Origin of the sequence: Nocardia sp. NPDC006630 (assembly GCF_040611495.1) — a bacterium.
In the GTDB taxonomy this organism is placed as follows: Bacteria; Actinomycetota; Actinomycetes; order Mycobacteriales; family Mycobacteriaceae; genus Nocardia.
On record NZ_JBEXOK010000007.1, the window covers coordinates 1 to 461,373 of the forward strand.

Consider the following 461,373-nt stretch of genomic DNA (forward strand, 5'->3'; position numbering starts at 1 on the left):
CCCGGTAACGGGTGCAGGTGACCTGTACTAATAGGCCGAGGACTTACCAACAAAGAAGCTACGCGTCCACTGTGCGGTATCTGAAACAACACACAACCTTGTTGTGTGGGATGTTTCGGGGACCAAGTCCCCGAACCCCTATTGATGGGTGTTCGAGGCCTCGGCCCGCGAATCATCCCGTTACGCAACGGGTGTGACAGTTTCATAGAGTTACGGCGGCTATAGCGGTGGGGAAACGCCCGGTCCCATTCCGAACCCGGAAGCTAAGGCCACCTGCGCCGATGGTACTGCACTCGACAGGGTGTGGGAGAGTAGGACACCGCCGGAACATCCTTCACGAAAGGGGACCCACATGTTGGGTCCCCTTTCGTCGTTTTAGACCCGGTGCCGCCTGGACGCTCAGCGGCGCGTGATTGAATTTGTGGTGGCGGGCTGTGCCGCCAACCCTCACGCGCGCCAGCGCCGCGGGCCGGGTACCGCAGGCAAACTATAGAGAGGGATCACCGTGGCGGAGCAGAGCGACGACCGTAAACCTTTCCGCCGTAGCGGCGGATCCGGTGAGGGCAGCAGCAGCCGGCCGGCGCGCGACAATAGTTCGGGCGATCGGCGTGACCAGGGCAAGTCGGGCTTCAATCGAAGCAGCAGCGGCGGCGGTGGTTTCAATCGTGACGGCGGGCGGGACGCCGGGCGCGGTAGCGCGGGTCGTGGCGACAGCGACCGCGGTAGCTCCAATCGGAGTGAAGGCAGCCGAGGTGGCAGCTTCAACCGAGAGGGCGGCCGCGATAACGCAGGCACCCGTGACAGTGGCAGCGCCGGCTTCGGCCGTGGCGGCTCCAATCGTGAGAACCAGGGTCGCGACGGCGGCCGCAGCGGTTTCGGGCGTGGCGAGAGCCGGGACAGCAATTCCGGCAGTCGCGGTGGATTCAACCGCAGCAGTGATAACCGGAGCAGTGACAGCCGCGGTGGCGACAGCCGTGGCGGCTTCAACCGCGACAGCAATAGCGGTGAGCGCGGTGGATTCAACCGCGGCAGTGCGAGCGGCGGCGGTTTCAATCGCAGCAGCGACAGCCGTGGCAGCGATAGCCGCGGTGGCGACAACCGTAGCGGTGGGTTCAACCGTGGCGGCGAAGGCCGTGACAATGACCGCGGCGGATTCCGCCGGTCCGGTGAAAGCGCTGGTAGTGACCGTGGCGGGTTCAACCGTGGTGGCGATAGCCGCGGTGGGGACAGCCGGGGCGGCTTCAACCGCGATAGCAATAGTGGTGGGTTCAACCGCAGCAGCGACAGCCGTGGTGGCGAGCGCGGTGGATTCAACCGCAGTGAAAGCCGTGACAGTGATCGCGGCGGTTTCAACCGTGGCGGCGCGAGCGGTGGCGGCTTCAATCGCAGCAGCGACAACCGTGGCAGCGATAGCCGCGGTGGCGACAACCGTAGCGGTGGGTTCAACCGTGGCGGCGATAGCCGTGGCAGTGACAGCCGGGGCGATAGCCGCGGTGGCGATCGTGGCGGTTTCAACCGCGGTGGCGATAACCGCAGCAGTGACAGCCGTGGTGGCGATCGTGGTGGCTTCAATCGCGATAGCAGTAGCGGTGATCGCGGTGGCTTCAATCGTGGTGGCGATAGCCGCGGTGGGGACAGCCGTGGCGGGTTCAACCGCGATAGCAATAGCGGTGGTGGATTCAACCGTGGCAGCGATAGCCGCGGCAGTGACAGCCGTGGTGGCGATCGTGGTGGCTTCAATCGCGATAGCAGTAGCGGTGAGCGTGGTGGTTTCAATCGTGGCGAGCGTCGCGAAGGCGATCGTGATGAGCGAAAGACCTTCGGCCGCAGTGGTTTCAGTGGCGACCGGCCGAGCTCGGGTGGCGGCTTCAATCGTGACCGTGCCGACCGCCCGGACCGTGACCGCGCCGATCGGCCCGCTCGTGACCGCGCTGACCGCCCGGATCGGGATCGTGCGGAGCGTCCGGATCGCGATCGTTCCGAGCGTCCCGCCCGTGACGATGCGGCGCGTCCCGACCGCAGCGAGCGTCCTGCCCGCGTAGAGCGCCCGGAACGTTCCGATCGCCCCGAGCGTTCGTCCTTCGCCGGTCGTGACGATTCGTCCGACCGTCGTCGTGGCGGCGAGGGTGCGCGCTTCGGCGGCGATTCCCGTGGTGGCGAACGCCGTGCGAGTCGCCCGGATGAGCCGGAGTTGCCGGAGGAGGTACAGGCCTCGGATCTCGAGCCCGCGGTGCGCCGCGATCTGCTGAGCCTGGACAAGACCAATGCCGATTCCGTGGCCCGGCACCTCATCATGGTGGCGCAGCTGCTGGATGAGGATCCGGAGCTGGCTCTCGAGCATGCTCGTGCGGCCCGTCAGCGTGCCGGTCGTATTGCGGTGGTGCGTGAGACCAATGGTGTCGCGGCCTACCACGCCGGTGAATGGGCGGAGGCGCTGTCCGAGCTGCGTACTGCGCGACGCATGTCCGGCGGCGCCGGTCTGCTCGCGGTCATGGCCGATTGCGAGCGCGGCCTCGGCCGTCCCGAGCGTGCCATCGAACTGGGCCGCAGCGATGAGGCCCGCCTGCTGAAGGGCGACGAGGCCACCGAGCTGCGCATTGTGGTTGCCGGCGCCCGCATGGATCTCGGTCAGTACGACCAGGCCGTGGTGAGCCTGCAGACCGCGGAACTGGATCCGTCCAAGACGGGTTCGGCTTCGGCGCGCCTGTTCTACGCCTATGCCGAGGCCCTGCTGGCCGCCGGTCGGGCGGAGGAATCGCTGACCTGGTTCATGAACGCCGCGTCCGCTGATACCGAGGGTGAGACCGACGCCGAGGACCGCGCTGCGGATCTGGCCGAGGGTGGATCCGGCCATTCGGAGTGGACCACCGCGGTGGCCGACGGCGCCGAATCCGGCGAGGACGACGAGTCGGACTGGACCGCTGCCGTGAACGACGGCACCGAGGACGACGAAGACGCGGATGCCGAAGACGACGAGGACGACTTCGCGGAAGCGGACGACTTCGACGACGAGGATGACGACGACTCGGACGTGGTGCCGGCCGCCGCCGCATCGACCGACAAGTCGGCCAGCGCTGACAAGTCGGCCAGCGTCGCCGAGACCGCCAGCGTCGACGAGACCGATAGCGCCGCCGAGGCCGAAAAGCCCAGCGGCACTGAGCCGGTCGCCGAATCCGCCACCGCGACCCCGGTCGACACCGAGGCCGCGGACAAGGCCGAGGACGGCGACAGAAAGAAGTAGTCGGCCGTATGCGAGATCTGGTCGTGGCATCGACCTAGTAGGCTGGCCGTCCCCGTAAGGGGCGGCCAGCCGATCGGTTTCGGGCGAAGAAGTGTGAGAGGGGCGTCGTTATGCGGCTACGGGATCGGTTCGGCGCACTGCTGCTGGATCTGGATGGCACCCTGTATCGCGGGCACGAGGTGATTCCCGGTGCGCCGGAAGCGCTTTCGGGTGCACCGGAGCAGCGCCTGGCCTATGTCACCAATAATGCCAGTCGTTCCGCCGCCGCCGTGGTGGTGCATCTGCGCGAAATCGGTTTCACCGCAGGCGAAGACGATGTTGTCACCAGCGCGCAGGCCGCCGCGCATCTGCTCGCGGCCCGTCTCGAGCCGGGTGCGTCGGTACTGGTGGTCGGCACCGATGATCTCGCGGCCGAGGTGACTGCCGTTGGCCTGCAGCCGGTTCGCCGCTTCAACGGTGTCGCCCCCGCCGCCGTGGTGCAGGGGCACTCTCCGGAGACGGCCTGGCCGGATCTGGCCGAGGCCGCGTACGCCTTGCGCGCCGGCGCGCTCTGGGTGGCCGCGAATACCGATGCGACACTGCCCAATGAGCGTGGTCTGGCTCCCGGCAACGGTTCCATGGTCGCCGCCCTGCGCACCGCCTCCGGCCTCGAACCCATTGTGGCGGGCAAGCCCTACGCGCCCCTGCTCGAGGATGCCCTCGCCCGGGTCGGCACCCGGGAGGCCCTGGTGGTCGGTGACCGCCTCGACACCGATATCGACGGCGCCCACACTGTCGGCCTCGAATCCTTCCTGGTTCTCACCGGTGTGAGCACCCTCTCGGACCTCCGCACCCAGCCCCCCGGCCGCCTCCCCACCTACATCGCGGAATCCCTTGACGCGCTGAATCATCCGGTCGCCGATACCGCCCCCATTGCCCCCGGCGACGGCGATATCGCCGATGTCATCGGAGCTCTTCTGCAGAAGAATCCCGGCCGCGCAATCGCCGTCGCGGCCCCGCCCGCCTCTGAGGAGTGAATTCCCCGGTCCGATATTCCGGCGATCTGAGCACGCTGCCGGACTCTCGCGGCCACGGCGACACCCTCATGCACTGGATTCGAAACGAGGCCGTCGACCTGGAATGCGAAGCGGTGCAACTGAATTCCGGCGTGTCCCTGGAACGGGCCCCGGCGCACCGCCTCTACATTCGACAGCACCTGGCTATCACTGCACACCACTTCACCCTCGGATTGTGAACTGCTACTCGGGCTTCCGGGCTTCGAACAGCGTCCGCGAGGAGTGAGCGACAAACGGTCCCTCGGCGGTGATCTGCTGATGGAGATCGCGCAGGCGGTCCCGGTATTCCGCCACGGTGAAGCCGGGGACCATCCAGATGACTTTACGAAGGAAGTAGACGACCGCGCCGATATCGTTGAAGCGCATGGGGAGTCGTTCGGTGTGACATTGGACGATATCCAGCCCGGCGGCGCGGGCCGCGGCGGACTCGGTTGAGGGGTCTCGGCCCTTACGGGCCTGCGGCTGCGGCCCGAGGAAGTATTCGACTAGCTCGAACACGCTGGCCGGGCCCACATGCTGCGCGAAGTAGGTTCCGTCCGGTTGCAGCACGCGTGCGATCTCATCCCACCAGAGGGTTGCCGGATGACGGCTGGTGACCAGGTCGAAGGCCGCATCGGCGAAGGGGAGTGGTGGTTCGTCCGGATCGGCGACCACCACCGCGCCGCGCGGGTGCAGCAGCCGGGTGGCCTTGGCCAGATTCGGCGGCCATGATTCGGTGGCGACCATGGTCGGCGGGAAGTGCGCGGCCTCGGCCAGCACCTCACCGCCGCCGGTCTGAATATCCAGCGCCGCCTGTGCGCTCGCCAGTCGCTGTGCCTGCTGCCGCTGATACCCCCAGGACGGCCGCTGTTCGCTGGCGCGCCCGTCCAGCCAGGAGAAGTCCCAGCCGGCTACCGACACGGCGTCGGCTTCGTCGACGAGGTCTTCGAAGTTGCGATCCATTTGCCCGATTCTGCCAGGGCCGTCCACCGGATTTCCGTATCGCGCGGCCACCCGCGGCGGAGTCGATCGGACACACGAGCCGAACCTTCGCGGCCTGGATACTGTTCGAATGCAAGTTCGGGTAGCGTTGTCGCCACCATGAGTACGCCCACGCCCCACCCGCCGTTTCCCTCCCCGGGACCCCGTCCGGGGATGCCGCTGCCGGGGCAGCATGTGCCAGGTGCGACCCAGGAGTTCGCTGATCCGGCGCGAGTGCGCGCGGATGTCGACGCGCTGCTGACCGAATTGTCGGCGGGCGCCCGGGATTCGGCCTCCGACGGCACGGATATGGTGCGCCGCGCGCGCATTCTGGAGCAGGCGCACGAGGTGCTCGTGCAGGCCCTGGCAACGGTGGACAAGATCTAGGGTGGCCAGACGCGCACGGGTGGACGCCGAACTGGTTCGCCGCGGGTTGGCGCGGTCGCGGGAACACGCGGTCGAGCTGATCGACGCGGGCCGTGTCCTCATCAATGGAACCGTTGCCACCAAACCCGCCACCGGTGTGGAGACCGGCGCTCCGCTGCTGGTGCGCGATGAGCCGAACGAGGTGCAGTGGGCCTCGCGCGGCGCGCACAAACTGCTCGGCGCGCTGACGGCCTTCGGAGCCGAGGGCGTCTCGGTCGAGAACAAGCGCTGCCTCGATGCCGGCGCGTCCACCGGTGGCTTCACCGATGTGCTGCTGTCCAAGGGCGCCAAGGAAGTGGTGGCCGCGGATGTCGGCTACGGGCAACTGATCTGGCGTCTGCAGAACGATGATCGCGTGCTGGTGCACGATCGCACCAATGTGCGCGCGCTGACTCCCGAACTCATCGGCGGCACAGTCGAATTGGTGGTCGCCGACCTGTCGTTCATCTCCCTGGCCCTGGTCTTGCCCGCGCTGGCCGCATGCTGCGCGCCGGGCGCGGATCTGCTGCCCATGGTGAAACCGCAGTTCGAGGTCGGTAAGGATCGCCTCGGATCCGGTGGCGTGGTGCGGGATCCGGCGCTGCGGGCCGAAACGGTGCGCGAGGTGGCGGGCGCCGCCGCGAAGCTGGGCCTGCGGACCCGCGGTGTGGTGGCGAGCCCGCTGCCGGGTCCGTCCGGGAATGTCGAGTATTTCCTGTGGTTGCGTAAGGATGGAGTGTCGGACCCGAGCGATACGGTGTCCGCTGCGAGCTCTGCGTCCGCCGTTTACAGTGCGGAGGAGCAGGCTCGGGTAGCGGCATTGATCGAGCGGGCGGTGGAGGAGGGACCACAGTGAATTCGCGGGAGACCGGGCGGGAGATCCTGCTGGTCGCGCATCCGGGTCGCACCGAGATCACCGAAACCGCGCATCGGGTGGCCAAGATCTTCGATGAGGCGGGCATCGGCTTGCGCGTGCTCGAGGACGAGGCATACAGCACCCGTTTCGATCTCGACACGCCCAGCGAGGCCGTCGGCTATCCGGTGCGCATCATGCCGCACGGCCCGGATGCGGGTGTCGGCTGCGAGATGGTGCTCGCGCTCGGTGGTGACGGCACCTTCCTGCGCGCCGCCGAATTGGCGCGTGATGCGTCGGTGCCGGTGCTGGGAATCAATCTGGGCCGCATCGGCTTTCTGACCGAGGCCGAGGCCGAACATCTGGATGAGGCGCTGTCGCAGGTGGTTCGGCGCGATTACACGCTCGAGCAGCGCATGACCATCGATGTCAGCGTGCGCGTGGACGATGTGATCGTCGAGCGCGGCTGGGCCTTGAACGAGGCCAGTATCGAAAACGCCGCGCGCATGGGCGTTCTCGAATTGGTGCTCGAGGTGGACGGTCGCCCGGTGTCGGCCTTCGGCTGTGATGGGGTGCTGATCGCCACGCCGACCGGTTCGACGGCCTATGCTTTCTCCGCCGGCGGTCCGGTGGTGTGGCCGGAACTCGAAGCGCTGCTGGTGATTCCGAGCAATGCCCATGCGCTGTTCGCGCGTCCGCTGGTCACCAGTCCGGCGTCGCGGATCGCCGTGGAAACCGTTGCCACCGGCCATGATGCCATTGTTTTCCTCGACGGCCGACGCACCCTCGCACTGCCGCGGGGCGGCCGGGTCGAGGCGGTCCGCGGGGCCGAGCCGGTGCGCTACGTGCGGTTGGATTCCGCACCGTTCGCCGACCGGATGGTGCGCAAGTTCCAGTTGCCCGTGACAGGCTGGCGAGGCCGCCCGACTGCGCGGTCAGGCGCGGAGGCGGCAGCCCGTGTAACCACGGAGCGTCCGAGTGCAGGCGAGATAGATAACCGCCGAACGGAGAGCACGAGTGCTGACAGAGATCAGGATTGACGGGCTGGGCGTAATTTCCACCGCCACCGCGCAATTCCATGAGGGTTTGACCGTTTTGACCGGTGAGACCGGTGCGGGCAAGACGATGGTGGTGACGAGCCTGCACCTGCTCAGTGGGGCCCGCGCCGATCCGGGGCGGGTGCGCCTGGGCGCCTCCCGCGCGGTGGTCGAAGGCCGCTTCACCGTGGACGATGTCCACGAGGGGGCCATCACCGAGGTCGAGGAGGTGCTCGAATCCTCCGGCGCCGAACGCGATGACGACGGCAGCATCATCGCCGTCCGCACGGTGGGCAGTGACGGCCGGTCCCGCGCGCATCTGGGTGGCCGCGGCGTCCCCGCCTCGGTGCTCTCGGATTTCACGACACCGCTGCTGACGGTGCACGGCCAGAATGATCAGCTGCGCCTGCAGCGACCGGATCAGCAATTGCACGCACTCGATCAGTTCGCCGGCGATTCGGTTGCCGGACTGCTGAAGAAGTATCAGAAGGTACGCCGGGTCTGGCTGGACGCCCGCAATCAATTGGTCGAGCGCACCGCCCGCAGTCGTGAATTGGCGCTCGAGGCCGATCATCTGACCCAGTCGCTGAACGAAATCGATGCCATCGCACCGGAACCCGGTGAGGACGAGCGCCTCGTCGCCGAGGTGCACCGGCTCTCGGATCTGGATTCGCTGCGTGAGGCGGCGTCGACGGCGCACGATGCGCTCGCCGGTCCCTCGGACACGCCCGGTGAGGGTTCGGGTGCGCTGGATCTGCTCGGCACCGCCCGCGCGCGCATGGAAGCCGCCGATGATCCGGCCCTCGTGGGCCTGGCTCCCCGTCTGGGCGAGGCCATTTCGGTGGTGGTGGATCTGACCACCGAACTCAGCTCCTATCTTTCGGATCTGCCGTCCGATCCCGGCGCGCTCGATTCCATGCTCACCCGGCAGGCCGAACTGAAGACGCTCACCAGGAAGTACGCGCCGGATATCGACGGTGTCATCAAGTGGGCCGATGAATCCCGCCTGCGCCTGGCCTCTCTCGACGTTTCCGAGGAGGCCCTGGCCGCGCTGGCCGCGGAGGTCGAAACCGCGGCGGTCAAGGTGCGTGAGGCCGCCCGCAAACTCACCGCCGCTCGCAGTAAGGCCGCAGGCAAGCTGGCCACCGCCGTCAGCACCGAGCTCGGCGGCCTGGCCATGGGCCGGGCGCGGCTGGAGGTCATTGTGCAGCCGGTGCCCGCCGGAGTGCAGGATTCCGCCCCGCTCACCCTCGACGGCAAGGAATTGCACGCCGGTTCGACCGGTGTGGACGAGGCCGAATTCCGGCTCGCCGCGCATTCGGGCGCACAGCCACTTCCCTTGAGCAAGAGCGCTTCCGGCGGTGAGCTCTCCCGCATCATGCTCGCCCTGGAAGTGGTCCTGGCCAGCTCCGAACACGGCACCACCATGGTTTTCGATGAGGTGGACGCCGGCGTCGGTGGCCGCGCGGCCGTCGAAATCGGCCGCCGCCTGGCCCGATTGGCCCGCACCCACCAGGTCATCGTGGTCACCCACCTGCCGCAGGTGGCCGCCTTCGCCGATACCCACCTGGTCGTCGACAAGGTGGATGACGGCAAGGGCGTCAATTCCGGCGTTCGTTCCCTCACCCGTGATGAACGGGTCGTCGAATTGGCCCGCATGCTGGCCGGTCTCGACGACACCGAAACCGGTCGCGCACACGCCTGGGAGCTACTGACCACGGCGGACGCCGAAAAGGTCACCGCCGCCAGCTGATCCAAGAACCAGCAGCGAAACACCGAGGGCCCGCGGAGATTATCCGCGGGCCCTCGGTGCATGAACTATGCGAAGCGTCCTACTTGACGGCCTTGCGGGCGCCGCCGAGGAAGGCATTGATCAGACCCTTGAGTCCGACCTCGAGGGCCTTGGCCGGAACGGGCAGGCTCGGCTCGGACTCCATGGTGTAGACCACCCGGGTGCCGCCGGGTGCGTCGGCGAAGGTGATGGTGCCGACGTGGCGCTTGACCGGGGCGCCCTTGATGACGCGGTAGACCATGCGCTCACCGGGGACCAGTTCGGTGGTCTCCTCGGTGATGCCGAGGCCGGCGAGGCCGATCTTGTACTGGGCGCCGACCCCGGAGGGGCTGCCGACGCCCGGCTTCACCAGGGAAATCTGAACGGGCAGATAGGAGTTGAGGGCGTCTCGATCGCTGAAAAGCTTGTAGACGACATCGCGCGGGGCGGACAGGACAGTATCGACGGTGGTGCTGGCCATAACGGTGGGTCTCCTCTCGAACCGTAGTGCGGAGCTTAGCCTTACCGATGGGTAAGAAGACAGTCCCGTCTGGGACATTCCGTCGCAGTTATCAAGTGGCGAATGCTGACGGACCGGCGCGCCTCCACCAATGGTTGAGACTTTCCGGTAAAGATCGATCGTTATGAAGATGCCGGCCCTGTTGACGCGTAGCACCGAAACGCTCCCCGGAATTGTCGGGATGGCCCGGGTCGACCGCAATACCAGGCGTCTGCTGCAGCGCGTGGGACCGGGTGATGTGGTCGTCCTGGACGAAATGGATCTGGATCGGCTCACCGCCGACCGGCTCGTCGAGGCCGGCGTGGCCGCGGTCGTGAACGCCTCGCCGTCCATCTCCGGCCGCTACCCGAACCTGGGGCCGGAGGTGCTGGTGGCCAATGGAATTCTGCTGCTGGACACGCTCAGCTCCGATGTTTTCAAGAAGATCAAGGACGGCGCCAAGGTCCGCATCGACGGCAGTGTCATCTACGCCGACAAGCTGACCAAGAAGGAGCCGGACGCCCTCGTCGAAGGCATCGAGCTCACCGAGTCGAGCATTTCCGAGCGCATGATCGAGGCCCGCAACGGCCTGGCCGATCATCTGGAAGCGTTCGCGGGCAACACCATCGAGTTCATCCGCACCGAGAGTTCCTTGCTCATCGACGGAATCGGGGTGCCCGAGGTCGCGATCGACATGAAGAAGCGGCATGTCGTGGTTGTCGCAGACGGTCCCGAGCATGTGGCTGACCTCAAGCGCATCAAGCCGTTCATCAAGGAGTACGCGCCGATCCTGATCGGCGTCGGCCGCGGCGCGGATACCCTGACCCGCCACGGCTATCGCCCCGACCTCATCGTCGGCGATCCGGAGGAGATCACCGCAACCACGCTCAAGTGTGGTGCGGAGGTGATCCTGCCGGCCGATACCGACGGGCACGCAAAGGGTTTGGATCGCATCCAGGATCTGGGCATCGGCGCGACCACCTTCCCGTCCTCGGGCGCGCCCGCCGATCTGGCGCTGCTGCTGGCCGATCATCACGGCGCGACGCTGATCGTCACCGTGGGCGCCGCGGCTTCGCTCGACGACTTCTTCGACCGCGGCCGCCGCGATTCCAATCCGGCCACCTTCCTGACCCGTTTGAAAATGGGCACCAAGCTCATGGACGCGAATGCCGTTGCGGCGCTGTACCGGCACCGCGGATCCGGCTGGGCGCTGGCACTGGTCGTGATGGCCGCGCTGGTGGCGCTGATCGTGGTGCTGCTGGCTACGAATATGGGGGGTGAGGCGGCGACCTGGTTCACCGAAACCTGGCATCGCGGCTCGCACTGGTTACAGGTTCAGCTCGATCAGCACAGGTAGGGGACAAGTGATTTCCTTTCGCCACCACGCCGTTTCGATCGCCGCCATCTTCCTGGCCCTCGCGGTCGGCGTGGTGCTCGGCACCCGCACGCACAGCGACGGGTTGTTTCCGGGCACGGGGAACCGGCAGCAGGTGGACTCGCTGACGGCTGAGAACAGCAGGCTCACAGAGCAATTGAAGGCCGCCGACAGTTTCCTGTCCGATGCGGCGGGCAAGGTGCTCGCGAACAGCCTCGCCACCAAGAGCGTGCTGCTGTTCACCACACCCGATTCCGACAGCGCCGATGCCGATGCCGTCGCCGCGGCGCTCACCACCGCGGGCGCGGCGGTCACCGGCCGCGTCGCGCTGACAGGGGCTTTCACCGACTCCTCGGAGAGCGATCGGCTGCGCACCGCGCTGACCAATGTTGTTCCCGCCGGCGCCCAGCTCAAGATCGACGCCGCGGATCAGGGCAGCCTGGCCGGGGATCTGCTGGGTCAGGTGCTGCTCACCGATCCGGCCAATAATCAGCCGCGCGGTACCGAGCAGGAACGCGGGCTGGCACTGGAGACCCTGCGCGGCGGCGGGTTCCTGACTTTCGCCGATGTGAAGCCCGCACAGCTGGCCGTCGTGGTGGCCGGTGACGGCGCGCGATCCGGCGAGAACAATCGCGGCACCATCATCGCCAGGTTCGCCGCGGCATTGCGCGCACACGGCGCCGGGGTGGTGCTGGCGGGTCGCTACGGGGCGGCCGAGGGGCCCGGTCCGATCGCCGTGGCGCGCTCGGAAGCGCCGCTGGCAACAATCACCACCGTGGACAATGTGGACCACGAGATCGGCCGCATCACGACCGTGCTCGGGCTCACTGAGCAGCTGAACGGCGGCACCGGGCGATACGGTACGGGTGACAAGGCGACCTCGCTCACAGTCGCCGCCATGCCGCACTGACCCATCGAGCCAATCACGGGCAATTTCCGGAGTATCGGATCGGCGCGGACTCGCGTGGCATTCGATCGGCATCCCGAATCCGTGTTACCGTGAAGTCCCGTGGGTCAATCACGGATTCCGGCGCGCGCGGCCACGAAACACATCTTCGTCAGCGGTGGTGTCGCCTCTTCACTCGGCAAGGGTCTGACCGCCTCCAGCCTCGGTCAGCTGCTCACGTCACGCGGTTTGCGTGTCACGATGCAGAAGTTGGATCCGTACTTGAACGTCGATCCCGGCACCATGAACCCTTTCCAGCACGGAGAGGTGTTCGTGACCGAGGACGGCGCGGAGACGGACCTCGACGTGGGTCATTACGAACGGTTCCTCGACCGCGATCTCTCCGGGATCGCGAATGTCACTACCGGCCAGATCTATTCGACGGTCATCGCCAAGGAACGTCGTGGCGAGTACCTCGGTGACACCGTGCAGGTCATCCCGCACATCACCGATGAGATCAAGAATCGCATCCAGGCCATGGCCGGACCGGATCTGCACGGGCAGATTCCGGATGTCGTCATCACCGAAATCGGTGGCACCGTCGGCGATATCGAATCGCAGCCTTTCCTCGAGGCGGCGCGGCAGATTCGGCACGACGTGGGTCGCGACAACTGCTTCTTCCTGCACGTCTCGCTGGTGCCCTACCTGGGCCCCTCGGGCGAGCTCAAGACGAAGCCGACCCAGCACTCGGTGGCGGCGCTGCGCAATATCGGTATCCAGCCCGATGCGCTGATTCTGCGTTGCGACCGTGAGGTGCCGCAGCCGCTCAAGAACAAGATCGCGCTCATGTGCGACGTGGAGGTGGATGCCTGCATCTCGACTCCCGACGCGCCGTCGATCTACGACATTCCGAAGGTGCTGCACCGCGAGGGCCTGGACGCGTACGTGGTGCGCCGCCTGGGCCTGCCTTTCCGCGATGTGGACTGGACGGTATGGGGTGGCCTGCTGGATCGGGTGCACAACCCGCGCGAGCACGTCACCGTCGCGCTGGTCGGCAAGTACGTCGATCTGCCGGACGCCTACCTCTCGGTCACCGAGGCGCTGCGTGCGGGCGGTTTCGCCGCACACGCCAAGGTGAACATCCGCTGGGTGCAGTCCGACGAGTGCGAGACCGAGGCCGGCGCCCGGGCGCATCTGCACGATGTGCACGCGGTACTGGTGCCCGGCGGCTTCGGCATCCGCGGCATCGAGGGCAAGGTCGGTGCGATCAAGTACGCACGCACCCACGGCATTCCGCTGCTGGGTCTGTGCCTGGGCATGCAGTGCATGGTGATCGAGGCGGCGCGTTCGGTGGGTCTCACCGATGCCAACTCGACCGAATTCGAGCCGGACGTCAAGTATCCGGTCATCTCCACCATGGCCGATCAGCAGCAGGCCGTGGCCGGTGAGGCCGATCTCGGCGGCACCATGCGACTGGGCGCCTATCCGGCGATCCTGGAAGCGGGTTCGGTGGTGGCGCAGGCCTACGGCGAGACCGAGGTTTCCGAGCGGCACCGGCATCGCTACGAGGTCAACAACACCTACCGCGACAAGATCGCCAAGAGCGGGCTGAAGTTCAGCGGTACCTCCCCGGACGGCAAGCTGGTCGAATTCGTGGAGTTGCCGCAGTCCAAGCATCCGTTCTTCGTCGCCACCCAGGCGCATCCGGAGCTCAAGTCGCGTCCGACGCGTCCGCATCCGCTGTTCGCGGCGCTGATCGGGGCGGCTCTGAAATACAAGCTGGCCGAACAGCTTCCGGTGGATGTCCCGGCCGAGGCCGAGCCCGCCGACGGCGAGAAAGTGACCAGCTGACACTGGCGTGAGCAATGCCCGGGCGGCCCGGCAGCGCATGTCCTCCCGAGTTCGGGAGACCTGCACTGCCGGGCCGTCGGCATTGCGGCGGCCGGTCGCCGGATAGGGTTGCTGCATGGCTGAATCCGCGCCCGGAACGCATGAATTCGACACCGTCTCGAGTCGCACCGTGTATTCGGGTGCGATCCTGGCCCTGCGGCTGGATCAGGTGGTCATGCCCGGCGGCAAGGTCGCCGAGCGCGAAGTGATCGAACACCATGCCGCCGTTGCCGTCGCGGCGGTGGACGAGGACGACAATCTGGTGCTCATCAACCAGTACCGGCATCCGATCGGGCGGCGACTACTGGAGCTGCCCGCCGGATTGCTCGACAAACTGGGGGAGGACCCCCTCGAAGCCGCCAAGCGCGAACTGGCCGAGGAGACCGGGCTGGCCGCACGCGAATGGTCGGTGCTGGTCGATATCGCACTGTCCCCGGGCTTCACCGATGAGGCGCTGCGCATCTACCTGGCCTCCGGAATCTACGAAACCGAGCAGCCCGAACCGGAATTGGAAGAGGCCGACCTGCAGGTGCTGCGGGTGCCGCTGGCCGAAGCGATGCGGGCCGCACTCGCCGGTGAGATCACCAATGCGACAGCCGTCGCAGGTGTGACAGCGCTGATCGCCGCGCGTGCGAGTGGTGCCGAGCTGCGCCCGGCAGACGCGCCCTGGCCGGGCATGCCCACCGCCTTCCTGGAACGCAAAGCGGCCCAGCGCGACTGATCTCGTCATCCCGAGGGCCCGGGCAAATCGGACGCGCGGGATTCGCGGTAGCGGTTGCCTGTCGGTGACTGCTGCCATGATGTGCACGTGCTGAGCCGCCAGATCGACGTCTACCTGGATCATTTGACGGTGGAGCGCGGGTCGGCACGGAATACGCTCAGCGCCTACCGTCGTGATCTGAGCCGCTATCGCGGCTTCCTGGACGGCCGGGGGATCGATACCCTGGCACGGGTTTCCGAGACCGATATCTCCGATTTCATGGTGTCCCTGCGCGCCGGCGACGCCGAGCATCCGGCGCTGGCGGCCAGTTCCGCCTCGCGGGCCCTGGTCGCGGTGCGTGGCCTGCACAAATTCTCCGCGGCCGAGGGGGTGACCGATGCCGATGTCGCCCATCCGGTGAAGCCGCCCAGTCCCGCCCGTCGATTACCCAAAGCGCTCCCGTACGACCAGATTTCACGATTGCTCGACGCGGCGGGCGGGGATGCCGCCGACGGCCCGCGCGGTCTGCGTGATCGCGCGCTGCTGGAATTGCTCTATTCCACCGGTGCGCGCATCTCCGAGATCATCGGCCTGGACGTCGACGATATCGATGCCGCCGATCGTGCTGTGGTGTTGCGCGGCAAGGGTGGTAAGCAGCGCATGGTGCCCATCGGCCGTCCCGCGCTCGCCGCTGTCGACACCTATCTGGTGCGCGGCCGTCCCGCACTTTCGGTGCGCGGCAAGGGAAACAGCGCCCTGTTCCTCAATCATCGCGGCGGCCGGCTCTCGCGTCAGTCCGCCTGGCAGGTGCTGCACACCGCCGCCGAGCGGGCCGGTATCGCGGCGCACGTTTCCCCTCATACGCTGCGACATTCGTTCGCCACGCATCTGCTGGACGGTGGCGCGGATGTACGTGTGGTGCAGGAGTTACTCGGTCATGCCTCGGTAACCACCACGCAGATCTACACTCTGGTGACCGTCGGCACGTTGCACGAGGTATGGGCGACAGCCCATCCGCGGGCCCGCTAGCCAGCCTGAAGTGCAGGTTTAGGGTGCGTGTCCGAACGTGGGTCTGGTACTGGCAGACGGTAGCGTCTATCAGTGAACCGGCCGCACACGCGGCCGGGCGCGCCGTCCACCGGCACATTCGGTCGGGCGGAGCAAGGGCAGGAACGTCGAAGGAGTAGCGGACGTGACGAAAGCCGGTGGTGCGGGCCAGCGGATCGAGACCGCCGCGCAAACCCTGTGGGAGGCGCCCGATGTGGACGCCGGCGCGGAACTCGGTCCCACTGGGCGACCGCTGCGCGATATCCCCGATCCGAACCCGGTCGATCACACCGGCGACGCTCTGATCGTGGCCATGTGCAATCAGAAGGGCGGCGTCGGCAAGACCACCTCGACCATCAATCTCGGTGCGGCACTGGCCGAACACGGGCGCAAGGTGCTGCTGGTGGATCTCGATCCGCAGGGCGCGCTGTCCGCGGGACTCGGTGTGGCGCATCATGATCTCGATATGACCGTGCACAACCTGCTGGTCGGGCCGGGCAAGGTCAGTGTCGATCAGGTGCTGATGAACACCAAGGTCGAGGGTATGGACCTGCTGCCCAGCAATATCGACCTGTCGGCGGCGGAGATTCAGCTCGTCAACGAGGTCGGCCGCGAGCACACGCTCGGCCGTGCGCTGGCGCCGCTGCGCAATCGCTACGACTACATCCTCATCGACTGCCAGCCGTCGCTGGGTCTGCTCACGGTGAACGCGCTCGCGTGCGCGGACGGTGTGATCATTCCCATGGAGTGCGAATACTTTTCGCTACGTGGGCTAGCGCTGCTCAATGACACCGTGGAGAAGGTCCGGGACCGGTTGAATCCGGCGCTCACCCTGTACGGCATCGTGGTCACCATGTTCGATGCCCGCCTGCTGCATTCGCGTCAGGTCATGACGCGTGTGGTCGAAGTGTTCGGTGATCTGGTGTACGACACGGTGATTTCGCGGACCGTGCGATTCCCGGATGCCAGTGTCGCGGGTGAGCCCATTACCACCTGGGCGCCGAAATCCGGTGGTGCGGAGGCGTATCGGGCTATGGCGCGGGAAGTCATTCACCGGTCGGGCCGTTGAACGATTCGCCCGACCGCACGACCGCGCACTCTCCGGCGGACGTGGATACTCCTTTGCCCGATGCACCCGTGGATATGCCCGAGGCACTCGTGGATTCGCCCGAGACGCCTGCGGGGGATGGCGGCATCGTCGCCGATATCGTGGCGATCGAGGAAATCGTCGCCGCGCCTATCGCTGAAATCCCTGCGGATACCGGCAATTCAGACAAAAAGGTCGGCTTTCATCTGCAGCTGACCAACTTTCAGGGACCCTTCGATCTGCTGTTGCAGCTCATCAGTTCCCGGCGGCTGGATGTCACCGAGGTGGCGCTGCACAAGGTGACCGATGAATTCATCGCCTACACCAAGGCTTTGACCGCGAGCATGTCCGAGGAGACGGGCCTGCGCGCGGACAAGATCCTCGACCAGACCACCGAATTCCTGGTTGTCGCCGCGACCCTGCTGGATCTGAAAACCGCGCGATTGCTGCCGTCCGGTGAGGTCACCGACGAGGAAGATCTGGAATTGCTCTCCGCGCGCGACCTGCTTTTCGCGCGGCTGCTGCAGTATCGCGCGTTCAAGCAGGTGGCGGAGCTGCTGGGCGAGCTCGAGGCGGCTGCGCTGCAACGGTATCCGCGCGCGGTGTCGCTCGAGGAGCGCTACCTGGCGCTGCTGCCGGACGTTACGCTGGGAGTGGATGCCGCGGGATTCGCGGAGGTCGCCGCGGCGGCGTTCACCCCGCGCCCGATCCCCACGGTGGGCCTGGATCACCTGCACAATCACGCCATTTCGGTCGCCGAACAGGCGGCGCTGGTGCTGGAGATGCTGAAGAGCCGTGGTGTCGGCGGCTGGACCACCTTCGGGGAGATCTGCGCCGACTGCGAGGTGGCGGTGCAGATCGTCGCCCGCTTCCTGGCGTTGCTCGAGCTCTATCGCGGCAAAACGATCGAGTTCGACCAGCCCGATCCGCTGGGCCCGCTCCGCGTGAGCTGGCTCGGCGAGCTCGCCGACCAACCGGCGGAGCCGGTAACCATCGAGGAGGACTACGGGTGACCGAGGCAGAGCAGTTCGAGCCGGGCGGGGTCGTGTCCGATATCGCGCCCAGCGTGGGCGAGGCGGCCGACCTCGGCGCGACGGCCGAGTCGCTCGAAGCGGAGTTCGGCACGGGTGCGGTGGACGCCGAGCCCGGCCCGGTGGCCGGAGAATTCGGGCAGACGCGGCTGGATATCGGGGATGTGGTCGAGGACTTCGATCCGGGTGCGCTGGACGAGGAGGAGTTCCGGTCGGCGCTCGAGGCGATGCTGCTGGTGGTCGACGCGCCCGCGCCGGTCGACCTGCTCGCAAATGCGGTGAACGACACACCTGTGCGGGTCGAGCGGGCATTGCGCGAGATGTCGGCCGAATTGAGCGCCCGCCGCAGTGGCATGGATCTCAGATTTGTGGGTGACGGGTGGCGTTATTACACGCGGACGGAGTTCGCACCCTACGTGGAACGTATGCTGTTGGACGGCGCACGCACAAAACTCACTCGCGCTGCTTTGGAAACCCTGGCGGTGATCGCCTATCGTCAACCGGTTACCCGGGCCCGAGTGAGTGCGGTGCGCGGAGTGAATATCGACGGCGTGATCAGGACCCTGCTGGCGCGGGGACTGCTCACGGAGGCCGGAACGGACGCGGAGACGAACGGCACCCTGTACGTCACCACCGAGCTGTTCTTGGAACGGATCGGGCTCGCGTCACTGTCGGATCTGCCGGCGTTGGCGCCGCTGCTCCCGGGCGTCGACCTGATCGATGAGATCAACGAGAGCCTGGACACCGACCCCCGGTACACCAGGCTGAAAAAACCGGCCGAGGCGGATATCAACCTCGGCACCGAAGACTGAAATTAGGACAACGTGAATACTCCCGCTCGCCGAGATGGCACACCGGAACGTAGTAAACGTGGATTCGAATCGCCCCGGGGCGATTCGCAGGCCGCCCGAGGCCGGACCGACAGGTCCGCGCAATCACGGGGTGGCGATTCATATGGAAGTGGCAATTCGCGCGGTGGCAGCTCCGCCCCGCGCACCGGATCACGCGGAGACTCGCAGTCGTGGGGTGGCGGCTCGTCTCGCGGAGGATCCTCGGACAGCTCGCGCGGGGGTTCCCGCGGCGGCTCCGGATCGTATGAGGGCTCGCGCGGCGGCTCCGGTTCGTACGAATCGCGTGGCGGCTCGGGTTACCAGGGCTCACGGGGCGGTTCGTCCGATTCCCGTGGCGGCTCGGGCTACCAGGGCTCGCGCGGTGGTTCCTCCGATTCCCGTGGTGGCTCCGGTTACCAGGGCTCTCGCGGTGGATCATCTGACTCGCGTGGTGGTTCGGGTTACCAGGGTTCGCGTGGTGGTTCGTCCGATTCGCGCGGTAGCTCGGGTTACCAAGGCTCGCGCGGAGATTCGCGTTCCTTCGGTGGCGGCGACTCCCGTGGCGGCTCCGGCTACCAGGGTTCGCGTAGTGGTTCGTCCGATTCCCGTGGTGGCTCGGGTTACCAAGGCTCGCGCGGAGATTCGCGTGGTGGCTCCGGTTCGTACGACTCGCGCGGTGGTTCGTCTGACTCGCGTGGCGGCTCCGGTTACCAGGGCTCGCGTGGTGGTTCGTCCGATTCGCGTGGTGCTTCGGCTCCCCGTGGTGCGGCGCCTCGCGGCGGACGCCCGATGGCTCCGAGCACCTCTCCCGCGCCCAAGAAGGCCAAGGTTCATCGGCCTTCGCCCGCGGTCGCGGTGATGCTCAGCAATGCCAAGCCCGCCAAGCATCAGAATGTCGACCCGGCGGAGACCGCGGGTCCGAAGAAGCTGCCGTGGGGCGAGGGTGAGCGTCTGCAGAAGGTGCTGGCCAAGGCCGGTGTCGCTTCGCGGCGCGTGGCCGAGGACATGATCGATGCGGGTCGCATCGAGGTCGACGGCAAGATCGTGAAAGAGCAGGGTCTGCGGATCGATCCGGAGAACGCGATCGTTCGTGTTGACGGTGTGCGTGTTGTCGTGCGCGATGAGCAGGTCTACCTCGCGCTGAACAAGCCCAAGGGCTGGCAGTCCACCATGTCCGACGAGATGGGCCGCCCGTGTGTCGGCGATATCGTCTCCGAGCGGATCGCGGCCGGCCAGCGGCTCTTCCATGTCGGCCGGCTCGACGCCGATACAGAGGGTCTGCTGCTGCTCACCAATGACGGCGATCTGGCGCACCGCCTGATGCATCCGTCCTTCGAGGTCTCCAAGACTTACCTCGCCACGGTCAACGGCGAGATCAACAACCGCAATGTCGCCAAGGTGCTGCGGGACGGCGTCGAACTCGACGACGGTCCGGCCAAGGTCGACAAGTTCCAGGTGCTCGAGGTCGGCCAGGGCAAGTCGCTGGTCAAGCTCGTGCTGCATGAGGGTCGCAAGCACATTGTGCGTCGCCTGCTGGCCGAGGTCGGCTATCCGGTGACCGCGCTGGTGCGCACCCATGTCGGTCCGGTCGCCCTGGGCGATCAGCGGCCGGGTGCCTTGCGTGTTCTGGGCCGTGACGAAATCGGGAAGCTCTACGAGGCGGTGTCGTTGTGAACGGTGTGGGAAGTGTGAAAGATCGGCTTGCCGGGCTCACCGGTTCCTCATCGCTGGTCGTCGCCATGGATGGTCCGTCCGGTACCGGCAAGTCGAGTGTCTCGCGGAAGCTGGCCGCCCGGCTGGACGCCGCCTACCTCGACACCGGCGCCATGTACCGGGTGGCGACGCTGCGCGTGCTGCGCAGCGGCGTCGATCTGGACGATGCCGGGGCCATTGTGGCGGCCGTCAAGGAATTGCCGCTGACCATCGGCACCGATCCGAGCCGTGAGCTGATCCTGCTCGACGGTGAGGATGTGTCGGAGGAGATTCGCGGCAATGCGGTGACCAAGGCCGTGTCCGCGGTGTCGGCCGTGTCCGAGGTGCGCGATCAGTTGGTCGCGCTGCAGCGCGGTATCGCGACGACCGCGGGCCGGATCGTGGTCGAGGGCCGCGATATCGGCACCGTGGTGCTGACCGACGCCGATGTGAAGATCTATCTGACCGCGTCCGCCGAGGCGCGGGCCGAGCGCCGCAATGTGCAGAACATTGCCGAGGGCCGCGGCGACGATTTCCAGGCGGTGCTCGCCGATGTGCAGCGCCGCGACAACCTCGACTCCACCCGCAAGGTGTCGCCGCTGCGTCCCGCCGAGGACGCGATTCTGGTCGACACCAGCGAGCTGAACAAGGACGAGGTTATTGACGAGCTGTATCGCGTTGTGCGGCAGCAGATTTCGGCAGGAGGCGCGCAGTGACGCAGGACACCTTCGCCGGTGACGGCATTTGGTCGGATGAAGCCGATTGGGAGATTGCCGAACTCGAGGGCGAGCAGGCGGCGGAAAACCTGCCCATGCCGACGCTGGCCATTGTCGGCCGGCCGAACGTGGGCAAATCGACTCTGGTGAACCGCATTCTGGGCCGCCGTGAAGCGGTGGTCGAGGATGTCCCCGGTGTGACCCGGGACCGTATTTCGTACGAGGCCAACTGGGCCGGACGGCGTTTCCTGGTGCAGGACACCGGCGGCTGGGAGCCCGACGCCAAGGGTCTGCAGCAGGCCGTGGCCCGGCAGGCCGAGGTCGCCATGCAGACCGCTGATGCCATCGTGCTGGTCGTGGATGCCACCGTAGGCGCCACCGCGACCGATGAAGCGGTGGCGAAGGTGCTGCGGCGCAGTAAGACTCCGGTCATCCTGGTCGCCAACAAGGTCGACAACGGCAAGGTCGAATCGGATGCGGCCATGCTGTGGTCGCTCGGTTTGGGCGAGCCCAAGATGGTTTCGGCGACCCACGGTCGCGGTACCGGTGATCTGCTCGACGAAATTCTCATCCAGCTGCCCGAAACTCCCCGTGAGGGAACAGGTCTGGTCGGCGGCCCGCGTCGTGTCGCACTGGTCGGAAAGCCGAACGTCGGCAAATCCAGTCTGATCAACAAGCTTTCGGGCGTGGAGCGGTCGGTCGTGCACGATGTGGCCGGCACCACCGTCGACCCGGTCGACTCGCTGGTCCAATTGGGCGGCAAGCCTTGGCGTTTCGTCGACACCGCCGGTCTGCGGCGCAAGGTCGGCAATGCCAGCGGCACCGAGTTCTATGCCTCGCTGCGTACCAAGTCGGCCATCGAGGCCGCCGAGGTCGCGGTCATCCTCATCGATGCCTCGCAGCCGATCACCGAGCAGGATCTGCGTGTCATCACCATGATCTCGGAGACCGGCCGGGCCCTGGTGATCGCCTACAACAAGTGGGATCTGGTCGACGAGGATCGTCGCGAGCAGCTGGAACGCGAAATCGATCGGGAAATGGTGCAGGTCCGCTGGGCACAGCGGGTGAACATCTCGGCCAGCACCGGCCGCGCCGTGCAAAAGCTCGTTCCCGCAATGGAAACCGCCCTGGATTCCTGGGACAAGCGCATCTCCACCGGCCGCCTGAACAACTGGCTCAAGGAAGTAGTGGCCGCCACCCCGCCCCCCATGCGCGGCGGCCGCCTCCCCCGAGTCATGTTCGCCACCCAGGCCTCCACACGTCCCCCGACGTTCGTCCTCTTCACCACGGGCTTCCTCGAGGCCGGCTACCGCCGATTCATCGAGCGCAAACTCCGCGAAGAGTTCAACTTCGACGGTTCGCCGGTCCAGGTGAACGTCCGCGTCCGCGAAAAGCGCGACCGCAAGAAGTAACCGCTCCACCGAAAGGCCCCCGGCATTGCGCCGGGGGCCTTTCGCATGTTCGATGACCTGTTCACCGGATCTGAGAGTTTGTCCGGCGCCGCCGAACGGAACAGCACGTCTCTGAGTCGAACAACCCTTACATCGGTTGTCCCGTTTGGAGACGTGCTGTGTGGTGCGAATGCTGTTGTGGCAGATACGGGTCGGGGTATGTGCGACCTCGTGCGAGGGGGGTCAGTTGGTGGGTGTCGAGGTGAATTTGGTGATGAAGTGTTCGTAGCCGTCCAGGAGGCGGTCCAGGGAGAAGCGGAAATCGGCTTCTTCCCAGTGCATGTCGTCATCGTCGAAGGCTCGGTGGGAGAGGGCGCTGGTGATGGCGGGGTAGCGGGCGGGGTCGAGGACCTGGGCGAGGATGGCGGCGTAGTCGGTGTCGTCTTCGGATCGTTGGACGGTGTCCTTGAGGAAGCGGGCGCGGCCGATGACGTACAGCGAAAGGTTCGTCACCATTTGCAATTTGACGGGCTCGGGGAGGGGGGCGTCGGCCATTGCGGTGAGGCCGGCTTCGAGCCAGTCCATATTCTTCGGGCCCAGCGGGGGAGCGCTGATCGGGATGTCGAGCCACCAGGGGTGGACGCGGATGGCACGGAACTCGCCCCAGGCCCAGGCTTCGAGCCCGGCGCGCCAGCCGGCATCGGCCGGTAGCGCGGGGGGTGCGCCGACGAGGCGGTCGAGCAGGAGCTCGACGAGGGTCTCCTTGCTGTCCACGTAGCGGTAGAGGGACATGGTGGTGAAGCCGAGTTGTTTGGCGACGCGGCTCATCGAGAGTGCGGCGTAGCCCTCGGCATCGGCAACGGCGATCGCGGCCTCGAGGATCTCGTCCAGGCTCATACCGCGTTTCGGGCCGCGGCTGCCGGGATCGTCGAGGTCCCACAGCAGTCTGACCAATTTGGGCAGGGCCTGCTCCTCGGGCGTCTCCATGCGACCTCCTGTCTTCGTTGTCTCCACACATCTTGCGTCATCCAAGAAACTGTGTAGCCTATAAACAGAGTGTACGACATAAACAGTTTCTGATCGGGGACCCCATGACATCCACCAGCCTCCGGCCCGCCATCGAAGTGTCCGGGCTGACCAAATCCTTCGGGCAGCACCCGGTGCTGCGCGGTATCGATCTGAAAGTCCCTGCCGGAACAGTCTTTTCGCTGCTCGGGCCGAACGGCGCGGGTAAGACCACCATGGTCCGGATTCTCGCCACCCTGGGCAGGCCCGACAGCGGCGAGATCCGGGTCGGCGGCCACGATCCGGTGCGCGAGCCCGATGCGGTGCGCGCGATCATCGGGGTGACGGGGCAGTCGTCCGCGGTCGATCCGATCCTGACGGGGGAGGAGAATCTGCGACTCGTGGGCCGGCTGCTGCATCTCGGGGCGGCCGAAACCGCAAAGCGCACAACACGATTGCTCAAGCAGTTCGATCTGGTCGAGGCCGCGCGCAAGCGCACCGGCTCCTACTCCGGCGGTATGGTGCGCCGGCTCGATCTGGCCATGAGCCTGATGGGCGAGCCGACCATCGTCTTCCTCGACGAGCCGACCACCGGGCTCGATCCGCGCAGCCGCCGCGAGCTGTGGTCGGTCATCCGCGGTCTGGTCAGCGACGGTGTGACCATTCTGCTCACCACCCAGTACCTGGAGGAGGCCGACCAGCTCGCGGACCGCATCGCGGTGCTCGACGACGGCCGGATCGTGGCCGAGGGCACCGCCGATGAATTGAAGCGGCTCGCTCCCGGCGGTCACATCCGCCTGAGCTTCGCCGACGAGCAGGGTCTGGCGGCGGCCGCGCGAGCGGTTCCCGCCGCAGAGATCGATGCCGAACAGCTGGTGCTGGCGGTGCCCTCGGATGGCAGTGTCGGTGATATCCGCAGGCTGCTAGATCGTTTCGACGATCATGATCTCACCATCGGCCAATTGGCCATTCACACACCGGATCTCGACGATGTCTTCTTCGCGCTGACCGGCAATTCCTCGAAAGGCGCACAGCTGTGAGCACTTTGGTTCGCGCGGCCCAGGATTCGACCACCATGGTCGGCCGCAATCTCCGGCATACGCTCCGCAGTCCGGACACCATGATCATGACTTTCTTGATCCCGCTGATGATCCTGCTGATGTTCGTCTACGTCTTCGGTGGCGCGATCAATGTCAGCGGCGCGTATATCGACTATGTGGTGCCCGGAATCATCCTGCTGTGCGCGGGTTTCGGCTCCGCGTCCACCGCGGTCGGCGTCTCCACCGATATGCACAATGGCATTGTCGATCGGTTCCGCACCATGGCGGTCTCGCGCTCCTCGATGCTCACCGGGCACGTGATCGAAAGCGTACTGCGCAATCTGATCACCACCGGCCTGGTGATCGTGGTCGCGGTAGCCCTGGGCTTCCGGCCCACCGGCGACCCGATGCGCTGGCTCGGCGTGCTCGGAGTGCTCGCGCTGTACATTCTGGCGCTGTCCTGGCTGGCGGCCGCACTGGGCTTGCTCGCGCCGAATCCGGAGGCGGCCAATGGATTCACCTTCAGCTTCATGTTCCTGCCTTACGTCAGTAGCGCTTTCGTGCCGGTGCACACCCTGCCGACCTGGCTGCGCGGTTTCGCCGAACATCAGCCCGTCACCTCCGTCACCGAAACCGTCCGCGGCCTGCTCATGGGCACACCGATCGGTGACAATGCCCTGACAGCCGTAATCTGGTGCGCCGGAATCGGTCTGGTGGGTTACCTGGCGGCCGGCGCGCTCTACCGCCGCCGCGGCATGAACTGAATCGAGGAACGCGACCGCATCCATCGGAGGGGTCCGGGACATCCGGACCCCTCCGATATTCGTCTACACGGATATGCGCATCTAACGATGAGTTGCGGGCCCGTCAACCCGGGGGAGCTCCTTACGTCAGGTGCTTGTGCGCCCAGTTGCATTGCAACACAAGATCATCGCCACGACGCAATGAGTCAGAGCGAATGTGCATCTTAGGGTCGAGGTACCCACCTTCGCTGGAATCACGCCGGGGATGTTGGGTTTCGCACACTTCCTAACAAGCAATTGCTTGGGTTGATAACCTCGAAAGGGCAGGAGGACGGTGACGGGCACAGGTCGCAACGTTGCGACGCACACGCACTGCCAAACTGGATCGCTCTACGCGACCGTCGGGACTATCAATGGGGATGTGGGCCGGGGGCAATTGAATTCGGCTCGACGTCGCTCGATCAGCGTCAGTGTGTGTAGTCGCGTGCCGCCCGTCTCCGGCAAGGCAATACGACAGGAACACACCCATGAGAAATACGACGGTACTTCCCGACCCGAACCACCCGCTGCTTCCGGTGGCCCGGGCCTACACCAGTTACTTCACGCCGAAGGTGACCGGCATCGAGAATCTGCCGGCATCCGGACCGGCGCTCGTGATCGGCAATCACTCGTCGATCTACTGGGCGCCCGAGGTGTGGATCACCTTCATGGCCGCCCTGGACCGCCGGCCGAATGAGCCCACCTACGGTGTGGCGCATGAAATCCTTTTGCGCGCACCGGGTCTCGGTGACACGCTGCGCACGTTCGGTGTGATTCCGGCTTCACAGGAGGCGGCCACGAACGGGCTCAAGGACGGCGGCGCGGTCATGGTCTATCCGGGCGGGGACTGGGAGGCGTGCCGCCCCTGGACCGATCGCGGCAAGGTGGATTTCGCCGGCCGCAAGGGCTTCATTCGGCTGGCGCTCAAAATGGGCGTGCCGGTGATCCCGGCGGTCGCCAACGGCGGCCACGATTCGATCTTCGTACTGAGTCGCGGTGAGCGCACCGCCAAACTGCTCGGGCTGGACAAACTGGTGCGCGCCAAGGTGTTTCCGTACACCGTCGGCCTGCCCTTCGGAGTGGCGCCGATTCTGCCGCAGATCCCGCTGCCCTCGCATGTGGACGTGAGCTTCCTGCCCGCGCTGGATTGGTCGACGCAGCCGGGTGATCCGGAGGATACGGATCTGGTCGAGGGCTGCTACGAGGAGACCCTCTCGACCATGCAGACCGAACTCGACCGGCTCCGGGCCGCGACACCCAATCCGGTGCTGACCGGAGTGAAGAACCATGTGGCAGGCCTGCCGGGCCCGCTGTCCGGGCTGGCGAATCTGTTCTAGCCACAGCACGCAACTGTTCTGGCAACAGCACGGTACGCGGTGCGAATTCGGCTCTCGGAGAACTGCTCCGGGAGCCGAATCCATGGTGGGCACCGGCGTGCATCCCCGGTCGTTGCGCCGGCATGTGGTTAACTCGCGACAATCGTAAGTGCCCGGCCACCGATCCCATTCGGGCGCGTGCCGCTGTGGTCGGCGTACCGCACGGACCGGGAGGCTGGAACTGATGGTGCGTCTTGTTCATTCGGTGCTGCCCGCGCTGGCGACCGTCGGTGCGCTGGCCGCGATCGCGGTGGTGCCCGCGGTACTGAACGCCGTGGTGCCGACCCGGGAAACCGATGTCGCCGCCGGCACCCACATCACGCTGACCGCCACCGGATTCGGCTCGCTGGACGCGAACGCGGATCCGAACAATGCCGTCACCTTCGCGGTCCCACAGGCCATGCGCCGCATTGCCACCGGCGACGAGTCCAGGGCGCTGTTCCGCTCCGAGGATGGTGAGACGCGCCTCGGCCTCTCTGCGGTCTACGGCATCACCGACTTCGATATCGCGGGCCCGCGGATGCTGCTGCCGATCCGCGCGAGTGATCCGAAGGCGCATTTCGACGGCGGCACCGTCGATGCGGGTTCCTTTCACGGACTGCTGTGTGTGCTGCCCAAGGTGACGGGCGGGGTGTGCGCGGTGGCCAACAGCGGTGGTGTCGGAGTGACGATCACCGTCAGCGGTTCGACCCCCGAAGCGGGTCGCGCGCTCATCCAGGCCGTCCTCGAATCGAGCCGGGCGGTGCAGTCATGAGGTGGTTCCAGCCGCGCTCGGCCCTGTTCTGGGTGTACTGCTGTGCGGTGGTTCTCGGGCCGGTGTGGTTCGTGCTCCAGGCGGCGGGCCTGTTCTGGTTCGGCGGCACACCGGCATTGGCGGCATTGCCGATCACCGCGCTGACGCTGTTCGTTTTCGGGGCGATCCTGTTCGCGCTGGACCCGTTTCGGGCTCGCCGCAGACTGGTCGCGCCGATTGTCATGGGATTCCTCTGGGGTGTCACCGTCTGGCCCGGCATGGCGCTGTGGGCCAATGACAATGTGACCACGGTGATCGCGAATCTGGCGGGGGACCGGTTCGCGATCAGCTGGCAGTCCGCCATCGCCGCGCCCATCGACGAGGAGTTCATCAAGGTCATCGGTATCGCGGTGGTCGCGGTGCTGTTCCGTCCGCTGCTGAGTCGTCCGATACACGGTCTGCTGATCGGCGGCTTCGTGGGTCTGGGCGCGCAGATCGCCGAGGATGTGCTCTACAGCGCGCAGACCGCGCTGGCCGCACCGCAGGAGCCGGTGGCCGATGTCCTCATCGTGGCGGTGCTGCGGCTGCTCACCGCCTTGACCTCGCACTGGGCGATGTCGGCGCTCGCCGGTGTCGGCGTGGTGCTGCTGCTCATCCGGACCGATCGTTCCTGGGGCTGGCGGGTGGGCGTTTTCGCGCTCTTCTACGGCCTGGCCGTCGCCATGCACGCCATCTTCGACGCGCCGCGGTCGCACGGTCCCGCCCTGGTGGTGCTGGCGCTGCCGGTCGTGGTCGATCTCATCATTTTCGGCCTGGCCTACCGCTGGGTGCTGGGCACCGAACGGAAATGGCTGCGCACCACCATTTCTCAGCCGATCGCCCGCACCCTGGGCGCGGAACCTCAGCTGGCGCAGCTGCTTACCCGCCGCAGTCGGCGGAAAGCTCGTGCCGGTCTTCGGTATTCGATGCGGATGACTCGTCCGCAGGCTCGTCGGTTCGAGCGCGATCTGATCGATCGGGTCACGGCGCTGTCGGATTATCGGCCGCCCGCGAATCCGGTCTGGAACTATCAGCAAACCCCGCCGCGCTGACGTCGCGAGGGCCGCTACCACCCGGTGTGGAAAATCACGAGCGTGCCGGTTGCCTGCTAGTAGTGCACTGAACGCTAGCTTGGTTGCTATGAGTGACGGCAATTCGCTACCCGATCCGCCGGGGTCCGATCATGCGCAGGAGCTACTGGACAGACGTCAGCAAGCCCTGTGCAACTACCTGGCGGCCAGTGGTGATGTCGCGGCCAGCCGCATTCGCGCCAATCTCGGCGGGTGGCGGCGCTGGTTGCACCGGTTACCGGGTGCGCCGATCGCCAATGCGTCGGGTCGCCGCGATGTGCTGCTGCGCGAGCTGGCCCAGCACGGGGTGGGTGCGGACGATCGCCGCTGGGGCGTGCTGTCCGGCGGCTATCTGCGCAGCCGTGATGCCGTGGTCGGCCTGGAATCCACCCTCGCCGAGCTCACCGCCGAGTACGAGCCGACCGCACCGCACTGGGTCCGGCAACTGCGGGTGATCACCGACAACAGCGCGGATGCGCGTCCCCTGGCCGCGCTCGGCGACCGGATCGCCGTCTCGGATCTCACCGAGCAGCTGCTCGCCGTGACCCGCGCCGCCCCCGATGACGGCGCGAGAACACGACTGGCCGACCATCTGCCCGGCGTACTGCGCCCCCTGCCGTCGGATATCGAAACCCTGCGCCGCAGTGACCATCTCGTCGACGTGGTGTTCGACGTCTACGCCGACACCATCAAACTCGACAACATCACGGTCAATCCCGAACTGCGCGGCACCGGCCTGGGCACCGCGACGCTACAGCACCTGTGCCGCGCCGCCGACGCCCATCACCTGTACATCGTCGGCCAGCTGGTCCCCACCTACCGTGATGACGATTCGGCCGTTCCCCGGCTCGCGGCCTGGTGCCGGCAGCACGGGTTTGTCGTCAATGAGCGCCTGGGCGGCCGCATTTCGCGCACTCCCGCCAGCGTGTCCTCGTAACCGCTCTCAGCGCGCCTCGATGCCTTGCCGAGGACAACGCTCCCGATGGTCGGCACCGGAATGGCCGCCGCCCTGTGATTCCCGATTATTTCGCTCTTGCCCGAAACATGGCCTCGGCGTGTGTAAGCGGCATCACCCATTTCGGGTGACCCGGGCGTGCAGTATTTGACGGACATGGACACACCAAGATCAAACGGATTCACTGTCATAGCACTCCCATCCGGTAAATTCGCCCATGCAGCTGCGTTGGCGAAGTATCGGCTCTCGGTGCAGGAGGCACGGTGACAATTCCGTTGGTTCGGCCGTCTGGCGTTCCGATTCCGGCTTTTCCAACGATTTCCCGGCCGACTCTGGAGAAACGTCTCGATAGTGCTGTGGATACGGCCAATACGAGTGTGCTGTTGATTTGCGCGCCCGCCGGTAGCGGCAAGTCCGTACTGCTGGCGGACTGGCTCGAGCACCGCGACGGCGGCCAGTATCCCCGCACCGGAGTCGCCTGGTGCACGGTCACCGATGAGATGAACGAGGGCACCGCCTTCTGGGCCGCGCTGCGCCGCGCGCTCGGCGTCACTCTCACCGACGCGCCCCGCCGCATGATGCCCGCCACGCAGATCTCCGATGCTGTCGCACTGGGCGCGGCGCTGGCCAGTCATGCCGCCCCGACGGTGCTGGTGATCGACGATGCGCATCTGCTCACCGATGCGCAGGTGCTCGCGGGACTCGAACACTTCCTGCAGAATTCGCCGCTGACCGTGACCACGATCATTTCCGGCCGGGTCGCGCCGCCGCTGCGCTGGCATTCGCTCGATCTGCGCGGCGGCCTGACCCGGCTCGGCTTCGGCGATCTCACCCTGACCACCGGCCAGATCGCCGAGCTGTGCGGGCAGCACGGCTGCCGTCTCACCGATGCCGAACTCGCGATCGTGCAGGAGCTGACCGAGGGCTGGCCCGCGCTGGTCCGGATCGTCGCCAGTCAGCTCGCCGACCATCCGGACGAGCAGGGCGCCGCGCTCACCGCGCTGGCCCGCGCACCGCATGCCGTATCCGATTATCTGGCCGATGAATTCATCACCGATCTTCCGGTGCATCTGCGAATGTTCCTGACCTACACCAGCATTCTCGACACCTTCACCGAATCGCTGGCCGACGCACTGGTCGGCGACGGCGCCGAGCATGCGATGCACGAGCTCGGGCGTCTGGAATTCCCGCTCACCAGCATGCTGAGCGACGGCGAGCAGTGGTTCGAATATCACCCGATCCTGCGCTGCCACTTTCGCGCCGAGGCGTATCGGCTGGGCCGGGAGAACCGCTCGGAGCTGCATATTCGGGCCGCCGACTGGTTCCGGGACATGGGCATGCGGTCGCAGGCGCTGCATCAGCTGCTCGAGGTGCCCGATCGCGGCGCGCTGACCGAGTTCCTGTCGGACGCGGGTATGGCCATGGTGCTCGACGGTGACGGCGCCGACCTTTTCGGACAGCTGCAGCGCTCCCAGCCCGCGCTCGCGGACGATCCGTTCCTGTGGCTGCTGCGGGTGGTGACCGCGCTGGCCGACGGCGATACCGCCGATGCGCCGGCCTATCTCGCGGTCGCCCGGGCCCGCGGTGAGCAGTGCGAATCCTTCGTGCCCGCCTCCTGGCTCGATTCGCTCACCTTGGCGATCACCGCCGATATCGCGGTATCGGGTGGTATCGGCCTGGGCGACTTCGCGATTCCCGAATCGATTCCCTCCACCGGCCAGGCGGATATCGACTGCTATGCGGCCATTCAGACCGCGACCGCGCTGGTCGCTCGCGGTGAGGTGGAGCGCGGCGAGCAGTTGCTGAAATCCGGTCTGGCCCTTGCCGAGCATGCCGGGCGACCGCGCCTGGCCATTCACGCGGTGACCCGGCTGGCCCTGGCAGCCGGTGTGGTCGGCGCGGTCACCAGCATGCGGGAGCGGGCCGAACGCAGTCTCGCCATTGCCACCGCGCACGACGTACCGCTGAGCGCCGACACCACGCAGGCCATGACGTTGGCAGCGCTGGGCGCGTATCTGCATGGCGAGGAACCGAATCCGGACTACATCGCCGCCGCGCTGGCCGGTCACGCCCGCCGGGACGGTTCGATCGGCCCGGTCGGCGGCTGCCATGCGCAGGTGGTCGGGCTGCTGCTGCAGTTCGAGCGCGCCGCCGACAAGGGCGCCGCGGCCGAGGCCGTGCGGCACGGTCTGCTCGAACTGCTGGTCAAACATCCGGCGCCGGTGACCAGCAGCGGCCTGATCCCGCACGCGGTTTGGGTGATGCTGCGGGTACACGAGCCGCACGGCGCGCTGCTATTGGTCGAGCGGGCGCGCGCCGCCATCGGCGACACCCCGGAGATCACGGTGGCCCGGGCCGCCCTGGCGCAGGCCGCCGGTCGGCCGATCACCGCACGGGCGCTGCTGGATCCGCTGCTCGCGACCGCGGACAGCCTGCACCCCGTCACCGCGATTACCGGATGGTTGCTGAATGCCCTGTCGCAGCAGGATTCGAGTACGCCGGCAAAGGTGCACAGCAGTATCGAGAAAGCGCTGCGAACCGCCGCGCCGGAGCGAATTCTGCGCCCCTTCTTCGATATTCCGCACGCCGTCGATCTGCTCGATACGTATGCGGGCCGATTCGGCAACTACGACGCCTTCGCCGAGCTGATTCGCCGGCACCCCAATTCCCGGCAGCGGGCCTCGAATCCGCCGCTCACCGATACCGAGATGGTGGTGTTGGAGCAGCTGCCGTCCGGTCGCACCGCACCGCAGATCGCCGCCGACCCGGGGGTGTCCATCAATACCGTGAAAACTCATCTGCACGGTATCTATTCGACGTTGGACGCCAATTCGCGACTGGGCGCGATGGATCGCGCCCGGCATGCGGGATGGCTCTGATCCAGGCGCTTCCGGCCGGTGGTTCGGTGGATGATCCGGTGGTGTGCTGCCAATAGGCGGGGCACCACCAGGTACACCGCGCTGGGAACGACGACCGCGGTGAGCACGAGTGCCCGCAGCACCGGCGGCCAGGTCGTACTGAACGGCGCCATGAGCGTCATGCCCACGGCGACCATCGGGAAGATGGCCAGCCAGGTGATCATGGCTCGAACGTGCACCGACGGGGTGGGTCCAACAGTCATTTCGACTCCGTTCGAAGTGTTGATTGCGCACGGGCGCAGGTCTTCTCATGGTGGTGGGTCGGCACCCGTCCCGACTTCCACCGACGTCCGGACGCCGGGGAGAGGGGGCGGGTTGCCGCCCTGGGCCCGCATCGATCATCGGCGACGCGCGGTCCGCGGGTCAATCCTCGGGTTGGCTTGGCATTCCCCAAGATCGGGCTTGGGAGGGGCGGGCTCTACGGTGGCAGATGTGCGCATGACCTTCGATGATCTGCGGGTGTTCGTGGCCGTCTGCCAGGCGGGCAGCCTCAGCGCGGTCGCGCGCGAGCTGTCCTGCTCCCAATCCGCGGTGAGTCAGCATGTGAAGCGGCTCGAACAGGCCACCGGCGTAAGGCTTTTGGAACGGGGACTGCACGGCGTGACGCCCACGCCGGAGGGGCTGGTGCTGCAAGCGGCGGCCAGCGACGGGATCGCCGGACTGGATTCGGCCCTGCGGCAGCTCGGCGAATCCGCCCGCGGTGAGGCCGGATCGGTGCGGGTCACCACGGGTGCGACGACGATCCGGCACTTCATGTCGGATGCGATCATCGATTTCCGGCAGCGCTTTCCGCGGGCGACACTGGATTTCCGCACGATCATCTCCAGCCGCAGCTGTTTCGATTGGCTCACCGAGGGCACGGTCGATCTGGCCTGGGTGACGATTCACGGATCGGTGCACGGCATCGAACAGCGGCCCGTCATGGAGCTGCCCTGGGTGCTGGCCGTTCGCAAGGACGATCCGCTCGCCGGCCGATGTTCGATCCTGCCCGCCGATCTCGCCGATATCCGCCACATCCGGCTGCCCGACAATTCCGCGTCCCGCATCCACCTCGATGCCGCGCTGACTCGGCTGGGCGTCCGGCTCACCTCGGAAACCGGTGTCACCGACTGGAATACCGCAGTGCTGCTCGCCGAACTCGGTGTCGGGCATGCCGTGGTGCCCGATCTCCCGTATGCCGCCGGAGCATCGACGACCCCGCTGCGCTTTCTGCCGCTGCCGTACATCCCGCCGCTGCCGGTCGGGTGGGCGGTCCGGCGCTGGGAAGCGCTCACTCCGTTGGCGCGCGCCTTCGCCGATATGGTCGATCACCAGTGCCGGACCTATCAGCGCGACCGCGCCCGGTGAGGCGGTTCGGTCCAGGACGGTGGGAACCAGTGCGACCGCACGGTACCGATCGGCAGTGCCCGCTGATCCGGCTCAGTCCGCGCTGATCGCCGGGTACTCAGCAGAAGGTGATGACGGTGCGGTTCTCTATGGAGACGCGGGCTGCCTCGAAGAGGAGTAGCCACGTCTCCTTCTCGCGGTACAGCGGGCTGTCGTCGTCGAATTCTTCACATAGTCGGTCGATTTCGGTTTGAGACAACTCGCCGTCGATGAGTGTGATGCCGAGATATGGTGCGACATAGACGAGTTCACGCAGCAGTGCATTGCTCGATCCGACCATGCCACCGGGTAGACCCGAATCGTCTTCAGGGAAGAGAACTTCCGTGAAATCGACCGGTACGTAATAGCCTTCGCAGTCCGAGTGGCAGAGCAGATGCGACTCGAACATGTAGGTGAGCTGATCGACCGCCGGATCGTCGGCGGGATTCTCGTCGGCGGCGACCGGTGTCAGCGCCTCATCGGGCTTCTCGTGCGCCCGCGCGTACGCGCGCCGCAGATAGTGCACGAAGCTGTAGGGAACACCGCCCAGCCGACTCCGCATGCTCGCGGCCCCACGCACCTCCGACTCGGTGTGTGCCGGAAGTCCTTCCCCGGCAAGCAGATCATTGATCGCAGCGAACTGTTCGCGCAGATATTCGAGGTGCTCGGGGTCGTCACCGTCCTTCAGCGCATCAGCGAGTACGTGCGTTGCCACAGCCAGCCCCATGCGCACGAGGCTAGCGCGCCCGGGTGGGTGCCGCCAATGCTCGATATCGAAGCCGTGCTGCGTGATTGGGTCATGCGCCGCCGCCCGGGTAACCCCGTGGATAATGCACTGGTGAGCAGCGCGCGACGGATCTCGGTGGTGGGCACCTCCGGTTCGGGAAAGAGTTCACTGGCGCGGCGAATTTCGCTGCGGCTCGGAATTCCGCATATCGAATTGGATGCCATTTTCCATCAGGCCGGTTGGACACAGCTGCCCGACAAGGAATTCCGGGCCGCGGTCACCGAGTTGATCGCGCAGCCCGCCTGGGTGGCGGACGGCAACTATCGCAGCAAGGTCGGCGACCTGGTCTGGGCCCGTGCGGACATCGTGATCTGGTTCGATCTGCCGCGCCCACTGGTGATGGCGCAGATCGTCAAGCGGACTCTGGGCCGTGCGTTGGCCAGGCGCGAACTGTGGAACGGGAATCGGGAACGCTGGACCAATTTGTTCTCGCTCGATCCGGAGCAGTCGGTGATCGTGTGGGCGTGGACAACTCACGCCAAGAATCGCGCGCAGTATCTGACGGCGCAGGTTGATCCGGCGTATGGGCACATCGAATTCGTCCGAGTGCGCTCCCATCGGGAAGCGGCCGCGTTTGTGGCCGGACTCGACGTGCACCGCAAACCGGCTTGACCGCTCAGGCCGGTCGGCCGCTCTGCTGCGAGGCGGTGGCACGGTCGAGCCACTCCGACATCAGCGCGCGCTCGGTCGCGGTGAGCATCGGCAGTTCCGGCACCACAGTGCGGAAGGCGACCGCCGCCGCTGCCGGGCTGTCCTCGGCGAGTGCGGGCGCATCGGTGAGGATCGACCGCATCACCGCGTCGAACATGGCGTCCGCGAGATCGGGATCCCGATCCTGCTCCGGCATGGACAGCAGTGTGAGAACCGTGCCCGTGCCCGCGGCGCGAATCAGCTCCACCGCGCGGCGCTCGGGCACTCGAAGCCGGCCGATCGCCGCCACCCGATGCACCCGTGCGCGCAGCACCGCCACACCCGCGGTATTGGCCGCGGACGTTCCGGCATTGCGGGCCGGATCATTGATCAGCCCGAACAGCGCCGCATTGGCCAGCCCGAAGCCGATATGCGTGTCCCAGCCCGCGCGCAGCGCCACGACCGGGTCGCTGTCGTCCTCGGCGAGCTTCTTTCCGGCGATATAGGCGGCGAAGACATGCTCGGTGACGGCATCGAGCAGCCCGTCCTTATCGCCGAACAGCCGATAGATCGTCGGCGCCTGCACACCGGCCGCCTGGGCGACGGCGCGTGTGGTGACAGCGGCCGCACCGTGCTCGCTGATGAGCTGCGCCGCGACCTCCACGAGCTGTGCGCGCGTCTCGTCCCTGCTGCTACCGGCTGTTTTGGCGTCCGACATATAACAACGATAACGCATCGTCGTTATCACCGATTTATCAGTGATAACGTAAAGATGGTTCCAGTGATAACAGTTGAAGGAAGCGGATTATGATCATCGTTACCGGTGCCACGGGCACCCTCGGCTCACAGATCGTCGAGCAGTTGCTCGCGCGGATTCCGGCGGACCGCGTCGGTGTCAGCGTTCGCGATACCGCCCGCGCCGCGGACCTCGCCGCACGTGGTGTGCGCGTGCGGCAGGGCGACTTCGCCGACCCGGATTCCCTTGCGTCGGCATTCGAGGGCGCGACGCAGGTGCTACTCGTCTCGTCCAATGAATCCGGCACTTCCGCCGTCGCTCAGCACACCGCGGCGATCGACGCCGCACGCGCCGCGGGCACCGAGCGCATCCTCTACACGAGTCACCAAGGCGCAGCGGCTGATTCGCTCTTCGCCCTCATGCCCGACCACGCCGCCACCGAGCGCTACCTGGCCGAAACCGGCACCCCCTACACGTCGCTCCGCAACGGTTTCTACGCCAGCACCGTCCCCCTGTTGCTGGGCCGCGCCCTCGAAACCGGCGAACTCGCCGCCCCCGCCGACGGACCGGTCTCCTGGACCGCCCACCGCGACCTCGCCGCGGCCACCGCCCGCATCCTCACCGAAGAACCCCGATTCGACGGCCCGACTCCACCACTGACCGCACCGAATGCCCTGGACCTCAAAGACATTGCCGAAATCCTCACCGACCTCACCGGCCGTCCCATCCGCCGGGTTGTGATGGGCGACGAGAAGTGGGTGGCCGGTTTGATCGAACACGGCGTTCCCGCACCGCAGGCGGCAATGTTGCTGGGCATGTTCCATGCCTCCCGAAACGGCGAATTCACCACCACCGGAGCAACTCTCAGCAGCCTCCTGGACCGCACCCCCACCCCGCTGCGCACGCTCCTCGCCGGACTCATCCCCTCGAACTGACCCGTACCTCCATGCCTGTCGCCAGTGTCTGCGCCTGGACCGCCCGTCCGGTCATAGCCAAACCGAATTTTATGAAACATCTGTCTTCCAGAAGTTTGCTGGGCTAGGTTCACGGCTACGCCGGACAATCGGCGGAGGAGATAGCGGAGGACATCGTGGAATTTCTTGGCTCTGTCGCCGGGCTCGCCCAAATGATCATCGGCACCATTCTCGCCAACACCGGATCAGGTGGTTCCGGCTCCGGCTGGTGAGCTCGGGCGGATCGGCTCGCTGCTCGCGAGCCGATCACCCACTACTGCCGCGTCGAGTTCGAAACGGCGGGAGCGGCCTCGGACATGTTCAGCTGCACCAGCATTGCGCCGATCAGCATGATCGCCACCCCGACGATCTGCATCGGCCCGAGTGACTGGCCGAGCAGTAGCCAGGCCAGCGCCGCGGCGACCAGCGGTTCCACCACGGCCAGTACGCTGGCCGGCGCCGAGGGGAGATCGCGCAGGGCACGCAGCCCGGCCAGGTAGGGCAGCACGGTGCCGGCCACCGCCAGTATCAGTAGCACCAGCCAGACCGGCGTTCGCAGATCACCCAGTACGGCCGGCGCGGAAAGCAGGGCTGCCGGCAGCGTCCAAGGCGGGGCGAAAACCGCCACCACCACTGCGCCGATGGCCAAGCCGGCAGCGGTCAGGCCGATCGGGTCGTGCCTGCTCGCACCGTGTTCGCCCAGCAGGAAGTACCCGGCCGAGCAGATCGCCGAGCCCAGACCGGCGGCAATGCCGAGCAGGTCCAACCGGGCGCCCTGCCAGATCTGTGCGACAAGGGCCAATCCGACCACGGCGAATCCGATGCCCAGCCACACCCTCCCGGGCAGCCGAGTGCGCCGCACCACCTGCACCCAGAGCGCTACCAACGCCGGCGCAAGATTGACCAGCACCATCGCCACCCCGACCGGAACCCGTGCCACCGCAACGAAGAACAGCAGTTGCACACCTGCGACGCCGAGAATCCCGTAGCCGAGCAGCAGCCACAGATCGGCACGGCGGAAGCGCAGCGCCCGCGGCCGCACCACCGCGACGAGCGGCACCAGCAGTCCAGCCGCCAACGCGATCCGCGCCGAAGTCACCGCCGCCGGAGGCCAGCCCGCCACCATCACCGCCTTGGCCAACGGCCCGGAACCGGCGAACAACACCCACGAGGTCAGACTCCACCCGATCGCCCGGCTTCGGATCGATATCCGCCCAGCCGTTTCCATCCTCGCCACCGTTGCAGTGTGACCACGTGATCATGGACCGCACCACCGGATTTCCCAACGGCTGGCAGGTCACCAACGTCCGTGAGGTTCGTGACCGCCCACGCCGCATGGCCCTCTCCGACAATTGAAACGACGCTCACCAGGAACTGAGGGCGGCAAACGTCGAGCAGGTCCCGCCACCAGTTCCTTGTCGGCGCTACTTTCACGTCACCGCCATTGGCGGGTACGCGGGATTTGGTTTTGCGTGACACCACGAGCCTCGTCGCTGGTTCGGCGCGGCGATGTGTAGTGCGAATCCACTGGTGCCGTGCGGTTCTCGGCCCGGTGGTGCTTCGGCCTGGCCTGGGTGTCCCCTGCCTCCAGGTCTTTGCCGAGCCTTGATGACACGGGCGCGCACCGGTCCGTCGTGGTGACCGCTCGTAGCGATTGCCGGGGGCTGATCTGCGGCTGGAATCCAAGGTCGCCTGATATTAGGGAATCGGCCGCGGGTCCCGCCGGCTTCGGTCGAGTTCGCCATCTGGACTCTTTTTGGAGGGCAAGCCCGGTCATGCGTCTTCGGCGTTGGCGAATTCTGCCGTTGGCCGCCTGGATAGCGAGCGTGGCGCTGCGGGGGCAATCAGGCTGGGTGTAATTGGAAGTGGTGTCGTTGGACGCCGCTGCGGACGTGATGTAGTCGGGACCGAGTTATCAGGGAAGACGTTGAGAGTTCAGATCATCAGCGCATTGCTTCTGTGCGTCCCTATCGGTATGCGCACCTTCACGCTGTCGGCTTCACCGCGACGGACGACTCGTGAACATCGTAAAAGTGTCGCGATTCTTGCATATAAAAATCATGCGGAAGGAGGGCAAATTTTGCTTCGTCGAACGTTTCCATATTATGATCGATGACATACATATCGGGTTGTCCGTTCGAATCGAAAAATTTTCGTGGCTCCCCGGTGGTCTTGTTGGGGTACGTGTTGAACTTCTCGAAGATTCCCGGATCGGTTTTAGCATAGTCGGCTACTATATGCGCGTCGTCCACGTACGAATCGTACGGGGGCGTAACGGGAGGTCCTGCCGTCGTACTGTTCACCTGGTCCGGCGATGCCCCGGTCGAGCAGGCGGCTGCCGAGAACACCGCAGCAAGCGCCACCGCGAGTATCGATACCGCCTTGACGGAAATCCGTATCATTTCGGTCCATCCTCCTGGGGAATAATGCCCAGGTTGGTCAGTCCAGCGCGTTGTTGAGTGTAATATTCGTCAAAAAGTTCCCAGCCGATTATATTCTTCTTTGCGTCATTGAAAGCACTCTGATTCTTCTCGATGACGTCCATATTAGGTTGGCCTTTGGAGTCAAAGAATTGGTGGGTGCGCCCGTCGTATTCGTGGTTGTTGAATTGTTCGAAGGTGCCGGCGTGGAACGAGTTGAAGCCGTTGATGATGTTGGCGTCTTGCCGGAAGGTGTTGTTCGCGTCGACATGTGTGGCCGATGCGAGGTCACTGTTCCAGTGTGTTGCGGTCTGGTCAATGCCGTATATGTCAGGTTGGGGAATATCAGCTTTGATGATGGGGTCGAGGATCCAGGCCGCGGTGGACACGACACCACCTTCCGTTCCCGCAAGACCGGCACCGTTCAAGATTCCGGTGGCAATGTCAGCGATTTCCGCCTTCCGGTTATACGCCGAGGTGGCGGCATCGCCGGTGTTCTCGTGATCATCCTTGATCAGGGTCGATAGTTCGTCGGTGAGGCCGTTCTTCATGGCCCCGGTGAGCTGTCCCTGCTCGTAGTCCGCGTGGTCGTGGTGCCCCGTGCCGTAGGCAGAGTCGAGTTGTCCGGCCAGATGGGCGGCGGCGGAATTGAATTCAGTGGCGGCTTTCGGATCGGAGTCGATCACCTTGAACAGATTCGACAGGTCACCGGGGGTGTGGGGGATTTGCTCGCCATTGGCAGCGGGGCTGGGGTCGCTGCTGCTGGCGGTGTCGAGGTGACCGCAGTAATGGTTGACGAGCAGGTCGGTGTCACTGACTCCGGAGAGGTTGGGGAGGTAAGGCTCCAACGATTTGGCCACGACCTGGCTGAGGCCCGGGTTGAGTTCGCCGAAGGACACGTGGCCGGGGTAGCCGGGCACATTGTGGGACAGGGTGGCCTGGTTGTGAGCGATGACGGTCGCCAACGATTGGGCTGACTCGCCAGCGCGTTGCTGCAAGAACTGGTTCGACGATCCGGCGTCGTCGCCGATCCAGGAGACCAGTTTCTGGGCACCGGTCTGGTCCGTATTCCACTGGTGGTCAAGGATATCGAGCACATGACTGTTGGCGTCGTAATGCCCGCCGGGAGTGCAGGTGACGTCCATGACCCCGTTGGGGTTGGTAAGGGCGTCACGGACGGCGGTGTGGTCGCCCGCGGCGTCGCCCAGGAACCTGTCGGCGAGCTTGCTGGTATCGGAGTTCTTGTCGGTGTCCAGGGCAGCGAGTTCGGCCCCCTGCTTGATCAGCGCGCGGTTGATGTCGCTGCCCTGAATGGTGTTGTCGCCCTTGCTCATCAGATCGGCGAGCGCGCCGAACTGCTTATTCCCCTTGCTCAAAGTGGAGACCACGGCAGGATTCGTGTCTCCTCCGTTTGCCAGTGCTTCCGGGCTCATCAGCCCGCTCGGATTGCTCTGCAACCAAAGTTGAACGTTGTCGGGCAGACGCTTCATACCGCCGGTATCGGTGCCCATGGGTTGGCCGTCGAGCCCGGCGGCGTGGACCTGAGGGTTGGAGATGATGCGGAAATCGTTCGCGATCCCCGCTTGCACCACCGACGGCTCGTTGCCGGGCAACCCACTGCCGAGCTTGTCGATGTCGTCGGGAGACATGCCGTTCATGCCCTGGGTGAACGCATCCAGATACGCGAACTGGGGCAGGTTGACAGTTTTATCGGTGTCCGGGGACTTGGTGCCCTCGGGCGTGTCACCGTCGAGTGTCTTGTGGGCGTCCTGCGACAACGTAGTGGCCATGCGTAGTCGCTCGACGGTGGCCGGGTCGGCGGTGCCGTTCTTCAACGCTTGCAGGTCCTTGCGGGCCTGATCGGCGGTAAGCGCGTCGAGCGGATTGGTCGCTACCAGTTGGGCTTTGGTCGGAGCCATGCCCGAGATCGAGTTGATCGCGTCCAGAATCTTCGGGGCCCAGGTGTCCATCGCCTCGCCGATCGAACGAGCCAGGCCCTGCAGGCTGGCGGTGTCGTTGTCGGCATCGTTCTTGTCGTTGTCGCTCGGCTTGCTGGATTTAGCGTTGTTCGGGGCGGTGACGGTGAAGTCCTCGGCCACCGACCAACCCGCGCCCATACGGTTGATCCTGGACTGAATCTCGCCGATCGGATAGTCGATCGCGCCCTCGGCACCTTGTAACGCAGTGGCGAAGTCGTCGTAGGCGGTCGCCACCGCACGCTGCTGTGACTTCTCCCGATCCGCCCGTCCAAGTGCACCGTCGTGGGCCGCGCCCGACCAGTCCAGGCCGTCGATGGTCCGGTTCAGGGTGTCAGCCTGGGTGTCGATAGCGTCGCGGATCTTGCCCGCATCGCCCGCGATCTGCCCGAGTGACCCGGTCTTCCAGCTCATCACCTGCGACTTGGTCGGAGTACCCACCTCAGCTGCCACTCGCGTTCAGATCGGTTAGCGCGGCGAACTGCCCAGCCAGTTCCTGATCGGTGTCGTGGAAGGTGGCCGCGGCATTCTCAAGCAGGCTCGCAAAACCCGCATACCGAGAACCGAGCACCGTCATGGCCTGCTTGCTCGCGTCGTCGGCATCCATCGCCAGTAGGGACCCGCCGAGCGCAGCAGCAATCTTCGACCCCTTCAGTGCATCCACCCCGCGCTGCGCATTGAGAGGCGGAACACCGCGGCGTCTTTCACCGCCTCACCGAGCTCGCCGATGGCCACGGCCGCGTTCGTCAGCGAATCCGGATCGATCTTCATTCCCCACCCCGAAATTCCCCGGATGCCCCACGCACCACGTGTAATACGCAAGTTAATCATTCGGTGAACGCTGTGCAACTCCGGAAATGCCTGACTCTGGTTTGCACTGCCACTCAGCCAGCGCCAGCCGCCCGGCGCACCTCGCACCGAATCCTGTTCGGCACGAAGAGTTTTCAAAGCAATTTTCAGTCCCGCTATCGTGCGGTCGATCACCCGCAAGTCATCGGCGTCACCCACACCGGTCAACACCTCCGTGCGCCGATCGGTTTCGGCGTCGAGATTCCCCGCCGTCGTCTCGATGCGGTGCTGCAACCCCGCGATGCGCTCGGCATTGTCGTTCCCGCGGTCGAGCTGGGCCAGGATCTCCGGGTTCTCGTACTCGGCGATCACCTGCTGCGCGACGAACATCTCCGGCACGCCCGCGTCCCGGAACACCCGCCCGCACCCACACGCCACCTTCGCCGCATCCTTGGCCACGCACCCATAACGGCGCTGGGAGATCGTGCCTGCTTTGCGCTGGCGTTGCAGCAGCGACCCGACCATCCAACTGGCGCAGTACTGACCCGCTGCCTCGGTGCCCTCACCCCAGGTGCCGCCGCATTAGGCCAACCCAGTCAGCCAGTACTCGCCGTTGCGCTGGCGGGGACGCTCCGGGTCCTTCAAACGACGGTGCGCGGTCAACGCCGCCCGCACCGGCTGGCCGGTCTGCTCTACTGCGATCTGGACCAGATGCCGGTAGCCGAACGCAATCTGGCCAGGATGATCTTTCTCGACGCCGACCGCTTCGAGCTGTATGCCGATCGATCCTCGCGCACCGCCGACAGCGTGGCCCACCTGCGCCATGCCGCGGGGGAGTTCCCCGATGACCCGGAGCTGGCCGCGCTCATCGGTGAACTGTCCATCGGCAGCCGCCGGTTCAGCGAACTGTGGGCCGCCGCCGAGGTCAGCGTGCGCGGCCATGGGGCGCAACGCTTTCGGCATCCGATGGTCGGCGTGATCACCCTGCATCAGGAGCGGTTCATGCTGCCGGACGGCTCCGGCCACGAGCTGATCAGCTTGGCTCCGGAACCGGGCAGCATCGATGAGGACAATCTCCGGTTGCTCGCCAACCTGGGTGCGGACGACCCGGGCGCCTCGCGGAGGTAATTCACGGGTGCAGCGCCTCTGCGGCGGGCGCATCAGTGCAGCGGAAAACCTTGGGCCGTAAGCTGATCGCGCAGCCGGTCGCGTCCCTTGAGGGCGGCGGCCGAGCCGAGCCGGGACAGCACCCGGTCGGTCCAGGAGTGGTCGAGCTGCTGTTCGGCGTAGAACTCCGCGATGCGCGTTTCGTACTCCGCCACGTGCGCGCTCTGCCCGCTCGCATCGTAGGTTTCCTCGTGCAGCACCGCGGCCTGCGGGAGGCGCGGCTTGACGCGGGCGTCCTCGGTCGGATCCGGAATGCCGACCACCAGGCCGAACACCGCGAAAACCCCCGGCGGCAAGGCCAATTCGGCTGCTACCTGATCGGGATTGTTGCGGATCGCGCCGATGTATACGGTGCCCAGTCCCAGCGATTCCGCCGCCACGACCGCATTCTGTGCCGCCAGCGCCGCATCGATGAACGCGACATAGCTCGACTCGAGATAATCGGCCCCGTCCAGCGGAACCGCACGCTCGGCCGCCAGCCCGCGCAATCGCGCCAGATCGGCCGTCCACACCAGCAGGACCGGAGCCTGCCGAATGTGTTCCTGATCGCCCGCGAGTTCCGCGAGCCGCGCCTTCCGGTCCGGATCGCGGACCGCGATCACGCTCCACACCTGAAGATTCGAGGAGGTCGGTGCGGACTGCGCCGACGAAACAAGCAGTCGGAGTACATCATCCGGCACCGGATCACTCAGATACCGGCGCACCGACCGATGCTCGTGCAGCACCTGCAGCACCGGATTCCACAGCGCGGGCGCAGTCGGCGCCGGGTCGCGGTAGCGCTGAGCCACCACCTGATCAGGGGAGGACGCGATCTGGGTCATACCCCCATCGTCGCCGCCCCGCCCCGCCCAGTCAGGTATTGCCCGCACCTCGAGCCGAACCCCCAGACACCGAATACCCTCAGGCCGGCCACCCGCCTCCCACCCCGTGCGGCACAAACTGCTCTCCCTCGAGCCGGAAATGCAACTGCGGACCACGCTCCTGCGGCGTCCACCCCGCCCGCAGCGCCTCCGCCACAGCCCTGGCCACCAGCCCGGGCGTAATCACCGACCCATCATCCACCCCAACCACCACCCGCTGCCCATTCACATCCTCGGCCTCGATCACAAACCGCAAATTGGGCAGATCACTAGACGAAACAACCCATCGATACCGCTCCCCATCCAAGGCAAGCACCCGAGTTCCCTTACGTGGCAATGTCACCCACCCATACAACACGGTCCCACCCCCGCCCTGCACCCGTTTTTTGTAAGGTCCCCTGCCACAAATGACGGCCGATACGACGTGTCATCGAGCACTCATACCGGCAGGTGCATCGGGTGGGATGACCCACCGCGAGAAGGTCTGCTCGGGCGAGACGGTAATGACATCAGCGACCGCAAGTAGCGCAGAGGGCGGATACCCGTCGAAATGCTCGAGCCCCGGGATGACCACCGCTTCGGCATCGATGGTGCGGACAACATCGATCACCCGCTGCATCGGATCATCGGTGCGTTCACTGAATACGATGGTCTTCGCCAGCACATACCCGAGTCGCCTTGCGAGGCTACGGATTTGAATCTCATCCCAGGGCTGGCGCGAGCGGGAGATGTCCGAGCGCAGATAGCCGATGGCAGTGGGTATTTCGAGCACGATCACCACCCCCTGGCAACAGGCAGGAACGTGCGATCGGCCGCTAGCCGTGCCTGAAGGTCAGCGACGGAGGTTCCGGCGTAGTGGCGTGGCTGGTATAGGTTGTGGCGCAAGGCTAGCCCGGTCGTGAGCATGATCGTAATGAGTGTCAGAGCGACGACATATTCCATTTCCCGATTCCTCCCGGCCTCGACGGTCATCGTCCGCACCAGGCGAGTGGTGCTGTCGATGACGCTAGAGCCGTGGTCGGGAGGTAACCCGGTCTCAGAGACCGGGTTGCCGTGCGGACCGGGTCAGGTATCCATGTTCAGGCGGTCGGCCAGGGCAGCAGCTTGAGTTCGATTCGTCGAGCGTGCGCTGTGCAGCAGGCGCCTCACCATTTCCTGCGCTGCGGGGCAGTGATCGAGGTCCTCGGGTGCTACTCGCTCGGCATCGAGCAGGTGCAGGAGCGTTCCGGTTTCCTCGCGGCGGAGCTCGTAGGCCCGGGCCAGGTCGAGGGCAAAGGTGAAACGCCTTTCTACCGAAGGGCATTCGGTGACATCGAGCTGATCCGCGATGCGTAGCGCTTCGATCGCGTCGCCTGCCTGAAGTTCGATCGCCATCGCGTGCAGCTCGACATTGAGCGGGCTGAACATGGTGTGCCCAACGTTGCCCGCCTGTTGTGAGCGCACCGCGATCGGATGCACGGTGCTCAGGCGGTCTCGCGCTTCCCACAGCCGACCCGCCCGTGCTTCGGCAACTGCCGCAACAAGTTGCAGGGCACCGGTCATTGCGATCGCGGCGGGGGTTGGGCCGCCTTCGGCGATCACACTGTCAGCCGCGAGCGTCGTGAGTTCGATCGCCGCCTCGTGCTCACCTGCCATTAATAGCGTGTGCCCGAGATTCCACCGCGCAACCGCAAGGCGAATGGGGTCGTCAGCGTCCTCGGCTGAGCGTAAACCGCGGTCTGCCACCAAGAACGACAGATCGGTGCGGTCCACTCGTCGTGTGACGGTGCGTAGCAAGCCGTAGAGGTCGCTCGCGACAGTAGCTATCTGCCTGCGTTGGTGACCTCGTCGGAGGCTACGGAGTGTCGCTTCGGTGTCACGGATCAATATGGGCAGCGTCGGCAACAGACCGCTGTAGCGGTGACGGCTGGCCTGCCAAGTCTTCCAGGCATGATCGATACGGTCGGCCAACTCGTCGATAGCGACGGGATCACCGCCGCCGGACATCAGCGCCAATGCGAGACGGTCGCCACTTCCGGATACCAGCCTCGTTGTGTCCGAGGGTGTGTCGCCGAGTAGCGCACCCGGTCCTACGCGTAGAGCCGCTGCCAGAGCTTGAATCACAGTCGCGCTCGGCATCTTTCGGCCGCGCTCGACCTGTCCGAGGTAATCGGTACTGATGCCCGCCAATCCGGCGACTACTGATTGCGTACGGCCGCTCCGCTCACGATGCAGCCGAATCCGCGCGCCGATATCGTCATTGGGCCGTGACGCCATGACCATGTGAGCCAGAGTAGAACCGGAGGTGCGAATTCGGATGGTATCGGCACAGAACAACGGGGTACTGGTGCTCTGGGACATAGACCATACGTTGATCGAGACGCGCGGTGTCGGCCGTGCGGCCTTCGCGGATGCGTTCGAGCAGGTCACCGGGTGCGTTCTCCGGCAGATGCCGCACATCACCGGTCGCACCGAGCCCGATATCTACGTGGCGACGGCCGCGCTTCACGAAATATCGGAACCGCCGCCCTTCCCGGTCTTCGCCGATGCTCTCGTAGCTGCCTATTCCGTGCGGCGAGACCAATTGCGCCAGCAGGGCCGTACCTTGCCGGGTGCAGAGAACGTGCTGACGTATCTGGCTGCTCTCCCCGATATACGGCAGTCCGTACTGACGGGCAATACCCGGGCGGTCGCACGGTTGAAACTCGAAATCTTCGGCCTCCAAAGCTATCTCGACCTCGAGAACGGCGCTTACGGTGACGACGACGCACACCGACCGGCACTCGTCGCCATCGCACAGTCCCGCGCATCGGCGCAGAACCCCAACGGCTATGGCCACTGGAACACCATTCTCATCGGCGACAGCCCCGGCGATATCGAAACCGCACGGCAGGGCGGAGCCCGCGTCATCGCCGTCGCTGCGGGCGGAACGCCGGCACCGAGCCTGGACGATGCCGATATCGTTCTCGACGACCTAACCGATGCGCCCGCACTCGCGGAAGCGATTCGCGCCCTGGCGAAGCCTTAGACGCCGTGGACCATCGAGGTATGAGTACCAACCTCATCCCTGGGCTGCGATTCGAGCGCTACAGCTCCGCGCAGGCGCGCGGGATCCGCGACACTGTCGAAAGTGTCTACCGCCGCGCGTATGTCGACCAGATTGCCATGACCTGATCGCAGCGCCCGTGCTCGCGGAAGCGATTCGCGCCCTGGCGAAGCGATAGCTACCCGCAGGCGATCGGGCTGGCAAACGGCGCGTCCCTGCGCGTCACGCGACGAGGCTGATGGTTCTTCGGGGTGGGGGAGGCCGGCTGTTCTTCGGGTAGGGGAGAGTGGCCGGGCGTGGGGTGATCGGTCCATTCATTGCCGTTCAGTGTCGAACGTGGCTCATTGTTCGCTGGGTCGAAGCTACGATGGCCGGATGCCTAGGGTGGATCTTCGATGAGCGTCGCAGTTGCCCTGTTCACGAGGGATTTGCGGGTCCGGGACAATCCGGTGTTGGCGGCGGCCTGTCGCGCCGATGCGGTGGTGCCGCTGTTTGTTTTCGACGACCGGATTCTCGAGCGGGCGTCGCTGTCGGCGAATCGAATTCGGTTCCTGTTGGCGGCGCTCGGTGAGCTCGATGCTGAGTTGCGGGCCGTCGGGGGGCGGCTTGTGGTGCGGCGGGGCGATATCGCGGAGCAGGTAGCGGAGGTGGTTGCCGAGACCGGCGCGACGGAGGTGCATATCGCCTCGGATGTGAGCGGATACAGCACCGAGCGCGCCGTGCGGCTTCGGGAGCGATTGGGGCACAATGAGTGTCGGCTGACGGTGCATTCCGGATCGGTCAGCGTCGTCGACCCTCCGGATCTGCGCCCGGCGACCGGGCGGGATCACTTCGCGGTTTTCACGCCGTACTTCCGTCGCTGGCTGGAGACCCCGCTGCGCAGTGCGGTGGCACGGCCCGCCGGGCTGACGGTGCCGGATATCGCCGGTGCGGAGCTGCCCGATCTCACCGCTCTGACTTCGGCGGAGAGCTCACCGAACCTGGCCGTGGGAGGCGAGACCACCGGACGAAAGCTGCTGCGCGACTGGCTTTCCGGACCCATCGGGGAATACGCCTCCGCCAGTGACGATCTGGCTGCCGACGCCACCTCCCGGCTGGCGTCCTACCTGCACTTCGGCTGCCTGTCACCCACCGAAATGGTCCGGCGCACCGACCTGTCCACCCCCGGCGGCTACGCGTTCGCCCGCCAATTGGCCTGGCGCGACTTCAACAATCAGATCCTGGCCGCCCGGCCCGAGGTCGCCACCCAGGACTATCGCCCCCGCCCCACACCCTGGCGCAATGATCCGCAAGCCGCCGCGGCCTGGTGCGCCGGCCGCACCGGATATCCGGTCATCGACGCGGGTATGCGCCAACTCCTGGCCGAAGGCTGGATGCCGGGCCGCGCCCGCCTGATCGCGGCGAGCTTCCTGAGTAAATCCCTCGGCATCGACTGGCGTATCGGCGCAGCCCATTTCCAGCGCTGGCTCGTCGACGGTGATGTCGCCAACAACCAGCTCAACTGGCAGTGGGCCGCGGGCACCGGCACCGACTCCCGCCCCAACCGAGTCCTGAACCCCATCCGCCAGGCCGACCGCTTCGACCCCGACGGCGCCTACGCCCGCCGCTGGCTCCCCGAACTCGCCCACCTCCCCGGCGCCGACATCCACAAACCCTGGCGAGCCCCGCTCCTCGCCCCGGACTACCCGCCCCCGCTCATCGAATGCAACGGCATGTGACGAACTGCGTTGCGGCTATTGCCAGAACCCCTCGTGCGCGCCCGCCGCCTCGTCCTCCAGCATCGGCCCGTGCACCTCGATGCGGCGCTGGCCGCGCGCGAAAACCTCACGGCAGGGGAGCGCGAACGTGGGGTTTTCCGGATTGTCCCCGGTGAGTCCGAGCAGCTTCTCCTCGGACAGGGCGTACACAACCCGTCCGATACCGGTCCAGTAAATGGCCCCCGCGCACATGACGCAGGGTTCGGCGCTCGTGTACAAGGTGGCGCGCGCGAGTTCGGCTGCCGTGAGGTGCTTTACCGCCTCCGCAGCTGCGGAGAGCTCGGCATGCTGGGTCGGATCCCCCTCCGGCGGCGCGGAATTATTACCCCGCCGCGCGACGATCACCCCGTTCTCGTCGGCCACGAGCGCACCGAACGGATGGCGCCCCCGCTCGCGAGAGGCGAACGATTCTGCGATCGCCGTGCGCAGCAGCGCGAGATCACCGTCCGGCAATTCGCCGGTGGAGCCCGGACCGGGCTGAGTACTTGCCGTCATGGCAGTCATCTTTCAGGACCTCTCTCTGGTCAGGTCGGCGCGCCGCGCGAAGAGTTCTTCGGCGGCATTCTGGGCTCGTGTCCGAATAGCCTGGGTGTCGACGGTCAGCACTTTCCCGTCATCGACGACCAGGCGACCGTCGACATACACCTGCGACACATCAGCGGCGGATGCCGAGAACACCAGGTGCGCCACCGCATTGAAGTCGTCACCGTGCAGCAGCGGCGTCGTGTGCAGGGCGCGCAGATCCACCAGCACAATGTCGGCCTTCTTGCCGGGCTCGAGTGATCCGGTCTCGCGGTCGAGCCCCAGGGCGCGTGCGCCGTCGATGGTCGCCATGGTCAACATGTCCCACGGGTCGCCGGTCGTCGGATCGAGGGTGGTGACCTTCTGCAGCAGCGACGCGAATTTCATCTCCTCGAGCAGATCCAGATTATTGTTCTCCTTCTCACCGTCACTGCCCAGCCCGACGGTGATTCCCTTGTCGCGCATGGCGATTACCGGCGCTGGCCCGGAGGACAGCTTCATATTCGAGCACGGGCAGTGCGCCACACTGGTCCCGGTCTGCGCGAGGATTTCCATCTCCCGCTCATCCACCCAGACGCAGTGCGCCACCACGGTGCGCGGGCCGAGAATGCCACGGTGCAGAAACTCTTCGATCGGCCGCCGCCCGAATCTGCGCACCGATTCCTCGACTTCGGACGCGGTCTCCGAGGAGTGCGTGTGCAGTCCGGTGTCGAACTCCTCGGCGAGTGCGGCCGCAGCGGTGAAAGCCTCAGGGCTGCAATAGAACAGGTGCTCGAGCCCGACCCAGGAGCGAACCCGGTCATCGGCGTAGGTGCGATAGTTCTCGAGCAGTGCGCGATTGCTGGCGAGGGTTTCGAAGTAGTCGTACCCCGGCAGATCGGCGACGTACGGGACGAGCGTGGCACGCAGTCCCACCGCCTCAGCGGCGTGCGCGGAACCCTCCATATAACGCCACATATCCATCACCGAGGTGGTGCCGCCGCGCAGCGCTTCGGTGTAGCACAGCAGCGACGCCGCCTCGGCGATATCAGGCGTCAGCGCGCGATGCGCGGGATCGACGTAGTCGCGCAGCCAATCCCACAGCGACTTGGATTCGGCGGTCCCACGCAGCAGGCCGGAGTGCAGGTGGCAGTTGTGCAGACCGGGAATGACCGCGTGATCGGTGGCATCGACGACAATCGCGTCGGCGGCCGCGGCGTCGAGTTGCGCCACGGTTCCGACAGCGATGACGCGGCCGTTCTCGATCAGCACCGAGCCGGGATCGAAGACCGTTCTGTCTCCGGCACAGGGGATGACGATGCCATTGCGAATCAGGGTGCGAGGCGAAATCATGCGGTGACCCTTTCCTGGTCGAGCGCGGTGACCGCGATATAGGCGAGAACGGCGACAGTGCAGCCGATGACATGTCCGAGCCCGGCGATATCCGGATGCGCTGCCGCGATCGGCCCGGTGTACACGCTCTGGCTCATGAACGGGATCGACGCCACGACGCCGAGCACGGTGGCCGGCAGCCCCCAGCCGAAACGCCGCCGCCGATCGGACAATTCGGCAGCCGTGGCGACCGTCCCGCCGCGCCGGAAGAATGCGGTGACGGTCACCGCCGCCCACGGCGCGAGCCAGTAGCTGGTGATCAGCAGGAAGTTCTGGAACGTCGTGACGAAGTCGTGCTGCCCCGCCCACCAGGCCAGCACCGATCCGATCAGGCACACCAGCACCACCGACACCCAGCGCGGTATGCGCACCCCGGCGGCGAGGGCGGCCATCGATCCGGAATACAGGTCCAGCACTGTGGAAGCGAGGGTCGACAGCAGCAGCGATACCAGGACGACGGTGCCGAGGACCGAGGGCAGGAATTGCCGGACCATGGAACTGGGATCGGCGACCTCGGCAACGGTGCCGAGCGCCGCCCCGAGTCCGCCGATCCATACCCCGGAGACAATGGAACCGCCTGCGGCAGCAGCGAATACGCGCCGGCCGCTGGTGCCTGCGGGGAGGTACCGGCTGTAGTCGGAGGCGTACGCCGACCAGCCCAGTCCCCGCGCACCGGTGACGGACACCGTCAACAGGAATGCTCCGACGACGCTCCCCGCAGGATGGGCGGCAGTGGTCAGACTGACCTGCCCGACCGCATACGCGGTGACCACGGCGAAGACACAGACCAATCCGGAGGCGAGCCACTTCTCCATGGCGTGGATCAGGCGGTAGCCGATGAGCGGCACGATCAACTGCGCGAGCACCATGATCAGCAGCGACGGCGTGAACCCGATATCGAACAGATCGCGCAGGATGAAGATCCCCAGCGTGGTGTCGACCACGTACCAGCCGATCCCGCCCACCGCGGTGGAGACGACCGCGGGCAGATTCCCGAACCAGCCGAACGGCCCCCGGGTCTGAATCAATTGCGGCAGACCGGTGGCCGGGCCCCGAGTGGACAGCACCCCGACCAGCACCGAGCTGATCAGCGTGCCCAGCACGATGGCCAGCAGGGCGGGCACCAGATCCAGCCCGAACACCGCGGTGGACAGCGCGCCCACCGACAGCGTCGCGAACTGGGTGTTCGCGCCGAACCACAGCGTGAACAACGACCTCGGCCCGCCGTGCCGGAGCTCCGGCGGAATGGGTTCGACCCCGAGAACTTCTATGCCGTAGGGATTTTCCCGTGCGGTCGTGACGACCTCATCGGCAGCGGACATTGGTGACTCCTACGAGCGACAAGCAGGCGGATTCCGGCGTGAGCGGCGTTTCCGGGGGACTGGCGAGATCTGCGTTGATCGGGCGACTGCTTCAGTCAAGCCGTCTGCCAGGCGGTTTCATCAGCACGCCGCTGTACGAACTCGCGCTGCCGCAGCGGTGCGGAGTTTGTAGAATCCTCCGAACATCGAGTCATCGGTGTGCACATCGCTGTAACACTCGATCCCACTCGGAGGTGAGGACGATGCCGCCGCTGCTGGTATCGGAGCTGCTCGACCGTCCCGACCTCGGTCTGGAACTGCTGAGCCACAGTCCGCCCGATCGCATCGTCCGCGGCGTCTACACCACCGATCTGCCCGATCCGGTCGGCTACCTCGCAGGCGGAGAACTGGTGCTCACCAGTGCCGGCTGGTATCGGACCGAATCCGATGCGGAGGTCTTCTGCGCCGCGCTCGCCGGGGCGGGATCAGCGGCGCTGGTGGTCGGCACCGCGATCGTCGGCCGCGTCCCGCAGGCGATTCGCGATGCGGCCCAACGACATCGACTCACCCTGTGCACCGTGCGCGATGACGTCTCGTACGCCACCATCACCGCCGCCGTCCATTCCGCGATCACCGGTACCCCCGGCAGTGGGCTGCACCGGGAGCTGCTCGCGAGCCTGGCGGCAGGAGAGGGACCCGAGGGTCTGGTCTCGGCCCTGCGGCGCGCGACGCGGCTCGACTGCGCCCTGCTCTCGGCGACCGGGTTGATCATGGGTGGCCCGCTGCCGGAGCCCGAGGCCGGCCGACTCGACCGCGCCTTCCGGAATGCCTTGGCGGAGGCCGTATTTCCGAGCGTTCAGGTGGTGGGCCAGAGCACCGCATCGCTACATCCCGTGCAGTCGCCGATCGCACGGCGTCCGCCGGTCGGGTATCTGGTGACCACGGGTGACTACCGCGACCGGGAACCGTGGATCGTCGACGCCATCACCCAGGTGTGCGCACTCTGGGCGATGAGCGAAGCCGCACGACAGGAACGCAGACTCATCGAGGAGCGGTTCCTGCGTGAATCGCTGACCTTTCTCGGCACCGGCGACGACGGCGCCGCCGAAGCGCGGCTGCGCAGTCTGGGGCTCGATCCGGACCGCCCGATCGCCGCTGTCGTGGCCAGCGCCGCCGATACCCGCTACGGTGCCGAACTCGCCGCGGTCGTCCTCGGCGATATCGTGCGCACCCGGCCGGGATCGACGGAGCCGATCGGCACCGAGTCCGGGTACCTCGTCCTGACCCCGGTCGAATCCGACACGGCGGGAAAGGAATTGATCGATGTGGTGCGCCAGGCCGCCGAACGGCTGCGACCACTCGTCGGCCGCGGCCGAGTGGTTACGGGCATCGGCCACGGTGCGACCGGCATAACGGCCCTGCGCCGTTCGCTGCACGAAGCCCGCCACGCACACCGCACCGCCATGCTGTCCAAGGACTGGTTCTCCGCCGCGACCAGCGCCGAACTGTCCTCACACCTGCTCCTGCTGGCCTCGGTTCCCGACGATGTGCGAATCCTGTTCCGGCAGCGCCTGATCGGACCACTCGAGGAATACGACCGCGAGCGCGGCGCCGACCTGGTGGCCACCCTCACCGCATTCCTGGACGCCTCCGGATCCTGGAGCCGCTGCGCCGCCCAACTGCACGTCCACGTCAACACCCTGCGCTACCGCATCGGCCGCATAGAACAATTGACCGGCCACAGCCTGGCCGGCCTCAACGACCGCGTCGACTTCCACCTCGCCCTGTCGATCGGCTGAGGGCGTGAGCCGGGGCGGGCACCGCACACAGTGCTATCCGCTGAACAGCACCGCGGCAAGCGCGATCGCGCCGGGCAGCGCCTGAACGAGCAGGATGCGGCGGCTGGCTGTGGCGCCGCCGTACAGGCCCGCCACCACAACGCAGGCGGTGAAGAAGATCTGGGCATCGTGGCCCACCGGATCCGAGGCGATCAGGCCCCAGATCAGACCGGCGGCGAGGAAGCCGTTGTATAGGCCCTGGTTGGCCGCGAGAACCTTTGTCTGCTCGGCGAATTCGGCCGTGCTGCCGAAGGAGGCGCGGACGCGGGGTGTGGTCCAGAGGAACATTTCCATGACCATGATGTAGACGTGCAGTGCGGCCAGCAGGCCGACGAGAATTTCAGCGACGACCCGCATGATCACCCTTTCGCCTGTGCCCCGAACAACTCGGCGCCTGCCCGGAAGTCATGACGTGGACAGCTTGCTGAGGATATCGGGATGGTCGGTGAGATATCGATCGAATGTGGTCGGCAGGTGCCCGGTGATCGCCTGCACTGTGTCCGATACGGCAGCCAATTCGCCGGTGGCGATGGCCTCGTAGGAGGTGACCCAGCCCGCGACCATCCACTCGGGTGCGCCGTATCCGGCCCGGCTCGCATACGCCTCGGGAATCGATTCCGGCTCATAGGTGATGGTCCGGCCGGTGTGCCTGCTGAGAATGCCGGCGACCTCGGCGAGCGTCAGGGCCTGCGGTCCGGTGACATCGCGGACTTCACCGGGCAGCAGCGTGCCGTCGAGCAGTACGGCGGTCGCGACCTCCGCGATGTCCTCGTGCGCGACGGCGGCGACCCGCCCGGTACCGGCCGGTCCGCGAATCACCCCGGTCTCCGGATCGGCCAGCCCGGGCAGATGCAGCTGATAGTTGTTGTCCCGCAAGACCGTGAACTCCACACCCGTCTGCCGGATGTGCTGCTCGGTGTACCAGTGATCGCGCGCGAACGTGAAGGTCGCCTCCGGCGCCGCACCCTGGAACGAGATGTAGACGATGCGCCGCACCCCCGCCGTGACTGCGGCATCGATGGCGGTGGTGTGCTCGGCCACCCGCAGCTCACTCTCCATGGCCGACACCAGCAGCAGCGTGTCCACCCCGGCGGTCGCCGCCTCGAACAGCTGCCCGTCGCCGTATTCCGCATACCGCACGTCGGCATCGGGAACCGGCAACTCCTTGCGCGGACTGCGCGCGATCAAGCGCAGATCCGCGCCCGCCTCGGAGAGCCGCTGCGCCACCATCGATCCCAGCTTGCCGGTGCACCCGGTAACCCCGATGGTCGTCACGATCGAGCCTCTCCGAGCCAGGTGAGGGCGGCGGTGGTCATGGCCGTGACCCCGACCTTGATCGCCGGATCCACGACGGGAGCGTAACCCGCCGTATGCGGCCCCGGAACAGTCTTCAGATCGAGCTTCCCGCCGATGAGGTCATGCAGGATCTGCACCGGATCGGAACCGCCGAACACCGCCGGATCGAGAACGCCGAACATCCAGTAGCACAGCGGAACTCCGGCCGCGGTCGCGAAATTTCCGGCATCCTCGCTGCCGGTGATCCGGCCGGGATCGAACACCTTGTCATTGCCGAACACCGCACCGAACGCGCCGAGCGTGCGCTGCATCGCATCGGCGTCATTGACCATGACCGGGAAGGCATCGATGACCGAGGTGTCCGGCGCCCACTGCGCACCGGCCGCCGCCGCCTCGGCCCGCACGATCCGGTCCACGGCCGCGAGCACCCGCATGCGCACCTCCGGCGTGAACGTGCGGATATTGAGTTGCAGCTCAGCGTCGTCGGGAATGATGTTGTCCTTGGTCCCGGCCCGCATCGCCCCGACCGTCACCACCGCGGCCTCATCGGCCGCGATCTCGCGGGAAACGATGGTCTGCAGGCGCATGACCGTGGCCGCCGCCATCACCACCGGATCGACCGTGGCCTCGGGGCGGGAACCGTGCCCGCCGTGCCCGTGCATCACGATGCGCAGCGCATCGGTGGCCGCCGCCGCGATACCGCTGTGCCCGCCGATCAGGCCCACCGGAACCGGGGCCGTGTGCTGTGCGAGCACGATATCGGGAGTACCGAAGCGGGCGAAGAGATCGTCGTCGATCATTCCCTGGGCGCCCCGGCCGGTCTCCTCGGCCGGCTGGAAAACCGCCAGCAGTGTTCCCGACCAGGACGCCCGGGCGTCGCCGAGCAGTTTCAGCGCGCCCAGCAGACAGGTGGCGTGCATATCGTGGCCGCAGGCGTGCATCACCCCGTCGATGCGCGACTGATACGGCAGTCCGGTCGCCTCCTGGATGGGCAGGGCGTCGAAGTCCGCCCGCACCAGCACCGTCGGCCCCGGGCCGTTCGCCAGCACCGCCACCACGCCGGTGCCGCCGATCTCGGTGGTCACCTGGTACCCGAGCGCCGTCGCCTGCCGCGCCACCTGATCGGCGGTGCGGAACTCGACTCCGGACAGTTCGGGATGCGCGTGCAGATCGCGATAGAAATCGGCCAACTCGCCGCGGATCGAATCCAGCCCCGCCAGTGCGGAGGTAATGGTCTGAATGGACGTCAAATTCGCTCCTAGCAGTCGTTTCCGTCAGTTTCGGTGCGAAGGTTCACGCCTGTATATCACCGCGCGCTGCGGACGTATGCAGGGCGCTCCGCCTCGCGATGATCCTGAAACCCTCGGCTACGGTCGAGGGGCCGCGACGTATGTCATCGGCTTCGATTACCGATCATGTGAGGACTTCTGATGCCGCGGGAGTTGGCCGACCTGTCGTTCGCACGCCACCTGGTGGAGCACGACGAGATCGGGATGGAGGGGGAGTACGACTGTGCGCTCTTCGACGGGCTGCAACTGGATGAGGTGCAGGCCCGGGGCGCGCAATTCACCGAATGCGCGATAACGGCCGGCACGGTGTCCGGGGGGACCATGCGGCACGCTCGCTTCAATGATGTGTGGATCCACGGCACCCAGTGGATCCGTACCGACCTGTCGGATAGTTCTTGGCTGGATACCGAATTGGTGATGAATGCCTTCTCGGGTGTCGAGGCATTCGGGGCACGGCTGCGCCGGGTCCGGTTCTACAACTGCAAATTCGATTCGGTGAACCTGCGCGGCGCCCATCTCAACGATGTGTCCTTCGTCGATTGTGTACTGCGGCATATCGATATCAGTGAGGCGAAACTGACCTCCGTCAGCTTCCCGGGTTCGGAGGTGCAGGCGCTGTCCATGCGTAAAGCCGAGCTGAAGAAGGTTGATCTGCGCAGCGCGCGCTACCTCAATGTCTCCGATGGCGTCGAAGCGCTCGCGGGCGCGACAATCACCTCGACGCAACTCCTCGATCTCGCCCCCACCTTCGCCGCCGCGATCGGCATCGTGGTCAAAGACTAGGCGGCCCGCCCGCGGCACGGCGAAGATAACGGCGGGGAAGCACAGTCGAAACATCTCCGAAATGAACTGTGCCAAGGGCGATCTCGTTGTCAGGGTATGAAGAAATACCCTCTGATGGCACACCGGTTGCGCAACGGTGCCCGCACCACCGCAGCCGTTTTCGCGCTCGTCGGCGCTTTTGTAATCGTTCCGGCTACGCTGGCGCCGGCCCTGGCGAACGCCTCGTCCAACACCGTGGGGAACGGCCCCCCGAGCAATGGCGCCACCTTCGGGAACGGCCCCGCGACCAATGGCACCACCTTCGGGAACGGCCCTGCGAGCAATGGCGCCACCTTCGGCAATGCGAATATTCAAGCGCCCGACAGTCAGCCGAACTACAGCAGCCACTGTGACCTGCACCCGGCGCCGCACACCGCCTACGCCGTTCGCTGCTGAGGCTCAGGCCTTTCCGCTGGTATCCCGGCCGGCATCCAATGAGGAGTTCAGCGCCATCAGGCGTTTGATGTCATCGCCGTGCTCGTGCAGAAACTCCTGCCGAGCCGGCCCGCGCCGGAACATGATGAACGCCCGCCCGGACTCCAATTGCCATGTGTACCAGAATAAATAGGGGATCGTGAGCACGAAGTTCACCACACCCCACACTCGCCACACATCATTGTTGAACCAGCCGTCGGACGGCATCACCTTCGGGAAGATGTTGTAGATGGCGATGGTCAGCATCAGCACCGGCAGCGTATAGATGCGGGCCATGATGTAGAGCTCCGGCCGCCCCTTGACCAGCGGATAGATCTCGGCGACAGCCAGAATGCAGATACTGGCGGCGAAATGCTCCTCCTGTGGCGGATAACCGCCGAAGGTGAAGCAGAGATTCCAGGTGGTGTACAGGAAGTTCCACGCCATCGTGGTGTAGGCGACCAGCTCCGCATTACGTCCGGGCAGCACCGCCCAGAAGCGCGGGCTGTAGGGAATGGTGAGGCACAGTCCCACGCCCACAGCCGCATTCCAGAGATTGTCGAGCTGAAAATCCCGGAGTGTGGCCTCGGCAATATTCAAGAACAGAATCGCGTACGGGAACCACAGAAAGCGCGGATTGCGCAGTAGTTCCCATACGCGCCCCTCCCGCTGCTCGGCCACCGCGATGCGCATGGCCCCGACCACGGTCAGCGGAATGAGCACAGAAAGGATCTTCGCCCACGAGAACCAGTTGATCAGCCCGATATCGCGGCCCGGGCCCCAGATCCACAGTGGAAAAGTCAGCAGCGACAGACCCCAGAGCCACATGGAGGCTCGGGTGTGTGTTCGCATGTATTCGACTATCAGCCACAGGATTCCGCAGAAGATGAGCATCGACAGTGCGGTAACCCAGGTGAAGGGCGCCGGATTTCCCGTCACCGCTTCCGACGCCGCACTGAACATGTCGAATACCGCCTTCCGACCTCGTCCGGACCGATCTGTGTGTCATCTTGAATGACTCGGACCCGGATCGGTCCAGGGCGCGCCGCCGCGGTGGGCTGCTACACGCCGTATCCGCCGTCGATATCCAATTTCTGGCCGCTGATGAAATCCGCGCGATCGGAGGCGAGGAAACATACCGCTTCGGCAATGTCCTCGGCATCGCCGAAGCGCCGGAGCGGAATATTGGCCCGGGTGATATCGAGCGCGTTCTGGTCGAGATCACCGGATTTGATGAGCCGATCGGCCATACCGTCGGTGGTCATGCCCGGGCCGACACAATTGGCGCGAATGCCGAAGCGGCCCTCCTCGGCCGCGATACCGCGGATCAGGGCCTCGACCGCCGCCTTGGGTGCACTCGAGAGCCCGTCCCGAATCGGGAAGCGGGTGGTGGCCGCGGTGGTGATCGCGACGATATTGCCCTCGCAGGCGCGCAGATGGGGGAGCGCGGCGTGGGCGGCATGGAAGAAGCCCACCGCATCGTCGATCATCTGAGACTTGAAGTCCTCCGGCGTGATTCGGCTCAGATGCCGCATCGGAATATGCGGTCCGGCGGCATAGACGAGCGTGTGGATGCCACCGGAATCGGCGGCCACCTGCGCGACCACCTCGGCGGTCTGCGCCGCATCGGTGAGGTCGAGTTGCCATGCTGCGGCCGTGCGGCCCGAGGCCTTGGCCTGCTCCAGCAGTGGATCGAGCTTGCCGGCCGATCGGAAGTAGGTCAGCGCGACATTGCTGCCGCGTTCGATGAGCATGCGCGCCGTGACCAGTCCCAGGCCGCCACTGGCGCCGAGCACCAGTGCGGCCCCGGTGCGATGACCGAAGTCGTCCATCTACTTCCTTCGGTGCGGGCCGCGCTCGGTGGCGCGGCGAGTATGTGGATCGAACCTCATTGGTAGTCCATTCCCTCGAAACAAGCAAGTGCTTGGTCGGTTAGCGGTCGCTCAGGAGCGATCCTTCGGGCGGGCCCGCAGGTGCGCGCGTTCCCCCTGTTTGCCGAACAGGCTGAGGAATTCGACCGATTCGCCCTCATCCGCCGGGCCGAACCAGTGTGGTTCCCGGGTATCGAATTCGGCCGCCTCGCCTGGATTCATCACAAAATCGTGCTCGCCCAGCACAACTCGCAGCCGGCCGTTGAGAACGTAGAGCCACTCGTAACCCTCATGGGTCCGCGGATCCGGTTCATTGCGGCTGTTCGCCGGAATCACCAGCTTGAAGGCCTGGATGCCCCCGGCCCGGCGGGTGAGCGGAACCATGGTCATGCCGCCGCGGCTGACCGGGCGCAGATGAATCCGCGGATCGCCGGTGGGCGGCGCGCCGACGAGCTCATCGAGGGTGACGCCGTGCGCCTTGGCGAGCGGCAGCAGCAATTCCAGTGTCGGCCGCCGCACCCCCGATTCCAGCCGTGACAGCGTGCTGACCGAGATACCGGTCGTCTTCGACAGCTCGGCGAGCGTCGTCTCGCGTTGTCGTCGCAGGTCACGCAGCCGTGGTCCCACTGCGTCGAGCGCTTGGTCGAGTTCTTCGTCCATCCTCCGAGTTTGCCGTATCAGCAACTTTTCTTGCCGAAATTGTGGGTGTTCTCGCATGGTCGTCGTCAAGGAGGTGGTCACTGATGACGGATCAGTTGGCAAACAGTTATGACGTGGTGGTGGTCGGCGGCGGCGCGGCCGGATTGAACGGGGCGCTCATGCTCGCGCGCGCCCGGCGCTCGGTGGTGGTGATCGATGCGGGCCATCCGCGTAATGCCCCCGCCGACGGTGTGCACGGGCTGCTGGCCCGCGAGGGCATATCCCCGAAGGAACTGGTCGAGCGCGGCCGGGCCGAGGTGCGGCAGTTCGGCGGCCAGGTGGTGGCGGGCACGGTGGCCACCGCGTCGCAGGACGGTACCGGATTCACCGTGACGCTCACCGACGGCCGGACCGTTCGGGCGCGGCGATTGCTGGTGACCACGGGCCTGGTCGACGAATTGCCGAATATCCCTGGGCTGCAGAGCCGTTGGGGCCACGATGTGGTCCACTGCCCGTACTGCCACGGCTGGGAGGTGCGCGATCAGGCCATCGGCGTGCTGGCGAGCGGTCCGATGTCGGTGCATCAGGCCCTGCTGTTCCGGCAGTGGAGTCCGGATATCACCTACTTCGCGCATACCTCCGCACCGCTGACCGAGGAGCAGGCCGAACAGTTCGCCGCCCGCGACATCCGGGTGGTGACCGGCGAGGTGACCGCGGTGGAGATCGCCGGGGATCGGCTTGCGGGACTGCGACTTTCCGATGGCACCGTGGTCGAACGCGAGGCGGTGGTGGTCGGATCGCGCATGGTCGCGGACGCGAGTTTCCTTGCGCCGCTGGGACTCCTGCCCAAGGAGCATCCCTCGGGTATGGGTGAGTACCTCCCGAGCGACCCCACCGGCCGCGCCGATGTGCCCGGAGTGTGGTTGGCGGGCAATGTCACCGATCTGTCCGCGCAGGTCGGCGCGGCAGCCGCGGCGGGAGCCGCCGCCGGTGCGCAGATCAACTTCGACCTGGTCGACGAGGAGACCCGGGCCGCCGTCGAGGCCTATCGCGCGGGAGTCCCGCTGACCTGATTCGCGAACGCGTCGAGAACGGCGAAGGTGGCGTCCGGCTGTTCCATATGCGGCAGATGCCCTGCCTCGCTGATGATTTCGAGCCGCGCATTGCCGAAGGCGGCGGCATAGGCCGCGCCGTACGCCGGCGTGACGACCCGGTCGCTCGCGCCCCACACCAGCAGGGCGGGGACCGTGACGCCGGACAGTCGCTCCAGCAGTGACGGGTCGTGCATGTACGGATCACTCGCGAAATGCCGCAGTGCGACCATATTCGCCTGTCGCACAGCCAGTTGCGCGGCCGGAACATCGGCCGGGTCCTGATAGAAGCGATCCGGATCGTGATAGGAGTACTCCGCGATCGCGCGGGCATCGAGCGCGAAGAAATCGGGCATCGGCGCCTCGTCGATCCACACACCGGTGGCATCGATCAGGACCACCCGGCCCACGGTGCCCGTGCGATCCTGCGCGGCCATCTCGGCCGCGATCCAGCCGCCGACGGAGGAGCCGATGACGAGCACCTCGTGCAATTCGCGCTCGCGCAGCAGGGTCAGATACGCGGCGGCGAGGTCGGCGATGGTGTCGATCTCGTCCGGTCGCGCAGTGCCGTTCCATCCGGGCAGGGTGGCGGTCAGCACGTGCGAGGTGCGGGCGAAGTGTTCGGCGATACCGGCCACGCTGAACGTCCCCGCGCCGCCGTGCAGCACCAGAACGGCCGGTCCGCTGCCTGATTCGGTAATGGTCAGAGAGGTCATGGGAGCGCCTTCGATCGATGACTAAATATGTTGATATAAACAAGCTTAGTCATACTGCTATCGTTCTGTCCATGCCGAGTGACCTGCAAGCTCTGGGAAGGGCCGTCAAACAAGCCCAGTACCGCCACCATCGCGCACTGGACCGTGCGCTCGCCGGTGTCGGCGCGACCCTGGCGCAGTGGGATGCCTTGCGCGCCATAGCCCGTGACCCCGGCTCCAGTGCACGCGCCCTGGCCGAGGAAACCTTCCAGAGCGAACAGGCCTTCGGCACTCTCGCCAATCGCTTGGCGGCGCGCGGCCTCATCGACCGCGCTTCCGGCCACGGCCGCACCATCGAACACCGCCTCACCGCCACCGGCGCCCAGGTCCTGGCCGCCGGAAACCGGGTCGCCGACGAGGTCCTCGCCGATTCCTTCGCCGATCTGTCCGCGGCCGAACGCACCACGTTGCTGAATCTGCTACTGCGGGTGGGTATTTCAACCGAATAGCGCGGCTCGGACCCCGACCGGTTCGGTCACGGAATGCTCTGCCGGTTCGGTCACGGAATGATCGAAAACACCGGGGAGGTGCTGCGCTGCCCCTGCCTTCATGCAAGGCTGTAACCGCTCGACCTTCTCGAGAGCGGAAAGCAGGTTCTATCCATGCAATTCCGAAGTAGAGCACGCGGTGTCCTCGCGGCAGTGGCCCTGGCACTCGGTGTCGCGGTCGGTGCGGCTCCGGCGCACGCCGACCCGCTGCCGACGGTTGTTCTCGTGCACGGCGCATTCGCCGACACCACCAGCTGGGACGGTGTGGCCGCGAAATTGCGCGATGACGGCTATCAGGTGGTGGTCCCGGACAATCCGCTGCGCGGCCCGGCCTTCGACGCGGCCGCGGTGCAGCGCACCCTCGACACCATCGCCGGCCCGGTGGTCCTGGTCGGTCATTCGTACGGCGGCACGGTCATCACCCAGATCCACGACCCCAAGGTCGAATCACTGGTCTACGTGGCCGCTTTCGCCCCCGTCCAGGGTGAGGTCGCCTTCCAGGCCTTGGATCCCCTCCGATTCCCCGGCAGCCAGCTGCTGCCACCGGCCCTGCAACTGCGCGTCGTCGATGATCCCAACGGCATCGCCGGTCACAATCTCGACGGCTACGTCGCCCCCGACCTGTTCAATTCGGTCTTCGCGCAAGACGTCAGCCCCGCGACCGCAGCCGTCATGATCGCCCACCAGCATTCCCTCGCCGTCTCCGCGAATATCGAACCCTCCGCGGCCCCCGCCTGGGCGAGCACACCGAGCTGGTACATCGTCTCGGCGCAGGACCACGTGATCCCGCCCGCCTCCCAGCGCTTCATGGCCTCCCGCATGAACGCCCACACCACCGAACTCGACGCCTCCCACGCCTCCCTGGTGTCGCACCCCCTCGAGGTCGCGGCAGTAGTGGAGTCCGCCGCCGGTCACTGATCGGGGCGCCCGCGACCGGCCTGCACGGTCGGAAGTCGGTACGACTCGGCGATCTCTTGTGTCGCGCTCCGGCTTCCGCCCGCTCACGCTGGGCGCCGCGTCAGTGCGCCGTGGTGGCAGCCCGCCTCCACGCTGAATTGCGAAGCAGGCGTAGGCCGTTGAGGCCGACGATGACGGTCGATCCTTCGTGACCCGCCACGCCCAGCGGCAGTGGCAGGTGCCCGGCGAGGTCCCACGTCACGAGAATCGCGATGAATGTCGCGGCGATGATCAGATTGGCGACCACGACGCGGTGCGCTCGCCGTGACAGGGCGATGACAGTGGGAATCGCGCTGAGGTCGTCACGAACCACGACGGCGTCGGCGGTCTGCAGGGTCAGGTCGGATCCTGCTCTGCCCATGGCGATTCCGGTGTGCGCGGTGGCCAGTGCGGGCGCGTCGTTGATGCCGTCACCGACCATCGTCACGTGCGCACCCTGAGCCTCGAGCTCGAGTACCGCGGCGACTTTGTCCTCGGGCAGCAGTCCTGCGCGCACATCGGTGATACCGACCTGATCGGCCAGCCGCAGCGCAGTGGCGCGGTTGTCGCCGGTGAGCAATACCGGTGCGGCGCCGGTCAATTCGGTGAGAGCGGTGACCGTGGCGGCCGCCTCGGGTCGCATCTGGTCGGTAATGCCCAGTACGGCAACAGGGGTCCGATCACACTGCACGAGCACCGCGGTCCGCCCGCTCTGCTGCAGGTCCTCGGCAACGGCCATCGCGGACTGTGCTGTCGCATCCAAAAGTGCCGTCGGTGAGCCGACCTGCACGAAATGACCGTCGACCAGCGCGGAGACGCCTCGGCCGGGCAGAGCGGCGAATTCCTCGGCAGCCGGCAGTGCCAATCCGCGCGCCCGGGCGGCTCGGACCACCGCCGCGGCCAGCGGGTGCTCGCTCGCATGCTCGGCGCCGGCGGCCAACCGCAGGATCTGCTCCTCGCTGAACGGGCTACCGGGCAGCGTGCGGATATCGGCCAGTTCTGGGGTGCCCCGGGTCAGCGTGCCGGTCTTGTCGAACGCGACTCGTGTCGTGGCGCCGAGCTGTTCCATCACCACCGCCGATTTCACGAGCACCCCGTGCCGCCCCGCGGTGGCGATCGCGGCCAGCAGCGGCGGCATCGTGGCAAGCACGACCGCGCACGGCGAGGCCACGATCATGAACGTCATCGCGCGCAGCAGCGCGGTTCGCAACGCATCGCCGAACAGCAGCGGAACCACGAATACCGCGAGCGTGGCGGCGACCATGCCGAGGGAGTAGCGCTGTTCGACCTTTTCGATGAACAGCTGGGTCGCGGCCTTGGTGCGACCGGCCTCCTCGACGAGTCCGGCAATGCGCGCCACCACCGAATCCTCGGCGCGGCGATCCACCCGCACCCGCAGCACGCCGGTGCCATTGAGGGTTCCGGCGAACACCTCGTCACCGGCGGTCTTGTCCACCGGCAGCGGTTCGCCGGTGATGGTGGCCTGATCCACCTCGCTCGCCCCGCCGACCACACTGCCGTCGGCGGCGATGCGGTCGCCGGGGCGGACCAGGATCACATCACCGACCGTGAGATCGATCGCCCGCACGGTCTGTTCGGCACCGTCCACGCTGAGCCGGGTCGCGGTATCGGGGGCGAGGTCCAGCAGTCCGCGCACGGAGTCCTCGGTGCGGGCGGTGGCGAGGGCTTCCAGCGCGCCGGAGGTGGCGAAGATGACGATCAGCAGTCCACCGTCGAGCACCTGCCCGATCGCTGCCGCCCCGAGGGCGGCGACGACCATCAGCAAATCGACGTCCAGGGTCTTCTCGCGCAGTGCCCGGAGCCCGGCCAGCCCGGGTTCCCAGCCGCCGGTGACGTAGCAGGCCAGGTACAGCGCCCACCACAGCCACGTCGGCCCGCCCAGCTGCTGTGCGGCGAGCCCCAGGAGGAAGAGCGCCGATGCCGCTGCCGCCCAGCGCATTTCGGGCAGTGCGAACAATCGTATCCGTCGCACCGGCGCGACCGCCGGTGCGACGGTGTGGCGGGTGGGCGTGGCTGTGGACGAGACCACGGGAAGACCTCCAGGGGGACGAGAAAGCCACCCGAGAATAACAGATCATATGAAGAGGTCTTCATAAATGCCTGTGAGATAGACTGCACGTTCATGGGACACGGGGTAGAGGGCCGCGATCGGCCGGTGGCGCGCCTCGACGCGGAATCGGCTGCGCACGTGGCGACTACATTGCAGGCGTTGGCCACCCCGAGCCGCCTGCTCATCCTGAGCGAACTGCGGCAGGGCCCGCGGCCGGTCTCCGAATTGGCCGAGTCCGTCGGTATGGAGCAGTCGGCCGTCTCGCATCAATTGCGATTGCTGCGAAATCTGGGTCTGGTCACGGGTACTCGCGCGGGCCGCAGCATCGTCTACAGCCTGTACGACAATCACGTCGCGCAGCTCCTGGACGAGGCGGTCTATCACAGCGAACATCTGCGGCTCGGGCTGACCGAGCGGCCCGAGGTCGCAGGCTGAGATCAGTCCTGCAGCACTTCTTCGCGGAGGTGATTGAGCGTTTTCGCCAGGATGCGCGAGACGTGCATCTGGGAGATGCCCAGGTGATCGGCGATCTGCTTCTGGGTCTTCGATTCGAAGAAGCGCATGATCAGCAGTTCGCGTTCGCGGCGGGGGAGTTGGCGCAGATGCGGGCGGACCGCCAGCTGCTGTTCGACGAGGTTGTAGCCGGGGTCGGTATCGCCGAGGGAGGCGGCGGCAGGCATGGGGGAGTACTCGCCGTCATCGTTGATCATCGCGTCGAGTGGGGACGACTGGTAGCCATTGGCGGCGACCAGGGCGTGGGTGACGTCCAGGAGGCCGACTTCGAGTTCGTCGGCGACCTCGCGGGCGTTGGGCATGCGGCCGAGTCGCTGTGCGAGGGTTTCGACCGCGCTCGCCAGACGTGGTTGAATCTCCTTGGTACGGCGGGGAACTCGCACCGCCCAGGTGTGATCGCGAAAGTGGCGGCGCACCTCGCCCATAATGGTGGGGACGGCGAAGGACAGAAAAGGTGCGCCCCGGGAGATTTCGAACCGGTCCACCGCCTGGATCAAGCCGACGCGAGCCACCTGCTGTAAATCCTCGAAAGCCTCACCGCGCCCGGAGTATCGGCGCGCGATGTGATCCGCGAGCGGCAGGCAGCGCTCGATCACTCGCTCGCGCAGCACTTCTCGTTTCGGATCTTTGGATTCGACGGCGACCGCAAGTTCCTCGAAGGCCGGCTCGATATTGTCGTAGCTGTCTTCAATCATCGGTATCACTCCGGTCATCGGGTACCCGTGGCACGCCGGCACTAAACCGCGACCGACTGAAGATCGGCTGAAGGTTGCCCTCCGCGGGGACACAAATGCCCGCTCACAGGCCGATACTCGGCTGATGGGGTCGCAATCGGTGCAGTGGATGCAATGCGCCCGAGTGCTGCGGCGCGCGGGCTTCGGCGCGACCGGATCGGAGATCGACGCCGCGCATACGCTGCCTGTCGCCGACTATCTCCGCGCGCAGCTGGACGGGTCCGCCGATCCCGGTGCGGGACTGACCCCGCTGCCGGTCTTCACCGAACCGGTGCGCCCGGGCAGGGACGCTGCCACCGATGTCCGCAAGCGCTATCAGAGCGACCTCACCGGCCAGCTGCAAACCCTGACCGGCTGGTGGGTGCGCCGCATGGCGACCGCGCAGCGGCCGCTGCCGGAGAAGCTGACGCTACTGTGGCACAACCACTTCGCGACCTCTGCGAGCAAGGTGCGCAGTGCCACCGAGATGGCAGGGCAGAACGAGACGTTACGCCGGCTGGGCGCGGGCGATTTCGGCACGCTGGCCTACGCGATGCTCACCGATCCGGCCATGCTGCGCTGGCTCGACGGCATCGCCAATACCGCGAAAGCGCCCAATGAGAACCTGTCTCGGGAATTCATGGAGCTGTTCGCCCTCGGGCACGGCAACGGGTACAGCGAGACCGATGTCCGCGAGGGCGCCCGCGCCCTGACCGGCTGGACGATTGCCGCGGACGGTTCGGCCCGGCTCGATCCGAAGCGCCATGACACCGGCTCGAAAACGGTGCTGGGCGTGACGGGTTCGCTCGATGCGCGGGAATTCTGTACCGCGGTGCTCGCGCGTCCCGAGTCCGCGAGGTTCGTGGCGGGCCGAATGTGGCAGCAGCTGGCCGCCGGCGCGCCCCCTTCGGCAGCCGCGCTCGACCGGCTGACGGCCGCCTATGGACCCGGCCGCGATATCACCCGGCTGGTGGTCGCCGTCCTCACCGATGCCGAATTCCTCAGTGGCACCGGCACTGTCGTACAGGGACCGGTGGAATGGCTGGTCGGTGCCGTCCGGGCCCTCGCCGTACCCGTGGGCACTGACGCCCAGGTCAAGACACAGGTGAACGTGCTGCGCACGCTCGGGCAGGTGCCCTTCTATCCCCCCTCGGTGGGCGGCTGGTCCAGCGGCCAGGCGTGGCTGTCCACCGCGGCCGCGCAAACCCGCCTGCGCGCGGCCACCGGACTGGCGCAGAAAGCCGATCTGAGCTGGCTTTCCGGGACCGGCGCCACCGACCGCATCGATGCCGTCGGCCATCGGCTCGGCATCGGCCACTGGTCCGACCGCAGCGCCGCGGTGCTGGCCTCGGTGCACGGTGATCCGATCCGGCTGACGGCCATTGCCCTGAACACTCCCGAATATCTGACCAGCTGAGCGGAAAGGCATTGCCCCATGCCGGAATTCAACCGCCGGAACTTCCTCGTCGGCAGCAGTGTGCTCGGCGCTCTCGGCGTCCTGGGCGCCGCCGGCGTGACCTGGGACGAACTGCACCATCGTGCGGCCACGACACCGCTTGCGGCGGGCTCGGGGGTACTGGTGCTGCTGACCCTCTACGGCGGCAACGACGGTATCAATACGGTAATACCGTACGCGGACAGCGCATATCACGCCGCCCGCCCGGAGCTGTCCTATCAGCCGGAGGAGGTGCTCCGGCTGGACGAGCAGCTCGGGCTCAATCCCGCCATGAAGGGTTTCGCACAGCTGTGGCAGCAGCGCGATCTGGCCATTGTTCGTGGCGTCGGCTATCCGCGACCCGATCACAGCCACTTCCGGTCGATGGATATCTGGCAGACCGCCGCACCGGATGAGCCGGTCAATTCCGGGTGGATCGGCCGCTGGCTGGATGCCACCGGCGGTGATCCCATTCGCGCGGTCAGTATCGGACCGGTGCTGCCGCAGCTGGCGATCGGCGCGAAATACACTGCCGCAGCCCTGGATCCGGCCTCCGCACCGCTGTCGGCCGAGATGGCGGCCGCGCTGAGCGGGCTGGCGACGGTGGATCCGCACGACAGTGCGGCGCAGGCGCTGGTGTGTGCCGGCTATGGTGCGGACGAGGCTGTGCTGCAGGCATTCTCGACGATCGAGCCGCCCGCGAAATCGCCGGACAATCCGCTGCAGGCTCAACTCGATCTGGTCGGCACCTGCATCAAAGCCGGTGTCCCGACCCAGGTCTACTCGGTCAGCCTGGGCGGCTTCGACACCCACGCCGACGAACGCCGCACCCAGCAGCAATTACTGGGCCGCTTGGATACGGCGGTCTCCGGTTTCCTCGCGGATATGGCCACCCATCCGCGTGGTCGTGACGTAGTTCTGTTGGCCTACAGCGAATTCGGACGCCGGGTCGCCGCCAATGCCTCGCAGGGCACCGACCATGGCACGGCGGGACCGGTATTCGTCGCCGGCGCCCCGATCCGGGGTGGATTCTATGGCGACGAACCCGGTCTCACCGACCTCGACAATGGCGATCTGAAGACCACCGTCGATTTCCGCGACGTCTACCACGAGCTATTGCACAGGGTGGTTGCGACGGACCCCGGTCCGGCTGTCGGCCAGGGCCGTCGCGATATCGGGCTGATCGCGTGAAAAGACCTGGTCACCGGTAGTAGGTGGGCCCACCCATGGAGGCGGTGAAGATTGCCGTGCGGTGGAAGGACGCCCGCATGTTGTGGCGCTCGGCCGCGGTCAGGGTGTGCCGGGCCTTCATGCGCCGGGCCGAATCGCCCAGGATGGAAAGAACGGTGAGCTGACGCGGGGATACGGTGAAGGTCATGACTTTCTCCTTACGGAAAGTCAGCCGCCGCAAGCTGTTTCGCGGCAGGCTGGGAACGAGTGGTGGTTCGCCGAACTCGGATACGGACTATCGCCGGACTTCATATCGTCCCTTCACCTCCTTGCCGCCGGGGCGCACGAGGGCGCCTGGAAAAACGGGTCAACCGCACTCGTGCAGGGGAGTAGGCCACAGCCGAACGGCGTGGCCGGCACCCCTCTCGTCAGAGCTTCGGCACTGAACGACGTATCCCCGAGCGGGGAAGCCACTTTGGATCGACCCTTAATCCGGGATGATCTGTCCTAACCCTGGGCGTCTCTCGACGTCGTCGGATCAGTGGCCTGTGTTCGAACAGGAGCCTCGCCTAGCGAGGTGCTGACCTGGCAATACTGGACCGGGACGGACCGGTTGTCAAGCCGCGACCCGCCGCCGGCGCGGCCCGTCGCGGCGTACCGCGCGCACCGCCATGACGCCGCCGGCGACGAGTGCCGCGCTGATCGCGACGAAGACGACCTGCGGCCGGTCCAGGGTGTTGTCGCCGGCTACGAGGTACCACGCGATATTGATCAGCCAATGCCCGATCGAGGCGATCAGGACCCGCTGGCGAACGCTGCCATTGCCCAGGTACCCGAGCAGTACCGAGAAGGACATGGCCGCCACGACGAAGGAAATGGCGGATATGAAGCCCGCGGCGAAGGCCTGGACGTGCCAGAGCGCCCAGATCGCCCCGGTGAGGGCCACGGCGGCGAGCCGGCGCACGCGCGACTCCAGGAGCGGCTGCAGCAGCCCGCGCCAGCCGATCTCCTCGCCGCACGCCCCGATGAGCTGCAGCACCACGAATACCGCGAAGGGTGTGGCCGCGACCGCGGCGGGCCCGACCATGGGGTGCCCGGACCAGGCCATCCCCGCGTCGCCCAGCACCCAGATCGCGACGCACGCCACGAGAATCGACAGCAGATCGATTCGCACCCGCCGCCAGGGGATTTCGGCGGGCAGCAGCCGAGTGATGCTCTTGCGGAAGGACAACCAGGTGATCAGCGCTCCGATGGCGGGGGCGAACTGCACCAGTGACAGCACCGCCGCATCGATCCCGCTGACCGATTGCACGGCAAGCAATCCCGCTGATGCGACGAGTGTGACCGCGATATAGAGCGTGACGACAGGCCACAATCGTGCCTGGACCGCCTGCGGGGTACTCGTCTCGGGCGCGGCTTCCATCTCGGAATCCTTGCATGAATGTGGGCACTCCCGCCGAGCGCGGAGCAGACTCGGGTGCGGTGCGTCGTAATGGCGTGCCGGTTCGCGCGGCCGGTAGCCTGGGCAATGAAATCCCCGCCCGCAGGTTCGCCAAGCGATGTCCGCAAGCGTGAGGAGCTCGACGCATGACGCAGTTGACCGGCGCAGCCAGTGATACCTCGGCCGATAATATCGGCGGGCAGGGCGGCGAGACGCTCGCTCCGCAGCCCTATCGGCTCGGGGAGGTGGCCGGGCCGCTCGAACGCGACGAATTGGTGACGATCGACGCGTGGTGGCGAGCGGCGAACTATCTCGCGGTCGGGCAGATCTACCTGATGGCCAATCCGCTGCTGCGAGAGCCGCTCGTGCCGGAGCAGATCAAGCCGCGCCTGCTGGGACATTTCGGCACTGTGCCCGGGCTGAATCTTGTTTGGGTGCACGCGAATCGAGCGATTCTGGCGCGAGATCTGAATGCCGTGTTCGTCGCGGGCCCGGGGCACGGTGGGCCGGGGCCCAATGCGTGCGCCTGGCTGGAGGGCACGTATTCCGAGCTGTACAGCCATATTCCGCGTGATGGCGACGGCATGGCCGCGCTGTTCGCCCAGTTCTCGTTCCCGGGCGGCGTGCCCAGTCACTGCGCGCCCGAGACACCCGGTTCCTTCCATGAGGGCGGCGAACTGGGCTACTCACTACTGCATGCTTTCGGTGCGGCACTGGACAATCCGAGCCTCACGGTCTTCTGCGTGATCGGTGACGGTGAAGCCGAAACTGGTCCGCTGGCCGGCAGTTGGCATGCGAACAAGTTCATCAATCCGGCGCGGGACGGTGCGGTGGTGCCGATCCTGGCGCTGAACCAGTACAAGATCGCGAATCCGACCATTCTGGCGCGTATTCCGGAGTCCGAACTGATCTCGCTGCTGCGCGGCTACGGCTACGAGCCGGTCATCGTCTCCGGCAGCGATCCGGCGACGGTGCATCAGGATATGGCGGCCGCCATGGACGGCTGCCTCGACCGGATCGCCGCCATTCAGCAGGCCGCCCGCGGCGGTGACGGTGCACGCGCGATCTGGCCGATGATCGTGCTGCGCACCCCGAAGGGCTGGACCTGTCCGCCCGTGGTCGACGGTGAGCGGGTCGAGGGCACCTTCCGTGCGCATCAGGTGCCGCTGCCCGCCGCCCGCACCGATGCGAAACACCGTGCGGTGCTGGAACAGTGGCTCGAATCGTACCGGCCCGGTGAGCTCTTCGACGAGGCCGGACAGCCGGTCGCGGAACTGCAGCGCCTGGTGCCGGTCGGGGACCGCCGCATGAGCGCCAATCCGGTGAGCAATGGCGGCATGCTGGTGCGTGATCTGCGGCTGCCGGACTGGCGTGACTACGGCGTGGAGGTGCCCGGACCGGGTGCGACCATGCATGAGGCGACCCAGGTGCTGGGTACGTGGCTGCGCGATGTCACCGCCGGTAACCCGGACAACTTCCTCACCTTCGCGCCCGATGAACTCGCCAGTAATCGACTGCAGGACATCCTCACCGTGACCGGCCGCGACTGGCAGGCCGAAATCGGTGAGTACGACGTGAAATTGGATCGCAAGGGCCGCGTCATCGAGGTGCTGTCCGAGCATATGTGCGAGGGCCTGCTGGAGGGCTATCTGCTCACCGGGCGGCACGGCGTCTTCACCTGCTACGAGGCCTTCATCCACATTATCGACGCCATGTTCAACCAGCACGCCAAATGGCTCGACGCCAGTGCGGCGGTGGCCTGGCGGCGGCCCATTCCGAGCCTCAATTACCTGCTGTCGTCGCATGTCTGGCGTCAGGACCACAATGGCTTCACCCATCAGGACCCCGGCTTCCTGGATGTGGTGCTGAACAAATCGCCCGAAATCGTGCGCGTGTATCTGCCGCCGGACGCCAATACCCTGCTCTCGACCTACGACCACTGCCTGCGCTCGCGCCACTACGTCAATGTGGTGGTCGCGGGCAAACAGCCTCAGGCCGACTGGCTTTCGGTGGAGGAGGCCGCCGCGCACTGCGCTCGAGGCGCGGGCATCTGGGAGTGGGCGGGCCACAACGACGATATCGGCACCACCCCCGATGTGGTGCTGGCCTGCGCCGGTGACGTGCCCACGCTGGAGACCCTCGCCGCCGCTGCCATACTGCGGGAACGGTTGCCGGAGTTGCGGATTCGCGTGATCAATATCGTGGACCTGATGCGGTTGCAGCCGCAGGACGAACACCCGCACGGCCTGTCGGACAGCCTCTTCGACACTATGTTCACCACCGACCGCCCCGTCATCTTCGCCTTCCACGGCTATCCGTGGCTCATTCACCGTCTGACCTACCGCCGTGCCAACCATTCCGGTCTGCATGTGCGCGGTTTCAAGGAGAAGGGCACCACCACAACGCCTTTCGATATGGTGATGCTCAATGACATGGACCGGTTTCACCTGGTCATGGATGTCATCGATCGGGTGCCGGGGCTCGGGACCAGGGCGGCCGGTCTCCGTCAGGAGATGGTCGACGCGCGCTGGACCGCGCGGGCCTGGACCCGCGAACACGGTGCGGACATTCCGGAGGTCGCCGACTGGACCTGGCCCTACCCGAGTAAGTAGCGCTAGTGAACTAACTGTCCTACGCTGTACCGATGACGGAATGGCGGCCCACGGCATGCATCCTGTGCGAGTGCAACTGCGGCATTCAGGTGCTGCTCGGGCCGGACGGCCGGTCCTTCGAGAAGATCCGCGGCGATAAGCTGCATCCCGCCTCGGCGGGGTACACCTGCAACAAGGCGCTGCGGCTGGACCACTATCAGAACGGGCGCACGGGGCGGATCACCGCTCCGCTGCGCCGCCGGGCCGATGGTGAGTTCGAGGAAATCGACTGGGATACCGCGATTTCCGAGATCACCGCGCGGCTGCGGGAGGTCGGGCTCCGCTACGGCGGCGAATCGATCTTCTATTACGGCGGTGGCGGCCAGGGCAATCATCTGGGCGGGGCGTACGCGCCCGCCACCATGGCCGCCTTCGGGATGAAGTACCGGTCGAGCGCGCTGGCGCAGGAGAAGACCGGCGACTTCTGGGTGGGCGCGCGCATGTTCGGGCATCCGGTGCGTGCCGATGTCGAGCATGCCGAGGTGGCGTTCTTCATCGGCAAGAATCCCTATCAGTCGCACGGATTTCCGCGCGCCCGCACGGTGCTCAAGGAGATTGCGCGGGATCCGGAGCGGTCGATGATCGTGCTCGATCCGGTCCGCACCGAGACGGCGGAACTCGCCGACTTCCATCTGCAATTGCGGCCGGGCACCGACGTCTATCTGCTGTCGGCGATGGCGGCAATCCTGCTGCGCGACAATCTGATCGAGATCGACTGGCTGGCCGAGCACGCCGAGGGTCTCGACGAGGTGGTCGCGGTGCTGCGCGGGGTGCCCATCGAGAAGTACTGCGCCATAGCCGATGTCGAGATCGATCTGGTGGTGGCCGCGACACATCGGCTGGCGCGGGCGAAATCGGTGGCCGCGCTGGAGGATCTCGGCGTGCAGATGAACCGGTACTCCACCGTCGTCAGCTATCTGGAGAAGCTGGTGTGGCTGCTCACCGGCAATCTGGCCAAGCCCGGAACCCAGTACGCGTTCACCGGTATGGCCGCCATCGGGCACGACCGGGGGCATCCGGCGGGGGAGTGGCCCAAGAGTCCGGTGGTCGGCGCGCCCATTATCAGCGGCCTGATACCGGCCAATGTGATCACCGAGGAGATCCTCACCGATCATCCGGCCCGCTACCGCGCCATGTTCATCGAGAGCAGCAATCCCGTGCACTCCCTGGCGGATTCGGCCCGCATGCGGGCGGCGCTGGAGGCGCTGGAGCTGGTGGTGGTCATCGATGTGGCGATGACCGAGACCGCGCGCCTGGCCGACTATGTGCTGCCCGCGGCGACCCAGTTCGAGAAGTACGAGGCGACGTTCTTCAACTTCGACTTCCCGCGCAATATCTTCCACCTCCGCCACCCGGTGCTGCCCGCGCCCGACGGGGTGCTGTCGGAGCCGGAGATCCACGCCCGCCTGGTCGAGGCGTCCGGCGCGCTCACCGAGGACGATTACGCGCCGCTGCGGGCTGCGCTCGCGGAGGGGCGGCAGGCGTTCGCCATGGCCTTCCTCGGGGTGCTCGCCGATCGCGCCAAGTCGAAACTCGCTCCCGTACTGCTGTATCGGACGCTCGGCCCGACGCTGCCGAATGGTGCGGCAGCGGCCGCCCTGCTCTGGGCGGCGGCCTACAACTGTGCGCGCAAGTTCCCCGAGAGTGTCGAACGCGCCGGATACGGCACCGGATTGGAAGCGGGGGAGCGACTCTTCGAAGCCATTCTCGAGGGTGAGCACGGCGTCGTCATCACCGAGGACGATTACGAGGAGACCTGGAAGCGGCTGCGCGACAACAAGGTACAGCTGAGCATCGCGGAACTGCTGCAGGTGGTGGCCACACTGCCCGAACCGGAGTCTGTCGGCGGGCAGTGGCCCTTTGTGCTCTCCGCCGGAGAGCGCCGGGCCTTCACCGCGAACACCATCGTCCGAGATCCCCTGTGGCGCAAGCGTGATAGCGGCGGAACCCTGCGCCTCAGCGTCATCGACGCCGACCGGCTCGGCCTGGCCGCCGGCGATCTGGTGCGTGTCAGCACCCGGCGCGGCAGTGTCGAGGTGCCGGTGGAGCCCACCGACCGCATGCGCTCCGGACACCTCTCGCTGCCCAATGGCTTCGGGCTCTCGGTCACCGATGCCACCGGTGCCCAGGTCACCACCGGCGTCGCACCCAATGAACTGACCGAATTCGACTCCCGCGACGAATGGGTCGGCACCCCGTGGCACAAGTACGTCCCCGCTCGCCTGGATACCGTGGTCGCATGAAACGGACGACTTTCGCGAACTGGCCGTGCACCGTAGCCCGCACCGTAGACCTCATCGGTGACTGGTGGACGCCCCTGGTCCTGCGCGAGGCGTTCTACGGCGCCAAGCGCTTCGACGATTTCGAGCGCACCCTGGGCCTGAGCCGCAATGTCCTCACCCAGCGCCTGACCCGCCTGGTCGAAGAAGACCTCATGGAAAAGGTCCCCTACCAGACCCGCCCACCCCGTCACGAGTACCACCTCACCCCCAAGGGCCGTGACTTCTTCCCGGTCATCGCCGCCATGATGCACTGGGGCGACACCTGGCTCTCCCCCGAAGCCGGCCCCCCGATCACCCTCCACCACAACACCTGCCACCACGACACCCACGCCGAAGTAGTCTGCGCCCACTGCCGCACCCCCCTCCACCACACCGACGTCTCCGTCCACCTGGGCCCCGGCTTCCCCGCCCGCCACCGCGAAACCGCCCTGGCCACAGGCAGATTCAGCACACCCGACGCGGCGGATAGTTCCGGCGGAGCGAGTAGTTCCAGCAACAACGACTCGTAGTGACGAGCCTTGCAGCTCAACGTATCCCACCTCCCGATCGACCCGTGAGCGACAGACCTGTCCGACAGCACCGAGAACGGCGATACCGGCAATGTCGACGTCGAACTCACCGACGGCACCATGAATCACACCGTGTGGCACAAGACCGACGGGGTGTGGCCGGTGGACCGCTCGGCGAGCTGACTTCACAGATGGTCGTGGAGGAACCGAGCCTTCCTGACTACTCGGCGCCGCGGCTGGTGAAGTCGAAGGATCCGCTGTCGATCGTGCCGTCGGCGTTGACCCGATAGTTGGTCGGGTTGTTCTGCACGACGCCGTCGGGGGACACCGTGGCCAGTCATCGGCAAGCCGCACAAGCCTGTTCCGTCGAGGGGATGCCAACCGGCAGCTCGGGGCCGTGCCTCCACTATGTCGTTGTCCAGCCGCGGATCGCGGCGACGAACTCCTCGGGTGCGTCGGACTCCACGTAGATGCCCGAACCCTCAACGATCACGGTTTTGTGGTCCGGGAACGTCGCTTCGAGCCGTTCGCGCTCCTGGGGGCGGAAGGCGAAGTCGGCGTCGCCCCACACGATCAACGTCGGGAGGTGGGCGATGTCGGTGAGGCCGGCTTCGACCTCGGCGAAAAAGGCCCGGCTGCCGAGGATCCGGCCGGGGAGCACCGCGCAGGCCTGGCGGCGCTCGGGCGTATCGAGCGCCCGTCGGTAGTGGGTCATCTCGGCCGCGGTCGGCTTCCGGCGTCGATGGCCGATGGGGATGAACGCATTGACGATCAGGTTGAGCCGCCGGACCAGGAAGCGCATCGGAAGCCCGCCGACGATGCGCGAGAAGGATTCGAAGTGCATGTCGCCGTTGACCGGCCATGCCCACGTGTTGGCGAGCACCAATCGGTCGAAAACCTTCGGCCGCCGCTGCGCGACCGCCAGGCCGATGGCGCCGCCCCAATCCTGCCCGACCAGAGTGACACCCTCGAGACCCAGCGTATCGACGAACCTGGTCACCACATCGGCGTGCTCTTCGGGCAGGTAGCGGTAGCCGGGCTGGGCCGTCGACAGCCCGAAACCAGGGTAATCCAGTGCGACACAACGGAATTCGCCGCGCAGCGCACTGATCGCATCGCGCCAGAGGAAAGACCAGGTCGGATTGCCGTGCAGGAGCAGCAGTGTCGGACCCGACCCCTCGTCGACGTAGTGCACGGTGTGCCCGTCGATATCGACGAAACGGCTCTCGAACGGGAACAGGTCGTCATCGACCCAGGCGGGTCGAACACTGCTGGTGATATCGGCCATGGCGGACCCCTCCGAGCTCAGTGTCAAGGTACGATTGAGAAACTCAAGTCTACTTTAAAATATCAAGTGATCGTGGGAAAATGATGCGTAGCTACGGCCAGTACTGCGGGCTCGCCCGATCTCTCGAGGTCGTCGGCGACCGCTGGAACCTGCTCATCGTCCGCCAGCTCCTCATCGCCCCCGCCCGCTACCGAGACCTGATCGACGGTCTGCCCGGCATCGCGACCAATCTGCTCGCCGACCGGCTCCGCGACCTCGAGACCTCCGGTGTGATCGAGCGGCGACTAGCGGGCGCAGGCAGTGTGGTGGAATACGCCCTGACACCGTGGGGCGCCGAGCTACGCCGGCCGATCGAGAGCCTGATCCGCTGGTCCACCCCCCTGATGCTCCGCGGCCCCGAGGGCGACTCCTTCCGCCCCGAATGGCTCGCCCTCGCGGTACCGGCTCTGCTCGACACCCGGGTCGAGGTCCGCCCCTCGGCGGCGATCGGCCTCGAGATCGGCGGCCCGCCCCTCCAACTCCGCTCCACGCCTTCCGGATTCGCGGTCGGACCGCATGACGGCCGCGCCCTCGATGCCACCGTCCGCGCCGACCCCGCCTGCATCCTCGGCCTCGCTGCCGGCGCCCTCGCCCTCGGCGACGCCCGCGCCCTCGGACTGGTCGAAATCGACGGCGCCGAGTCCGTTGTCCGCACCGTCTTCGCCGCCTGACCGGGCCGCTCAGCCCGGCGCGTGGTGGCGGCAGCGCGTCCCGACATCGGATCTGAAATGCCGCACGAGGACGTCAGGTCTTGGCGCTCAGCGTCTTTCGGTCACCACTACAGGAGATTGTGGGTGACGAGGCGGGTGAGGCAGGTGTCGACTGCGTCGGCGGCGGAGTCGGGGCCCTCGCCGGCTGCCCATCGTTCGGTGGCGAGGCGTACGGCGGTATTGGCCATGGCGGCGGTGAGAGCGACGTCGAGGTCGTCGGTGGGGCGGCCGCTGCGGGCGGCGATGATGGGGATGAGGCGAGTTTCGCAATCCTGTTGCACGCGTAGCCAAGTGGCGCGGAGAGCGGGGAGTTCGGTGGCGGCGCGCAGCAGGGGGCGCAGGAGGGTTTCGGCGATGCCTTCTCGCGCCAGTGCGGCGGCGGTGGCGGTGCGGTAGGAGCGGCTCAGGGCCTCGCGCAGGGGGAGGTCGGGCGGGCAGTTGGCCAGTTCGGCGGCCCAGGCTTGGGTTCCGGTCGACAGTAGGGGGGCGACGACGTCTTCCTTGCCGGGAAAGTAGCGGTAGAAGGTGCGCAGGCCCATGCCCGCTGCTGCGGCGATATCGTCGACTGTTGTTGCGGTGTAACCATTTTCGGCGAAGAGCTGGGCGGCGACCAGCGCCACTTCGCGGCGGGTGGCCGCGCGGCGGGTCTCGCTGAGTGTCGGACGGCCGGGGCCGGGCGCGGGACGGTTTCGCTCGCTGATCACAGGCGTACTCTACCGGGCTCGGAACATTTAATGGCGCAACATGTCATTTATGGCATATCGTGTCAGGAACACCCCCGATGCCGAGGAGCAGACCCATGAACCGACTCGAGAAGCGCCGCATCCTGGTGACCGGCGCCGGATCCGGCATCGGTCAGGCCACCGTCCTTCGCCTGCTCTCCGAAGGCGCGCTCGTGGTCGGCGCCGACGTGAACGTCGAGGGTCTGGCGCTGACCCGCAAGCATGCGGCCGTCGCGGGTACCGATACCCGCCTGACCACGCTCGAAATGAACATCGGCGAGGAAGCCAATGTCATCGCGGGCGTCAAGAGCGCGATCGAATCGCTGGGCGGACTGGACTCGCTGGTCAATGCGGCGGGCATTCTGCGCGCGGCGCACACCCACGAGACCTCGCTCGAGCTGTGGAACCAGATCATCAATGTGAACCTCACCGGTACCTTCCTGGTCATCCGGGAGGCGCTGCCCGCACTGCTGGCCAATTCGAGCAGCACCATCGTGAACTTCAGCTCCACTTCGGCCAGTTTCGCGCACCCCTACATGGCGGCGTACTCCGCGAGCAAGGGCGGCATTCAGAGCCTGACCCACGGGCTGGCACTGGAGTACGGCAAGCAGGGCCTGCGCGCGGTCAGCGTCGCCCCCGGCGGCATCAAGTCCGGCATCACCGACGCGACCCTGGGCTACCTGCCGGCAGACTCCGACTGGTCCTTTCTCCAGCGTCTGATTGCCATTGTCCCGCAGGACAACCCGGAGGAACTGGCCGGACCCGAGAACGTGGCCGGTGTCATCGCCATGCTCGTCTCGGACGACGGTCGCTTCATCAGCGGCACCGAAATCCGCATCGACGGCGCCGCCCACACCTAGACCACGAAACCCGCCAGGTCGAGTCCTGAGCTAAGTCGGCCCTCGCGGAAACCGCGAGGGCCGAACACTTTTCGACGAATGTGCGAATGCGCGAACTACCGCGCATCGACGCTGCCGGTGACCGCCCAGGCTGCCTCGATCATCCGGAAGATCTCGTTCACCGTGGCTTCCGGGTCCGGTGACTCACGACCCAATGAATAGGCGTCGATCACGAATCTGGCGATCGTCCGGCAGGCCGTTGCGGGGGGCGGCTGGTCGAGATCGGCGGCGATAGCGGCCGCCAGCGCCTCCGCGTGCCGCAGGCGGACCGACCCGTCGTACTGCCGCAGAGCGGGTGAGCTGTCGATCATATGCCAGATCGGGGCGGCCTCCGGCGCCGCGCAGTGCCGGACCATGGCCTGGATCTCGTTGCGCAGCGCGGGGATCAGCGGTTCGTGCGGTGCCCGGTCGGTGACCGCGTGCGTGAGCCGGGATTCGAAGTCCTCGTCATGCTCGAACACCAGGGCCTCTTTCGAGGGAAAGTGCGCGAAGAGCGTGGTGACGGCCACGTCAGCCTCGGTGGCCACCTCGCGGATTCCCACGGCGTCGTACCCGTGTTCCAGGAACAGCCGCCGGGCGGCCGCTGCGATCTTCCCGCGGGTCGCGGCCTTCTTTCGCTCCCGGCGTCCGGTCGGCACGTCCACGCCGCCGATGCTATCAGATACGAATATGCATCAATCATGAAACACTATCCGTTGCAAAACACTAACGGTTAGCGTTATATTGGAGGCATGAGAGCGATACGCTTCGCCGAATTCGGCAGCCCGGATGTGCTGGAACTGACTGAGGTGGCCGAGCCCCATGCCGGTCCTGGCCAAGTGCGCATCGCCGTGCGCGCGGTGGGGGTGAATCCGCACGATTGGCGGGTTCGCGAGGGGCAGTTTCAACGAGTCCACCCGCTCCGGCTGCCAGTCGGCCTCGGGCAGGACGCCGCAGGCGTGGTGGACGAAATCGGTGACGGTGTCACCGATTTCGAGATCGGTGAGCATGTATTCGGCCGAGGTTCGAACACGTACGCGGAGCACGCCGTGCTCTCCAGTTGGGCGCGCCTGCCCGAGGAGCTCACCTTCGCCGAGGCCGCCGGGTACCCCTCGGTGGTCGAGACCGCTCTGCGGATCATTCGAATGGTCGGTGTCCAATCCGGGCAAACACTGCTGGTCAGCGGTGCAGCCGGTGGGGTCGGGTCGACGGTATTGCAGATCGCCCGCGACCGGGGGATCACGGTGATCGGCACCGCCGGGGCCGCGAACCAGGACTACCTGCGAAGCCTCGGCGCGATCGCCACCACGTACGGCCCGGGCTGGGTCGAGCGCATACGCGAGTTCGGTCGCATCGACGCTGCCCTGGACCTCAACGGCACCGGCGTCCTGCGCGGACTCCTGGACCTGACCGGAGACCCGGACAAGGTCGTCACCATCGCCGACCTCGAGGCGCCGATGCTCGGCATCCGATTCGCCGGCGTCGCCGGAAGCATGCCCGACGCACTCGCCACAGCCGTCGACCTCGTTCAACGCGGCAAGCTCCGCATCCCGGTCGACCGGTCATACCCGCTCGCCGCAGCCGCCGCGGCGCACGCGGACAGCCAAGCTGGACACACCCGCGGGCGCCGCGTCCTGCTCGTCTGACGCACACGAAGCGGTCAGCGCCGCACCGCGGAAGATCCACGGACCGTGGGGATCTGGTGCCCAGGGAGACCGTTGTGTGGGCCGCGGCCGGCGAGATCCCGTGGCCGAGCCGGAACGCGCGGTCGGCCGGCCATACGCTTCAGGGGAGTCCGCCGGTGCGCAGTCACGCAGGGTATTCCGCGTGGATGTCGCCGCCGAAGAGTTTCCAGTAGAAGGCGTTCATCTTCGCGGCGGCGGGTGCATGCCGGGTCAGGATCGCAGCCACTTCCGGGTGCACGTCGTGCGGGATATCGCCTGCAGCGCAACGAATGACGTACTCGTTGCGTGCCGAGGGTCCGCCGTTGGGCGATGTCGGTATGCCACAGACGTCGGTAACCAGCCAGTTGACCAATCGCATCGCGGCGTAGTCGGCGTCATGGGTGATGTGTTGTTCGGCGAAGTCGCGCTCGGCGGCTGACAGGTCGAATCGCGGCGATGTGGCCAGCCCGAAGTCGCAGAGATAGATCCGGGTCCCGTCGGTGCGCATGTTCTCGAAGTGCCCGTCCATGTGCAGCAACTCCCGATCCCGCAGAAACGCCACGATCTCCGACAACTGCCGCTCGAGTGCGGATGCCTTGCCAATTGGGTTCTCGCACAGCAGGTCCGCCATCGAGTACGGGACGTACTCGCAGAACAGCACAAGGCTGCACGATGCGGCGGCCAGCGCTTCGAGCCGGGTCCGCACCGCCGAGGAGCCGCCCTGGGCGGTGACGACGGTGTCGATGTCGGCGTGTTCGGCTGCGATCGGCGACCGGCCGGGTAGTACCCGCCAGTGGAAGAGGATAGGGAACGCCTGCGTCTCGCCGCACAGCACGGCTTCGGTGACGATATTGTTCGCCGCCAGCTCGCGCCATGCGTTGAAACTTGGGCCGCCGATACCGTATTGGCAGAACACCGGCAGGTCGAACAGGTTCGCGGTGGCGCCTTGGTTGGCGACCTCCCGGTCGGTCAGTGGTATCCGCTTGGCGAACACCGGTACGCCGTCTACGACGAGGACCGCCGCGTCACCGCCCACACCCACGTTCACGACGCGACCGCTGCCTATCAACTCAGCGAGCTCGATATCGCTGCGGGAGGCCAGGATTGCCGAGAGTCGTTGGTGGCAAGCAATTCTGGCAGCTGTCATCGCACGATTCTGTCACCGCACAGATGATTCACCACAGGTTCGGTTGGCTCGCAGGAGTCTACGGTGCGAGTTCCTCGTTGCCGATGGCATCCTGGATCGCGTCGATCTGGTTCTGAACCACCTCGGCGCGAGCCACCAGTTCGACGCGATCGGGCTCGGTGAGGCTCTCGGCGTCGAGCTTCTGGTAGACGCACGAGAGTGCGGACCGTAGGTCCTCGAGCTGGGTACCGGATTCCATGAGAGCTCACCCTACGGACCGAACTCTGCGGCGCGCGGCGGAAGGTGTCTGCGTGGTCGGACGGTGAGCCACCGACTGCGTCTCAGTGGTGGGTTCGGTGGTCGGCACGGATGTGACGGCGGCGGCCCGAATCTAGCGTTATGAGCATGGAAATCAACGTAAACACCAGCACCGACATCAACATTCAGCTCGAGGTGGCCGACCCCCGGGCCGCTGCCGCGATCTACGACGCCGCGTTCGGGCTGGGGGAGCGGCTCGGGTTCCGGGCTTCCCCGGCGCCCACGACCGGTTTCCGCGGATTCATCTTGTCCCTGGTGGTGTCACAGCCCTCCACCGTCGACAGCCTCGTCGGCACCGCGGTCGAGGCCGGGTTCACCGTCCTCAAGCCGGCGAAGAAGAGCCTGTGGGGTTACGGCGGGGTGGTGCAGGCACCGGAGGGGACGATCTGGAAGATCGCCACCTCGAACAAGAAGGACGTAGGCCCGCTCACCCGCGAGATCGACGACCTGGTGTTGCTGATGGGCGTATCAGATGTGAAGGCCAGCAAGCAGTTCTACACCGATCGCGGTTTGACGGCGACGAAGAGCTTCGGCGGCAAGTACGCCGAGTTCGCGCAGCCGGGCTCGCCGGTCACCCTGGCGTTGTACCCGCGTAAGGCCGCCGCCAAGGAGGCGGGGGTCGCCCCGGACGGCAATGGTCCGCACGGCCTGGTCATGGCCAGCGGTATCGGTTCGTTCGCCGACCCGGACGGATATGTGTGGGAGGAAAAAGCCTGACCGCCTGCGGGCTCAGGGCGGAGGCTCGTGCATTGCCACAGCGGCGGTACGGGCTCGCGGTAACGCCTCGGGGGCTTCGCGTACCAGATAGTCGATCAGGTGCTCACGCAGCTGAGCGGTGAGGTCGGCGGCCATGCTCGGGGTGGGAGCGGTAAACGAGATCTGCAATCGCATGCAGGCGAGGCCGGTCTCGGCCTCGGCGACCACCAACGCCCATTCGTCCTGATCCCAGAGGGGGGAGTTCTCGATGAGCCGGCGCACCTCGTCGCGGATCTTCGGGACCGGTGCGGCGAAGTCGACATTGAGATAGGTGTCGGTCCGGACACCCGGGTGTTTGCGGGTCCAGTTCTCGAACGGCATGTTCACGAAATAGGTCACCGGTACCACCACCCGCCGGTAGTCCAGCATGCGTATGACGACGTAGGTCAGGGCGAGTTCCTCCACGACGCCGCGCTTTCCGTCCACGACGACCATATCGTCGATGCGCACCACGTCACCGAAGGCGATCTGCAGTCCCGCCATCATCGAGGCCAGGGTGTTCTGCGCGGCGATACCGATCACCAGGCTCAGCAGGCTCGCCGAAGCGAACAGGCTCGTCGCGATGGGGTGGGTGGCGGGGAAGGTCAGCATGATCACGATGAGGGTGGTGAGCCAGATGAGCACGGAGGCCATCGTCTCGAAGACCCGCATCTGCGTGCGGATCCGCTGCAGCCGCTGCGGGTCGTCGACCGTGGTCCGGCCGAATCGGGCGGTCGCCAACGCGATCAGTACCGCGGTGATCCGGGTGGCCAGCCAGCCCGCCGACAGGAGAACCACGACATTGAGCAATGGTCCGAACCAGCCGTTGACCTCTGCCGTCGATTCCAGCACACCTTGATATGTCCGCAGCAGCAGCAGAAACGCCATCAGCACGAATGGTCCTTGGCAGCGCTCTGCCAACCGCCAGATCTCCGCGCTCATCCCGGACCGGCCGACAAGACGCGTCATCATCCGCCGCAATACGAAACGCAGGACGAGGGCCGAGACAGCGATGATGGCGACAACCAGCAGGCGTCCGAGCACTTCAGCACCTCCGTCTCAGCCGGATCGATCGCATCGATCATTGTCGCCAGCAACCACGCGCGCCGAGCAAGAGCCCACCGTCCTCCCGGCGATTCGAGCACTGCCACCGCATTGTGGAACGCACTCGACACGGCAAAGGCGCGGTGGGGGACGTGTTCGTGACCCGTTCGGCAATATCTGGTGGATCACTGCCATCGTTGAGAGTGTCGCGCCCGAGGAGGGGATGCGGCGTCTGGAATTGCCCGGATATCGAGAGCAGATGCGGTTCGCGCAGGAATCGCTCGACGCCGAACTCAGCGGCCGCGCCCACGGCTACGCGAGTGCCGTCGTCACGCAGTAACTTCGAACTGCGAAGGCGACTGTGGGACAGAACCGCGGGCGGGAGTTCAGCCGGGATCCACACCGCAAGCACCCCAGCGGTTTTCAGTGGATCCCGGCCTAGTGTGCACGGGCTTTGTGGACCTAAGCCCCGGGCAGCACCGCGGTGTGTTCGGCTGCTACCGCGTCGAGTTTGACGGGGTCGAGGCCGAGGCGGTGCAGGATGGTCGGCGCGATCTGAGTAAGTGCGACCTCGCCCTTCTGCTCCTGCTTGCCGATCCCATTGCCTACCACGACAAGTGGGACGTGGCGGTCGTCCGGCGTCATGCCGCCGTGTTCGGCGATTTTGGATTTGCCGGCGGTGTAGACGGTGCCGGGGGTGACGCCCGCGTATACGTCGGGGACGCGGGGGTCGTCGAAGTTCACGCCGAAGAAGGCTGCGGCGTCGGCGCCGACGTACAGCTTGTCCTTGTCGACGCCGGAGGCGGTGTAGGGCTTGGGGTTTCCGGCGATGTCGGTGGCGGTGCCGTTGGTGGTGAGCAGCTTCTGTTTCACGAAGGCGGCCGCGGCGGCGGAGCGGTCGGTGAGCCACATGAGGAGGGCGGAATCGTCCACCGAATGGGCGATGAGTTTGGGGGTCGCCGGATGGGTTGCGGCCCATTCGGTATCGATGGCATCGATGATTTTCTTGTCGTCGATGCGGGTCAGGCTGTCCGCCTTGATCGGTGCCTGTCCGTGCTTGGCGGTCAGCACGATGGTGGTCTTGTCGCGCAGGCCCGCCTGATCCAGCGCGGTGACCATGCGTCCCAACTGCTGGTCGACGAAATCCAGTGCGCCGCTGAGCAGTGCGCCGGGCTTGCTGTCGGGCTGGTAGCCCTTGGACGCCGGCAACTTCTGCGCCGTGGAGACGGTTTGGAAGTTCATGCCGAACAGCACCGGCACCCCGGCATCGGTGGCGCCCGAATGATCCTTGCCCGCAATCTCGTTCACCACGCTGTCCACCTTGTAGGTGTCGTAGCGGCGGGTGAGGGTGTTGTTCTTGTCCCAGCTGTCGGCGGCGGGGTCGTCGGTGGCGCTGCTGCTGATCTCCGGAGTGAACAGGTCGTCGATCGAGCGCCCGCCGCGTCCGTTGGCGATCTGATACGCCGGATGCTTGTCCGTCCACGCCGTGCGATCACCGGCCGCGTGCAGCACCGAGAAGACCGTGTTCACCTTCAGATAGTCGGCAGGGGCGAGCGGCTTGCAACCGGCCGGATCCACCGGCAGCTTCGCCTGGTCGATGACCGTGGTCGGATCATCGGTCATCCTGCCGATACTGTCGGGCAGCCCGGCCAGCCCCTGACCACCGTCGATGCGGTGCACGTTCTTGTCCAGGTCTTCGGTCAGATCGACCTGCGCACCCTTGGCGGCATGCGCGCAGTCGGTGGTACCGGCGGGCAGCAGATCGCGTGCCCAGGAATCGTCGTAGTACACCCCGGTGGTCTTCGGGCTGCCGCCGGTCAGCATCGCCATCAGGCCGGGAAAGGAATCCGAGGGAATCGGAGTCTGCGCGTTCGTGTAGTGCGCACCCTGGCCGACCAGCTTCCCCAGATTCGAATCCGGATGCGCCGCAAGATAATCAGTCAGATCCGACTCGTGCATCCCATCCACCGACAGCAGCAGCACATGCTCATCACGCCCACTGGAATTCGCACTCCCGCTGGAGCATCCGCTCGCCACCAGTCCTACCGCGGCACACGCACTCACTACCGCCACACCAACTCTGACCTTCATCACCGGCCGAAAGCTAGCCGCTACTCATGACCGCCACCTTGCGCCGCGATGATGGTTGCCCGAACTCTGGGTCTGTCCGGCATTCCGCGGGTCTCGATCGCGCCGCCGGTGCACAGTGGTCGGATGGATATTGGTATCGCACTGCCCACCATGTGCCGGGGCTATGACCGGCGCTCGACCGTGGATTGGTGCCTGCAGGCCGAACAGGGACCGTTCTCCAGTATTTCGTGTGGTGAGCGGATGTCCTTCCACAATCCGGAGATGTGGACGACCCTGGCGGCGGCCGCGGCACTGACCGAGCGGGTCCGGATCATCGCCAATGTCGCTGTGCTGCCCGCGCATCCGCCCGCTCTGGTGGCAAAACAAGCCGCGACAATCGATGTCCTGTCCGACGGGCGCTTGACGGTGGGAGTCGGCGTCGGCGCCCGGCCCGATGATTACCGCAGTCTCGCAGCGGATTTCGGCTACCGTCACGACCGCTTGGAGCGTGGAGTCGCCGAACTGCGCGAGCTCTGGTCCGGTACCCCGTCCACGCCGGATGGCGACCCCATCGGCCCGCCCTGTGTGCAAGCGGGTGGCCCGCCGATACTGGCAGGCGCGCTCGGACCGAAATCGCTCGCCCGCGCGGCCCGGTGGGCCGACGGCGTGGTCGCCTTCAGCCTCAGTGGCGTACCCGCCGAGATCGCCTGGGCTGCCGATTCGGCCCGGAAGGCCTGGGCCACCGCCGCGCGAGATACCGCGCCCCGCTTGGTGAGTGGCTGCTTCTACGTACTCGGCGTACCCGACCCGGCCGCGGTGCTGCGCGAGTTCACCGCCGACTATCTGGCCTTCTTCGGATCCGAGACCGCCGGGACCACCGCCGCGGCGATGACCACCTTCGATGCCGCCGCGCTGCACCGCGCACTCGACGGCGCGGAAGCCGCCGGGCTGGACGAATTCATCCTGGTCCCCGGTTCCACCGACCTGGCGGTGCTGGACGCGACGATCGAACTGGTCGAATCACGCTGAACCACAAGGATTTCGCCGGACGGTCAGTGCGGTTCGATGATCCGCTTGGTCTCGGCATTGATCGCCTCGCGCAGTTCCGATTCGGAGAGCTCCTGTAATCCGGTGGCCGAGCGCAGGAACGGCTCGAACAGTCGCCAGCCCATTTCCAGGGCAACGGTATTGGCGACGGCGAGCCGGGCCTCACGATCGTTGTCGTGGCGTTCCCTGATCTGGTCGACCAGGCTGGACATGGTCGGGAAGCGCTGCTGCAGCTTGCCGACCTCGTAGCCGTCGAGAATGGCCCGGGCCAGTACCTTCCACTGCCGCTCGACCTGCGCCTCCAGCGCCGCGCGGTCGGCCTTCGCTTCGATGAGCTCGGCCGAATGCGCCCCGAGGTAGTCCAGTACCGCGGCGACGAGCTGATCCTTGGCCCCGAAATGCCGGAAGATCAACCCGTGGTTGACGCCGGAGCGGGTGGCGATATCGCGAATCGAGGTGGCGGCCGGACCGCGTTCGGCGAAGAGATCGGCGGCATGGGTCAGTACCGCTGCGACCACCTCCGCGCGGCCCATCGGGACGTCGGCATCATTCTGAGAGTCTGCTGTAGACGATTGACTACGTGTAGTCATCTGACTACGTTAGCACTCGGGCGCTGTAGTCATTCGACTACGCATGCACGAGGAGATGGTTCTGATGGAAACGACCACGAAGACCGCCGACGTCGGCAACCGCATGATCCAGCCGTCGCGGTTGGACGGGTACCCGCTGATCGTGGGTCCGTTCACGCATGTGGCCGCCGAACGCGATCGGCTCTCCGCGCTGCGCTGGCAGCATCTCGAGGCGCGGCAGGTGGGCGCGAGCATCGGTGCGGAGATCAGCGGTGTCGACCTCACCGTGCCGCTCGCCGCCGAGGTGATCGCGGAGATCCGGCAGGCGCTGCACGAATACAAGGTCATCTTCTTCCGCGATCAGACGATGGCGCCCGAGCAGCACATCGCCTTCGCGAAGCGGTTCGGCGAGTTGGAGATTCACCCGTTCATTCCGTCCAACACCGCCCAGCCGGAACTGGTGCGCTTCGAGAAGAGCGCTGAGGTGGCCGGTTTCGAGAACTCCTGGCATCACGATGTGACCTGGCGCCCGCAGCCGTCCATGGGCGCGGTCCTGCACGGCATTTCGATCCCGGCGCTCGGTGGCGACACCCTGTTCTCGGATATGTACGCCGCCTACGAATCACTCGATGACGAGACCAAGGAGCTGATCGAAAACCTCGACGCCGTCCACGATTACACGCAGGCGTTCGGCCGCTTCGTGCCCGAGGAGCAGCGCGCGCAGATGCGTGTGCAGCACCCCGCGGTCACCCATCCGGTGGTCTGCACGCATGCCGCCACCGGCCGCCGTCACCTCTACGTCAATCGGGTCTTCGTCTCGCATATCGACGGAATGGACGCGGACGAGAGCCGGGCGCTGATCGACCGGCTGTGCCGCCAGGCCGATGCGCCCGAACACCAGTGCCGGTTCCAGTGGGAGCCCGATTCGATTGCCTTCTGGGACAACCGGGCGGTCCAGCACTATGCCGCGAGCGACTACTGGCCCGCGATCCGCGTGATGGAGCGGGCGTCGATCATCGGACCGCGACCGGCGCGCTGAGCGCGCGCCGACGGCAGCGGACCTACGCGCCGACCAGGTTCCCGCGCAGGATGGCCTCGGCGGTATTGGCCGGCCATTCCAGTCCCGCGTCGAGCTTGGTCAGCGTCTCCGCCGTGGGCTCCTCGATCAGGCAGCGCTCGATCTGGCTGACCGTACCGGCGGCCGGTCCGCCCTGCTTGGCGACATCGCCCTGGGTCCAGCTCTTTTCGCGGCGGCGCTCCTTCACCTTGTCGGCCAGCGCCTTGATATCCGGCGCACCCGCCGCACTCGCGGGGACCGGCTTTGCGGCGGGGGCCGCCTTCGGCGCGCTCGCCGCGGCGGGCTTGGCAGCGCTCACCTCGGCCGATTTGGCCGCGCGCGCTTCGGCCTTCTTCTTCACCGGCGCCTCCGCCGGTCGGGTGCCCGCACCGGACAGAAACGCCTGCGTGGTCATTCGTGACCGCTTCCGCCTACCGATCTTCGCCATATGAACCCTCCCAGGTCTGTCGCTGCCCGCTGTCGCGCGAGCTTGGGGAAGACTGCCACGACTGTGCGGCCACCCCGGGCAGGAGTGGAAAGCTCGGCGTGCCGTGCGGCGATCGTGTAGCAAACCGGGGCGGTGCGGGCGGCCACGACAATGGCTACCGTTCGGTTGCGCCCAGGGTGCGTGGGGGATGACCGGCGTACCTCTCGATGGATTCGGTGACCTGGAACAGTTCGTGGCCGGAGCCGATGGCGGCGAACATGGTCCAGAGCTGGGTGAGGTGTTCGACGGTGACCTCGTCCCGATAGATCGACCGAGCGGATTCGGCCCACCGCTCGGGGTCGGCGTCGACGTACGGGACGCCGAGGGCTGCTGCCGCCGCACCGGAGGTGCGGATTTCACCGGCCAGCCACAGCACCGGATCCACCGGGTCCGCCGTGCGCAGTACTCCGGCGGCCACGTCGGCGACATCGTCGGCCGCGATCAGCGGCAGCACGGTATCGGCGGAGCCGAGCGGCAGCGCCAGTTCGCCGCGATCGCCGATGGCCACGCGCAGGTTCTCGAAGAAGACCGCGGCGCGCAGATGCACAGCGCCGATCTCCGCACGATCGAGCACCTGCTCGGCCACCCAGTGCCGGCGCATATGCGGGGTGCCCGCATTGTGTGCCGAGCCGAGCTGGGAGACCGCGACCACCCTTTCCACCTCGTTCGCCCGGGCCGCAGCCGCGAAAACGGCTGTGGCATCGAGCATTCCGGCGGTGACCGGATAGGTGAAGTAGGCGCGCCGCACGCCCTCCAGCGCCGGCAGGACCGAGGTGATCTCGCGGAGATCACCCACGACGATCTCCGCACCGAGATCCTTCAGCCCGGCGACACGGCCGTCGTCGCGGTGCACGAACGCACGCACCGGAAGGCCCGCCCGCAGCAGCGCTTCGGCGACGGTCCGGCCGGTGCCGCCCTGACTGCCACCGGAGGCCCCGGTGACGAGGATCGGTTCCGTACCCATGCCGCTCACCGCTGTTCCGGTAGTTCGAGGGTGAACACACCGCGGTCGGCGAGGGTGGTCAGGAATTCCGTCGAGTCGAAAGCCTCACCGGGACTTGCCACTCCGCTCTTGGCCGCGCCCTCCGTGAGCCGGACCGCGGCCTCGGCCGAGGTCAGTGCGGCGGCCAGCCACAGATCGCGCCCGCGCAGATTTCCGGCCGCCGCACCGTGCGCCCCGAGAACCTGTGCGGTAATGGTGAATTCACTGGCGGCCCGTTCGTCGGCGGCGACGTTTTCACTGCTGAAGGCCTGCTCCTCCTCGAAGGTGCGGGCGGTGAGCTGCGCCTCCACCGCCCGGGTGCGCACATGCCGGGGCACGGTGACCGCCTCCGGGAACGGCACCGGGGCGATCATGGCGCGCGGCCCGACCGGCGGCGGGAAGGCGAAGATCGCATTGCGCGGTTCCACGAATCCGAACCGCGGTGCGCCGTCCTCGAATCCGATGCGGTCGGTATCGGCGAACAGCAGCCGGGCTGTTTCCACCGCCCCGTGCGTCATCTTCCAGTTGTGCACCGCGTAGGCCACGGTGACGCGGTCGATATCGGACATATTCCGCGCGACCGCGCCCGCCAGCAGATCACCCAGCCCGCCGTAGAAACTCACGCCGGGCAGCATGGTGATTCCGGCGTGCTGTGCTCGCTCGGGGAAGGTGTCGAAAAGCTGCTTCACATAGTGCACTTCGACGGAGTGATCGATGTAGTGACAACCGCCGTCGACCGCGGCGGTGGCGACCGGCAAACCGGTGGTGGCGAAGGGCCCCGCGCAGTGAATGAGCACATCGGCGGCCTCGGCGAGTGCTCGGAGCGCCCCGGGATCATCGAGTGGCGCGGCCATCACCCGGGCCGGGCCCAATCCGGCAAGTGCGTCCGGATCCCGCCCGGACACGATGACATCCTTTCCGCGAGCGAGGAGTTCGGCGGTGACCAAGCGGCCGGTATGGCCCGTGGCCCCGTAAATCGCAAATACAGCCATGAAGATCAACTCTTTACGCTGATAGGCAATGCAAAACGTGCCGATCCAGCGTAAGTCGCCCCACCGACAGGTTCCGGTGGCGTTTCTGATCGCAACCGATCAGCGAATCAGGTTCGCCCGCAACGATCCTCACCCGGCAATGAGCGCGCTAAGGCTGTAACCGGACCGGCAAAGCGGTGAGCCCGTGGATCACCGGATTCGCATACCAGCGCAGACGGGAGTCCTCGACGGCCAGGCTGAGATGCTGGAAGCGCTGGAGCAGAGTGGTGAAGGCGATCCTGCCCTCCAGGCGGGCCAGGGGAGCGCCGACGCAGAAGTGGATGCCGTGGCCGAAAGCGAGGTGGCCCGCGCGGTCGGCGGTGGGGTCCAGATCGTCCGGGTCGGGGTAGTGGCGGGGGTCGCGATTGCCGGCGGCCAGGCCGATGTAGACGATCTCTCCGGCCGGAATGACGGTGTCGCCCACCGTGATCGGCTCGACGGTGAAGCGGGGCGTCGCCATATCGACCGGGCCGTTGAAGCGCAGGAATTCCTCGATCGCGCCGGGAATCAGCTCCGGATCGGCGCGCAGCCGCTCCAGCCAGGAGTGATTGTGCAGCAGGGCGAGAGTGCCGTTGCCGATCAGGTTCACCGTGGTTTCGTGGCCGGCGACCAGGAGCAGCAGGGCCATTCCCACGATCTCCGGCTCGCTCAGCTGCGCATCTTCATCGGTGATCAGGGTCGACAGCAGATCATCGCCGGGATGTGCGCGCTTGTCCTGCAGCATATTTCGCAGGAAGTCGCTGATCTCGCTGTAGGCCCGGGCCGGGTCGCTGCCGCGATCGGGCGTTCCGACGAGCGTCCGGCTCCAGGCACGGAAGGTGTCGCGGTCCTGGATGGACACATCCAGCAGGTGGCTGATCACCGTGACCGGGAGCGGGACCGCGAAGGCCTCCAGCAGATCGACCTGATCGTGCCCGGCCATCTCATCGAGCAGTTCGTTCGCGGTCTGCTCGATGATCGGCTGCAACCGCGCCACCCGCCGCGGCGTGAATGCCTTGCCGACCGCCTTGCGCAACCGCGTATGGTCCGGCGGATCGGCATTGAGCATATGCCGCAGCACCGTGTCTGGCCGCGGATTGCGCCGTGCCCCAGGGCGTTTGCGCGCCAGCACGGTATCGAACCGGCTGATGTCCTTGCACAGTCGCGGATCGGCCAGCGCCGCCCGGCCCTCGTCGTATCCGAGAATCAGCCAGCGGTCGAGGCCGTCACCGAAATCGACGCGACGCACCGGCCCCTGCTCCCGCCAGCGGCGGTAGAACCGGTGCGGATCGGCGAAGAACCAGGCATCGAGCAGTTCGCTCACACCTCGACGCTACGGCAATTCAGCTCGGCGCTAGGGCAATTCAGCGCCGCGCGAACCCGCGTTCGCGCACGCGATTGAGCGTGAGATTCCAGAAGACAGTGGCGACGTCGAGTGGGATTCGCGGCCTGGCAGCGATTTTGGTCATCGCCAGACGGGTCTTGCGCAGCAGCTCGGCGGAGGCCTTGTCCGGATGGCCGGTGTCGAACGGCGGCTGCGGGTCGTATTCGATGCCCAGCTGCACCATCTGCGCGGCTTCGGTCCCGGCGATCTCGCCGACCAGCCACAGTCCCAAATCGATGCCGGCGGAAACGCCTGCGGCGGTGACGATCTTGCCGCTGCGCACGATCCGCTCGTGCGGTCGCGATTCCGCGCCGAAGGCGGCCAGCATCGGCTGCGCCGACCAGTGCGAGGTAGCCGGGTGGCCCCGCAGGATGTCCGCCGCCGCCAAGATCATCGAACCGGTGCACACCGAGGTGGTCCACTGCGTTTTCGGATGCACGCTGCGCAGCCAATCGATGAGCTCCCGATTGGCCATGGCCTCGGTCGTCGCGGTCCCCGAGCCGCCCACCAGCACCAGGTCGGGTGCAGGCGTCTCCGCGAAGGTGTGCGTCGCGCCCAGGACCAGTACGCCGCTGTCGGACACGATCGGCCCGACTTCATTGGAGACGAACCGCAATTCGCTGCCGGGCAGCGAGCGCAGCACCTCATAGGGTCCGATCGCGTCCAGGACTGTCATGCCGGGGTACAGCACGATGGCGATTTGGAAGGTCATGGGGCACTCTTTCTTTCAGAAGCGGGTGAAGCGTGCGCGATATTCGCCGGGCGGTATGCCCAAGTGGCGGTGAAAGATTCGGTAGAGGGTCTCCGGACTGCCCAGTCCGACGGCGGCGGCGACCCGATCCATGGGTTGATCGGTGGTTTCGAGCAGTCGCCGTGCCGCACCGATGCGCACCTGTTCGACATAGCGGGCCGGGGTGGTTCCGGTCTCGCTCACGAAGACCCGGGAGAAATGCCGGGTGCTCATTCCGACCTGCTCGGCCAGCCCCGCGAGGGACAGATCGGCGCTGAGATGGTCCTCCATCCAGACCTGCAGGGTGCGAAGCGAATTCCGCTTCGGCGGATTCGCGGCGAGCGGTGCGCTGAATTGACTCTGCCCGCCGGGCCGGTGCAGATAGACGACCAGCCAGCGCGCGACCTCACGCGCCAGATCGGGCCCGTGGTCGGCGGCCACGATGGCGAGGGCGAGATCGATCCCGGCGGTCACCCCGGCAGATGTCCACACAGGCCCGTCGCGGACATAGATCCGATCGGGTTCCGTTGTCACCGACGGAAACTGCTCCGCCAGCAGTTCTCCCCCGGACCAGTGCGTGGTCGCCCGGCGACCGTCGAGCAGTCCCGCATGCGCGAGCAGGAAGGTGCCCGTGCAGACCGATCCGACCCGCTCGGCGTAGGTTGCCGCCCGCCGGATTCCCGCCACCAGTTCGAGGTCCGCGCTCGCGGTCCAGACGGTCAGCCCGCCCGCGACGAGCAGGGTGTTCACCGGTTCGTGCCAGTCTGCGAGTGTGTGCTCGGCGGTCACCACCACCCCGCTGGAGGTGCGCACCGGCCCGGCTCGTGTCGCCGCGACCTCCACCCGATATCCCGGCGTCGCCCCCAGGGCCGCGGCAGCGGTGAACACATCGGCGGGCCCGGCCAGATCCAGCAGCTGGAATCCGTCGTAGACGACCATCAGCACCACCCGCATGCCTACAGCCTGCGGCTCCCGTCCGATGGCGTCAATGACACGACTCTTGCAATTCGAGCCATTTCGAGACCGCCCGGTCCGAGCCGCCGCGGGGCGGCTTGATAGAAATGCCGGGTGGCCCGACACCTGTTCCTCTGCCCGCTGCGCTGGTCCGATATGGACGCGGACGGCCATGTGCACAATGCCGTCCACCTCCGCTACCTGGAGGAAACCCGGATCGACCTGTTCCGCTCGCGCGGATTCCGCGGGGCGAGCGTGGTCGCGCAGATGGATATCGACTATCTGACGCCGCTGCGGTACCGGGCCCAGCCGGTGCGGGTGGAGACCTGGGTGAGCAAGGTGGGCACCTCCTCCTTCACGCTGGTGCAGGAGATCCGGGACGAGGACGCGCTCTATTCGACCGCCACCTGCACCATGGTCGCCTTCGATCGGGACGCGCAGCGCTCGCGGCCGCTGCAGGACAGCGAACGCCATATGCTCGAGGAGCTGAGTGCCTGATGCACACCTACGCCATCCAGCTGCGCCGTACCGATATGGATGCCTTTCAGCACCTCAACAATGTGGTGTTCGCGCAATACCTGGACGAGGCCCGGTCCGATCTGCTCGCCAGGCACGAAGCGGTGGCGGGGCCGTGGCGCGTGGTGGTGGCGGGCCAGCGGCTCAGTTACCGCACCCCGCTGACCTTTCGCACCGATCCGGTCACCGTGACCACGGCGGTGGAGCGCATCGGGAACAGCTCCTTCACCCTGGTGCACGAGATACGGGACGCCGAATCCCTGTATCTCACAGCGACTTCCACCTTGGTGGCCGTGTCGGACAGTGCTCCCCGGCCACTGGACGCCGCCGAGCGCGAGTATCTGACGACCTTGATTTCGCCGCAGAACTGAGGCCTGCGCGCGCGGCTGCCACCCGCCGAACGCGCATATGATGGATGTACCGCCTGGTCAGCGTTATAAGGGGTGCATCATGGCCAAGATGACCGTCGACGAGTTGCTGGACGTCTTCAAAGGCATGACGCTGCTGGAGCTTTCGGGGTTCGTCAAGGCATTCGAAGAACAGTTCGGCGTCACCGCCGCCGCGCCGGTGGCGGTCGCGGCGGACACGTCCGCTCCCGTGGACGAGGTCGCCGATGAGCAAACCGAATTCGATGTGATCTTGGAATCCTTCGGGGACAAGAAGATTCAGGTCATCAAGGCCATTCGGGAGATCATCCCCGGCCTGGGCCTGAAGGAGGCGAAGGATCTGGTCGAGTCCGCGCCCAAACAGGTCCTCGAGGGCCTCAGCCGAGACGCCGCCGAAACCGCGCGTTTCAAACTGGAGACCGCCGGAGCCCGCGCCACCGTCAAATGAGATTCGCGGCCGGCGCAGTCGTGGTCGCGCGAGCGGGGTGGGCTCGACTCGTCCACGCAGCGTGACCATTTCGCCGAGTTTCCAGTGCGTATCAGGGTGCGGTCTGCGCGGCCGTAGAACGGTGTCGTGACGTCCGGCATGCCCAGCCGCAGCCTGGTGAACAGGGGTGGTTTGCCGTGCGCGCCGAATTCTCGAATCACGGAAATTGTCTGGGACGGAAGTGGGTTGAGGCCGTCTACATCGGCAAAGGTCAGAGGCGGTGTGGCATTCAGTTTCCGCCTGATGCAAACACCCAGGAATTGTGGGCTGGCGCACATTTGAAACATGCACTATTCAAAGAGAGTCCTTCGATCTTGTTCGGCTCCCCGCCGGGCTGTGTGCCGACACTGCGGCTCCGGTCGGGGGTGATGGGAGAGCTCTAGTGCAGGTGCTTGGTCCGTGGTCCGATTCGGTGGTGATCGATGAGCTCGCGGGTGGAAAGGCGCGCGGGTTGTACGGGGTGCAGAGCAGTGGTGTGCGGGTGCCGGAGTGGGTGGTGCTCGGCCGGGATGTGTACGACGGGTTTCTCGGTGAAGGTGGATTGTCCACGGCGGTAGCGGAATTCGCCGAGATATCCGAGGTGGAGCAGGCGGTGGTGCGCGCCGGGGAGCTGCGTGCCGAGCTGGTGGCCGCACCGGTGCCGCAGGTGGTGCGGGAGCTGATCGTGACCGCGTGTGAGCGACTGGGCGACGGCCCGATCGCGGTGCGCTCCTCGATGCTCGCCGAGGACGGCGCGGGTAATTCCTATGCGGGACAGTTCGATACGTATCTCAATGTCCGGGGCGTACCGGCGATCGTCGAACGGGTGCGCGACTGCTGGGCCTCGGCATTCTCCGAGCGGGCCGTCCGCTACGCCTTCGCGCGCGAGCTGCCCCGCGCCGCCGCGCCGGCGGTGCTGCTGCAGCGGTTGGTGGCGGCGCGGGCCAGCGGTGTGGTGTTCACCGCGAATCCGGCGACCGGAGCGCGCGACGAGGCCGTGATCAGCGCCGTGTACGGGCTCGGGGAGGGCCTGGTTTCCGGTGCGGTCGACGCGGATTCGGTGATCGTCGACAAGGTCAGCGGCGCGGTGCTGGAGGTTGTGCTGGGCGATAAGGATTCTCGCTACGACCCCGCGGGCGAGCAGGGCTGGCAGGTGCGCGAGGTCGAGGCGGAGGCACGCGGGCGGGCAGTGCTCACCGATGCCGAGCTCGCCGAGCTGACCGAGATCGGCCGCAAACTCGAATCACACTGCGGTGCACCGCAGGACATCGAGTGGGCTATCGACGATATCGGCATATGGGTATTGCAGTCCCGGCCGATCACCACCCTCGGCGCGGCGGCACCGCTCGGGCGGACCGTGGAGCTGCGCGGTGCGGGGGAGGAGATTCCGGCCGGTGAGCTGCGAATCTGGGACAACTCCAATATTATCGAGAGCTTCAGCGGCGTCACCTCGCCGCTCACCTACACCACGGCCGCCGATATCTACGGCCGGGTGTATCGCGGTTATGCGGCCTCGCTGGGCGTCCCGGACGAACAGCTGCGGCAGACCGACGCGTGGACCTCGGTGCTGCTGGGCAGCTTTCACAGTCGCGTGTACTACAACCTGTTGCACTGGTATCGCATGGTCGGCATCGCGCCGGGGTATCCGCTCAATCGCAAGGTGCTCGAGGCCGCACTCGGTGTGGACGAACCCCTGGCCGACGATATCGCGAAGACCCTGCGGCCGTTCGTATTCCGCAGTCGCACCGCCCTATTGCGCTCGCGCGCCATCACCACGGCGATCTACGTGCGGCGGCTGCGCGGGATCGATGCCATGGTCGAGCAGTTCGTCACCGAGTTCTATCGGGTCTACGACGAATACGACGCCCTGGACTACACCGAGCTGACCGGCGAGCAGGCCTACGCGGCCTACCGCACGGTGGATCGGGACCTGGTCGAGCGCTGGGGCCCGCTGATGGTGCTCGACGCCATCCTGCTGACCCTCACCGGGGCCATGTTCCTGCTCACCAAACTCTTCCTGCCCAAGGCGCCGGAATGGTTCCTGTATGCGGTGGTGGGTCCGGGCGCCGATGTCGAATCCGCTGATCCCGCGCGCGCCATGACGGCGCTGGCACAGCTCGTCCGCGCCGATCCGGAGTTGACGACGCTGATCAATTCCAGTGCACCGGAACAGATCTACGCCGAACTGCAGAATTCCGATCGCACGGAGTTCCTGTCGCGGGTGAACGAGTACATCAATCTGTACGGCTATCGCAGCCTGGACGAGCTCAAGCTGGAAACCCCCGACCTGCGCGAGGATCCGGCCGGCCTGTTCGTCATGCTGCGCAGTGCCTCGGGCCGGGTCGGCGATGCCGCCACCGCGAGCCGGTCCGCCGAGGCGGACGCCTATCTCGACGCGAACCTGCGCGGTCCGCGGCGGCGGATCTATGAACGTCTGCGCGCCAAGGCCTCTCGCTGCGCCGCGCACCGCGAGCGGCTGCGCTTCTGCCGCACCCGCGCCTTCGGCATGGTCAAGCGCATGATCCGGGTGATGGGCCGGGATCTGGTGGCGCGTGGTGTGCTCGACGAGTTCGCCGACGTGTTCTACCTGACCAACAGCGAAATGCGCGGCTGCTACGAGGGCGAGGACACCACGACGCTGCGCGCCCTGGTCGCCGCGCGGAAGGTGCTGCGGGCGAAGGATTCCACACTGGTCGCCCCCGCGAGATTCCGGACTCTCGGCCCGGCGCTGGGGCGTGCGGAGCTGGCCGAACAGGGCTGGGTGCCGCTCACCACGACCGCAGCGGCCACCGTGGGCACGGTGCTGACCGGAACACCTTCGGCCGCAGGCATTGTCGAAGGACCGGCCGTGGTGGTGGACGAGCCCCGCGATGTGGCGGGCGGCATTCTGGTCGCCTACCGCACCGATCCCGGGTGGGTGGCCGCACTGCCGTCCGCGACGGCACTGGTGATCGAGCGGGGCAGCCCGCTGACCCATGTGGCCATTGTGGCGCGGGAATTGGGCGTGCCCACCGTGGTTCAGGTCAAGGATGCCGCCACGCGTCTGCGGACCGGTATGCGAATTCGCGTCGACGGCATCAACGGCACGGTCACCGTGCTGTCCGAAGGAGATCAGCCTGATGAAACTCTCTGAAGATATTGCGGCGGTCCGGGATTGGCTCGCGAGCCCGTCGGAGTCGACCGGAATCCACCTGGCCGACGAGGCCGACGGCTGGGAGTTCCGCAGTTATCGCGAACTGGCCGACCAGACCTGGTCCATCGCCGCGCTCATGCGTGCGCACGGTCTCGGCAGCGGTGACGGCGCCTGCGTCATCATGCCGACCGGATTCCCCTGTGTGGCGGCCTTTTACGCCGTGTGGGCATGCGGTGGCGTCTTCACGCCGGTCGCGCCGCCCATGTTCGGCGATCTGGACGAGATCGTCGCCCATATCGCGGGCATTCTGCGGCAGGCCACACCGCGGCTGGTGGTGACCTCGCCGGAATTCGAGCAGTTCGTGCGGCGTGCGGCGATCGAAGCCGGCCGTGCCGACGAGCCGCTGGTGATCGACCCGAAGCAGCTCGAACCGGCCTCCGGCGCTCGGGAATTCGGTGTCCCGGCGGAGGTTTCGCTGCTGCAGTTCACCTCCGGCTCCACCGGAACGCCCCGCGGCGTCCGGGTGAGCTGGCGCAACCTGGCGAACAATATCGCGATGATCTCCCGGCTGATCGATTGGCGGCCCGGTGAGGCCTTGGTGTCGTGGCTGCCGCTCTATCACGATATGGGTTTGGTGGGCGCCTTCCTCACCACGGTGACCAATCAGGGCGATCTCTACCTCATGCGCCCCGATCAGTTCGTGCGTGATCCCGCACGCTGGCTGCGGGCCATGGCGCATGCGCAGCACTCGCCGTCGCCGTCCTTCGCGCTCGGGTATGTGGCGCACCGTGTCCGGCCGGAGGAGATCGCCGATCTGGACCTGTCCGGCTGGCGCACGCTGGCCATCGGCTCCGAACCGGTCGAGGTGTCGGATCTGCAGTCCTTCGCGAATCTCACCGGGCCGCGCGGGTTTTCGATGGGGTCGTACACCCTGGCGTACGGCCTCGCGGAGGCCACGCTCATGGTGACCTCCTCGCACACCCGCAGCCCGATCACCGCGCTGCGCGTCGACAATCCGAATCTCCGCTTCGGAGAGCCGGTTCCGATCCTGGAGGAGGCGCAGCTCGACGATACGCACCGCGTTTTCGGGGCGGGCTGGATCACCGGGCTCGGATATTCGACCCCCGAATCCACGGTCACCGTCGTCGATGACGAGGGCCGTGAACTACCCGACGGCGTACTCGGTGAAATGGTCGTGACCGGCGGGTCGGTAGCGCTGGGATACTCCGGCGCACCCGGCGCGGGTTCCTCGACCCACATCACCGACGGCAAGCTCTACTCCGGGGACGCCGGATTCCGCTACCGCGATCAGGTTTTCGTTCTCGGGCGCATGGGCTCCAGCCTCAAGGTGCGCGGCCGCTCGGTCTTCATGGAGGACATCGAATCCCGCGTCGCCCAGGAAACGGGGCTGACCAAGGGCAAGCTCGCCGCGGTGGGTATCAGTACCGCGGGGGAGCAGGGCATCGCGCTGTTCGCCGAGACCGCGGCGGGCGAATGGATCGCGGAGGCCCGCAAGATAATTCGCGGGCACCTCGGTCCCGCGCAGACCGTGCACATCGTCACCGGCCCGCGCGGATTGATCCGCCGTACCTCGAGCGGAAAGCCGCGCCGCCGCCACATGTGGCAGCTGCTGCGTGACGGCGCGCTCGCCGGTGCGGTGCTGCACGATGCCGAGGCCGCGCCTGCCGCCGAGTCCGGCCTGCCCGAGCACCGGTTGCGGCAGCTGCTGGAATCGGCGCTCGATGTCGTCGCGGTGCCGGACGATGCGGCGGTGCTGTTCGAGGGCTCGCTCGCCGAGGGATTCGGCAATGTGGGCTCCGATATCGACTTCCTCGTGGTCGCACCGGGTGCGGAGGAGCTGCCGACGCTGCCGACGGTGCTGTTCCTCGACGGTCGCCGCGTGGAGGTGCGCACACGATCGGTCGCGCAGCTGCGGCGGCAGTTGACGCAGGTCGCGGTGGAGCCGAGCGAGGATCTGCTCAATCGCTGCCAGCGGTTCCTGCGCGGCACGGTGCTGCGGGAGGGGGCGGTCGATCTCGCGGCGCTGCGCGCGCTGATTTCCCACCCCGATTTCACCGCGGTGGCGGCGGCCTGGTGGGCCGCACGCGCGGTGCAGGCCTTGCGTTTCTCGATCGCGTTGCGGGCCTTCGGATCACAGGCCGAGGCGGTCGAATGGGCGTGCGACGGCCTGCAGCAGGCCATGAAGGGCTGGGCGGCACGCCACGGCGAGAGCTATATCGAGACCAAATGGCTGCCCGAACAACTCGATCGGATCGGCTCCGGCGAACTGGTGGACCGGTATCGCGCGATCGCCGATCCGGGAACCTGGCCGGCGACCGGCCCGCAGGAGCAGTCCCGCTGGGAAGAGCTGCTGGCGCTGGCCTCCGCGCTCGGCGTCGAGGAGATCGCCGATGACCCGCATCAGCTCCTGTTCGCGCGCAGCTCCGGTGTGACGACCTGGTCCATCGGTGGCCGCCTGCACGTGCTGCGCGGTGACCGAGAGGTATTCGTCCTCTCCGACGAGGCCGCTCGCGCCTGGCGGTCGGTGGTCTTCCGGCATTCGGTGCGTGATGTACTCGCCCGCTCGCCATACGAGATCGGCGGCGCGCTGGCCGAATTCGTTCATCTCGGCCTGGTCGGCCTGCAGTGGCGCGGTGCGGATGTCCTCGAACCCGCCCTGGCCATGTGCAAGCCGCTGCGTCCCTGCACACCGGTGCCGAGTGCGCTGGCACCCGCGCTGGGGCAGACGGGTGCGGCACGCGAGGGTGGGATCGCCACGCTGGTACCGCTGTCCGCGACCAGATTCACCGAATGCGGCCTGAATCTGGTGTGGTCCAACGTGGTACTGGAGAACGCCAGGGAAGACCTGGTGGGCGCGATCAAGGGCGCACAGGGCGCGGTCGCCGATATCGCGGCGCATCGTCTCATCGCCATGAGCGTGCGAGTGGTGCTGTCCGCCTTCGGCATTCATCCCCTGCCCGCCGACGTCGCGCCGATCGAGACGGTGCGTCGCCTCCTGCCCGCGCATGCGGTACAGCGTGAGGAACTGCTGGACCAGCTGGAATCGGCTCGGCGAGTGCGCTTCTCGGAGATCCTGCGCACTCAGGGCGATCCGCTCGAAGGCCTGACCACACTCGACGACTTCGTCACTCTGGTGCGCCGTATTGCCGGAGAACCCGATTCCACCACCGGTTTTCCGGCTTCGTTCGACTCCCGCGAGCAATGGCAGCGCACCCTCGCCATCGGCTACGACTGGCTGCGCATAGCGGGCTATCTGAATACCGATCTGCCCCTGGACGAGACCCGCGACCTGCTGGCCAGCGGTGGACACCAGCCGCATCTACGCGAAAGCGAGCACTCATGACCGCCGAACCCGCTGTCGCCGCGCGCATCCGCGACATTGTCACCGCCATGGCGCCGCAACCGCCGGCCGAACTCGCCGATACCCAGCGCCTCATCGAGGACCTCGGCTACGACTCGCTCCGGCTGATGGAGCTGACCGTGGTGCTGGAGCGGTCGTTCGGATTGCCCAGGTACCGGCCGGAGGATCTGATGGGCGTCTTGCGCGTGGGTCAGGTCATCGACCTGGTGGCCCGGACGGAGGCCGCATGAGTACCCGCGACCTGGTGCTGGTGACCGGTGCGAGCGGTCTGGTCGGCGGCGAGGTGGTGGCCCGGCTGACGGCGGCCGGGCGACCGGTTGCCGCTGTGGTGCACAGCAATTCGGTGATCACGCGCAATGACGGCACCCCGGTGGCGGCCGAGCGGCAGGTGACAGGCGATATCCGGGCCCCGCACTTCGGGTTCTCGGTGGAGGATGCGGCCGAACTCGCCGATCGGGTGGGCTTGATCGTGCACTCGGCCGCGACCACCGCCTTCGATGCCACGCCCGAGGCCTACGAGGAGCTGAATGTGCGCGGCACCGCGCACGCTGTCGAACTCGCACTGGAGTGGGGCGTACCGCTGGTGCATGTCAGCACCGCCTATGTGTGCGGGCTGCGCAGCGGCGCCATCGAAGAGGGCGAGGCGGCCCCCGGTCAGTCCTTCGGAAATGGCTACGAGGAGAGCAAGTTTCGTGCCGAGCACCTGGTGCGGACGGCGGGGGAGCGGGGCCTGCGCTGGGCGATCGTGCGGCCGGGGATCGTCACCGGTGATGTCGTCACCGGCGTGATTCGCGAGTACAAGAACCTCTACACCGTCGTCAAGCTCATGGTCGAGGGCAAGCTGCGCACCCTGCCCGGCCGCTACGATGCGACGCTCTCGCTCGCACCGGTCGATCATGTCGCGGAGGTGATCACCGCCGCCGCAGTCGATTTCGAGGCAGCGGCCGGTCGCACTCTGCACGCGGTGGGCCGGGACACCCTGTCGCTGCGCGAGGTCTCCGATGTGCTCGCGGAGTATCCGTCCTTCGAGGTGGCCACCTTCGTACCGGAGACGACGTTCCGGCCCGAGGATCTGGAGGCAATCGAGCGTGAGTACTACCTGCGTATCGGCATCCTCTACACCAGCTATTTCAAGCGCCGCCTGCACTTCGAGACCACGGTCGCCGACGAGGTACTCGGCAGGCCTTCGCCGCCCACCGGCAAGGAGTACCTGCGCGTGCTCCTGGATCACTGCCTGGAATCGGGCTACCTCGGCACACCGCTGCTGTCGATCGAGGACATGCTGGCGCGCACCACGATCGGCGGTGCGGTATGACCGGCGATCCGGTGCGCAAACTGCTGTCGGAGCTGACGCCGTCCGAGGCGAAGGTCGACGCCTACCTGGGCGACACCTATGCACTGGAGACGGTCGATCAGCTCGAGCGCCTCGGCCTCGATGCCGCCACCTTCGCCCGGGAGCACTCGCTGCTGCTGCTCAAGCCCGATGCCATTGTCGCCCGGGCGGTCGAGCCGACGCTGGAATGGCTGTCCGGCAATGGGTTCCGGGTGGTCTCGGCCCACCGTGTCGCGGTGGACCGGCATCTGGCCCGTGCGCTGTGGTACTTCGCGTGGAATATCGCCTCGCCGGAGCGGCGTCGCCTGGCCGATCTGCTGGTGGGCATTTCCGATGTGCTGCTGCTGGTCGTGCACGGCGCCGACGGCGAGCTCCCGGTCCCGGTCCGGCTCGCGGAGGCGAAGGGCGCGACGGATCCCCGCAAACGCCGTCCGGGCGATCTGCGGTACGTGCTGGGGCGGCACAACTATCTGCTGAATCTTGTGCACTCGCCCGATGATCCGGCCGATGTGCTGCGCGAGCTCGCCATCTACTTCGACGAGCGGTCCAGGGCACAGGTGCTCACCCAGGCGGTCACCGGCATCGACAGGTCCGCCGCCGCGGCCGAACTCGCGCGCGAGCTGTACAGCGGGGTGCCCGAGCGCAGCTTCGATCGGGATGCCGCCTTCGCTCGGCTGTACGCCGAACTCGGTTCCGTGGCAGCGGAATCCGATGCGGAGTGCGCCGAGCGACTGGCCGCGGCCATGGCCGCCGGCCGGGAGTTGGATGCCTGGTCGGCAATCGTGCTCGGTTCCTACGTATTTCCCATGCGCGTCGGGTCGCAGTCGCAGACACTGCGGCCCATCGGCGCGAAAGATTGGTTGGAAGGTCGACCCTGATGCACATTCAAGCCGTGACGGCCACGCACGTCCGCACCATTCCCCGCACCCTGGCGCACCGGCACTCCGTGTCTGAGGTATTCGTGACCTCGCTGGACGCCGTCGCCCCCGATACCTTCATCGTCGGCGCGCAATTGCCGCGTATGCACGCCCATTACGGCGATCACGCCGGTGTGCTGGGTCTGCGGCACGATCTGGTGGCGGTGATGGAGGCTGCTCGGCAGGCGTCCATCGCGGTGACCCACGAGTTCTACGGCGTGCCCACCGACCGCGCCTTCCTGGTGCGCACCTTCAACGGCACCGGTGCCGATACCACGGCCTGGGATATCGGCACGGCCCCCGCGGATCTGGAGATGCAGGTGCGGGCGCTGCGCACCCACTACCGCGGTGATGATCTGCAGGGCCTGGACCTGGTGCTCGATATCAGCAGCGGCGGCGTGCCGATGACCACGGTCGACGGCTCGTTCTCCTGGGTCAGCCCGCAGCAGTGGGGCGCCATTCGCGGTGGCTTCCGGAAACAGCTGGGGCTCGGGGCTTTCGAGGGTGCGCTCGATATCGGGGAGCGTGCGCCCGCCGCGCTCGTCGGCCGGGAGAACTGGCGCAATGTGGTGATCGGACCGCCCGAGTCCAGCGATGGCGTGACCCGTGCCGCACTGGTCGCCGACACCACGCATCCGATTCTGTTCGACCATCAGCTCGATCATGTGCCCGGCAATCTGCTCATCGAGGCGAGCCGGCAGGTCGCGCTCGGCGCCATCCAGCCCGAACTGCGCCGATTGGTGAGTGTGACAAGCACTTTCAACCACTTCGTGGAACTCGACCGTCCCGCCGAATGCATCGCGACGATCACCGACGCGGGCGTCGACACCACCGTCGTGCGGTGCGAGATTCATCAGAAGGGTGCGGTGGCCTCGCGGATCGATCTCGAATTCGCCGGGAGCGCCACAGATTCCGATGCGGAGGCGATCTGATGGGTATCGATCTGCTGACCACCACCCGCGCCTTCCGGCGGCGGCTGGATCTGAGCCGGCCGGTGTCGCGGCAGGATCTGCTGGAGTGCCTGGAGATCGCGGTGCACGCGCCGAGCGGCACCAATCGCCAGCCGTGGCGCTTCGTGGTGGTGCAGGACGCGGAACTCAAGCAGCGGGTCGCGGAGCACTATCGGAAGGGGTTCGCCGCCAATCTCTCCGGTCGCACGCCGCGCCCGGATCAGCTGGCGGACCTGGCTTCCGGCCGCTATCTGGCCGAGCATCTGCACGAGGTCCCCGCGCTGGTCCTGGTCTGTGCGCTGGGTCGCCCGCCCGCGGAGCCGACGCCGTTGCGGCTGGCCAGCTTCTACGGGTCCATCTACCCCGCAGTCTGGAACTTCATGCTGGCCCTGCGCGAGCGCGGCCTCGGATCCACCATGACCACCGCGCATCTGGCCTACGAGCGGGAGGTCGGCGAGGTGCTCGGCATTCCCTTCGAGGAGGCCACCCAGGTGGCGCTGGTACCGGTGGCGCATCTGCTGCCGGGCTCGGACACACCGGCTCGCCGCCGCACACCCGCGGCCGAGCTCACCGGCTGGGACGGGTGGGGCGAGCCGATGCCGCGGGAACAGCTGTCGTGACCGGAGTTGTCGAAACCGCCTTCCGCCCGGCCTTTTTCGTATCCGCCGGGCGGATCGGCCGGTTCACCAAGGTGATGTACAAGCCGCACTATCTGCTCTACGGCGTGCTGTGGGTGCTGGCGCTCGAGGGTACGGCCGCGCTGGTATCGCGACCGGATACACCCTGGCACCCGACCGGCGCGACAGTCGCGCGCATTGCGATCGTGGCGGTCGTACTGCTGTATCTGCGCATGGTCGACGAGCAGAAGGATCTGGAGTACGACCGCGTGCACAATCCGGACCGGCCGCTGGTCACCGGGGCGGTCAGCGCTGCCGAGTTGCGTACGGCGATGGGGGCCATAGCCTTCGGGTCGATCGCCGCGAGTCTGCTGTTGTCGATCGGGTCGGCACTCATGATCGCCGGCGTACTCGGTTACGGGCTACTGCTGTGGGGGCTGGAGCGGCTGTCGGAGGCGGTGCGCACGAACATTCTGCTGAATCTCGTGGTGACGTATCCGGTGCAGCTCCTGGTGACCGCCTATGTGGTGCTCTCGGCCATCGATACCGGTGAGGTGGGCGGGCGGTGGCGGACGGCGCTGGTGGCGGTCGTCTTCGCGGGCGCATTCCTGCAGTTCGAGTTCGCGCGCAAGACCTCCAGGATCAACCGTCCCGGTGAACTCCTGTATTCGAATGCGCTGGGCCCGAACGGGAGTGCCGCCGCCTCGATGCTGTTCGCCGTGGTGGCGGTGGTGTGTGAGGTCGCGGTGGTGCAGCCGTGGACCCTCGGTGGCGCGGCGGTGGTGATCGGCTGGATTCCGCTGGCGCTGCTGCTGATTCCCGCAGTGGGGGCATGGCGGTTCCGGCGTACGGACGATGCGGAATACCCTGTGGTGCCCGCCGTACTGTTCATCCTGAGCCTGTACCTGGTGTTGATCGGCCAGGCGGTGGTCGCTACCCGACGCTGACCCTCAGTGGTGTGCCAATCGAGCGAAAATGGTTGCCGCACCGGAAAAGCCGATCGCCGCCAATCCCGCGCACCAGAGGATCGCGGCGACCCAGTGTCCGGTCCCGTTGGCGTCCAGCAGTCCGCGCACCGTATCCACGATCGGCGTCGCGGGCTGGTGGTCGGCGAAACCGCGCATCCAGCTCGGCATGGTGGAAGTCCGGACGAATGCGCTGCTGACGTACGGGATGAACGTGATGGCGTAGGTCAGACCGCCGGCCGCTTCAGGATTGTCGACGGCCATGCCGAGAGCGACGGCGATCCAGGTGATCGCCAGGACGAACAGGGTGATGACCGCGCCCGCCGCAACACAGCCGATCAGCCCGGCATGCGGACGATAACCCAGTAGCACCGACACTATTACCGCGATACCGATGGCCGCCATGGTGCGGATGACGCCCTCGGTGACATGCCCGGCCATGAGCGCCTGCCGGAACATCGGCAGGGTGCGGAAGCGATCGACGCTGCCCTTCGTCATATCGGTGCACACGCTGGTGGCGGTGATGGAGGCGCCGAATCCCGTGCAGAGCAGCATGATTCCTGGCACCACATAGTTGAGATACGGGCCGCCGACGTCGATCGCGCCCCCGAAGACGTAGGTGAACAGCAGCATGACCAGGATCGGCATGGTCAGCGAAATAATGAGCGTATCCGGACTGCGCAGTGTGCGCCGGGCGCACCGGCGGAACATGACATAGGTGTCCGCGACAGCCGGTGCGGTCATTTCGCGGCGGCCTCGACGAGATCCGCGGCGTGCGCCACGGTGCCCTCGGTGCGCAGTGTCTTCGCGAATTCGGTGACCCGGGTGCGGCGTTCGGGCGTCAGCAGCGGTGCGAGGGCCTGCTCCATGCGCGCGGCCGTGAGTCGCGTGAACGGCAGATGCGCGCCGAGACCCAGGCGCTCGACCTGACCGCCCCACATGGGCTGTTCGAACGATACCGAGCACACCAGGGTCGGCAGTCCGGCGCGCAGGCTCTCGAACAGAGTGCCGATACCGCCGTGATGCACCGCGGCCGCGCATCGGGGAAAGACGGTGTCGTAGGCGAACGGGCCGACAATCTTGACATGTTTCCCGGCGCGGGAGGTCGCGGCATCCAGATCGCTCCAGCCCGCGCTCATCAGGGCGCGCACGCCGAGCCGGGCGGACACCTGCTCGACCATGGCCAGTACGGCCGCCGTATCGCGTATGGGCATGCTGCCGAAGCCGAAGAAGACCGGTGGTTCGCCCTCGTCGATCCAGGACAGGATGCCCTCGTGATCGTCGGTCAGCTCGCCCACCGCCGCGCGGGTGGCATGGTCGAGGGTGAGGAAGCCGGTGAAGGGCCGCCGATCGTCCCACTGCTCCGGCAGTCCCGGAACCAGTGCCGGATCGTAGATCTGGATTTCCGGGACGTGTGCCCGCGCCAGCGCCGCGGCGGGACTCGTCAGTGTCTTCGGCAGGCCGAGTGTGGTTCGCAGGTCGTTGAGGTAGCGCATGAAAACCACGCGGCGCAGGTTCTCCGCGACCGTCCAGGTGGCGCGATTGACCAGCGCCGGGGGATTCCACTGCGGTGGCAGGGCTCCCGGAAACGGATAGGCGCTGTTCGCCCGCGCCGGAAAGTAGTGCAGGCTGACCAGCGGTACGCCCATCGCCTCGGCCACCGAGCCGGCACGGTCCTCGGTGACGGTGCTGGCCACGATCAGCTCGGCCGCGGCGCAGACCTCGATGACCTCGTTGTTCATCTGCTCCGCGTACTCGGACATCTGGCCGGCGACCAATTGCATGAGCCGCAGCGTATTTCCGGCGGCCAGTGCCTGCTGACCCGCCTCGGAGCTGTAGAGCTGCTGGATATCGGGTCCGCACGGGCGGGCGGCCAGCCCGGCGGCGGTGACGAATTCGACCAGATTGGGCGGTGCGCCGACCAGCACGTCGTGACCGCGTCGCCGCAGTTCGAGCCCGAGCGCCACGACCGGGTGCACGTCCCCTCGGGTTCCGGTCAGGGGGATCGCTATTCGCACGGGGCTTCTTTCAGCGAGTCGGTGGGACGCATTGTCGAACTGGTGGGATGCATTGTCGTGGTGGGATGCACTGTGATGGTGGGATGCTTCGACACTCGATGCTGCCCAGCATGCCGTCCAGACCATAGAAATGTGGGCGTTTCAGTTACCGCCCCGCATCAGTACAGTGTCGGTGATGCACATCGCGATGTTCGTGGACTACCACCCGGCCACGCTCGGCGGCGTTCAAACCGCCGTCGACTCGCTGCGCCACGGACTCGAACGTGCCGGTCACCAGGTCACCCTGTTCGTCGCGCCGGCGCCCGGCGCGGAATCCGCGGACCCGAATGTGGTGCAGCTGCAATCGCTTTCCGTACCAGCGGTGAACGGGTTCTCGGTGGTGCTGCCCAGTAGAGGCAATGACGCGCTGATCGACGCCGTATTCGCCGCGCGCGGCCCGATCGATATCGTGCATACCCACACCACCTACGGCGTCGCCATCTCCGGGATGAAAGCCGCTCGGCGGCATCGTATTCCGCTGGTGCACACCGCGCAGAGCCGGGACGACGCCTTCATCGAACGCACCTCGCCGGCGCCGTATCCGACCGCACTGGCGCTGCGCCTGCTGCACGGCCGCTTCGTACCGCATCGGCACCACATGCCGCAGCTGCTGGAAAGCCGTGCGGCGCGGCATGCCTGGTGGACCATTGCCGGGCAGGCGGAGGCGGCGGATCGGGTGATCGCGCCGACCCGTCATTTCGCCGATCTGCTGCTGGCGCACGGGCTGACCCGGCCGCTGCGCGTCGTCTCCAATGGGGTCGACGATGCGCTGCTGGAAGACCTTGTGGCTCCGCAGAATTCATCTGACGGCCCGCTGCGGCTGGTGTGGTGCGGTCGGCTCTCCGCCGAGAAGCGGTTGCTCGAAGCGATCGAAGCGGTGCAGCGTAATGAGCACTGCGAGCTGGACATCTATGGCGATGGTGAGTTGCGCGGCGCCGCGGCGGGGTTCATCGCCTCGCATCGACTGGCCGGTCGAATCCGGTTGCACGGCAGGACCACCCAGCGAGAGTGTCTGGAGGCCATGGCGGTAGCGGATGCGCTGCTGTTCCCCTCCAGCGGATTCGATACCCAGGGCATGGTGCTCCTGGAAGCCGTCGCGGTGGGACTTCCCATCATCTACAGCGATCCCGCGCTGGGCGAAACGGTGCCTGAGGGTGGTGGTGTGCTGGCCGCGGATTCTTCCGTGGGCGCACTGGCCGCGACCATTTCGGAGCTCGCCGCCGATCGCAGTGCACTCGCGGGAATGCGAAAGGTGCTGGGGGAGAGCGGAGCATCGGCGCACCAGTCCCGGCATATCGATGAGGTGCTGGAGGTGTACCTGCGGGCGATCGAGGCCGGCGCGCACCATCCTGCACCGGCGCTGCCTCGTACGCTGGCCGAAATACCCACCGCACCGGGGCAATTGCCGGTGCTGGGCCACAGCCTGCGCGCTCTGCAGGACGCGCCGGGATTCGTGAAATCGCTGCCCGAACTCGGGCCGATCGTGCGAATTCGCTTCGGCAGCAAGACCGGATACCTGCTCACCACCCCCGAGCTGGTGCGGGAAGTCCAGCTGAGCGAGGCCGAATTCGACCGAGAGGATCTGCGCGAGGCCATCGAGGATGTCGCGGGCGGCTCGGTCAATGTGCTGCGCGGCGAGGAGCACAAGCTGCGCCGCAGAATGATCTCGCCGGCGCTGCGGCAGAGCCGGCTGGCCGAATACTCGCAATCGGCAGCCGATATCGCGAACGCCTGGTCGGCGGGGCTCGCGACCGGTGACCGGGTGAATCTCATGGACGAGGCGCACGGGCTGGTCCTGGACACCGTGTCCTCCACACTGTTCCAAGCCGATTTCGGCAATGCCGCGCGCCGCGAGATCCGCGACAATGTGCCGTGGTTGCTCAGCCAGGTCATCCTGCGCACCGCGCTGCCCCCGCAGGTGCGCCGCCTGCGCGTCATCGCCAATCATCGCTGGCAGACCAAGGCGCATCATCTGCGCACCGCCGTGGGCGCGGTGATCACCGAATACCGCCGCCGCGACGAGGATTTCAATGATGTGGTGTCGGCGCTCATCCGCCACACCGACAGTGAGACCGGCGCGACGCTCTCCGATGCGCACATTATCGACGAGGCGATTCTTATGCTCGCCGGTGGCGTCGGATCGATGGCGTCCCTGGCGGGCTGGCTCTGGCACGAGGTCATGCGGCATCCGGAGGTCGCCGAGCGGCTCTACGCGGAACTCGACGCCGTCATCGGTTCGGAACCGGTACGGCCGGACCACCTGGACTCACTGCCCTACCTGAAACAGGTGGTGGCGGAGACCATTCGCTTCTGGGGCCCGTGGATCAGCGCCGCCAACGCCACCGAGGACCTCGTCCTCGGAACCCTCACCATCCCCGCCGGTGACGCAATCATGTTCAGCCCTTACATGGTTCAGCACGACCCCCGCAACTTCCCCAATCCGGAAGCCTTCGACCCGGCCCGCTGGTCCCCGGGCCGATCCGACGACGTCGCGAAGAAAGCCAGCCTCTCCTTCGGCGTAGGCCGCCGCCGTTGCCTCGGCGACCACTTCGCCATGCTCGAAATAGCCCTGGCGTCGGCCGCCCTCTTCACCCGCTGGCGCCCCACCCCCGACGCCAAATACAAAGTCAGAGCCTCGAATCGGGACTTCGTCCTCTCACCCTCGGCCCTCCCCGTCACCCTGCACCGCCGCTAGCGTTTTGTACTCGACGGCCAGGCTCTGTCGTCCACCGCGAGCCAGGGTTCGCCGGTGGCGGAGGTGAGCGGCGTGCCGGTGAAATCGCGGACGTCGCGGTAGAGGTGGGATTGGTCGGCGTAACCGCTGTCGGCGGCGACCTGGGCGGGTGGATGGCCCAGGACCAGGCGGTGGACGGCGTGGTCGAAACGGACCAGCATGGCGGCGCGTTTGGGCGTCAGGCCGATCTGGGCGGTGAAGCGGGACCACAGTCGCTGGCGACTCCATCCGACTCGGGCGGCAAGGTGCTCGACGCGCAATCGGCCGCGGCTGAGGGTGATTTGGTGCCAGGCCCAGGCGATCTCGGGATCGACGCGGTGGTCCTCGCGCAACCGCGCCGACAGCATCGTATCGACCCGTGCGAATCGTTCCGGCCAGCTTCGGCTTTCGTGTAGACGTTCGCGAAGGCGGAGGGCATCGCGACCCCAAATATCTTCGAGTCCGACGAGTTTCCCGCTCAATTCGGCGTGCGGGAATCCGAGGATGGCGGATGCGGTCGTCGGTGACAGGCGCACCTGCACGCACTCGATGGCTTCCACCCGTACCGGGGACGGACTACTGCCGAGGCCGAGAGCCAAACTGCCCGAATGACTTCGGCCCTCCGAGTCGCGGACGTCGAAGCAGCGATCACCGAACTCGACCACCACGGTGACGGCCGGATGGGGAATGGCGCGCAGCTGCGCCGGGCCGTCGCCGTGAATGCGGAATCCCGCCATATCGACACCGTGCAGTGCGGATGCGCGCGACGGTCGTGCAATTTCCCAGGCCACCTGCCGATTGTAGGAGTGGTTCAGCGCTTCGGTGGAGGCTGACATTTCTTCAATACAGCGCCCGGGGTCGTCTGGGAGTGTGGTCGCATCACCGATCGACCGAAGGAACACCATGGATGAGACCACCTCCGCCGCAACACCATCGAGTCGGCGGCGCCGCACCGGGCTGCTGATCGTCGCGGTGTGGGCAGCTCTGCTCACCGGCAATTCGGCGAATGCCGCGAACGCGTCGGCGGACGATTCCCAGGAGCAGATGGTGCACCTGCCGGAGGGCGATATCCACGTCGTCGCCAGTGGAGTGCCGAGCGCCCACGCGGTGGTGCTGCTGCACGGCCTGGCCGGATCGACCGCCTGGTGGGACCAGGTGATGCCCGAATTGCAAGATCAGTACGTAGTGCGGATCGACCTACTCGGACACGGCAAATCGGCTAAACCGGATAGCGGTTACAGCATGGCCGAACAAGCCCGCCGAGTCGGGGCCGTGCTCGATGAACTCGGCGTGCGGGCCGCGATTGTCGTCGGGCATTCCACGGGCGGCTACGTGGCCACCGCACTGGCCGAACAGCGCCACGACCTGGTGACGGCACTGGCATTGATCGATACCGGCCCACGGCTGGACGCATTCACCGACAACGGTCCGGCCGGGGTACTGCTGTCCGTCCCGGCGATTGGGCAACCCCTGTGGCCCTTGCTCCCGGACGCCGCGATCCGGGTGTCCCTCAGCACCGCATTCACCATCGATGTGCCGATTCCCGACCAGATTGTCGCCGACGTCCGGGGCATGACCTACCGCAGTCTCACCGCGACCTCCGACGCATCGGATGCCTATCTGCGGGACCGTCCCGAACCGGACCGGCTCACCGACCTCGGCCTGCCGACCCTGGTGCTCTTCGGGGCCCACGACCGGCGATGGCAGGCCTCGTCCTTCCAGGACTACCGCCGAGTCCCGCATGTCCGGATCGAATCTCTCGACTGCGGTCACACCCCCATGATCGAGGAGCCCGGCGCGACCGGTGCGCTCATCCACGACTTCGCCGAACAGCACTGAACGCCGGCGCCCGGTAACTACTCGAAATCAGTTGGCGGGCTTGCCGAACCAGCGGCCGAGGTGGTCGTTCAGGTCCTGCTGGTCGTCACCGATCCAGGCGACATATCCGTCGGGCCGGAGCAGGAGTGCCGGAACATCCAGTGCCGCAGTGGGATCCGCGATGAGGTCCACTCGGTCCGACCAGCCGCCGGCGGTCAGACGCTCGGTGCGGTCGATGACCAGGCCGCGGCCCCGGCGTAACCGGTCGTAGAGGCGGCCCTGTTTCAGGTCGATATCGGGCAGTCGGCGACCGAGCAGGCCGGGGCCCGCGCCGAAGTCGTAGCGGATGGCGGTCGCGGTGATCTTCTCGGTCAGAGAGCGGTTCACCTCCTCGAAGTCCATCAATTCGGTGAGCAGCCTGCGCACGGCCTGCGCGCCCGGTTCGGTGGACGAGAGTTGGACCTGGGCGCGGGTATTGTCCAGGACGTCCGCGGCGACCGGATGACGTTCGCTCTGGTAGCTGTCCAGCAAGGATTCCGGTGCCCAGCCCTGGAGCTGTCCGGCCAGTTTCCAGCCGAGGTTGACCGCGTCCTGAACGCCCAGATTGAGGCCCTGGCCGCCGGCCGGCGGGTGGATGTGCGCCGCATCGCCGGCCAGCAGCACCCGCCCGACCCGGTAATGCTCGACCAGCCGGGTGGCATCGCCGAAGCGGGACAAACCGCGTGGGGAGTGCGCGCCGAAATCGGTTCCGGCGAGGGCGCGCAACTGCCGTGTGAAATCCTCGAGGGTGGGCGGCTCCGAGCGATCCTCGCTGACTCCCTCGGCGGGGAGTACCACGCTGTAGACGCCTTCGCCGAAGGGTCTGATGCTGAATCGCCTATCGGTGGCGCTGATTTCGGCCACCTTGGCGGCGATCTGCTCCTGCGGCGCACCCAGTTCCATCTCGCCCATCAGCGTGTCGTTCCGCGAGGGCTCGCCGGGGAAGCCGACGCCGAGCAGCTTGCGCACGGTACTGCGCGCACCGTCGCAGCCGACGAGAAAACGCGACCGCAGCCGCTCCCCGTCGGCCAGCTCGACGGTCACACCCTCGTCGTTCTGCTCGAAACCTGTTACCGCACAACCGTGCCGGACCTGGGCACCCAGCTCGATCGCATGTTCTTCGAGCAGCTGATTGACGACGGGCTGCGGGATGCCCAGCAGATAGGCGTACGCGGAATCCAGGCCCGCGGGCGCGGGTTTGGGGATGGCGGCGAAAATGCCGCCGACCGGGCGCTGCCGGCCGCGTTCGAGCAGGCGGTCCAGCAGTCCGCGCATCGCCATCAGCTCGAGACTGCGAATATGCAGACTGACTATGCGGACGAACGACGACGCGTGCCCGGTTTCCTTCTCCAGCACGAGTACCCGCACATCATGCAGCCGCAGTTCGGCGGCCAGCATCGCACCGGTCGGCCCGCACCCGGCAATGATCACATCGAACATGAACCACCCGTTCGCTGAATTCGCTCCACCCAGTCGCCGCACGTCCTCGAGCGCAGCCGTGTGCACACGGCTCGCTTGTTCCGGATTTCCGCAGGTCCTGGCATCGGCGGCCATTGTGCGGCACCTCCGGCCGCTACCGCAAGCGATATAAGCCGGAGGTCAGCACGGTCCGTAGCGTCCTAGGATGCCCAGGGCCCGACACCACCGATGTGCTCGATGGTGATGTGGGTGAGGTATCCCGCCGGCGCACCGGGCGGCGGGAAACCGGTGCCCGGCCCCAGCAGTGCGGTGGCGATCTCGTCCAGCAGTTCGGGCGCGCCGCCCTCCTCGATGTGTGCGGTGCCTTTGATCGACAGATACGGGGGCTGCAGCGTAGTGCGGTCGGTCGATACGAAGGTCACGGCAACCCGGCTGTCGCGCCGGATATTGTGGACCTTCTGATGTTCCGCCAAATGCGCGGTGACCAGCTCATCGTCGCCGTCGGCCGTGCGCCGCACCGCCATCCAGACCAGGCTGACCTGCGGGCTGCCGTCGCGATTGACCGTGACCAGCGTCGCGGGCTCGGCAGCGATGAGTTGGCGTGCGGAGTCGTCGAGTTTCATTGTGTCCTTCTTCGCCATGGAGGTGATCCGAGGTACGTGTGCCCTCGTCAGTACCGACGGGGCGGGTGACCGAAACTCATCGCTGACGATAGTCCGCTCAAGTAAGAATGTCCCGGATGGCGCAGTGCAGATCTACCGCGCACTCGGAAGCGATTGCGGCAGGCCGAATGTGGGGAGGACAGTGCTTTCGAAGCGGGTTATGGCGGCGATTCGGTCGTCGGTGAGGGTGAGGACGAACAGGCCGGCGCCGTGGATGCCGGTCGGGGTGTGCCGGTAGACGCCCAGTGCCGGTTGGGCGTTGGCTCGTGTCGGGACCAGTTCGAAGCGCTGTGCCGTGGCGAAGACGAAGGCGCAGAAGCGGGCCACGCTGTCTCGGCCGTGGTATTCGAGTGGGATCGGTGGCATCGACATGAAGGCGTCGTCGGTCAGCAGGGCCACCAGCGCGTCGATATCAGCGGCCTCGTAGGCGCTGACGAACTTCGCCACGATCGCATCCTCGGCGGGTGAGTCGCGGGTGGGCGGCTGGTCACGAGTCATCGGCAGTCGTCGGTCCAGTCCCGCACGTGCGCGTTTGAGGGCGCTCTTGACCGATTCGACTGTCGTGTCCAGCATTTCGGCTACCTCGTTCGCGTGGAATCCGAGGACGTCGCGCAGGATGAGGACGGCGAGCTGGCGGGGCGGCAGGATCTGCAGGGCGGTCACGAAGGCCAGGGAAATGGATTCGGCCTGCTCGTAGCGCGCCTCCGGGCCGAGCGGCACATTGATCGCGCCGTCCAGGAGTGCGTCGGGATAGGGCTCGAGCCAATGGATTTCGCCGAATCCATTGGGTTCAGGTGGCTCGAATCCCGGGCTGTCCCACTGTTGTGCGGGCCGCCGGCGAGCGGAGCGCAGCGCGTCCAGGCACCGGTTGGTGGCGATGCGGTACAGCCAGGTGCGCAGGGCGGCGCGCCCGTCGAACCGGTCGAGGCCGCGCCACGCGGCGAGCATCGTGTCCTGGAGCGCGTCCTCGGCGTCCTGGAACGATCCGAGCATTCGGTAGCAGTGCACCTGTAGCTCGCGGCGGTGTGGCTCGGTCAGCGCCCGGAATGCCTCGCCGTCGCCCGCCCGCGCCCTCGACATCAGATCCGTTCGCGCCGACTCCACGCCCGTCACCTCATTCCCTGTGTGCAGTCCCATGCCATATGGACGCCGGCCGAAGCGCGAAAGGGGCGGTCACACCGCGCCTCCTTTTCAGTTGCCCCGGCGTCGATACCAGTGTTAGCCGACAGCACTGTCAAAGGAGCACGGAAATGGGAAAGATCGTTCTCAGCACAAATGTCACTCTCGATGGAGTGGTCCAGGATCCGGACGGCGCGGAAGGTTTCGAGCTGGGCGGCTGGTTCCACCAGTTCGTCGGCGTCGGGGACCTCGAAGACTGGACCGCCAATGAGACCAGGGAAGCGCTGGGCGCCGAGGCACTGCTGCTGGGCAGGCGGAGCTTCGAGTGGTTCGCGTCCCGGGCGCCGGAGATGGAGGTCCGCGTCGGCCGCGAGTGGGCGGCGAGGATGAACAGCCTCCCCAAGTATGTCGTATCGTCGACTCTCGAACATCCGCAGTGGCGCAACACCACCGTCCTCAATGGCGATGCGGTAAAGGAGATTTCGGAGCTGAAGCGGAAGGTGGACGGCGAGATCCTGGTCTACGGCAGCTATCGGCTCGCGCGCACACTGATCGAACACAACCTGGCCGATGAACTGCGTCTGGTCGTTTTCCCGGTCGTACTGGGAACCGGCCTGCGTCTCTTCGGCGAGACCGGCGACCGGAAGCCGCTGCGTCTGGTCGACACGCGAAAGATCGGCGACGGCCTGGTGTCCTACGCTTACGAGTTCGTGCAAGCAAACCCGCTGTGACGCAGTCAGATCCGCTGCGATACAGGTCCTCGACCACCGGCGATTAACACGATGATCTTTCCCCGCGATCAAGATGTGTTGCCACAATGGCACATTGAAGGGGAGAAATTCAGAATGAAGTATGTGCGCCGTTGCTCCATTGCTCTGCTGGGGGCGCTCGCGGTGTCGGTCGCTGTGACCGGTTGTGGTCCGTCGTCCGGGGATGCTGTTGTCACCAAAGCGAATTCGGGTGGTCCGGCCGCGGCGCAGACCGCGCCGGCGAAGGTCGGGGACACCATCGGCTTGAAGGGCATCGTGAGCGGCACCAAGGCCGATGTGACGGTGGTGCAGGTGATCGACGCACCGACGGCTGGGGATGACGTGGACGCTCTGCCTCCCGGAAAGCGTTACTACGCAGTGCAATTCCGGATTGCGAACACCGGCGCCGCCGCATACGACGATGCGCCGTCCAACGGCGCGAAGGTGGTCGACAGTCAGGGTCAGACCTTCGCCGCTTCGCTCACCTACGCCGATACCTCGGCCGGACCGAATTTCGGCACCACGCTGACCATCGCTCCGGGTGACAATGCGCTCGGTTTCCTGGTCTTCCAGGTTCCGGTGGACGCGACAATCGCCAAGGTGCAGTTCGGAATGGACAGTGGCATGTCCGACCGCACCGGCCAGTGGACCGTGGCCTGACAGGCCGCAGTGCGACTTCGGGCACCGGGGGACGCAGATTACGCTGCCCCCCGGCGCCCGAATGGATCGATCAGCAGCCTGTGGAGCTGTCCGGTGTAATGCGCTCCGGGAGCATTGATCAGCGCCAACTGCGCAGATTGCAGCTCGGCATGGGCGGCCGCTTCCGCTGAGGTGTGTGTCCGCCCGAAAAACCACCACCCGGCCGCCGAGGAAGCGCCCACCAGAGCCGCAACCAGCAGCGCGATCAGCGGCCACCACCAACGGCGTTTCGCCGCAACCTCTTCCGGCCCGGCACTCTCCGCCGACGCCGCAGTCTCGATCGTCATCCCCACCCCGTCCAGCACAAACAATTCAGACAATATCGACGAAAGGCACTATATGGCCGGTCCGTCGCGCAGGTGGTTCGGGGAGCGGCTGACAGGATGGGCGGGTGGTCGCGCCGAATGCTCTGAATATTGTGCGGACGAAGGTTTCTTCGACCTATGCGCTGGTGGTGCTGCTCATTGTCGGGCTGCTGCTGCAGGCGCCGCTGGCGCATGCGGTGGGCGCGTCCGCCCGGTTGCAGACGGCGGTCACGATCTTCTCGGGAGTCTTCATCCAGGCGGTGCCGTTTCTGGCGCTCGGGGTGGTGGTCAGCGGGGCCATCGCGGCTTTCGTCTCTCCCGCGCTGCTGCGAAAGATACTGCCGCACAATGAATCCGCGGCGATCGGAGTGGCCGGACTGGCGGGGATGGCCCTGCCGGGATGTGAGTGCGGCGTGGTGCCGGTGGCCCGGCGGCTGACCGATCAGGGCGCGCCGGGGTCGGTCGCGCTGGCGTTCATGCTGTCGGCGCCCGCGACCAATCCGGTGGTGCTGATCGCGACGGCGGTGGCGTTTCCGGGCGAACCGGGAATGGTGGCCGCGCGGTTCACCGGGTCCCTCGCGACGGCGATCGTGATGGGTCTGGTGTGGTCGCGCATCGGCCGTCCGGAGTGGATGCGGCCGCGCGAGCGCGGGCACGACCACTGCGCGGCCGGGCGCACCCGGTGGGAGGTCTTCACCGAGGCCGCGCGGCACGATCTGCTGCAGGCCGGTGCTTTTCTGGTGCTCGGCGCGGCCGCCGCGGCGGCGTTGCATGTGCTGGTGCCGCCCGCCTGGTATCAGCAATTGGCCGGGCAGATGGTGATCGCGATCCTGGTCATGGCGGTGCTGGCGATCGTGCTCGCGCTGTGTTCGGAGGCGGACGCCTTCGTCGCCTCGAGCATGTCGACCCTGCCGCTGCTGCCGCGACTGGTATTCCTGGTGGTGGGCCCGGCGGTGGATGTGAAGCTCTTCGCCATGCAGGCGGGCAGTTTCGGTCGCGGCTTCGCACTCCGATTCGCGCCCTTGACCTTCGGGGTGGCCATTGTCTGCGGCAGCATTGCCGGCTACGTATTCCTCGGAGGGGCCCGATGAAGCGGGAAGCGCAGAATCTGGTGCTGCTGCTCATCGGCGGCGCGGTCCTGTGGATCACGCTCGACGGCAGTTACGCCCGCTATGTGAAACCGAGCCTGCATCCGTACCTGCTGGTGAGCGCGGCCGGATTCATTCTGCTGGCCCTGGTGGCCATCGTTCGCGATATCCGCCGCGGCGCCGCACCCGATGAGCACGACGAACACGAGCACGGCACCGGCCGAGCACAGTGGCTGCTGCTCATGCCGATTGCGGCCCTGCTGTTCATTGCCCCGCCCGCCCTGGGCGCGAACGGCGTACAGACCAGCTCACCGGTCCAGGCCATCACCGGCGACGCGGCCTCGGCGCTGCCCAGGCAGCACCCGTTCCCACCACTGCCTCCCGGCGACGCACCGGCCGTGCCGGTGGTCGAACTGGTCCAGCGGGCACTGCAGGACTCCACTCATTCCCTCGACGGCAGGGAGGTGACCATCAGCGGATTCGTCGTCCGGCCAAAGGATCTCGAATACGATCGCCCGGGCGCCGCGGAGGCCGATCTCGCCAAGGTCGTCATCACCTGCTGCGTCGCCGACGCCCAATACGCGCTGGTGCATCTGGCCGGAATGCCGGAGGTGATCCCGGACGACCAGTGGTTGCTGCTGCGCGGCATCGTGCGCACCGACAGCGCCCGGCACGACCCGGAACTCACCCCCACCTTCGATGTCACCGACTACCAACTGATTCCGACTCCGAAGAGCACGTACGAAGCGGCGCGCTGACCCGGCCATTCCGATCTGACAAGGGCAGACCGCTCACGAGCCGGAAGGAGCCGACATCGTGCCGAGGAGTCCGCGGGCGAAGGCCCGATAGCGTTCCGGGGTGAAGCGATCCGGCTGCGAGAGCACCATGCGCCCGGCCTGCTCGCCGATGGCCAGCAGTGAGATCGCGGTCAGTTCCAGGTCCAGTTCGGCCAGACCCGGGCGGCGATCGCGACCCCACTCCAGGAGCGCGGTGAGCTGTTCGAGGGCGAACCGCCGTCCGGTGTCGAAGCGTGTGCGGACCGGGGCGGGGGCGTCATCGGCGGGCAGGAAGAGCAAGCGCCACGATTCGGGATTCGCGGCGACGGCCCGCAGCAGGTTGGTCATCGCATCCAGCAGGATGTCGTCGAAGTCGCCGGTGTCCTCGAACACCGGCATGGCGTCGGCTCGCGGTCAGGCGCGTTGGCGGGCCTCCTGGCCGAAGGAGCCGACCGGGAGTGAGCCGTCGGGGAGTGCGAGGTCGCCGCTTTCCAGGCGGGTTCTGAGGTAGCGGAAGATCTGGGCGGTTTGGGCGAAGAGGTGTTCGCCGGCGCGGAGGGGCTCACGTTGCGGGCGATCGGAGGAGGTGAATTGCGGGAGCGGCTGGACGACGGTGTCGTAGTCCACATTGAAGAAGAGCGGGAAGGAGTAGCGCTCCTCCTTCACCTTGCGCACGCGGTGGGTGGTGGCGACGAATTCGCCGTTGGTCCACAGTTCGAGCATGTCGCCGATATTGATGACGAAGGTGTCCGGAATCGGCGGGACATCGATCCAATCGCCCGCGCCATTGAGGACTTCCAGGCCCGGGGCGGTCGGCTTGAGCAGGGTGAAGCATTCGAAATCGCTGTGCGCGCCGATGCCGATGGCGTCTTCATTGGCGGGGTTGTAGGGGTAGTGGATGAGGCGGAGCTGGCTCGGGGTCTTGGTGGCGTAGCGCAGGAAGGTGTCCGGATCTTCACCGAGGGTGACGGCGAAGGCCCACAGCAACTGCCTGCCGATATCCAGTACGGCCTGGTAGTAGGCCGTGACGGTCTCGGCGAAACCCGGGAGCGCAGGCCAGACATTGGGGCCGAGCATGGGATTGCCGGCGAGGTGGTCCGGATCGTCGGCGGGCAGATCGAGCGCGGTGTCGAAGGCCTCCTTCAGATCCGGGACACCCTCATCGGACCCCTCTTCGCCGGTGGGTACATAGCCGCGATGGCATTGGGACAGGCCGATATACGAGCGCATCTTCTCCTGCAGCGGCAGGGCGAAGAAGGATTCGGTGGCGTCCAGCAGTCCGTCGAAGAGCGCGGGATCGACGCCGGTTCCGCTGATGTAGAAGAACCCGACTTCGCGTGCGGCCTTGCCGATTTCATTGGCTACCGCCAACCGGTCCGCCGCATGGTCGGATCGCAGCCCGCTGACGTCGATCACCGGGACCGAAGTGAACGAGGTGGCCTTATTCATAACGTCACGCTTCCTTCCGTATAGCGAACCAGCCACTCCCAGGTCAGCGGAGCGCCGTCTGCGTCGATGTCATTGGTGTGCAGTGTGTTTCGATCACCGTCGGCCCAGCGCGGCGTGAGCGACTGCTGCTCCCGGTACGGCAGCGCCGAATCGCCGATGATCCAGCCCGCGGATACCGAGCCGAGCGAAAGCTCCACGCCGCCTTCGGAATCACGCCGTGCCCACCCGAAGTGATCATCGACCCGCAGCAGCAGCGCGCGAGCTCCGGCGGGTGATTCCAGATCCATGGCCCAGCAGTCCCGGGCCGGTGCATCGCGGGTCCAGTGCTCGAAATAGTCGGCGTGCACACCGATTTCGACCAGTACCCCGGCGGCGTAGCTCATCCGTCCTTCGTCGGGATGCGGTCCGGGTGGCTGTAATTCGAGGTGCCGCTGCCAATGGAAGACGTCGTCGTACTGGGTGAGCTCGCCCGCGAAGCCGTCCTGCATGCGCAGCCAGCCGCGCTGCTGATCGGTCAGTTCCGAGGCGCAGCGCACCCCGCTGAAATCCGGTCGCGGTGCCGGCCTGCGTAAGTCGACGAAGCGGGTCAGGCCCTGCAGCCAGCGCACATCCGTGGTCAGGTCCTGCGAACCGTCGGTATCGACCAGCAGGGTGCGCTGCCACAGTCCCGCGCACTCCGCCATGCGCACCGGCGTGCCCGCCTCCTGCGCCGTCATCCGGGGAACCGCTCGTGGAAGTGATGCGTCCACTCCGGCCAGGCGTGCGGATCGTGACCGGGAATGAGCGGATAGCCCTTGTCGGCGGCCAGCTTCTTGAGCCGGCGGATCGGCTCGATGGTGTCCTCGTGGCTGACCCCGACGTAACCGCCGATGGCCAGCTCGTGCTCGATATTCTCGGTGAGATCGGCTGCGTCGAAAGCGAATACGAAGCCACCGCCGCCCACCGACGGATCGAGCTCCACCACGAAGCTCTGGTGCCCGGGCGTATGGCCGTAGGTCGGGACCGCGGTGATGCCGGGCGCGATCTCGGCCTCACCGTCGGCGAGCTGCCATTCGATGCGCGGATCGTCGAAGTCCACCCGTGCCATCGCATGATGTTCCGGCTCAGGATGATTCGACAGCCCGTACTCCAGCTCGATGCGCTGCGCGTGCACCGGCACCTTGCCCGCGAACAGCTTCAGGCCGCCGGCATGGTCGTGGTGCAGATGACTGACGGCGACGGCGTGAATGTCGTCGATGTCGATTCCGATGTCGTGCAGCGATTCCTCGATCGGCTCACCCGGACCGGGCAGCACCGGAATGTATTCCACGCTCGGGTAGAACCGGCGGTACAGCGCCGGGTCGCGGATCAGGGCGGTATTGAATCCGGTATCGAGCAGCACCCAGCCGCCGTCGGTCTGCAACAGCACGCCCGGTGTGGGCTCACGCAGGCGCTCGTGGGCCGGAGCGCCGTGCACCGAAATGGATTTGGGGAGGTCCTCCCATCCGAGGGTCAGCAGGACGATGCGGCGTACCAATCCGGTCATGGTTCAGCCCACCGACAATCCGGCGATCCGCAGCGAGTTCGGCTCGGAGACGACATGCGACTCGGCCACCCCCTTGAGCCACGGCTGCGCGACCATGAAGTCGTTGACATCGGCGATATTGAGCCAGCAGCCGGTCGCCGAGGCCTGGGCGGCCGCGGTCGAGAAGACGTCCGACGCACCGGATTCGCGGCCCTTGGCCAGCGAGGACGTGACGTCGGGCGAGGAGCAGTTCAGGTAGTTCAGGCCGCCGTCGGGGTCGAAGTTGATGTGGCCCCAGGTGTACGGGGAGGGGGCGTCCGGCCAACCCGCCAGCAGCAGCATCTCGGGCGCATCGGCCGCGGCGGTACCGGGCCAGCCGTAGATCTGAGAAGTGGGGTAGCCCTGCACCTTTGCGGTAATGCCGACCGTGGCGAGCTGGGTCTGGATCAGATTGCCGACGAGCTGGTTGTCAGGGTTGCTGGAGTCGTATCCGACGGTGACCGTCTTCTGATCGGCGGGCAGACTGTCGACGATTCTCTTCAGAGCCGAAGTGTCGTGCGGGATAGTCTGTTTCGCGAAATCCGCCGTCATCATATTCGGCGGGAAGACCTGATCGGCGGCCTTGCCGCGACCGAAGTAGGTCTGCTGCACGATCTGCTGCACATCGATCGCCTGGGTCAGCGCGACGCGTGCGGCCTGGTTGGTGAACATGCCCTTGTGCGGGTTCACGTAGAAGTAGTTCGACATCATCGTGGGCAGTGAGTAATTCGCGAACTTGGAATTGCCGATGTACGACGACACCGCGGAGGACGGCAGGTCGTGCAGAACCGCGGCCAGCTGCCCATTGTTGAATTGCAGCTGCTGCGCCGAAGTGTCGGTGATCACCGGCAGATCCACGGTGGTGAAGTACGGCTTGGGGCCCCAGTAGTCGCCGAAAGAGGCCATACCGTAATGGGATCCGACCTGAGCGTCGGTCAGCGTGTACGGCCCGGTGCCCAGATCGTGTGTGGTGAGATACGCCTGGTCATTGTCCTTGCCGGCATTGGCGGCCAGACCTGTCGGGCTGAGCATGCGCGGCCCGTAGGGCGAGGCGAGATAGTCCAGGAAGACCGCATTGGGCGCCTTCAGGGTGATGGTGGCGGCGTAATCACCCTGTGTAGTAACAGAATCGATGTCCGACACCATGTACGCCGGGCCCTGATTCACCGCGAGCCGGCGATCGAACGACGTCTTGATCGCCGCCGAGGTGAACGGGGTGCCGTCGTGGAATTTCACACCCTGCCGCAGTGTGAAGGTGAAGACCTTGTTGTCCGGTGAAGCGGTCCACGCGGTGGCCAGCAGCGGTTGCAGCTGCGCCTTGTCGGTACCCGGCGCGTACTGCAGCAGACCCTCGTACAGGTTGGTGGTCAGCAGCAGGCCCTGCCCGGCGTAGTACACGTCCGGGTCCGGCGGCTGACCCGGGTCCTGCAGGAATGACAGATGCAGCACCTTGTCGGCAGGTGCGGAATTGGGCGTCTGGTTGGCGGACCCGCACGCGGTGACTGCGAGCAATGCCGCGGAGGCGACGGCGGTGGCGGCGAAAAGCCTTCGGGCGGAATGGATCATCGGGCGGTTCCTTCGAGAAGACGGTGCTGAGGAAAGGGAGGTCGGGGTCGGTGTCATACGGCGACGATGCGTGGATCGGCGGCGGCTTGCAGGAGATCGACAATGGTGTTGATGACGACGTAGACGGCGCCGAGCAGCAGGGTCACACCCGCGATGGCCGGGAAGTCGGCGACCGGAATGCTCTGGGCGATGTACTGCCCGATTCCGGGCCAGCCGAAGACCTGCTCGACCACCAGGACGCCCGAGAACATCAGTCCCACTTGCAATCCGGTCATGGACAGTGCCGCGCCGACACAGTTACGCAGTACGTGCCGGAGCAGGATGCGCGCCGGGCCGAGGCCCTTCGCCTTGGCGGTGCGGGCGTAATCGCTGTCCACATCGGTGATCAGACTGGACCGCAGGACCCGGCCGATGGCGACCGCGGGGCCGAGGGCGATCACGGTGGCGGGCAGGATCAGATGGCTTATCGCATCACCCACCACGTCGAAGCGCCCGGCCAGCAGGCCGTCGACGGTGAGCAGTCCGGTCGGGCCGGTCGGTGCGCCCGAGATCGAGGTCCGGCCGTTCGCGGGCACCCAGCCCAGCTGCTGGTAGAAGACGATCAGGCCGAGAATGCCCAGCAGGAACATCGGTGTCGAGGCGCCGACGAACAGTACCGCGCGGAACAGGCCCGAACCGGGCCAGTTCAGCGTGGTCGCGAAGGCCAGCAGCACCGCCAGCACCAGCGCGATGAGCAGCGCGCACAGCGCCAGCTCCAGTGTCGCCGGTACGAAGTTCACCAGGTCCGTGCTGACCGGGCGGCGGGTGCGATAGGAGGTGCCGAAATCGCCGTGTGCCGCCGAGGTCAGATAGTGCCAGAACTGCACGGGCACCGGACGATCCAGGCCGAGCTCGTGCCGCCGCGCCGCGATGGCGCCCTGTGACGCGGAGCCGCCCAGCTGGGCGTGCACCGGGTCCAGCGGCGAAATGCGCTGCAGCACAAACATTACCGCGGTCAGTGCGATGAGGATGGCCACCATCGCCGCGATCCGGGACAGAATGAAAGTGCGCACGCTACCCCTCCTTCTTCATCAGGTTGCGCAGGCAGTCGCCCGCAACGGTGCCGATCAGGGCCAGCACCGCGACGCCCAGGCCGGGCATGACCGGAATCCACCACTGCTGCAGGAAGTAACTGAGATTGCGGGCGGCGTCCGCACCGAGTTCCGGTGCGGGCGCGGCCTGTCCGAGCCCCAGGAACGACAGCGAGGCCAGGGTGAGAATGAGGGTGCCCAGATCCAGGCTCGCGGCGACCAGCGCACCGGGCGCGGCGCCCGGCAGCAGATGCCGCAGCGCGAGCCGAATCGGCCCGACACCACTGAGTTTCGCCGCCTCGACATGCGGGCGGGCCGCCAGCGCACTGATATCGCCGCGGACCAGCCGCGCGTAGAACGGCCACCAGACGATCGATACCGCGATCAGGGTGTGGGTGAAGCCCGGGCCGAGGGCGGCGACCACGGCAATGGCGAGCACCGGTGCGGGCAAGGCCAGGAACGCATCGGTGATGCGCATGAGCAGCGAGTCGACCCAGCCGCCGACAGCGCCCGCGATCAATCCGACCAGCCCGCCGACCAGCAGTCCGCTGGCGACCACGGCGAGTGCGGCGAACCAGCTGGCCCGCATGCCGTAGAGCACCCGGCTGAGCAGATCGCGGCCGATATTGTCGGTGCCGAGCAGGAACCCGTGCTGGCCGGGCGCACTCAGCGGCATGCCGACCGGCAGCAGCGGATCGTAGGGCGCGAGGATCGGCACCGCGACGGCGACCAGCGTCACCACCCCGATCAGCGACACCCCGATCCAGTTCCAGCCACCGGGAAATGCGCGCGGCACCACCGTGATTCGGGCGCCGCGCAATCGCGTGAGCGCGGGCAGGGCGACAGTCATCTCAGCTCACCTTCTGTTCGATACACGCCACCTGATGCGTGCCGCCGGGAAATCCTTCGAGCCGGACATCGAGCTCCTCGTCGCTGCAGGCGGGGATGGCCAGCGGGCAGCGCGGGTGGAAGGCGCAGCCGGAGGGGGGTGCGAGCGGACTGGCGGGCTCGCCCACGGGTGCGGCGGGCTCATGCGCCGGATCGGGGATGGAGGCGATCAGCGCTCGGGTGTAGGGGTGCACCGGATTGCCGAGAACCTGTTCGGCCGTGCCGATTTCGACAATGCGGCCGAGGTACATGACCGCGATCCGGTCGGCGACCACCCGGGCCACCGCCAGATCGTGCGTGACGAAGACGACCGACATATTCAGGCTGCGGCGCAGATCGCCGATGAGGTTGATCACCGCCGCGGCCAGCGAGACGTCGAGCGCACTGGTCGGCTCATCGCAGAGCAGCAGCGAGGGCGGCACCACGGTGGCGCGGGCCAGCGAAACCCGTTGGCGCTGACCGCCCGAGAGCTGACCGGCGCGCGCCTTGGCGATCTCCGGCATGAGCCCGACCCGGCGCAGCGCCTCCTCGACCTCGGCGGCGCGTTGGGATCGCGAGAGTCCTGAGCGCAACAGCCGTTCGGAGATCAACTCGCCCACCGACATCCACGGTGTCAATGACGCGCCCGCATCCTGGAACACCATCTGCGGGCGCTGTGCGCCGGTGCGGGCGATGGCGCCGGCGGTCGGCTGCTCGAGGCCCGCGATCACCCGCAGGAGAGTGGATTTGCCGCATCCGCTCTCGCCCACCAGGGCTACGGATTCGCCGCGCCCCACTGTCAGTGATACCCGCCGAAGCGCGTGCAGTACCGCCCGCTGCCGAATACCGCCGACCGCAAACGTTTTGGTGATATCGCGCAGCGTGACGACGGCGTCGGTTCCGATGGCGGGCTCCGCGGTGTCACCGGCGTTGTCAGGCAGGACATTCACTCGACCTGCCACACCGGCGTCCTGGCTCTGAGCCGGCACGCGGTCGATCGCCTCCTGAATGATGCTGGGGCCCTGCGTATCCGCGGACACCGGTACGGGATCGGCGGTGCTGATCGGCGGCAGGATGCAGGCCGACACCCGGTCCGGGGCGATCGCCACCGGGTCGGGCGGGGCAGTGGCGCAATCCGGTGTCGTGTGCGCACAGCGCGGGGCGAAAGCGCAGCCGGAGAGGGGATTTGCCGGACTGGGCACCTCGCCGGGAAGTGAGGGCAATCGCTGATCCGGTCGAGTCTGCAGCGTCAAACGCGAGCGCAGCAGTCCGCGGGTGTACGGATGCGCGGGCGTGGCGAGCACCTCGGCGGTCGGTCCGATCTCGGCGATCCGCCCGGCGTACAGCACCGCCAGCCGGTCCGAGATCTGCGCCGCCACCCCGAGATCGTGGGTGATCATCAGAATGCCGCAGCCGAGCTCGTCGCGAATCGTTTTGAGCAGTGCGAGAACCTGCGCCTGCACCGTCACATCGAGTGCGGTGGTGGGCTCGTCCGCAATGATCAGTTCGGGATTGCCCGCGATCGCCATGGCGATCATCACGCGCTGGCGCAGCCCGCCGGAGAGCTCGTGCGGATAGCTGCGCATGCGGCGCGCGGGCTCAGGTATTCCCACGGCCGCGAGCAGACGCTGCGCCTCCTCGGCGGTGCCGGCGGCCTCGATCACCTGCTTTCCGATGCGCATGGTGGGATTCAGCGAAGTCATCGGATCTTGGAACACCGCACCCAGATCGAGCTTGCGTACCCGCGCCAAGGTCTTGGCATTCCCGCCGATCATGTCCGTTCCGGCGACTGTCACCGCGCCGTCGGTGCGGGTGCCCGCCGGCAGCAATCCCAAGAGTGAGAACCCGAGAACGCTCTTGCCGGAACCCGATTCGCCGACGAGTCCGAGGATCTCGCCCCGGCGTACCGTCAGTGACACTCCGCGCAGCGCATGCAGGTCGCGCCCGCTGCGCCGGAACGTCACCCGCAGGTCTTCGACAGCGGCGACATCGCTCAGTGCCGTGTCCATCAATGCAGTGCCCATGAACGCTCCTACCGATCAACCTGTCAACCGATAGTTTTTAGGTGCCACTGCGTCTTTCGATGACGCACACGTATCGCTTGTGCTGCCCCTGGTAACTTCTGGATTGCCGATGGTTTCTATCGAGTGACAGAAAACGCTCGGACTGCGCTGGGAGAGCTGGGTTTCTAGGTCTGAGCTGCATAAATGCGGTTTCTCGGTGGACTGCCGGTCCGAGCTGCCGCAGTGCCCGCTGCGAGATGGTCGCTGTCCCCGCGGAATTCGATCGGGGCCGCCGGGGTTCGTTCGAACCGTCCGAGCCGGAGCGGCTCATCACGGCCGTCGCTGCGAGCAGCGGCTGTTCCCGCGCGGCTGTATCGGCTGTTCGGGTGGTGCTCGGATCGGGCAGACCTCGGTGCCGTCGGGGCTTCTCGTTCAGCTGCCGTGGGAGGTGATGGGAGGCGTCGGTGCGCGGTCATCGGCTGCCGGCAGGGCGTGGTCCCCCGATAGGGTGTGCGCATGCGTGATCTGGGGAATGGGTTCGGCTATCTGGTGGCGGGGCAGCGGTGGGTCGGCCGGAATCGGCGGTGGTTCGGGTTCGGGCTGCTGCCGGGGCTGATCACGCTGGTGATCTATGTGGCCGCGTTCACCGGATTGGCTTTCGGGGCGGATGATTTCGTCACCTGGGCGACCCCGTTCGCGGACGACTGGGGTGCGCCGTGGCTCGGACTGTTCCGCGGGTTTCTGGTGGTCGGGGTCTTCGTGCTGGGGCTGCTGCTCGCGGCTGTCGCCTTCACCGCGGTCACCCTGATCATCGGGCAGCCGTTCTACGAGAAGCTGTCCGAACAGGTCGACAAGTCCGCATCCCCGGACGGGAGGGCGCCGGAATCCGGTATGTCGATGGCGCGCGAGCTGTGGATCTCGACGCGCGACAGCATTCGGCTGCTGGCGCGGGCGCTGGTGTGGGCCGTGCTGCTGTTCGCGCTCGGGTTCATTCCGGTGCTGGGGCAGACCGTGGTGCCGGTGATCGGCATCGGTGTCACGGGTTTCTTTCTGGCCCAGGAACTTACCTCGGTGGCACTGCAGCGCCGGGGTGTTCAGGTTCGGGAGCAGCTCGCGCTGATGCGATCGCGGCGCCTGCTGGTGTGGGGCTTCGGCGTACCGCTGGCCGTGGCGTTTCTGATTCCGGTGGTGGCGGTATTCCTCATGCCAGGCGCGGTGGCCGGTGCGACCCTGCTGGTACGGGATCTGGATTCGGCCACCGCGTCCTGAGCCGACCCGTCAGAACGGCTTGGTCGGCAGGTATTTGCCGTCCAGGGTGATGACGGCGCGTTCGCCACCGTCGGGGTCGGCGACCTTCTTCACGTCCAGCTTGAAATTGATGGCGCTGATGATGCCGTCACCGAACTGTTCGTGGACAAGCGCTTTCAGTGTGGTCCCGTAGACCTGCAGCATTTCGTAGAAACGGTAGATGGTCGGATCGGTCGGGATGCCGCCCGGGATCGAGCCGCGGGTCGGGATGGTCTGCAGCAGCAGCGCGGCATCGTCGTCGAGGCCCAGCAGTTCGGCGACCGCGACCGCGGCGGCTTCGGGCAGCGGGTGCTGACCGAGGACGGCGGCGGTGACGAAAGCGACCGACAGGCCGGTGACATCGGCAATCTGCTGCCAGGACAGATCCTTTCGCATCTTGGCGTCGACGGCCACGATGGCCAGCGTCTGGCGGGCGGCGGGATCGAACTGGGAGTGCACCATGAGGGGGTTCCTTTCGAGGGGTGAGATCAGGCCGGGTGGCCGGCGACGTCGAGTTCTTCGACAGCGCCCGTGGGGATTTCGTATACCCAACCACGCAGGGTGAGGGTGTTCGCGGCGAGCGCCGCGGCCACCGAGGGGTGGGTCGCCAGGTTGGCCAGTTGTGCGGATACATTCGCGCGCACCAGATTTGCGACGGACTCACCGGTGCGCGAGGCGCGGGCCATCGAGGCATCGGCATGCCGGAGCCAGCCCGCGACCGCCGGTGCGCCCGTGAGATCGTGACCTTCGGCCAGCGCGGTCATCGCCCCGCAGGCCGAATGTCCGCAGACCACGATGTCGCTGACCTTCAGCATGGCGACCGCGTATTCGATGCTCGCCGCGACGCCGTCCGAACCGGGGGAGTAGGCGGGCACGATATTGCCCGCGGTGCGGATGACGAACAGCTCACCGGGTTCGCTCTGGGTGATCAGCTCCGGCACCACCCGCGCATCGGAGCAGCCGATGAACAGCGCCGTCGGTCGGTGCGTGGTCGCCAGTTCGGCGAACAGCGGCGTCTTGGCGGGAAATACGGTGCGCTGGAAGCGCGCGACTCCCGCGGCAAGATCGTGCATGGTCACTCCTTCGGATGGAATCTGCCGGTGCGGCTGACAAGATCCACTCTGGCTGACCAGTGCCTATAGTGTCCAAGACGCAGTAATCATAGAACCTATTGGCCTCATCTATAGTGCGGAGGTGGCCCTGGAACTCCGGCATCTGCGCTACCTGCTCGCGGTGACCGAGCGCGGCAACTTCACGCGCGCCGCCGAAGATCTGCATGTATCGCAACCCACGCTGTCGCAGCAGGTCAAGCAGCTGGAACGCGCGGTCGGCGCGCAATTGCTGGATCGCAGCGGCCGCAGTGTGCGGCTGACCGACGCCGGGACCGCATACGTCCACTACGCGCGGCGGGTGCTCGGCGATCTGGCGGCCGCGGACCGCGCCGTCAGCGATGTGGCCGATCTGACCCGGGGCAGTCTGTGCCTGGCGGTGACACCGACCTTCACGGCCTACCTCGTCGGTCCGCTCATCGAGCAGATGCACACCCGCCACCCCGGGATCGACCTCGAGGTGCGCGAGGTGCCGCAGCATCGGCTCGAAACCGGTTTGCTGGCAGACGAATTCGACCTCGGCATTGCCTTCGACGGACCATATCTGGCCGGTATCGACGCCACCCGGCTGTTCACCGAGAACCTCAGTCTTGTTGTCGGAGTGGAACATCCGGACGCGGGTCGCAGCGCGGCCGTCCCGGTGGCTGCGCTGGCCGACCACCGGCTCGCACTGCTCAGCGGCGGGTTCTCCACCCGCACGCATATCGATGCCTATCTGACCGCCCATCAGGTCAGCCCGCGAATCTCAGTGCAGGCGGACTCGATTCAGGCTCTCATCGAGATAGTCCAGCGGACCGCGCTGATCACCGTCCTGCCCGACGCCATCGCCGACAGCCACCCCGGCCTGACTTCCGTCCGCCTCGAACCTGCGCTGCCCGCACGAACCGTGGCCCTACTGCGCCGCGACGGCGCCTACAGCAGCGCCGCCACCCGCGCCTTTCTCGCCCTCACCGGTGAGCTCATTCGCGACCTCGGCTATCCCACGGGCGGAAGCGGCGGCAGCTCGAGATTGTCGCGGAAGGTCGCGCCGACGTAATCGTCGCCGACAATGTGGCGGCGGCGCAATTCCGGGAGCAGCCCGTTCAACAGGAAGTCGCGGGTGCGGGGATCGGCCAGGCCGCCGAGGGAGATCACGTCGAGCACGCCCGCGTCGTAGCGTTCGGCAATGGTGTCCGCGAGCTGTTCGGGGGTGCCCGCCGCGGCCCAGTGGCCGGTGTCCTTGGCGGCGATGATCAACTCTCGCAAGGTCTTTCCGGAACGGGCGAAGGCGCTGAAGATTTCCACGCGACCGCGCCTGCGCTGTATCGAACGCACATCGGGGAGCAGGCTTTCCGGAATCGGCTGATCCAGTGGCAGCTCGGCGAGATCTATTCCGCCGCCGAACATATCGGCCAGGGCGAGCCGCCCGGCGTCGAAATCGGTGGCCGCATCGCGCTCGCGCACCAGGCGGCGCACCTCGTCCTCGGAGGCGCCGTAGGTCGCGTGGAAGGAGCTCATGATCAGCGGCAGTTCCTCCGAGCGCCCCAACTCGGCTGCGCGCGAACGGATCTTCTTCGTATAGGTCACCGCGTCCTCGAGCGTCGGCAGCGAGGTGAAGACCACCTCGGCGAACCGCGCCCCCAGTTCGATGCCGGCCTCGGATTGACCGGCCTGGAACTGCACCGGCCGCCGCTGCGGTAGCGGCGGGATATTCAGCGGGCCGCGCACCGTGAAGTTCTTGCCCGCGTGCTCGATCGGGCGAACCAGCGCCGGATCCAGCACCGCCCCGCCTCGTCCGTCCGGCGTCAGCGCACCCGGCCGCCAACTGTCGAACAGGGCATTGACGATCTCGATCGACTCCGACGCACGCTCGTACCGCTCCTCAGGGCTGGGCAGCTCCTGGTCGCCGTAGTTTTCCTCGCCCAGGGACGAGGTGACGGCATTCCACGCGGCGCGCCCATTGCTGACGTGATCGAGCGTTCCGAACAGTCGCGCCAGATTGTAGGGATGGTGGAAGGTCGTCGTCACCGTGGCGATCAACCCGATCTGGCTGGTCACCGAGCTCAGCGCGGCCAGGAAGATCAGTGGCTCCTGCGCGCCGATCGCACCCTGCGCCCCGAAACTGAGCAGGTCGGCGGCGAACAGCGCATCGAACCGATGCGTCTCCGCGAGCTTCGCGATCTCGATCGCCGACGCCACCGTCGATCGCCCCGGGTCCAGCGCGTCCGCATACACGTCCGCCGAACCGCTCACTCCCGTAACCGTTTTCAACGGCCGCCGCCGTGCGTCACCCATTTCATCCACGCTAAGACGCCCGCGGCGGAACCACGATGATTACCTTCGCCGTGAACGAAACCCGGTGCGGCAGCACCTATCGGACGGTATCGATGCCCGCCAGGATGAGGTCGATGCCCGCCAGGAATTGCTCGCGGTCGTCGTGGTCACGCAGCTGCACCGCCATCTGATTCATGAACGGGTACTTCTCGGGGTCGTGCGACCAGCGCGCGGAGACGGTCGCGAGGAAGGCCGATCGATCCGTATCGTGCGCGAGCAGCCGAGCGCCCGCCGCGTACTGTCCGGCGAGTCCGAGAATGTAGTTCACGAGTGCGGACGCGGAGTCGAACTGCGCGCGTTCGGGAACGCCGAGCGCCTGCAGTTGCCCGCCGATGCCTTCGAAGATCTGCAGCACCGCGGATTGCCAAGGCTCACTGGAGAGTTGGGTCCCGACCCAGGGGTGTGCGTCGATCGTGTCGAACACCCCGAGGGCTATGGTCCGGATCGCTTCCCGCGGTTCCGTATCGCCGACCGCGTCGGTCATGACGCGGGCGATGACATCGTCGGTGGTCGCGGTGAGCAGTTCGCTCTTGTTCGCGACGTGCCAGTAGATCGCCCCGGCTCCGGTCGCCAGGCGCGCGCTGAGGGCGCGGAAGGTCAGCGCGCTCTCGCCGTCGGTATCGAGGATGGCGATCGCGGCCTCGACAATGCGCTCGCGGGAGAGTGGTTCCTCTCGTCGCTCGGTACGACGTGCCCTCGGTGCCATGTGGGTCATTCTGGCACAAGTCTGGAACGTCGTTCCATCTTGACATTTATGGAACGTCGTTCCAGAATGTTGGAACAACGTTCCAGAAGGGAGATCATCATGACTACCGAAATCGCGATCATCGGCGCTGGGCTCGGAGGACTGACCCTCGCCCGCGTCCTGCACGTGCACGGCATCTCGGCGACGATTTACGAGGCGGATGCCTCGGCGGCGGCCCGTACGCAGGGTGGTCAGCTCGATATCCACAAGGAGGACGGCCAGTTCGCGCTCGCGGCGGCCGGCCTCACCGACGAGTTCCGCGCGATCATTCACGAAGGCGCCGAGGCTGTGCGCGTGCTCGATCCGCAAGGCGTACTGCTGCACGACGACCCCGACGACGGCACCGACTCGCGTCCCGAGGTACTGCGCGGAGACCTGCGTCAGATCCTGCTCGACTCGCTACCCGACGGGACTGTTCGGTGGGGACACAAGGTCACCGCGGTCCGGCCGCTCGGCGACGGCAGGCATGAACTGACCTTCGCCGACGGCTCGACGGCGACCAGCGATCTCCTCGTCGGCGCCGACGGCGCATGGTCGAAGGTCCGTCGGCTGCTATCCGACGCCGAGGTCGAGTACACCGGCACCACCTTCATCGAGACCTACCTGTACGACGTCGACGAGCGGCACCCGGCGACGGCCGCGGTGGTCGGCGTCGGCGCGATGTACGCGCTGACCCCGGGGCAGGGGATCACCGCACACCGCGAAGCCGGGGACATCCTGCACACGTATGTCCAGCTGAACCGCTCCGCCGAGTGGATCGCGAGCATCGATTTCACCGATGCCGCGGCCGCGACCGCACGGGTGGCGGCCGAATTCGACGGCTGGGCGCCGGAACTCACCGCACTGATCACGGCGGGTGAATCGGCACCGGTCGCGCGCATGATCCACACCCTGCCCGACGGGCATCACTGGGACCGCGTCCCCGGCGTGACCCTGCTCGGTGATGCCGCACACCTGATGCCGCCCTCCGGCGACGGCGCCAATCTGGCCATGTTCGACGGCGCCGAACTCGCGAGGGCGATCGCCGCGCACCCCGGCGATATCGAAGCCGCACTCACCGCCTACGAAGCGGCTCTGTTCCCCCGGAGTGCGACTTTCTACGCGGACGCGGTGGAGATCCTCGATCTCTGCCTCGGCGACCGCGCGCCCTTCGGGCTGATCGAACTCTTCGACAGTGCACCCGCGGAAGAGCATGCGTGACAACGCCGAACGCCTATGCGCGGTGCGTGCGCCCGATGGTCAGATCGAGGAGTTGGGCCGCGTCGTGGCGCAGGGATTCCGCGGCGTCGGGTTCATCGGCGTAGTGGCGCAGCAGGGCTTGCTGGAAGAGTCCGTCGAAGGTGGCGTACGCGAGGGATTGGCTGACGACCAGGGGGCGATCGCACAGGACGGCATAGCGCTCCACGACATTGGCGATCATCTGCTGCCGGCGCTTGTCGATGTCGACGACGTCCGTGCGGAACGATTCCTCGAACAGGCCCTGATTGCGGACGTCGTACCACAGCCGATGCAGCGGGGCGTCGTCCCGCAGGGTGCCGGCCATCAGGGCGCTGAAGGCGTCCCGCAGTTCCTCGGCGGTGTGCGAGGTGGCGACGACATCGTCGTAGCGGGTGACGCAGACGGCCTCGTACAGCTGGACCGCGTGGGTGAGCAGCTCGACCTTGTCGCTGAAGTAGTAGTGCAGCACACCGTGTGAGAACTCGGACTTCTGAGCGATCTCGCGCAGACTGGTGCGCGCATAACCCAACTCCGCCAACGTGTCCAGCGCCGCGGTCGCCAACTGGGTCCGCCGCTCGGCGAACTTGTCGTCGCGGGCATGTCGCGCCCGCTTCTCGACGCTTTCCTTGATCGTGTTTCTCCTTCGGCATCCGGCACCTGGTGACGAACCGTCCCGAGTCTATAGCCGATCCGACTAACCCCGATGCCTAGCGCTTGGACAGTTGTCATAGAAAATCTTGACGACTGTCCAAGCTTTGGCGTAGCGTGGGCGGCGCTTCGCAACGCTGGTGAATACACGCGAGAGGCCAACCCGCACACATTATCTCGATGGCGTGTGTGTGCGCATGGACAGTAACTTTCGGCTCCAGCTCCGATTTCCGGCAGCAAGAGCTTGTAAAGCCGCGGGCCGCTTTCTCGGGCCGGCCCGTGGTCGTCACCCGCTCCGCCTGCAACGGACCCGGTGACGATCGTGAACGGTCGAGGCCCCGGCAGCCGCCGCCGGGGCCTCGCCACCCGCGGCGCAGTCAGAGGGCGAGCATGGCGGCAGCGATCTGTTCGGCGGCGGTGGGCCGCAGGGCGGTACCCATATCGTCGAGGACAAGCAGTCGCGCCGAGGGGATCTCGGCCGCGAGGGCCTCACCATTGCCGACCGGAAAGAACGGGTCGGCGCGACCGTGCACCACGAGCGTGGGCACATCGAGTTCACCGAGCCGCTCCCGCCAGCGAGGCGAGCAGTCGATCCGCGAGAACACCATCCCGAGCTGATTCGCCTGATGCACCGCGGCAGCACTCGACGGCGTCCGGTCCCAGATTCGCCCCGCCGTCTCCCGCGTCTCCTGCGGATCATTCCCCATCAGCTCGGCGCCCCCGGCAGCGAACGCCGCAACAGCATCCCTGTCCTTCCAGTCCGGCAGCGGCCGCGAGAACACCGCCCCCATGACCGCGCCGTCATGGTCCGGCAAATCCTCGTCGACCGGTCCCGGCGCCACCGCCCGAGTGCCGGCAAGCGTCAGCGCGGAGAACACCTCCGGGTACTCCAGCGCGGCTACCTGGGCAACCATCCCGCCCACGCCGACCCCGCCGAGGTGGGCGTTCCCGGCACCGAGCGTCCCGGCCAGCGCAGCCGCGTCAGCAGCGAGATCCCGCAGGTCATACCCCGGATTCTCCGGGTCGAGCGTCGTCGAGGCGCCGCAGTCCCGCAGGTCGTACCGGACCACCCGCCGCCCACCCGACGCGAGCCGCTCGCACAGCGCGTCAGGCCAGGACAGCATCGTCGTCCCGCCGACCAGCAGAACCAGCGGATCATCCTCGCGCCCGAAGCTCTCGATACCGAGCTCCACACCGTTCACCCGCACCGAACCCATGCCGCTTCGAACCGATCCCGCCATGTCTGAACTCCTGTCTGCCGGCACATCCAGAGGTATCGACGAAGGACTCATCCGAAAATCATCGGTGCAGCCGACCCCGGGTCCCTCCATGGGGAGCTCGGTTATGTCCCACTGCTTTCGAAATGGAGCTCGCGCGGGACTATACGGCGGGTGTGTGCGTAGACGGCGGCGTGTACGCGGTCGCGGACGCCGAGTTTCGCCAGGACATTCGAGACGTGGGTTTTGACTGTTTGTTCGCCGACGCCGAGGGTGCGGGCGATTTCGGGGTTGGTGTAGGCATTGGCGATCAGGAGCAGGACCTGATGTTCACGGGCGGTGAGGGTTTCGACTTCGGGGGCGGCGGGGAAGGGTTCGATTCCGGCGGTCAGGCGGGCCATCAGGCGGCGGGTGAGGGCCGGATCGATCAGTGCGTCGCCGCGAGCCGCGGTCCGGATGGCGGAGACCAGGCTCGCGGAGGGCAGGGTCTTGGCGAGGAATCCGCTGGCGCCGAGACACATTGCGCGGTACAGGTTTTCATCGGATTCGTGATTGGTGAAGGTGAGGATCTGGGTGGTGTCGCCGAATACCGAGGTCGATGCAGCCCCGGCGGAGTAGTCGAGACCGGGCATATCGAGGCAGACCAGGGCGACATCCGGTTGCAGCCGCCGGATTTCGCTGATGGCGGCGGCGCCGTCGCCGACCTCTGCGACGCATTCGATATCCGGCTGGCTACCGATGACCGCTCGCAGGCCCGACCGGAAGACCAGGTGGCCGTCGGCGATCAGCACCGAAATCGTCGACTGCGGCGCAACGTCGGCGACTGCCGGCGCCCGGACCACCTCCGAGTTCTGCGCCACGGGCCACGATTCCGGGGCCGCGCCGTGGGCCGGTGCGATGGTGCCGCCCACCGAGAGCGTCGCCGCGGTAATGGCGAGTGCCAGTGAGGACGCGGCCCGGCGCAGCGGGTGGGGCGAGGTATTCGTGGCCATGCCTTCCGACTCTAGGTTCAGCGGAGGAATCCTTCGTAATTCCTGTTCAGAAGCTGGCTTTCGATCTGTTTGACAGTATCGAGCCCGACACTCACCACGATCAGCACCGAGGTGCCGCCGAGCGCCAGGGTCTGGGTCGTAGTGGTACCGCCGAAGTGCAGCAGCAGGTTCGGCAGTACGGCGACAGCACCGAGGTAGATCGAACCGGGCAGGGTGATCCGGCTGAGGACGTAGTTGAGGTAGTCCGCGGTGGGCTTACCCGGGCGATAGCCGGGGATGAAGCCACCGAACTTCTTCATTTCGTCCGCGCGTTCGGCCGGGTTGAAGGTGATCGCGACATAGAAGTAGGTGAAGAACACGATGAGCGCGAAGTAGATCGCGACGTACACCGGGTTGCTCGGATTGACCAGATACTTCTGGATGAGCTGCTGCCACTCGGCGGGATTGCCCGAATTCTTCCCGGTCAACTGTGCCAATAAGTTCGGCAGCGACAGCAGAGAGGACGCGAAGATGACCGGGATGACGCCGGCCTGATTGACCTTCAGCGGCAGATAGGTCGACGAACCGCCGTACATCTTCCGGCCCACCACGCGCTTGGCGTACTGCACCGGAATCCGGCGCTGGCCCTGCTCGATGAAGATCACGCCGATAATCGTCAGGAGCGCCGCGCCGCCGATTCCCGCGAGGATCAGGACACCCCGGCTGTCCAGAATCGCCGAGCCCTGGCTCGGGATGCGGGCCGCGATCCCGGCGAAGATCAAGAGCGACATGCCGTTACCGACGCCGCGCTCGGTGATCAGCTCGCCGAACCACATGACCAGTGCGGCGCCCGCGGTCATCGCCAGCACAATGCTGATCATGCCGAAGAGCGAGCTGTCCACCAGCAGATTCTTGGGGCAGCCGCGCAGTAGCCGGCCGTGCCCGGCCAGCGCCACCAGGGTCGATGCCTGCAGAACCGCCAGTGCGACAGCCAGGTAGCGGGTGTACTGCGTGATCTTGTTCTGCCCGGTCTGGCCCTCCTTGCGCAGTTCTTCGAACCGGGGGATCACCACCGTCAGCAGCTGGGTGATGATGCTCGCGGTGACGTACGGAATGATGCCGATCGCGAAGACCGAAAGCTGTAGCAGCGCACCGCCGGAGAAGAGATTGATGAGCTGGTAGACACCGCCGGAATCGCCGCCGGAAGCGATGGCGGCGCAGTCGCGCACGGTCTTGAAGTCGACGCCGGGTGACGGCAGTGTCGCGCCGAGACGAACCAGTGCGAGCAGTCCGAGGGTGAGCAGGATCTTCCGCCGTAGCTCCGGAGTCCGGATAGCCGGTACCAGGGCGGAAAGCACGGAACCTCCTGATGAACGATGTTGGGGGACAGGCGAATACACGGACGTCGATCGGAACGAACCGGCTGGAGGTCTTCGACGGTACGGATCGCACCCACCGGTCCACGTCGCCCGTGAGGCGGACTTCCGCCTCCCTCGATAGGGGGAACCCGTCACCGCGGGAGCGCTGCGATGGCCGTCCCGCCCGCAGGTCGAAGGCTGGAAACGCCGACTCCGAAGTGACAGCGCCTCGACGCCCCTGGTCGGTAGCCTGATCCGGTGGCGTCGATCGAGAACGCACCGAGTACGGCGGCGCGGCCGGGCATCGCCCTGGCGGCGGTCACCGCCGTACTCTTCGTCACCTTCCTCGACACAACGGTTGTCAGCGTCGCGCTCGGCGATATCCGCCGTGAGCTCGATACCGATGTGATGCTGCTGCAGTGGGTGGTCAATGCCTACACGCTGGTCTTCGCCAGTCTCATGCTGGCGGGCGGCTCATTCGGTGACCGGTGGGGGCGCAAGCGCGTCATGATCATCGGATTGATGATCTTCTGCGCCGGATCGGTGATCGCGGCGCTCGCGGCCAGCGTGCCGGTGCTCATCGCCGGTCGCGCGATCATGGGCGTGGGTGCGGCCGCTTCGGAACCGGGCACGCTGTCGGTAGTGCGGCACATCTTCCCGGACGATCGGGCGCGCGCCAAGGCGCTCGGCGTGTGGGCGGCGGTATCGGGGTTGGCGCTGGCGGCTGGACCGGTACTGGGCGGAGTGCTCGTGCACGCGTACGGGTGGCGCTCGATCTTCTGGTTCAATCTGATGATCGGGGCGGTGGCTCTGGCTGCGGCACTGTGGTCCGTCCCGGAAAGCGCCGACCCGCGGCCGGGTCCGCTCGACTGGCGCGGAATCCTGCTCGGCGCAACCTTTCTCGGTTCGGTGATCTATGCCGCGACCTCCGGCGAGGACCTGGGTTACAGCGCGCCCTCGGTGATCGCGCTGTTCGTGCTCGGTGGTTTCGCGCTGGTGGGTTTCATCGCCGTCGAAATGCGTTCGCGCGCAACGCTATTCGACTTTCGATATCTCGGTCGGGCGGGGGTGCGCGGTGCGCTGGCGGTCGCCTTCGCCGTCTACTTCGGCATCTTCTCGATCTTCTTCTTCACCGCGCTGTATCTGCAAGTGATGCAGTCGTATTCGGGTGCGCGCACCGCCACGGTCTTCGCGCCGATGGCCGTCGCGATTATCGCCGGATCGCTGGGTGCGGGCTTCTGGGTGGCACGTCGTGGTGCGCGCATCCCCATGATCATCGGTTGTGTGCTCGGCGCCGGTGGCATTCTGCTGACCCGTCTGGCCCTCGCCGGTCCACTGCACGATCTGCCGCTGGCCGGTGCGATGGCGGTGGCCGGCCTCGGATTCGGTATTGCCGTAGTGCCTTTGACGTCCGCCGTGATGTCCGGAGTACCGCCGGAGCACTCGGGCATGGCCGCCGCTGCGACCAATACGATGCGTCAGGTCGGTTCCGCCGTCGGCGTCGCCGTGCTCGGGGCCCTGGTGAATTCGTTCCTCACCTCGGATCTGAAGGCCCGGATGAACGAACTGGGTCTACCGGCCGCGCTACAGCCGCCCGTCGTCGACGCACTCGAACGTGGCCGCATCCCCGAGGGCGCCGACCTCAGCCCGTATCTCAAATATCTGTCGAAGGTGTCCGAGGTGCTCGACACCGGGAAAGCCGCATTTCATCACGGACTCGATGTGGCACTGCTGGTTTCGGCGCTGCTGATCCTGGCCGCAGCGATCTTCGCCGCGCTCGACGCGGCGAAGACCCTGCCGGATCCGGAAGCGCTATTTGGCCGGGGCGGACGAACCGGCGGCAACGCCGATCGTATTGACGATGGTGGTCCAGAAATTGCCCAGCGGCGTGGTGCCATTGCTGGAGCTCATGGTGGTGAGGCTGGAGGAGCCCGAGGTGGGCGTGGTATCGGCGGAGGCGGGTCCGGTGACGGCAACCAGTGCGGCGGCGATGGCGATAGCGGCGAGTCCGGCACGACGAGTGTTGGAGGTCATGGCACGGAACTGTAGTGAAATTGAGACGTTTCACACTGTAATCGGAGACATTGCCCCCAGGACCGGAACATCTTCACCCCGAGCGGGGGCATCGTCGCCAATCTACGGTGCCGAGCGGACCGGCACCGGTGAAATCCAGGCAGCCGGGTCGTAAGTCACTGCGGGCAGCTGGATTTGAAGGGCGTGGCGGCGAACAGGTCGCCGATCCACGGCAGCCACTGATCGGATACCTTGTCCGGAGCGCTGTGGCCGCCGGGGACGACCAGATCGTGGACCGTATCGAGAACGCAATTCGCGATCGCATACCGCAAATGCTAGGCCTCAGGCCGGTACGGACTTCCGTTTGGCGTCCTTCTTGGACCGCGCGAAGCGGCGCATGATCGGGGTGTCCACCCAGTGGTACAGACCTGCGGCGATGATGGTCGCGACCACCAGGCACAGCAGGGTGAAGCCGGCCCAGCCGAGGATGCCGAATTCCTTTCCGCCGATGAGGTAGCGGGTGATCACGACCATGACCGGGAATTGGATCAGGTAGAAGGCGAAGGAGACATTGCCCAGCCAGACCATGCGGGGATGGGAATTGAGGCTGCGGATGCCGTACAGATCCCGCACGGCCATGGTGGCGATGACCGCGGTCATCGGAGGCAGCAGCAGGACCGACATCTTGTAGTTCACCGGGACCACCCAGGTGGCCGCGTAGGCGGCGACCAGCGTCACGAGCGGAAGCGTGAGACTGGTTTTGCGCCAACGCCCTTCGAGGACCAGGCGGGCCGCCAGGACGCCGAGGAAGAACTCCGGCAGTCGCGACGGCGGGAAGTTGTAGCTGAGCCAGTAGGACGGCGAGACCGGGATATCCGGCTGTACGAACCAGGCGGGGGAGGCGTGCAGCTCGTAGTACGGCGAGGTATCTCCCGGAACCAGCCGGGGCGCAAAGGCATTCGCAATACCCTTCGGCCCGTCGGTCCACAGGAAGTACGAGGTGTGCAGGGCGACGATCGCGAGCATGAGCAGCCCGAGAGCCAGCCACAGTCGCCGGGTCGGGATCCGCCGGATCACTGGCAGCAGGATCGGAAAGCTCAGGTAGAAAAGAACTTCCGACGCCAGCGACCACGACGGCACGTTCAGCCCGCCCACCGTGGTCCATTTCGGCACCCAGGTGTGCACCAGCAGCAGGTTCGGCACCCAGACGATCAGGCGCGAGAGCGGCACGCTCGCCACCACGATGAACGCCGCCGCGGCCAGCAGGTGCATCGGATAGATCTTCAGCACCCGTCGCCGATAGAACGCACGCGCTGTCATGCCCGGCCGGAACGACCAGTAGATGATGAAGCCGGAGAGCACGAAGAAGAACGTGACTCCCGCCGCGCCCAACTGCATCGGCACCCACTCGTGGATATGCCGGAACAGCTCGGACTTCTGGAACGGGTACACCGGCAGAAATACCAAGGCGTGCAAGACGAATACCGCGAATGCCGCCCACCACCGGGATCCGGTCAGCGAGGGCAGCGGGGGCCGCTCCCGATCCGCCCGCTCCGCGATGAGCGCCGCCGAATCCGGTTGCACGACAGGCGCTGCGGGCGACGGTACGACGACGGCCGCCGCAGCGGGCCGCGTGGACAGGACCTCCGGTGGGCGAGTCATCGTGCGTACCTTTCGTAGAGCGCGTTCGCGACCACGGAGTCACCCTCGGGGGAGGGGTGGAACGGCAGTCCGTCGAGCTTGATCGTCGGATCGAAAACGCCGTTCACCCATGGTTGCGGCGAGCAGAGCCCGTGCCCGGCGGTCAGCGCGCGGGCGTCGAGGTAGTCCAGCTTCAGCTCCGCGGCGGCGTCGCGCTGCGCCTGATCGAGCCTGTTGAAGTATTCGACGACCGTGCGGCCGCGGGGCTGCGTGAACGGGACGACGCCGAAGAAGTCCAGGCATACGGTGTTCTGGTCCGCGTTGAACAGCTCCGGGTACCCGACCAGCACAATGCGCGCATTGGGTGCGTAGTACCGGATGTAGGTCACGACACCGCGAATGCGGTCCGCGTACGCGGCGCCCGAAATCAGCTGGGAGTCGGGCATCCGGCCCTGATCCACGGCGTCGGTCCCACAGCCGTCGGCCAGGTCGAATACGCACTGCTGCATGGCGTCCCACAGGTTTTGGGCGGAGCCGCCCCAGTGGTCGTTGAGGCCGAACTGCAGTGTCACCAGTTTGGTATCCGGACCGAACGCGCCCGCCTTGTCGGCGTCGCGCGCCTCGACGGTGAGCGTGTACCCCGGAGCGTTGTCGATCGACGCGCCCGCACAGGACGAGTTGGCCACCTGATCGCCGTCTCGCAGGCCCATCAGCGTGCTCAATTGTGTGGGCCAGGCCGTCTCGCCGCGCAAGCACTTGTGATCGGAGGAGAAGTCCAAGGCGTTCGCGGTGAACGAATCACCAAGGATCACAAGCTTTTTACCCTCGGGAGCGGACTGCGCGCCCGATCCTCCGGCGCCTGCTGTGACAGCCGCGACCGCGACCACCGCGGCGCACAGCCACCGTCCACTGTTTCCCGACACGAGAATTCTCCGGATTCCTCAGTAGCCTGCGCGCGGTTCGAAACCGGGCGCGTCCAAGGTCGGCGGCGCCGCCTTGGGCTGCTGCTGGGTCTGCGGCGCGGGCTTCGGCGCGGCCGGCTGGACCGCCGGGGCCTGGGGCTCGGGAGCCACGGGGTGCGGGGCCGCGGGCTGCGGAGCGGGTGCGTCCGTCGTGCTCGGCGGCGGCGCGTCGGTGCTGGTCACCGGCGCTGCCGCACTGCTCGGGGGCACGATCGCACTGCTCACCGGTGCCACGACGGCACTGGTCGGCGTATCGCTCGATCCGCTGGATGCTTTATCGCTGCCGCAGGCCGACACCCCGCCGATCAGCAACACCCCTCCGATCGCCGCTGCTGCGAAACGTACGGCGAATGCACCTGGGGTACGAAACTTCATGAGATCCTCGAATCAAGAACTGAAGTGTAAGAATTTCACTTCAGCGGGAGTGTACAAGAGACTTTCGGGTCGATGACCCCGGATTCGGGTCAGTGTCCGAATCTGTCGTAGATCGCGTTCGCGACCACGGCGTCGCCCTTGCTGGACGGGTGGAAGAACAGGCCGTCGATATCGGTGCGCGGGTCCATCACACCGTTCAGCCACGGTTGATCCGTGCAGAGTCCGTGCCCGGTGGTCAGGGCGCGGGCATCGAGGAAGTCGATATTCAGCAGCTGCGCGGCCTCCTGCTGCGCCTGCTGGATTCGATCGAAGTAGGCGACCACCGCGCCGCCGCGCGGCTGAACGAACGGTGCCACGCCGAGGAAGTTGAGGCAGACGGTATCGGTTCCCGGCTGGAACAGCTCCGGATACCCGACCAGCACGATGTGCGCGTTCGGTGCGTAGTAGTGAATGTAGGTGATCGCATTGCGCATGCGATCGGCGAACAGCGCGCCAGACACTCCGTTGTAGTCGGTGATCCGGCCCTGTGCGGCAGCCTCCGGCCCGCAGCCGTCGATGAGGTTGAATACGCAGCCCTGCAACGACTTCCACAGTGTCTGCGTGGACCGGCCCCAGTGATCGTTGAGACCGAATTGCAGTGCCACAAGCTTGGTGCGCGGTCCGAACGCGCCCACCTTGTCCGCCTTCGCGGTTTCCACGCCCAGCGTCCAGCCCGGCCCGCTGTCGATCGACGCACCCGGGCAGGACGGATCGACCATCGCGTCGGTGCCGTACACGCCCATCAGGGTGCCCAGCTGCGCCGGCCACGCCGTCTTGCCGTGGCGCAGGCAGCTGTTGTCGGGGTCGGTGAAGTCCCACGCGTTCGCGGTGAACGAATCACCCAGTACCACAAGGTCTTTCCCCTCAGGGGTGGAATCCGCCCCCGCAACCCCTGCTCCCGTCACCGATGCCGAGAGCGCTACCGCGGCGGCACACAGCCACCGTCCACTATTGCCGAACAACTGATTTCCCTGGCCTTTTCAGTAGCCTGCGCGCGGTTCGAACCCGGGCGCGTCCAAGGTCGGCGGCGCGGGCTTCTGCGGCTGCTGGGTCTGCGGTGCGGGCTTCGGCGCGGCCGGTTCGGTCACGACGGGCTGGGGTGCGACCGGTTCCGGTGCGGCCGGTTCGGCGGCAGCCGGCTGCGGTGCGGGTGCTTCGGTGGTCGGAGCCGGCGCCTCGGTGGTCGGCGCGGGTGCGACCGTGCTGATCGGGGCGGCGGCGGGCGTGACCACCGCGCTGGTGGCGGTGCTCGGCGACCCGTCGGGGGCCTTATCGCTGCCGCACGCCGTCACTCCCGCGAGCAGCAGTGATCCGCCGATTACGGCCATTGCGGCACGTAGCGCGAACGCCTTCGGTGTAACAGATTTCATCGGTACCTCGAATCAGAAATTGAAGTGCCATCTGTTCACTTCAGCGGGGAGTGTACAAAAGGACTCCCCGGATTCGACCCGAATCGGCAAAACTGCCTGTCCTGGAATCACGGACACCCGCTCTGAGCGGCCAGGCTATCAATTCACAACGGATGCCCGTGGCGAATCGGGACTATTCGGCCGCGTGGTGGGGATGGAACAGGGGATCGCCGCTGATCCGGTGTGACGGCAAGGGCCTGGCCCCTGGCCGGGTTCTGCCTCTAAAATAGAGGCATGACCAACAGTCTTGTCCTCGCCGTCTGGCAATCGGGAGATATCGGGCCGCTGCCCGCCCTGCTCGCGGAAGACGCGATCTTCTCGAGTCCGGTTGCCGACTATCGCGGGCGCGAACGTGCGGCACATCTGCTGGGGGTGATCGCGAATGTGCTCGAAACCGTTGACCAGACACATCAGTGGAGCGACGACCGGCAGGCGTTGTACGCGTTCACCGCCCGCTTCGCCGATCAGGAGCTACAGGGGGTGCTGCGGGAGGAACTGTCCGAGACCGGCAGCCTGTCCCACGTGACGCTGTTTCTGCGACCCTATCGAGCCCTGCGCGCGGCGATCGCGGAAATGGCGCGGCGACTGGAGATTTCACCCCCACCGCCGGAATCGGTGCAACCATGAACGCAAGCACCCCGCGCCCCGGTCGCCCGGTTCGCGGATCCACGACCGGCCGCCCGATCATGGCCCTGTTCGACCTGATCGGCCGGCGCTGGGTACTCCGGGTGATCTGGGAGCTGGAGCGGGCCCCGGGTCCACTGACCTTCCGTGAATTGCGCACCGCATGCGGCGATATCTCCTCGAGCGTGCTGACTCGGCGACTGCATGAACTCACCGAGGCGCGCATTGTCGAACACGCCACCGGCTACACCTTGACCGCAACGGGCCGCAGCCTCGTCCGCCGACTCGAACCACTGACCGAGTGGGCCGCCGATTGGGAGCGCAACTGAATTGAACGCTCCGGGGGCGATCGTCGAGCGAACCTGCCGCATGATCGATCCGCGCGCTGGGCGTCGGCGGGGCGGTGGCACAGTGGACCGCAGTCGGGCCGAGTGAGGAGTGAGCGATGAGCGGACGTATCCCCAGTCAGTGGGAGGAGCTCACTGCTGCCGATCCCGCGCATTCGACGTGGTACGTCGAGCGGTTCCGGGCACTGGCGGCCGAGGGCCGGGATATCGCCGGGGAGGCGCGGCTGGTCGATGCGATGCTCGACCGCGGCAGTCGGGTCCTGGACGCGGGGTGCGGTCCGGGACGTGTGGGTGGGTATCTGCACGGAGTCGGGCACGTCGTGGTCGGGGTCGATGTCGATCCCGTATTGATCGCCGCGGCGGAGCAGGACTATCCGGGTCCGCAGTGGATCGTCGGCGACCTCGCCGAATTGGACCTGCCGGGCAGTGGGATCGCGGCCGGCTTCGATGCCATCGTGTGCGCGGGGAATGTGATGACATTTCTGGCGCCGTCCACCAGGCAGGCGGTGCTGGCCGGGTTCGCCCGCCATCTCGCACCCACCGGCCGGTTGGTCACCGGATTCGGCGCCGATCGTGGATACGAGTTCCCGGATTTTCTGGCCGACGCCGAGAATGCCGGGCTCGCAGTGGATTTGCGGCTGTCGACGTGGGATCTGCGACCGTTCACCGACGAGTCCGACTTTCTGGTGGCGGTGTTCTCGCGCCGGTAACCGCAGGAACTGCGCGCCTGGCCGCCGCCGATCTCGCCATCGAGGTCCAGCGGCTGCGCGCTGAGTCCGCCTGCCGCTGCCCTGTGCGCGGTGTGTTGTGTGGCGTATGCGAATTGTCCGATTCGTAGAACTGCCACCATGGAAGCTAACATCTGGCAATTGCTTCCTAGAGTGATCTGATGCAGCAATCCCCTTCTCTTGCTCGAAGATTCCCCAGTAGTCGGCGTTGCCCCTCGGCATTCGCATGCAGTCAGCACATTTTCAACGAACTTCTGGGAAGGACCCATGGACGTGTCTATGTCCGGCGGATCTGCCGTGCCCGTGAACGGGTATGAGATTCGCCGCCGCAATCATGAGGTGTCGTGGCATATCTCGGCGGTGCTGGTACCGCGCGACGAAGCCGATCACACCGACCTGGTGAACGGGTTGCGGGAGTTGCGGGCCCGGATCCTCTACGACGGCGGGCGCCGGCCGGATTTTCGCGCCGCCGACGGCTCGCATGTCGATGATCAGGATTTGGATTACGGCGCATGGCATTTCGTCGCGCGGCGGGAGCCCGGCGGGCCCGCGCTCGGCTATGTCCGGCTCTCGACTCCGGCGACCGGTGAGCTGTTCCAGGCCCGCGCATATCTGGGCGACGAGGAGTACGAACGCCTGCTGGCGTCCGAGGGTATCGAGGCGGGCGAGGTGTATGAGCCCAGCCGGTTGGTGGTGGAGCATCGCGCGCGCAAGCTCGGTTTGGGTGCGCACTTGAGCGCGGTCGCCATCGGGGCCGCACGCCATCTCGGCGCCAAGGTCATGATGGTCACCTCTGGGACCAGAGACGGTCAGGATCGATTCCTCGCCCGGCTCGGCTTCCATCCGGTCCCTGGGACCCGCCGCTACGTCGAGCAGTACACCGAGGACGTGGTCCTGCTGATCCACCGGACCGCGGCGGGCGCCGGGGAGTACACCGACCTGGCGGCCCGGATGGGTTCTGAATTCCCGGCGTTCGCGACCGAAACCCGCACCCGGCCTGCTTCTTCCGGCATCGACCACGGCGCCGCTCCGGCGGGCCTGTTCTCGGCCGCCCGGCCGGATCGCGACGTGTGGCAACCGGTGGTTCTCGAACCGGTGCACGCCGCCGATCACGCGGCCCTGGCCGCTCTGCTCGAATCCGATGCGGTGCGGGAGGTCCACGACACCATCGAGACCCAGCTGCACGAGCTGATCCGCAGCCGTGAGCCGGGCAGTCGGTTCGACCGTGCGCAATTGGCGGCGAAGGTGGATGAGCAGTTGGCCGGGATCGAGATGTGGGCCTACGGCAGCTGGGTCTGGTATCCGTGGTCGGGCCGGCTGGTGCATGTGCTGCCTCGCGAGGAGTTCCGCCTGGTGCGCACCGATCGCAATCGGGAGAAGATCCAGCGGCCGCAACAGCGCCGACTGCTCGACAGCCGTATCGGGGTTGTCGGTCTGTCGGTGGGCAATTCGGCCGCGATCACGCTGGCGCTCGAAGGTGTCGGCGGCGCATTCCGGCTCGCCGACTTCGACGAGCTGAGCCTGTCGAATATGAACCGGCTGCGGGCGGGCGTGCATCATCTGCAGGTCGGGAAGACGGTCATCTGTGCGCGCCAATTGTTCGAGATCGACCCGTATCTCGATATCGAGATCATGCCCGCCGGGCTCACCGACGCCACCATGCCCGAATTCTTCGAAGGCGACGGTGCGCCGATCGACCTGCTGGTGGAGGAGTGCGACACCCCCTATGTGAAGATCGCCGCCCGCGAATACGCTCGGGCCCTGGGCATTCCGGTGGTCATGGACTGCAATGACCGCGGCATGCTCGATATCGAACGGTTCGATCTCGAGCCCGACCGCCCGCTACTGCACGGCCGCATCGGTGACATCACCGCGGCGGACCTGCCGGCCCTCGCCGATCACGAAAAGGTCGAACTCCTCCTGAAAATGGTCGACGCCGACCGAATCAGCCCCGCACTCGCCGCCGCCCTCCCCGAAATCGGCCGAACCCTGAGCAGCTGGCCGCAACTCGCCTCAGATGTGGCACTCGGCGGCGCCCTGGTCACCGAAGCCGCCCGCCGCATCCTCCTCACCCTCCCCTGCGAATCCGGCCGCTTCTACATCGACCTCGAAGCCCTCATCGCCCCCGAACACAACACCGCCCCCGCCCCCGCAACAGTCTGACCCCGCGGTCTGTGGTGCTCAACCCACCACAGACCGCCCAGACATCGACCTCCCTATCCGAATCGGCCGGTCGCGAACGACCGGTCAGCTCAGGGCATCGCGCCGATCGAGGAGGAAGTCGCGTTCGGCTCGGTTGCGGGCGAGGGTGGCGGCGCGGTCGTAGGCGGCGGTGGCCTCGGGGGTTCGGCCGAGTCTGCGGAGGAGGTCGGCTCGGATTGCGGGGAGTAGGTGGTGGTTTGGGAGGTCGAGGGTGTTCAGTTCGGCCAGGGCTGATTCTGGGCCGGATACCTCGGCCAGGGCCACTGCGCGGTTGAGTGCCACGATCGGGCTGGGGGCGATGGTCATGAGGTGGTTGTAGAGATCGAGGATTTGCTGCCAGTCGGTGTCGGCGGCGGTGAGTGCGTCGGCGTGCACCGCGTTGATCGCGGCCTGGATTTGATAGGGGCCGGGGTGGTTGTGGCGCAGGCACTTCCGCACCAGTGACTGGCCCTCGTCGATGAGTGCGCGATTCCATCGGGCGCGGTCCTGTTCAGGAAGCGGTACTAGCCGGCCGTCCGGCGTGGTGCGCGCGGCGCGACGGGATTCGGTGAGCAGCATGAGGGCCAGCAGGCCCCAGACCTCGGGCTCGTCGGTCATCAGCTCTGTCAGTGCGCGGCCGAGGCGAATGCCTTCGGCGCACAGGTCCGCACGGACCAGGTGATCGCCCGCCGTGGCCGTGTGGCCCTCGGTGAAGATGAGGTAGACCACCGTCAGCGCGGCGTCCAAGCGCGCGGGCAGCTCGGCTCGGGACGGCACCCGATACGGGATTCGGGCATCGCGAATCTTGCCCTTGGCACGCGTAATCCGCTGCGCCAGAGTAGTTTCCGGTATCAGGAAGGCGTGCGCGATCTCCTCGGTGGACAGTCCGCCCAGCAGCCGGAGGGTCAGCGCCACTTGCGCATTGCGTGCGAGCGCGGGGTGGCAGCAGGTGAATATCAATCGCAGTCGATCATCGCGCATGGCGTCCTCCTCCACCGGCTCGTCGCGGGCGTGCAGCAGCGCCGCCTGGGCGTACTTGTCCTGCCGAGCGGCCTCGCGGCGCAGCCGATCCACCGCCCGGTGGCGGGCCGTGGTGATGATCCAGCCGGGCGGACTCGGTGGCAGCCCGTCCTCGGGCCAGCGCTGCAGGGCGGCGGCGAAGGCATCCTGTACCGCGTCTTCGGCCATGCCGACATCACCGAAGACGCGGATCAGGGTGGCGACGGCGCGACCGTAGTGCTCGGCGAAGACCTCCGAGATCGCCTCGGCATCGGTTGCGCCGGAACTCATTTCAGCCGGTCCGGCATATCAGCCATCCTGCATCGGCCGCACCTCGATCGGCAGCGTGACCACGCGGGCCAGTCGCCGTCCCCACTCCAGCGCCTCGTCGAGATCGGCCGCCCGGATCACGGTGAACCCGCCGATCTGCTCCTTGCCCTCCGCATACGGGCCGTCGGTAATGAGCACCTCCGACCCACTGGCCCGCAGCACGGTGGCGGTGCTCGGCGGATGCAATCCGGCGGCGAAAACCCACGCCCCCGCCGCGCGCATCTCGTCATTGAGCGCCGCGAGATCGCGCATGATCTCGTCCAGATTGTCGGGCGGATCGGTTTCGGCGGGCTGATAGATGCTGAGCAGATACTGCTTCAACGCTGCTCCCCTCTCAACGCTGCTCCTCTCCGGTGGGCCGATAGGTCGCGATGGTCACGCCGGTCGTGGTGGTGACACTGTCGGACACCCGCAATCGCCCGAGCTCCACGCCGTCGAACAGCCGCTGGCCGCTCCCGAGCACCAGCGGATGGATCTGCAGCAGGTACTCGTCGATCATGCCCGCCCGCATGAGCGAACGCAGCAGATCACCGCTGCCGAGCATGACCAGATCGAGCTCCGGGTGCTCGGCCCGCAGCCCCCGCACCGCATCCACCGCCTCACCGGACAGCAGTGTCGAGTTCTGCCACGGCAGCGGTTCGGTGAGCGTGCGGGACGCCACGTACTTCTCGGTCTTGTCGAGGATCTGGCTGAACGGATTATCGGTCCGCCCCGGCCACACCCCGTAGAAGTCCTGATAGGTCCGCCGGCCGAAGAGCAGTGCCCCGCTGTGTGTGGCCCAGTGCGCGGCCACGGCCCGCCCCTGCTCCGGATCGGCATACGGCAGCGCCCACCCGCCGTGCGTGAATCCGTTCCGCGTGTCCTCATCGGCCCGCCCCGGCGACTGCATGACGCCGTCCAGGGTGACGCTGACAACCGCGACGATCTTGCCCATGTTCGCTCCTTCGGAAGTGCCCGGCACGCCACCGGGCTGCACCCTCTACACGAACGGCCGGCCGCGAATACGACAGTGCGCCGAAAATCGGCGCGGCAGCATTGCATCCAGCCCGTCGATCAACGATTCCGATGCTGCGATCGACAGCATTGCGCGACCGGGTGGCGCGGCCCGGCCCGCTGTTACGTTCGGTTCGTCGGCTGGTAGCCGGTACTCATCAGGGTTTGGACGGGTGCGATGACTGAGGTTGACGAGAATCCCACGCCGCGCAGGAAGACGATCAGCAATCCGTATATCCACCGATTGCAACGCCGGCATTTCCTCCTGTTCGATGTGCTTCCTATCATCGGCACCGTGGCGGCCTTCGCCTTCCTGGCGGTTCGCCCGTTCGGTGTCGTCGAATTCGCGCTGTTGTTCGCCATGTGGCTGATCACCGGCCTGGGCGTGACGGTCGGGTATCACCGGCTCTTCACCCACCGGACCTTCAAGGCCGCGCCGTGGGTCGCCGCGCTGCTGGCGATCCTGGGTTCGATGGCCGGACAGGGCGGTGTGGTGTCGTGGGTCGCGCTGCACCGGCGGCATCACGAATTCAGTGATCGCGAGGGAGATCCGCACTCGCCCAACCTTTCCGGCGGCGGCTTCACCGGTGCGGTACGCGGACTGGCGCATTCGCACTTCCTGTGGATGCGCCGCCACGAATACCCGAATATCGTGCACTACGCACCGGATCTGATCAAAGATCGCAAACTGGTGCGGGTGGCCCGGCTGTACTACTACTGGGTGGCGTTGGGGCTGCTGATTCCGGCGGTCATCGGCGGGCTGGTCACCATGAGCTGGACCGGCGCCGTGAGCGGGCTGCTCTGGGGCGGCTTCGTCCGCATATTCCTGCTGGAACACATTGTGTGGGCGATCAATTCATTCCTGCACATGTTCGGCACCCGCCCGTACGAGTCCCGGGAGAACAGCCACAACGGCGGCGTATTCGCCCTCGTGACGCTGGGGGAGTCGTGGCACAACAATCACCACGCCTTCCCGGATTCGCCCTCGTTCGGGTTGGACTGGTACCGGCTCGACCCCGGCTACTGGCTCATCAGAGCGCTTGCCGTGACCGGCCTCGCCTGGGATCTGAAGGTGCCGACCACGGCGCGCGTGGCCGCCAAACGTGTTGCCTGAGCACACACCGTCCTGAAAAGCATTGCCCGAGAGAGGCTCACAGTGGATACGAGTAAAGAAGCGATCGTCGGCTGGTGCCAGGAGTACCTGGCGAATCTGCTGGAGGTACCCGCCGCCTCGATCGACCCGGCCACCGACTTCGACCGTCTCGGCATCGATTCGGCGCTCGCCGTGGCGCTGCTGATCGAGGTCGAGGAGCGCTACGGCGTCGACCTGTCACCGGAGGACCTGTACGAGAACCCGACGCTCGATGCGGTGGCGAACCACCTGCACGAGCAGACCTCGAGAAACGTGGCCTGAGCATGGTCACGATCGATGCCGGGCGAACCGATGCCGCGGCCGCCGCGATCCGCCACCACTACGATATCGGCAACGAGTTCTATCGGCTCTGGCTGGACCGTTCGCTGAGCTACTCGTGCGCACTGCGCGAAACAGCCGATGACACACTGGAACTCGCGCAGGAGAATAAGCTGCGCCATCACCTGAATGCCATCGACGCCGGCAGTGCCCGCGCGGTGCTCGATATCGGCTGCGGCTGGGGTGCGGTGCTGCAGCGGCTCTCCGGGCGGCACGGCGTGGCCCGATCGGTCGGCCTCACTCTCAGTGCGGAGCAGGCGGAATACGTTCGGGCCCAGCAGTACTCCGGCGTCGAAGTACTGGTCGAGGACTGGCTGCACTACCGGCCCGAGGAGAAGTTCGACGGGATCATCTCCATCGGCGCGTTCGAGCACTTCGCCCGGCCCGACGATTCCGCCGAGGAGAAGATCCGCGTCTACCGGGAGTTCTTCTCGCGTTGCCGGGAGTGGCTCACCCCGGACGGCGCGCTCTCGCTGCAGACCATCGCCTACGCGAATATGAATGCCGCACAGGCGAATACCTTCATGAAGCAGGAAATCTTCCCCGATGCCGAACTGCCGACCCTGAGTGAGATCACGGCCGCGGCGGACGGCCTGTTCGAAGTCTGCGCGATCAGCAACGGCCGCCTGGACTATGCCTGGACCTGTGCGGAATGGGCGCGCCGGCTCAAGGCCGAGCGACCGGCGGCCACCGAACTGGTCGGCGCCGAGGCGGTGGCCCGCTACGAGCGCTATCTCAAGCTGTCCGCCATGGGGTTTCGGATGGGCAAGATCACGCTGTACCGGCTGGTGCTGCGTCCGTATCGGAGCGAATACTTCGCCGCCCGGGGAGATCGGGTCGCATGACGGTGGCGGCTTCCGATCCGGCCCGCCGCGTCCGGTTCAACCCGTTCAGCGCCGAATTCCGGCGTGACCCCTACCCGATGTACCGGGAACTGCGCGCGAACACGCCGGTGCACAAGACCCTCGGCATGTGGGTGCTGACCCGGCATGCCGATGTGAAGACCGTGCTGCTCGACCGCTCCTTCAGCGCCGGGCTGATCCCGCAACTGGTCAGTGCGCAGGCCGAACGGCTGGGGCAGGGCGAGGTGGCCCGCATCGAGCGGCTGGGCCGCAAGTCGCTGGTATTCACCGACAATCCGGATCACGCCCGGCTGCGCGGGCTGGTGAACCGGGTGTTCACGGCGGCGGCGGCGGTGGCCGAGTTGCGCCCGGTGGCGACCGATATCGCCGGCCGGCTGATGACCTCCGCCCGGGCCGCAGGTGGCCTGGACGTGATCGCCGATTTCGCTGCCCCGCTGCCCATTTCGGTGCTGTGCGAATGGATGGCGCTGCCGGAGGAGCTGCGTGCGCGAGTCGGACCGTGGACGCACGACATTCGATTCCTGCTGGAACCGGGACTGATGAAGGCCGCCGATTTCGCGCGGGTGCGCGAGGTGGTCGAGGAGTTCGCGGCCGCACTGGACGAGGTGCTGGCGCAGCGCCGCAAACAGCCGGGCGCCGATCTGATCAGCCGATTGCTCGCCGCGCGTACCACCGGCGGCGATGTATTGAGCGATGAGGAACTGGTTTTCGTCTGCCTCATGTGTTTTGTGGCGGGCAATGAGACCACAAAATCGCTGATCGGCAATGGGACCCTGGCGCTACTGCGGCATCCGGCGCAGGCGGCAAAGCTCCGGAGTACGCCCGATGCGGTGAAATCCGTTGTGGTGGAGGCACTCCGATACGACAGCCCGCTGCAACTGACCAAACGCCTGGCGACCCGCGATGTCGAGATCGGCGGCCGGATCATCCGCACGGGCGATCAGGTGCTGGTGTGCCTGGGCGCGGCCAACCGCGATCCCGAAATCTTCGAGCGCCCGGACGAATTCGACCTGACCCGCGATGCGTCCGGCCATCTCGCCTTCGGGCACGGAATGCACGGTTGTCTCGGCGGGCAACTGGCCGAACTGGTGGCCGAGGTCGCCTTCGCGCACCTGGGCGCGGTCGACCTCGAACCGCTCACCGATGAATTCGACTGGCAGGAGCACAGTTTCATCGTCCGAGGTTTGCAGAGCCTGCCCGTGGCGATCCGGAGTGCGGCATGACCCAGGTCGAGCCGGGTACTCGGAACTGGCTGCGCTACAGCGCCGATACCGCGGCCGTGCGACTGATCTGCCTGCCGCACGCCGGTGCGGGAGCCTCGTCCTTCAATCGGTGGCTGGAGTTGTTCCCGGCGGAGATCTCGCCGATCCGCGTCCAATTGCCGGGCCGGGAGGATGCGGCCCGCGAACCGGCCCTGCGCCGCGTACCCGAGGCGGTCGCCGGATTGCTTTCCCAGCTCACCGTTTTCGAGCGGGAGCCGCTGGCCGTGTACGGCCACAGCATGGGTGCGCTGGTCGCCTACGAACTGGCCCGCGCGCTGGCCGCCGCCGGAACACCGGTTGTGCACCTGTTCGTCTCCGGCCGCCGCGCACCGCAATTGCGCGCCAGTCGCCCGCCCATCCACGATCTGCCGGAAGCGGAGTTCGCCGCCGCCCTCGCCGGTATGAACGCGTGGGGCGAGGCCGGTCGCAGCTCGGCCTTCCTGCGTTACGCCCTCCCGCTGACCAGGGCTGATCTCGAACTGTCCGAGGAGTACACCCATCACGCGCAGCCGCGGCTGACCTGTCCGATCACCGTCTTCCACGGCACCGAGGACCCGATGCTCGACAGCAGCGAGGCCGCCGCGTGGCAGCAGCTCTCCGACGGCCCGTTTGCGCTGCACGAATTCCCGGGCGACCACCTCTTCCACCACCGGCACCGCGCCGCCATAGCGGCGCGCATGGCCGAGGCCGTGCAGTAAGGAACCGAGATGCCGCAGATGCCGCCGCCCACAGCGCTTCCCGAACCCACAGCGCTTCCCGGGCCCACAGTGCTTCCCGGGCCCACAGTGCTTCCCGATATCCTGCGCGAGCGCGCCTCCGCCGAGCCGGACCGCACGGCCTACATCTTCCTCGACGACACGGGGGAGGAGACCGCCGCACTCACGTACGGTCAATTGCATGCCGCTGCGCTGGGTGTGGCGCAGGAGCTCGCGTCACGCTGCGCACCGGGCGATCGTGCGCTGCTGGTCTTTCCGCAGTGTCTGGAATTCATCGTCGCCTATTTCGGCTGCCTCTATGCGGGCGTCATCGCGGTACCGCTGAATCCGCCACGCCGCAATCGGATTCAGGACGCTACCCGATCCGTCGTGCAGGATTGCGCACCGGCCGCGGTGCTGAGCCTGGAACTCTTCCTGGCACCGCTGCGGGCCGTGCTGGAGCCGCTGTGCGCCGCCACCCACTGGCTCGCGGTCGACGGGATGCCCGCAGCCGCACCGGGATTCGAACCGTTCGCCGCAGCCCTCGGCGACGTGGCCTTCCTGCAGTACACCTCGGGTTCGACGGCAGCGCCCAAGGGCGTCATGGTCACGCACGGGAATCTGATGGCCAATGAGGAGATGATCCGCCGGGGCTTCGGCCACGATCGCGATTCCACCGTGGTCGGCTGGGCGCCGTTCTTCCACGATCAGGGCCTGATCGGCAATGTGCTGCAACCGCTTTACGTCGGAGCGACCAGCATTGTGATGTCACCGGCCACCTTCATCCGCCGACCGCTGCTGTGGCTGTCCACCATCACCCGGTATCGCGCGCACACCAGCGGTGGCCCCAACTTCGCCTTCGAGGCGTGTGTCGGGCGAGCCGCCGCCGGACCGGTTCCGGAACTGGACCTGAGCAGCTGGAAGGTCGCGTTCAACGGCGCCGAGCCGATCCGGCCGGACACCCTGCGGCGCTTCGAGGAAACCTTTGCGCCGCACGGATTCAGCACCGGCGCGTGGTACCCGTGCTACGGGCTGGCCGAGGCCACACTGCTCGTCAGCGGCAGCACGCCGGGCCGCGGCCGGCGACTGCTCGAGGTGGACGTCGAGGCGCTGGGCGAGCGCCGGTACGTCGACGCCACCGGAGCACGGACCAAGACCCTGGTCGGCTCCGGGCACGTGCTGCCGGGCGAAGACGTGCGCATCATCGACCCCGAGTCCGGCGAGCAGTGTCCGCCGGATCGGGTGGGTGAGATCTGGGTCGCGGGCGGCCATGTGGCGCAGGGGTACTGGCGGAACGAGACCGCCACCGAACTGACCTTCCGCCCCGGCGGAAAGTACTTGCGCACAGGTGATCTGGGCCTGCTGCTCGACGGTGAGCTGTACGTCGTCGGCAGATCCAAGGATCTGGTCATCATTCGCGGCCGCAACTACTACCCCCAGGACATCGAGCAGACCGTGCAGGCCGCCCATCCGGCGTTGCGGGCCGGTGCCGGCGCGGCATTCGCGATCGACGGACCGGAGGGCGAAAAGCTGGTGGTGATCCAGGAGGTCCGGCGCACCGCCGACGCCGATCCCGCCGATATCGCCGCCGACATCAAGGCCGCCGTCCTGCGTGAACACGAACTCGCACTCGCCGATCTGGTGCTGACCGCGCCGGATGAGGTGCAGCGCACCAGCAGCGGCAAGATCATGCGGTCCGCCGCCCGGAAACGCTATCTGGCCAAGGAATTCGAGCTGTGGACCCCGCAGGTCGAAGCACTCACCGACGCACCGAGGAGCTGAGCATGTCGAGCTGGCAGGCACCGAATCCGCATTTCGCGCAGGCAGTCGAGGGCGCTGTGCTCAGCATGCCCGCGGCCCGGCACCTCGGTTTCGAGTTCGGCCGCGTGGCCGCGGGCGAGGTCGAGATCGTGCAGCCGTTCCGGGTGGAACTCACCCAGCACAACGGCTATTTCCAGGGCGGCGTGCTCGGTTCGCTCGCCGACTTCGCCGCAGGATCCGCCGCGGGCACCCTGCTGCAGCCGGGCTGGGTGAATATGACCATCGACTACACGGTGAAGATCCTCGCCCCCGCCAAGGGCAAGCAGATCGTGGCCCGCGGCCGGGTGCTCAAGCCCGGCGCCCTCATCACCTCCGCGGCCGCGGACGTCTACTCGGTCGAGGACGAGGGCGAAATCCTCTGTGCCACCGCCCTGGTCACCATGCGCAATGTAAAGCTGGGGTAGCCGTGAGCGCCGCGCCCTTCGCCTTCGACCTGTTCGCACCGGGTTTCGCGGAGGACCCCTATCCGGACTATGCCCGGCTGCGCGCCGAAGCTCCGGTGCACGAGCATCCACTCGGCTTCTGGATCCTGTCCAGGCATGCGGATGTGGCTGCGCTACAGCGTTCTTCGCATTCGGTCGACGAGGCCAATCTGACCCGGCTGCCCGCGTGGAAGAGCGACAGCGCCACCCTCGGCAAGGCGAACCGGATCATGCGGGGACAATCCATCCTCGATCAGGATCCGCCCGATCACACCCGCCTGCGCCGCCTGATGGCCCAGGCGTTCACCCGCCGCGCGGTGGCGGACCGGCAGCCGAGCATCGTGGCCTACGTGGAGGCCGCGCTGGACCGCATTGCGGAGGCGGGCAGCGCCGATATCGTTGCCGAACTGGCCTTCCCGCTGCCCTTCGCGATCATCTCGGAGATGCTCGGCATTCCGGTGGTGGAGAGCACCCGGGTGCGCGAACTGACCGCGCTCATGGTGCTCTCACTCGAACCGCTCGCCGATCCCGGCCTGCAGACGCGCATCCGGGCCGCCAGCGAAGAATTGCGTGCCATGATCGGCGAGTTCGTCCAGTGGAAGCGCACGCACCCCGGCGACGACCTGCTGACCGCGCTGATCAGCGCCGAGCACGACGGTGACGCACTGACCGAGGACGAGCTGATCGCCCAGGTCATGCTGCTGTACGTGGCCGGGCACGAGACGACCGTCAACCACCTGTCCGGTGGCCTGCTCGCCCTGCTCAACCATCCCGGGCAGGCCGCGCTGCTGCGCTCCGAGCCCGCCCTCGCGGTGAACGCGGTGGACGAGCTGCTGCGCTACGACTCCCCGGTCCACCTCATGCGCCGCATCACGGTCGAGCCGCTGATCGTCGGCGATATCGAAATCCCCTCCGGCAGCTGGGTGCTCGCCTGTATTGCCGCCGCGAATCGGGATGCCGAATTCTGGGGCGCGGATGCGGACGAACTCCGTATCAACCGGCCCAATGCCGCGCAGCACGGCTCGTTCGGCGCCGGCGCCCACCACTGCCTGGGTGCGGCACTGGTCCGGCTGGAGGGCAGTGCCACCTTCGCCGCCTTCGTGCGGCGCTTCCCCCAGGCGCTTGTCGAGGAAGTGCGGTGGAACGGCCGCATCAATGTGCGCGGTCCCGCGCAACTGATAGTCACGGTATAGCCGAGGAGTCTGCCCATGCCGATCGCCCATCTCGACGGCGTCCCGATCGCATACTCCGACACCGGGATTCCGCCCGGACATCCGGATGCCCAGACCCTGGTCTTCGGGCACGGGCTGCTGTTCGGCGGCTGGATGTTCGAACCGCAGATCCAGGTGCTGCGCGGCCGGTACCGGTGCATCACCATCGACTGGCGCGGTCAGGGCGAAACACCGCCCACCGCAGGCGATTACGATATGGATACCCTCACTGCGGATGCCGCGGGCCTGATCGGTCTGCTCGCGGTCGCCCCGGTGCACTGGGTGGGCCTGTCCATGGGCGGCTTCGTCGGCCAGCGTCTGGCCGCCCGCCACCCCGAACTGCTGCGCTCCCTGATCCTGCTGGATACCAGTGCGGGTCAAGAAGATCCGGCCAAGATCGGTGAGTACAAGCGCCTCGCCATCGCCTTGCGCCTGGTCGGATTCCGGGCGATCCAGGGCCAGGTCGAACCGCACATGTTCGGCTCGGTCTTCCGCAGTGCGCCGCAGAGCGGGCCGATCATCCGGGACTGGTCCGCCCGCCTGCGCCGCCATGATCGTGCGGCCATCGGCAAAGCCGTGCTCGCCGTGGCCGATCGCACATCGGTGGAACACGAGCTCTCGGCCATCGCCCATCCCACCCTGGTGGTGGTCGGCGCCGACGACCGGGCGACTCCACCGCTGCGCGCCCGCCAGATCGCCGACCGCATTCCGGATGCCCGGCTGCACATTATCGAAGACTGCGGCCACACAAGCACTCTCGAACAGCCCGCCGCCGTCACCGCGGTGCTCGAGGAATTCCTGGCCGCCGTAGCGGCCAGGTGACCGCATCAGCCGCAGTGCGTGTCGGGCGGCAGCGCACCGCTGAGAAAGTAGTTCTCGACTGTGCGCCCCACACAGTCACCCGTGATGGGCACCCCGTGACCGACGCCCTCGACGGTGATCAAGGCCGACCGTGACCCGAGGGCGGCGCGCATGGCCTGTGCTCCGGCATAGGCGGTGGACGGGTCGCCGGTGTTGTTGACCAGCAATACCTTTGCCGGACCGGTCGAACTGATCGTGACCGCCGGTTCGAGCGGCTTCGACCAGAATGCGCACGGCCAGATATCCACTGGGGATCCGCCGGTGAGGGGATAGCGCCGCAGATTGCCGGTCACCGCGGCGGCGTACTGCGCCGGATCGGCGGGCCAGGCGGTATCACCGCAGAGCACCGCATCCTGACTGCTCACGAAATTGTCCGGGAACACCCGCGCCACAGGCAGTCCGGACAGCGCCGCCGCCGGCAGATTCCGCGTGGCCGCACCGCTGATCAATCCGGCCATCAATGGAAAGTACCGGGGCTGTTCGAGAAGCGACTGCACGCCCAGCAGCAGCGCATTACCGGTGAGAGTGTGGTCACCGACCGTCAGCGGTGTCGTGTTCAATGCACTGCTCGTCGCCAGGGTCGTGCTGCGGACCTCGTCCGCGGTACTGCCGAGGTGATAGTCGCCGTCCCGCTCGGCCGCCCACCGTGCGAACCAGGGGAAGGCCTGATCGACTGCGAGTCCCTTGTTTTCGATACCGTCGCGCACGCCGCCCGGCGGGTCCACGCTATTGAGCAGCACTCGATCGGCGTGATCCGGGAACAGGCTGACGTAGACCGCGCCGACATAGGTGCCGTACGAGACTCCGGTGTACGAGATCTTGTCATCACCGAGCGCGGTCCGGAACCGGTCGATATCGCGCGCGATATTCGCGGTGGTGACGTGCGGCAGTACCGTCCCGCCGTGCTGCAGGCAGGCATCGGCGATGCGATGCGCGCGGGCGATGTCCGCGGTGATGTCCCCGTCCGGCGCCGGATACGGCACACCCACCAGCGCCTGCCGATCGGATTCGTCGATACCGCACCGAATCGGGGAGCTGCCGGCCATTCCGCGATAGTCCAGGCCGTACAGATCGAAGTGATCGCGCACAGCCGCCGGCAGCGTGGTGAGCGCCTCGCTGGGCAGGTCCAGCCCGGGTTCACCGGGCCCGCCCTGGCCGATGATCAGATCCCCGAGATGCTCGCCCGGTGTGCTGGTCTGCAGGCGTGAAACGGTCAGCTGCAACGTGTCTGCGCCGGGGTGGGAATAGTCCACCGGCACAGTTATTTTCGCGCACTGCTGACCGGGGTCCACCACGACCGGAGCGGTGGTCGTACCGGCGGCGGGCGGTGGGCACGATCCCCAGGCCAGTGTGGGTGCGCCGCCCCCGTCCGTGGCCGAACATCCCGCAGTCACCAGCAGCACACCGGTGAGTGCCGCCACCACCCGAACACCGGTCCCGATCCGCATCATGTATCCCACGGTGCACCAGGGGAATACGCCCTCGGAACCACCCGGAGGCCGAGGCGGCGAGTCCCATTCCCACCCGCCCTCCGCCCGGGGGTGGAGGCGCCCGCGCCGCGCCGACGGTCGGGCGCTGTCCGCCGCCGCGCGGGCGGAGGCTACCCTGGTAGTCAGGGACGGGGATATCCGTGCACTTCTCGGTGACGGGTGACAGCGCTGACATGCGCCGTTGATACCCTCCTCCGGGCAATACCCCGTCTAGGTATTAATCACCAACGAATGTCATAGGAGATCGCGTGTGTCAGCGGATCGTCTGCCAGAGCTGCGGTAAGCCCTCCTTCCAGGGCTGTGGCGAGCACGTCGAGGAAGTACTCGGCGATGTGCCTGTCGCGCAGCGTTGTTCGTGCTCGAACCCGGTGTCGGGATCTACCAGCCGGGGGCTGTTCAGCCGGCAGTGAATCACCGGTGGTGATCAGTTCCGTAGGTGCGGCGTGTAGACGACGGACCACGGAGCTGCCGCACCCGGCGCGGCCAGTGGGGTGCGCGCGCTATCCCCGGCGACCACCCGGGTGGCGAGTTCGGCGAATCGAGCAGCCGCCGGATGGGTGCCGGTACTCGGCCACACCATGGACAGGCGACGGCGCAGTGGGCGGCCCGCGAGCGGCCGCCATGCCACTCTGGGCTCACGGCGTGCGGTCGACTCCTGATCGAGAGCCACTCCGTGCCCGGCCAGCACCAGGCCGAGCAGAAATTCCGGATTCCGCGCGTGCCGAATGCGAGCGGGCACAAAACCGTGCTCACGGCAGCGTTCCAGCAGCAGATCGTGCCAGTCGGGTGCGGTTTCGCGAGGGAAGAGCACCAGATCGTGCCCGGTGAGGTCGGCGAGCTCGACCTCGGCCGACCGCGCGAGCGGTGCGGTGCGCGGCAGTACGACGCCCAGCGGCTGTTCGACGCCGCTGCCGTGCTGCAGGTCGGGCCGGCCGATCGGATGGTCCACCATCCCCACATCCAGGCTCGAGGTATCGAGCATTCGAAGCTGTTCCGCTGTGGTCAATTCCAGTAGATCCACTGTGAGCCCGGGTATTTCGGCGTCGATTCGACTCAGTAGCGCATGCAGCACGGGCGCGGCGAGATCCGGCGGCACCCCGGCGCGCAGCGTCCCGAGATCGCCCTCACGCGCCTTGCGCATGACAGCGCGCAATCGTTCCTCGGCGGCGAGCATGCGCCGCGCTTCGTCGATCAGCAGGCTGCCCGCGACGGTGAGCTCCACCCGCCGGTGCGAACGGTCGAACAGTGGCGCCCCGAGCTCACGTTCGAGCCGCTTAATCGACTGGCTGAGCGGCGGCTGCGCCATCCCGAGCAGCTCGGCGGCCCGGCCGAAATGCAGCTCGTCGGCGACGACCAGGAAGTAGCGCAGGTGCCGGGCCAAATCCACCCGGCAACGATAGGGCATCCGGGATCAGGCGCGCCTGCGGCTACCGTGATCGGGTGGCGGCAGCGGAACGAATTCGAGAAACCTTCGCGGCGATTCCGGTCCGGGGGTGGCTGCATGCCGTCGATATCGACAGCGGTCGCGAGATCGCGGTGGACGCCGGTGAACAGGTGGTGATCGCCTCGATCTTCAAAATCCTGGTGGCACTCGAATTCTGCCGGCAGTGCGTGGCCGGGCAGCTGGATCCGACCGAGCGGGTGCTGGTGCGCGCCGACGATCGGCTGGGCGGCTGGGGTACCGCGGGCTGTCAGGACGATATCGAGATATCACTGCGTGACCTGGCGTTCTTCGCAATGTCGGTGAGCGACAATACCGCCGCGGACCTCCTCCTGCGCCGGATCGGCACGGATACGCCCGCCCTGCTGGCCGCCGAACTCGGCCTGGATCGCACCCGCGTGATCGGCGGGCCGCGCGAATTGCTGGAATCCATGCTCGCCGATGTGGGCGCGGCCGACGGAGGTGAATTCGCCCGGATCTATCCCACGCTCACCCGGGCGCAGGTGTCGACCATGCGCGTCTTCCGGCCGGACCACACCACCTCGAGCACCCCGCGTGAGATCACCGATCTGCTCGCCCGGATCTGGCGGGACGAGGCCGGTGTGCCCGCGGCCTGCGCTGCCACTCGCGATCTGCTTCGGCGGCAAGTGTTCTGGACCCGCCTGGCCGCCGGATTCCCGGATGAGGTGCGGGTGGCCTCCAAGACCGGCACGCTCCCCGGACTGCATATGGAGGCCGGGGTGGTCGAGTACCCGGACGGCGGTCGCTATGCGGTCGCGGTATTCGCCCGCACCGAGGAGCCGGGTGCGCGGCGGATCGATGTCGATCTGGCCATGAGCCGGGCCGCCCGTGCGGCGGTCGATCAGCTCCGCATGCCCGCCGAAGTGGTCTGATCCCGATTCGCCTGAGCTCCCGGCGCATTGCCCGGTTCGTCGCCCGCGAGCCCCAGCAGCCGTGCGCCCAGTTCGAGCAGCGCCGTATCGATACCCGGCTGGGCCTGCAGGTGGGGCATGACCGCGATGTCGTTCATCACCGTCTGCGCCGCCTGCACCCGAATGCGCGCGGTGACCGCGTCCAGACCCGGATGCACCTGGATGAGCAGATGCACCCACTCCGCGATATAGGCATGCTGCGTGGACCTGGCTCGATGCCTTTCGGATTCGGGCAGGTGCATGGATTCGGAGATGAGCAGCTGGATCAGATCGGGATTCTCGAAGGCGAACCCGCCGTAGCTGTGCAGCAGGCGCAGCATGCCGTCGCGGGGATCGGCCGCCCGCGCGAACGCGCGGTTCATCTCCATCTGCAGCCACTCGTCGCCGCGGAATACCGCGGCCGTCAGGATGTCGGATTTGGCCGGGAAGTGGTTGTAGACGCTCGGGCCCGAAATGCCCACGCCGGCGCCGATTTCCTCCATGCTCACGCCCGCGAATCCGTTCCTGGCGAAGAGCCGGGTGGCCTCGGCGAGGATGGCCTCGCGGCGGGACTGCCGGGTCAGTCCGGCATGTACGGTGCGGTCGGCGGGTGTGGTCGGCAGCACGATCGGCGCATCGACGACGGCGGTGATGAGCTCTTCGATCAGCGCGATGAATGCGGGCTCGGGCAGTGAAAGACTGTGGAACGAAAAGCTGTTCGCGGTCGCCAGTGCGGACCACGCCAGTAGATCGGCTTCGGCGGGGGCGAGGCCGGGCCGGCGCTCGGTGATCAGTTCGGCGAAGCGCGCGCCGATTCGCTTGGTGGACAGCCTGATCGAGGTGCGATCGTCCTCCGGCAGCTGCCGCGATTCGCGCCGCACCAGCACTCCGACCCTGCGGTGCTGCAGGGTTGCGACCGCGATGATCGTGGGCAGGTCCGCGGCGGTCGCGGTGCGCAGCACCGACTGCATGGTTTCCAGCGCCTCGTCGACGACGGTGACGAGCAGATCCTGCTTCCCGCGAAAGTGCCGGTACAGCGCCGACGGGCCGATGGACACCGCCTCCGCGACATCGCCCATGCCGACCTTGGCATAGCCGCTCTCGTAGAAGAGGTCCGCCGCCGCCCGCAAGATCATTTGCCGCCGATTCGCGGGCCGCGTGCCGCGCACCGGGTCACCGAGGGTTCGCTCGTTCGGCCCGCTCACCGCGCCATCGCCTCCGATTCCTCGCCCGATGGCGAGCGTGTGATGTTACCGGCCGACCGGCCGCACTCGAACGTCCGGTGCGGCCTCCCGGCTCAACCGGTGGTTTTACCTCCGGTTACCGTCGAGGGTGTTCGTTCGAATTACTGTCTTTCGGAGGTAGTGACATGGCTCGAATTTCCGCTGTACCGACATCGCTGCTCGCGGCCGGTGGCCTCACCGGCGGCTTCGCGCTCGCGCAGGCCACCAAGCAGCGGCAGCTGGGCGGTGCGGTGTTCGCGGCGGGCACGGCGGCGGCATTCCCGCAGTGGCGCAAGACGATCGGCACCGGTGGCGCTGCCGCCCTGACCGGGCTGTCGATCGGCGCCATGGGCGCCTCGCATCCGCTGGCGAAGAAGATCGGCGCCTGGCCGTCGGTGGCGGTCGTCTCCAGTGTCGTCGCACTCGCGGCCTGGGCGGCTGTCGACCGCCGCGCCTGATCGCCGCGCGGCACCAGGGCTCGGCGACGGATCCGCTGACTGAACAATCGGTCAGAACTCTGCGCTAGGGTGGACTGCCGTCGAACCCTGAACACCGTGGGAAGTGAGCGAATGTCCCGTCGTACCGACATTCTGGAGGCCGCTGTCCGGGTTGTCGCCCAGCGTGGCATTCGCGGGCTGCGGGTCGAGGAGCTCGCGCAGGAGGCCGGTGTATCGACCGCGCTGATCTACTACCACTTCCGCGATCGCGCGGGCGTGGTGTCGAGCACGCTGGAGTTCATCAGCACCCGAGCCGAGCAGTACACCGAGGTGGACGCCGACCCCGAGGCCGATCCGCGCGGGCATCTCGAGCAGACCCTGCTGCGGGAGCTGCAGGACACCCCGATGATCGTCGAGAACAGCACGGCCTGGGGCGAATTGCGTGCCTCCGCCATTTTCCAGCCCGAACTCCGCGAGCAATTGCGGGCGGCCACCGCGCGGTGGACGGACTACATCGACGAACTCATCCGCACTGCGCAGCAGCACGGCAGTGTGCCGCCGGAGGTGGACTCGGGCGAGGCAGCCGAACGACTCACCGCCGCGATCGAAGGCCTGAGCATGCGCTGGCTCAGCGGATCACTGGAGCTGGATCGGGCGCGAAAGCTGCTGCGCGGTAATCTGATCGCGGAACTCGGATCCCCAGGGGAGCAGCGATGACACGACGTGCGGTGGTCAGCGGCGGCGGTACCGGAATCGGCAGGGCCGTGGCACAGCGCCTCGCCGCCTTTGCAGACACCTTCCGCCTGAACGTCATCACGGCAGTCCCCCTGCTCGGCCGCGGCTGAAATCGGCCGATCGGGCGACCTCCGCTGTGGCTCAGGCGGTTTCGCGTTCGGATTCGTTCCCGGTCCGTACGCCCAGCAGCGGCGTGAAGTCCCGGAATACGGTGGCCATATCCACGGCGTCGGGATCCAGTAGCCACTGGGTCTGCAGGCCGTCCATGACCGCGACCAGGAGTGGCGCAGCCTGTTCCGGCGTCAGGCCGCCGGGGAGTCGCTCGCCGAATTCATTGCGCAGGACGTCCGCCAGTGCAGCGCGGGCGTCTGTATAGCGTTCCTTGAAGAACTCCCGCGCGGGGTGGTCGTCGGTGACGCTCTCGCCGGCGAGAGCGGAGAAGGTCTGCACGAGGCCGCGGCGCATGGCGTTGTAGTCCACCAGTTGCTCGACATCGGCTATCCGCCAGGAGCTTTCGGACTTGGCGGGGAAGGCGGTGATATCCCAGCGGTCGCGGGCTTCGAGGACGCCGATCAGCAGCAGTTCCTTGCTGGGGAAGTAGTGCAGCAGGCCGGGCTGGGTGAGGCCGACGCGTTCGGCCACCGCGGCCAGTGATGCGCCGCGGTAGCCACGTTCGGCGATGACCTCCATCGCGGCCCGCAGGATGGTCTCCCGCCGGTCTTCCGCCTGGGCGGCCCGCCCGCCACGCTGTCGCTGCCTCACCGCACGAGCCTATCGGGATGCTCGGCGAGGTGCGTCCGGTGTGGGCCGCGCAGCGATCCCGCACGCTGCTCAGGAGGTGATATTGCTGATCGGATTGCTCCAGCTCGCATTCTGGTCGAAGAGTTCGCCGGTGCCCGAGACGAAGACGCTGTGCGCCCGGGCATCTCCGGTCAGCTGGTCCAGCAGCCAGGCCGTCGGGTAGCCCAGATAGCTGTACACCCCGCGCACACAGGGGAAGCTCGCCGCGGCGCAGTCGGGTTGTCCCTGCACATCATTGTGGTTGGCGTCGTTCACCGTGGCCCACGCCTTGGCCACCGTCTCCGGAGTCGCCTCGTAATAGGCCTGATCGGACTGCAATCCGCTCGTCTGCCACGGCTGCGCCTGGGTCGAGGGTGAGATGACGCTGTCCTGCGCGCCGTTTACGAAGAACACCGAGCCCGCCCCGATGCGGCGGGTGTCGGCGCAGATGCCGGGCAGGCAGGACAGCTGGATGGGCAGTTCGATCGGGACGGCGGTCTTGATCGCGCCACCGGAGTTGATCATGGCGTTCAGCGCGCCGACAGCGCCCTGCGAATGGCCGACGGCCCCGATCTCGCCGGGGTTCAGCTTCTGGAAGAAGATGCTCGCGGGCGTCGAGTTCTGCTGCACCAGGTAGTTCGCGGCGGCCGTGATGTCGGCGCCGGTTCCGGTGGCCTCGTTCTCGGGCGCGATCACGACGAATCCCCACGACGCCAGGTGCTGCAGCAGATACGTGTACTGGTGCGGCAGTGCAAGGGTGCCGTCACCCCAGGTGATGATCGGATGCCGGAAACCCTTGGCGCCCAGATCGGTTGGGTACCACACGTCGTAGGCCGCGCCGGTGGTGTCGCAACACGCGAAGGCGTGCTGGGCGGTCACCTGCCACGGTCCGGGCGCGCTGTAGCCGGACTCGATGGTTCCGGTGGCCTGTTCGCTCGGCACGGCTGTCGCGGTCGCCGCCGCGGTAGTCGCGAGGCAGGTGGCGGCAGCCAGCGCTGCCAGTGTGCGGGTCAGTGTGTGGGCCATGGGATTCCTTTCACGCCCACAGAGCATGCAGACTGCCCACCCAACTACCGAGTATTAAGTAGGAGTCGTTATAAGACTGTTATTACGATGGAAACGCTTTTCGATCATCGGCCGTCGGCCCGCCGGAATTCCGTCCTGAAACTGCGAACGGCCCGCGAGCCGAACTCGCGGGCCGTGCATTCTCACCGGTGATCTAGCCGGTGGTCTCCAGCTCTCGGGATTCGTTCTGCGGCAGCGTATTCGAGATACCCTGCGGCGATTCGGGGGAATAGAACTGGGCATACCAGCGCCGCAGCGCCTTGATGCCCTTCTCGTGCGGCAGCAGTACCGGGCGGGCCCGGTGGATCTTGTGATCCCAGATGTCGAGTTCCTCCCGCACCTCCCCGAGGGCCACCATGCGGAAGGCCAGTTTGAGCAGGGGAGTGGCGAACGGCACCCGGGCCGGTCGCTGGATGTAGTACAGCATCCGCAGTTCGCTGGTGGTGTCGTCGATCGGCGTGGTGAGCGCGATCGCGGTCATGGTGATGAGCAGTCCGCTGGTCCGCACCACCATGACGCCCGGGCCGTACATGAAGACATCGAAGCTGTTGTCGAGCCAGTACCCGAGCACCGATTTGCGGAACCGGCTGTGGATCTCGGCGAACGGCCCGTCCGGATGCAGGTCCTGCACGGGCGGTTCGCTCTGGCCGTGAATGTGGTGGAAGTGGGATTCGTCGACGATGTTCTCCCGCATCTCCTGCACGTGGATGCGGGCCTGCAGCACGTCGTCGATCGGGCGGGCGTAGTCGGGGGCCGTGGCTTCCGGGACGATCGGGACCTCCCAGGTCGGTTCCTCCGACCCGGTGTAGACGAAGATCAGCCCGCTGTGTTCGCGCACCGGGAACCCGCCCAGCGCGACGCGGGGTGCGCGGGCGGCGAACGGCGCGGAGGCGCAGGAGCCGTCGGTATCGAATTGCCAGCCGTGGAACGGGCATTCGAGCTTGCCGTCCACCACCTTGCCGCCGGCTCCCAGGTGGGCGCCGTAGTGCGGGCAGTGCGCATCACGGACGGCGACTTCGCCGTCGCGGCCGCGGAAGGCGACGAGCGCACGGCCGAAGTAGTGCAGGCTGACAACTTTGCCGCGGCGCAGATGTGCGCTGCGCAGGACCGCGTACCAGCCGTCGGGCACGCTGGGCATCGGATATTGGTCGGCGCGCGGATCGCGCGGCAACTCGGATAGGCCGGGACGATCACGTCGTAGGATCACGCTGCCCACCATAACTAGAACGTGTTACTGAATGGTGAACCTGATGTTTTCGAAGTGAGCGAATGGCGTTGTCCTGTAACGCAACTCACTATCCGTCGAGGGCAGCTCCCATTTCGCAACGTTCGGCTCGGTGCGCGATGCGATCGCCGCCTCAGAATTTGTTCAAGGGCCGAATGGGCGGGGAGACAGCCGAATTCACCTGCAGCGCGATGATCACGCCGATGCTCAGATAGGTACTGACGGGGCACAGCGCCACGCTCGCGGCATACAGCACCTGCACGATGCCGATGCGACGTCGAATAGCCGACACGTCTTCCGGGGTGGTGGTGTCGGCGAAGAGTTCCGCCCGGCGGGCGTATCGCAGGCTTCCGAGCTGCACCAGCCCGAGGTAGAGCAGGTCCACCCAGTAGACCAGTAGCGCCAGGCGGGACTGCGGAAACGCGGCCAGCAGTGCGGTCGCGAAGGGCACCAGGCAGATACCGAACAGGAACATGATGTGGATCCACGCCAACGATCGGTCGGCGCGGGTCAGCAGGTTCAGCTGGGTCTGCTGGCCGATCCAGAACATGCCCAGGGTGAGGAACCCCAGTAGGCAGATGACGAACTGCGGTCCGGTGTGGGTCAGGGCATGCCACACCTGCTCCTCGTCGGACACCGCTCCGCTCGACCACAGCAATCGCTCGTGCCAGGTCTCCGCGGCCGGAACGTGCAGATCCAGGACCAGCAAAGTCATTGCGACAGCGAATATTCCGTCGCTGAGGGCGGCGAGGCGTCCCAGATCCTGGGCGGCGATGCGGTGATAGCGGGTCACGAACCCCGTACCCCTTTCGGTCGAAGCCACACGGGTCGGTGGCCGGGTCGGGTCCGAGTATGACGACGATCGCAGACAGCGGCAGCGCCGCATGGCGACGGCCCCGGGTCGCGGGACCCGGGGCCGGCAGCCGCGTGGTGATGAATGCGCCTGGCGCGTACGTCAGTTCGTGATCCGCCCGCCCGCCACATCGATGGTGATGCCGGAGAGATAGGACGAGGCGTCGGAGGCCAGGAACAGCGCGGCCTCGCCGACATCGGTGGTCAGGCCGAGGCGGCGCAGCGGGTGGGCCGCCGTGACCTGCTGCTGCACGGCCTCGGGCATATGCGCGTCCACCTTCTCGGTGCGGATCGAGGACGGGGCCAGGGCATTGACCCGAATGCCCTGGGGGCCGAGTTCGGTAGCGAGGTGCCGGGTCAGCATGATCACTCCGGCCTTGGCGACCCCGTAGGCCAGATTCGCCTGGCTGGGCTGGCGGCCCGCGGTCGAGGACATGGTGATGATGCTGCCGCCGCCCTGGGCGATCATGCCGGGCAGGAAGGCCTGGATGGTGAGGAAGGCCGAGCTCAGATTCGCGTCCAGTGCCTGATGCCAGCGCTGTTCGGTCAGATTCGGGGTCGGCACGGGCTCGCCAACACCGCCGGCGAAGGCGGCCAGAATCTGGACCCGGCCGAGCCGGCTCTCCACGAGATCCCGAACCTGTTCCAGCGCAGTCGCATCGGTGACATCGGCGACGGCTGCCAGTGCGGTGCCACCGGCCTCGGTGATCTGCGCGACGACCTCGTCGAGTGCCTTCTCATCGCGGCCGACAATGCAGACCCGCACACCCTGCGCGGCCAGCATGCGGGCGGTCTGCGCGCCGATACCGCGTGAGCCGCCGGTGATTACCGCGATCTTGCCGGAGAGGTCGGAGTAGCTGCTGATGGACATGGGATCGAGCCTTTCGATGGGTGATAAAGGGAAAGCGGTGAATTCAGCGACGGGACAGCACTACGCCGGTGGCGATCAGCCAGAGGAGACCGCCGAACCGGACGACCGGCAGCAGATAGCCGAACCCCGAGGCGATGAGCGCCAGCGTGGACAGTGCGGCGGCCGCGGCGATGGCGAAGCCGATCCACACCAGCACCGGCGGCAGCGCTCGATTCAGCAGTGCCGGAATCGAAATCCCGATGATCAGCAGTCCGAAACCGGCGGAATAGGCGGGCCCGCCGGTGAGGTAACCCATATCGGCGATCGTGCGGGCCAATTCCGGTGTGCTGCTGCCTGCCAGATGTCCACCGGCCCAGGCGAATAGTGCACTGAGGGTGAGTGCGGCGGCGGCGAGCCCGGCGCCGACGACGGCAATGGCCGGGGCGCGCAGCGTGCGCTGCAGCAGTGCGCCGGCGATGGCCAGCGGGGTGGCCGACAGCAACATCAGCACCGCTCCGGCATTGATCAGATCGGTGTGCGAGGTGGTGTAGGCGAGCACATCCGCGCCGCTGGCATCGGGATGCGGGACGCCGGCATTGGTGGCCACGTACGCGATGGTGAATCCGGCGAAGGCGAGGACGGGGGCGAGAACTGCGGGGTTGATGCGATTGGTGCTGGTGCGAGCGGCGGTTGTGGTGCTCATGGCGGAGATCCTCAAGCTCGGGTGAACCGTACTTCCTCAATAATGATTACAATCTGTAACGATTGTCAACGGTCAATCGTATTCGCGCTGCTACCATTGCTTCGTGGATACGAAAGACGAATCGGGCGGGCACCGCACACCCCGGGCGGTCGGATTCCTGCTGGCCCAGGTCGGGGCACATGCCGCCGATAGATTCGCCGCGGGCACCGCGGCATTGGACCTGACGCCGGCCCAGGCGGGCCTGCTGCGCGCGCTCGTCTTCCGGCCCGGCCGCAGTCAGCGCGAGCTCGCCGATGATCTGGGCATGCCGCCCAGCCGCTTCGTGCAGTTCGCGGACAAGCTCGAGGAGCGCGGCCTGATCGAACGCAAACGCAATCCGGACGACAGGCGTCTGCACGCGCTGTTCCTGACGCCGAAAGGTCAGGCGACGCTGGGCGAGCTCGGTGCGGTCGCCATCAAAAACGAGGCGCAGCTGTGCCGTTCCCTGACCGACGATGAGCATCGGCAACTCGCTGAACTGCTCGGTCGCATCGTCGCCGATCAGGGCCTCACTCCGGGTGTGCACCCGGGGTACAAATCGGTATGACCGGATCCTGAATCAAGCTGCCGGCCAACCGCGTTCAGTGTTGACCGACCAGCTCACGCTCGTCGGGTGCGGTCCGGCGGGTGCGCCGCCAGGCATAGGCGAGGAAGGCGATCAGGCCCAGCAGCGGTAGCGAACTCACGGCCCAGCTGACGGACAGCGGCGGACCGGGCTGCTGCAGGACGTTGAGATCGCGGAGTTCGCCGACGCCCTGACCCTGCGGCCCGTCGATCGTGAACCGGAACGTCCAATTGCCCTGCTGATCAAGCGATCTGACATCCAGTCCCCAGACCTCGTGCTTCCGCGGATGGCGGGAGAGCGGCTGGGATTTGCTGACCTGCCCGTTCGGCCGGATCGTGGTCAGGGTGCCGGACTTATCCGCGATGCCGCCCTCTGGATCGAAGGTGAAATCCAGCGATTGCATTGCGCGCAGCGGCCATTGGCTGAACCCGATGGTGAGGCTGTACGGACCAGCCTGGACGTGCTCGGTGTGCACGATATCGACCGGTTGATAGGCGGCAGCGGTGCCTGTGGCGGTGGCCAGCAGTCCGAGGACGGCGAGAAGTGTTGCGGCGGCGGACAGCAGGCGGGCGATCATGCGCGGGCTCCGGTGGTCGGGGCGGCGAGGCGCAGCATGTCGCCGAAACGCCAGCCGAGGAATCCGGCGAGGCCGCCGAAGATCGCGCCGAAAACGGTGGTGCCGATAATGGTCGCGGTCACGGGCAGCGAACCGCCGTAGATGAGGATGTTCTGCCACGGTGCGCACAGCGCGACGATGGCGCCGCCGATCGCACCCGCCAGCGCCGGAAGCAGCCGGACGGTGTGCCCGGTCCGGCGCAGCAGCAGATCGACGACGATGCCGACCGGAATCAGGCACAGCGGAATCAGGGCCGGAGTCGCCGGAATACCCCGAATATGTTCGCGCATAGGCAGTCCCACGAAATCCGCGTAGGCGCGCGCGGCCCACGGCGCGAACCACCAGAACACGCCCTGCATGGCGGCTGCCACCAGGGCCGTGATCGTCGCGCCACCCTTGCGGAGCGAGCCGCCGGTGATCAGCAGGATCAGTGCCATGAACGCGGTCACCACGACGGTCCATCGAATGGTGCCGCCGCTGAGTCGCTGCACGGCCAGCGCGGTGATGGTGCTGGAGATCAGCAGATTGCCGAGGCAGACGAGCGCGCCGAGCTGTCCCCAGCGCTGTTCGCGCGCGGCGGCGAAGACGATGACGGTGCCCACCGAGGTGACGGTGCTGGACAGGAAGAGTCCGATGTGCGGCGGTGAATCGATGATGGCGTCGAAGCCGTAGAGACTGTGCCACCACAGATCCCACAGTCCGTACAGCAGGAAGGACGCCGCGCCCAGGCTGGTCACCAGGTAGCCGAGCGGTGCGGTGAAGGTCCGGCCGAAGACGCCGATACCCGGCCCGCCGAGCGCCGCGTCCACGGTGCGGCCCGCGCGCCCCGCGGCTGTTGTCGCGAGAATCACTGCGAGACTGGTGAATCCGGACATGGCGGCGCTGGCGTAGATGAACAGATGCGGCAGGGTGAAGAAGGTGTCCGGGCCGACGTCGCTGTGCCACTGGATATCCCAGGTGGCGCCGACCGCCCAGGTCATGGTGGCGGCGAGCAGGATCGACGCGGGTAGCCACGGGCGTGGGGAGGTGGCGGGGGAGGCCACCGAGGTGGTGATCCCTCGCCCCGATGCGGTGAGGTCCATGTGCTGCTCCTGATTCAGGTCAGTTGGCTCGGACGGGTGCGGGTCAGTTGGCTCGAACGGAAAAGGTTGCGCGCCCGCTGCCCTGCGGGCCGGACAGATTCACCGCGATCTCCCACTGCCCCGGCATGGGCAGATTCACGACGGCGCGGTAGTGGCCGGGTGTCACGGTGGTGGCGGTGGCGGGCGGCACCGCATGCCCCATCTGCGGCATGGCGGGCTCCACCGAAACCCGGTCCGGTGCAGCGGGTTTGCCCTGCTGATCGGTGATCTCCAGCTCGGCCGAAATATCGCCGGTGTGCGCCGAGCCGTCGCCGACGGTCAACTCGACACGGTAGGGCCCGGCGGTCATACGCTGGGCCGGTGCCGAATCGCTCGGCCACACCCACCACGTCACCAGCGCCACGATCACCGCGGCGGCGATAAACAGCAAACCCCTGCGGGTGGTCATTGCGACTCCTTCGCCCGGACATCGACGGTGGCGGGCACGGTCATCAGGGCGTACCCGCGCTCGGCCTGAGCCCAGACCAGATACCGGCCGGGCAGTGGGAAAGTGAAGGTGAACGACACATCCGGGCCGTAAGCGGCAACGGTCTCGTCCGGCAACTGCGCGCCAGGGCCGAGCATCGGCGCCATGGCGTGCGCGTGCGCCCAGATCGGTGCGGCCGCGGCGGCCGCGCCGGTGGGCACATGATCGGGCAGCGGCCCGACGGCAATGAGATGACCGACCATGCCGAGCCAGGGTTGCAGATCCGCGGCGCCGCCGAAATGCGTAGTGAGCGTGCCGGGTTCGCCCGTGACCAATGCCGTGGGGACCAGCTGGGCACCCGCGGGATCGGGGGCGGGGACCGCACCGGATTCGCCCGAGACATGCAGCGTGGACCGCAACAGCTGTACCCCGCCACCACGGCGCGCGATCTCCGCCGCGATCCCGTAGTCGCCGGACTGGTTGAGGGTCAAGCGAATCCGGTACTCGCCGGGTGCGGTCCGGATCGGATGCCGATGCCAGAAGGTGCCGTTCGGGCCGACGATCATCAGGTGCAGCAGGGCGTCATCGTTGACCAGTAGATCGTCCACGGGCCGCCCGGTGGCGGCATCGGTGAGCGATAGCATCAACTCGGTGGGATGACTCGTCTCCGCCGCACCGCGTGTGGTGAGCGTCAGATTCACCGGCGGCCGTGAGTAATTCGTCGTCATCGGCAACTGCCGCTCCGGAAAAGGATCGCCGATCGTATCCGAGGTGGGATCGAGCAGACTCCCCGCCGGCCGTGGCAGCGGTGCGCTCGCCGACAGCGTCGCCCCCGTAATACCGACCGCCAGCGCCGCGATCATCGCCCCCGCGGGCACCAGCGTCGGCCACCCGCGCTTGGACACCATCGCCGTGCCGATCGAAACGAGCAGCAGCACACCGGCTCCGAAGAACCCGCCATAAGCCGCCCGCTCCCACGGCGTCACCACCGTAGCCGCCACCAGAAACGGAATCCGCGCCACCTGATCGCCATCCTTGACCGCCAACTCCCACGGCCCCGCATGATCCACCCGCAGCGTCGCCGAATACACCCCCGCCCGATCTCCCAGCGCCACGGTCCCCGCCGACCCGTCCCCACCCCGATCCGAGGGCGTGACACTCAGCGCGAGAGTCCCCGCTGCAGAACCGGCATGGGTAACAACGTCCACCCGCAACGGCCCAGGCACCGGCTCAGCCCGCCGCACCACAACCGTCAACTCCCGATCCCCCAGCGACTGAGCCACCATCACATCGCTCCCCGCCACCCCACCATCAGCCCGCGCCACCGCCCCGCCGACAACCCCAACCACACACAACCACCCGGCGAGCACCACCCCCGCAACCCGACCCCCGCGCATCTAGACCCGGCCACCCACCGCGGCCGCCCGCATCTCACATCGATATCCCGATTGTCCGGATCTGCCCAAGGCCCGAGTTGTCTGTGGCGACTGCACCATTCCGAAGCTACCGAACGGACGCCGCCCGCGACTCCGGGAGAACCCCGATTGCGCCCAGACACCATGTCCCACTGATGGGGGAGACTGAGCCCGAACCGAGCCCTTGTCTTTTCGTGTCTTGTTCTCGAGAACGGCACCAAAGCCGGTCGACCCCGCTGGTACCGCAGATAGCCCTCCTCACCGCGGAAGGTCAACCGGGTACCCCTCCTAACGTGCCCAGCACGGCCATCTCGGGCTTTGCCCGCACCCCGATCCGATCAACCCTGCCCGGGACGCAACCAACCCAGGTGCACCGACCGTTTCAGCATAGGACCGTCGGCAACCGGCGACGACACAGCGGGTCTCTCACAGCACAACGGGTTTCGAGGCCGAGACAGTCGGTGCACCTGGGTTGTTTCCGTCGAGGGGCGGTGTTGGGCACCCTGGGTGCGGGCAGGGCCCGAGATGGCCGTGCTGGTGGCGTCGGGTGGGGTACCCGGTTGACCTTCCGCGGTCACGAGGGAAGCTGCGGTACCAGCCGGAAGACTGGTTGTGGTCCGGTCTCAGAGATAAAACGCGAAAAGACGAAGACCCGAAAGACCAAGGGCGCCTGGAGAGAAGGGATCGAAGAGAAAGAGCCCGCGCAAACTTGGTGGGCAACAGCTTGTAGCACCGCCAGGATCAACCTGACGGTGTCAACAAGGGGTGCGGTCCGCTATTCGCGGGTGGGGGTGGTTTTGCGGGCATCGAGCCATGCTCGGCGGCGCTCGCGTTGCAACCGTTCCCGGGCCCGGATCTCGCTCAGGGCACCGGCCATCAGCTCACCGGTGTGGTGCAAGTGGTTGACCTGCGGGGTGCCGGTCGGGTCGATGTGGGGTGGGGCGATCCACCCGGTCCGGCCCGGGAAATCCGTATCCTCGCCCATGACAATGGTTTTCCAACCACCGGGCCCGTCGTGGATCATCGCGTGGCAGCCATCGCACGCCAAGGTCAGGTTGTCGATATCGGTGGGCCCGCCCTCGGCCCACCCGGTGACGTGATGGGCCGCCGACACGCTCGCGGGCGCGCTGCACCCGGGTCGGGTGCACCCCTTGTCGGAGGCGATGAGCGCCAGTCGTTGTGCGGGCGTGGCCAATCGGTCTCGCCCGCGCCCCAAATACAGGGGCAGTCCGGCCTTGTTCAACACCACCAGCAACGGTCGGGTTCCGGCGGCCAGTTCCAGGGCTTGCGGGATGGTCAGGGTGCCACCGGTCGCGGTGGTCGCGATCCCGGCACCACGCTCGAGGTCCTCGAGGCGCATGACGATGATCGCTTCCACGGGCAGGCCGCGGTGGGAGCCGAGCTTGGGGCGGTCGAGCTGGAAACGCAGCACCGCCAACAGGGCGTCGTGGTTGCGTTGCGCCGCACTGCGGGTATCGCGCTCGGCTGCGGCCTTCAGTTTCTGGCGGTCGAGGGTACGGTCGGCGACCTTCGGGCTGTCCGCATCGGCCGGGTTGCACATGCCCGGGCGGGCGAACTTGGCCAGCAACGGTTCCAGGACTTCCCGCAACGGCTCGGTGATCTCCCCGATCAACGGGGACATCCCATCGGCGCGTTTGCGCCCGAGGGTGAGCCCGCGCATGCGTTCGCGGTCTTTGTCCTGGGTGAGGGTGCCGTCGGGGTCGATGTTCGCCAGGATGACCTCCCCGAGGTCGACCAGCTTGTCCGGGCTCCCGGTGCGGGCGTAGGTGGTCAAAACGTCTTGGGCGAGGTCTTTCTGGCCGGGGTCGGCGGCGCAGGGGATGCGCTTGAGGATCTGCGCGATCCGGCGCACGTGATCGACGGAGATGTCCCCGGCCCGTTGGGCTTGGGCGACATAGGCCAGTTCCGGTTCCAGCTCGCCTCCGAGCGCCGGTTGCGGGCTCAGTTGTTTGGCGGCGTTGACCCGCGAGGCCGCGTCGGCGTGGCTCAATCGCAGGGTTTGTTCGAGGAATTTGATCGGGGATGCTGATCCGGCGCGGGCCGCCAGGCTGCGGGTGCAGGTTTCGGTGACGAACCGGTGCTTGACGGCTTCGAGTTTGCGCATGCTGGTTTCGACCTCGCGCATGAGGGCGATGAATTCCTCGTCCAGCAAGGGTGTGAGGGAGGTGTCCAGGAGGTTTTCCACGGCGGTATCGAGTGCGTGTGCACTCGATACGATGGTGGTTTCTCCCCCCGGATTCATGCCTCTATTCTACCGCCGCAGGTGAACCCTGGAAAGGCGAATTGTGTTGTGATATAAGGATATTCAGACCGGCGGACCGTCCAGCCTCTTTCGGGTTATTGTTCTTTGGTCGTTTCTTTCTTCTCGTCCAGGCGTCTTTGTCTTCGGGGTTTCTCTACGCCCAATGCAGGATTACGGTGAATCCATGCGGATCGATATCGAACCTGCGGGCTGGGTGCCGGACTCGTGCACCTTGCCTACGGCGGAGCAGCCGTTTCGGGTGGCGGAGTTTGCGGCCTTCTTTGCCGAGTCGGTTCAGGCGGCCACGCGCACGGCGCCGACTGGGCTGGAGCTTGTGCTGGTGGGTGGTGCCGAACCGGCCGCGCGAGATTTGGCTGCGCGGGAGAGCGGCTGCTGTTCGTTCTTCACCTTCACGTTCACCGAATGCGGTCCGGAGTCGGTGATGCACATCGACGTACCGGGCGCCTACGTCGATGTGCTCGATACTTTCGAACGGCTTGTGGCGCAGGCGAACCCGGCCTCCGCTGGCTGACTGCGGCGAGGCCGATGGCGATCAGGCAGGGGAAGCTGGATTCGAGATCGTCGCTCGGCTGAATTCGCACCGCAGACGATCGCGATATCTGGCAAGCAATCTCGATACCTGGGAAGCATGTCGGCGACGGGACGCGGTCGTAGAGTGGCGGGGGAGATCAACCGAGCTGAGGGGTGCGTGTGGTGGCGACGCTGGTGAAGGGGCAGAATGCGGCGCTGACCGCTCCCGATGTCGTGGTTTCCGTGCAGGTCGCGGCGCCGGCGGAGTTATCCGCGCTGCTGGTGACCGAGCAGGGCAAGGTGCGTTCGGACGCGGATTTCGTGTTCTACAACCAGCCTTCGGGTCCGGGGGTGCGTTTACAGGCCGGGCAACCACCCGCGGTGGCGGTGTCCTTCGCACAGGTACCTGCCGAGATCGCACAGATTCGGGCGGTGATCACCCTCGAGAACGCGGGCGGCAATTTCGGTCAGATCGCGCCGCCGACCGCGATCGTCTCGGATGCGGCCGGAAATCGATTGTACGAGTACCGGATTGCCGATTTGAGCGCCGAATCGATTGTTGTCGCGGTGGAGCTGTACCGCCGTCAGGGTAGCTGGAAAGTGCGTGCGGTCGGGCAGGGATATGCGGGCGGATTCGCGGCGCTGGTCACCGATCACGGTGTGTCGGTGGATGATGCGCCGCGCACGAGCATGCCTGCCGCATCGCCGTATCCCACGCAGCCGCCGCCTGCGCCGCCCGCACCACTGCCGCCCGTTGCGCCGCCCCCACCACCGGCCCCACATTCCTCAGGCGAGGTCAGCCTCTCCAAGGACCGTCCGGTCAGCCTGGCGAAGGGTCAGCGCGTCACCCTCCGCAAGGACGGCGGCGTCGCATTGACCGCTGTGCGAATGGGTTTGGGCTGGGATCCGGTCAAGAAGGGCTTCTTCGGCAGCCGTGCCGTCGATATCGATCTCGACGCCTGGGTCGCCATGTTCGCGGGCCGCAATCTCGTCGATGTCGCCTACTACGGTCAGCTGACGTCGAAGGACAGCTCGATCCGGCACCAGGGCGACAACCTGGTCGGCGGTGGCCAGGGCGACGACGAGGTGATCCAGGTCGACCTCACACGAGTCTCGCAGCGCGTGGACACCCTGCTGTTCATTGTGACCTCCTACCAGGGGCACACCTTCGAACAGGTGCGAAATGCCTTCTGCCGCTTGGTAGACGGCACCACCGGCACCGAGCTGGCCCGCTTCACCCTCTCCGGCGGTATGCCTTTCACCGCCTTGGCCATGGCCAAGCTGTACCGGTCCGGCGGCGACTGGAAGATGCAGGCGATCGGTGACGGCTTCCAGGCCAAACATCCGGGTGAGGCGGTGCCGCAGCTGGGCCGCTGGGTGACCGACTGAGCGCTACGGTCCTGGGGAGCTATCGGACCAATCGGCCGAGCAGCGACGAGGCCGAAATGACCCCGAGCACAGCCGCACCGGTGAGCACGAGGAAATCGAGCCAGAGGTTGGCCGGAGTACCGACGAGCAGCCCGCGCAGCGCGTCGACCTCATAACTCAGCGGATTGATGCGACTGATCACCTGCAGCCAGCCGGGCATCAGCGCGATCGGATAGAGCGCATTGGACGCGAAGAACAGTGGCATCGTGATGGCCTGCCCGATGCCCATCAGCCGATCCCGGGCCTGCACGATCCCGGCGATGGTCATCGACAGGCACGCGAAGAACGCCGTGCCGAGGAACACCGCCGGAATGGTCGCGGCGATCTTCAGCGGATTCATCGTCATCCCCACGCCCATGAGCAGCGAAACGATAACCACCACAACGATTTGCGCAATGGCCCGCACGCCCGCGGCAAAGCACTTTCCGGCGATCAGCGCGGACCTGGGCGTCGGAGTCACCAGCAGCTTGTTGAGGATGCCCGCATCGCGATCCCAGATGATCTGAATGCCGTAGAAGATCGAAATGAACAGCGCCGACTGCGCGATGATGCCGGGCGCCAGGAAATCCAGATACGGCACCTTGCCGGTCGGAATCGACCGCAGGCGCGAGAAGGTGGATCCGAAGATCACCATCCAGAGCACGGGTTGCACTGCCCGGGTGAGGATTTCGGTCTGATCGTGCCGCAGCTTCTGAATTTCGACCAGGGCGAACGTCCCGACGCGCGAGGTCAGCGCGGGAACGCGGGCCCAGCCCTGGGGGGCTCGGGTGGGTTCAGCCCATCCGTTGGGCTGAACGGCGAGTAGTTCGGACACTGCGCATCCCCGCTTCCGTCTTGTCGTCGTCGAGACTTTCGCCGGCGTAGTGCCGGAACACATCTTCGAGAGTCGCGGCGGGGCCGATCTCGTTCTTCAGGTCGGTCGGCGAGCCGACGGCGCGCAGTACGCCCTTGTGCAGCAGGGCAACTCGGTCGCACAGTTCATCGGCCTCGGCCATGTAATGCGTGGTGAGCAGCACCGTCATGCCGTAGCTCTGCCGCATTTCCGCGACCCGCTCCCACACGCTGTCGCGGGCGATCGGGTCCAGGCCCACCGTCGGCTCGTCGAGCACCAGAATCGCGGGCCGGTTCACCAGCGCCTGCGCCAGCTCCAAACGGCGAATCATGCCGCCGGAGAAGGTGCCCGCCATCTGTTCGGCGACATCGATGAGATGCATCGCCTCGAGCGCCTCATCGACCCGCTGCGTCCGTTCCCGGCGCGGCACATCGAACAGTCGCGCGAACCAGGTCACGTTCTGCCGGGCGGTGAGTCCGGCCTCGATCGAAAGTTGCTGTGGCACATAGCCGAGGTTGTAGCGCACGTCGGTGGCCTGTGTGGTGACATCGAGCCCCAGTACTCGAACTGACCCGTGCTGCACCGGAATCAGCGTATTGATGAGCCGGATCGTGGTGGACTTACCCGCGCCATTGGGCCCGAGCAGGCCGAAGATCTCGCCTCGGTCGATGGTCAGGGTGAGGCTGTCGACCACGGTATTGGCGCCGTAGCGATGGGTGAGATCGCGGCATTCGACGGCAGGTGGCGGTGAAATCATCGAGTTTCGCCCTTCTCCCGCTGCTCCTGCTCGTGGAGCAGATCGGTCAGTGTGGCAATGACATCCAGGCCCCGCCGCAGGTCGGCGCGCTGATCGGCGGTCAATTGATCGACGGCCCAGGAGACCAGCTGCTGCCTGCGCAGCCGGGTGCTGTCGGCGAGCTGCTGCGCATCGGCGGTGAGCGACAGGCGCATCATCCGCCGATCGAGCAGATCGGGTTCACGTACGACCAGACCCGCCTTGACCAGGGCGGTGACAAAGGTGGACACGCTATTGGCGGCCAAACCCAGTTCGGCCGCCGCGGCCTTCACGGACACTCCGGGCTGGCGACCCACCAGGCGCAGGAATTCCGCCTGCGCGGCGGACAGCTCGGGCCCGTCGAAGGACCGCCCGGCGATCCTGCCGAGCTGGCGGCGCAGGCGGCCCATCGCGCCGAACAGCAGGGAAAACATCTGCCCGGACTCGACACCGTCGTGCTCGACCGGGCGCAGGCCTGGTTCGGCATCAGGGGAAGGTGCTGGCATGAACCGACAATACCTCTGATTCAGAGGTATTGTCCAGGCCGCTTTGTTCCGCCCTACTGGTACCGGACCTGCCAGCGTTTGATGCCATTGATCCAGCCCGACCGCAGCCGCTCCGGTTCGGACACCTGGCTCAGATCGGGCATGACGTCGGCGATCGCATTGAACATCAGGTCGATCTCGAGCCGAGCCAGATTCGCGCCGACACAGTAGTGCGTCCCGGTACCGCCGAACCCGACATGCGGATTGGATTCGCGGAACACATCGAACGTGAACGGATCGTCGAAGGCCTCCTCGTCGAAATTGGCCGAGCTGTAGAACAATCCGACCCGATCGCCCTTGCGGATGAGCTGTCCGCCGAGCTCGGTATCCGCGGTCGCAGTCCGCTGGAAGGCGGTGACCGGGGTGGCCCACCGCACGATCTCATCGGGCGCGGTGCGTGGCCGCAGCCGCTTGTAGCGCTCCCACTGCTCCGGATTGTCGATGAACGCCTTCATACCGTGGGTGATGGCATTACGAGTGGTCTCATTACCGGCGACGGCGAGCAGAATGACGAAGAAGCCGAACTCGTCCGAGCCCAGCGATTCACCGTCGAGATCGGCGGTCACCAGCTGCGAGACGATGTCCTCCATCGGGCAGGCGCGCCGCTGCTCCGCCAAATTCCAGGCGTAGCCGAGGATTTCGACCGAGGCGGTGGTCGAGGAGTCGGTGGTCGTCGTTTCACCGAATTCCGGGTCGTCATAGTTGAGCATCTGATTGGACCAGTCGAAGAGCTTGCGGCGATCGGCCTGCGGGACGCCGATCAATTCCGCGATCGCCTGCAGCGGCAGCTCACAGGCCACCTGTTCGACAAAATCGCCGCTGCCCTCCCGCTTGGCGGCCTGCACCACGGCCGCCGCGCGCTCCGTCAGCGCCGCGCGCAGGCCCTCGATCGCGCGGGGGCTGAAGCCCTTCGAGATGATGCGGCGCGTCTTGGTGTGCTTGGGCGGATCCATATTCACCAGCAGCGCACCGGTGAGTTCGATCTGCTCGGGGGTGACCTCACCGGGCAGCCGGATGATGGAGCCCTTCTGCTGCGAGGAGAACAGCTCCGGCTTACGGGAGATCTCCTTGATGTCCTCGAGCTTGCTCACCACCCAGTAGCCGCCGTCGCGGAACCCGCCCGAGGTCTCGTCGGATTGCGCGTTCCACCACACCGGGGCGGTGCGCCGCAATTCGGCGAATTCCGTTACGGGATTGCGGGTTTCCCACAGCGCCGGATCGGTGAAGTCGAATCCGGCGGGCATCGATGGCACAGCTGTCTCCTCGGAAGTCACGCCGTTGTGGTCCGGAGTCACCGCTGGCGGCGGCGGTAGCGGACGCGGCACGGCTGCTGCAGCTGCACCACCATCTTCGAATGATCGTTGCGGTAGGTATCGGACGGCTGGACCATCTCGAATTCCCAGTCCCGCAGCAGAATCGAGAAGATCGCCTTCAGCTGCATGAGCGCGAACGCGGCCCCGACACAGCGATGCCGTCCGGCGCCGAAGGGAATCCAGGTCCAGCGATTGAGGATGTCCTCCTGCCGCGGATCCAGATAGCGCTCCGGATCGAACGCGTCGGGATTCGGGAAGTCCTCCGGAATCCGATTGGAGATGGCCGGGGTGGCGGCCACCAGATCGCCCGGGGCAATGCGGTTTCCGCACACCTCGAACTCATCGCGCGCCACCCGCATGAGAATGATGAGCGGCGGATGCAGCCGCAGCGTCTCCTTCAGCGTCGCCTCCAGATTCGGAATCTGGCGCAGCGCATTGTGACTGACGTCGGAGCCGTCCGCGAAGAGCTCGTCCAGCTCGGCGACGACCGTCCGCAGCAGCTCCGGATGCCGCAGCAGTTCGATGACCGTCCACGCCGCCGTGCCGGAGGTGGTGTGGTGCCCGGCGAACATCATGGAGATGAACATGCCGGTGATCTCGCTCGCCGAGAAGCGCGGTCCGCCGTTCTCGTCCTTGACCGAGATCAGGATGTCGAGCATATCGCGGTCGTCCTTGGCGGCCGGCGCGGCTTCGCGCTGAATCATGATGTCCTGCACCAGTTCCACCAGCTGCACGCGGGCCTCGTCGCGCCGCCGGAAGCTGTCGATCGGCGCGTACGGGTCCACGTAGGCGAGGGCATCGGTGCCCTGCTCGAGTTCGTGGTAGAGATGCGCGAACCGCCCGTCGAGCTGATTGCGGAACTTCACGCCGATCAGACAGGCCGAGGAGGTGTAGATGGTCAGCTCGGCGAAGAAGTCGAGCAGATCGATCTCGCCCTCGTCGTCCAGACCGGCGGCCATCCGGTCCACCTCGTGCGCGATGGTGGCGGCGTGCCCGCGCATGAAATCCGCGCGCAGCGCCTGGTTGTGCAGCATTTCGCGGCGGCGTTCCGGGCTGGCGTCGAATACCACGCCCTCACCGAAGATCGGCTTCATGAACGGGTAGGCCGCGCTCTGGTCGAGGTCCTCGTCGCCGGAGCGGAAGAAGAACTCATTGGCCTGCGCACCGGACAGCATGATCACATCGCGCCCCGCCAGCTCGAAGGCTCCGACATCGCCGCATTCGGCGCGCACCCGGTGCATGAGGGCGATCGGATCGGTGCGGAACTCCTCGAGGTGGCCGTGCTCGACTTCGCCTCCCGAGACCCGTCGCGGCTTGACCAGTGTCATTGGAAGTCCTTCCCGGAATAGCTGCCCGGACACGTGCCGGACACGTGTCCGGACGGTACTACGATTGCAGTCTCGCGACAAGGCTCGAATCGGACCTGACCATGTATCCGATTGCGGCATTATGAGATTGACGAAGGCCCGGACCTGCGCACCGGCGGTGAGTCCTTGTGCCGGGCCGGACCTTCGAACTATATTCCGAGCACCTGTCCAGACACGTATCGGAGCCACTTATGAACGGCCTTGTTCCCGCCGGCGGCACACCCCTGCTGATCGGCGGCAAACTGGTCTCCGGCGGAGCCGGCGTCTTCGCGACGATCAATCCCGCCACCGAGGAGGTGCTCGGCCACGCCGCGAATGCGTCGGCCGCGGATATGGACGCCGCGATCGGTGCGGCCCGCACCGCCTTCGACACCACCGACTGGTCCCGCGATCACGCCTTCCGCGCGCACTGCCTGCGCCAATTGCGCGAGGCCATGCGTGATCACCTCGACGAACTGCGCGAGATCACCATTGCCGAAGTCGGTGCGCCCCGCATGCTCACCAGCGGGCCGCAATTGGAGGGGCCGATCGCCGATCTCGGCTTCGCCGCCGATCTGGCCGAAAACTATGACTGGGACACCGATCTCGGGCTCGGGGTGACCATGGGGATCACCAGCCGCCGCCGGATTCGGCGCGAGGCGGTCGGTGTTGTCGGTGCGATCACCCCGTGGAACTTCCCGCATCAGATCAATCTGGCCAAGCTCGGCCCGGCGCTGGCGGCGGGAAATACGGTGGTGCTCAAGCCCGCTCCGGACACCCCGTGGTGTGCGGCCGTGCTCGGACAGCTCATTACCGAGCACACCGATATCCCGGCGGGCGTGGTCAATATCGTCACCTCCGACGATCACGAACTCGGCGCGCAGCTGGTCGCCGATCCGCGGGTGGACATGATCACCTTCACCGGATCCACGCGGACGGGCCGGGCGGTGATGGCCGGGGCCGCCGCCACGCTCAAGCGCACCTTCCTCGAACTCGGCGGCAAGTCGGCCGCCATTGTGCTCGACGACGCCGATATCGCGACCGCGTGCAGCTACACCGCATTCTCGGTCACCGTGCACGCCGGACAGGGCTGCGCATTGACCACCCGGCTGCTGGTGCCGCGTGCCGCCTACGACGAGGCCGTGGCCGCGACCGCGAAGACCCTGGGCGGAATTCGCGCGGGAGATCCGGAGAAATCCGGAACCGTGTGCGGCCCATTGATTTCCGCACGCCAGCGGGACCGTGTGGAACGCTATCTCGATATCGCGCGGGCCGAGGGCGGCCGCATTGTGGCCGGCGGCGGCCGGCCCGCCGCGCGGGAGCGCGGGTTCTTCATCGAGCCGACGCTCATTGCCGATGTCCCCAATACCGCGACCGTCGCCCAGGAGGAGATCTTCGGCCCGGTGCTGGTGATCATTCCGCACGACGGTGACGCCGACGCGATCCGCCTGGCCAATGAATCGCCCTACGGCCTTTCGGGTTCGGTCTGGGGGAGTGACCCCGATCGGATCGATGCCGTGGTCGCCGGGGTGCGCACCGGGACGCTGAGCGTGAACGGCGGTCTCTGGTACGCCGCCGATGCGCCGTTCGGCGGTTACAAGCAGTCCGGTTTCGGCCGCGAAATGGGCGTGGCCGGCTTCGAGGAATATCTGGAAACCAAGCTGGTCGCCACTCCGGCCTGACCGCACCGACGAAAAACTTTATACCGCAGCAAATTTAGGAGCTGATTCTTCCATGGCCCGTTTCACCGACCGATCCGCCATTGTCACCGGAGCCGCCCAGGGCATCGGTGAGGTCTATGCCCGCGCACTTGCCGCGGAAGGCGCGAAAGTTGTTGTCGCCGACCTGAATATCGAACGCGGTGAGGAAGTCGCGAAGCAGATCACCGCAGACGGCGGCACCGCCGCCTTCTGCCGGGTCGACGTCGCGGATCCCGAATCCGCCGCCGCGCTGGCGGAATTCACCGTCGCGCAGTTCGGCGGCATCGACCACCTGGTCAACAATGCCGCCATCTACGGCGAGATGAAACTGGATCTGCTGCTCACCGTGCCGTGGGACTACTACAAGAAGTTCATGGGCGTGAATCTCGATGGCGCACTGAACGTGACACGCGCGGTGTGGCAGCAGATGGCCGCGGGCGGCGGCGGTTCCATCGTCAATCAGTCCTCCACGGCGGCGTGGGTGTACTCCGGCTTCTACGGCCTGGCCAAGGTCGGAATCAATGGTCTGACACAGCAACTCGCGGTCGAGCTCGGCGGTTCCAAGATTCGGGTGAACGCGATCGCGCCGGGGCCCATCGACACCGAGGCCACCCTGAACGTCACACCGGGCAGCATTGTGAAGGATATGGTCTCCCGGCTGCCGATCAAGCGCATGGGTACGCCGCAGGATCTGGTGGGCGCCTGCCTCTACCTGCTCTCCGACGACGCGAGCTGGGTCACCGGCCATATTCTCAATGTCGACGGCGGGCAGATCATCCGATGACACTCGAATCCTCCAGTGTCCCGGTCGGATTCATCGGCCTGGGCAATATGGGCGCGCCCATGGCGAAGCGGCTGCTGGACTGGCCGGGCGGGCTCACGGTATGCGATGTGAATGCCGCCGCGACGCTCCCGTTCACCGAGGCGGGCGCGCGGGCAGCAGTCGATCCCGCGGCCTTGGCGGCCGAGTCCACGGTGATCTGCGTGACGGTCGTCAATGACGAACAGGTGCGTGAAGTGCTCACCGGCCCGGCGGGCATTCTGCGTACGGCCCGGCCGGGAACCGTTGTCGCCGTGCACTCGACGATCAGCGATGAGACGGCCGAGCAGCTCGCGGCGGTATGCGCCGAGCACGAGGTCGAATTCGTCGATGCGCCCGTGAGCGGCGGCGCACCCGGTGCCGCGCGAGGCGCGCTCGCGGTCATGGTCGGCGGCAGTGACGCTGCGGTGGAACGCATTCGAGCGCCGTTCGGCTGTTTCTCCGATCTGATCGTGCATGCGGGCGGGGTCGGCGCCGGCACTCGAATGAAGCTGGCGCGCAACCTCTTGCACTTCGTCTCCTTCACCGCCGCCGCAGAGGCGCAGCGCCTGGCGGAGGCGGCCGGGCTCGATATCGCCGCACTCGGCAAAGTGGTGCGCCATTCCGACGCCATTACCGGCGGCCCGGGTGCGATCATGTTGCGCGATACCACCGCACCGATCGATCCGGCCGACTTCTGGTACTCCATCCTGGGCCACGTCCGCGACCTCGGGGAGAAGGATCTGAGTCTGGCCCTCGAACTCGGTGATCGCCTCGGAATCCAGTTGCCGCTCGCGCAGTTCGCCCGTACCGGACTCGGCAGCGGGCTCGGGGTCGGGGACACCGCGCTCAGCTCGGGCTGACGGTCGCTCAGCTCAGGCTGATGGTGTGGCCGGTGTGCTCGATCTTGGCGCGCAGGTAGTGCAGGTTGCTCGAGGTGGCGTGGACGGCCGTCGGTACGAGGGTGCGCACACCCACTCCGAGCGCACCGAGCTGGCGTGACTTATCCGGATTATTGGTCAGCAGATCCACTTCCGCAATGCCCAGCGCGTCGAGCATCTGCGCGGCTGCGGTGTAGTCCCGTGCGTCCTCGGGCAGCCCGAGCGCGGTATTGGCCGCGTAGGTGTCCATGCCCAGATCCTGCAGCGCGTAGGCGTCGAGCTTGTTGTACAGGCCGATATCGCGACCCTCCTGACGCAGGTAGAGCAGGACGCCGCCTGCATCGGTAATGCGTTCGGCCGCCTCCCGCAGCTGGGGTCCGCAATCGCAGCGCGCCGAGCCGAAGACGTCACCGGTCAGGCATTCCGAATGCAGGCGTACCAGCGGCGTCCGCGCCGAGCGCTGGTCGCCGAGCAACAGGGCGAGGTGTTCCTTGCCGTCGGCGAGTCCGTCGAAGGTGACGGCCTCCGCGACGGTCGAGTACCCGTCTCCGAAGGTCAGCGGGATCGTCACTCGGGTGCGAATACTCGCACCCACTGCGGTGGTGGTGTCCATAACTGCTCCGGTGCTCCGAGGACCTGTTCTGTTCAAATTTGAACCTCGGTGATCATCTGCTTATTCCACTTCGAACAATCGCTGTAACCTGGGGCTATGGGTCATTCGCGGTGGCTGGACGGGGAGGAGCGCCGGGCCTGGCTGGCTTTTGTCACCACCGCGACCCTGTTGAATCGGCGGCTCGATCAGCAGCTCGAGCACGATGCCGGGCTCTCGCACCCGCAGTACGAGATCCTCGTCCGGCTCGCGGACGCGCCCGGAAACGAGCTGCGCATGAGTGAGCTCGCCACGGCCATGTTCAATTCGAAGAGCAAACTCTCGTATCAGATCGACCAGTTGGAGAAGGCCGGTCTGGTGCGCCGGCGGTCCTGTCCGACCGATATGCGCGCGGTCTACGCCGTGCTCACCGATGCGGGCCGGGAGAAGCTCGAACAAGCCGCGCCGGGCCATGTCGCGGCTGTTCGGGAGCTGTTCATCGATGTGCTGACGCCGGCGCAACTCACCGCGATCGCCGATGGTCTCGGCCGGATCAATCAGCGGCTGAGCGAACCCGGCGACTAGGCCAGGGACCGCCAGGTCCAGGTCGCGGAGATCTCCAGGGGATCGGCGGGCGTGACCAGCCGCGGCACGGTGTTGAGTCCGTTCGGCGGACCGGACTGCGCCTCCACACAGACCGCCTCGGCCTGCTCGTCATAGATCACGACCCATTCGGTCCGGCTGGTGATGCGCAGTTCCACCGCGCCGGGCCAGGTGAGGGTGACGTCCACGCCGTCCGGCATGCCGAAGCAGTCATCCCACGGACCCGGCAGCGGCGGGATGCGCCTACCGGTAGGCAGATGGTCGGCACCGCGCTCCTCCTGCCACTCGGGTTCGAAGGTGAGCTCGACATCCTTGCCGCGGGCCAGGTTTCGCAGAAACCAGGGGTGCCAGCCGGCCTGCGCCGGGAACGAGTCCCCGGTGGCTTCGACGGTCATGGTGAGCGTCAGCGAGTTCTCGTCCAGCTCGACCGACTGGGTGACGCGCCCCGGGAACGGCCACGGCTCGACAAGATCGTAAGTGAATGCGGCGGAGCGCCCATCGCCGCGGACGATATTCCACGCGGTATCGCGACCGGTGCCGTGAATGGCGTGCGGCGCACTGTTGATGGGCATCTGATATTGCTCACCGCCACTGCGGAACCGCCCCAATTCGATTCGGCCGCACCAGGGCACCATGGGGAATACGCCGAACTTGGCCCCCTGCCGGAGTAATTCGGTGTCCCAGAGCCGCAGGCTCGTCAATCGGCAGCCGTTCTCGGGATCGATGGTCAGTCCGGCGTCTCCAGCGGACAGCGAGATGATCGTGTCGGTGGTCACCGATCGACCTTACGACTCGAACGACCTCAGCCGCAGTGGGCTTCGAGATAGAGCTGCAGGACCATGCGGCCCTGGCCGACGACCCATTCGTTGCGGGGTGCACTGCGGTAGGCCTGCTCGATGGTGCCTTCGGCGATGGCGATCGCCACGGCGAAGACGCGGTGATCGGTATGGGCGGGGACCAGGCCCGAGGTGATCAGCAGCTGGCCGAACGACACCGCGCAGCGCCGCTGGTGGGTGCGGACCAGCTCGCGGTCCCCGGTGGCGAAGTAGAGGGCGACGAACTCGAGATGCTGGAGGAAATGGGTGCGGTGCACCGTCGCGAAGACGGCGATCGCATCGGCGATGCTGGACGCCCGCAGCGCCTGGACGTCCTCGGCGATGCGCCGGTCGATCCGTTCTATATCGCGTTCGAGCATCTGCTGGAACACCGCTTCGCGATTGGCGAAGAACTGGTACAGCGTGGCGACCGGAACAGCGGCGCGTTCGGCGATCGTGCGGGTCGTCACGGCCTCGATGCCGCTGTCGCACACGAGCTCTCTGGCCGCATCCAGGATGCGCTCGACTCGTTCCCTGCTGCGCGACTGCGCGGGTGCGCGTCGCAACCGTCCCGTCTCGGTCACCCGCTCATGATCTCAGACCGCGGGGGCGTTCGTCGCACGCTTCGCAGCAGTGGCAAAACATGAGCGGAACATGACTTTTCGCCGAATCAGCCAGGTAGCGGCGCGACGGAAACATTACAGGCGCGGTGGATTGTTTACAGCGCTGTATGCGGATCGCAAGAATGCGAAATGCCAACTTGCGCAGTGTTGTTGAGCGTGCGAACATAACCGCCAGCGCGGACGAGTGTGAGATATGTTGTGACACAACAGATTGCCCGGAGTGCCGGCTGAATGATGAACGCCTGGATGCGAGGAGTTTCGATAATGGCATCTGACGACAGTGCGGCATTGCAGTGCGATATGCGCGAGAACACGATATGCGTCACAATGCTCGGCGAGTTCGCCTTTTCGAATGCCGCCGATGAATGGATGCGATGGCGTTCGAACAAGGCGCGCTCACTGTTCGGGGTATTGCTCGTCAACAAGAATATTGTTGTCGGCAAAGATCGGCTGCGAGAGTTGTTGTGGCCGGGCGCCGATCGGTCCAGCACCTCGTTGAAGGTGGCGATGCATACGCTGCGCAAGGTGCTCGACACCCATCTCGGTGCGGACCGGGACCATCTGCGGGTGGAGTACCGGGATTTCGGCTACATCATGGATGTGGGCGATGAGGTGATCATCGACTGTCACGAGTTCGAGCGGTATGCCGCGGCCGCCCGCGATGCGGCCGCGCGCGGCCGCCGGGCGGAGGCGGTGCAGCTGTATCGACGGGCCGCCGCGCTGTATTCGGGCGACTTCTTCAGCGGCGAGCGCGACGGGTGGGTGACCGAGCAGCGCCATTGGCTGCGCTCCACGGCCTTGAGCACCTGGGCGGCCCTGGCCGAATATGCGCTGGAGGCAGGCGAACTCGGCGATGCGGCCGACGCCTGCCGCCGCACCCTGGCCATCGATTCCGCCAATGAGGCGGCCTTCCGCCGAATGATGGTGATCCACGCTCGGCGCGGCGAGTTGCAACAGGCGGAATGGTGGTACGAACTCTGCGCGAAGCGCCTGCGCGAACAATTCGAACTCGATCCCGATCACCACACCCGCGCGTTACTGCGCCGGGTGCTCAACCGCGAATTCGTGGTGGAACCCCGGCTCGGTCGAACGGGCCGAATTGTGCACAAGGGCGTCAGAAGTCGCATCGGCTCGACTGTCTGAACGAGGCGGCGCCCGCTCGTGCACCCGCGGTCGCCGTCCGGCGCGACGGGATGCGTTCAGGCGCTGCGTTCGATCCTGTTGTCCTCGTGGCTTTCTCCGTCGTGCGGGATCGCTTCGACCCACTGGGCGCGAGAGGGACCCGGAGCGAAGGCGTCGCCGAAGTACTGCGCTTCGCGCACTACCTCCTCGCCTTCGAACTCCATGATGCTGACGACGTAGGACGGCTGTCCGTCGTATTCGATGACCAGCTCGCAGACCCACAGCTCTCCGCCGCCGAGGATGCGGCGCACGGTGAAGCGCTTCTTGTTCGGCTGGGCGGTGCGCGATGCCCGGATATTGTCCCGGCCGCGGATGCGCTCGCCCGATTGCGGATAGTCGAGAACCGCGTCGTCCCGGTAGATCTGGTGTTCGGTCGTGAAGTCGTCGGCGTCCGAGGCTGCCCAGTGGCGCTGCAGCGCGGCCCGCACATCGTCGTCGTGCATGGCGCACTTCCCTTCCCGTGGATGGACCGTAACCCCCGCACATATCTATCACTGTCCCGCCGAGTCCAGTAGGCACTCGGGGCTACCGGGATCGGCGGGGCCCTACTGGAAGGAAATCCGAATGTCACCTCCAAGCAGCAGCCGATCGGCAGCGATAGCGCGGCTCGCCGCGATCGCCGCGTCCATGGCGGCGGTACCGGCCGTGGCCATGACCATTGCCGGCCCGGCCGGTGCGGCAGTGGCCCCGGCGCCACAGAGTTACGTCGTCGGAGCCGCGGCGAAGGAGCACCTGTCCACGCTGCTCGCCCAGGGCGTCACGGCGGACCTCACCGCCGCTTCCCATGGCGTGCAACACGATACGGCGGAGCCGAATCCGTTCCACCAGTTCCATCAGTTCCATGAGGGCCCGTTCCGCCAGGGGAGTCCGTTCGGCCAGGACCTCCCGTTCAACCAGGCGCCCGGTGACCCCTTCATGGAGTTGTCCCAGCCCTAGAGCGCGCGCCCGCCGCCAGGTTTGCGCAGACCTGGCGGCGGGTGTGGGCCAGGTTCGTCGATGCGTGAGAAATGAGTGAGCCCAAGTGAATTCGTTCAACCGAAACATCCAGATCGTGGTGAAGGTCTCCAAGTTCTGCAATCTGCGGTGCAGGTACTGCTACGAATACCCGGAACTGGGAAACCGTGCGGCGATGTCCCGGGCGCAGGTGACCGCCATGTATCGCAATCTGCGCGAATACTTCTCGATGATCGACGAGCGGGACGGATTGCGCACCAAGCTCGACTTCATCTGGCACGGTGGCGAACCGCTGCTGCAGCCCACCGAGTTCTACCGGCAGACACTGGCCGACCAGCACGAGATATTCGGTGCGCAGCTCCCGACCTCGAACAGTGTGCAGACCAATCTGATGATCCTCGATGACGAACGCCGGCAATTGCTCATGGACGGCTTCGATTCCGTCGGCGTCTCGCTCGACGTGATCGGGGGCCTGCGCGTGAACCTGGCCGGTCGCGATTCACAGCAGCTGGTGGCAGAGAATCTGGACCGACTGCTGGCGGCACATGCGCGGGTGGGGTGCATCTCGGTGCTGACCGCGCAGAACATCCATGCCGTGGAGCAGGTGTTCCGATTCTTCGAGGAACGCCGGGTCAACTTCCGGGTGCTACCACTGTTCGACACCGGCGAGCCCGGCCAGACCACTCCGTTCGAAGTGAGCGCGGAACAGGAGCTGTCCGCGCTGGCGCAATTGATCGAACTGTGGCTGGCCAGCGAAACCATGCAGCGCCCGCCCGCACCCCTGGACAATTACGTCCAGATCGCTGCCCGCTACCTCGCCGGGGTCAAGGGCGCGGAGTACTACGACCGGCGTGAGTGGCTCCCCTTGGTACTGGTCAATACCGACGGTTCCTGCTTCACCTACGGCGAACCGTACGGCGATCCCGCATGGTCGCTCGGCAATATCTTCACCGAACCGTTCGCGGACATGCTGGCCGGCAGCGCTTTCGAACGTTGCGCGGTGGAGGCCGAGCGCCGGGTCGCCCGAAACTGCCTGTCCTGCCCGTTCTTCGACGCCTGCGGCGGATCGCTGGTGGCCGAAACCGAACCCCACGAACGCGATGAGGACGGCCACGGCACCCTGCTGTGCACCGGCCGCCCGGTCATCGCCTATATCGCCGAACAGCTGCGCGACCGGGTGCCCGACACCGTGGAGCAGTGGCGGCAGCAGTACACACCCGCCTGACTTCGGCTGGCGCACAACCTATTCCGCTCCTCTCGTATGTCCAGGACACGCTATGACCTTGCGTCAGCACACCGGCATCGCCCACGTCGGACTCCGCAACGGTGTGAAACTTCTGCCCCCGTCCGGAACGCAATCCGCGGACCGGGTCGAACTGAGCTCCGGCTTCCTGTCCGCGGCCGAAGCCCCGCTTCCCGGCACCTATGCCGACGGCTCGTTCGTACCTCGCGCGCCGTGGCGTGCACCCACCTGTCACGAACGCGGAATCTTGTACGGCACACCTGATTCCGGTGCGCCGCCCGGTGATTGGATTGCCGTTCTGCCGGTACCCGCCGCGGTGCTCGAGGCGTGTGCCGAGCTGCGTGCGGCGGCGGCGGTCGGCGCCGAATCGGCTCTTGTCTCCCTGCTCGACGGCCCGGCCGGTCGCATGGCGCTGGTCGAGTCGATCCGCTGGGCCACCACCCTGACCGATCCGGCCCGCCCGGGTATCGAGAACCCGCTTCTGTACGGCAGGACCCCCGCCGGAAACCTGACGATGACCACGGGCAGTCACGGCCTCAGGGTCGGACTGCATGTCGACAGCTGGTACGGCAATCCGCTGAAATCCCGTGCGGCAGCAGCGAATCGCATCTCCGTCAACCTGGGCAGCCGCGACCGCTCTCTGCTGTGCGTCAATGCCCCGCTTCAGGTCATGGAACAGGCGCTACGGGAATACGACCTGCTCGCGGGCGCGGGTGACCCCCGATTCGCCCTGGGAAAACGCTTTATGGAGGTGTTCCCGGACTACCCCGTCACGAAGATCACCGTGCACCCGGGCGAGGCGTACCTCGCTCCCACCGAGAACATGCTCCACGACGCGTACGCCGAACCCCACGGGCAGATCGACCTGCAGTTCAGCTGCCGAGGCTACTTCGCGTCCCCGTAGCATTCCACCACCGCCGTCGTGAAGGGGAACCGAACCGGCGTGGGCCCGAAGGCAATTCGTCCCGCATCATCGGCCGCGGTGGCGATGGCCGCGGCGACCGCTTCGGCCTCCTCGGCCGGGCAGTGCACGATGACCTCATCGTGCTGAAAGAACACCAATTCGGCACGCAGCCCCGCGCGGGTGATCGCATGCCGCAGACCCGCCAGCACCAGCAGCGTCCAATCGGCGGCGCTGCCCTGCACCACGAAATTTCGGGTGAAGCGGCCACGGGCACGCGCACTGGGAGTACTGCCGTACCGCCCGGAACTCTCCTGCGAATGGTCCACCTGATCGGAGGCCGCGGCCACCGGCGTACAGGTGCGGCCGAACCAGGTGCGCACCAGGCGGCCCTCCTCACCGGCACTGGCCGCATCGTCGACATAGGCCACCGCGGCCGGATAGCGGCGGCGGAGTTCGGCCATATGGGTGAGGGCATCGCCGGAGGTCTGGCCGTACATGGCGCCCAGCATGGCGATTTTGGCCTGTGCGCGGTCGCCGCCGAAGGCGCGGGCCGCCAGATCCGCGTACAGATCCTCACCGCGACCGGCCACCTCCATCAGCCCCGGATCGCGCGAGATCGCCGCCAGCACCCGGGGTTCCATCTGATCGGCGTCGGCGACCACCAGGCGCCAGCCCGGATCCGCCCGGATGGCCTGCCGGATCACCTTCGGAATCTGCAGGGCGCCACCGCCATTGGTGGTCCAGCGCCCGGTCACCGTGCCGCCGGGCACATATTCGGGACGAAAGCGGCCATCGTGCACCCACTGCTCGAGCCAGGACCAGCCGTGCGCGGTGTACAGGCGGTAGAGCGATTTGTAGGCCAGCAGCGGCGCCACCGCAGGGTGATCCACCTCCTGCAGCTCCCATTTCCGCGTGGAGGACAACAGGATTCCGGCGCGGCCGAAGGCCCGGATGATGTCCTGCGGCAGGTCGGGCCGCACCCGCACGCCATCCCCGAAGGCCCGCGACACCTCCTCGGCCAGCTCCGCCATCCGGCGCGGTTCGGTGCCGCCCGAAATGCGTTCCCCCAGCAGGCTTTCGAGTAGCTCCCGGTGTACGTCCGCATGCCAGGGAATCCCGGCCAGGTACATTTCCGCGGCCACCAGCATGCCCGCCGATTCGGCGGCGAGCAGCATCCGCATGCGCTCGGGATATTCGGTCGCGGCCGTGCGCGCCACCTGCGCCGCGTAAACCTCCAGCAGCGCGGTGAACTCGTCCGTACCGGGCGGTAGCGGCACCGGGCCCGATTCGAACAGGGACGGCTGGGTCTCGGCGGCCCGCGCGGGCGCATCCGGCGGAACCGGCAGATTGTGCAGTCGCGCCCAGGACGCCGCCAAGGACCGGGCCTGCCCCGACTGCCCCTGCTCATGACCGATCAGCAGCGATTCGGCAGCCTCCACGTCATAGCAGCGCTCGACTCGCACACCCGCGGCAAGCAGGTGCCGATATATCTCGGAGGTCGAGCGCCAGACCCACCGCTCGACCTCCGGACGCGAGCGCACCGCTTCGGCGAGCGAGGGCTCGTGGCGCACCGGCCCGGCCGGGCGACCGTCCGGACCCAGTGGGCACAGCCGCGCGCCCCCCTCGTCAGTTTTCGTCACCGCCCATCGCATATGCCCGAGTCTGGCAGCGGGCACCGACATCGCTGTCGATCTCCGATATCGCGGCGGGTTCTACCCGCATGTGGGGCCGATTCCCGCAATACGGACGGGTAACCCCGTGACGCTGTGCATCTGCTCGAAGTGGAGTGCACACTGAGCGGAACCGGGAGTAATCACCCTTGCCCTACCGGGCCAGTGCTGTGGAAAGGAGTCGGCGAGTTGTTCAGCCGCATCGCCATCGTGAACCGGGGAGAGGCCGCTATGCGCCTCATCCATGCCGCCCGAGATCTGGCCGCGGAGACCGGAATACCGATCGAAACCGTCGCTCTGCACACCGATGTCGACCGCAATGCGACATTCGTGCGCGAGGCTGACATCGCCTACGACCTGGGTCCGGCCTCCGCCCGCCCCTATCTCGATCTGAAGGTGCTCGAGCGTGCCCTGCTCGCGACCGGAGCCGATTCCGCCTGGGTCGGTTGGGGTTTCGTCGCAGAGGACCCGGCATTCGCGGAGCTGTGCGAGCAGATCGGCGTCACCTTCATCGGACCCAGCCCGGAAGCCATGCGCAAGCTCGGCGACAAGATCGGCGCGAAGCTGATCGCCGAGGAAGTCGGTGTGCCGGTCGCGCCGTGGAGCCGCGGGGCGGTCGAGACCGCCGACGACGCCCTGGCGGCCGCGGCCGATATCGGATATCCGCTCATGCTCAAGGCCACCGCCGGCGGCGGCGGGCGCGGCATCCGCATGGTGTCGAACGACGCCGAACTTGTCGATGCCTATGAACGCACTCGCCAGGAAGCCGCGCGCGCCTTCGGCAGTGGTGTGGTCTTCCTCGAGCGCCTGGTCACGGGCGCCCGGCACGTCGAGGTCCAGGTCATCGCGGACAGTCACGGCACCGCGTGGGCGCTGGGCGTGCGCGACTGCTCGGTGCAGCGCCGCAATCAGAAGGTCATCGAGGAATCGGCCTCACCGGTGCTGAGCCCCGAGCAGGCGGCCGAGCTCAAGGCCTCGGCCGAGCGGCTCGCGGTGGCGGTCGGGTACTGCGGCGCGGCGACCGTCGAATTCCTCTACCACCCGGGTGAGCGGCTTTTCGCATTCCTCGAGGTGAACACCCGCCTGCAGGTGGAACATCCGATCACCGAGTCCACCACCGGTTTCGACCTGGTGCGGGCGCAGCTGCTGGTGGCCTCCGGCGGCCGGCTCGAGGGCGAGCCCCCGGCCGAACGCGGCCACGCCATCGAGGCGCGGCTCAATGCCGAGGATCCCGATCGCGATTTCGCGCCCGCCCCGGGCCGCATCGCGCGACTGGACCTGCCTGCCGGACCCGGAATTCGCGTGGATACCGGTGTCAGCGAGGGCGATACGATTCCCGCCGACTTCGACTCGATGATCGCCAAGATCATTGCCTACGGTCGTAATCGCGATGAGGCGCTGGGCCGGTTGCGCCGGGCCGTGGCGCAGACCCGCGTGGTCATCGAGGGCGGCGCCACGAACAAGAGCTTCGTGCTCGACCTGCTGATCCAGCCCGAGGTGATCGACGGCAGCGCCGACACCGGCTGGATCGACCGCGTGCGCGGTGAGGGCCGTCTGGTCTCGCACCTCAACTCCACCGTCGCCCTGGCCGCCGCCGCGATCGATGCCTATGAAGAGGAAGAGCGGGTCGAGCGAAACCGCTTGCTGTCCACGGCTTCCGGCGGACGCCCGCAGGTGCAGCACGAGAGCGGCCGCCCGCGCGATCTCAAACTGCGCGGTGCCGGCTACCGGGTGCGCGTCGCGCGCATCGGTGCGCACCGGTTCCGTATCGCGGTGGAGTCGGGCAGCGATATTCGCACCGCCGATGTCGATCTCGAGCGTTTCGATCACCACACCGGGCAGATTGTCGTCAATGGCACCCGGTACCGATTGACCACCGGTACGCACGGCCCGATCCACGTGGTCGATGTCGACGGTGTCACCCATCGCATCAGTCGTAACGAGGGCGGTGTGGTGCGCTCACCCGCTCCCGCGCTGGTGGTCGCCACGCCGCTGGAGATCGGCGCCGAGGTCGAGGCGGGCGCGCCGATTCTGGTGCTGGAGAGCATGAAGATGGAAACGGTGCTGCGCGCGCCGTTCCGGGCTCGATTGAAGGAATGCGCTGTTTCCGTCGGCTCCCAGGTGGAGACGGGCGCACCGCTGATGCGGCTGGAGCCGCTCGCCGATGACGACGCGGAGGCCGCGGCGGTCACGGTCGGCGAACTGGATCTGCCCGCCGAATTCACCGCGGTGCTGCCGCACGAGCGGCTGGCCCGCGGTCAGCAGGATCTGCGCGGCATGCTGCTCGGCTTCGATGTCGACCCGCACGATGAGCGCCGGGTGGTCGAGGACTACCTGGTCGCACGCCGGGAAGCCATCCTGGACAACCGCCGGCCGCTGGCCGAGGAGCTCGAACTCGTCGAGGTCTTCGCCGATCTCGCCGAGCTGACGCACAACCGGTCCTGGGACGAGGACGGCGGTCACAGCCACGTCCACAGTGCCAAGGAGCATTTCCACACCTACCTGCAGAGCCTCGATGTCGAGCGGGCCGGGTTGCCGGAGACCTACCGGGCCAAGCTCGCCAAGGCGCTCGGGCACTACGGCGTCACCGATCTGGATCGGACTCCCGATCTCGAAGGCGCGGTCTTCCGCATCTTCCTGGCGCAGCAGCGTCCGGCCGACACCATCACGGTCATCACCACGCTGCTGCGGGAGTGGCTGCGCGAGTCGGTGCCGGACCGTGCGCTGCGTGAGCCGGCGGGTCTGGCGCTGGAGCGCCTGGTCGCGGCGACGCAGGTGCGTTTCCCCGCGATCGCGGACCTCACCCGCGGCGTGGTGTACGCCTGGTACGGCCAGCCGCTGTTGCGGCGCAACCGTGCTCGCGTCTACACCAATGTTCGCAAGTACCTGCGCCACCTCGATACGCATCCGGATACCCCCGATCGCGCCGAGCACATCTCGGACATGGTGCGCAGCACCGAGCCGCTGGTGCGACTGCTGGGCCAGCGACTGGTGCGCGGGCATGCCGACAACACGGCCATGCTCGAGGTGCTGACCCGCCGGTACTACGGCAACAAGGGTCTGGTCGACGTTCGCACCCATGAGGCGGACGACTGCACCTTCGTCATCGCCGAACGCCGGGGCCTGACCCTGGTCTCGGCCGCGGTGAGTTTCGACGCGCTCGACACCGTGCTGCGCGGTCTGAGCGAATTGGCCAGTGGCGCTGCCTCTATCGAGGCCGATATCTACCTCAGCTGGGAGAAGCAGCCCGAGGATTTCGACGCCATGGCGGCGGCGCTGCAGGAAGCGCTCAATGCGCAACCGCTGCCGCACCAGGTGCATCGGATCACCGCCACGGTGGCGGGCAGCGGCGGTGCGGTCATGCACCACCACTTCACCTTCCGCCCGTCCGCCACCGGTCTGGCCGAGGAGCGGCTGATCCGCGGTCTGCACCCGTACATCGCGCAGCGGATGCAGATGAAGCGGCTGCACAAGTTCGACCTCACGCGGCTGCCGTCCTCGGATGACGAGGAGGTGTACCTCTTCCGCTGTGTGGCAAAGGAAAACCCGTCCGATGAGCGACTTGTCGCCTTCGCGCAGGTCCGTGACCTGGCGTCACTGCGTGAACACGACGGCCGGTTGCTCGCGCTGCCGACCGCCGAGATCACCATCGCCACCTGCCTGGACTCGATCCGCCGGGCGCAGACCCTGCGGCCGTCGGCAAAGCGCCTGCACACCAACCGCATTGTGATGTACATCTGGCCGCCGGTCGATATCACCCGCGCCGAGCTGGAGACGATCGCCGCCCGCGTGCAGCCGACCACCGCGGGCGCGGGGTTGGAGGAGATCCTGATCATTGCGCGGCATCGGGATCCGAAGACCGATGAGCTGAAGAAGGTCGCGGTGCGCGTGGTCTTCGGCGCCACCGGCGGCACCGAGGTCATTATCGGTGAGCGCTCCGATGATCCGGTGGAGCCGCTGGACGAGTACCGGCAGAAGGTGCTGCGGGCCAGCAGCCGCAATACCGTGTACCCGTACGAATTGACCGGCATGCTGGGCGATTTCGCCGAGTACGACCTCGACGCGAACCATGCGCTGGTGCCCGTGGACCGGCCCAAGGGCCGGAACAAGGCCGCGATCGTGGCGGGTGTGGTCAGCACGCCGACCACGCTGTACCCGGAGGGCGTCACCCGCGTGGTGCTGCTCGGTGATCCGACCAAATCGCTTGGCGCACTGTCGGAGCCGGAATGCCGCCGGGTGATCGGCGCGCTGGATCTGGCCGAGCGGATGCAGGTGCCGCTGGAGTGGTTCGCACTGTCCTCCGGCGCCCGGATCTCGATGGAGTCGGGCACCGAGAATATGGACTGGGTGGCCGCGGCGCTCAAGCGGATCGTCGAGTTCACCCAGGACGGCGGCGAGATCAATATTGTCGTCGCGGGCATCAATGTCGGTGCGCAGCCGTACTGGAACGCCGAAGCCACGATGCTCATGCACACCAAGGGCATTCTGGTCATGACACCGGATTCGGCGATGGTGCTCACCGGTAAGCAGGCGCTGGACTTCTCCGGCGGCGTATCGGCCGAGGACAATTTCGGTATCGGCGGTTACGACCGGGTGATGGGACCCAACGGCCAGGCGCAGTACTGGGCGCCGGACCTGCACGCCGCGCGGGATGTGCTGATGGCGCACTACGACCACACCTATGTCGCGCCGGGGGAGCAGTCGCCGCGGCGGGCGCAGACCAGCGATCCCATCGACCGCGATGTCTCCGACTACCCGCATGTGGCGGCGGACAGCGATTTCACCACCGTCGGTCAGATCTTCTCCGCTGCCGCGAATCCGGATCGCAAGAAGCCGTTCGATATTCGGACGGTGATGCGGGCGGTGTCCGATCAGGACCATCCGGTGCTGGAGCGCTGGGCGGGCATGGCCGATGCCGAGACGTCCGTGGTGCAGGATGCGCACCTGGGCGGAATCCCGGTGTGCCTGCTGGGTATCGAGTCGCGCGGGGTGCCGCGCCGCGGCTTCCCGTCGACCGACGGCCCGGACACCTATACGGCCGGCACGCTGTTCCCGAGGTCGTCGAAGAAGGCCGCGCGGGCGATCAATGCCGCGAGTGGCAATCGGCCGCTGGTGGTGCTGGCGAACCTGTCCGGCTTCGACGGTTCGCCGGAGTCCATGCGGAAGTTGCAGCTCGAATACGGCGCCGAGATCGGCCGTGCGATCGTGAACTTCCAGGGCCCCATTGTGTTCTGCGTGATCTCCCGGTACCACGGCGGCGCGTTCGTCGTGTTCTCGAAGGCGCTGAACCCGAATATGACGGTGCTGGCGATCGAGGGTTCGTTCGCGTCGGTGCTCGGCGGGGCTCCCGCCGCGGCAGTGGTGTTCTCGAACGAGGTCAATGCCCGCACGGCCGCGGATGCGCGGGTGCGGGACCTGGAGGAGCGCGCCGCGAACGCCTCCGGCACCGATCGGGCGGCGCTCATCGCGGAACGCGACGATGTCCGCTCCTCGGTCCGCACCGAGAAGCTCGGTGATGTGGCATCGGAATTCGACCGCGTGCACAATATTCCGCGCGCTGTCGAGGTCGGTTCGGTCGACGCCATCGTCCGCGCCGCCGAATTGCGCCCCCGCATCATCGAGGCTATCGAGGCGCGGTTGCGGTGATACTTCCGATCTCCTGATCGGCAGTACTCCTCGCTGACGTATTTCCCTGCGCCCCAGTCCTTTCCGAGTTCCGGTCAGGTCTGGGGCGCAGGTCGTTCGCCGGTGCTCCGAGGGCCGAGTCCTGCCGATGCCCGGCGAAAAGCACCTGGTGAGAGCACACTGGGTGGGGCGTCGTATGCTTCCAGCGCAGCTAGTTCGCTGGTGATTTGCGTTGTCGAGGTTGAAGTGTCAGTGCTCGGGGAAGTTGGGAATCCACGGGAAGGAGGGCCACCAATGGGGGTGGACCCGCACCACCAGGCCGAGACGGACAGGATGTCGGCCCGGATCGCCCACATCCTCGACTGGATGAATCTGGAACCGCTGCAGTGGAGTCTGCACACCGAACCGGCCGACGAATGCGGCCTGGGAATCCTCACCGAGGCCCTCGGCTCAGTGCCCGCCGACTATGACCCCGTAGCCGCCGAACTCCTGGCCCTCCAATGGGCCGAAGCCCTCAATCTCACCGAACGCCCCGCCCTCACCGGCCGCCGCGAATTCTCCAGATACTGCGACCAATCCGACAACCTCCCCGTCGACCGCCTCCGCATCTGGTGCAACTCTCTACCCTCCCAAGACCTCTGACCGCAACCGCCGGCGCATCCTTGCGGTGCGGCGCCGCTGGGCGGGGCTAGGTGGAGATGAGTTTTACGTCGCTGATGAGCCAGCGGCCGTCGGGTTGTTCTTCGGCGGTTACCACCGAGGCGGTGAGGGAGACCGCGGGGGTGGGGGTGAGGTCGGTTGTGGTGGACTGCTTTACGTAGCCGACGCCGAGAGCGGTGGTGCCGGTTATGGCTCGGAGGCCGCAGTTGAATTCGATTACTTCGCTGCGGCTGTTGGTGGCGAGGAAGTATTCGCGGGTTGCGTTGTTGGTGTCGATCAGTTGTTGGCGATGTGCGCCGGTGGACGCGTCTATCGCGCCGGCGAAATAGTCGTCGAGCGATTGGGGATCGTAGGTCGACATGTGATTCAAATAGAGATGGATCGAGTGCAGCGCGGCAATGTGTCGGCTTCCGATTTTCGCTATTTCGGGCACGAGGCCTGCGGGCGGCTCGGTTTGGGTCGGGACCGCGCCGAAGTTCGCCGCTTTCGCTGTAGTGCTCGCACTGCCCTGGGCTGCGGTGGACCCGGCATCTCCGTCATTTCGGGCGTAGTACGTGGCGCCGACGGCGATTGCGCTCAAGGGCAGCACGCCGGCGATGGCGGCGAGCTTCCGGCGTGTGAATCCTCGCTTTTCGGGTTGTGCATCAGGAAATGGTGGGGGCTCAACCGGGGGAAAGGACAGTTCTACTTTCTCATCTTGAGTCATCAGGTTCCTCACTGTTGGGCGGCCGTTGCGAGACGCTATCTGCCGGCAGGCGATTCGGCAGACGAATCGATTGAATCCAAGGCCTGCAACACACCCACCTGTCCCCGAGCGGACGCTTGCTCTATGAATCGGGTTCGGATCGATATGGAACTTTGATAGCGACAAGGTTGCTACACAAGGGCTTTTGTCGGATTCGTCCGCTACAGTGCGCAATTGGATTGCCTCCCAAGTCATTTCTCCCGCGTCATCCTGCGGTACCCCTCGCGCTACATCCTTTGAGCCCTGGAGGTCGAATGACTGCTGGTCCGTTCGCGCCTGAAACCAAGACCGCCGCACAGGTACTGGCGCATACCCGGGAACTGGTGGAACCTGCCCATCGCGCCGCGGTGGACCGATTGCCCGGCCCGCTGCGGCATATAGTCGGATATCACGTGGGCTGGTGGAATGCCGACGGCGCCGCCTGCTCCGAGTCGGGCAAGGCGGTGCGGCCGGCCTTGACGCTGGCCGCCGCACGCTCGGTGAGCGGTCCGCTCGGCGATCTGCTCGTCCGTGCCGCAGTACCAGCGGCGGTGGCTGTCGAACTCGTGCACGACTTTTCGCTGTTGCACGACGACGTCATGGACCATGACCTGATCCGCCGCCACCGCCCGTCGGCATGGTCGGTATTCGGTGTCGGTCAGGCAATCCTTGCCGGTGATGCCCTGCAGGCCTTGGCGATTGACGTGCTGGCCGAGGTAGCGACGCCGGGCCCCGCCCTGCGCGTACTCACCGAGACGGTGCTGGAACTGTGCGCGGGCCAATCCGCCGATATCTCGTTCGAGAGCCGCACCGATGTCACCCTGGACGAATGCCTGACCATGGCGGCGGGCAAAACCGCCGCGCTCCTGGGTTGTGCGTGCGAACTCGGCGCGATCGCGGTCGGTGCGGGCCCGCAGCAGATCGGTGAGATGCGCTCCTTCGGAAGGCATCTCGGGGCGGCCTTCCAGCTGGTCGATGATCTGCTCGGCATCTGGGGTGATCCGAAGGCGACCGGCAAGCCCGTCGGTTCGGATCTGCGCAGCCACAAGAAGTCGCTTCCGGTCATGGCGGCGCTGTCCTCCGGTACCGCTGCCGGCGCGCAACTCGGCCGCCTGTACTACCGCGACGAGCCGGTCGACGATGTCGCGGTTGTCCGATTGACCGAGCTGATCGAACGGGCGGGCGCGCGCAGATGGGCAAGCTCCGAGGCGGAGCGCGAGATCGCCGCCGCGCTGGCCTGCTTGGACCGCGCCGGCGCGGACGCGGAAAACTCCGCGGATCTGCGCCTGCTCGCGGACCTGATCACGCACCGCAATCACTGAGCGACGAGGGCGCGGTCCGGGTCGCATTTCCGGTTCCGAGTGTTTCGGATCACAGGGATTCCGGTTGCCAGCTGATATCTGGAGTCATATGGTTGGGCCGTTGCGAGACGCCATGGTTCCGTATTATTCGGCTCGGCCGCACCTCGACCCTCGGTCAGAAGGGACAGCGCAGAATGAATGCGACGGACCCGATCTTCTCCCTTCGACCTGGGCGATTCACGCCCGGCATTGTTCGAACCGAGAACCGAATGGGTCAGTTGCTGATCGAGGCGAACGATGATCTGCGCGCCCCCCTGACCGAGATCGGCGAACTCGTCGATCGGTATCGGCAGGGCGGGGAATCCGACGGCGATCTGGTGATAGACCGGATCGCACAGGAGTCGGTGCGCATGCGCCGCATGCTCGACGAGTTACTGACCCTCACCCGAATGGATGTGCTGTATCCATTCGAATGGCAGCCCGTGGACATGGGCGCCGTGGCCGATGAGGTGCTGCGCGACGTACACGTCCCCGAATCGCATAATCGCCTGGCGGCGTTGACAATCGAGGGTCCTGACTCCTGCGGGGTGGTGGGCGATCGCATTCGCCTGCGCCTGGCACTGTCGAACCTGATCGGATGCGCGATGGCCGCCGCCGAGCCCGGCGCCGCGGTCTCGGTGCGACTTATCGCCGGGGAGCGGGTAATACGCATCGAAGCCACGACGAACGGTCAGGCGACGACGGCGGGCAGGGCCACCGCAGGGCTGGGGCTGGCCGTGGTCCAGTCGATAGTCGCCGCACACGCCGGCGCGGTCTGGGTCGATCATGAGCCCGGCCGCAGCGGCACTTTCACCGTCGAACTACCGCGCGCCCTCACGCCCTGCGGCTCTGGAACTCCCGGTGGTATTCGTCCATGATGTCGGTCAGCCACTGACCGATCATCCGGTAGTTGTCCTCGGCGAGATTTGCCAGTGACACACGCACCGACCACTCGGGCCCGCCGAATCCGCCGCCGTTGAGCAGTACCACCGACCCCTGTGCGGCCAATCGGAATACCGGGTCGACAGGCTCATACGCGGTGGGCAACCACTCGGCGAACGCCGCACTCCACCGCTGTTTCACCCAGAAGAGGAGATCGATCTCGGCGTAGTAGTTCGCGGCGTTCGGATCGACCGGCACCGGTATGTCGAAGCCGTCACACAGCGCCTTCAGCCTGCGGGCAATGATCGCCTCGCAGTCCGCGCGGTGCCGGGAATCGGTGTCCAGCAGATCGGAAAGCGCGAACAACGCCATCTGCACCTGCTGCGGTGTGGACAATCCGGCCGTGTGGTTGAGCGCCACATCCCGCGAATCGGCGACCATGCGCTCGATGAATCTGAGCCCCGCCGGATCCAGCGCGATTGCCGAGTATCGCTGTGCCAGCCGATCCTTCTCCGCGGCGGGCAATGCCGCGAGACGCCGGTCGAAAACATTGTCCCGCGCGACCGCGATGACCCCCAGCCGCCAGCCGGTGCACCCGAAGTACTTACTGAACGAGTACACGCCGATGGTGTTGGCCGCCGCGATCGACATCAGCGAGCGAAACCCTTCGACAAAAGTCCCGTACACATCATCGGTGATGATCGTGAGGTTCGGATTCTCGTGTGCGGCGATCGCGGCGATGCGCTCGATCGTGCTGTGATCCAACATCACCGAGGGCGGATTCGACGGATTCACCAGGAACAGCGCCTTGATCGCGGGATCGGTCAGCTTCTCGATTTCCGCCGCGGGGTACTGCCAGGTGTGCACACCGGTGCTGGTCTCGGTGACGGCCTCCAGCTCCACAACATCGAAGTGGAAGCGCTCCAGCTGCGGAATCTCCAGGTACGGCGTGAAGATCGGCGTCATGATCGCGATCCGATCACCCGGCGACAGCAGGCCGTTGAGCACGCAGCTGTCGAACAGATAGCACATGGCCGCGGTGCCGCCCTCGGTGGCGAACAGGTCCCAGCCGCCCGCCGGCGCACCACCCATGGCGAGATCCAGATAGTCGTGCACCACCCGTTCGATATGGGTGAGCATGCGGTCCGGCAGCGGGTAGTGATCGCCGTGAATGGCATCGGCGAGCTCGCCCACCCAGGCATCGGCGTCGAATCCCAGTCGGGTGACGCCGTATTCGACCGCCCCGCGCAGCAGTGTCGCCGCGGCGCTCTCCTGCTGCGCAGTGAGGAATCGATCGAGGCGACCGGCGATGCCGTTCCGCTGCGGCATGCCGGCCAGTTCGGCGAATTCGCTCCAATCCCGTCGGGCCTCGGTGACGGCGAACTGCCCGAGCAGATAGAACGCCTCGCGCGGCACGATGGAGGTCCAGTTCGGATTGCCGCGCCCCGCATCGATCATCGAGTGCGCGGTCTTCTTCAGCGTGTCGTCGGCCAGATCGATGAGCTCGTTCTTCAATTCGAACGGACTGAGCCGCTCGTACCGCTTCTCGGTGGCGCGGTCGACGCCCGCATCGTCGGCGCTCATCGTCAAACCTCCGTCTGGTCGATCTCCGAATCCGATGCTCACCGTTGCGCATACGGCTGATTCCCGGGCGGCACGACACGCCGTGCCGCATATTTCGAGACGGACCGGACGGGGGTGTTCAGATCAGTGCCCGCAGCATGCCCTCCGGTTCGATGCCCATCGAGGTCAGGGCGTCGGAGTGGTAGATCGATCCCGGAATATGAATGGCATGCTGCAGGCCGACATGCGCGTCCCGCCAGAAGCGCTGCAGCACATGACCCTTGCGCACGGCATTGCCACCGGACCGGGCGAAGATCTCATCGACCGCCGATACCGCGCGCCAGGCGCAGCGAACCTGGTTGCGCCGCACCACGGATCGATCGGCGAAGGTGATCGGCGAGCCCGCATCGGCCAGATCGTAGAGCCGGCTGATCCCGTCCAGCAGCTGGGCGCGCGAGGCCGCGATCTCGGACGCCGCCTCGGAAATGGCGTACAGCACGTACGGATCATCCTTGATCGCGGTGCCCATGGCGGTGATCCGCCCGCGCTGATAGTCCAGGTGCGCGGCCAGCGCACCCTCCGCGATACCGATGACCGCCGCGGTGATGCCGAGCGGGAACATGGCCCAGAACGGCAGCCGGTACACGGTTTCGGTGCGCCCGGCGCGGTCGGCGGCAATGGTGCCGGAGGAGACCTCCTCCGAGTCGATGGTGCGATACGCCGGGATGAACGCACCGTCTACGATCACGTCCTTGCTGCCGGTGCCGCACAGTCCGATGACATCCCAGGAATCGTCCACGATGGTGTAGTCCGCGCGCGGCAGCACCACGTGCAGGATCTGCGGCGGCATCACGGGCATGCCGTCGGCGTCACCGACCATGGCGCCCAGGAAGATCCAGTCGCAGTGGTCGGTCCCCGAGGAGAAACTCCACCGGCCCTTCAGGATGTAGCCGCCGTCGGTGGGCGTGGCGATGCCCTGCGGCGCATAGGGCGAGGCGATCCAGGTATCGGGATCTGCGCCCCACACCTCTTCCTGCAGACGGCGATCCATGAGCGCCATCTCCCACGGATGCACCCCGCCCACGCCGCACACCCACCCGGTCGACCCGCAGGCCGCGGACACCGCCATGACCGCCTCGGCGAAATCCCTGGGGTGCGCGGCGAATCCGCCGAAGTCGGTGGGCTGCAGCATGCGCATCACCCCGGCATCGCGGATCAGCGCGACACTCTTGTCGGACAGTTTGCCCGCCTGCTCCGTCTCGACGGCGGCCTCCGCCAACTGCCCGGAAATCTCCGCCACCCGATGAACAACGCTGTGCGACATGCCCGCACCTCCGAACCACTAGCGAGAACCCGCCCCGCCAAGCGGCGAGGCACTTCTCGAAGTTAACGGTGACCACCTTCACAGCGGACTGTCGTCCCGGTGATCGGGTCGGCCGATGGTGGTGCGGGCGCTGCTGCCGTATCATCGGCGGCTCTCATCCGAGGACGAATCCGCCGCTCGGGTTGATGTGCTGGGTGTCCTCGACGCCGTGCAGCAGGGCCGCCATGGCCTGCACCACTTCGCCGAGGGCGGTGACGGCGGCATTCTCCGCCGGATCGGTGGACCAGGATTCGGTCATGACAGGCCTTTCGTGAGGTCGGGTGTGCGGAGGTGATGGTCGGTCAGCCGCTGATAGGCATCGCCGGCGCGCAATACGGTGGCTTCGGCGAAGGGCCTGCCGCTGAGCGACATCGACAGCGGTGTGCGCTCGCTCGACAGGCCGATCGGAACGGCGAGGGTGGGATTGCCGAGCGGGTTCCAGTACGGGGTGTGCAGGGAGGCCAGCACATTCAGCGGTTGCAGCTGGTCGATGGCGGCCAGCGGCGGTGCGCCGAGGTGGCCGGTCGGGGTGAGAACCAGGTCGACCTCGGTGAACAGCGCCGCCATCCGCTGCTGTGCGATCCGCCGAACACGTTGCGCCTGAATGTAATCCGAGGCGCTTAGGGCATCGCCCGCCGCGAGGATGACGCGGGTGCCGCGACCGTAGTCGCTCCAGCGGGTGAGCAGGTCTTCGCGATGGTAGGTGTGTGCCTCGGCGAGCATGACCACCACATCGATCGCGGACAACTCCGGATACATCGGGACTTCCACCGGCACGATGGTCGCCCCTGCCTCGCGCAGTGCGTCGATTGCCGCACCGAACAGTTCCGGCTGGGCCGGGTCGATGCCCGCATTGGCATAGCGGTCGAGATCGTCTACGCCGATGGTGATTCCACGCAGATCGCCGGTAAGCGCACCGGAGTAATCGTCGACTGCGGCAGGCGAGCTGTACGGGTCGGCGGCCTCGTGCCCGGCGATCACCGACAGCAGCAGCGCGCAGTCCGCCGCCGAACGCGCCATCGGCCCGACGTGGTCGAGGGTGTAGCCCAGGGGGACGACACCGGATTTCGGCACCCGCCCGAAAGTGGGCTTCAATCCGGTGATTCCGTTGAACGCCGCGGGAATTCGAATACTGCCCGCGGTGTCGGTGCCGATCGCGCCCAGGAACATGCCCGCCGCCACGCCACTGCCGGATCCGGAACTGGAACCGCCCGCCCAGCGGTCCAGGTCCCAGGCATTGCGCGGCACCGGAAACGGCTTGTCCGGATCCGGAACACCGATCGCGAACTCCATGGTGGTCGTCTTGCCGGTGACGATCGCCCCGGCCTGTTCCAGCCGGGACACCACGGCGCAATCGCCGGTGGCGGCGCCCCATTCGGGAGCGAGCACCAGACTCTGCGCGGTGGTGGCAGCATGGGCGTGCGCGAGAATATCCTTGACGCCCAACGGTATTCCGTCGAGCGGAGCCAGTTCGCCCCCTGCCGCGATCTTCGCGTCCACCTGTTCGGCCTGCGCCCGTGCGCGTTCGTCGAAGCGGGTCAGGAAAACACCGAGGCTGCCGTCGATCGCATCGGCGGTGGCGAGGGCCTTATCGATCAGTTCGACCGCGCTCACCGCCCCGGATCGCAGGGCGGCGGCCGCATCGGTGAGCGTCGAAAACGCAACGGGGACTGTTGTTGTGGTCATGATTGCTCCTCGGTCAACGGGGGAGTGCACCGGTCAGATCGATGCGGGGGATCGCGCCGATGCGTAATTGCATCTCGCTGCGGCAGGTGCCCAGCGCATAGTCGATCGCCTGCCCGTCGCGATCGCGGATGGTCTGTTCCAGCAGCAGCACCGGCTCACCGGGCAGCACATGCAGCAGTGCTGCCGCGTAGTCGTCGGCCAGCGCGGCCTGGAGGCCGACATCGAAGGTGGTGAAGTCGATGCCACCGGCATGCAGCAGCGAGTAGAAGTCGTCCCGGAAGGTGGTCAGGTCGACCCGGGCGGCTTCGGGAGCGCGTAAGTAATTGGTGAACAGCCCAATCGGCCGCCGGTCGAGCAGCAGCACGTACTCGATGCACAGGCAATCGTCGCCGACGGCGGTGCCGTCGAGATGATCGGCGATCACCTGGGGCGCCGGAACCCACGCCCAGTGCAGCAGTCGTGGTGCGATACGACCCAGCGCGAGATGGTCCTCGAGCGAACGGCCTTCCGGTGGAAGCGCTCCCGAGACCAGGTATTCGGCACGGACCGGCACGGTGCCCACCCCGCGCCGGCGTTCGACGAGTCCGTCCGAACGCAGCAGATCCAGCGCCTCCCGCACGACATCACGTGAGGCCTGGTACTGCGTCATCAGCTCGGCCTCGCTCGGCAGCTTGCCGGAGCCGAACGCGCCGTCGCGCAGGGCTGCGCGCAGCAGATCGTGCAACCGCCGGGCCAGCAGATGTGAGGAGGCGGGCAGGCACTCCTCGACCTGAACGCGGAATTGCGCCCGTTCCTGTGCGAGCTGGGTCGCACCGGCTCGGCTGGGGCTCTGCTCGCTGGGTGGCATATCCGTACTGTGCCCATCGGCACGTTACGCGACAAGGAGCTGGCGTAAATGTCCAGTTACGCGACCGATAGCGTGAACTCGACCACTCTGACCTGCGAATTTGTCCGGCATCGCGGAAGTTTCGCGGTGCCGGAAGGTCAGCGCCGGGTGAGCGGCGGGCGCAATCGGAGATGTTCGCGGAGTGTGGTGCCCGTGTACGCGGTGGGGTAGGAGCCGCGTTCCTGTAGCTCCGGAATCAGCCAGTCGACAATGTCGTCCAGGCCGGTCGGCACCAGATACGGGGTGATATTGAAGCCGTCGCTCGCACCGTGCCGGACCCAGCGGGTCAGCTCGTCCGCGACCTGCCCCGGGGTGCCGGCGAAACCGAAGCGCGCGGTGGTCTCGATGGCCACCTGACGCAGGCTGAGGTTGCGGGATTCGGCGAGCTCGCGCCACTGCCCGGCAATCGCGACCCGATCCTGGCCGTCGCGCTGCGCACCACGGGTACCGGAAATCACCGACTGCTCAGGATCTTCCACCGGCAATGGCCCGTCCGGATCGAGATGGGACAGATCCCGGCCCCAGACCTGGCCGACCAGCGATAGCGCGGTCGCACCGGTGATCTGCTGCTCGAGCACCCAGCGCTTCTTCTCCTCGACCTCCGATTCCCGTTCGGCCAGCACGATCTGGGTGCCCGGCAGAATGCGAATATCGTCGGCCGGGCGGCCCGCCGCGACCAGTCGAGTCCGTATATCGTCGGCGAATTCGCGAGCCGGTTCGAAATTGGTTCCGAAGGGCGAGAAGATGACTTCGGCATGCCCTGCCGCGAAATCGCGGCCCTGTGGTGAGACTCCGGCTTGGAAGATCACCGGATGACCCTGCGGGCTACGCGGCAGGGTGGGCGTGATGGCGACCCGGAAATGGTCGGTATCGCGCTCGACGGTCCGCACCGCACCCGGTGTCAGCCAGGACGAGCTGCGCCGGGACGGGGCAATCGCCTTGTCGGACCAGGAATCCCAGATCTCGCGGGCGGTCGTCAGGAACTCCGTGGCGCGCTCGTAGCGGTGCGCGTGGTCCAGAAAGCCGCCGCGCCGGAAGTTCTCGCCGGTCCAGGCATTGTCGGTGGTGACGACATTCCACCCCGCCCGGCCTTCGGAGAGCAGATCGAGTCCGGACAGACGTCGTGCCAGGTCGGCGGGCTCGTTGTAGGTGGTGTTCTGCGTGGCCACCAACCCGATTCGATCGGTGAGCCCCGCCAGTGCCGCCAGCTGGGCGATGGCATCGGGTCGGCCCGCGATATCGGTGTCGAGCAATTGCCCGTCCTGTTCACGCAGGCGCAGGCCCTCACCCAGGAAGAAGGCGTCGAAGAGCCCGCGTTCGGCGGTGGTCGCCACCCGGCGGAAGGTTTCGAAGTCGATCTGCGAACCGCTGCTCGGATCGGACCAGACGGTGCTGTGATTGACGCCCTGGAAGAAGACTCCGAAATGCACTCGGGCATCGGGGAACGGGACCTCGGTCATCGCGTGAGCTCCTTGGCGTAACGGTTGGCGGGCCGGGACAGTCCGAGGTTCGCGCGCAGGGTCGAACCGGGAACGGGGCGGTGTGCGATGCCCGCGCGCAGCAGGGCGGGCAGGACATAGCGTGCGAGGATGGTGAGGTCCTCGTCGAGGACCGCGGGGTGCAGGCGGACGCCGTCCGCGTGTGCGGAGAGGTCGGTCAGCAGGACGACGAGATCGGCCGCACTGCCCGAGAAGTGCAGCGGCACGGGTTGATTCGGGCCGGCGTCGGTGCCCAGATCGGCGAGTCGCTCCGCCGCTGTCTCGGTGGGTGTATCGAGCGCGACCGTGAGATCGACGAGTACCCGCGCCGCACCGGACTCCCTCGCACGCTGTATCGCCGCCACTGCGTCCGAGGTCTGCGTGCCACTCACCAGTGCCACGTCGATACCGGATTGCTCTGTGCCGTAACCGAATACCACGACCTGTCCCTGCGGCGGGCGCGGCACGATGGACGGCCCCTTCACCGAGAACGTCTCGCCGATGAAGTCGATATGGTGCAACCGATCCCGGTTCAGGAACTTGCCGGCCGCATAGTCCCGCACCACCGCGTCGTCCTCCCACGAATCCCACAGCCGCCGCGCGACCTCGATGGAATCGCCGCGCTCGCGCCGAATTTCGTCCTCGGTGACCCGTGGTGTCGCACCCCAGGTCCGGGCGGTAGCCGGGTCATCGACGGCGAGCCAGCCCGCGCGGCCTCGCGAGGCGTAGTCCAAAGTGGCCAGCTGAGTAGAGATATGGAACGGTTCGCCGTAGGTGGTGGCGACGACGGGTACCAGCCCGAGGGTGCTGGTGCTGGCCGCCACGAACGAGGCCCGGCCGATCGCGTCGATACGGCCCGCGGTCTCACCGGCCGAGGCGATCGAATCGTCGAAGGTCGCGAAGGTGAAACCCGCGTTCTCGGCCGCGGCCACCTGCGCGCGCAGTCGGCGCGGACTGAGTAGGAGGGTGGGCTCGTGCCCGGCGCGACGCCACGCTCTCGGGTGGTATCCCTCGCCGTCGAGCTCGATTCCCACTGCGAACAGGCTCTTCCGGACTGCGCTTTCGCTCGCCATACGTTCGACGATCGTCGAACTTGGCGACGGTGGCCACGGTTGCCGTCAGCGTGATCCGAACTTGGCCGCGATCTCCTGTGCGGTCACCTTCGCCAGTTCGACGAAGAACGGCACCCGCTCGGGAATCATCAGTGTGGTGGGCCCGCGCAGCCCGAGTGCGAAGCGGCACGGGGCGGCGGCGTCGCGCGGATCGAGGACGGGCAGCCCGATGGTGCGGAACCCCGGATCGAGTTCCTCGTCGTTGTAGGCGTATCCGCGTTCGCGGGTGGTGGTCAGTTCGCGGCGCAGTTCGGCGGGTCCGGAGACGGAGCGCTCGGTGCCCTCTTCGTAAGGGAGGCCGCGCAATTCGTCATCGGTGGTCGCCGACCAGGCCAGCAGCGCCTTGCCGAGGGCGCTGGCGTGCAGCGGCAGGCGCACACCCTGCAGCGCGTGGCCGTCGGTCTCCCGCCAGCGGCTGGTGCCGAGCAGTACCGCGTGGATATTGTGCCGCGTCGCCACCGACGCGCTGGCGCCGGTGGTATTGGCCAGCTGTTCCAGATGCGGCTCCGCGAGATAGATGCGGTGCTGGCGGTAGGCGATCTGCCCGTACTCGGCGAGTGCGCCGCCCATGCGGTACCGGCTGGACACGGTGTCCTTCTCCAGGAAGCCCGCCTGCACCAGTGCGGCCAGCAGGCGATGGGTGGTGCTGACCGCGAGCCCCTGCTGCCGTGCGATCTCCGAGACGCCGCGCTCTTCGCCCCCTCGGAAACAGTCCAGGACGGACAGGGCGCGGGCGACGGTCTGTACGCCGGAAGCTTCCACGGGGCCGACGCTAACACAGCCGCGGACCCGCAGCGGCCGTTCAGCTTTCCGATAGATGGAAAGCCAGGCTAATAGCAGGGATTATCGCGCTGTCAAGCTTTCCAATCCTCGGAAAGCATTACCTGGCCGTGACCCCACCGCCGTCCCTACTCTTCGGAGGCATTGATCGACAATCCGGAACAGGAGCCTCCACGATGTCCCGCAGGCGAGCCCTCATGCGTATCGCGATCGCGATCGTCCCCATCGCCGCACTCGTCGCCGGGTGTAGCTCCGGTTCCGGTGGTGGCGGCGGCAATTCGTCCATCGTGCTCAAGGTCGTGGACCCGGGTAACGAGGGTCCGACCGCGGTCGGCAAGCGGGACGGCACCTTCGACGCCGCGCTCGCGCCGCTCGGGGTGAAGATCCAATGGGTGCCCACCACACCGGGTTTCAGCTCCATGCTGAAGTTGTTCAATACCAAGGAACTCGACGTCTCCGGGGCGGCCTTCAGCCCCGTGGTCGGTGCGCTGTCCAAGGATGTCGGTGTTCGGATCGTGGCGGTGCAGGACCCGGCCGGTCAGGACCAGAGCGGGATCATCGCCTCGCCGGGGTCCGGCATCCACACGGTCGCCGATCTGGTGGGCAAGCGCGTCGCGGTGAATCCCGCCGCCAAGGGCGAGTACATCCTGCTCAAGGCGCTGGCGCAGGCGGGCATTCCGGCCGATAAGGTGACGCGAGTTCCCTTGCAGCAGAAGGACGCCGCCTCCGCCTTCGCCAGCGGCAAGATCGACGCCTGGGCCTCGTTCCTGATCCCGTACCAGGAGGCCAAGGCCAACGGTGGCGTCGAGATCGCCACCGAGAAGAGCATCGGTTCCAAGGACAACAGCGTCGTGGTGTTCCGCACCGAGGTGCTCGACCAGCACCCCGAGATCGCGGCCAAGTATTTGGAAGTGCTGCAGGGGCTGACGGCCAAGCAGCGGGCGAATCCGGCCGATTTCGAGAATGTCTTCGACAAGTCCGGGCCGACAGCGCTTTCCGGCGCCCGGCTGGCGGATGCCGTGCGGGTCGGCAGCGAGGCCACCGTGCCACGGCTGCCCTCCACCGCCGATGCCTCGGATCTGGGCGATGTGGTGAATACGTTCTACGGCAATGGTGTGATCACCCGTCAGATCACCGCCGGCGATATCTTCTACGACCTGCAGTCCAAGCTGACGCCGGAGCAACTGGCGGCGGTCAAGGTGGGCAGCTGATATGGCGGTGATCTCGGGAGTTGTTTCCGACCCCGTCCGGGCTGAACCCGTACTCGCCGATCCCGTGCTGGCCCCACCGCGCAGCCGGGTCGAACGGCACAGGCCCGCATGGCTTTCCGTGCCGCTGCGGTTCCTGCTGCCCGCGCTGATCTTCGCCGCCTGGTGGATCGCCTCGGCGTCCGGGACGGTGTCGCCGCAGGTGCTCGCCGGACCGCCCAAGGTGTGGGCGGCGTTCACCGAGCTGGCTGCCAGCGGTCAGCTGGTGGATTTCGCGACGGCCTCGCTCACCCGCGCGGCCGCCGGTGTCGGCCTCGGCGTGAGCGCCGGGCTGGTGCTCGGACTGCTCGCCGGGTTGTCCAGTCTCGGTGAGGAACTCGTCGATTCGACCATGCAGATCGTGCGCGCCGTGCCCTTCCTGGCGCTGGCGCCGCTGTTCATCGCCTGGTTCGGCATCGATGAGACGTACAAGGTGCTGCTGATCGCGGTCGCGACCATCGCGCCGATGTACGCCTACACCTATCTCGGGGTCCGCAATGTGGATCGCAAAATGGTCGAGGCGGCACGGAGTTTCGGCCTGCGCGGGCCGTGGCTGGTGCTCGAGGTGATCCTGCCTTCGGCGCTGCCGGGAATTCTGATGGCGCTGCGAGTCTGCCTGTCCATCAGCATTACCGGTCTCATCGCGGCCGAACAGGTCGGTACCCGAGAGGGTGTCGGCTATCTGGTGACGCTGGCGCAGGAATACAACCGCACCGACTACATGGTGCTGTGCGTCGTGCTGTACGCGGCGCTGGGCCTGATCTTCGACGTCGTGGTGCGGATCATCGAGAAGTTCTCGATGCCGTGGCGCAAGCAGGTGGCGATTCGATGAGCACCGCCGTATCGATCACCGGGCTGCGGAAGTCGTTCGGCGACAAGACCGTTCTCGACGGTGTCGACCTCACCATTCGGCGCGGTGAGTTCGTGGTGCTGCTCGGGCCCAGCGGCACCGGCAAGACCACACTGCTGCGCCTGCTGACCGGGCTCGAGGTCCCGGACGCGGGGGAGGTGCTGGTACCGGCGCGGCGCACCACCGTCTATCAGGAGCCGCGGCTCATTCCATCGAAGCGGGTGCTGGGCAATGTTGTTGTGGGCCAGCGCCGTTCTCGCGAGAATCGGGAGGCGGGGCTGCGGGCGCTGGCCGAGGTGAATCTCGATGGTAAGGCCCGGCAGTGGCCCGCGACCCTCTCCGGTGGTGAGGCGCAGCGGGCGGCGCTGGCCCGCGCATTGGTCCGGGAACCCGAATTGCTTTTGCTGGATGAGCCTTTCGCGGCTCTGGACGCACTCACCCGATTGCAGATGCAGGATCTGGTGGGCGATTTGGTCGCCCGGCACCGTCCAGCGGTGCTGATGGTGACCCACGATGTCGACGAGGCGATTCGCCTGGCCGACCGGGTGCTGATTCTCGACAGTGGTCGCTTCGCCGTCGATATCACCATCGACCTCCCGCATCCCCGGGACCGCGCTGATGCCGAAACCATCCGCTACCGAACCGAATTCCTCGATCAGCTCGGCGTCCACTGAGACCCGGCTGACACCTTCGTTTATCAGGAGCGCTCATGACCGAAACCCTTTGGTACACCCGCTGCCCCGTGCCCACCGCCAGCGGTCTCGCGAACAGCCTCGGCTGGCTGGGGGAGACCGCCGGTGCGGCCGGGCTGGAGTTCGGTGTCCTGCAGGACGCCGGGCCGGAACTGGCCGCGCACCATTTCCTGCACGATCTGTCCGGCCTGGTCCGGGAGGGCGGCAATGTGCCCGCGCTCGCGGCTCGCGCGCAGGGCTCGCCGACCCGGTTGATCGGACTGACCTGGATCGACGAGGCGCAGGCCATCCTTGTCGGACCCGATGCCGAGATTGCCGCTCCGGCCGAACTCGCCGGGCTGCGGGTGGGTATCCCCGCCTGGGCGCAGGATCAGGCCCGCAGCTTTCCCCGCGCCATGGCGCTGCACGGTTTCGCGAGCGCGCTGCGACTGGGCGGGCTCACGCTCGCCGATGTGACCGTGGTGGAGGTCGGCACGGAGCGGAACCCGCAGGTGCGCACCGAAGCCCGCGCCGAGGGTCGCATTACGACATGGGGCGTCGAGGAACTGCTGCGCGGCGATGTGGACGCCATCTACGTCAAGGGGGCGCGGGCACAGGAGGTCGCGCGGGAGCACGGGCTGCGGGTCGCGGTTGATCTGGACGCCACCGAGAGCAAGCGGCTGCGGGTCAACAATGGCACCCCGCGCCCCATTACCGTGCACGCGGATCTGCTGGAATCGCGGCCCGAGGTCGTGATCGGATTCCTCGCGCAGAGCCTGCGCGCGGCCGATTGGGCGGCGGGCAATCTCGAGGCTGTTCGCGAGGTGCTACAGCGCGAAACCCTGTCCGGCCCCGAAGGTGTTGTCGCGGCCTATGGCGAGAACTTCCACAAGGATCTGCATCCGTCGCTGTCGGACGAGCGCGTCGAGCTGATCGGGATCCAGAAGCAGTTCCTGTACACCCACGGCTTCCTGGCCGCTGACTTCGACCTCGAATCCTGGGTCGCCCGTGAGCCTTTGGAGCGGGCCCGTGAGCTCGTCGAGTCGGGGAAGGTGCTCGCGTGACCGAGTTCCTGTGGCGGCTGCCCACCCAGGGTGACGGGCGGCATGCCGGGCCGGCGGCGCGCAATCGCGGCGGCTTCGGCGGGCACTCGCCTGTCACCCCGGCCACCGATGTGCGGCCCGGCCGGTTCGGGCCGTTCGACGACCTGCACCAGATCATCGATGCCGCAGAACTTTCCGGGCTCGACGGCGTACTGGCTCCCTATGATCCGCTCGGCGAGGAATCGTGGATCGTGGCGGGCGGGGCCCTGCGCGCCACCCGGCACGCCCGAGTGATCGTCGAGTTCCAGCCTGCCTTCGGTACTCCGGTGTATGCGGCGAAGGTATCGGCGACGCTGCAGCAGATTTCCCGGGGCAGATTGTCGTGGCGGATCGCCGTGGACACCGAGGAAGCCGATGCCCGGGCGCGGGGCGATCGGGTCACCGGCGACGACCGCTACGCGCGCGCCGCCGAGTTCTTGACCGTGGCGCGGGGGGTATGGAACGAAACCCCGGTCCCCGGTGCGGGATTCAAGGGCACCGGCTTCGAATTCGACGGTGAGTACTTCGACGTGATCGACGGCGGCTTCCGCGGCATCCTGTCCGGATTGCCGTTCCCGACCGTGTATCTCTCCGGCACTTCGGCGCAGGCGCTGGAACTCTCGGCACGGCACGGTGATGTGCACGTGTTCACCGAAACACCGGACGGCATTGCGGCATCGGTGACGGAGCTGCGCGAACGTGCGGCGGCTGCGGGGCGGACCGTGCGTGCCGGGCTCGACATCCCGGTCATCGCCAGGGAAACCGAGCAGGAGGCGTGGGCGCGAGCGCACCGTCAGTGGAGCGAGGTGCACGCCGAAGGCCCGTCGAGCGCCTTGGATCTAGGCGACGGCCGCTGGGCCGGATTCGCCGAACTCGGCTACTCCCAGCCGGTGGGCCTGGTCGGCAGCTATGAGCAAGTGGCGCAGCGGCTCTCGGGCTATATCGACGCCGGAATCGAATCCTTCGTGCTCGTCGGGCATCCCCATATCGAGGAAGTGCACCGCACCGGCGAACACCTGCTGTATCTCGTCGATCCGGCCGGGCGCTCCCTGGCCGTCCAGGAGGCCGGGGCATGACCATCGACATCTACTGGCGCATCGGCATGGAGGGCGACCACGCGTCGCTGCGCACCCCGCGCCGGTCCAACCGCGGTCATGCGGGCGGTTACGGCCCCGGCAATATCGCTCCCGCCATCCGTGCCGGCGAACTCGACGGGTACGGCTATATCGACCATATGGCCGCTGTGGCAAAGGCTTCCGAATCGGCGGGATTCCTCGGTGGGCTGCTGCCGTCGTTCCCGGTCACCGATGACCCGTGGGCGGTGGCCGCCGCGCTGGCGCGGGAGACCACCACGTACCGGTTCATGGTCGCGTTCCAGCCCGGGTTCCTGCATCCGGTGCAGGCGGCGCGCATGTCGGCGAGTCTGCAGCGGGCAACCGGCGGCAGGCTGGTCTACAACATCATCAGTGGTGGCGGCGGTCCTGCTCAATTGTGGTGGGGCGACAAGGTTTCCCACGACGACCGGTACGCGCGCACCAGTGAGTTCCTGGATGTGCTGCGCGGGGTGTGGGACGGTGAGCCGTACGACTACGACGGCCGGTTCTTCCATACCGAGGGTGCGGCGCTGCCACCGGGATTGGCCGGTCAGCCGTTTCCCGAGGTGTACTTCTCCGGGTCCTCGGGCGCAGCCGTGCAGGCCGCGGGCCGCCACTCGGATTACTACCTGTCCTGGCTCGAGCCGTATGCCGATTTGCGAGCCAAGTTCGACGGGGCCCGTGTGCACGCCGAAACCTTCGGACGCACACCGAAGTTCGCGGTGCGCATCGATATCGTCGCCCGGCACACCGAGGAGGCGGCCTGGGCGGAAATCGAAAAGGGCTGGGCGTTCGTCGACCGTGACGCCGCGAATCGGGCCGCCCAGGGCGACTCCGTCGGCGCTGCGCGCATCAAGGGCTGGGTGCCCGAAACCATCACCGGCTACCGCGATCTCGAGGTGCAGCCGAATATGTGGTGCGGCTTCAGCCTCATTCGCGGTGGCCCAGCCTTCGGCCTGGTCGGCAGTTACGAGCAGGTCGCCGAGCGCCTCGACGAACTGATCGACCTCGGCGTCGACGCCTTCATTCTCGCGGGCAATCCGCACCTGGAGGAGGCGTACCGGGTCGGCGAGGAGGTCCTGCCGCTACTGGGCCGTTCCCGCCTCACCGTGCCGAATTCCGAAGCAGCACTGTCTCTCTCCCGCTAAACACTTCGATCCCAGGAGCATTCATGTCCCTTCGTGTCGGTTACTTCCCGCACAACAACTCGCTGTTCGTGCTGCGTCATCGCGGCATTCTGGAAACCCGGCTGCCCGATGTGGAATGGGTCGATCTGCGCGCCCTGCCGGCGACCGAGCGTGTCGACCCGAAGACGGGTCTGCCGTCGCTGCACTCGGATTGGCTGTTCACCGAGGGCGGTTACGACTTCATCGGCACCGGTTTCACCCCGCCGGTCACCGGTCTGGCCAATGGCCGCGACCTGGTGTACGTCGGCATTTCGGGCCCGCGGGTGGAGAACGGCCGTCTGGTCACCAAGGCGGACAGCGGAATTCGCACCCCGGCGGACCTGAAGGGTAAGCGGGTCGGCATCGCGCACGGTTCCTGGCAGACCACGCTGCTGCTCTTCGCCCTCGAGCAGGCCGGCCTCACCTGGTCCGACGTCGAGCCCATCGACACCGATGTGCGTGACGGCGCCGCCCTGCTGGCCGGCGACCTCGATGCCTGGGTCGGCGCGTACCCCAGCCTGGCCGATGTCGAAGCCGCCACCGAGCTGCACACCCTGGTCGATACCGAATCGGTCTTCAGCCACCCGTCGCTGTGGTTCACCCGCCGGGATGTGGCCGAGAACAATCGGGAAGCGCTGGAGGCGATTATCGCGTCGCTGCAGGAGTCCGACGCCTGGATCACCGCCAACCCGCGCGAGGCGGCCCAGTACTTCGTCGACGACGTTATCGCCCGTGGCGGCAAGGCCGACCTCGATTCCTGGGAAGCCGCACTGCGCGGCCGTCCCTTCGGCGTCAATGCGGTGACCGAGCAATTCCTGGACGAGCAGCAGCACGCGGCCGATCTGCTCGCGGCGAATGGTCTACTGCCGCAGGCGATTCGCGTCCGCGATGCGGTGCTGCCATGGATCGGCGAGGCAGTCGAGGCCACCAAGTCGAGCGCAGCCGTCTAGCCAAACAACTCCCGGGGCCGTCATTCGTCCCCCGTGGGCTCCCGGTGGAGTGGATCGACCCAGTACACGGCGTCGGGCCGCTCCACCGGTTCTATATCGAGATTGACGACCACGGCCTCGCTCCCACTGCGCACCAGCACGCATTCCAGCGGCTCATCGCTACTGGCGTTGATCTCCTGATGGGGCACGTACGGCGGCACAAAAATGAAATCCCCAGCCCCCGCCTCCGCTACGAACTCCAGCTGCTCACCCCACCGCATCCGAGCCCGCCCCCGAAGCACATAAATCACACTCTCCAGCGCCCCATGATGATGCGCCCCGGTCTTGGCATCCGGATGAATCGTGACCGTCCCCGCCCAAAGCCGCTCCGCCCCCACCCGCGCAGCATCGATAGCCGCCGCCCGACTCATCCCCGGAGTCTGCGGCGTATTCGAATCCAACTGCCCGGCCCTGACCACCCGCACCCCGTGCTCACGCCAATCCTGCGCATCCACCACCACATACCGCCTTTCGACTCGACGCGAATTCCATCGTACGGTGCGTCGGCGGAGGAAGGGTGGCGGCGCTTGGGTTAAAGAGAACAAGACAAAAGACGCCTGGATAAGAAGAGCGAGAGATAAAGACGCAAGGCAAAAGATAAAACCCGAATATTCTGAATAGCCTTATATCACAACGGAATTCGCCTTTCCGGGTCTGTTTTCGCGGAGTAGAATAGAGGCATGGAATCAGGGGGAGAATCCGCAATCGCGACCGGTGCGCAAGCACTGGCCGCTGCGGTTGAATCCCTCACCAACCTGTCGTTGATTCCTGTGTCGGACAACGACATTGTGGCGTTGATGCAGCAGATCGAGACCTGCACTCGCCGGTTGGCGTCGGTGCAACGGGATCTGATCGTGCAAGCCTGCGCGCGTTCTTTGCCCGCTCTCAACGGTTCCGGTAGCCCGGCCCTGTATCTGCAATCAGTGCTGCACATCTCGCACGGGGATGCGATCAACCGGTGGCGCACCGCCGAAGACCTGGCGGTGTGGCACCGCGTCGGTGACGAGCCCGACCAGGCCCCGGTGCTGCCGTGTTCGGCCCAGGCTTTGGACGAGGGGGCGATCTCCCTCGATCATGTGCGGGTCATCCGGCAAGTGATGAACCGGTTGCCGGGCAAGGTCGCTCCCGAAGCCCGCGCGTATGCCGAGAAGCAGCTCGCCTTCCAGGCGCGTGCTTTGGATCCGACGCATTTGCCGAGGATCGGGGAGATGATCCTGGGCTACCTCGACCCGGACGGCAAGCTGACCGAGGACGCGGATCGGCAGAACCAGCGCAGCGCGGTTCTGAGCCCGCAACGCTACGACCTCATGTCCACCCTCACCGTCGAGTTGACCCCCGACGCGCGTGCGGCGTTCGATGCGGTCATGGCGAAGCTGGCGCGCCCCGGTATGTGTAATCCTGCGGACAAGGAAAGCCCGTGGGCTGAGGATGAGGACAACCCGGTGCCCCGGGAGGTGTTGGAGGCGTGCGCGGCCCGTGACGAGCGCTCGAAGGCCCAACGCCAGCACGACGCCCTCATGGCCGTGTTGCACCCGGACTTCAACCCCGCCAAACTCGGCTCCCACCGTGGCCTGCCGGTCTCCACGATCATGACCATGAGCATCGACGACGTCGAACGCGCCACGGGGGTAGCGACCCTTGCCACCGGTGGGCAGATCCCGGTCGAGAATGCCCTCCAGTTGATGGCCCGCGACTCCAAGACGTTCGTGCTCGTGAAGAACAAGAACGGGATGCCGTTGCATATCGGGGAAATCCGGTTGGCGAACCCGGCACAACGGCTGGCGTTGATCGCCACCGAGCGCGGCTGCACCCGCCCGGGATGCTCGGCTCCGGCGAGTATGGCGGCGGCCCATCATGTGACCGAGTTCAGCAAGGGCGGCCCGACCGATATCGAAAACCTGACCCTCGCCTGCGATCACTGCCACGCCCTGGTGAAAGACGGGCCACGCGGGTGGAAGACCATCAAGCTCGGTGAGGATTCGGATTTCCCGGGCCGGACGGCGTGGATCGCTCCGGCGCATGTGGATCCGTCCCGGACTCCGCGGGTCAATCACTTGCATCACCCGGCCGAGTTGTTGACCGAGGTTCCGCCGTCGCTGCGGCCGCGCAGGGTGTGTCGTGCCTCGGGGTTGTCCCCGGTTCGGTACCGGGTGCTCCGCCGGGCCATCACACCCCCACCGCGACAATAGGTTCCCCCGCCCCTGGTGTCACCGACAGGTTGATCCTGTCGGTGCTAGAGGTCGTTGCCGGACAGGGTGTTTCGGGTTCGTGTTCTTCGATCCCTTGTTTCCAGGCGTCTTGGTCTTTGAATCTTTGGTCTTTTCGTCTTTGTCTGTGGAACCGGACCACAGCCAGTCTTCCGCCCGGTACCGCAGGTATCTCCTTGGCCCGGGAGGTAAGCCGGGTACCCCACCTAACGCCACCAGCACTGCCATCTCGGGCCCTGCCCGCACCCAGGGACCCGCCACCGCCTCTCGGCGCAAGCAACCCAGGTGCACCGACGGTTTCTATACCGAAACCCGTCGGTGCACCTGGGTTGCTTGCCTCCCGGGCAGGGTTGGTCTGCAAGAGGGTGCGGGCAAAGCCCGAGATGGCCGTGCTGGGCACGTCGGGAGCCGTACCCGGCCTACCTTCCGCGGTTGGGAGAACTATCTGCGGTACCAGCTTGGTCGACCGGCTGTGGTCCGGTTTCAGAGACGCAAGACGAAAAGACCACGGACTCCAAGATTGGGAGACTAGAGGTGGATTCTATAGTGGGCGGAAGAGGCGTTCTGTGCCGGAATCGGTTGGGGTGTTGATGATTTCGGTTAGGACGGCTCTGACTGTTTCTATGTGTTCTTTGCCTGTGCGAGCTATCAGGGTTTTTTCGTATTCGGCGTGGAATTGGCGGACGGTGTTCAGCATGTCGCGGCCGTGGTCGGAGAGGTGTAGGAGTTTGGCGCGTTTGTCGGCTGGGTCGGGGTGGCGCTCTACGTAGCCGTGGCGGACCATTTCGTCGACGATCTTGGCTGCGCCTTGGGCGGTGATGCCCAGGCGCTCTCCCAGTTGGCTTGCGGTGAGTGCGTTCTCGGCGAGGGTGCGCAGGACGTAGCCGTAGGAGGCGCCGAGGACGCGGTGGCCGTGCTCGGCCAGATGTGTGTGCAGCTCCTGGACGAAGGCTTGGTACGCCTGCCCGAGCAGGACGCCGAAATCCATCCTTGACGCTCCTTCTGTCGATGTGTTCAACTCTAGTTGAACAACCATAGTTGAACACCTCGGTTGAATACTAGGAGTCACAGCATGCCACTCATCAAATCCGCCGATGCACCCGTCTTCGAAGGTCCCCTCATGACCGCCGTGGGCCTGGCCGCCCCGAGCCGGGGCTCCACCGAGAACAGCGTGTGGCGCTTCACCATGCACCCGGGCAACCCGGGCCACGCACACGCGGTCTCGCGGGAAGAGATCTTCGTTGCCCTCTCCGGCCGGGCCCGCGCCACCATCGACGGCGAAACCCGTGACTTCTGCGCGGGCGACGCACTGGTGATCCCGGCGCACACCGTCTTCCACGTGTCCGTGCCGGGCGACGAACCGTTCGAGGCCGTCGCGATCCTGCCGGTGGGCGCATACGCCCAGGCTCCCGGCGGTGACCGGGTCAGCCCGCCGTGGGCCCAATAGTCCACATACGCAATCGATTACACAGGAGAGTCATGCCGCACATCACCGCCGACCGCGCCCCGCGCTTCGAGAACGACCACGCGAGCTTCATCGGCCTCGCCGCACCCAGTCGCGGTTCCACCGAGAACAGCGCATGGCGACTGACCATCAAACCGGGCGTGGACGCGCCGGCGCACGCACTGACTCGCGAGGAGATCTTCATCGCGCTGTCCGGCACGATGAATGTCACCATGGGCGGCGAAATCCTCACGGTGGCAGCCGGAGACGCACTCATCGTGCCCGCACATCAGTCGTTCGCCATGTCCAATCCGAGTGACGAACCGTTCGAGGCGATCGTGGTCCTGCCCGTCGGCGGGCAGGGTCTCATCCCCGGTCAGCCGCCGATCGTCGCCCCCTGGGCGCGCTGATCCGCGGCGGGACTCGGTGGCGGCGAAGGGGTGTCGCCATCTGGACCGAACCAGGACGGGATTACCTCGCGGACAAAGGAACTGATGCATTCGGCAGTCGGGCCGGACAGGATTTCGGCCACGAAGTAGATGCCGTCCCGGCCCTGGATCTCCGATACCCGCTCGAACCAGCCTTCGCGGACCGCGGCCGCGCTGGGGTAGGCGGGCCATTCGGCAATGGTTTCGGAGACGAGTTCCGGGTCCTCGAACAGGAACAGGCCCTCTTTGGCGAGTGCCCAGGCCTGTGCGTCCGTTATCGAGGTGTCGGAATTGCTGAAGCAGATCCAATACGGACCGGGGTGCTGCTTGTTGGCGGCGGTGATGCGGTGCAGGGCTTGTTCCGGATCGGAGTCTGTGTAGCTGCCATAGGGCTCCAGCAGCCAGAAGCCAAGGGGTTCAGGGGAATTCGATCGGCGCGGGAAGGTGATGAATTCCTCCCGGACCTTGATCAGATAGCTACGGGTCCAGGTCCGGGGGCAGTTCCGCTCGGCGAAGAGTTCGTGAATATCCCCGGTGGGGAAGATGTCCCGAATCTGGGCGGGCCGCGCTGTCAGCACCACGCGTGAGTACATCGCGCTGCGCTGCTCGCCGCCCACTGTGTACGTGACCCGAACGCCTTCTCCCGGAACGGGTTCGATCGAGGTGACTTTGCTGTCGACGCTGATTTCGAGTCGGCAGTCCTCGACGATCTGACGAATGAAGCTGATGAATCCGTGCCGGAAGGCCACGGTCACCGGCCTGCGGGAGTTCATCTGCGCGCGCAGCGAGTCCGGCATGCGCTCCAGTAGCGCCTGTTTCTGTGCCGGATAGAGCGACAGGATCATCTTCGCCAGCTGCGAAACATGGCCGGAGATATGCGCATTGATATTGATGATGGTTTCGGCGGGCTGCCGGGGTCTGCGCATATTCGCGTACAGCGTGAGGCCCTGCAGTATCTCGCCGACCAGTGGGGTGTGGCGGGCCCGGTACGTCTCCCAGGTCTCGCCGGGGATGCGATCGAAGGCCAATCCGCTGAGCCCTGGTGCCCGCCTGTCCCGGGCTGCTCGCTCGATGAGGTTCCACGCCTCGGCCAGCTGATCGGCCGCCTGTTCGGGCGTCAGTGTCCGGAACAGCGGCAGGAAGTGCGGTGGAACGGTCAATCCTGGTTTGCCGGAATCGGTTTCGGCAACGAAGTGCAGCGCTTCGACCTGCGTCTCCACCGGATGCTTGCCGATCAGCTCATCGATGGCGGTTCCCGACGCGTCCTCGCCGAAGTCCTGCTGAATGATGAGATGTGCTTGGAAATCATAGATTTCGCCCTCCGCCTCGGCGGTCTGGCAGTACCCGCCGAGCTGCGCCCCGGCCTCGAGGATGTCGATATTCCGGTAGCCGAGATCGCGTAGTTTCGCGGCTGTGAGGATGCCGCTCTGTCCGGCGCCGACAACGCAGATGGGTGCGGTGAGGTCCATCGGGACTCCCTCGGATGGGTCGCGAAGGTAGGTGATGGACTCGAGTATGCGGGGCCGGGGTTACGCAGGCGGTCCGAATGTGGCAACGTATCGCCCCGGTGAGTGGAACGTGTTCTATATCTGAGGTGGTTCCCCGCCCTATGGTGCAGGTGATCGGCGTGAGAAGTCACTTCGCCGTCTTTTGGGAAGGAGTGTCCGGATGGACATCACTGCCGCGGTCGCGCGTGGAGCGCAAGTGCCGCTCGCGCTCGAAACCATCACCCTCGAGGAGCCTCGGGCGGATGAGGTCGTGGTGCGCATTGTCGCCACCGGCGTGTGCCATACCGACCTGGTGACCAAGAGCGTCTTCCCGCCCGAGCTGCCGATCGTGCTCGGCCACGAGGGCTCGGGCATTGTCGAGCAGATCGGCTCGGCGGTGACCGATGTGAAGGTCGGCGACCACGTACTGCTGACCTACGGCAGCTGTGGCACGTGCACCCAGTGCACCACCGGCGCGCCCTCGTACTGCGAGCAGTTCGTCATGCTGAACACCTCGGGCGGCCGGACCGACTTCACCTCGCCGCTGAGCATCGGTGGCGAGCGGGTGATGGGCGCGTTCTTCGGTCAGTCCAGCTTCGCCACCCACGTGCTGGTCGGCCGCCGCAATGTCGTCGTCGTGGACGACGATGTAGATCTGGTCGCCTGCGCCCCCTTCGGCTGCGGCGTGCAGACCGGCGCCGGTGCGGTCGCCAATGTGATGCGCCCGGCTCCGAACGAGTCCATCGTGATCTTCGGCGCCGGCGGCGTCGGCATGTCGGCGCTGCTCGCCGCACGTGCGCTCGGCGTCGAGAATGTGGTCGCCGTGGACCTGTCGGCCGAAAGATTGGCCGTGGCAAAGGAACTGGGCGCCGCGACGGTCATCGACGGTGCGGCCGAAGACGTTGTCGCCCAGGTGCAGGCCGCCACCGGCGGCGGTGCGACCTTCGCGCTGGACACCACCGCGGCCAACCCGGTGATCGCCAACGCCCTGCTGGCCCTCGCGCCGCGCGGCACGCTGGTTCTGGTCGGCCTCGGCGAGGCTGCCATGGAATTCGAGATCGGCCACCTCACCGGCAATGGCAAGGCCGTCCGCGGTTGCATCGAAGGCAGTTGCGACCCACAGGAATTCATCCCGCAGCTGATCGAATGGCATCGCGCGGGCAAGTTCCCGATCGAGAAGATCTCCCGGCAGTACCCGTTCTCCGAAATCAATACGGCCATGCACGACGCCGAGATCGGCGCGACCATCAAGCCGATCCTGGTGCTCCCCACCGCCGACTGAGCCGTTGGACAGTGACCCTCGGTGCGGCGCAGGCTGCGCCGGGGGTCCTCACGTCTCGCGACGGCGTGCGACCATCCGCAGGCCGTTCTTGGGGCGCAGGGTCAAGGTTGCCTCCGGTTCGACGGGGAATCCGGGGACCAGATCGAAAACGTAGTGCTGACTCCACATCGCGGTGATCAGGACGGCCTCCATGAGTGCGAAACTCGAGCCGATGCAGATTCGCCGGCCGCCGCCGAACGGCAGGTAGGCCGAGCGGGGGCGGCCCTTGCCCGCACCGGGGAGGAAGCGGGCCGGGTCGAACTGTTCCGGTTCCGGCCACCAGCGCGCGTCGTGGTGGATGAAGTGGGAGGGCACGATGACCGTGGTGCCGCGCCGGATGTGATGGCCGTCGATGACATCGTCTGCGATGGCGACTCGCGGAATTGTCCACGCGGGGGAGAAGTATCGCATCGACTCCTGCACGCAGGCCGAGGTCCACGGCAGGTTCGGCAGGTCCTCGACGGTCGGGGTGCGGCCCTGCAGGACGGTGTCGACCTCCGCCAGTAGCCGTTCGCGGGCTTCGCTATCGAGGGCCAGCAGGTACCACATCCACGACAGCGCATTGGCGGTCGTTTCATGGCCGGCGAGCATGAAGGTGAGCGCCTCGTCCCGGACGCGCTTGAGGTGCAGCGTGCCTTCGGCATCGGAGGCGGTGAGCAGATGGTTCAGCAGATCCGGACTGTCGGTAGGGTTTTCGTAGCGGTCGGTCACCACACGCCAGACCTCGGCGTCGAGGGTGCGCACAATGTGCTGGATCTTGCGCAGCGGTGGCGGCAGGGGAATCGGCGTGAAGGCGACCCGCGCCGCGGCCCGCCACAGCGACTTCGGCGGCGCGGCGACCACGAACAGGCGCTCCAGCCGCTCGGCGAACCGCAGTCCGCCGGTGACCAGGCCCGACATCCGTTGCGCGATATGGCCGAACTGCTGGCCGAACAGTGCGCTGCCGACCACATTGAGGGTCAGCTGCACCATCTCGCCGACCATGTCGATCTCGGCGCGGGCGGGTCCGGTGTCGAGCGCCGCGATGCTTTCGGCGATCGGTTCGACCATCAGATCGATCAATCCGTTGAGATGTCTTCTGGCGAACATCGGATTGAGCAGTGTCCGGTGTCGCTGCCAGGACTCGCCCTCGTCGGTGAACAGGCTGATGCCCAGGATCGCGCGCAGCATCTCGTATTCGAAGGCCTTCTCATACTTCAGACGGCCACCGTGCAGTACATGATCGACGTATTCCGGATGGTTCAGTACCGCATACCGCCGCGTGCCCGCCCGGAAGCGCAGCAGGTCAGTGTCTTTGGCCCGGCCGAAGACCCCGGCCCGCACATCGAGCCCGACCGTCAAGGCCTCCAGCGTCGCGGTCGATGTGCGGGTGCGTTTGCTCGGCCGTGTCGAACGGTAGTGCTGCTCAGCAGCTTCGGGCATGAGCGTGGACATACCGAACCTCCTTGGGTCGACACCGCATCGTGTCGCTCCGCGCTCAACTGGTGACGACTGTCACCAATGACTGCGCATGTCACCAGTTTGTGAGCGGCCCCCGACCTTGTCAAGATGGAACAGTGTCGACACCGAAGACGTGGGGCGGGCGTAGCGCCGTAGAGCGCCGTACCGAGCGCAGGCAGCGGCTGATCACCGCCGCCCTGGAGATCTGGCGTGAAAACGGCTGGCCCGCAGTCACGATCCGCGCGGTGTGCGCCCGCACCTCCCTCAATGACCGCTACTTCTACGAGACCTTCACCGATCGCGACGAACTGCTCGGAGCGGCGTGGGAAACCGTCCGCGACGATATGCTCGAAGCCCTCGCCACCGCCTTCGAGGACAATCTCGACCGCCCGCTGCCCGAAATCGTCCGCATCGCGGCAACAGTCGTCACCGATCGCATGTCCGCCGACCCCGCCTACAGCAGAATTCTGCTCCTGCACCACGCGGGCAGCCCCGCCCTCGAAGCGTGCCGGGTGAATGCCATGCGCCTCACCGCCGGTCTCGTAGTCGCCGGCGCCCTGCGCGTCCTCGGCCCCACCGCGGACGAACGCGCATTGCACATGGACGCGATCATCGGCGTCGGCGGATTCGTGGAACTCATCACCGCCTGGCAATCGGGCCTACTCGATTGCACCGCAACCGAAATCGTCGATCACACGGTGCGCCTGGTGTCCACCTTCAGCCTCGATCACGCGGATGCGTTCGCCCGCCGGGAGGCCGCTGTCGACAAGTAGAAAGGACCGGGCTCACGATGCCGGATGCAGCCGGCGCACGTAATCCTGATAGTCCGTCACGAACCCGTCCCCGTCGAATTCGATATCGGCGCTGTAGTCGCCGGAACTGAAGCCGACCACGCCCTTACCGCGCGGGTGGTAGCGCTGCGCGGTGAGGCGCGAGGTCAGCTGCGGGACATCGATGTACCGCATGGTGTAGTCCTGCGGGGTGGCCTCCGGCAGCAGCAGTCCGTCGCGCAGCACGGGCAGCGAGTTGAAGAACACCGCATGCTGCACATCGAAGAAGTCCGCCCCGTCGAGGCGGTGCCGGACAGGCCCGTCCCCGATATCGACGATCAGCTCCGAACCGTCGAGCTGCCAGCGCAATTCGTAGACCAACCCGATCTGCGTCCCGCGCGCCCGATCCAGACTCTCCACCTGGACGATCTCCATGCGCGGCTCATCGATCCCCTGCCACACGAATGTTCGCATGTCTCGAGGCTACCGAGGTCGCAGGCGCGATGCTGTCATCATGTCCATCTGCGAACTCGCAGTCGAAAGGAGGGCGCCTGGTGTCCGGCGACGTATCAGGTGATGCCGAGTGGTCGAATCCGGTTTCGGTGCTGCAGCGTTGGCAGGATGCGGGCGCGATCTGGCGGGTACTGGTGCGGCGTGCGAACTCGGTGACGGTAGGTCTCTACCAATGCGATGGTGGCGAGGAGGTCGACCGCATAACCTCCGCTGACCCGGCCGTGCTCCGATTCCTCGGTGCGCGCGACAGTAGCGAAGGTTGATGGCGGTTGTGAGCACGATGGGTACGAACAGGCCCTTGGTTGAACAGTCCGGTGGACTCACCTACGGGCGGCTCGTCGACCCCGGCACAGCGCGGGATTGATTGTTGATTTCCGGGGCAATCCGACTACAGACGCCTGTCCCGAGACCGCGGACTCGGGGCGGCATACCGCGTGTCTGGCGTCGGAAGAGCTGAGGAGGTCATCGTGAACCCTGCAGGCCACGACGAGTCGTATGTGCAGAATGTGCCGGAGCAGACGCCGAGAGAGCAGGCGCCTCCGGTCGAGCCGGGGCCGCCGATCGAAACGACGCCGCCGATCGAGACAACCCCTCCTCGGATCAGCCGGACGAGGGCCGGGAGTGTGTGGGCGAGCTTGAGCGCCGGCGGCGTATTTCTGGTGGTGTTGCTGATATTCGTGGTGCAGAACACGACCAGCACCCGAATCGGGTTTCTGGGATGGCATTTCGCGCTGCCGATCGGGGTGACCATCCTGGTCGCCGCGGTGGTCGGGGTGCTGGTGATGGCGATTGCCGGGGGAGTGCGGATCATCCAGCTGCGCACCGCGTTCACGCGCCTGGCCCGCGGTCACAAACCCGGCGCCCTGCACGATTAGACCTGGCGAGCGCCGGTGGGGTGTCGTACGGTTGAGCCCGGCCGGGCGAAGCGAAATGGGTCATGATGACGGCGATTACGAACCTGATGAAGGGCCAGAATGGGCCGCTGACGGTCGGCGATGTGGTGATCTGGGTTCAGATCGCCGCGCCTGCCGACCTTTCCGCGCTGCTGGTCACCGACAGCGGGAAGGTGCGGTCCGATGCGGATTTCGTCTTCTTCAACCAGCCCAGCGGGCCGGGAGTGAATCTGCAGCCGGGCGCGCCCGGGCAGCTTGCCTCGCTGCGGGTGTCACCGGCGGCGGTACCGGCCGATATCGCGCAGATCAGAGCCGTCATCACCCTCGATGGCGCGGGCAGTAGTTTCGGCGCCATTCCGGCGCCGATCGCCTACGTCTCGGATGCCGCGGGAAACCCGTTGTACGCGTACCGGATCGACGGGTTGTCCAGCGAGTCCATTGTGATCGCGCTGGAACTGTATCGGCGCATGGGCGATTGGAAGGTGCGTGCGGTCGGCCAGGGATACGCCGGTGGATTCGCCGCGCTGGTCACCGATCACGGTGTGCGAGTCGACGATGAGGTGGCACCCGCACCGCAACCGCAGTTCCAGCCGCCACCGCCGCCGCAGCAGTTCCAGCCGGCCGTGCCGCCGCCGCAGCAGCAGTACCAGTCGCCACCCCAGCAGTACCAGTCGCCACCCCAGCAGTACCAGTCGCCACCGCCGGCACCCCAGCAGTTCCCGTCGGCACCGCCGCAGCAATATCAGCCGGTTCCGCCCCCACCGCAATATCAGTCGTCTCCGCCTCCGCCGCCGCAATACCAGTCGGCCCCACCCCAGCAGTTCCAGTCCGCCCCACCACCGTTCCAACCCCCGCCCCCTCCGTCGCAAGGGTTTCAACAACCGCCGCCCTTCCCGCCCTCCGCGCAGCAGCCGCAGGTGCGGTCGGTGCCGGGTGAGGAGAAGCTGTCGCTGGAGAAGCGGCAGACGCTGAACATGCGCAAGCAAGAGGTCGCGAAGGTCCTGCTCACCAAGGGCGCCAACGGTATTCGCGCGCGCGTCGTCCTGGTGATCGACAAGACCGGGAGCATGTCCCGGGAGTACGCCTCGGGGGTGGTGCACCGGGTGGTGGAACGCATGGTCCCGGTGGCGACCCAGCTCGATGACGACGGCCAGCTCGAGCCCTACCTGTACGGCAAGAGCTTCGCGAAACTGCCGAATGTGACCGTCGCCGATGCCGAAGCCTGGTGTGAGACCTTCATTCACATGTCCGGCAAACACGGTGGCATCAACTACGGCAAGATCGGCGGCGTCAATGACGAACTGCCGATCATGACGGAGGTCCTGAAGTCGCTGCGCCCCGGCGACGCACCGACCTTGGTGCTCTTCTTCACCGACGGCGGCTTCTCCAAGCGCACCCAGATCGCCGCCCTGATGCGTGATGCCTCGAGGTATCCGGTGTTCTGGCAGTTCATCGGTCTCGGCCACAGTGGATTCGGAATCCTGCACGAGCTCGATACTCTCGACGGGCGCGTGGTCGACAATGCGGGCTTCTTCGCCGTCGGCGATATCGACCGCATGACCGACGCCCAGCTGTATGCCCAGCTGCTCAACGAATTCCCCGACTGGTTGCGCGCCGCGCGGGCGGCAAACATTCTGCGCTGACCATACTGATCGGCCGAGTTTTCAAGGTTGCGCTGCGGTCTACCCGGGTTTACCTCACACTGAGCTCCTGGTAAACGCTGTGAGGGCGGCGTTTTTCACTCGGGAGCGCGAATGACCGAAATTCAGCACCAATCCGACGATGAACGCAGGCTGGCCGAGCTCGGCTATAAACAGGACCTGGCGCGATCCTGGTCCGGATTCTCCAATTTCGCCATCAGTTTCACCGTGGTCTCGATCCTGACCGGCGGGCTCGCCAGCTACGGCATCGGGCTGGCCAACGGCGGACCCATCACCATGGCGTGGGGCTGGCCCCTGGTCTCGGTGATGGTGCTCTTCGTGGGGCTGGCCATGGCCGAATTGGCCTCGGCGTACCCGACTTCCGGCGGTCTGTACTGGTGGGCCGCGGAGCTGGGCGGGCCCATCTGGGGCTGGTTCACCGGCTGGTTCAACCTCATCGGGCAGATCGCGGTGACCGCCGCAATCGATTACGGCGCAGCCATTTTCACCACCGTCGTGCTCAATGTGATCGGCCTCGACATCGGAACCGACCGCACCGCAATCTTTTTGGTCTTCGCCGCCATCCTGGTGCTGCACGCGGTACTGAACGCCATCGGCCCGCACCTGTCCGCGGTGATCAACAATGTCTCCGCCTGGTGGCATGTGGGCGGCGTCGCGGTCTTCGTGCTGGTGCTGGGAATCGGTGCGCAACACCACCAGAGCGTCGGCTTCGTCTTCACCAAGACCGTGGACAACAGCGCGGTCGGATTCGGCGGCGTCGCCTTCAGCTTCCTGCTGGGTCTGCTGCACGCGCAGTACACCTTCACCGGCTACGACGCCTCGGCGCATATGTCGGAGGAGACGCACGACGCCTCCCGGACGGCGGCGAAGGGAATCATCAATACCATCGTCGTCTCGGCGATCGCCGGATATCTGCTGATCATGGCGGTGACCTTCGCGATTCCGAATCTCGACGATTCGCTCGACCCGACCAAGAACAGCGGCTACCCGGTCATCTACATCCTGCAGAACTCATTGAACTCGTTCTGGTCCGGTCTGCTGCTGATCATCGCCGCGGCCGCGCAGCTGTTCTGCGGCTATGCCTCGGTGACCTCGGCCTCCCGCATGCTGTTCGCCTTCGCCCGCGATGGCGCGGTGCCGGGATCGGCGCTCTGGTCGAAGCTTTCGGCGCGCCGGGTTCCGGTGAACGCGGTGCTGTTCATCTCGGTCTTCGCATTCATCCTGCTGATTCCGTCGATGCTGGTGCCCGCGGTCAATGCCCCGACGGCGTATGCGGCGGCCACCTCGGTCGCCACCATCGGTCTCTATATCGCCTACGGCATTCCGATCCTGCTGCGCCAGTTACACGGCGGCCGATTCCAGACCGGCCCCTGGCAACTCGGCCGCTGGTATCGCCCGGTCGGCATTATCGCGATCATCTGGATCGTCTTCATCAGCCTGCTGTTCATCCTGCCCACCGACGATCACGGCTATCCGTGGGTCGATGGATTCACTTGGAACGCAGTCAATTACGCGCCCATCACCCTGGTCGGCGTGGTCGGGGCCATTGCCGTCTGGTGGTTCGTCTCCGCCCGGAAATGGTTCACCGGACCCAAACGCAATGTCCCGCAGCCGCCGGAGGCCGAAGCCCCCGTCGGCGCCTGAACGGGTCTACAGCGGGGTCACGTAGGCGCCGGAGATTCCGCCGTCCACGAGGAACTGTGAGGCTGTGATGAAGGAGGAATCGTCGCTGGCGAGAAATGCCACGGCAGCGGCGATTTCCTCCGGTTCGGCAAAACGCCCGGTGGGGATGTGGACCAGCCGGCGAGCGGCGCGCTCGGGATCCTTGGCGAACAATTCCTGCAGCAGCGGGGTGTTCACCGGCCCGGGGCACAGGGCGTTGACGCGAATACCCTGGCGCGCGAACTGCACTCCGAGCTCACGGCTCATGGCCAGCACACCGCCCTTGGACGCGGTGTAGGAGATCTGCGAGGTGGCCGCACCCATGACCGCCACGAAGGACGCGGTATTGATGACCGACCCCTTACCGCGCTCGAGCATATGTCCGATGGCGTACTTGCTGCACAGATAGACCGAGGTCAGATTCACCTCCTGCACCCGCCGCCAGGCCTCGATCCCGGTGGTGAGAATCGAATCATCGTCGGGCGGTGAGATGCCCGCGTTGTTGAAGGCGATATCGAGTCCGCCGTAGGTGTCGACCGCCGTCTGGAACAGCGCCTCGACCTGAGTCTCCTCGGTGACGTCGACCTTCACGTACAGTCCGCCGACCGCCGCCGCCGCGGCCTCACCGGAGGTGACATCGATATCGGCGACAACAACTTTCGCGCCCTCCTGGGCGAAACGCTTGACGGTGGCGAGGCCGATGCCGCTGCCGCCGCCGGTGACGACCGCTACTCGATCCTGTAAGCGCTGCAACATATCTCCTCTGATCGGATGGCAGGTACTACTCGGTGGCGATGAAAACGTTCTTGGTCTCGGTGAAGGCGCGCGCCGCATCGGGCCCGAGTTCGCGGCCGAGTCCGGATTGCTTGTAGCCCCCGAACGGTGTCCAATACCGCACGGAGGAATGCGAATTCACCGACAGGTTCCCGGCCTCGACACCACGGGCGACCCGCAGCGCCCGGCCGACATCGGAGGTCCAGATCGACCCGGACAGGCCGTATTCGCTGTCATTCGCGATACGCAGGGCGTCGGCCTCATCGTCGAACGGCAGTACCGCCACCACCGGACCGAACACTTCCTCGGTGAGGATGCGGTCCTCGGAGCCGGAGGGCAGCACCACTGTCGGCGGGAACCAGAAGCCGGGTCCGTCCACCCGCGTCCCGGTGAACGCCACCTTCGTCGACGGCTCCAGGAATTCGGCGACCCGCTCGCGGTGCGCCGCCGAGATCAGCGGCCCCATTTCGGTGGCCGCATCCGCGGGATCACCGACCTTCACGCCCTGCACCGCCGGTTCCAGCAGTTCCAGGAATCGATCGAACACACTGCGCTGCACCAGAATCCGTGACCGCGCGCAGCAGTCCTGCCCGGCATTGTCGAATACCCCGTACGGCGCGGTCGCCGCAGCCTTCTCCAGATCGGAGTCGGCGAATACGATATTGGCGCTCTTGCCGCCCAATTCGAGCGTCACGCGCTTCACCTGCTGCGCGCAGCCCGCCATGATCTGCCGCCCCACCTCGGTGGAGCCGGTGAACACCACCTTGCGCACCGCGGGATGGGTGACGAACCGTGCTCCGACAATGGAACCCTTGCCCGGTATCACCTGAAAAACGTTCTCCGGCAGTCCCGCCTGCAATGCCAGCTCACCGAGCCGAATGGCAGTGAGCGGCGTGAGGTCGGCCGGTTTCAACACGACCGTATTGCCGGCCGCGAGCGCGGGCCCGAAGCCCCATGCCGCGATCGGCATGGGAAAGTTCCACGGCACGATGATTCCGACAACCCCGAGCGGTTCGTGGAAGGTGATGTCGACACCACCGGCGACCGGAATCTGATTGCCCAGCAATCGTTCCGGCAGTCCGGCGCTGTAGTGCAGCACATCGCGAACATTGCCCGCCTCCCAGCGCGCATTGCCGATGGTGTGCCCCGCATTGGCCACTTCCAGCTGTGCCAGATTCTCGAGATCAGCGTCCACGGCCTCGGCGAATCGGCGCAAGAGCCGCGCCCGATCTCCCGGTGCGATATCCCGCCAGCCCGGGGCGGCCCGTTGTGCCCGGGCGATGGCGGCGTCCGTGGCGGCCTCATCGGCCAATTCCACTGTCGCCACGACCTTTTCGGTCGCGGGGTTGACGACCTGGGTTGTTGTCACCGGCTGCGCTCCTTTCCGTACAGTGCCGCCTGTTCCACCAGGGCTCGCATGAGCCGGTGGTCGGTCGCATTCGCTTCCGGATGCCATTGCACGCCGACCAGAAATGGTCCGCCGGTCGTCTCCGCCGCTTCGATGGTGCCGTCCGAGGCGTATGCGGTCGCGGTGAGGCCGGGCGCCAGGGTGTCGATGGCTTGATGGTGATGGCAGTGCGCCTTCACCTCGGGCCCGGCGATCGCCGCCACCTGGCTGCCCGTGACGGTCCGGATGGTGGTGACCGAGAAAACACCGGGCCCGCCGCTGTGACCGGTGTGCCCGAGCACGTCCGGAAGGTGTTGCAGCAGTGTGCCGCCCAGTGCCACGTTCACCAATTGCAGTCCGCGGCAGATCGCCAGCACGGGTACCCCCGCGGCCCGGGCCAGCTCGAAGAACGCGAATTCGGATTCGTCGCGGTCCGGCCGGGTAGCGGAGGTTTCGGCATGCGGCGGCGCGCCGTAGCGTGCCGGGTCGATATCGGCGCCGCCGGTCAGCACCAGTCCGTCCAGCCGATCCAGCAATTCCGGGCCGGGAGTTCCGGTGGGCGGGAGCAGGACCGGCACTCCACCGGCCCGCGCCGTCATATCGACATAGCTGCGCGGAAGCACCGCGCTGTCGACATCCCACGTGCCGAACCGCGTCCGCTCGGAATACGTGGGCAGCCCGATGATCGGCCGCCGCACCACCTCAGAGTCGTTCGAATCCACGCACGCGCTCCCAATCGGTCACCGCGGCGTCGTAGGCGTCGAGCTCGACCTGTGCCGCATTCCGGTAGTGCAGCACTACGTCTTCGCCGAAGGCCGCCCGCGCGATCTTACTGTCGCCGAACAACTGCGCGGCGTCGCGCAGGTTGTGCGGCACCCGGGGCCGGTGTGAGCGATAGGCATTGCCGTGGAACTCCGGCTCCAGCGGCAGCTGCCGCTCGATGCCGTGCAATCCGGCGGCGATGGTGGCGGCGACGGCGAGATACGGGTTCACATCCCCGCCCGGCACCCGGTTCTCGAACCGCAGCGACGGTCCGTGACCGACCACCCGGAGTGCGCAGGTGCGATTGTCCCGTCCCCAGGCCAGTGCGGTGGGCGCGAAGCTGCCCGCCTGGAACCGCTTGTAGGAGTTGACATTCGGGGCGAGCATGTAGGTCAGTTCGCGCAGGCAGTCCAGCTGTCCGGCGAGGAAGTGCCGCATGAGCGCCGATTCGCGGCCGGTGCTGTCGGCGAAGACCGGCTCGCCCGCCTCATTGCGCAGGCTGAGGTGAATGTGGCACGAATTGCCCTCACGCTCATTGTATTTCGCCATGAAGGTGAGGCTGCGCCCCTCCTGCGCCGCGATCTCCTTGGCCCCGGTCTTGTAGATGCTGTGGTTATCGCACGTCACCAGCGCCTCGTCGTAGCGGAACGCGATCTCGTGCTGCCCCGGATTGCATTCGCCCTTCGCCGACTCGACATACATGCCCGCACCGGACATCTCATTGCGAATGCGGCGCAGCAGCGGTTCGATGCGGGAGGTTCCGAGCATCGAATAGTCGACGTTGTACTGGTTGGCGGGCGTCAGGTCGCGGTAGCCGCCCCGGAACGCCGCCTCGTACGTGTCGTCGAAGACCAGGAATTCGAGTTCCGTCCCGGCGTAGGCCCGCAATCCGTGCGCGGCCAGCCGATCCAGCTGTGCGCGCAGCACCTGCCGCGGTGAGGTCACCACGGGCGTGCCCGCCGGATCCACCTGCTCCACATCGCACAGCACCAGCGCGGTCCCCGGCAGCCACGGGACCAGCCGCAGCGTGCCGAGATCCGGGCGCAGCACGAAGTCGCCGTACCCGGTGTCCCACGAGGACATCGCGTATCCCTCGACCGTCGTCATCTCGACATCCACCGCAAGCAGATAGTCGCAGGCCTCGGTCGCCTGATCGAGCACCTCTTCGACGAAATATCTTGCCGAACAACGCTTCCCCTGCAGCCGCCCCTGCATGTCTGTCATGGCGACCAAGACGGTGTCGATCGTCCCCGCCTCGACCTGCTTCACCAAATCCGCAACACTGAGCATTCCGGCGCGCATTACGACCCCTCTCGGCATCAACGTGATCACGCTAAGCGAACCGGGGCCCCGCGCGTGCCCGAACACGCAAGGAGATCGTCCCCATCATGGGCGAATGCCGAGCAGGCGTGGGCTTCACTCCCGCAGGAGGTCGATGACCTTGGTCTCGTTGAGGTCGCCGTGGCCGGCGTCGATGAGGCGGGTGAACATATCGAGGGCGGTGTGCCCGAGGGCGGCCGGGGCATGCACGGTATCGGCCAGTTCCACTCCGATGCGAGTGTCCTTCAGCCGCAAGGCAGCCGTGAAAGCGATATCGCGGTCGTGCACACCGTCGAGCATCAGGCGGCTGACGCGCACCACCGTGGGGCTGGCGGCGCCACCGGTGGCGAGCGTGTCCACGACGGTGGTCAGGTCCAGCCCGGCGAGTTCTGCGATGCGCAGCGCCTCGGCGGTCGCGGCGATCTGGACGGAGCCGAGCAGGTTCTGCACGAGCTTGTAGGCGGTACCGGCGCCGACCTCACCGAAATGAACAATATTGGTGCACAAGGGGTTCAGCAGCGGTCGGGCCGCTTCGAGATCGGCCGTGGCGGCGCCGACGAACAGTGTCAGCTCACCTGCCGCGGCGGCCTCCGGGAGTCCTGTGACCGGTGAGTCGAGGTACCGGAGGCCTTGCGCTGCGGCATGTTTCGCCAACTCCAGCACCCACGGCCGGGAGACGGTCGAGCATTCGACCGCGAACGCACCCGGTTGCGGGTGCCCGGCCAGCGCGCCGTCCTCCCCGAGCCATACCGCGCGCGAGGCGTCATCATCGGCCACCATCGCGAATATCGCCTCGGCCTGCGCTACCGCCCGGCGCGGTGTGGCCGCCAGAACGGCGCCGCCCGCAACCAGTTCCGCGACCTTCTCCGGCGACCGATTGAACACCGCCACCTCATGCCCGGCAGCCACCATCCGCGCGGCCATCCCCAGCCCCATCCGACCTGCGCCCAGAAACGCTATCTTCGCCACCGGCCGCACCCTACCGAGCCGCGGTTACCGAAGATGATCTTGAAGGCGAAATCCGCGAGCCCGGCCGTCCGCTGCCGAACCAGGGCAGGCACCGGCGCAACCGGTAGTAGGTGTAGTTTGGAGGTGTCTGCACCGTATGTCTACGGCGTAGACCTACCGAAGAGGTGAGGCAGTTGTCGTCAAACGAACAGGTCACCCCCATCGACGTTGCGCCGCTCGAATTCTCCTGTGCGGCATGCCCGCACGATCTGGAAGCGCACGCCGGCGTCGGAGTTCGGTTCTGCTCCGCGACCGCGACGAGCGGGCTGGACAGAGGATGCGTCTGCGTCCTTCCGGCCGAGCACGAGAAGACCTACTACCGGCGATAGGAAAGCAAGCGAATGACCACTAAATCGCCATATGAGAATCGGGTCCAGCGAGTCAGCGACACCGTTCGGAAGCACTCCAAGCTCGATGAGAAAACCGCGAACGCGCTTGCGGTGCACGTACTGCACGCGCTCGACACCATCCCCGAGAAAGTGCGCTGACAGCAGCGTTCAACGCCCCCGCCGAGGCCGAAAGGCCTCGGTGAAATATGGTCGGTGGTCGTGGGTAAGCCGAATCGCAAGCATCGGGCGGCCAAGCAGCAGGCGCGGCAGGGTGGGTCCGATTTCTGGACGGCACCCGACTCGGGAAATGTCACCGCGGCCGATATAGCCAATGCGATCATGACCACCGCCATGGATTCGGCGCAGAGCGGTGCGCGCAGTAAGTCCCCGAAGGGCGATTCGGTGGTCGCCAAACGCTTCGCGGACCAGCTCGCGGGGAGCGATCTGCCGGTTCACGACGTGGAACTGGGCGCGCACCTGGCCGGGCAGCACATCATCACCAGAGCCTTTCAGAACGGTTGGCTGCCCGCCGATATCCACCAGGCCGCGCAGCGCCGAGTCGACGCCTTCGCGATCAGCTTCCTCATCGATGTCATGGCCGCCTATATGCGCCCGTTCGCACCCGCCACCGTCGATGAGACCTGGCTCGAGCAGCTTCGCGAACTCGCGGCGGACACCTGGTGGTCGGACTCGGCATCGCATCTCGGCCAGTGGGCGGCCAAACACATGCTGACCACCGGCGAGGCGCTCACCACCGTCGTCGAGGCGCTCGCGCTGCTCATTCTGCTGCCGAAGCTGGAACTGATCCGGCAGTTGCCCGGCACCGCTCGCCCACATGCCGAGGTGCCCCATCACATCGATGAGAAGGTGCTCGGCCGAGTTCGCGGCTTGCTCGCCAAGGCCGAATCGACCTCGTTTCCGGAAGAGGCCGAGGCGCTTTCGGCCAAGGCGCAGGAGCTGATGACCAAGTACGCACTCGATCGGGTGCTGGTCGACGCGGACACCTCGGTCCCCGATCTGCCTGGGGCGCGGCGCATTTGGCTCGATACCCCCTATGTGGACGCGAAGGCGCTGCTGATCGATGTGGTCGCCAAGGCCAATCGCAGCCGGGCGATCTTCGCCTCGGCGTGGGGCTTCATGACGATCATCGGCGATGACGCAGACCTGGACGCGGTCGAATTGCTCTCGACCTCACTGCTGGTCCAGGCCACCCGGGCAATGATCGCCAGCGGCAATACGGAGACGCGCAGCGACGAGGCGCGCAGCCGCACCTTCCGTAAGTCGTTCCTGGTCGCCTACGCCTCCCGCATCGGCGAGCGACTGGAAGCGGCCACCGCGGCCACCATCGCGGAATCGGTTGAGCCGGAACGGCTGTTGCCGGTGCTGGCCTCGCACCAGATCGCGGTCGACGCCGCCTTCGACACGCTGTTTCCGCAAGCCCGCACCCGCGGCGTTTCGATCCGCAGCGCCGAAGGCTGGGAGGCCGGTCGCGCCGCCGCCGACCGCGCGCGCCTCGACGCCCGCCGATCGCTTGACCGATAAGCGTCTCCGCCGCTCGACCGATAAGCGTCTCCGCCGCTGGGCCGATAAGCGTCTCCGCCGCTGGGCCGATAAGCGTCTCCGCCGCTGTGGCTTCCGGTCCGGAATTGACGGATATGCGGAATGAACTGCGCAAATCGGGACAATGAGGTTTCCTGCGGGTGCTCGCACGCGAAGTATGAGAGGTGTCTCCAAGTAAGCCCGACGGAGTTGGGAAAGCCTCATGAGCAACACGATCTCTCGCCACCCGGTCGCCGCGTCCGAGGGGGAAGGCGTGCACACGGCGAACCGGCCGGGCTCGGTGCTGGCGGGACGATACCGGCTGATCGAACTACTGGGGGTCGGCGGCTTCGGCCGGGTGTGGAAGGCCCGTGACGCGCTGCTGGGTGTTGAGGTGGCCGTCAAGGAAGTCTGCCTGCCACCCGCGGCCTCGAATGCGGAACGAGCCGAACGACTTTCCCTCGCCGAGCATGAAGCCCGCACCGCCGCGCGGTTGCGCGATCACCCGAATATCGTGACGGTCCACGATGTTGTCGTCCAGGACAGGATGCCGTGGATTGTCATGCGCCTGGTGCGCGGGCAGTCGCTGCAGCAGCGCATCGAGGAGCGGGGCCGGCTCACGGTGGACGAGACCACCGCTGTCGCGACGGCCCTGCTGCACGCTCTCGGCGCCGCACACGCGGCGGGTGTGGTGCATCGAGATATCAAGCCCGCCAATGTATTACTGACCGATACCGGCGAGGTGCTGCTCGCCGATTTCGGCACGGCGGCGCACCTGTCCGAGGACACGTTCGCCGAATGCGGCGCCGTCACCGGTTCGGCCGAATACATGGCTCCCGAGCGCATTCGAGGCGCGGGCCACGGCGGCGCGGGTGACCTGTTCTCGCTGGGGGTCACCCTGTATCACGCGGTCGAAGGCCGATCCCCTTTTCTCCGTTCGGCTTTGCCCGCGACGCTGGCGGCGGTGGTGTTCGACCCTGTGCCCGCGCCGCAGTACGCCGGTGGCATCGCCGCGCTGATCACCGGGCTGCTGGACAAGGATCCCGCTGCGCGACCGAGCATTTCGCAGGCGCTGGTTATGCTCACCGCACCGGCTGCGGAAGCAACAGTGGAGGCGCCGCCGGTCGCTCAGGACGCAGGACCCTCGGACGCCGGGCAGTGCGGCCATCGCGCGGCCACCCAGGTGGTGCGACCGGCCGCACCGCTGCACTCAGGTCTCGGGTTCCTACGGCCACTCCTGGTATTCGAAGTCGCCCGTGCACCTCGCCGTTCGCAGCTGACGCCTGGTCTATCGTCATGCGATGAGCGCACGGTTCGAGGAGTTGGGCTGGCGGCTGACGCCGATGGGCGAGATCAGTTTGCGGCGGCGGTTCGATCCGGGAGTGCGGTCGGATGTGTACGAGGTCAAGCTGGGGGACGAATACCTCATGTCGAGCCTGTTCACCGTTGCCGAAGAGGAATTGGCGCGACTCGGGCTGGCACGGACGCCGGGGGAGCGGCTGGACGTGATTGTCGGCGGTCTCGGGCTGGGATACACCGCGCGCACAGCGCTGGCGGATCCCCGGGTCCGGACGCTCACCGTTATCGAATACTCCGACGCGGTAATCGATTGGCATGAACGGGATCTGCTGCCCGCTACCGCCGGTCTGGCCGGTGATGAGCGGGTAGCGCTGGTGTGCGCGGACTTCTTCGCCGCGGCCGTGGGTGCGGTCGGGTTCGATCCGGCGCTTCCGGGCCGGACCTATGACGCGGTGCTGCTGGATATCGATCACTCGCCGCGGCACGTGCTGCATCAACCGCACGCGGCCTTCTACACCCGGGCGGGATTGCAGGCGCTGTCGGCATATCTCGCCCCGGGCGGAACCTTCGCGCTGTGGTCCGACGATCCGCCGGACGACGAGTTCTGCGCGATCCTCGACACCGTTTTCACCGATATCGAGGCTCGGCAGGTGTTCTTCGACAACCCGCTGACCAGGGGCCGATCGTCGAACACGATCTATCTCGCGACCAAGTAGGCAGTGCCGCATGCCCGTAGGCAACGGCACTGCCCCGAACGCTTTCGCCGGTATCAGCTACCGGCGTGGGCGGTCGTCTTATTGCCGTGGCGGTGCAGCGTTTCCAGCGCCTCGATGAGGACCTTCGGATTGTGGCTGCCCTTGTAGACCGGCTTGGGCTGAGTGTCGAGTCCCAGCAGGGTGGCTACCGCGACCTGGGCGGTGCGGACGGAGTATTCGACGGTGAAGACGACATCGTCGGGGACTTCGGCGTACTGGCCGATGAAGGCGAGGTTGGTCGAGCCCGCCGGAACCACATCGGGGCGGTCGCCGTGTGAGCGGACCAGGAACTGACTCGTGATGTAGGGCATGATCGCCGGAATCACGATGGAGTTCTTCATGATCTGTTCGCGATTGCCGATAGTCAAGTGCGACAACGCTTCCTGCAGGATTTCGGCGCCGGTGCAGGCCGACATCGGCTTCTCGACGTGATTGCCCGCCTTGTCCGGGAACAGGGCGTAGCCCCACCAGACGAAGGTGTCCGAAGGCTGCTCCCGGAAATGCGGCTGGTGGTTCAGGACGATGGTGAGCAGCCAGTTGGAATCCTTGAAGGTGATCAGGCCGCCCTTGCCCGCCTCGCTCCCGCTGAACTTCTCCATCTCGGCGAAGAAGGTCGGGTCCTTGGTGGTGACGGTGAACGATTCCCACGTGGAATCGGTGATGGAGGAATCGAAGACCTCCGGCCTGCCCAGCCCCGAGCGTTTCGCGGCCAGCGTCCGCCACAGCTGCCAGGCGCCCGCCGAGCCGGAGGTGTCCAGGACTGGGGCGGTATCGGTGGAGCCCAGCGTCGAATCGGCCGTCATGGAACCGTTGGTGATCATGACCAGATCGCCGGCGCCGACCGTGATCTCCTCGGTCTTGCCGCCGCTGGTCACGGTGAGCGCCTCGGCGGTCAGCGCCTCGCCGCCGGCGAGGCGCACATCGGTGACCCTGGCTCCGAGCCGGATGGTGACACCCTGTTCGGTGAGCCACTTCAGCAGTGGCCGCACGATCGAGTCGAACTGGTTGTACTTCGTCCGGTAGATCCCGGACATGGAGTCGAAGGTCTTGAACAGGTGCACGAATCGATTGAGATAGCGGCGGAACTCGATGGCCGAATGCCACGGCTCGAATGCGAAGGTCGTGCACCACATCCACCAGAAATTGGTGGTGAAGAATTCGGGGCTGAAACAGTCGGTGATGCGCTTGCCGTCGAGCATCTGCTCGGGGGTGGCGACACATTTGACGAGTTCGAGCCGATCGCGTTCGCTGAATCCCATGGAATGCGCGTCGATCGGTTCACCGGCCGCATCGACCAGCCGGGCATGGTCGTCCCAGGCGAAATCCTTGTGGAAGGCGAAGGTGTCATCGGTGACCGAGACGGCGGGATTGTCCAGTGAGGGTATGGAACGCAGCAGGTCATAGGTGCAATCGAAGTGAATCTCGAACATGCGCCCGCCGCGCATCGTATAACCGGTCTCCGGCGAGCCCGCCGCATCCAGACTGCCGCCCTCGCGGCCCTGCTCTTCCAGAATGACAATGTCGGAACCGGCGAACCCGCCGTCACGAATCAAGAATGCCGCCGCGGAGAGTGCCGCGATTCCGCTTCCCACCAGGTACGCCTTCGCCATGATCAACCTCTTTCAGGATATCTATCGCTGTCAGGGTTTTTATCGATGAGCGTTGCACCGGAGACACCGGTGATCCCGACCCTAATCAATTCGGGCCGAGCCGTACAGCCCGGATCATTTCCGGGCACATGGCGATCGGCGGGTGACGTCGATCAATTGGTTTGGTCGGCGTAGCCCAGCGGAAGTTTGCCGGGCGGGCCGGCGATGACGGAATCATCTTCCGGCTCACGGGTTTCCAGGTAGGTGATGCGCCCGGCCGAGGAGACGAGGGTCAGGGGGTAGGTCGGTCCGAGGTCGCGGGCGGCGATGATCTCGTCCAGATTGTCCTCGTAGCGGGTGAGGGTGATCTCGGGGTAGTCGAGCATCCACTGGGGGTAGGAGATGGTGGTGTGCACCTGGCGGCCGGTCAGATACACGATGACAACGGTGGTTGTGCCCGTCGGTTCCACCCAGGCCAGTTTGTACAGGTCGTCGCTGAGCTGGATGATCTTCGCGGCCTGATTCTTGGACCACCGGCCGAACATCGGGCCCATCAGGCACCGGGATTCGATGGTCTCCGCATTGCGCACGTAGAGCTCGTACTTCCAGCCGTTCGCATAGACGTAGATGACGTGTTTGCCGAGAATCCCGGTCAGATCGCCGGTGAGCGCGGAATTCGAGATGGTGGGGCCGGCACTCATCGATGGATCCTCTCGGTCAACCTGCACGTTCGGGACCTGGGCGTTTACCAGACTAATGACTCGGACCGGTATCTGCGGGGAAGTCTCACCCATATTAATTTGTGATGGCAGGTAGCAGAACTAGCTATTGGACGGATGGCAGCGATGCTCGCAGAGTGGGGTCATGACTTTGTTTCGCGATCTACGGCACTACATCGACAATCTCACCGACACACTGGGCAAGGATGAGGTGCGGGTGATCGACGGCGCGCACTGGGACCTCGAAATCGGCGCCCTCACAGAGCTTCTCGCCGAAGCGGAGGGTCCGGCGCTGCTGTTCGACAATATTCCGGGCTACCCGCCGGGCTATCGGGTGTTCGCCAACTTCATGGGCACCGCCCAGCGATGTGCGGTCGCGCTCGGATTGCCTTCGGACACACCGAAAATGGAGATCATCCGGGCGTGGAAGGAACTGAGCAAGAAGATCGAGCCGATCCCGCCGGTGGTGGTGTCGACCGGGTCGGTGCTCGAAAACGTCATGGAGGGCCACGATGTCGACCTGACCGTATTCCCGACGCCGCGCTGGCACGACGGGGACGGTGGCCGCTATATCGGGACCGCCTGCATGGTCATCACCCGTGATCCGGATACCGGGTGGGTGAATGTCGGTACCTACCGGGGCTGTGTGCAGGGCAAGGACCGCCTGTCGCTGTGGATGCTGGGCAACCGGCATGCGCGCGCGATCGCGAAGAAGTACTGGGATCGCGGCGAGGCCTGCCCGATCGCGGTTGTTGTGGGCTCGGATCCGATCCTGTCCACGGTGGCCGCAATCGCTGCGCCCGAAGGGGTTTCGGAGTACGACGTGGCCGGCGGCCTGCGCGGTCAGGCGGTGGAGGTGCTCTACGCGCCGGGCTCGGAGCTGCCGATTCCCGCGCATGCGGAGATCGTCATCCAGGGTGAGATGCCGCCGGTCGCGGAGGAATCGGTGCTCGAGGGCCCCTTCGGTGAGTGGACGGGCTATTTCACCCATGCCGGACAGGAGACCGTGGTGCGGGTGAACCGGATCATGCATCGGGACGATCCGATCATTCTCGGTGCGCCGCCGATGATTCCCACGGTTCCCGCCGGTGATCAGGCGGTGCCGCTGTACTCGGCGTCGGTCACCTGGGATCACCTGGAAGCCGCGGGCGTGCAGAACATTCGAGGCGTATGGGCATACGCGCGGCAGCTGATGATGGTCATCTCGGTCGAGCAGACCGGCGCGGGCGATGCGATGCATGCGCTGCTGGCGGCCGCCGGTCGTAAGCGGACCGGTGGCATGGAACGCTATTTCGTCGTGGTCGACGAGGATATCGACATCACCGATATCAATCATGTGCTGTGGGCGATCTTCACCCGCGTCGATCCGTCGGAGTCGATGCATATCCTGCGGGCGCCGACCACCGCGATCGATCCGCGGCTCTCGCCGGCCAAGCGTGTGGCGGGGGATATGTCGATGGGGATCGTACTCATCGACGCGTGTAAACCGTTCGCGTGGAAGGATTCCTACCCGCGCGCGAACCGTTTCGAGGAACCGTATCGGGCCGAGATCCGCGAGAAGTGGAAGGCGACACTGCCGCTGTAGGACCTATCGCCGCCCGTACCGACCGACGAAAGGCCGAATGGTCATGACGATTCCGGACGAAGTCTCCGCACTACTGCGGTGTTTCCCCACTGTCGGGGCCTGTGAGCAGGCATTTCCTTTTCTCTCGGTCGATGCGGACGGGTTCCCGCACAGCGCCCTGCTGTCGCGATCGGAACTCGAGCCCGCGGTCGGCGGCGATACGCTGCTGGCCGCGGTGGCGAGCAGCCGTACCCGGGCGAATCTGCTGCGCTCGGGTACCGCGGCATTGCTCGCGGTGGACGGTACGGTCTGTCACCACCTCAAGCTGAAGCTGGTGACCTCGGTGGTCCTCGGCGATGTCCTGGGCTGTGAGTTCGCGCTGGCCGAGCACAAGCGTGATGACATCGGTATCACTATGCAGCCATTGACATTTCGTACTTCCGCCGAACTTGTCGAAGAAGAGAACTGGGCGCGCAGCGCCAGAGTATTCGCCCGGCTGGAAGCAGGCCGGGCCGCCCGGAAGGGGGAGTAGTGGCCGAATCAGTACAGCGCATCATCGTCGCCATCACCGGGGCCAGCGGTGCACCGTACGCCGTGCGCCTATTGCAGACCTTGCGCGAAATGCCGGAAATAGAAACACATCTCGTGATGAGCACCTGGGCGAAATCCAATATCGAGATGGAGACGCCCTATACCGTCCGTGAAGTCGCGGCGCTGGGCGATGTCTCCTACAAGCTGGGTGAACAGGGCGCGGCGATTTCGTCGGGATCGTTCCGGACCGCCGGGATGATCATCGTGCCGTGCAGTATGCGCACCCTCTCCGCGATTCGGCACGGGCAGGCGGACAATCTCATTTGCCGGGCCGCGGACGTGGTGCTCAAGGAACGCCGTCGCCTGATCCTGGTGCCGCGCGAGACGCCGCTCAATGAGATCCATCTGGAGAATATGCTCGCGTTGAGCCGGATGGGTGCGCGCATCGTGCCGCCGATGCCGGCGTTCTACAACCACCCCGAAACCATCGACGACCTCGTCGATCATGTGGTGACCCGGATTCTCGACCAGTTCGATCTCGATGCGCCGCAGGCCAGGCGGTGGCGCGGACTGGATGCGGCCCGTCAGGAACGCGCCGCGGACGGCTTGGCCGCACTGCCCGGGCGCTGAGCCGCCGGGCGCTTCGACGCCAGTGCGGCGGTGTGCTCGATGAACGCGCGGGCGGCGGGCCGGGCGGCGACACCCTCGAGCCAGATGATGCCGAGCCGTCCCGCCGGGAGTTCGGGCACCGGCACACTCACCACTCGATCATTGTGTGTGAGAGCCGATTCCGGTACCAGGGCCATCCCGAGACCCTTCTCCACCATCATGACGAGAATATCGGGACTGCCCGCCTCGAACGCGATGCGCGCGCGAACACCGGCCTTGGCCAGCGCCCGATCCAGCTGCCAGCGCAGCCCCGAACCCTCGGGGAGGGCGATCAGCGGGCGGTCACTGAGCACCGACAGGGGAAGCGCCGTCTCGAGGGCCAGGGGATCGGAGGGCAGCAGCACCGCCACCACACGCTCCCGGTGCAATTCCCGGGTGTGCAATCCGGTCACGGTTTCGTCGATGAGGCTGGTGAACGCGACATCGAGGACACCCTCGCGCAGGCGCCGGACCAGTCCCGCCGCACTGTCCTCGATCAGGGAGATATCGACGCCGGGATGTGCGCGATGGAAGGACGCGAGGGTTTCAGGAAGGTCGATACTGCGCGGGGAGATCGAACTGATGCTGCCCACCGCCACATGCCCGCGCAATAGTCCGGTCAGCGCGTCGATCGCGCCACGACCGGCGTCGAGGGCCGCCAGCGCGGCGCGTGCGTGCGGCAGCAGCGCATCGCCCGCGGCGGTCAGTACCACTGTTCGCGGACGTCGCTCGAAAAGCTGTTGTCCCAGTTCGTGTTCCAGGGCCTTGATCTGAGCGCTGACCCCGGACTGGGCCACATGCACGCGCGCTGCCGCACCGGTGAAGGTGCCGGTCTCGACGACGGCGATGAAGTAGTGCAGCTGGCGCAGGTCCATGGTCCATGTCTAGCGAACGACGGACTCGGGGGATTCTCGGGGTGCGCGTGGGACCTGCGAGCGATGTGCGGACCGGCGTGCTCGTGTGAACCTGCCGGTATGACTTCGATGCTGAGCGCCGGGCGGATCATGGCGGGCGGATTGGCGCTGGTGTGTGCGCTGACCGCATGTACGACGCGCACGGATTCGGCGCCGCGCGGGCCGCTGTCCGATACCGGACGAGCCGAGGTGCAGCGTGCACTGGATGCGGCGGTCGCCGCGGGCACGCCGGGTGTGCAGGTGGTCGTCACCGAGCACGGTAACGAGTGGAGCGCCACCTCGGGGCTGGGCGATATCGCGACCGGCGCGAGCTTTCCGGCCGCCGCCCGGGTTCGAATCGGCAGTAATACCAAGGCTTTTGCCGCAACGGTGATGATGCAGCTGGTAGCCGCGGGCACCGTGGATCTGGATGCCCCGATCGAGCGGTATCTGCCCGGTGTGGTGCAGGGCGACGGTATCGACGGCAACCGGATCACCGTGCGAAATCTCATGCAGCACACCAGCGGACTGCCCGAATATCTGGAATTGCCGGAGCTGGACGGGGATTACGAGGCAATGCTGAAGCAGCACTTCGATTCCGCCGCACTGGTGCACAGCGCACTGAGCACCATGCCCGCGCACTTCCCGCCGGGCGAGAAGGCCGAATACAGCAATACCAACTATCTGATCGTCGGCATGCTGGTCGAGCGGCTCACCGGCAAACCCTTCGCGGACGAGATCACCCGGCGGATCATCGAACCCCTCGGGCTGAAAGCCACCTACATACCTGCTCCGGGTGAGATCGAGCTGCGCGATCCGCATCCGCGGGGTTACGAGATCGTCGACGGTCAGCGCGCCGACCTCACCCGATTGGAGACCTCGTGGGCGGGCTCGGCGGGAGCGATGGTCTCCACCGGCAGCGAGGTGAACCGCTTCTTCACCGCACTCCTGAGCGGCAAGCTGCTGCAGCCGGCGCAATTGGCCGAGATGCAGCGTGATCCGAAGCCGCTCACCAATCGCGACGGCATCGATTACGGTCTCGGCCTCGCGCGGCTGGCGGTGCCGTGCGGTGCGCAGGTATGGGGCCACGGCGGTTCCATCCCCGGCTTCCGGACCTACGACGGGGTCACCGCGGACGGCCGCGCGGTGACCGTGCTGGCCAACCTGCGTGCCTCCGACCCGGCCACGGCGGCCGCGCAGCAGCACGTATTCGATACGGCGATCTGCGCGGCCTCCTGAAGACGGGTGGTCGCTAGGCGCTGCCGCTGGTGATCCCCTTGCACGTCACGCTGGAGTTGCCGCTGAGGCTGACCGCGATGCCGCCGGCATCGCAGAAGTGCTTGCCGCCCTCCGCGGACCCCGCCGCGAAACCGGTCGGTGACAGCGACGATCCGGCGTCCGTGCCGGCCACCAGCGTGACGGGTTCCGCTGCCGAATCGCCTGCGGCGATGAGACCCCCGCCCGCGAAGCAGAGGCTCGCTACTGCAATACCTTCGGCGAGCAATCTCCCGGTACGGGACGCTGGCATAGTGGTTCTCCTGTTCGCGCACGCCGACCGAGGGGTCGCCGTGCGCGAACTCTAACCGAGGCGGGGCGTGGGAAAGCACCTGCGGAGCTGTGAGTTCCATGTGAACGCATACTCCGCCAACGCCTTTCGACGAGCCTTGACAGGCCACTCGCACCGAGCCTAGCGTCAGAATCTCAGCCACCGATTTCACCCAATTCAAGGGATGATTCCTATGCTTCGTGGCGCGATTCTGTGCAGTGCGGCGGTAGGTGTGCTCGCGGCGGCCGCCTGTTCGACCTCTTCGACCTCGTCCACGTCACCGTCGATCAGCCCCCCGGTGACGTCCGCATCGACTGGTTCCCCGTCTACGCAGGGCGCACTGCCGCTCGAGACCACGCCCACCGGCACGGCTGTCCTGAGCTGGGATCCGGCCACAACGCTCGTCACCGCGGCCATCGACATGCAGGGCTTCACGCCCAGCAGCAGCCATGCCATGCATATCCATCCCGGTACCTGCGCCGATCAGACGCAGCCGCCCGCGGTGCCGTTCCCGGATATCACCGCAGACGCCACCGGGGCGATCCGGCAGAGCGTGGTGAGCGGGCCGGTTCCCGGCGGAATCCCCGGCGGGTCGTATCTGAACATTCATCTGGCGCCCAGCGCCCAGCTCGGAGCCTCCACCGATGTGAGTTTCACGCCGATCGGCTGCGCGGACATTCCCGCGGATACCCCCAAGGCGGGGCCGGTGACGCTGAAAGTCGCTGCGCCACAGAAGAATGGCGAGACGCCCGCGGGTACGGTCAAGCTCACCTATGACGGCACCCAGCACAGTCTGCAGGTGGTTCTCCACGCCACCGGGCTGCCCGCCGGCAGTGCCCATGCGGTGCACATCCACACCGGAAGCTGCGCGGCCCAGGGCGCTGTCCTCTACCCGCTGCCCGATCTGCAGGCCGATGGCGCAGGCGACGGTTCGCTGACGGCGACTGTCGACAATGTCGCGACCCCGCCGCCGGCGACCGGCTGGTACGTGAACGTGCACATGGGTCCGATGAGCCAGATCCTCGACGGGAGTACCCCGACGCTGCTGTTCGCGCCCATCCTCTGCGCGAACGTCACCGGGTAGCTGCGCGAACGTCACGGGGTAGCGCTGGAGGATTCAGGCGCAGGGAAATTCGAGGTCGGTCCAGCGAGCGGTGCGGGTGAAACCGAGCCGCTCGTAGACCGCCTGCGCCGGATTGGTGTCGGTGACCGACAGTCCCAGGGCCGTCAGACCCGCGTCGCTCGCCCGGGCTGTGACGCATTGCAGGAGCAGCGCGCCGAGCCCGGCGTAGTCGGGTCCGGGGTACCGGAATGCCTCCGATATCCACGGGCCCGCCAATGGCGGCCTGCCCTCGGCATCCTGGACCAGTACGGCCGCGACCACGCGCCGCCCGTCCCAGGCGACCGCGCTGCACGGGTGCAGGGGACCCATGAGCGTCCCGTCGTACAGCCCGTCGAGGGATGCCGGCGCCTCGTCGTCGTGATCGGGATGGCCCGGGGGATAGGCGGCCACCAGCGCTTCATAGAGTGCGGCGGGTGGAAATTGCCCGGCGGGCAGGAGCTGCAGACCCGATGGCAGTGTCGGTTCCGGAATCGGCGGGGACAGCGCCAGGGTGCAGGTGTGGAAGGTCCGCAATCGCGTGGCGCCGGCGTCGATGAGAGCGCTCCCGAAATCGCCCGCGGCGGTGGCTCCCCAGCCCGCCAGGGACCGCACGATCGCAGCAGCCGCCGTGCTGGGCGAAATAGCTGCGGCACAGGATAATTCATCCGCCCACGGCCGCCCCTCGCGTTCGTCGCGTTCGAAATGGGCGAGCGGGTTCCCGTCGCGATCGAGGATTGCTTCGACCGACTGTTCGCGCGTCTCCATCGTCACGCCTCTCGTTCCGGGCCGGTGCGGGTATGGCGCAGACCATGGTAAATGGCCGTCCACAACGCCAGTGGAGGTGGCATGGTGGGGGCATGACGTCTGTAGTGATAGCCGGGGCCGGTCTCGCGGGAGTTGCGTGCGCTCACAAGCTCGCCTCGGCCGGTGTCGACGTCGTGCTGATCGACCGTAATGACTACCACCAGTTTCAGCCGCTGCTGTATCAGGTGGCGACCTCGCAGCTCCCCGCCGAGGATGTCGCGCGGCCCCTGGCGGCCATCTTCGCCAAACAGCCGAATGTGCGATTGATCCAGTCCGAGATCGTGGATATCGATTTCGCCTCCCGGTCGTTGACGACCGGGGAGGGCGAGACCGTCACGGGTCACTATCTGGTGCTGGCCGCGGGCGCGTGTGCGAATTTCTTCGGAACGCCGGGTGCGGCGGAGCATTCGTTCCCACTGTATTCGATCGTCGACGCCGAGCGGCTCCGGCTGCATGTGCGGTCCATGCTCGAAACACGTTCGGGGCCACTGGATGTGGTCGTTACCGGCGGCGGGCCGACGGGCGTGGAGACCGCCGGCGCCTTCGCGGAACTGTTCGCGGCGCTGCGGACCATGGAGCACGGGGCCGCCGCGGCCCAGGTCTATCTCGTCAATCACGGTGATGCGCTGCTCGCGCCGTTCAGCGAGCGGTCACACAAATACGCCTTCGACAAACTCACCGAACACGGTGTGAAGGTGAAACTCGGTGTGGGCGTGAGCAAGATCGAGGCCGCGAGCGTGCATCTCAGCGACGGGACGGTGCTGGCGACGCAGACCGCGGTCTGGGCCGGCGGGGAATCGGCCTCGCCGGTCGCGCACGAATGCGGTGTCGCGCCGGGGCACGGCGGGCGCATCGATGTGACGGCAGACCTGACGGTCGACGGGTACTGGGGCGTTTACGCGATCGGTGATGTCGCGAATATTCGTGATGGAGAGGGCAAGACGCTTCCGCAGCTCGGTTCGGTGGCACAGCAGTCCGGCGTGTGGGCAGCCGAGAACATCATCCGGGAGATCACGGACAAGGATCGGAAGCCGTTCCACTACAAGGACAAAGGCATTATGGCCATGATCGGCCGTGGGGCCGCGATCGCCGAAGTGGGCGCGCATCGCCATCACATTCAGGGCCCGGTGGCGTGCGCCGCCTGGCTGGGCGTGCATGCCGCACTGCTCAGTGGCGCGCACAGCAAGGTCGATGCCTTCATGTCGTGGGCCTGGGATTACATGGATCGCGATCACGCCGCGCTGGTCGAATGCCACGGCGATCCGAAACGCATTGCGTGGGAAGACGATAAGAAGCCCACCCTGTCGACGGTCCGCCCGCCGCGGTGATTTCGGAGCTCACACCTTGACGCCGAGCGCCCCCGCGACAGCACGGGTGAGGTGGTCGGTGATCTCGGCGGGCTGCCAGCGCCGGTGCTCCGCGAGGTCGTAGACCACGCGTTCGTCGAAGATCGTGATCCACAGCAGTACCGCGTAGGTGACGTCGAATTCGGTCGTCTTCCCTTCGCGCGCCAGTGCTTTCAGGACATCGGCGAGCCGGTCGTGCATGGCGGTGATCGCCTCGTCGCCGTCGCCGAGGCGTTCGATGAAGCCATTGCTGCTGCGGATGTAGCGCACCGCCGGACCCCACTGCATGGCCTGCTCGACCCAGGTGCGGCAGAACCGGTGGAAGCGTTCGACCGGATCGAGATCCGCGGCGCCGGCATCGACCTCGGCGAAAGCCTCCAGCAACTGTTCGATGGCCCGGCGGTGGAAGGCCTGCATCGCATCCTGCGGCGTCGGGAAGTGCCGGTACGCCGTGGCCACGCCGACGCCCGCCTCGGCGGCGAGTTCGGGTATCGAAAAGCCGATCCGACCGGCCTGCAGCAGAGTGCGGACCGCGTCGACCAGCAGCACTCGGCTGCGCTGGGCATCGCTGCGGGTGTTCACGGGCACGCTTCCATCCTGCACAAACACCTGCGGCGCCGGGGCAAGTGGGTCGAAATCGGGGTAATCGGCGAGCCGCGCCGCATGTTGTCGTAGACCATCATCCGCCCTCGAGTAGAGAAGTTCTTCTCAATTGTCTATTCTCTAATCGAGAAGATCTCCTCACTTGGGAGGGTTGATGAGGGCAGCGGTTCCGGGCGCGCTCCTGGTGCTGATCATGGCGCAGCCCAATATGGCGACGGGCATGATGCCGTACTACCGGCACGCCTGGTCGCTGGCGCCGCTGCTCATCACCGTGATCTTCGCGGCCTACCTGTTCGCGCTCACCCCGACGCTGTCGATTCTCGGGACACCGCCCTCGCGCGGTGGGTGGTGGTGGCGGATCGGTGTCGGCAGCGCTTTCGGGATCGCCGCGGATCTTGCTATGGCAGTGGCGCATTCGGCCTGGCCGGCCTGTATCGCGCGCATCTGCGCCGGACTCTCGGTGGGACTGGTGACCGGATCGCTGGCCGGATTGATCCTGGAGCGCCGGGGCGAGCGCGGTCGCACCGCGATGGCGAGCGCGACCGTCTTCGGTTCCGCGCTGGGTACCTTCGCGGCGGCGGGACTGGCGCAATATCTGCCCGCACCAGGCGTCACCGTCTATCTGGTGCACGCGGTGCTGCTCGGAGCTGTTGCGCTGCTGGTGCTTTCCGATCGCGCGACGCGACCGGCCGCGCCACCGCGCAGGGCGCAGGCCCCCTATGTCGAGAGCGAAGCGCCGCTGGCGGGGTATCTCACCGGAATCGCCGCGTGGGTGTCCGCCGGTCTGGTGGTCGCACTGCTGCCGAGTTACGGTGCGGAGCTGCTGGGTACGAAGAACCTCACCCTGCTGGCGCTGCCGGTGACCCTGTATCTGGTCAGCGCCTGGGTCGCGCAGCGCGTCCTGGCGCCGAATGCTCTTCCCGCCGAGCCGGTTACGGCGCAGCTGATCATTATCGCCGGGGTGGCGGTCGCGGCCGCGGTGTCATGGGTGCCGAGCCTGCCGCTGCTGCTCTGCGGCGGTGTGATCGCGGGGTGCGGTCAGGGCATCGCGTATCGCACCGGACTCCGGATCGTCAGTGCGGCAACAGCACCCGATCAGCATGCCCGGATCTCCTCACGGTTCGCGGCGGTCGCCTATCTGTGCGCGGCGGTCGGCACCATCGGGCTCGGCATTGTCGCCACCGTGGCATCGATGCGCGATGCGGTACTGGCCGCGGCCGCTGTTCTGATCGCGATCGCCGCGGTCACCTCGCTCGTCCGCCGGCGCGCAACGGCGCGCGCCGCGGGCTCCCACCTCGTTCTGCAGCCTTCGACAATCGCATAGACCCGGTCGCCGCATTCCGCACGCAATTATCGGCGTGCGGTATCTGCGTGTCTGAAATAGGTTGTGCCACAACATATTTCGCGAGAATCACGAAACTGGTTCGTTACTTGCGTTCATCAGTACACAAACTTCGGTTGGTTCACTGAATGCACAAGAAACAAATACATTCCCAGCGAATGGATTCCAGTCATGGCAGCACCCACCCGGGTCGGGCCCTCCGCCACGCGGCGGCCGACCGCATTCCGCGTACGCAGTACCGACGCCTCGATCGCTTCGGCGGCAACTACCGATGGGGCCCTCAAACGCACTCTCGGGCGCACCGATCTGATCGCCATGGGGGTCGGAACCATTGTCGGCGCCGGCATATTCGTCACTACCGGCGTTGCCGCGGCAACCAAGGCCGGCCCCTCGATCGTCCTGTCATTTCTGCTGGCAGGGGCGATCTGCGTGCTGGTGGCGCTGTGTTACAGCGAGCTGGCGGCAATGACGCCGGTATCCGGCAGCGCCTATACCTACACCTATTCGACCATGGGTGAGGTCCCGGCCTTTCTTGTCGGATGGAATCTGCTGCTCGAATATGCGGTGGCCACGGCGGCAATTGCCATCGGCTGGTCCGGATTATTCGGCGCGGCCTTGAAATCGCTTTTCAGCGTCAACCTTCCGAAGGCAATTTCGGCGGGGCCCAGTGATGGCGGAGTGGTCAATCTCCCGGCGGTTGTCATCGTCGGACTCATTGTCGCCGTGCTGGTGTTCGAGGTGAAAATCGCCGCCGCCGTGGTGAAGACGCTGGTGGCGCTGACCGTTGCCGTCCTCATTGTGGTCATCGCGGTCGGCGCACCGCATGTGCACGCCGGCAACTGGGCGCCGTTCATGCCGTTCGGCGTCAATGGCATCGCGGGCGGGGCGGCCATGGCGTTCTTCGCCTATCTCGGCTTCGATGTGGTCGCCACCTCGGCCGAGGAGACCCGTAATCCGCGGCGGGATATGCCGTGGGGCATTATCGGCTCGGTGGTCATCGCGACCCTGTTGTACATCGCCGTGAGCGCCGTATTGACCGGTGTCGCACCGTATTCCAGCCTGAACAACTCCGCGCCGGTGGCCACCGCGCTGGCCGCGATCGGCGCCGGCTGGATCGGCAAGGTGATCCTGGTGGCCTCGGTGATCGCCCTGACCAAGGGCCTGCTGATGGTGTTCTACGGGCAGACCCGGCTGCTGTTCGCCATGAGCCGCGACGGGCTGGTGCCGAAGGCACTGTGCCGCACCAGCTCCCGTGGGGCGCCCGTGCGGCTGAGTCTGCTGCTGGGCACGGTGATCGCCGTGGTCGCGGGGCTGACGCCGATCGACACCGTCGCCGAACTGGTGAATATCGGCGCGCTGTTCGCCTTCCTCATCGTGGCCCTGGGCGTGATGATCCTGCGCCGCACCGATCCCGATCGGCCCCGGCCGTTCCGGACTCCGCTCATGCCGGTGGTGCCGATTGTCGCGATCGCCGGATGCATCTGGCTGGCAACCACCTTCGAGACCCTGACTTGGCTGCGCTTCGTGATCTGGAGCGCCGTCGGCGGGGTGCTCTACCTCACCTACGGCCGGCGGCACTCCGTGGTGGCCGCGGGAGGTGCCGCGTGACCGCACAGCTGGACAGCTTCTATCCGACCCAGGTCACCTTCGGCACCCACGACGAAATCCACCGCGCGGCGGCAGCGGCTCTGGACTCCGATGTCTTCGACTTCGTCGAAGGCGGTGCGGGCAAAGAGATCACGCTGCGCGCCAATCTGGCGGCGTTCGGCCGCTGGCGGATTCTGCCCGAACCGATGAGCGGTGTCGCGACGCCGTCGACCCGCACCGAACTCCTCGGAATGTCCCTCGAAACTCCGGTGATCACCGCGCCTTTCGGCGGTGACGCACTGTTCCATCCCGACGGCCACCTCGCCGTCGCCCGGGCGGCTCAGCATCGCGGCGCGCTGTCGATCGTGCCCGAGGCCGGCAGCTACTCCTACGAGGAGGTGCACACAATGGCCCCGCGCGCCGCGCGCATTGCCCAGTTGCACCCGTTCGCGCATGCGGCCGCGGTGGCGGAACGGGTGCGGCGGGCCGGTTTCGATGCACTCTGTGTCACCGTGGACTGCCCGGTAGGCGGCTTCCGCACCCGCAATATGGGTAATCGCTTCGATCCGGACCAGCGCCTGTTCGCGGGCAATCTCACCGGGGAGAACGGCGCGCCCGGGGTCGCCGAAGTCTTCGGTCAGTTGCTCAAACAGGGTGGGTCCGTGTGGAACTGGGACCAGCTGACGGCTGCGGCGGCCGATTTCGGACTGCCGTGGATCGCCAAGGGCATTCTCACTCCGGCGGCGGCCGAACGGGCGCTCGCCGCCGGTGCTTCGGCGCTGGTGGTCTCCAATCACGGTGGCCGCCAGCTGGATCCGGCGCCCGCGAGTCTGGATATGCTGCCGGGCATTCGAGCGGCGGTCGGGGCCGAGCTGCCGATTCTGCTGGACAGCGGAATCCGCACCGGCAGCGATGTGTATCTGGCGCTGGCCCTGGGCGCGGATGCGGTGATCATCGGGCGCTCGGCCATCTACGGACTGGCGGCGGCCGGTGAGGCCGGGGTGGACCGCGTGCTGGAGCTGCTCACCGAGGAGCTGCGGACACTGATGATCCTCTCCGGCGCCGCGACGATCGGCGATATCGACGGCACCCGCATCACGGGGGCCGCCGCGTGAGCGCCGCACCGTTCCCCTCGTTCCGCAGCGGCGGCGGGCTGGTATTCACCTCCGGCCTGGCCGCGATCGACCCCGCCACCATGACCGTGTCCGCAACCACCTTCGACGAGCAGGCCGCCGCGGTATTCGACCAGCTCGATGCGGTACTGGCCGAATCGGGCAGTTCACGCGACGACGTTCTGAAACTCGAATGCTATCTGGCCGACCGCCAATGGTTTCCGGCCTGGAATGCCGCCTTCAGCAAATTTTTCACGTCAGCCGCACCGGCGCGGACCACGACCGTCACCACCCTGCCCATCGAGGGGCTGCTCATCGAAATCCAGGCGATCGCCATCGCCCCAGCTCGAGGAAGATCATCATGACCGCAGTGACACCGCTCGTGCATCCCCACGCCGGCATCGGCGACTTCACCATCCGCGACGTCATCGAGGGCCAGACCGCCGGTCAGCTCATTGTCGCGGCCGACGACTGGGGTTGGTGGACAACGCTGCTGGGCGGCGACACCATCGCGCCCAGCACCGGTATCCAGCAGACCGTCGCCCACGGCCTGGTCCGGGCCGGCTTCCTGGCCCGGCGCGGCCACCGCTACCACCTCACCCACACCGGCCACGATGTCGGCAAGAACCGCGGCTTCGTCCGGTGCGCGGTCCGCGGCTGGGAACCGACCTTCCGGCGGCTCTCCGGCGCAGCACACGATGAATACATCCCCGCCGCAACCGAACCCGGTGAGGTGGCGCGCGCCTGCACCGATATCGCACGGCGGCGGCCGGAGATATTCGCGACCATCGGCGCCTCCATCGCCGCCGACACCCCGGGCTGCACCATCGATCTCGGGTGCGCCGACGCCGGACGGGTTCAGGCACTGGCCGGGCTGGCGCCGCGGGAACAGTTCCTCGGCGTCGATATCGAGGACGAGGTGATCGACGCCGCCACAGTAGATGTCGCGAAACTCGGACTCTCCGAACGGATCACACTGCTGCCGGGTTCGGTGCAGCCGGAACCGCAGCTGCCCGCCTGGCTCGGCAAGATCGACCGGGAGAGCGTCACCACGGCCATGTCGTTCTTCCTGCTGCATCAGCTCGCCAGCGACGGTGACGGAATCGCGGCGGTGCTGCGCGGCTGGATGGAGTGGTTCCCCAATGTGCGCCGCCTCGTCATCGGCGACGGCTATCTGCTCGAGGCCGAGCACTGGACCCAACAGCCCTGGTTCTCACCGACTTACGAGATCTACCACACCATCACCGGCGTGCGGCTGTGGACGCAGCTCGAATACGAACGCGCCTTCGCCGACCTGGGCTGGTCGGTGACGCGGCGGATGGAGGATCACACCATGCTGGTCACCACCATTCTGGAACGCGGGTGACAACTGCATTCGACGGCACGCCCTTCGACATCGACACCCGCCCGTCGGTGCTCGATCAGTTCACCGCCGACGAGACCGGCCGCCTCGGCCGACGCCCGCGTGGCATCGCCTACGCGGCCGGTCTCGACGACGTACTGGCGGTCGTGGGCTGGGCACGCGATACCCGCACCCCGCTGATCACCCGGGGTGCGGGCACCAGCCTGGAGGGTCATCTGCTGGCCCGCGGCGATGAGTTGATACTCGATCTGTCGCAGGCGAATTCGATTCTGGACCTGGCGCCCGCCGACTTCACCGCCACCGTGCAGCCGGGTGTCACCCGCACCCGGCTCAATGCGGCGGCGGCCGAATTCGGCCTGCAATTCACCGTGGATCCCGGTGCGGACGCCTCGCTGGGCGGGATGGCCGCGACCAATGCCAGTGGCACCACCGGTGTGCGGTACGGCGGTATGCGCGCCAATGTTCCCGCGCTGCAGGCGGTCTTCGCCGACGGCCGGGTCGCACGGCTGGGCCGGGCGGTGCGCAAGAGTTCCAGCGGCTACGACCTGAAGGATCTGGTGATCGGGTCGGCGGGCACGCTGGCGGTCATCACCGAGCTCACCGTGCGATTGCATCCGATTCCGGAATGGCTGCGCTCACTGCGGATTTCGTTTCCGACGGTTCAGGAGGCGGTGGCCGCGGCGGTCGAACTGCTCGGGCTCGCGGTGCCGGTCAGCCGGCTCGAGTTCGTCGATGCCGCGAGTATGGCCGCCGTCAACGCTTTTCGTGGCAGCGGATATGCCGAAACACCGGCTCTGTTCATCGATCTGGAGGCGGCTTCGTCCGCGGCGGCGGATGCGGACGAGCGGGAGATCCAGCGGGTCTGCCGCGCGTATCACGCGGACGGCATCGAAGTGGCCCGCACCCATACCGAGCGCCACACCCTGTGGGAGGACCGACACCAACTGTTCTTCGCCCTCAAGGCCCGCAGTCCGGGGCATCGCTTCCTCGTGACCGACACCGCCGTCCCGTACTCTCGCATCGCCGATGCGGTCGGTACGGCCACCGCGCTCGGCGCGGAACTCGGCCTGGATATCAGCGTCGCCGGCCATATCGGCGACGGCAATGTCCATGTGGTGGTGCCCTACACCGACACGACCCTGCCGACCGCTCTGCGTTTCTCCGATGAGGTGGTGCGCCACGCCCTCGCGGTGGGCGGCACCGCCTCCGGTGAGCACGGCATAGGCCTGACGAAGAAGAAGTACCTGCGCGCCGAACACGGCCCCGCCGTGGACATCATGACGACCATCAAACAGGCCCTGGACCCCCACGGAATACTGAACCCCGGCAAGATCCTCGACGCCTGACCGCCGTATCCGCCACGAGTGACCGATCGGCTCAGTCCCGGTGGCTCACCACATTGACAATGCGCCCGCTCGGGTCGCGAACGAAGAACCTGCGGACGCCCCAGGGTTCGTCCCGCAGGGCATAAACGATGTCGGCGCCTGCGGCAGCGAGGGTTTCGTGCACCGCGTCCACATCGGCAACCTCGACGCTGAAGTCCGGCTGCGTGTAGTCCGCCCCCGGCTGGACCAGCGTGACCTGTGCGGTCGGATTCGACGGCGAGGCCATGGTGACCACCCAGCCGAGATCCATGACCTCCTCGAACCCGATGAGGCCGTAGAACTTTCGGCTCTCGGCCAGATCCGCGGTCGTAATGTCGGGCACCACTCGGCGAATGCTCATCTCAGCCATGTCGACATTATGCCGCGCGCCCGATTGTCAGAGCTCGTGTGCGCCCGTAGCCCGTGGTTTCGGCACGGTATCGCAGTGTGGCAACTCCATGACGGTGTCCCACCAACTGCTCAGCGGACTGGGATCGGGCCACCTGAGCGGCCGATCGGTACTGCCGTTGGGATCGTGCATTGCCTTCTGGGTCATGCGGTCCTCCTTGCCGGCTCGTATGAGCAGCCGTGAGGCCTACTGTAGACCTACAGTGTTGACGCCAGGTTGCGAGGAGCCGTTACGCTGCTCACACCGCCGGTGCCCGCTCAGGGCACGCGGAGGCAGGAGACGAAGCCGATCCAGCCGGGGTAGCGGATCGAGTGGGCCCCGAAGGAGTGGCTGTAGTAGCGGGTGCAGCCGCCGGTCCGGGGGTCGCGCAGGTGGACCGGGGTCTGGGCGCGGCCGAAGGCGGCGGTGCTGTGTGCCCACAGGCGGCGGAACTGCGGGTAGACGCCGTACTCGGTGATCAGTTCGGCGAACCAGGCCGGGCTGCCGGATCCGCCCAGGGTGCCGCGCAGGCGGGATACCGCGAGTGCGGCCTCCTGTTCCCAATCGACCATGACCCGCTTCGAGAGTTCGTTGCCGAACATCCAGTGGATCCAGTTGCCCGTTTCGGTCAGCCCCGGGAGCGCGGCGGCGTAGGCGTTGTTGAGAGCCAGCAGGTTGAGGCGGATATCGAAGTACGCGGCCGGAGCGGGGGAGTGCAGGGCCAGGACGTGGTGCATCGCCGGGGTGATCTCGGCCTGCAATTGCGCCACGGTGGGCACCGCGGTTTCGGCCAGACCCGCCAGATCGTGCAGATGCCTGCGCTCGGTGTCCGAGAGTGCGGCGACCGTATCCAGTTGCTGTACCAGCGCTTTCACCACCGAGTGCGTCGGCCGCTCCCGTTGCCCCTGTTCCAGGTGCGTGAGGTAGCTGACGCTCACGCCGGCCGCGAAGGCCAGTCGCTCCCGGGAAATCTGCCGGGCATCCCGGAGTCTGCGCAGCAACTGACCGAGAGTGGGTGGCTGCGGCGGATATTCGTGATCCGCGGTCTGCTGGACAGTCACGGCGCATCACTCCTGGAACGGCGAACTAGCTGGTGAAGAAGATTTCGACCACCCTTGTATCCGTACCATATCGGCCGTCCGGGTGGTGCACACGCCTCGCCCCCGAGTGCGGATAGCGGTAGCAAACAGTTTGCACTCCACCCGACCGGCTTCAGTACGCGATAGTCGGAATTACGCGACGAGGGTGAGGTGCGTCCGCTCGATTCGAGCGGTGCCGCTCGCGCGGGTCATCAGGCGGGCGATCGCCTCGGCCACCTGCACCGGCTGTTCGAGAATCACCGAGTGACCGGCGCCCTCGATCATGACCAGGTCCGAATACTCGACCGCGGCGGCCATCGCGACGGAATGCGAGGGCGGCGTCATCAGGTCGGCGGTGCCGCACAGTACCAGGGTCGGGATCTTCGACAGGGCCGGCAGCGTGCCGGTGCGGTCGTAATGCGGGAAAGAGCTCAGGAAACTCGCCATCGTCACGATCGGCGTCTCATTGTGCATTGCCTTGGCGAGGCTCAGCACCCGCGGGCTGACCTTGCGATTCCCGAATTCGGCGGTGCGGATGACCGGGGCGAAGACCTTGCAGGCCACCAGCTTTGCGCGCTGCATCAGCCGCGGGGCATAGCGGACGGCGGTCTGGAATGCCGAAACGACCGGATTGCGCAGGAGGCGGCCGAAACCGGCATCGGCGAGCCCGCTCGCGGCCGTCGCGATGAGTGCCACGCCGACTATGCGGGTGCCGATCTCGTGCGGATTCTGGCTGAGATAGGTCAGCGCGGTCATACCGCCCATCGAGTGGCCGACGAGGATCACCGGTCCGGTGGGAGCGACGGCCTCGAGCACCTCGCGCAGGTCGTAGCCCAGTTGTGTGAGGTGGTAGGTCTGCCGGGGCGCCGTGGCGGAGTCGCCGTGGCCGCGGTGGTCGTAGCAGACGACCCGGGCGCCGGGATACTGCCGCAGCAGCGCGTCGCGGACGTCGGTCCAGGACTCGGAGCGCTGACAATGTCCGTGCAGCAGAACGACGGTGAGGTCCGCGGTGCGCGGGCCGTATTCGCGCACCGTGAGCGCCACCCGGTCCTCGGTCGCGACCGTGGCACGACGTTCGGCCGAGGCGGCGATCATGCGGGATATCGACATTGGAGGCTCCGGTTCGCTGGTGATGACCTAACTGTCCGCCGCATTCGCCACCGGTATCAGGACCCCGAGAGCTGGGGTCGCTCCCCCGAGGGGGAGCAGATCACCACCCTGGGTGGGGCTTCGCCGCCCCGGCGCCGAGATGTTCGCGTAGCCGCGTCGGCGGTGAATTAGGCTGGGGACGTGAGCGAGGCGACGACTCCCGGGGCACAGGGCGATTCCGGCTTCGAACTGGGCACCGACGGTCCGCTGGTGATCGCGGTCGGGGTCGACGGCTCCGAATCCTCGTGGCGGGCAGCGGCTTACGCGGCCGGGCTGGCGCGGCGACAGCACGCGCTGCTCGCCGTCGTCTACGTCCAGCCGTGGATGGCCATGGCCGCCGGATTGGGGACCGACGTCCGGTCGGTGACCTCCGAAATAGCCGATGAGCTGGTCGCGGAGATTCGCGAAGCCGTCGAGCGGGTCAAGGATATCTACACCATCCGCTGGAAGTTCCTCACCAGGCACGGCGACGCCTATGCCGAACTGGCCAAGGCCGCAGACGAACTCGGCGCCGATGCGGTGGTCGTCGGCGCCTCGCAGCAGGCGGGACACCGGCTGGTGGGCTCGGTGGCCATGCGGCTGGTGAGATCCGGGCGCTGGCCGGTGACTGTCGTACCGTAGCGGCGTGACGGAAGCTCGACACGAGGCGCACGAGCGGGCCAGCTGGGCGGAGTTGTTCTTCGATCTGGTGTTGGTGTTCGCGGTGACTCAGGCGGCGCATGTGCCGGTGGTGGAACAAAGTTGGACAGCGGTGGGCCAGACGGTGCTCTTGCTCGCGATCATGTGGTGGTCGTGGGTCGGGACCACCCTGACCGTGCACGGGATAGAGGATTCGGACAGGCAGCGGATCTTCTTGTTCGCGTGCGGTTTATGTGTGTTCGTCATCGCGATCACCGCACCGCACGCGTTCACCGGATACGGCCCGCCCCTGATTCTCGCCGTGGCGCATCTGGTGCTGCGGCTGCTGCTGTGGGATGCGATGCGGCGCAAGGGCTCGTTCGCGCGGGCCGGGACGCTCGGCAATGTGTTCAACCCGTACACCGTGACCGTGATCAGCGCCCTGCTGCTGGTGGGGGCGGCGGCGGCGCCCCCGGGCGGAATTCGCAACGGGCTCTGGATCATTGCGGTGCTGCTGGCCTTCGCCGGTCCGGCGCTGCTGGCGCGCCGGCTCGGGGCCGTGCAGTTCGGGGCCACACATCTGCCCGAACGGTTCGGCACTTTCGTCATCATCGCGCTCGGTGAGATGGTGGCCTCGGTCGGTTCCGAGGCGGCGCAGGCAAATCTCGGGGTGGTGTCCTGGGGCAGTGTGGTGCTGACCTTCGTCCTCGGTTGCGGGCTGTGGTGGTTGTACTTCGCGTACGGGTTCTCGGCCGTGGAGCATTCGCTGCGCACCAATCAGGTGCGTGGCACCGTGGTGCGAGATGTGCTGAGCTACGGGCACGTCATCCTGGTGATCGGACTGGTGCTGGTCTCGGTGGGTGCGCGCACCATGGTCGAGGACCCGACCGCGATTCCGCACGGGGTCACCGGATACCTGCTGCCGCTCGGCGCCGCACTCTATGTGGCGGCCTTCTGTTTCACCCGCTGGCGAATGTTCGGCGCGGCCACGGTGGGCCGGGCCACGGGGGCCACGGTGCTCGCCGCGCTGGCCGTCGCGACGCCGCTGCTGCCGGAGATTGTGATGCTGGCGCTGGTGACCGCGATTCTGCTCGCGCTCAACGGTTACGAGCACTGGACGGTCACCACGGGCAGGCCACTGCTCCTGCTGCGCCGAGCGGCGGCCTAGCTACAGCGCCGCAGCCGGGTAGCGTCGGAGCCGGATGTCGAGGCCACTGTGACGCAGGAGGAGGATTTTCGATGGTTGCCAACCGGCCGATCGTTGTCGGAATCGATGGTTCGGACGCGGCTCTGGCCTCGGTGCGCTGGGCCGCGGTCGATGCCGCGCGGCACGGCTGCCCGCTGCACCTCGTCTATGCCGGAGTGCCGGAACAGGACGCGCCGATCTCTCATGATCAAGAGATTCTGCAGCGGGACGGGGATGCGGTCGTCGCACAGGCGACCGAGGCGGCGATCGCGGCCGCCGCGCCGGTGGGGACCGTGGATATCGAGGCCTTTGTGGTGGATACGCCGTCGATCTCGGTCCTGGTCGACTTCTCCGAGCAGGCGCGGCTGCTGGTCGTCGGCGCGGGCGGGCACGGCGCGGGTGTGCTGGGTTCGGTGAGCAGTGCGGTGGCGCGCCGGGCGCGCTGTCCGGTTGCGGTGATTCCGGCCACCTTCGGCGGTGGCGGCGCGAAGCCGGGTCCGGTGGTGGTCGGCGTCGACGGGTCGGCCTACAGCACCGTCGCCATTCAGATCGCATTCGACGAAGCGTCCTCGCGTTCGGCGGAACTTGTCGCCGTGCACGCCTGGACTCGGCCCATGCTGCACGGCACCCGTCCTGAGCTGGAGGAAGAGCCGGAGGCGCTGCTGGCGGCGAACCTTGCCGGTTACGGCGAACGCTATCCCGACGTCGTGGTGCACCGGGCCGTCGTCGAAGGCTACGCGGTCGATCATCTGATCGAACGAGCGGCGAATGCGCAGCTCATGGTGCTCGGCAGCCACGGGCGAAACGCATTGTCCGCCATGATTATCGGATCGACGAGCCAGGCGGTGCTGGACGAGATCAGCTGTCCCACCATTATTGCGCGGCCATCGACCGGCAACAGCGACTGAATCGTCGTTGCCGGTGGGGGCCCGAGTTCGGGTAGCGCACCGGCAATCTGATCGGTGCGCAACGAAACCGGCTCTCCGGGAGGTACTCTCGATGAGATGGGATATCGTGCACTGTTTGCGCTGGTATGTACCGCTTTGGCTGCACTGTGCGCGGTCACCGTACCCGGGAGTGCCTCCGCTGATCCCGGGCTACCATCGGTCGGCGGCAATTTCCTGTGGGGTGTATCGAGTTCCGGGTTCCAGAGCGAAGGCTCCGCGCCCGACAGCAATTGGAGCCGGTACGCCGGATCCGGCCGGGCCGAGGGCTATCGCGATTCCGTCGATTTCTTTCATCGCTACGGTGAGGACATCCAGCATGCGGCCGATATCGGTGTCGGCGTCTACCGGATCAGCGTGGAGTGGGCGCGGGTGCAACCGAGTCCGGGCGAATGGGATTTCTCCTTCTACGACAGCGTGATCGCGCGGATCCGCGCGGCCGGAATGCGGCCGATGATCACCCTGGACCACTGGGTGTTCCCGGGGTGGGAGGTCGATCGTGGCGGCTGGCGCAATCCGGGCATGGTCAATGACTGGCTGACGAATGCCCGTGCGGTGGTGGATCGTTATGCCGGATCCGATCCGCTGTGGGTCACGTTCAACGAGCCGCTGGCGTATGTGGGACAGGAGCAGCGGATCGGCGATCTCGGCGCGCTCGATGTCGCGCCCATGATCGATCGAATGGTCACCGCGCACCGGGGGATCTACGACTACATCCACTCCCGGCAGGCCGATGCGATGGTCACCAGCAATATCGCCTACTCGGATATCGGTGCGGCCCAGGCCGATGCGTCCTTCGTCGACCGGATCGCCGACAAGCTCGACTACGTCGGAATCGATTACTACTACGGCGGATCGCTGAGCAATCCGCCGAATCTGGCTGCGATGCTGACCAATCAGCCGTCGAGCCTTGTGCTCGAGCCCGAGGGCATCTACTACGTGCTGCGCAGATATTCGCAGAAGTTTCCGGGCCGGCCCCTCTACATCGTCGAGAACGGTATGCCCTCCGATAACGGCTCGCCGACCACCGACGGCATGACCCGCGCGGATGACCTGCGCGACACCGTCTACTGGGTGCAGCGCGCGAAGGCCGACGGCATGAACGTCATGGGCTACAACTACTGGAGCATTACCGACAATTACGAATGGGGCAGTTACTCACCACGTTTCGGCCTCTACACCGTGGACGTCACCACCGATCCCGGCCTGACCCGCCGCCCTACCGATGCCGTCGGCGCATACCACGACATCGCCACCTCCGGCGGAGTCCCGGCGGGCTACCTGCCCACCCGGGCCCCCGCGCTCTGCTCACTGCAGGACCTGCCCTCGAGCTGCATCGCCCCGGTCACCGTCCGCTGACTCCGCGCGCGGAGTCAGCGCCGCCGAGACGCCGGCCGTCTCAGGTGAACAGTGAGCCGGTCTGCGGGTTGATCCAGAGCGGCAGCCCGTCGGCGAGACACACACTGCCGGAATTGATTCCGACGCGGTGCACCTCGATGTCGAGGTGCCCGCCGGCGGTGTAGCCGTCCGGCTTGTGCTGCCGCACCTCGATGGTGTGCCAGCCCAGAGTGCCCGGGGTCCACAGCACCTGCGGATCCCCGTTCGGATCGAGCGTGACCGGTTGCAACGGCGCGCCGTTGTCGGTGATCTCGAATGCGCTGCCGGCCGGGTCGGTGATACCCGCCTCGATGGTCTGCGGACAACCCATGACCGGACCCTGACTACCCGTGTTGTAGACGATGACGCCGACGATCTCCGCGCCGGCATGCGGGGCGGCGGGCAGTAGCACGGCCGCGGAAGAGCAGGCGAGAGCCGCGAGGCCGCGCCGGAACGTGTGAGCTGTCATGATGCGAATTCCTTCGGGTGAGTGCCATCCAATGGAGTGCTGCAACGATGACCTGCCGCGTAGACCTCAGCCAGGTACGTCCCGATCTTCTCATTCGCGTGATTCATCTCGGCTCAGCGGGGCAACCATGGCATGGGCGGGCCAGCCGTATCGGACGATCGACCGCCCGGAAGGAACCATGGACAACTCGACCTCCGTTGCGGGCCGGATTGCGCAGAACAGTGTCTTCGAGCGGTTCGCGCGGGCCGGCTTCGTCATGAGCGGCATCGTGCATCTGCTCATCGGTTATCTCGCCATTCGTATCGCGTTCGGCGGTGCGAGTGGGACCGCCGACCAGTCCGGCGCCATGACGGAGCTGGCCGGTAAGCCGGGCGGCATCATCGCGCTGTGGATAGGCGTTGTCGCATTTCTGGTGATGGCGCTGTGGCGGCTCGCCGAAACTGCGCTCGGCAGTGCGTCTCAACCCGGCGCCGACAGCAAGAAGGCCGAGGCGGTCGATCGCTTCAAGGCATTCTGCGTGGCAGTGGTCTACTTCGCATTCGCCTTCTCCGCCTTGGGATTTGCCCGTGGGCGCGGCAAATCCAGTGGGGCGCAGAGCGCGGGGCTCACCGCCCGGCTCATGCACACCACGACGGGCACGGTCTGTCTGGTCGCGGGCGGGCTGATCATCATCGGGGTCGGTGGCTACCACGTATACAAGGGATTCAGCCGGAGCTTCCTGCAAGATCTGAAGGGCGTCACCAGCGACTTCGTGCGCTGGCTGGGCACGATCGGATACATCGCGAAGGGCCTGGCCATCGCCGCCGCCGGGCTGCTGATCATCCTGGCCGCGACCCAGTCCCAGCCGAACAAGGCCACCGGACTCGACGGCGCGTTCAAAACCCTTGGCGCGCAACCGTACGGCGCGTTCCTGCTCGTCGTGGCGGGGCTGGGCATCATTACCTACGGCCTCTACAGCTTCGTCATGGCCCGGTCCACCAAGATGTAGCCGGGCACGGCCGTCGCGGAAATCACCTGGGCGGCAGGTGAAAGTGCAGGAGCGCGGACACCACTTTCCGGGCATCGGCTCGTTTCTTGGGATCGTGGGCGAGTACGGCCGTCGCAACCGCGAGCAGCATGGCGATCGACCAGAGCGACGCCATCAGTACCAGAACCAGTTGGGTGTCGAACAGCATTGCGGCTCCTGCCGATTCGCCATCGCGTCGGCCGATCCGGTACGGATTGTGCCGAGGCCGGCGACGGTTCGTTTTCAGGCTAGGCAGCCGCGCGGGCGCTATTGCGTATCCGTGTTGGCGGATTTCCGGCCCCTGCGGTGGGGGAACGGCGCGGTGGTGGGTATTGACCCAATTCGCCGATGACGTTCGGCGCCAAACGAATCTGGTGATTCCGCCCCAAGTTATCTGGGGCGGCCCAGCTGGGGTGGCTCGGCATGATCACGCCGGATGAGCCGGTACACCGCCTGGCCGTCGGTGGCCCGCTGGCATGACACGGCGTGGAAGCCGTCCGCGATGAGATGGCCGAGCACCGCGCAAATCCGCTGCTGCCGTACAACGAGGTCGCGGCTGGGATGCTCGCCGTACACCGAGGGCACCGCGAGCAGCACCGTTCCGCTGCGGGGATCGATGGCGGGGTTCCCGATATCGAGTCCGGCGGGCGGTGGCGGCCAGTGCCGGTGTGGCGGTGCGGTGAGGTCCCAGTGGGCCAGAATGCGGTCGGTGGGACGGCCCTGATCGCGTCCAGTGTCCTCGACGCCGTACAGATTCGGCGCGAATCCGCGGCTGCGGGCGCCGAGTACATCGAGGTAGAAGTAGGCGTTGTCGGTGCGCAGCGGATCATAGGCCCAGCGCACGGTATCGACGCCGCGGGCGAGCGAGATATCACGCAGGCGATGCATCAGGACCCGGCCGACCCCGAGGTTCCGTAGCTCCGCGCGGACCACCAGTAACTCCATATAGTGATAGAGGGAGGCAGCGTGGCCCTCGCAGGTCAGGTCACGGCCCAGGAAGGTGTAACTGAACCCAGCTAATAGCCCATTAACCTTGGCGCCGAGCACAATTCCGCCATTGTGGGTGAGAGCTGCGAGCAGTCGGGAACTGGGGGCGGGATCGTCCGACTTCAAGCCGAATACGTCCCGGTACAAGGTGATCGGGTCGGACCAGCTGTCGAGCTCGTTCAGCTCGTTGACTTTGATGAATTCGGTCATGGCTGCCATAACGCGAAAGTGTTGCTCAAAAGGATCATGAAACCGTACCCGCTCCCGGTCATTCACCCATCAGTTATTGATAGGTTAACTTCGGGGACAATGCATTTCGATGTGCTAATTCGTGGCGGCCTGATATTAGACGGAACCGGTCGCCCTGGCTACCGTGCAGACATCGGGATAGTCGGCGATCGTATGCGGGAGATCGGCGCATGCGACGGAGCGCATGCGCGGCACGAGATCGACGCATCGGGGCGCTATGTGGCCCCGGGATTCATCGATGCTCATTTGCACGCCGATGCGGTCATTCATGAGCAGGGCCCGCAGTTGGCGCTGCTGCGGCAGGGAGTGACAACCGTTGTCCTGGGTCAGGACGGATTGTCCTTCGCACCCGCCACCTCGGCGGCCTTGGCATGGGTATCAAGGTATTTCGCCGCGGTGAACGGCTACCGGGCGACGGAACCGGGGGAGCCCGAGTCATCGTCGATCGATTCCGGACAGGTGCTGACCGTCGCGGAACTGCTCGACGGCTATCGGGGCACGACGGCGGTGAACACGGTCTACCTGGTGCCGCACGGGACCGTGCGATACAGCGTCATGCGGGGTTCGCCGAAGCCGCCCGACGCGGACCAGCTGGCGGCCATGGTCCGGCTCGTCGAGGAGGGCATCGACCAAGGCGCGGCGGGCATTTCGTCGGGTCTCGGGTACCTGCCGGGCCGCTTCGCGACAGTGCACGAACTCGCCGCGCTCTGCGCTCCGGCCGCGCGCCTGGGGCTGCCCTATGTGACCCATATGCGCGGCTATGGTCAACAGGCGGAGCTGGGCATGGTGGAGGCCTCCGCGATCGGCCGCGAAGCCCGGGTGGCGGTGCATGTTTCGCACTACCACGGTCCGAGCGGTCAGCTGGTCGGGCTGGTGGACGCCGCCCGCCGCAGCGGTATCGACATCACCTACGACACCTACCCGTACGGGCGCGGCTGCAGCATCCTGGCGCGAATGCTGCCGGACTGGTTCGGCGGCGCCGAACTCGACCGCGTGCTCGATCGATTGACCGATCGCACTGCGCGCCGGCGGTTCGCCGCGGAGAGCGATCCCGCGCAGTGGCGCACATTGACGCTGTCCCATGTGCCCGCCGGGTCGTACCGGTGGGCGATCGGAATGCGGATATCCGATGCCGCCGACGCGGCCGGTGTCGATCCGGCCGATCTCTGTGCCGACGTCCTTGTCGATACCGCACTTGACGCCGGTGTGGTGATCGATTTCTCCGAAGACGAGGAATCGATTCGGGAATTGTTGCGCCACAATGCGCATATGGGTGGGTCGGATGGCATCTATATCGGCGAGCAACCTCATCCACGCGGTTACGGCACCTTCGCCCGGCTGATCCGCCGACATGTCATAGAGCTGGGGGACTGGACCTGGGAAGAGGCCGTGGTGCACCTGTCCGCCCGTCCGGCCGCGCGATTCCGGTTGCATGATCGCGGCACCATTGCGATTGGCCAGGCGGCTGATGTGATTGTTATCGATCCGGCCGCGATCAGCGATCATGCCACCTATATCAGACCATTCCGTTTGGCCACCGGAATAGATGATGTTGTTGTCGCGGGTATTCCGGTTCTGCACCGGGGACATCTCACCGGAAGATTGCCGGGTGTTCCCCTCTATCCGGGGTGAGATTGTTGGAGCAGAATAGCTTCCGATATGGATCACCGAATACTCACCGCGGGAGAGCGAATCGAGCTGCGTCGCCGACGGCTCGGCTTGTCGCGCAGAGTGGTCGCGCAACTGTCCGGCCGCAGCGAGGAGTGGTTGCGTCAGGTGGAGGTCGGCCGCTGCCGCCTCGACAGCATCGAAATGGCCACGCGGCTGGCCGAAGTGCTGCATTTCGAGAGTCCGATGGAGCTGGTCGGCTGGTCGGCGCTGAACCGGCCGATCGCGCACGATGTGGGGCTGGACATGGCGCCGCTCACCCGGGCGGTGATGAACCATCCGTCCGTGCACCCGGATATCGTTCTCGAATCAGGTTCGCCGACAATCGATTCCGTCCACGACGGGCTGGAGCAGTGCTGGCAGGTATGGCTGGGCTCGCCCGGCCGCTATACGGAACTGGCAGCGCGGCTGCCCCAGGTGCTGGTGGCGGCGCGCGTGGTTCGCGCTGCGGCGCAATCGGATTCGACACAACCGGTCGAGGAGTCGGGCCGGCTGCTCGTCGACGCCTATCAGCTGGCCCGGCTGCTGTTCACCCGTGTCGGCGAGCACAATCTCGCCTGGCTGGTCGCGGATCGGCCCATCGGCATCCTGGCGCGCAACTCCGAGCCGCTCGCCATATCGATCAGTTGCTGGCATATGGCCGGTGTGCTGCTGGCGATGGGCTATCACGCCGAGAGTTTCGACTATGCGGTGACCGCGTCGAAGTGGCTGCGGGTGAACGCCGGGGACGATAAGCGCGCGGCTTTTGTCGACGGGGCGCTGCTGCTGGTGGCCGCCGAGGCGGCCGCCGCACGGCTGGACGCCGAGGCTGCCGCGGCGCTGCTCGCGCAGGCCGGGCAGCTGGCCGACGAGCTCGGACCGGACTCCTCGGATCGACGAGTTCGGTTCGGGGCCAAGGAAATCGCGATCACCGGCATGGATATCGATCTGCGCCTCGGGCGGGTCGACGACGCCATCCGATTGGCGGCGGAAACCGATATCCCCGACGAGTCCGCCATCGATGTGCGAGTCGGGTACTTCCTGACCACGGCCTACGCCTACAGCTTGCGCGGTGAGGATTTCGCCGCGGTGTTCGCACTGCAGCAGGTCGAGCGGGCCTGCTCGGAGGATATTCGCTACGACTGGCGCGCACATCGCACCCTGCAGAAACTGGCGCGCCACGATCATCACCTGATCCGGCGCGATCTGGCCAAACTGCTCGCCCTGGCAACCCTCGGCTGAGGGAGTCGATCATCCGGAGATGATCGGCGCCAAGTACTTTCGCGCGAAGGCGTCGAGTTCCTCGCTGGTGCCCAGCGGGGTGGTGCCCTCCGGTTGCAGGACGAGCGAGTGGACGATTCGGCAGATGATCTCCGCGCGGGTGACCAGATCGGCGGAGTCCGGCAGCATCCCGTCCTCGACCGCGCGCTGCAGTGCGCCCGTTGTCGCCGCGAGCGCCATGACGAAGGTGGCCCCGCCGTCTGTAGTGAGTTGCGGCAGTACCCGTTCCGGCTCCAGGGCCAGCATCTTGTTGAGCAGGGGATGGGTGCGCCAGCGGGTGACGACGGTGACGAAGATGTCGGCGACCAGATCCTCGAGGGTGTGGTGGCGCTCGGGGATCTCGGCCAGTTCGGCGAGCACCCGTGCGACCTCGCGGGTCGTGACGTGCTGCACGACATCATCGCGAGAGCCGACCCGGCGGTACACGGTCACGCGGTCGACGCCGGCGCGGCGGGCAATGTCCTCGATGGTGGTCTTCTTGATGCCCACTTGCTCGAACTGGACCAGCGCGGCGTCGAGGATGCGCGATTCGATGGAATCGGCTGTTTCGAGGGCGTTCTTCGAGGTCATAGGCGGAGTGGTCACCCTTCGACGCTAGCAGAGATCAGGTCCTCTGCAACATTCTGGAGAGATTTGTAGCTGCAACATTGCAATGCAATTTGTGTCACTGTACGTTCAGGGCATGGCTGATAAGGCTGGTGCGACGAGGCACCACTACGGCGACGAAGCGCATGCGATTCATGCTCGCGACGTCCATTTCGACTTCGCGTCGGTGCCGATGCACTACATCCCCGGTGAGGTGCTGGCCACCCACATCGTCAATGTCATGCACCTGGTGCTCCCGGAGGGTGAGCGGGCGATGGCGAACTGCCTTGCCGAGGCATTGCCGCTGATCGAGGACGAGCGGCTGCGCGAGGAGGTCGCGGGATTCATCGGCCAGGAGTCGATGCACGCCAGCAGTCACGAAGGCGCGCGCCGGCATCTGCAGTCGATCGGGCTGGATGTCGAGTCCTACGTGAATATGGTTGCGTGGCTGGTGGATCGGATCCTGGGTGACCACGGTCTGAGCGGTCGTGCGAAGGAAGAGTGGCTCAAGGAGCGGCTTGGGCTTTTCGCGGGTATGGAGCACTACACCGCGGTCTTGGGTGAGTGGCTGCTGAAGGCCGACATTCTCGAGGCGAAGGGCATGCATCCGACGATGCTGGACCTGGTGCGCTGGCACGGCGCCGAAGAGGTCGAGCACCGCAGTGTCGTCTACGACGCGTACATGTATGTCGATGGCAGCTATGCGCGCAAAGCCCGGACCGCGGTGCTGGCCAGTGCCACGCTGCTGCCGCTGTTCATCGTGTCGACGGCGTATCTCTACCGCCAGGATCCACTGCCGGACAAGGGTAGGTTCTGGCCGTTGCAGTTCGTCAATGCGACTGTGCGCGGCGTAATTCCGAGTTTCACGACGTTCTTCACCGAGATGCCGCGGTATCTGCGCCCGGGCTTTCATCCCTCGCAGCTCGGGCCCATGGATGTCGCGCTGCGGTATCTGGCGCAGTCGCCGGCTGCGCGCGCGGCCGGGCACTGATGGGGACCGGGACCGTGGTGAAGGAATACGCGCCGCCGGTGGCAATGCGCGCTCTGGTGGCGGCTCTGGATGCCTATAAGCAGGTCTTCGTCTCCGGCCGGTCCGCGCATGTGCTGTCGCGTCCGAACCCGGTGCGGCGCAGTGGGTTCGAGCTGGATCTGGTGGTCGATGAGGTGCGTGCCGAGGCCGAGGACGTGGTGAGTCTGACCTTGGTCGCGGGAAACGGCGCGCGGCTGCCCGCCTGGACGCCGGGATCGCATCTGGATGTGTTCCTGCCCTCGGGCCGCCAGCGGCAGTATTCGCTCTGCGGTGATCCGGCGGACCGGCTGCGGTATCGGATCGCGGTGCGGCGCATTCACGACGGTGGCGGGGGATCTCGTGAGGTGCACGAGGTCCTGCGCGCGGGTCACCCCCTGCGAATTCGCGGGCCGCGCAATGCGTTCACGTTTGTCGAGGCGCCCGCGTACCTGTTTGTCGCCGGTGGTATCGGCATTACGCCGATCCTGCCGATGGTGCAGGCCGCCCACGATGCCGGAGCTCGCTGGAGGATGGTCTATCTCGGCAGATCACGCGCGAGCATGCCGTTCCTGGACGAGCTGAGTGCGTGCACCGGTGGAGAGATCGACATCCGTCCGGACGATGAATTCGGGGTCGCGGATGTCGAAGAGCTGATCCGTCGCGCGGAACCGGGTGCGGCGGTGTACGTCTGCGGTCCGCCGCCGGTCCTGACGGCTGCGCAGCGCACGACCTTCGTGCTCAATCCGACGGGATCGCTGCACACCGAACGCTTTTCGGCGCTGCCGGTCGTCGACGGCAGGGAGTTCGACATCCGTCTGGCGCGGACCGGGACCACGGTGCGGGTCGGGGCGGAGGAGACCGCGCTCGCCGCGATTCGCCGCGAACTACCCGGCGTTGTCTACTCCTGCCAGCAGGGCTTCTGCGGCACCTGCAAAGTCGCGGTACTGGCGGGCGGGGTAGAGCACCGCGACCGCACCCTGCCTGATTCCGAGCGTGCGACGTCCATGCTCACCTGCGTATCGCGAGCGGCCGGCGACGGTCTTGTGCTCGATCTCTGACCGCTCGACATCTAGAAAGGACGACGACGTCCATGGAAACTCAGGCCGGATCGCTCGAGCACAGGAATATCGTCATTATCGGCGCCGGGTTCGCCGGCATCGGGCTCGCGATCAAGTTGCGGGAGGCCGGTTTCGACGATCTGGTGATTCTGGAGCGCGCGGACGACCTCGGTGGCACCTGGCAGGCGAACACCTATCCCGGCTGCGCGTGTGATGTTCCCTCGCAGCTGTACAGCTATTCGTTCGCGCCGAATCCGAACTGGTCTCGAACCTACGGCAGGCAGCGGGAGATTCTCGAATACCTGCGCTCGGTGGCGAACCGGAATGATATCGCCGGCCGAATCCGTTACGGCGCTGAGGTTGTGCAGGCGACGTGGGACGAGTCGGAGTCGATCTGGCGGGTGCACACCGCCGATGGTCTGCTGACGGCGGACTTCGTCATCTCCGCGACCGGGGTGTTCAGTGATGCGAAGTATCCGTCGCTGCCCGGTCTGGAAACCTTCCAGGGCAAGAGCTTTCACTCACTGCACTGGGATCACGAGCACGATCTGACCGGCGAGCGGGTCGCGGTGATCGGCACCGGCGCCTCAGCGGTGCAGTTCGTGCCCGAGATCCAGCCGCAGGTCGCCGCGCTCACGCTGTTCCAGCGCTCGGCGCCGTGGATCGTGCCGCGCATGGATCGCACCACCACCGCACTGGAACGATCGCTGCTGCGCCGGGTCCCCGCGGTGGGCAAGGCGATTCGCGGGGGTTACTACACGCTGATCGAGGGATTCGGGCTGATCGGCTTCGTGGACAATAGATTCCGGCATCCGTACGAGCTGCTGGGCAAGATGCAGCTGCGCCGTCAGATCAGCGATCCCGGGCTGCGCCGGAAGCTGACCCCCGATTACATGATCGGCTGCAAACGCGCCATCTTCTCCGATGCCTATCTGCCCGCGCTCGATCAGGACAATGTCGAGGTCGTCACCACCGGGATCGCGGAGGTGCGTGCGCACTCCATCGTGACGCGCGATGGTATCGAGCATCCGATCGACACCATCATCTACGGCACGGGTTTCGAATCCGTTCCGGGTGCGTTCGAACGGTTCACCGGGCGCGACGGCATTACCGCCGCCGAGGTGTATGCCAAACGGCCGCAAAGCTATCTGGGCGCCGCACTCGCCGGATTCCCGAACTTCTTCTGCACGCTGGGCCCGTTCGGCGCGGCGGGAAATCAGTCGGCGATCTTCATGATCGAATCGCAGGTCGCCTACATCGTGGACGCCCTGCGCACCATGCGCGAGCGTGGTGTTCAGCGCGTCGAGGTGCGGCCGGAGGTGCAGGAGGCGTTCCTGGACGAGATGGAGCAGCGCAGCCGTTCGACAGTGTGGCTCACCGGCGGATGTCAGAGTTACTACACGACGGCGGACGGCCACAATGCGGGTCTGTATCCGAACTGGAGTTTCGAATACCGCTGCCGCACAAGCCGATTCGATATCGATTCTTATGAGGTGAGTGCGTGATGGGCATCGGTACGTGGAACCCGCTGGGCTGGATGGCCGGTCCTTCCTACGACGTGAACGGCAAGGCGGTATTGATCACCGGCGCCGGTCAGGGCATCGGGCTGGAGCTGGCGAAGATTCTCTACGCGCGCGGCGCATCGGTGGCGCTGGCCGATATCGATGAGGCGGGCGCTCGCGCCGCGGCCGCCGCACTGGGTGAGCGCGCGGTGGCGATCACCGCCGATGTCGCCGACCGCGAGGCCATGGAGCAGGTGACCGCCCGGGTGGTGGAACGCTTCGGCCGGCTCGACGTGGTGGTCGCCAATGCCGGGATCGTGCCCAAGCCCGCAACACTGCGCGTCATGAACGGCCGCGACTTCGATCGAGTGATCGGCGTCAATCTCACCGGGGTGTTCAATACCGTGCGCCCCGCGCTCGAGCAGGTCATTGCCGCGAAAGGCCATGTGGTCGTGGTGTCTTCGGCCGCGGCCTTCGCACCGGGTGCGGGCGGATCGCCGTACATGATCAGCAAAGCAGCCGTCGAACAGCTCGGTCGCGCACTGCGGGTCGAGCTGGCCGCCGTCGGCGCGAGCGCGGGCGTCGCCTACTTCGGCGTCGTGGAAACCGCGATGACCCATGACACCCTCGACGACGACGAACTGGGCCGCCGCCTCGGCGACATGCTGCCCTGGCCGCTCAGCATCCGGATCACCGCACAAGAGGCCGCCCTGACAATCGCCGACGGCATCGCCCGCCGCGCACCCCGCACCATCGCCCCGATCGGCTGGGAGCCGTATGCCCTGCTGCGCGGCGCGGTGAACGTCGTACTGGACAGCAAGATGGCCCGCGATGCCCGAGTACACGAATTGGTCGATGCCGTCGAGCAGCGCGTGTGGGGGACCGAGCGCCGCAGCTGGGAACCGGTGTGATCGCCGAACGAGGTTTCCGCCGCGCCAGGGTGTTTCGCCGGTGATAGCGGCCGGATCTGCCAGTCATCGACTGTCCGCGTGGGATCGCGGTGGACTTCGGCGGTGTGCTGCCGGAGTGACCGGCGTTACAGTGGTGGGGACGTGAAGGACGACTATTGAGCACTGTTGCGCAGGGCAGCCCGTGGGTTGCCGTTCGGCCCGAGGATGACGTTACGCAGCTGGCGGTGCGGATGTCGTTTGCGCACAGCTCTTTTATCGAGGGGGCCAGGCTGCCTTCGGTAAGGCCGAGTGGGGATTCGGTACGGTCGGTGGTGCTGGATTCGTGGCGGCGCAGCCGCAGCAGTGGGGTGGATCCGGATGGGTTCGGTGGCGCGGTGGGAATGGCCGGGCTCGATCTGCAGCGGTATCGGGCAACACATCCCACGGCCCTGATTCGGCCGGTGGTGCGGAAACTGCTGGTCGAGGATGCGGCGGACGCCGGACTGCTGGTCGCGATCAGTGATGCGCGGGGCCGGCTGCTGTGGGTGGAGGGTGATTCGAAGGTCAAGGATCGTGTCGCGGGGATGAACTTCGTCGAGGGCGCGGACTGGAGTGAGGACCGGGTGGGCACCAATGCGCCGGGGACCGCGCTCGCTCTCGATCATCATGTGCAGATCTTCGGGGCGGAGCATTTCAGCCGGGCCGCGCACGCATTCAGCTGTACGGCCGCACCGGTGCATGATCCATTGAGCGGCAAGGTCATCGGAGCGATCGATATCACCGGCGGTCCGCGGGTCGCCGCGCCGGAGGTGCTGGCGCTGATTCGGGCGACGGTGGTGGCGGCGGAATCGGAATTGCGACTGCAGCTGCTCGGTGCGCCCACGGTCCCCGATCCCACGACCGCCCGATTGCAGGTGCTCGGCCCGGGCCGGCCCGCGCTCACCGTCGCCGGTGAGCGAATTCGCCTGTCGCAGCGGCATGCCGAGATTCTGGTGCTGCTGGCCGCTCATCCGGAGGGATTGAGCGCCGAGCATCTGAGCATGCTGCTCGATGAGTCCGAGCTGGATCCGGTGACCGTTCGCGCGGAAATGTCGCGGGTGCGAAAGATACTGGGCGCGAACGGTTTGGCGTCCCGGCCGTATCGACTGCTGATGGACCTCGATACCGACCTCGCCGAGGTGCGGCGGGCGCTGGCGCGCGGTGACGCGGCGGCCGCGATGCGCGCGTATCCGGGACCGCTGCTGCCGCGTTCGCTCGCGCCGGGCATCACCGAGCTGCGCGCGGAATTGCACGGGCGGTTGCGTGCGAGCCTGCTGTCGACCGGTGATCCACGCCTGCTGGCGCGCTGGACCAGCTGTGTGGACGGGCGCGAGGATATTGCCGCATGGACCGCGTACCTCGGCTCGATGGATCGTAATTCGTCGGTATATGCCCAGGTGGAGGCGCAGTTGACGCTACTCGATCGCAAGCTGGGCATCTGACCAGCTTCTTGCAACGGTGCTGCAACATGCCCGCTCGTAGTGTCCTGGGTCACACCTGACTGCCATATCCGTCAGCAGATCGAGGAGCCTTTCGATGACTGTCTTCGCCCGCCCCGGCACCCCCGACGCCGCGATGTCCTACCCCTCCCGCTACGACAATTGGATCGGTGGCGAATGGGTGGCGCCGGTCAAGGGTCAGTACTTCGAGAACCCGACTCCGGTTACGGGGCAGACGTTCTGTGAAGTCGCCCGTGGCACCGCGGAGGATATCGAGCTCGCCCTGGACGCCGCGCACGCCGCCGCCCCCGCCTGGGGCAAGACCTCGGTGACCGAACGCGCGAACATCCTCAATAAGATCGCCGATCGCATCGAGGCCAATCTCGAAGCCGTGGCGCTCGCCGAAGCCTGGGACAATGGCAAGCCGATCCGCGAGACCATGGCCGCGGATATCCCGCTGGCCATCGATCATCTGCGGTACTTCGCGGGAGCCGTTCGCGCACAGGAGGGTTCGCTGTCGGAGATCAACTCCGACACCGTCGCCTACCACTTCCACGAGCCGCTCGGCGTTGTCGGCCAGATCATTCCGTGGAACTTCCCGATCCTCATGGCCATCTGGAAGCTCGCACCAGCGCTCGCCGCCGGCAATGCGGTGGTGCTCAAGCCCGCCGAGCAGACCCCGGCCTCGATTCTGTTCCTCATGAGCCTCATCGGCGATCTGCTGCCGCCCGGTGTGGTCAATATCGTCAATGGTTTCGGCGTCGAGGCGGGTAAGCCGCTCGCCTCCAGCCCGCGCATCAAGAAGATCGCCTTCACCGGTGAGACCACCACCGGCCGGCTGATCATGCAGTACGCCTCGCAGAACCTGATTCCGGTGACGCTCGAGCTCGGCGGTAAAAGCCCGAACATCTTCTTCTCGGATGTGCTTGCGGCGAACGATGATTTCCAGGACAGCGCGCTCGAGGGCTTCACCATGTTCGCGCTGAATCAGGGCGAGGTCTGCACCTGTCCGTCGCGCGCGCTCATCCAGGCCGATATCTACGACGAGTTCCTGAGTTCCGCCGTGGTGCGCACCAAGGCTGTGCGCCAGGGGGATCCGCTCGATACCGAGACCATGATCGGCGCGCAGGCCAGCAATGATCAGCTCGAGAAGATCCTGTCCTACATCGAGATCGGCAAGGCCGAGGGCGCGACCCTGCTCACCGGCGGTGAGCGCGTGGATCTGGGCGGCGACCTGTCCGGCGGCTACTACGTGCAGCCGACCGTGTTCACCGGGAGCAATTCCATGCGGATCTTCCAGGAGGAGATCTTCGGCCCGGTCGTCTCGGTGACGTCGTTCGCGGACTACGACGATGCCATCAAACTCGCCAACGACACCCTGTACGGGCTCGGCGCGGGCGTCTGGTCGCGGGACGGCGCGGTGGCCTATCGGGCCGGGCGCGATATCCAGGCCGGGCGGGTGTGGACCAATACCTATCACCAGTACCCCGCGCATGCGGCGTTCGGTGGCTACAAGCAGTCCGGTATCGGCCGTGAGAACCACCGCATGATGCTCGATCACTACCAGCAGACCAAGAACCTTCTGGTCAGCTATGCAGGGAAGGCTCAGGGCTTCTTCTGATGCCTGCCCCCGCTCCCCGGCGGGCGCGTGCCACCGCGGCGGCGATGGATCTGCTCCGTCGCCTCCGCGATACGCACGGACCGCTCATGTTGCACCAGTCCGGCGGATGCTGTGACGGCTCGGCCCCCATGTGTTATCCCGCAGGCGAATTCATTATCGGCGATCGTGACGTCCTGCTCGGACTGCTCGACCTGCGCTTGCGGACCGGTGAATCGCCGGACTCCACTCCCGGGCCGGAAGAGGTTGTGCAGGTGTGGATTTCGGGTCCGCAGTTCGCCGCGTGGCAGCACACCCAGCTGGTGCTCGACATGGTCCCCGGCCGGGGTTCGGGATTCAGTCTGGAATCGCCGGAGGGCTTCCGATTCCTCAGTCGCGGAAGGGTATTCGATCCGGCCGAACTCGACGTCCTGAACACCGTCGCGATCATCACCGGCGCGGACTTCGAGCGCGGCGAGCGACCCGCGCCCTCCGCCGAACCCCAGGTCGTCGCCGAAGCCGCCGACGCCTGCCCGATCCCCGGCCGCGAAATCCGCTGACCCGCGCGTCGATCAGGGGACAATCGAGCTATGGCATTCAAACCCGACGGCTGGCCGACGGTGATACCGCGCATCGTTTCGGCGGATCCCGAGAAACTGGTCGCATTCATCAGGGACGTCTTCGAGGCCGACGGCGAATTCCGTGCCGAATCACCGGCCGAAATGCGGATCGGCGACTCCCTGGTGATGGTCAGCGGCAGCGGGCAACGAGAAGAAATGCCCGCCTTCCTCTACGTCTACGTCGAGGACACCGACGCCACGTACCTCCGAGCGATGGCCGCCGGCGCGACCTCGCTCGAAGCGCCGGCCCTCACGCCGTACGGCGATCGCCGCGCAATGGTCCGCGACCCGTGGTCCAACACCTGGCAGATCGCGACACACGACCCGGCCGAATGAGATACCGGGCGTAATGACCGACAACCTCGATCAGCTCACCTCCGTCGTATGGGGAAGGTCGGTGACCGAGGTTCCGACGTGCAGGGTGAACGTGCCGGGTTCGATTTCCCAGCCCTCGGGCGTCCAGTGTTCGAAGGCGCGGCGGGGGAGGTCGATGTCGACGGTGCGGGACTGTCCGGAGCCGAGGGTGACGGCGGTGAAGCCGGCCAGCCATCGGACCGGTCGGTCGATCGTGCTGTCCGGGCGGGACAGGTAGGCCTGGTAGACCTGCTTTCCGGTGCGGGTGCCGGTATTGGTCACGGTAATGCTCACCGTGCGACCCGTGACCCGCAGATCGCTGGAAGACCAAGTGGTGTAACCGAGTCCGTGCCCGAAGGGGTAGGCGGGTTCGGTCCCGGCGCGCAGCCAGGCGCGGTAGCCGATGTGGATGTCCTCGGTGTACGCGAGGACGCCGTCCGCCGGTGTGGTGTGCAGGACCGGGACGTCGGTAATGGTCTTGGGCCAGGTGGTGGGCAGGCGGCCGCCGGGTTCGGCTACTCCGGTGAGGACATTGGCGAGCGCGTCGCCGAATTCCTGACCGGGGAACCAGGTCAGCAGCACCGCGGCGACGTCCTCGCGCCACGGCATCTCCACCGGCGCACCGGAATTGACCACGACGACGGTGCGCGGATTCACGGCCGCGACCGCGGCGACGAGGTCGTCCTGGCGGTCGGGCAAGCGCAGGGAGGTGCGGTCGGTGCCTTCGCTCTCGATCTTCTCGCTGGTGCCGACCAGGACCACCGCGACGTCGGCGGTGCGCGCCAATTCGACTGCGGCGGCGAACTCTTCGTCCTTGGGCCGCTGCGGACGATCGATGCCGAGCAGGAAGGCCAGCAGGACGCCCAGTCCGGGTATGGCCTCGGGGACCGCGATCGTGAGACGCAGGTCGACCTCTTGACCTGCGGCCAGGATGCGGGCCACCGACCGCTGCGGCGGTTCCAGCAGCGCCGCGACCGGATCGCCCGCGGCATCGACGACGTTTTCGTCGATCGCCGGGGTCCCGTCGATATCGAGTCGCACCTCGCCGATGCCACCGAAGCCGAGCTGCCATTCGCCCGCGGTATCGGCGCGCAGCCGTGCGTGCATTTCGATATGTGTTGCGCGGGTGGCCAATTCGTCACCAAGCAGCACCATGTGGGCGATGCTGCGATGCCGGGCGCCGATCTCGGTGGCGCCGTCGAAGTAGCGCACCCGCACTCCGGGCGTTCCGATCTCCGGATCGGTGATCAACTCTGTCGGTGCGGCGATCAGCCCTTCGATCAGGCGGACGCCCGGTGTATGTGTCACGGGCAGTACGGCCCGCAATCCGGCCAGCGGAGTGCTGATGTGGGTCGGGAACACGGTGGCGCTGCCGCCGCCCATGATGCGCGGTTCGGCGGCGGACGGTCCGAGCACCGCGACCGTCGTGCCCGGGCTCAGCGGGAGCGTTCCGTCATTGCGCACCAGTACCATCGACTGCGTCGTGAACCGCCGCACCAGATTCCGCGCCTGGTTATCGGTGAAATCCTGGGTAGGCAGCGGAGTTCCGTCGAGCGCTCCGACCCGGGTGGCGAATCGCAGTATGCGCCGGACCTTTTCGTCGATCGCGTCTTCGGAGACCGTCCCGGCGTCGAGCGCGGCCAGCAGCGGCTCACCCCACAGCATCGGCGGGCCGGGCATGCAGAGATCGGTGCCCCCGGAGGCGGCCTCGGTGGTGCGGACGGCGCCCCAGTCCGAGACCACCACGCCGTCGAATCCCCATTCGCCCTTGAGGGGTTCGTCCAGCAGGGGGTTGTCGGACATGGCTGCGCCGTTCACGCCGTTGTAGGCATCCATGATCATCCAGGCGCCGGCCTCGACCGCGCGCTCGAACGGGTAGAGGTAGAGCTCGCGCAGCGCGCGGTCGGAGACCTGGACGTCCACGCTGAAGCGTTCGGTCTCGGAATCGTTGGCCACGTAGTGTTTCGGGCACGCGCCTACCCCGTTGGCCTGGACCGAGCGCACGTAGGCGGCAGCCATCTCGGCCGTGAGCAGCGGATCTTCGGAGAAGGATTCGAAGTGCCGCCCGCCCAGCGGTGAGCGGTGCAGATTGATGGTCGGTCCCAGCACCGCGTACACGTCCTTGCGCCGCGCCTCGGCGGCGATCAGCGCGCCGATCTCGGTGAGCAACTCCGGATCCCACGTCGCGGCCACCGCGGTGCCCGACGGCAGACTCACCGACGGATCCGGCTCGTCCATGCTCTCCCCGCGCACCCCGGACGGTCCGTCCGAGATCGGCATCTCCGCGAGCCCGATGCCGGGATCGCCCGCCAGCCGGAACAGACCGGCTCCGGAGATGAGTCGTAGCTTCGCCGGTAGGTCGAGCTTGGCCAGCAACTGGTCGATGCGGTCGTCCATATGCGGGTCTTCCCCTTTCAATTGATATTGCTCTGCTGGTCGGCCCAGTGCGCGTTGTGCTGGAATTCGCCTGTGCCCGAGACGAATACGCTGTGCGCCTGGGCATCGCCGGACAGCCGGTCCAGGAGCCATGCGGTCACGTAGCCGAGGTAGCCGTCGACACCGTCATTGCAGCCGAAATTGGTGCATCCGGGCTGACCCTGGATGTCGTTGTGGCTGGCATTGATCAGCGCCGCGCGGGCCTTCGGGATCGATGCGGGCAGCGCGTTGTAGACGTCCTGCATGGCGTTCCCGCTGGGGGAGTCGGCCGAGGTGATGGGGTCCGCGGTGCCGCTGATGAGCAGCACCGAATTCGAGATCTGACCGGTGGGGACATGACAGGAGTTCAGGTCGAGGACACCCGGCGGCATGCTGTCGCACAGCCCCTGGCCCGGCATCTCGAGGGTGACCGTTGTTTTGACGAGGCCGTTCGAATGAGCCGCCGCGTTGAGCGCGCCGAGCCCGCCCTGGGAGTGGCCCATGGTGGCGACCGCGGAGGTATCGATCTTCCCGTAGAACTCGCTGTTCGGATCGCTGTTCTGCTGGGTCAGGAAGTTCACGCCGTCGAGCATCTGCGTGCCCGAACCGGTATTGGTCAGGTCGGGGGCGATCACCACAAATCCCCAGGAGGCCAGGTGGGACAGCAGGAAGTCGTACTCCCGCGGATGAGCCCAGGTGCCGTCGCCCCAGGTGATGACCGGGTGGCGAGTGCCGCTCGCGCCCAGATCCGCCGGGTACCAGATATCCCAGGCATCTCCGGTGGAACTGCAGCAGTCGGTCCCGGCGCGCTTGGCTACCGGATGGGGACCGGCCGCGTGATAGGTGGCTTCGACCGGCCCGCCGGGCTGATAGTCGGGTGCCGCCTGGGCCGGGGCCACGACCGAGATCGCAGCGCAGGAGAGCGCGATTGCCGCTGCGACGGTATGGACACGGCCGCGCTGCCGTGTGGATTTTCGACTGCTGTCATTCACGAACGCAGACGTTATGGCCGTTATGACTGGTCCGGGCCCGTCCGCAGCGTTCTGCAGACAGTTGCAGACGGCGGATGCGGTCGGACGTATTCTGGCGAAATACTCGATCCGGGACGAACCGGTCGGCCTGCAGAGAGGCGGGGCGCATGACGGAGATCGGGCGTGCGCTGCGCACCGCGCGGATGGCGGCCGGGCTGAGCCTGCAGGGCATGGCCGCGCGGACGAACTATTCGAAGCCATACCTCGGGCAACTGGAAACCGGTGCGCGAGTTGCCCGGGCCGAGCACGTCACCGCCTACGAGTCGGCGCTCGGTATATCGCTGAGTCCGCTGTACGCGCAGGTGCCGATGCCCGCGCGGTCCGAGGGTGAGCTGTCGATCGAGCTGGCGTCGTTCCTGGTGCCCAGCACTCTTGCCGGTGGCGCGGAAACCGGTTTCACCCTCGCGGAACTGGGTGCGGCCGAGCGATTGGCGAGGTGGGCGCGCGGCCTGCAGTGGTCCGAATCGACACCGCCCCGCCGTGCGGTGATCGACTGGCTGGAGGCGAATCTTCCTCGGCTGCAACAGCTCTCGCCCAGAGCCGGCCGTGCCGAACAGGCCCTGCACGCCGGTGCGGAACTCGCCGATATCGCCGCCGCCATGTCCTGGGATATCGAGGACACCGACTCCGCCCGCCGGTATTACCTGGGTTCCGCGCGCCTGGCGCATATCGCCGGTGATGCCAGCCTGGCCGCGGCCGCTCTGGCCGGATTGGCCATGCAGTACCTGGACCAGGGCCGTCCTGAGGACGGACTGGAGGTGGCCCAGCTCGCGCAGTACGTCGCCCGCCGGTCCGCGAGCCCGCGATTGCGCGGGACGCTGGCACATCTGCAGGCCACCGCGTACGGCATCGTCGGCGACACCACCGCGTTCGAGCGGGAAACCGCCTACGCCACGGAATGTCATCTGGAGGCCGCCGCGACCCCGCCCGCGGATACCCCGGTCGACCGGAGCCTGACCGCATTGAATCTGAGCTTCCTACTCGGACCCCGGCGTACCTGGCCGAGCCGGGGCAGGCAATCGGAACTGCTCGGCCCCAGCTACCGGCATCTGGTCGCGACGCGTCCGCGGCTGGCCGGTGCGGCCTTCGGCATGGACCGAACTCCCTTGCCCGGCAATATTGTTCCGCCGGTGATGACGGTGACCTCCACCGCCCGACTGCATTTGATGCTGGGCGAACCGGACCGGGCCGCCGAACTGGCGGGAGTCGCCCTCGAGTTGGCCGGACCCCGAGCCGGCGGCCGTGCAGCGGCCCGCCTGCGCGACTTTCAGCACGAATCACTTGAATTCGCCGCGGCGTCCGCCGATATTCGCGAGGTGCGCACCGCGATCTCGGATATCACGATCAACCACTGAGCCGGAGGCAGCGCCAGTCGAGCCGGAGGCAGCGCCTGATCGAGCCGGAGGCAGCGCCCGATGGAGCCGGAGGCAGCGCCCGGTCGAGCCGGAGGTGGCGCCGATGGAGCCGGAGGCAGCGCCCGGTGCGGTGCTACCCGAGCCCGGTGCGCTGGGCGAGAAGCAGTCCGATGAAGCCGAGCTCCTGGCTCTGGGTGCTGACCATATCCCGCGCGGCCAGTTTGACCTGACCGCCGGTGAGCAGTGCGTCGGCGGTCTGGGCCATGGCGACGCCGCCGTAGTGGTGGCGCTGCATCAGTTGCAGGAAAAGGACTTCCGCATCGCGCCCGGAGGCCGCGGACAGTGCGTCGAGTTCGGCGGAGCTCGCCATTCCGGGCATGGTGGTCGCCGGAGTTGTAGTCGCGGGCGGCGCCGGATGTGCGTGACCGGCCATCATGGATGTGCTGGAGTCGTGCATCCACGCCATCGGGTGCGGATCGGTGGGTACGGCATTGGCGAGGCGGAGCCAGCCCATCATCATGCCGATCTCGATCCGCTGGTTGTCGGCGATCTGCTGAGCGAGCTGGCGCACCGTCGAGTCGGCATCGGGACTCAGCCTTTGCACGATGATCAGCGCCTGTTGGTGGTGGGCGAGCATATCCTGGGTGAAGCCGATCTCGGTGGCATTGAGAATCGTTGTGGAGGAGGGGTTTTCGGCGATGAACAGCGGCCGGGCCGTTGCGCCCAGCACCAGCAGGAGCAGTCCCAGCGAGCCGAGCGCCGCAGCGGTTATCCAGTGGTGCCGAGCCGGAAATCTTCTCATGTGCTTCTCTCGCCTGGTCCTGACCACGTCGAAATAACGTAACAGGCTACTATGTAATAGTGACTTCGGATAACCAGCCACGCCCCGGCCGGCCTCGCGACGGGGACAAGGACCTCGCGGTGCTCATTGCCGCCCGGCATCTGCTCGCCGAGGTGGGCTACCCGCAGACGACCGTGGTCGCGATCGCCAGACGCGCCGGAGTCAACACTCCGGCGATCTATCGGCGCTGGCCGAGTCGGCAGGCCTTGCTGGAGGAGGCAATTCACGGTCCGGGGGGCCACCCGCCGCCGGACCCGACCGGTGATCTGCGTGCCGATCTGGCGACCTGGGTGCGAATCTTCCTGGTGCGGGCCGAAAGCCCGGCCGCCCGCGCGGGTGTGCCAGGCCTGCTGGCCGATTCCCAGACCGAGGAGGCGCGCCGCCGACTGCTGGCCATCGGTGCCCCGGCCCGCAAGGCCTTCGCCGAACTGCTCGGCGGTGCGGTCGACGACGGCCGCATACCGCCGGGCGCGGATTCCGAATTCCTGTTCGAGATCCTCTCCGGCACAACCACATTCCATGCCCTGGTGCGCGGCGGCGGGGAGTCCGACGCATTCGTGTCCAGCCTGGCCGACGCGCTCTACGTGATGGCGTCCCAGGGCGTGGCCGCCCGCCACACCTGAGGTCGAGCGATGGAAGGTACCGCGGTGATGGCTTGGTCACCGGGGCTCGCAAGCTGGGCCGAGATCCGGATATTCGATCAGCGTCTCCTCTGACGAGGACCGATCGAATGCCCGGAGCAGACACGGTGGAACTGGCGCCACCGTGAAGACCCGGACCCTGGTGGGAGCGCGGCCCACCAGGGGGCGGTGTCAGGAGCCGACCGTCGAAAGTTGGTCGGCGGGAGGGGAATACACGTCCGGTGACAATTGCAGGGTCAGAAAGCCGTTGTCGGCGCAGGTGGCCCACAGCTGCGAGCCGTGCCATTCCGGCGGGGACATGCACCAGTCCGTGGACAGATCGCCGAAGGCTACCTGTCCGCTGCGAGAGCTCAATGCCTTCACCGGATCGAACGCGCCCTGATTCAGGGCCTGCATGACCGACGGCGCACTGAGCAGGGGGAGTCCGATGATGGAGGCCAGCGCATGCGGCGAGTTCCACAGTTCGGTGTTGTGCCCGGTGAGTGCGCCCGGGTTGTAGTACGCGATCTCACGAACATGGAATGGATCACGCACATCGAAGACTCGGATGCCGGAGGAGATCCAGCCGCAGGCCAGCGCCGTCGGATCGGTGGCGCGGTCGGCGGCGCAGTAGTGCGAGTCGTAGGAGAAGATCGAGCCGCCCATATCGGAAGCGATTGCCCCGGCGCGGTTTTCGATCAGATTGATCTCCAGCTTGATCGAGTTGACCACGCGCGGCCGGCTGTCGTCGGAGATGTCGATGAGCTTCACACCCCCGGATCCGGCCTCGTCGGCGGCGAAGACATAGGGCTTGCCGCCATAGGTGACCGGGATGGCGTGCTGTGTCGCCCACCCGTCCGTCCAGGTGGTCTGCGACAGCACCGGTACCTGCGGATCCGGATCCCGGCGTTGCACAGCGCTCGTGTCGAGCACGCTCATCCCGCCCATATTGTTCGCCAGGTACATGCGATTGCCATCGGCGCTGAAGCCCATGCCGTGCATGGACGAACCCGGCATGCCCTGCCAGATGACATGCGGCTGCGACGGATCGGTGAGATCGACCGCGCTGACGATGCCGGGGATGACGCCCGAGGACCAGTAGGTCCTGCCGTCCGGCGAGAACCCGCCCTCGTGACCGGTCAGGGGGACGAGCATGGACAGATCGGTGCCGGGCCCGGGATTGAGCAGGACGGGATGGGCGCAGTCGGAGACATCGTAGATCGAGATCAGGCCGTACCCGGTCATTGCCGGAACCCCGGTGCCCACCAGCAGCTTTCGCGTGGCATTGACCTTGAGGCTCTCCCACGTGCCGGCCAGCATGGCCGGGGCGGTGAGCGTATCGGTGAGTACCGGATTCGCCGGATCGGAGACATCGAGGACCTGCACGCCATTGGTGGGCCCGACCATATTGCCAGGGAAGAAGCTGCCCATGTACGCACAGTGATCGAAGCTGGTCGAGGTGATGCCGCCACCGCGCCCGGCATATCCGCCCAGGCGAACGATATTGCAGCTGTAGCCGGCCGTACTGCGCCCGCTACTGCGGTCGGCGGCCGAGACATCGCCCTGCAGGCCGGTTTCGGCGAGCGCACCGTCGCCGCATTTCGCGCGCGGCACAGCGGTATTCGCGATGTCGTCCAACTCCTGTACGGAGTCGGGGGAGCTGAGCGGTGGTTGCGCGAGTCCGGTGCCCATGGGGAGCAGGATCGCGGCCGCGGTGATCACCAGATAGCGCCGGGTGCGGCGGGCTGGGGGAACTCTCATGTCATGCCCTCACCGATGAGGGCGCCTTCCTGCTCAGTGGTACTTCAGACGCATTCTTAATAACGTAACATGGTACTATGTAATAGTGAGAGTCGATCTGCAGCTGGACGGGCGGCCCGGCGAGATATCCGCTCGCGCAACCGAACTGGTGGCCTGCGGGGCCGACGGCCTGTTCACCTTCGAGGGTGCGCACGATGCCTTCCTCCCGCTCGCACTGGCCGCGGGCGCGGTCCGAACGGACCTGATGACCAATGTCGCCATCGCCCTGCCGCGCAGTCCGCTGCATCTGGCGCACGCGGCCTATGACCTGCACCTGCTCAGCGGCGGCCGGTTTCGATTGGGTCTGGGTTCGCAGACCCGGCCGCATATCGAAAAGCGTTACGGCGGAACATGGTCGCGGCCCGCGGCGCGGATGCGGGAGGTGGTGCTGGCGGTCAAGGCGATTCTCGCGGCCTGGCAGACCGGCGACCCGCTGCGTTTCGAGGGGGAGTTCACCCGGCACACCCTCATGCCGCCGACCTTCGACCCCGGCCCGAATCCCTATGGGCTGCCGGAGATCTGCCTCGGTGCGCTCGGCCCGATCATGACCCGCGTCGCCGCGGAGGTCGCGGACGGGCTGCTGGTCATGCCGTTCAACAGCGCCCGCCACTTCGCCGAACGCACTCGGCCTGCCATCGAGGAGGGGCTGGCGCGCGCCGGTCGTACCGCCGCGGACCTGGCGATCTACCCGCAGGTGGTGGTGGCGACCGGCCGCACCCGCGGCGAATTGGAAGCCGCTGCCCAGGGTGCGCGGCGACTGCTCGCGTTCTACGGTTCGACTCCGGCGTATCGCCCGGTCCTGGATGTGGAGGGCTGGGGTGAGCTGCAACCGGAATTGCGCGATCTCGCCAAGTGTGGCCAGATCGCCGCGATGACCGAACTCATCGACCACGGCATGCTCGAAACCTTGGCCGTCTATGGCACGCCCGAACAGTGCGCAACCGCGATCGTCGAGCGATTCGGGGCCTACGCCGACCGAATCTGCTGCTATTTCCCGGGATACGACGTATCGGCCGCACATGTGGCGGACCTGATCACCGCACTGCAGGCCGGCGTATGAGCGACCTGCTTGTCGAAATAGCCGGTGGGGTAGCGGTTTTGACCCTGAACCGGCCGGCGCGGCGCAATGCCTTCACCAGTGCGATGGGCCGCGCCCTCGGGCAGGCCTACCGGGAACTCGATGCCGATGACTCGGTGCGCGTACTGGTCTTGACCGGCGCCGCACCGGCATTCTGCGCCGGCGCCGATCTCTCCGGCGGCGGGGACACCTTCGGAAGTCCGGACAGCGCGGCGTTTTCCGCCTCGCCGGTCGATCCGCCCGCGTACGCATTGCGCAAGCCGGTGATCGCCGCGGTCAACGGTCATGCCATCGGTATCGGCATGACCCTGGCCATGCAGGCCGATATCCGCATTGTCGCCGCTGACGCCCGATATGCCATTCCGCAGGTCCGGCTCGGAGTCCTGCCCGATGCCACGGCGCACTGGACCGTGGCCCGGGTGGCGGGCATGGCCGTGGCCGCGGACATTCTGCTGTCCGGCCGGACCTTCGACGGTGCCGAGGCCTGTCGCCTCGGACTGGCCTCGCGCTGCCTGCCCGCCGCCGACGTGCTCCCCGCCGCGCTGGAAACGGCCCGGGACATGGCAGTCAATACCGCGCCCATGTCCGCGGCACTGTGCAAAAGACTGCTGTGGGACACCGCGATTCACGGCTATCACCCGAGTTATGTGGCGGAGCTCGAAACCGAGCTGCACCTGCGGGTGATGGGCCGCCCCGACGCCGCCGAAGGCGTACACGCACTCCTGGAACACCGCGATCCGGTCTGGTCGGCGCGGCTGTCGGCCGAATGGAAGGACCTTCCCGATTCATGAACACCTCTCCCGACTTCGGTGGCGTGCCCAGAACCTCTCTCGACGGAGCGGTGCGAACCACCGATGAGGTGCTCGACGGGGTGGACCTAACCGGGCGCACCGCCCTGGTGACCGGGGCGACCAGCGGGCTCGGCGCCGAGACCGCCCGTGCGCTGGCCGCGGCCGGGGCCACCGTTGTGCTCGCCGCCCGCGATTTCGATGCCGCGGTCTCGCGCGCCTGCTGGATCCGCAAGTTGCACCCGAAAGCCGATCTGGATGTCATCGGCCTGGACCTGACCGACCTGAAGAGCGTGCGCGCCGCCGCGGGAATTCTGGCATTCCGGCGCTCGGGACTGGATCTGCTGATCAATAACGCCGGGGTGATGTATACACCGCTCACCAGGACCGCGCGTGGCCTCGAAATCCAGTTCGCCACCAACCATCTCGGGCATTTCCTGCTCACCACCGAACTGCTCCCACTCTTGGCCGCCACCGGCGCCCGGACCGGCATCCCGGCCCGTGTGATCACACTGTCCTCCGACGCGCACCGCGGTTACCCGATCGATCTGGACGATCTGCAATTCTTCCAGCGGCCCTACGACAAGTTCGCCGCCTACGCGCAATCGAAGGCGGCGAACGTGCTGATGACCGTCGAGTTGCAGCGGCGTATGGCGGACGCTCCGGTCGCCGCCTACGCCGTGCACCCGGGAATCGCGATTACGGGACTGGCGCGCTTCATGTCTCGCGACGACTTCGACCGAATGCGACAACTCACCGTCCGCATTCCGGGGCGACTGGCCAATCCGAAATCCCTGGAGCAGGCCGCCTCGACCTCGGTATGGGCCGCCACCGCAATGGAATTGGATCGGCACCGTGGCGCCTACCTCGCCGACTGCGGCATCGGAAAAGCTGCCGGGCACGCCGCCGACCCGGAAACCGCACACGAGCTCTGGGAACTGTCCACCCGGCTGGTCGCGCAGCGCTGACGGCGAAAGCGGCAGCAGCACAATCTGATTCATACTGTAGTAGCCCGGAGGTGAATCACCTCCGGGCCATACCTATTCAGTTTGCGATGTGATCAGAACGCGGTACCGCCGGTGGCGGGTGTGCGCCCGGACTTCATGATCAACGCGCCGATCAGCGCGATCGCCGAGGTGGCCACTACGAAGTAGAAGCTGAGCTCATATCCTCTGTCGGAGAACAACAGTGGGACATTCTGAGTCACTGTGGGCGCCCCTGTCACCGACACCACCGCCTTGACCGGATTCGCGTTCAAGAATGCGGTCGCCACCGAGATACCGATGCCCGCACCCATGGCCTGCATGACGCCGAGCATGCCCGCGCTGATGCCCTGCTGTTCCGCGGGCACCGCCTCCACTATGAGGTTCGGCATGGTGGCGTAGTACATGGCGAAGCCGGTGCCCATGACGGCGCCGAGCAGTGCCATCGTCACCCAGCCGTGTCCGAGTGCGGCATAACCGAAACCGGTGACGACGAACACCGCCAGTGCGACCACCAGTGGCCGGCGCCCGCCGACGCGGCGCACCCACAATCCACCCAGGAAGCCGAACAGCATGGAGATCAGCGACTGCGGCAGCGTGACATGGGTGGCGAACTTCATCAGGCTGAAGCCGTTGCCGTAGCTGTATCCCGGATCCAGCTTGACCTGCACCATATCCGGTGGAAGCTGTTCCAGCACTGCGGCTTCCGGGACCTTCACCGCACCCGGCGGCAGTGTGACACCGGGCGGAAGCGAGGCCTGTGCCTGTGCCTCGGCCTGTTTCTGCGCCTGTGCGAGCGCCTGTGTCTTCACCTGCTCATAGGTCGCCGCCTTGGCCTGCGCGACCACCTCGGACGAGGGCGGCGACTGAATCATGTAGCTGGGCCCGTAGGACTGGACTCCGATCATCAGTGAACCCAGCAGCGCGATGAACAGCACCACGCTCACGCGCGGGGTGAACAGCAGCTTCATATCCATGATCGGCTGGCGCGCACGCATTTCCACGATCGGGAAGAGCGCCAGCAGCACCAGACCGCCGATCAGCCAGGCCAGGGTGGCCGGCCTCAGCCAACCCCAGTCCTGTCCCTTGTCCAGATAGATGAGCGTGAGGGTGGCGCCCGCGCCGAGCAGGACCACGCCGAGCACGTCGAGTCGCTGCGGGGTCCGCAATCTGCTCTCCGGCACCACGAGGATCAGCAGCGGAATCATGATCAGGGTGAAGACGAACAGGAACCAGAACATCCCGCGCCAGCTGTAGTGATCGGTGATGTAACCGCCGACCAGCGGGCCGATCAGCGCGGAGATGCCCAGACCGGTCGAGGCGATGCCCAGGCCGACCGGAACCAGCTTGCGCGGCATCAGGTCTCGAATGAGGCCGTAGGACACCACCGTGGTCGCGATGGCGGTCGCCTCGAGGCCGCGGCCGAGCAGGAACAGTCCCCAGTTGCTGGTGACGGCGCAGATGACGGTGCCGATCAGGAACAGCACGCCGCACACCAGGAACAGCTTCTTCTTGCCGTAGATATCGCTGAGCTTGCCGATCAGCGGGGACACCGCGGCGCCGATGACGCCGAAAACGATGATGGCCCAATTGATATTGGCGCCTTCACTGGGGAACGACGGCGCGATCTGCCGCAGCGCCGCCGCGACCATCACGTACTGCATGGGGGAGATCTCGGTGAACAGCACGATGATGGCGAGAACCGAATAGATCCTCAGTTTGGATGCACCGTCGAGCCGAGCGGAATCGTCGAGTTCGGGGCTCGGAGGCACCGCATTGTCGAGCGAGGTGGACATAAAGCGTCCTCCAGAAGGGGGTGGGTAACACGTCGGCGTGAAACGTGTCATATCCCTGACCTGGCCTGCTGCGGGTGATTCCACTCAGCGGGACTCGGGAATGCGGGCTTCTTTGAAATATGACTGTTCGGAATAGAACTGGACATGAATAGCGCAGCTCGGAGCCGGAAAGTATCACGGCCGTGTTGACGGTCCGCACTCTCGCGGATGTGGCGGTCAGGGGATCAGTACGAGCTTGCCGGGTGCGTGGCCGGCGATGCCGACCTCGTGGGCTTTCGCGGCCTGGTCGAGGGGGAAGGTGGTGTCGACGAGGATGCGCAATGTGCCGGAGGCGGCTCGCTCGATCAGATCACCGCGGGCGGCGGCGCGGAGTTCGGTGCCCGCGTCCTGTCCCGGGCCGTAGCCGAGCACCTTGATGCCGGCTTCGGCGCGTCGTGGTGATCCGGCGATCGAGGCGATGCGGGTGCGGTCGGGCACCAGTTCCAGTGAGACGTCGAGTGCCTCGTCGGTACCGGCGAAGTCGACTGCGGCGGTGATGCCCTGCGGCGCAGCGGATTTCACCCGGTCGGCGAGACCGGGGCCGTAGACGACCGGGCTGGCTCCGAGTTCGCGCAGCAGTGCGTGGTTGCGTTCGGCGGCGGTGGCGATCACCGTCGCACCCGCGGCGGCGGCCAGCTGGACGGCCATCAGGCCGACCCCGCCTGCGCCGCCGTGGACGAGCACCGTGTCACCGGCACCCACGCCGGCGGCGTGCAGCGCGTGGACGGCGGTGGTACCGGTGAGCATCACCGATCCGGCTCGGGCCCAATCGATTTCGGCGGGCTTGGCGAAGATCGAGGTGGCCGGAGCCGTGACGTAGTCCGCGTAGGCGGCTGTCACCGGGTACACGATGACCTCGTCTCCGACCTGCACGCCGGTGACATCCGCACCGACCTCGGTGACGACGCCCGCGCATTCCAGGCCGAGCGAGGGCATCGAGGCGGCGATTCCGGCGGCATCCTTGTGGTCCTCGTCCACGGTGTGGAACGCGCCGCTGTAGAGCTTCCAGTCGATTGGATTGACCCCTGCGGCCCGGACTTCTACGACCACCTCGCCGGCGGCCGCGCGCGGAGTCGGCACCTCGATCACGGTGAGCACATCGGGTGTTCCATAGGTGCTCGGACGCACGATTCTGGGCATGGTTGAACTCCTGTCTGATGGGTTGCGGTCGGCACTGCCCGTAGTGGGTGGCGGGACCCTCGGTTGTCTCGTCGAGAGCGAGACTTCCTGAGAATCAGTATTGACCCGCCGGGCCATGACCTGCAGCGCAACATCAGCAAGGAATAGTTGCGTGGAACGCAACTTCAGAAAGTGCTGGAGGATTCGTGCCCGGCCTGGCCGGCCGGGCCGTGCTGGAACTCCGGTTACTGCATCGATCCTGCGTGGCAGGCCAGCAGTGCATCACGCGATGATTCGGTCGGCCAATTGACACCCGGGTCGAAGGTCCACTGCGAGATGGGTCCGACGGACTTCCAGTACAGTCCGCCGCCCTCCGCAATGGCCTCGAACGTGTATTGCACACCCATGACCAGCTGATCGCCGACGCAATCGTCGTCGTAATCGGTGCCGGGCTGGCGCGCGCCGGCGCTGAACAGTCCCGCCGGATTCGAGTCGGCGCCCGGAGTGGGCACGGTGCTCGGCTGGCTCGTCGCCTGTCCCTGGACCCAGCGCGGACCCGCGGCATCGGTGGTGCACGTGAAGTTCGAACCGCCCGCGACGACCGTCTCGCCCTGCGGGTGGGCGGCGCTCGCCCACAGGCAGTCGGCCGGCGCGGCGGTGGCGGTGGCCGTCGCGGTCAGGCCCAGGCCTCCGGCGGTCAGTGCGAGCGCGGTGAGCAGGGGCAGTGTTCTCATGATCGACATATCTCGCGATTCCATCCAGCGCAACGAATGTTCCTTATGGGCAGGGCGTTCAGTTGCCCGCGTTGCCTGCTTGCCACTGCTGCCACGGGACTTCCCAGTCACCGTACGTGTCCCACACCGGAAGTGTCGGGCCGCCGGAGTTGGTGATCTCCACGACATCGCCGATGCCGAAGTGGTCGAAGAACCACTGGGCATTGGCGGGCGCGAGATTGACACAGCCGTGCGAAACATTGCTACTGCCCTGCTGGCCGACCGACCAGGGGGCGGAGTGGACGAATTCGCCGTCGTTGGAGATCCGCTCGTCCAGGGCCACGGTCTCCTTGTAGTAGCCGGACTGACCTGCGCAGACGCCGTAGGTGCAGGAGTCCATGACGATCGAGGGCTGTTTGTCGGAGATGACGTGCGGGCCCTCGTGCGAGGGGAAGCCGGGGGAGCCGAGGCTCATCGGCATCTGATTCACCTGCTGGCCGTTGTCGAAGATGGTCAGCTGCTCGGTATTTCCGTCGGCCTTGGCGACCCACGCGTCATGAACGGTGTAGTCCGCGCTGTTGTCCTCCGCACCGAATACGCCGTCGCCCAGGTCGACCCCGAGCACATCGGCCTCGATATGGATCTTGGTGCCCGGCTGCCAGTAGTTGGCGGCGCGGTAGTGCACGTCCTTGTCGTCGACCCAGTACCAGGCGCCCGGCTGATCGGGAGTGACGGTCACCTTCAGATGTTTTTGCACCTCAGCCTTATTGGCGACGGCCTGGGTGAACTGGAACACCATCGGCTGGCCGACACCGATCCCGGTATTGCTCACCACATCGGGCGCCGGAACGACGTTGGCGTAGGCCGTTTTCGCGGGAGTGATGGTGGTGACCGTCGCCGTGCTGTCGCTCGTCACGTCGACGCTGTTGGCGGCCTTCGTTGTCACGAGGTAGCTCGCGCCGTATCCGAGCGGGTCCTTCGATGTCCAGCTCCGCCGGTCCTGCGCGAGATCACCGGCGATGGCCTTGCCATCGGCCGTATTGGTGACGGTCACGCTGATCAGCAGTCCATCGGTCGCATTCACCACGATCGGTGCGGACGGGTTGACCGGGCCGTGGTCGGCCGCGGGGACATCGACCTTCGCCGGGGCCGTGATCGCGGACCCCGTCGGGGTGGATGTGCTCGAGTTGGAGCTGCTGCACGCGCCGATAAGTATGGCGACCGCCGCCAATGCAGTCGACATCACCAGCAGTGATCTGCGCCCGCGCATGTCCGTCATCGTCTCCACCTTGTACGCCGCCGAAATTCGCGAACAATCCTCAACCGGCAGATGCCGACCCCAATCACGGTAGGCCACAGTCTCTCCGGCTACCACACGAGGTTTGGGCCCGTCTGCCGTTTCTGCTGGTCACAGCCCGGTAATGGCCCTCGGAGTCGATTGGCGTGATCGAGTCCGGGCGGGGACGTCGTGCGTGTCGCTGCCTTTTCGAGGGGGATGCGGAGTATTGATGAAGGGCATGAGCGAACCCGTTTGCGGTCCATCGGCTCTGATCTCGACATCACCGGCCGGCCGTCAGCAATTGCTGAACGAGGCGGCTTCCCACCACCGCGCAGCATGCGCTGTCATCGGCAGAGACGTCGACCTCTACTCCGAGCTCGAACTCCAGGTGATTCTGTTCGACGAGCTGGAGCTGTCCCCGACCCCCGATCTCATGACCGACACCGGCTCGCTGCGGCGCCTGCGCGAGCACAACACCCAGCCATTCCTGGAACATCTGCTCGCCTACCGTGAAACCATGGGCGCACTGGGAGATCTCGGATAGGAAGTCGGCTTCCCAAGGGCCGCAGTGGTTTCGGCGCAGCACGCGAGCTGAGATGCCGGGCGGATGGCAGCCGGATCGCGCGGGTCAGGTATGCGACATTTCGGGCGGCACTGACGGCCCGAAGCGTGGCCGGGGGGACCTGATCACCGCCAGGTACCGTTGGGCGGTGAACCCAGCTGATGCACGACTCCTCAAAGACGGCGATCTCGAGACCCGCAAGGACAACCTGCGGCTCCTGCTCGCGCGGGCTGCTGAGGGCGACGCATCCGCCAAGGAAGTACTGCGTGCGCTGGTGCGCGACTATCGCGACTACCACCTGGCGCTCTACAGCCTGGCGCTGAACCGGGCGGAAGTTTTCGGCGACGACAGTCTGAAGGCGCCGCTGCTCGAGTCCCTGTCCGACACTCGATACAACTGCCAGGCCTGGGCGGCGATGGGCTGCGCGGCGCTCGGCTTCCACGACGCGGTTCCCGGCTTGGTCGCAATGCTGGACCACCCGCAGGAGATCGCTCGCGAGCAAGCGGTGATCGCCCTGGGCGCGCTCGGGGACGAATCCGTCGTCCCCGCACTCATTCCCGGACTGAGTGACTCGATCGCAGGCATGCGCGAACGCACCGCCGAATCCCTCGGCATGATCGGCGGCGAGGCCGCCCTCGCCGCCCTATGGGACGAATTCGAGAACCGCCGCTACTACCGCATCGGCTATATCTCCAGTGCACTGGCCACTTTCACCCCCGACGTCATCCCGAGGCTGTGCGAAGCGGCCGCCAGCGACGACCCGGACCAGCGCTACTGGGCAGCAGTCGCCCTCGGTTCAACCGGCGACGACCGTGCCGTACCAACCCTGGAACGGCTCATGGCCCACGACCGCGGCTCAACAGTCTTCGACGGCATGGTCAGCGTCGCCGCGAAAAAAGGCCTCCGCACCCTACGCCGAATCCAAGCCGCAATCGCAGCCCGCGCCGCCAGTTAGGCAGCATTCCCGAGCTCCGTGCGCGGCGCCTCGGAAGGTCAACGGACAGTACGTCATACAGCTGCCGGCAGTGCGTGCTCGCGTTGATGATCGTGGATTGTGCGGATAGCGCGGAACCGGCCTGAGTGGTCAAAGATCGCCCTGGAGCGGCATATTTCACCGTGCTGGTGAACTTTGCGACCGCTCAGGCCGCCGCAGTCCCCGTATCCGTCTCTCCTGCAACCGAAATAACGCCCACCAGGAACTGATGGCGGCATTCTTCGAGATGACCCACCACCAGTTCCTGGTCGGCCCTGGGCAATTCACCGATAGCGGCGCATGCGATTTCGGCAGGGGATCGCCGTTCTCGAAGGATCGCGCGGCTGGTGGCAGGATGCGGGGGTGGGTGATTATTTCGAGAGAATTGTGGACCTTGATGTGACCTCGGCCGATGCGGCCGCGCTTGCCGAGGGCATGGTGGATTGGATGGTGTCGCGGCGATGGCTGCTTCGCGAGACCTCGCGCGATGCGATGTACAGCCTCCATGCCGAAGAGGGCTATGTGCCGGGCCCTGACTGGCCGCAGATTACCCAGGAATGGGGTGCCGACTGGATCCCCGGCCCCGTAGCCGTCATTGTCGGACGCCACGCCCACTACCCCGGCCAGGGCGGCATCGAACCGGCCTCCGCAACCTGCCCCGGTTGCCAGGTCACCACCGTGATCATCGACTACCCGCAACAATGGGAAGCCGATCCCGCTGTGTGGCAACCATTCTCGGACGCAATCGACACCTGGGAACAAACAGGCACCGGCGCGGCACTCTGCCCCGCCTGCACCACCCCGAGCCCCATCACCACCTGGCAATGGGCAGACGACTTCGCCCTGGGCACCCTCGCCTTCGACTTCTGGGGCTGGCCACCCCTCTCCGACGACTTCATCGCCGAATTCGCTGCGCAACTGGGACACCGAATCGAACACCACACCGGCAAGTTCTGAACCGAACTCGCTCGTGTCAACGGTTACAGCAAGGCCGAGGTGCTCGGCTCCCTCGGGTCACGTTTGCCCGAGCCGACATCGTCCATGCGGAGATCATCGATCTGCCTGGCGGCCTGTGGAGCACGATAGGCGTGACGTGGCGACCGAAACGCGGATGGCTGCTGGCCCTGAATGCGGGTCCCGCATTGCGATTACGTTCGAGCAGCGGTCGCCGCTTCACCGTCTCGATGAGAGATCCCGCCGCAGCGCTGTGGGCAATGGGCATCGCTCCTGCCAGGACTTCAACGCGCGGTTGGGGTTTCGGGCGGTAGGGTGCGAGGTGTGGAGGATTTGGCGGATGCGGAGCGCAGGTTGCAGGCGGCGCAGGTTGCCGGGGATGTTGGGGCGCTGGAGGGGTTGCTGGATGATCGGCTGATTTTCACGTTCGGGGCGGGGGTTTATACCAAGGCGGATGATCTGGAGATGCATCGCACTCGGGCGCAGGTGGTGACGAGGATGGTGGAGGAGGAACTCACCGTGCTTGTTGATGGGAGTGCCGGTGTGACTTGGTTTCTCGGCTCGGTCGAGGGGACTGTGGGCGGGGCGCCGTTCGCGGCGAGGATGCGGTATACACGCACCTGGCTGCACGATGACACGCGTGGGTGGCGGATTATTGCCGCGCATGCAAGTACGGTTGAATGACGGTTCGATACGGCTGATCAGAATCGGCCGAAGAGCCAGGCGCCGGGTTTGTCGGGGGTTGGGTCCAGGCAGAACTGGCGGATGGCGGTGATCAGCTCGTCGGTGGTGATCGTGCCGGAGTTGTCGATGTCCAGGCGGTCGAAGAGGACTGTTGCTTCGGCGGGGGAGTGTTCGCAGCCGATGAGCAGGGCGATCAGTTCGTCTCGATCCAGTACGCCGTTGCGGTCGGTATCGGCCAGGTCGATGACGGATTGCGCCAGCGGGGTGATGCTTCGATCGAATTCTTCATTGTCCCAATGTGTTTCGAGCCAGGACTGGAACTCGGACGGGGTGATGCGCCCGTCACCGTCGGCATCCGCCATGGCCGCCATCGATCGCCAGAGGGCGCGGTAACCCGCTCGCACGGCCGTCGCTTTGGGTGAGCCCACGGCTTCGCCGAACGCCTGCACCAACCGCAACCCGAACGCCTCGTAGTCATCGGCCATCAGGTACCCATCGCCGGTGATGTCGAGCAAACCGAATCCGCTTCGGGCGCTTCCTGTTTCGGATGCACCCGCAGCCGTCGTGGCGGTCATGAGCGTGCCGACCCAGTCGAGCATTTCCGGTGCGGCGGACAACATGCCCGTGTGGTCGGCTCCTGTGCAGGTCGTCAGTTGGATGTCGGTTCCCGCACTGCGTATCGCGGCGGCAAACCGCGTGACAGCCTCCATGGGCAGCACATCATCGGCGGTCCCGGCGGCCAGCATCACCGGTCGATCGAATCGTGCGGACGGAACCCGGCAGGCGCTGAGCATTTCCTCGACGCCGGGCCGCCCGCTCAGACCGGTGGTGCCGATGTCCTGGTTGGTCAAAACCGCGACCGCATAGTGGATATCGCGGACCGGCGCGTGCTCGGCGAGTTCGAGCAGCCGCTGACCCAGGCCGGTCATGAAGTCCTGGGTGGCCAGGCCGCGGGTCGTTCGAAGCCCGGCCAGCAGGTAGGGCAGAAACAGCGTGACGCCGGCGGTGTCATCGGTGGTCTGCAGGCTGATGATCAAGGGCAGTTCCACCGGCGGAGCCAGCGCCACAGTTCCTCGAAAGTCGAGCTCTGGAGCGTATTTCGTCGCCATCAGCCCGGTGAACAGCGCAGCATGGCCACCCTGGGAGAAGCCGACCGCAACCCAGCGGGGGCTGAGCGGGTGGCCGAGTTGGTGGGCGGCTCGAACGATATCGACAACATCGTCGGCGGCGGCCTCACCGTTGAAATACGGATGCGGCCCGGGGGAGGCCAGGCCCTCGTAGTCGGTGACGGTCACGAGGTATCCGGCTTCGAGCCACAGGGCTACGTGGCGGCTCTCCGGTCGCGACAAACCGGCTATGGACGGAGCGGTTCGGTCCGACAACCCGGTTGTCCCGTGCGCGTAACTGACCACGGGCCAGCCGTCCAGGGGTGGGTCGCCCGCGGGCACGAATACCGATCCGGAGACGATCCGGCCCGAACCGTCGTAGCCGACTCCCTGGTACCAGACGCGATAACCCGCCGCGGTATGGCCGGGCCAGAACGAGGTCGGCAGGTCCTCGCTGCGAACCAGGGTTCCCGCTCGATGCAAAACAGTGTCCTGCAACGGGTTTCCCGCTGTGATCATCGTCCGCTCCGTTTCGTGGCCGGTGCTGTCGGTGCCGAACTGCGGTAACGCGATCTCGGAGGAATTGTAGTGGTGCGACCGACTGGAATCCTCGCGATTCCGACATTCCCGGCGGGTTGCCCGGAACCGGCAATGCGCGCAGGTACCGTCTCTCCGCGACAGCAGACTCGGTTCCTTCGATGCAGGGAGATCGTCGATGTCGTGGGCGTCGATTGCGATGCTGGTACCGGTAGTGACCGTAGGCGGCGGCGTAATGCTCATGCGGCATTCTTTGCGGCATGGTGCACCGGCCGAGCACAACGAGGTCGCGGGAATGGTTTTCCAGACGGTCGGCGCACTGTATGCGGTGCTGCTGGCCTTTGTTGTGGTCAACGAGTGGAATTCCTTGCAGGAGGCGAGGGCCAATACCTTCACCGAGGCGAACGAACTCGGCGCGCTGTACTGGAATACCCGTGCATTGCCGGCGGAAGCCGGACGCGATCTGGAAGCGACCACCAAGCAATACGCGCGAGTGGTCATCGATGACGAATGGCCCGGGCTGGGCCGCGGCGAATACAGCCCCGAGGCCACCGCGCTGGTGTATCGCATGCGCGAGCAGATCAATGCCTTGCCGACCGATACCCCGCAGACGCAGTCGATCTACGAGCATTCACTCTCGACCGTCAATGACCTCGCCTCGGCGCGGCGTGAACGACTCAGTCAGAGTGGCCACAATGTGCCGACCGTGCTGTGGATGGGATTGGCGCTGGGGGCCGCGGTGACCGTCGGATTCACCTTCGTATTCGGACTGCCCAAATTCTGGACGCATCTATTGCTCGGGAGTTCGCTGGCGCTGCTTGTCGTGCTGGTGATGGCACTGATCCAGATGCTCGATCAACCATTCGGCGGCGGTATAGCGGTCGGGCCGGAGGCATTCGAGATCTTCCTGCGCGGCCTGCCTCCGCAACGCTGATTACTGTGCGGCGCCGAACAACAGGTTTCCCGGTGCGCCGGGTTCCTCGCTGGTGAAGTAGTCGCAGAACGCCTCGTCGAGCTCGTCGATGCTCAGCACACCGTCGTTATTGGTATCCAGCCGCAGCGAGACGGCGTGAATATCGGCGGTGTCGACGCGCAGTGCGGTGAGCAGCGAACGCAGCTCGTCGACATTCAGCACCGCATCGCGATCCTGGTCGGCGGCGGCCAGGATCGCGGCGATCGCGGGCAGCACATTCGCGTCGTAATCGGCCGGGTCGGTGGTGAGCCGGGCGAGGGCGTCGACGTACTGGTCGCGCTCGAGCTCGGCGGAGGTGTCGAAGCCGGCTTCGCGGCACAACCCGGCCCAGAATTCGGCGAACGCCGCATGCAATCGCCCGCCGGTGGCGCTGTCGATCGGGCAGCCGAATGCGGCGCAGATCCGGTCCGCTGCCTGGGTGTACTCGGTGCCGGTGACGCGCTGGTCGCCGTCGATATCGAACAGATCGAAGAACCTCGCGAGCTTGGCCCGAACGAGCTCGGAGGTGGGGCGGGACAAGGAGATTCGGTGACCATTCCCGAGGTGGTGGCGCGGTGAGGTGTGCTCCCTGGTTCGAGACCTGATGGTCGCGGTCTTGCGCTCGTCGGTGGCATTCAGGTAATCCAGTGTGCTCTGATAGCCGGCCGTGACCCGGCGGTCGAAGACTTCCAGCTGCTGCTGGACCGTGGTGTAGAGCCCGGTGTCCGGTGGTTCGAGCAGATCCTCTCCGGTCGGCAGCAGATGAACCGTCACCCCCGGCGGGCGCAGGTTGATGACCTGCCCGAGGCGGTGTCGCCGCGAGACCTCGAATACCGTCTGCCCCAATTGCCAAGGCAGACGCGGCACTTTCAACGGCAGCTCTCGCTGTCGCAGTCGCAGCACGTAGATCTCCTTCGCGCCGAAGGAAACCGCCCGGGTGAACGGCACGGTCTCCACCACGCCGCCATCGATGTAGTGCTCGGCCCCGATACGCAATGGCGGCCATAATCCGGGGATGCAGCTCGAGGCCAGCAGTGCCGGGACCAACGGCCCGTAGTCGAAATAGCGTGCGGTGGAACGTTCGATCGAGGCTGCCGCGCACTGGAAGGGCACCGCGAGGTCCTCGATACGGGTGTTCGAACCGACATGCCGCTCGAGTACTTCGCGCAACGCGTCCTGTGTGGCCAGCGCGGGCCGCAGGCGGACCAGGTTCGTCAGCACCGAGCGCAGCGGGACACCCATGACCTTCTTCGTCAGAGCGTCGTGCCAGAACGAGGTCAGGGCCTCGACGGCATTCAGGGTGCGGTCCGCGGCCAGGATCGCACCCTGAATCGACCCGACCGAGGTGCCGACGACGAAGTCCGGGGTAATGCCCTGCTCCAGCAGCGCACGCAACATACCGACCTGGTAGCCGCCCAGCATGCCGCCGCCACCGAGGACAAAGGCGGTGTGTGGCGCCCTCGGGTCTGCTGTGGTGTCCGGGTCTGCCATCGTGGTTCCGGTTCCTTCCTGGATGTCGGTGAAACCCTGTGCGTCGGTGAAGCGCAGCCGATGAGTATTCGCTATCTCGGAATCGGTGTCGCCGAATGCTGTAGCGGCAGAGCGTGTTCCACGGCCTCCGGCTGCCGTGTCGCTGCGATCCACGCATCGACCTCCCGCCACTGCTCGAGGAGCCATGCGGTGAAGGCGTCACGCTCACGCGGCACCTGATCGGCTGGGATGTGCCACCATCCGACATTCACCTCGCCGCGCCCACTCGGCGGATATCCCAGCCCCTCGGTGGCGAGATCCTCGAGCCCGGTCTGCGCCAGCACGACCACGTCCGCGGTCGGCGCGCTGGAGGCGAGCATCCAGGCGCCCGCCGGATGAATCGGCATCACATGCGGGCATTGCTCGGCCTGCTCGGCTTGGGTGTGCCGTCCATTGGCTCGCAAGGTCGCGATGGCCTGATGCCACCGCTTGGCCGAATAGTTCGTGCCCTCCGGGAACAGCAGCAGCGCGTCGGTGGGCAGCGCGCCGACCGCCTGAGATTGCAATTGCTGCAGCGCCAAAGCCTTTCCCGCACTGTCGAACTGGCAGAACACCACCCCCGACGCGGTGTACGCATCCCGCAGGCCCGGCGTGATCGCCGCGCATCGCTTGGCGATCGTGTAGGTGTCCCGGCCCAGATCACGGGCGATGAGGTGGGCCATCAGGGCGCTGTTGAACGCCCCGGCGTGCCGGGCCAGCACGATCACCGGCCGATCGACCGCGATGCGCGGCGGCGGAGCGCAGACCAGCCGGATCCCGGCCACCGCGAAACCCCGGCCGTAGAACCGCTGGTTCAGGGCCGCGAGTCGGTCGCAGCCGCCTTGCCGCCCGAATCGCTGGCCCTCGACTCCCGAACTACCCGCGAGCTCGTACACGATCAAGAATGCGGCCCCGAGCAACAGCAGACGCGCTCTGTTGCGCACCGCATTCGGAACCCCCGGCACCATTACGACCAGTCGGGCGATCACCAGGAAAGGCGCGCCGACAATCAACAGGATTCCGCCGATGACGACCGTCGCCAGACGCGGTAGTAGCGGAGTCATGTCCAAGTGATATCAATGGCGGCGGCGCGAACCGGGGACCTGATGCCAGGTCGCGTGTCGCACTACAAACAGGCGGTACGTAAGCCGAGCGAGGCGGATATAAAAGGTTCGGCATATAGCCCGGCCACATTCAACGGTTCAACGATGCACTCCTGAAACTCGCGGCATCCGCTGGATTTGTGCAGGTAGAAGTTATTGTTGGCGTGCGCTCACGCCTGCGAGCGGATTCTCGATTGCCTGACGACGATGCCGGATTCGATCGGAGGCCGCTGTGGATGCGTCGCGCGACTGGGGCGATGAGCTGGTCGCCTCGGCGCAGTGGTTGCTCATCGCGGTGGTGATCGCGGGGGTTGTTTTCTTATTGGTGGCGGCGTTGCTGCTACGGATTACCCAGTGGGGCAGGCACTTCCGTCTTGTCACGGGTGCGTATTTCACCGGCCGGGAGGCGTTGCGGACCATACCGTTCGCCGGTGTGCTGTTGGTGAGCGCGGTGTTGTCGGTCCGGGTGAAGGTGCTGCTGTCCTATCAGGGCAATGACATGTTCTCGGCGCTGCAGAGTTCGGCCGCGGCAATCGGAAACGGGGATGGCGGTGCGCTCGACAGCGCGGAACGCGCGTTCTGGCATTCGCTGATCGTCTTCGGGGTGCTCGCGGTGATCGAGGTGGTGCGGACCCAGCTGGACTTCTATCTCGGTCAGATATTCGAGATCGGCTGGCGTGATTGGCTGACCGAGCGCATGACCGGGGCGTGGATCGACGATCAGGCCTACTACCGGGGCCGGTTCATCGCCGAGCCGATCGATAACCCCGATCAGCGTATTCAGCAGGATGTCGGCGACATGATCGCCGGTGCGCGGTCCCTGTCGCTGGGAGCGATCACCGCGGTGGTGTCGGTCGTGTCCTTCACCCGGATTCTGTGGGATCTGTCGGGGCCGCTGGGCATTGCCGGGGTCGAAATCCCCAGGGCGATGGTTTTTCTGGTGTTCGGCTACGTACTGGTGGCGACATCGGTCGCGTTCTGGATCGGCCGCCCGCTGATTCAGCTCGGCTTCGACTATCAGGCCGCGACAGCCGATTTCCGCTATGCCCTGGTCCGATTGCGTGACAATGCCGAGCGGGTCGCGTTCTATCGCGGCGAGATTACCGAAAGGCTTGGCCTGCGTGCGCGATTCGCGGAGGTGCTGCGAATCTATCGCCGCCTGGTGGTGTTCACCACGCGGTTCATCGGCTGGAATCAGGCAGCGACCGAGGCGGCGTGGGTGCTGCCGTGGCTGCTGCAGGCGCCGAAGTTCTTCGCGGGCACGCTGACTCTCGGTGATGTCCAGCAGACGGGTGCGGCATTCGGGCAGATCCAGGGCTCACTGTCCTTCTTCCGCAATAGCTACAGCAGTTTCGCGGCATTTCGTGCGACGCTGCTCCGGCTCGAGGGTCTGCTCGAGGCGAACGAGCGATCCCGCGAGCTGCCCAAGATCGGGGTGCGTGCCCTGGATCGTTCGGTGGAGCTGAGCACGGTCAATGTCTATCGGCCGGACGGGGTGATCCTGGTCGAGGATTTGAATCTGCGGCTGGGTGCCGGGGATGCGGTGGTCGTCACGGGGCTTTCCGGGACCGGTAAGACGACGCTGCTCCGTTCGCTCGCCGAAATGTGGCCCTACACAAGCGGTCTCGTCGGAAGACCGCAGGCTCCCGGCACACTGTTCATTTCGCAACTGCCGTACCTGCCGCTGGGTGACCTGCGCGCGGCCATCACCTATCCCGCCGCACCCACCAGTGCGACGGATGCGGAATTGTCTGCCGCGCTGATCAAGGTGCAACTCGGTCAGTTGGCGGCTCGGTTGGATGAGGAAGCCGACTGGGCGGCCATCCTGTCGACGGGGGAGCAGCAGCGGTTGGCGTTCGCGCGAATCATTCTGATCCGGCCGGCGGCGGTATTCCTGGACGAGGCGACCTCCGCCGTGGACGAGGGCCTGGAATTCGCGCTCTACACCCTGATCCGGGCCGAACTGCCCGACCTCATCGTGATCAGCACCGCGCACCGCCGCACCGTCGACCAGCATCACAGCGCCCGCCTGGAACTCGCAGGCGGCGGTGGATGGGCGTATCTGCCGAATTCTGAAGGGCCGCAATGATTCCACTGAATGGGCAAGTGTTGTTTGCGGCCCCAGCCGCAGACGGATGGTTCGAGCGCATGATCGTCCTGCCGGGAAAACTACCGCTGGCGATCGTGCTGCTGATGTTCGTGAGCACGTTCATCTTCATTCGATTCAGCGTGCGGATGATTCGGGCCGGTGTTTCGTGGTGGCCGGGCAATATCACCCCGGGCGGGAAGCATATTCACCACATGGTGTTCGGTGTGGTCTTCATGATCGCGGCCGGATTCGGCGTTTTCAGTCCGATCGGCGATCACTCGCCGTGGCCGGAGATCTTCGCGGGGTTGTTCGGTGTCGGCACCGCACTGGTGCTCGATGAATTCGCGCTGATCCTGGATCTGAAAGATGTGTACTGGTCCGAGCAGGGGCGAGTGTCGGTGGATGCTGTCGTCATCGGCGTAGCGGTATGCGCCCTGATGCTGCTCGGCGCAACACCTTTGGGGATCACCGACAACTTCCGCGGCTGGCAGGTCGTCGCCGGCCTGGTGCTCTTCCACGGCACCTTCGCGGTGCTGACAATGCTGAAGGGCAAGATCTGGACAGGCTTGTTCGCACTGTTCATCCCGATACTGGGTGTGGTGGGCGCAGTACGCCTGGCACAGCCCCAATCACCCTGGGCCCGTTCGCGATACCCGGCCGGATCCGCGAAAGCGATCAGAGCGGAGCGGCGCGAAAGGGAAGTGCGCTGGTTCGACCGGCTGCGCAACAGTCTCTACAACGCCGTCGCGGGACGGCCCAGCCAATAACGCCAACCTTTGCGGCCGGACAACGGCGGGAGATCAGTTCAGCGCTTCCAGGTACCGCTGGCGATGAATTCGTCCCAGAGTTCCCCGGGGAACCACAGTTCCGGGCCGCGGCCATGGTCCTTGGTGTCGCGAACTCCCACCACCCCGTCGCCGAGGTAGACCTCTACGCATTGCTGTCCGGTTTCGGAACGACTTGACTTGAACCACTTGTGGATTGGCGGTCTGCTCACGCCGCGTACTCCTTCGCAATCTTCAGTAAGACGTCTGCCGTGTCGTCTTCATCCAACGCTACCGCTTCCAACGCTGTGACTCCTTCGCGATAACCCTGCACTACGTCGGCCCTCCCGTGATACAGCCCGCCGATGGCGCCTTCGATGTAAACCACCGGCGACTCCGTCACATTGGTGCTCAGGCGCGGGAACTGGAGCAGCGTGAACGATTGAATGGTCAGCCCCCGATGCCCTTTCGTGCCGAAGGGAATGACCCTGATGCTGACATTGTCCTTCCGGCCCATCTCGACCAACCACCGCATCTGTGCGGCCATGACCTCCGGTTCGCCCGGCTGGTGCCGCAGCACCGCCTCCGACATCAGGAAGTTCAAACGGAAGTCGGGGTCGTCGAGCCTGCCCTGCCGTCGCACAGCGAGTTCGACACGACGTTCGACATCGACCGCGGACAACCCTGGACCGCCATCGATGCGAACGACCGCGCGACGGTAGTCCGGAGTTTGGAGCAGACCGTGCACGAGTACGAGCTGGTGTGTGGTGACCTGATTCGCGGCGCTTTCCAGCCGCAGGTAGCGCGGGAAATGTGAGAACACCTGATCGGTGTAGGGCTGCCAGAAGCCGCGTGAATCACCTTGCTGCTGAGCGACTTTCTCCTCGCTGCGGACTTCGCGCCAGAGCCGCAGCGCCTCCTCGCGGCTCTCTGCGGTTGCCGTGTAGAAATCCAGCAGCCGCTCCAGCTCGACCGTGCTCACCTTGGTCGGCAGGCCGTTCTCCAGGCGCATGATCGTCTGCCGGGAGGTCTCGATGCGTAGCCCGGCGGCGAGTGGCGTCTTCTGGCCCTGCACGCGAATCTCGCGGATGTAGGACCCGAAAGCTATGCGAGAGGCGGCCAATCCAGCCATTTCTTCAGCCTCGCTATCTGGGGAAATGTCCACTGCGGCTATGTCGACGATCGCCGTGTCCATGGCAGAAGTGTGCACCGTGGACACCTCATCTTATTTCGTGGTCAGTCCACCGTGTACACGTTTTCGGGAGTCATTTCCGGTGTCTACTGAGAAATGAAGCCGGGCGACGACAGCGCGCAGCCGCCGCAAGGTCATCGGAACCAAGAATCAGCTATGAGCATTGAAGGGATGCCGTAATGCCTTGGGACACATGGGCGCTGCTATCGATACTCGGACTCTGCCTCGCCGTCATCGCCTGGGCCGCATGGGGTTTCTACCGCGACGCTCACCCCGGTGGTGATGCCCGCTCTCTTCTACTCCCGCTCCTCGGCACCGAAGAACACCTCGCCGTCCGCGCCGGCGGGGGAGCAGGACGACGGCACCGAGGCCAGCACCGCGCGGCATAACTGAACTCCTCCGCGAACCACAGCCCGGCCACTCAACTCACGAGTGGGCTCTGGTGGTGGCGACACGCCGACAAGGCCCACAGCCAGAGCCCACTCGACGACTCCTCCCACCGGCGTTCATACCCGAACACCCGTATTCCGCCCTCCTGCAACTGAAACGACGCTCACCAGGAACTGACGGCGGCAAACAGCGAGAAGATCCCGCCACTGGTTCCTGGTCGGCGATATTTCACATCACTGATCGTCCGGAACTACCGCGCTCTTCGGATCTGCATGAGGCGTGCGACTGTTTGCGGCGAGGTCCGCGTTCGTGGGCGTTCTGGTCGTCGAGGCGATGGCGCACCACTTCCCTCCCGAACAGGTTCGGGCCGAACTCGCAACCACGATGACCCATACCGTTGTTCGATTTGGTCCCGACGCCGCCACGATCGACATCTTCAACGCATTTGTGTCCAATCCGGATGTACTCGCGAGCTGGCCGCTGGCGTTCCGAGCGGGCATTCGCCAGGCAGAGGTCTTGGCGCAGCGGTTGATCGATGCGGGCTGGTCTTCGCCGATGCGTTGATGTGCGTCGGGGCGGATACCCGCACGCAATCTGCCTTCTGAGATCGGGCTTCCGACAGGGAGGACACGTTCTCAGTGCCCGCGTCGCGCATTCAAAGTTATTGGTGATCAACGCATTCGCGCGATATTTGCCGCCTTCGTGTCGCATACTTGTGGCGATCTGGACACAACACACTCAGGAGTCTGTGATGACCGAGTCCGACTACCCGAGCTCGGCGCCGGTGGGGGTGGACACCACTCGTGCCAGCATCGCGCGGGTTTACGATGCGTTCCTCAACGGGAAGGACAACTTCGAGGTCGACCGTGAAGTGCTCGCCCGTGTGCAGACCGTCGCACCGCAGGCCACCGACTTGGCCTGGGCCAACCGTGACTTTCTGATCCGGGTGTGCCGCTTCCTGGTTCGCAACGCGGGAATCGATCAGTTCCTCGACCTCGGGTCCGGGCTGCCGACGGCCGAGAACACCCATCAGGTGGTGCAACGCGTCAACCCCGACGCTCGTGTGGCGTACGTGGACAACGATCCGATGGTTCTCGCGCACGGCCGGGCGCTGCTGGCGGAGAACAACAGAGCCACGATCTCCACCTGCGACATCTTCCAGCCGCTGGAGGTACTCAAGGACGCCACGGTTCTCGAGAGCCTGGATTTCACCCGCCCGATCGCCCTGTTGCAGATCGGGACGCTGCACCACTACCTCGGCGAGGACTCGGCCGCGCTGATGCAGACCTACATCGACGCACTGCCGTCCGGATCGTTCGTGGCGATCTCGCACTTCTTCGACCCACAGGACCCGGAGGAGCCCGAGCTCAGCGAACTGGCCGCGAAGATGGAGGACAAGTTCATCCACAGCCCGATGGGCAGCGGCCGCTTCCGCACCCGCCCCGAAATCCAGGCCATGTTCGGCGATCTGGAGATGATCGAACCCGGATTGGTGCTGTGTGACGACTGGTGGCAGGACGGCCCGCGTCTGCGCATGCTCAGCGCGGTGCGCCACTGCATAGTCGGCGGCGTCGGCCACAAGCCGTAGCGCTGATCGGGGTTCGTCGGGTTCCCGAAAGGACCTGCACCACAGAGCCGTTCACTGCGCCACATCCGTCGACCGGCCTGCGGCGGACCATTTTCGGTTCGCCGCACCTCCGAGGGTTACGCGGTGGCGGTGACGAGAAAGACCGGGTACTGCGCGGCGATCGTCTCGAAGAGCTCTACCGGGGCGTGCCGGTCGACGGGGATGTGTGCCCGGGCGCCGGGCACTTCGCTCAGGTATTGCTTGAGGATCGGTGCGCGCTCCCCGACCGGAACCTCGCACAGGGTGCATTCGAGGACTGAGTGGCGGCGCAACCGAGCGTGGCCGTCGGCGGCACGGACGTTAGCCACCCAGTTGCACTCATTTCCGAGCATCGAGACGAGGTACCACCGGCCTTGCCAGCGGGCCATCCCCAATGGGAAGCGGGTGCGGCGACCAGTGCGGCGACCATGCACTTCCAGTGTCACCCACCGCCGGGGCAGCACGCCCCAGGAGAATACGGCGGCCCACACGCGCGCAAAACGTCGTGCGGACGGGCCTGCGCGCCTGCCCGGATACATCGCGCGCAATCGCTGGTGATAGGGATGGTTCTGCATGTTCGCGATCGCCTCGTTTGCCGGAGGGGTCTGCCTGACCATCTCATCGAATCATTCGGCAGGCCGATCCCGACAGAGCCGGAAGTCCTTGATGCCCAGCCCGAAGGGCCGGTCAGCGGCGGATATTGCGGATCGCCGCTGACCGGTCTCTGCTTGTCTGTCAGATCTCCTTGTCGCTGTCTCGGAGCAGGGTGTTGAGGATCGGGCCGATTGCACTGGCGCCCTGGGGATTCAGCATTCCGGTATGCCATTCGTCGATCGGGATCTCACTAATGGCTCCGGTGATGTGCCCGTGCCAGGTTTCGGCTATCTGGTCTCGGTACGACTCGCGGGCGGCGATGAACAGGACGGCGTCGCCGTGGAAATATGCGGGTGTGTGCGAGACCGGTGTTGTGAAGCATTCGGTTACTCGTTCGACCTGTTGTGCGGTGAGGATGCCTTCGCTGCTGAGGCGGTCGGCGAGTAGCGGCAGCAGCTCGGCGGGGTTGTCGATCTGCTGATCGTCGGTCATGCCGAGGAAATCACGCCAGCCGCGGAGGAATTCGGTCAGTGCGCGGTCGGACTGCTCCTCATCCGGTTCGGGGGTCTGGGGGAGGTTCTCGGCGATGCCCGCGTCGACGAGGGCGAGCAGTCCGACGGGGTGACCGAGTTGTTGCAGTCGGGCTGCCATGGCGTGGGCGATCTTTCCGCCCAGGGACCAGCCGAGCAGGTGATAGGTGGTGTCGGGGAACGACTTCAGGATTTCCTCGACGTAGCGCTCGGCGTACTCGTCCACCGATTCGAGCCGGGGGCCGTCCTCGACGATGTAGGGATCCTGAAGGCCGTAGACGGGGCGATCCGGGTCCAGATGACCCGCGAGTGCGCCGTATACCCATGCCAGGCCACCACCGGGATGGACGCAGAACAGCGGTGCTTTGTGACCCGTTGAACGCAGCGGCGACAGCACACCGAGGGATACGCCCATCTCGGACTGCGGTTTTGCCAGGTACCGCGCGAGCGATGCCGGTGTCGAATCGGCGAAGAGCAGCCGGTAGGGGACGGCTGTCCCGGTGCGTGCGCGGAGCTGGGACACCAGTTGCATGGCGACGACCGAGGTTCCGCCCAAGGTGAAGAAGTCGTCGTCGACTCCTACCCGCGCGACTCCCAGCACCTCCGAGAACACCGCGACCACGATTTCCTCGAGCGGCGTCGAGGGCGCCCGATATGTCGCGACCACCCACTCGGGGGCAGGCAGTGCCCGCCGATCGACCTTCCCATTCACGGTCAGCGGCAGGGTATCCAGCACGGTGACGGTGTCGGGGACCATGAACGACGGCAACCGCTGCGCCACCGCCTGCCGGATCGCCGCCGCATCGAGGCTGCGCCCTGGCGCGACGGTGACGTAGGCGGCCAAGCGCGCACCGCCGACATCGGACTCGGAGGTGTGGACGATGACAACCGCGTGCTGCACGTCGTCCAAACCCGCCAGCGCCGCTTCGACTTCGCCGAGTTCGAGCCGTTGACCTCGAATCTTGACCTGGAAATCGGCGCGGCCCACGAACATCAGCACCGCATCGTCGGCATCGGACATCCACCGCACCAGGTCGCCGGTGCGATACATCCGTGAGCCCGGCGACCCGAAGGGATCGGCCACGAACCGCGCCGCGGAGAACCCCGGCCGGTCGATATATCCGCGCGCCACGCTCGGACCGGCCACGTACAGCTCGCCGACCGCACCCGGCGGCACCTGCCGCAAGGACGAATCCAGCACCACCAGGCGAACTTCCGGAATCGGACCGCCCACGGACACCGTGTCACCGTTGTCCAGGAACGAACCGGTAATCCACATCGTGCACTCGCTCGGCCCGTACACATTGTGCAGCCGGCGCATACCGGAGGCGTCCGTACCCGACCAGCGCCGCACCAACTCGGGCGTGCATGCCTCGCCACCGCTCAGTACCACCCGCAGGTCATCGAGCCCGGCGGGATCGACCGAGAGAGCGACCGCCGGCGCCATGAACGCGTGCGTAATGCGCTCGCCGCGCATCAATTCCGCCAGCGGTTCCCCGGCGAAGACATCGTCGGGGGCGGCGACCAATGCCGCACCGGCCGGTACAGCCAGCAGCAGCTCCAGCATCGCCGCATCGAAAGTGCGTGCGGCACCGGCCAATACGCGGGAGTCCGGGGTCAGCTGACAGCGCGAATGCTGGACCGCGGCGACCGCGGCCAATCCCGTATGGGTGACTGCCACGCCCTTGGGCATACCGGTCGATCCCGAGGTGTAGACGACATAGGCGGTATTGACCGGCCGTACCGCCCCGCCCCTGTCGATATCGCCGACCGGAGCGGCGCTGTACGGGGAAAGGTCGAGCCCGTGCAGGTCGATCTCCCGAATTCCACCCGGCAGATCTGCATCGGCTGCACTCGATCCGGTTGCCCGCGAGGTGATTTCACTGTTGGTGAGCACGACGGCCGCCCCGCAATCAGCGAGGATGAACCGATTACGCTCGGCCGGCTGACCGGGATCGACGGACAGGAATGCGGCGCCGGTCTTGGCGACAGCCCACAGCGCGCGCACCCACTCCGCAGATCGCGGAATTGCCACCGCAACAACGGATTCCGGCCCGGCGCCGGACTCGATCAGTTTCCGCGCGCACTGATTCGACCACTCATCCAGCTCCCGATACGTCCACTCACACCTGGAATCGGCAACCGCGAGCCGATCCGCGTGCTCGGCGGCGGCCCGCCCCAGCATCTCGGTCAGCGTGACCGGCTCCGGTCCGGCGCCGCCATCACCCCACTGCGACAACAACAGTCGCTCCGCTGAATCGAGCACATCGATATCACGCAATCCCACTGCCGGATCGGCGGCCACAGCACCGATGATTCGCTGCAACCGGCCTGTCATCGCGGCAATCGTCGACCGATCGAAAAGATCGAGGGCGAAGCTCACCCCGACCATCAGCCCGCCGTCGGCGCCCGGTGTATCGGATACGGTGACGGTGAGATCGAATCGCTCGACCCCGGAGCCGAGATCCATTGGTGTGCACCGAATTCCCGGCAGCAGCTCGTCCGTCGGATCGAGATCGAGATTCTGGAACGCGAGCATCACCTGGAACAGCGGGTGATACGACCGGGTGCGTGGCGGATCGACCACCTCCACCACCCGCTCGAACGGAATATCGGCGTGCGCGAACGCTTCCAGATCGATACGACGGCACTCATCCAGCAGCTCACCGAACGAGGTGGCCTCATCGACCCGGGTACGCAGCACCAGAGTATTGACGAACATGCCGATCAGGCTGTCCAATGCCGCGGCGCCGCGCCCGGCGATCGGAGTGCCCACGGCGATATCGCCGGTGCCCGACGCCCGCGACAGCACAACCGCCAACGCCGCGTGCATCACCATGAACATGGTGGCGTGATGTGCCCGCGCGACCCGGTGCAGCCCGGCCGCCGTTTCCGCGTCCACCGCAAAGGAATACGTGTCACCGCGATGTGAGGCCACCGCGGGCCGTGCCCGATCGGCAGGCAACTCCAGCCGATCCGGCAGACCCGCCAACTGCCCGGTCCAGTACCCGACCTGACGCGCCGACACGCTGACCGGGTCGGACTCCGTCCCCAACAGCTCACGCTGCCACAGCGTGTAATCCGCGTACTGTACCGGCAAGGGCCCGGCCCACTCCGGATCCCGCCCGGCCAGCCGCGCCGCATACGCCAGCGACAAATCCTGCGCCAGCGGCGCCAGGGACCAGCCGTCCGCCGCGATGTGATGCATGACCAGCACGAGTACGTACACGTCGGATCCGCTGTCCAGCAAGGTGACCCGCAGCGGCGGCGCGCTCGGCAGATCGAACCCGCGCCGCACCAGCGGCAGCACCGCCTGCTCGATATCGCCCGCATCGACGGTCCGCACCTCGACGGTCGTGGTGGCCTCGGCAATCGGCACGATGCGCTGGTACGGATTCCCCTCCTGATCCGGGAACACCGTGCGCAGGGTCTCGTGGCGCGCCACCACATCACCGATGGCCGCGGTCATGGCCGCGATATCCAACTCGCCGGTCAAGCGCAGCACGAGTGGAATGTTGTAGGCCGGTGAGTCCGGTTCGAGCCGGTTGATGAACCACATTCGCCACTGCGCGAACGACAGCGGCGGGTATTCGGGCCGCTCCCGAACCACCAGACTCGACCACACCGGGTCGGCGCCGCCGGTCGAGCGCTCGGTGAGCACCCGCGCCAGCTGGGCCGCCGTCGGCGCGTCGAATACATCCCGCACGCCCAGATCGGCGCCGGCCGCCGCGGCCACCTGCGCCGCCACCCGGGTCGCCGACAACGAATGCCCGCCGAGCGCGAAGAAGTCGTCGTCGACCCCTACCCGCTCCACTCCCAGCACTTCCGAGAACACCGCGACCACGATCTCCTCGAACGGCGTCGAGGCGGCCCGATACGCCACAGCCACCCACTCCGGGGCGGGCAGTGCGCGCAGATCCACCTTGCCGCTCGAGGTCAGCGGCAGTTCCTCCAGCACCGTGATGGTGTCGGGAACCATGAACGACGGCAGTCGTTGTGCGACTGCCTGCCGGACCGTGGCGGGGTCGGGCAGATGACCCGGCGCGGCGGTGATGTAGGCAGCCAAACGCACTGTCGCGCTTGCCTCGTCACCTCCCGAGGTGTGCGTGATGACCACCGCGTGCCGTACCTCGTCCAGCTGCGCCAATGCGGTTTCGATCTCGCCGAGTTCGAGGCGCTGGGCCCGGATCTTGACCTGACGATCGGCACGGCCGGCGAACATCAGCGCACGGCGCTCGCCGATCGGCATCCACCGCACCAGATCTCCCGTGCGATACATCCTCGACCCGTCCGGCCCGGCGGGATCGGCGACAAACGATGCCGCCGTCAATGCCGCCCGATCGAGATATCCGCGCGCCACACCGGGACCGGCGGTGTACAGCTCTCCGACCACGCCCGCCGGTACCGGACGCAGCCATGCATCCAGCACCGCCAGCCGGACGCCCGGAATCGGCCCGCCCAGCGAGACCGGTTCGTCCACAAGCAATTCGGCCGCAGTGACCCAGATCGTGGACTCGCTCGGCCCGTACAGGTTGTACAACCTGCGAACACCGGCGGTATCGGTGCCCGACCATTGCCGCACCAGCGCCGTCGGGCACGCTTCACCGGCGACCATCAGCACGCGCAGACTGTCGAGCTGCCCGGCCTCCATCGTGGCCGCCACCGCCGGAGTCATACAGGCGTGCGTGACACCCTCGGCCTGGATCAACTCGGTCAGCGGCGCACCGGCGAAAGCGTCACCGGCAGCGACCACCAGTGCCGCACCGACCGAAACCACCGACAGCATTTCGAACACCGCCGCATCGAAAGTGCGTGCGGCGACAACCAATACGCGGGAATCGGCGGTGAGGCCGAACTGCCGGCACTGCGCAGCCGCGACGGCCGCCAACCCGGCATTGGTGACGGCGACGCCCTTCGGCGTACCGGTCGTCCCCGAGGTGTACACGACGTAGGCGGTATTGCCTGACCGCACGGCACCGCGTCGATCGGCGTCGGTCACCTGTGCGGCGCTGTAGTCGGCCGGATCGAGCCGGTCCGGATCGATGACCGGAATTCCGCCATCGTCCCATGCTCCACCGGCACCGAGCACCACCGTCGCGGCGACGTCGGTGAGGATGAATCGATTCCGCTCCGGCAGCTGTGCCGGATCGATGGAGACGAAGGCGGCGCCGGTTTTCGCGACCGCCCATACCGCCCGCACCCATGCCGCCGAGCGCGGGAGCGCAATCGCCACTACCGCTTCCGGACCGGCGCCCCGGTCGATCAGCATCCGCGCGCATCGATTCGACCAGAGATCCAGGTCCCGATAGGTCAGGCGATGCATCGCGTCGACGACCGCGAGCTGATCCGGGAACCGTGCGGCGACCAGGTCGAGCATCTCGTTCAGCGTGCTCGGATCCGGTCCTTCGCCGCCATCGCCCCACTCCCGCAACAACTTCCGCTCACTGGCATCGAGCACCTCGAGCTCACGCAATTCAGCCGTGGGATCGGCCACCACAGAGCGCAGGATGCGCTCCAGCCGGTGCGCCATCTCCGCGACCGTCGACCGATCGAACAGTTCGGTGGCATAACCGATGCTGACCGGGATGTCACCATTCGAATCCGGAAGGTCGGCGACGGTAATGGACAGATCGAAGCGTTCATCGGTGGCACCGAGATTCATCGGCTCGACCGTTATCCCCGGCAGCTGAGCCGAGGCGGGATCCAGGTCGAGATTCTGGAATGCCAGCATCACTTGGAACAGCGGATGATGCGCCTGGGTCCGGGGCAGCTCGATGGCCTCCACCACTTGCTCGAACGGAATGTCGGCATTGGCGAAGGCATCGAGATCCACCCGCCGAACCTGGTCGAGCAGATCGGTGAACGAACCGGCCTCGTCGATCCGCGTCCGCAATACCAAGGTATTGACGAACATGCCGATCAATTCGTCCAAGGCCGCCGCACCCCGCCCCGCGATCGGCGTTCCGACGGCGATGTCCCCGGCGCCGGACAACCGCGACAGCAACAGCGCCACCGCCGAGTGGACGACCATGAACACCGTCACCCCGTGGGTATTCGCCAGCTCGCCCACCTTGGCGAACAATCCGGCGTCGAGGACGAACGGGTAGCTGTCGCCGTCGTGCGAGGCGACCATCGGTCGCGGCCGATCGGCAGGCAACTCCAGCCGGTCGGGCAGCCCCGTCAAATGCGCTGTCCAATAGGCGAGTTGGCGTGCCGACGTCGATTCCGAATCGGTGGGCGCACCCAGCGTCGCACGCTGCCACAGCGTGTAGTCCGCGTACTGGACCGGCAACGGCGCCCACTCCGGGGACCGTCCCGACCGCCGCGCCGCGTACGCGGTCGACAGATCCCGCGCCAGCGGCGCGATCGACCACCCGTCCGCGGCAATGTGGTGAAGCACCATCACCAACACGTGTGCACCGGAACCACTGTCCAGCAACGTAACCCGCAGGGGCAGTTCGGTCGACAAGTCGAATCCGTGCCGAGTCGATTCGGCAATGGCGGCCTCGAGCTGTGCCGGAGCCGCCGACCGCACCTCGACGCCGGCCACAGCCTGATCGACGGGCAGCACCTGCTGGAACGGCGTCCCCGCCTCGTCGGGGAATACCGTGCGCAGACTCTCGTGCCGCGCCACCACATCGCCGATCGCCGCGATCAGGGCATCGCCGTCCAACTCACCGGTCAACCGCAATACCAGTGGAATGGTGTAAGCCGCTGACGCACCGTGGAATTGGTTGATGAACCACATGCGCAACTGGGCGAACGACAGCGGTACCCGCTCGGGTCGCTCCCGGGCGATCAGCGCGGTTTCCGCCGAACCATCGGCGCCGGCATCGAGTACCCGCGCCAACCGCGCGGGAGTCGGCGCCTCGAACACATCGCGCACGCCGATCCGCACACCCGCGATCGCGGACACCCGCGAGGTCACTCGCATTGCCGACAGCGAATGCCCGCCCAGTGCGAAGAAATCGTCGTCCGCGCCGACCCGGTCGACCCCGAGCAGCTCGGCGAACACCTCCGCCACCAGCTGTTCGGCCGGCGTCGAGGGCGCACGGTAGTCCCGCGTCAGCGCCTCCGGTTCCGGCAGTGCCGCGCGATCGAGTTTGCCGCTCACCGTGAGCGGCAATTCGGCCAGGACAGAGCACATATCGGGCACCATGTGCACAGGCAGCCGATGCCGGGCGGCGGCCAGCACCTGCGCGGCGTCGATACCGGCGCCGACGAGATAGCCGATGAGTCGGTGCGATGTCGCGTGCTGCACCACGATGGCCCGGCTCACCCCCTCCTGGTCGGCGAGCACCGCCTCGATCTCACCCAGCTCGACTCGCTGTCCGCGCACCTTGACCTGGAAGTCGTTGCGTCCCAGGAACTCCAGGGTGCCCTGGGCGTTCCAGCACACCTGGTCTCCGGTGCGATACAGGCGAGAACCGCTGCGACCGAACGGATTCGCGATGAACGACGCGGCCGTCAGTGCCGGCCGGTTCGAGTAGCCCAGCGCCTGCTGAATACCGCCGAGATACAGTTCGCCACGCACGCCGGCCGGTACCGGCCGCAGCAGTGCGTCCAGGACCACCGCCTCGATGCCGCGGATCGGCCCGCCGAGCGTCACCGGCGCATCCGGAGCCATCGGATCGCTGAGGAGGGTGACAATGACCGTCTCGGTCGGCCCGTATGCGATGTACAGTCGCCGATCCGGCGCCCAGGCCGCCACCAGCTCCGTGGGCACGCGCTCGCCACCGGTGACGAGCACCCGCAGTGAATCTAGTCCGGCGGGCGACATGGTCGCCAAAACGCTCGTCGTCACGAATGCATGCGAAACCCGCTGCTGCCTCACGATTTCCGCGAGTGCTTGGCCACCGAATATATCCGGCGGCGATACCACCAGCGCGGCCCCGTTCGGGTGCGCCATCAGCAGTTCCATCATGACCGCATCGAAACCCGGCGCGGATACGGCCAGTACGCGGGAGCTCTCGTTCAGGTCGTAGCGCTCACGCTGCTCGGCGGTGAAGTTCGCCAGGCCGTCATGGGTGACCACCACACCCTTCGGGGTGCCCGTCGACCCGGACGTATAGATCACGTAGGCGGTATGTCCCGGCCGGAGCGGGCGAACCCGGACCGCGTCGGTCACCGCGCCCGCGGAGTACTCCGCGAGGCGTGCCGGAAGATCCGGCCCGTCGAGCAGCAGCCGATCGACCGTCCCCGGCACTGTGTGCAGTGTCGCCTCGACCGACAAAGCAAGGCGCACAGCGGAATCGGCGACCATGACCGCGACCCGATCCAGCGGATGGCGCGGGTCGATCGGAACGAAGGCCGCACCGGCCTTGGTGACCGCCCACAGTCCGACGAGGAACTCGATACCCCGGGGCAGCGCCAGCGCGACCGCATCGCCCGGCCCGATGCCGCGTCCGATCAGCCACCGCGCCAATCGGTTGGAATAGCTGTCCAGCTCACCGAAAGTCATTGTCACCGCATCCGATATCACCGCGGGTGCGGCCGGATCGAGGGCGGCACCCGCGACGAGCAGGTCCGCCAGCGGTCGCGCCGGCTGCGCCGGGAGCCCTCGCACCGGCACGAGCCGGGCCCGCTCGGCGGCGGACAATATATCGATCGACTCCACCGTGGTCGACGAATGCGTGGTCATCGCATCCAGTACCCGCGCCAGGCGGTCGGCGCAATCCTGAACCCACTCGGGAGCGAATACCCCGGGCTGATACTGCAACTGGGCCCGGAACGGCTCGCCCTTGACGACGATCAGCGCGAGGGGATAGTGCGCGGAATCGTTCGACCGCAGATCCTCGACGGCCATGCCGTCGAGCGCCGCGGCCTGTGCGGCGAGCGCGGCCTTGTCGACCGGATAGGACTCGAAGACCAGCACCGTGTCGAACAGGGACGAAACATCCAGTGCGGCATGGATATCGGTCAGGCCGATGTGGTGGTGTCCCAGCAATCCCGACTGTTCCGCCTGCACCCGGTTCAGGGTCGCTGCGATCGGCTCGCCGGAGCGGTGGCGCACCCGCACCGGGATGGTGTTGATGAACAGGCCGACCGCGGATTCGATACCGGGCAGCTCGGCGGGCCGCCCGGAGACCGTGGCACCGAAGACGACATCGTCGCGCCCGGACAGATACCCCAGGACAATTGCCCACGCCACCTGGAACACGGTGTTCGCCGTGACCCCGGCGGAGGAGGCCGAGGCGATCAACCGGTCGGTGAACCCGCTGTCGAAATCCAGTGCGACATTGCTCATTCGCGCTGTCGATTCCGCGGCCACGGCGTGCGGAGCCACGAGCGTCGCCTCGGCGCCGTCGAGCGCGTCTCGCCACACCTGCAACGAGGCCTCGGAATCCTGTCGGCCGAGCCAGTCGAGATACGACCGGTACGAACCCGCCGACTCCGCGACCGCGACGCTGTTCGGCGCCGCGTACACCGCCAGCAAGGTCCGCAGCAGCGACGGCATCGACCAACCGTCGAACAGCACATGGTGATACGAGAGCAGCAGGGTGAACCGATCCTCGGCCACCGCGACCAGGGTGAACCGCAGCAGCGGCGCCGTTTCGATATCGAACGATTCGGCCTTGTCCCGGTCGATCACCTCCGCCAGCGCGGATTCGGAATCCGCCACCGCGCGCAGGTCGATCTCGCGCCACGGCAGCACCACATCGTCGGCGATGAGCTGCACGCCTTCGCCCTCGGCACTGGCGCCGAAGGCCACCCGCAGATTCGGATACCGCCGCAGTAGGGCCTCGGCCGCGTGCCGCAGCCGTTCGGCGTCCACCGAACCCGACAGCGTGATCGCGAGCTGGACCGCGTACACGTCCACCCGCGACTCGGCCAGCCGCGCATGGAACAGGAGTCCGGTCTGCAACGGCGACAACGGCCACACGTCGACCAGGCTCGGGTAGCGCGCCTCCCAGGTCGCGATATCGGATTGGGTCGCCCGCACCAAGGGGAAGTCGGAGGGCGTATGCCCACCGGAGTGCGGGTCCCGCTGCCGGGTGACAACGGCCTGCAGTGCGTCGACCCACAAGCGGGACAGCTCATCGACTTCCGCCTCGCCGAGCACGGCTTCGGGGTAGCCGAAGGTGGCCGACAGGCGCCCCTCGGTGACCACCGCCGTGATATCGACAACGGCCGTAGCCAGGACGTGCAGGTCCTCATCGGCGATCGGAGTGCCGAGTTCATCGGTGACAGCGAACTCGGAACTGACTATCCCGCTGGATGATCGGTTCGGCGACACTTGGCCGAGGTAGTTGAAGGCGACCTGTGCGGGCTGCCCGGCGGGCAAGGCCTGCGCCGTGTCCGGGTTGAGTTCGCGCAGCAGCCCGTAGCCGATCCCGTGGTCCGGGATTGCGCGCAGGTGCTCCTTCGTGCTCTTGATCGCGGTGTCGATGGCCGATCCGCCGGCATAGGCATCGTCGAGATCGATTCCCGCCATATCGATCCGGACCGGGTACACCGTCGTGAACCAGCCGACCGTCGCGGTCAGATCCGCACCGTCGAGTACCTGTTCTTCGCGCCCGTGGCCCTCGAGTCGCAACAGCGTCGACGACTCCAGGACGCCTCGACCGGCTCGCCATCGCATCACTGCCAGGGCCAGCGCGGCTACCAGCGCGTCTTGTACGTCACCGTGGAATGCCGCGGGCACCCGCGTCAGCAAGGCCTCGGTGATCTCCGGTGACACCTGCACGCGCCGAAGGCGTATTCCGCCGGCATCGCGAACGGGGTCCACTGCTCGCGAGCCGAGCAGCGGGTCCGGCCCGTCGACGATCCGTTGCCACAGCGGCAGTTCCGCCACCCGCCGCGGCGACCGCGCCTCCTCGGCCAGGCCGTGTGCCCAGCGCCGCATCGACGTACCTGTCGGGGGCATCGTGACCACACCATCGGCGCGGTAGCGCTGCCATGCCGACATCAGATCGGGAAGCATAATGCGCCACGAAACACCGTCCACCACAAGGTGATGCGCGACGAAGATCAGCTGACCGGCTTGTGCCGCCTCGGCGGGCGCACACCAGAGCACTTGCAGCACAACACCAGTGGCCGGATCGAGCCGATTCAGTGCGGCAGCGACCTCCGCTGTCACGAGCTGGTGGCGGCGCTCCGGGGCGATATCCGGGGCGATGACCACTGGATGCACCAGCGACTCGACGTCCACCATCCCGCTCGGCCGCGTCTCGAGCCGCCAGTCCCGCCCGCTGTGCCACAACCGGGCCCGGAGCATGTCGTGCCGGTCGATCACCGCCGTCATGATCGCGACCAAACCGGCACGATCCAATCCGACCGGCGCGGTGAGCACCAGGGTCTGATTCAACCGCCGGAAATCGCCCTGCCGCACCATCCACCGGACGATCGGCGTCAGCGGCAGTTCACCGACGCCACCGCCGGGCAATTCCGCGAGAACCGTTGCCGGCTCGACCGATTCGGCCAGGGCTGCCAGCGCGGCAACCGTCCGCGCCTCGAACACCTGCCGCGGCGTGAACACCACACCGCGGTCCTTCGCCCGGGCGACCAGCTGGATCGATACGATGCTGTCGCCGCCCAGGGCGAAGAAATCGTCGTCGGCTCCCACCTGATCGAGTCCGAGGACCTGCGCGAATACCGCGGCCACCGCTTCTTCGATGGGGGTGGCGGGAGCCCGGTACGTCGTGGTGGCCCACTGCGGCACCGGCAGAGCTCGCCGGTCCACTTTTCCGCTCGTGGTCAGTGGCAGTTCGTCCAGGACCGTGACGGTGTCGGGGACCATGTACGACGGGAGCCGCCGCGCTGCCGCCTGCCGGATGGCGATCGGATCAGGCAGATGACCCGGTGCCGGGGTGACGTAGGCGGCCAGCCGCGCAGCCTCGCCGGTCGCACCGCCGTTGACGTGAACGACAACGGCGCGCCGCACGTCGTCGAGTTCGGTGAGTACGCTTTCGATTTCGCCGAGCTCCAGGCGCTGGCCGCGAATCTTGATCTGGTTGTCGGCACGGCCGACGACCGCCAATACCGCGCCCGCATCGCTGTCCGGCAGCCAGCGCGCCAGATCTCCGGTGCGGTACATGCGGGATCCGGCAGGTCCGAACGGATCGGCCACGAACGCCGCCGATGTCAGGCCGGTGCGGTGGAGATATCCGCGTGCCACGCCCGGTCCGGCGGCGTACAGCTCGCCGACCACACCCGGTGGCACCACATTCAGCCAGGCGTCCAAAACCATCGAACGGGTCCCGGGAATCGGCGTACCGACCGAAACCGGTGCTCCGGCAGTCAGTTCCGTGCCGGTCACCCAGACTGTGGCCTCGCTGGGTCCGTACAGATTGTGGACACGCCGGAGACCGGCGGCATCGGTTCCCGACCATCGCACCACCAGTTCAGGTGGGCATGCTTCGGCGCCGGTCGACAGGACACGAAGGTCATCGAGTCCGTCGGACTCGACCGACAGCGCGACCATCGGCGACAGGAAGGCATGGGTGATGCGTTGCGCGCGCAGCAATTCCGCCAGCGGCGGCCCGGCCACAACCTCGCCGGGAGCCAGGATCAGTGCGGCGCCGGCGGGTACCGCGAGCATCAGCTCGAAGATCACCGCATCGAAAGTGCGTGAGGCAACGGCCAATATCCGCGACCGGGCATCGGTCCCATTACGACGGCGCTGCGCCGTGGCAATGGCGGAGAGTCCGGCATGGGTGACCGCCACGCCCTTCGGCGTACCGGTCGACCCCGAGGTGTAGACGATGTAGGCGGTATTGTCCGGCCGCATCGCGCCGAGGCGATCACCGTCCTCGATCGGGGTGGCGTCCCAGGCGGACAGGTCCCACCCGTCCAGATCGAACTCGGCGATCCCGGGCGCTTCCCATTCCCCGGTGATGGCTCGCGCATCGTCGCCGGCGGTGAGCAGTACCGCGGCCGCACAATCGGCGAGGATGCCGCGATTGCGCTCGCGCGGCTGCGCCGGGTCGAGGGAGACGAATGCGGCCCCGGTCTTCGCGACCGCCCACACCGCCTGCATCCAGGCCGCCGAACGGGGAATGGCGATCGCCACCACGGTTTCCGGGCCGACCCTCTGCTCGATCAGCGCCCGCGCACACCGATTCGACCAAGTATCGAGTTCCTGATACGTCCATTCCTGCCCGGCGTCCACGACCGCGGGCCGCGCCGGGAATTCCACCGCGGCGCGGGCGAGCATCTCGCCCAGCATTTCCGGCTCCGGGCCGGCGCCGCCATCACCCCACTGGCGCAACAGCATTCGCTCGTCCGGTGCGAGAATGTCCAGCTCGCGCAGGCCGATCGCCGGATCGGCCACCACGGCGCGCACGGTGCGCTGCAGGCGGTTTGCGAGCGCGACGATCGTCGACTCGTCGAACAGGTCGAGTGCGAAGCTGATGGTGATCGGTACGCCGCGATCGACGTCGGCGTCAGTGCTGTCCGGAATATCGGCGACGGTAATGGTGAGATCGAAGCGTTCCACCCCGATATCGAGACTCTGCAGCGGCTCGACCTCGAGTCCGGGCAGCTGCGCCATGGCCGGGTCCAGATCGAGGTTCTGGAAGGCCAGCATCACCTGGAACAGCGGATGATGGGCCTGGCTGCGGGGTGGGTCGACGGCCTCGACGACGCGTTCGAACGGGATGTCGGCGTGCGCGAACGCGGCCAGGTCCACCTGACGGCAGTGGTCGAGCAGGTCGGTGAAGGTACAGGCCTCATCGACCCGGGTGCGCAGTACCAGCGTATTGACGAACATGCCGATCAGCCCGTCCAGCGCCGCCGCGCCGCGACCCGCGATGGGAGTGCCCACCGCGATATCGGCGCTGCCCGACAACCGCGACAGCACCATGGTCAGCGCGGCGTGCACCACCATGAACACCGTCACCCGATGGGCTCGCGCCAGGGCGCCCAACCCGGCCACCGTCGCCGCGTCCAGCGTGAACGAATGGGTGCCGCCACGCTGCGAGGCCACCACCGGCCGCGGCCGATCGGCGGGCAACTCCAGCCGATCCGGCAGCCCCGCCAAATGACCTGTCCAATAATCGATCTGCCGCGCGACCACGCTCTGCGGATCGGACTCCGCACCGAGCGCCTCGCGCTGCCACAGGGTGTAATCGGCGTACTGCACCGGCAGCGGCGCCCACTGCGGCTCCCGCCCCGCCCGGCGCGCGGTGTACGCCAGCGCCAGATCACGCACCAGCGGTGCTATCGACCACCCGTCCGCGACAATGTGGTGGAGCACCACGACCAGCGAATGGTCATCGGATCCACTGCGCAGCACCGCGACTCGCCACGGCGGTTGTGCGGACACATCGAATCCCTGCCGCACGATGCTTGTCACCCGATGCGTGACATCGATCGAATCGACTGTCTCCGTCGCGATCTCCACGCCGCCGGCAGGCAGAATCCGCTGGCACGGAATTCCCTTCTCGTCGGGAAACACCGTGCGCAGACTCTCGTGCCGAGCCACGACATCATCGAAGGCGGCGCACAGCGCGGCCGAATCCAATTGCCCGCGCAAACGCAGCACCATGGCGATGTTGTACGCGGGGGAGTCCGGCTCGAATCGGTTGATGAACCACATTCGAGACTGCGCGAACGACAGCGGAATTCGTGCCGGCCGGTCCTGCGGCGCCAATATCGAACTCGGCTGTGCCGCGGTGGACCGCTCGGCCAATACCGCGGCCAATCGGGTAGCGGTCGGTGCGTCGAACACATCGCGCACTTCGACCGTGATGCCGGTGGCACTCGCCACGCGTGCGGCCACCCGCGTCGCCGACAGCGAATGCCCGCCCAATGCGAAGAAATCGTCATCGGCGCCGACCCGGTCCGCGCCGAGTACTTCGGCGAATACCGAGACGACGATCTCTTCCATCGGTGTCGACGGAGCCCGATACGCCAGGGTGAACAGCTGGGGGGCAGGTAAGGCGCGGCGGTCCACCTTGCCATTGGGCATCAGCGGCAGCTCGTCGAGGATGACGATGGCCGCCGGAATCATGAACTCCGGCAACCGCTCTGCCGAGAATTCCCGGATCTCGGCCACCAGATCGCCGATTCCGGGGTCGTTCACATAGGCGCCCAGCGAATCCAGTGGTCCCGCGCTCAGATAGACGTCATCGAAGACCGTGGTCTCGTCCGCGCCGCGGACGAGGACAGCGTCCATCCGACCGGCGACCGGTGACCAGGTGACAATCACCGTGAAGCCCAATTCCGCGCCGAGCGTCCGGATCTCGTGCGGCAGCACCGCGGCGGTGGTGGTGCCCAGATCGAGATCGGCCACGTGTTCGTGCTCGGCGGCGGTGTCCACAATTCGAGTGGCCGCTACGTCCAGAACCGTTCCGGCCTGCGGTATTCCGATGATGCGCAGGCTTTCGGGCTGTTCGGCGAGGAGCTGGGCGTGCAGCCCGCGCAGGTCACCGAATTCGGTCCAGGCACGCTGCGGCACATCGGCCAGGGACCGAATCTGTGCCGGGGACTTGCGCAGGACGATGTCGTAGCGGTATCGCGTCAATTCGTTGTCGACCGGCGCGTACTTCAACTCGATATCCACCGCCGCCACGGCCGGGACCCGGTCCCGCAGTGCGAAGAAGAACTCGGGGGCGACCAGCAATTCCTGTTCGGCCATCAGGGCGCGCCGTGCGCGCTCGCGCACCGCCGCCACCGTGTCCTGGTCCCCGCCGCCGGACAGCTGGGTGCCGGTGGCGAATTCGCGCAGCAGCGTCAGGTTGCGGATATCGCCGACGAAGAACGCGCCACCGGGGGCCAGCAGCCCCATGACCTTGTCGATCACGTCGATCAGATAGGAGCCGTTCGGGAAGTACTGTGCGACCGAATTCAGCACCACCACATCGAATCGGTCCGGCGGCAAATCCGAGACATCGTCGGCGGACTGCACGCGCAAGCGCACTCGATCCGCCCAGTCCACCGCCGATTCGGACAGCCGCGATCGGAGATTCTCGATGGTCGCCGCCGAGAAGTCGGTGCACCAGTACTCCTCGCACTGCGGCGCCAGTCGCGACATCAGCAAGCCCGAGCCGACACCGATTTCCAGTACCCGTGCGGGCCGCAGACCGAGCACCCGGTCCACGACCGCGTCCCGCCACTCCCGCATCTGTCCAACGGGAATCGGCTCTCCGGTGTAACTACTGTTCCAGCCGCCGAAATCGGCATCCAATGCCATCGGCTCGGTGAATTCCCGGCCGTTGCCGAGATAGCTCTCCTTGCCCGCGTACAGGTTGTCGTACACGTCTCGCCAATGGCCGACCAGTTCGGCCGCGCGGTCGCTGTCATCGCCGACGGTGGATTCACGATCGCGAACAATGTAGGCGACCAACTGCTTGTCGGCCACGGCGTCGGTGGGGGCGTCGGAGAGGGCGCGGGCCACGACCACCGCGCTCGATACGGCCGGATGCGCCAGCAATGCCGCTTCGACCTCGCCGGGCTCGATCCGATACCCGCGCACCTTGACCTGATTGTCGGCCCGGCCGGCGAATTCGAGTACTCCGGCGCCTTCGTCCGAAGGTTTCAGCCACCGCACCACATCTCCGGTGCGGTACATCCGCTCGCCGCCGCCGAACGGGCAGGCCACGAACCGCTGCGCGGTCAACCCGAGCCGGCCCGCGTACCCGCGCGCCAATTGTGCTCCGGCTACATACAATTCGCCGGCCACGCCCACCGGCACCGGACGCAACCGCGAATCCAGAACGAACACTCGCACATTCGCCACCGGAGCACCGATCGGTATCCGCGCAGCGGCGGCCCAGGGCCTCGATCCGAGGATCTCCTGGGTCGATACGCAGACCGTATTCTCGGTCGGCCCATAGGCATTGGCGATATCGACACCCGGCCAGCGATCCCGGAATCGGGCTACCGCAGCCGAACTCAAGGCGTCGCCACCGGTGACGACCTGACGCACCGGAGCGGTATCGAGTTCGGGTCCGGCGGTCGCGAGCAGTTCGAAGAGAGCGGTTGCCACGAATATCGTGGTGACGCCATGGCTGGAGATGGTGCGCATCAGCGCGGGAAGGTCGAGCCGAGCGGGCGGTGCGATGACCAGGGTGGATCCCGCCAGCAAGGCGGGCCACAACTCGTACGCCGACGCGTCGAACGCCATCGACGAATGCAGCAGCACCCGTTCGCCCGGTCCACCGGGCCAGCCGTGCACCGCCATATTGATCACGCCGCGGTGTTCGACCACAACGCCTTTCGGGCGGCCCGTCGAACCCGATGTGTAGATCACATACGCGGCATCGCCCGGCGACAGTGCCGGCAAATCACCGCCGGACTCACCGTCGAGGTCCGCGGTATCCAGGCACAGCGCCGCGCGCTCACCCAGGGGTAATTCCGCTGCGGTGGCGACCGTCGTCAATACGAGCAGCGGATCGGCGTCGGCGAGGATGAATCCGATACGGCTGGTGGGATATTCGGGATCGATCGGCAGATACGCGCCGCCGGCCACCACCACCGCCAGCACCGCGGTCACCAGATCCACGGACCGTGGCATTGCCACCGCGACCACGGAACCGCGGCCGACACCCCGATCCCGCAGCACCCGGGCCAGAACACCGACCCGCGCGGCCAATTCGCGATAGGTGATATCGCCGTCCGCGTGCGCGACAGCGACCGCATCCGGTGTGGCTGCTACATGTCGAGCGAACAGGCGTGCAAGGGAGGTCTCCTCCGGCACCGGGGCCGCCGTGTCGTTCCAGACCCGCAGCAACCGGTCGCGTTCCTCGGGCGCGAGGATATCCATGCGGCCGATGGGCATTTCCGGGTCCGTGGCCACGGTGTCGAGCAGCCGCAGGAAACGAGCGGCGAGATCGGTCACGGTGGCGCGATCGAACAGATCGGTGGCGTATTCGATGCGGCCCGCCAATACGGGGGCGGCGGCACTGTCCGCCGGATTCACCCGTTCGGCCACATCGATGTGCAAATCGAATTTGGCGGTTCCGGTGATCGCCGGGACGATCTCCGCCTCCAGCTCCGGCAGCCGCAGATCGGGCAGCAGGTTGTTCTGCAGTGCGAACGACACCTGGAACAGCGAGTGGTACGCCGGAGAGCGCGTCGGTTGCAGCAATTCGACCAGCCGCTCGAAGGGGGCGTCCTGATTCTCGTAGGCGGTCAAGGCTTTACGGCGGACCTGGTCGAGAACCTGCTCGAAGCGGGGGTTGCCGGACAGATCCACCCGCAGCACCCAGGTATTGACGAAGAAACCGATCAGGTCGTGCGTCGCCTCTTGGGTACGCCCGGCGACCGGGCCGCCGATGGAGATGTCCTCGCCGGCGCCGACCTGTGACAGCAATACGGCGAGCGTCGACTGCAACAGCATCGACACCGTCACCTGGCGGTCATGGGCGAGTCGATACAGCCGCTCGCACAGCGCGGGTGCGAAGGCGAACTCGATGACATCGCCGCGATTACTGGCAATCGCCGGGCGCGGGCGGTCCAGCGGCAGCGTGATCGGCTGCGCGGCATCCGCGAGTTCGGTTTCCCAATAGTGGAATTGGGTTGCCAGCACGCTGTCCGGATCGGACTCCGCACCCAATGTCTCACGCTGCCACAGCGTGAAGTCCGCGTACTGCACCGGCAATGGCGTCCACTGCGGTGCCCGGCTCTCGAGGCGCGCGGCGTACGCCGCCGTGAGGTCTCGCACGAACGGCGCTATCGACCAACCGTCCGCGGCGATATGGTGCAAGACCAGCACCACGGTGTGGTCGTTGAAACCGTTGCGCAACAGCGTCACTCGCAAAGGCAGCTCCGACGACACGTCGAACCCGCGGCGCACGAGAACCGCCAGGGTCTGCTCGAGCTCCGCGGGATCGACCGTACCTGTCTCGATCGTGGTGGTGGCCAGGCCGACCGGCAGGATGCGCTGGAACGGCACCCCGTCCTCATCCGGAAAAATGGTGCGCAGGCTCTCGTGCCGCGCCACCACATCGTTCAATGCCGCGGTCAATGCCTCCTGATCCAACGGCCCGCGCAAGCGCAGCACCATCGGAATGTTGTAGGCCGGAGAATCCATTTCGAATCGGTTGATGAACCACAGCCGGGATTGGGCGAACGACAACGGCATTCGCTCCGGGCGCTCGCGAACCGTCAGCCCCGGTCGTGCCGGATCGAGGTCCGCGCGTCGTTCGGCAAGCGCATGCGCCAGGCGAGCGGGAGTGGGGGCCTCGAACACATCCCGCACCCCCACTTCGGTGCCCAGCACCGCGGTCATTCGCGAGGCCACGCGCATGGCCGAGAGTGAATGTCCGCCGAGTGCGAAGAAATCGTCGTCGACGCCCACTCGCTCCATGCCGAGCACCTCGGCGAAGACGGTGACGACGATTTCCTCGGCCGGTGTCAGCGCGGCGCGACAGTCCGAGGCGGCGAAGGTCGGCGCGGGCAGTGCGCGCCGATCGACCTTTCCATTGGGTGTCAACGGCAGGGTGGCGAGTACGACGATCGCCGACGGCACCATGTACTCCGGCAGCCGATCCGCGACGAAGCGCCGCATCTCGACGGTGAGAACGGCCTCGTCTCGCACCGCATCGGTGCGTTCGAGCACGACGTAGCCGATCAGCCGCTTGTCCGCCGCAGTCACTGAATTCACAGTCGCGGAACCGATCTCCCGGGCGATCACCACCGACTGCGAAACCAGCGGGTGTGCGGCCAAGACGGTCTCGACCTCACCGGGTTCGATCCGGTAGCCGCGCACCTTGACCTGTTCATCGGCGCGAGTGACGAATTCCAGCACGCCGGTGCTGTCGTTCGGACGCTGCAGCCACCGCACCACGTCGCCGGTGCGGTACATGCGCTCACCGGCCCCGAATGGGCAGGCCGAGAACCGCTCCGCGGTCAAACCCGGCCGGTTTCGATACCCGCGCGCCAATTGCACTCCGGCCGCATACAATTCGCCCGCCACGCCTGCCGGCACCGGCTGCAACCGCGAATCCAGCACGAACAAGCGCATACCCCCGACGGGGATACCGATCGGCACACTGCTCGCGCTCGTCCATTCCGCCGAATCGGGGATCTCGTACGCCGAGACGCACACCGTATTCTCGGTCGGCCCATAGGCATTGACCACGCCGATTCCGGGCCACCTGTCGTGGAAGCGGGCGACCGCGACCGGCCGCAGCGCATCACCGGCGGTGACCACTCGGCGTACCGAATCGAGTGTCAGTTCCGGCCCGGAGCTCGCCAGTATCTCGAACAGCGGGGTTGTCACATACAGCGCCGTCACATCGTGCCGGGAGATGGCCCGGCTCAGCTCCGCGATATCCGATCGGCCGGACGGGGCGATGGCGATGGTGGATCCCGCGAGCAATGCGGGCCACAATTCGTATGCCGACGCGTCGAAGGCCATCGACGAATGCAGCAGTACTCGCTCACCCGGTCCACCGGGCCATCCGTACTTCGCCATATTGACCACGCCGCGATGTTCGACGACAACACCTTTCGGGCGGCCGGTCGAACCCGAGGTGTAGATGACATACGCTGCATCGGCGGGCGACAGCATCGGCAAACTCTGACCGGACGACTCGCCTGCGAGGTCAGCAGTATCCAGGCACAGCGCCGCGCGCTCACCCAGCGGCACTACCGCTGCGGTAGCGGCCGTCGTCAATACGAGCAGCGGATCAGCGTCGGCGAGGATGAATTCGATACGGCTGCTGGGGTATTCGGGATCGATCGGCAGATACGTGCCACCGGCCAGCACCACCGCCAGGAGGGCGGTCACCAGATCTGTCGATCGTGGCAGCGCCACCGCCACCACCGCACCCCGGCCGACGCCCCGGCCCACCAGCACCCGCGCCAGAACATCCACCCGCGCAGCCAATTCCGCGTAGGTCAGCTGCTCGTCGCCGAACCGCAGTGCGACGGCGGCCGGCGCCGAATCGACGCGTGCGCGGAACGCCGCCGCGATCGTGGTCTCCGGCATCGCGGTCGCGAGCGGCGGGTTCCACTGCGTCAGAAGTTGTTTGCGCTCCGCCTCGTCCAGGAGGCCGATATCGGTGATCGCTTCCGACGGATCGGCGCTCACCGCGCGCAGCACCCGGAGGAAGCGGTCGGCGATGCCGGTCACCGTGGAGCGGTCGAACAGATCGGTGGCGTATTCGATCCGGCCGGTCAGCATTGCGGGAGTTGCTGTGGTGCCGGGGATTTCGATCAGATCGAAATGCAGATCGTTCTTGGCGCTGCCGGTGGAGAAGGGCAGGAATTCGGCGACCAGGCCGGGCAGTTCGAGTGCGGGCAGGCCACCGTTCTGTACCTCGAGCGATACCTGGAACAGCGGGTGATAGGCCGTCGACCGGGCCGGATTGAGCAGTTCCACCAGCCGCTCGAACGGCGCGTCCTGATTCTCGTAGGCGGTCAGGGCCTTACCGCGGACCTGGTCGAGCACCTGCTCGAAACGCGGGTTCCCGGACAGATCCACCCGCAGCACCCAGGTATTGACGAAGAACCCGACCAACTCCCGCAGTGCCTCATCGGTGCGCCCCGCCACCGGACCGCCGATCGAAACGTCCGGTCCGGCTCCCAGCCGCGACAGCAGCACCATCAGGGCCGCCTGCAGCACCATCGACGCGCTGACGCGGCGCTCGCGGGCGAGCCGGTGGATCGCCTCGAGCAGCGGTGCGTCGATGGTGAATTCGACGACGTCACCGCGATTGCTCAGTATCGGCGGGCGCGGCCGATCGGCAGGCAGTGATACGGGTTGCGGCGCATCGGCCAACTCCCGTTCCCAGTACCGGCATTGAGCCATGAAGGCGCTGTCGGAGTCGGATTCCGAACCCAGCAGTTCGCGCTGCCAGAGTGCGTAATCCGGGTACTGCACCGGCAGCGGGCTCCATCCGGGCTGCTGCCCCGCCGAATATGCCGCGTACGCCGTCGACAGGTCCCGCAGTAGCGGCGCCATCGACAGGCCGTCCGCCGCGATGTGATGCAGCACCAGCACCACGACGTGCTCGAACGGACCGCTCCGCAATACCGTGGCCCGCAACGGCATATCCGCCCGCAGGTCGAATCCGCGGCGGACCCGCTCGGCCACCGCATCGTTCACCCGTTCCGGGTCGACGCCGCTCACCTCGAGGACCGGGGCCGCCGCCGCGCTCGGCACGACCTGCTGGTGCGGCACTCCGTCCAGTTCGGGATAGCGTGTCCGCAGCACCTCATGGCGCGCGACCACCGCACCGAGCGCTGCGCTCAGCGCGTCGGTATCCAGCGTTCCGGCCAGACGGAATACCAGCGGAATGTTGTAGGTCGGCGATTCGGGCTCGAACCGGTTGATGAACCACATTCGCAACTGCGCGAACGACAATGGTATTTGCGCGGGCCGCTCTCGAACGACCAGCTTCGACCGCACCCGGCCCGGGCCGATCTCGCGTTCGGTGAGCACGCGGGCCAGTCCGGCGGCAGTGGGGGCGTCGAATATGTCACGGACGCCGACCGCGCGGCCGGTCGCCTCGGCCAATCGCGCGGCCACCCGCGTCGCCGAAATCGAATGCCCGCCACGGGCGAAGAAATCGTCGTCGACACCGACGCGCTCGATATGGAGTACTTCGGCGAACGTGGCGGCGACAATCTCCTCGAACGGGGATGAGGCGGCGCGGTAGGTCGCCACCGGGCGCTGCGGCGCCGGTAAGACTCGCCGATCCACCTTCCCCGTCGCGGTCATCGGGAGTTCGTCGAGCACCGTGATGGTCTCGGGGACCATGTACGACGGCAGCCGCCGCGCCACCGCCTGGCGGACCGTGCCCGCATCGATGGCGTGGCCCGGTGTCGCGGTGAGATAGGCCGCCACCCATGCCGTTTCGGCATTTTCGCCCGCGGTGGTGACGATGGCCTGCCGCACCTCGTCCAGGCCGGTCAGTGCGGCTTCGATCTCGCCGAGTTCGAGTCGCTGGCCGCGAATCTTGATCTGGGAATCGGCGCGGCCGACGAAGACCAGCCGCGCGCCGCCGGCGCCACGGCGCTCCCAGCGCACCACATCTCCGGTGCGGTACATCCGCGCACCGTCCGGACCGTTCGGGTCGGCCACGAACGATGCCGCGCTCAACCCGGAACGGCCGAGGTAACCGCGTGCCACACCCGGACCGGACACATACAACTCGCCCGCCACACCGAATGAGGACGGGCGCAACCAGGCATCCAGGACCGACAGCCGGACTCCCGGGATCGGAGTACCCAGCGACACCTCGTCACCTGGGCGCAAGGCCGCGCTGGTGACCCAGATCGTGGCCTCGCTCGGCCCGTACAGGTTGTACAGCAGGCGAATACCGGCGGCATCGCTACCCGACCACTGCCGCACCAGTGCCGGCGGACATGCTTCGCCGGCGACCATGAGCACGTGCAGGGCATCGAGTTGCCGCGCATCGAGCGTGGCGGCGACGGCTGGAGTCAAACAGGCATGCGTCACTCTCTCGGCACACATCAACTCCGCGAGCGCCGCACCGGCGAACACATCAGCGGGAGCGACGATCAATGCCGCGCCGACCGGTACCGCCGACAGGAGTTCGAAAACGGCCGCATCGAAAGTGCGTGCGGCGACGGCCAATACGCGAGAGTTGCCATCGAGCTGATACTGCCGCGCGAGGGTATCGGAGACGCCGGACAGCCCGGCGTGGGTGACGGCAACACCTTTCGGTGTGCCCGTCGAGCCCGAGGTGTACACGATGTACGCGGTATTGCCGATCCGCACCGCACCGCGGCGATCCGCGTCGGTGATCGGGGCAGCGCTGCCCTCGTACTGCTGGTCGATATCGACCACCCGAACGCTGGGCCCGTCCAACCCGGTTGCGTCCGTGGTGGTTTCACTGCTGATCAGCAGGATGGTGGCCGGGCAATCGGCGAGAATGAACCGATTCCGTTCGACCGGCTGGGTGAGATCCACAGTCACGAACGCGGCGCCCGTCTTGGCGACCGCCCAGACCGCACGCAGCCAGGCCGCGGAGCGCGGCATCGCCACCGCCACCGTGGTTTCCGGGCCGGCGCCGCAGTCGATCAACGTCCGCGCGCACCGATTCGACCATTCGTCCAGCTCGCGGTAGGTCCAGGTGTGCGCGGCGTCGTGGACCGCGAGCCGGTCCGGGTGCGCTGCCGCCGCCCGAGACAGCATGTCGGGCAATGTGACCCGCGCGGGCCCCGAACCGCCGGCGCCCGACTCCCGCAACTCCTGGCGCTCGTCGGATTCGAGTAATTCCACCGAGCGCACCCGAATCCCGGCATCGGTGAGCACACAGTGCAGGAAGGTGTCGAGGAACTGCGCGAAACGCCGGTGGTGGTAGGCGATCTGGTCGGAGGTGTAAACGCTCGGGTTGGCGAAGAAGTCGAGCCGGGTGCTCTCGCCACCGACGGCCGGATAGACGTTCACCGAAAGGTCGGGCACCAATCCCGGGGTCAGTACCTGCAACCGGGCGGTGATATCGCCGAGGACGATCTTCGTATCGAGAATCATCAGGTCGACCATCGGCCCGGCGGCCTGCGGAAGATGACGGGCGGCAACCGATTCCGAGTCCGCGAGCATATCCTCGTGCCGATAGCGCTGTCCGCGAAGGACATCCATCAGCGTGCGCTGGGTCTGCTCGAGCAGTGCCCCGACGGTGAGGCCGGGGGTGACGGTGATCCGGAACGGCACGATATTGGCGGTCATGCCGCCGGAGCGGCTCATCGCCGCCGTGACGCGCGCGGCCACCGGCAGACTCAGTACCACATCGTCGGACCCGGTCATGCGTGCCAGGTACAGACCGAACGCGGCGAGGACGAACACCGCCGGTCCGGCCGATCCCGTCGCGACGGCGGTACGCAGCGCATTGTCGGTCTCGGCGGACAGCAGCGCACTCACCGAGAGCGGGTGGTCTTCGGCGAGCGCGACCTGATCGGTCAGCGTCACCGGCTGGGGGAGCTCTGCCACATACTTCGACCAGAACACGTGATCGTCGTGGAATCGGTGCGAGGCGCGGTACTGCTCGTCCGCGGCGACGATGTCGCCCAGCGATCGAATCGCCTGTCGCCCAGGCTCTTTGCCCTCCAGCGCGGCGGTGTGCAGCTGTGCGCTCCGGGTGAGGATGTTCAGTGCGGCAATGCCGTCCATCACAATGTGATGGGCACGCAGGTACCAGAACCACCGCCGCTCGGCGACCCGCACCAGCGCGCCCATCACGACCGGGCCGTGCGGCAGATCGATGGGTGCGCGGTAGTCGCCGCGCATCCACTCCAGCGCTGCGGCAACAGGATCGGGCGCCGACGTGTAATCCAGGTACTGCACCGCGCCATTGGCGGTCTCGTCCACCACCTGCCTCGGCTGTCCGTCCACCTCGACAACGCGCACGCGACTGACTTCGAATTCGTCGAGCGCCTGCCCGAACGAGGCGATCAGCAGCGCGGTGTCGAGTTCACCGGCGAGCTCGAGGTACAGCGCGTTCGATACCGGTGTGGCACCCGCCAACTGCTGGAGCAGCCGAATCGCATGCTGTGCCGCGGTCAGCGGATAGGTAGGCGGGTGACCCTCGAGGGCACGCAGGGGTGATCGGTGGTCGTGCATCCCGCCTCCTGAAGATCCGACGCTCAAAGAGAACGTGCTTTGTTTGCGAGGGTGGCCAGCGATTCGAGACCGTCGAGCACGGTCGGCACGGCCACTCCGAAGTCGATGAGGCAGGCGATCTCGTCGGCGCCCGCGCGGTGCAGGCTTTCGACCATCGACAGCGCCGAATCGGGGGTGCCGAACAGTCCGCTGGTGCGGTAGTACCGTTCGAAGGCGAAGTCCAGCACCTTGTTTCGCGACCTGTCGTCCAGATCCTCGAGGGCCTCCGCGCCCCGGCGCCACAGATCGACGGAATCGGCGAGGTAGCTCTTGAACGGCCCCTGCACCGTCTGCCGCACCGCGGCGTCGTCGTCTCCGACGAAGGTGTGCAGCATGACCGTGACTTTTCCGGCGTCGGCATCGTGGCCGTGGTGGGCGCGCGCCTTGCGATAGGCCGTGATCTTCTCCGCCAGTTCGTCCACGGTCTGAAAGAGCAGGGCGGTCAGCACATTCGTGCCGAGCTCACCCGCCATCTCGAAGCGCTCCACACCGCCGCTGCAGGTGACCCAGGTGGCGAGGTCCGGCTGGATCGGGGTGGGGAAGATGCGCACCGATCGGGATTCGCCCACGCCGTTCGGCAGCGAGATCGACTCACCGCGCCACAGCTGCTGAATACTCTGCATACCGGATCGCGTGACATCGACCCGCTCGCGGTAATTGTCCTGCGCCAGCACGAAATCGTCGGGGTTCCAGCCCGTGGCGAACGCGATATCGACCCGGCCGTCCGACAGATTGTCGACCACCGACCAGTCCTCGGCGACCCGCACCGGGTTGTGCAGTGGCAGCACCACACTGCCCGCCCGCAGTCGTACCCGCTGCGTGATCGCCGCCAGCGCCGCCGCCAGGACGGCGGGATTCGGGTACAGCCCGCCGAACTTGTGGAAATGGCGTTCCGGCAACCAGATCGAGCGGAACCCGTGCTCGTCGGCGAAGCGGGCGCTGTCGAACAGCAGCTGGTAGCGCTGTGAACCGGATTGCTGTGCGTCGCTGGCGAAGAAGAACAGACTGAAGTCGATACCCGCGCCGGCTGGGTGAGACTGCGCGCCGGGGGCGGCCGCCACATCGGCGACCTGGACACCGGCGCCGGGGTCACGGTGTTTGGCTACCTCCTCGGCCAGATCGGCGACACAGATGCCGCCGTAGATGTCCTCGGCGGAGATCTCGACGCCGAATCGGTCCTCGAGGATCGTCAGCAGCTCGGCGGCTTTGATCGAATCGAGGCCGAGCGCGGTGAGCGGCGTGCGAGGGTCGACGGAATCGAGGCCCAGGCGGTGCGACGCCCATCCCAGGAGAAATGCCGTGGTGTCTGCGGTGTCCCGCGGCTCGCTCACAGGGCCCTCGATTCGAATTCGTTGGCGTACAAGTGGCGTAGGTGCGATCGGCGGATCTTGCCACTGGTTGTCTTCAGTACTTTGCCTTTGCCCACGAATATCACTCGATACAGCGATACGCCGTGCTCACGACTGACGGCGGATTTGATCGACTCCTCGAGGGCGGCCATATCGTCCGCGAGTTCCTCCTCGACCTCCTGCAGGACGACCAGGCGTTCTTCCCCGTCTATCTCGATCGACAGCGCGGCACAGCCGCCGCGGCGAAGTTCCGCATGCGTGGACTCGATAGTCCACTCGATGTCCTGCGGGAAAAGGTTGCGCCCGTTGATGATCATGACTTCTTTGAGACGCCCGCAGATGAAAAGGTGTCCGTCGACCATGAATCCGAGATCGCCGGTCCGCAGATAGGGTGTGCCGCTTTCATTTTCGATCTGTGCCGAGAAGGTGCGCTCACTCTCCTCGGGTTTGTTCCAGTAGCCCGCCGTGACGCTCTCTCCGGACAGCCAGATTTCACCGACCCGTCCGGGACCGGATCGTCGCAGTGTCCGAGGATCGATCATCGCCGCGGCTCCCGCCCGGACCGGTCCATAGTCGACCAGTTCTCGGCCGTTCGGCTTTTCCACGACGAAGCCCTTTTCCAGTTCCTCGCTCGCGAACGAACACGTGCGCAGGCCCGAGCCGGAAGGTCCGCCGCTGACATACAAAGTGGCTTCGGCGAGGCCGTAGCCGGGAAAGAAGCTTTCCGGGCGGAAACCGCTGCCGGCGAATTTATCGGCAAATGTTCTCAGGATGATCGGATTGACAGGCTCGGCGCCGACGAAGGCGATGTCCCAGTGCGACAGATCCAGCTGCTCGGCTTCCGCGCGCGACACTCGCTCGGCGCAAATGCCGTAGGCCAGATTCGGCCCGCCCGCAGTGGTATTCGTGTTTTCCGATATCTCACGCAGCCAGATGAGAGGATGGCGCAGGAACGTCAGCGGCGACATGAGTGTCACCGGATATCCGACGTAGAGCGGCGAAAGAATTCCCAGAATCATGCCCATGTCATGAGACGGTGGCAGCCAATGCACAGCCGAGGTGCTCTCGTTGTGCCCGAGGGCGCGCCGCTGGCACTCGAGGTTGTGCATGAGATTGCGATGGCGCACCACCACGCCCTTCGGGCTTCCGGTGGAACCCGAGGTGTACTGCAGGTATGCGACGTCGTCGGCCGCGGGAACAGGTGTGTCCAGCAGCTGGAGCGAAGTTCCGCGTTCGGTCGCCGTGCTGTCGATGATCTTCTCATCGGGCCAGCCGAGCAGGTCGCGGGCCACGGACGCGACCGACTGCGGCGCGACGACGGCAATAGCGCCACTGTCCCGCGTGATTGCCGCGACGGTCTCGGAATGCCGTTGTGAGGTAGGCACATACAGCGGCACCGCAATGCGCCGGGTCAGCAGGCAGGCGAGGAATGCGTGAATCATGTCCAGGCTCGGTGGACAGAGCAGCAGGATTCGATCGCCCGGCGCACTGACTTCCTGCAACCTGGCGGCCAGGCCGACCACGCGGTCCAGCAGAAGTGCATAATCCTCGACTTCGCGCTCACCGCGACCGTCGATAAATGTGTAGCCGACTCGTCCGGGTTGTTCGGCAGCGCGACTCACCAGAATGTCCGCCAGCGTCGACGGACGCTCCGATATTTTTTCATAACTCATCGACCTTCGACCTCCCGAGTCAGCAGCTTGTCGCTACACTGGATTAACGAAATTCAGGCGATACGCGTTACGCGTGGCCTGCAGAAAGTCACCCGGCAGCGGTGCGGATACGCTCCGCGCGCAGGGCATTCTTTCGGACAAGATTCCATCAGCCGAGCGGCGCTCGGAGTCCCACCCGTCTGCAGGGACTCGGCGGCCAGAACTTCGGCGATATGTGGAGCATCCCCATCACCAAGCAATTGCTTCTGAAACTGGTCAGTGGCAGATCCGGAAATTGGTCTAATGACCATTTATGTCGGACCCGAACACTGCGCCAAACCGGCCGGCATCTGGCTGCCGCCCTCTCTGACGTCGAAAGGTATTAAACCACTGCGGATTACATGCGCACCGCGCCTCGCTGCAGAGTCTCGAAGAACGATTACTCAGCGGCTCGGTGCGGCGGTGGAACGTATTGAACCAATGTGTTTCACTTTGCTCCTTTCATGGTGCGGCACAACGGCAGTGGTCCAGTGTTCCTCCTAGTTCGTCGCCGCGAGTGTTGTGGATGGGTCAAGTTTTATGCCGAATCCGCAAGGCGGTATCGGATGGTTGTTATGCACATCGCAGGGATATCGGGCCGCTGCCCACGCCGGTGTTATCCGATTGTTGCCGAGAGGTCGGCGTCCATTTCACATTGGGACGAATAGGCCGGAGTCGAATGCGGTAATTGCGGGTCTACCACCCGCCCGCGAAGAAGCCGGCGAGGGCGGGTGCGGAGTGGGCGGCGGTGGAGGCGTTGACCGCGGCCAGTACGACCACGGTCAGTGACAGCAGGGTGGAGAGGGTGCCGAAGGACGCGAGTACCCGCCGGGTACGGCCATCGCTGGAGCGGGTGAATCGGCGCCAGAACAGGATTGTCGTGCCGATGAGCGCGATCGCGACGGTTGCGGCGACCACCGCGAGAATGGCGTGATAGCGGGCGAAGTCGGTGATCATGACGTCGAGCGGCGGGGTGTGGGCGGGAGCGCCCTGGGAGTCGGCGAGCTGCTGGTTGATCTGAGTGAGAGTTCGTGCCAGTTCCGGGTCGGCGGTATTCATCGGAAGCATGGACAGCAGCGAGGAGAACGGCGCGAAGGTGCCCTGAATATTGGCTATCACCAGCAACAGTGCGAACAGCGCGAGAAGCACGGTCACCGCGCCGGTCGAGGCGAGGGTGGATCGTCGTGTGGCGCTGAGGTTTCCGGAGCGCAGGAACGCCTTCCAGAGCAGAACGCTCAGTGTGACGAGCACGGCGAGCAGAACGAGTGCGATCGCGGCCTTGGCGAGGTGAAATCGCATCCAGTAGTCGATGGTCTGATCCAGGGCCGGTGTGTAGTCGCGCTGACCGGCGGCCCAGTAGTCGACGAAGGCGTTGGTGAAGGCGTCGCGTATCGCGGACTCGTTGGCGTAGCTGGTCGATCCGATCGAGGCCAGCAGGGGCGGCGCGAGGAACACGGCGATGCCGAGCACGACCGCGAGGGCGGTGAGCAGGCCGAGTGCACGGGCGGGCAGTGTCGAGGGGCGCGAGGAAACTGCGGTGGGGGACACGGGGTTCCTTTCGTCCGAAGGCGCCTGCCGGTCGCTGTTCTCGTGCGATCACCGGCACGGCGCTATCGCCGAGGGTAGTGACAAACCCCAGATGCGGGCAGGAGTCGGTGATGGTCACGTGAATCTCGGCGGCCTCCGGTGCCGCGGCCGGTGACGGCGGAGTAGCGTCGGCGGCTAGGCCTTGGTCATCCTGCGCGAGGAGCCTTGATATGAATGCGACATCGACTCGTGCCGACGCGTTTGTCGTCTTCGGAATCACCGGGGACCTGGCGGCGAAGATGACCTTTCGCGCGCTGTATCGCCTCGAAGCGGCCGGGCGGCTGAACTGCCCGATCATCGGGCTGGGACATGCGGATTGGTCCCATTACCGCCTTGTGACCGCGGCGCGCAGCGCGCTGGCGGCCGGTGGCCAGAGTGTGGATCCGGAGGTATTCGAGCGCCTGGCGCGGCGGCTGAGCTATCTGCGCGGGGATTTCGCCGATCCCGCCACCTACCGGGAACTCGCCGAGCGTCTCGACAATGCTTCCGCGCCACTGTTTTACCTGGCGATACCGCCCGCACTGTTCGCCCCGGTGGTCGCGGCGCTGGGGCAGGCGAAGCTCACGAGCGGAGCTGCGGTGCTGATCGAGAAGCCGTTCGGACACGACCTCGACTCGGCCCGCGCGCTCAACGAGGAACTGCACCGCACGCTGGAGGAAGACCAGATTCTGCGGATCGACCACTTTCTGGGCAAACAACCGGTGCTCGACATCGCCTCCCTGCGCTTCGACAATATCTTGTTCGAGCCGGTGTGGAATCGCGATCACGTTGCCGCCGTGCAGATTACGATGGCCGAGGACTTCGGTGTCGAGGACCGGGGCCGGTTCTACGATTCGGTCGGGGCGTTGCGCGACGTGGTACAGAACCACCTGCTGCAGGTGCTGGCCCTGCTCGCCATGGAGGCCCCGGCCGGGCCGGGTTCGCATGCGCTGTGGGACAGCAAGGCAGAGGTCTTCCGGGCTACCGCGGATGTCGACCCCGCCCGCACGATCGCCGGGCAGTACGAGGGCTACCGGGAAGTGACCGGCGTGCGCAAGGATTCGGTGACCGAGACATACGTGGCGCTGCGCCTGCAGGTGGACAACCCACGCTGGGCCGGTGTGCCCTGGTTCATCCGAGCGGGTAAGGCACTGGCCACCCGGGCCACCGAGGTCAGGATTGTTTTCCGCCGCCCGCCGCCGCCGGCCTTTCTGCCACGATCGCAGCAGGTCGATCCCAACCAGCTGGTCTTGCGGATCGATCCGGACCCCGCTCTCCGGCTGATCCTCGCCTCGCAGGGAGCATCCGGCACGACCGCGCAGGCCGTGCACATGGATCTGCCTTTCGCCGCCGAACTCGGCCAGCCGCCCGAACCGTACGAGCGCCTGCTGCACGATGCGCTGACCGGCGAGCATTCCCTCTTCACTCGCGAAGACGTCGTGGAGGAAACCTGGCGAATACTGCAGCCCATGATCGATCATCCGCCGAAACCGGTGTCCTACCCGCGGGGGTCGTGGGGGCCGATCGGCGCCGACGAGCTGCTGCGTGGTCATCCCGGCTGGCAACTGCCCTGGCTGCCCGATACCGGCACATGACCGAACCCTGCGCGAATCCACGGCGGCCGACACTACGAGCGGAGATCCGACGATGACCTCAACCGATCCGCATGAACTCGGCGTTCTCGGACTGCCGCGCGGGATCCGCGCCTGCCTGTTCGACCTCGACGGGGTGATCACCGAAACCGCGAAGGTGCACGCCGCCGCGTGGAAGGAAATGTTCGACGCCTATCTGAAGTCCCGGGCCGAGCGCGGCGACGAACCGTTCGTCGCGTTCGACCCGGTCGCGGATTACGACACCTATGTCGATGGCATGCCGCGCGCCGACGGCACCCGGGCATTTCTGAAATCCCGGGGAATCACTGTGCCCGAAGGCAATTCCGATGACCCGCCCGACGCCGAGACGGTGCAGGGCCTGGGCAACCGCAAGAACGAGATCGTGCTGCGCCGCATTCACGACGACGGGGTGCAGGCGTATCCGGGCTCGGTCGCCTATCTGGATGCGGTCCGCGCGGCCGGATTGCGGCGTGCGGTGGTCTCCTCGAGTACGAATTGCCGCGACGTGCTCGTCGCCGCCCATATCGAGGATCTGTTCGAGGAACGCATCGACGGCATCACCGCACAGCAGCGGCATCTGGCCGGTAAGCCTGCCCCGGATATGTTCCTCGCCGGGGCACGGGCGCTGGGAGTCGAGCCGGCGGAGGCGGTCGTGTTCGAGGACGCGCTGGCCGGCGTCGCGGCGGGTCGCGCCGGTGGATTCGGTTATGTGATCGGGGTCGATCGGGTCGGGCAGGCCGAGCAACTCCTGGCGCACGGCGCCGACGTGGTCGTGACCGACCTGGCCGAGCTGCTGGGCACCGAATGATCCACCACCCTTCGTTCAAGATCGAGCCCTGGTGCCTGCGCGCGACCGGGCTGGATCTCGACATAATCGCGCAGGTGGAGTCGGTGTTCGCGCTGTCGAACGGGCATATCGGCTGGCGCGGAAATCTCGACGAGGGTGAACCGCACGGGCTGCCCGGGTCGTATCTCAACGGGGTGCACGAATTGCGCACGCTGCCGTATGCGGAGACCGGCTACGGCTATCCGGAGTCCGGTCAGACGGTCATCAATGTGACCAATGGCAAGCTCATTCGGCTGCTCGTCGACGATGAGCCCTTCGATCTCACCTACGGTCGAGTGGATGCTCACGAACGGTGCTTGGACTTCCGGGACGGGGTGCTGCACCGCAGTACCGACTGGGTATCCCCGGCCGATCGCGGTGTACGGGTGTCCTCGACCCGATTGGTGTCGCTGGTGCAGCGCTCCATCGCCGCGATCCGGTACGAGGTGCAGGCGCTCGATCGGCCGGTGCGGGTGGTGGTGCAGTCCGAACTCGTCGCCAATGAAGAACTGCCGGCACCGGACGCCGATCCGAGGGCCGGGCCGACGGATACAGCGCCGCTGGCGGGGGAGGAGCACGCGGCGAAGGGCACCCGCGCCGGGCTGGTGCATTCGACCCAGCGCAGCAGGCTGTATCTCGCCGCGGTGATGGACCATATCGTCGACGGGCCCGACGCCACGCAGGTCGAGTCGGAGAGCTTCCCGGATCTGGGGCGGGTGACCGTGACCACGGAACTGCAACCGGGACAACGGCTTCGGATCGACAAGTTCGTAGCCTACGGGTGGTCGGCAACCCGCTCCCTGCCTGCCGTGCGTGATCAGGTCGACGCCGCTCTCGCCGGTGCGCACCGTACCGGGTGGGACGCGCTATGCGCCGAACAGCGTGACTACCTCGACGAATTCTGGTCTCGCGCCGACATTCTGCTCGAGGGCGATCCCGAAATCCAACAGGCGCTGCGGTTTTCGCTGTTCCACCTGCTGCAGGCCGGTGCCCGCGCGGAGGGCCGGGCGATTCCCGCCAAAGGCCTCACCGGTCCCGGCTACAACGGGCACTGCTTCTGGGATACCGAGTCGTACGTGCTGCCGGTGCTGACCCAGGTGGTTCCCGATGCGGCGGCGCACGCACTGCGCTGGCGGCACGCCACCCTGCCCATGGCCACGGCGCGGTCCGTTCAGCTCGGTCTCGCGGGCGCCGCGTTCCCGTGGCGCACGATCCACGGCGAGGAATGCTCGAGCTACTGGCCCGCCGGGACGGCCGCTTTCCACATCAATGCCGACATTGCCGACGCTGTCCTGCGCTACATCGACACCACCGGCGATCAAGCATTCGAGCGGGATATCGGAGTGGAGCTGCTGGTCGAAACCGCAAGGCTGTGGGCCAGTCTCGGCCACCACGACGCCGACGGCCGGTTCCGCATCGACGGCGTGACCGGTCCCGATGAGTACAGTGCCGTCGCCGACAACAACGTCTACACCAATCTGATGGCGCAGCAGAACCTGCGCGCCGCCGCCGACGCCGCCGCCCGGCACCCCGACAGGGCCCGCGAGCTCGGGCTCCACGAGGAGGAAACTGCCTACTGGCGCGACGCCGCCGAAGCCATGTACATCCCCTATGACAAGGCACTGGGCATACACCCGCAGGCCGAGGGCTTCACCGACCATCAGGAGTGGGATTTCGCCGGTACGCCCGCCGACGGCTATCCGCTGCTGCTCAACTATCCGTACTTCGACCTGTATCGCAAACAGGTCGTCAAACAGGCCGACCTCGTGCTTGCCCTGTATCGCCGCACCGACGCCTTCACTCCGGATCAGAAGGCGCGCGACTTCGACTACTACGAGCGGCTCACCGTCCGCGATTCCTCGCTGTCGGCATGCACTCAGGCGGTGATCGCCGCCGAGGTCGGACATCTCAGTCTCGCCTACGACTACCTCGCCGAGGCCGCGCTCATGGACCTCGACGATCTCGAACACAACACCCGCGACGGTTTGCATATCGCCGCTCTGGCCGGCTCCTGGATCGCGGTGATCGCCGGGCTGGCCGGTATGCGAGATCAGAACCGCGCCTTGACCTTCGCGCCCCGACTGCCCGAGACCGTGACCCGCCTCGCCTTCACGCTCCACTGGCAGGGGCGGCGCCTCGCCGTCGACGTCACCGCGCAGGCCGTGACCTACACCCTGCGCGAAGGCGACCCACTGCGCATCACCCATCACGGTCACGCGCTTACGGTGACCACCGAGCACCCGATCACCCAGCCGATCGCCGATTCTCCGGCGCCGTCCCCGGTACCGACGCAACCGCCCGGGCGGGCTCCCACCCAGCGGCGTTCGTGACCTGTAGGTGCGCGGGCTCGTCAAAGTTCCGTCAAACCGGATGCGGCGGTCTTGCCCGGAGTTGCTCGATGGGGTGAACTCCCAGTTGTGACCACAACTGTCGGCCCTCGGCGCACGATGCGCGCTGCTGCCGGCGTTGTCCGGCATCGGGTCGAGCAGGTGCCGTCCGCATTGGAGCTCTTCGGCTTCCACAGTGAGGACGAGCCACCGAGTCCGGTGTAGCCGGTCGTCATATTCCCCGCCGCGCAACATATTCGCGCCGCGGTGTCGCCATTCGTGCGACGTTCCACGCCTTCTCGCGAGCGTTATCGCGTACTTCTCGTGTGCTCCCGCGTATCGCCGCGGCCACACCCTTCGCTATCGGAGAGCTATGTCCGTACCTGTGTTCAGCACCCGTACCGTCCTTGTCACCGGGACCGATACGCGCCTCGGTTTCGCGACGGCGCAGCGGGTGATCGCGAACGGCGACACCGTCATCGCGCACATTCTGGACAAGAACCACGCCGACGAGACGATGCAGCGCCTGCAGGTCACGGCCGAGCCCGGCCGGATCCGCATGGTGCACGCCGATTTCGCCGATCTGGCCGAGGTCGAGGAACTCGGCCGCACGCTCGCAGCGCAGATCACCCGCCTGGACGCCCTGATCAATATCGCGGCGATCGCGGCTCCCGAAGCGCGAACCCACACCCGGGACGGGCACGAATTGACCTTCCAGGTCAACTATCTCGCGCCGCGCAGCCTGACGATGGCACTGCTGCCCGCGCTCGCGGCGGCGCACGGGCGGATGATCGCCGTCACCTCGAAACTGCATACCGCGGGGAACATCGACTACACGGATCTGGATCGCAAGCGCGGCACCTACACCCCACTCGCGATCTACGCGCAGTCCAAGCTGGCGCTGACCATGTTCAGCCGTTCCCTGGCCGAAACGGGACCGGGAGAACTGATTTCGGTCAGCGTGCATCCGGCCGATTTCGAGATCGATCTGCCCCGGCTGCGCAGCCACCGCACCGCACCACTCGATCACGCCGCCGCCGTGCTGCTGCAGCTGTGCGCACCCGGTACACCGCTCATCAACGGCGGCTATTACGAAGGCGCCGAGCCCGCGAATGCCGCAGCGCTGGTCCGCAATTCGCGAGCCCGCACCCGGCTCACCGCGTGGAGCAACCAGCTCGCGCCCACTGCCTGATCTGTTCAGCGATCCGCCAGGAGGAACACATGTCCAAACGTGCGAGCAAGAAGCGCGCCCGCCGCAAGAAGAAGGCGAACCACGGCCACCGGCCCTGCCAGGGCTGACGGACCTCCGGCACGCCGGGCGTGCAGGGCAGGGACCGGCGTACCGAGGACCGGAGCCGCCGCGACCAACAGGGTCGCGGCGGCTTCGTCGTTTACCGGTGGCGGAAAGCGCGGCCTGCTGCGGGACCGGAGCTCACACGGGCCGTCGAATCGTATAGATCTTGCAAAGAAGCAGGTCGGCAGCGGCAAGGGTGCGTCAAGGAAGCGGCCGCCGCCGCTCGGACACGCCTAACCTGCAGTTCCCGGCGGGTTTTTCCGGGTAGCGAGGAGATGGTTCGAATGGCCGGCGATGACAATGACTCGGTGATGCTGGAGGAGCTCGCGGCCCAGCGTCATGTCGCCCAGATCCTCGACCTGTTGTCCGAATCCGGTTGCAGTGCACCGCTTCTGATGAGATTTGTCGCGGCCCGGGGCTCGGATCTGGCGTCGGCTCTGCGTGTGATCGCTGCGCACGGTCTCCTTGTCGATGACCACGGCGGGCCGGACGAGCCGCCGGCCATTCCCGGGACACTTCGACTGACCGCGCGGGGTGAGGCGGCCGCGCAGGCGCTGTCGAATCGCACAGTGGGGACGACCGATCGACGTGTGCGGCACAGTTCAGTCCTGGGACGAGCGACCAGTCGAGTGCTGTCCATGCGCCGGGCGTGGCATCCGAGGGCGCACGCCGGGCATCCGGCACTGGACCGGTGGAGTCACGGCGTCAGTCAGCGCTGAGCAGTGGCTGGGAACGGCGCAGCACATCGGCCAGGTCCGATTGGTCGGTGAGCGATTCCCGGGCGGCGCGTTCGATCATGGCGGCCTGCTCGATCAGCACCCGCCGGCGGTGCGAATCGCTTGCGTGCTCGGCGATTTCCGTCAGTGCGTCGAGTTGGCGAATCATTACCGCAGGCATGCCGACTCCGGCCTGCCGGATCTTCTCGAAAGCCCGCTGCACCAGCCGTTCGTAGCTCACCTGGGTCGCGATGACTCGCACGTATCCGTGTCTGTCGCGGTGGATCGGATCGGGATTCCAATCGGCGGCGATGCGCGAGAGGCAGTCGCCGAGCCAGTCGATGCAGGTCAATCCCGTGAACGTGTCGTTCACCGCGGGAGACAGTGCGCGCAAGGCGATTTCGACGATCTGGTCGATGCCGAAGGAAATGTCCTGGGTCAGCGTGCGGGTCGGCCCGGCGACGTGGCCGCGCGCGAAGTTCGCCGCGATCGGCGCCGCCGCTTCCGGTGGCCACACGTAGGCCACCACCTGCCCCTCGGTGAGGAAATGCCCGGGGCGCAGCGGAAGATGGATCACCGCATCGGCCGAGGCGGCCATGCGGACCAGCTTCTCGTACCGGATGTACTGCAGGTATCCGCTGCTCTCGATCCGTACCTGCGCGCCCGATTCCCGCAATCGGGTCAGCAGGTCGTCAGCGGCCGGACCCTGGGCGATGCCGACCGGTCTGCGCGCCCGCGCGGTCTCGACCGCCAGCGACACCTCACCGGCGATGCCCGCGATGACATTCGGTAGCTGAATCGCCATCGCGATGTGGTGGATGAAGTAGATGAGCACCGCCAGATCGAGCACCATCGACGCGATCGCGACGGTCGTCGATATGTGCGGGACGAAATCCGCGCCGACCGACACCAGCGTGGCAATGGCGTACACGAAGCTCGCCACGAAGGTCCCGAGGGTGAGCTGGGTGCCGCGATCGCGAATGAAGTTGCGCAGCATCCGCGGACCGAACTGGGTCGAGGCCAGGGTCAGCGCCACGATGGTGATCGAGAAGACCACACCGACGACGGTGATGATCGCCGCGGCGATCGCGGTCAGTACCTGCCGGGCGGCATCGGGGGTACCGCCGATGATCCACGACGGAATTGTCGACGCATGCTGATACACCGCTCGATCCAGCGCATGGGTGAGCGCGAAAAGCCCCACCGCTGCCAGCACTTCGAGTGTCGGCACGAACCACAGGTTCGTCCGCAGCAGCTCCCGGCGGCGATCGAATTCGAGATAGGAGCCGGGGCCCGGGTACTTCACGCGGCGGGCCGCCCCGACCAATCATCGTGCAGCCCTTTATGTTCGATCAGTTCGATCAGGGTGTCGATCGCGGCGAGGGAAGACCACTCATCGCGAGCGGTGAGACCGGGGTACCGGTCGGACCGCGCGATATACGTTCCCTCAGTCGGCGACCACTCCACCCGGAACGACGCCAGGCAGACCTCCCTGCCGTAGCTGCCCATAACCTCTGCCTCCAGTTCGACACGGCCAGAGCTTCATTGGATATCCCTCCGGGTGGCGTACTTCGGTTCTTGACGAATCCGCTATCGCCGCACCGGTGAAATTTCCGATTTCCTAACGGCAGCACTGCATTCAGCGTGAAGGGCCGAGACCTACTGTGTGGCAGCCGATTTCCCGCCGGTCCGAGACGCCTGCCGGTCGCCGGGCGGGGCGTATGGAAACCGCTAGGAGATCTGGCGGAACCGCGAGACTCGCAGGTACTTTCTACGCTTTACCATCCATTAAGGGGGGTCGTGGGAACGCCAACGGTCAGTCAGGTCAAGGCTCTCGATGTGAGTCCGCTGCTCAGCCTCGCCGACGAATGGCGGCAGGGACATCAGGCCGCGAGCGGCCATCAGAGCACTGTCGCGTCGAATGTCGCTGATTCGCAGGACTTCTGGCGCAGCGCCGGCGGCGATACCATGCGGGATCGGCACGGTAGGACCGACTTGTTCCTGACGCATACGATCGATGCACTGATGGCGGGCGACAATGCCGCGCGAGACGGGCATGCGGCGATCACGGCCAGTCATCAGCAGGCGCAGAACAAGATTCAAGATGCCGAGGACGCCGGGTATCGTGTCGATGAAGACGGATCGGTGCATCTGTCCACCGCGCAGAAACTCTTCTCGGCGGCACTGAGTCCGGTCGCCGGGCTGCTGAGTCTGGGTTCCATGTCGCGAGGTGCGTCGCAGCACAGCAATATGATCATGTCCGCGCTGGGATCGCTGGGGGACACCCTGGACAGTTCCGCGCACAGCATCACGGGCGCGTTCCAAGGATTGGCCTCGCTGACCGGTCTCGGTGGCGGACGCCGGCCCGACTACTACACCATCGATTTCGGTGCGTTCTCACCGTGGTTGATCGGCGGCGGTGGCGTGGTCACGATCACGCGCCAGGGGCATGTCTACGTCGGTCCGCAGATCGGCATCGGGACACCCGGCGATATCGAACTGCCGATGGCGCGGGCGGGCTGGATCGACGAGGGAAAGACTCCTTCCGCCGGAGACATCGACAGCTATGTTCACGGCTGGGGTGTCACCGTGACCGGCCAGGCCGGTCCGGGCGTCCAGGGATCGGTCGGCGAAACCTGGGGTGGCGTACCCGATGTCAGCCACGGCAAGGATTTCTCCACGGAGGTCGGTGGCGGCGTCGGAACTCCCGGCGCTGCCTTGACCGGCAGCTACATGTTCAGGATCTGGTGACATGAAATACGTGGGTGACACGATTCTGATCGTGGTCGGGCTGGGTGTTTCGACGCTCGGGCTCCTGCTGGTGCTGAACTTTCGCGATCTGGCCACCCGGCTGGTCGCCTACGGCCGCACGCATTCGCCGTCGAGCCGAGGGTTCCCCACTCTGCCCGGAGGTATCGCACTGATCCTGATCGGCCTGCTGATCGTCGTACTGACATTCACGAAGATAGTTCTAGGGAGATGACAATGGGCGATCGATCGGTCGAGGTGCACCCCGAGTCCGTGCTGAAACTCGGGGGCACCTTCGCGGCCGCAGGCACCGGAATCGGCGAGATCACCACGCACACAGCGCTTCCCGGTGTCGAGAGCGGCCTGAACGGGACCGCTGTCCCCGGCGCCTGCCACTTCGGCGCCGGTTTGGGCGCCCTGGCTCTGCAGATCCTCGCCGATCATCTCGGCGAACTGGGAGAACACTCGGCGTCGGGTGCGGTCGAGTACGTGGCGAACGACTCCCGGAACGCACAGGATTTCTGCAATCTTCAGGAATGAATTCGATAGTCGCACAGGAGGATCGGGTGACCGAATCACTATCCACCCGGATGGATCGCCTCGCCGGAGCGGTGGCGACCAGCCATGTTTCGCTGATATCGGACGGCATCTCCGTCGACGTCCGGGCGAACGGCCACATCATTGCCCTCGATATCGGTGATGAGGCGATTGTCGAAGGTCGTCCGCTCGGACCGCGGATCGCCCGGCTGCTCAATGCGGCTCGCGATCGGGCGCAGGCGCAGGTCGAAGACCTGGTGGCCGAGGTGCACGCCGATCCGCGCGTCACGACAATCGTTGAGCAGCTCAGTGATTCGCCTGAGCGCGATCTGCCGCAGACCGCCCGGGAACAATGGGACGAGGACTACCCGCACCGCCGCACGTCGATGTTCTTCGACCAGTAGGTCATTTCAGTCTCTCGGCGACTTCCTTGCTGACCGACTCCTGATAGATGTCGGCATTGGTTCGCGAGTCCTTTACCAGGTCATCGCAGAAAGCCGCGACATCACTGCCGATCAATTCTATGACGCCTTTGTCGGCTGCGACGCCTTCCTCGAAGAAATCGAGAATCCCGGAAAGCAAGTCGCCTTCGACCAGATCGACCGGCCCGATCTTGAAAAAGTACTTCTGCATCTCCTTGTAGACGATCTGATAGTCGGGTGGGAGCGCCTTGACTCGCGCCATGTGCGCTCGCCACTCCTTCTTACCTTCGATGATGTCGCGGATACCCACCTTATTCTCCTAGCCGGTCCAGTTTTCTGGCCACATTCTTGTTCAGCTGCTCGCGCCATCTGTCGCGATAGGTCTTCTGACTCCCGGCTCCTTCCGCGCCGGCAATCGCCGCGCAGAAGGCCCTGATGTCATCGCCCAGCGCCTCGTGGACGCTCTGACCCTCCGCCGCTGTCACCTCGAGGAAACCCAGGGTGTTGTCGAGGATCGGCATCAGGTTGCGACCGGTGAATTCCGAGTAGGGCGAGAGCTGGATCTTGATCTCCGCCCATGCCGCTCGATACTCGGCCGGAAGGGCCTCGGCCCGGGCTTCGAAGGCCCGGTATTCCCTGGTGAGATCGCTGCCCGTGATTGTCTCCCAGAAGTTCATTGCGCGCTTCCTTTGAGCTCATTGATACGTGATGAGACGAATTCCCATTTCGCCCAAAATAGTGCTAGTTCTTTGCGGCCCGCGTCGTTGAGTGCGTAAAATTTGCGCGGCGGCCCGACTTCGGAGGGTCGTTTCGACACATCGACCAGCCCGTTCTTCTCCAACCGCAGCAGGATGGCGTAGACCGTGCCTTCGATGACGTCCGTGAAACCGAGATCATTCAGTCGGCGCGTGATGGCGTAACCGTATGTCTCCTCGCCGTCGATGATCACGAGGACGCAGCCTTCGAGCGCGCCTTTCAGCATCTCCGTCAAATTATCCGTAGCAGCCCCTTTCATCGAAGCGCACTACTCTGCGCTACTGACTACCACTAGACTGTAGCGCAGAGTAGTGCTCGGGACAACACTGCCGCCCACGTCACCGAACGGCTCGGTGACGTTCGGTCTCACTTCGCCGTCGACATCATTCGGGCTCGCGAACGCAGGGTCGCCTTGTCCGAGGCGTCCAGCCAGGCTGCTTCGATCCCGTTCTCGGTGAACCTCATCAGTTGCTCGGGGCCGTATCCGAGCGCCCGCACCAGTGCGACCAGATCGTGCGTGGGATCGGTGCCGAACATGGGCGGGTCGTCGCCGTCGATGGTGACGGCCAGGCCCGCGTCCACCATTGCGGCGATTACCGCGTGGGTGCCGTCGCCGGATCCGGAGTAGCGCCCGATATCGGAGCTCACGGGGGTGCAGGTGAAGGGGATGCCTTCGTCGCGGCAGCGGCGGGTCAGGGCCGGGTCGGTGACGACGTGGTAGCCGTGGTCGATGCGTTCGCAGTCCAGCAGGTCCAGCAGCGTGATGATGTTCTGGGGCGGACCGGATTCCGAGTGTGCGGTGCGGTGTAATCCGGCTTTCTTCGCCAGTGCGAACGCCTCCGCGAATCGCTCGGGTGGGCCGGTCACTTCCTCGTAATCGAGTCCGATGCCGAGGATGTCGTCCGTGCGATGGCGAATCACATTGCGCACCAGCTCGATACCGTCGGCCGGATCGGCATTGCGGTTCATGGCGAAGATCAGCCGGCAGACGATGCCGTGGTCGGCTTCGGCATCGCGGAGTCCGGCGGTGATGCCCTCGATCATGGTGGGGTAGTCCACGTCCGGGTGCGAGGGCGGGCTGATGAACATCTCCCGGTAGATCACATTGTGTTGTGCTGCGAGCGTGAGGGTTTCGTAGGTGGTGCGGTGGAAGTCGTCGCGGTCGAGCATGACCGCGCCGACCAGATCGAGTACTCGCAGGAATTCGCCGAGGTTCTCGTACGAGCCGTGGTCGTAGAGGGTTTCGGCGGTGCGGCCGTCGGGCATCGGCACCCCGTGCTTGGCGGCCAGTTCCGCCACGGTGCGCGGGTGCAGGGTGCCGGTGAGGTGGCAGTGCAGGCTGACCTTCGGCATGGCGGCGGCGAAGGCGAGAGTGTCCTGGGCATCAGGCAACGGAGGCTGCTTTCACTCGTTCGTTCATGTATTCGTGCGCTGTCACGACCGGGTAGTCGACGCCGCCGCCGATGGGTGGCGCGAGCGGTGTGATGGCGAGGTCCATATCGATTTCGAAGAACGCGATCAGTGAGATCAGGTCTTCATCGGGCGCGGAATCCGACGGCGGCAGCACCCGGTGCCGGGTCGATCGCCAGCGGTCGCCGGTCCAGCGGGCCAGCATGTCGGCGATATTCACCGTCAGCGCACCCGGCACGAACGGGGCATCGGCCCAGGTTCCGTCGAGGGACTGCACCTGCAATCCGCCGTAGCCGACCTGCCGGTCCAGGATGGTGAGCGTTCCCCAATCGGTGTGCGGTCCGACCCGGTACTGGCCTTCAGCCGCGGGGCCGGTGATGCCGATCGGGGGATATCTGTTGATATTCAACGAATCCGGCGCATCGGCGGCCCGCGAGACGAAGTAGTCGGCCTCCAGGCCGAGCGCGACCGCGCACATCTCCAGCAGTTCCAGGAACAGGGCCCGCACTCGGGCGGTGTAGTCCAGCACCAGTTCCCGCAGTGCCGGTACCTCGGCGGGCCAGACGTTGGGGGCGAACCACGCGGCGTCGAGTTCCGGATTGCCCGTGTGATGTTCGCGGCCGGCGGTGAAGGTCTCCTTCAGATCCGGTTTGGCGGCGTCGGGTAATTCACCGTAGTAGGAATTGGCTTCGACGCCGGTCGCCAGCCAGCCGCGACCGCCGACCGCGGTGGCGTAGGGGAGTTTCGCCGACTGCGGCAGAGCGAAGAATGACCGTGCGGCGCTGCGGAGTTCGGCCATCAGGCGATAGTCGATGCCGTGTCCGGCGACCAGGAAGAAACCGGAGTTCTGCATGGCCTCGTCGAGACGCGCAGCCAGCGCCGCACGTTCGGCCGCGGTGCTGGTTCGCCACCGCGCGACGTCGATGAGGGGGATATCGGGGACGATCACTGCGAAACTCCTTCTTTCAGATGAATATCGGCCTCCACAGTGGCGGGAAGCGTGACGCCGGAACGTATTTCGAGCTTGGTTCGGTAGCCGCGGCGTGCGAGTAGCCAGTAGGAAATTCCTCCGACGCCGAGCCCGGCGAAGACGGACAGATCCATGCCGCCGACCGCCTGCGCGATCCAGCCGGACCACACGGTGGTGACGAGCCACAGCGCTGCGGCGGCCATACCGAGTACCTGGGCGATGACACCCGGTTTACCCCAGCGCGCGGGCCGTTCGAGAGAGGTGTCGGAATAGCGGGCGCGCCGCAGGAAGTAATCGACCACCAGGATCGCCGACCACGGCGCGAACCAGACGATCATGAAAAGCAGGAAGTTGCTCAGCGCGGTGTTGAAACTGCCTGAGGACAAGACGATTCCGGCCAGCACCGTGCACATCGCCGAGTCCAGGAGGACGGCCGCGATCCTGCTCAACGGCAGACCCGCGGACTGCAGTGTCAAACCCGAGGAATACAGGTTCAATCCATTCAGCGCGCCCAGCTGGACGATCAGCAGCAGCAGGAACGGCACCGTGAACCACCCCGGGAACGCCGCGGGCAGACCGCTCACCGGATCGCTGGCCGCCGGGGTCACGAACCCGACACCGACACCGACCAGCATCAGCAGAATCTGCGGCACCGCCGCGCCGGCGGCCACCGCGGCCACATGTCGTGTGCGGCCGGTGTTTTCGGGCAGGTAGCGCGAGACATCCGCGGCATTGGGCGTCCAGCCGAGCCCGGATCCACTGGCCACCAAGGCGATTCCACCCAGGAACGCGGCCCAGTCCCCGGCCGCTATGCCGGGTGTGTGCAAGCGATCCATGGTCAGGTAGGCCAGCACCGCGAATCCGGCGGCGAACGGCAGCACCATCGATCGCACGGTGCGCAGGATGGCGGCGTGCCCGAGCAGTGGCAAGGCGCTCTGGCCGAGCGAAAGGACCACCATCACCACCAATTTGGTGGATCCGCTGACGTGCACCCCGGCCATATCGAGCAGGGCGTTCACGGCGAGCACCATGAGCACCAGGTCCAGCACCTCGTATCCGACCTGCATGGCCCAGTTGAGCAGTGCCAGCGGCCGATTCCCCCAGCGGCCCATGATCGCCCGGCTCACCACGAAGGTCGGGGTCCCGGCGGCCGGGCCGATGAGACTGCACAGGCCGGTGACGATCCAGGTCAGATTGCCGATGACTACCGCCAGCACGCACTGCCACGGTGCGAGCCCGAGGGTCACCAGCAGCACGCCGTAGACGACGGTCAGGGGATTGAGCACGACGCCGCCCCAGAGTCCGGACAGCTGCAGGACCGATCCTCGTCGTTCCTCGGCGGGTATGCGGTCGATGCCGCGTTGTTCGACGGTGATGCGCCGAGGTGTCGCTGTGCCTTGCATGTGGGCACTCCTGATAACTCGATAGGCTGGAACCACGCCTGATACTGACTGCTGTGGGCATTCAGATTCGGTAAATTGAGTTACGTCAGCAGTCAGCACTCGTTAAGGTCAGGTGAAGTCGGCGGTGGAATCCCTCGAAGAGGACCGAGTAGCCAGATCAGTCGGTGCGCTACTTCGCGAGCTTCGTGAACAGGCAGGGCTCTCGACCCGGGCGCTCGCGTTGAAAGCTGGGATCAGTCAAGCCTTCCTGTCGCAGCTCGAGCGCGGCGCGTCCACCCCGTCGGTGTTCACGATCTACCGCCTCGCCGAAGCGCTGCATGTCGCGCCGGGTGCACTGCTGCCCGCCCCGCCCACGGCGCCCGAGCTCATACGCGTTATTCGCGCCGACGAAGGGGAGATGATCGCGGTGGCCGACCGCCCCGACTCGGCCCTCGGCCGCTTCATGACCCTGGGTACCGACTCACAACTCGATATCAGCGAATATCGCATCGCCCCAGGACAATACGTCTCCGAGTGGTGGCAGCTGGACAGCACCGGCGAGGTCGCCCTCTACGTCGTCGCCGGCAACCTGGACATCGAATTCGAACCCTCGACCCACTACCGGCTCGGCCCCCGCGACGTCATCACGCACCCAGCGGCCTTACGCAACCGATGGCTCCCGATAGACGGCGACCCCATCCACCTGACCGTGGTGATGAGCCGCCCCGCTCTGCCTTGATACTGAAGGCATTCGGGCACGGTTCGGCAGGGCAGCGACGTTGCCCGGTGTGTTTCACCGATACCTCGCCGTCAAAACAGTCGGTACGGATGTCTCGTCGTCCATCCGCCGGATCCCGGGCCGGGGGCGAAGGTCGCGGATGCGAGGGTGTGTACGCTCCGGAATTCGGCAGCGCTGATTCACCAGCCGTGAAGGAGATCCGGATGCCTGTGCAGTCCGAGGGATTCGGGATGACCGATCGCAGTGGTGCGGTGTGAACGCGGCCTTCGAGCTGTTCGGGGAGCATGTGCTCTGGACCGACGCGATCGGGAACGTGCTCTCGCTGGCGGTGGTGTGGCTGGCCATCCGCAAGACGGTGTGGACCTGGCCCGTGCAAATGGCGGGTGCGCTGTTGCTGCTGTCCGCATCCCTGCACGCGCACGTGCCCGGCAATGTGCTCAAGCAGCTGCTGTTCCTCGTGCTGGCCTGTTACGGCTGGCTGACGTGGACCCGCGGCACCCGGGACCATCGGGAACTGCTGGTGCGGTCGGCTTCCCGCCGGGAGCGGCTGACCCTGCTGGGACTGCTCGTGATCGGAACAGTGCTCGTGGCGGAACTGTTCGAGCACCTTTCGTGGCTGCATATCGCGTGGTCGCCGTGGGCGAATGCGTACGTATTCGTCGGTAGCGCCATTGCGACATTCGCGCAGAGCCGGGCGCTGGTGGATTTCTGGATCATCTGGATGCTGGTCGACCTGGTCGGTGTGCCGCTGGCGCTGAAGTCCGGGCTGTATGCCTCGGGCGCCGTGTACGGAGTCTTCTTTGTGCTGGTGTTGCTCGGGTTCATCCGCTGGCGCCGCGAATACCGCGCTCGCCGAGACGGTTTCGTATTTTCTGAGTGACATTGTGTACACAGTGATTGGCACGGAGGTGACGGCGGAACTTCAATAGTCGTTCTGCGTGTCCCCTTCGTGCTTTGTTTCCAAACGCATACGATATCGGCGGTGTAGCGATAATGCTCGGCTCCAGCCACCCGACCGTAAGCGCAAGGGGAGCGAATGAAGCATTCCGCCGGTGCCCGGATTCCCGTGTGGCTGGGAGTGATCGCGACAGCCGTCACTCTGGTCGCTCTGCCCGCCGGGATCGCGAGCGCGGACTCGGGGTCGGCCGGATCATCGTCAGGATCGGCCGGATCGTCGTCGGGCTCGGCATCCGGATCCTCTGATTGGATCGACGAATTCCCGTCCGGACCGCTACCCGCTCCGCGCGGGCCCGCCACCGCGATCGTCGTACTGGGCTACGGTCTGCTCCCCGACGGCGCGATGCGCCCGGAACTCGTCGAACGGCTACAAGCCGGATGCATCCAAGCATTGCTGGCGCCCGCCTCGCCCGTCATCCTCACGGGCGGCAATGCGCGCAACGGTGTCACCGAAGCGCAGGCGATGGGGGATTGGTTTGTCTCGCATGGCATTTCGGCAGATCGAATCCATCTGGAGCAGGACGCCCAATCAACCGTGGACAACGCCGACAATTCGGCAGCGATCATCCGCGAAATCGGCGCACGAGACGCCGTCGTAGTGACCTCGGCCGACCACATCGCCCGTGCTGTCAGGACATTCATCGAGGCGGGGGTAAACGTGGTGGGCACGGTGACGCCCGAGCAGGTACCCCGGTTCGACTGGCTCTACCAGTCGATGACCCGCCGCTGACCAACCAACGCGAATGGCTTCGGACGATCCCGCGCCTGCTATGCCGGCGCGGGATCAGTGCGAAAAATTGGGCTAAAGATCATCTCCCGCAGTCGGCTTGTCTGCAATAGCAACGATATAGTCCAGCCAAGGGCTCCAAAACTCGGCTCCTCTTCGGCCGTACGAGATCCGAATCAACGGATTGATTCTCCTCATCTCCGGCTGCCTGAGTTTACGGCTGACAAATTCCGCATATTGCGGGTAGACGTGATGCCGGATGGAGTAGACTTTCACGTCTTTGAAGCCGGATGCTATGAGCGCTTGGCGGTATTGTTCCGCATTGGTGTGATTCTGGGGGCCCGTCGTGAATATTCCGTGCACCAATTTTTCCAGGGGGCGTAGCCGCCTGATCCTGCTCGGAACATACTCATTCGCGAGCGGCACGACGTCGGCGGTCACCAATCGGCCGCCAGGTGCCAGGATTCGGAATGCTTCATCGAAAAATCGTGAACGCGACGGAAAGTGAAGCGCTGATTCGACCGCGGTCACTTTTGTTACGGACGCATCGGGCTGAGGTAGATCGCTTGCGGACCCGTGTATGTACTCTACGATATCGCTGAGTCCCAACTCAGCGGCCCGCTTGCTCGCGGTCTCGACCTGTTTCGCGGATATATTTACGCCTGTAATTCGTTTCGGGCCAAATTCATCCGCCCAGAGAAAATCTTGATCGCCGAATCCGCAGCCGACGTCGACCACTACATCATCGGACTCGAGATGCGCTTCGGCCGCTACCAGCCGAGCCAATGCGGCGCCCGCTTGATCGAACGTTTGAGGATTGTCTTTCCAGTAGCCCAGATTAAAGAATAGCGATTCCTCGCCTAGCCAGTTGGATGCAGTGAAAATGTCGTCGTACACACGACTGAATCGATCAGGAATCCCGGGTACGAAGGCCAGGGATGCCAACCACCCCCATTCGCGAGTCCACCGCAAAATGCGTCGGGCCGAGGTCTCGGAGTCACGAAATTCCATAACTGTCATGGCTTGCCCCCTCCAGGCGATGGAACCCCGCCGATATGCGGGGCCAGTCGCCGATGCTAGCAGTCTGTCCGCGCCGTTGTCAGAACATGTTCCTCAGCAAACTTCGAGCTGGGCGAGGGCATGGGAAGTGCTCGTACATCGGTGTCAGCGTAGAGACTCTTGCATCAAACAGGAACGTGTTCTACGTTGATGAAGTGGTTCTGACCGGCCCGACGATCCTGCCGGGCACGGGCAACGCGGCTTCGGGGGATCGACCGTTCTGCTCGCGAGTTCGACCAGATCTGAGGGGTGGGAAAATAGGGTATGAGGAGTCGTATATCGGCGCTCGCGGCGTTTCGGGTATCAGATGCCCACGCCCATCATCGCGAATGCGGTGTCGACCTTTCGATGACCATGGCAGCGGCCCGCACCTCGGTAGGCATCTAGAAATTCAGGGCCTGGTTCGTCCTGTGCCGATGTCCTTCACGACCATTTCGTGGTTTATCCCGACCGATACCCACGACAACACATCGCAACCCAAATTCATTCGACTTGGATAGGGAATTGGTATGACTCGGGTATATCCAGGGCGCGCGGAGCTTTTCGATGACGAGCCTGAGCGGGCGCAGCCGATCGCGATAGTGGGGATAGGCTGCCGGTATCCCGGCGGTGTGGAGTCGTCCGAAGACCTGTGGCAGTTGGTTATCGACGGCCGTGATGGGCTGTCGGATTTTCCGGCAGACCGCGGGTGGGACCTGGAACACCTGTACGACCCGGAGCCGGGGGTGCCCGGCAAGTCCTATGTGCGCGTCGGCGGATTTCTCCATCAATCCTCCGAGTTCGACGCCGAGTTCTTCGCGATCAGTCCTCGCGAGGCGTTGGCGATGGAACCTCAGCAGCGAGTACTGCTGGAAACCGCATGGGAGGCACTGGAATCGGCGGGCATCGACCCATCCGCGCTACGCGGAAGCGACACCGGAGTGTTCTGCGGGGTGATGCACAACGACTACGGCGCCGGTGCCGGCGCGCAGGTTCCCGTCGACGTCCAGGGCTATCAATTGACCGGCGGTTCGACCAGTGTGGTCTCGGGTCGGGTGTCGTACGTGCTGGGCTTGGAGGGCCCGGCGGTTTCGGTGGACACTTCGGCCTCGTCATCGTTGGTGGCGCTGCATCTGGCAGTCCAGGCGTTGCGGTCGGGGGAGTGTTCGCTCGCGCTGGCCGGTGGTGTGACGGTGATGTCCACGCCCGCGACGTTCGTCGAGTTCTCCCGGCAGCGGGCGCTCGCTGTCGATGGTCGGTGTAAACCGTTCGCCGACGCGGCCGACGGGACGGCGTGGGGTGAGGGCTCGGGCGTGCTCGTGCTGGAACGGTTGTCCGATGCCCGGCGCAACGGACATCAGGTATTGGCAGTGGTGCGGGGTAGCGCGGTCAATCAGGATGGTGCGTCCAATGGTTTGACCGCGCCGAACGGTCGCTCCCAGCAGCGGGTTATTCGGCGTGCGCTGGCCGATGCCGGGGTGTCCGCGGCCGAGGTCGATGTGGTGGAGGCCCACGGTACGGGGACCAGAGTGGGCGATCCGATCGAGGCGCAGGCGTTGCTGGCCACCTATGGGCAGGACCGCCCGGCGGATCGGCCGGTGTGGCTGGGTTCGGTCAAATCCAATATCGGGCACACCCAGGCGGCTGCCGGTGTGGCCGGCGTGATCAAGATGGTGCAGGCGCTCCGTCGCGGAATCCTGCCCAAGACGTTGCACGTGGATACGCCGTCCACACAGGTGGATTGGAACGCCGGGCGGGTCGAGCTGCTCACCGAACAACGCGACTGGCCGAAGGTCGATCGGCCGCGTCGCGCCGCGGTGTCGGGGTTCGGTGTCAGTGGTACCAATGTCCACGTCATCCTCGAGCAGGCGCCGGAGTCGGTGACCGAACCTGTGACCGGTGGGGGCGGGCCGGTGGCGTGGGTGGTGTCGGGCCGGACGCCGGAGGCATTGGCGGGGCAGGCGGATCGGCTGTCGCATTATCTGCTCGAGCGTGCGGATGTGGATCCGGTGGATGTGGCGGTGACATTGGCGGGGCGGTCGCGGTTCGAGCAACGTGCGGTGGTCGTGGGCGGGGACCGAGCGGCGTTGCTGGAGGGTTTGGCGGAGGTGGCACAGGGGCTGGCCGGTGTCGGCACTGTATCGGGAACCGCACGCGCACATGGCAAAACGGTGCTGGTGTTCCCGGGTCAGGGCGCGCAGTGGTTGGGGATGGGCCGGGGATTGTCGGCTCGGTTTCCGGTGTTCGCGCAGAAGATGGCCGAGTGTGATCGGGCGTTCGCTCCTTTGGTGGAGTGGTCGTTGCTGGATGTGCTTGCCACCGATGATGCGGGGTGGCTCGAACACATCGAGATCGTGCAGCCGGTGTTGTTCGCGGTAATGGTGTCGCTGGCGGAGTTGTGGCGTTCGGTCGGTGTCATACCCGATGCGGTGGTGGGTCATTCGCAGGGAGAGATCGCCGCGGCTCATATCGCGGGCGGGTTGTCGCTCGAGGATGCCGCCCGGCTTGTGATCAGGCGGTCGGCGGCATTGACGGCGTTGGTAGGCCAGGGCGCGACGGTATCGGTGTTCGCGTCGCGGGAGCGGGTCGAGGAGCTGCTCACCAGGTACGACGGGTTGTCGGTGGCGGTGGTCAACGGCCCGAGATCGACGGTGGTCTCCGGCGCGATCGAGCCGGTGGAGTTGCTGTTGGGTGAGTGTGAGCGGCGTGGCATCCGGGCCCGGCGGGTGGCTGTGAACGTCGCCTCGCATTCGGCCCAGATCGACCAACTCCGTGATCACCTGATGCAGGCACTGACCACAGACCGGACACCACCACTCGAGACCGGATCGCCGCGGGCGGCGTTCTATTCGACTGTCACCGGTACGGTTCTGGATCCGGCCGGGTTGGATGCGGACCATTGGTACCGGAATCTGCGGAACACAGTGTGTTTCGAGCAGGCGGTGCAGGCGTTGCGCGCGGACGGGTACACCACGTTCGTCGAGGCGAGCCCGCACCCGTTGCTGAGTGTCGACATCGAACAGATCTGTGAGGCTTCGGTTTCCGATGATGGCCGGGACCCGGTGATCGTGGGTTCGCTGCAGCGCGACCAGGACAGTGTTCTCGCGTTCACCCGCTCGATGGCTCGCTTGGATGTGGCGGGCGTGGGGGTGGCGTGGGATGCGGTGCTGGCGGGTCGTGGGCGGCGTGTGGAGTTGCCGGGCTATGCGTTCCAGCGTCGCCGGTATTGGTTGAGTACGCCGAGGGTCGGCGATGCGGGGTTGTCGGGGTTGTCGGAGGCCGGGGATCCGGGGCTCCATCCCGTCCCGGAAGTTGTGGTGGGGTTGCGGCAGCGGTTGGCGGGATTGGCGTCTGCCGAGCGAAAGACGTTGGTACTGGACACTGTTCGTGGTCAGGTCGCGGCCGTACTGGGTCACGACAGCGCTGTGGCTATCGATGCCGGCCGCAATTTCCGGGATCTGGGTTTCGATTCGCTGACCGCGGTCGAGGCGCGCAACCGGTTGAATACTGTCACCGGGTTGCGGTTGCCTGCGTCCCTGGTCTTCGACTATCCGACACCGGATGCGGTGACCGCGTACATCCTTACCCAGCTCACCGACACCGATATCTCCGCGGCTACGGAATCGGCATCGGTGGTGTCGTCGTCGGATCCGGTGGCGATCGTGGGCGTGGGGTGCCGGTTTCCGGGCGGGGTGTCTTCCGCAGAAGAGTTGTGGCAGTTGGTGATCGACGGGCGTGATGTGATCTCGGGGTTCCCGGCCGACCGCGGCTGGGACGGAGTGTTCGATCCGGCGCCGGGTGTGGCGGGCAAGTCGTACGCGAACGAGGGCGGATTCCTTTACGACGCAGCCGAGTTCGACGCCGGGTTCTTCGGCATCAGTCCGCGTGAGGCGATCGGGATGGACCCGCAGCAGCGGATCCTGCTGGAAACGGTATGGGAGGCACTCGAACACGCCGGGATCCGGCCCGCGACGCTGCGGGGCAGCGACACCGGCGTATACGTCGGTGTGATCGACCAGTCCTACGGTGGTGGTGATGGGGTCGGGGATCGCGAGTTCACCGGTGCGACAGCGAGTGTGGTGTCGGGCCGGGTGTCGTATGTGCTGGGGTTGGAAGGGCCTGCGGTATCGGTGGATACGGCATGTTCGGCAGGTCTGGTGGCGTTGCATCAGGCGGCGGCCGCATTGCGTGCGGGCGAGTGCTCGCTGGCCTTGGCCGGTGGCGTGACGGTCATGGCGACGGCGGGAATGTTCGTCGAATTTTCGCGGCAGCGAGGGTTGGCGCCGGACGGGCGGTGTAAACCGTTCGCGGAGGCGGCTGACGGGACCGCGTGGGGTGAGGGTTCGGGTGTTCTGGTGCTGGAGCGGTTGTCGGATGCGCAACGTAATGGGCATCAGGTGTTGGCGGTGGTGCGGGGCAGTGCGGTGAATCAGGATGGTGCGTCGAATGGTTTGACCGCTCCGAATGGTCCTTCGCAGCAGCGGGTCATTCGGCGGGCGTTGGCCAATGCTGGGGTGTCTGCAGATGAGGTCGATGTCGTGGAGGCGCACGGCACCGGCACCACGCTGGGTGATCCGATCGAAGCGCAGGCGTTGCTGGCGACTTATGGTCAGCGCGATCGTGATTCGGAGCCGGTGTGGCTGGGTTCGGTCAAGTCCAATATCGGGCACACTCAGGCCGCGGCGGGGCTGGCCGGGGTGATCAAGATGGTGCAGGCGCTCCGTCGCGGAATCCTGCCCAAGACGCTGCACGTGGATACGCCTTCCACACATGTGGATTGGGCGCTGGGGCATGCGGGGGTGCTGACCGTGGCGCGGGAGTGGCCGGATGTCGATCGGCCGCGTCGTGCCGCGGTGTCGGCGTTCGGTATCAGCGGCACCAATGCGCACGTCATCCTCGAACAAGCACCGGTGAGCGAGCAGGCACCGCAACAACAGACACCGACGGATGCGACGGTGCCGGTGGCGTGGGTGGTGTCGGCGCGGACCGCGGATGGGTTGGCGGGGCAGGCATCTCGGTTGTCGGCCTATCTGGGGCAGCGTCCGGATGTGGATGCGGTGGATGTGGCCGCGACCCTGTCCGGACGTTCGCGGTTCGATCATCGTGCGGTGATCGTCGGCGCGGATCGGGCCCAGTTACTGGGCGGGCTCGACGCGGTGGCACAGGGGCTACCCGCCGGCACTGGTGCGGTGGTGTCGGGGGTTGCCGGTCGACACGGTAAGACAGTGTTGGTGTTCCCGGGTCAGGGTGCGCAGTGGCTGGGCATGGGGCGGGAGTTGCTGGTTTCCTCGCCGGTGTTCGCGCAGGCCATGACCGAGTGTGATCGGGTGTTCTCCGCATTGGTGGACTGGTCGCTGCTCGAGGTGCTCGACGGTGGCGAAGGTGCGCCCTCGCTGGAGCGCGTCGAGGTTGTGCAGCCGGTGTTGTTCGCGGTGATGGTGTCGCTGGCGCAGCTGTGGCGTTCGGTCGGTGTGGAACCCGATGCCGTGGTGGGTCATTCCCAAGGAGAGATCGCCGCAGCCTACGTGGCCGGTGTGCTGTCGCTCGAGGATGCCGCCCGGATCGTGATCCTGCGCTCAGCGGTGTTGACGGCGCTGGCCGGTCAGGGCGCGATGGTGTCGGTCGGGCTCGCGGTCGAGCAGGTCGAGCGACTGCTCGAGAGGTTCGACCGGTTGGCGGTGGCCGTGATCAACGGCCCGGCATCGACCGTGGTGTCCGGTGACATCGGGCAGACGGAGTTGTTCCTGACCGAGTGTGAGCGACTCGATGTTCGCGCCCGCCGGATCGCGGTGGATTATGCCTCGCATTCTCCTCAGGTCGAACAACTCCGCGATCACCTGCTCGACGCACTCACCGAAATCCAGCCGCGTTCACAAGGTTCCACCGGTTCGTCGGGGGTGGTGTTCTATTCCACCGTCACCGGCACGATCCTGGACCCGAGTGAATTGGATGCCCGGTACTGGTTCCGAAATTTGCGGGAAACGGTGCGTTTCGAGCAGGCCGTGCAGGCATTGCACCGCGACGGATACAACGTGTTCGTCGAGGCGAGCCCACACCCCCTGCTGACCGTCGACATCGAACAGATCTGTGCGGCAGCCGATCCCGGCAGCAGCACTCCCTCGGACAGCCATGACCCGGTGATCGTGGGTTCGCTGCAGCGTGGCGAGGATTGCGCGGTCGCGTTCACGCGTTCGATGGCCCGCTTGGATGTGTCGGGTGTGGAGGTGATGTGGGATGCGGTGCGCCAGGGTCGTGGTCGTCGGGTCGAGTTGCCCGCGTACGCGTTCCAGCGTCGCCGCTATTGGTTGACCTCGACCGGGACCGGTGACGCGGTGTCGCTGGGGTTGGCCGGGGCCGGGCATCCGTTGCTGGGTGCGGTGATGGTGTCCGCGGACACGGGTGCGGTGGTGTTGACAGGTCGGTTGTCGCTGGCGTCGCAGCCGTGGCTGGTCGATCACGCGGTCGGTGGGGTGGTGTTGTTCCCCGGCACCGGGTTCGTGGAGTTGGCGATGCGGGCCGGGGTGGAAGTCGGATGCCCGGTATTGCGGGACCTGACATTGATGACGCCGTTGGTGTTGACCGCAGAGACCGCGGTGCAGCTGCAGGTCGTGGTCGATGGGCACGATGAGCAGGAGCAGGGCGTGCGGCGGGTGATGGTGTATTCCCGTGATGCCGAGGACCCGCAGGCGGGCTGGGTCACGCACGCCGAGGGCGCGCTCGAGCGGGAGGGTGGCGAATTCGCGAATTCGGTTGCCGCCGTTGCGGTGTCGGACGGATTGGCAGTGTGGCCGCCACGCGGTGCGGTGGCGGTGGCGGTGGACGATCTGTATTCGGTGCTGGCCGATCTCGGATATGACTACGGTCCGACATTCCAGGGGTTGCGGTCGCTGTGGCGTCGTGGTGAGGAGTTGTTCGTCGAGGCGGCATTGCCGGATTCGGTGAGTGATGCGTCGGGGTTCGGGCTGCATCCGGCGTTGCTGGATTCGGTGCTGCATGCCACGGTGATGGCTGCCGATGCCGGTGGCGAGGTGATGTTGCCGTTCGCGTGGTCGGAGGTGTCGCTGCATGCGGTCGGCGCGTCGGTGGTGCGGGCCCGGATCCGGCCGGCCGATTCCGGTACCGCGGTGGCGATCGAGGTTGCCGACACTACCGGGCACTCGGTGCTGACGGCTGGATCGCTGACCTTGCGGCCGGTGTCGCCGGGACAACTGGGCGCGGCGAGCACGCGTGAGCGGTTGTGCGCGGTGCAGTGGACACCGGCGCCGACTCCGACTCCGATTCCGAGTTCGGGGCCGGCGCCGGAGTCTCGGGTGTTCACCACGGTCGAGGGATTTTTGGCGTGGACGCGCGACGACACTGTGACGGTGCCGCCGCAGGTGGTGTTCGACCGGCGGCAGACCGGCAACGCCGCTGCGGATGTACCGGAGCGAGTGCACCGGGCGACGGGTGAGGTGCTGGTAGTCCTGCAGAACTGGCTGGCTGAGTCACGTTTCGCCGCAAGTGTTTTGGTGGTCTTGACCTGCGGGGCGGTTGCGGGCGCGGGTGAGCAGATCGCTGATCTGGCCGGTGCCGCAATGTGGGGTTTGGTGCGTTCGGCGCAGGCGGAGGACCCGGGCAGAGTCGTGCTCCTGGACACCGATCACCCGGTCGACATACCGGGGGTGGCTCTGGCCGAGGTGTTGGCCTGTGGTGAACCTCAGGCGATCGTCCGTGGTGGGGTGCTGTACCAGGCCCGGCTGACCCGGCTGACCGATTCGCTGGGTCTCGTTGTGCCGGAGTCGGTTTCGTGGCGACTGGAAGCCGGTGACAACACCGTCGACGGGCTCGGCCTGAACCCGTGCGGTGCTGCGAATCAACCATTGGGGCACGGTCAGGTCCGCGTCGCGGTGCGGGCCGGTGGCCTGAACTTCAGAGACGTCCTCATCTGTCTGGGTGCGGTGGCCGCGGCGAACACCCTGATGGGCATGGAAGTTGCCGGGGTGGTCGTCGAGGTCGGCCCGGGGGTGGAGGACTTTGTCCTCGGAGACCGGGTGATGGGACTGATCGAAGATGGTCTGGGTCCTTTTGCGGTGACGGATCAGCGATTGATCGTCCATATGCCCGAGGGATGGTCGTTCGTCGATGCGGCCACGGTTCCGGTTGTTTTCCTCACCGCTTATTACGGGCTCCGGGATTTGGCTCAGGCCCGGCCGGGAGACACTTTGCTGGTGCATGCGGCTGCCGGCGGGGTGGGTATGGCGGCTACACAGTTGGCCCGGCACTGGGGGATCGAGGTGTACGGGACCGCGAGCCAGGGCAAGTGGAACACCTTGCGTTCCATGGGGTTCGATGAGCAGCACATCGGTGATTCCCGATCTCTGCACTTCGGGGAAAAGTTCATGGCGGCCACGGGCGGGCGTGGTGTGGACATCGTTTTGGACTCGCTGGCCGGGGAATTCGTCGATACGTCTTTGCGGCTGTTACCGCGCGGTGGTCATTTCTTGGAGATGGGTAAAACCGACATACGCGATAGCGGAGAAATCGCCGCTCGCTACCCCGGAGTGCAATATCGCGCGTTCGATCTCTGGGATGCCGGCGCGGATCGGATCGCGGAGATGCTGGCCGATCTCGAGACGATGTTCGACAAGGAAGTGATCGTTCCGCTGCCCGTCAAGACATATGACATTCGGCATGCGCGCGATGCCTTCCGATACTTCAGTCAGGCACGCCATATCGGAAAGATCGCCTTGTCCATCCCGGCGGGTTCCGATGGTGTGGATTCGGGCGTGGTGTCGGCGGTATCGGCGGGCACGGTGTTGGTGACCGGTGGGACAGGGGGATTGGGGGCGATGCTGGCTCGGCATCTGGTGGCCGAGTACGGGGTGCGGTCGCTGGTGTTGGCGAGTCGCCGTGGTCCGGTGGCGCCGGGGGCAGCGGAGTTGGTTACGGAGTTGTCCGGGCTGGGCGCGCGGGTGCGGGTGTTGGCGTGTGATGTGTCGGAGCGGGGGGCGGTGGCGGATGTGTTGGCCGCGGTTCCCGCGGATGCGCCGTTGACCGGTGTGGTGCATACCGCCGGTGTGCTCGATGACGGTGTAGTGGTGTCGCTGAGCCCGGACCGGGTGGATGCGGTGTTGGCGGCCAAGGCTGACGCTGCGTGGCATCTGCACGAGTTGACCCGTGAATTGGATCTGGGGTTGTTCGTGTTGTATTCCTCGGTCGCGGGTGTGCTGGGGACTGCGGGGCAGGGCAACTATGCGGCGGCGAATGCGTTCCTCGACGGGTTGGCCGAGCATCGCCGCGGCGAGGGCCGGACGGCGGTGTCGATCGCGTGGGGTTTATGGGCAGCGGGCACCGAGATGACCGGACACCTCGGCGATGCCGACACCACACGTCTGGGTCGGGGTGGGGTGGTGGCGATGTCGGACGAGCAGGGTTTGGCATTGTTCGATGCCGCTGTGTCACAGTATCGTCCGGGTGTGGTCGCTGCCCGTGTGGACATGGCCGCGCTGGCTGCCGGCGCCCGCGCGGGCACTTTGACTCCGCTGCTGGAGGGCTTGCTGCCGGAGGTCCGCCGCGTCCCGGAAGTTGTGATGGGTCTGCGGCAGCGGTTGGCGGGACTGACCGAGGCCGAGCGAAAGTTGTTGGTGCTGGAGGCTGTTCGCGGTCAGGTCGCGGCCGTGCTGGGCCACGACAGTGGCGTGGCCATCGACGCCGACCGCAATTTCCGGGATCTGGGTTTCGATTCGCTGACCGCGGTCGAGGCCCGCAACCGGTTGAACACCGTCACCGGGCTGCGGCTGCCCGCGACGCTGGTCTTCGACCATCCGTCACCGGAGGCGGTGGCCGTGCACATCCTCACCCAACTCTCCGACACCGATACCTCGGACTCGTTATCGCGTCTGGAAGAAGAGGTAATACAGATGGTCGAAAGCAAAACGTTGACCAATGAATTCTACTCGAGGCTGTTGAATGTGACCCGAATCGCCAGTCGGGCGAACGAAGACCGGGATACATCCTCGTCGGAGGACATCATGGCCATGAGTGACCAAACATTATTGGACCTGCTGGAGGACGAATTCGGCATCTCGTAGCGGTTTTCGGGAGCGATCGGCTCCATGGTGACCTCGCCATGGAGCCGTGGTCGTTCGATCCGATGCCGACGCCGGCTACGACGGTGCCTTGATGGGCTGCACCGAGATTCGCAATCCCTTGGGCGTGCGCGGCGGGAATGTCGTCATCCGCAGCGGTTCTCCAGGGTTCCCCGCAAACGCCAGCTCACAGGTGGCAAGCAAGCGTGCGATGGACAGCAGCGCCTGAATCTTGGCCCAGTTCTTCGCAATACATTCGCGCCTGCCGAAACCGAAGGGGGCGTAGCCCATCCGATTGCCTGTGCGCACATCGACGAATCGGTCCGCGATGAACAACGTGGGATCGGGAAAATGCTCTTCGGACCGATGTGCGGCGGTGGTGGCGATGATCACCATCGAACCTTCGCGAATCTGGAATCCTCGAAACTCGAAATCCCTTGCGGCGCGCCGGATCACACCCGGAGCGACGGGATTCAACCGCATGGATTCCTGCACGGCCGACCACAGGTGAGGCATGGCCGCCAGTGGATCCACCCCGCAGGGATCACCGTCGAAATAAGCGATCGCCTCCGCCCGCACCGCGGTGTGCAGATCGGGGCGCTCGAGGATGTCGAGCAGGGCGATGGCGATGGTGGAGGTGGAGGTGTCCGCGCCGCCGATGAATGGACCGAACAGGCTCAGGATCAGCTCATTACGGCCGATATCGCCGCTGCGGTACAGGTTCACCAGCGCGGTCGCCAGCGGCGGCTGCTCCGAATCGGACGATTCGGCGAGCAATGTGTCGGCCAGCTCGGTGACGTACGCCATCACCTGTCGCAGCGCGGACCGATACGGCGGCCAGGCCAACATGAGTTTCGGCCAGTGCCCGAGTGAGACTCGCAGCAGCACACTGTTGACGTAGAACAGGGTGTCTGTCATGTCCACCGCGTCGTCGGCCGGGACCATGGTCGCGCTCGCCTGGCAGACGAACAACCTCCGCAGTTCGGGCATCAGGTCGATGGATTTCTGTTCGATCCATCGTGCGACCATGAAATCGACCGCGCCCACCAGCTTTTCCGGATCGGCCGCATGACTCGAGTGGCCGCGCGCCAGGCGGCGGCGCAGGACCGCGTGCATATCGCCGTCCGAATCGGCGATGAAATGCTCCGCATCGAACTGTTCCCGAAAAGCCTTGAATCCGCCCGCAGCGATCAGTACACCGTTCTGCTCCAGACGTAGGAGCTCATCCATTACCTCTCGACCGGCGAATACGGTGGCTTCCATGTGCGGATAACCGACTCGGAACACGTTGCCGCACTCCGTGACCCCTCGAACCAGCAGGGCATTCGGATCCTTCAAGGTCTGCCAGGTGTTCCGAAACGCGGACTGCCGCATTTTCGGCGCCAGCTTGCCCCCCTTTTTCCTGCGGCCCATTCTATTCTCCCCTAACGGAATTCAGCATCGATCGATGATGTGGAACTCATGACCGAAGTCGGGTTAACCGTCGTTTGCGCTCAACTGCCTCAGCCATTGGTCGACCACCTGTGCGGTCGTATGCGCCTCAGTGCTGCACAGTGCGACATGTTCAGCATCCACGGGCTGGACAGTCTGCGCGGTTGACCAGCTTTCTATGGGCCACGCGGTGAGGTCATGCGTCGGTGACGGTTTCGTGCATTTGATGACGAGCGCCTTGCAGTCGACAGGCCGATACTCGAGTTGCAGCAACAGATCGAGCCAGCACGCCAGAGCGGTCAACCGTGCGGTGGTGAAGCCGGCGAGGTCGGGGATCATCGCCTCCGTATCGACCACGGCGTATCTCGCGGTTTCGATTTGGCGCTCGTTTGCCTCCCGAGCGATATAGGAATCGAGGATGATCAGTCCCTGTATCCGGGTATTTCCTTGTTCCAGAAGTCGACTCGCAGCGGCATGGGCGAGGTTTCCTCCTCCCGACATGCCGGCCAGGACAAATTCGTCGTTCCCGACGGTGTCGAGGACGGACTTGGCGATACTTTCGATGGCGGCATCGAGTGACGCCGGCAAGGGCTCATCCGCCTCGTAACCCGAAAGTGGGATGACCGACAGACGGCGATGAGCGCCCAGATGAGCGGCAAGCAGAATGTACTGAATATATCCGCCGAGAAATGCCGGGGTGCAGATCAATACGACGTGAGGAAGGGTATCTCCGCCACTGTTATGGGGCGTGCCACCGCTGAGTCCGATGCCGGTCGGTATTGCTGCCATATCGTGGTCGAACGCCGGGCGGAGTTGTGCAGCCGCAAGAAGGAACTCCAGGCCGTCGCTGAACCTATCGTCCGCAACCGCCTGTCTGAACATGCGGACAATAGTTGGATCCGCGGATCGGGAGCTCGCTGCGGACTGTTCGGCGGACTCGGCCGCCTCTCCATCGCGCGTGTGTCCGACCCCTGCGAGCCGAGGTGCAAGCAAGGTGTTTCCGCGTACGGCGAGTTGCGGTTCGGCACTGGCGATTGCCTTGACGGTCATGTTTCGTATGGCCATCAGTCCAGAGAATTCGCCGAGGCCATTATCGGGTGAGTCGGTGTCGACGAGAATGATCCGCCCCGGATTCTCGGTCTGAGCCGACTTCACAAGATCCCATATCGCCGATCCTGCCGGGTGCACAACTTCGTCGGGCGATACCGAGATCGCACCGCGCGTGAGTACCAGAAAAGGGCTGGAATCGAAGCGTCGTTGTCCGGACCAGGACTGCAAAGCGGACGACACCTTCTGTGTCATGGCGTGCGAATCCGTCGGTGCCGCACCGGATTCGTCTCTACGGCAGTCCAGAACTATGACCTGGGCGGTGTCGGTGTCGGGCCCGTTGAGCGCTTCTGTCCAGTCACAGGGTGCCACCTCGGGCAATACTGTGGGAGTGGGAATTGTGGACCATTCGATGGTGTGATGCTCATTCATGGATTCGTCTGATGTCTCGACGAGCCGGCCTTGCTCTGCGGTCATTTCTCAATGCTTCCGTGTAGTCGCCGATTTCGGCGGAATCGGTTTCGGGATGATGAGATCCGCGCCCGGATCGAGACCGAATGCGGACAATGGTTACTTCCTTCTGGATTGTGCCTGGAGCCCCCCATGATGTAGAACGTGTTCCTTCGGCGGCGAAGGATAAGATTGCTGGTGCTTTGCTGGCGATCGCAATGATCTGGATCCACCAGCACTTTTGGTTGTATCACGTCGTCGCCAGCATGTCATTGGAAGCTGTCGCCGTCATGTCCCTTGACTAGAACGCGTTCTTGCTCGATGCTGATACGGACTTTGGGAGTCGGTCCAATGGGGGTGGGATAGATGACATGGCAGCGCTCAATGCCGAGCAATGGCAATCGATTTTCCGCAGATGTCGGTGGCGCCTGGAAGTGTGCGCAGGTGACGGCCGGCAGGCAGGCTGATGCTGTTGAGGTCGAGCAGATCTCGCTGAGGTTCAGCTGCATCAAGTGACACTTCGGCGACCGTGATTGTCGATCTCGGGCTGATTTTCGCCTGGTCGAATTCAGACCGGCCGGCATATCTCCGGCCGACGGCAGATCATGTGGTTGCCGCTTTTGTTGAACGACGAGTTCGGTCTGCCTGAGTTTTTGTCTGGATTGGGTTTTGTTCTTTGGAATAGAGGTTCCGAATTGGTCGATCAGCAGAAGCTGCAAAATCTCCTACGACGTGTCATGGCCGAGCTTCAGGAAAGCCGGGCCAAGCTGCGGGACCTGACGCAGCGAGCCTCGGAGCCGGTGGCGATCGTCGGTATGGGGTGTCGTTTTCCGGGAGGTGTGACGTCGCCGGATGAGCTGTGGCGACTGGTTCTCGAGGGTCGTGATGCGGTGTCGGCGTGGCCGGCTGATCGTGGGTGGGATCAGTCGGGTTTGTTGTCTCCTGAGCTGGGTGTCGCGGGTAAGTCGTGCACGAATCAGGGCGGATTCCTTTACGACGTGGCCGAGTTCGACGCCGGGTTCTTCGGAATCAGTCCGCGCGAGGCGATTGCGATGGATCCTCAGCAGCGGTTGCTGCTGGAGACGGTATGGGAGGCCCTGGAGCGGGCGGGTATCAAGCCGGATTCGTTGCGCGGCAGTGACACCGGCGTGTTCGTCGGTGTCATCGGGCAGACCTACGGCGGGACAGTCGGAGTCGGAGCCGATCATGGAGTGGAGGGGTATCGCTTGACCGGCTCTTCGCCCAGTGTGGTGTCGGGTCGGGTGTCGTATGTGCTGGGGTTGGAAGGGCCTGCGGTATCGGTGGATACGGCGTGTTCGTCGAGTCTGGTGGCATTGCATCAGGCGGTGGCGGCATTGCGTACGGGGGAGTGCTCGCTGGCGTTGGCCGGTGGTGTCACCGTGATGACAACCCCTGGGGCGTTCGTGGAGTTTTCCCGGCAGCGGGGCTTGGCGCCGGATGGTCGGTGTAAACCGTTTGCCGACGCTGCGGATGGGACTGCGTTCGGCGAGGGTTCGGGTGTTCTGGTGTTGGAGCGGTTGTCCGATGCGCAACGCAACGGGCATCAGGTGTTGGCGGTGGTGCGTGGTTCGGCGGTGAATCAGGATGGTGCGTCGAATGGTTTGACCGCTCCGAACGGGCCTTCGCAGCAGCGGGTGATTCGGCGGGCGTTGGCCGATGCCCGCGTCGCGGCGAGTGAGGTCGATGTAGTCGAGGCCCACGGCACCGGCACCACACTGGGTGATCCGATCGAAGCTCAGGCGTTGCTGGCCACCTACGGACAGGATCGGCCGGCGGATCGGCCGGTATGGCTGGGTTCGATCAAGTCCAATATCGGGCACACTCAGGCCGCGGCGGGGCTGGCAGGGGTGATCAAGATGGTGCAGGCCTTGCGACATGGGTTGTTACCCAAGACTTTGCATGTCGATGAGCCATCCACGCATGTGGATTGGACAGCCGGGCATGCAGGGTTGTTGAGCGCGGCGCGGGGGTGGCCGGTTGTTGATCGGCCGCGTCGTGCGGGGGTGTCGGCGTTCGGTATCAGCGGCACCAATGCGCACGTGATCCTCGAACAGGCGCCGGAATCGGTGACCGAACCCGTGACCGACGCCGGTGCTGGTGGGGATGGGTCGGTGGTGTGGGTGGTGTCGGGTCGGACGCCGGAGGCGTTGGCGGGGCAGGTGCGGCAGCTGCGGGATTTCGTGGCCGGCGACCCGTTGCTGAACGTGCGGGACGTGGCGCGGTCGTTGGTGTTTCAGCGGTCGCGGTTCGACCACCGCGCGGCGGTGACAGGTGCGGATCGTGACCAGCTGCTTGCGGGGCTGACCGCGCTGTCGGAGCAGACTCCGAGGCCCGGCGTCGTTACCGGCGTGGCAGGAGCGTTGCGCAAAACCGTGCTGGTATTCCCTGGTCAGGGAGCGCAATGGCTGGGCATGGGAAGAGAGCTACTGGACTGCTCGCCGGTGTTCGCCCGGAAGATGGCCGAGTGCGATGCCGCGTTCGCGCCGCTGGTGGATTGGTCGTTGTTCGCCGTGCTCGCGGGTGCGGAAGGAGCGCCGCCGCTGGAGCGCGTGGACGTGGTTCAACCGGTGCTGTTCGCGGTGATGGTGTCGCTGGCCGAACTGTGGCGCTCGGTCGGTGTTGTTCCGGACGCGGTAGTGGGTCATTCCCAAGGCGAGATTGCTGCGGCGTGTGTGGCCGGGGCCTTGTCCCTCGAGGATGCCGCTCGGGTAGTGATCCTGCGGTCGGCCGCCCTGATTGCTTTGACTGAGCAGGGTGGGATGGCGACGGTGTCCCTGCCTGTCGACCAGGTCACCACGCTGCTGGCTGGATACGACGAATTGTCGGTCGCCGCAGTGAACGGCCCGCGGGCAACGGTGGTGTCCGGTGCGGCAGTGCAGCTCGAGGACTTCCTGGAAGCCTGTGCACGCGACGACGTTCACGCACGCCGGATCTCGGTGGACTACGGCTCACATTCGCCGCAGGTCGAAGTCCTCCGCGAACCGCTGCTGAAGGTGCTGGCCGACCTTGCGCCCAGATCGTCACAAGTGGCGTTCTGGTCCAGCGTGACCGGCGGTGTCCTGGACGGCACCGAGTTGGATGCGGACTACTGGTTCCGAAATCTGCGGGAGCCGGTGTATTTCCAACAAGCAGCTCAGGCCCTACTGGAGGACGGGTACAACGTCTTCGTCGAGGTCAGTCCGCATCCACTGCTCACGGTCGGTGTCGAGCAGATCTGTGACCTTCGGATGGGCGCCGATCCGGTGACCGTCGTGGGTTCGCTGCGACGCGATGAAGGGGGCATGGACGCTTTCCTGCTGTCGGCGGCGCAGTTGGAGGTGTCGGGTGTGGGGATGGATTGGACGGCGTTGCTGGGACCCGCTCGTCAGGGTGGGGTGTCTTTGCCGACGTATGCGTTTCAACGGCGCAGGTATTGGCTGGATAGCGGCTCGAGTGGTGGAGATGCGTCGTCGCTGGGGTTATCGGCGGCCGGCCATCCGTTGCTGGGGGCGGTGGTGGTGTCCCCGGACGGGGACGGTGTAGTACTGACCGGCCGAGTCGGCCTGGCGACCCATCCGTGGCTGGCCGATCGTGCCGTGTACGGGTGTGTGCTGTTACCGGGGACCGCTTTCGTGGAGTTGGTGTTGCGTGCGGCAGCGGAAGTGGGCTGTGCACTGCTGCGGGAGCTGACTCTGATGAAGCCTCTTGTGCTGCCCGACGAGGTCGGGATGCAGTTGCAGGTAGTGGTGGACGGTGCCGACGAACTCGGCTGCCGGTCGGTATCGGTGTATTCCCGTGCCGAGGCTGCTGACGGGCTATGGGTTCTGCACGCCCAGGGTGTGCTGGGAATCGAGGGTGGGCCGGAACCGGATGCGGGGTTGGCAGTGTGGCCGCCCGAGGGCGCGGTCGCCGTGCCTGTGGATGGTCTGTACGACCGGCTGGCTGTTGCCGGTGACGAGTACGGACCGGCGTTCCAGGGGCTGCGATCGGTATGGCGTTGTGGTGCAGAACTTTTCATCGAGGTCGAGCTACCCGAGGCGATGACCGATGTGTCGCGGTTCGGGCTGCATCCGGCCTTGCTGGAGTCGGTGCTGCACGGACAGCTCGCCGATGTCGATCCCACTCCGGGGCGAGTGAGGTTGCCGTTTTGCTGGCAGGGGGTGACCTTGCACGCGACCGGAGCGTCGCTGCTGCGGGCGCGCATCATTCCCGTTCCTGGCGATATCGATGCGGTGTCGATCCAGGTCGCCGATGCGGCCGGCCGGTGGGTGTTCTCGGCGCGGTCCTTGACTGTGCAGGAGGTATCTTCCGCGCAGCTGACCGCCTTCTCGGTCCAGGGCGGGTTGCATGGAGTGCAGTGGAAACCCATAGCGGCGCAGAGCAGTTCGCCTGTCGGTGTCGAAACCTTCGCCGATGGTGAGGTTTTCGGTAGCTGGGTGCAGAAGCAGGAGGTGACCGTACCTGCGGTCGTCGTATTCGACCGTGGCGTGGCCGGCGCAGGTACAGACGTGCCGAGTCGTGTCCGCGATGCGACTCATGAGATGTTGCGCGTGTTGCAGGCCTGGCTGGATGAGCCGCGTTGTGCGGCAAGCACTCTGGTTGTGGTCACTCATGGTGCGGTCGGCGGGGCCGGGCACGATGTCACCGATTTGGCAGGATCGGCGGTCTGGGGTCTGGTGCGTTCGGCTCAGTCGGAGGCCCCGGGCCGTATCGTCCTGGTGGACACTGACATTGACGAGCTGACCGCCGACGGGCTGGCGGCGGTGATCGTTTCGGGTGAGCCTCAGGTTGTGATCCGTGCCGGTGTCGTGCATGTAGCCCGATTGACCCGGCTACCCGATACCGGGAAGAGCGTCCGCGCGGCGTCCGTCGACGTGCCACGGCCGGTATCGGGCTCGGGTGGCGTGGTGTCGGCTGGGACGGTGCTGATAACTGGCGGTACCGGCGGTTTGGGTGTGGTGCTGGCGCGGCATCTGGTGACAAATCATGGGGTGCGGTCGCTGGTGTTGGCGAGTCGTCGTGGTGCGGCTGCGCCGGGAGCGTCGCTGTTGGTGACGGAGCTGGGCGAGCTGGGTGCTCGGGTGCGGATCGTGGCCTGTGATATCGCGACTCGCGAGGGCGTGGCCGAGTTGTTGGCGGCAGTGCCTGAGCAGTTCCCTTTGACGGGTGTGGTGCATGCGGCCGCTGTACTCGATGACGGCGTGATCACGTCACTGACACCGGACCGGATGGACGCGGTGCTGGCGGCCAAGGCGGATGCGGCGTGGCATCTGCACGAGTTGACCCGTGAGTTGGATCTGGGATTGTTCGTGCTGTATTCCTCGGTTGCGGGTGTGCTGGGCAATGCGGGACAGGGCAACTATGCGGCGGCGAATGTGTTCCTGGACGGGCTGGCCGAGCATCGGCGTGCGAGTGGGCTGATCGCGACTTCGATCGCGTGGGGGTTCTGGGCTTCCGATACCGGGATGACCGGGCATCTCGCTGATACCGACACCGCTCGGTTGAGTCGTGTTGGGTTGTCACCCATTTCGACTGAGCAGGGTCTGGCGATGTTCGACACCGCGATCGTCGCGGACCGTGCCACAGTGGTTGCGGCAACGCTGGATCGTGTGGCGCTGGATGCGCAGATCCGGGCCGGGACATTGAACCCGCTGCTGCGGGGATTGGTATCGAGTGCACGACGTCGTTCGGTGCCGGAGCGGTCGCGGGAGCCGAGAGCGGTTTTGCGAGAGCGGGTTTCAGCGCTGGCGGAAGCCGAGCGACTGCCCATGCTACTGGGCGTGGTCCGCGACCAGATGGCGATTGTGCTCGGCCATGAGGGTCCCGACGCGGTCGATCCAACTAGCAACTTCCGGGAGTTGGGTTTTGATTCGCTGGCCGCGGTCGAGGCCCGTAATCGACTCAATACGATCACGGGACTGCGACTGCCCGCGACCCTGATCTTCGACCATCCCACACCGGCCACCCTCGCCCGGCACATTATGCACGAACTACTCGGAGCCCCTGGGGAGACCGCGGCAGCGCCGATGCGGTTGTCGGATGCCGCTCGCGAATCTACAGATCTTCCGGCGGCCGAATCCACCGCTCCCGCAGAGACTTTGGTCGGTGTCATCCGCCAGGCGATCGAAAACAACAGGCTCGGAAAAGGTTTGGCGTTCTTACGAGCCGCAGCGAAGCTCCGTCCGATGTTCGACCACTGCACCGAGGGAATGCCGACCGGCATCGGAATCAGTGGCGGTTCGCCCGACAACAGTGTCGGAGATGTCCTGCCACACTTGATATTCATCAATTCCCCGGAATTCCTCGGCGAATTCATTCAGTACACGCAGCTTGCCGCCCATTTGGGCGGTGACCGCCGTGTCTCGGCCATCCCGCTGTCGGGATACGGTCCGGATGAGCCGCTCCCTGCCTCGCTCGATGCCGCTATCGACAGCATTGTCGAGACGGTCCTCGACACGGTGGGCCAGGACGAATTCGTCCTGGGCGGTTATTCGGTCGGAGGAAACATCGCCCACGCGGCGGCGACTCGCCTATTGGAACAAGGAAATACCCAGCTGCAAGGCCTGATCATCCTCGACGGCTTTATCGCACGTGCGGCGAATGAACGCCAACTGAACGGCCGGGGGAACCATATTCTCGAGATAGACGCGACGACCCCCGGCTTCGCCGGCCTCACCAACTCGCGGTTGACCGCATTCGGTTGGTGGTTCGACCTGGTGACGCGGTTCGAACACAAGCCTCTTGAATGTACGTCGCTTGTTGTCAAGTTCACGCGATCATCGCAATTGCAGCAGAGCCCCGATGAGTGGCCGGTAGAAGCGTGGTCAACCGCGCAGACCGTCCAAACCGTGGATGCGGATCACGTTGCGCTGTGCGGTGCCGAGGTCCGAGTTTCGGCACAGCTGATTGACCAATGGCTCACGCAACTGAGCGCCGGCATCCGACCTATTCAGTGAGAGAGAGAAGCAATGAGCACTATGACAACGCAACCCGATCACGAGATCGTGGTGATCGGGGCGGGTCCCGGCGGTATCGCGGCGGGTGCGCTGCTCAAACGCGCGGGGATCGAAGAGTTCACTATTCTGGAACGCGCGGGTGAGGTCGGCGGCAGTTGGCGCGACAATTCCTACCCGGGAATCAGTGTGGACGTGCCCGCGCTCATCTACCAGTACTCGTTCGCTCGCAAGGCCGATTGGCCGACGGCCTTCCCGACAGGTGCCGAGGTTCAGGCGTATCACCAGGATGTCGCGCGCCGCTACGGTCTCTATCGGCATCTACGGTTCCACACCGAGATCGTCCGCGAAGTCTGGGACGAGACACACCGCCGATGGGCGTTGCACACCGCTGACAACCAGGTCATTACGGCCAGGTTCGTGATCAGCGCGGTCGGTGCCTTTCTACGGCCCAGAGTCGACGGCATAGCGGGTCTCGATGATTTCGCCGGTACGGTGCAACGCCCGGCCGCCTGGGACCATGCTCACGACATGGCGGGTAAGCGCGTAGCGGTGGTCGGTACGGGCGCGAGTTCCGTACAAATCACGCCCGCGATCGCGCCTGAGGTGGGTCACCTCGATGTCTACCAGCGGACGCCCGTGTGGTGTATCAACAAGCCCAATTACCCGGTCCCGCAGTGGTTTCAGACGGCCTTGCGGGTGCCGGGAGTGGCAGCGGCCCTGCGCGGGATGATGTTGCTGGGGTTGGAACCCATTGCCAGACTGGCGACGATCATGCCCTTGGCGGTGGCGATACCGTTGATGGCCGCATTCGATGCCTTCACCAAGCGGATTTACCGAAAGTATGTCCGACGGATCATCGATGACCCCGAAAAGGCCGCCGCACTGACACCCGACTATGGGCCTATGGCGAAGCGACTCACCCTGTCAACCGGATATCTGGCGGCGTTCAATCGTGACAATGTCTGCCTGGTCACCGACGACATCGAGCGGTTCACCGAGCAGGGCATCCGGACCAGCGATGGCACCGAGCATCAATACGACGTCATCGTCCTGGCGACCGGCTACGAGATGTACACCGATCCGGAAAGTTACGCCGAAGGCGCCGTTATCGGGCGGGATGGATTCGATCTCGGTACGTTCTTCCGTGCCAATGGATTACAGTCCTATGAGGGTGTGGCTCTACCCGGCCTGCCGAACCGCTGGATGCTGGTCGGCCCCTACTCGATGGCTGATATCGGATGGCACGGGTTGGTGGAAACGACTGCATCACACGCCATTCGAGCGATAGCGGAAGCGCGGCGCCGCCGGGCCTCGGTGATCGAGGTCAGCGAAGAAGCACACACCGCTCACCATGCCGAGATCCGCAAGCGCGGCCAGGTTCTCCGGCACTACATCGGGACGCAAAACAAGGGTACGCACACCTACTACCTCAACTCGCACGGTGACACGCCGTACTTCCGTCCTGCCGGTGCTCTCGAAACACGCTGGCGTGGCAGACATTTCCCGTTCACCGACTATCACTTCGACGCGGAGTATCAGCTTCCGGATCGTCGTGTGGACGCACCGGTCTCCCACGATCAGTATCTGAGGCGTGTCGAGTAGTCGTCGATAGGTCTGCATCGGGTGTGCGCGAAAGATGAAGTAGCAGAATTGGTTCGACGTTGACGCACTTGACGGCGGTCAAGTGCTCAGCGCTGGATTGAATGCCCGCTTAGAGCGCTCTCGATTGGCTCGGGCACGGAACACAACAGGAGTTCGACGGCCCGTCTGATCCACAGATTTTGATCGCCGGCAGAGTAGTCCTCAGCTCTCGTTGCCGTGGTGGATCAAGCCAGGAAGCCGTGTGAACAGTACACTGGCTGGTGGTTGCCGGTCGATAGTCTCAGATAGGTGGTGTTTGCCCTGACGGTGCTGTCCGCTTGTCGCTCGCAGCGCTGACCGGCAAGCGCGGTCCTGCGCACCCACTCGGGCTATGTTACGTGATCGGAACAGCGGTCGGCGGCAAGTCTCGGGGCTCGACGTTCATTGGCATCTCAGTCGGATCCAGGTCACAATCGAAAGTCGGCGGGGCGGCCCTCACTGCTTGGGTCACTGGAATTCGACTGTGCCGGAATTGAAATTCGCGCCTGTAAACGTAGCAGGGCCAACGAACATCGCCCCACCGAACCTGGTTGTATCGGAGAAACGTCACCTTGTCGAATCAGGCGGTGCCGGCGAATGTCGCGTTCTCGAACCGTTTGGTGGTTCCCCCCAGTTCTGGCGTGTAGGGAAGGCGGAGGTAACCGCACAGGACGTCGATACACTGCTGGTGGCGTAATGCGTCGGATTCATCAGCGACGCCGCCCATAACGGCCGAGGCGACCGCAGGAATCGGCGGCACGCGGCGTATCGGTCGTCTGATGCCGTTGTTGGCCTTGGCAACTCGCGTGCCGACCCGGTCGATCGCTCGCGCACTGTCACGCGGTGCCCACCCCAACATCGCACCATTGTGGCCCGGTGCCCCTTGCGGCCGTTGAACTCTCGGCATTTTCTTGACCGGACGGACCCAATGCTCTCTTTGTTCGGTGTCGGTCGTCTCGAGCATCATCTCGTCGTCGGCAAGTTGGAAATGGCTGTGAAGCAGGGCGATGCCGAGTCGGCCCAGGTTCCCGTACTTTGACAGCACGAGGCGGATTTCTTCGAGACAGGCGGCGTCGCTGTCATCGATCGGTCTGACATCGTCGATGTGTTCGAGGCTGTTCCATTGCAAGGGATTCAGAGCGACTCGGCTCATTTTGCTACTTCCTGGTCGCGCCTTCCGAGGTGTCTGCCTACAGCGAGTGGACTATGAAAACATCTGTGGTGCGGGAGTATTCGCGCAAAGCCGAGGTCGATGGTCAGGCGCTGTGGCCTCGTCACCGCGGCGCGACCGAGACTTCAGATCGTCGTGAACATCGCTCGGCGTACTGTCGGCACGACCAGCTTCGTGACGCGCTGATCGTGATATGACGATCTGCGCTTGTTCTCCGAGAATTCTGTTGTACGCACAAATCAGAATCCTTCGAGGAGTGATTTGCATTTTGAGAGACTCGGACGCTCGCCGCGCCAAATATGCACCACCACAATGATTCTCGCTTTATCGGACAGGCTGCTACATCGATCATCGTCGTGACCAGTCGATCAACCGCTGGTCGGCGCATTGACCACGGCGGTGAATACCGCCCACGATTCGGTCGTGGTACTGCCCCTCTGCTTACCTGCGGTGAACTCCGGCAACAGTGCTCGGCTGGCGTCAGTCAGGCGCGATGATCATCGACGGCAACCAAATATGCTGGCACACAATAGAATCCGGCACCGTTTTGACGATCGCGGTCGAACTCATTGTCATCCCGCGAGCGCACCGTGGTGAGGTCACGCAGATCAGGGAGGCTCGAAATGACCTTGGATACAACTGAATTGCGGCGAAAACCACCACGTGCGGGGTACGGCCTCGATATCATCTATCAATATTGAGCGGCGCAACGCGGACTCGGTAGGTCGAGGGGGCTCTGTGTGAGCGATAGAGTGGGGATGCCTTGGGCCGCAATGACTGAACACATCGGTAGCTGGTGGGAAAGATACTGTGCCCTTCGTTTCGCCGACCCGATTTCCGGCGTGAGTGTCGATGTGAGCGGCGCGGGCTTCCCGGTCGACTATCTACATGTAATGGCGGACCCGCTGTCGCGCGCGTTCGAGGCCATGACGGCCCTCGAGCGCGGCGCTATCGCGAACCCTGATGAGGATCGGTACGTCGGCCACTACTGGTTGCGGACGCCGAATCTCGCGCCCAGCCACGCGATTACTGCCGCTATCACGGACAGTCTGGCCCGGCTCGACCACTTTGCCGATCGTGTGCGAACCGGCGAACTCCACGGTGCAGGTGGGCGATTTCGCAATCTTCTTCACGTCGGTATCGGCGGATCGGCGACCGGACCCGACATGCTGCGCGAAGCCTGGAGTGCAGGGTCGGAGGGCCTGACCGTTCAGGTGCTGGACAACGCCGATCCCGACGGAGTTGATCGCGCGCTGCGGAATCTGGACGGCGGTGTGGGGCAGACCCTTGTGTCGGTGGTCTCGAAATCGGGTATCACACCAACACCGCGTCAGGTTCTGCGCGAGCTGGAACGTGCCTATACCGCAGCAGATCTGGCCTTCCATGCGCACGCCGTGGCCACCACAGTTTTAGGCAGCGAACTAGCTGATCAGGCGGCCGCTGATCGATGGCTGGAGATCTTCCCTATGTGGGATTGGGTCGGCGGGCGCTATTCGGTCACCTCGATGGTGGGCTTGCTCCCTGCGGCGCTGCTCGGTGCACGGACCGGCGAATTCCTCGCTGGCGCAGCCCGGATGGACGCGTGCACCCGGACCGCCGTGGTCCTCGATAACCCTGCGGCTCTGCTGGCGCTGGCCTGGTTCTGGCTCGGCGGCGGCACCGGCGACCGCAACATGGTCGTTCTGCCGTACCGTGACGAGCTCGCCGGCGTCACCCGCTGGATTCAGCAGCTCATCATGGAGTCACTCGGTAAGCGGGCCGACAGGGCCAGTCGAACGGTGCAACAGGGGCTGACCGTATATGGCCACAAGGGCGTCAGTGATCAGCACTCCTACCTGCAACAGCTGCGTGAGGGCCGCGACGACGCGTTCGTGACCTTCATCGGCACCCATCGAGCGCGCCGTGCGCATCCCGAGTCCGCCCACACCCTCGACGGCCACCTGTTCGGCGGTCTTGTCGGCACGATGAGCGCGCTGCGTGGTTGCGGCCGCCCGACGATCGTCATCATGCTGCCCGACGCGGGGGAAGACGCTCTGGGCGCCTTGGTGGCGCTCTACGAACGCGCGGTCGGGCTCTACGCCGAGCTCATCGATGTGAACGCCTACCACCAGCCTGGCGTCGACAAGCACACGGCGGTAACGATTCTGGAGCTGCAACACGCCCTCTTGGAATGCCTTGCCGCAGCCACCGAACCGATGACCGCGCCTGCCCTGGCTGACAAGGCCGGTCTCACCGACCGCGCGGATATCGCACACCGGCTCTTGGAACATCTGGCGATCACACGCGTCGATCTCGTCGGTGTCCAGGCAGGATCTTCGCTGGCGGACACGGTGTTCTTCGCCCCGAACAGGTTTGCACATGGCACCTGAGAACGGACTCATCCTGCCGGCGACCCTCGCGGAGTCGTTGCTGTCGTATGTGTGCGACCGTCACCCGGTCAAATCGTTCGGTTATCTCCTGGCCGCGCCGGGCTGCTCCCAGCCGAGCGAATTCATTGGATTCGAGAACAACATTCGAAATGACGACCACTGGCGCAAGGGGTTCGAGGACCGCGGCCGATACTTTACTGACCACCCCGATGCCGGATTCGTGGCCGACGAGGACGAATCCTGGCGGGTCCAACAGCACATCGTGCGCCACAAGATGCATGAGGTGGCCGTATTCCATACTCACCGCCGCCACCCCGGGAACTTCTCAGGTATCGACTACGACCTGCACGTCAGCAGATTCATCGCCCCCTTGCACATGATCATCTCGCTGCGCAATGCCGAACTACCGCAAATGCGCGCATTCGCGATGGCAGGCAGCGGAGTTGAAGAAGTGCCTGTATCGGTGTCAGCCCCCCGCCCGCCGCCGGTCACCGCGAGTACGTTCGACAGCTTGCGAGAAGTGTTGTCCCTGGATCGAAGTGGCATGCCCCGCTGCCGCGACGCCCGCACGGTGGTCGCGGCGCTCGCCGCCGCCGCGCAGTTCCCGGAGTTCTTCCACGATCACGTCACCACCGGTTTTCTCCGCGACGCCGAGGAGCGCTACCAGCGGTTCATGGCCGTGGATATGGCGGCTATCGCCGAAACCGCCTTCACCATGGGCACCCGCGCCGAGCAGACCGCACACTTCTGCGGCGAGACGCCCCAGCATCGAGTGGTTCTGTCGCCGTACCGGATATCGCGATTCCCACTCACTAACAAGCTCTACACGTTGCTGGATCCGGACCACTCCGCGACCGCCGCAGGACAGGACCTGCCGGTCGTAGGTGTCTCATGGTACGAGGCCGTGCTCTGCGCGGCCTGGTTCGGGTGCCGACTGCCTACCGAAGCCGAATGGGAATTCGCCTGCGGCACCGGTCAATCCGGACAATGGTGCTGCTCGCTCGGAGACTTGCCCCGATATGCCTGGTACGCCGAGAACGCCGAAGGCCGCCCGCACCCGGTCGGCGCGCTCCAGCCGAATCGGCTGGGGCTGCACGATCTGCACGGCAATGTCTGGGAATGGTGCCAGGACACGTACTTTTCCGACTACTATCGCCGCTCGCCACGACATGACCCAGCGGCGAGGTCTGTCAACGTAGCTGCGATCACCGATGCGGTACACAAGGTGTCGCGCGGGGGCGGCTTCCTCGCGCTCGCGGAGATGTGCCGTACCCGTTTCCGGCTCCACGATCCCGCCGGGTACTCCGCTGGTGACCTCGGCTTCCGGCTTGCCCGAGACTAAGTGAGGTAACAGTATGGTTGTCGTCACCCTGGCCGCATCATTGGTCACCTATCTCGATGAGGTCGACGATCTCGGATCACCGCCGACCGAATGCCGTTCGATCACCTGTACCGCAGACAGCTGGCTTGTGCTGGTCAACCAGATCCGGGCGCGCTTCGACCGGCTGGCCAAACATCTATTCGACGAATCCGGGCGATTGCGCGCCGGATTCCTGCTGGCCCTCAATGATGAGATCTACCGTCGGCCGGACCGGCTAACTGGTCTGCACGCCGGCGACCAGCTATTCGTGTTCGCCCAGATCGCCGGTGGGTGAGCCATGCCACCGACGCTGACCGGGCGCGGGCTCGGACCGGGCAAGCTGACCCGGCTGCACCGCATGCTGTATTGCCATGGCGCGGGCGATGGCACCGCCTTGCTGCTGCCCTACGATCACGGGCTCGAGCACGGCCCCAGAGACTTCGCCGCACAACCGGAATCGGGCGATCCGGGCTTCGTGTTCGAGCTCGCGCTCGCTGGCGGCTTCAATGCGGTTGTAGTTCAGATCGGGCACGCGCGCAAATGCTACGAACCTTTCGCCGGCCGTATCTCGCTGGTGGTCAAGCTCAACGGGAAGACGGAGATACCATCGGACGACGCACCGCTGTCGCCGCTGAACGCCTCGGTGGCCGAGGCGGTCTCGCTCGGTGCGGACGCAGTCGGCTACACCCTGTACGTGGGCTCGGCCCGGCAGACCGACGATTTCAACGCCCTGCGCACGGTCCGGGAGGACTGCGAGCGATTCGGGATGCCATTGATCGTGTGGGCTTACCCGCGCGGGTCGGCGATCGAGCGTGCCGGCGGGAGAAACTCGTTCTACGCCATTGATTACGCCGCGCGTGCCGCTGCGGAACTCGGCGCGGACATCGTCAAGCTGAACTGGCCGACGGACCCGCCGTCCGACGCGGTTCCTCCGGAGTACCGACACGAGTTTTCCGATGCCGACCAACTCGCCGCTCTCACACGATCCGCCGGTCGGACGCTGCTACTGTTGTCCGGCGGTGAGCGCGCCGATGCCGATGTGTTGCTGAATCGCGCGCAGGCCGTGGTGAATGCCGGGGGCCTCGGTCTCATCTTCGGCCGCAATTTTCTCAAACGAGAACCCAGCGAGGCGCTGGCGCTCGCCGGAAAGCTCCATCACATCCTCAGTGACCCGATCATCGGCCATGCCGGTTGACGAAAGGTGTATGGATTGTGTCCACGCATGATGCGCTCAACCCCGATTCCTGCTCGCTGGCAGGGGGCTCGACTGCTGTCGAATTGCCTTGTTCAGCAATCTTATTCGACTTGGATGGGGTATTGGTCTCGTCTGCCGCGTCCGTGCGCCGATCCTGGTTGCAGTGGGCGTCCGACCATGATCTCGACCCTGGTGCCGTGCTGGCCGCGACCCCGGGCACGCGGTCGGTAGACACTATCCGGGCGGTCGCGCCCGCGCTGGACGCAGAACTCGAGGCAGCCCAACTGGAGCAGAGACAGGCCGAAGACGTCGCCGATATCGAGCAGTGCAGTGGTGCCGGAGATTTGCTGAATGATCTCGACGATGATGAATGGGCCATTGTGACTTCCGCACCGACCTGGCTGGCCAAGGTACGCCTGCGGGCCGCGGGTCTGCCCGAACCTCGGGTGCTGGTGGCGAACGACGATGTCGAAACCGGCAAACCGGAACCGGACGGATACCTGCTCGCCGCACGGCAACTGGGTTGTTCCACCTCGGAATGCCTGGTGATCGAGGACGCTGCTGCGGGAGTCGAGGCGGGCAGGCGCGCAGGCATGCGCGTGGTGGGGCTGACCCATGGTGGGGACACCGACGCGCTTTCAGGTGCCGATGTCCTCGTCGAAACGTGCGCGGACCTGGTGCTCGACCGGCACTCCGGCCGGGGACTCCAGCTCACCGCGGCCCGGGTGATCCGAGGATGACCATTCAACCAGGTACTGATTCCGAACTGGGACATGACATTACCCAAGTCTCCGTCACCGCGACCCGCCAGCGCCACTGGCCCTCCCGGCTCACCGCCGACTCCGCCACGCTGTCGTGCCGGCTCGGCGGCAAGCGAATCTGGCACGTGAGCAGCACCGCGCTCGGCGGCGGCGTCGCGGAACTGCTCTGGGCCTCCATCGCGCATCAGCAATCGCTGGGTCTGCCCGCTGAATGGCTGGTCGCCGACGCGGAAGCGGAATTCTTTCAGCTCACCAAGCGAATCCATCACGGTCTGCACGGCAATGACTCCGGAGGCTTCGACGACTCGGACGCTAAGCTGTACCGGCGAGTCACCAGGGCGATCGCCGATCGGCTGATACCGGGGCACATCGCACCCAATGACCTGGTGGTGCTACACGATCCGCAGACAGTCGGGGCCGCGCCGTACCTGCTGGAGCGGGGAATCCGAGTGGTGTGGCGTTGCCACATCGGCACTACCGGTCACGGTGCGGTGCTGTCAGATACGTGGGAGTTCCTGCGCCCGTACGTGTCCGAGCTTCCCCTCAGCGTCTTCACCACCGAGGGTTTCGCGCCGTCCTACCTGCCCGCTGATCGTTGCCGGGTTATCGCACCCTCGATCGATCCCGAGTCCGAGAAGAATCGCGATCTGACCATCGAACAGTGCCGTGAACTACTTGGCGGGATCGGCCTACTGGCGTCGTCCGCCCCGAATTCCGTTGTGGGGCGGGTGATTCAGGATGCACCGCTACCGCCGAACACTCCATTGATTACCCAGGTGTCACGTTGGGATCCGCTCAAGGATATGACCGGTGTACTGCGTGCTTTCTCCGAGCAGATCGCCCCGCGCAGCCCGGCGCATCTACTGCTGCTCGGTCCCGACCCGGCCGACATTCCGGACGATCCGGAGGGAGCCGGGGTGTTCGCCGAGGTCTGTCTGCTGCGCGACACCCTGCCGGTGTGTATTCGCACCCGCACCCACCTGGCGGTGCTGACGCTGCGAGACCGCCTCGCCAACGCCCTGGTGGTGAACGCGGCGCAACGGTATTCGACGATAGTCGTGCAGAAGAGCTTCGCCGAGGGATTCGGGCTCACCGTCACCGAGGCGATGTGGAAGGCTAGGCCAATCGTCGCTTCTGCGGTGGGCGGGATACTCACCCAGGTGACCGATGGGGTCGACGGACTGCTGGTGGATCCCCACGACTACGTGGGCTTCGCCAACAGTATAATGACCTTGCTGGATCGGCACGATCGTGCCGCCGAGCTGGGTTCAGCGGCCAGAAACACCTGTGCTGCGCGGTTTCTCGTCGATCGAGAGCTGTCGGACTATGTCCGGCTCTATAACGAGCTCCTCACCCTATAGTAGGACCTAGGTTCTATGACGTAGTCTTGGGGGACGGCTGGGGCCGGTGACCATCTTCGACAATCAGGGTCGTGGTCACCGCGCCCCTTGGCCTCGACGGGAGGTGCTCACTATGCCGCAGGAACCGGATATCGGTCCGGAGTCTGTCCAGCTCAATGTCAAGATCCCCTGGGTCGATGCGGTCGGGGCCAAGCGATTGGCCCGATTGCAAGGTGTGCCGCTCAATGTGTTCATCGCGGGTCTGATCCGGCAGGCACTGCTGGCTGACGCCGATATTTTGGAAGCCCAGTTCGCCGAGGAACACGCGGCGATGGAGAAGGAACGCGCTGGTTTGATGACCGTGCTGAACAAGGAGAAGAAAAAACGCGGCTGATTCTGCGCTGTCCCATGTCAGCGCACAGCCAGTCGAGGGCTGACCGGAGCGGCCGCGTGGGCCATGCGGCGCGGGGTGGCGACGTATGCGGCGGTGATCATCGTTCGCAACAGATCCTCGGTGTCTGTGACCGGCGCGGCGTCGATCGTATCAAGCCGAAACCCTGGCAGCCGTTGTGGTTCCAGCGCGATTGTGATCGCCTCGCGGCTCTGCATCCGCAGCATCCAGCCGTCCAGGCCCGCGCCCACGCGGATGCCTGCGTAGGCGCACGACCGTCGGATCAGCAGCGGCCATTCCGGGTGCAGCAGGATCGAAACCGCGATGTTGGCAAGAGAAGTCGCGAGTTGACCGAGTTCGTCGTTCCTCTCTGGGCCTCGGGTTCGCCACCGCCGGTGCACGAAACCGAAGAGTTCGCTATCGGCCGCGGGCCAGATTTCGAGAGTCTCGCGGTAGCTCCAGCCGGTCGGCAGTCCGGCGTTCAAAGTGGCGCAGCGACTGGCCATTTCGACTCTTTCACGAAGCATGGCGCCTACAGCCCTGGGGGTGTTCATCTCGTGGATCGCGAGGTTGTAGTCCGATGTGGCGTCCATCGTTGGGCCCCCTTTCGGGCCGAGAATCTGGCCTGGCGATGCGTCACTCCGGGCCGACTGATCCCAATATAGCCCGCTACTGATACTTATTTCGCCATGAGATTCTAAAACTTTCTTACATCTAATATTCGTTACGAATATTTTCTCCAATATGAATGCTAAAGTAGAGTTGCGACTCGGAACGGCGTTCCACGACGACAGGGGTTCGGCGACTGTGGTGCACGAAGCGTTCGAGGTGAAGCTCGCGCAATGGCCCAAAAAGGCTGTGGCGCTGAAGCAGAGGACGGCCGGCGAGCGTGCCGACTCGTCGGTCGGTCGCGACGCCATCGTCCAGGTGCTTGCCCGTGTTGCGCGCGCCGCGCCGAACGATATCTCGCGACTCGAGATTCACCAGGGTGACCCAAAAGCCGCTCGTCGTATGGACCGCCAGGAGATTCCGCAGGCCACGGTCAGCAAGGCAGTCAAGGTCCTACTCGACGCGGGCTATCTGGAGTACGGCACCACCCGTCATGAAAAGGACCGGCGTCCCACCACGCGGCTCAAGCTCAGCTCCCGATTGGTCACCGCCGGTGTCCATGTCGCTCTGCGCGACGGTCGGCCCCTGGGCATGTCGATCGTCCTGACAAGCCTGGACGGCACCACACAATTGCTGGGTCATCGCCGGGTAAGCTGGCGCGGCGAGTCCCCCAACGACACTGGCGCGGCAGGGGAGGAAGAGTCGTACTGGATCCGGCTCGCCGCCGAAATTGCTTCGGCGATACGGCAGCTCATCGAACGGCACAGCCGTGCGCTCGCGGAAGATCCGGACCGATTCGGCGGCCTCGGACCCGACGCTGTGTCCGGTGATCGACACGGTGAGCGTGTCGTCGAACTCTTCGGAATCGGCGTTGAGGTCGCCGCACCGGTCGACGGCGACTTGGTGATTCCGTTGTTGCGTGACGGTTCCGCGCCACCGCAGAACCTCGGGGCCATGTTACGCAATCACTTCGATCCGCAACACCGTGGCGTGGTGCCGATCCTGATCGAGAACGACATCAATGCTCTTGCCGTACATGCGATTCAATGGCTGCGCTACCAGGTTCTGAATCTCATCGTGATCGGTGTGTTCGAACATGGCACTGGCGGCGGGCTCGTCATGGACGGCCGTGTTCGGCGAGGAAGCAGCGGCCGCGCGATGGAAGTTGGGCACCTCGCCGTCGGGCGCCTCAGTAACGGGGCGAGTCCCCAATCAGCTCCGGACATGGTGTGCCTGTGCGGCGATGAGAGTGGCCGGCACGTGGACCTGGTCGGCTCGCCCAGTCGCATCCTGCGAGAGCTGGGGTGTGCGACCCTCGACGAGGCGGTCCTGATCGATACCGACCAGGCGGGCAGCGTATTCGAGGAAGCGGGCGCGGTACTCGGCTGGGCGATCCAATGCGCCTGCACCACAACCGATCCATCCACGGTGATTCTCTACCTGCCGCAACCGCTGGCCGAAGCCGCCTCCGGCACCGCCGCGGCCCGCTACCTGGATGCGGCCAGACGCGAGATCATCGCTGGTTTCACCGGCCCCCGTGAAATCACGACCAGAACCTTCCCCACCGACGATCAGGATCAGCCGAACCTGCGAGCTACCGCGGCCGCAAAGTGCGTCCTGGAGGGTTTTCTCGAGCACGCCCTCGAGCTCGACGAATGCGCCCTCGAGAACTGACTGGCAGCCCCCTCGGGTCAAGACCCCTGGTAAATTCCTAGGGCCTATCTCCTAGTCAATGTAGGATAGGTCCTGCTTCACCGGATCGGCCGGGGCGGCATGGAGGAGGCCAAGAACCGTGGTACACAACAATTTCGGGCAACCCGACAACGAACGGCGAAGCTTCAAAAGAACGGTTCTGCTGTCGCTCATGAGCCTTCTGACCGGTGGATCGCTCGTCATGTCGGTCTCGATCCACAATGAAGCAACTTTCGTCGCGGAAGTGCCGCTGCAGACTGCACCGGGAAACCCGGACGTCAACCATCCAATGGGTGAATGCCTGGCGCGGCAGTACGAATTGCCGAACGGCCGATAGTTCCGCGTTCCCGGTGCAGCTGGTATCACTGAAGGGCCCTGCATGAGCCGGGCCCTTTTCGGCCGGTCGGATCGTTACCGTGCGAGGCCCTGGTTCCGGGAGAACCTCGACTCTCGCGCTAACGTGGCCATCTGCGCGCCTAGGTCACGGCCTCCCGGTGCCGCGTGGCCAGACCCCGTCGAGGTCGACCTCGAGGTCCTCATCCAGTAGAACGCGTCGACGTCGGTTGGTGGCCCAGACTTCGCCAGCGGCGATCGCGCCATAGCAGTAGGCTAGTGATCCTACGGCCAACATGAGTTCGACCATTGCCTGCCAACCCCGCAGCCGGGCTTCGACGACTACCCCACTCCACCGATGTCCGTCGTTGGCTGCCGTTGCCCCCTTTTGGGAGTGCTTGACGTGCCGCGGCAAGCGAATGCCGAAGTACCACCACATATTTGCTCCGTTGATGTCGATTCTTCGTGCGCACCTCGAATCCGGCGGCTGCGTGCTGGACGACTTGACCCGACAGGAGCGATCTGTGGGTGGGTATTCCCGCGGGCCGATCACGGGCCGGTCAGAACCGTCCGACGCCACCGGTGACATGAAATCCGCCGTCGACGTGAATGATTTCTCCGGTGGTGCTGGTGAACCAGTCCGAGAGCAACGCTATGCACGCACGGGCCGTGGGATCGGCATCGGTCACATCCCAGCCGAGCGGAGCTCCACTGCTCCAGGCACTTTCGAAATCGATGAAGCTGGGGATACTGGTCGCGGCTTTGGTGCGCAGAGGTCCGGCCGCGACCAAGTTGACCCGGATACCGCGACGCCCCAGATCACGGCTCAGGTAGCGGGAGGTCGATTCCAGGGCGGCCTTCGCCACCCCCATCCAGTCGTACCCGGGCCATGCGATCGCGGCGTCGAAGTCCAGACCGACGACGGACGCGGGGCTGCGCAGTAGTGGGCAAAGAGCCGTGTGGCCACGGCCGGGATGGCCTCGCGGCGTGAGCTGCGTACCAATGCCGGGGTATGCCCGATGCCACGGTCAGGGTGGTCGGGCAGGGTGATCGGCGCATCGAAGATCGACAGCGACACGGCGATGTTCCAGTGCTGCTGCCGCAACTGTCGGGATCAGATTGCCGGCCGTTGCCGAGTTCAGCGCGCAGTCGCTGAGGGTGCGCCCTTCCGGCCCGCGGGGCATGTTGTGCCTCCCCTTCTCGCCTGGTCGGCAAGCGTGTGATCGTACCGCGCAGGTGCGGTGTATCCGCGTAGGGACGCGATCGTCCACCCGTGCGATGCCCACAAAGATCACTATTGTGACTACTTCATATTCACTTGAGAGGGCATGGGGATGTCGTGCGGTTTCGATATGTGCAGTAAGAGTGGCAAATATAGCTAAGATTCAGCCGATATATTCCGGTCTTGCGCTGCCGACTGTGACTGCTGTTACACTACGCCGAGTTCACATATGGCATACCTGGAGGATCAATGGCGTCACCCGGCAGTAGTCGCTCCACCTCCATGAGCGGGTGAGGCGCGGTGCAGTCGATCAAGGATTTGCGCGGCCCGTCGGCGGCCGCGGTGCAGTGGGGGCAGGGCTACTACCGTGACCATCCGGTGCGTTCGATCGAAACCTTCGGCCGGCAGATCACCATGGGGCGCCGGGCGATCGCCCAGCTGATCGGAGACCTCTTCCGGGGCAGATTCCACTTCGGGGAATTCATTCGCCAGTGTGCGTTCATGACGAGCGCCTCGGCCGCGCCGACCGTGCTGATCGCGATTCCGATCGGCGTCATCCTGTCGATTCAGGTCGGTTCGCTGGTGGTGCAGGTGGGGGCCACGTCGTTCATGGGTGCGGCGAGCGGTCTCGGGATCATCAAACAGGGTGCGCCGCTGGTGACTTCGCTGATGATCGCGGGCGCGGTCGGCTCGGCGATCTGTGCTGATCTGGGCTCGCGGACGGTGCGCGAGGAGATCGACGCGATGAAGGTGATGGGCGTGGACCCGCTGACCAGACTGGTCGCGCCACGGCTGCTGGCGGCGATGCTGGTGAGTGTCCTGCTGTGCGGGTTCGTCGTCTTCATCGGATTCATCACCGGCTATATGTTCAACGTCTATGTGCAGGGCGGCACGGCCGGATCGTTCGTCAGTACTTTCGCCGCCTTCGCCGGGCCTGCCGATCTGGTTGCGGCAGTGACGAAATCACTCATCTTCGGGCTGCTGACAGCGATCATCGCGTGCGATACCGGCCTGAATACGCGCGGCGGTCCCGGCGGTGTGGCGAATGCAGTGAATTCGGCGGTCGTCAATTCCGCGCTGTTGCTGTTCGCGACCAATGTGATTCTCACCCAGGTGTTCAACACCCTGTTCCCGCACCAGGTGGTCTGAGATGGCGGCAACCTATGTGCCTCCGCTGCTGCGCCCGGTGCGCGCGCTGAGCCGGGCGGCGAACGTGCCGCTGAACGCGGTGCGGCTGGCGGGGCATCAGGCCTTCTTCTTCGTCCGCTGCCTGGCCGATATTCCGTTGGCGTTCAAGCACTATCGCAAGGATGTGTGGCGGCTGCTGTCCGATGTCACCTGGGGCAACGGGTCACTCGTCGTCGGCGGCGGGGTCATGGGGGTGATCATCGCGATGAACATTTTTGTCGGCATCACCATCGGCCTGGAAGCGTTCTCGCAGCTGGATCTGCTGGGCATGGGTCCGGTCACCGGCGCGATCACCGCGTTCGCTGTCACCCGGGAGATCGGGCCGATGATCGCGGTCGTCGCATTCGTGGTGCAGGGTGGCTGCCGGATCACCGCGCAATTGGGGACCATGCGGATCTCCGAGGAGATCGACGCGCTGGACTCCTTGGCGATTCGGCCGCTGCCCTATCTGGTCAGCACCAGGATTCTGGCCGCGTGGATCGCCATCGTCCCGATGTATCTGGTCGGGCTGTGCGCCGCCTATTTGTCCGCGCGGTTCACCGTGACGCTGATGGGCGGCACGTCCAGTGGCACATATTTCCACTACTTCCAGCAGTTCTTCGTGAGCACCGACCTGCTCTTCTCGATTCTCAAGGCGGTCGTGTTCGTCACGCTGGCGACCTTCATCCAGTCCTATTACGGATTCTTCGCCGACGGCGGGCCGGAGGGCGTCGGTATCGCGGCGGGTGCGGCCATCAAGGTCTGCTTCGTCGTGGTGGTGCTCGCGGATCTGCTTCTGACACTGGGTATCTGGGGCATCGACCCCGGTGTCCGGTTCTCGGGATAGGGGCGGAAGATGATCAAGGATCCCAGTGGTCGCGGCCCCACCGGCCGTCAGCTGCTGCTCGCCGGAGTCGCGCTCATTGTGGTGATCTCCATGGCCACCACGCTTTTGCTGCTGCGCTACGGCGGCGTTTTCACCGATAAGGTGCCGATCGTCGCGGAGCTGACCTCCACCGGTGACGGACTACCAGCCGGCTCGGATGTGAAGTTCCGGGGGCTCACCGTGGGCCGGGTGCAGAGTTCCGAGGTCGCCGCGACCGGTGATATCCAGCGGGTCGCGATCGACCTGAAACCCGAGTACGCCGAGGGTGTTCCGTCCACCGTCACCGCGCGAGTGGTGCCCGCGAACATCTTCGCGGTCACCTCCATCGAATTGCTCGACAACGGTCCCGCGCAGCCGGTGACCTCGGGCACCGTGGTCCAGCAGGACAGGACCAAGGAAACCGTTGCGCTGCAGTCGGCTTTGACGACCTTCCGCAATGTCCTGACCAAGCTCGATCCGGACAAGCTCGGGCGGATTCTGACCTCGCTGTCGGACGCGCTGAACGGGAGCGCCCGCATGCCGGGTTCGACGCTCGAGCGTCTGGATCGCTGGCTCACCGCGGTCGATCAGGTGGGAATCGCCTCGGATCTGCAGAACTTCACCACTGCCGCAGCGGGTCTCAATCAATCCGCGCCGGCACTGGTCGATGTGCTGAGTCAATCGGTTGCCACCGCGCGCACGATCGCGGATCGCCGGGATCGGCTGACCGCGCTACTGACCGGTGCGAGCAACACCGTCGACGTGGTGAACGGACTGTTCGCGCGCAATCCGAACACCGGCAAGGAACTGGTCGGCGGGCTGGCCGACACCTTCGGTGCGCTGGCCGCCGATCCCGACGCGCTACCGCAGTCGATGGTCAATTTCAGCGACACCCTGCGCAAGTTCTCCACGACCTTCCACGAGGGCGCCGGCGGGAAATTGATGTGGCAGTGGAATATCGCGGTGTCCTTGACCCCGTTCCGGCCCTACACCGCCGCCGACTGCCCGCGCTACGGCGCACTCACCGGGCCGAGCTGCGCTGCGGCCCCGCAGGACACCTCGGAAGGAGGCCCGGGACAATGAATTACCGTAAACCGCTGATCGGATTCAGCCTGTTCGCCATTGCGTCCGTCCTGGTCACGTGGATCGTCTGGTCGACGTTGCAGCGCACCGTCCCCGGCGACACCAATGACTATTCGGCGACATTCTCCGATGCCTACGGACTGCACCCCGGTGACGATGTGCGGATGGCGGGCGTGCGAGTGGGCCGAGTGCAATCGGTGTCGCTCGACAACGATCACAATGCCCGCGTCGCATTCCAGGTGCAGCGCACTCAGTCGCTGTTCACCGATACCAAAGCCATGATTCGCTATCAGAATCTCATCGGTCAGCGCTATGTCGCGCTCGCGCCGGGTAAGGGCGGCGGTGCACCGCTCGCCGACAAGGGGACCATTCCGCTGCACGCAGCGGACGGTTCGTTCCAGACCGAGCCCTCTTTCGATGTGTCCGCGCTGCTGGGCGGGTTCGAACCGCTCTTCAGTGCGCTGAAGCCGGATCAGATCAACTCGCTGTCCAACACATTGATCCTGGCCCTGCAGGGCGACAACGTGTCATTGAGCGCCTTTATCACCCAGGCCGCCGCCGTAGCCGCCCAGTTTCAGCAGCGCGACCAGATTCTCGGCGACGTGATCGACAACCTGGGCGGTGTCATCACCGGATTGGCCGCGCGCGGAGGGCAATTGGACTCACTGATCAATCGGACCACCGATCTGGTCACCGGGCTGCACGCCCAGGGCCAGGCCCTGTTGCAGTCGACTCAGCAGGTCGCCGATGCCACCGGCTCGGTCGCGAACATGGTGGGACAGGTCCAGTCCCGGGTGCGTGCGGCGCAGAACTCCACGACCGCGGCCTTCGACCTGTTGATCGGCAATGGCGCGAAACTCGACCAGGCCGCGATCGACCTGCCGAAGATTCTGCTCGGGCTGTCGCATCTCACCGAGAACGGCGCGTATGCGAATGCCTATGCGTGTGAGCTCGACGTCTCCCTGTACGGCGTGTTGTTCCCGCCGGGGATGCTGCCCGCCATCTTGAATTCCGTGCTGGGCGACCGTCATTCGGAGGTGTGCCGATGAAGATGCCGACGATGAAGCGGCCGGCCCGGTTTCGACCGGCCGGACTGATGTCCCGCCTGCGCACCGACTCGCCGATCAAACGGCATCGGCGGACCGGGCTGCTCGGCGCGCTCGTTGTCGCCGCACTGCTGATCGGATCGAGCGTGTACAACCAGCTCGGTATCGGGGACAAGACCGTGCTCGCCGAGTTCGCGCAGGCGGCAGGCCTGAAGTCCGGTGACAAGGTGCGGGTCGCGGGCATCGAGGTGGGCCGGGTCGTGGGCGCCGAGATCGAGGGCGATCACGTGCTGGCGACCCTGCACGTCGACAGCGGGCTGGCGTTCGGGCCCGATGCCAGTGCGGAGATCAAGACCTCGACGATTCTCGGCGGTACCTACGTCGGGCTGGTGACAGGTCGCGGAAACGGGTTGCCGGGCGGTCGAATTACGCTGTCGCACACCGTGGTCCCGTTCAATCTCGCCAAGATCGTGCAGGACCCGGACTACCCGTCGCAGTTCGATCGGCTCGAGCGAATCGACACCGGCAAGGTCGCCGACATGATCGGCGTCCTCGGCACACAGCTGGGCGATTCGCCGCAGCTCACCGCGACCGCGCTCGATAGCGTCGGCGCCCTGGCGAAAACCATCGATGCCCGGCGCGGTCAGGTGGAAGCGCTGGTGAAGGGCCTGGACCAGGTTTCGGGCATTCTCGACGACAACCGGAACAACATTCTGCTCATCATGGTGAAGGCCGGCGCGATCGGCGACCGGGTCAATGAGCGCAAGCAGATGGTGCAGAGCCTGCTCGACAATATGGCCGCGCTCTCGCGCCAGTTCCAGCAGATCGGTGCGGAGAACGATGAGCAGTTCGGCCCGATGATCACCCAGCTGGCCACCATGAGCGCGGGCCTGGAGAAGAACCGGCAGCAGCTCGACCAGCTATTGCAGGTCATGCCGATTGCGGTGCGCCAGACCAACAATGCCTTCGGCAATGGCAACTACGGCGATGTGTGGGCGCCCTGGGGGCCCATTACCGACCAGATGCTCTGCGGCGTGCCCGGGGCTCCGATTATCGAGGGGTGCCGGTGATGAGACTGCGCCGAATCGCTATGGCCGTCGCGGCGGTGTGCGCGGCCGCGACGACGGGAGGCTGCGGGGTGCTCGCCGAACACGGGCCTTTTGCCGACAAGATCCATGTGACAGCCGATTTCGCGAATATCGCCGGTGTGTACGAGGGCAATGACGTCTCGCTGCTCGGATTGAAGATCGGCCAGATCGACAAGATCGTGGCACACGGCACCTACGTCACCGTGTCGATGACGATCACCGCCCGCACTCCGGTTCCCGCCGATGCCATCGCCGCGACGCTTTCGCCGTCGCTGGTGACCAACCGGCACATCGAACTGGCACCCGCCTACTCCGGAAAGGGTCCGAAACTCGCTGACGGAGACCATATTCCGTGCGGCGCGCCGTGCGGAATGGACGGCCCGGCGCGGACCCGGACTCCGGTCGATCTGGACCGGGTGCTGGCCACGGTGGACGGCATCGCCACCTCGCTGAAGAGCAAAGGCGGCGCCGAGGGATCTTTGTCGGGGGAGGCGCTCGCGCAGGTGCTGAGCGGCAATGGCGACAAGATCAGGGAGACGATCACCGCGCTGTCGCAGTCGGTGCAGCTCGGCCTGGACAACGGCGACGCCATCTCCCGAATCGTGGTCCGGCTCAACGACATCACGCAGATCATCGCCGGCAATGATCAGGCGGTCCGCGACTTCAGCGGCCAGACAACGCAATTGAGCCAGCTACTCGCGGACCAGGCGCCCGGCATGCAGGCGGTGCTCGCTCAGCTCAACGACTTCCTCGCCAACACCTCCGCGGTGCTGCAGCAGCGTCGTGGACAGCTCGGTGATGCGCTGACCGGACTCACCGCCACCACCGGTCAGTTGAAAGACAATGCGCGCAATCTGATCGAGATCGTCGATGTCACGCCACTGCTGTTCCGCAATCTCGACAACACCGCGATGCGTGATCAGGGACAGATCCGGCTGCACTTCCTGGTGGACAAATCACTGCTCGACGGTGAGGCGCTGAGCGTGTTCTGTTCGAGGATCCACATGCGCTCCGACGGCTGCCGCACCGGCAAGGTGTCGGACTTCGGACCGGACTTCGGCCTCACCGCACTCCTGCTCGGATTGACGGGTGACAAATGATCTCCACTCGTACTCGCCTGCTGACGCCCGTGCTGGCGGCCGTCGCGCTCGGCTCGATGACCGGGTGCGGCCTGACCGTCGAGAACCTGCCGCTGCCCCGGCCGGGCGTCGGTTCGGACGGCTACACCATCCACGCGATCTTCGGCAATGCGCTCAATCTGCCCGCATCCGCCCACGTCAAGATCGGTGGCTCGGATGTCGGTGAGGTGACCGCGATCTCGACCCGGAATTTCCTCGCCGACGTCCGGATGAGCATTCGCGGGGATGTGCGGCTGCCGGTGAACGCGACGGCCGAACTCCGGCAGGCCACTCCGCTCGGCGATGTGTTCGTCGCGATCACGCTGCCCCCGCGCGCACCCGATCAGCAACTGCTGCATCCGGGTGACACGATCGGGCAGCAGAACACCTCGGCGGGCGCCTCGGTGGAGGACCTGCTGCTGTCGGTCGCCACGCTGGTCAACGGCGGTGCGCTGAATCGAATCGCGAATGTGGCCACCGAGCTGAATTCGATGGTCGCCGGTCGCGGACCGGTGCTCTCGCATCTGATCACCGAAATGACCGCCGTGACAACGGCATTGAACCAGCGCTCCGATCAGTTCGACGGTCTGCTCGGGCAGATGAACGGCGTGCTCGCACAATTCGAGCAGCGCCGTGCCGAACTGGGTGCCGCCGCGGACACCGTCCCGGGCATGATCGGTGCGATCGCCGACGACAACAAGAAGATCGGCGATCTGCTCGGCAAGATCGCGGTCACCAGCGCCGCGCTCGACGATTTCGCCAAAACCTCGACCAGCGACCTGTCGGCATTGCTGGACAGTACCGAGCGGCTGACCTCCAGCCTGGCCCGCATGGGCGACAACTTCGCGGGCACCCTCGACGCCCTGCACGAGGTCACGCCGAAACTGCTGAGCACCTTGCGCGGCAACACGATGGCCTTCTACGGCACCGCGACCTACCTCGGTATCGGAGCGCTCTACGACCCGGGCAGCAAAGTGCCAGACGGCACCGATGCCAATGCCTTCACCGGCAGTCTGCTCGATGTGCTGCAACGGGTCTACGCCCGCGTGACAGGGGGGCAGCGATGACCGTGCTGCGAAATCTGCTGCGGCGCAAGGTGCTGCTGACCAATCTCGGGCTGGTGTTCGCGCTGCTGCTCGGCGGCACCTACCTGTTCGCAGGGCTCGCCGATATCAACCCGCTGCGCGATACCTATACGGTCCGGATCGAGCTGACTCGCTCCGGCGGGCTGATGGACAAGAGCGACGTCACCCTGCGCGGCTACCGCATCGGCCGGATCACCTCGATCCGACTGACGGCCACGGGCCTGGAGGCGCTCGCGCAGATCAATTCCTCGGCCCGCGTCCCCGCGGGCGGAATCGTTGCCGTGCAGTCACTGTCGGCGGTGGGGGAGCAGTACCTGGACTTCCGTCCGACGTCCGACGACGGCCCGTACCTGTCGGACGGCGCGGTGATCCTCGCCAAGGACGTCACCACCCCGGTGCCGATCGCGGACGTGCTGCAGAATTCGGAGGCATTGATCGCCCAGCTCGATCCGGCCACCGACCCTAATCGCTTCCAGACCATCATCACCGAGCTCGACAAGGCGCTCGGCGGCGGACCCGATCAGTTGCGCAACCTCGTCTCCGGGATCAGCGCCCTCACCGTCGGCATGGACAACCTGCTACCGCAAACCGTTGCGCTGCTACAAAATCTGCGCACTATAGCGGCCACCACCGCACAGATCCAGCCGGACCTGGCCACCCTCACCCGCAATTCGAGCACCCTGTTCGAGCAGCTCACCGCCGCCGACGGCGAACTGCGCCGCATGCTCGACCTCGGACCCGGCGAGCTTGCCACCCTGGGCGGAGTACTGAGCGAAACCTCCGATCCGGTCACCAATCTCGCGACGAACTTCCTGGCGATCGCCCGCTCGGCCCGGCTGCGCACACCCGCGATCCGGGAACTGTTCCCGGCCTTGCGAGATGGCGCCGGCGCACTCGGGGTGCCGATCCATGACGGCGTATTCAATACGCTCGTCGATATCTGGCCGCGCCCCACCTGCGAATACGAGACCGTGCCGGTATCGCCGACGCAACTGAGTGGTCCGACCGTCCGGCGCTGGAACTACTGCGTCACCAATAATCCCGCGCTGCAGGTTCGCGGTTCGGCGAATGCGCCGCGGCCTGATTCGCCGGACAACGGTGCGGCCCGCCCGCCGGGCGTGGACCCGGACGAGGGTTCGATGCCGGTCGACACCGGAACCGCACCACGCTGACCTGCCGCGCACTCCCTGCCCGGCAACAACTTCGACCACGAGTGAGAACCAGATGACCTCCACCGGAACCGAATCCGCCGAACCGACCGATCCGCCGGAAGAACCGACGGCCTCGTCGCCGCCGGAGGATACGTCCATCTCCCCGGTGACCGAGCCGGAGCCGGATGGCGTGCACGACCCTCTGGAGGCCGGCGTCCCCGGCGCCGCGCAGGACACCGTCACGAGCGGGAGTGTGGAATCCGGGACGGCCGCGGCGCAGCGCCAGTGGTCTCGGCCTGTTCGAATCGGCGCCCTGGTACTGGCCATTTTGGTGCCGAGTGCCCTTGCCGCCCTGGCATTTTCCCGCGAGCACAGCAGCCGGGACACCCTCGATGCGCAGTCCTCCGCGCGCGATGCGGCCTGCGCCTATGCGAAGGCTCTGACCAACTACGACGCGCAAAGCATCGACACCTACGTCGCGACCGTACTGGCCGGCGCCACCGGCGATTTCAAGACCGAGTTCGGCAAGACCAGTAACGAGCTCAAAGACGTGATCGTCCAGGCGAAGATCCAATCCCAGAACCGGGACGCGCGATGCGGTGTCGAGACCGTGAGCGACACCCACGCGGATGTGGTCGTCGCCATGAGCGTGTCCATCAGCAGCCTCGGCACTCAGGGAAAACCGGTGCCGAGCCAGATCTCGCTGGTGGCGTCGCTGGACAAGGTCGACGGCCACTGGCTGGTCAGCAAGCTCGACGCCCCCGCGCTGCAGCCGCTGCAGGCAGCCGATCCGGCTGCCGCCGCACCCGCCAAGTGATCGTCTGCCCGCCGTAGCTCGGGAGGGTGCGCGGTGCTGATGGGTGCGGGTGTCCCGGAGCCTACGGCGGCGCGCGGGCGCCGTGGCGACATGCGCAAATACATCTGACATGCACTAATTCATATTCACATACATCAACTGTTCGGCCCTTTGGGGTGCAATATTGCCATCTTACATGCAGGTGAGTATGTTAACGAGAAATCCCAACACCGCGCCTCGGCGGCAGGTTCGGGTCAAGTAGCAGGAGGTGTTCGATGGCGAACAAGGTCTATGTCGTCGGTGTCGGTATGACGAAGTTCGAGAAGCCCGGTCGTCGGAAGAATGAGGACGGCAGCGCCTGGGACTACCCGCAGATGGCGAAGGAGTCGGGCACCAAGGCGCTCGCGGATGCGGGCATCGACTACCGCGAGGTACAGGAGGCCTACGTCGGATATGTGTACGGCGAATCGACCTCCGGGCAGCGCGCGGTGTACGAGCTCGGCATGACCGGTATTCCGGTCGCCAATGTCAACAACAATTGCTCGACAGGCTCCACCGCGCTCTATCTCGCCGCCCGTGCCATCAAGGGCGGCCTCGCGGATTGCACGCTGGCGCTCGGCTTCGAGAAGATGAATCCGGGTTCGCTCGGCACCATGTACGAGGACCGCGAACAGCCGATGGCCAACCATATGGAGAAGCTGGCGCAGATCTCCGAGGTGCTCTTCCCGCCCGCGCCCTGGATGTTCGGCGCCGCCGGCCGCGAGCATATGAAGGAATTCGGTACCACCGCAGAGCATTTCGCGAAGATTGGGTACAAGAACCACAAGCATTCGGTGAACAACCCGTATGCGCAGTTCCAGGACGAGTACTCGCTCGACGAAATCCTCGGCTCGCGGATGATCTACGACCCGCTGACGAAGCTGCAGTGCTCGCCGACCTCCGACGGTTCCGGTGCGGCGATTCTCGCCAGCGAAGCGTTCGTCGACAAGCACGGGCTCGCGGGCCAGGCGGTCGAGATCGTCGGTCAGGCCATGACCACCGACTTCGAGTCCAGCTTCGACGGCACCGCGAAGAACATCATCGGCTACGACATGAATGTGCAAGCCGCGCAGCAGGTGTACCGGCAGTCCGGTCTCGGCGCCGAGGACTTCCAGGTCATCGAGCTGCACGACTGCTTCTCCGCCAATGAACTGCTGCTGTACGAAGCCCTGGGCCTGTGCGCCGAGGGCCAAGCCGGCGCCCTGATCGACGCGGGCGACACCACCTACGGCGGTCGCTGGGTCGTCAACCCGTCCGGCGGGCTCATCTCGAAGGGACACCCTTTGGGCGCAACGGGTTTGGCGCAGTGCGCCGAGCTGACCTGGCAGCTGCGCGGCACCGCCGACAAGCGTCAGGTCGAGAACGTGACCGCTGCGCTGCAGCACAATATCGGGCTCGGCGGCGCTGCTGTCGTGACCGCCTATCAGCGCGCGGATCGCTGAGCCTGCGAAGCGTCATTTGACACTGGGCTGAGCCCGTGAAGCGTCATCCGGCATTGCGCTGAACGCCACCGAAATCTGAACGAGGAGAACATAAATGGGACACGTCGAAGCTACCAAGGACCTTTCCGCCACCCCCGGCGCCGTGTGGAGCGTCATCTCCGACCCGCAGACGTGGGACAAGTGGTTCACCATTCACGACGGCTGGCTCGAGCAGCCCCCGGCCACCCTCTCGCTGGGCACCAAGCTGGTCGAGAAGATCGTCATGCTCGGTATGGCGAACAAGCTCGAATGGGATATCACCGCATACGACGAGGGATCGAAGATCACTCTCGCGGGCACCGGTATGGCAGGCGTCAAGGTCGAGTTCTCCTTCCTCGTCGAGCCCGCCGCGGGCGGATCCAAGTTCTCCGTCATCGGCGATTTCGAAGGCGCGCTGATCAAGGGCGCGCTCGGTAAGGCCGTCGAGAAGGACTTCGGCAAGCAGCTGGACAAGTCCGTCACGCAGCTCGACCAGCTCGCCGTCGGCGCAGCGGCCTGATCCGCGGAATCGGAAGGACGGTAACGATGTCCGAGGAAGAACTGGCATTCGACGATGCCGGTCTGAATGTGTGGAGCGACGAGGAGAAGTTCACGGTCGAACGTGAACGCCTGGTCGAGTACGCGAAGGCGACCAACGACCCGATCGAGGCCCACCTGAGCGGCGATCTCGCGCCGCCGGTCTTCGCCATCGTCCCGGTGTTCGACTCGATGCTCTACCCGGCCCTGGACGTGGTGCCGCTGGAGCTGATCGCGCGCGGTGTGCACGGCGAGCAGGACTTCCGCTTCCATCGGCCGATCGAGCCGGGAGATGTGCTGATCTCCCGGGCCAAGATGACCGGCTACGAGGGCCTGAAGAACGGCACTCGCGCAGCGGTTTTCATCGAATGCCGCACCGAATCGGGTGAACTCGTCAATGAGCAGTACGTGACGATGTTCTTCCGCGGCTTCGATGCGGGCAAGATCGAGGGCGAACTCACCCCGGGCCATAGGTTCGATCCGAGCCTGCGCGAGAGCGCGCCGCTGGCCACACTCGTGCAGCACGTCGACGCGGACCAGACATTCCGGTACGCACCCGCCTCGGGAGATCCGATGCCGATCCACCTGGACGCGGAAGTCGCCAGGGACGCCGGTCTGCCCGGCATCATCGCGCACGGCCTGTGCACCATGGCCTTCACCTCCTGGGCCGTGCTGACGCAGGTCGGCGGCTCGGATGTGCACCGGCTCAAGCGATTCGCGGTGCGCTTCTCGAAGATGGTCATCCCCGGCGACGATCTGGAGACCCGCATCTGGCGCAAGGGCTCGGAGAACGGTGTGACCACATACGCCTTCGAGACCGCTCGCGGTGACGACTTCGCCATCACCGACGGCCTGGCCGAGATCGCGGACTGAATACTCGCCGCGGCACACGTGACAGTCCGTGTGCCGCGGCGACACCAACCTTCAGCGCTTGGCGCGCAAGAACTTTCGTACTGACGAGGAGTGAAGAACCATGGGTGCACTGGCAGGGCGCGTCGCCGTCATCACGGGTGCGGGGCGCGGTATCGGCCGTGAGCACGCGCTGCTTTTCGCGCGGGAAGGCGCTTCGGTCGTCGTCAATGACCTCGGCGGCAGCAATACCGGTGAGGGTTCCGACGCGGGGCCCGCGCAGGAAGTAGTGGACGAGATCATCGCGGCGGGCGGCAAGGCCGTCGCCAATACCGACAATGTCGCCACCTGGGCGGGCGCGGAAGCATTGGTGGCGCAGGCGATCAGCGCATTCGGCGGTCTGGATGTGGTGGTGAACAACGCGGGCATTCTGCGTGACAGCTTCCTCGCCGCCATGACGGAATCACAGTGGGATTCGGTGCTCGCGGTCCACCTGAAGGGTCATGCGGCGGTACTGCATCACGCGGCCGCCTACTGGAAGGCGCAGTCCAAGGCCGGAAATCAGCCCAATGCCGCCGTCATCAATACGGCGTCGGCTTCGGGGATCACCGTGCCGCAGGCCGGGCAGACCAATTACGGTGCGGCCAAGGCGGGGATTGCCGCACTGACACTGGTCGCCGCCGATGAGCTCGAGCGCTACGGCGTGCGGGTGAATGCGATCGCGCCGATCGCCCGCACCCGGCTCACGGAGGCCACTCCCGGTATGGGCGCGATCTTCTCGGCCGAGGTGGAGGAGGGCGAGTACGACTACTTCAGTCCTGCCAATATCTCGCCGGTCGTGGCCTATCTCGCGACGGAGAAGTGCCCGCTCACCGGTCAGGTCTTCGCGGTGCAGGGCGGTGCGATCTCGACTCTCGCCGGCTGGCACGACGTGAAGACCATCGAGGCCGAAGGCCCGTGGCTGATCGACGATATCGCCGCTCGCCTGCCCAACTGAATCAGTATCTCGTACAAGGGAGTACGCCATGATCGAGTGGTCCGAGACCGACTTGATGATCCGCGACAGCATCAAGGGATTCATCGATCAAGAGATCCGGCCCAATATCGATGAGCTCGAACATGGCGATCTGCCGCCGTACGAGATCATCCGGAAGATGTTCGCCGCCTTCGGTATCGCCGATATGTCGCGCGAGAACTTCGTCAAGACCATTGCCAGGGAGAAGGCGAAGGCCGCCGCACTCGCCGGCGGTGAAGAGATATTGCCGTCCAGGAAGAACAAGTCCGGCGGCGGGATGCCGATGTCGATGGCATTCGCGGCGTTCTCGGAGATCTGCAAGGTTGCCATGGGCGTCTCCACCGCCGCGGGGGTCAGCGTCGGCATGGCGGCGGCGACCATCATGAGCCGTGGCACCACCGCCCAGAAGGAGCGGTGGGCACTGGATCTGCTGACCTTCGACAAGGTCGGATCCTGGGCGATCACCGAACCGGATGCGGGTTCGGATGCGTTCGGCGGCATGCGAACCACCGTCAAACGCGACGGCGAGGACTACATCCTCAGGGGGAACAAGACCTTCATCACCAACGGTCCCTACGCCGACACCATCGTCGTCTACGCGAAGCTCGATGACGGCACCGGCGTGGACAAGCGGTCGCAGCCGGTCCTGACCTTCGTGCTCGATGCCGGGATGCCCGGGCTCACGCAGTCCAAGCCCTTCCGCAAGATGGGGATGCACTCCTCGCCGACCGGCGAATTGTCCTTCGACAATGTGCGATTGAGCAAGGACCGGCTGCTCGGGGAGACCGAGGAGAACAAGGACGGCGACGGTCGCGCCAGCGCCCGCGCGAACTTCGTCTTCGAACGCGTCGCCGTCGGGGCCATGTCGCTGGGCATCATCGAGGAGTGCCAGCGCCTGAGCATCGACTACGCGAATTCACGTCAGTTGTGGGGCAAGCGAATCGGTGACTTCCAGCTGATCCAGCTCAAGCTGGCGAAAATGGAGATCGCACGAATCAATGTGCAGAACATGATCTTCCGCGCCATCGAGCTCGGCGCGGCGGGCACTCCTATGAATCTGGCCGAGGCCTCGGCGATCAAGCTCTACAGCTCCGAAGCCGCCACGGACGTGGCGATGGACGCGGTGCAGCTGTTCGGCGGCAACGGCTATATGAGCGAATACCGTGTGGAACAGCTTGCGCGGGACGCGAAGTCGCTGATGATCTACGCCGGCAGCAATGAAGTCCAGGTGACCCACATCGCGAAGGGGCTACTGGGGAAATGATCACCGAAACCCGCGCGTCCTACAACGGCGTGCGCACGCGGGTGCTTTCGGTCGCCGGTAGCGGAATACCGTTGGTCCTGCTGCACGGATTCATGGACAGCGCCGACACCTGGCGTGCGCTGATGGCCGAATTCGAGGCGGCAGGGCGAGCGGCGATCGCCGTCGACCTACCCGGATTCGGTGCGGCCGACGCTCGTGAACCGGATGCGATGATCGTGCCCCGGCTCGACGCCTTCGCCGATGCGCTGCTCGCTGAGGTGGGGCCTGCGGTCGTGATCGGCAATTCGCTCGGCGCCTGTACGGCGGTGCGTGGTGCACGCCAGCCGGCGGCTGCACGAATCCGTCCCCGGTAGCACGCTGATCGTCATGCCGGAATCCGGGCATTGCCCTCAGCTCGATGACCCCTCAGGACTTGCCGCGCACGTGCTGCGGTTCCTCGATTCGACGCTCGATGGCCGGAACCATCGAGTGGGATAAGCGGGAGATTTCAGAGTGATAGAAACCATTGCCGCCGCGCCGCGTACCTTGTGCGAGGCGTTTCAGCTGAATGTGACGCGATTCGCCGACCGGGTGGCGCTGCGCACCGCGGGTGATGCCGTCCGGCTGACCTGGCGGGAGTACGGCAGCCGGGTACGCACTGTCGCAGCCGGATTGGCCGGTCTCGGGGTGCGGCCGGGGGATACCGTCGCCTTGATGCTGACCAACCGGCCCGAATTCCATGTGTGCGATGCCGCGGTGCTGCACGCCGGGGCGACACCGTTCTCGATGTACAACACGAACCCGCCGGACATGCTGGCGTACCTGTTCGGGAATGCCGAGAACCGTGTGGTGATCTGCGAGAAGCAGTTCGTACCAGCGATTCTCGCGGCCGTTGCGCTCGGCGGCAAGGTCGAGCATGTGATCTGCGTGGACGGTGAGCCGGAGGGCACCCTCAGCCTGTCGGCTGTCGAGGCCGCGCCCGCAAAGGATTTCGACTTCGACGCCACCTGGCGAGCGGTCGGCGCGGGTGATGTCCTGACCATCGTCTACACCTCGGGCACCACCGGCATGCCCAAGGGTGTCGAGCTCACCCACGCGAATTTCCTGGCCAACGCGCTGTTGATCGATGAGCTCGGCGGCTGCGGACCGGACGACCGTGTGGTGTCCTACCTGCCCGATGCCCACGCGGCGAACCGATGGATCGCGCACTACGCGAATCTGCTTCGGGGCGTGCAGATTACGACCGTTGCCGACCGCAAACAGGTGCTGGAGGCCCTCAGTGATGCGCGGCCGACAATGTTCGTCGGTGTTCCGCAGATGTGGATGAAGGTCAAGGCCGCCCTGGAAGATTCGGTGGCCGCTGAGCCGAGCCCGATCAAGCGCGCACTGGCCGGGTGGGCGCTGACCACCGGGCAGGAGAAGGCGCGCCGGGAATCGGATCGGGCGCCGGTTCCGCTGGTGCTGAGGGCGCAGCATCTGCTCGCCGACACACTGGTGCTGTCGAAGGTGCGCGAGAAGCTGGGCCTGGACCAGGTCCGCATCGGTGTGTCCGGCGCCGCGCCGATACCGCCGGAAGTGCATCGGTTCATGCTGGGGCTCGGTATCACGGTGTGCGAGGCCTGGGGCATGTCCGAACTGACCGCGGCGGCCTCGGTCAACCGGCCCGACGACATTCGGGTGGGGACGGTCGGCCGCGCGGTGCCGGGCGCCGAGATCAGGGTCGCCGAGGACGGCGAGCTGCTGGTGCGCGGTCCGATGCTGATGAAGGGGTACCGCGGCGATCCCGAAAAGACCGCCGAGGCAATCGATTCCGACGGCTGGCTGCACACCGGCGATATCGGGACCGTCGATGCCGACGGGTTCGTGACGATCGTCGATCGCAAGAAGGAATTGATCATCAATTCCTCGGGCAAGAACATGTCCCCGACGCATATCGAGAACTCGGTCGCCGTGGCCTGCCCGTTGATCGGTTCGGTGGTCGCGATCGGCGAACAACGGCCCTACATCGTGGCATTGGTGACGCTCGACCCCGAGGCCGTTGCCGCGTTCGCCGAGAAGCGCGGACTCGCAACGACATCGGTGGCCGAACTGGCGGCGCACCCGGTCGTCATGGCCGAGATCGACGCCGGAATGGCGGCGGCGAACCACACGCTCGCGCGCGTCGAGCAGATCAAGAAGTACACGATCCTGCCCGACATCTGGGAGCCGGGCGGGGACACGGTGACGCCCACGATGAAGCTCAAACGCAAGCCGATCGATGCGAAGTACGCCGCCGAGATCGACGCGCTCTACCGCTGATCAACCGTACCGGTGCACCATGAAAGGGCCCCTGTGAGTACACAATTCGACACCGACTGGCTCGTCGTCGGATCCGGATTCGGCGGCAGTGTCTCGGCCCTGCGCCTCGCCGAGAAGGGGTACGACGTCCGCGTTCTCGAAGCGGGCAGGCGCTTCGCCGACACGGACTTCGCCGAGACCGCCGCGAAAGTGCGCCGGTACTACTTCTTTCCGGCCTTCGGGATGAAGGGCATCTTCCGAATCACCCTGTTCCGTGACGTTTTCGTGGGCACCGGCGCCGGAGTCGGCGGCGGCTCGCTCGGGTACGCCAATACGCTGTACCGATCGCGGCCGGAATTCGCGACGCATCCGCAATGGGCGGCACTGGGAGACTGGGACGCCGAACTCGGGCCGCACTTCGATACGGCCGAGAAAATGCTGGGCGTCACCACGAACGACACCGACGGCGCGGCAGACATCCTGCTGCGCGAATACGCCGAGCAGATCGGCGTCGGCGACACCTACCACCGCACCCGAGTCGGCGTCTTTTTGGGGGAACCCGGCACAACCGTTCCGGATCCGTACTTCTCGGGTGCCGGTCCGGATCGGCAGGGCTGTATCAAGTGCGGCAGCTGCATGCTCGGCTGCCGCCACAATGCGAAGAACACCCTGATGAAGAACTACCTGTGGTTCGCCGAGCGGCGGGGCGCGCGCATCGAACCCGAACGCTCGGTGACGGGCGTGCGGCCGATCAACGGTACCGACGGGGACGACGGCTATGAGGTGACACATGTGCGCACCGGTTCGTGGTTCCGCAAGGATCGCCGGACCGTCACCGCGCGTGGCGTCGTGATCGCCGCGGGCCCGCTGGGCTCCAACCGGCTGCTGCAGCGCTGCAAGCTCGACGGCTCACTGCCGCGGATCTCCGATCGCCTCGGATACCTGGTGCGCACCAATAGCGAATCGATCGTCGCGGTGACCGCACCCGATGACGAACGCGACTTCTCCAACGCGATCGCCCTGACCTCCAGCATCTATCCGAGTCCCGACACCCATATCGAACCGGTGACCTACGGGCGGCACGCGGACACGCAGTCACTGCTGTTCACCCTCGCCACCGAGGCCGGTCGCCGGGGCACCCGGCCGCTGTACTTCGGCCTGAACGTGCTGCGAAACCCGCGGAAGTTCCTGCGTACCACCAGAATCCGGAACTCATCGCGGCGCACGGTGATCCTGGCGGTCATGCAGACGCTGGACAATTCGATCCGGTTGAAGGTCCGTCGCCGGCTGCCGGGCGGCTACCCGGTGCTGACCACCGAGCAGGACCCCGACCGCCCCAATCAAGATTCCGTACCAGCCGCCTACCTCGCGGCGAACTGGCTGGCGCAGCGTATCGGCGGCACCGCGCAGGCGGCGGTTACCGAGGCGATCCTGTCGATTCCGACGACGGCGCATCTGCTCGGCGGCGCGGTGATAGGGGAGTCCGAGGAAACAGGCGTCGTCGACGCCAGGCAACAGGTCTTCGGCTACCGGAATCTACTAGTCTGCGACGGCTCCGCGATCCCCGCCAATGTCGGCGTCAACCCGAGCCTCACCATCACCGCCATGACCGAGCGCGCAATGACTTTCGTTCCGGCCAAGGCGGGCGTCGAAGCCGCACCGTTGATCAGATTCTCGGATGAGTCGGCACATGAGTGAAATCGTGAACCGATCCGACATCACAGTTCCCGTCGCGTTGAATATTCAATAGCCGGAGTTGTCGGTGGCGTCGCTCATCGGCCACGCGGTCGGCTGCGGTAGGGAATCCAATGAGAGGCAGGTCGGGATGGGGCCGTTGCATGGCATACGCGTGATCGAAATGGCCGGGCTGGCGCCGATTCCGTTCGCCGGCATGACCCTGGCGCCCGGGCCGGTGGACCGGCGCCGATTCGGCCCCGTACCGCGGCGAGTGCGAGAAAAGGGTTCTGCCACTATCGATTACGCGAGGCGTCAGTGACCGATCTGACCGACGCGACATCCGCAGGGTTTGCTGGGTTGTCGAGAATGCCGCACCGGCGCGCGGTTCGAGTATCTCGCGAAGTGCGCAGACGAGAACTGTTGGTGGCTGCCGGGGCGGTATTCGTGCTCCGGGGCTACCACGGGGCCACCATGGATGAGGTAGCGCACCGTGCGGGGCTCAGCAAACCGATGCTGTACCAGCACTTTTCGGGAAAGCTGGAGATGTATCTGGCGGTCCTGCACGACCATGTGGACATGCTGGTGACCGGTGTGCGGGACGCCGTTCGCCTGACCGCCGATAATCGTGAGCGCGTGCATGCCGCGGTGCGGGCGCATTTCGACTTCGTCGATCACGAAACACAAGGCTATCGGCTGGTTTTCGGATCGGATGCGATGAGCGAGCCGACCGTGCAGCGGCTGGTGGAGGGCGCCTTCGACGCGTGTGTCGACGTGGTGTTCGCCTTGGTCGCGCAGGACTCCGCGCTCGCTCCGCACCGGGCGCGGATGCTCGCCGTCGGACTGGTCGGACTCACCCAGTTCAGTGCGCGCGACTGGCTGGAGTCGAACCGTCCGGTGCCGAAGGAGGAAGTGGTCGCCGGCATCGGCGACCTGTGCTGGCGCGGGCTCTCGCATGTGCCGCTGCGACCCTCCGGTGCACGGCCGGGGGAGATGCCCCGCTGACGACAGTGGCCATGGGTGGCCCGATCGACTGGCATATGTCCGGGCAGTCCAGGCTCGTGTTCGACCTGGTGACCTTCTCGCTCTTCAGCGCGCTCGCCGGATAGCTCACCAACTGGACCGGCGTGCCGATGTTGTTCTGGCCGATGGCCTTTCGCGGTATCCGGATTCCGTGTTTGGCGCTCGTATATCCGTACTTCCCGCGCCGGGTGCAGGTGTTGCCGATCTTCTCCGGCGATGGTGCGCGGCTCGGATTCCAGGGTTTCATTTCCGCGTGGGCGGAGAAGATGGCCAGCATCTGCGCCGGCAAAGGCGCTGATGTGGATCGGCGGTCTGCTCGGCGGGCCGTGTGGAACAGGACGCGCGGCTGCCGTACCTGCACGGTGCGGTGCTGGGCCTCGCAGTAGGCGTGCTGCTCTTCGGTTGGTGACGTTCGGTCGTCGGCCGGCGGTCCGGGCTCAGCCGTAATGCCAGTCGGTGTGCATCTTTGGGAAGAGCGATTGCTCTTCGAAGTCGAGGTGGGCCATCAGATGTCCGGCGAGCGCGGTGATCGCGGCACGGGCTCGGTCGACGCTCGCGTGCTCGGCCGAGAGTGACAAGGCGGCCGACTTGGTCTCCGTGATGAGTGTGGCGACGGCTTCATGTTCGGCGTGTAGTCGTTCGATGACCGGCGCCAGCTCCGGGAAAGTGCGCTGCATGACCGGGAACATCCGGTGGTCTTCCAGCGAATGGTGCGCGGTGAGGACATCGCAGTAGAAGTCGCAGTTCATCCGCGGCTGTCACGATGCATCTCCTCGGCGTGTGCTTGGGTCTGCAGGTCGTGCGATATGTGAAGGCGTGTCCAATGAGTATGCGGGTGCGCGAGTGGCGATCGAATGAACGTCGAATGCGCCGATCGGGCGTGTCGTACCTGATCCGCGGGCTGACCGACGCGCAGTCTTCGTTACCCGTCGGCCCGATTCGCACAGCGTTCTATCCCGTGGAGGCTCGTTTCGGGCGGGAGGCGGAGGCGTCCAGGTCGGTGATGAATTGCTGGATTCGGTCGAGGGCTTCTCGCGCTTCCGGCAGGATGCGGTAGCAGAGTTGGAAGACATGCATCTGCCCGCGCCAAATCTGCAAATCGCAAGTGCCGCCGGCGATCCGGAGGGCGGCTGCGTACTGTTCGGCGTCGGCGCGCAGGATTTCGCGGCCGCCGGCCTGGATCAGCATCGGCGGCAGATCCGCGCCGACGTCGCGGCGAACATCCAATCGGGGGTCGGTGGTGTCGGCGCCGACGGTGTAGAGGCCGGTGAGCCGGCGTGCGATGCCGACTCTGATGAACGGGTCGCGCGATACCGACTCGTATTCGGCGGCAACGTCATACGTGGGATCGATCAGCGGGGACATCAGTACGAGACCTGCGGGTTGCCCGATGCCGCGGCGCCGCAGCTCACCGCACAGCGCCACCGCCAGATGGCCTCCGGCGGAGTCTCCGGCCACGACGATGTCGGACGGATCGAAGCCCTGGTCCAGGAGCCAGAGGAAACCGGCGACCGCGTCCTGGTGGGCTGCGGGGAACCGATGTTCGGGACCTCGGCGGTACCGGAGGACGAAGGCGGGTCTGCCGGTGCGAGAGGTCAATTGCGCGACCAGGCCGCGGTGGGTGGCCGGCGAGCATCCGATATAGCCGCTGCCGTGCAGGTAGTAGAGCACCCGCTGTCCCGGCCGGGCCGGGCCGCTGACCCATTCCCCGCGCACCGCGCCCGGTTCGTCCACTCGGCGCACCAACGACCTGCGGGGGTGCTGGTATCCGATCATGGTCACGGTGTTGAGCAGGGCGCGTCCGGCGTATGCGCCGGCGCGATTGCCCGGAATCAGCGGCGGCAGCCAACTCGCCATCGATGACACGGTCAGGATCCGTCGGCTTACCGGTGATGCCGTCCACAGTGACGACCCAGCAGAACTGGTCATGCCACGATTGAACCACGTCTTGACGCTGAGCGAAACTAATGAAGATTCACATGGTGATGTTGTGGGCCGTCGGGCGTACTGGCAACGTCGGCGTTATTGTGTTGTGTGACAGTGTAATTGAGCAATTGAATCCTCGATTGCGCTGTTCTCTGGGTGCTGCGAGATTCGATGATGTCACAATCGGTTTCGCACTTGCGGGTGTGAGACAGCGACCGGAGTGGTCATCGTGCGGTTCCCACTCCGACCTCTGAATGTCTATGTCGTGTGCGGGAACTGGTTGATGTCCTGTCCGGTGATCAGACCGGCGATGGATGGAAACTTCTGGTTGAGGAAGTCGACGAACTCGCCGTTGGTGAGATTGCTGAACGGGCTTTCCGTGGTGCAACCCGGTGCGACCGGTTTGTCCTCGAGGCGGTCGACGATGAAGTTGTAGCTCTTGGGGAACCAGTCGATCAGCCCGAAGATGTGTTCGGCGAAGTACGGCCGGTTGTAGGTGATGGATTGGTTCGGATCCTGGCAGTACCAGTCGACCAGGCGGTCGGTGGCCGCATTCGGGATGAGTGTGTCGTTCTGGGCGTGCAGGATGTACATCGGCACGGTGGGGCGATTCTTGCCGAGCGCGTTCTCGGAAATGGCGTTGATGACCGACGGCTCGGCCAGGATGCCGCCCGGCAGCGGACCGGTGTATCCGCCGAGGTAGTTCCAGAAGGGGAAGTCGGCGGATCCGAGCGGTGAGTGGCACAGGAAGCTCTTGGTGGTCATCATGAATCGGGTGAACCAGTCGGTCCGGGTTTCCAGCACATTTTTGACGTCGGGGTATTCGGTGCCGAAGGCGGAGAACGCGGCGCCGATCAGGCCGGCCGACACCTGGGCATTGTTCTTGCGGATGACAGCGTCGAGGTCGGCCTCGGCGACGCCGCCGATGCTGATGCCGACGATGTTCAGTTCGGGCGCATAGCTCTGGGCGTGCTCGGCTACCCAGCCGGTCGGAATGGTGCCGCCGGAATAGCCGAGCAGCCCGACCCGGGTCTGGTTGCCGGCGGTCAGCTGCAGGGGTGCGAAATCGATTGCGGCCCGGACACCGTCGAGCGTTGCCTGACCACCGAGAATCGCCGCGCCGTACGCCGAATTCGGGCCCTGATAATCCGGAATCGAGATCGCGTATCCGTTGGACACCGCCTCTGTCACCGCCAGATTGCTCTCGAGCATATTGACGAAGTCCGAGTAGAACGGAATGCTTCCCTGCTGCATGCCGTAGGAGGGTGCGCAGTACTGTGCGGTGGAATCCTCGGCGACCTGATAGGACATCAGCTTCCGGCCACCGTCCGGAGCCGCACCGCGGGGTTTGATCAGGGTGGTCACGGTCGCGATCGCACCGCCGTGACTGTCGTTGGTGCGGTACAGCACCTGCCATGCGTCGACATTTTCGGGCAGCACATTGAAGAATGCCGGGGTGATCTGACGTGCCTTCAGGATTCCGCCCGGCTGCGCCGCCGCGATATCGGTCGCCGATGCCTTGTAGAACGGATCGAGCTCCGGCGGCAATACCGCCACCGGCAGCGGCTGGATGGGAACATCGGCGTGGATCGGTTGCGCCACAACGGTTCCGCTCGCGGTGAATACATACGTCGAGGCTGCCAGCAGCACGCATGCCAATGCTCCCGCGCCGCGCCGCCACGGCGCCGTTGCCGTCTCTTTCATCTTCATTCATGTCTCCCGTTGAATCACCCGGCCGATTGCGCCCGGATCCCGTGGTCATCAGATGGTTCGGCAGGAATGCGGGACTCATCCAGTACGATGGCGTACTAGATTAGATCATGTGAGTGCGAGGCGGCATACCCCCGATCCGTTGACCGAATGCGCCAATCCTGCGGTCGGTACCGCGATCGAGCCCTGGCAAACTGTCGTGGTGGAGTCGACGACGAGCACTGGATCCGGTGTGCGCAGATACGGCGGCCGTGACCCAGCCGAGCGATTGGCCGACCGGTTGTTCCGGATGCTCGAGGCCGGCCTCGAATTGTTCGGCACCCGAGGGTTCGCCGCGGTGTCGATCGCCGAAGTCTGCCGGATCGCCCAGGTGTCACGCAGTGCGTTCTACGACCAGATCGGCACCCTGGAGAACCTGCTCATGGCGGTCGTCTCGGCCATCGACACGCAGGCCGTCGATCGAATCTCGGCAGAGCTCAGGGCCAGTGCGGGCGGACCCTTCGCCGGCCGCGCACAGCGGGCGCTGCGCTCATATCTGTCGGTCACCTGCGCCGATACCCGCACCGCCAGGCTCTGCTATGTGGAGATCGTCGGCGTCAGCGAGGCCGTCGAACTGTGGCGCGCACAGCGTCGCGAAGCCTTCGTCGCACTGCTGATCCGCGAATCCCAGGCAGCCGCCGCCCGCGGCGAGATCCCCGACCGCGACTACCGGTACACCGCATTGGCCGTCATCGGTGCGGCCAATGCCCTTGCCTGCGAATGGGTTACGACTCGGGGAGCGGAGAACGGCATCTCCATCGACCGAGTGGCCACCGAGTTGGCACACGTGCTCGCGGCATCCTTCACCGTTCCGATCGAGATCGCCCAGGCGCAGCGGCCTTTTGGCGCGTAGGGCCGCCTGATCCCGGCCGGCTCCGGCAAGTTGGCGGGCTTGGAATTATTGCAGCTGGGTCAGATGGCGCGCAGGGCAGGCGTGGCGGCGACGATTCGGCAAGGTGCGGGTTACCGCCCGCTCGGGTCGCAGCGATACCCGTCGTCGGTCCTTTCGATACGGGAGAAGAAGTCCCAGGCCAGTTCCGAGGCGTTCGGTCCGCGAGGGTCGGTGAATCGCGCGAGGTCCGGGTCGGGCGAGCCGCCCGACCAGTAGTGGCCTTCGTCGTGGACGGTCCATGACTGCAGTACCGGGCACTGCGTATGCGGGAGGTTCCAGGTCTGGACGGTGAACGGGTGACCGTCGGCGACGTCGGCGACCCCGTCCCGGGTCTCGGCCGGGTGCTGTGGGATGCGATCCGGAATCCCTTGTGCGGCAAGGGCCATATTGTCGGTCAGCCGCCACTGCTCGACGGAATCGCGGCCGCATTCCACGGGCACCGTGGTATCGGCGTCGCCGTGGAATGCGATCACCGGGAGCACTCGGCGGTGGGCAGCCTGGGCAGAGAATGCCTGTGCGGCAAGCTGTTCCGGCGTCATTGTCGGGAAGTACGAGCCGATGCAGCCGAGTCCGCCGTGTCCGAACGCGGCTCCGGAGTGTATTCCGATGGCGGCGTACAGGTCGGGGAAGTAGCCGCCGAGCAGCGCGGTTTCGAAAGCGCCCGAGGACATTCCGAGCGCGTACACCCGGTCGGGATCGACGTGATAGCGGTCGGCGGCGAGCCGGGTCATCCCGGCGATGGCGGCCGCGTCGCCCGCCGTTCGCGACTCTCCGCCGGGCGCGAGCAATCCCGACCAGCACTGCTGCTGAATCTGATTGAGCGGGCTCCCGTCGACGTACAGCACCACGAAACCCGCGCGCTGGGCGATCGGGTCGAGTCGGTTGACGCGCTGCTGTTCCGCGGCCGTCGTCTGGCAGCCGTGGATCATGACGAGCAATGCCGGATGCTCCGGTCGCTGCGCGGGTGCGAAGGTCCGGTAGGTGTAGGTGAGCCCGTTCGATACGTAGACCGCGTCCTCGGTCCGATCCTCTTGCGGCGGAAGGGCGGCCGCTGTCGTCGAGGTGGCCAGGCACAGTCCGGTCAGCAAGATGAGCAGCGGCAGCCGGAGGCCGCGGCGGGGGAGTGGTGGCACGATTCCTCGGCTCTCAGTGTTCGGCGGCAGTACGAGTGTAGGCGGTGGAATCGGAGGCCAGTGCCGAGCTGTCGAGTGCGGAGTCGAAGTGCGCTTCGTCGATGCCGTTGTCGATCGCCATGGTGGCGGTCGCGGTCTGCTTGCCCGGCAGGTGGTCATCGCGACCGGCTGCAACCACACCCCGCTCATCCCGAACTGGCCTGGGCGCGAGAAGTTCTCCGGTGAACTCGTGCATTCGAATACAGCTGGTCGACGGTGTCATCGACGTATCGAGTCGCCTAATAACCCCGACCCCCGATGCCTACACGGCTGCTCGTGGACGGCGCCGTGGCGGGCTCTTTCGGCCTAGCTCGACTGCAGTCAGTAGCCTTCGTCACTGCCGACCGGTCATGTGTTCGGGTGCTGTGGAAGCCGGGACACATCGCTCCATTCGCCGCTGAGTCCAATTCGAACGGATCCCTCACCGACAATCCTGGGTACGACAGTCCAGTGAGTCGGCGCGGCGGTCAGCGCATCGGGATCGAGGGATCGCAGCAATGAGATGGCGGACTCTTCGGTGGGATGTATTGACAGGTGCAGGATCTGGCCTTCCCTAGCTGCGACGGCTAGAACCGCGACGATGACGGAGGCGTTGTCACGAGCGAGGCGTGCCTGGGTCTCCAAACTTCCTCCGGGCACTGCGCCGAAACGCTCTACGACCGCGAGACGAGAGTCGCTGAGCTTCAGTTGGATACACCGTCGAGCAATGGCCTGCTCGTCGACGCCCAACTGATCCGCGAGGTTGACCATGGTGGGTGGCGGCTCGCTCGTCCAACCGGTGATGATTCGCTGGTCGGCCACTTTGTCCCAATACGGGATTCCAGCCGCCTCATGCGCATCCGTGACCAAAGCTTCCCAGTGGAAGTCGGGTTCGGACAGCATGCGTCGCAGCGCCCGCAGGGCATCGGCCCCTGCATAGGCGTTCCGCAGTAGGAATTTCGCCCGGGACCGTACCCCCGAGATTGTGCGGCCGAGATGGTCAGCCACCTCCTCATCCGGGAGATTTCGGCGAAGTGCGTCGACCAGGAGGAGGTAATCTTCGGCGCACCAAATGCTCCCCTGCCGGGGTCGAGTCGATGTCATGAACGCATGGTCCCACCAGTCACCGACAACCTGGTTCAAACGAAACTGGTTGGTATATAAGAAAATACGTATTCGGCCTACACCAACCGATCGAAGGTGACCGCCCGAGCCGCAAACCTGTGCCGGTTGGACTGATTGCTGTTGGGCGCCGATCGATTCTGTCGCGCGCTAAGGTGCGATTTGGTCGCCGCGATCGCACCGTGGACCTGTTCGCCGCCCTCGAACTGGCCGCCGGGGCCACCTTCATACGCCAGTCACCGGATCAGATCCGACGCCGTAGATCACTCGTCGCCAGACCAGAGAGGTGAGTTCGAGCCACCGTACTGTGCTCAACGATGTCTGCACTGATACGTACTGTCGAATCATCTCGGTGTTGAAGACGGCCAATGCGAAAGCCATATCGTTGGCGTCGCCGCCGAGCGCTTGTCCACCCTGCTGTTGCTGTCGAATTCGTATGGCTAGCTTGATCTGCAGCGTGGTCTGGTATCTGAAGAATTCTTCGGCGACATCCGGAACATACCGCGAGGTATCGAGGACCGCCCGAACGATTGGGCGGTTCGGTTCGATGTATTGCAAGGCTGCGGTCATTGCCGCCGCCAGGTAGTCCGGGCCGGACGGATAGTGTTGCTGGTCCTCGGCCGTCCGGACGCTGTGCCACAGTGCGCCGAACCCGATCCGGGTCAGTAGTTCGTTCTTGTCCGCGAAGTGGACATAGAACGCGGAGCGAGGGACTGCGGTGCGCTCAGAGATCTGCTGGACGGTGATGTCGCTGAAAGGGATTCCGGAATGCAACATTTCGGAGAGTCCCGTCATCAGCTTGTCCTCGATCTGGAGCCGACGTTGGCGATTGTTCTTCGGGGAGACCAAGGACGTCTTTCCGTTTCTGTGTCGCGGGCGTGTGACGCTCCGGTGAAGTGGCGGCGGATCAGGAACGTGCGCTGCGCTTTCCAGGTGCCGGCACCCGGTCGAGGGGATTGATCGCCAGCACCGCTGCCAAGCCGCCCCGCCACAGCACCGCAGCGGTGGAGCGGGGCCGGACGCTGCGCTCATACCGCATCATGGCGGCGAACTCCCCAGTGAAGCCATCACGCGGGTATTTGTCGATGACAACCCCCTCGAAGGCTGCGTTGAGGTCGCCGTATCGAGTGCCCGCCACATCGAAATGAGCCGCATCGTGCAGTAGCGCGGCTTCCGGCCCGTAGCCTCTCGGGGTAGCCGGATCCATGTGGCGAGCGATGGCGGTGGCGACCACTTCCGCCCTGGTCGTGGTGTCGTGTCCAGCGACGAATGCCTGGGCGCGCTGTGCTCCCAACAGCGCGAAACATCCCGCGTGAGGGTCGGCCGCGGATCCCAGCGCCGCATCGTGCAAGACGCAGGAGACGAACAATGCTTCCAGATCCGGCGCCAGGCCGTCGATGGCACTGAGGCCCATCGCCCACTGCCAGCACCGCAGACTGTGGGCGAGAATACCCGGCGATACGATGTCCCGCGCTTCGGCCAGCGCGTCCCTGGCCAGCTGGGAGCCGGGAATGCCGAAAAGCGTTGTGGGTGAGGACGTTCCAGGGCGTCGAAACAGGCGCGCAGGCAGTTCGCGGGCGGCCAGGGCGCCGGCGGTCGTGGTCACCCGCAGGACCCCGGCAAAGTCGAGTGCACCGGGAAGCATCTGAAACTCCATCCGAATATGGGCGGGTCGTCGCGGTCGACGGTTCGCCTCCGACCTGGATCGTTTACCGAATCCACTTCGACGGCAATACGTTTCGTCACCATTCGGCAGACCCGAACGAGCGCTCGTACCGGAGGTGCGTGGTGACGAAACCCGTTGTCCCAAGCGGCGGTCCGCCCGAACCTGAGTGCATTGCAAATACTCGCCCTCGGGAGGGAAGTCTCATGGTCATCACCTATGACGGGTCGCCGAGCACCGATCGTGCCGGTGCACCACATCCGGAGAAGCTGACATGGTTCAGCAGTCGGTTGAACTATCTGCTGTCGCGCGCCGAGTATTTCGCGGCCTTCGCGGTGTGCCTGGTGCTGTTCTTCATCCACATCACCGAGGTTCGCTGGCTCCCAGCGCTGATCCTGTTCGCCTATATCGACTTGGTCGGCTATATCCCGGGGCTCATCGTTTTCAAACGGTCAGCGGGCAAGCCGATTCCAGCGGTCTTCCACCATCTCTACAACGGCACGCACAACTTCGTTTCCGCGGGCATTGTCGCGGGGCTGTGGGCTTGGCTGATCCGTCCCGAATGGGCGCTGCTGATGCTTCCGCTGCACCTGCTGGCAGATCGTGGGCTGCTCGGGAATTTCGCCAAGCCCGCGGGCGAGATCTTCGAATAGTTAGGGAGGCAATAGTGTCTGTCCTCGACACACAGCGAGATCTGCTGTTCGCTGCAATCGAACAGTATTCGGACCATCCGAGTGCCTTCATCTCCTACAACGACGACGTCGAGTGCTTCACTGTGGCGGGCATCCCCGGTGCGGTGGCCTACCGGACTCGTGGTCGGTCGGTGTTCCAATTCGCCGCCCCTTTCACCGCTCCCCAGCACCGGACCGAGCTGTCGGAGGCCTTCCGCGAATGGACACGGGCACGCCGCTTGAAGCTGGGCGTCGTGCAGTTGCGTGGCGAGGACGCGGCCGACTACGTAGAGCGCGGGTTCACGGTCGATCAATTCGGCAGCTCGTACAGCATCGACCTGTCCGCCTTTACTCTGAAGGGCAAACCCCTGGCGAAGGTCCGCCAGAACATATCCCGCGCAGAGCGGGATGGAGTCTCCGTAAGCCAAGTGCTGGGCACCGGATCGCAGGTGGCCGAACTCGACGAAATAGACCGGGAATGGCTGCGCGCCAAGGGCTGGCACGTCAAGAAGATGACCTTCCTGGTCGGTCAGCGTGACGGCCGCGGCGGTCCGCACCGGCGTATGTTCACCGCGATCCTCGATGGTCGGGTCGTCGCGTACATCTCCTACTCGCCGGCGTACGGGAGCCGCCCCGGTTGGCTGTACGACCTGACCCGTCGCCTACCCCAGGCGCCCGTCGGCACCATCGAACTGCTGAACCATCTGGCGTTGCGCGTCTTCAGAGAGGAGGGGGCCGGTTGGTTGCATCTGGGACTCACCCCGTTCGCGGGCGTGTCCTCCGCGCATGTCGTTCCCGGGGGTAGTACCCGGCTCATGTCCGGTCTGGTGCAGCTGCTCGCCGAGCACGGAGCGGCTGTGTATCCGGCCGCGAGCCAGGAGCGGTTCAAACGGAAATGGGCGCCACATGTGGTCGAGCCCGAATACCTGGCCTTCGATGGCCGACAGCGACCGACTCAGGTGTGGCATCTGCTGCGCATGACCAACTCGATCTGAATCAGAACCGGCACAGGAGATTTGATGTCCGACACCACAATATCCGAACTCGGCGGAGTTACCCACGCAACCGTCACCGACTGGGACCGTGCGCCCGGTGTTCTGGAAGGTGCCCGCACCGTCACGATCACGCCACGCGAGGCCGGCTTGGACTATTGGATCCGCGACGTTGTCGGCGGCACATGGAAGGGACTGGTCAACGGGCATACCGCCGGTGCTGTCAGCGGCCCGCACATGCACGCAGACACCCCGTTCCGGCAGGCCTTGTTCGAGGAGTTCGCCTTCCGCTCGGTGGCCGAGGACAAGGCTACCCGTGCCCTGGCGCCGCTGGTCGCCAAGGCGCCGGATCGGGTGACCATGGAGTTCTACGCCACGCAACTGGTCGACGAGGCCCGGCATGCGGCGGCGTTCCGCTCGCATCTGGTCGAATTGGGGGCTCCCGCCGAGGGTCTCGACGCGGTGATCGCCGAGGTGGCGGGCCCGCACATCGCCTCGGTACTGGACCCACTGGAACGATTCGGCCTCGATGTCATCGACGGGAACCTGGGCTTCGAACTCGGCGTGCTGGTACTGACCGTCCTGGTGGAGGGCGTGCTCGCGCCGACCGCGGAATTGAGCGAGCGTAAGTGGCACGTCATCGATCCGCAGGCGGCCCAGATCGAGCGCGGCGCGAGCATCGACGAGATCCGGCACCTCGCGGTGGGCAGTGAGGTCGTGCGCGACTTTCTTGCCGTGCATCCACAGCACCGGGGTGCCGCGCTGGAGGTGCTCGACACCGGCCTGACGCTGTGGAAGGCGCTGCCGATGAGTGGGGTACTGCTGCACCGAGAGCTGCTGTTTCAGCAGGGGCTCACCGAATTCGCGGATGTGGTAGGCGATTACGAGATCTGGCCGGGGCGCCGACTGGTGGATACGACCCCGGAGGAGCGACTGATGACCGCCGAGCAGTGGTCCCACGAGACGCAGACGGTCCGGCTCGAGTACATGGGGCTCGGGGGCGTGCTGTAGCCCGCGCGGACCCGGCACCGACACGAACTACGAACCGGCACAGACGGAATCAGGATCAGGGGAATTGGGCATGACCACAGTGGATTTCACCGTCGACGAAAAAGGAACCCAGCTGGTTCGGCAATCGATGCCGTTCGCGGGGGAACTGGAGATCGAGGTGCTCAGCAGTTCGAAGGAGGAGATCCGCAGTCGCATAACGTGGACCGCGCAGCGGTGCACGATCGGTGGTGCGTTGCACGGCGGTGCGCTCATGACGCTGGCGGATGCGACGGCAGCGGCACTTGCGTTCATGAATCTCCCAGAAGGTGCACAGGGCACCACGACGATCGAATCGAAGACGAATTTCCTGCGGTCGGTGCGGGCCGGTCATGCGAATGCTCGATCGCGGGTACTGCACGCCGGCCGCCGGGTGATCGTGGTGGAAACCGATATCACCGCCGATGACGGGAAGCCTGTGGCCAAGGTGATCCAGACGCAGGCCGTGCTCTAATCGCCGCTGTGGAGACGCTCGAAATGCTGCACATCGAATAGGGTGCCAACCGAATGGCTCCGAGCGCTGGTGCGGTCCCTGTTGCGGGCCTCACCGGCGCTTTTGTCGTCGTTGAGGCCAACTGTGAATATTCATTGTGTGACGTAATTCGTTGACCTGACTTCCATTTCCGGACAGATTGGTAATAGAAATCTGCGGCCGGAAGTATTTCGGAGTTCACCGAATTGAACGGATCGAACAGACAATCGATCCGCAGCGGAAGGGTAAATGCGTTGGCTGAAAATACCAGCGAATCGATTCGAACCTATCGCTCGTATATCGCGGGCAAAGATGTGGACGGTCAGGGATGGGTGTACGTGCTCTCCCCGCGCGCGCTACTCGACGACGCGTTCGCCAGCCTATCGCTGAAGCGAACTCTCGAACGCGGCGATCAGGCCTTCGATGTCGTGGATCCCGAAGTGGTGCTCGGCCGGGTCGCGGTGGCCGGGCCGGAGTCCGTACAGGCGGCGCTGGAGTCCGCCGCCGCTGCCGCTCCGCTGTGGACCGCGCGGCCGTTGGCTGACCGCGTCGAGCGTTTCCTGGGGAGCGTATGGCAGCGGCTTCGGGAGCACGCAGACGATATCGTCGATGCCCTTGTGGCGGAAGGACATCCGATCTCGCTTGGGAAGTGGGAGGTGTCGGGCATGCTGGAGGGCTTCGGGCCCGAGGCCCGCAGGTTCTACGCTGAGCAGCTGTGTCATGAGTACGAGGGCCCTGACCGTAGAAAGCTGCTGGTGCGCCGTCAGCCCGATGGCGTGGTATGTGTGAATCCGCCTGCAAACGCGCCGATGTCGAGTGTCGTGCTCGCCGCTCTGTCGCTGGCCGCCGGCAACGCACTTGTGGTTCGAGCCCCGCGCAGCGCGCCGCTGGGGGTCATGTTCGCCGTACAGGAGCTCATCGCGCCGGCGCTCGAGGAAGTCGGGGCTCCGCCCGGCACGCTCAATGTGATCTGCGGTGACCCGGGCCCGGTCCTCGGCGCGTGGATCGACAGCCCACTCGTAGACGACATCATGTATTTCGGCAGCACCGAGAACGGCCTGGAATTCGAGCGCCGCTGCGTGGCGGCTGGTAAGAAGCCGATTCTGGAGCTCGCAGGTAACGACGCCGTCATCGTCTGGAAGGACGCGAACCTGGAATACGCCGCCGAGGCTCTCACCGAAAGCTTCTACGGGAGTGGGCAGCTGTGCATGGTGCCCAATCAGGTTGTAGCACACCCGGATATCGCCGACGAATTGATCCAGCTACTGGCCGAGATGGCCGCAGCGTTGCGCCCTGGCTATCCTGACGACGAGTCGGTGCTGCTCACCCCGGTACTGCGTAATGAGAAGTACTACCGGTTTCTCGCGCAAGCACTGGAATCGGGTGCCACGCTGATTACCGGTGGTCACGGGATGCAGTTGGATGGCACCCGTGACGACGCGGGAATGTTCCTCGCGCCCACTGTACTTCGCGTCGATGGGCTCGGTGCGGCGCGACGGCTGGACGCGGTCCGGGAGGAGACCTTCTTCCCCCTGCTGCCCGTAGTAGTGCCTGATTCACCTGTCGACGACGACCTGCTGCTTGACGTGCTGATCGACTACGTCAACTCCAACGCCTACGGCCTGCGCAATTCGGTGTGGGCGACGGACCCTCTGGTAGTCGACGCTCTCGTCGGGCGGATCACCAATGGTGGCCTGCTGAAGGTCAACGACTCCCACATCGGCTTCATCGGACGACTGCCCACCCACGGCGGAACCGGTTTGACGGGTGGAGCTTTCGGTGAGGCCAATTATCCGGCGCTGCGCACCTCTCACATCCAGGGGGTGGCCATCTCGCGGCAGGCGAACCGTCCGCGGGACGCCGTCTTCGGTGCCTGGAACCGCACCTTCGGAACGGAAGACGCATCGTGATGAGAACTCTCGAAGCCGCCCGTGAAGTCTGCGAAAAGTACTTGCCCGGACTGCAATCCGCGCTGGCCGCCCTTCCCTTCGAGGAACGTGAGGCGCCGGGGAATCCGGGACTGGAACTGTTTCGCGTGCACGGTGGCCCCGGGCTGGTGATCCCCGAGACATATGCCGGCCTGGCTGCCGGGCCGGTGGACGCGCTGCGGGTCACCCGTGCGCTTGCCTCGTACTCGCCGTCGCTCGCGGTGGCCACCACCATGCATCACTTCTCGGCGGCGACATTGTTCACCCTCGCCGATAGTGTCAAGAACAGCGGCATGGAGTGGGCGTTGCTGGAGGGCATCGCCACCCAGCAGCTGCTGGTTGCCTCCGGTTTCTCCGAAGGCCGCCCGGGACAAGGCATTCTCACCGCCACCATGAAGGCGGCGCGCACTGACGGCGGCTACGTGGTCAACGGTGCGAAGAAGCCGTGCAGCCTGTCGTCCTCGATGGATCTGCTGACTGCGAGCGTCAGCGTTCCGACCGCCGACGGCAGTGAGCAGCTGGCGGTGTTGCTGATTCCGGCAGGCACCGCGGGCATCAGCGTGCACCCCTTCTGGGGGAATCGGGTACTGGCCGGCGCCGAAAGCGACGAGATCCGGCTCACTGATGTGTTCGTGCACGATCAGCTGCTGATCCCGACCGAGCAGGCCTCCGGCGGGATGCTCGACGAACTGCAGACCGTGGGGTTCATCTGGTTCGAGTTGCTGATCAGCGCCTCGTACGTGGGAATGGCCAGTGCGTTGGTGGAGCGGGCCTACCAGGCACGCCGTACCTCCGCCGCGGATCTGGCGGCCATCGCCGTTCGTCTGGAGACAGCCGCGATGGTGCTGGAGAACGTGGCTCGTATGTTGGCCGCCGGAGAGATGGGCAGCGATGCCCTCGCCGCAGCGCTACTTGCCCGTTACGGTGCCCAGGACGCCATCACCGACACCGTCCGCCGGACCGTCGAACTGCTCGGCGGGATGGAATTCATCGCCGAACCGACGGTTGCGTACCTGGCCTCCGCGTCGCACTGCCTGGGTTTCCATCCGCCGTCGCGAGCGTCGAGCGCCACCGCGCTCGCCGGGTATCTGAGCGGCGATCTGCTGCGGATGGGGTGAACTTGATGTTCGACACAACCCACACGGCGCGAGACGCCTTCGATTGGGTACCGCGCTACTACCGCGATCACCTCAGCACCGGGCGTGCCAACCTCGGCGAAATGTTCGGCGGCCACATCGAAGTGGCATCGTCGGGCGCCTGGGTGGAGACCGCTGATGGCGATCGGTACCTCAACGCCGGCGGATACGGCGTGTTCATCACTGGCGCACGGCATCCGCTGGTGCTGGAAGAGGTACGGCGGCAACTGGATACGCATCCCGTGGCGACCCGCATGTTCCTCGAACCGGCGCTGGCGCGGGCGGCGGCAGCCGTCGATCGAGTCAGCCCCGACGGCATGGACCGGGTGTACTTCTGCCAGTCCGGCACCGAGGCCGTGGAAGCGGCCATCAAGATCGCTCGGGCGTCCGGCCGCCGTTTCCTGGTATCGATGGAGAACGGTTACCACGGCAAAACCCTCGGCGCCCTGTCGATCACCGCCAAGGACATCTTCCAAGCTCCGTTCGAGCCGCTGCTGCCGGGTGTTGCCCGGGTGCCCTACGGAGACATCGTCGCCTTGGAGGCCGTGCTTGCGACACACCCCGATCAAGCGTGTGTGGTGGTCGAACCGGTGCAGGGTGAGGCGGGAGTGATCATCCCCCCGGAGGGATACCTGCGGGACGTGGCACGGGCGTGCGCCGCGCACGGTGCCCTGTTCGTGCTCGATGAGATCCAGACCGGCTTAGGACGGCTCGGCGTGTGGTGGGGTGCTGACCGAGACGGGGTGACGCCCGATGTCCTGCTGTCCGGAAAGGCTTTGGGCGGCGGGGTGATTCCGGTCGCTGCGGCGATTACCAGCCGCTCGGTACTCGGAGTGCTGGACCGTGACCCGTTCCTGCATACCTCGACATTCTCCGGAGCACCCTTGGGAATGGCCGCGGTGTGTGGTGCGCTTCGAGCCATCGAGGAAGAGGGCCTGGTCGAGCGGGCCGCGGCGATCGGGCGACGACTGTTGCCCGCGATCAGTGAGATTGTCGCCCAATACTTCGGCGACCTCGCTCTGCCAGTGCGCGGTGCTGGCCTGCTCATCGGAATCGAATTCACCGAACCGGGTCTTTCCGGCGACCTGCTGCTGGAACTGCTGGAGAACAAGGTCATCGCCAACCATTCGCTGAACTCGGAGTGGGTACTGCGATTGACGCCCCCCGCAGTGATGACGGACCTGGAAGTTCAACTGCTGCTCGATTGCTTCGCCCGCGCCGCACAGGCTACGGCGCGCAGATACTGCTCGAAAGGATGAATTGCTCATGCGTACTGTTGAATTGCTGGTCTCTGCTCCTGGGGTCGAACCGGATCGGGCCTACGCCCTGGTCTCCGATTTCGCCCGTTACTCCGAACTTGTCGAGGTCGTTCGCTCGGTCGCGGTGCGCGATACCGACACCGTCGACATCGTGGTGAGCGACTGGGAGGTGTACTTCCGTAACGGAATTCTGCGCTGGACCGAAGCCGACGTGTTCGATACGGCTGCCCGGAACATCGAATTCGAGCAGCGCAGCGGCGACTTTCACATCTTCCACGGACATTGGCGCGTCGAGGCCGCAGGTGCGGGCTGCACGGTCGGTTTCGAGGCGGAGTTCGATTTCGGGATCCCCAGCCTGGCAGGCATTCTCGACCCGATCGCCCAGCGGGTACTACGCGAGACCATCGCGCTGGTCCTGCGCGGCCTGCTGGGCGAGATCACCGTCGTCGGTGATGACGCGCTGACCGCCACCGTGCTGGAGAAGTCCAGTTTCGGCGGCGCGGCACGAGAAAAGAGTGTGGCATGACCATCGTGCCGGCCGGGTCGCTCGGTCGTGCCGATCTCGATTACGCCACGTTGTTCGCAGGCCTGCAGCGCGAGGTTCGGGCTGCAGGCCTGATGGATCCACGACCGGGCCGCTACGTCGTGTGGGTCGCAGGCAATTCATTGCTGATCCTCGCCGGGTTCGCCACACTTGCGGTTGTCGGAGACTCCTGGTGGGTGCTCGCGGTGGCGGTGTTTCTTGCTTTCGCGCACGGTCAGAATGCCGTGGTAGCCCACGACATCGGGCACAGACAGGTTTTCCGCCATCGACGATCGACCGATATCGCCGGCTATGTGACCGGCAATGTGCTGATGGGGGTCAGCTATGGCTGGTGGGTGTGGCATCACAACCGCCACCACGGCAATCCCAATCACCTCACGCTGGATCCTGATATCGTCCGCCGCCAGGTGATTTTTTCGACGGCGCAATTGCCAGCCCGCCGCGGTGCCTTCCATCGATTCGTGATCCGGCGCCAGGGCTGGTTGTTCTTCGTACTGATCATGTTTGAGAGCATCCGCCTGCACTTGGCGGGGTTCATAGCCGCCGCCAAGGGGGCGATCACCCGCAACAAGGCGTTGGATGCCGGCCTGTTGGCCGCGCATCTGGTCGCGTACACCGGATACGTGGCCTGGGTACTCTCGCCGGTTTACGCGATTCTCGTCATCGTCGTGCATCAGGCGCTGTTCGGTTTCTACCTCGGAATCCTGTTCGCGCCCAACCATAAGGGGCTGCCGGTCCGCGATGGTGACGAGGAACTCGACTGGTGCCGTCGGCAGATCTGTACCTCGCGCAATCAGCAACCCAACCCCGTGGTCGACTATGTAATGGGTGGATTGAACTACCAGATCGAGCACCATTTGTTCCCGACAATGCCCTCGATCAACCTGCGCCGGGCCCGCCCGCTGGTGTGGGAATTCTGCCGCACTTACGAATTGCCGTACGCCGAGACCGGTTTCTTCGCCTCGTACCGGGAAGTCGCGAAGTTTCTGAGCGACGTATCCGGGCAGGCTGCCCCGATGCTGAACGAGGTGTGAGGGTACATCGAAATCGTTCTCGGCGACGACAGCCGCACCCTGTTGCGCCGGGAACTGGATGTACCGGCGGTCCCGAAACGGTTCTCCTGTCAGGTAGGGATCACCTGTCCCCGTTGAACTCCGGCCCGCTGTGCGGGCGTTGACCGGATCGATCCTCCGGGCTGGTGTCGCAACTGTTGCGGCGCCGGTCCGGGTTTCGTTTGCGGGTAGCGGCTCGAGATGTGCACGCCGCGGTGGTGTCCCAGTGGAACGGTATTCGAATCGCTATACGGCAGTGGCCTAGCGGTGCCGTGGTCAGGGATTTGCTACAGGAACGTCGATCGGGCTGCCACCCATGGGTATGGGTGGCAGCCCGATAATGTGGCGCCACGGTTGTTGCGAGGAGTCAGGCGGTTTCGAGGACCCGGATCGGCGTCGTAGGAACCGTGCGCCGGCGGGGCAGGAAACCGAAGGCAACCGCGGCGCCGATCAGACCGCCGATCGCAGCGAGCACCGAGGCGACTCGGATGCCGTCGACAAAGGCGTGATCGGCCTCGGTGGTGAACTGCTCGATCAGTGTGCGAGCTCGGGCCTGTTGCTGATTCCGAGTATCCTCGCTGATCGGTTGTGCCGCAGTCTGTCTCGCGCGGTCCTGTAGAACGATGATGGATCTGTTCGCGAACCCTAGGGCATCGGTGATGCTGTCGGCGGACTCGGGCTTCACCTCTGGACCCACCTGCGCCGACTCCGGTAGTTGGGTAGTCGCCGCCATCGGCCGATCAAGGGCGGCGGCAAGTTGCACCGGGCGCTCGGTGTCGAACTGATGGTGGAAGGTGAGCTGCAGTACCGAACCGAGTACCGCAACCCCGAGTGCGCTCGCGAGCTGGCGCATCGTGTTGTTGGCCCCGGCGCCCGACCCCGCACGATGGTCCGGTACCGCAGCCATTATCGCTTCGGTCGCCGGTGTCAGGGTCAGTCCCAGGCCCATTCCGGCCAGCGTGATCTGAATTTCCAGGACCCACAACGGCATGGTCGTGGTGGCGAAGATGAAGGCGATCATCGACACGGCGAACAACATCAGCCCGGTTCCGGCGACCACGTTCGCACCGGCACGGCGTGTCAGGGCGGCAGCCGTCATCGACGTGACCATCATTCCGGCGGCAACGGCGATCAAGGCGACGCCGGTGGCCAGCGGTGTGTACCCGCGTACCGCCTGCAGGTAGTACGACAGGTAGAAGGTCGCGCCGGTGATCGCGAAGAAGATCAGGGCGATCACCGCGACGCCGGAGGAGAAGAAGCGGTTACGGAAGAGTGCAGTATCGATCATCGGGTCACCGATGCTTTGCTCGTATCGGATGAAGACCGCGCCGAACAGCAGGCCGGCTGCAATCATGCCGCCTGTGTTCCACCGCAACCAGTGACCACTGTTGCCGCCCTCGATGACCCCGTACACCAGCAGCAGCATCGCCAGTACCGAGAGCACGGCGCCGACCAGGTCGAAGCGCCCGGGCCGGGGATCGCGTGACTCGGGTACCAGTAGCAGAATTCCGATGAACCCCGCGATCGTGACCGGTACGTTCACCAGAAAGACCGAGCCCCACCAGAAGTACTTGATCAGTGCACCGCCGACTATGGGCCCCAGCGCGATGGCGATACCGGACGCGCCGGACCACGCGCCGATCGCCTTGGCCCGCTCATGGGGAGGGAAGGTGTTCTGGATGATCGACAGGGTTTGTGGCTGGACCGCCGCGGCGCCCACCCCGAGCAGTGCCCGGCAGACGATCAGTTCGACCGGTGTGTGTGCGAAAGCGCAAGCAGTCGAACCGATTCCGAACATGACCATGCCGATCAGCAGCATGAGCCGGCGGCCGATCCGGTCACCGAGCACGCCGGAAGCGATCAGCAGCCCCGCGAATACGACCATGTAACTGTCTGTGGCCCACTGCATTTGGGCTTGAGTGGCGGATAGGTCGTCTTGAATGGTGCGGAGGGCGACATTGAGAATGGTGTTGTCCATGATAACGATCAGCAGGCTGGAAACCAGCACTGCCAGCATGATCCATCGCCGTGGATATGGGTGCGGATTTCTGACCGGGCTGCCCGCCATTGCTACTCCTGGGCTTGTAGCGGAATCGATTTCGGCCTGGCGCTTGGTGCCGCCCGGCGCGCGAATGCCGGTGCGCGGGCGGCACCAAGCGCTGGGCTATCTGCCGCTTCCTCCGTGTACGACAGCGACGTCGTCGCCGCCGAGATCGAATGCCTTGTGCAGCACCTTGACCGCTTCGTCGAGCTCGGTGTCCTCGACAAGTACCGAGATCCGGATCTCCGAGGTCGAGATCAGGTCGATGTTCACCCCGGCATCGGCAAGAGCTTCGCAGAACGTTGCCGTCACGCCGGGATGCGATTTCATGCCCGCACCCACCAGCGACACCTTGCCGATATGGTCGTCATGAGTGATCAGGGAGAACCCGATCTCGCCCTGCCGCCGAGTCAGCAACTCCACGGCGCGGGGCCTGTCCGCTTTGGGCAAGGTGAAGGTGACGTCGGTCTTGCCGGTCTCGGCCTTTGAGATGTTCTGTACCACCATGTCGATATTGATCTCGGCATCGGCGATCGCGCGGAAGACTTTGGCGGCATAGCCGGGCGAGTCCGGCAGGCCGATCACTGTCACCTTGGACTCGCCATTGTCGTGCGCGACGCCGGTGAGTATTGCCTTCTCCAACGGAATGTCCTCCATCGATCCATGGATGTGGGTGCCGGTGCGGTTGCCATAGGACGATCGGACGTGGATGGGCACGTGGTATCTGCGCGCATATTCCACGCAACGCAGCATGAGCACTTTCGCCCCGCACGCGGCCAGTTCGAGCATCTCCTCGAAGGAAACCCGCTCGAGCTTCTGGGCGTCGGACACGATCCGCGGATCGGCGGTGAATACACCGTCGACGTCCGTGTAGATCTCGCACACATCGGCATGCAGTGCGGCAGCGAGCGCCACCGCGGTGGTATCGGAGCCGCCGCGGCCCAGCGTCGTCACGTCCTGCGAGTCCTGCGATATGCCCTGAAAGCCGGCCACCAGCACGATCGTGCCGCTGTCCAGCGCTGCCCGGACCCGGGACGGAGTGACGTCGATGATGCGCGCGTTGCCGTGCGCGGCGGTCGTGACCACTCCCGCCTGGGGCCCGGTGAGCGAGAGCGCCTGCGCGCCGAGTGCCTGAATCGCCATTGCGACAAGCGAATTCGAGATGCGCTCGCCTGCGGTCAGCAACATGTCCAACTCGCGTGCCGGAGGCTCGGGTGAGACCTGCCGTGCCAAGTCCAGCAGCTCGTCGGTGGTGTCGCCCATGGCGGAGCAGACGACGACCACATCGTGCCCGGCCTGCTTGGTCTCCACTATCCGTGTTGCGACGCGACGGATTCGTTCGGCGGACTCGAGGGAGGACCCTCCGTATTTCTGAACGATGAGAGCCATGATTCATCTCCGTCCGGTTGTCAGGCCGCGTGCCGGTGCGCGAGGCGGTCCAGGTGATCGGCCTGAGTTCGGACGGTGGTGAATTCGAAGAGGTCGACCATTTCCAGCCTGTCGGGTGCTGCACAGTCCGCGCGTAGCAGCTCCAGTAGCCGGACCTGGAAGACTGAGGTTCCGCCGGCATCGAAAAACGGATCTTCGTCACCGAAATCGTTGTGGCCCAGCACCTGTGCCCAGATCTTGCGGACGGCGCCCACGCTGCTGGATCGGCCGCTCGGCTCGATCTCGGTCAATTCGGCGACAACGGCGGTGGTGTCCGGCCAGGGCAGTCGTGCCTCGTCGATCTTGCCGTTGACCGTCAGCGGGAGCTGTTCGAGGCGAACGTATTTGGCCGGGCGCATGTTGGCGGGCAGTCGATCGCGCAACTCGAATCGGAGGTGCGAGTCGGTACTCGGGGCCGATTCCACCAGAAAGGCAACGAGTTCCGGCTCGGCCGGTTCGCGCTCGTCCAGCCGTACTACGCATTCGCCGACTTCGGCGACGGTGAGCAGCGCCGCTTCGACTTCGCCGAGTTCGATGCGAACACCCCGCAGCTGCACCTGCCGGTCCATCCGGCCCAAGTAGGTGAGGGAGCCGTCGGCGTCCATGCGAGCCAAATCGCCGGAGCGGTAATGCTTTCCGGGGCCGAAGTCCGTCTCTACGAAGCGCTGGTTCGTCAGTTCGGGCTGACCCAGATAGCCCACCGCGACACCAGGGCCGGATATGAGCATTTCGCCGGCGACACCGAACGGCACCGGGCGCAGGGCGGTGTCGACGACAGTGACCTTCAGATCGGACAGTGGGCGGCCGATCACGCTCGGGCGACCCGTCGTGAGGTCCTCGCCGGTGATCCGGTGATGGGTGACGTGGACGGTGGTCTCGGTGATCCCGTACATGTTGATCAGCGCGGTGCGTGATCCGAAGAGTTCGATCCAGCGATCGAGGCTCTCGAACCGCAGCATCTCACCACCGAAGATCACGGTGTGCAGCGCGGACGTCGCCGCCTGGTCGGGTGTCATCGCCTGGCTGAGCTGCCGGAATGCGGTCGGTGTCTGATTCAGAACGGTGACTTGTGTTTCAGCGAGGAAGGCGGCGAAGTCGGCGGGTGAGCGCCGGGTCCACTCGGGCACGATCTCGAGTCGGCCGCCGTGCAACAGCGCGCCGAAGATCTCCCACACCGCGAAGTCGAAGGCGTAGGAGTGGAACAACGACCAGACGTCTCCGACACCGAAGTCCATGGCCCGCAGCGCCGATGAGAACAGGCGCAGGACATTCTCCTGCGTAACGACGACGCCCTTGGGCGTGCCGGTGGAGCCGGAGGTGAAGATGACGTAGGCGGGCGCCTGTCGCAGGTCGTCATGCGCCGGGTTCTCGCCCGAGGCGAAGGTGGAGCGCCGCAGCATTTTGCGTAGATCCCATCGCTGCAGTTCGGCGATATCGGTCAGTGCGTCCTGGTCGGCAATCACCGGCAACGTGTCGAACCGGGACAGGATGGCTTCGACACGTTGTGCCGGCGCGGCGGGATCGATAGGCACATAGGCTTTTCCGGCTTTCAACACGCCCAGCAGCACGGTGATGAGGTCGGTCGACCTGTGCAGTGAGATCCCGACGAAATCGGTCTCGAAGTGTTCGAGAATCCAGTGAGCCACCCGGTTCGCCCGCTGGTTGAGTTCCGCATAGGTGTAGAAGCTGCCGTCGTAGGCGATCGCCACGGCATCCGGTGTTTGTGCGGCCTGCTCCTCGAACGCGGCAGCCAGGCTCGGCGAGATCTCGAATTGCTCGGTGGGACCGAATACTTCGGCGGTACGGGCATGCTCGGCGGTCGACACCCACGGGATATCGGTGAGCCGTGATCCAGGGTCGGTGGCCAGGTGCCGCAGCACAGTCCGGATCACCTCGGCCGGGCTGGACACCGCGATGCCCGGAGTCACCGCCACGTGGTATCGGTACGACTGGGGGGTCTCGGCGACGACAATCGTCACTGGAGCGATCAGGCTGTCGCGCGGGACATCCAGTACCTCGACCCGTGCGCCGGGCAGATCCAATACGAGCGGTCGGCGATAGAAGGTGAAGACGCTCGACGGACGTGACATGGCGGCTTCGGAATGGGCGAAGATCTCGCCACCGTTGCCGGTGAGGTCGAAGTCTTCGAAGGCGATGAGCCGCTCCATTCGGCATTCGACCGCCTGGCAGAGTTCTTCGAAGGTCATGTAGTCGGCCAGGTCGACCGACAGCGGCAGGGTATTGACGTGGTAGCCGTAGCCGCGGACGAGGTCCCGGTCGCGCCGGCGGTTGGCGAGCGGGATGCCGGTGGTGACTCGCGTGGATCCGCTCAGGCAACTCAGCAGCACCAGGTGCGCAGCGGTGAAGAAGGTGAACTTGCGGACGCCCAGCGCATAGATCGCGCCGTCGATGGATGCGCTCAGCTCGGGGCCGAGATCGGTAGTGGCGTGCACACCGGGCAGTCGGCCGTCACGTCCGCGTTCGGCATCCCATTCGGAGACCGCCAGCGTGTCCAGCGCACCGAGGTCGGCGCGGAAGAAGTCGATCGCGGCGCGGACGTGATCGGGCGCGGGCGCCTCATGGGTTGCGGTGATCCTGCCGCCGGGAACGCCCGCTTCCAGGTCGCCGTAGAGGGCTTTCAGGTCGGCCACGATGTTGTAGAAGGTCGCGATGTCGGCGACCATGTGGTTGAAGATGAACTCGACGTAGGTTGCCGCGTCGTCGGTCAATACCCGGACGGCGAACTGCGGCCACCGGTCCATCGCGATCGGTATGTCGAGGCGCTGCGCGGTCTGTACCGCCAACTCGGCCTCGATATTTCCGCTACGGCGTTCGAGTTCTACGTGATAGCGCCGCTCGGGATCGTATTCGGCGAAATACTCTCCGTCCGCTTCACCGAAGTACTCGTTGAACGGTTCCGCCTCGTGAAACAGCTGTTCGAGTGCGGCCCGCAACTGTTCAGGGTCGACGGCACCGCTGATTTTGTCGAGTAGGCCGACATTATGTGAAGGGTCGTCGGGAAACAGTCGTTGCTGGGTGTAGAGCTTGCTCTGCATCGGGGTCAGCCGGCGTCGCCGCACAGTCATGGAATAGCTCCTCGTCCGGTGTGGAATCCGGGCGGAGATGGTTGGGGCCTGCCCGCCCGAGTTGATCCGCCCGGTCCCGATCTTGGGGTCGAAATGGCGCTTCTTACAACAGATTTCGTAACGGCTGTGCGGCCCGTCACTGCTGGGCCAGTTGTTCGCGCGTCCTCGTAGCGCGATCTGCTCCGCGGCGTGACGAAACTCGTTGACCTGGCGTCCGTTTCGCACCGAGGGTGGGGTTCGGATATTTCACCGGGCCATTTCCTATCTCGAGGATTCCGTATGTGTATTTCGTTGACTTCGCAGACGATCGGCGTCGCCGTGCTGGGACGGGGCACGGTCGGGTCGGAGGTGGTGCGGCTGTTGCTTTCTGACGCCACTGAACTCGCGACCCGGGCCGGGGCGCCGATCGTGCTGCGCGGCGTTGCTGTCCGCCACCCCGAACGGCACCGAGACCTCCCTGACGACCTCGTGACCGACGACGCTGCTGCCCTGATCGTCCGTGATGACGTGGATATCGTCGTCGAGGTGATCGGGGGGATCGACCCACCTCGAGAGTTGTTACTGACTGCGATAAAGGCGGGGAAGTCGGTGGTGACCGCCAACAAGGCGTTGCTTGCCGACCATGCCGACCAGTTGACGGCCGAGGCTCGGCGGCACGGCATCGGCCTGTTCTTCGAGGCGGCGGTCGCCGGCGCGGTTCCGGTTGTCCGGCCGCTGATGCAGTCGCTGGCGGGTGACCGGGTGAGCCGAATTGTCGGAATCGTCAATGGCACCACCAATTTCATACTCTCGGCGATGGCCGAGACCGGTGCCGGCTATGCGGAAATGCTGGCACGGGCCACGGCGGCGGGATATGCGGAGGCCGACCCGACCGCCGACGTAGAGGGCTACGACGCGGCGGCCAAGGCTGCGATCCTCGCCTCGCTGGCATTCCATACGCCGGTGACGGCCGCGGACGTCTACAGGGAAGGGATATCCGGGATCACCGCCGCCGATTTCGCCGCTGCGACCGCGCTGAACTGCACGGTGAAGCTGCTCGCGGTATGCGAGCGGTTCACCGACGAGTCTGGCTGGGAAAGGATTTCGGCACGGGTGTATCCGGCGCTGGTACCGCTGGCTCATCCGCTGGCCGCGGTGAGTGGCGCCTATAACGCGGTGGTCGTGGAAGCGGAATCGGCAGGCCGCCTGATGTTCTATGGGCAGGGCGCAGGCGGTGCGCCGACTGCGTCCGCGGTGCTGGGTGACCTGATGACCGCCGCACGGAGCCACCGGCACGGCGGCGGGCCCGAATACAGGTCCGGTCGTGCGGCGCTGTCCATCGCGCCGATCCTGGACACGACCACGCGCTACCACATCGATCTGAGAGTCGTCGACAGAGCGGGCGTGCTCGCAGGCGTTGCGGCCGAGTTCGCCAAGCGTGAGGTGAGCATCGCCGCCGTGCGACAGGAAAAAGACGGTGCCGGTGTGCATTTGACCGTCACGACCCACGCGGCCTTGGAATCGGCGCTGGCCGCAACCGTAGAAGCGGTATCGGGGCTCGCGTCGGTGGTCGAAATACGCGGTGTGCTGCGTATGGAAGGAACGGGAGAATGAAAACACGACAAGGCGAATGGCCGGGAATTATCGAGGCGTACCGAGATCGTCTCGACATCGCTGCGGAATGTGAGGCCGTCACCTTGCGAGAGGGCGGAACACCGTTGCTGCTCGCCCGACGGCTGTCGCAGGTCACGGGGTGCGAGGTGTGGCTGAAGGTGGAGGGCCTCAATCCTACCGGCTCGTTCAAGGATCGCGGGATGACCATGGCGATCTCGGATGCGTTGTACAACGGGCACAGTGCGGTGCTGTGCGCTTCGACTGGGAACACCTCCGCATCGGCAGCTGCCTATGCGGCTCGCGCGGGGATCACCAGCGCAGTGCTTATCCCGGAGGGCAAGATCGCGCTGGGCAAACTCGCCCAGGCAGTCATGCACGGCGCGCGGATTATTCAGGTACAGGGCAATTTCGACGAATGCCTGCAGCTAGCCCGCCAGACCGTCGCCGGCTACCCCGAGATCGCGCTCGTGAATTCGGTGAATCCGGTCCGAATAGAGGGGCAGAAGACTGCCGCGTTCGAGATTTGCGACGTACTGGGTGCGGCCCCGGACGTTCATATCCTCCCAGTGGGTAACGCAGGCAATATCACCGCCTACTGGCGTGGCTACAGCGAGTATTTTGCGGATGGTCTGATCCGGGCTCTGCCACGGATGCTCGGTGCACAGGCGTCCGGCGCGGCGCCGCTGGTGCACGGCGCGCCGGTTGCGCGACCTGAGACCATCGCGACCGCGATACGTATCGGGGATCCCGCTGCGTGGTCCGGTGCTGTTGCCGCGCAACAGGAATCGGGCGGCGCCTTCAGAGCAGTCGATGATGCGGACATTCTTGCCGCCTACCGGCTGGTCGCAGCGTCCGAAGGAGTCTTCGTCGAACCCGCATCGGCCGCTTCGGTGGCCGCCCTCCTGGCGGCACGCCGTGACGGCAGCCTCGCGGCCGGACTGACGGTGGTCTGCACCGTCACCGGACACGGGCTGAAGGACCCGGACGTGGCGCTCGCGGGCCTGCCTGCCGTCGAGGCCGTACCGGTGGACCCGTCCGCTGTGGCGAAGGCGCTCGGGCTGGGTTCCGTTCGCGCGGAACGTGACTGAATCAGGTCACTGTGGAACACAGACTCCCACCGGGACTGTCAGTGCGGGTCCGGGTGCCTGCCACGAGCGCAAATGTGGGTCCGGGTTTCGACAGTCTAGGTCTAGCTCTTGATTTGTATGACGAAATCGAAGTCACGACAACCAATTCCGGCCTTTCCCTGCAGATTCGAGGGGAGGGCGCCGATACGGTGCCCCGCGGACCGGAGCACTTGGTCGTGCGCGCGCTCGAACGCGGCCTGAAAGCCTCGGGCGTCCGAGTGTCCGGGCTGAGCATTCTGTGCCGCAACGAGATTCCCCATGCACGGGGTCTCGGGTCATCAGCCGCCGCTGTCGTAGCGGGATTGGCGGCTGGCCGACGGCTGGTGCACTCGGCGGGTCTGGGTACGGTCCTGTCGGACGATCAGCTGATCCAGTTGGCTGCAGAGTTCGAGGGCCATCCCGACAACGCTGCCGCTGCCGTGCTCGGGGGTGTCGTGATCGCCTACACCGTCTTCGAGATCGGCGACGCGGGGCCGAACCATCACGCGGTGCGGGTGCAGCCGCACCCGGATATCCAAGCGACGGTCTTGATTCCGGCCGATCGTTCGCGCACCGCTGATACTCGAGACCTGCTGCCGTCGATGGTGCCGCATCGAGACGCGGCTTTCAACGTCAGCAGGACTGCATTGGCTGTTGTCGCGCTGACGCGGCGACCGGATCTGCTGCTTCCAGCCACCGCGGATCTGTTGCATCAGCCGTATCGTGCGCAGGCGTTGCCGGTGACCACGGCCTGGATCGGCAGGCTTCGCGCCGCCGGAATCGCCGCGATGGTGTCCGGCGCCGGACCCACGGTGCTGGCGTTGCACACCCGTCCCATATCGGCGCAGCTACAAGAAGAGGCCCACAGCAGCGGGCTGCGGGTACTCGCAACCGGGTTGACCGGACGGTGTTCTGCATGCGCTGCGAACAGTTGATCATGCTGCGGGACAGCGGATCAGGAGAGCCCGGGGGCCGCCCTCGGGCGCCCCCCGGGCGCTCGAGGCTGGGCGGGACGTGAATTCGTGTGCCTCGATAGACAATTCGATATTCAAGAAAATCAGTAGGGGAAACGTGAGTAATTCATTTGTGGCAGAACCGATCGCTATAGTCGGCATCGCAACGCACCTGCCGGGCGCGTCCACCCGAGAACAATTCTGGACCAATCTGCTCGACGGCGTCGAATCGGTTCGCCGGTTCGAGATCGAGGAGTTGCGGGCCGCGGGAGTTCCACAGGAGCTCATCGACCATCCGCTGTATGTGCCCCGGGGTACCGACATCCCGGACGCGGACCAGTTCGATGCGGAGTTCTTCGGCTTCAGCCCCGCCGAGGCCAGGGTCACCGACCCGCAGCATCGGTTGTTTCTGCAAACCGCATGGGAGGCGCTCGAGGACGCCGGCGCCGCGCCTGATCGGATCGATGGTCCGGTGGGCGTTTTCGCGGCGACCACCTCGAGTAGCTACCTGTTCAACAATGTGCAGCGCAATTCCCGATACCAGGCCGATCTGCGCAGCTACCCGGTTCTCATCGGCAACGACAAGGACTTCCTCGCTACCCGGGTGGCGTACAAGCTGGGTCTTACCGGTCCCGCTTTCACCATCCAATCTGCTTGCTCCAGCTCATTGGTCGCTGTCCACCAGGCAGTGCAGTCACTGCGGACCGGCGAGATCGTGGCCGCGGTCGTCGGAGGAGTGAGCATCAACGAACCGCAGACTGCCGGGTATCTCTATCAGGAGGGCGGTATCGGGGCTCGGGACGGACATTGCCGACCGTTCGATAGACAGGCGTCCGGCACCGTGCGCGGCAACGGGTGTGGTGCGGTCGTGCTCAAACGACTGTCAGATGCCGTTGCCGACGGCGACCGTGTCTATGCTCTGGTCGCCGGGTCCGCACTGAACAACGACGGTAACGACAAAGTCGGCTTCACCGCGCCGAGTATTGCCGGTCAAGCGGCGGTCATCGGCACCGCACTCGTCGCCGCCGGCATTCCAGCCGGTGATATCGGATATGTCGAAACGCATGGCACTGGAACATCTCTCGGTGATCCGATCGAGTTTCGGGCGCTGTCGCGCGCGCACCAGGCTGCTGGCGGGGCGCGCGAAGGCTGCCTGCTCGGTAGCGTCAAGGCGAATATCGGTCATCTCGATGCTGCTGCGGGTGTGGTGGGCCTCATCAAGGCCGCGCTTATCCTGCACCATCAAACGGTCCCGCCGCAGATCAATTTCACCGACTCCAATCCAGCAGTTCCGCTCGAGCGCAACGGGTATCGGATCAACACCAAGGCGCATGTACCCGACTCCGCGCTATTGGCGGCGGGGGTGAGTTCCTTCGGTATCGGCGGTACCAATGCTCACTGCGTTCTAACCCGCTTTGCAGTGGACGAGCAGCGATCGGAGCCGGAGCCCGGTGCATATCGGTTGCGGATCGGGGCGCCGAAAGCGGAAGCGCTGCCCAGGATCGCGCAAAGACTCGCCGACCACCTGCACCTGCACCCGGTTCGTATCGACGACCTCGCGCGGACATTGACACAGGGCCGCAACAGCTTTGCGCACGCGATGGAGTTCTCGGCCGAATCGTGCTCCGCCGCAGCCGATCTGCTCGCCGCATTCGCCCACTCCGGAGTGCGTCCGGCGGTAGCCGAGATCGAGAACGCACCCGTGCACGCACGTAAGGTCGTGCTGCCGGGCTACCCGTTCGAACGGCGGTCCTACTGGATCGAACCCGATGAGACGACACCGACATCCGTCCCTGAACCGGCGGCCGTCGAGCGACCTGCGGCGGTCGTGGCCGACGGCGTCGGGGAGTTCGTCCTGACCACCGCCCGTGCTCTTCTCGAGGTTGTCGAGCTGAGTCCGAACGACGACTTCTTCGACGCTGGCGGTGAATCGATTGCGGTCGTCGACCTGGTCACCGCCATCCGGGACGAGTTCAGTATCGAGCTGGACTTCGAAGGTTTCGAGGGCTTGCGAACTGTCGCCGAGATGACAGCGTATGTGGAGGCCGTCATGGCCGATGCAGCGCCGGTCCGTGGTGGTTCGGTGACGATCACGGCGGGCGCGGGACGGCCGTTGTTCCTGGTCCCGCCGGCCGGTGGCACGAACTTTTGCTACCAGCGACTGGCCGCGAATCTGGCTGCGCCGGGCGCGATCACCGCTTTCACGGCGGCCTCGGCTGACGAGGACCTGACCTTGCGGCAGCTGGCCGTCCGCAATGTCGAGGAATTGCGTCGCATTCAGCCCGTCGGACCGTACCGGCTCGGCGGATATTCCTTCGGTGGCAATGTCGCCTTCGAAATGGCGCTGCAACTGCAGGCCGCCGGGCAGATCGTGGCCGGGCTCTATCTGTTCGACTCGCACCCGCCGGCCGCGTATGTGGGCGACGCCGTGAGTGAGACCGATTTCTTGGCCGCGTTGCCGCACATGTTGGCCACCGCCGTGCCAGGTGCTGATATAGATGTGAACGCAGTCGTCACCTCTGTGGCCGACCTCGAGCATCTAGTGGCGGGCAACAGCGACCTGTCAGCCATCGCGCGCGAGGGCCTGGAGAAATTCGCTGTGGTGTGGCGGCAGAATCACGGCGCGCTCAAGGCGTACTACCCGGATCGCAAACTCGAGGCGCCGGTGGTGATTTTCCACGCTACCGACGATGTGCCTCCGGGCGAGCTCGAGGTCCTGCGTCTCCTGCGCATCGCGCAGGTCGGCAAGGATCCGTGGCGGCAGCACATCAGCGGCGAGGTGCGAATCGTCGAGGTTCCCGGTGACCACTACACGATTTTCACGGATGCCGAACGTGTGCGGTTGTTGGCAGACGAGTTCGCGGCTGTGGTCGTGGGCTTGTGACCCGCCGTTCGTTACGGAACTCCTTGTGCGCCGGTCGGTTTCGGGCGAGCGTGGTGTGGAAGGTCGAGAAGTTCGCTGCCCTGGAGGGAAAATGAAGATCACCGCTGGCCGCATTCTCGCGCGCCCGGGGCCGTGGTTGCTGGTCCTGATCACCACGATTCTGGCGGCCATCCTGGCCTCGAGTTATCTTGGCGGATTACTGAATCCGGGCGGCAACATGCGTAATGTGCCTGTCCTGATCGTGAACAGTGACACTGTCGGCACTGACAATCTCGGTGCAGGCCTGGTCGACGCCGCCGTGTCAGGCAACCGTCCTGACGGGAAGATCGAGTGGCGGACCGCCACCGACGAAGCGGACATGCGGACGCAGCTCGACCGTGGTGAGGTCTACGCCGCGGTGATCATTCCCGCCGGATTCAGCGGCGCGGTCCACGCGCTATCCGGTGCCGACCCGGGTTCGTCGTTTCCGATGATTCGGGTGCTGACACTGCCATCGGCGGGGGCGATGGCCAGCTCCACTGCTGCCTCCGCTGCACAGCAGTTCGTCGCGACCACCTCGAAAACGGTTGCCGCAGCTCTGAATTCGGCGCCCACCGAGAACCCGGCGCAGCGCTTGCTGTTGTCGGATCCGGTCCGCGCCGACATCACTCCATATCAGTCGCTGCCGGCGAATACCGCCAACGGAATGGGGGCCTTCTACCTGGCTCTGGTGCTGATGTTGTCGGGATTGCTGGCAGCAAACGTCATCAATATGGCGATCGACACCGCGCTGGGCTTCCTGCCTCAGGAGGTGGGACCGCGCCGAAAGGTCAGCCTTGCTATGCCGATCGATCGAGTACACACCTATCTGACCAAGCTCGCGGTGCTGGCGGTGGCGGCGCCGGCCATCACCACCACGGTGCTGTTGATGGCGAAGCAACTATTCGGTATGGAGATCACCCACTTCGGTGAGCTGTGGCTGTTCGGAGTGGCGGTCGTCGCTACCACCGCACTGGTAGTGCTGGCCCTGCTGTCTATCGTCGGCCCGCTCGGCCTGGTACTGGGCCTGATCGTGCTCATGGTGCTGGGGGTGCCGAGTTCAGGTGGCGCGTACCCGCTGCAGATGGTGCCGCCGGCCATGCGCTGGCTCGGTGAGGGACTGCCGATGCGACGGGCCATCGACGGTATCCGCGCCATCTTGTTCTATGACGGCCGATGGGACGCAGGCATCAGCCACTCGATCGTTGTTCTGGGCATCTGGCTGGCCTCCGCGCTCATCGCAGGTCTGGCTGTGCCTGCCCTGTTCGACCGGGTGACGGCACCGCGCCACGGCCACGAGCATCCGCTCGCGGCTGTTACGCCGGAACCGGTGGCGGTCTGAGCCCTCCCTCACCGGAACATACCGCCGGTGGCCCTCGCGGCCGCCGGCGGATCGTCATGGTTCGCGCCGCTGACGAAGAGCAGGCCCGGTTGCTATTGCGTTACGTAATCCATTGTGTCCTTTGATATTCGAAGGACAGTTACAGCATGAGCAAAACGACACTCGATACCGCCGTACTCGACAGTGCTCTGGCGGATCTACGCGCCGGAGAGAAGGCATGGGCGGCGACAAGTTTGCCTCGCCGCCGGGAGTTGCTGCTACGCATGCACGCCTTGACCGGGCGGTACGCCACGGACTGGGTGCAGGCGGCAGCGACGATCAAACAGCTCGACGAGAACTCGACTCTGTTAGGTGAGGAATGGATGTCGGGCCCCCTGGCTGTTCTGCAGGGGCTCGATGCCCTCAGCGGGACGCTGGCCGCGCTGATCGCAGGCGGAGGTCCGCTCGATGAGATCGTGCTCGGGACAGCCCCGGGTAATCGGGTGGTGGTGCCGGTCCTGCCGTTCGATCGACTGGACAAGTTGCTGCTGAACGGTTTCCGCGCGGAGGTCTGGCTGCGGCCCGGCATTGACGCCGCCACCGCCAGGCAGCGGGCCGGTCTCGCGCAGCTCGATCCCAGCTCGACCGGTGGCATCGGCGTTGTTCTGGGTGCCGGCAATGTCATGTCGATCTCCCCGTTGGATGCGTTGTACGAGCTGTTCGCCCACAATCGGGTTGTTGCGCTCAAATTGAACCCGGTCACAGAGCCGTTGCGCGCGGTGTTCGAGAAGATCTTCGCGCCACTGATCGATCTCGGGGCCGTGCGCATCCTGACTGGTGGCGCCGCCGAGGGGGGCTATCTCGTGAATCATCCTGAGGTGGCACACGTGCACATGACCGGCGGTGCGCACACCCACGATGCGATCGTGTGGGGGCCTGGCGCCGATGGTGAACAGCGCAAACGGACCGGAAGGCCGCTCCTGGAAAAGCCGATCACCAGTGAACTGGGTGGTGTGTCACCGACCATTGTGCTGCCCGGAGCATGGAGCGCTGCGGACCTGCGGTACCAGGCCGAACATGTCGCGACGTCGCGGCTGCACAACGGCGGATACAACTGTGTCGCAGTGCAAATCGTGATCGTCAGCCGGGATTGGCGGCTGAAGGAACGGTTCCTCGCCGAACTGCGCGCCGCGATGGCGAGGGCTCCGCAGCGGGTCGCCTACTACCCGGGTAGCGATGGACGGGTGGCCGATGCGTTGGCGTCCTACCCGTCGGCCGGCCGTATCGCGGGCCGGCTACTGGTCGAGAAGCTGCCGTTCACGGATACGCCGATGCTGCGCACCGAGTACTTCTCCCCGGTGCTCGGAGTGCTCGAGCTCCCTTGTCAGGGCAAGGAATTCCTCTCCCGCGCAGTAGATTTCGCCAACGATGAACTGATGGGCACGCTCGGCGTCAATCTGCTGGCGCACCCCGACACGATGTCCGAGCTCGGGACCGCGTTCGAGAGCGCTGTCGAGCGTTTGCGATACGGCACGATCGCCGTCAATGCTTGGACCGGTGTGGCCTTTTCGACCGCGCGGGCTGCGTGGGGTGCCTATCCGGGGCACACCCTCGACGATATCCAGAGCGGGATCGGTGTAGTGCACAACGCGCTACTGATCGACGACGTGGAACGCACGGTCGTGCACGGGCCATTCCGCCCAGCACCGCGGTCGGTGGTCTCCGGCGAATTCGCTCTCAGCCCGAAGCCGCCGTGGTTCGTCAGCAATAAGACCGCAGCCGTCACCGGCCGCAAAATCGTCGAGTTCTTCAGCGGGCGCCGATACGTTCGACTGCCGGGAATCTTCTTGTCGGCCTTCCGCGGTTGACGCCGCCCGGGACGCAGTGACCGCCGAGGGGACTCGGCGGTCACTGTCGTGTTCGGGAACTCCGTGGTCACATACCGTTGAGTTGGTTCTCGGCCGCATTTGTCAGTGCGGTCCCGGCTCGCGCGAAGTCCAGGAGTAGACGCGAGAATTCGGCGGGTCGGGCGAGTGGGAGATAGTGGCCCGCTCGGGGAATGATCATCAGCCGCCCGTTCGGCGAGGCGGCCAGGAACCGTTGCTCGTGGCGCCGAAAGTGATCGTGGCTTCCATTGAGGAACCACACCGGACCGCTGTAGCGGCCGAGTCCGCCGACCGGGTCGGATCCTCGGATGGAGGCGATGGCATCTGGAATCGCTTCTGTCGCAATGCCGCCACGTTCTATGGCCGTGACGACCGGTCGTGGAAGGAACGTTCGGAGGATCTGTCGGCTGATCGCGTCCCCCTGGTCCGGAAGTGTGGACAGCACCCGGTGCATCAGTAGAAACGGCGTGGTCAACGCGCGGCTCGAGGGAGCCGTGGTGCAGCCGGCCAGTACCAGCCCGGCTATCTGGTCGGGATGCCGTCCGGCCGCGGCGATACTCACATATCCGCCGAGGGAGTGCCCGACGACCAGAGCCCGGCCACCGAGTTGATCGATGGCCTCCATGATGGCATCGATGCCGGCGGACAGAGTGAACCGTTCGCCGCGCCGACCGCCGTGACCGGGCAGGTCTATGGCCAGAACCGGCCATCCGGCATCCATGTTGTCGCGGACCACCGACCAGGACATGCCGCTGAGTCGTATGCCGTGCACCAGCACGATCGGTAATCGCTCCATCGGAACTCCTGACTTGCTGACGTCGATCTCGTGCTCGAAGGAATCACTGTGAAGCCGGCCGGCACGTTCTGCGGTCACTCGGCTGCGCTGACTTTGATACCTGGCTCTTTGCCGTAGATCACCCGGCACCACACCAGGGAAACGATCTCGACCCACTTCGACTCGTCCATCGGGTCGCTCGGGGAGGTGTACCGGCGCAGCATCTCGGTATTGAAAGTGGCCAGGGCGCTGGCGAGTTCGTCCGGATCGCCGCTCAATGCGTTTCCGGTGGCCTGCTGATCGCGGATGCGCTCGGCCAGCGCATGTTGGAAGCCCATGGTGAATTCGTGAAAGCCCTCGGCGACATCGGGCTGGTAGTGCGACGCCTCGAGGATCGCTCTGACTATCGGCCGGATCGGCTGGACGTAGCGGAGGGATGCCGCCATAGCGGTCGGCAGATGCTCTGGGCCGGACGGCCACCTCGCCGGATTTTCGATGATCTCGATGCTGGGCCACAGCACGTCCAGTCCAACGCTGACCAGCAGTTCGTTCTTGTCGGCGAAGTGGGTGTAGAACGCCGGACGGGAAACTTTCGCTTGATCGGCGATCTGCTGAATCGCGACGTCGCTGAACGGCACGCCCGACTCGAGTAGTTCGGTGAGCGCCGACTTGAGTTTGAGTTCCACCTCCCGACGCCGATCGCGGTTACTCCTCGTCATCATTGACCTGGCCCTTTCTTCTTAACGGCGGCTTCGCTCGCTTCGGCGGGTGGCCGAACGTTCCGAATCGGAGTCATCTATCTGTAACTCCGGGTCGCGCTAAGGTCCTCTTCCGGATATAGTCTGACAGTGTGTCAGACGGACTGACCAACACCCGTCTGACGCGGTAGTTGTTGACGATACCCGGTGCTGTCGCACTCGGCGCAGCGGATTCGTCACGAGGAAGGATTCGGAGTGTCCGTGCAGAACGCGGGCACGGGGGGAAGGATGTGCCATGCGTTGTGAGTCACCGCGTACTACTGGAATTGCCTTGTCGCTGACGCCGAAATGCCCTGTCTGCCAGCGAGAATTCGAATCGCCCGAGGTTGGCCGGCCCCAGGTGTTCTGCTCGGCGGCCTGTCGGCAATCCGCCTATCGGGCACGAGCGACGGTGCAGCGAACGGGAGTCGCCGCAGGTGAGCTACGTGGCCAATTGTCTGCGGTGGGTGAGGAATTCGTCGACCGCTCCACATCGGTTGCCGCGGTCCTGGATTTCGTCCGAGGCTTGGAGGGGGCCGGCTCGGCCGCAGAGTTACCGACGGGGTGGGAAGCCGATTTCAGCCGGCTGGCCCGCGATCTGAAGGGGATGATCGATCAGATTCAACATCTGGTCGATGACCATTCACAGTTGGCCTACCAACGCAGACTGGCCGAGAGGCGCGCCCATGCCTCCGGTCGTTTGTCGAAGCAGTAGCCAGGCTGGCGCCAGTCGATCGACGTTCGCAGATTGATCCGGGGACAGCCGGATCGTCGGGCCTGCGACCCGCTTACAAGCGGGTCGCAGGCCTATGTGGTTCCCCGGTGCGATCGGCCGCCGGTAGGAGGGGAGCGCAGATCGGTGAAAAGCGCTAGTGCCCCATCGCGATTCCGCCGTCGACGTTGATCACCTGGCCGGTTATGAATCCGGCGCCGGGGCTGAGCAGGAATGCGACGGTGGCCGCGATTTCTTCGGGCTCACCGAATCGGCCCAGTGGTGTTGCCGCGAGAGCTTTCTCGACGACGTCCTGACTGACCACAGACGACATATCTGTCTTCGTGAAGCCGGGAGCCACGACGTTTGCTGTAATGCTTCGCGAACCGAGTTCGCGCGCCACCGAGCGCGCGATGCCGATTACGCCGGCTTTGGCGGCGGTGTAGTTGACCTGGCCGGGCATTCCGCCCAATCCGCTTGCCGAGCCGATGATCACGATGCGGCCGGTTCGGTGCTTGAGCATATTGCGGGTGGCGCGCTTGACCACTCGGTAGACGCCGGTCAGATTGGTGTCGATCACACGCGTGAACTGCTCTTCACCCATGCGCATCAGCAGGGTGTCATCCGTGATCCCGGCATTGGCGACCAAGCCCTCGACCGGGCCGTCTTCCTTCTCGATCAGGCTGAACGCCGCATCGACCGAATCCATGTCGGTCACATCGCATTCGACACCGCGCACACCTTCCGGGACCGTAGACCCACGGTGTGTGCCCCACACGGTATGTCCTTCCTTGACCAAGTGGCTGGCGATTGCCGCGCCGATTCCGCGGTTGGCTCCGGTAACTAGGACACGCACGAGTAGATTCCTCCGAAATTAATTGTGTAGGTGTGAAATTGGGAATTGCGCGGGCGTCTGGTCCTCGACGAGCAGGATGATCGCCACGGGGTCACCGTGCTTCTCCCGCGCGCTGTGCAGGGCAAACTTTGCCGCGAGATAGGGCTGCCCGTCGATGGTGATCCGCTGCTCGGACCCTTCACTGTCCTGAGGAGTGCTGAGCCCCTGCAGGTCGATTTGCTCGAGCACCTGCGAAATCCGCCCCTCGCCGAGGGGTGCAAGTCGCCCGACCGACGTTAGCGGAATACGGTTCTTGGACTCAACCAGGAGCAGCGTAGCGTTCGTGTACTTGACCAGACTGGCGATATTGGATTCGATCTCGCGGGTGGCGAGCACCATTGTGAGGCCATAGAGCAAACGTTGTCGGCCCTCGTCGAGCACGCGCAAGCGGCACGAGGACCACATGTGCACCCCATTACCTGCTGGGCGCAGAGACCGCACGGTTGAATCCGATCTTCGACGCAACCCGGCGCAGGAGCCGGGCCACGCGTTCACCGCCAGCCGAGTGGATGAACACGTCTTCGCCCAGCCTGGTACCGATGATGTCGACAGCAATCCACTTCGCAGGTAATGCCATGGGCGTCAGCATAAGTGGCGACTGGAAACGATGGCTGACTCAGTCGATGAGTTCGACGTCACCGCAGGTTGTCCATGCTGTCCGGCCCACCGGGTTGCAACCGTGATGCAGGATTTTTATGTTCTGCAGCGGTGTGACGCAGTTGCGTTGTGCTGCATTGGCACCGATCGGTGAGAGACTCCCTATCGGAAGCAGAGACCCCCTTCGGGTGGGTCTGCTTTCGGACGCACAAAGGGGAGAGCACGATCATGGGCGCAACTATTCGGATTTCACTCGCTGACAGTGTTGTGTCGCACGCGCGCACGCTTTCGCATATTCCCAGGGACGGTGCACGTCGTCGTCCGCCGCTTCCTTGCTGCCGGGCACCGCCGCGCCGGAATTGAACCAGTGATCTGCCCGCATGGAGAGCTGTCCTGACGCGAAGGGGGCGACAGGACGGCGGAGCTCCCGCCGGGCCCGTCCACGAGGGGTGTCGGGCCCGGCGCGAACTCGGTTCGATATCTGTGCCACAGCTGTATCCGCTGAGCACGTAGCCGACTGTGTCACTTATCCATAGGGGGCTAGAAAAGGTTCGAAATGTCAAGCGGTGGTCAAATATTTGAACGTCAGCAGCAACGAGCAGGCGTGCGAATCGGTGTGCCGGGGTGAAGGCTCGTTGGGTCAGCGGGAGTGCCGGAGTATCGAGTGAATTCAGGGGGACACTCGATGCTTTGGTGTGCCAAGCGGTTTCGCTCCCTGTCATCGGTAATGGAGTCGCCTGCTCCGAAATCGCAGTTTGAGTCTCAACCCGGGTGCAGCAAACGGCTTGATCGTACCGGCACTGCGGGGACATCCCGCCCGCCGAGATGGAGACGGCCCACTACGCTCAACAACCAGTCCAGCAACCTGCCGGACTGTCACACCGATAAGTCTCCGGACACTCCGGGGCGATTCAACTCTCGGGCACAGGTAGTAGGTGCGCATCTTTTTGGATGGGTCGACAAGTGTTGCTACATCTCGTAAGGGCTTTCGAGGGTAGTTGGGGTGCTGGCGATTTCCAGTGCTGTAGCCGGGTAAGCCGGTCCAGCGGTGTAGAAACGGGCTCGGGTCTTGCCGACCGGTTCGAGGACACCGAGCGCGACAAGGTCGCGCAGATCGCGTTGCGCTTGTTGCAGACTCAACCCTTCGGCCTGCTCGTAACGGGTTCGGCGGACCCTGCCGGACATCGCGACATCGTGCAATGCGCTGATGACACGTTCGTCCAGCCGGATACCTGCGACATATTCCTCGAGTTTCGCCCACACCGCGCCGGACCGAACCCAGCGGGCGTGGACGGTTTGGGCTTGCTGGTGGTAGGCGGTCAGGTTGAACCGAATCCATTCGGACACATCCTGATCCGGCCGGTAGGTGCTGCCCCGGCGGCCGAGGACCTGGTAGTACTCCCAGGTGTTACCGGGTCTGGCGAGCCAGGCTTCGATGGACGAGAACTCCGGTGCGAGAACGCCTTCCCGCGCGATCATAAGGGTTTGCAGTGATCGGGACAGGCGTCCGTTGCCGTCGGCCCAGGGGTGGATGGACACGAGGTGCAGGTGCGCCATGGCCGCGCGGATGAGCGGATGGGTGCCGTCGTCGGTGTTGAGCCAGTCGACGAGCTCGCCTGCCAATGCCGGTACTTGGTCGGCGTCGGGGGCGGTGTAGGCGGCGATGCTCGGGTCGCGCGCGTCGGTCACGTACACGGGTCCGCGTCGCCATTGCCCGGACGGGCGGCGTTCGGTGTGCCGGTGTCCCTGCAGCATCCAGTGCAGTGCGTTGAGAAAGCCTTTGCTGTAGGCGAAGTCGTCGACCTCGTGCAGCGTCTGGATGTAGGTCATCATCTGCTCGTAGGCGAGCGTCTCGGCCTTGTTCTCTTCGGACACCTCGACGTCCCGTTCGCCTGCGATCAAATCCTCCACGTCGACGGTGGAGACCTTGAACCCTTCGATGGAATTCGACGCGGCGACTGCATCCGCGGTGAGGAACTTACGTAGGCCTCCCGCCCATTTGCCAGGCTTGGCCTGCAGTTCGTGACGCAGTTCGTCGCGCATCCGGTCCACGTCGGCGAGGACGCGGACATCGGCGGCCGTCAAGGCAGGCGTAGGAAACAGCATGACGTGACAATACTATGACGTAGTCATTACGTCAAATATGCCCAAAGACTCAATCGGGCCACACCCCTGTCCGAGCATCACGCCCGCGTGGCAACCGAAGTCGGGGCAATCTCTCCGGCTATCCGGAAGAGCCCGGCCTCGCCCTCCGGGATGTTCTGCGCCGCAGCATTTCTCGCCCTCCCTGCCCCGCGTCCTTTGGCAATAGTGCACCCGCCGACCCGCTCGTTACGGCGACGCTATGTCCACCTCGCGCGTTCTGTGGACCGATCGTGGACCAGCGCTGGTCCACGATCGGTCCACAAGAAGGTGGTGACCACTCGGCGGAGAATAGAGACGCCACCTGGGGGGATGCTCGACTTGACGCCACATCGCCGCGAGCTCGAACGGCGCCACCACAACCCATAAGGCGCGAAAGCTGAAGTAGCAGAACGTGTTTCGACATCGATGCACTTGACAGTGGGTCAAGTGCTCAACGCGAGATTGTAATGCCTGGTCAGAGGGTTTTCGATTGGCTAGGATAGCCCAGAAATGGGCTGTATTCGCCTTCGTAAACAGAAGCAGGTCGGAGCGGGAAACCCGCTCCGACCTGCGAACCTGTCGGGCTGACAGGATTTGAACCTGCGACCACTTGACCCCCAGTCAAGTGCGCTACCAAGCTGCGCCACAGCCCGTTGCACTCGCTTCGCTTCGTGCTCGATGAGATTACATCAGTACCCCCTGGTTCCTCCAAATCGGCACGTTATGGGCGTGTGGGACTGGTTTTGGGGCCGTCGATGGGGGAGTGGTTCGGAGGTTGTGGTCGGGCGCTTGCGGTTCGTGGCCCACTTGACTGGGGGGGGCAAGTGGGTCATGGGCGAATTGTTCTGACTTGCTTGGGGTTTGCGTCAGTAGTAGACCGGGCCGGGGACGCCGCCGCCTGCGGCTATGGCGTCGCCGGTGATGGCGGCGCTGCGGGGGGAGGCGAGGAAGGTGACTACGTCGGCTACTTCGGCGGCGTCGATTACTCGGCGGATAGAGTTTGCGGGAAGGTCGGCTTCCAGGGCGGCGATTGTGGTGCCAGCGGCTTCGGCTTGGGTGGTGAGGCGCTGGGTGAGGCGTTCGGTTCTGGTCAGGCCGGGGTGGACGACGGTGACGTTGATGCCCTTGGGGCCGAGTTCGTCGGCGAGGTTTTTGGTGAGGGCGGAGACGCTGACATTGCGGATGGTCTGGGCGATCGAATTGGCTTGGCGGGCACCGAGTCCGCTGATATTGATGATGCGGCCCCAGCCCTGTTCGATGAAGTGCGGGGCGACTGCGCGGGCGGTGCGCAGGTAGCCGAGGACCTTGATTTCGACCTCGTGGCGGAGCACCTCGTCGGTGGTGGCGTTCAGATCGGTGGGGGCGCCGGCGCTCCAGGGCGTGGCGGCGGAGTTGACCAGGATGTCGACGCCGCCGAGCTCCTCGACGGTGCGCCGGACCAGCTCCCGGACCTGGTCGTCGTCGCCGGTGTCGGTCGGGATCGCGATGATGCGCCGGCCGGTCTCCTCGGCCAGCGCCTGCGCCGCGGCTTTGAGCGGTTCGGGGGAGCGGGCGGCGAGTACGACGTCCACGCCCTCGGCCGCGAGACCGCGCGCGATGGCCAGTCCTATGCCCTTGCTGCC

401 protein-coding genes, 1 tRNA gene, 1 rRNA gene, 5 pseudogenes and 1 riboswitch (1 of these 409 only partly in view) are annotated in these 461,373 nt (G+C 66.0%); of the genes and pseudogenes, 225 read left to right on the top strand and 183 right to left on the bottom strand.

Features of this window, described 5'->3' with window-relative positions; genetic code table 11:
• Positions 1-211 precede the first annotated feature (211 nt).
• From rrf to ABZX86_RS21230, 3 genes and pseudogenes are all read left to right on the top strand, one after another.
• Positions 212-328 (top strand): 5S ribosomal RNA (gene rrf, locus ABZX86_RS21220).
• A 1,782-nt stretch (positions 329-2,110) separates the two neighbouring features.
• Positions 2,111-2,833: pseudogene (locus tag ABZX86_RS21225) on the top strand (hypothetical protein); the annotation flags it as partial.
• A gap of 518 nt (positions 2,834-3,351) precedes the next feature.
• Positions 3,352-4,257, top strand: coding sequence for an HAD-IIA family hydrolase (locus ABZX86_RS21230; protein ID WP_355125896.1), 906 nt, complete (start codon positions 3,352-3,354; stop codon positions 4,255-4,257).
• Positions 4,258-4,479: 222 nt separating this feature from the next.
• Here the strand turns inward: ABZX86_RS21230 and ABZX86_RS21235 are convergent, their stop codons facing one another.
• Positions 4,480-5,238 carry a class I SAM-dependent methyltransferase gene (locus ABZX86_RS21235; RefSeq protein ID WP_355125898.1) on the bottom strand — a complete coding sequence of 253 codons (759 nt, stop codon included), beginning with the start codon at positions 5,236-5,238 and terminating at the stop codon, positions 4,480-4,482.
• A gap of 138 nt (positions 5,239-5,376) precedes the next feature.
• On the opposite strand from ABZX86_RS21235, the gene ABZX86_RS21240 reads away from it, so the two are divergent.
• Genes ABZX86_RS21240 through recN form a run of 4 tightly spaced genes read left to right on the top strand, consistent with a single transcriptional unit; the run spans position 5,377 to position 9,304 of the window.
• A complete protein-coding gene (locus tag ABZX86_RS21240; protein WP_355125900.1) occupies positions 5,377-5,643 on the top strand; it encodes a hypothetical protein in 267 nt (88 codons plus the stop codon).
• A 1-nt stretch (position 5,644) separates the two neighbouring features.
• Positions 5,645-6,517, top strand: coding sequence for a TlyA family RNA methyltransferase (locus tag ABZX86_RS21245; protein ID WP_355125902.1), 873 nt, complete (start codon positions 5,645-5,647; stop codon positions 6,515-6,517).
• A complete protein-coding gene (locus tag ABZX86_RS21250; protein WP_355125904.1) occupies positions 6,514-7,554 on the top strand; it encodes an NAD kinase in 1,041 nt (346 codons plus the stop codon). Before ABZX86_RS21245 ends, ABZX86_RS21250 begins: the two co-directional genes overlap by 4 nt.
• A complete protein-coding gene (gene recN / locus ABZX86_RS21255) occupies positions 7,532-9,304 on the top strand; it encodes a DNA repair protein RecN (protein WP_355125906.1) in 1,773 nt (590 codons plus the stop codon). The genes ABZX86_RS21250 and recN overlap by 23 nt, the downstream gene beginning before the upstream one ends.
• 79 nt (positions 9,305-9,383) lie before the next feature.
• On the opposite strand, the gene ABZX86_RS21260 is transcribed toward recN, so the two are convergent.
• A complete protein-coding gene (locus tag ABZX86_RS21260) occupies positions 9,384-9,803 on the bottom strand; it encodes an SRPBCC family protein (protein WP_355125908.1) in 420 nt (139 codons plus the stop codon).
• A 163-nt stretch (positions 9,804-9,966) separates the two neighbouring features.
• On the opposite strand from ABZX86_RS21260, the gene steA reads away from it, so the two are divergent.
• The 11 genes and pseudogenes from steA to der all read left to right on the top strand — a co-directional run bounded on the left by steA (position 9,967) and on the right by der (position 22,487).
• The gene (gene steA / locus ABZX86_RS21265; RefSeq protein ID WP_355125910.1) at positions 9,967-11,178 is read left to right on the top strand and encodes a putative cytokinetic ring protein SteA; all 1,212 of its coding nucleotides are present in this window, start codon (positions 9,967-9,969) and stop codon (positions 11,176-11,178) included.
• A gap of 7 nt (positions 11,179-11,185) precedes the next feature.
• The gene (locus ABZX86_RS21270) at positions 11,186-12,106 is read left to right on the top strand and encodes a copper transporter (protein WP_355125912.1); all 921 of its coding nucleotides are present in this window, start codon (positions 11,186-11,188) and stop codon (positions 12,104-12,106) included.
• Positions 12,107-12,205: 99 nt separating this feature from the next.
• Positions 12,206-13,933, top strand: a complete 1,728-nt coding sequence (locus ABZX86_RS21275; protein ID WP_355125914.1) for a CTP synthase — start codon at positions 12,206-12,208, stop codon at positions 13,931-13,933.
• A 115-nt stretch (positions 13,934-14,048) separates the two neighbouring features.
• Entirely contained in the window at positions 14,049-14,693 is a 645-nt protein-coding gene (locus ABZX86_RS21280) for an NUDIX hydrolase (RefSeq protein WP_355125916.1), read from the top strand.
• 87 nt (positions 14,694-14,780) lie between these two features.
• Positions 14,781-15,701 (top strand): site-specific tyrosine recombinase XerD, encoded by a 921-nt coding sequence (gene xerD / locus ABZX86_RS21285; protein ID WP_355125918.1) that lies wholly within the window; start codon positions 14,781-14,783, stop codon positions 15,699-15,701.
• Between the two features lie 193 nt (positions 15,702-15,894).
• Positions 15,895-16,788 (top strand): ParA family protein, encoded by an 894-nt coding sequence (locus ABZX86_RS21290; RefSeq protein ID WP_327146627.1) that lies wholly within the window; start codon positions 15,895-15,897, stop codon positions 16,786-16,788.
• Between the two features lie 53 nt (positions 16,789-16,841).
• Positions 16,842-17,819 carry a segregation/condensation protein A gene (locus tag ABZX86_RS21295; protein ID WP_355125920.1) on the top strand — a complete coding sequence of 326 codons (978 nt, stop codon included), beginning with the start codon at positions 16,842-16,844 and terminating at the stop codon, positions 17,817-17,819.
• 173 nt (positions 17,820-17,992) lie between these two features.
• The gene (gene scpB, locus ABZX86_RS21300; protein ID WP_355126830.1) at positions 17,993-18,649 is read left to right on the top strand and encodes an SMC-Scp complex subunit ScpB; all 657 of its coding nucleotides are present in this window, start codon (positions 17,993-17,995) and stop codon (positions 18,647-18,649) included.
• Positions 18,650-19,522: 873 nt separating this feature from the next.
• A pseudogene (locus ABZX86_RS21305) lies at positions 19,523-20,341 on the top strand (pseudouridine synthase); the annotation flags it as partial.
• A gap of 65 nt (positions 20,342-20,406) precedes the next feature.
• A complete protein-coding gene (gene cmk, locus ABZX86_RS21310) occupies positions 20,407-21,075 on the top strand; it encodes a (d)CMP kinase (RefSeq protein WP_355126832.1) in 669 nt (222 codons plus the stop codon).
• Positions 21,072-22,487, top strand: coding sequence for a ribosome biogenesis GTPase Der (gene der / locus ABZX86_RS21315; protein WP_355125922.1), 1,416 nt, complete (start codon positions 21,072-21,074; stop codon positions 22,485-22,487). Before cmk ends, der begins: the two co-directional genes overlap by 4 nt.
• Before the next feature lie 222 nt (positions 22,488-22,709).
• Here der and ABZX86_RS21320 read toward each other — a convergent pair whose 3' ends face one another.
• Positions 22,710-23,453, bottom strand: a complete 744-nt coding sequence (locus ABZX86_RS21320) for a TetR/AcrR family transcriptional regulator (RefSeq protein ID WP_355125924.1) — start codon at positions 23,451-23,453, stop codon at positions 22,710-22,712.
• Positions 23,454-23,557: 104 nt separating this feature from the next.
• On the opposite strand from ABZX86_RS21320, the gene ABZX86_RS21325 reads away from it, so the two are divergent.
• The 7 genes from ABZX86_RS21325 (at position 23,558) to ABZX86_RS21355 (ending at position 32,345) form a co-directional block, all read left to right on the top strand.
• Positions 23,558-24,511, top strand: coding sequence for an ATP-binding cassette domain-containing protein (locus tag ABZX86_RS21325; RefSeq protein ID WP_355125926.1), 954 nt, complete (start codon positions 23,558-23,560; stop codon positions 24,509-24,511).
• Positions 24,512-24,546: 35 nt separating this feature from the next.
• A complete protein-coding gene (locus tag ABZX86_RS21330) occupies positions 24,547-25,275 on the top strand; it encodes an ABC transporter permease (RefSeq protein WP_355126834.1) in 729 nt (242 codons plus the stop codon).
• A gap of 506 nt (positions 25,276-25,781) precedes the next feature.
• The gene (locus tag ABZX86_RS21335; protein ID WP_355125928.1) at positions 25,782-26,630 is read left to right on the top strand and encodes a lysophospholipid acyltransferase family protein; all 849 of its coding nucleotides are present in this window, start codon (positions 25,782-25,784) and stop codon (positions 26,628-26,630) included.
• Between the two features lie 223 nt (positions 26,631-26,853).
• Complete coding sequence (locus tag ABZX86_RS21340; protein WP_355125930.1) at positions 26,854-27,423, top strand: hypothetical protein; 570 nt, start codon at positions 26,854-26,856, stop codon at positions 27,421-27,423.
• Positions 27,420-28,493: a PrsW family intramembrane metalloprotease gene (locus tag ABZX86_RS21345; protein ID WP_355125932.1), complete on the top strand. Its 1,074-nt coding sequence runs from the start codon at positions 27,420-27,422 to the stop codon at positions 28,491-28,493. The genes ABZX86_RS21340 and ABZX86_RS21345 overlap by 4 nt, the downstream gene beginning before the upstream one ends.
• 88 nt (positions 28,494-28,581) lie before the next feature.
• A complete protein-coding gene (locus ABZX86_RS21350) occupies positions 28,582-29,448 on the top strand; it encodes a hypothetical protein (protein WP_355125934.1) in 867 nt (288 codons plus the stop codon).
• A 395-nt stretch (positions 29,449-29,843) separates the two neighbouring features.
• On the top strand, positions 29,844-32,345 hold the full coding sequence (locus ABZX86_RS21355; protein ID WP_355125936.1) for an AAA family ATPase: 2,502 nt from the start codon (positions 29,844-29,846) through the stop codon (positions 32,343-32,345).
• Here the strand turns inward: ABZX86_RS21355 and ABZX86_RS21360 are convergent.
• Complete coding sequence (locus ABZX86_RS21360) at positions 32,276-32,587, bottom strand: hypothetical protein (RefSeq protein WP_355125938.1); 312 nt, start codon at positions 32,585-32,587, stop codon at positions 32,276-32,278. The genes ABZX86_RS21355 and ABZX86_RS21360 overlap by 70 nt on opposite strands.
• Positions 32,588-32,822: 235 nt before the next feature.
• Between ABZX86_RS21360 and ABZX86_RS21365 the strand changes: the two genes are divergently transcribed.
• Positions 32,823-33,731, top strand: coding sequence for a LysR family transcriptional regulator (locus tag ABZX86_RS21365; protein ID WP_355126836.1), 909 nt, complete (start codon positions 32,823-32,825; stop codon positions 33,729-33,731).
• 97 nt (positions 33,732-33,828) lie between these two features.
• Here ABZX86_RS21365 and ABZX86_RS21370 read toward each other — a convergent pair whose 3' ends face one another.
• Complete coding sequence (locus ABZX86_RS21370; RefSeq protein ID WP_355125940.1) at positions 33,829-34,476, bottom strand: hypothetical protein; 648 nt, start codon at positions 34,474-34,476, stop codon at positions 33,829-33,831.
• A gap of 36 nt (positions 34,477-34,512) precedes the next feature.
• On the opposite strand from ABZX86_RS21370, the gene ABZX86_RS21375 reads away from it, so the two are divergent.
• Positions 34,513-35,148: a hypothetical protein gene (locus ABZX86_RS21375; protein WP_355125942.1), complete on the top strand. Its 636-nt coding sequence runs from the start codon at positions 34,513-34,515 to the stop codon at positions 35,146-35,148.
• Positions 35,149-35,152: 4 nt separating this feature from the next.
• Here ABZX86_RS21375 and ABZX86_RS21380 read toward each other — a convergent pair whose 3' ends face one another.
• Positions 35,153-35,884, bottom strand: a complete 732-nt coding sequence (locus tag ABZX86_RS21380; protein ID WP_355125944.1) for a TetR/AcrR family transcriptional regulator — start codon at positions 35,882-35,884, stop codon at positions 35,153-35,155.
• A gap of 89 nt (positions 35,885-35,973) precedes the next feature.
• Between ABZX86_RS21380 and ABZX86_RS21385 the strand changes: the two genes are divergently transcribed.
• Positions 35,974-36,837 carry an SDR family oxidoreductase gene (locus tag ABZX86_RS21385; RefSeq protein ID WP_355125946.1) on the top strand — a complete coding sequence of 288 codons (864 nt, stop codon included), beginning with the start codon at positions 35,974-35,976 and terminating at the stop codon, positions 36,835-36,837.
• Positions 36,838-37,129: 292 nt separating this feature from the next.
• On the opposite strand, the gene ABZX86_RS21390 is transcribed toward ABZX86_RS21385, so the two are convergent.
• From ABZX86_RS21390 to ABZX86_RS21410, 5 genes are all read right to left on the bottom strand, one after another.
• Positions 37,130-38,083 (bottom strand): EamA family transporter, encoded by a 954-nt coding sequence (locus ABZX86_RS21390; RefSeq protein WP_355126838.1) that lies wholly within the window; start codon positions 38,081-38,083, stop codon positions 37,130-37,132.
• 757 nt (positions 38,084-38,840) lie between these two features.
• Positions 38,841-39,257: a hypothetical protein gene (locus ABZX86_RS21395; protein ID WP_355125948.1), complete on the bottom strand. Its 417-nt coding sequence runs from the start codon at positions 39,255-39,257 to the stop codon at positions 38,841-38,843.
• Positions 39,254-41,665 carry a hypothetical protein gene (locus tag ABZX86_RS21400; RefSeq protein ID WP_355125950.1) on the bottom strand — a complete coding sequence of 804 codons (2,412 nt, stop codon included), beginning with the start codon at positions 41,663-41,665 and terminating at the stop codon, positions 39,254-39,256. Before ABZX86_RS21400 ends, ABZX86_RS21395 begins: the two co-directional genes overlap by 4 nt.
• 28 nt (positions 41,666-41,693) lie before the next feature.
• Positions 41,694-41,915, bottom strand: coding sequence for a hypothetical protein (locus tag ABZX86_RS21405; RefSeq protein WP_355125952.1), 222 nt, complete (start codon positions 41,913-41,915; stop codon positions 41,694-41,696).
• Positions 41,903-42,565 carry a hypothetical protein gene (locus tag ABZX86_RS21410; protein WP_355125954.1) on the bottom strand — a complete coding sequence of 221 codons (663 nt, stop codon included), beginning with the start codon at positions 42,563-42,565 and terminating at the stop codon, positions 41,903-41,905. Before ABZX86_RS21410 ends, ABZX86_RS21405 begins: the two co-directional genes overlap by 13 nt.
• 126 nt (positions 42,566-42,691) lie before the next feature.
• On the opposite strand from ABZX86_RS21410, the gene ABZX86_RS21415 reads away from it, so the two are divergent.
• Positions 42,692-43,168 (top strand): hypothetical protein, encoded by a 477-nt coding sequence (locus ABZX86_RS21415; RefSeq protein ID WP_355125956.1) that lies wholly within the window; start codon positions 42,692-42,694, stop codon positions 43,166-43,168.
• A gap of 32 nt (positions 43,169-43,200) precedes the next feature.
• Here ABZX86_RS21415 and ABZX86_RS21420 read toward each other — a convergent pair whose 3' ends face one another.
• The 4 genes and pseudogenes from ABZX86_RS21420 to ABZX86_RS21435 all read right to left on the bottom strand — a co-directional run.
• A complete protein-coding gene (locus ABZX86_RS21420; protein WP_355125957.1) occupies positions 43,201-44,028 on the bottom strand; it encodes an NADPH-dependent oxidoreductase in 828 nt (275 codons plus the stop codon).
• A gap of 466 nt (positions 44,029-44,494) precedes the next feature.
• A complete protein-coding gene (locus tag ABZX86_RS21425) occupies positions 44,495-44,839 on the bottom strand; it encodes a hypothetical protein (RefSeq protein ID WP_355125959.1) in 345 nt (114 codons plus the stop codon).
• A gap of 293 nt (positions 44,840-45,132) precedes the next feature.
• A complete protein-coding gene (locus tag ABZX86_RS21430) occupies positions 45,133-46,062 on the bottom strand; it encodes a hypothetical protein (protein ID WP_355126867.1) in 930 nt (309 codons plus the stop codon).
• Between the two features lie 72 nt (positions 46,063-46,134).
• A pseudogene (locus tag ABZX86_RS21435) lies at positions 46,135-46,407 on the bottom strand (helix-turn-helix transcriptional regulator); the annotation flags it as partial.
• On the opposite strand from ABZX86_RS21435, the gene ABZX86_RS21440 reads away from it, so the two are divergent.
• The 3 genes from ABZX86_RS21440 (at position 46,364) to ABZX86_RS21450 (ending at position 48,810) form a co-directional block, all read left to right on the top strand.
• Positions 46,364-47,074 (top strand): haloacid dehalogenase-like hydrolase, encoded by a 711-nt coding sequence (locus tag ABZX86_RS21440; protein ID WP_355125961.1) that lies wholly within the window; start codon positions 46,364-46,366, stop codon positions 47,072-47,074. The pseudogene ABZX86_RS21435 and the gene ABZX86_RS21440 overlap by 44 nt on opposite strands.
• A gap of 20 nt (positions 47,075-47,094) precedes the next feature.
• Positions 47,095-47,220 (top strand): hypothetical protein, encoded by a 126-nt coding sequence (locus ABZX86_RS21445; protein ID WP_355125963.1) that lies wholly within the window; start codon positions 47,095-47,097, stop codon positions 47,218-47,220.
• Between the two features lie 267 nt (positions 47,221-47,487).
• Positions 47,488-48,810 carry a deoxyribodipyrimidine photo-lyase gene (locus tag ABZX86_RS21450; protein WP_355125965.1) on the top strand — a complete coding sequence of 441 codons (1,323 nt, stop codon included), beginning with the start codon at positions 47,488-47,490 and terminating at the stop codon, positions 48,808-48,810.
• Between the two features lie 15 nt (positions 48,811-48,825).
• Here the strand turns inward: ABZX86_RS21450 and ABZX86_RS21455 are convergent, their stop codons facing one another.
• The 3 genes from ABZX86_RS21455 to ABZX86_RS21465 are packed head-to-tail and all read right to left on the bottom strand — an operon-like array spanning position 48,826 to position 52,064.
• The gene (locus ABZX86_RS21455; protein WP_355125967.1) at positions 48,826-49,344 is read right to left on the bottom strand and encodes a nucleoside deaminase; all 519 of its coding nucleotides are present in this window, start codon (positions 49,342-49,344) and stop codon (positions 48,826-48,828) included.
• Positions 49,345-49,356: 12 nt separating this feature from the next.
• The gene (locus ABZX86_RS21460; protein WP_355125969.1) at positions 49,357-50,703 is read right to left on the bottom strand and encodes an amidohydrolase; all 1,347 of its coding nucleotides are present in this window, start codon (positions 50,701-50,703) and stop codon (positions 49,357-49,359) included.
• Positions 50,700-52,064, bottom strand: coding sequence for a cytosine permease (locus tag ABZX86_RS21465; RefSeq protein ID WP_355125971.1), 1,365 nt, complete (start codon positions 52,062-52,064; stop codon positions 50,700-50,702). The genes ABZX86_RS21460 and ABZX86_RS21465 overlap by 4 nt, the downstream gene beginning before the upstream one ends.
• A 242-nt stretch (positions 52,065-52,306) precedes the next feature.
• On the opposite strand from ABZX86_RS21465, the gene ABZX86_RS21470 reads away from it, so the two are divergent.
• Entirely contained in the window at positions 52,307-53,842 is a 1,536-nt protein-coding gene (locus ABZX86_RS21470; protein ID WP_355125973.1) for a helix-turn-helix domain-containing protein, read from the top strand.
• 33 nt (positions 53,843-53,875) lie between these two features.
• Here the strand turns inward: ABZX86_RS21470 and ABZX86_RS21475 are convergent, their stop codons facing one another.
• From ABZX86_RS21475 to ABZX86_RS21485, 3 genes are read right to left on the bottom strand one after another with little or no spacing between them, the layout of a single operon-like run.
• A complete protein-coding gene (locus ABZX86_RS21475; protein WP_355125975.1) occupies positions 53,876-54,238 on the bottom strand; it encodes a DUF1304 domain-containing protein in 363 nt (120 codons plus the stop codon).
• Between the two features lie 48 nt (positions 54,239-54,286).
• Positions 54,287-55,156, bottom strand: coding sequence for an SDR family oxidoreductase (locus ABZX86_RS21480; RefSeq protein WP_355125977.1), 870 nt, complete (start codon positions 55,154-55,156; stop codon positions 54,287-54,289).
• Positions 55,153-56,427: an amidohydrolase gene (locus tag ABZX86_RS21485; RefSeq protein ID WP_355125979.1), complete on the bottom strand. Its 1,275-nt coding sequence runs from the start codon at positions 56,425-56,427 to the stop codon at positions 55,153-55,155. The genes ABZX86_RS21480 and ABZX86_RS21485 overlap by 4 nt, the downstream gene beginning before the upstream one ends.
• Before the next feature lie 180 nt (positions 56,428-56,607).
• On the opposite strand from ABZX86_RS21485, the gene ABZX86_RS21490 reads away from it, so the two are divergent.
• Both ABZX86_RS21490 and ABZX86_RS21495 read left to right on the top strand, forming a co-directional pair.
• Positions 56,608-57,249, top strand: coding sequence for a pentapeptide repeat-containing protein (locus ABZX86_RS21490; protein WP_355125981.1), 642 nt, complete (start codon positions 56,608-56,610; stop codon positions 57,247-57,249).
• A gap of 96 nt (positions 57,250-57,345) precedes the next feature.
• Positions 57,346-57,684, top strand: a complete 339-nt coding sequence (locus ABZX86_RS21495; protein WP_355125983.1) for a hypothetical protein — start codon at positions 57,346-57,348, stop codon at positions 57,682-57,684.
• 3 nt (positions 57,685-57,687) lie between these two features.
• On the opposite strand, the gene ABZX86_RS21500 is transcribed toward ABZX86_RS21495, so the two are convergent.
• The 3 genes from ABZX86_RS21500 to ABZX86_RS21510 all read right to left on the bottom strand — a co-directional run bounded on the left by ABZX86_RS21500 (position 57,688) and on the right by ABZX86_RS21510 (position 60,233).
• The gene (locus ABZX86_RS21500; protein WP_355125984.1) at positions 57,688-58,665 is read right to left on the bottom strand and encodes a hypothetical protein; all 978 of its coding nucleotides are present in this window, start codon (positions 58,663-58,665) and stop codon (positions 57,688-57,690) included.
• A 98-nt stretch (positions 58,666-58,763) separates the two neighbouring features.
• A complete protein-coding gene (locus ABZX86_RS21505; RefSeq protein WP_355125986.1) occupies positions 58,764-59,534 on the bottom strand; it encodes an SDR family oxidoreductase in 771 nt (256 codons plus the stop codon).
• Positions 59,535-59,645: 111 nt separating this feature from the next.
• Complete coding sequence (locus ABZX86_RS21510) at positions 59,646-60,233, bottom strand: XRE family transcriptional regulator (RefSeq protein WP_355125988.1); 588 nt, start codon at positions 60,231-60,233, stop codon at positions 59,646-59,648.
• 83 nt (positions 60,234-60,316) lie between these two features.
• On the opposite strand from ABZX86_RS21510, the gene ABZX86_RS21515 reads away from it, so the two are divergent.
• A complete protein-coding gene (locus ABZX86_RS21515; RefSeq protein ID WP_355125989.1) occupies positions 60,317-61,285 on the top strand; it encodes an NAD(P)/FAD-dependent oxidoreductase in 969 nt (322 codons plus the stop codon).
• On the opposite strand, the gene ABZX86_RS21520 is transcribed toward ABZX86_RS21515, so the two are convergent.
• Positions 61,258-62,019, bottom strand: coding sequence for an alpha/beta hydrolase (locus ABZX86_RS21520; RefSeq protein ID WP_355125991.1), 762 nt, complete (start codon positions 62,017-62,019; stop codon positions 61,258-61,260). The genes ABZX86_RS21515 and ABZX86_RS21520 overlap by 28 nt on opposite strands.
• Before the next feature lie 71 nt (positions 62,020-62,090).
• On the opposite strand from ABZX86_RS21520, the gene ABZX86_RS21525 reads away from it, so the two are divergent.
• Together ABZX86_RS21525 and ABZX86_RS21530 are read left to right on the top strand one after the other, a co-directional pair.
• A complete protein-coding gene (locus ABZX86_RS21525; protein ID WP_355125993.1) occupies positions 62,091-62,507 on the top strand; it encodes a MarR family transcriptional regulator in 417 nt (138 codons plus the stop codon).
• A 153-nt stretch (positions 62,508-62,660) separates the two neighbouring features.
• Positions 62,661-63,464, top strand: a complete 804-nt coding sequence (locus ABZX86_RS21530; RefSeq protein WP_355125995.1) for an alpha/beta fold hydrolase — start codon at positions 62,661-62,663, stop codon at positions 63,462-63,464.
• Positions 63,465-63,564: 100 nt separating this feature from the next.
• Here ABZX86_RS21530 and ABZX86_RS21535 read toward each other — a convergent pair whose 3' ends face one another.
• Positions 63,565-65,532, bottom strand: coding sequence for a heavy metal translocating P-type ATPase (locus tag ABZX86_RS21535; RefSeq protein WP_355125997.1), 1,968 nt, complete (start codon positions 65,530-65,532; stop codon positions 63,565-63,567).
• A gap of 93 nt (positions 65,533-65,625) precedes the next feature.
• Here ABZX86_RS21535 and ABZX86_RS21540 point away from each other — a divergent pair, with 93 nt between their 5' ends.
• The gene (locus ABZX86_RS21540; RefSeq protein WP_355125999.1) at positions 65,626-65,988 is read left to right on the top strand and encodes a metalloregulator ArsR/SmtB family transcription factor; all 363 of its coding nucleotides are present in this window, start codon (positions 65,626-65,628) and stop codon (positions 65,986-65,988) included.
• A gap of 2 nt (positions 65,989-65,990) precedes the next feature.
• Here ABZX86_RS21540 and ABZX86_RS21545 read toward each other — a convergent pair whose 3' ends face one another.
• Positions 65,991-66,761: an RNA polymerase sigma factor SigF gene (locus ABZX86_RS21545; protein WP_355126000.1), complete on the bottom strand. Its 771-nt coding sequence runs from the start codon at positions 66,759-66,761 to the stop codon at positions 65,991-65,993.
• A 124-nt stretch (positions 66,762-66,885) separates the two neighbouring features.
• On the opposite strand from ABZX86_RS21545, the gene ABZX86_RS21550 reads away from it, so the two are divergent.
• Both ABZX86_RS21550 and ABZX86_RS21555 read left to right on the top strand, forming a co-directional pair.
• Entirely contained in the window at positions 66,886-68,196 is a 1,311-nt protein-coding gene (locus ABZX86_RS21550; protein WP_355126002.1) for a DUF1800 domain-containing protein, read from the top strand.
• 18 nt (positions 68,197-68,214) lie between these two features.
• Entirely contained in the window at positions 68,215-69,405 is a 1,191-nt protein-coding gene (locus ABZX86_RS21555) for a DUF1501 domain-containing protein (protein ID WP_355126004.1), read from the top strand.
• A 10-nt stretch (positions 69,406-69,415) separates the two neighbouring features.
• On the opposite strand, the gene ABZX86_RS21560 is transcribed toward ABZX86_RS21555, so the two are convergent.
• Both ABZX86_RS21560 and ABZX86_RS21565 read right to left on the bottom strand, forming a co-directional pair.
• Positions 69,416-69,592 (bottom strand): hypothetical protein, encoded by a 177-nt coding sequence (locus ABZX86_RS21560; RefSeq protein ID WP_327140683.1) that lies wholly within the window; start codon positions 69,590-69,592, stop codon positions 69,416-69,418.
• 205 nt (positions 69,593-69,797) lie between these two features.
• A riboswitch (M-box (ykoK) riboswitch) is annotated at positions 69,798-69,968 on the bottom strand.
• Between the two features lie 32 nt (positions 69,969-70,000).
• Positions 70,001-70,807, bottom strand: coding sequence for a type II CAAX endopeptidase family protein (locus ABZX86_RS21565; RefSeq protein WP_355126006.1), 807 nt, complete (start codon positions 70,805-70,807; stop codon positions 70,001-70,003).
• Positions 70,808-70,971: 164 nt separating this feature from the next.
• On the opposite strand from ABZX86_RS21565, the gene ABZX86_RS21570 reads away from it, so the two are divergent.
• From ABZX86_RS21570 to ABZX86_RS21580, 3 genes are read left to right on the top strand one after another with little or no spacing between them, the layout of a single operon-like run.
• Positions 70,972-73,437: a phosphoketolase family protein gene (locus ABZX86_RS21570; RefSeq protein ID WP_355126008.1), complete on the top strand. Its 2,466-nt coding sequence runs from the start codon at positions 70,972-70,974 to the stop codon at positions 73,435-73,437.
• A gap of 32 nt (positions 73,438-73,469) precedes the next feature.
• The gene (locus ABZX86_RS21575; protein WP_355126010.1) at positions 73,470-75,719 is read left to right on the top strand and encodes a molybdopterin-dependent oxidoreductase; all 2,250 of its coding nucleotides are present in this window, start codon (positions 73,470-73,472) and stop codon (positions 75,717-75,719) included.
• The gene (locus ABZX86_RS21580) at positions 75,716-76,267 is read left to right on the top strand and encodes a helix-turn-helix domain-containing protein (RefSeq protein ID WP_355126012.1); all 552 of its coding nucleotides are present in this window, start codon (positions 75,716-75,718) and stop codon (positions 76,265-76,267) included. The genes ABZX86_RS21575 and ABZX86_RS21580 overlap by 4 nt, the downstream gene beginning before the upstream one ends.
• 406 nt (positions 76,268-76,673) lie before the next feature.
• Here ABZX86_RS21580 and ABZX86_RS21585 read toward each other — a convergent pair whose 3' ends face one another.
• Positions 76,674-77,555, bottom strand: a complete 882-nt coding sequence (locus ABZX86_RS21585; RefSeq protein ID WP_355126014.1) for an alpha/beta fold hydrolase — start codon at positions 77,553-77,555, stop codon at positions 76,674-76,676.
• A gap of 83 nt (positions 77,556-77,638) precedes the next feature.
• Here ABZX86_RS21585 and ABZX86_RS21590 point away from each other — a divergent pair, with 83 nt between their 5' ends.
• Complete coding sequence (locus ABZX86_RS21590) at positions 77,639-78,265, top strand: helix-turn-helix domain-containing protein (RefSeq protein ID WP_355126840.1); 627 nt, start codon at positions 77,639-77,641, stop codon at positions 78,263-78,265.
• Positions 78,266-78,372: 107 nt separating this feature from the next.
• Here ABZX86_RS21590 and ABZX86_RS21595 read toward each other — a convergent pair whose 3' ends face one another.
• Positions 78,373-79,008 carry a TetR family transcriptional regulator gene (locus tag ABZX86_RS21595; protein ID WP_355126016.1) on the bottom strand — a complete coding sequence of 212 codons (636 nt, stop codon included), beginning with the start codon at positions 79,006-79,008 and terminating at the stop codon, positions 78,373-78,375.
• 95 nt (positions 79,009-79,103) lie between these two features.
• Between ABZX86_RS21595 and ABZX86_RS21600 the strand changes: the two genes are divergently transcribed.
• Positions 79,104-79,886, top strand: a complete 783-nt coding sequence (locus ABZX86_RS21600) for an SDR family oxidoreductase (RefSeq protein WP_355126018.1) — start codon at positions 79,104-79,106, stop codon at positions 79,884-79,886.
• A 95-nt stretch (positions 79,887-79,981) separates the two neighbouring features.
• Here ABZX86_RS21600 and ABZX86_RS21605 read toward each other — a convergent pair whose 3' ends face one another.
• Entirely contained in the window at positions 79,982-80,569 is a 588-nt protein-coding gene (locus ABZX86_RS21605; RefSeq protein ID WP_355126020.1) for a helix-turn-helix domain-containing protein, read from the bottom strand.
• An 87-nt stretch (positions 80,570-80,656) separates the two neighbouring features.
• On the opposite strand from ABZX86_RS21605, the gene ABZX86_RS21610 reads away from it, so the two are divergent.
• Positions 80,657-81,550 (top strand): NADP-dependent oxidoreductase, encoded by an 894-nt coding sequence (locus tag ABZX86_RS21610; RefSeq protein WP_355126022.1) that lies wholly within the window; start codon positions 80,657-80,659, stop codon positions 81,548-81,550.
• Between the two features lie 163 nt (positions 81,551-81,713).
• Here ABZX86_RS21610 and ABZX86_RS21615 read toward each other — a convergent pair whose 3' ends face one another.
• Together ABZX86_RS21615 and ABZX86_RS21620 are read right to left on the bottom strand one after the other, a co-directional pair.
• Positions 81,714-82,715 (bottom strand): serine/threonine protein phosphatase, encoded by a 1,002-nt coding sequence (locus ABZX86_RS21615; protein WP_355126024.1) that lies wholly within the window; start codon positions 82,713-82,715, stop codon positions 81,714-81,716.
• 58 nt (positions 82,716-82,773) lie between these two features.
• Positions 82,774-82,953, bottom strand: a complete 180-nt coding sequence (locus tag ABZX86_RS21620) for a hypothetical protein (RefSeq protein ID WP_355126026.1) — start codon at positions 82,951-82,953, stop codon at positions 82,774-82,776.
• A 146-nt stretch (positions 82,954-83,099) separates the two neighbouring features.
• On the opposite strand from ABZX86_RS21620, the gene ABZX86_RS21625 reads away from it, so the two are divergent.
• Positions 83,100-83,729, top strand: a complete 630-nt coding sequence (locus tag ABZX86_RS21625) for a glyoxalase (protein ID WP_355126028.1) — start codon at positions 83,100-83,102, stop codon at positions 83,727-83,729.
• Between the two features lie 12 nt (positions 83,730-83,741).
• On the opposite strand, the gene ABZX86_RS21630 is transcribed toward ABZX86_RS21625, so the two are convergent.
• Complete coding sequence (locus tag ABZX86_RS21630) at positions 83,742-84,791, bottom strand: mechanosensitive ion channel domain-containing protein (RefSeq protein ID WP_355126030.1); 1,050 nt, start codon at positions 84,789-84,791, stop codon at positions 83,742-83,744.
• A gap of 462 nt (positions 84,792-85,253) precedes the next feature.
• Complete coding sequence (locus ABZX86_RS21635) at positions 85,254-86,882, bottom strand: alkaline phosphatase family protein (RefSeq protein ID WP_355126032.1); 1,629 nt, start codon at positions 86,880-86,882, stop codon at positions 85,254-85,256.
• Positions 86,883-87,005: 123 nt separating this feature from the next.
• Between ABZX86_RS21635 and ABZX86_RS21640 the strand changes: the two genes are divergently transcribed.
• Positions 87,006-87,890 (top strand): LLM class flavin-dependent oxidoreductase, encoded by an 885-nt coding sequence (locus ABZX86_RS21640; RefSeq protein ID WP_355126034.1) that lies wholly within the window; start codon positions 87,006-87,008, stop codon positions 87,888-87,890.
• Between the two features lie 23 nt (positions 87,891-87,913).
• Here ABZX86_RS21640 and ABZX86_RS21645 read toward each other — a convergent pair whose 3' ends face one another.
• Entirely contained in the window at positions 87,914-88,498 is a 585-nt protein-coding gene (locus ABZX86_RS21645; RefSeq protein ID WP_355126036.1) for a helix-turn-helix domain-containing protein, read from the bottom strand.
• Between the two features lie 64 nt (positions 88,499-88,562).
• On the opposite strand from ABZX86_RS21645, the gene ABZX86_RS21650 reads away from it, so the two are divergent.
• Complete coding sequence (locus tag ABZX86_RS21650; protein WP_355126038.1) at positions 88,563-89,516, top strand: TauD/TfdA family dioxygenase; 954 nt, start codon at positions 88,563-88,565, stop codon at positions 89,514-89,516.
• Between the two features lie 22 nt (positions 89,517-89,538).
• Here ABZX86_RS21650 and ABZX86_RS21655 read toward each other — a convergent pair whose 3' ends face one another.
• From ABZX86_RS21655 to ABZX86_RS21680, 6 genes are all read right to left on the bottom strand, one after another.
• Entirely contained in the window at positions 89,539-89,949 is a 411-nt protein-coding gene (locus ABZX86_RS21655; RefSeq protein ID WP_355126040.1) for a helix-turn-helix domain-containing protein, read from the bottom strand.
• A 187-nt stretch (positions 89,950-90,136) separates the two neighbouring features.
• The gene (locus tag ABZX86_RS21660) at positions 90,137-90,985 is read right to left on the bottom strand and encodes an NAD(P)H-binding protein (RefSeq protein ID WP_355126042.1); all 849 of its coding nucleotides are present in this window, start codon (positions 90,983-90,985) and stop codon (positions 90,137-90,139) included.
• A 5-nt stretch (positions 90,986-90,990) separates the two neighbouring features.
• A complete protein-coding gene (locus ABZX86_RS21665) occupies positions 90,991-91,995 on the bottom strand; it encodes a saccharopine dehydrogenase NADP-binding domain-containing protein (protein ID WP_355126044.1) in 1,005 nt (334 codons plus the stop codon).
• 148 nt (positions 91,996-92,143) lie between these two features.
• Positions 92,144-93,337: a cytochrome P450 gene (locus ABZX86_RS21670; RefSeq protein ID WP_355126046.1), complete on the bottom strand. Its 1,194-nt coding sequence runs from the start codon at positions 93,335-93,337 to the stop codon at positions 92,144-92,146.
• A 40-nt stretch (positions 93,338-93,377) separates the two neighbouring features.
• Positions 93,378-94,109 (bottom strand): DJ-1/PfpI family protein, encoded by a 732-nt coding sequence (locus ABZX86_RS21675; protein ID WP_355126048.1) that lies wholly within the window; start codon positions 94,107-94,109, stop codon positions 93,378-93,380.
• Between the two features lie 15 nt (positions 94,110-94,124).
• Positions 94,125-95,081: a GlxA family transcriptional regulator gene (locus ABZX86_RS21680; protein WP_355126050.1), complete on the bottom strand. Its 957-nt coding sequence runs from the start codon at positions 95,079-95,081 to the stop codon at positions 94,125-94,127.
• Between the two features lie 114 nt (positions 95,082-95,195).
• On the opposite strand from ABZX86_RS21680, the gene ABZX86_RS21685 reads away from it, so the two are divergent.
• From ABZX86_RS21685 to ABZX86_RS21735, 11 genes are all read left to right on the top strand, one after another.
• On the top strand, positions 95,196-95,579 hold the full coding sequence (locus tag ABZX86_RS21685; protein WP_355126052.1) for a thioesterase family protein: 384 nt from the start codon (positions 95,196-95,198) through the stop codon (positions 95,577-95,579).
• Positions 95,579-95,968 carry a thioesterase family protein gene (locus ABZX86_RS21690; protein ID WP_355126054.1) on the top strand — a complete coding sequence of 130 codons (390 nt, stop codon included), beginning with the start codon at positions 95,579-95,581 and terminating at the stop codon, positions 95,966-95,968. Before ABZX86_RS21685 ends, ABZX86_RS21690 begins: the two co-directional genes overlap by 1 nt.
• Before the next feature lie 79 nt (positions 95,969-96,047).
• A complete protein-coding gene (gene rplL, locus ABZX86_RS21695; protein WP_355126056.1) occupies positions 96,048-96,431 on the top strand; it encodes a 50S ribosomal protein L7/L12 in 384 nt (127 codons plus the stop codon).
• 421 nt (positions 96,432-96,852) lie between these two features.
• Complete coding sequence (locus tag ABZX86_RS21700) at positions 96,853-99,582, top strand: phosphoenolpyruvate synthase (protein WP_355126058.1); 2,730 nt, start codon at positions 96,853-96,855, stop codon at positions 99,580-99,582.
• Positions 99,569-102,946, top strand: a complete 3,378-nt coding sequence (locus ABZX86_RS21705) for an AMP-binding protein (protein ID WP_355126059.1) — start codon at positions 99,569-99,571, stop codon at positions 102,944-102,946. The genes ABZX86_RS21700 and ABZX86_RS21705 overlap by 14 nt, the downstream gene beginning before the upstream one ends.
• Positions 102,943-103,194, top strand: coding sequence for an acyl carrier protein (locus tag ABZX86_RS21710; protein WP_355126061.1), 252 nt, complete (start codon positions 102,943-102,945; stop codon positions 103,192-103,194). Before ABZX86_RS21705 ends, ABZX86_RS21710 begins: the two co-directional genes overlap by 4 nt.
• On the top strand, positions 103,191-104,279 hold the full coding sequence (locus ABZX86_RS21715) for an SDR family oxidoreductase (RefSeq protein WP_355126063.1): 1,089 nt from the start codon (positions 103,191-103,193) through the stop codon (positions 104,277-104,279). Before ABZX86_RS21710 ends, ABZX86_RS21715 begins: the two co-directional genes overlap by 4 nt.
• Complete coding sequence (locus ABZX86_RS21720) at positions 104,276-105,175, top strand: nucleoside-diphosphate kinase (RefSeq protein ID WP_355126065.1); 900 nt, start codon at positions 104,276-104,278, stop codon at positions 105,173-105,175. The genes ABZX86_RS21715 and ABZX86_RS21720 overlap by 4 nt, the downstream gene beginning before the upstream one ends.
• Positions 105,175-106,146: a ScbA/BarX family gamma-butyrolactone biosynthesis protein gene (locus tag ABZX86_RS21725; protein WP_355126067.1), complete on the top strand. Its 972-nt coding sequence runs from the start codon at positions 105,175-105,177 to the stop codon at positions 106,144-106,146. The genes ABZX86_RS21720 and ABZX86_RS21725 overlap by 1 nt, the downstream gene beginning before the upstream one ends.
• Positions 106,146-106,784 (top strand): nitroreductase family protein, encoded by a 639-nt coding sequence (locus ABZX86_RS21730; RefSeq protein ID WP_355126069.1) that lies wholly within the window; start codon positions 106,146-106,148, stop codon positions 106,782-106,784. The genes ABZX86_RS21725 and ABZX86_RS21730 overlap by 1 nt, the downstream gene beginning before the upstream one ends.
• Complete coding sequence (locus ABZX86_RS21735; protein ID WP_355126071.1) at positions 106,781-107,728, top strand: hypothetical protein; 948 nt, start codon at positions 106,781-106,783, stop codon at positions 107,726-107,728. Before ABZX86_RS21730 ends, ABZX86_RS21735 begins: the two co-directional genes overlap by 4 nt.
• A 3-nt stretch (positions 107,729-107,731) precedes the next feature.
• Here the strand turns inward: ABZX86_RS21735 and ABZX86_RS21740 are convergent, their stop codons facing one another.
• Together ABZX86_RS21740 and ABZX86_RS21745 are read right to left on the bottom strand one after the other, a co-directional pair.
• Positions 107,732-108,490: an ABC transporter permease gene (locus ABZX86_RS21740; protein WP_355126073.1), complete on the bottom strand. Its 759-nt coding sequence runs from the start codon at positions 108,488-108,490 to the stop codon at positions 107,732-107,734.
• Positions 108,487-109,764, bottom strand: a complete 1,278-nt coding sequence (locus tag ABZX86_RS21745; RefSeq protein ID WP_355126075.1) for a glycosyltransferase — start codon at positions 109,762-109,764, stop codon at positions 108,487-108,489. Before ABZX86_RS21745 ends, ABZX86_RS21740 begins: the two co-directional genes overlap by 4 nt.
• A 175-nt stretch (positions 109,765-109,939) precedes the next feature.
• Between ABZX86_RS21745 and ABZX86_RS21750 the strand changes: the two genes are divergently transcribed.
• A complete protein-coding gene (locus ABZX86_RS21750) occupies positions 109,940-112,498 on the top strand; it encodes a cytochrome P450 (protein ID WP_355126077.1) in 2,559 nt (852 codons plus the stop codon).
• On the opposite strand, the gene ABZX86_RS21755 is transcribed toward ABZX86_RS21750, so the two are convergent.
• Positions 112,495-113,307 (bottom strand): helix-turn-helix domain-containing protein, encoded by an 813-nt coding sequence (locus ABZX86_RS21755; RefSeq protein WP_355126079.1) that lies wholly within the window; start codon positions 113,305-113,307, stop codon positions 112,495-112,497. The genes ABZX86_RS21750 and ABZX86_RS21755 overlap by 4 nt on opposite strands.
• 112 nt (positions 113,308-113,419) lie before the next feature.
• Between ABZX86_RS21755 and ABZX86_RS21760 the strand changes: the two genes are divergently transcribed.
• The gene (locus ABZX86_RS21760; protein ID WP_355126081.1) at positions 113,420-114,355 is read left to right on the top strand and encodes an alpha/beta hydrolase; all 936 of its coding nucleotides are present in this window, start codon (positions 113,420-113,422) and stop codon (positions 114,353-114,355) included.
• Positions 114,356-114,382: 27 nt separating this feature from the next.
• Here the strand turns inward: ABZX86_RS21760 and ABZX86_RS21765 are convergent, their stop codons facing one another.
• From ABZX86_RS21765 to ABZX86_RS21775, 3 genes are all read right to left on the bottom strand, one after another.
• Positions 114,383-115,813, bottom strand: a complete 1,431-nt coding sequence (locus ABZX86_RS21765; RefSeq protein WP_355126083.1) for an FAD-dependent monooxygenase — start codon at positions 115,811-115,813, stop codon at positions 114,383-114,385.
• Between the two features lie 179 nt (positions 115,814-115,992).
• Positions 115,993-116,415, bottom strand: coding sequence for a TIGR03618 family F420-dependent PPOX class oxidoreductase (locus ABZX86_RS21770; protein WP_355126843.1), 423 nt, complete (start codon positions 116,413-116,415; stop codon positions 115,993-115,995).
• Between the two features lie 132 nt (positions 116,416-116,547).
• A complete protein-coding gene (locus tag ABZX86_RS21775) occupies positions 116,548-117,558 on the bottom strand; it encodes a sigma-70 family RNA polymerase sigma factor (RefSeq protein ID WP_355126085.1) in 1,011 nt (336 codons plus the stop codon).
• Between the two features lie 146 nt (positions 117,559-117,704).
• Between ABZX86_RS21775 and ABZX86_RS21780 the strand changes: the two genes are divergently transcribed.
• A complete protein-coding gene (locus ABZX86_RS21780) occupies positions 117,705-118,304 on the top strand; it encodes a dihydrofolate reductase family protein (protein WP_355126087.1) in 600 nt (199 codons plus the stop codon).
• Positions 118,305-118,418: 114 nt separating this feature from the next.
• The gene (locus ABZX86_RS21785; protein WP_355126089.1) at positions 118,419-118,982 is read left to right on the top strand and encodes a DUF4352 domain-containing protein; all 564 of its coding nucleotides are present in this window, start codon (positions 118,419-118,421) and stop codon (positions 118,980-118,982) included.
• A 38-nt stretch (positions 118,983-119,020) separates the two neighbouring features.
• Here ABZX86_RS21785 and ABZX86_RS21790 read toward each other — a convergent pair whose 3' ends face one another.
• Entirely contained in the window at positions 119,021-119,308 is a 288-nt protein-coding gene (locus ABZX86_RS21790) for a hypothetical protein (protein ID WP_355126091.1), read from the bottom strand.
• A 104-nt stretch (positions 119,309-119,412) separates the two neighbouring features.
• Between ABZX86_RS21790 and ABZX86_RS21795 the strand changes: the two genes are divergently transcribed.
• Both ABZX86_RS21795 and ABZX86_RS21800 read left to right on the top strand, forming a co-directional pair.
• A complete protein-coding gene (locus tag ABZX86_RS21795) occupies positions 119,413-120,417 on the top strand; it encodes a permease (RefSeq protein ID WP_355126093.1) in 1,005 nt (334 codons plus the stop codon).
• On the top strand, positions 120,414-121,172 hold the full coding sequence (locus tag ABZX86_RS21800) for a TIGR03943 family protein (protein ID WP_355126095.1): 759 nt from the start codon (positions 120,414-120,416) through the stop codon (positions 121,170-121,172). The genes ABZX86_RS21795 and ABZX86_RS21800 overlap by 4 nt, the downstream gene beginning before the upstream one ends.
• 33 nt (positions 121,173-121,205) lie before the next feature.
• Here the strand turns inward: ABZX86_RS21800 and ABZX86_RS21805 are convergent, their stop codons facing one another.
• The 8 genes from ABZX86_RS21805 to ABZX86_RS21840 are packed head-to-tail and all read right to left on the bottom strand — an operon-like array spanning position 121,206 to position 129,709.
• A complete protein-coding gene (locus tag ABZX86_RS21805; RefSeq protein WP_355126097.1) occupies positions 121,206-121,589 on the bottom strand; it encodes a hypothetical protein in 384 nt (127 codons plus the stop codon).
• A gap of 15 nt (positions 121,590-121,604) precedes the next feature.
• Complete coding sequence (locus tag ABZX86_RS21810) at positions 121,605-122,639, bottom strand: 2-oxoglutarate and iron-dependent oxygenase domain-containing protein (protein WP_355126099.1); 1,035 nt, start codon at positions 122,637-122,639, stop codon at positions 121,605-121,607.
• A complete protein-coding gene (locus ABZX86_RS21815; protein WP_355126101.1) occupies positions 122,636-123,355 on the bottom strand; it encodes a hypothetical protein in 720 nt (239 codons plus the stop codon). Before ABZX86_RS21815 ends, ABZX86_RS21810 begins: the two co-directional genes overlap by 4 nt.
• Positions 123,352-124,164: an N-acyl homoserine lactonase family protein gene (locus ABZX86_RS21820; protein WP_327140593.1), complete on the bottom strand. Its 813-nt coding sequence runs from the start codon at positions 124,162-124,164 to the stop codon at positions 123,352-123,354. The genes ABZX86_RS21815 and ABZX86_RS21820 overlap by 4 nt, the downstream gene beginning before the upstream one ends.
• 3 nt (positions 124,165-124,167) lie before the next feature.
• Complete coding sequence (locus ABZX86_RS21825) at positions 124,168-125,748, bottom strand: ABC transporter substrate-binding protein (RefSeq protein WP_355126103.1); 1,581 nt, start codon at positions 125,746-125,748, stop codon at positions 124,168-124,170.
• 53 nt (positions 125,749-125,801) lie between these two features.
• Positions 125,802-126,800, bottom strand: coding sequence for an ABC transporter permease (locus tag ABZX86_RS21830; RefSeq protein WP_355126105.1), 999 nt, complete (start codon positions 126,798-126,800; stop codon positions 125,802-125,804).
• A gap of 1 nt (position 126,801) precedes the next feature.
• Positions 126,802-127,668: an ABC transporter permease gene (locus ABZX86_RS21835; RefSeq protein WP_355126107.1), complete on the bottom strand. Its 867-nt coding sequence runs from the start codon at positions 127,666-127,668 to the stop codon at positions 126,802-126,804.
• 1 nt (position 127,669) lies between these two features.
• The gene (locus tag ABZX86_RS21840) at positions 127,670-129,709 is read right to left on the bottom strand and encodes an ABC transporter ATP-binding protein (RefSeq protein WP_355126109.1); all 2,040 of its coding nucleotides are present in this window, start codon (positions 129,707-129,709) and stop codon (positions 127,670-127,672) included.
• Positions 129,710-130,204: 495 nt separating this feature from the next.
• On the opposite strand from ABZX86_RS21840, the gene ABZX86_RS21845 reads away from it, so the two are divergent.
• Positions 130,205-130,957 carry an EI24 domain-containing protein gene (locus ABZX86_RS21845; RefSeq protein ID WP_355126111.1) on the top strand — a complete coding sequence of 251 codons (753 nt, stop codon included), beginning with the start codon at positions 130,205-130,207 and terminating at the stop codon, positions 130,955-130,957.
• Between the two features lie 9 nt (positions 130,958-130,966).
• Here ABZX86_RS21845 and cynS read toward each other — a convergent pair whose 3' ends face one another.
• Positions 130,967-131,437, bottom strand: coding sequence for a cyanase (gene cynS, locus ABZX86_RS21850; RefSeq protein WP_355126113.1), 471 nt, complete (start codon positions 131,435-131,437; stop codon positions 130,967-130,969).
• Positions 131,438-131,463: 26 nt separating this feature from the next.
• Complete coding sequence (locus ABZX86_RS21855; protein WP_355126115.1) at positions 131,464-132,048, bottom strand: carbonic anhydrase; 585 nt, start codon at positions 132,046-132,048, stop codon at positions 131,464-131,466.
• Positions 132,049-132,175: 127 nt separating this feature from the next.
• Here ABZX86_RS21855 and cynR point away from each other — a divergent pair, with 127 nt between their 5' ends.
• Positions 132,176-133,120, top strand: coding sequence for a transcriptional regulator CynR (cynR, locus tag ABZX86_RS21860; protein ID WP_355126845.1), 945 nt, complete (start codon positions 132,176-132,178; stop codon positions 133,118-133,120).
• Here the strand turns inward: cynR and ABZX86_RS21865 are convergent.
• Complete coding sequence (locus ABZX86_RS21865) at positions 133,060-134,358, bottom strand: NtaA/DmoA family FMN-dependent monooxygenase (protein WP_355126117.1); 1,299 nt, start codon at positions 134,356-134,358, stop codon at positions 133,060-133,062. The genes cynR and ABZX86_RS21865 overlap by 61 nt on opposite strands.
• A gap of 76 nt (positions 134,359-134,434) precedes the next feature.
• Entirely contained in the window at positions 134,435-135,103 is a 669-nt protein-coding gene (locus tag ABZX86_RS21870) for a TetR family transcriptional regulator (RefSeq protein ID WP_355126119.1), read from the bottom strand.
• Between the two features lie 99 nt (positions 135,104-135,202).
• Here ABZX86_RS21870 and ABZX86_RS21875 point away from each other — a divergent pair, with 99 nt between their 5' ends.
• The gene (locus tag ABZX86_RS21875) at positions 135,203-136,342 is read left to right on the top strand and encodes an NAD(P)/FAD-dependent oxidoreductase (protein ID WP_355126121.1); all 1,140 of its coding nucleotides are present in this window, start codon (positions 135,203-135,205) and stop codon (positions 136,340-136,342) included.
• Positions 136,343-136,355: 13 nt separating this feature from the next.
• Here ABZX86_RS21875 and ABZX86_RS21880 read toward each other — a convergent pair whose 3' ends face one another.
• From ABZX86_RS21880 to secY, 4 genes are all read right to left on the bottom strand, one after another.
• Positions 136,356-136,991, bottom strand: coding sequence for a TetR/AcrR family transcriptional regulator (locus ABZX86_RS21880; RefSeq protein ID WP_355126847.1), 636 nt, complete (start codon positions 136,989-136,991; stop codon positions 136,356-136,358).
• 394 nt (positions 136,992-137,385) lie between these two features.
• The gene (locus tag ABZX86_RS21885; RefSeq protein ID WP_355126122.1) at positions 137,386-138,249 is read right to left on the bottom strand and encodes an alpha/beta hydrolase; all 864 of its coding nucleotides are present in this window, start codon (positions 138,247-138,249) and stop codon (positions 137,386-137,388) included.
• A 101-nt stretch (positions 138,250-138,350) separates the two neighbouring features.
• Positions 138,351-139,217 (bottom strand): response regulator transcription factor, encoded by an 867-nt coding sequence (locus ABZX86_RS21890; RefSeq protein WP_355126124.1) that lies wholly within the window; start codon positions 139,215-139,217, stop codon positions 138,351-138,353.
• Between the two features lie 17 nt (positions 139,218-139,234).
• The gene (gene secY, locus ABZX86_RS21895) at positions 139,235-140,554 is read right to left on the bottom strand and encodes a preprotein translocase subunit SecY (protein ID WP_355126126.1); all 1,320 of its coding nucleotides are present in this window, start codon (positions 140,552-140,554) and stop codon (positions 139,235-139,237) included.
• A gap of 258 nt (positions 140,555-140,812) precedes the next feature.
• Here secY and ABZX86_RS21900 point away from each other — a divergent pair, with 258 nt between their 5' ends.
• Positions 140,813-142,603 carry an MFS transporter gene (locus ABZX86_RS21900; RefSeq protein WP_355126128.1) on the top strand — a complete coding sequence of 597 codons (1,791 nt, stop codon included), beginning with the start codon at positions 140,813-140,815 and terminating at the stop codon, positions 142,601-142,603.
• Between the two features lie 140 nt (positions 142,604-142,743).
• On the opposite strand, the gene ABZX86_RS21905 is transcribed toward ABZX86_RS21900, so the two are convergent.
• The 6 genes from ABZX86_RS21905 to ABZX86_RS21930 form a co-directional block, all read right to left on the bottom strand.
• Positions 142,744-142,899, bottom strand: a complete 156-nt coding sequence (locus ABZX86_RS21905) for a hypothetical protein (RefSeq protein WP_355126129.1) — start codon at positions 142,897-142,899, stop codon at positions 142,744-142,746.
• Between the two features lie 10 nt (positions 142,900-142,909).
• The gene (locus ABZX86_RS21910) at positions 142,910-144,229 is read right to left on the bottom strand and encodes an acyltransferase (RefSeq protein WP_355126131.1); all 1,320 of its coding nucleotides are present in this window, start codon (positions 144,227-144,229) and stop codon (positions 142,910-142,912) included.
• Complete coding sequence (locus ABZX86_RS21915; protein WP_355126133.1) at positions 144,226-145,131, bottom strand: SGNH/GDSL hydrolase family protein; 906 nt, start codon at positions 145,129-145,131, stop codon at positions 144,226-144,228. Before ABZX86_RS21915 ends, ABZX86_RS21910 begins: the two co-directional genes overlap by 4 nt.
• An 18-nt stretch (positions 145,132-145,149) precedes the next feature.
• Positions 145,150-145,545, bottom strand: coding sequence for a hypothetical protein (locus ABZX86_RS21920; RefSeq protein WP_355126135.1), 396 nt, complete (start codon positions 145,543-145,545; stop codon positions 145,150-145,152).
• Positions 145,546-145,634: 89 nt separating this feature from the next.
• Complete coding sequence (locus ABZX86_RS21925; protein WP_355126137.1) at positions 145,635-146,435, bottom strand: SGNH/GDSL hydrolase family protein; 801 nt, start codon at positions 146,433-146,435, stop codon at positions 145,635-145,637.
• A 129-nt stretch (positions 146,436-146,564) separates the two neighbouring features.
• On the bottom strand, positions 146,565-146,954 hold the full coding sequence (locus tag ABZX86_RS21930) for a hypothetical protein (protein ID WP_355126139.1): 390 nt from the start codon (positions 146,952-146,954) through the stop codon (positions 146,565-146,567).
• A gap of 273 nt (positions 146,955-147,227) precedes the next feature.
• On the opposite strand from ABZX86_RS21930, the gene ABZX86_RS21935 reads away from it, so the two are divergent.
• From ABZX86_RS21935 to ABZX86_RS21950, 4 genes are all read left to right on the top strand, one after another.
• Complete coding sequence (locus tag ABZX86_RS21935) at positions 147,228-147,620, top strand: nuclear transport factor 2 family protein (RefSeq protein ID WP_355126141.1); 393 nt, start codon at positions 147,228-147,230, stop codon at positions 147,618-147,620.
• Positions 147,617-147,946 (top strand): helix-turn-helix domain-containing protein, encoded by a 330-nt coding sequence (locus tag ABZX86_RS21940; RefSeq protein ID WP_355126143.1) that lies wholly within the window; start codon positions 147,617-147,619, stop codon positions 147,944-147,946. Before ABZX86_RS21935 ends, ABZX86_RS21940 begins: the two co-directional genes overlap by 4 nt.
• A 116-nt stretch (positions 147,947-148,062) precedes the next feature.
• Positions 148,063-148,674, top strand: a complete 612-nt coding sequence (locus tag ABZX86_RS21945) for a class I SAM-dependent methyltransferase (RefSeq protein WP_355126145.1) — start codon at positions 148,063-148,065, stop codon at positions 148,672-148,674.
• 285 nt (positions 148,675-148,959) lie between these two features.
• The gene (locus ABZX86_RS21950; RefSeq protein ID WP_355126147.1) at positions 148,960-150,855 is read left to right on the top strand and encodes a ThiF family adenylyltransferase; all 1,896 of its coding nucleotides are present in this window, start codon (positions 148,960-148,962) and stop codon (positions 150,853-150,855) included.
• Between the two features lie 84 nt (positions 150,856-150,939).
• Here the strand turns inward: ABZX86_RS21950 and ABZX86_RS21955 are convergent, their stop codons facing one another.
• Genes ABZX86_RS21955 through ABZX86_RS21965 form a run of 3 tightly spaced genes read right to left on the bottom strand, consistent with a single transcriptional unit; the run spans position 150,940 to position 153,136 of the window.
• Positions 150,940-152,163 (bottom strand): RNA polymerase sigma factor, encoded by a 1,224-nt coding sequence (locus tag ABZX86_RS21955; RefSeq protein WP_355126149.1) that lies wholly within the window; start codon positions 152,161-152,163, stop codon positions 150,940-150,942.
• An 18-nt stretch (positions 152,164-152,181) separates the two neighbouring features.
• Positions 152,182-152,523: a YciI family protein gene (locus ABZX86_RS21960; protein ID WP_355126151.1), complete on the bottom strand. Its 342-nt coding sequence runs from the start codon at positions 152,521-152,523 to the stop codon at positions 152,182-152,184.
• 13 nt (positions 152,524-152,536) lie between these two features.
• Positions 152,537-153,136: a dihydrofolate reductase family protein gene (locus ABZX86_RS21965; protein ID WP_355126153.1), complete on the bottom strand. Its 600-nt coding sequence runs from the start codon at positions 153,134-153,136 to the stop codon at positions 152,537-152,539.
• Positions 153,137-153,373: 237 nt separating this feature from the next.
• On the opposite strand from ABZX86_RS21965, the gene ABZX86_RS21970 reads away from it, so the two are divergent.
• Genes ABZX86_RS21970 through ABZX86_RS22010 form a run of 9 tightly spaced genes read left to right on the top strand, consistent with a single transcriptional unit; the run spans position 153,374 to position 161,762 of the window.
• Positions 153,374-154,309, top strand: a complete 936-nt coding sequence (locus ABZX86_RS21970) for a fatty acid desaturase (RefSeq protein ID WP_355126155.1) — start codon at positions 153,374-153,376, stop codon at positions 154,307-154,309.
• Between the two features lie 42 nt (positions 154,310-154,351).
• Positions 154,352-154,609: an acyl carrier protein gene (locus ABZX86_RS21975; RefSeq protein WP_355126157.1), complete on the top strand. Its 258-nt coding sequence runs from the start codon at positions 154,352-154,354 to the stop codon at positions 154,607-154,609.
• Between the two features lie 2 nt (positions 154,610-154,611).
• Positions 154,612-155,511, top strand: coding sequence for a cyclopropane-fatty-acyl-phospholipid synthase family protein (locus ABZX86_RS21980; RefSeq protein ID WP_355126159.1), 900 nt, complete (start codon positions 154,612-154,614; stop codon positions 155,509-155,511).
• Positions 155,508-156,752, top strand: a complete 1,245-nt coding sequence (locus ABZX86_RS21985; RefSeq protein ID WP_355126161.1) for a cytochrome P450 — start codon at positions 155,508-155,510, stop codon at positions 156,750-156,752. Before ABZX86_RS21980 ends, ABZX86_RS21985 begins: the two co-directional genes overlap by 4 nt.
• Positions 156,749-157,489: an alpha/beta fold hydrolase gene (locus ABZX86_RS21990; protein WP_355126163.1), complete on the top strand. Its 741-nt coding sequence runs from the start codon at positions 156,749-156,751 to the stop codon at positions 157,487-157,489. The genes ABZX86_RS21985 and ABZX86_RS21990 overlap by 4 nt, the downstream gene beginning before the upstream one ends.
• A gap of 9 nt (positions 157,490-157,498) precedes the next feature.
• A complete protein-coding gene (locus ABZX86_RS21995; protein WP_355126165.1) occupies positions 157,499-159,268 on the top strand; it encodes a fatty acyl-AMP ligase in 1,770 nt (589 codons plus the stop codon).
• Between the two features lie 2 nt (positions 159,269-159,270).
• On the top strand, positions 159,271-159,711 hold the full coding sequence (locus ABZX86_RS22000; protein WP_355126167.1) for a PaaI family thioesterase: 441 nt from the start codon (positions 159,271-159,273) through the stop codon (positions 159,709-159,711).
• A gap of 2 nt (positions 159,712-159,713) precedes the next feature.
• On the top strand, positions 159,714-160,922 hold the full coding sequence (locus tag ABZX86_RS22005) for a cytochrome P450 (protein WP_355126169.1): 1,209 nt from the start codon (positions 159,714-159,716) through the stop codon (positions 160,920-160,922).
• A gap of 15 nt (positions 160,923-160,937) precedes the next feature.
• Positions 160,938-161,762 (top strand): alpha/beta fold hydrolase, encoded by an 825-nt coding sequence (locus ABZX86_RS22010; protein WP_355126171.1) that lies wholly within the window; start codon positions 160,938-160,940, stop codon positions 161,760-161,762.
• Between the two features lie 5 nt (positions 161,763-161,767).
• Here the strand turns inward: ABZX86_RS22010 and ABZX86_RS22015 are convergent, their stop codons facing one another.
• A complete protein-coding gene (locus tag ABZX86_RS22015) occupies positions 161,768-163,252 on the bottom strand; it encodes an alpha/beta hydrolase (protein ID WP_355126173.1) in 1,485 nt (494 codons plus the stop codon).
• Positions 163,253-163,715: 463 nt separating this feature from the next.
• The gene (locus tag ABZX86_RS22020; RefSeq protein WP_355126175.1) at positions 163,716-164,678 is read right to left on the bottom strand and encodes a LysR substrate-binding domain-containing protein; all 963 of its coding nucleotides are present in this window, start codon (positions 164,676-164,678) and stop codon (positions 163,716-163,718) included.
• A gap of 53 nt (positions 164,679-164,731) precedes the next feature.
• Between ABZX86_RS22020 and ABZX86_RS22025 the strand changes: the two genes are divergently transcribed.
• The gene (locus ABZX86_RS22025; RefSeq protein ID WP_355126177.1) at positions 164,732-165,625 is read left to right on the top strand and encodes a serine hydrolase; all 894 of its coding nucleotides are present in this window, start codon (positions 164,732-164,734) and stop codon (positions 165,623-165,625) included.
• Here ABZX86_RS22025 and ABZX86_RS22030 read toward each other — a convergent pair.
• Positions 165,595-166,848, bottom strand: coding sequence for a TetR/AcrR family transcriptional regulator (locus tag ABZX86_RS22030; RefSeq protein WP_355126179.1), 1,254 nt, complete (start codon positions 166,846-166,848; stop codon positions 165,595-165,597). The genes ABZX86_RS22025 and ABZX86_RS22030 overlap by 31 nt on opposite strands.
• Positions 166,849-167,012: 164 nt before the next feature.
• Between ABZX86_RS22030 and ABZX86_RS22035 the strand changes: the two genes are divergently transcribed.
• The 3 genes from ABZX86_RS22035 (at position 167,013) to ABZX86_RS22045 (ending at position 168,148) form a co-directional block, all read left to right on the top strand.
• Entirely contained in the window at positions 167,013-167,324 is a 312-nt protein-coding gene (locus ABZX86_RS22035) for a hypothetical protein (RefSeq protein WP_355126181.1), read from the top strand.
• A gap of 111 nt (positions 167,325-167,435) precedes the next feature.
• Positions 167,436-168,020 (top strand): TetR/AcrR family transcriptional regulator, encoded by a 585-nt coding sequence (locus ABZX86_RS22040; protein WP_355126183.1) that lies wholly within the window; start codon positions 167,436-167,438, stop codon positions 168,018-168,020.
• Entirely contained in the window at positions 168,017-168,148 is a 132-nt protein-coding gene (locus tag ABZX86_RS22045; protein WP_355126185.1) for a hypothetical protein, read from the top strand. Before ABZX86_RS22040 ends, ABZX86_RS22045 begins: the two co-directional genes overlap by 4 nt.
• Positions 168,149-168,179: 31 nt before the next feature.
• Here ABZX86_RS22045 and ABZX86_RS22050 read toward each other — a convergent pair whose 3' ends face one another.
• The 6 genes from ABZX86_RS22050 to ABZX86_RS22075 form a co-directional block, all read right to left on the bottom strand.
• Positions 168,180-168,800 (bottom strand): TetR/AcrR family transcriptional regulator, encoded by a 621-nt coding sequence (locus tag ABZX86_RS22050; protein ID WP_355126187.1) that lies wholly within the window; start codon positions 168,798-168,800, stop codon positions 168,180-168,182.
• A gap of 69 nt (positions 168,801-168,869) precedes the next feature.
• Positions 168,870-169,844 carry a hypothetical protein gene (locus tag ABZX86_RS22055; RefSeq protein ID WP_355126189.1) on the bottom strand — a complete coding sequence of 325 codons (975 nt, stop codon included), beginning with the start codon at positions 169,842-169,844 and terminating at the stop codon, positions 168,870-168,872.
• 193 nt (positions 169,845-170,037) lie between these two features.
• Positions 170,038-171,090, bottom strand: coding sequence for a Rieske 2Fe-2S domain-containing protein (locus ABZX86_RS22060; protein ID WP_355126191.1), 1,053 nt, complete (start codon positions 171,088-171,090; stop codon positions 170,038-170,040).
• A gap of 151 nt (positions 171,091-171,241) precedes the next feature.
• Positions 171,242-171,901 carry a TMEM175 family protein gene (locus tag ABZX86_RS22065; protein ID WP_355126193.1) on the bottom strand — a complete coding sequence of 220 codons (660 nt, stop codon included), beginning with the start codon at positions 171,899-171,901 and terminating at the stop codon, positions 171,242-171,244.
• A gap of 162 nt (positions 171,902-172,063) precedes the next feature.
• A complete protein-coding gene (locus ABZX86_RS22070) occupies positions 172,064-172,831 on the bottom strand; it encodes an SDR family NAD(P)-dependent oxidoreductase (protein WP_355126195.1) in 768 nt (255 codons plus the stop codon).
• A gap of 43 nt (positions 172,832-172,874) precedes the next feature.
• Positions 172,875-173,513: a DUF4386 domain-containing protein gene (locus ABZX86_RS22075; RefSeq protein ID WP_355126197.1), complete on the bottom strand. Its 639-nt coding sequence runs from the start codon at positions 173,511-173,513 to the stop codon at positions 172,875-172,877.
• Positions 173,514-173,616: 103 nt separating this feature from the next.
• On the opposite strand from ABZX86_RS22075, the gene ABZX86_RS22080 reads away from it, so the two are divergent.
• Positions 173,617-174,099, top strand: coding sequence for a MarR family transcriptional regulator (locus ABZX86_RS22080; RefSeq protein ID WP_355126199.1), 483 nt, complete (start codon positions 173,617-173,619; stop codon positions 174,097-174,099).
• 34 nt (positions 174,100-174,133) lie between these two features.
• On the opposite strand, the gene ABZX86_RS22085 is transcribed toward ABZX86_RS22080, so the two are convergent.
• The 5 genes from ABZX86_RS22085 to ABZX86_RS22105 form a co-directional block, all read right to left on the bottom strand.
• Positions 174,134-174,694 (bottom strand): hypothetical protein, encoded by a 561-nt coding sequence (locus ABZX86_RS22085; protein ID WP_355126201.1) that lies wholly within the window; start codon positions 174,692-174,694, stop codon positions 174,134-174,136.
• Positions 174,691-175,815: a hypothetical protein gene (locus ABZX86_RS22090; RefSeq protein ID WP_355126203.1), complete on the bottom strand. Its 1,125-nt coding sequence runs from the start codon at positions 175,813-175,815 to the stop codon at positions 174,691-174,693. Before ABZX86_RS22090 ends, ABZX86_RS22085 begins: the two co-directional genes overlap by 4 nt.
• 43 nt (positions 175,816-175,858) lie before the next feature.
• Positions 175,859-176,263 carry a FixH family protein gene (locus ABZX86_RS22095; protein ID WP_355126204.1) on the bottom strand — a complete coding sequence of 135 codons (405 nt, stop codon included), beginning with the start codon at positions 176,261-176,263 and terminating at the stop codon, positions 175,859-175,861.
• The gene (locus ABZX86_RS22100; protein WP_355126206.1) at positions 176,260-177,567 is read right to left on the bottom strand and encodes a hypothetical protein; all 1,308 of its coding nucleotides are present in this window, start codon (positions 177,565-177,567) and stop codon (positions 176,260-176,262) included. The genes ABZX86_RS22095 and ABZX86_RS22100 overlap by 4 nt, the downstream gene beginning before the upstream one ends.
• 904 nt (positions 177,568-178,471) lie before the next feature.
• A complete protein-coding gene (locus ABZX86_RS22105; RefSeq protein ID WP_355126208.1) occupies positions 178,472-179,959 on the bottom strand; it encodes a DUF222 domain-containing protein in 1,488 nt (495 codons plus the stop codon).
• Between the two features lie 184 nt (positions 179,960-180,143).
• Between ABZX86_RS22105 and ABZX86_RS22110 the strand changes: the two genes are divergently transcribed.
• Both ABZX86_RS22110 and ABZX86_RS22115 read left to right on the top strand, forming a co-directional pair.
• Positions 180,144-180,491, top strand: a complete 348-nt coding sequence (locus ABZX86_RS22110) for a hypothetical protein (RefSeq protein ID WP_355126210.1) — start codon at positions 180,144-180,146, stop codon at positions 180,489-180,491.
• Between the two features lie 179 nt (positions 180,492-180,670).
• Positions 180,671-181,879, top strand: a complete 1,209-nt coding sequence (locus ABZX86_RS22115) for a TerD family protein (RefSeq protein ID WP_355126212.1) — start codon at positions 180,671-180,673, stop codon at positions 181,877-181,879.
• Between the two features lie 19 nt (positions 181,880-181,898).
• Here the strand turns inward: ABZX86_RS22115 and ABZX86_RS22120 are convergent, their stop codons facing one another.
• The 5 genes from ABZX86_RS22120 to ABZX86_RS22140 are packed head-to-tail and all read right to left on the bottom strand — an operon-like array spanning position 181,899 to position 186,711.
• Entirely contained in the window at positions 181,899-182,651 is a 753-nt protein-coding gene (locus tag ABZX86_RS22120; RefSeq protein WP_355126849.1) for an ABC transporter permease, read from the bottom strand.
• 40 nt (positions 182,652-182,691) lie between these two features.
• Positions 182,692-183,507, bottom strand: a complete 816-nt coding sequence (locus tag ABZX86_RS22125) for an ATP-binding cassette domain-containing protein (RefSeq protein WP_355126213.1) — start codon at positions 183,505-183,507, stop codon at positions 182,692-182,694.
• Positions 183,504-184,031 carry a MarR family transcriptional regulator gene (locus ABZX86_RS22130; protein WP_355126215.1) on the bottom strand — a complete coding sequence of 176 codons (528 nt, stop codon included), beginning with the start codon at positions 184,029-184,031 and terminating at the stop codon, positions 183,504-183,506. The genes ABZX86_RS22125 and ABZX86_RS22130 overlap by 4 nt, the downstream gene beginning before the upstream one ends.
• A gap of 53 nt (positions 184,032-184,084) precedes the next feature.
• A complete protein-coding gene (locus ABZX86_RS22135; RefSeq protein WP_355126851.1) occupies positions 184,085-185,314 on the bottom strand; it encodes a cytochrome P450 in 1,230 nt (409 codons plus the stop codon).
• Between the two features lie 47 nt (positions 185,315-185,361).
• On the bottom strand, positions 185,362-186,711 hold the full coding sequence (locus ABZX86_RS22140) for a cytochrome P450 (RefSeq protein WP_355126217.1): 1,350 nt from the start codon (positions 186,709-186,711) through the stop codon (positions 185,362-185,364).
• 230 nt (positions 186,712-186,941) lie between these two features.
• Between ABZX86_RS22140 and ABZX86_RS22145 the strand changes: the two genes are divergently transcribed.
• Genes ABZX86_RS22145 through ABZX86_RS22155 form a run of 3 tightly spaced genes read left to right on the top strand, consistent with a single transcriptional unit; the run spans position 186,942 to position 190,091 of the window.
• Positions 186,942-188,411 (top strand): aldehyde dehydrogenase, encoded by a 1,470-nt coding sequence (locus ABZX86_RS22145; RefSeq protein WP_355126219.1) that lies wholly within the window; start codon positions 186,942-186,944, stop codon positions 188,409-188,411.
• 52 nt (positions 188,412-188,463) lie between these two features.
• Positions 188,464-189,213, top strand: coding sequence for an SDR family oxidoreductase (locus tag ABZX86_RS22150; RefSeq protein WP_355126221.1), 750 nt, complete (start codon positions 188,464-188,466; stop codon positions 189,211-189,213).
• On the top strand, positions 189,210-190,091 hold the full coding sequence (locus tag ABZX86_RS22155) for an NAD(P)-dependent oxidoreductase (RefSeq protein WP_355126223.1): 882 nt from the start codon (positions 189,210-189,212) through the stop codon (positions 190,089-190,091). The genes ABZX86_RS22150 and ABZX86_RS22155 overlap by 4 nt, the downstream gene beginning before the upstream one ends.
• A gap of 7 nt (positions 190,092-190,098) precedes the next feature.
• Here ABZX86_RS22155 and ribA read toward each other — a convergent pair whose 3' ends face one another.
• Positions 190,099-190,722, bottom strand: a complete 624-nt coding sequence (gene ribA, locus ABZX86_RS22160) for a GTP cyclohydrolase II (protein ID WP_355126227.1) — start codon at positions 190,720-190,722, stop codon at positions 190,099-190,101.
• Between the two features lie 96 nt (positions 190,723-190,818).
• On the opposite strand from ribA, the gene ABZX86_RS22165 reads away from it, so the two are divergent.
• Entirely contained in the window at positions 190,819-191,283 is a 465-nt protein-coding gene (locus ABZX86_RS22165; RefSeq protein ID WP_355126229.1) for a MarR family transcriptional regulator, read from the top strand.
• Here ABZX86_RS22165 and ABZX86_RS22170 read toward each other — a convergent pair.
• Positions 191,280-192,077 (bottom strand): aldose 1-epimerase, encoded by a 798-nt coding sequence (locus ABZX86_RS22170; protein WP_355126231.1) that lies wholly within the window; start codon positions 192,075-192,077, stop codon positions 191,280-191,282. The genes ABZX86_RS22165 and ABZX86_RS22170 overlap by 4 nt on opposite strands.
• Positions 192,078-192,103: 26 nt before the next feature.
• Positions 192,104-192,700, bottom strand: a complete 597-nt coding sequence (locus ABZX86_RS22175) for a TetR/AcrR family transcriptional regulator (protein WP_355126233.1) — start codon at positions 192,698-192,700, stop codon at positions 192,104-192,106.
• Positions 192,701-193,003: 303 nt separating this feature from the next.
• Here ABZX86_RS22175 and ABZX86_RS22180 point away from each other — a divergent pair, with 303 nt between their 5' ends.
• On the top strand, positions 193,004-193,882 hold the full coding sequence (locus ABZX86_RS22180; RefSeq protein WP_355126235.1) for a BTAD domain-containing putative transcriptional regulator: 879 nt from the start codon (positions 193,004-193,006) through the stop codon (positions 193,880-193,882).
• Between the two features lie 56 nt (positions 193,883-193,938).
• Here the strand turns inward: ABZX86_RS22180 and ABZX86_RS22185 are convergent, their stop codons facing one another.
• Complete coding sequence (locus tag ABZX86_RS22185; RefSeq protein WP_355126237.1) at positions 193,939-194,364, bottom strand: nuclear transport factor 2 family protein; 426 nt, start codon at positions 194,362-194,364, stop codon at positions 193,939-193,941.
• Between the two features lie 121 nt (positions 194,365-194,485).
• Here ABZX86_RS22185 and ABZX86_RS22190 point away from each other — a divergent pair, with 121 nt between their 5' ends.
• The 3 genes from ABZX86_RS22190 to ABZX86_RS22200 all read left to right on the top strand — a co-directional run bounded on the left by ABZX86_RS22190 (position 194,486) and on the right by ABZX86_RS22200 (position 197,022).
• Positions 194,486-194,857, top strand: coding sequence for a hypothetical protein (locus tag ABZX86_RS22190; protein ID WP_355126239.1), 372 nt, complete (start codon positions 194,486-194,488; stop codon positions 194,855-194,857).
• An 85-nt stretch (positions 194,858-194,942) separates the two neighbouring features.
• A complete protein-coding gene (locus tag ABZX86_RS22195; protein WP_355126241.1) occupies positions 194,943-196,100 on the top strand; it encodes a radical SAM protein in 1,158 nt (385 codons plus the stop codon).
• Positions 196,101-196,152: 52 nt separating this feature from the next.
• A complete protein-coding gene (locus tag ABZX86_RS22200; protein ID WP_355126243.1) occupies positions 196,153-197,022 on the top strand; it encodes a hypothetical protein in 870 nt (289 codons plus the stop codon).
• On the opposite strand, the gene ABZX86_RS22205 is transcribed toward ABZX86_RS22200, so the two are convergent.
• Complete coding sequence (locus ABZX86_RS22205; protein WP_355126245.1) at positions 197,004-198,662, bottom strand: bifunctional 3'-5' exonuclease/DNA polymerase; 1,659 nt, start codon at positions 198,660-198,662, stop codon at positions 197,004-197,006. The genes ABZX86_RS22200 and ABZX86_RS22205 overlap by 19 nt on opposite strands.
• A gap of 219 nt (positions 198,663-198,881) precedes the next feature.
• Here ABZX86_RS22205 and ABZX86_RS22210 point away from each other — a divergent pair, with 219 nt between their 5' ends.
• Both ABZX86_RS22210 and ABZX86_RS22215 read left to right on the top strand, forming a co-directional pair.
• Positions 198,882-204,338 carry a carboxyl transferase domain-containing protein gene (locus tag ABZX86_RS22210; protein WP_355126247.1) on the top strand — a complete coding sequence of 1,819 codons (5,457 nt, stop codon included), beginning with the start codon at positions 198,882-198,884 and terminating at the stop codon, positions 204,336-204,338.
• A gap of 273 nt (positions 204,339-204,611) precedes the next feature.
• Complete coding sequence (locus ABZX86_RS22215; protein ID WP_355126249.1) at positions 204,612-204,959, top strand: hypothetical protein; 348 nt, start codon at positions 204,612-204,614, stop codon at positions 204,957-204,959.
• A gap of 46 nt (positions 204,960-205,005) precedes the next feature.
• Here the strand turns inward: ABZX86_RS22215 and ABZX86_RS22220 are convergent, their stop codons facing one another.
• Complete coding sequence (locus tag ABZX86_RS22220; protein WP_355126251.1) at positions 205,006-205,683, bottom strand: hypothetical protein; 678 nt, start codon at positions 205,681-205,683, stop codon at positions 205,006-205,008.
• Positions 205,684-205,976: 293 nt separating this feature from the next.
• Between ABZX86_RS22220 and ABZX86_RS22225 the strand changes: the two genes are divergently transcribed.
• Both ABZX86_RS22225 and ABZX86_RS22230 read left to right on the top strand, forming a co-directional pair.
• The gene (locus ABZX86_RS22225; RefSeq protein ID WP_355126252.1) at positions 205,977-207,023 is read left to right on the top strand and encodes a polyprenyl synthetase family protein; all 1,047 of its coding nucleotides are present in this window, start codon (positions 205,977-205,979) and stop codon (positions 207,021-207,023) included.
• A 248-nt stretch (positions 207,024-207,271) separates the two neighbouring features.
• Positions 207,272-207,919 carry a HAMP domain-containing sensor histidine kinase gene (locus ABZX86_RS22230; protein ID WP_355126254.1) on the top strand — a complete coding sequence of 216 codons (648 nt, stop codon included), beginning with the start codon at positions 207,272-207,274 and terminating at the stop codon, positions 207,917-207,919.
• On the opposite strand, the gene ABZX86_RS22235 is transcribed toward ABZX86_RS22230, so the two are convergent.
• The 8 genes from ABZX86_RS22235 to ABZX86_RS22270 all read right to left on the bottom strand — a co-directional run bounded on the left by ABZX86_RS22235 (position 207,876) and on the right by ABZX86_RS22270 (position 216,773).
• Positions 207,876-209,507 carry a bifunctional aspartate transaminase/aspartate 4-decarboxylase gene (locus tag ABZX86_RS22235; RefSeq protein ID WP_355126256.1) on the bottom strand — a complete coding sequence of 544 codons (1,632 nt, stop codon included), beginning with the start codon at positions 209,505-209,507 and terminating at the stop codon, positions 207,876-207,878. The two genes, ABZX86_RS22230 and ABZX86_RS22235, sit on opposite strands and share 44 nt — an antisense overlap.
• Positions 209,508-209,625: 118 nt before the next feature.
• Positions 209,626-210,810, bottom strand: coding sequence for an acyl-CoA dehydrogenase family protein (locus ABZX86_RS22240; protein ID WP_355126258.1), 1,185 nt, complete (start codon positions 210,808-210,810; stop codon positions 209,626-209,628).
• Positions 210,811-210,964: 154 nt separating this feature from the next.
• Positions 210,965-211,108 (bottom strand): hypothetical protein, encoded by a 144-nt coding sequence (locus tag ABZX86_RS22245; RefSeq protein WP_355126260.1) that lies wholly within the window; start codon positions 211,106-211,108, stop codon positions 210,965-210,967.
• The gene (locus ABZX86_RS22250) at positions 211,105-212,535 is read right to left on the bottom strand and encodes an amidase (protein ID WP_355126262.1); all 1,431 of its coding nucleotides are present in this window, start codon (positions 212,533-212,535) and stop codon (positions 211,105-211,107) included. Before ABZX86_RS22250 ends, ABZX86_RS22245 begins: the two co-directional genes overlap by 4 nt.
• Before the next feature lie 13 nt (positions 212,536-212,548).
• Positions 212,549-213,382: a GntR family transcriptional regulator gene (locus tag ABZX86_RS22255; RefSeq protein ID WP_355126264.1), complete on the bottom strand. Its 834-nt coding sequence runs from the start codon at positions 213,380-213,382 to the stop codon at positions 212,549-212,551.
• Between the two features lie 137 nt (positions 213,383-213,519).
• Positions 213,520-214,881, bottom strand: coding sequence for an NtaA/DmoA family FMN-dependent monooxygenase (locus ABZX86_RS22260; RefSeq protein ID WP_355126266.1), 1,362 nt, complete (start codon positions 214,879-214,881; stop codon positions 213,520-213,522).
• Positions 214,878-215,972: an LLM class flavin-dependent oxidoreductase gene (locus tag ABZX86_RS22265; RefSeq protein ID WP_355126268.1), complete on the bottom strand. Its 1,095-nt coding sequence runs from the start codon at positions 215,970-215,972 to the stop codon at positions 214,878-214,880. Before ABZX86_RS22265 ends, ABZX86_RS22260 begins: the two co-directional genes overlap by 4 nt.
• 45 nt (positions 215,973-216,017) lie before the next feature.
• Entirely contained in the window at positions 216,018-216,773 is a 756-nt protein-coding gene (locus ABZX86_RS22270; protein ID WP_355126270.1) for an IclR family transcriptional regulator, read from the bottom strand.
• Positions 216,774-216,967: 194 nt separating this feature from the next.
• On the opposite strand from ABZX86_RS22270, the gene ABZX86_RS22275 reads away from it, so the two are divergent.
• From ABZX86_RS22275 to ABZX86_RS22305, 7 genes are read left to right on the top strand one after another with little or no spacing between them, the layout of a single operon-like run.
• On the top strand, positions 216,968-218,002 hold the full coding sequence (locus ABZX86_RS22275) for an NrtA/SsuA/CpmA family ABC transporter substrate-binding protein (RefSeq protein WP_355126272.1): 1,035 nt from the start codon (positions 216,968-216,970) through the stop codon (positions 218,000-218,002).
• Position 218,003: 1 nt separating this feature from the next.
• Positions 218,004-218,870 (top strand): ABC transporter permease, encoded by an 867-nt coding sequence (locus tag ABZX86_RS22280; RefSeq protein WP_355126274.1) that lies wholly within the window; start codon positions 218,004-218,006, stop codon positions 218,868-218,870.
• Positions 218,867-219,562, top strand: coding sequence for an ATP-binding cassette domain-containing protein (locus ABZX86_RS22285; RefSeq protein ID WP_355126276.1), 696 nt, complete (start codon positions 218,867-218,869; stop codon positions 219,560-219,562). The genes ABZX86_RS22280 and ABZX86_RS22285 overlap by 4 nt, the downstream gene beginning before the upstream one ends.
• Before the next feature lie 35 nt (positions 219,563-219,597).
• Entirely contained in the window at positions 219,598-220,623 is a 1,026-nt protein-coding gene (locus ABZX86_RS22290) for an ABC transporter substrate-binding protein (RefSeq protein WP_355126278.1), read from the top strand.
• On the top strand, positions 220,620-221,717 hold the full coding sequence (locus ABZX86_RS22295; protein WP_355126280.1) for an LLM class flavin-dependent oxidoreductase: 1,098 nt from the start codon (positions 220,620-220,622) through the stop codon (positions 221,715-221,717). The genes ABZX86_RS22290 and ABZX86_RS22295 overlap by 4 nt, the downstream gene beginning before the upstream one ends.
• Positions 221,714-222,883, top strand: a complete 1,170-nt coding sequence (locus tag ABZX86_RS22300) for an LLM class flavin-dependent oxidoreductase (RefSeq protein WP_355126282.1) — start codon at positions 221,714-221,716, stop codon at positions 222,881-222,883. The genes ABZX86_RS22295 and ABZX86_RS22300 overlap by 4 nt, the downstream gene beginning before the upstream one ends.
• Before the next feature lie 23 nt (positions 222,884-222,906).
• Entirely contained in the window at positions 222,907-223,851 is a 945-nt protein-coding gene (locus tag ABZX86_RS22305; protein WP_355126284.1) for an ABC transporter substrate-binding protein, read from the top strand.
• Positions 223,852-223,871: 20 nt separating this feature from the next.
• On the opposite strand, the gene ABZX86_RS22310 is transcribed toward ABZX86_RS22305, so the two are convergent.
• Positions 223,872-224,348 (bottom strand): cupin domain-containing protein, encoded by a 477-nt coding sequence (locus tag ABZX86_RS22310; protein WP_355126286.1) that lies wholly within the window; start codon positions 224,346-224,348, stop codon positions 223,872-223,874.
• A 222-nt stretch (positions 224,349-224,570) separates the two neighbouring features.
• Here ABZX86_RS22310 and ABZX86_RS22315 point away from each other — a divergent pair, with 222 nt between their 5' ends.
• The gene (locus tag ABZX86_RS22315) at positions 224,571-226,079 is read left to right on the top strand and encodes a DUF222 domain-containing protein (protein WP_355126288.1); all 1,509 of its coding nucleotides are present in this window, start codon (positions 224,571-224,573) and stop codon (positions 226,077-226,079) included.
• A 559-nt stretch (positions 226,080-226,638) separates the two neighbouring features.
• Here the strand turns inward: ABZX86_RS22315 and ABZX86_RS22320 are convergent.
• Complete coding sequence (locus ABZX86_RS22320; protein ID WP_355126290.1) at positions 226,639-227,085, bottom strand: MarR family winged helix-turn-helix transcriptional regulator; 447 nt, start codon at positions 227,083-227,085, stop codon at positions 226,639-226,641.
• An 84-nt stretch (positions 227,086-227,169) separates the two neighbouring features.
• Between ABZX86_RS22320 and ABZX86_RS22325 the strand changes: the two genes are divergently transcribed.
• Both ABZX86_RS22325 and ABZX86_RS22330 read left to right on the top strand, forming a co-directional pair.
• Complete coding sequence (locus ABZX86_RS22325) at positions 227,170-227,544, top strand: cupin domain-containing protein (protein ID WP_355126292.1); 375 nt, start codon at positions 227,170-227,172, stop codon at positions 227,542-227,544.
• A gap of 32 nt (positions 227,545-227,576) precedes the next feature.
• The gene (locus tag ABZX86_RS22330) at positions 227,577-227,951 is read left to right on the top strand and encodes a cupin domain-containing protein (protein WP_355126294.1); all 375 of its coding nucleotides are present in this window, start codon (positions 227,577-227,579) and stop codon (positions 227,949-227,951) included.
• Here the strand turns inward: ABZX86_RS22330 and ABZX86_RS22335 are convergent.
• Entirely contained in the window at positions 227,918-229,438 is a 1,521-nt protein-coding gene (locus ABZX86_RS22335) for an NAD(P)-binding protein (RefSeq protein ID WP_355126296.1), read from the bottom strand. The genes ABZX86_RS22330 and ABZX86_RS22335 overlap by 34 nt on opposite strands.
• A gap of 199 nt (positions 229,439-229,637) precedes the next feature.
• Here ABZX86_RS22335 and ABZX86_RS22340 point away from each other — a divergent pair, with 199 nt between their 5' ends.
• Entirely contained in the window at positions 229,638-230,738 is a 1,101-nt protein-coding gene (locus ABZX86_RS22340; RefSeq protein WP_355126298.1) for an NAD(P)-dependent alcohol dehydrogenase, read from the top strand.
• A 48-nt stretch (positions 230,739-230,786) separates the two neighbouring features.
• Here the strand turns inward: ABZX86_RS22340 and ABZX86_RS22345 are convergent, their stop codons facing one another.
• Complete coding sequence (locus tag ABZX86_RS22345; RefSeq protein WP_355126300.1) at positions 230,787-232,211, bottom strand: cytochrome P450; 1,425 nt, start codon at positions 232,209-232,211, stop codon at positions 230,787-230,789.
• A 122-nt stretch (positions 232,212-232,333) separates the two neighbouring features.
• Here ABZX86_RS22345 and ABZX86_RS22350 point away from each other — a divergent pair, with 122 nt between their 5' ends.
• On the top strand, positions 232,334-232,990 hold the full coding sequence (locus ABZX86_RS22350) for a TetR family transcriptional regulator (protein WP_355126302.1): 657 nt from the start codon (positions 232,334-232,336) through the stop codon (positions 232,988-232,990).
• Between the two features lie 12 nt (positions 232,991-233,002).
• On the opposite strand, the gene ABZX86_RS22355 is transcribed toward ABZX86_RS22350, so the two are convergent.
• The gene (locus ABZX86_RS22355; protein ID WP_355126304.1) at positions 233,003-233,461 is read right to left on the bottom strand and encodes a putative glycolipid-binding domain-containing protein; all 459 of its coding nucleotides are present in this window, start codon (positions 233,459-233,461) and stop codon (positions 233,003-233,005) included.
• Between the two features lie 80 nt (positions 233,462-233,541).
• On the opposite strand from ABZX86_RS22355, the gene ABZX86_RS22360 reads away from it, so the two are divergent.
• From ABZX86_RS22360 to ABZX86_RS22375, 4 genes are all read left to right on the top strand, one after another.
• Positions 233,542-233,763: a hypothetical protein gene (locus ABZX86_RS22360; RefSeq protein ID WP_355126306.1), complete on the top strand. Its 222-nt coding sequence runs from the start codon at positions 233,542-233,544 to the stop codon at positions 233,761-233,763.
• Positions 233,764-233,967: 204 nt separating this feature from the next.
• The gene (locus tag ABZX86_RS22365) at positions 233,968-234,375 is read left to right on the top strand and encodes a lipopolysaccharide assembly protein LapA domain-containing protein (protein ID WP_355126308.1); all 408 of its coding nucleotides are present in this window, start codon (positions 233,968-233,970) and stop codon (positions 234,373-234,375) included.
• Between the two features lie 86 nt (positions 234,376-234,461).
• Positions 234,462-236,036 (top strand): VWA domain-containing protein, encoded by a 1,575-nt coding sequence (locus ABZX86_RS22370; RefSeq protein WP_355126310.1) that lies wholly within the window; start codon positions 234,462-234,464, stop codon positions 236,034-236,036.
• A gap of 111 nt (positions 236,037-236,147) precedes the next feature.
• Positions 236,148-237,698, top strand: coding sequence for an amino acid permease (locus ABZX86_RS22375; protein WP_355126312.1), 1,551 nt, complete (start codon positions 236,148-236,150; stop codon positions 237,696-237,698).
• A gap of 6 nt (positions 237,699-237,704) precedes the next feature.
• On the opposite strand, the gene ABZX86_RS22380 is transcribed toward ABZX86_RS22375, so the two are convergent.
• The 5 genes from ABZX86_RS22380 to ABZX86_RS22400 all read right to left on the bottom strand — a co-directional run bounded on the left by ABZX86_RS22380 (position 237,705) and on the right by ABZX86_RS22400 (position 242,928).
• Positions 237,705-238,472 (bottom strand): 3-oxoacyl-ACP reductase, encoded by a 768-nt coding sequence (locus ABZX86_RS22380; RefSeq protein ID WP_355126314.1) that lies wholly within the window; start codon positions 238,470-238,472, stop codon positions 237,705-237,707.
• Positions 238,473-238,497: 25 nt separating this feature from the next.
• Entirely contained in the window at positions 238,498-239,859 is a 1,362-nt protein-coding gene (locus ABZX86_RS22385; protein ID WP_355126316.1) for an aldehyde dehydrogenase family protein, read from the bottom strand.
• Complete coding sequence (locus ABZX86_RS22390) at positions 239,856-240,563, bottom strand: gamma-glutamyl-gamma-aminobutyrate hydrolase family protein (RefSeq protein ID WP_355126853.1); 708 nt, start codon at positions 240,561-240,563, stop codon at positions 239,856-239,858. The genes ABZX86_RS22385 and ABZX86_RS22390 overlap by 4 nt, the downstream gene beginning before the upstream one ends.
• Positions 240,564-240,579: 16 nt before the next feature.
• Positions 240,580-241,941 carry a glutamine synthetase family protein gene (locus ABZX86_RS22395; protein ID WP_355126318.1) on the bottom strand — a complete coding sequence of 454 codons (1,362 nt, stop codon included), beginning with the start codon at positions 241,939-241,941 and terminating at the stop codon, positions 240,580-240,582.
• A gap of 114 nt (positions 241,942-242,055) precedes the next feature.
• Positions 242,056-242,928 carry an NAD(P)-dependent oxidoreductase gene (locus ABZX86_RS22400; RefSeq protein WP_355126320.1) on the bottom strand — a complete coding sequence of 291 codons (873 nt, stop codon included), beginning with the start codon at positions 242,926-242,928 and terminating at the stop codon, positions 242,056-242,058.
• 173 nt (positions 242,929-243,101) lie between these two features.
• On the opposite strand from ABZX86_RS22400, the gene ABZX86_RS22405 reads away from it, so the two are divergent.
• From ABZX86_RS22405 to ABZX86_RS22425, 5 genes and pseudogenes are all read left to right on the top strand, one after another.
• A complete protein-coding gene (locus tag ABZX86_RS22405; protein WP_327140476.1) occupies positions 243,102-243,296 on the top strand; it encodes an RGCVC family protein in 195 nt (64 codons plus the stop codon).
• 12 nt (positions 243,297-243,308) lie between these two features.
• Positions 243,309-243,455 (top strand): DUF6307 family protein, encoded by a 147-nt coding sequence (locus ABZX86_RS22410; RefSeq protein WP_327140475.1) that lies wholly within the window; start codon positions 243,309-243,311, stop codon positions 243,453-243,455.
• A 60-nt stretch (positions 243,456-243,515) separates the two neighbouring features.
• Positions 243,516-244,838 carry a DUF2786 domain-containing protein gene (locus tag ABZX86_RS22415; RefSeq protein ID WP_355126321.1) on the top strand — a complete coding sequence of 441 codons (1,323 nt, stop codon included), beginning with the start codon at positions 243,516-243,518 and terminating at the stop codon, positions 244,836-244,838.
• A gap of 220 nt (positions 244,839-245,058) precedes the next feature.
• Positions 245,059-245,850: pseudogene (locus tag ABZX86_RS22420) on the top strand (serine/threonine-protein kinase); the annotation flags it as partial.
• Positions 245,851-246,136: 286 nt separating this feature from the next.
• Positions 246,137-246,850, top strand: coding sequence for a spermidine synthase (locus tag ABZX86_RS22425; protein ID WP_355126323.1), 714 nt, complete (start codon positions 246,137-246,139; stop codon positions 246,848-246,850).
• Positions 246,851-246,903: 53 nt separating this feature from the next.
• Here the strand turns inward: ABZX86_RS22425 and ABZX86_RS22430 are convergent, their stop codons facing one another.
• On the bottom strand, positions 246,904-248,499 hold the full coding sequence (locus ABZX86_RS22430; RefSeq protein ID WP_355126325.1) for an oleate hydratase: 1,596 nt from the start codon (positions 248,497-248,499) through the stop codon (positions 246,904-246,906).
• Positions 248,500-248,651: 152 nt separating this feature from the next.
• Positions 248,652-249,179 (bottom strand): phenolic acid decarboxylase, encoded by a 528-nt coding sequence (locus tag ABZX86_RS22435; protein ID WP_355126327.1) that lies wholly within the window; start codon positions 249,177-249,179, stop codon positions 248,652-248,654.
• Positions 249,180-249,342: 163 nt separating this feature from the next.
• On the opposite strand from ABZX86_RS22435, the gene ABZX86_RS22440 reads away from it, so the two are divergent.
• The 3 genes from ABZX86_RS22440 to ABZX86_RS22450 are packed head-to-tail and all read left to right on the top strand — an operon-like array spanning position 249,343 to position 251,922.
• Positions 249,343-250,782: a UbiD family decarboxylase gene (locus ABZX86_RS22440; protein WP_355126329.1), complete on the top strand. Its 1,440-nt coding sequence runs from the start codon at positions 249,343-249,345 to the stop codon at positions 250,780-250,782.
• A gap of 37 nt (positions 250,783-250,819) precedes the next feature.
• Entirely contained in the window at positions 250,820-251,293 is a 474-nt protein-coding gene (locus ABZX86_RS22445; RefSeq protein WP_355126331.1) for a hypothetical protein, read from the top strand.
• A complete protein-coding gene (locus tag ABZX86_RS22450) occupies positions 251,293-251,922 on the top strand; it encodes a non-oxidative hydroxyarylic acid decarboxylases subunit B (protein WP_355126333.1) in 630 nt (209 codons plus the stop codon). Before ABZX86_RS22445 ends, ABZX86_RS22450 begins: the two co-directional genes overlap by 1 nt.
• Here the strand turns inward: ABZX86_RS22450 and ABZX86_RS22455 are convergent.
• Entirely contained in the window at positions 251,877-252,815 is a 939-nt protein-coding gene (locus ABZX86_RS22455; RefSeq protein WP_355126335.1) for a LysR family transcriptional regulator, read from the bottom strand. The two genes, ABZX86_RS22450 and ABZX86_RS22455, sit on opposite strands and share 46 nt — an antisense overlap.
• 99 nt (positions 252,816-252,914) lie before the next feature.
• On the opposite strand from ABZX86_RS22455, the gene ABZX86_RS22460 reads away from it, so the two are divergent.
• A complete protein-coding gene (locus ABZX86_RS22460; RefSeq protein WP_355126337.1) occupies positions 252,915-254,072 on the top strand; it encodes a serine hydrolase domain-containing protein in 1,158 nt (385 codons plus the stop codon).
• Positions 254,073-254,085: 13 nt separating this feature from the next.
• On the opposite strand, the gene ABZX86_RS22465 is transcribed toward ABZX86_RS22460, so the two are convergent.
• Positions 254,086-254,361: a hypothetical protein gene (locus ABZX86_RS22465; protein ID WP_355126339.1), complete on the bottom strand. Its 276-nt coding sequence runs from the start codon at positions 254,359-254,361 to the stop codon at positions 254,086-254,088.
• Between the two features lie 316 nt (positions 254,362-254,677).
• Here ABZX86_RS22465 and ABZX86_RS22470 point away from each other — a divergent pair, with 316 nt between their 5' ends.
• Positions 254,678-255,463, top strand: a complete 786-nt coding sequence (locus ABZX86_RS22470; RefSeq protein ID WP_355126340.1) for a CHRD domain-containing protein — start codon at positions 254,678-254,680, stop codon at positions 255,461-255,463.
• A gap of 33 nt (positions 255,464-255,496) precedes the next feature.
• On the opposite strand, the gene ABZX86_RS22475 is transcribed toward ABZX86_RS22470, so the two are convergent.
• Complete coding sequence (locus ABZX86_RS22475) at positions 255,497-256,246, bottom strand: GNAT family N-acetyltransferase (protein WP_355126342.1); 750 nt, start codon at positions 256,244-256,246, stop codon at positions 255,497-255,499.
• A gap of 92 nt (positions 256,247-256,338) precedes the next feature.
• On the opposite strand from ABZX86_RS22475, the gene ABZX86_RS22480 reads away from it, so the two are divergent.
• Positions 256,339-257,613, top strand: coding sequence for an NAD(P)/FAD-dependent oxidoreductase (locus tag ABZX86_RS22480; protein ID WP_355126344.1), 1,275 nt, complete (start codon positions 256,339-256,341; stop codon positions 257,611-257,613).
• Positions 257,614-257,622: 9 nt separating this feature from the next.
• Here ABZX86_RS22480 and ABZX86_RS22485 read toward each other — a convergent pair whose 3' ends face one another.
• On the bottom strand, positions 257,623-258,219 hold the full coding sequence (locus ABZX86_RS22485) for a TetR/AcrR family transcriptional regulator (RefSeq protein WP_355126346.1): 597 nt from the start codon (positions 258,217-258,219) through the stop codon (positions 257,623-257,625).
• A 169-nt stretch (positions 258,220-258,388) separates the two neighbouring features.
• On the opposite strand from ABZX86_RS22485, the gene ABZX86_RS22490 reads away from it, so the two are divergent.
• The 6 genes from ABZX86_RS22490 (at position 258,389) to ABZX86_RS22515 (ending at position 264,984) form a co-directional block, all read left to right on the top strand.
• Entirely contained in the window at positions 258,389-259,558 is a 1,170-nt protein-coding gene (locus ABZX86_RS22490) for a hypothetical protein (RefSeq protein ID WP_355126348.1), read from the top strand.
• Between the two features lie 189 nt (positions 259,559-259,747).
• Positions 259,748-261,184: an amino acid permease gene (locus tag ABZX86_RS22495; protein WP_355126350.1), complete on the top strand. Its 1,437-nt coding sequence runs from the start codon at positions 259,748-259,750 to the stop codon at positions 261,182-261,184.
• Positions 261,181-262,278, top strand: a complete 1,098-nt coding sequence (locus ABZX86_RS22500; protein ID WP_355126352.1) for an alpha-hydroxy acid oxidase — start codon at positions 261,181-261,183, stop codon at positions 262,276-262,278. The genes ABZX86_RS22495 and ABZX86_RS22500 overlap by 4 nt, the downstream gene beginning before the upstream one ends.
• Positions 262,275-262,640, top strand: coding sequence for a RidA family protein (locus tag ABZX86_RS22505; protein WP_355126354.1), 366 nt, complete (start codon positions 262,275-262,277; stop codon positions 262,638-262,640). The genes ABZX86_RS22500 and ABZX86_RS22505 overlap by 4 nt, the downstream gene beginning before the upstream one ends.
• Entirely contained in the window at positions 262,637-263,641 is a 1,005-nt protein-coding gene (locus ABZX86_RS22510) for a hypothetical protein (protein ID WP_355126356.1), read from the top strand. Before ABZX86_RS22505 ends, ABZX86_RS22510 begins: the two co-directional genes overlap by 4 nt.
• The gene (locus ABZX86_RS22515) at positions 263,638-264,984 is read left to right on the top strand and encodes an FAD-binding oxidoreductase (RefSeq protein WP_355126358.1); all 1,347 of its coding nucleotides are present in this window, start codon (positions 263,638-263,640) and stop codon (positions 264,982-264,984) included. The genes ABZX86_RS22510 and ABZX86_RS22515 overlap by 4 nt, the downstream gene beginning before the upstream one ends.
• Before the next feature lie 31 nt (positions 264,985-265,015).
• On the opposite strand, the gene ABZX86_RS22520 is transcribed toward ABZX86_RS22515, so the two are convergent.
• The 4 genes from ABZX86_RS22520 to ABZX86_RS22535 all read right to left on the bottom strand — a co-directional run bounded on the left by ABZX86_RS22520 (position 265,016) and on the right by ABZX86_RS22535 (position 267,579).
• Positions 265,016-265,372 (bottom strand): VOC family protein, encoded by a 357-nt coding sequence (locus ABZX86_RS22520; RefSeq protein WP_355126360.1) that lies wholly within the window; start codon positions 265,370-265,372, stop codon positions 265,016-265,018.
• 27 nt (positions 265,373-265,399) lie between these two features.
• Positions 265,400-265,558, bottom strand: coding sequence for a hypothetical protein (locus ABZX86_RS22525; RefSeq protein ID WP_355126362.1), 159 nt, complete (start codon positions 265,556-265,558; stop codon positions 265,400-265,402).
• A 110-nt stretch (positions 265,559-265,668) separates the two neighbouring features.
• Positions 265,669-266,451, bottom strand: a complete 783-nt coding sequence (locus tag ABZX86_RS22530; protein ID WP_355126364.1) for a helix-turn-helix domain-containing protein — start codon at positions 266,449-266,451, stop codon at positions 265,669-265,671.
• Between the two features lie 171 nt (positions 266,452-266,622).
• A complete protein-coding gene (locus ABZX86_RS22535) occupies positions 266,623-267,579 on the bottom strand; it encodes an alpha/beta hydrolase (RefSeq protein ID WP_355126366.1) in 957 nt (318 codons plus the stop codon).
• 180 nt (positions 267,580-267,759) lie between these two features.
• On the opposite strand from ABZX86_RS22535, the gene ABZX86_RS22540 reads away from it, so the two are divergent.
• From ABZX86_RS22540 to ABZX86_RS22555, 4 genes are all read left to right on the top strand, one after another.
• On the top strand, positions 267,760-268,239 hold the full coding sequence (locus ABZX86_RS22540) for a universal stress protein (RefSeq protein ID WP_355126368.1): 480 nt from the start codon (positions 267,760-267,762) through the stop codon (positions 268,237-268,239).
• Between the two features lie 4 nt (positions 268,240-268,243).
• Positions 268,244-269,404: a low temperature requirement protein A gene (locus ABZX86_RS22545; protein WP_355126370.1), complete on the top strand. Its 1,161-nt coding sequence runs from the start codon at positions 268,244-268,246 to the stop codon at positions 269,402-269,404.
• Positions 269,405-269,475: 71 nt separating this feature from the next.
• The gene (locus ABZX86_RS22550; protein WP_355126372.1) at positions 269,476-270,330 is read left to right on the top strand and encodes a universal stress protein; all 855 of its coding nucleotides are present in this window, start codon (positions 269,476-269,478) and stop codon (positions 270,328-270,330) included.
• Between the two features lie 96 nt (positions 270,331-270,426).
• On the top strand, positions 270,427-271,725 hold the full coding sequence (locus ABZX86_RS22555) for a family 1 glycosylhydrolase (RefSeq protein WP_355126374.1): 1,299 nt from the start codon (positions 270,427-270,429) through the stop codon (positions 271,723-271,725).
• Between the two features lie 40 nt (positions 271,726-271,765).
• On the opposite strand, the gene ABZX86_RS22560 is transcribed toward ABZX86_RS22555, so the two are convergent.
• The gene (locus ABZX86_RS22560; protein WP_355126376.1) at positions 271,766-272,212 is read right to left on the bottom strand and encodes a hypothetical protein; all 447 of its coding nucleotides are present in this window, start codon (positions 272,210-272,212) and stop codon (positions 271,766-271,768) included.
• Positions 272,213-272,390: 178 nt separating this feature from the next.
• On the opposite strand from ABZX86_RS22560, the gene ABZX86_RS22565 reads away from it, so the two are divergent.
• Positions 272,391-273,200 carry a DUF1206 domain-containing protein gene (locus ABZX86_RS22565; protein WP_355126378.1) on the top strand — a complete coding sequence of 270 codons (810 nt, stop codon included), beginning with the start codon at positions 272,391-272,393 and terminating at the stop codon, positions 273,198-273,200.
• 22 nt (positions 273,201-273,222) lie between these two features.
• Here ABZX86_RS22565 and ABZX86_RS22570 read toward each other — a convergent pair whose 3' ends face one another.
• Both ABZX86_RS22570 and ABZX86_RS22575 read right to left on the bottom strand, forming a co-directional pair.
• Positions 273,223-273,387 carry a hypothetical protein gene (locus ABZX86_RS22570; RefSeq protein WP_327140442.1) on the bottom strand — a complete coding sequence of 55 codons (165 nt, stop codon included), beginning with the start codon at positions 273,385-273,387 and terminating at the stop codon, positions 273,223-273,225.
• 221 nt (positions 273,388-273,608) lie between these two features.
• The gene (locus ABZX86_RS22575) at positions 273,609-274,424 is read right to left on the bottom strand and encodes a GNAT family N-acetyltransferase (RefSeq protein ID WP_355126380.1); all 816 of its coding nucleotides are present in this window, start codon (positions 274,422-274,424) and stop codon (positions 273,609-273,611) included.
• Between the two features lie 90 nt (positions 274,425-274,514).
• Here ABZX86_RS22575 and ABZX86_RS22580 point away from each other — a divergent pair, with 90 nt between their 5' ends.
• Entirely contained in the window at positions 274,515-276,086 is a 1,572-nt protein-coding gene (locus tag ABZX86_RS22580) for an amidohydrolase family protein (protein ID WP_355126382.1), read from the top strand.
• A gap of 27 nt (positions 276,087-276,113) precedes the next feature.
• Positions 276,114-277,343 carry a helix-turn-helix domain-containing protein gene (locus tag ABZX86_RS22585; RefSeq protein WP_355126384.1) on the top strand — a complete coding sequence of 410 codons (1,230 nt, stop codon included), beginning with the start codon at positions 276,114-276,116 and terminating at the stop codon, positions 277,341-277,343.
• Positions 277,344-277,352: 9 nt separating this feature from the next.
• Here the strand turns inward: ABZX86_RS22585 and ABZX86_RS22590 are convergent, their stop codons facing one another.
• Positions 277,353-277,967 carry a helix-turn-helix domain-containing protein gene (locus ABZX86_RS22590; RefSeq protein WP_355126386.1) on the bottom strand — a complete coding sequence of 205 codons (615 nt, stop codon included), beginning with the start codon at positions 277,965-277,967 and terminating at the stop codon, positions 277,353-277,355.
• A gap of 97 nt (positions 277,968-278,064) precedes the next feature.
• Here ABZX86_RS22590 and ABZX86_RS22595 point away from each other — a divergent pair, with 97 nt between their 5' ends.
• From ABZX86_RS22595 to ABZX86_RS22630, 8 genes are all read left to right on the top strand, one after another.
• Positions 278,065-278,958 (top strand): metal-dependent hydrolase, encoded by an 894-nt coding sequence (locus ABZX86_RS22595; protein WP_355126388.1) that lies wholly within the window; start codon positions 278,065-278,067, stop codon positions 278,956-278,958.
• Between the two features lie 44 nt (positions 278,959-279,002).
• On the top strand, positions 279,003-280,034 hold the full coding sequence (locus ABZX86_RS22600; RefSeq protein ID WP_355126855.1) for a PDR/VanB family oxidoreductase: 1,032 nt from the start codon (positions 279,003-279,005) through the stop codon (positions 280,032-280,034).
• 32 nt (positions 280,035-280,066) lie between these two features.
• Positions 280,067-281,539, top strand: a complete 1,473-nt coding sequence (locus tag ABZX86_RS22605) for an NAD(P)/FAD-dependent oxidoreductase (protein ID WP_355126390.1) — start codon at positions 280,067-280,069, stop codon at positions 281,537-281,539.
• Positions 281,539-282,447 (top strand): short-chain dehydrogenase/reductase, encoded by a 909-nt coding sequence (locus ABZX86_RS22610; protein WP_355126392.1) that lies wholly within the window; start codon positions 281,539-281,541, stop codon positions 282,445-282,447. The genes ABZX86_RS22605 and ABZX86_RS22610 overlap by 1 nt, the downstream gene beginning before the upstream one ends.
• Before the next feature lie 230 nt (positions 282,448-282,677).
• A complete protein-coding gene (locus tag ABZX86_RS22615) occupies positions 282,678-283,907 on the top strand; it encodes a transcriptional regulator (protein ID WP_355126857.1) in 1,230 nt (409 codons plus the stop codon).
• Positions 283,908-284,001: 94 nt separating this feature from the next.
• Complete coding sequence (gene adh, locus ABZX86_RS22620) at positions 284,002-285,525, top strand: aldehyde dehydrogenase (protein ID WP_355126394.1); 1,524 nt, start codon at positions 284,002-284,004, stop codon at positions 285,523-285,525.
• Positions 285,522-286,061, top strand: coding sequence for a DUF779 domain-containing protein (locus tag ABZX86_RS22625; RefSeq protein ID WP_355126858.1), 540 nt, complete (start codon positions 285,522-285,524; stop codon positions 286,059-286,061). Before adh ends, ABZX86_RS22625 begins: the two co-directional genes overlap by 4 nt.
• Positions 286,062-286,091: 30 nt before the next feature.
• The gene (locus ABZX86_RS22630) at positions 286,092-286,457 is read left to right on the top strand and encodes a VOC family protein (protein WP_355126396.1); all 366 of its coding nucleotides are present in this window, start codon (positions 286,092-286,094) and stop codon (positions 286,455-286,457) included.
• Positions 286,458-286,487: 30 nt separating this feature from the next.
• Here ABZX86_RS22630 and ABZX86_RS22635 read toward each other — a convergent pair whose 3' ends face one another.
• Both ABZX86_RS22635 and ABZX86_RS22640 read right to left on the bottom strand, forming a co-directional pair.
• Positions 286,488-288,872 (bottom strand): glycoside hydrolase family 3 C-terminal domain-containing protein, encoded by a 2,385-nt coding sequence (locus ABZX86_RS22635; RefSeq protein WP_355126398.1) that lies wholly within the window; start codon positions 288,870-288,872, stop codon positions 286,488-286,490.
• A gap of 17 nt (positions 288,873-288,889) precedes the next feature.
• Positions 288,890-289,882: a hypothetical protein gene (locus ABZX86_RS22640; RefSeq protein ID WP_355126400.1), complete on the bottom strand. Its 993-nt coding sequence runs from the start codon at positions 289,880-289,882 to the stop codon at positions 288,890-288,892.
• Between the two features lie 146 nt (positions 289,883-290,028).
• Here ABZX86_RS22640 and ABZX86_RS22645 point away from each other — a divergent pair, with 146 nt between their 5' ends.
• Complete coding sequence (locus ABZX86_RS22645; RefSeq protein ID WP_355126402.1) at positions 290,029-291,276, top strand: helix-turn-helix transcriptional regulator; 1,248 nt, start codon at positions 290,029-290,031, stop codon at positions 291,274-291,276.
• A 133-nt stretch (positions 291,277-291,409) separates the two neighbouring features.
• On the opposite strand, the gene ABZX86_RS22650 is transcribed toward ABZX86_RS22645, so the two are convergent.
• Positions 291,410-292,078: a DUF305 domain-containing protein gene (locus ABZX86_RS22650; RefSeq protein ID WP_355126404.1), complete on the bottom strand. Its 669-nt coding sequence runs from the start codon at positions 292,076-292,078 to the stop codon at positions 291,410-291,412.
• A gap of 59 nt (positions 292,079-292,137) precedes the next feature.
• Here ABZX86_RS22650 and ABZX86_RS22655 point away from each other — a divergent pair, with 59 nt between their 5' ends.
• The gene (locus ABZX86_RS22655; protein WP_355126406.1) at positions 292,138-292,740 is read left to right on the top strand and encodes a TetR/AcrR family transcriptional regulator; all 603 of its coding nucleotides are present in this window, start codon (positions 292,138-292,140) and stop codon (positions 292,738-292,740) included.
• Between the two features lie 189 nt (positions 292,741-292,929).
• On the opposite strand, the gene ABZX86_RS22660 is transcribed toward ABZX86_RS22655, so the two are convergent.
• Positions 292,930-294,498, bottom strand: a complete 1,569-nt coding sequence (locus ABZX86_RS22660; protein WP_355126408.1) for a hypothetical protein — start codon at positions 294,496-294,498, stop codon at positions 292,930-292,932.
• A gap of 85 nt (positions 294,499-294,583) precedes the next feature.
• Here ABZX86_RS22660 and ABZX86_RS22665 point away from each other — a divergent pair, with 85 nt between their 5' ends.
• From ABZX86_RS22665 to ABZX86_RS22675, 3 genes are read left to right on the top strand one after another with little or no spacing between them, the layout of a single operon-like run.
• Positions 294,584-295,597 carry a TIGR03617 family F420-dependent LLM class oxidoreductase gene (locus ABZX86_RS22665; protein ID WP_355126410.1) on the top strand — a complete coding sequence of 338 codons (1,014 nt, stop codon included), beginning with the start codon at positions 294,584-294,586 and terminating at the stop codon, positions 295,595-295,597.
• Complete coding sequence (locus ABZX86_RS22670; protein ID WP_355126412.1) at positions 295,594-296,406, top strand: enoyl-CoA hydratase-related protein; 813 nt, start codon at positions 295,594-295,596, stop codon at positions 296,404-296,406. Before ABZX86_RS22665 ends, ABZX86_RS22670 begins: the two co-directional genes overlap by 4 nt.
• The gene (locus ABZX86_RS22675) at positions 296,403-297,371 is read left to right on the top strand and encodes an SDR family NAD(P)-dependent oxidoreductase (protein ID WP_355126414.1); all 969 of its coding nucleotides are present in this window, start codon (positions 296,403-296,405) and stop codon (positions 297,369-297,371) included. Before ABZX86_RS22670 ends, ABZX86_RS22675 begins: the two co-directional genes overlap by 4 nt.
• 92 nt (positions 297,372-297,463) lie before the next feature.
• Here the strand turns inward: ABZX86_RS22675 and ABZX86_RS22680 are convergent, their stop codons facing one another.
• The 4 genes from ABZX86_RS22680 to ABZX86_RS22695 form a co-directional block, all read right to left on the bottom strand.
• On the bottom strand, positions 297,464-299,182 hold the full coding sequence (locus ABZX86_RS22680) for an MFS transporter (protein ID WP_355126416.1): 1,719 nt from the start codon (positions 299,180-299,182) through the stop codon (positions 297,464-297,466).
• Positions 299,183-299,398: 216 nt separating this feature from the next.
• Complete coding sequence (locus tag ABZX86_RS22685; RefSeq protein WP_355126418.1) at positions 299,399-300,361, bottom strand: NADP-dependent oxidoreductase; 963 nt, start codon at positions 300,359-300,361, stop codon at positions 299,399-299,401.
• Between the two features lie 224 nt (positions 300,362-300,585).
• Entirely contained in the window at positions 300,586-301,083 is a 498-nt protein-coding gene (locus ABZX86_RS22690; protein ID WP_355126420.1) for a hypothetical protein, read from the bottom strand.
• A gap of 49 nt (positions 301,084-301,132) precedes the next feature.
• Positions 301,133-302,332 carry an Ig-like domain-containing protein gene (locus ABZX86_RS22695; protein WP_355126422.1) on the bottom strand — a complete coding sequence of 400 codons (1,200 nt, stop codon included), beginning with the start codon at positions 302,330-302,332 and terminating at the stop codon, positions 301,133-301,135.
• A gap of 238 nt (positions 302,333-302,570) precedes the next feature.
• Here ABZX86_RS22695 and ABZX86_RS22700 point away from each other — a divergent pair, with 238 nt between their 5' ends.
• The 4 genes from ABZX86_RS22700 (at position 302,571) to ABZX86_RS22715 (ending at position 305,505) form a co-directional block, all read left to right on the top strand.
• Complete coding sequence (locus ABZX86_RS22700) at positions 302,571-302,876, top strand: hypothetical protein (protein ID WP_355126424.1); 306 nt, start codon at positions 302,571-302,573, stop codon at positions 302,874-302,876.
• Positions 302,877-303,042: 166 nt separating this feature from the next.
• A complete protein-coding gene (locus ABZX86_RS22705) occupies positions 303,043-303,849 on the top strand; it encodes a HEAT repeat domain-containing protein (protein ID WP_355126426.1) in 807 nt (268 codons plus the stop codon).
• A 381-nt stretch (positions 303,850-304,230) separates the two neighbouring features.
• Positions 304,231-304,824 (top strand): hypothetical protein, encoded by a 594-nt coding sequence (locus tag ABZX86_RS22710; RefSeq protein WP_355126428.1) that lies wholly within the window; start codon positions 304,231-304,233, stop codon positions 304,822-304,824.
• A gap of 321 nt (positions 304,825-305,145) precedes the next feature.
• Positions 305,146-305,505: a nuclear transport factor 2 family protein gene (locus ABZX86_RS22715; protein WP_355126430.1), complete on the top strand. Its 360-nt coding sequence runs from the start codon at positions 305,146-305,148 to the stop codon at positions 305,503-305,505.
• A 17-nt stretch (positions 305,506-305,522) separates the two neighbouring features.
• On the opposite strand, the gene ABZX86_RS22720 is transcribed toward ABZX86_RS22715, so the two are convergent.
• The gene (locus tag ABZX86_RS22720; RefSeq protein WP_355126432.1) at positions 305,523-307,130 is read right to left on the bottom strand and encodes a lipase family protein; all 1,608 of its coding nucleotides are present in this window, start codon (positions 307,128-307,130) and stop codon (positions 305,523-305,525) included.
• A gap of 196 nt (positions 307,131-307,326) precedes the next feature.
• On the opposite strand from ABZX86_RS22720, the gene ABZX86_RS22725 reads away from it, so the two are divergent.
• Positions 307,327-308,082 (top strand): DUF4239 domain-containing protein, encoded by a 756-nt coding sequence (locus ABZX86_RS22725; RefSeq protein WP_355126433.1) that lies wholly within the window; start codon positions 307,327-307,329, stop codon positions 308,080-308,082.
• Here the strand turns inward: ABZX86_RS22725 and ABZX86_RS22730 are convergent, their stop codons facing one another.
• Both ABZX86_RS22730 and ABZX86_RS22735 read right to left on the bottom strand, forming a co-directional pair.
• Positions 308,083-309,591: a patatin-like phospholipase family protein gene (locus tag ABZX86_RS22730; RefSeq protein WP_355126435.1), complete on the bottom strand. Its 1,509-nt coding sequence runs from the start codon at positions 309,589-309,591 to the stop codon at positions 308,083-308,085. It lies immediately after the preceding gene.
• A gap of 71 nt (positions 309,592-309,662) precedes the next feature.
• Entirely contained in the window at positions 309,663-310,673 is a 1,011-nt protein-coding gene (locus tag ABZX86_RS22735) for a 1-acyl-sn-glycerol-3-phosphate acyltransferase (protein WP_355126437.1), read from the bottom strand.
• A gap of 271 nt (positions 310,674-310,944) precedes the next feature.
• On the opposite strand from ABZX86_RS22735, the gene ABZX86_RS22740 reads away from it, so the two are divergent.
• Both ABZX86_RS22740 and ABZX86_RS22745 read left to right on the top strand, forming a co-directional pair.
• Positions 310,945-312,801 carry an ABC transporter ATP-binding protein/permease gene (locus ABZX86_RS22740; RefSeq protein WP_355126439.1) on the top strand — a complete coding sequence of 619 codons (1,857 nt, stop codon included), beginning with the start codon at positions 310,945-310,947 and terminating at the stop codon, positions 312,799-312,801.
• A gap of 59 nt (positions 312,802-312,860) precedes the next feature.
• Positions 312,861-313,568, top strand: a complete 708-nt coding sequence (locus ABZX86_RS22745; protein WP_355126441.1) for a hypothetical protein — start codon at positions 312,861-312,863, stop codon at positions 313,566-313,568.
• Positions 313,569-313,606: 38 nt separating this feature from the next.
• Here the strand turns inward: ABZX86_RS22745 and ABZX86_RS22750 are convergent, their stop codons facing one another.
• On the bottom strand, positions 313,607-313,798 hold the full coding sequence (locus ABZX86_RS22750) for a DUF397 domain-containing protein (protein WP_355126443.1): 192 nt from the start codon (positions 313,796-313,798) through the stop codon (positions 313,607-313,609).
• Entirely contained in the window at positions 313,795-314,760 is a 966-nt protein-coding gene (locus ABZX86_RS22755) for a helix-turn-helix transcriptional regulator (protein ID WP_355126445.1), read from the bottom strand. The genes ABZX86_RS22750 and ABZX86_RS22755 overlap by 4 nt, the downstream gene beginning before the upstream one ends.
• A gap of 696 nt (positions 314,761-315,456) precedes the next feature.
• On the opposite strand from ABZX86_RS22755, the gene ABZX86_RS22760 reads away from it, so the two are divergent.
• Positions 315,457-315,711, top strand: a complete 255-nt coding sequence (locus ABZX86_RS22760) for a hypothetical protein (RefSeq protein WP_355126447.1) — start codon at positions 315,457-315,459, stop codon at positions 315,709-315,711.
• A gap of 187 nt (positions 315,712-315,898) precedes the next feature.
• Positions 315,899-316,735 (top strand): SAM-dependent methyltransferase, encoded by an 837-nt coding sequence (locus tag ABZX86_RS22765; protein ID WP_355126449.1) that lies wholly within the window; start codon positions 315,899-315,901, stop codon positions 316,733-316,735.
• A 116-nt stretch (positions 316,736-316,851) separates the two neighbouring features.
• Here ABZX86_RS22765 and ABZX86_RS22770 read toward each other — a convergent pair whose 3' ends face one another.
• The 5 genes from ABZX86_RS22770 to ABZX86_RS22790 form a co-directional block, all read right to left on the bottom strand.
• On the bottom strand, positions 316,852-317,370 hold the full coding sequence (locus ABZX86_RS22770; RefSeq protein ID WP_355126451.1) for a nitroreductase/quinone reductase family protein: 519 nt from the start codon (positions 317,368-317,370) through the stop codon (positions 316,852-316,854).
• A 118-nt stretch (positions 317,371-317,488) separates the two neighbouring features.
• Positions 317,489-343,354 (bottom strand): non-ribosomal peptide synthase/polyketide synthase, encoded by a 25,866-nt coding sequence (locus ABZX86_RS22775; RefSeq protein ID WP_355126453.1) that lies wholly within the window; start codon positions 343,352-343,354, stop codon positions 317,489-317,491.
• Positions 343,355-343,377: 23 nt separating this feature from the next.
• On the bottom strand, positions 343,378-344,724 hold the full coding sequence (locus tag ABZX86_RS22780; RefSeq protein ID WP_355126455.1) for a MupA/Atu3671 family FMN-dependent luciferase-like monooxygenase: 1,347 nt from the start codon (positions 344,722-344,724) through the stop codon (positions 343,378-343,380).
• Entirely contained in the window at positions 344,721-346,415 is a 1,695-nt protein-coding gene (locus ABZX86_RS22785; RefSeq protein ID WP_355126457.1) for a fatty acyl-AMP ligase, read from the bottom strand. Before ABZX86_RS22785 ends, ABZX86_RS22780 begins: the two co-directional genes overlap by 4 nt.
• 714 nt (positions 346,416-347,129) lie before the next feature.
• The gene (locus ABZX86_RS22790) at positions 347,130-347,981 is read right to left on the bottom strand and encodes a hypothetical protein (protein ID WP_355126459.1); all 852 of its coding nucleotides are present in this window, start codon (positions 347,979-347,981) and stop codon (positions 347,130-347,132) included.
• A 209-nt stretch (positions 347,982-348,190) separates the two neighbouring features.
• Between ABZX86_RS22790 and ABZX86_RS22795 the strand changes: the two genes are divergently transcribed.
• The 5 genes from ABZX86_RS22795 to ABZX86_RS22815 all read left to right on the top strand — a co-directional run bounded on the left by ABZX86_RS22795 (position 348,191) and on the right by ABZX86_RS22815 (position 354,778).
• Complete coding sequence (locus ABZX86_RS22795; RefSeq protein ID WP_355126461.1) at positions 348,191-349,594, top strand: glucose-6-phosphate dehydrogenase; 1,404 nt, start codon at positions 348,191-348,193, stop codon at positions 349,592-349,594.
• 52 nt (positions 349,595-349,646) lie between these two features.
• Positions 349,647-350,420 carry a beta-phosphoglucomutase family hydrolase gene (locus ABZX86_RS22800; RefSeq protein ID WP_355126463.1) on the top strand — a complete coding sequence of 258 codons (774 nt, stop codon included), beginning with the start codon at positions 349,647-349,649 and terminating at the stop codon, positions 350,418-350,420.
• Positions 350,417-352,768, top strand: a complete 2,352-nt coding sequence (locus ABZX86_RS22805; RefSeq protein ID WP_355126465.1) for a glycosyl hydrolase family 65 protein — start codon at positions 350,417-350,419, stop codon at positions 352,766-352,768. The genes ABZX86_RS22800 and ABZX86_RS22805 overlap by 4 nt, the downstream gene beginning before the upstream one ends.
• 370 nt (positions 352,769-353,138) lie before the next feature.
• Complete coding sequence (locus ABZX86_RS22810; RefSeq protein WP_355126467.1) at positions 353,139-353,957, top strand: SDR family NAD(P)-dependent oxidoreductase; 819 nt, start codon at positions 353,139-353,141, stop codon at positions 353,955-353,957.
• A gap of 386 nt (positions 353,958-354,343) precedes the next feature.
• Positions 354,344-354,778, top strand: coding sequence for a hypothetical protein (locus ABZX86_RS22815; protein ID WP_355126469.1), 435 nt, complete (start codon positions 354,344-354,346; stop codon positions 354,776-354,778).
• Here ABZX86_RS22815 and ABZX86_RS22820 read toward each other — a convergent pair.
• Both ABZX86_RS22820 and ABZX86_RS22825 read right to left on the bottom strand, forming a co-directional pair.
• Positions 354,765-356,081 carry a DUF2254 domain-containing protein gene (locus tag ABZX86_RS22820; RefSeq protein WP_355126471.1) on the bottom strand — a complete coding sequence of 439 codons (1,317 nt, stop codon included), beginning with the start codon at positions 356,079-356,081 and terminating at the stop codon, positions 354,765-354,767. The genes ABZX86_RS22815 and ABZX86_RS22820 overlap by 14 nt on opposite strands.
• On the bottom strand, positions 356,078-356,284 hold the full coding sequence (locus ABZX86_RS22825; protein WP_355126473.1) for a hypothetical protein: 207 nt from the start codon (positions 356,282-356,284) through the stop codon (positions 356,078-356,080). Before ABZX86_RS22825 ends, ABZX86_RS22820 begins: the two co-directional genes overlap by 4 nt.
• 291 nt (positions 356,285-356,575) lie before the next feature.
• On the opposite strand from ABZX86_RS22825, the gene ABZX86_RS22830 reads away from it, so the two are divergent.
• The 4 genes from ABZX86_RS22830 to ABZX86_RS22845 are packed head-to-tail and all read left to right on the top strand — an operon-like array spanning position 356,576 to position 358,464.
• A complete protein-coding gene (locus ABZX86_RS22830; RefSeq protein ID WP_355126475.1) occupies positions 356,576-357,526 on the top strand; it encodes a hypothetical protein in 951 nt (316 codons plus the stop codon).
• Between the two features lies 1 nt (position 357,527).
• Positions 357,528-357,758: a hypothetical protein gene (locus ABZX86_RS22835; protein WP_355126477.1), complete on the top strand. Its 231-nt coding sequence runs from the start codon at positions 357,528-357,530 to the stop codon at positions 357,756-357,758.
• 2 nt (positions 357,759-357,760) lie between these two features.
• On the top strand, positions 357,761-358,063 hold the full coding sequence (locus ABZX86_RS22840) for a hypothetical protein (RefSeq protein WP_355126479.1): 303 nt from the start codon (positions 357,761-357,763) through the stop codon (positions 358,061-358,063).
• A gap of 26 nt (positions 358,064-358,089) precedes the next feature.
• On the top strand, positions 358,090-358,464 hold the full coding sequence (locus ABZX86_RS22845) for a hypothetical protein (RefSeq protein WP_355126481.1): 375 nt from the start codon (positions 358,090-358,092) through the stop codon (positions 358,462-358,464).
• Between the two features lies 1 nt (position 358,465).
• Here the strand turns inward: ABZX86_RS22845 and ABZX86_RS22850 are convergent, their stop codons facing one another.
• The 6 genes from ABZX86_RS22850 to ABZX86_RS22875 form a co-directional block, all read right to left on the bottom strand.
• The gene (locus tag ABZX86_RS22850; RefSeq protein ID WP_355126483.1) at positions 358,466-358,792 is read right to left on the bottom strand and encodes a DUF1048 domain-containing protein; all 327 of its coding nucleotides are present in this window, start codon (positions 358,790-358,792) and stop codon (positions 358,466-358,468) included.
• Between the two features lies 1 nt (position 358,793).
• A complete protein-coding gene (locus ABZX86_RS22855; protein ID WP_355126485.1) occupies positions 358,794-359,159 on the bottom strand; it encodes a DUF1048 domain-containing protein in 366 nt (121 codons plus the stop codon).
• On the bottom strand, positions 359,156-359,464 hold the full coding sequence (locus ABZX86_RS22860) for a PadR family transcriptional regulator (protein WP_355126487.1): 309 nt from the start codon (positions 359,462-359,464) through the stop codon (positions 359,156-359,158). The genes ABZX86_RS22855 and ABZX86_RS22860 overlap by 4 nt, the downstream gene beginning before the upstream one ends.
• A 140-nt stretch (positions 359,465-359,604) precedes the next feature.
• Positions 359,605-360,630, bottom strand: coding sequence for an adenosine deaminase (gene add, locus ABZX86_RS22865; RefSeq protein ID WP_355126489.1), 1,026 nt, complete (start codon positions 360,628-360,630; stop codon positions 359,605-359,607).
• Positions 360,623-361,597: a 2-oxoglutarate and iron-dependent oxygenase domain-containing protein gene (locus ABZX86_RS22870; RefSeq protein ID WP_355126491.1), complete on the bottom strand. Its 975-nt coding sequence runs from the start codon at positions 361,595-361,597 to the stop codon at positions 360,623-360,625. Before ABZX86_RS22870 ends, add begins: the two co-directional genes overlap by 8 nt.
• Positions 361,594-363,021 carry a cytosine permease gene (locus ABZX86_RS22875; protein ID WP_355126493.1) on the bottom strand — a complete coding sequence of 476 codons (1,428 nt, stop codon included), beginning with the start codon at positions 363,019-363,021 and terminating at the stop codon, positions 361,594-361,596. The genes ABZX86_RS22870 and ABZX86_RS22875 overlap by 4 nt, the downstream gene beginning before the upstream one ends.
• 124 nt (positions 363,022-363,145) lie before the next feature.
• On the opposite strand from ABZX86_RS22875, the gene ABZX86_RS22880 reads away from it, so the two are divergent.
• The 3 genes from ABZX86_RS22880 (at position 363,146) to ABZX86_RS22890 (ending at position 365,426) form a co-directional block, all read left to right on the top strand.
• Positions 363,146-363,739 carry a helix-turn-helix domain-containing protein gene (locus tag ABZX86_RS22880; protein ID WP_355126495.1) on the top strand — a complete coding sequence of 198 codons (594 nt, stop codon included), beginning with the start codon at positions 363,146-363,148 and terminating at the stop codon, positions 363,737-363,739.
• A gap of 253 nt (positions 363,740-363,992) precedes the next feature.
• Positions 363,993-364,619 carry a nicotinamide riboside transporter PnuC gene (gene pnuC / locus ABZX86_RS22885; protein ID WP_355126497.1) on the top strand — a complete coding sequence of 209 codons (627 nt, stop codon included), beginning with the start codon at positions 363,993-363,995 and terminating at the stop codon, positions 364,617-364,619.
• Between the two features lie 156 nt (positions 364,620-364,775).
• Positions 364,776-365,426 carry a YdcF family protein gene (locus tag ABZX86_RS22890; protein WP_355126499.1) on the top strand — a complete coding sequence of 217 codons (651 nt, stop codon included), beginning with the start codon at positions 364,776-364,778 and terminating at the stop codon, positions 365,424-365,426.
• A gap of 72 nt (positions 365,427-365,498) precedes the next feature.
• Here ABZX86_RS22890 and ABZX86_RS22895 read toward each other — a convergent pair whose 3' ends face one another.
• Complete coding sequence (locus tag ABZX86_RS22895) at positions 365,499-366,320, bottom strand: methyltransferase domain-containing protein (RefSeq protein ID WP_355126501.1); 822 nt, start codon at positions 366,318-366,320, stop codon at positions 365,499-365,501.
• Positions 366,321-367,048: 728 nt separating this feature from the next.
• Between ABZX86_RS22895 and ABZX86_RS22900 the strand changes: the two are divergent.
• Positions 367,049-369,694: pseudogene (locus ABZX86_RS22900) on the top strand (type I polyketide synthase); the annotation flags it as partial.
• An 84-nt stretch (positions 369,695-369,778) separates the two neighbouring features.
• A complete protein-coding gene (locus ABZX86_RS22905) occupies positions 369,779-376,531 on the top strand; it encodes an SDR family NAD(P)-dependent oxidoreductase (protein WP_355126859.1) in 6,753 nt (2,250 codons plus the stop codon).
• A 75-nt stretch (positions 376,532-376,606) separates the two neighbouring features.
• Here the strand turns inward: ABZX86_RS22905 and ABZX86_RS22910 are convergent, their stop codons facing one another.
• The 3 genes from ABZX86_RS22910 to ABZX86_RS22920 form a co-directional block, all read right to left on the bottom strand.
• Complete coding sequence (locus tag ABZX86_RS22910) at positions 376,607-377,941, bottom strand: cytochrome P450 (RefSeq protein WP_355126503.1); 1,335 nt, start codon at positions 377,939-377,941, stop codon at positions 376,607-376,609.
• A gap of 63 nt (positions 377,942-378,004) precedes the next feature.
• On the bottom strand, positions 378,005-379,483 hold the full coding sequence (locus tag ABZX86_RS22915) for a thioesterase domain-containing protein (protein WP_355126505.1): 1,479 nt from the start codon (positions 379,481-379,483) through the stop codon (positions 378,005-378,007).
• A 242-nt stretch (positions 379,484-379,725) separates the two neighbouring features.
• Positions 379,726-380,175: a hypothetical protein gene (locus tag ABZX86_RS22920; RefSeq protein WP_355126507.1), complete on the bottom strand. Its 450-nt coding sequence runs from the start codon at positions 380,173-380,175 to the stop codon at positions 379,726-379,728.
• Positions 380,176-380,193: 18 nt separating this feature from the next.
• Between ABZX86_RS22920 and ABZX86_RS22925 the strand changes: the two genes are divergently transcribed.
• Entirely contained in the window at positions 380,194-386,412 is a 6,219-nt protein-coding gene (locus tag ABZX86_RS22925; protein WP_355126509.1) for an SDR family NAD(P)-dependent oxidoreductase, read from the top strand.
• A gap of 21 nt (positions 386,413-386,433) precedes the next feature.
• The gene (locus ABZX86_RS22930) at positions 386,434-388,014 is read left to right on the top strand and encodes an NAD(P)/FAD-dependent oxidoreductase (RefSeq protein ID WP_355126860.1); all 1,581 of its coding nucleotides are present in this window, start codon (positions 386,434-386,436) and stop codon (positions 388,012-388,014) included.
• A gap of 598 nt (positions 388,015-388,612) precedes the next feature.
• On the opposite strand, the gene ABZX86_RS22935 is transcribed toward ABZX86_RS22930, so the two are convergent.
• Entirely contained in the window at positions 388,613-389,185 is a 573-nt protein-coding gene (locus tag ABZX86_RS22935; RefSeq protein WP_355126511.1) for a hypothetical protein, read from the bottom strand.
• Between the two features lie 791 nt (positions 389,186-389,976).
• Between ABZX86_RS22935 and pgi the strand changes: the two genes are divergently transcribed.
• From pgi to ABZX86_RS22970, 7 genes are all read left to right on the top strand, one after another.
• Positions 389,977-391,572 (top strand): glucose-6-phosphate isomerase, encoded by a 1,596-nt coding sequence (gene pgi / locus ABZX86_RS22940; protein ID WP_355126513.1) that lies wholly within the window; start codon positions 389,977-389,979, stop codon positions 391,570-391,572.
• Positions 391,562-392,914: an SUMF1/EgtB/PvdO family nonheme iron enzyme gene (locus ABZX86_RS22945; RefSeq protein WP_355126515.1), complete on the top strand. Its 1,353-nt coding sequence runs from the start codon at positions 391,562-391,564 to the stop codon at positions 392,912-392,914. Before pgi ends, ABZX86_RS22945 begins: the two co-directional genes overlap by 11 nt.
• Positions 392,915-392,927: 13 nt before the next feature.
• Positions 392,928-393,227 (top strand): MoaD/ThiS family protein, encoded by a 300-nt coding sequence (locus ABZX86_RS22950; RefSeq protein WP_355126517.1) that lies wholly within the window; start codon positions 392,928-392,930, stop codon positions 393,225-393,227.
• 3 nt (positions 393,228-393,230) lie between these two features.
• Positions 393,231-394,127, top strand: a complete 897-nt coding sequence (locus ABZX86_RS22955) for a hypothetical protein (protein WP_355126519.1) — start codon at positions 393,231-393,233, stop codon at positions 394,125-394,127.
• A gap of 17 nt (positions 394,128-394,144) precedes the next feature.
• On the top strand, positions 394,145-394,867 hold the full coding sequence (locus ABZX86_RS22960; RefSeq protein ID WP_355126521.1) for an HAD-IA family hydrolase: 723 nt from the start codon (positions 394,145-394,147) through the stop codon (positions 394,865-394,867).
• Complete coding sequence (locus ABZX86_RS22965; RefSeq protein ID WP_355126523.1) at positions 394,864-396,249, top strand: glycosyltransferase; 1,386 nt, start codon at positions 394,864-394,866, stop codon at positions 396,247-396,249. The genes ABZX86_RS22960 and ABZX86_RS22965 overlap by 4 nt, the downstream gene beginning before the upstream one ends.
• 112 nt (positions 396,250-396,361) lie before the next feature.
• Positions 396,362-396,622 (top strand): hypothetical protein, encoded by a 261-nt coding sequence (locus tag ABZX86_RS22970; RefSeq protein WP_355126524.1) that lies wholly within the window; start codon positions 396,362-396,364, stop codon positions 396,620-396,622.
• 17 nt (positions 396,623-396,639) lie between these two features.
• On the opposite strand, the gene ABZX86_RS22975 is transcribed toward ABZX86_RS22970, so the two are convergent.
• Complete coding sequence (locus tag ABZX86_RS22975) at positions 396,640-397,212, bottom strand: hypothetical protein (RefSeq protein ID WP_355126526.1); 573 nt, start codon at positions 397,210-397,212, stop codon at positions 396,640-396,642.
• A 214-nt stretch (positions 397,213-397,426) separates the two neighbouring features.
• Between ABZX86_RS22975 and ABZX86_RS22980 the strand changes: the two genes are divergently transcribed.
• Both ABZX86_RS22980 and ABZX86_RS22985 read left to right on the top strand, forming a co-directional pair.
• Positions 397,427-398,902, top strand: coding sequence for an ROK family protein (locus ABZX86_RS22980; protein ID WP_355126528.1), 1,476 nt, complete (start codon positions 397,427-397,429; stop codon positions 398,900-398,902).
• Positions 398,903-399,020: 118 nt separating this feature from the next.
• A complete protein-coding gene (locus ABZX86_RS22985) occupies positions 399,021-399,257 on the top strand; it encodes a hypothetical protein (protein WP_355126530.1) in 237 nt (78 codons plus the stop codon).
• Positions 399,258-399,813: 556 nt separating this feature from the next.
• Here the strand turns inward: ABZX86_RS22985 and ABZX86_RS22990 are convergent.
• Positions 399,814-400,257 (bottom strand): SDR family oxidoreductase, encoded by a 444-nt coding sequence (locus tag ABZX86_RS22990; RefSeq protein WP_355126861.1) that lies wholly within the window; start codon positions 400,255-400,257, stop codon positions 399,814-399,816.
• A gap of 518 nt (positions 400,258-400,775) precedes the next feature.
• Between ABZX86_RS22990 and ABZX86_RS22995 the strand changes: the two genes are divergently transcribed.
• The 18 genes from ABZX86_RS22995 (at position 400,776) to ABZX86_RS23080 (ending at position 419,973) form a co-directional block, all read left to right on the top strand.
• Positions 400,776-401,624, top strand: coding sequence for an ABC transporter permease (locus ABZX86_RS22995; RefSeq protein WP_355126532.1), 849 nt, complete (start codon positions 400,776-400,778; stop codon positions 401,622-401,624).
• A gap of 1 nt (position 401,625) precedes the next feature.
• Complete coding sequence (locus ABZX86_RS23000) at positions 401,626-402,489, top strand: ABC transporter permease (protein WP_355126534.1); 864 nt, start codon at positions 401,626-401,628, stop codon at positions 402,487-402,489.
• 9 nt (positions 402,490-402,498) lie between these two features.
• Positions 402,499-403,590: an MCE family protein gene (locus ABZX86_RS23005; RefSeq protein WP_355126536.1), complete on the top strand. Its 1,092-nt coding sequence runs from the start codon at positions 402,499-402,501 to the stop codon at positions 403,588-403,590.
• Positions 403,587-404,639, top strand: a complete 1,053-nt coding sequence (locus ABZX86_RS23010) for an MlaD family protein (protein WP_355126538.1) — start codon at positions 403,587-403,589, stop codon at positions 404,637-404,639. The genes ABZX86_RS23005 and ABZX86_RS23010 overlap by 4 nt, the downstream gene beginning before the upstream one ends.
• Entirely contained in the window at positions 404,636-405,706 is a 1,071-nt protein-coding gene (locus ABZX86_RS23015; RefSeq protein WP_355126540.1) for an MCE family protein, read from the top strand. The genes ABZX86_RS23010 and ABZX86_RS23015 overlap by 4 nt, the downstream gene beginning before the upstream one ends.
• On the top strand, positions 405,706-406,824 hold the full coding sequence (locus tag ABZX86_RS23020) for an MCE family protein (RefSeq protein ID WP_355126542.1): 1,119 nt from the start codon (positions 405,706-405,708) through the stop codon (positions 406,822-406,824). The genes ABZX86_RS23015 and ABZX86_RS23020 overlap by 1 nt, the downstream gene beginning before the upstream one ends.
• Entirely contained in the window at positions 406,821-407,909 is a 1,089-nt protein-coding gene (locus ABZX86_RS23025) for an MCE family protein (protein WP_355126544.1), read from the top strand. Before ABZX86_RS23020 ends, ABZX86_RS23025 begins: the two co-directional genes overlap by 4 nt.
• Positions 407,906-409,099 carry an MlaD family protein gene (locus tag ABZX86_RS23030; RefSeq protein WP_355126546.1) on the top strand — a complete coding sequence of 398 codons (1,194 nt, stop codon included), beginning with the start codon at positions 407,906-407,908 and terminating at the stop codon, positions 409,097-409,099. Before ABZX86_RS23025 ends, ABZX86_RS23030 begins: the two co-directional genes overlap by 4 nt.
• 52 nt (positions 409,100-409,151) lie before the next feature.
• On the top strand, positions 409,152-409,895 hold the full coding sequence (locus tag ABZX86_RS23035; protein ID WP_355126548.1) for a hypothetical protein: 744 nt from the start codon (positions 409,152-409,154) through the stop codon (positions 409,893-409,895).
• 254 nt (positions 409,896-410,149) lie between these two features.
• Positions 410,150-411,355: a lipid-transfer protein gene (locus tag ABZX86_RS23040; protein ID WP_355126550.1), complete on the top strand. Its 1,206-nt coding sequence runs from the start codon at positions 410,150-410,152 to the stop codon at positions 411,353-411,355.
• A gap of 94 nt (positions 411,356-411,449) precedes the next feature.
• On the top strand, positions 411,450-411,893 hold the full coding sequence (locus ABZX86_RS23045) for an SRPBCC family protein (protein WP_355126552.1): 444 nt from the start codon (positions 411,450-411,452) through the stop codon (positions 411,891-411,893).
• A gap of 26 nt (positions 411,894-411,919) precedes the next feature.
• The gene (locus ABZX86_RS23050; protein WP_355126554.1) at positions 411,920-412,783 is read left to right on the top strand and encodes a MaoC/PaaZ C-terminal domain-containing protein; all 864 of its coding nucleotides are present in this window, start codon (positions 411,920-411,922) and stop codon (positions 412,781-412,783) included.
• A gap of 100 nt (positions 412,784-412,883) precedes the next feature.
• Positions 412,884-413,756 carry an SDR family oxidoreductase gene (locus ABZX86_RS23055; protein WP_355126556.1) on the top strand — a complete coding sequence of 291 codons (873 nt, stop codon included), beginning with the start codon at positions 412,884-412,886 and terminating at the stop codon, positions 413,754-413,756.
• Positions 413,757-413,784: 28 nt separating this feature from the next.
• Complete coding sequence (locus ABZX86_RS23060) at positions 413,785-415,038, top strand: acyl-CoA dehydrogenase family protein (RefSeq protein ID WP_355126558.1); 1,254 nt, start codon at positions 413,785-413,787, stop codon at positions 415,036-415,038.
• Complete coding sequence (locus tag ABZX86_RS23065; RefSeq protein WP_355126560.1) at positions 415,035-415,391, top strand: alpha/beta fold hydrolase; 357 nt, start codon at positions 415,035-415,037, stop codon at positions 415,389-415,391. The genes ABZX86_RS23060 and ABZX86_RS23065 overlap by 4 nt, the downstream gene beginning before the upstream one ends.
• A 142-nt stretch (positions 415,392-415,533) precedes the next feature.
• On the top strand, positions 415,534-417,315 hold the full coding sequence (locus ABZX86_RS23070; RefSeq protein WP_355126862.1) for a long-chain fatty acid--CoA ligase: 1,782 nt from the start codon (positions 415,534-415,536) through the stop codon (positions 417,313-417,315).
• Positions 417,316-417,348: 33 nt separating this feature from the next.
• On the top strand, positions 417,349-418,992 hold the full coding sequence (locus ABZX86_RS23075) for a GMC family oxidoreductase (RefSeq protein ID WP_355126562.1): 1,644 nt from the start codon (positions 417,349-417,351) through the stop codon (positions 418,990-418,992).
• Positions 418,993-419,337: 345 nt separating this feature from the next.
• Complete coding sequence (locus tag ABZX86_RS23080; RefSeq protein ID WP_355126563.1) at positions 419,338-419,973, top strand: TetR/AcrR family transcriptional regulator; 636 nt, start codon at positions 419,338-419,340, stop codon at positions 419,971-419,973.
• Positions 419,974-420,428: 455 nt separating this feature from the next.
• Here ABZX86_RS23080 and ABZX86_RS23085 read toward each other — a convergent pair whose 3' ends face one another.
• From ABZX86_RS23085 to ABZX86_RS23095, 3 genes are all read right to left on the bottom strand, one after another.
• On the bottom strand, positions 420,429-420,740 hold the full coding sequence (locus ABZX86_RS23085; protein WP_355126565.1) for a hemerythrin domain-containing protein: 312 nt from the start codon (positions 420,738-420,740) through the stop codon (positions 420,429-420,431).
• Between the two features lie 202 nt (positions 420,741-420,942).
• Complete coding sequence (locus ABZX86_RS23090) at positions 420,943-421,848, bottom strand: alpha/beta hydrolase (protein ID WP_355126567.1); 906 nt, start codon at positions 421,846-421,848, stop codon at positions 420,943-420,945.
• 327 nt (positions 421,849-422,175) lie between these two features.
• Positions 422,176-423,627 carry a lipase family protein gene (locus ABZX86_RS23095; protein ID WP_355126569.1) on the bottom strand — a complete coding sequence of 484 codons (1,452 nt, stop codon included), beginning with the start codon at positions 423,625-423,627 and terminating at the stop codon, positions 422,176-422,178.
• Between the two features lie 112 nt (positions 423,628-423,739).
• Between ABZX86_RS23095 and ABZX86_RS23100 the strand changes: the two genes are divergently transcribed.
• Positions 423,740-424,519: a TetR/AcrR family transcriptional regulator gene (locus tag ABZX86_RS23100; RefSeq protein ID WP_355126571.1), complete on the top strand. Its 780-nt coding sequence runs from the start codon at positions 423,740-423,742 to the stop codon at positions 424,517-424,519.
• A gap of 110 nt (positions 424,520-424,629) precedes the next feature.
• Here the strand turns inward: ABZX86_RS23100 and ABZX86_RS23105 are convergent, their stop codons facing one another.
• The 5 genes from ABZX86_RS23105 to ABZX86_RS23125 form a co-directional block, all read right to left on the bottom strand.
• Positions 424,630-425,691, bottom strand: a complete 1,062-nt coding sequence (locus tag ABZX86_RS23105; RefSeq protein ID WP_355126573.1) for a PHB depolymerase family esterase — start codon at positions 425,689-425,691, stop codon at positions 424,630-424,632.
• 13 nt (positions 425,692-425,704) lie between these two features.
• The gene (locus tag ABZX86_RS23110; protein ID WP_355126575.1) at positions 425,705-425,869 is read right to left on the bottom strand and encodes a hypothetical protein; all 165 of its coding nucleotides are present in this window, start codon (positions 425,867-425,869) and stop codon (positions 425,705-425,707) included.
• Between the two features lie 209 nt (positions 425,870-426,078).
• Positions 426,079-426,612, bottom strand: a complete 534-nt coding sequence (locus ABZX86_RS23115; protein WP_355126577.1) for a hypothetical protein — start codon at positions 426,610-426,612, stop codon at positions 426,079-426,081.
• Between the two features lie 444 nt (positions 426,613-427,056).
• Positions 427,057-427,680, bottom strand: coding sequence for a TetR/AcrR family transcriptional regulator (locus ABZX86_RS23120; RefSeq protein WP_355126579.1), 624 nt, complete (start codon positions 427,678-427,680; stop codon positions 427,057-427,059).
• A gap of 58 nt (positions 427,681-427,738) precedes the next feature.
• Entirely contained in the window at positions 427,739-428,476 is a 738-nt protein-coding gene (locus ABZX86_RS23125) for a phosphohydrolase (protein WP_355126581.1), read from the bottom strand.
• A gap of 224 nt (positions 428,477-428,700) precedes the next feature.
• Here ABZX86_RS23125 and ABZX86_RS23130 point away from each other — a divergent pair, with 224 nt between their 5' ends.
• The 9 genes from ABZX86_RS23130 (at position 428,701) to ABZX86_RS23170 (ending at position 437,577) form a co-directional block, all read left to right on the top strand.
• Positions 428,701-429,147, top strand: a complete 447-nt coding sequence (locus ABZX86_RS23130; RefSeq protein ID WP_355126583.1) for a hypothetical protein — start codon at positions 428,701-428,703, stop codon at positions 429,145-429,147.
• Positions 429,148-429,161: 14 nt separating this feature from the next.
• A complete protein-coding gene (locus tag ABZX86_RS23135) occupies positions 429,162-430,160 on the top strand; it encodes a DUF2156 domain-containing protein (protein WP_355126585.1) in 999 nt (332 codons plus the stop codon).
• A 24-nt stretch (positions 430,161-430,184) separates the two neighbouring features.
• Positions 430,185-431,168, top strand: a complete 984-nt coding sequence (locus ABZX86_RS23140) for a hypothetical protein (RefSeq protein ID WP_355126587.1) — start codon at positions 430,185-430,187, stop codon at positions 431,166-431,168.
• Between the two features lie 70 nt (positions 431,169-431,238).
• On the top strand, positions 431,239-431,658 hold the full coding sequence (locus tag ABZX86_RS23145; RefSeq protein ID WP_355126589.1) for a PaaI family thioesterase: 420 nt from the start codon (positions 431,239-431,241) through the stop codon (positions 431,656-431,658).
• 272 nt (positions 431,659-431,930) lie between these two features.
• Entirely contained in the window at positions 431,931-433,586 is a 1,656-nt protein-coding gene (locus ABZX86_RS23150; RefSeq protein ID WP_355126591.1) for an aldehyde dehydrogenase, read from the top strand.
• Entirely contained in the window at positions 433,580-434,722 is a 1,143-nt protein-coding gene (locus ABZX86_RS23155) for an acyl-CoA dehydrogenase family protein (RefSeq protein WP_355126863.1), read from the top strand. The genes ABZX86_RS23150 and ABZX86_RS23155 overlap by 7 nt, the downstream gene beginning before the upstream one ends.
• Positions 434,723-434,727: 5 nt before the next feature.
• On the top strand, positions 434,728-435,999 hold the full coding sequence (locus ABZX86_RS23160; protein ID WP_355126593.1) for an aminotransferase class III-fold pyridoxal phosphate-dependent enzyme: 1,272 nt from the start codon (positions 434,728-434,730) through the stop codon (positions 435,997-435,999).
• A gap of 7 nt (positions 436,000-436,006) precedes the next feature.
• Positions 436,007-436,525 (top strand): SRPBCC family protein, encoded by a 519-nt coding sequence (locus ABZX86_RS23165; RefSeq protein ID WP_355126595.1) that lies wholly within the window; start codon positions 436,007-436,009, stop codon positions 436,523-436,525.
• Positions 436,522-437,577: an acyl-CoA desaturase gene (locus tag ABZX86_RS23170; protein WP_355126597.1), complete on the top strand. Its 1,056-nt coding sequence runs from the start codon at positions 436,522-436,524 to the stop codon at positions 437,575-437,577. Before ABZX86_RS23165 ends, ABZX86_RS23170 begins: the two co-directional genes overlap by 4 nt.
• Positions 437,578-437,962: 385 nt before the next feature.
• Here ABZX86_RS23170 and ABZX86_RS23175 read toward each other — a convergent pair whose 3' ends face one another.
• From ABZX86_RS23175 to ABZX86_RS23185, 3 genes are all read right to left on the bottom strand, one after another.
• Complete coding sequence (locus tag ABZX86_RS23175) at positions 437,963-439,603, bottom strand: MFS transporter (RefSeq protein WP_355126599.1); 1,641 nt, start codon at positions 439,601-439,603, stop codon at positions 437,963-437,965.
• A 156-nt stretch (positions 439,604-439,759) separates the two neighbouring features.
• Positions 439,760-441,025, bottom strand: a complete 1,266-nt coding sequence (locus tag ABZX86_RS23180) for an aspartate kinase (RefSeq protein ID WP_355126601.1) — start codon at positions 441,023-441,025, stop codon at positions 439,760-439,762.
• A 20-nt stretch (positions 441,026-441,045) separates the two neighbouring features.
• Complete coding sequence (locus ABZX86_RS23185; protein ID WP_355126603.1) at positions 441,046-444,150, bottom strand: amino acid adenylation domain-containing protein; 3,105 nt, start codon at positions 444,148-444,150, stop codon at positions 441,046-441,048.
• A gap of 279 nt (positions 444,151-444,429) precedes the next feature.
• Between ABZX86_RS23185 and ABZX86_RS23190 the strand changes: the two genes are divergently transcribed.
• The 6 genes from ABZX86_RS23190 to ABZX86_RS23215 all read left to right on the top strand — a co-directional run bounded on the left by ABZX86_RS23190 (position 444,430) and on the right by ABZX86_RS23215 (position 453,893).
• Entirely contained in the window at positions 444,430-445,743 is a 1,314-nt protein-coding gene (locus ABZX86_RS23190; protein WP_355126605.1) for a homoserine dehydrogenase, read from the top strand.
• Positions 445,740-446,831: a threonine synthase gene (gene thrC / locus ABZX86_RS23195; protein WP_355126607.1), complete on the top strand. Its 1,092-nt coding sequence runs from the start codon at positions 445,740-445,742 to the stop codon at positions 446,829-446,831. Before ABZX86_RS23190 ends, thrC begins: the two co-directional genes overlap by 4 nt.
• Positions 446,832-446,842: 11 nt before the next feature.
• Positions 446,843-447,784 carry a homoserine kinase gene (gene thrB / locus ABZX86_RS23200; RefSeq protein WP_355126609.1) on the top strand — a complete coding sequence of 314 codons (942 nt, stop codon included), beginning with the start codon at positions 446,843-446,845 and terminating at the stop codon, positions 447,782-447,784.
• 151 nt (positions 447,785-447,935) lie between these two features.
• On the top strand, positions 447,936-450,686 hold the full coding sequence (locus ABZX86_RS23205) for a beta-ketoacyl synthase N-terminal-like domain-containing protein (protein ID WP_355126611.1): 2,751 nt from the start codon (positions 447,936-447,938) through the stop codon (positions 450,684-450,686).
• A 91-nt stretch (positions 450,687-450,777) separates the two neighbouring features.
• Positions 450,778-452,046, top strand: a complete 1,269-nt coding sequence (locus tag ABZX86_RS23210) for an ABC transporter permease (RefSeq protein ID WP_355126613.1) — start codon at positions 450,778-450,780, stop codon at positions 452,044-452,046.
• Between the two features lie 146 nt (positions 452,047-452,192).
• A complete protein-coding gene (locus tag ABZX86_RS23215; RefSeq protein ID WP_355126615.1) occupies positions 452,193-453,893 on the top strand; it encodes an aldehyde dehydrogenase family protein in 1,701 nt (566 codons plus the stop codon).
• 67 nt (positions 453,894-453,960) lie between these two features.
• Here the strand turns inward: ABZX86_RS23215 and ABZX86_RS23220 are convergent, their stop codons facing one another.
• On the bottom strand, positions 453,961-454,707 hold the full coding sequence (locus ABZX86_RS23220; protein ID WP_355126617.1) for an alpha/beta hydrolase: 747 nt from the start codon (positions 454,705-454,707) through the stop codon (positions 453,961-453,963).
• Positions 454,708-454,781: 74 nt separating this feature from the next.
• Entirely contained in the window at positions 454,782-455,372 is a 591-nt protein-coding gene (locus ABZX86_RS23225; RefSeq protein WP_355126619.1) for a TetR/AcrR family transcriptional regulator, read from the bottom strand.
• A gap of 514 nt (positions 455,373-455,886) precedes the next feature.
• Between ABZX86_RS23225 and ABZX86_RS23230 the strand changes: the two genes are divergently transcribed.
• Complete coding sequence (locus tag ABZX86_RS23230) at positions 455,887-456,138, top strand: hypothetical protein (RefSeq protein WP_355126621.1); 252 nt, start codon at positions 455,887-455,889, stop codon at positions 456,136-456,138.
• 154 nt (positions 456,139-456,292) lie between these two features.
• Here ABZX86_RS23230 and fabG read toward each other — a convergent pair whose 3' ends face one another.
• From fabG to ABZX86_RS23255, 5 genes are all read right to left on the bottom strand, one after another.
• Complete coding sequence (gene fabG / locus ABZX86_RS23235) at positions 456,293-456,991, bottom strand: 3-oxoacyl-ACP reductase FabG (protein WP_355126623.1); 699 nt, start codon at positions 456,989-456,991, stop codon at positions 456,293-456,295.
• 18 nt (positions 456,992-457,009) lie between these two features.
• A complete protein-coding gene (locus ABZX86_RS23240) occupies positions 457,010-457,369 on the bottom strand; it encodes a hypothetical protein (RefSeq protein ID WP_355126625.1) in 360 nt (119 codons plus the stop codon).
• Between the two features lie 1,227 nt (positions 457,370-458,596).
• The gene (locus tag ABZX86_RS23245; protein ID WP_355126627.1) at positions 458,597-459,733 is read right to left on the bottom strand and encodes a Fic family protein; all 1,137 of its coding nucleotides are present in this window, start codon (positions 459,731-459,733) and stop codon (positions 458,597-458,599) included.
• Positions 459,734-460,330: 597 nt separating this feature from the next.
• Positions 460,331-460,404 (bottom strand) — tRNA-Pro (locus ABZX86_RS23250).
• A 213-nt stretch (positions 460,405-460,617) separates the two neighbouring features.
• Positions 460,618-461,373 carry the 3' portion of an SDR family oxidoreductase gene (locus ABZX86_RS23255; RefSeq protein ID WP_355126629.1) on the bottom strand. 42 nt of this gene lie beyond the right edge of the window, so only the last 756 of its 798 coding nucleotides appear in the window; the start codon falls outside the window, past its right edge — the gene reads right to left on this strand; the stop codon is at positions 460,618-460,620.

What these genes read in the sequence shown, in the direction of transcription:
- ABZX86_RS22460 (WP_355126337.1), top strand. Translation starts at nt 252,915, where the DNA reads ATGACTTCGATGCTGAGCGCCGGGCGGATCATGGCGGGCGGATTGGCG.
- ABZX86_RS22725 (WP_355126433.1), top strand. Translation starts at nt 307,327, where the DNA reads ATGTCGTGGGCGTCGATTGCGATGCTGGTACCGGTAGTGACCGTAGGC.
- ABZX86_RS22095 (WP_355126204.1), bottom strand. Translation starts at nt 176,263, where the DNA reads ATGACCACCCGCAGGGGTTTGCTGTTTATCGCCGCCGCGGTGATCGTG.
- ABZX86_RS21445 (WP_355125963.1), top strand. Translation starts at nt 47,095, where the DNA reads ATGAGTACCAACCTCATCCCTGGGCTGCGATTCGAGCGCTACAGCTCC.
- ABZX86_RS22610 (WP_355126392.1), top strand. Translation starts at nt 281,539, where the DNA reads ATGGGCATCGGTACGTGGAACCCGCTGGGCTGGATGGCCGGTCCTTCC.
- ABZX86_RS23190 (WP_355126605.1), top strand. Translation starts at nt 444,430, where the DNA reads ATGTGTATTTCGTTGACTTCGCAGACGATCGGCGTCGCCGTGCTGGGA.
- ABZX86_RS21785 (WP_355126089.1), top strand. Translation starts at nt 118,419, where the DNA reads ATGAAGTATGTGCGCCGTTGCTCCATTGCTCTGCTGGGGGCGCTCGCG.
- ABZX86_RS21620 (WP_355126026.1), bottom strand. Translation starts at nt 82,953, where the DNA reads ATGGAATCCGGTACCCAGCTCGAGGACCTACGGTCCGCACTCTCGTGC.
- ABZX86_RS22810 (WP_355126467.1), top strand. Translation starts at nt 353,139, where the DNA reads ATGTCCGTACCTGTGTTCAGCACCCGTACCGTCCTTGTCACCGGGACC.
- ABZX86_RS22645 (WP_355126402.1), top strand. Translation starts at nt 290,029, where the DNA reads ATGACGGAGATCGGGCGTGCGCTGCGCACCGCGCGGATGGCGGCCGGG.
- ABZX86_RS21525 (WP_355125993.1), top strand. Translation starts at nt 62,091, where the DNA reads ATGCCGAGTGACCTGCAAGCTCTGGGAAGGGCCGTCAAACAAGCCCAG.
- ABZX86_RS22145 (WP_355126219.1), top strand. Translation starts at nt 186,942, where the DNA reads ATGAACGGCCTTGTTCCCGCCGGCGGCACACCCCTGCTGATCGGCGGC.
- ABZX86_RS22670 (WP_355126412.1), top strand. Translation starts at nt 295,594, where the DNA reads ATGAGCGACCTGCTTGTCGAAATAGCCGGTGGGGTAGCGGTTTTGACC.
- ABZX86_RS21955 (WP_355126149.1), bottom strand. Translation starts at nt 152,163, where the DNA reads ATGAGTTCCGGCGCAACCGATGCCGAGGCGATCTCGGAGGTCTTCGCC.
- ABZX86_RS21790 (WP_355126091.1), bottom strand. Translation starts at nt 119,308, where the DNA reads ATGACGATCGAGACTGCGGCGTCGGCGGAGAGTGCCGGGCCGGAAGAG.
- ABZX86_RS21470 (WP_355125973.1), top strand. Translation starts at nt 52,307, where the DNA reads ATGCCGCCGCTGCTGGTATCGGAGCTGCTCGACCGTCCCGACCTCGGT.
- cmk (WP_355126832.1), top strand. Translation starts at nt 20,407, where the DNA reads ATGGATGGTCCGTCCGGTACCGGCAAGTCGAGTGTCTCGCGGAAGCTG.
- ABZX86_RS21935 (WP_355126141.1), top strand. Translation starts at nt 147,228, where the DNA reads ATGACCAACAGTCTTGTCCTCGCCGTCTGGCAATCGGGAGATATCGGG.
- ABZX86_RS22805 (WP_355126465.1), top strand. Translation starts at nt 350,417, where the DNA reads ATGATCCACCACCCTTCGTTCAAGATCGAGCCCTGGTGCCTGCGCGCG.
- ABZX86_RS22890 (WP_355126499.1), top strand. Translation starts at nt 364,776, where the DNA reads ATGAAGCATTCCGCCGGTGCCCGGATTCCCGTGTGGCTGGGAGTGATC.
- ABZX86_RS21365 (WP_355126836.1), top strand. Translation starts at nt 32,823, where the DNA reads ATGACCTTCGATGATCTGCGGGTGTTCGTGGCCGTCTGCCAGGCGGGC.
- ABZX86_RS22300 (WP_355126282.1), top strand. Translation starts at nt 221,714, where the DNA reads ATGACCATCGACATCTACTGGCGCATCGGCATGGAGGGCGACCACGCG.
- ABZX86_RS22510 (WP_355126356.1), top strand. Translation starts at nt 262,637, where the DNA reads ATGACCGCAGTGACACCGCTCGTGCATCCCCACGCCGGCATCGGCGAC.
- ABZX86_RS22535 (WP_355126366.1), bottom strand. Translation starts at nt 267,579, where the DNA reads ATGTCGATATCCCGCATGATCGCCGCCTCGGCCGAACGTCGTGCCACG.
- ABZX86_RS22265 (WP_355126268.1), bottom strand. Translation starts at nt 215,972, where the DNA reads ATGGCGAGCGAAAGCGCAGTCCGGAAGAGCCTGTTCGCAGTGGGAATC.
- ABZX86_RS22685 (WP_355126418.1), bottom strand. Translation starts at nt 300,361, where the DNA reads ATGCCCAGAATCGTGCGTCCGAGCACCTATGGAACACCCGATGTGCTC.
- ABZX86_RS21455 (WP_355125967.1), bottom strand. Translation starts at nt 49,344, where the DNA reads ATGACGGCAAGTACTCAGCCCGGTCCGGGCTCCACCGGCGAATTGCCG.
- ABZX86_RS21875 (WP_355126121.1), top strand. Translation starts at nt 135,203, where the DNA reads ATGACTACCGAAATCGCGATCATCGGCGCTGGGCTCGGAGGACTGACC.
- ABZX86_RS21640 (WP_355126034.1), top strand. Translation starts at nt 87,006, where the DNA reads ATGGATATTGGTATCGCACTGCCCACCATGTGCCGGGGCTATGACCGG.
- ABZX86_RS21530 (WP_355125995.1), top strand. Translation starts at nt 62,661, where the DNA reads ATGCAATTCCGAAGTAGAGCACGCGGTGTCCTCGCGGCAGTGGCCCTG.
- ABZX86_RS21505 (WP_355125986.1), bottom strand. Translation starts at nt 59,534, where the DNA reads ATGGACGACTTCGGTCATCGCACCGGGGCCGCACTGGTGCTCGGCGCC.
- ABZX86_RS22110 (WP_355126210.1), top strand. Translation starts at nt 180,144, where the DNA reads ATGCGGATCGATATCGAACCTGCGGGCTGGGTGCCGGACTCGTGCACC.
- ABZX86_RS21340 (WP_355125930.1), top strand. Translation starts at nt 26,854, where the DNA reads ATGGTGCGTCTTGTTCATTCGGTGCTGCCCGCGCTGGCGACCGTCGGT.
- ABZX86_RS23060 (WP_355126558.1), top strand. Translation starts at nt 413,785, where the DNA reads ATGATCGAGTGGTCCGAGACCGACTTGATGATCCGCGACAGCATCAAG.
- ABZX86_RS22410 (WP_327140475.1), top strand. Translation starts at nt 243,309, where the DNA reads ATGACCACTAAATCGCCATATGAGAATCGGGTCCAGCGAGTCAGCGAC.
- adh (WP_355126394.1), top strand. Translation starts at nt 284,002, where the DNA reads ATGACTGTCTTCGCCCGCCCCGGCACCCCCGACGCCGCGATGTCCTAC.
- ABZX86_RS21720 (WP_355126065.1), top strand. Translation starts at nt 104,276, where the DNA reads ATGACCGGCGATCCGGTGCGCAAACTGCTGTCGGAGCTGACGCCGTCC.
- ABZX86_RS21570 (WP_355126008.1), top strand. Translation starts at nt 70,972, where the DNA reads ATGACGCAGTTGACCGGCGCAGCCAGTGATACCTCGGCCGATAATATC.
- ABZX86_RS22230 (WP_355126254.1), top strand. Translation starts at nt 207,272, where the DNA reads ATGGGTCAGTTGCTGATCGAGGCGAACGATGATCTGCGCGCCCCCCTG.
- ABZX86_RS21230 (WP_355125896.1), top strand. Translation starts at nt 3,352, where the DNA reads ATGCGGCTACGGGATCGGTTCGGCGCACTGCTGCTGGATCTGGATGGC.
- ABZX86_RS21240 (WP_355125900.1), top strand. Translation starts at nt 5,377, where the DNA reads ATGAGTACGCCCACGCCCCACCCGCCGTTTCCCTCCCCGGGACCCCGT.
- ABZX86_RS21580 (WP_355126012.1), top strand. Translation starts at nt 75,716, where the DNA reads ATGAAACGGACGACTTTCGCGAACTGGCCGTGCACCGTAGCCCGCACC.
- ABZX86_RS23005 (WP_355126536.1), top strand. Translation starts at nt 402,499, where the DNA reads ATGATCAAGGATCCCAGTGGTCGCGGCCCCACCGGCCGTCAGCTGCTG.
- ABZX86_RS22190 (WP_355126239.1), top strand. Translation starts at nt 194,486, where the DNA reads ATGTCACCTCCAAGCAGCAGCCGATCGGCAGCGATAGCGCGGCTCGCC.
- ABZX86_RS21465 (WP_355125971.1), bottom strand. Translation starts at nt 52,064, where the DNA reads ATGTCCGCTGCCGATGAGGTCGTCACGACCGCACGGGAAAATCCCTAC.
- ABZX86_RS22150 (WP_355126221.1), top strand. Translation starts at nt 188,464, where the DNA reads ATGGCCCGTTTCACCGACCGATCCGCCATTGTCACCGGAGCCGCCCAG.
- ABZX86_RS22950 (WP_355126517.1), top strand. Translation starts at nt 392,928, where the DNA reads ATGGTTGTCGTCACCCTGGCCGCATCATTGGTCACCTATCTCGATGAG.
- ABZX86_RS22010 (WP_355126171.1), top strand. Translation starts at nt 160,938, where the DNA reads ATGCCGATCGCCCATCTCGACGGCGTCCCGATCGCATACTCCGACACC.
- ABZX86_RS21645 (WP_355126036.1), bottom strand. Translation starts at nt 88,498, where the DNA reads ATGACTACACGTAGTCAATCGTCTACAGCAGACTCTCAGAATGATGCC.
- ABZX86_RS22430 (WP_355126325.1), bottom strand. Translation starts at nt 248,499, where the DNA reads ATGGCGAAGGCGTACCTGGTGGGAAGCGGAATCGCGGCACTCTCCGCG.
- cynS (WP_355126113.1), bottom strand. Translation starts at nt 131,437, where the DNA reads ATGGTGCACTCCCAGTTCGATCCCGCCGCCCGCCAGACGCTGGCCATC.
- ABZX86_RS21385 (WP_355125946.1), top strand. Translation starts at nt 35,974, where the DNA reads ATGATCATCGTTACCGGTGCCACGGGCACCCTCGGCTCACAGATCGTC.
- ABZX86_RS22185 (WP_355126237.1), bottom strand. Translation starts at nt 194,364, where the DNA reads ATGCACGACGACGATGTGCGGGCCGCGCTGCAGCGCCACTGGGCAGCC.
- ABZX86_RS22955 (WP_355126519.1), top strand. Translation starts at nt 393,231, where the DNA reads ATGCCACCGACGCTGACCGGGCGCGGGCTCGGACCGGGCAAGCTGACC.
- ABZX86_RS22240 (WP_355126258.1), bottom strand. Translation starts at nt 210,810, where the DNA reads ATGTCGCACAGCGTTGTTCATCGGGTGGCGGAGATTTCCGGGCAGTTG.
- ABZX86_RS23025 (WP_355126544.1), top strand. Translation starts at nt 406,821, where the DNA reads ATGATCTCCACTCGTACTCGCCTGCTGACGCCCGTGCTGGCGGCCGTC.
- ABZX86_RS22435 (WP_355126327.1), bottom strand. Translation starts at nt 249,179, where the DNA reads ATGAGTGCCGGCCCCACCATCTCGAATTCCGCGCTCACCGGCGATCTG.
- ABZX86_RS21760 (WP_355126081.1), top strand. Translation starts at nt 113,420, where the DNA reads ATGGATGAGACCACCTCCGCCGCAACACCATCGAGTCGGCGGCGCCGC.
- ABZX86_RS21280 (WP_355125916.1), top strand. Translation starts at nt 14,049, where the DNA reads ATGGCTGAATCCGCGCCCGGAACGCATGAATTCGACACCGTCTCGAGT.
- ABZX86_RS22085 (WP_355126201.1), bottom strand. Translation starts at nt 174,694, where the DNA reads ATGATCGCCCGCCTGCTGTCCGCCGCCGCAACACTTCTCGCCGTCCTC.
- ABZX86_RS22445 (WP_355126331.1), top strand. Translation starts at nt 250,820, where the DNA reads ATGGTCATGACGATTCCGGACGAAGTCTCCGCACTACTGCGGTGTTTC.
- ABZX86_RS21805 (WP_355126097.1), bottom strand. Translation starts at nt 121,589, where the DNA reads ATGCCGGTGTTCGAGGACACCGGCGACTTCGACGACATCCTGCTGGAT.
- ABZX86_RS22580 (WP_355126382.1), top strand. Translation starts at nt 274,515, where the DNA reads ATGCATTTCGATGTGCTAATTCGTGGCGGCCTGATATTAGACGGAACC.
- ABZX86_RS22875 (WP_355126493.1), bottom strand. Translation starts at nt 363,021, where the DNA reads ATGCAAGGCACAGCGACACCTCGGCGCATCACCGTCGAACAACGCGGC.
- ABZX86_RS21585 (WP_355126014.1), bottom strand. Translation starts at nt 77,555, where the DNA reads ATGGCCGATATCACCAGCAGTGTTCGACCCGCCTGGGTCGATGACGAC.
- steA (WP_355125910.1), top strand. Translation starts at nt 9,967, where the DNA reads ATGAAGATGCCGGCCCTGTTGACGCGTAGCACCGAAACGCTCCCCGGA.
- ABZX86_RS21400 (WP_355125950.1), bottom strand. Translation starts at nt 41,665, where the DNA reads ATGAGCTGGAAGACCGGGTCACTCGGGCAGATCGCGGGCGATGCGGGC.
- ABZX86_RS22765 (WP_355126449.1), top strand. Translation starts at nt 315,899, where the DNA reads ATGACCGAGTCCGACTACCCGAGCTCGGCGCCGGTGGGGGTGGACACC.
- ABZX86_RS22155 (WP_355126223.1), top strand. Translation starts at nt 189,210, where the DNA reads ATGACACTCGAATCCTCCAGTGTCCCGGTCGGATTCATCGGCCTGGGC.
- ABZX86_RS22560 (WP_355126376.1), bottom strand. Translation starts at nt 272,212, where the DNA reads ATGACAGCTCACACGTTCCGGCGCGGCCTCGCGGCTCTCGCCTGCTCT.
- ABZX86_RS22425 (WP_355126323.1), top strand. Translation starts at nt 246,137, where the DNA reads ATGAGCGCACGGTTCGAGGAGTTGGGCTGGCGGCTGACGCCGATGGGC.
- ABZX86_RS21855 (WP_355126115.1), bottom strand. Translation starts at nt 132,048, where the DNA reads ATGCACGATCTTGCCGCGGGAGTCGCGCGCTTCCAGCGCACCGTATTT.
- ABZX86_RS22480 (WP_355126344.1), top strand. Translation starts at nt 256,339, where the DNA reads ATGACGTCTGTAGTGATAGCCGGGGCCGGTCTCGCGGGAGTTGCGTGC.
- ABZX86_RS23050 (WP_355126554.1), top strand. Translation starts at nt 411,920, where the DNA reads ATGTCCGAGGAAGAACTGGCATTCGACGATGCCGGTCTGAATGTGTGG.
- ABZX86_RS22215 (WP_355126249.1), top strand. Translation starts at nt 204,612, where the DNA reads ATGGGGGTGGACCCGCACCACCAGGCCGAGACGGACAGGATGTCGGCC.
- ABZX86_RS21665 (WP_355126044.1), bottom strand. Translation starts at nt 91,995, where the DNA reads ATGGCTGTATTTGCGATTTACGGGGCCACGGGCCATACCGGCCGCTTG.
- ABZX86_RS22930 (WP_355126860.1), top strand. Translation starts at nt 386,434, where the DNA reads ATGACAACGCAACCCGATCACGAGATCGTGGTGATCGGGGCGGGTCCC.
- ABZX86_RS22965 (WP_355126523.1), top strand. Translation starts at nt 394,864, where the DNA reads ATGACCATTCAACCAGGTACTGATTCCGAACTGGGACATGACATTACC.
- ABZX86_RS21330 (WP_355126834.1), top strand. Translation starts at nt 24,547, where the DNA reads ATGGTCGGCCGCAATCTCCGGCATACGCTCCGCAGTCCGGACACCATG.
- ABZX86_RS22570 (WP_327140442.1), bottom strand. Translation starts at nt 273,387, where the DNA reads ATGCTGTTCGACACCCAACTGGTTCTGGTACTGATGGCGTCGCTCTGG.
- ABZX86_RS22815 (WP_355126469.1), top strand. Translation starts at nt 354,344, where the DNA reads ATGGCCGGCGATGACAATGACTCGGTGATGCTGGAGGAGCTCGCGGCC.
- ABZX86_RS22970 (WP_355126524.1), top strand. Translation starts at nt 396,362, where the DNA reads ATGCCGCAGGAACCGGATATCGGTCCGGAGTCTGTCCAGCTCAATGTC.
- ABZX86_RS22690 (WP_355126420.1), bottom strand. Translation starts at nt 301,083, where the DNA reads ATGTCGATCATGAGAACACTGCCCCTGCTCACCGCGCTCGCACTGACC.
- ABZX86_RS23220 (WP_355126617.1), bottom strand. Translation starts at nt 454,707, where the DNA reads ATGGAGCGATTACCGATCGTGCTGGTGCACGGCATACGACTCAGCGGC.
- ABZX86_RS22315 (WP_355126288.1), top strand. Translation starts at nt 224,571, where the DNA reads ATGGAATCAGGGGGAGAATCCGCAATCGCGACCGGTGCGCAAGCACTG.
- ABZX86_RS22650 (WP_355126404.1), bottom strand. Translation starts at nt 292,078, where the DNA reads ATGAGAAGATTTCCGGCTCGGCACCACTGGATAACCGCTGCGGCGCTC.
- ABZX86_RS21395 (WP_355125948.1), bottom strand. Translation starts at nt 39,257, where the DNA reads ATGATACGGATTTCCGTCAAGGCGGTATCGATACTCGCGGTGGCGCTT.
- ABZX86_RS23030 (WP_355126546.1), top strand. Translation starts at nt 407,906, where the DNA reads ATGACCGTGCTGCGAAATCTGCTGCGGCGCAAGGTGCTGCTGACCAAT.
- ABZX86_RS21655 (WP_355126040.1), bottom strand. Translation starts at nt 89,949, where the DNA reads ATGACCACGCAGGCGTTTCTGTCCGGTGCGGGCACCCGACCGGCGGAG.
- ABZX86_RS22925 (WP_355126509.1), top strand. Translation starts at nt 380,194, where the DNA reads ATGGCCGAGCTTCAGGAAAGCCGGGCCAAGCTGCGGGACCTGACGCAG.
- ABZX86_RS21515 (WP_355125989.1), top strand. Translation starts at nt 60,317, where the DNA reads ATGACGGATCAGTTGGCAAACAGTTATGACGTGGTGGTGGTCGGCGGC.
- ABZX86_RS22130 (WP_355126215.1), bottom strand. Translation starts at nt 184,031, where the DNA reads ATGCCAGCACCTTCCCCTGATGCCGAACCAGGCCTGCGCCCGGTCGAG.
- ABZX86_RS22755 (WP_355126445.1), bottom strand. Translation starts at nt 314,760, where the DNA reads ATGGACACGGCGATCGTCGACATAGCCGCAGTGGACATTTCCCCAGAT.
- ABZX86_RS23010 (WP_355126538.1), top strand. Translation starts at nt 403,587, where the DNA reads ATGAATTACCGTAAACCGCTGATCGGATTCAGCCTGTTCGCCATTGCG.
- ABZX86_RS22835 (WP_355126477.1), top strand. Translation starts at nt 357,528, where the DNA reads ATGAAATACGTGGGTGACACGATTCTGATCGTGGTCGGGCTGGGTGTT.
- ABZX86_RS21350 (WP_355125934.1), top strand. Translation starts at nt 28,582, where the DNA reads ATGAGTGACGGCAATTCGCTACCCGATCCGCCGGGGTCCGATCATGCG.
- ABZX86_RS22225 (WP_355126252.1), top strand. Translation starts at nt 205,977, where the DNA reads ATGACTGCTGGTCCGTTCGCGCCTGAAACCAAGACCGCCGCACAGGTA.
- ABZX86_RS22495 (WP_355126350.1), top strand. Translation starts at nt 259,748, where the DNA reads ATGGCAGCACCCACCCGGGTCGGGCCCTCCGCCACGCGGCGGCCGACC.
- ABZX86_RS22675 (WP_355126414.1), top strand. Translation starts at nt 296,403, where the DNA reads ATGAACACCTCTCCCGACTTCGGTGGCGTGCCCAGAACCTCTCTCGAC.
- ABZX86_RS21325 (WP_355125926.1), top strand. Translation starts at nt 23,558, where the DNA reads ATGACATCCACCAGCCTCCGGCCCGCCATCGAAGTGTCCGGGCTGACC.
- ABZX86_RS22465 (WP_355126339.1), bottom strand. Translation starts at nt 254,361, where the DNA reads ATGCCAGCGTCCCGTACCGGGAGATTGCTCGCCGAAGGTATTGCAGTA.
- ABZX86_RS22320 (WP_355126290.1), bottom strand. Translation starts at nt 227,085, where the DNA reads ATGGATTTCGGCGTCCTGCTCGGGCAGGCGTACCAAGCCTTCGTCCAG.
- ABZX86_RS22615 (WP_355126857.1), top strand. Translation starts at nt 282,678, where the DNA reads ATGTCGTTTGCGCACAGCTCTTTTATCGAGGGGGCCAGGCTGCCTTCG.
- ABZX86_RS22235 (WP_355126256.1), bottom strand. Translation starts at nt 209,507, where the DNA reads ATGAGCGCCGACGATGCGGGCGTCGACCGCGCCACCGAGAAGCGGTAC.
- ABZX86_RS22770 (WP_355126451.1), bottom strand. Translation starts at nt 317,370, where the DNA reads ATGGTCAGGCAGACCCCTCCGGCAAACGAGGCGATCGCGAACATGCAG.
- ABZX86_RS21970 (WP_355126155.1), top strand. Translation starts at nt 153,374, where the DNA reads ATGACTGAGGTTGACGAGAATCCCACGCCGCGCAGGAAGACGATCAGC.
- ABZX86_RS22575 (WP_355126380.1), bottom strand. Translation starts at nt 274,424, where the DNA reads ATGGCAGCCATGACCGAATTCATCAAAGTCAACGAGCTGAACGAGCTC.
- ABZX86_RS21625 (WP_355126028.1), top strand. Translation starts at nt 83,100, where the DNA reads ATGGAAATCAACGTAAACACCAGCACCGACATCAACATTCAGCTCGAG.
- ABZX86_RS21990 (WP_355126163.1), top strand. Translation starts at nt 156,749, where the DNA reads ATGACCCAGGTCGAGCCGGGTACTCGGAACTGGCTGCGCTACAGCGCC.
- ABZX86_RS23140 (WP_355126587.1), top strand. Translation starts at nt 430,185, where the DNA reads ATGTCCGACACCACAATATCCGAACTCGGCGGAGTTACCCACGCAACC.
- ABZX86_RS22040 (WP_355126183.1), top strand. Translation starts at nt 167,436, where the DNA reads ATGTCCCGTCGTACCGACATTCTGGAGGCCGCTGTCCGGGTTGTCGCC.
- ABZX86_RS22735 (WP_355126437.1), bottom strand. Translation starts at nt 310,673, where the DNA reads ATGACTCCGCTACTACCGCGTCTGGCGACGGTCGTCATCGGCGGAATC.
- ABZX86_RS21730 (WP_355126069.1), top strand. Translation starts at nt 106,146, where the DNA reads ATGGGTATCGATCTGCTGACCACCACCCGCGCCTTCCGGCGGCGGCTG.
- ABZX86_RS22680 (WP_355126416.1), bottom strand. Translation starts at nt 299,182, where the DNA reads ATGTCCACCTCGCTCGACAATGCGGTGCCTCCGAGCCCCGAACTCGAC.
- ABZX86_RS22525 (WP_355126362.1), bottom strand. Translation starts at nt 265,558, where the DNA reads ATGACCCAGAAGGCAATGCACGATCCCAACGGCAGTACCGATCGGCCG.
- ABZX86_RS21840 (WP_355126109.1), bottom strand. Translation starts at nt 129,709, where the DNA reads ATGGGCACTGCATTGATGGACACGGCACTGAGCGATGTCGCCGCTGTC.
- ABZX86_RS22090 (WP_355126203.1), bottom strand. Translation starts at nt 175,815, where the DNA reads ATGGACCTCACCGCATCGGGGCGAGGGATCACCACCTCGGTGGCCTCC.
- ABZX86_RS22555 (WP_355126374.1), top strand. Translation starts at nt 270,427, where the DNA reads ATGGGATATCGTGCACTGTTTGCGCTGGTATGTACCGCTTTGGCTGCA.
- ABZX86_RS22335 (WP_355126296.1), bottom strand. Translation starts at nt 229,438, where the DNA reads ATGGACCTCACCGCACCCATCTGCGTTGTCGGCGCCGGACAGAGCGGC.
- ABZX86_RS22260 (WP_355126266.1), bottom strand. Translation starts at nt 214,881, where the DNA reads ATGACCGAGGTCCCGTTCCCCGATGCCCGAGTGCATTTCGGAGTCTTC.
- ABZX86_RS23145 (WP_355126589.1), top strand. Translation starts at nt 431,239, where the DNA reads ATGACCACAGTGGATTTCACCGTCGACGAAAAAGGAACCCAGCTGGTT.
- ABZX86_RS21590 (WP_355126840.1), top strand. Translation starts at nt 77,639, where the DNA reads ATGCGTAGCTACGGCCAGTACTGCGGGCTCGCCCGATCTCTCGAGGTC.
- ABZX86_RS23125 (WP_355126581.1), bottom strand. Translation starts at nt 428,476, where the DNA reads ATGCTTCCCGGTGCACTCGACTTTGCCGGGGTCCTGCGGGTGACCACG.
- ABZX86_RS23020 (WP_355126542.1), top strand. Translation starts at nt 405,706, where the DNA reads ATGAGACTGCGCCGAATCGCTATGGCCGTCGCGGCGGTGTGCGCGGCC.
- ABZX86_RS21660 (WP_355126042.1), bottom strand. Translation starts at nt 90,985, where the DNA reads ATGGGTACGGAACCGATCCTCGTCACCGGGGCCTCCGGTGGCAGTCAG.
- ABZX86_RS21490 (WP_355125981.1), top strand. Translation starts at nt 56,608, where the DNA reads ATGCCGCGGGAGTTGGCCGACCTGTCGTTCGCACGCCACCTGGTGGAG.
- ABZX86_RS22785 (WP_355126457.1), bottom strand. Translation starts at nt 346,415, where the DNA reads ATGAGTTATGAAAAAATATCGGAGCGTCCGTCGACGCTGGCGGACATT.
- ABZX86_RS21885 (WP_355126122.1), bottom strand. Translation starts at nt 138,249, where the DNA reads ATGGCGGGATCGGTTCGAAGCGGCATGGGTTCGGTGCGGGTGAACGGT.
- ABZX86_RS22975 (WP_355126526.1), bottom strand. Translation starts at nt 397,212, where the DNA reads ATGGACGCCACATCGGACTACAACCTCGCGATCCACGAGATGAACACC.
- ABZX86_RS21320 (WP_355125924.1), bottom strand. Translation starts at nt 23,453, where the DNA reads ATGGAGACGCCCGAGGAGCAGGCCCTGCCCAAATTGGTCAGACTGCTG.
- ABZX86_RS22140 (WP_355126217.1), bottom strand. Translation starts at nt 186,711, where the DNA reads ATGACACTGGTCAAGCCGCGACGGGTCTCGGGAGGCGAAGTCGAGCAC.
- ABZX86_RS22200 (WP_355126243.1), top strand. Translation starts at nt 196,153, where the DNA reads ATGACCTTGCGTCAGCACACCGGCATCGCCCACGTCGGACTCCGCAAC.
- ABZX86_RS21995 (WP_355126165.1), top strand. Translation starts at nt 157,499, where the DNA reads ATGCCGCAGATGCCGCCGCCCACAGCGCTTCCCGAACCCACAGCGCTT.
- ABZX86_RS22825 (WP_355126473.1), bottom strand. Translation starts at nt 356,284, where the DNA reads ATGGGCAGCTACGGCAGGGAGGTCTGCCTGGCGTCGTTCCGGGTGGAG.
- ABZX86_RS21985 (WP_355126161.1), top strand. Translation starts at nt 155,508, where the DNA reads ATGACGGTGGCGGCTTCCGATCCGGCCCGCCGCGTCCGGTTCAACCCG.
- ABZX86_RS21715 (WP_355126063.1), top strand. Translation starts at nt 103,191, where the DNA reads ATGAGTACCCGCGACCTGGTGCTGGTGACCGGTGCGAGCGGTCTGGTC.
- ABZX86_RS21770 (WP_355126843.1), bottom strand. Translation starts at nt 116,415, where the DNA reads ATGAAACTCGACGACTCCGCACGCCAACTCATCGCTGCCGAGCCCGCG.
- ABZX86_RS21610 (WP_355126022.1), top strand. Translation starts at nt 80,657, where the DNA reads ATGAGAGCGATACGCTTCGCCGAATTCGGCAGCCCGGATGTGCTGGAA.
- ABZX86_RS21910 (WP_355126131.1), bottom strand. Translation starts at nt 144,229, where the DNA reads ATGACTCGCCCACCGGAGGTCCTGTCCACGCGGCCCGCTGCGGCGGCC.
- ABZX86_RS22860 (WP_355126487.1), bottom strand. Translation starts at nt 359,464, where the DNA reads ATGCTGAAAGGCGCGCTCGAAGGCTGCGTCCTCGTGATCATCGACGGC.
- ABZX86_RS22165 (WP_355126229.1), top strand. Translation starts at nt 190,819, where the DNA reads ATGGGTCATTCGCGGTGGCTGGACGGGGAGGAGCGCCGGGCCTGGCTG.
- ABZX86_RS21500 (WP_355125984.1), bottom strand. Translation starts at nt 58,665, where the DNA reads ATGTTCAGTGCGGCGTCGGAAGCGGTGACGGGAAATCCGGCGCCCTTC.
- ABZX86_RS22330 (WP_355126294.1), top strand. Translation starts at nt 227,577, where the DNA reads ATGCCGCACATCACCGCCGACCGCGCCCCGCGCTTCGAGAACGACCAC.
- ABZX86_RS22935 (WP_355126511.1), bottom strand. Translation starts at nt 389,185, where the DNA reads ATGAGCCGAGTCGCTCTGAATCCCTTGCAATGGAACAGCCTCGAACAC.
- ABZX86_RS21560 (WP_327140683.1), bottom strand. Translation starts at nt 69,592, where the DNA reads ATGACCTTCACCGTATCCCCGCGTCAGCTCACCGTTCTTTCCATCCTG.
- ABZX86_RS21845 (WP_355126111.1), top strand. Translation starts at nt 130,205, where the DNA reads ATGCGTGATCTGGGGAATGGGTTCGGCTATCTGGTGGCGGGGCAGCGG.
- ABZX86_RS21965 (WP_355126153.1), bottom strand. Translation starts at nt 153,136, where the DNA reads ATGGGCAAGATCGTCGCGGTTGTCAGCGTCACCCTGGACGGCGTCATG.
- ABZX86_RS22605 (WP_355126390.1), top strand. Translation starts at nt 280,067, where the DNA reads ATGGAAACTCAGGCCGGATCGCTCGAGCACAGGAATATCGTCATTATC.
- ABZX86_RS22355 (WP_355126304.1), bottom strand. Translation starts at nt 233,461, where the DNA reads ATGCGAACATTCGTGTGGCAGGGGATCGATGAGCCGCGCATGGAGATC.
- ABZX86_RS21835 (WP_355126107.1), bottom strand. Translation starts at nt 127,668, where the DNA reads ATGACTGTCGCCCTGCCCGCGCTCACGCGATTGCGCGGCGCCCGAATC.
- ABZX86_RS21335 (WP_355125928.1), top strand. Translation starts at nt 25,782, where the DNA reads ATGAGAAATACGACGGTACTTCCCGACCCGAACCACCCGCTGCTTCCG.
- ABZX86_RS21520 (WP_355125991.1), bottom strand. Translation starts at nt 62,019, where the DNA reads ATGACCTCTCTGACCATTACCGAATCAGGCAGCGGACCGGCCGTTCTG.
- ABZX86_RS22700 (WP_355126424.1), top strand. Translation starts at nt 302,571, where the DNA reads ATGAGCGAACCCGTTTGCGGTCCATCGGCTCTGATCTCGACATCACCG.
- ABZX86_RS22660 (WP_355126408.1), bottom strand. Translation starts at nt 294,498, where the DNA reads ATGAGAGTTCCCCCAGCCCGCCGCACCCGGCGCTATCTGGTGATCACC.
- ABZX86_RS22045 (WP_355126185.1), top strand. Translation starts at nt 168,017, where the DNA reads ATGACACGACGTGCGGTGGTCAGCGGCGGCGGTACCGGAATCGGCAGG.
- ABZX86_RS21345 (WP_355125932.1), top strand. Translation starts at nt 27,420, where the DNA reads ATGAGGTGGTTCCAGCCGCGCTCGGCCCTGTTCTGGGTGTACTGCTGT.
- ABZX86_RS21815 (WP_355126101.1), bottom strand. Translation starts at nt 123,355, where the DNA reads ATGACGGCGCAGGAGGCGGGCACGCCGGTGCGCATGGCGGAGTGCGCG.
- ABZX86_RS21765 (WP_355126083.1), bottom strand. Translation starts at nt 115,813, where the DNA reads ATGTTCGATGTGATCATTGCCGGGTGCGGGCCGACCGGTGCGATGCTG.
- ABZX86_RS21690 (WP_355126054.1), top strand. Translation starts at nt 95,579, where the DNA reads ATGCACACCTACGCCATCCAGCTGCGCCGTACCGATATGGATGCCTTT.
- ABZX86_RS21370 (WP_355125940.1), bottom strand. Translation starts at nt 34,476, where the DNA reads ATGGGGCTGGCTGTGGCAACGCACGTACTCGCTGATGCGCTGAAGGAC.
- ABZX86_RS22635 (WP_355126398.1), bottom strand. Translation starts at nt 288,872, where the DNA reads ATGGACGACCGCATCGACCAGTTGCTGGCCAAGCTCGACCTACCGGCG.
- ABZX86_RS22125 (WP_355126213.1), bottom strand. Translation starts at nt 183,507, where the DNA reads ATGATTTCACCGCCACCTGCCGTCGAATGCCGCGATCTCACCCATCGC.
- ABZX86_RS23085 (WP_355126565.1), bottom strand. Translation starts at nt 420,740, where the DNA reads ATGAACTGCGACTTCTACTGCGATGTCCTCACCGCGCACCATTCGCTG.
- ABZX86_RS22100 (WP_355126206.1), bottom strand. Translation starts at nt 177,567, where the DNA reads ATGGTGGCTCAGTCGCTGGGGGATCGGGAGTTGACGGTTGTGGTGCGG.
- ABZX86_RS22245 (WP_355126260.1), bottom strand. Translation starts at nt 211,108, where the DNA reads ATGACCGAATCCTGGTCCACCGATCCGGCGGAGAATGCCGCCGTCACC.
- ABZX86_RS22035 (WP_355126181.1), top strand. Translation starts at nt 167,013, where the DNA reads ATGGCTCGAATTTCCGCTGTACCGACATCGCTGCTCGCGGCCGGTGGC.
- ABZX86_RS21710 (WP_355126061.1), top strand. Translation starts at nt 102,943, where the DNA reads ATGACCGCCGAACCCGCTGTCGCCGCGCGCATCCGCGACATTGTCACC.
- ABZX86_RS21650 (WP_355126038.1), top strand. Translation starts at nt 88,563, where the DNA reads ATGGAAACGACCACGAAGACCGCCGACGTCGGCAACCGCATGATCCAG.
- ABZX86_RS21920 (WP_355126135.1), bottom strand. Translation starts at nt 145,545, where the DNA reads ATGAAGTTTCGTACCCCAGGTGCATTCGCCGTACGTTTCGCAGCAGCG.
- ABZX86_RS21550 (WP_355126002.1), top strand. Translation starts at nt 66,886, where the DNA reads ATGGGGTCGCAATCGGTGCAGTGGATGCAATGCGCCCGAGTGCTGCGG.
- ABZX86_RS21980 (WP_355126159.1), top strand. Translation starts at nt 154,612, where the DNA reads ATGGTCACGATCGATGCCGGGCGAACCGATGCCGCGGCCGCCGCGATC.
- ABZX86_RS21475 (WP_355125975.1), bottom strand. Translation starts at nt 54,238, where the DNA reads ATGCGGGTCGTCGCTGAAATTCTCGTCGGCCTGCTGGCCGCACTGCAC.
- ABZX86_RS23245 (WP_355126627.1), bottom strand. Translation starts at nt 459,733, where the DNA reads ATGCTGTTTCCTACGCCTGCCTTGACGGCCGCCGATGTCCGCGTCCTC.
- ABZX86_RS22455 (WP_355126335.1), bottom strand. Translation starts at nt 252,815, where the DNA reads ATGGACCTGCGCCAGCTGCACTACTTCATCGCCGTCGTCGAGACCGGC.
- ABZX86_RS21540 (WP_355125999.1), top strand. Translation starts at nt 65,626, where the DNA reads ATGGGACACGGGGTAGAGGGCCGCGATCGGCCGGTGGCGCGCCTCGAC.
- ABZX86_RS22015 (WP_355126173.1), bottom strand. Translation starts at nt 163,252, where the DNA reads ATGATGCGGATCGGGACCGGTGTTCGGGTGGTGGCGGCACTCACCGGT.
- ABZX86_RS22280 (WP_355126274.1), top strand. Translation starts at nt 218,004, where the DNA reads ATGGCGGTGATCTCGGGAGTTGTTTCCGACCCCGTCCGGGCTGAACCC.
- ABZX86_RS23240 (WP_355126625.1), bottom strand. Translation starts at nt 457,369, where the DNA reads ATGGTGCTCGCCACCCGCGAGATCGAATCCAATATCGCCAGTCTGGTC.
- ABZX86_RS23185 (WP_355126603.1), bottom strand. Translation starts at nt 444,150, where the DNA reads ATGACTGTGCGGCGACGCCGGCTGACCCCGATGCAGAGCAAGCTCTAC.
- ABZX86_RS21565 (WP_355126006.1), bottom strand. Translation starts at nt 70,807, where the DNA reads ATGGAAGCCGCGCCCGAGACGAGTACCCCGCAGGCGGTCCAGGCACGA.
- ABZX86_RS22105 (WP_355126208.1), bottom strand. Translation starts at nt 179,959, where the DNA reads ATGAATCCGGGGGGAGAAACCACCATCGTATCGAGTGCACACGCACTC.
- ABZX86_RS23045 (WP_355126552.1), top strand. Translation starts at nt 411,450, where the DNA reads ATGGGACACGTCGAAGCTACCAAGGACCTTTCCGCCACCCCCGGCGCC.
- ABZX86_RS22070 (WP_355126195.1), bottom strand. Translation starts at nt 172,831, where the DNA reads ATGTCCATCAGCAGCTACTCCGACCTCTCCGGCAAGATCGCGGTAATC.
- ABZX86_RS23000 (WP_355126534.1), top strand. Translation starts at nt 401,626, where the DNA reads ATGGCGGCAACCTATGTGCCTCCGCTGCTGCGCCCGGTGCGCGCGCTG.
- ABZX86_RS23130 (WP_355126583.1), top strand. Translation starts at nt 428,701, where the DNA reads ATGGTCATCACCTATGACGGGTCGCCGAGCACCGATCGTGCCGGTGCA.
- ABZX86_RS22840 (WP_355126479.1), top strand. Translation starts at nt 357,761, where the DNA reads ATGGGCGATCGATCGGTCGAGGTGCACCCCGAGTCCGTGCTGAAACTC.
- ABZX86_RS21635 (WP_355126032.1), bottom strand. Translation starts at nt 86,882, where the DNA reads ATGAAGGTCAGAGTTGGTGTGGCGGTAGTGAGTGCGTGTGCCGCGGTA.
- ABZX86_RS23180 (WP_355126601.1), bottom strand. Translation starts at nt 441,025, where the DNA reads ATGGCTCTCATCGTTCAGAAATACGGAGGGTCCTCCCTCGAGTCCGCC.
- ABZX86_RS21825 (WP_355126103.1), bottom strand. Translation starts at nt 125,748, where the DNA reads ATGATCCATTCCGCCCGAAGGCTTTTCGCCGCCACCGCCGTCGCCTCC.
- ABZX86_RS23055 (WP_355126556.1), top strand. Translation starts at nt 412,884, where the DNA reads ATGGGTGCACTGGCAGGGCGCGTCGCCGTCATCACGGGTGCGGGGCGC.
- ABZX86_RS21440 (WP_355125961.1), top strand. Translation starts at nt 46,364, where the DNA reads ATGGTATCGGCACAGAACAACGGGGTACTGGTGCTCTGGGACATAGAC.
- ABZX86_RS23015 (WP_355126540.1), top strand. Translation starts at nt 404,636, where the DNA reads ATGAAGATGCCGACGATGAAGCGGCCGGCCCGGTTTCGACCGGCCGGA.
- thrC (WP_355126607.1), top strand. Translation starts at nt 445,740, where the DNA reads ATGAAAACACGACAAGGCGAATGGCCGGGAATTATCGAGGCGTACCGA.
- ABZX86_RS22745 (WP_355126441.1), top strand. Translation starts at nt 312,861, where the DNA reads ATGATCGTCCTGCCGGGAAAACTACCGCTGGCGATCGTGCTGCTGATG.
- ABZX86_RS22395 (WP_355126318.1), bottom strand. Translation starts at nt 241,941, where the DNA reads ATGCGCGCCGGAATGCTCAGTGTTGCGGATTTGGTGAAGCAGGTCGAG.
- ABZX86_RS22720 (WP_355126432.1), bottom strand. Translation starts at nt 307,130, where the DNA reads ATGATCACAGCGGGAAACCCGTTGCAGGACACTGTTTTGCATCGAGCG.
- ABZX86_RS22945 (WP_355126515.1), top strand. Translation starts at nt 391,562, where the DNA reads ATGGCACCTGAGAACGGACTCATCCTGCCGGCGACCCTCGCGGAGTCG.
- ABZX86_RS22440 (WP_355126329.1), top strand. Translation starts at nt 249,343, where the DNA reads ATGACTTTGTTTCGCGATCTACGGCACTACATCGACAATCTCACCGAC.
- ABZX86_RS21510 (WP_355125988.1), bottom strand. Translation starts at nt 60,233, where the DNA reads ATGGACGAAGAACTCGACCAAGCGCTCGACGCAGTGGGACCACGGCTG.
- ABZX86_RS22325 (WP_355126292.1), top strand. Translation starts at nt 227,170, where the DNA reads ATGCCACTCATCAAATCCGCCGATGCACCCGTCTTCGAAGGTCCCCTC.
- ABZX86_RS22255 (WP_355126264.1), bottom strand. Translation starts at nt 213,382, where the DNA reads ATGCCACCCAGCGAGCAGAGCCCCAGCCGAGCCGGTGCGACCCAGCTC.
- ABZX86_RS21725 (WP_355126067.1), top strand. Translation starts at nt 105,175, where the DNA reads ATGCACATTCAAGCCGTGACGGCCACGCACGTCCGCACCATTCCCCGC.
- ABZX86_RS22695 (WP_355126422.1), bottom strand. Translation starts at nt 302,332, where the DNA reads ATGACGGACATGCGCGGGCGCAGATCACTGCTGGTGATGTCGACTGCA.
- ABZX86_RS23160 (WP_355126593.1), top strand. Translation starts at nt 434,728, where the DNA reads ATGTTCGACACAACCCACACGGCGCGAGACGCCTTCGATTGGGTACCG.
- ABZX86_RS22220 (WP_355126251.1), bottom strand. Translation starts at nt 205,683, where the DNA reads ATGACTCAAGATGAGAAAGTAGAACTGTCCTTTCCCCCGGTTGAGCCC.
- ABZX86_RS21820 (WP_327140593.1), bottom strand. Translation starts at nt 124,164, where the DNA reads ATGACCGGATTGGTACGCCGCATCGTCCTGCTGACCCTCGGATGGGAG.
- ABZX86_RS21575 (WP_355126010.1), top strand. Translation starts at nt 73,470, where the DNA reads ATGACGGAATGGCGGCCCACGGCATGCATCCTGTGCGAGTGCAACTGC.
- ABZX86_RS22910 (WP_355126503.1), bottom strand. Translation starts at nt 377,941, where the DNA reads ATGGGCCGCAGGAAAAAGGGGGGCAAGCTGGCGCCGAAAATGCGGCAG.
- ABZX86_RS22180 (WP_355126235.1), top strand. Translation starts at nt 193,004, where the DNA reads ATGGCATCTGACGACAGTGCGGCATTGCAGTGCGATATGCGCGAGAAC.
- ABZX86_RS21460 (WP_355125969.1), bottom strand. Translation starts at nt 50,703, where the DNA reads ATGATTTCGCCTCGCACCCTGATTCGCAATGGCATCGTCATCCCCTGT.
- ABZX86_RS21890 (WP_355126124.1), bottom strand. Translation starts at nt 139,217, where the DNA reads ATGGCCACGAATACCTCGCCCCACCCGCTGCGCCGGGCCGCGTCCTCA.
- ABZX86_RS21615 (WP_355126024.1), bottom strand. Translation starts at nt 82,715, where the DNA reads ATGACAGCTGCCAGAATTGCTTGCCACCAACGACTCTCGGCAATCCTG.
- ABZX86_RS23170 (WP_355126597.1), top strand. Translation starts at nt 436,522, where the DNA reads ATGACCATCGTGCCGGCCGGGTCGCTCGGTCGTGCCGATCTCGATTAC.
- ABZX86_RS23035 (WP_355126548.1), top strand. Translation starts at nt 409,152, where the DNA reads ATGACCTCCACCGGAACCGAATCCGCCGAACCGACCGATCCGCCGGAA.
- ABZX86_RS22475 (WP_355126342.1), bottom strand. Translation starts at nt 256,246, where the DNA reads ATGGAGACGCGCGAACAGTCGGTCGAAGCAATCCTCGATCGCGACGGG.
- ABZX86_RS21410 (WP_355125954.1), bottom strand. Translation starts at nt 42,565, where the DNA reads ATGGTCGGGTCGCTGCTGCAACGCCAGCGCAAAGCAGGCACGATCTCC.
- ABZX86_RS21780 (WP_355126087.1), top strand. Translation starts at nt 117,705, where the DNA reads ATGGGAAAGATCGTTCTCAGCACAAATGTCACTCTCGATGGAGTGGTC.
- ABZX86_RS22345 (WP_355126300.1), bottom strand. Translation starts at nt 232,211, where the DNA reads ATGTCCACGCTCATGCCCGAAGCTGCTGAGCAGCACTACCGTTCGACA.
- ABZX86_RS21810 (WP_355126099.1), bottom strand. Translation starts at nt 122,639, where the DNA reads ATGAATAAGGCCACCTCGTTCACTTCGGTCCCGGTGATCGACGTCAGC.
- ABZX86_RS23165 (WP_355126595.1), top strand. Translation starts at nt 436,007, where the DNA reads ATGCGTACTGTTGAATTGCTGGTCTCTGCTCCTGGGGTCGAACCGGAT.
- ABZX86_RS21390 (WP_355126838.1), bottom strand. Translation starts at nt 38,083, where the DNA reads ATGGAAACGGCTGGGCGGATATCGATCCGAAGCCGGGCGATCGGGTGG.
- ABZX86_RS21865 (WP_355126117.1), bottom strand. Translation starts at nt 134,358, where the DNA reads ATGGGTGACGCACGGCGGCGGCCGTTGAAAACGGTTACGGGAGTGAGC.
- ABZX86_RS22630 (WP_355126396.1), top strand. Translation starts at nt 286,092, where the DNA reads ATGGCATTCAAACCCGACGGCTGGCCGACGGTGATACCGCGCATCGTT.
- ABZX86_RS22305 (WP_355126284.1), top strand. Translation starts at nt 222,907, where the DNA reads ATGTCCCTTCGTGTCGGTTACTTCCCGCACAACAACTCGCTGTTCGTG.
- ABZX86_RS22490 (WP_355126348.1), top strand. Translation starts at nt 258,389, where the DNA reads ATGAGGGCAGCGGTTCCGGGCGCGCTCCTGGTGCTGATCATGGCGCAG.
- ABZX86_RS21945 (WP_355126145.1), top strand. Translation starts at nt 148,063, where the DNA reads ATGAGCGGACGTATCCCCAGTCAGTGGGAGGAGCTCACTGCTGCCGAT.
- ABZX86_RS21420 (WP_355125957.1), bottom strand. Translation starts at nt 44,028, where the DNA reads ATGACCCAGATCGCGTCCTCCCCTGATCAGGTGGTGGCTCAGCGCTAC.
- ABZX86_RS21740 (WP_355126073.1), bottom strand. Translation starts at nt 108,490, where the DNA reads ATGACCGCACCGGCTGTCGCGGACACCTATGTCATGTTCCGCCGGTGC.
- ABZX86_RS21950 (WP_355126147.1), top strand. Translation starts at nt 148,960, where the DNA reads ATGGACGTGTCTATGTCCGGCGGATCTGCCGTGCCCGTGAACGGGTAT.
- ABZX86_RS22595 (WP_355126388.1), top strand. Translation starts at nt 278,065, where the DNA reads ATGGCTGATAAGGCTGGTGCGACGAGGCACCACTACGGCGACGAAGCG.
- ABZX86_RS23215 (WP_355126615.1), top strand. Translation starts at nt 452,193, where the DNA reads ATGAGCAAAACGACACTCGATACCGCCGTACTCGACAGTGCTCTGGCG.
- ABZX86_RS21750 (WP_355126077.1), top strand. Translation starts at nt 109,940, where the DNA reads ATGCACATCGCGATGTTCGTGGACTACCACCCGGCCACGCTCGGCGGC.
- ABZX86_RS23065 (WP_355126560.1), top strand. Translation starts at nt 415,035, where the DNA reads ATGATCACCGAAACCCGCGCGTCCTACAACGGCGTGCGCACGCGGGTG.
- ABZX86_RS22565 (WP_355126378.1), top strand. Translation starts at nt 272,391, where the DNA reads ATGGACAACTCGACCTCCGTTGCGGGCCGGATTGCGCAGAACAGTGTC.
- ABZX86_RS22250 (WP_355126262.1), bottom strand. Translation starts at nt 212,535, where the DNA reads ATGACCACAACAACAGTCCCCGTTGCGTTTTCGACGCTCACCGATGCG.
- pgi (WP_355126513.1), top strand. Translation starts at nt 389,977, where the DNA reads ATGACTGAACACATCGGTAGCTGGTGGGAAAGATACTGTGCCCTTCGT.
- ABZX86_RS23210 (WP_355126613.1), top strand. Translation starts at nt 450,778, where the DNA reads ATGAAGATCACCGCTGGCCGCATTCTCGCGCGCCCGGGGCCGTGGTTG.
- ABZX86_RS21360 (WP_355125938.1), bottom strand. Translation starts at nt 32,587, where the DNA reads ATGACTGTTGGACCCACCCCGTCGGTGCACGTTCGAGCCATGATCACC.
- ABZX86_RS22275 (WP_355126272.1), top strand. Translation starts at nt 216,968, where the DNA reads ATGTCCCGCAGGCGAGCCCTCATGCGTATCGCGATCGCGATCGTCCCC.
- ABZX86_RS23080 (WP_355126563.1), top strand. Translation starts at nt 419,338, where the DNA reads ATGCCGCACCGGCGCGCGGTTCGAGTATCTCGCGAAGTGCGCAGACGA.
- ABZX86_RS22375 (WP_355126312.1), top strand. Translation starts at nt 236,148, where the DNA reads ATGACCGAAATTCAGCACCAATCCGACGATGAACGCAGGCTGGCCGAG.
- ABZX86_RS22075 (WP_355126197.1), bottom strand. Translation starts at nt 173,513, where the DNA reads ATGAGCACCACAACCGCCGCTCGCACCAGCACCAATCGCATCAACCCC.
- ABZX86_RS22135 (WP_355126851.1), bottom strand. Translation starts at nt 185,314, where the DNA reads ATGCCCGCCGGATTCGACTTCACCGATCCGGCGCTGTGGGAAACCCGC.
- ABZX86_RS21260 (WP_355125908.1), bottom strand. Translation starts at nt 9,803, where the DNA reads ATGGCCAGCACCACCGTCGATACTGTCCTGTCCGCCCCGCGCGATGTC.
- rplL (WP_355126056.1), top strand. Translation starts at nt 96,048, where the DNA reads ATGGCCAAGATGACCGTCGACGAGTTGCTGGACGTCTTCAAAGGCATG.
- ABZX86_RS22550 (WP_355126372.1), top strand. Translation starts at nt 269,476, where the DNA reads ATGGTTGCCAACCGGCCGATCGTTGTCGGAATCGATGGTTCGGACGCG.
- ABZX86_RS21555 (WP_355126004.1), top strand. Translation starts at nt 68,215, where the DNA reads ATGCCGGAATTCAACCGCCGGAACTTCCTCGTCGGCAGCAGTGTGCTC.
- ABZX86_RS22855 (WP_355126485.1), bottom strand. Translation starts at nt 359,159, where the DNA reads ATGAACTTCTGGGAGACAATCACGGGCAGCGATCTCACCAGGGAATAC.
- ABZX86_RS22055 (WP_355126189.1), bottom strand. Translation starts at nt 169,844, where the DNA reads ATGGCCCACACACTGACCCGCACACTGGCAGCGCTGGCTGCCGCCACC.
- ABZX86_RS21800 (WP_355126095.1), top strand. Translation starts at nt 120,414, where the DNA reads ATGAAGCGGGAAGCGCAGAATCTGGTGCTGCTGCTCATCGGCGGCGCG.
- ABZX86_RS22775 (WP_355126453.1), bottom strand. Translation starts at nt 343,354, where the DNA reads ATGCACGACCACCGATCACCCCTGCGTGCCCTCGAGGGTCACCCGCCT.
- ABZX86_RS21675 (WP_355126048.1), bottom strand. Translation starts at nt 94,109, where the DNA reads ATGACCTTCCAAATCGCCATCGTGCTGTACCCCGGCATGACAGTCCTG.
- ABZX86_RS21375 (WP_355125942.1), top strand. Translation starts at nt 34,513, where the DNA reads ATGCTCGATATCGAAGCCGTGCTGCGTGATTGGGTCATGCGCCGCCGC.
- ABZX86_RS23095 (WP_355126569.1), bottom strand. Translation starts at nt 423,627, where the DNA reads ATGAAGATGAAAGAGACGGCAACGGCGCCGTGGCGGCGCGGCGCGGGA.
- ABZX86_RS22795 (WP_355126461.1), top strand. Translation starts at nt 348,191, where the DNA reads ATGAATGCGACATCGACTCGTGCCGACGCGTTTGTCGTCTTCGGAATC.
- ABZX86_RS21930 (WP_355126139.1), bottom strand. Translation starts at nt 146,954, where the DNA reads ATGAAATCTGTTACACCGAAGGCGTTCGCGCTACGTGCCGCAATGGCC.
- ABZX86_RS23115 (WP_355126577.1), bottom strand. Translation starts at nt 426,612, where the DNA reads ATGCTGTCCGAACCCGACTTCCACTGGGAAGCTTTGGTCACGGATGCG.
- ABZX86_RS22600 (WP_355126855.1), top strand. Translation starts at nt 279,003, where the DNA reads ATGCGCGCTCTGGTGGCGGCTCTGGATGCCTATAAGCAGGTCTTCGTC.
- ABZX86_RS21680 (WP_355126050.1), bottom strand. Translation starts at nt 95,081, where the DNA reads ATGCGGGTGGTGCTGATGGTCGTCTACGACGGATTCCAGCTGCTGGAT.
- ribA (WP_355126227.1), bottom strand. Translation starts at nt 190,722, where the DNA reads ATGGACACCACCACCGCAGTGGGTGCGAGTATTCGCACCCGAGTGACG.
- ABZX86_RS22585 (WP_355126384.1), top strand. Translation starts at nt 276,114, where the DNA reads ATGGATCACCGAATACTCACCGCGGGAGAGCGAATCGAGCTGCGTCGC.
- ABZX86_RS21380 (WP_355125944.1), bottom strand. Translation starts at nt 35,884, where the DNA reads ATGTCGGACGCCAAAACAGCCGGTAGCAGCAGGGACGAGACGCGCGCA.
- ABZX86_RS21600 (WP_355126018.1), top strand. Translation starts at nt 79,104, where the DNA reads ATGAACCGACTCGAGAAGCGCCGCATCCTGGTGACCGGCGCCGGATCC.
- ABZX86_RS23090 (WP_355126567.1), bottom strand. Translation starts at nt 421,848, where the DNA reads ATGGCGAGTTGGCTGCCGCCGCTGATTCCGGGCAATCGCGCCGGCGCA.
- ABZX86_RS22915 (WP_355126505.1), bottom strand. Translation starts at nt 379,483, where the DNA reads ATGACCGCAGAGCAAGGCCGGCTCGTCGAGACATCAGACGAATCCATG.
- ABZX86_RS22290 (WP_355126278.1), top strand. Translation starts at nt 219,598, where the DNA reads ATGACCGAAACCCTTTGGTACACCCGCTGCCCCGTGCCCACCGCCAGC.
- ABZX86_RS21450 (WP_355125965.1), top strand. Translation starts at nt 47,488, where the DNA reads ATGAGCGTCGCAGTTGCCCTGTTCACGAGGGATTTGCGGGTCCGGGAC.
- ABZX86_RS22520 (WP_355126360.1), bottom strand. Translation starts at nt 265,372, where the DNA reads ATGGCTGAGATGAGCATTCGCCGAGTGGTGCCCGACATTACGACCGCG.
- ABZX86_RS22340 (WP_355126298.1), top strand. Translation starts at nt 229,638, where the DNA reads ATGGACATCACTGCCGCGGTCGCGCGTGGAGCGCAAGTGCCGCTCGCG.
- ABZX86_RS22000 (WP_355126167.1), top strand. Translation starts at nt 159,271, where the DNA reads ATGTCGAGCTGGCAGGCACCGAATCCGCATTTCGCGCAGGCAGTCGAG.
- ABZX86_RS22380 (WP_355126314.1), bottom strand. Translation starts at nt 238,472, where the DNA reads ATGTTGCAGCGCTTACAGGATCGAGTAGCGGTCGTCACCGGCGGCGGC.
- ABZX86_RS21235 (WP_355125898.1), bottom strand. Translation starts at nt 5,238, where the DNA reads ATGGATCGCAACTTCGAAGACCTCGTCGACGAAGCCGACGCCGTGTCG.
- ABZX86_RS22730 (WP_355126435.1), bottom strand. Translation starts at nt 309,591, where the DNA reads ATGGCAGACCCGGACACCACAGCAGACCCGAGGGCGCCACACACCGCC.
- ABZX86_RS22285 (WP_355126276.1), top strand. Translation starts at nt 218,867, where the DNA reads ATGAGCACCGCCGTATCGATCACCGGGCTGCGGAAGTCGTTCGGCGAC.
- ABZX86_RS21940 (WP_355126143.1), top strand. Translation starts at nt 147,617, where the DNA reads ATGAACGCAAGCACCCCGCGCCCCGGTCGCCCGGTTCGCGGATCCACG.
- ABZX86_RS22370 (WP_355126310.1), top strand. Translation starts at nt 234,462, where the DNA reads ATGAAGGGCCAGAATGGGCCGCTGACGGTCGGCGATGTGGTGATCTGG.
- ABZX86_RS22800 (WP_355126463.1), top strand. Translation starts at nt 349,647, where the DNA reads ATGACCTCAACCGATCCGCATGAACTCGGCGTTCTCGGACTGCCGCGC.
- ABZX86_RS21870 (WP_355126119.1), bottom strand. Translation starts at nt 135,103, where the DNA reads ATGGCACCGAGGGCACGTCGTACCGAGCGACGAGAGGAACCACTCTCC.
- ABZX86_RS21545 (WP_355126000.1), bottom strand. Translation starts at nt 66,761, where the DNA reads ATGATTGAAGACAGCTACGACAATATCGAGCCGGCCTTCGAGGAACTT.
- ABZX86_RS23040 (WP_355126550.1), top strand. Translation starts at nt 410,150, where the DNA reads ATGGCGAACAAGGTCTATGTCGTCGGTGTCGGTATGACGAAGTTCGAG.
- ABZX86_RS21495 (WP_355125983.1), top strand. Translation starts at nt 57,346, where the DNA reads ATGAAGAAATACCCTCTGATGGCACACCGGTTGCGCAACGGTGCCCGC.
- ABZX86_RS21705 (WP_355126059.1), top strand. Translation starts at nt 99,569, where the DNA reads ATGAAACTCTCTGAAGATATTGCGGCGGTCCGGGATTGGCTCGCGAGC.